This window comes from Streptomyces sp. NBC_01198, from assembly GCF_036010485.1.
Lineage (GTDB): Bacteria > Actinomycetota > Actinomycetes > Streptomycetales > Streptomycetaceae > Actinacidiphila.
Genome location: NZ_CP108568.1, coordinates 2,591,373 through 3,045,510, shown reverse-complemented (window position 1 = coordinate 3,045,510; position 454,138 = coordinate 2,591,373). Strand labels below are relative to the sequence as shown.

The 454,138-nt window shown below is 72.5% G+C and carries 401 protein-coding genes, 2 tRNA genes, 5 pseudogenes and 1 riboswitch (2 of these 409 only partly in view); of the genes and pseudogenes, 220 read left to right on the top strand and 188 right to left on the bottom strand.

Features of this window, described 5'->3' with window-relative positions; translation table 11 throughout:
* A protein-coding gene (pdxR, locus tag OG702_RS13500; RefSeq protein ID WP_327289127.1) for a MocR-like pyridoxine biosynthesis transcription factor PdxR crosses the window boundary here: on the bottom strand, positions 1-1,392 show its 5' portion. 54 nt of this gene lie to the left of the window's left edge; 1,392 of the gene's 1,446 nt are visible here — the first part of the coding sequence; its start codon is at positions 1,390-1,392; its stop codon lies beyond the left edge, outside the window.
* Between the two features lie 49 nt (positions 1,393-1,441).
* Here pdxR and OG702_RS13495 point away from each other — a divergent pair, with 49 nt between their 5' ends.
* Positions 1,442-1,924, top strand: coding sequence for a carboxymuconolactone decarboxylase family protein (locus OG702_RS13495; RefSeq protein ID WP_327289126.1), 483 nt, complete (start codon positions 1,442-1,444; stop codon positions 1,922-1,924).
* Here the strand turns inward: OG702_RS13495 and OG702_RS13490 are convergent.
* Together OG702_RS13490 and rocD are read right to left on the bottom strand one after the other, a co-directional pair.
* On the bottom strand, positions 1,890-2,720 hold the full coding sequence (locus tag OG702_RS13490) for a hypothetical protein (protein WP_327293219.1): 831 nt from the start codon (positions 2,718-2,720) through the stop codon (positions 1,890-1,892). The genes OG702_RS13495 and OG702_RS13490 overlap by 35 nt on opposite strands.
* Before the next feature lie 413 nt (positions 2,721-3,133).
* On the bottom strand, positions 3,134-4,318 hold the full coding sequence (gene rocD, locus OG702_RS13485) for an ornithine--oxo-acid transaminase (RefSeq protein WP_327293218.1): 1,185 nt from the start codon (positions 4,316-4,318) through the stop codon (positions 3,134-3,136).
* Between the two features lie 288 nt (positions 4,319-4,606).
* Between rocD and trpS the strand changes: the two genes are divergently transcribed.
* Together trpS and OG702_RS13475 are read left to right on the top strand one after the other, a co-directional pair.
* Positions 4,607-5,620, top strand: a complete 1,014-nt coding sequence (gene trpS, locus OG702_RS13480) for a tryptophan--tRNA ligase (protein ID WP_327289125.1) — start codon at positions 4,607-4,609, stop codon at positions 5,618-5,620.
* Positions 5,621-5,752: 132 nt separating this feature from the next.
* On the top strand, positions 5,753-6,334 hold the full coding sequence (locus OG702_RS13475; protein WP_327289124.1) for a 2'-5' RNA ligase family protein: 582 nt from the start codon (positions 5,753-5,755) through the stop codon (positions 6,332-6,334).
* Between the two features lie 54 nt (positions 6,335-6,388).
* Here the strand turns inward: OG702_RS13475 and OG702_RS13470 are convergent, their stop codons facing one another.
* Both OG702_RS13470 and OG702_RS13465 read right to left on the bottom strand, forming a co-directional pair.
* Positions 6,389-7,144, bottom strand: a complete 756-nt coding sequence (locus tag OG702_RS13470) for a decaprenylphospho-beta-D-erythro-pentofuranosid-2-ulose 2-reductase (protein ID WP_327289123.1) — start codon at positions 7,142-7,144, stop codon at positions 6,389-6,391.
* 34 nt (positions 7,145-7,178) lie between these two features.
* Positions 7,179-8,558, bottom strand: a complete 1,380-nt coding sequence (locus OG702_RS13465; protein WP_327289122.1) for an FAD-binding oxidoreductase — start codon at positions 8,556-8,558, stop codon at positions 7,179-7,181.
* Between the two features lie 276 nt (positions 8,559-8,834).
* Here OG702_RS13465 and OG702_RS13460 point away from each other — a divergent pair, with 276 nt between their 5' ends.
* From OG702_RS13460 to OG702_RS13445, 4 genes are all read left to right on the top strand, one after another.
* Positions 8,835-9,446: a phosphatase PAP2 family protein gene (locus tag OG702_RS13460; protein ID WP_327289121.1), complete on the top strand. Its 612-nt coding sequence runs from the start codon at positions 8,835-8,837 to the stop codon at positions 9,444-9,446.
* Positions 9,447-9,489: 43 nt separating this feature from the next.
* Positions 9,490-10,401, top strand: a complete 912-nt coding sequence (locus OG702_RS13455; protein ID WP_327293217.1) for a decaprenyl-phosphate phosphoribosyltransferase — start codon at positions 9,490-9,492, stop codon at positions 10,399-10,401.
* 116 nt (positions 10,402-10,517) lie between these two features.
* The gene (locus OG702_RS13450; protein WP_327293216.1) at positions 10,518-10,976 is read left to right on the top strand and encodes a GtrA family protein; all 459 of its coding nucleotides are present in this window, start codon (positions 10,518-10,520) and stop codon (positions 10,974-10,976) included.
* A complete protein-coding gene (locus OG702_RS13445) occupies positions 10,964-11,929 on the top strand; it encodes a YihY/virulence factor BrkB family protein (RefSeq protein WP_327289120.1) in 966 nt (321 codons plus the stop codon). Before OG702_RS13450 ends, OG702_RS13445 begins: the two co-directional genes overlap by 13 nt.
* A gap of 50 nt (positions 11,930-11,979) precedes the next feature.
* Here the strand turns inward: OG702_RS13445 and OG702_RS13440 are convergent, their stop codons facing one another.
* Together OG702_RS13440 and OG702_RS13435 are read right to left on the bottom strand one after the other, a co-directional pair.
* A complete protein-coding gene (locus OG702_RS13440; RefSeq protein ID WP_327289119.1) occupies positions 11,980-13,662 on the bottom strand; it encodes a hypothetical protein in 1,683 nt (560 codons plus the stop codon).
* 101 nt (positions 13,663-13,763) lie between these two features.
* Positions 13,764-15,218 carry a D-alanyl-D-alanine carboxypeptidase family protein gene (locus OG702_RS13435; protein ID WP_442814410.1) on the bottom strand — a complete coding sequence of 485 codons (1,455 nt, stop codon included), beginning with the start codon at positions 15,216-15,218 and terminating at the stop codon, positions 13,764-13,766.
* Positions 15,219-15,228: 10 nt separating this feature from the next.
* Between OG702_RS13435 and OG702_RS13430 the strand changes: the two genes are divergently transcribed.
* Positions 15,229-15,528 (top strand): SCO4848 family membrane protein, encoded by a 300-nt coding sequence (locus tag OG702_RS13430; RefSeq protein WP_327289117.1) that lies wholly within the window; start codon positions 15,229-15,231, stop codon positions 15,526-15,528.
* A 45-nt stretch (positions 15,529-15,573) separates the two neighbouring features.
* On the opposite strand, the gene OG702_RS13425 is transcribed toward OG702_RS13430, so the two are convergent.
* Positions 15,574-16,383 (bottom strand): TetR/AcrR family transcriptional regulator, encoded by an 810-nt coding sequence (locus OG702_RS13425; protein ID WP_327289116.1) that lies wholly within the window; start codon positions 16,381-16,383, stop codon positions 15,574-15,576.
* A 146-nt stretch (positions 16,384-16,529) separates the two neighbouring features.
* On the bottom strand, positions 16,530-18,755 hold the full coding sequence (locus OG702_RS13420) for an MMPL family transporter (RefSeq protein ID WP_327289115.1): 2,226 nt from the start codon (positions 18,753-18,755) through the stop codon (positions 16,530-16,532).
* Positions 18,756-18,910: 155 nt separating this feature from the next.
* On the opposite strand from OG702_RS13420, the gene OG702_RS13415 reads away from it, so the two are divergent.
* Both OG702_RS13415 and OG702_RS13410 read left to right on the top strand, forming a co-directional pair.
* Positions 18,911-19,651, top strand: a complete 741-nt coding sequence (locus OG702_RS13415) for a response regulator transcription factor (RefSeq protein ID WP_327289114.1) — start codon at positions 18,911-18,913, stop codon at positions 19,649-19,651.
* Between the two features lie 4 nt (positions 19,652-19,655).
* Positions 19,656-21,230: a sensor histidine kinase gene (locus OG702_RS13410; protein ID WP_327289113.1), complete on the top strand. Its 1,575-nt coding sequence runs from the start codon at positions 19,656-19,658 to the stop codon at positions 21,228-21,230.
* Between the two features lie 18 nt (positions 21,231-21,248).
* Here the strand turns inward: OG702_RS13410 and OG702_RS13405 are convergent, their stop codons facing one another.
* Both OG702_RS13405 and OG702_RS13400 read right to left on the bottom strand, forming a co-directional pair.
* Positions 21,249-22,808, bottom strand: coding sequence for an FAD-dependent monooxygenase (locus OG702_RS13405; protein ID WP_327289112.1), 1,560 nt, complete (start codon positions 22,806-22,808; stop codon positions 21,249-21,251).
* Positions 22,809-22,842: 34 nt separating this feature from the next.
* Positions 22,843-23,523: a TetR/AcrR family transcriptional regulator gene (locus OG702_RS13400; RefSeq protein WP_327289111.1), complete on the bottom strand. Its 681-nt coding sequence runs from the start codon at positions 23,521-23,523 to the stop codon at positions 22,843-22,845.
* 174 nt (positions 23,524-23,697) lie between these two features.
* Between OG702_RS13400 and OG702_RS13395 the strand changes: the two genes are divergently transcribed.
* Both OG702_RS13395 and OG702_RS13390 read left to right on the top strand, forming a co-directional pair.
* Positions 23,698-24,090 carry a hypothetical protein gene (locus OG702_RS13395; protein ID WP_327289110.1) on the top strand — a complete coding sequence of 131 codons (393 nt, stop codon included), beginning with the start codon at positions 23,698-23,700 and terminating at the stop codon, positions 24,088-24,090.
* Positions 24,090-26,540 (top strand): DUF4132 domain-containing protein, encoded by a 2,451-nt coding sequence (locus OG702_RS13390; RefSeq protein WP_327289109.1) that lies wholly within the window; start codon positions 24,090-24,092, stop codon positions 26,538-26,540. The genes OG702_RS13395 and OG702_RS13390 overlap by 1 nt, the downstream gene beginning before the upstream one ends.
* A gap of 124 nt (positions 26,541-26,664) precedes the next feature.
* Here the strand turns inward: OG702_RS13390 and OG702_RS13385 are convergent, their stop codons facing one another.
* From OG702_RS13385 to OG702_RS13365, 5 genes are read right to left on the bottom strand one after another with little or no spacing between them, the layout of a single operon-like run.
* Complete coding sequence (locus OG702_RS13385; protein ID WP_327289108.1) at positions 26,665-27,447, bottom strand: succinate dehydrogenase iron-sulfur subunit; 783 nt, start codon at positions 27,445-27,447, stop codon at positions 26,665-26,667.
* Positions 27,447-29,204 carry a succinate dehydrogenase flavoprotein subunit gene (gene sdhA, locus OG702_RS13380; RefSeq protein ID WP_327289107.1) on the bottom strand — a complete coding sequence of 586 codons (1,758 nt, stop codon included), beginning with the start codon at positions 29,202-29,204 and terminating at the stop codon, positions 27,447-27,449. Before sdhA ends, OG702_RS13385 begins: the two co-directional genes overlap by 1 nt.
* Positions 29,205-29,232: 28 nt before the next feature.
* A complete protein-coding gene (locus OG702_RS13375) occupies positions 29,233-29,718 on the bottom strand; it encodes a succinate dehydrogenase hydrophobic membrane anchor subunit (RefSeq protein ID WP_327289106.1) in 486 nt (161 codons plus the stop codon).
* 7 nt (positions 29,719-29,725) lie between these two features.
* The gene (gene sdhC, locus OG702_RS13370; protein WP_327289105.1) at positions 29,726-30,106 is read right to left on the bottom strand and encodes a succinate dehydrogenase, cytochrome b556 subunit; all 381 of its coding nucleotides are present in this window, start codon (positions 30,104-30,106) and stop codon (positions 29,726-29,728) included.
* Positions 30,107-30,156: 50 nt separating this feature from the next.
* Positions 30,157-30,969 carry a 2-oxo-4-hydroxy-4-carboxy-5-ureidoimidazoline decarboxylase gene (locus tag OG702_RS13365; protein ID WP_327289104.1) on the bottom strand — a complete coding sequence of 271 codons (813 nt, stop codon included), beginning with the start codon at positions 30,967-30,969 and terminating at the stop codon, positions 30,157-30,159.
* A gap of 294 nt (positions 30,970-31,263) precedes the next feature.
* On the opposite strand from OG702_RS13365, the gene OG702_RS13360 reads away from it, so the two are divergent.
* On the top strand, positions 31,264-32,070 hold the full coding sequence (locus tag OG702_RS13360) for an RNA polymerase sigma factor (protein WP_327289103.1): 807 nt from the start codon (positions 31,264-31,266) through the stop codon (positions 32,068-32,070).
* A gap of 17 nt (positions 32,071-32,087) precedes the next feature.
* Here OG702_RS13360 and OG702_RS13355 read toward each other — a convergent pair whose 3' ends face one another.
* Both OG702_RS13355 and OG702_RS13350 read right to left on the bottom strand, forming a co-directional pair.
* Complete coding sequence (locus OG702_RS13355) at positions 32,088-32,603, bottom strand: hypothetical protein (RefSeq protein WP_327289102.1); 516 nt, start codon at positions 32,601-32,603, stop codon at positions 32,088-32,090.
* Between the two features lie 629 nt (positions 32,604-33,232).
* Complete coding sequence (locus OG702_RS13350; RefSeq protein ID WP_327289101.1) at positions 33,233-34,150, bottom strand: L,D-transpeptidase family protein; 918 nt, start codon at positions 34,148-34,150, stop codon at positions 33,233-33,235.
* A gap of 212 nt (positions 34,151-34,362) precedes the next feature.
* On the opposite strand from OG702_RS13350, the gene OG702_RS13345 reads away from it, so the two are divergent.
* Positions 34,363-35,943 carry an acyl-CoA mutase large subunit family protein gene (locus OG702_RS13345; RefSeq protein ID WP_327289100.1) on the top strand — a complete coding sequence of 527 codons (1,581 nt, stop codon included), beginning with the start codon at positions 34,363-34,365 and terminating at the stop codon, positions 35,941-35,943.
* Between the two features lie 53 nt (positions 35,944-35,996).
* On the opposite strand, the gene OG702_RS13340 is transcribed toward OG702_RS13345, so the two are convergent.
* Genes OG702_RS13340 through OG702_RS13330 form a run of 3 tightly spaced genes read right to left on the bottom strand, consistent with a single transcriptional unit; the run spans position 35,997 to position 39,630 of the window.
* Positions 35,997-37,229: an acyltransferase family protein gene (locus OG702_RS13340; protein WP_327289099.1), complete on the bottom strand. Its 1,233-nt coding sequence runs from the start codon at positions 37,227-37,229 to the stop codon at positions 35,997-35,999.
* Positions 37,226-38,602, bottom strand: a complete 1,377-nt coding sequence (locus tag OG702_RS13335) for a polysialyltransferase family glycosyltransferase (protein ID WP_327289098.1) — start codon at positions 38,600-38,602, stop codon at positions 37,226-37,228. The genes OG702_RS13340 and OG702_RS13335 overlap by 4 nt, the downstream gene beginning before the upstream one ends.
* Positions 38,602-39,630: a glycosyltransferase family 2 protein gene (locus OG702_RS13330; protein WP_327289097.1), complete on the bottom strand. Its 1,029-nt coding sequence runs from the start codon at positions 39,628-39,630 to the stop codon at positions 38,602-38,604. The genes OG702_RS13335 and OG702_RS13330 overlap by 1 nt, the downstream gene beginning before the upstream one ends.
* Positions 39,631-39,815: 185 nt before the next feature.
* Here OG702_RS13330 and OG702_RS13325 point away from each other — a divergent pair, with 185 nt between their 5' ends.
* The 12 genes from OG702_RS13325 to OG702_RS13270 all read left to right on the top strand — a co-directional run bounded on the left by OG702_RS13325 (position 39,816) and on the right by OG702_RS13270 (position 55,339).
* Positions 39,816-41,114, top strand: a complete 1,299-nt coding sequence (locus tag OG702_RS13325) for a DUF6716 putative glycosyltransferase (protein ID WP_327289096.1) — start codon at positions 39,816-39,818, stop codon at positions 41,112-41,114.
* 124 nt (positions 41,115-41,238) lie between these two features.
* On the top strand, positions 41,239-42,489 hold the full coding sequence (locus OG702_RS13320; protein ID WP_327289095.1) for an acylneuraminate cytidylyltransferase: 1,251 nt from the start codon (positions 41,239-41,241) through the stop codon (positions 42,487-42,489).
* A 48-nt stretch (positions 42,490-42,537) separates the two neighbouring features.
* Positions 42,538-43,491, top strand: a complete 954-nt coding sequence (locus OG702_RS13315) for an N-acetylneuraminate synthase family protein (protein WP_327289094.1) — start codon at positions 42,538-42,540, stop codon at positions 43,489-43,491.
* 76 nt (positions 43,492-43,567) lie between these two features.
* Complete coding sequence (locus OG702_RS13310; protein ID WP_327289093.1) at positions 43,568-44,716, top strand: hypothetical protein; 1,149 nt, start codon at positions 43,568-43,570, stop codon at positions 44,714-44,716.
* Positions 44,717-44,997: 281 nt separating this feature from the next.
* Positions 44,998-46,569: a glycosyltransferase gene (locus tag OG702_RS13305; RefSeq protein WP_327289092.1), complete on the top strand. Its 1,572-nt coding sequence runs from the start codon at positions 44,998-45,000 to the stop codon at positions 46,567-46,569.
* Between the two features lie 315 nt (positions 46,570-46,884).
* Positions 46,885-48,093 carry an amidohydrolase gene (locus tag OG702_RS13300; RefSeq protein ID WP_327289091.1) on the top strand — a complete coding sequence of 403 codons (1,209 nt, stop codon included), beginning with the start codon at positions 46,885-46,887 and terminating at the stop codon, positions 48,091-48,093.
* A 153-nt stretch (positions 48,094-48,246) separates the two neighbouring features.
* A complete protein-coding gene (locus OG702_RS13295; RefSeq protein WP_327289090.1) occupies positions 48,247-49,329 on the top strand; it encodes a BMP family lipoprotein in 1,083 nt (360 codons plus the stop codon).
* Between the two features lie 255 nt (positions 49,330-49,584).
* The gene (locus tag OG702_RS13290; RefSeq protein ID WP_327293215.1) at positions 49,585-51,201 is read left to right on the top strand and encodes an ABC transporter ATP-binding protein; all 1,617 of its coding nucleotides are present in this window, start codon (positions 49,585-49,587) and stop codon (positions 51,199-51,201) included.
* Positions 51,198-52,307 (top strand): ABC transporter permease, encoded by a 1,110-nt coding sequence (locus OG702_RS13285; RefSeq protein ID WP_327289089.1) that lies wholly within the window; start codon positions 51,198-51,200, stop codon positions 52,305-52,307. The genes OG702_RS13290 and OG702_RS13285 overlap by 4 nt, the downstream gene beginning before the upstream one ends.
* Positions 52,304-53,590 (top strand): ABC transporter permease, encoded by a 1,287-nt coding sequence (locus OG702_RS13280; RefSeq protein WP_327289088.1) that lies wholly within the window; start codon positions 52,304-52,306, stop codon positions 53,588-53,590. Before OG702_RS13285 ends, OG702_RS13280 begins: the two co-directional genes overlap by 4 nt.
* Positions 53,587-53,985 carry a cytidine deaminase gene (locus OG702_RS13275; protein WP_327289087.1) on the top strand — a complete coding sequence of 133 codons (399 nt, stop codon included), beginning with the start codon at positions 53,587-53,589 and terminating at the stop codon, positions 53,983-53,985. The genes OG702_RS13280 and OG702_RS13275 overlap by 4 nt, the downstream gene beginning before the upstream one ends.
* A gap of 76 nt (positions 53,986-54,061) precedes the next feature.
* Positions 54,062-55,339 carry a thymidine phosphorylase gene (locus OG702_RS13270; protein ID WP_327289086.1) on the top strand — a complete coding sequence of 426 codons (1,278 nt, stop codon included), beginning with the start codon at positions 54,062-54,064 and terminating at the stop codon, positions 55,337-55,339.
* Between the two features lie 93 nt (positions 55,340-55,432).
* Here the strand turns inward: OG702_RS13270 and OG702_RS13265 are convergent, their stop codons facing one another.
* The 8 genes and pseudogenes from OG702_RS13265 to OG702_RS13230 form a co-directional block, all read right to left on the bottom strand.
* Complete coding sequence (locus tag OG702_RS13265; RefSeq protein WP_327293214.1) at positions 55,433-56,587, bottom strand: ABC transporter permease; 1,155 nt, start codon at positions 56,585-56,587, stop codon at positions 55,433-55,435.
* Between the two features lie 144 nt (positions 56,588-56,731).
* A pseudogene (locus OG702_RS13260) lies at positions 56,732-57,424 on the bottom strand (ABC transporter ATP-binding protein); the annotation flags it as partial.
* A 35-nt stretch (positions 57,425-57,459) separates the two neighbouring features.
* Entirely contained in the window at positions 57,460-58,749 is a 1,290-nt protein-coding gene (locus tag OG702_RS13255) for a peptidoglycan-binding protein (protein WP_327289085.1), read from the bottom strand.
* Positions 58,750-58,760: 11 nt separating this feature from the next.
* Positions 58,761-59,756: a hypothetical protein gene (locus OG702_RS13250; RefSeq protein WP_327289084.1), complete on the bottom strand. Its 996-nt coding sequence runs from the start codon at positions 59,754-59,756 to the stop codon at positions 58,761-58,763.
* Between the two features lie 55 nt (positions 59,757-59,811).
* Positions 59,812-60,369 (bottom strand): hypothetical protein, encoded by a 558-nt coding sequence (locus OG702_RS13245; protein ID WP_327289083.1) that lies wholly within the window; start codon positions 60,367-60,369, stop codon positions 59,812-59,814.
* Between the two features lie 89 nt (positions 60,370-60,458).
* On the bottom strand, positions 60,459-61,145 hold the full coding sequence (locus OG702_RS13240; protein ID WP_327289082.1) for a hypothetical protein: 687 nt from the start codon (positions 61,143-61,145) through the stop codon (positions 60,459-60,461).
* Between the two features lie 56 nt (positions 61,146-61,201).
* Positions 61,202-65,317 carry an SGNH/GDSL hydrolase family protein gene (locus tag OG702_RS13235; protein WP_327289081.1) on the bottom strand — a complete coding sequence of 1,372 codons (4,116 nt, stop codon included), beginning with the start codon at positions 65,315-65,317 and terminating at the stop codon, positions 61,202-61,204.
* A gap of 373 nt (positions 65,318-65,690) precedes the next feature.
* Positions 65,691-66,479, bottom strand: a complete 789-nt coding sequence (locus OG702_RS13230; protein WP_327289080.1) for an alpha/beta hydrolase — start codon at positions 66,477-66,479, stop codon at positions 65,691-65,693.
* A gap of 101 nt (positions 66,480-66,580) precedes the next feature.
* Here OG702_RS13230 and OG702_RS13225 point away from each other — a divergent pair, with 101 nt between their 5' ends.
* Both OG702_RS13225 and OG702_RS13220 read left to right on the top strand, forming a co-directional pair.
* Positions 66,581-67,747 (top strand): adenosine deaminase, encoded by a 1,167-nt coding sequence (locus tag OG702_RS13225; protein WP_327289079.1) that lies wholly within the window; start codon positions 66,581-66,583, stop codon positions 67,745-67,747.
* Between the two features lie 91 nt (positions 67,748-67,838).
* The gene (locus tag OG702_RS13220; protein WP_327289078.1) at positions 67,839-68,141 is read left to right on the top strand and encodes an ATP-binding protein; all 303 of its coding nucleotides are present in this window, start codon (positions 67,839-67,841) and stop codon (positions 68,139-68,141) included.
* Between the two features lie 345 nt (positions 68,142-68,486).
* On the opposite strand, the gene OG702_RS13215 is transcribed toward OG702_RS13220, so the two are convergent.
* The 4 genes from OG702_RS13215 to OG702_RS13200 all read right to left on the bottom strand — a co-directional run bounded on the left by OG702_RS13215 (position 68,487) and on the right by OG702_RS13200 (position 71,914).
* Positions 68,487-68,990 carry a VanZ family protein gene (locus tag OG702_RS13215; RefSeq protein WP_327293213.1) on the bottom strand — a complete coding sequence of 168 codons (504 nt, stop codon included), beginning with the start codon at positions 68,988-68,990 and terminating at the stop codon, positions 68,487-68,489.
* Between the two features lie 76 nt (positions 68,991-69,066).
* Positions 69,067-69,699, bottom strand: coding sequence for a hypothetical protein (locus OG702_RS13210; RefSeq protein WP_327289077.1), 633 nt, complete (start codon positions 69,697-69,699; stop codon positions 69,067-69,069).
* Entirely contained in the window at positions 69,696-71,201 is a 1,506-nt protein-coding gene (locus tag OG702_RS13205) for a HAMP domain-containing sensor histidine kinase (RefSeq protein WP_327289076.1), read from the bottom strand. The genes OG702_RS13210 and OG702_RS13205 overlap by 4 nt, the downstream gene beginning before the upstream one ends.
* 35 nt (positions 71,202-71,236) lie before the next feature.
* The gene (locus tag OG702_RS13200; protein WP_327289075.1) at positions 71,237-71,914 is read right to left on the bottom strand and encodes a response regulator transcription factor; all 678 of its coding nucleotides are present in this window, start codon (positions 71,912-71,914) and stop codon (positions 71,237-71,239) included.
* 220 nt (positions 71,915-72,134) lie between these two features.
* Here OG702_RS13200 and OG702_RS13195 point away from each other — a divergent pair, with 220 nt between their 5' ends.
* Positions 72,135-72,872 (top strand): SigE family RNA polymerase sigma factor, encoded by a 738-nt coding sequence (locus OG702_RS13195; RefSeq protein WP_327289074.1) that lies wholly within the window; start codon positions 72,135-72,137, stop codon positions 72,870-72,872.
* Positions 72,873-73,430: 558 nt separating this feature from the next.
* Here the strand turns inward: OG702_RS13195 and OG702_RS13190 are convergent.
* A complete protein-coding gene (locus tag OG702_RS13190) occupies positions 73,431-74,045 on the bottom strand; it encodes an ATP-binding protein (RefSeq protein WP_327289073.1) in 615 nt (204 codons plus the stop codon).
* A gap of 118 nt (positions 74,046-74,163) precedes the next feature.
* On the opposite strand from OG702_RS13190, the gene OG702_RS13185 reads away from it, so the two are divergent.
* Positions 74,164-74,547, top strand: a complete 384-nt coding sequence (locus tag OG702_RS13185; protein ID WP_442814407.1) for a hypothetical protein — start codon at positions 74,164-74,166, stop codon at positions 74,545-74,547.
* A 28-nt stretch (positions 74,548-74,575) separates the two neighbouring features.
* Here OG702_RS13185 and OG702_RS13180 read toward each other — a convergent pair whose 3' ends face one another.
* The 3 genes from OG702_RS13180 to deoC are packed head-to-tail and all read right to left on the bottom strand — an operon-like array spanning position 74,576 to position 77,887.
* Complete coding sequence (locus tag OG702_RS13180) at positions 74,576-75,451, bottom strand: aldehyde dehydrogenase family protein (RefSeq protein WP_327289071.1); 876 nt, start codon at positions 75,449-75,451, stop codon at positions 74,576-74,578.
* A complete protein-coding gene (locus tag OG702_RS13175) occupies positions 75,444-76,883 on the bottom strand; it encodes an aldehyde dehydrogenase family protein (protein WP_327289070.1) in 1,440 nt (479 codons plus the stop codon). The genes OG702_RS13180 and OG702_RS13175 overlap by 8 nt, the downstream gene beginning before the upstream one ends.
* Before the next feature lie 5 nt (positions 76,884-76,888).
* A complete protein-coding gene (gene deoC / locus OG702_RS13170) occupies positions 76,889-77,887 on the bottom strand; it encodes a deoxyribose-phosphate aldolase (protein ID WP_327293210.1) in 999 nt (332 codons plus the stop codon).
* A gap of 347 nt (positions 77,888-78,234) precedes the next feature.
* Between deoC and OG702_RS13165 the strand changes: the two genes are divergently transcribed.
* Positions 78,235-78,954, top strand: coding sequence for a PH domain-containing protein (locus tag OG702_RS13165; RefSeq protein WP_327289069.1), 720 nt, complete (start codon positions 78,235-78,237; stop codon positions 78,952-78,954).
* 602 nt (positions 78,955-79,556) lie between these two features.
* On the opposite strand, the gene murJ is transcribed toward OG702_RS13165, so the two are convergent.
* Complete coding sequence (gene murJ, locus OG702_RS13160) at positions 79,557-81,266, bottom strand: murein biosynthesis integral membrane protein MurJ (RefSeq protein ID WP_442814405.1); 1,710 nt, start codon at positions 81,264-81,266, stop codon at positions 79,557-79,559.
* A 707-nt stretch (positions 81,267-81,973) separates the two neighbouring features.
* On the opposite strand from murJ, the gene ltrA reads away from it, so the two are divergent.
* Positions 81,974-83,224, top strand: a complete 1,251-nt coding sequence (gene ltrA / locus OG702_RS13155; RefSeq protein ID WP_327289068.1) for a group II intron reverse transcriptase/maturase — start codon at positions 81,974-81,976, stop codon at positions 83,222-83,224.
* 280 nt (positions 83,225-83,504) lie between these two features.
* Here the strand turns inward: ltrA and OG702_RS13150 are convergent.
* From OG702_RS13150 to OG702_RS13135, 4 genes are all read right to left on the bottom strand, one after another.
* Positions 83,505-84,442 (bottom strand): IS5 family transposase gene (locus OG702_RS13150; RefSeq protein WP_442814403.1). Its coding sequence is split into 2 segments (ribosomal slippage): positions 83,505-84,035 and positions 84,038-84,442, totalling 936 coding nucleotides; the frame shifts between segments, so codons are not numbered across the junction.
* Between the two features lie 56 nt (positions 84,443-84,498).
* Complete coding sequence (locus tag OG702_RS13145) at positions 84,499-86,154, bottom strand: phospho-sugar mutase (protein WP_327289067.1); 1,656 nt, start codon at positions 86,152-86,154, stop codon at positions 84,499-84,501.
* A 343-nt stretch (positions 86,155-86,497) separates the two neighbouring features.
* Positions 86,498-87,307, bottom strand: a complete 810-nt coding sequence (locus OG702_RS13140; RefSeq protein WP_327289065.1) for a purine-nucleoside phosphorylase — start codon at positions 87,305-87,307, stop codon at positions 86,498-86,500.
* Between the two features lie 146 nt (positions 87,308-87,453).
* Entirely contained in the window at positions 87,454-87,891 is a 438-nt protein-coding gene (locus OG702_RS13135; RefSeq protein WP_327289064.1) for a gamma-glutamylcyclotransferase, read from the bottom strand.
* A 97-nt stretch (positions 87,892-87,988) separates the two neighbouring features.
* Between OG702_RS13135 and OG702_RS13130 the strand changes: the two genes are divergently transcribed.
* Positions 87,989-89,449 carry an NAD(P)H-quinone dehydrogenase gene (locus OG702_RS13130; protein ID WP_327289063.1) on the top strand — a complete coding sequence of 487 codons (1,461 nt, stop codon included), beginning with the start codon at positions 87,989-87,991 and terminating at the stop codon, positions 89,447-89,449.
* Between the two features lie 76 nt (positions 89,450-89,525).
* Here OG702_RS13130 and OG702_RS13125 read toward each other — a convergent pair whose 3' ends face one another.
* Positions 89,526-90,296, bottom strand: coding sequence for a hypothetical protein (locus OG702_RS13125; protein WP_327289062.1), 771 nt, complete (start codon positions 90,294-90,296; stop codon positions 89,526-89,528).
* 404 nt (positions 90,297-90,700) lie between these two features.
* Here OG702_RS13125 and OG702_RS13120 point away from each other — a divergent pair, with 404 nt between their 5' ends.
* Positions 90,701-91,543 carry a DeoR/GlpR family DNA-binding transcription regulator gene (locus OG702_RS13120; protein ID WP_442814708.1) on the top strand — a complete coding sequence of 281 codons (843 nt, stop codon included), beginning with the start codon at positions 90,701-90,703 and terminating at the stop codon, positions 91,541-91,543.
* Positions 91,544-91,602: 59 nt separating this feature from the next.
* On the opposite strand, the gene OG702_RS13115 is transcribed toward OG702_RS13120, so the two are convergent.
* Positions 91,603-92,199 carry a TetR/AcrR family transcriptional regulator gene (locus tag OG702_RS13115; RefSeq protein ID WP_327289060.1) on the bottom strand — a complete coding sequence of 199 codons (597 nt, stop codon included), beginning with the start codon at positions 92,197-92,199 and terminating at the stop codon, positions 91,603-91,605.
* A 122-nt stretch (positions 92,200-92,321) separates the two neighbouring features.
* Here OG702_RS13115 and OG702_RS13110 point away from each other — a divergent pair, with 122 nt between their 5' ends.
* On the top strand, positions 92,322-93,755 hold the full coding sequence (locus tag OG702_RS13110) for an MFS transporter (RefSeq protein WP_327289059.1): 1,434 nt from the start codon (positions 92,322-92,324) through the stop codon (positions 93,753-93,755).
* A 92-nt stretch (positions 93,756-93,847) separates the two neighbouring features.
* Here OG702_RS13110 and OG702_RS13105 read toward each other — a convergent pair whose 3' ends face one another.
* The gene (locus tag OG702_RS13105; protein WP_327293208.1) at positions 93,848-95,605 is read right to left on the bottom strand and encodes an acetyl/propionyl/methylcrotonyl-CoA carboxylase subunit alpha; all 1,758 of its coding nucleotides are present in this window, start codon (positions 95,603-95,605) and stop codon (positions 93,848-93,850) included.
* Positions 95,606-96,069: 464 nt separating this feature from the next.
* On the opposite strand from OG702_RS13105, the gene OG702_RS13100 reads away from it, so the two are divergent.
* On the top strand, positions 96,070-96,528 hold the full coding sequence (locus OG702_RS13100) for a hypothetical protein (protein WP_327289058.1): 459 nt from the start codon (positions 96,070-96,072) through the stop codon (positions 96,526-96,528).
* Here OG702_RS13100 and OG702_RS13095 read toward each other — a convergent pair.
* The 4 genes from OG702_RS13095 to OG702_RS13080 all read right to left on the bottom strand — a co-directional run bounded on the left by OG702_RS13095 (position 96,509) and on the right by OG702_RS13080 (position 99,310).
* Entirely contained in the window at positions 96,509-97,117 is a 609-nt protein-coding gene (locus OG702_RS13095) for a nucleoside triphosphate pyrophosphatase (protein WP_327289057.1), read from the bottom strand. The genes OG702_RS13100 and OG702_RS13095 overlap by 20 nt on opposite strands.
* An 86-nt stretch (positions 97,118-97,203) precedes the next feature.
* Positions 97,204-97,338: a morphogenic membrane protein MmpB gene (gene mmpB, locus OG702_RS13090; protein WP_327289056.1), complete on the bottom strand. Its 135-nt coding sequence runs from the start codon at positions 97,336-97,338 to the stop codon at positions 97,204-97,206.
* Positions 97,339-97,462: 124 nt separating this feature from the next.
* Positions 97,463-97,681, bottom strand: coding sequence for an acyl-CoA carboxylase subunit epsilon (locus OG702_RS13085; protein ID WP_442814402.1), 219 nt, complete (start codon positions 97,679-97,681; stop codon positions 97,463-97,465).
* Between the two features lie 39 nt (positions 97,682-97,720).
* Positions 97,721-99,310 carry an acyl-CoA carboxylase subunit beta gene (locus OG702_RS13080; RefSeq protein WP_327289055.1) on the bottom strand — a complete coding sequence of 530 codons (1,590 nt, stop codon included), beginning with the start codon at positions 99,308-99,310 and terminating at the stop codon, positions 97,721-97,723.
* 234 nt (positions 99,311-99,544) lie between these two features.
* Between OG702_RS13080 and OG702_RS13075 the strand changes: the two genes are divergently transcribed.
* The 5 genes from OG702_RS13075 to hutH all read left to right on the top strand — a co-directional run bounded on the left by OG702_RS13075 (position 99,545) and on the right by hutH (position 105,715).
* Positions 99,545-100,453, top strand: coding sequence for a biotin--[acetyl-CoA-carboxylase] ligase (locus tag OG702_RS13075; RefSeq protein ID WP_327289054.1), 909 nt, complete (start codon positions 99,545-99,547; stop codon positions 100,451-100,453).
* A gap of 220 nt (positions 100,454-100,673) precedes the next feature.
* Positions 100,674-101,789 carry an adenylate/guanylate cyclase domain-containing protein gene (locus tag OG702_RS13070; protein WP_327289053.1) on the top strand — a complete coding sequence of 372 codons (1,116 nt, stop codon included), beginning with the start codon at positions 100,674-100,676 and terminating at the stop codon, positions 101,787-101,789.
* Between the two features lie 88 nt (positions 101,790-101,877).
* Entirely contained in the window at positions 101,878-102,681 is an 804-nt protein-coding gene (locus OG702_RS13065) for an enoyl-CoA hydratase/isomerase family protein (protein WP_327289052.1), read from the top strand.
* A gap of 69 nt (positions 102,682-102,750) precedes the next feature.
* Positions 102,751-103,908 (top strand): GGDEF domain-containing protein, encoded by a 1,158-nt coding sequence (locus OG702_RS13060; protein WP_327289051.1) that lies wholly within the window; start codon positions 102,751-102,753, stop codon positions 103,906-103,908.
* Positions 103,909-104,146: 238 nt separating this feature from the next.
* The gene (gene hutH, locus OG702_RS13055; RefSeq protein ID WP_327289050.1) at positions 104,147-105,715 is read left to right on the top strand and encodes a histidine ammonia-lyase; all 1,569 of its coding nucleotides are present in this window, start codon (positions 104,147-104,149) and stop codon (positions 105,713-105,715) included.
* 9 nt (positions 105,716-105,724) lie between these two features.
* On the opposite strand, the gene OG702_RS13050 is transcribed toward hutH, so the two are convergent.
* Complete coding sequence (locus OG702_RS13050; RefSeq protein ID WP_327289049.1) at positions 105,725-105,997, bottom strand: LAETG motif-containing sortase-dependent surface protein; 273 nt, start codon at positions 105,995-105,997, stop codon at positions 105,725-105,727.
* A gap of 326 nt (positions 105,998-106,323) precedes the next feature.
* On the opposite strand from OG702_RS13050, the gene OG702_RS13045 reads away from it, so the two are divergent.
* The gene (locus tag OG702_RS13045) at positions 106,324-107,676 is read left to right on the top strand and encodes a L,D-transpeptidase (RefSeq protein ID WP_327289048.1); all 1,353 of its coding nucleotides are present in this window, start codon (positions 106,324-106,326) and stop codon (positions 107,674-107,676) included.
* Here OG702_RS13045 and OG702_RS13040 read toward each other — a convergent pair.
* Together OG702_RS13040 and xylB are read right to left on the bottom strand one after the other, a co-directional pair.
* Positions 107,624-108,805 carry an ROK family protein gene (locus OG702_RS13040; protein ID WP_442814707.1) on the bottom strand — a complete coding sequence of 394 codons (1,182 nt, stop codon included), beginning with the start codon at positions 108,803-108,805 and terminating at the stop codon, positions 107,624-107,626. The genes OG702_RS13045 and OG702_RS13040 overlap by 53 nt on opposite strands.
* Positions 108,806-109,450: 645 nt before the next feature.
* Entirely contained in the window at positions 109,451-110,875 is a 1,425-nt protein-coding gene (xylB, locus tag OG702_RS13035; RefSeq protein WP_327289047.1) for a xylulokinase, read from the bottom strand.
* Positions 110,876-110,977: 102 nt separating this feature from the next.
* On the opposite strand from xylB, the gene xylA reads away from it, so the two are divergent.
* The gene (gene xylA / locus OG702_RS13030; protein WP_327289046.1) at positions 110,978-112,159 is read left to right on the top strand and encodes a xylose isomerase; all 1,182 of its coding nucleotides are present in this window, start codon (positions 110,978-110,980) and stop codon (positions 112,157-112,159) included.
* A gap of 180 nt (positions 112,160-112,339) precedes the next feature.
* On the opposite strand, the gene OG702_RS13025 is transcribed toward xylA, so the two are convergent.
* Complete coding sequence (locus OG702_RS13025) at positions 112,340-113,242, bottom strand: phosphatase PAP2 family protein (protein ID WP_327289045.1); 903 nt, start codon at positions 113,240-113,242, stop codon at positions 112,340-112,342.
* Between the two features lie 462 nt (positions 113,243-113,704).
* Between OG702_RS13025 and OG702_RS13020 the strand changes: the two genes are divergently transcribed.
* Positions 113,705-115,786: a glycosyl hydrolase family 28-related protein gene (locus OG702_RS13020; protein ID WP_327289044.1), complete on the top strand. Its 2,082-nt coding sequence runs from the start codon at positions 113,705-113,707 to the stop codon at positions 115,784-115,786.
* 60 nt (positions 115,787-115,846) lie between these two features.
* On the opposite strand, the gene OG702_RS13015 is transcribed toward OG702_RS13020, so the two are convergent.
* Complete coding sequence (locus tag OG702_RS13015) at positions 115,847-116,344, bottom strand: hypothetical protein (RefSeq protein WP_327289043.1); 498 nt, start codon at positions 116,342-116,344, stop codon at positions 115,847-115,849.
* A 132-nt stretch (positions 116,345-116,476) separates the two neighbouring features.
* On the opposite strand from OG702_RS13015, the gene OG702_RS13010 reads away from it, so the two are divergent.
* The gene (locus OG702_RS13010) at positions 116,477-117,619 is read left to right on the top strand and encodes a cystathionine gamma-synthase (RefSeq protein WP_327289042.1); all 1,143 of its coding nucleotides are present in this window, start codon (positions 116,477-116,479) and stop codon (positions 117,617-117,619) included.
* A gap of 13 nt (positions 117,620-117,632) precedes the next feature.
* Here the strand turns inward: OG702_RS13010 and OG702_RS13005 are convergent, their stop codons facing one another.
* From OG702_RS13005 to OG702_RS12995, 3 genes are read right to left on the bottom strand one after another with little or no spacing between them, the layout of a single operon-like run.
* Positions 117,633-117,926, bottom strand: a complete 294-nt coding sequence (locus OG702_RS13005; protein ID WP_327289041.1) for a hypothetical protein — start codon at positions 117,924-117,926, stop codon at positions 117,633-117,635.
* Complete coding sequence (locus tag OG702_RS13000; RefSeq protein WP_327289040.1) at positions 117,923-118,474, bottom strand: sigma factor-like helix-turn-helix DNA-binding protein; 552 nt, start codon at positions 118,472-118,474, stop codon at positions 117,923-117,925. The genes OG702_RS13005 and OG702_RS13000 overlap by 4 nt, the downstream gene beginning before the upstream one ends.
* 32 nt (positions 118,475-118,506) lie before the next feature.
* Positions 118,507-119,064 carry a MarR family winged helix-turn-helix transcriptional regulator gene (locus OG702_RS12995; protein ID WP_327289039.1) on the bottom strand — a complete coding sequence of 186 codons (558 nt, stop codon included), beginning with the start codon at positions 119,062-119,064 and terminating at the stop codon, positions 118,507-118,509.
* Positions 119,065-119,271: 207 nt separating this feature from the next.
* On the opposite strand from OG702_RS12995, the gene ilvA reads away from it, so the two are divergent.
* The 3 genes from ilvA (at position 119,272) to OG702_RS12980 (ending at position 122,699) form a co-directional block, all read left to right on the top strand.
* Positions 119,272-120,501 (top strand): threonine ammonia-lyase, encoded by a 1,230-nt coding sequence (gene ilvA / locus OG702_RS12990; RefSeq protein ID WP_327289038.1) that lies wholly within the window; start codon positions 119,272-119,274, stop codon positions 120,499-120,501.
* A gap of 225 nt (positions 120,502-120,726) precedes the next feature.
* Positions 120,727-121,845 carry an ATP-binding cassette domain-containing protein gene (locus tag OG702_RS12985; RefSeq protein ID WP_327289037.1) on the top strand — a complete coding sequence of 373 codons (1,119 nt, stop codon included), beginning with the start codon at positions 120,727-120,729 and terminating at the stop codon, positions 121,843-121,845.
* Positions 121,842-122,699: an ABC transporter permease gene (locus OG702_RS12980; protein WP_327289036.1), complete on the top strand. Its 858-nt coding sequence runs from the start codon at positions 121,842-121,844 to the stop codon at positions 122,697-122,699. The genes OG702_RS12985 and OG702_RS12980 overlap by 4 nt, the downstream gene beginning before the upstream one ends.
* A gap of 68 nt (positions 122,700-122,767) precedes the next feature.
* Here OG702_RS12980 and greA read toward each other — a convergent pair whose 3' ends face one another.
* Positions 122,768-123,265 carry a transcription elongation factor GreA gene (gene greA, locus OG702_RS12975; protein WP_327289035.1) on the bottom strand — a complete coding sequence of 166 codons (498 nt, stop codon included), beginning with the start codon at positions 123,263-123,265 and terminating at the stop codon, positions 122,768-122,770.
* A 160-nt stretch (positions 123,266-123,425) separates the two neighbouring features.
* Positions 123,426-123,848, bottom strand: a complete 423-nt coding sequence (locus tag OG702_RS12970; RefSeq protein ID WP_327289034.1) for a DUF4307 domain-containing protein — start codon at positions 123,846-123,848, stop codon at positions 123,426-123,428.
* A 136-nt stretch (positions 123,849-123,984) separates the two neighbouring features.
* Between OG702_RS12970 and mca the strand changes: the two genes are divergently transcribed.
* Together mca and OG702_RS12960 are read left to right on the top strand one after the other, a co-directional pair.
* Positions 123,985-124,857, top strand: coding sequence for a mycothiol conjugate amidase Mca (gene mca / locus OG702_RS12965; RefSeq protein WP_327289033.1), 873 nt, complete (start codon positions 123,985-123,987; stop codon positions 124,855-124,857).
* 14 nt (positions 124,858-124,871) lie between these two features.
* Positions 124,872-125,102, top strand: a complete 231-nt coding sequence (locus tag OG702_RS12960; protein WP_327289032.1) for a hypothetical protein — start codon at positions 124,872-124,874, stop codon at positions 125,100-125,102.
* Positions 125,103-125,216: 114 nt separating this feature from the next.
* Here the strand turns inward: OG702_RS12960 and OG702_RS12955 are convergent, their stop codons facing one another.
* The 5 genes from OG702_RS12955 to OG702_RS12935 form a co-directional block, all read right to left on the bottom strand.
* Positions 125,217-128,510 (bottom strand): tetratricopeptide repeat protein, encoded by a 3,294-nt coding sequence (locus tag OG702_RS12955; protein ID WP_327289031.1) that lies wholly within the window; start codon positions 128,508-128,510, stop codon positions 125,217-125,219.
* A 171-nt stretch (positions 128,511-128,681) separates the two neighbouring features.
* Complete coding sequence (locus OG702_RS12950; RefSeq protein ID WP_327289030.1) at positions 128,682-129,137, bottom strand: S26 family signal peptidase; 456 nt, start codon at positions 129,135-129,137, stop codon at positions 128,682-128,684.
* Between the two features lie 95 nt (positions 129,138-129,232).
* The gene (locus OG702_RS12945) at positions 129,233-129,955 is read right to left on the bottom strand and encodes an ABC transporter ATP-binding protein (protein ID WP_327289029.1); all 723 of its coding nucleotides are present in this window, start codon (positions 129,953-129,955) and stop codon (positions 129,233-129,235) included.
* A 286-nt stretch (positions 129,956-130,241) separates the two neighbouring features.
* Positions 130,242-131,591, bottom strand: a complete 1,350-nt coding sequence (locus OG702_RS12940) for an RNA polymerase sigma factor (RefSeq protein WP_442814401.1) — start codon at positions 131,589-131,591, stop codon at positions 130,242-130,244.
* A 70-nt stretch (positions 131,592-131,661) separates the two neighbouring features.
* Positions 131,662-132,018, bottom strand: a complete 357-nt coding sequence (locus tag OG702_RS12935) for a YciI family protein (protein WP_327289028.1) — start codon at positions 132,016-132,018, stop codon at positions 131,662-131,664.
* A 140-nt stretch (positions 132,019-132,158) separates the two neighbouring features.
* On the opposite strand from OG702_RS12935, the gene OG702_RS12930 reads away from it, so the two are divergent.
* The 3 genes from OG702_RS12930 to OG702_RS12920 all read left to right on the top strand — a co-directional run bounded on the left by OG702_RS12930 (position 132,159) and on the right by OG702_RS12920 (position 134,948).
* Positions 132,159-132,518 (top strand): type II toxin-antitoxin system RelE/ParE family toxin, encoded by a 360-nt coding sequence (locus OG702_RS12930; RefSeq protein ID WP_327289027.1) that lies wholly within the window; start codon positions 132,159-132,161, stop codon positions 132,516-132,518.
* Positions 132,515-132,832, top strand: a complete 318-nt coding sequence (locus OG702_RS12925; protein WP_327289026.1) for a helix-turn-helix domain-containing protein — start codon at positions 132,515-132,517, stop codon at positions 132,830-132,832. Before OG702_RS12930 ends, OG702_RS12925 begins: the two co-directional genes overlap by 4 nt.
* Positions 132,833-132,917: 85 nt before the next feature.
* A complete protein-coding gene (locus OG702_RS12920) occupies positions 132,918-134,948 on the top strand; it encodes a thioredoxin domain-containing protein (RefSeq protein ID WP_327289025.1) in 2,031 nt (676 codons plus the stop codon).
* 22 nt (positions 134,949-134,970) lie between these two features.
* On the opposite strand, the gene OG702_RS12915 is transcribed toward OG702_RS12920, so the two are convergent.
* From OG702_RS12915 to trhA, 3 genes are all read right to left on the bottom strand, one after another.
* The gene (locus OG702_RS12915) at positions 134,971-135,588 is read right to left on the bottom strand and encodes a TetR/AcrR family transcriptional regulator (RefSeq protein WP_327289024.1); all 618 of its coding nucleotides are present in this window, start codon (positions 135,586-135,588) and stop codon (positions 134,971-134,973) included.
* Positions 135,589-135,592: 4 nt separating this feature from the next.
* The gene (locus OG702_RS12910) at positions 135,593-137,164 is read right to left on the bottom strand and encodes an MFS transporter (RefSeq protein WP_327289023.1); all 1,572 of its coding nucleotides are present in this window, start codon (positions 137,162-137,164) and stop codon (positions 135,593-135,595) included.
* Positions 137,165-137,353: 189 nt separating this feature from the next.
* Positions 137,354-138,052, bottom strand: a complete 699-nt coding sequence (gene trhA, locus OG702_RS12905; protein WP_327289022.1) for a PAQR family membrane homeostasis protein TrhA — start codon at positions 138,050-138,052, stop codon at positions 137,354-137,356.
* Between the two features lie 248 nt (positions 138,053-138,300).
* Between trhA and OG702_RS12900 the strand changes: the two genes are divergently transcribed.
* A complete protein-coding gene (locus OG702_RS12900) occupies positions 138,301-140,127 on the top strand; it encodes a phosphoenolpyruvate carboxykinase (GTP) (RefSeq protein WP_327289021.1) in 1,827 nt (608 codons plus the stop codon).
* Positions 140,128-140,287: 160 nt separating this feature from the next.
* Here the strand turns inward: OG702_RS12900 and OG702_RS12895 are convergent, their stop codons facing one another.
* The 3 genes from OG702_RS12895 to OG702_RS12885 form a co-directional block, all read right to left on the bottom strand.
* A complete protein-coding gene (locus OG702_RS12895) occupies positions 140,288-141,499 on the bottom strand; it encodes a pyridoxal phosphate-dependent aminotransferase (protein ID WP_327289020.1) in 1,212 nt (403 codons plus the stop codon).
* A gap of 71 nt (positions 141,500-141,570) precedes the next feature.
* On the bottom strand, positions 141,571-143,133 hold the full coding sequence (locus OG702_RS12890; protein ID WP_327289019.1) for an N-acyl-D-amino-acid deacylase family protein: 1,563 nt from the start codon (positions 143,131-143,133) through the stop codon (positions 141,571-141,573).
* A gap of 29 nt (positions 143,134-143,162) precedes the next feature.
* A complete protein-coding gene (locus OG702_RS12885; protein WP_327289018.1) occupies positions 143,163-144,437 on the bottom strand; it encodes an alanine racemase in 1,275 nt (424 codons plus the stop codon).
* Between the two features lie 154 nt (positions 144,438-144,591).
* On the opposite strand from OG702_RS12885, the gene OG702_RS12880 reads away from it, so the two are divergent.
* The 3 genes from OG702_RS12880 to OG702_RS12870 are packed head-to-tail and all read left to right on the top strand — an operon-like array spanning position 144,592 to position 146,911.
* The gene (locus OG702_RS12880; protein ID WP_327289017.1) at positions 144,592-145,671 is read left to right on the top strand and encodes a sugar kinase; all 1,080 of its coding nucleotides are present in this window, start codon (positions 144,592-144,594) and stop codon (positions 145,669-145,671) included.
* On the top strand, positions 145,668-146,471 hold the full coding sequence (locus OG702_RS12875) for an IclR family transcriptional regulator (RefSeq protein WP_327289016.1): 804 nt from the start codon (positions 145,668-145,670) through the stop codon (positions 146,469-146,471). The genes OG702_RS12880 and OG702_RS12875 overlap by 4 nt, the downstream gene beginning before the upstream one ends.
* Positions 146,468-146,911, top strand: coding sequence for a RidA family protein (locus OG702_RS12870; protein WP_327289015.1), 444 nt, complete (start codon positions 146,468-146,470; stop codon positions 146,909-146,911). The genes OG702_RS12875 and OG702_RS12870 overlap by 4 nt, the downstream gene beginning before the upstream one ends.
* A 74-nt stretch (positions 146,912-146,985) precedes the next feature.
* On the opposite strand, the gene OG702_RS12865 is transcribed toward OG702_RS12870, so the two are convergent.
* Positions 146,986-148,533 (bottom strand): chitinase, encoded by a 1,548-nt coding sequence (locus tag OG702_RS12865; RefSeq protein ID WP_442814400.1) that lies wholly within the window; start codon positions 148,531-148,533, stop codon positions 146,986-146,988.
* 267 nt (positions 148,534-148,800) lie between these two features.
* Between OG702_RS12865 and OG702_RS12860 the strand changes: the two genes are divergently transcribed.
* The 11 genes from OG702_RS12860 (at position 148,801) to OG702_RS12810 (ending at position 158,009) form a co-directional block, all read left to right on the top strand.
* Positions 148,801-149,649, top strand: coding sequence for a hypothetical protein (locus OG702_RS12860; RefSeq protein ID WP_327289014.1), 849 nt, complete (start codon positions 148,801-148,803; stop codon positions 149,647-149,649).
* A gap of 12 nt (positions 149,650-149,661) precedes the next feature.
* Complete coding sequence (cpaB, locus tag OG702_RS12855; protein ID WP_327289013.1) at positions 149,662-150,390, top strand: Flp pilus assembly protein CpaB; 729 nt, start codon at positions 149,662-149,664, stop codon at positions 150,388-150,390.
* On the top strand, positions 150,387-151,964 hold the full coding sequence (locus OG702_RS12850) for an AAA family ATPase (RefSeq protein WP_327289012.1): 1,578 nt from the start codon (positions 150,387-150,389) through the stop codon (positions 151,962-151,964). The genes cpaB and OG702_RS12850 overlap by 4 nt, the downstream gene beginning before the upstream one ends.
* The gene (locus OG702_RS12845) at positions 151,961-152,365 is read left to right on the top strand and encodes a TadE/TadG family type IV pilus assembly protein (RefSeq protein ID WP_327289011.1); all 405 of its coding nucleotides are present in this window, start codon (positions 151,961-151,963) and stop codon (positions 152,363-152,365) included. Before OG702_RS12850 ends, OG702_RS12845 begins: the two co-directional genes overlap by 4 nt.
* Positions 152,362-153,696 carry a CpaF family protein gene (locus OG702_RS12840; protein WP_327289010.1) on the top strand — a complete coding sequence of 445 codons (1,335 nt, stop codon included), beginning with the start codon at positions 152,362-152,364 and terminating at the stop codon, positions 153,694-153,696. Before OG702_RS12845 ends, OG702_RS12840 begins: the two co-directional genes overlap by 4 nt.
* A complete protein-coding gene (locus OG702_RS12835) occupies positions 153,693-154,676 on the top strand; it encodes a type II secretion system F family protein (RefSeq protein WP_327289009.1) in 984 nt (327 codons plus the stop codon). The genes OG702_RS12840 and OG702_RS12835 overlap by 4 nt, the downstream gene beginning before the upstream one ends.
* Positions 154,677-154,722: 46 nt before the next feature.
* A complete protein-coding gene (locus OG702_RS12830) occupies positions 154,723-155,622 on the top strand; it encodes a DUF5936 domain-containing protein (RefSeq protein ID WP_327289008.1) in 900 nt (299 codons plus the stop codon).
* A gap of 277 nt (positions 155,623-155,899) precedes the next feature.
* Positions 155,900-156,142, top strand: a complete 243-nt coding sequence (locus OG702_RS12825) for a hypothetical protein (protein WP_327289007.1) — start codon at positions 155,900-155,902, stop codon at positions 156,140-156,142.
* Complete coding sequence (locus OG702_RS12820) at positions 156,142-156,732, top strand: pilus assembly protein TadG-related protein (protein WP_327289006.1); 591 nt, start codon at positions 156,142-156,144, stop codon at positions 156,730-156,732. Before OG702_RS12825 ends, OG702_RS12820 begins: the two co-directional genes overlap by 1 nt.
* A 36-nt stretch (positions 156,733-156,768) precedes the next feature.
* Entirely contained in the window at positions 156,769-157,353 is a 585-nt protein-coding gene (locus tag OG702_RS12815; RefSeq protein ID WP_327289005.1) for a hypothetical protein, read from the top strand.
* Between the two features lie 5 nt (positions 157,354-157,358).
* Positions 157,359-158,009, top strand: coding sequence for an OmpA family protein (locus OG702_RS12810; RefSeq protein WP_327289004.1), 651 nt, complete (start codon positions 157,359-157,361; stop codon positions 158,007-158,009).
* A gap of 139 nt (positions 158,010-158,148) precedes the next feature.
* On the opposite strand, the gene OG702_RS12805 is transcribed toward OG702_RS12810, so the two are convergent.
* Both OG702_RS12805 and OG702_RS12800 read right to left on the bottom strand, forming a co-directional pair.
* Positions 158,149-158,895, bottom strand: a complete 747-nt coding sequence (locus OG702_RS12805) for a GNAT family N-acetyltransferase (RefSeq protein ID WP_327289003.1) — start codon at positions 158,893-158,895, stop codon at positions 158,149-158,151.
* Between the two features lie 90 nt (positions 158,896-158,985).
* A complete protein-coding gene (locus tag OG702_RS12800; RefSeq protein ID WP_327289002.1) occupies positions 158,986-159,333 on the bottom strand; it encodes a DUF192 domain-containing protein in 348 nt (115 codons plus the stop codon).
* Between the two features lie 41 nt (positions 159,334-159,374).
* On the opposite strand from OG702_RS12800, the gene OG702_RS12795 reads away from it, so the two are divergent.
* Positions 159,375-160,103, top strand: coding sequence for an A24 family peptidase (locus OG702_RS12795; RefSeq protein ID WP_327289001.1), 729 nt, complete (start codon positions 159,375-159,377; stop codon positions 160,101-160,103).
* Positions 160,104-160,157: 54 nt separating this feature from the next.
* On the opposite strand, the gene mgrA is transcribed toward OG702_RS12795, so the two are convergent.
* Positions 160,158-161,201 (bottom strand): L-glyceraldehyde 3-phosphate reductase, encoded by a 1,044-nt coding sequence (mgrA, locus tag OG702_RS12790; RefSeq protein WP_327289000.1) that lies wholly within the window; start codon positions 161,199-161,201, stop codon positions 160,158-160,160.
* Between the two features lie 165 nt (positions 161,202-161,366).
* Between mgrA and OG702_RS12785 the strand changes: the two genes are divergently transcribed.
* The 4 genes from OG702_RS12785 (at position 161,367) to OG702_RS12770 (ending at position 166,460) form a co-directional block, all read left to right on the top strand.
* Positions 161,367-162,128, top strand: a complete 762-nt coding sequence (locus OG702_RS12785) for an isoprenyl transferase (protein WP_327288999.1) — start codon at positions 161,367-161,369, stop codon at positions 162,126-162,128.
* A gap of 247 nt (positions 162,129-162,375) precedes the next feature.
* The gene (locus OG702_RS12780) at positions 162,376-163,695 is read left to right on the top strand and encodes a PhoH family protein (RefSeq protein ID WP_327288998.1); all 1,320 of its coding nucleotides are present in this window, start codon (positions 162,376-162,378) and stop codon (positions 163,693-163,695) included.
* 409 nt (positions 163,696-164,104) lie between these two features.
* Positions 164,105-164,800 (top strand): transglycosylase SLT domain-containing protein, encoded by a 696-nt coding sequence (locus OG702_RS12775; protein WP_327288997.1) that lies wholly within the window; start codon positions 164,105-164,107, stop codon positions 164,798-164,800.
* Positions 164,801-164,975: 175 nt separating this feature from the next.
* Entirely contained in the window at positions 164,976-166,460 is a 1,485-nt protein-coding gene (locus tag OG702_RS12770; protein ID WP_327288996.1) for an AI-2E family transporter, read from the top strand.
* 33 nt (positions 166,461-166,493) lie between these two features.
* On the opposite strand, the gene OG702_RS12765 is transcribed toward OG702_RS12770, so the two are convergent.
* The 12 genes and pseudogenes from OG702_RS12765 to OG702_RS12710 form a co-directional block, all read right to left on the bottom strand.
* Positions 166,494-168,956, bottom strand: a complete 2,463-nt coding sequence (locus tag OG702_RS12765; RefSeq protein WP_327288995.1) for an ABC transporter permease — start codon at positions 168,954-168,956, stop codon at positions 166,494-166,496.
* Positions 168,953-169,642 carry an ABC transporter ATP-binding protein gene (locus OG702_RS12760; RefSeq protein WP_327288994.1) on the bottom strand — a complete coding sequence of 230 codons (690 nt, stop codon included), beginning with the start codon at positions 169,640-169,642 and terminating at the stop codon, positions 168,953-168,955. The genes OG702_RS12765 and OG702_RS12760 overlap by 4 nt, the downstream gene beginning before the upstream one ends.
* Positions 169,639-170,163 carry a PadR family transcriptional regulator gene (locus tag OG702_RS12755; RefSeq protein WP_327293203.1) on the bottom strand — a complete coding sequence of 175 codons (525 nt, stop codon included), beginning with the start codon at positions 170,161-170,163 and terminating at the stop codon, positions 169,639-169,641. Before OG702_RS12755 ends, OG702_RS12760 begins: the two co-directional genes overlap by 4 nt.
* 409 nt (positions 170,164-170,572) lie before the next feature.
* Positions 170,573-171,032, bottom strand: a pseudogene (locus OG702_RS12750) (SPFH domain-containing protein); the annotation flags it as partial.
* A 115-nt stretch (positions 171,033-171,147) separates the two neighbouring features.
* Positions 171,148-172,605, bottom strand: a complete 1,458-nt coding sequence (locus tag OG702_RS12745; RefSeq protein ID WP_327288993.1) for a catalase — start codon at positions 172,603-172,605, stop codon at positions 171,148-171,150.
* A gap of 117 nt (positions 172,606-172,722) precedes the next feature.
* The gene (locus OG702_RS12740) at positions 172,723-174,849 is read right to left on the bottom strand and encodes an ATP-binding SpoIIE family protein phosphatase (RefSeq protein ID WP_327288992.1); all 2,127 of its coding nucleotides are present in this window, start codon (positions 174,847-174,849) and stop codon (positions 172,723-172,725) included.
* A 690-nt stretch (positions 174,850-175,539) separates the two neighbouring features.
* Positions 175,540-176,343 (bottom strand): cytidylyl-2-hydroxypropylphosphonate hydrolase, encoded by an 804-nt coding sequence (gene fomD / locus OG702_RS12735; protein WP_327288991.1) that lies wholly within the window; start codon positions 176,341-176,343, stop codon positions 175,540-175,542.
* Between the two features lie 23 nt (positions 176,344-176,366).
* Positions 176,367-177,776, bottom strand: coding sequence for a class II fumarate hydratase (locus OG702_RS12730; protein WP_327288990.1), 1,410 nt, complete (start codon positions 177,774-177,776; stop codon positions 176,367-176,369).
* 91 nt (positions 177,777-177,867) lie between these two features.
* A complete protein-coding gene (locus OG702_RS12725; protein ID WP_327288989.1) occupies positions 177,868-179,628 on the bottom strand; it encodes a discoidin domain-containing protein in 1,761 nt (586 codons plus the stop codon).
* Between the two features lie 95 nt (positions 179,629-179,723).
* Positions 179,724-180,848, bottom strand: coding sequence for a DUF1996 domain-containing protein (locus tag OG702_RS12720; RefSeq protein ID WP_327288988.1), 1,125 nt, complete (start codon positions 180,846-180,848; stop codon positions 179,724-179,726).
* 264 nt (positions 180,849-181,112) lie between these two features.
* Complete coding sequence (locus tag OG702_RS12715) at positions 181,113-182,009, bottom strand: YhjD/YihY/BrkB family envelope integrity protein (RefSeq protein ID WP_327288987.1); 897 nt, start codon at positions 182,007-182,009, stop codon at positions 181,113-181,115.
* 162 nt (positions 182,010-182,171) lie between these two features.
* Positions 182,172-183,827, bottom strand: a complete 1,656-nt coding sequence (locus OG702_RS12710) for a fumarate hydratase (RefSeq protein WP_327288986.1) — start codon at positions 183,825-183,827, stop codon at positions 182,172-182,174.
* A 212-nt stretch (positions 183,828-184,039) separates the two neighbouring features.
* Here OG702_RS12710 and OG702_RS12705 point away from each other — a divergent pair, with 212 nt between their 5' ends.
* Both OG702_RS12705 and OG702_RS12700 read left to right on the top strand, forming a co-directional pair.
* Entirely contained in the window at positions 184,040-184,777 is a 738-nt protein-coding gene (locus tag OG702_RS12705) for a DUF1707 SHOCT-like domain-containing protein (protein ID WP_327288985.1), read from the top strand.
* A 298-nt stretch (positions 184,778-185,075) separates the two neighbouring features.
* Positions 185,076-185,429, top strand: a complete 354-nt coding sequence (locus OG702_RS12700; protein WP_033171645.1) for a WhiB family transcriptional regulator — start codon at positions 185,076-185,078, stop codon at positions 185,427-185,429.
* Between the two features lie 139 nt (positions 185,430-185,568).
* On the opposite strand, the gene glpX is transcribed toward OG702_RS12700, so the two are convergent.
* A complete protein-coding gene (gene glpX, locus OG702_RS12695; protein WP_327288984.1) occupies positions 185,569-186,600 on the bottom strand; it encodes a class II fructose-bisphosphatase in 1,032 nt (343 codons plus the stop codon).
* A gap of 216 nt (positions 186,601-186,816) precedes the next feature.
* On the opposite strand from glpX, the gene OG702_RS12690 reads away from it, so the two are divergent.
* Positions 186,817-187,356 (top strand): DUF4245 domain-containing protein, encoded by a 540-nt coding sequence (locus OG702_RS12690; protein ID WP_327288983.1) that lies wholly within the window; start codon positions 186,817-186,819, stop codon positions 187,354-187,356.
* Positions 187,357-187,411: 55 nt separating this feature from the next.
* Here the strand turns inward: OG702_RS12690 and OG702_RS12685 are convergent, their stop codons facing one another.
* Both OG702_RS12685 and xseA read right to left on the bottom strand, forming a co-directional pair.
* Entirely contained in the window at positions 187,412-187,672 is a 261-nt protein-coding gene (locus OG702_RS12685) for an exodeoxyribonuclease VII small subunit (protein ID WP_327288982.1), read from the bottom strand.
* A 120-nt stretch (positions 187,673-187,792) separates the two neighbouring features.
* The gene (gene xseA, locus OG702_RS12680; protein ID WP_327288981.1) at positions 187,793-189,019 is read right to left on the bottom strand and encodes an exodeoxyribonuclease VII large subunit; all 1,227 of its coding nucleotides are present in this window, start codon (positions 189,017-189,019) and stop codon (positions 187,793-187,795) included.
* Positions 189,020-189,130: 111 nt separating this feature from the next.
* Here xseA and OG702_RS12675 point away from each other — a divergent pair, with 111 nt between their 5' ends.
* The 3 genes from OG702_RS12675 to ppgK all read left to right on the top strand — a co-directional run bounded on the left by OG702_RS12675 (position 189,131) and on the right by ppgK (position 192,028).
* On the top strand, positions 189,131-190,162 hold the full coding sequence (locus tag OG702_RS12675) for a hypothetical protein (protein ID WP_327288980.1): 1,032 nt from the start codon (positions 189,131-189,133) through the stop codon (positions 190,160-190,162).
* A gap of 54 nt (positions 190,163-190,216) precedes the next feature.
* Positions 190,217-191,212, top strand: a complete 996-nt coding sequence (locus OG702_RS12670; RefSeq protein WP_327288979.1) for a 4-hydroxy-3-methylbut-2-enyl diphosphate reductase — start codon at positions 190,217-190,219, stop codon at positions 191,210-191,212.
* A 72-nt stretch (positions 191,213-191,284) separates the two neighbouring features.
* The gene (gene ppgK, locus OG702_RS12665) at positions 191,285-192,028 is read left to right on the top strand and encodes a polyphosphate--glucose phosphotransferase (RefSeq protein WP_327288978.1); all 744 of its coding nucleotides are present in this window, start codon (positions 191,285-191,287) and stop codon (positions 192,026-192,028) included.
* Here ppgK and OG702_RS12660 read toward each other — a convergent pair.
* The gene (locus tag OG702_RS12660) at positions 191,949-192,467 is read right to left on the bottom strand and encodes a DUF6542 domain-containing protein (protein WP_327288977.1); all 519 of its coding nucleotides are present in this window, start codon (positions 192,465-192,467) and stop codon (positions 191,949-191,951) included. The two genes, ppgK and OG702_RS12660, sit on opposite strands and share 80 nt — an antisense overlap.
* Positions 192,468-192,727: 260 nt before the next feature.
* On the opposite strand from OG702_RS12660, the gene ychF reads away from it, so the two are divergent.
* From ychF to OG702_RS12645, 3 genes are all read left to right on the top strand, one after another.
* Complete coding sequence (gene ychF, locus OG702_RS12655; RefSeq protein ID WP_327288976.1) at positions 192,728-193,816, top strand: redox-regulated ATPase YchF; 1,089 nt, start codon at positions 192,728-192,730, stop codon at positions 193,814-193,816.
* 179 nt (positions 193,817-193,995) lie between these two features.
* On the top strand, positions 193,996-194,277 hold the full coding sequence (locus tag OG702_RS12650) for a type II toxin-antitoxin system Phd/YefM family antitoxin (RefSeq protein WP_327288975.1): 282 nt from the start codon (positions 193,996-193,998) through the stop codon (positions 194,275-194,277).
* On the top strand, positions 194,274-194,528 hold the full coding sequence (locus tag OG702_RS12645) for a Txe/YoeB family addiction module toxin (protein WP_327288974.1): 255 nt from the start codon (positions 194,274-194,276) through the stop codon (positions 194,526-194,528). Before OG702_RS12650 ends, OG702_RS12645 begins: the two co-directional genes overlap by 4 nt.
* Before the next feature lie 276 nt (positions 194,529-194,804).
* On the opposite strand, the pseudogene OG702_RS12640 reads toward OG702_RS12645, so the two are convergent.
* A pseudogene (locus OG702_RS12640) lies at positions 194,805-194,900 on the bottom strand (DNA-binding protein); the annotation flags it as partial.
* A gap of 168 nt (positions 194,901-195,068) precedes the next feature.
* Between OG702_RS12640 and OG702_RS12635 the strand changes: the two are divergent.
* On the top strand, positions 195,069-196,508 hold the full coding sequence (locus tag OG702_RS12635) for an ATP-binding protein (RefSeq protein WP_327288973.1): 1,440 nt from the start codon (positions 195,069-195,071) through the stop codon (positions 196,506-196,508).
* Positions 196,509-196,674: 166 nt separating this feature from the next.
* On the opposite strand, the gene OG702_RS12630 is transcribed toward OG702_RS12635, so the two are convergent.
* The 3 genes from OG702_RS12630 to OG702_RS12620 all read right to left on the bottom strand — a co-directional run bounded on the left by OG702_RS12630 (position 196,675) and on the right by OG702_RS12620 (position 198,690).
* Positions 196,675-197,493 (bottom strand): SAM-dependent methyltransferase, encoded by an 819-nt coding sequence (locus OG702_RS12630; protein ID WP_327288972.1) that lies wholly within the window; start codon positions 197,491-197,493, stop codon positions 196,675-196,677.
* 82 nt (positions 197,494-197,575) lie between these two features.
* Positions 197,576-197,827, bottom strand: coding sequence for a DUF397 domain-containing protein (locus OG702_RS12625; RefSeq protein ID WP_327288971.1), 252 nt, complete (start codon positions 197,825-197,827; stop codon positions 197,576-197,578).
* Positions 197,824-198,690 carry a helix-turn-helix domain-containing protein gene (locus OG702_RS12620; RefSeq protein ID WP_327288970.1) on the bottom strand — a complete coding sequence of 289 codons (867 nt, stop codon included), beginning with the start codon at positions 198,688-198,690 and terminating at the stop codon, positions 197,824-197,826. Before OG702_RS12620 ends, OG702_RS12625 begins: the two co-directional genes overlap by 4 nt.
* Positions 198,691-199,004: 314 nt before the next feature.
* Here OG702_RS12620 and OG702_RS12615 point away from each other — a divergent pair, with 314 nt between their 5' ends.
* Entirely contained in the window at positions 199,005-199,463 is a 459-nt protein-coding gene (locus tag OG702_RS12615) for an ATP-binding protein (protein WP_327288969.1), read from the top strand.
* Positions 199,460-199,840 (top strand): hypothetical protein, encoded by a 381-nt coding sequence (locus OG702_RS12610; RefSeq protein ID WP_327288968.1) that lies wholly within the window; start codon positions 199,460-199,462, stop codon positions 199,838-199,840. The genes OG702_RS12615 and OG702_RS12610 overlap by 4 nt, the downstream gene beginning before the upstream one ends.
* A 115-nt stretch (positions 199,841-199,955) precedes the next feature.
* Here OG702_RS12610 and OG702_RS12605 read toward each other — a convergent pair whose 3' ends face one another.
* The 7 genes from OG702_RS12605 to OG702_RS12575 form a co-directional block, all read right to left on the bottom strand.
* Positions 199,956-201,632 (bottom strand): pentapeptide repeat-containing protein, encoded by a 1,677-nt coding sequence (locus tag OG702_RS12605; protein ID WP_327288967.1) that lies wholly within the window; start codon positions 201,630-201,632, stop codon positions 199,956-199,958.
* Between the two features lie 49 nt (positions 201,633-201,681).
* Complete coding sequence (locus OG702_RS12600; protein ID WP_327288966.1) at positions 201,682-201,852, bottom strand: hydrophobic protein; 171 nt, start codon at positions 201,850-201,852, stop codon at positions 201,682-201,684.
* Positions 201,853-202,039: 187 nt separating this feature from the next.
* Positions 202,040-202,789 carry a GAF and ANTAR domain-containing protein gene (locus tag OG702_RS12595; RefSeq protein WP_327288965.1) on the bottom strand — a complete coding sequence of 250 codons (750 nt, stop codon included), beginning with the start codon at positions 202,787-202,789 and terminating at the stop codon, positions 202,040-202,042.
* 5 nt (positions 202,790-202,794) lie between these two features.
* The gene (locus OG702_RS12590) at positions 202,795-203,535 is read right to left on the bottom strand and encodes a GAF and ANTAR domain-containing protein (protein ID WP_327288964.1); all 741 of its coding nucleotides are present in this window, start codon (positions 203,533-203,535) and stop codon (positions 202,795-202,797) included.
* Between the two features lie 43 nt (positions 203,536-203,578).
* On the bottom strand, positions 203,579-203,983 hold the full coding sequence (locus OG702_RS12585) for an STAS domain-containing protein (RefSeq protein ID WP_327288963.1): 405 nt from the start codon (positions 203,981-203,983) through the stop codon (positions 203,579-203,581).
* Positions 203,984-204,340: 357 nt separating this feature from the next.
* Positions 204,341-205,210, bottom strand: coding sequence for an alpha/beta fold hydrolase (locus OG702_RS12580; protein WP_327288962.1), 870 nt, complete (start codon positions 205,208-205,210; stop codon positions 204,341-204,343).
* Between the two features lie 228 nt (positions 205,211-205,438).
* A complete protein-coding gene (locus OG702_RS12575) occupies positions 205,439-205,837 on the bottom strand; it encodes a DUF5997 family protein (RefSeq protein ID WP_327288961.1) in 399 nt (132 codons plus the stop codon).
* A 58-nt stretch (positions 205,838-205,895) separates the two neighbouring features.
* On the opposite strand from OG702_RS12575, the gene OG702_RS12570 reads away from it, so the two are divergent.
* Together OG702_RS12570 and OG702_RS12565 are read left to right on the top strand one after the other, a co-directional pair.
* Positions 205,896-206,657, top strand: a complete 762-nt coding sequence (locus OG702_RS12570; RefSeq protein WP_327288960.1) for a LysR family substrate-binding domain-containing protein — start codon at positions 205,896-205,898, stop codon at positions 206,655-206,657.
* A 98-nt stretch (positions 206,658-206,755) separates the two neighbouring features.
* Positions 206,756-208,921, top strand: coding sequence for a DEAD/DEAH box helicase (locus OG702_RS12565; protein ID WP_327288959.1), 2,166 nt, complete (start codon positions 206,756-206,758; stop codon positions 208,919-208,921).
* Positions 208,922-208,960: 39 nt separating this feature from the next.
* Here the strand turns inward: OG702_RS12565 and OG702_RS12560 are convergent, their stop codons facing one another.
* Positions 208,961-209,905 carry a LysR family transcriptional regulator gene (locus OG702_RS12560; RefSeq protein WP_327288958.1) on the bottom strand — a complete coding sequence of 315 codons (945 nt, stop codon included), beginning with the start codon at positions 209,903-209,905 and terminating at the stop codon, positions 208,961-208,963.
* A gap of 94 nt (positions 209,906-209,999) precedes the next feature.
* On the opposite strand from OG702_RS12560, the gene OG702_RS12555 reads away from it, so the two are divergent.
* Complete coding sequence (locus OG702_RS12555; protein WP_327288957.1) at positions 210,000-210,821, top strand: oxidoreductase; 822 nt, start codon at positions 210,000-210,002, stop codon at positions 210,819-210,821.
* Between the two features lie 229 nt (positions 210,822-211,050).
* Here the strand turns inward: OG702_RS12555 and OG702_RS12550 are convergent, their stop codons facing one another.
* Entirely contained in the window at positions 211,051-212,403 is a 1,353-nt protein-coding gene (locus OG702_RS12550; RefSeq protein ID WP_327288956.1) for a glycoside hydrolase family 18 protein, read from the bottom strand.
* A 151-nt stretch (positions 212,404-212,554) separates the two neighbouring features.
* Between OG702_RS12550 and OG702_RS12545 the strand changes: the two genes are divergently transcribed.
* The 5 genes and pseudogenes from OG702_RS12545 (at position 212,555) to OG702_RS12525 (ending at position 215,711) form a co-directional block, all read left to right on the top strand.
* Positions 212,555-213,514, top strand: a complete 960-nt coding sequence (locus OG702_RS12545; RefSeq protein ID WP_327288955.1) for a DUF4190 domain-containing protein — start codon at positions 212,555-212,557, stop codon at positions 213,512-213,514.
* Between the two features lie 149 nt (positions 213,515-213,663).
* Positions 213,664-214,416 carry a GntR family transcriptional regulator gene (locus tag OG702_RS12540; RefSeq protein ID WP_327288954.1) on the top strand — a complete coding sequence of 251 codons (753 nt, stop codon included), beginning with the start codon at positions 213,664-213,666 and terminating at the stop codon, positions 214,414-214,416.
* Positions 214,417-214,517: 101 nt separating this feature from the next.
* Positions 214,518-214,958, top strand: a pseudogene (locus tag OG702_RS12535) (RpiB/LacA/LacB family sugar-phosphate isomerase); the annotation flags it as partial.
* 136 nt (positions 214,959-215,094) lie between these two features.
* Positions 215,095-215,313, top strand: coding sequence for an SPOR domain-containing protein (locus OG702_RS12530; RefSeq protein ID WP_327288953.1), 219 nt, complete (start codon positions 215,095-215,097; stop codon positions 215,311-215,313).
* Positions 215,310-215,711: a (deoxy)nucleoside triphosphate pyrophosphohydrolase gene (locus OG702_RS12525; RefSeq protein WP_327288952.1), complete on the top strand. Its 402-nt coding sequence runs from the start codon at positions 215,310-215,312 to the stop codon at positions 215,709-215,711. The genes OG702_RS12530 and OG702_RS12525 overlap by 4 nt, the downstream gene beginning before the upstream one ends.
* A gap of 41 nt (positions 215,712-215,752) precedes the next feature.
* Here the strand turns inward: OG702_RS12525 and OG702_RS12520 are convergent, their stop codons facing one another.
* Complete coding sequence (locus tag OG702_RS12520; RefSeq protein WP_327288951.1) at positions 215,753-216,502, bottom strand: TetR/AcrR family transcriptional regulator; 750 nt, start codon at positions 216,500-216,502, stop codon at positions 215,753-215,755.
* Between the two features lie 126 nt (positions 216,503-216,628).
* Here OG702_RS12520 and OG702_RS12515 point away from each other — a divergent pair, with 126 nt between their 5' ends.
* The 4 genes from OG702_RS12515 (at position 216,629) to OG702_RS12500 (ending at position 224,412) form a co-directional block, all read left to right on the top strand.
* On the top strand, positions 216,629-217,258 hold the full coding sequence (locus OG702_RS12515) for an NADPH-dependent FMN reductase (protein ID WP_327288950.1): 630 nt from the start codon (positions 216,629-216,631) through the stop codon (positions 217,256-217,258).
* 49 nt (positions 217,259-217,307) lie between these two features.
* Positions 217,308-218,879, top strand: coding sequence for an MFS transporter (locus tag OG702_RS12510; protein ID WP_327288949.1), 1,572 nt, complete (start codon positions 217,308-217,310; stop codon positions 218,877-218,879).
* Between the two features lie 101 nt (positions 218,880-218,980).
* Positions 218,981-221,593: a SpoIIE family protein phosphatase gene (locus OG702_RS12505; RefSeq protein WP_327288948.1), complete on the top strand. Its 2,613-nt coding sequence runs from the start codon at positions 218,981-218,983 to the stop codon at positions 221,591-221,593.
* Positions 221,594-221,856: 263 nt separating this feature from the next.
* Positions 221,857-224,412, top strand: a complete 2,556-nt coding sequence (locus tag OG702_RS12500; RefSeq protein ID WP_327293201.1) for a SpoIIE family protein phosphatase — start codon at positions 221,857-221,859, stop codon at positions 224,410-224,412.
* 127 nt (positions 224,413-224,539) lie between these two features.
* Here OG702_RS12500 and OG702_RS12495 read toward each other — a convergent pair whose 3' ends face one another.
* The 5 genes from OG702_RS12495 to OG702_RS12475 all read right to left on the bottom strand — a co-directional run bounded on the left by OG702_RS12495 (position 224,540) and on the right by OG702_RS12475 (position 230,787).
* Positions 224,540-226,636, bottom strand: coding sequence for a TPM domain-containing protein (locus OG702_RS12495; RefSeq protein WP_327288947.1), 2,097 nt, complete (start codon positions 226,634-226,636; stop codon positions 224,540-224,542).
* Positions 226,637-226,833: 197 nt separating this feature from the next.
* On the bottom strand, positions 226,834-227,601 hold the full coding sequence (locus OG702_RS12490; protein WP_327288946.1) for a succinate dehydrogenase/fumarate reductase iron-sulfur subunit: 768 nt from the start codon (positions 227,599-227,601) through the stop codon (positions 226,834-226,836).
* Positions 227,598-229,592 (bottom strand): fumarate reductase/succinate dehydrogenase flavoprotein subunit, encoded by a 1,995-nt coding sequence (locus OG702_RS12485; RefSeq protein ID WP_327288945.1) that lies wholly within the window; start codon positions 229,590-229,592, stop codon positions 227,598-227,600. Before OG702_RS12485 ends, OG702_RS12490 begins: the two co-directional genes overlap by 4 nt.
* Before the next feature lies 1 nt (position 229,593).
* Positions 229,594-230,418: a hypothetical protein gene (locus OG702_RS12480; RefSeq protein WP_327288944.1), complete on the bottom strand. Its 825-nt coding sequence runs from the start codon at positions 230,416-230,418 to the stop codon at positions 229,594-229,596.
* An 81-nt stretch (positions 230,419-230,499) separates the two neighbouring features.
* Positions 230,500-230,787 (bottom strand): hypothetical protein, encoded by a 288-nt coding sequence (locus OG702_RS12475; protein ID WP_327288943.1) that lies wholly within the window; start codon positions 230,785-230,787, stop codon positions 230,500-230,502.
* 323 nt (positions 230,788-231,110) lie between these two features.
* Here OG702_RS12475 and OG702_RS12470 point away from each other — a divergent pair, with 323 nt between their 5' ends.
* The gene (locus OG702_RS12470; protein WP_327288942.1) at positions 231,111-232,904 is read left to right on the top strand and encodes an ABC transporter family substrate-binding protein; all 1,794 of its coding nucleotides are present in this window, start codon (positions 231,111-231,113) and stop codon (positions 232,902-232,904) included.
* A gap of 494 nt (positions 232,905-233,398) precedes the next feature.
* Here OG702_RS12470 and OG702_RS12465 read toward each other — a convergent pair whose 3' ends face one another.
* Entirely contained in the window at positions 233,399-234,595 is a 1,197-nt protein-coding gene (locus OG702_RS12465) for a hypothetical protein (RefSeq protein WP_327288941.1), read from the bottom strand.
* 207 nt (positions 234,596-234,802) lie between these two features.
* On the opposite strand from OG702_RS12465, the gene typA reads away from it, so the two are divergent.
* The 11 genes from typA to OG702_RS12410 all read left to right on the top strand — a co-directional run bounded on the left by typA (position 234,803) and on the right by OG702_RS12410 (position 248,873).
* Positions 234,803-236,668 carry a translational GTPase TypA gene (gene typA, locus OG702_RS12460; RefSeq protein ID WP_327288940.1) on the top strand — a complete coding sequence of 622 codons (1,866 nt, stop codon included), beginning with the start codon at positions 234,803-234,805 and terminating at the stop codon, positions 236,666-236,668.
* Between the two features lie 385 nt (positions 236,669-237,053).
* Entirely contained in the window at positions 237,054-238,712 is a 1,659-nt protein-coding gene (locus OG702_RS12455; protein ID WP_327288939.1) for a peptide ABC transporter substrate-binding protein, read from the top strand.
* A 151-nt stretch (positions 238,713-238,863) separates the two neighbouring features.
* Complete coding sequence (locus OG702_RS12450; protein WP_327288938.1) at positions 238,864-239,787, top strand: ABC transporter permease; 924 nt, start codon at positions 238,864-238,866, stop codon at positions 239,785-239,787.
* Entirely contained in the window at positions 239,780-240,715 is a 936-nt protein-coding gene (locus OG702_RS12445; RefSeq protein WP_327288937.1) for an ABC transporter permease, read from the top strand. The genes OG702_RS12450 and OG702_RS12445 overlap by 8 nt, the downstream gene beginning before the upstream one ends.
* An 11-nt stretch (positions 240,716-240,726) precedes the next feature.
* The gene (locus tag OG702_RS12440) at positions 240,727-241,755 is read left to right on the top strand and encodes an ABC transporter ATP-binding protein (protein WP_327288936.1); all 1,029 of its coding nucleotides are present in this window, start codon (positions 240,727-240,729) and stop codon (positions 241,753-241,755) included.
* A 97-nt stretch (positions 241,756-241,852) separates the two neighbouring features.
* The gene (locus OG702_RS12435; RefSeq protein WP_327293200.1) at positions 241,853-242,917 is read left to right on the top strand and encodes an ABC transporter ATP-binding protein; all 1,065 of its coding nucleotides are present in this window, start codon (positions 241,853-241,855) and stop codon (positions 242,915-242,917) included.
* A gap of 189 nt (positions 242,918-243,106) precedes the next feature.
* On the top strand, positions 243,107-244,759 hold the full coding sequence (locus OG702_RS12430; protein WP_327288935.1) for a peptide ABC transporter substrate-binding protein: 1,653 nt from the start codon (positions 243,107-243,109) through the stop codon (positions 244,757-244,759).
* A gap of 88 nt (positions 244,760-244,847) precedes the next feature.
* The gene (locus tag OG702_RS12425; protein WP_327288934.1) at positions 244,848-245,771 is read left to right on the top strand and encodes an ABC transporter permease; all 924 of its coding nucleotides are present in this window, start codon (positions 244,848-244,850) and stop codon (positions 245,769-245,771) included.
* Positions 245,764-246,756, top strand: a complete 993-nt coding sequence (locus OG702_RS12420; RefSeq protein WP_327288933.1) for an ABC transporter permease — start codon at positions 245,764-245,766, stop codon at positions 246,754-246,756. Before OG702_RS12425 ends, OG702_RS12420 begins: the two co-directional genes overlap by 8 nt.
* Before the next feature lie 13 nt (positions 246,757-246,769).
* The gene (locus OG702_RS12415; protein WP_327288932.1) at positions 246,770-247,819 is read left to right on the top strand and encodes an ABC transporter ATP-binding protein; all 1,050 of its coding nucleotides are present in this window, start codon (positions 246,770-246,772) and stop codon (positions 247,817-247,819) included.
* Entirely contained in the window at positions 247,788-248,873 is a 1,086-nt protein-coding gene (locus OG702_RS12410; protein WP_327288931.1) for an ABC transporter ATP-binding protein, read from the top strand. The genes OG702_RS12415 and OG702_RS12410 overlap by 32 nt, the downstream gene beginning before the upstream one ends.
* A gap of 106 nt (positions 248,874-248,979) precedes the next feature.
* Here OG702_RS12410 and OG702_RS12405 read toward each other — a convergent pair whose 3' ends face one another.
* The 6 genes from OG702_RS12405 to OG702_RS12380 all read right to left on the bottom strand — a co-directional run bounded on the left by OG702_RS12405 (position 248,980) and on the right by OG702_RS12380 (position 257,737).
* Entirely contained in the window at positions 248,980-250,110 is a 1,131-nt protein-coding gene (locus OG702_RS12405; RefSeq protein ID WP_327288930.1) for an ABC transporter ATP-binding protein, read from the bottom strand.
* Between the two features lie 22 nt (positions 250,111-250,132).
* Complete coding sequence (locus OG702_RS12400) at positions 250,133-251,194, bottom strand: ABC transporter ATP-binding protein (RefSeq protein ID WP_442814399.1); 1,062 nt, start codon at positions 251,192-251,194, stop codon at positions 250,133-250,135.
* A gap of 10 nt (positions 251,195-251,204) precedes the next feature.
* Positions 251,205-252,182 (bottom strand): ABC transporter permease, encoded by a 978-nt coding sequence (locus tag OG702_RS12395; protein WP_327288929.1) that lies wholly within the window; start codon positions 252,180-252,182, stop codon positions 251,205-251,207.
* Between the two features lie 102 nt (positions 252,183-252,284).
* On the bottom strand, positions 252,285-254,099 hold the full coding sequence (locus OG702_RS12390; RefSeq protein WP_327288928.1) for an ABC transporter substrate-binding protein: 1,815 nt from the start codon (positions 254,097-254,099) through the stop codon (positions 252,285-252,287).
* Between the two features lie 81 nt (positions 254,100-254,180).
* The gene (locus OG702_RS12385) at positions 254,181-255,206 is read right to left on the bottom strand and encodes an ABC transporter permease (protein ID WP_327288927.1); all 1,026 of its coding nucleotides are present in this window, start codon (positions 255,204-255,206) and stop codon (positions 254,181-254,183) included.
* A 371-nt stretch (positions 255,207-255,577) separates the two neighbouring features.
* Positions 255,578-257,737 carry a S9 family peptidase gene (locus OG702_RS12380; protein ID WP_327288926.1) on the bottom strand — a complete coding sequence of 720 codons (2,160 nt, stop codon included), beginning with the start codon at positions 257,735-257,737 and terminating at the stop codon, positions 255,578-255,580.
* Between the two features lie 260 nt (positions 257,738-257,997).
* On the opposite strand from OG702_RS12380, the gene OG702_RS12375 reads away from it, so the two are divergent.
* The 4 genes from OG702_RS12375 (at position 257,998) to OG702_RS12360 (ending at position 262,287) form a co-directional block, all read left to right on the top strand.
* Entirely contained in the window at positions 257,998-258,192 is a 195-nt protein-coding gene (locus tag OG702_RS12375; RefSeq protein ID WP_327288925.1) for a hypothetical protein, read from the top strand.
* A 31-nt stretch (positions 258,193-258,223) separates the two neighbouring features.
* Positions 258,224-259,189, top strand: a complete 966-nt coding sequence (mshB, locus tag OG702_RS12370) for an N-acetyl-1-D-myo-inositol-2-amino-2-deoxy-alpha-D-glucopyranoside deacetylase (protein WP_327288924.1) — start codon at positions 258,224-258,226, stop codon at positions 259,187-259,189.
* Positions 259,186-259,554 carry a DUF6113 family protein gene (locus OG702_RS12365; RefSeq protein WP_327288923.1) on the top strand — a complete coding sequence of 123 codons (369 nt, stop codon included), beginning with the start codon at positions 259,186-259,188 and terminating at the stop codon, positions 259,552-259,554. The genes mshB and OG702_RS12365 overlap by 4 nt, the downstream gene beginning before the upstream one ends.
* Positions 259,555-259,707: 153 nt before the next feature.
* Positions 259,708-262,287, top strand: a complete 2,580-nt coding sequence (locus OG702_RS12360) for a hypothetical protein (protein WP_327288922.1) — start codon at positions 259,708-259,710, stop codon at positions 262,285-262,287.
* Positions 262,288-262,361: 74 nt separating this feature from the next.
* Here OG702_RS12360 and OG702_RS12355 read toward each other — a convergent pair whose 3' ends face one another.
* The 3 genes from OG702_RS12355 to OG702_RS12345 all read right to left on the bottom strand — a co-directional run bounded on the left by OG702_RS12355 (position 262,362) and on the right by OG702_RS12345 (position 265,337).
* A complete protein-coding gene (locus tag OG702_RS12355; RefSeq protein ID WP_327293197.1) occupies positions 262,362-263,507 on the bottom strand; it encodes a sensor histidine kinase in 1,146 nt (381 codons plus the stop codon).
* Positions 263,508-263,607: 100 nt separating this feature from the next.
* Positions 263,608-264,348: an ABC transporter permease gene (locus tag OG702_RS12350; RefSeq protein WP_327288921.1), complete on the bottom strand. Its 741-nt coding sequence runs from the start codon at positions 264,346-264,348 to the stop codon at positions 263,608-263,610.
* Positions 264,345-265,337, bottom strand: a complete 993-nt coding sequence (locus OG702_RS12345) for an ABC transporter ATP-binding protein (RefSeq protein WP_327288920.1) — start codon at positions 265,335-265,337, stop codon at positions 264,345-264,347. Before OG702_RS12345 ends, OG702_RS12350 begins: the two co-directional genes overlap by 4 nt.
* A gap of 231 nt (positions 265,338-265,568) precedes the next feature.
* Here OG702_RS12345 and OG702_RS12340 point away from each other — a divergent pair, with 231 nt between their 5' ends.
* From OG702_RS12340 to OG702_RS12330, 3 genes are all read left to right on the top strand, one after another.
* The gene (locus OG702_RS12340) at positions 265,569-268,451 is read left to right on the top strand and encodes a SpoIIE family protein phosphatase (protein WP_327288919.1); all 2,883 of its coding nucleotides are present in this window, start codon (positions 265,569-265,571) and stop codon (positions 268,449-268,451) included.
* 73 nt (positions 268,452-268,524) lie between these two features.
* A complete protein-coding gene (locus tag OG702_RS12335) occupies positions 268,525-268,851 on the top strand; it encodes a nuclear transport factor 2 family protein (RefSeq protein ID WP_327288918.1) in 327 nt (108 codons plus the stop codon).
* Between the two features lie 43 nt (positions 268,852-268,894).
* Positions 268,895-269,515, top strand: a complete 621-nt coding sequence (locus OG702_RS12330) for a response regulator transcription factor (protein WP_327288917.1) — start codon at positions 268,895-268,897, stop codon at positions 269,513-269,515.
* A gap of 68 nt (positions 269,516-269,583) precedes the next feature.
* Here OG702_RS12330 and OG702_RS12325 read toward each other — a convergent pair whose 3' ends face one another.
* Complete coding sequence (locus tag OG702_RS12325) at positions 269,584-270,405, bottom strand: transglutaminase-like domain-containing protein (RefSeq protein ID WP_327288916.1); 822 nt, start codon at positions 270,403-270,405, stop codon at positions 269,584-269,586.
* Positions 270,402-271,379, bottom strand: coding sequence for a GNAT family N-acetyltransferase (locus tag OG702_RS12320; protein ID WP_327288915.1), 978 nt, complete (start codon positions 271,377-271,379; stop codon positions 270,402-270,404). Before OG702_RS12320 ends, OG702_RS12325 begins: the two co-directional genes overlap by 4 nt.
* Positions 271,380-271,487: 108 nt before the next feature.
* On the opposite strand from OG702_RS12320, the gene fdxA reads away from it, so the two are divergent.
* Together fdxA and dapC are read left to right on the top strand one after the other, a co-directional pair.
* Positions 271,488-271,808: a ferredoxin gene (gene fdxA, locus OG702_RS12315; protein WP_327288914.1), complete on the top strand. Its 321-nt coding sequence runs from the start codon at positions 271,488-271,490 to the stop codon at positions 271,806-271,808.
* A gap of 109 nt (positions 271,809-271,917) precedes the next feature.
* Complete coding sequence (gene dapC, locus OG702_RS12310) at positions 271,918-273,015, top strand: succinyldiaminopimelate transaminase (protein WP_327288913.1); 1,098 nt, start codon at positions 271,918-271,920, stop codon at positions 273,013-273,015.
* Between the two features lie 361 nt (positions 273,016-273,376).
* Here dapC and OG702_RS12305 read toward each other — a convergent pair whose 3' ends face one another.
* Both OG702_RS12305 and OG702_RS12300 read right to left on the bottom strand, forming a co-directional pair.
* A complete protein-coding gene (locus tag OG702_RS12305) occupies positions 273,377-273,802 on the bottom strand; it encodes an ATP-binding protein (RefSeq protein ID WP_327288912.1) in 426 nt (141 codons plus the stop codon).
* Positions 273,803-274,072: 270 nt separating this feature from the next.
* A complete protein-coding gene (locus tag OG702_RS12300) occupies positions 274,073-275,017 on the bottom strand; it encodes a heavy metal transporter (RefSeq protein ID WP_327288911.1) in 945 nt (314 codons plus the stop codon).
* 300 nt (positions 275,018-275,317) lie between these two features.
* On the opposite strand from OG702_RS12300, the gene dapE reads away from it, so the two are divergent.
* From dapE to OG702_RS12285, 3 genes are all read left to right on the top strand, one after another.
* Positions 275,318-276,385, top strand: coding sequence for a succinyl-diaminopimelate desuccinylase (dapE, locus tag OG702_RS12295; RefSeq protein ID WP_327288910.1), 1,068 nt, complete (start codon positions 275,318-275,320; stop codon positions 276,383-276,385).
* A 108-nt stretch (positions 276,386-276,493) separates the two neighbouring features.
* Complete coding sequence (locus OG702_RS12290; protein WP_327288909.1) at positions 276,494-277,567, top strand: alpha/beta hydrolase; 1,074 nt, start codon at positions 276,494-276,496, stop codon at positions 277,565-277,567.
* Positions 277,568-277,583: 16 nt separating this feature from the next.
* Positions 277,584-278,393 carry a TIGR00730 family Rossman fold protein gene (locus OG702_RS12285; RefSeq protein WP_327288908.1) on the top strand — a complete coding sequence of 270 codons (810 nt, stop codon included), beginning with the start codon at positions 277,584-277,586 and terminating at the stop codon, positions 278,391-278,393.
* Between the two features lie 15 nt (positions 278,394-278,408).
* Here OG702_RS12285 and folP read toward each other — a convergent pair whose 3' ends face one another.
* The gene (gene folP, locus OG702_RS12280) at positions 278,409-279,221 is read right to left on the bottom strand and encodes a dihydropteroate synthase (protein WP_327293196.1); all 813 of its coding nucleotides are present in this window, start codon (positions 279,219-279,221) and stop codon (positions 278,409-278,411) included.
* Positions 279,222-279,377: 156 nt separating this feature from the next.
* Here folP and OG702_RS12275 point away from each other — a divergent pair, with 156 nt between their 5' ends.
* A complete protein-coding gene (locus OG702_RS12275) occupies positions 279,378-279,770 on the top strand; it encodes a DivIVA domain-containing protein (protein WP_327288907.1) in 393 nt (130 codons plus the stop codon).
* A complete protein-coding gene (locus OG702_RS12270; protein ID WP_442814398.1) occupies positions 279,757-280,347 on the top strand; it encodes a DNA-3-methyladenine glycosylase I in 591 nt (196 codons plus the stop codon). Before OG702_RS12275 ends, OG702_RS12270 begins: the two co-directional genes overlap by 14 nt.
* Before the next feature lie 36 nt (positions 280,348-280,383).
* Here OG702_RS12270 and OG702_RS12265 read toward each other — a convergent pair whose 3' ends face one another.
* The gene (locus OG702_RS12265; protein ID WP_327288905.1) at positions 280,384-281,166 is read right to left on the bottom strand and encodes an enoyl-CoA hydratase/isomerase family protein; all 783 of its coding nucleotides are present in this window, start codon (positions 281,164-281,166) and stop codon (positions 280,384-280,386) included.
* A gap of 270 nt (positions 281,167-281,436) precedes the next feature.
* Between OG702_RS12265 and OG702_RS12260 the strand changes: the two genes are divergently transcribed.
* Positions 281,437-281,604, top strand: coding sequence for a DUF3117 domain-containing protein (locus tag OG702_RS12260; protein WP_073493047.1), 168 nt, complete (start codon positions 281,437-281,439; stop codon positions 281,602-281,604).
* Between the two features lie 61 nt (positions 281,605-281,665).
* Here OG702_RS12260 and OG702_RS12255 read toward each other — a convergent pair whose 3' ends face one another.
* Positions 281,666-282,301, bottom strand: a complete 636-nt coding sequence (locus tag OG702_RS12255) for an O-methyltransferase (RefSeq protein WP_327293195.1) — start codon at positions 282,299-282,301, stop codon at positions 281,666-281,668.
* Positions 282,302-282,513: 212 nt separating this feature from the next.
* On the opposite strand from OG702_RS12255, the gene sigE reads away from it, so the two are divergent.
* The 4 genes from sigE (at position 282,514) to OG702_RS12235 (ending at position 285,656) form a co-directional block, all read left to right on the top strand.
* Positions 282,514-283,278, top strand: a complete 765-nt coding sequence (gene sigE, locus OG702_RS12250; RefSeq protein ID WP_327288904.1) for an RNA polymerase sigma factor SigE — start codon at positions 282,514-282,516, stop codon at positions 283,276-283,278.
* Positions 283,275-284,252: a zf-HC2 domain-containing protein gene (locus OG702_RS12245; RefSeq protein ID WP_327288903.1), complete on the top strand. Its 978-nt coding sequence runs from the start codon at positions 283,275-283,277 to the stop codon at positions 284,250-284,252. The genes sigE and OG702_RS12245 overlap by 4 nt, the downstream gene beginning before the upstream one ends.
* Positions 284,253-284,380: 128 nt before the next feature.
* Positions 284,381-284,857, top strand: coding sequence for a sec-independent translocase (locus OG702_RS12240; RefSeq protein WP_327288902.1), 477 nt, complete (start codon positions 284,381-284,383; stop codon positions 284,855-284,857).
* Between the two features lie 184 nt (positions 284,858-285,041).
* A complete protein-coding gene (locus tag OG702_RS12235) occupies positions 285,042-285,656 on the top strand; it encodes a hypothetical protein (protein WP_327288901.1) in 615 nt (204 codons plus the stop codon).
* Between the two features lie 134 nt (positions 285,657-285,790).
* On the opposite strand, the gene OG702_RS12230 is transcribed toward OG702_RS12235, so the two are convergent.
* The 3 genes from OG702_RS12230 to OG702_RS12220 are packed head-to-tail and all read right to left on the bottom strand — an operon-like array spanning position 285,791 to position 288,892.
* The gene (locus tag OG702_RS12230; protein ID WP_327288900.1) at positions 285,791-286,966 is read right to left on the bottom strand and encodes an Mrp/NBP35 family ATP-binding protein; all 1,176 of its coding nucleotides are present in this window, start codon (positions 286,964-286,966) and stop codon (positions 285,791-285,793) included.
* A gap of 32 nt (positions 286,967-286,998) precedes the next feature.
* Positions 286,999-287,571, bottom strand: coding sequence for a DUF1003 domain-containing protein (locus tag OG702_RS12225; protein WP_327288899.1), 573 nt, complete (start codon positions 287,569-287,571; stop codon positions 286,999-287,001).
* Positions 287,561-288,892 (bottom strand): magnesium transporter MgtE N-terminal domain-containing protein, encoded by a 1,332-nt coding sequence (locus tag OG702_RS12220; protein WP_327288898.1) that lies wholly within the window; start codon positions 288,890-288,892, stop codon positions 287,561-287,563. Before OG702_RS12220 ends, OG702_RS12225 begins: the two co-directional genes overlap by 11 nt.
* Before the next feature lie 137 nt (positions 288,893-289,029).
* On the opposite strand from OG702_RS12220, the gene OG702_RS12215 reads away from it, so the two are divergent.
* Complete coding sequence (locus OG702_RS12215; protein WP_327288897.1) at positions 289,030-289,770, top strand: hypothetical protein; 741 nt, start codon at positions 289,030-289,032, stop codon at positions 289,768-289,770.
* 30 nt (positions 289,771-289,800) lie between these two features.
* On the opposite strand, the gene OG702_RS12210 is transcribed toward OG702_RS12215, so the two are convergent.
* On the bottom strand, positions 289,801-290,307 hold the full coding sequence (locus OG702_RS12210) for a hypothetical protein (protein ID WP_327288896.1): 507 nt from the start codon (positions 290,305-290,307) through the stop codon (positions 289,801-289,803).
* 72 nt (positions 290,308-290,379) lie between these two features.
* On the opposite strand from OG702_RS12210, the gene OG702_RS12205 reads away from it, so the two are divergent.
* Positions 290,380-291,375, top strand: coding sequence for a DMT family transporter (locus OG702_RS12205; RefSeq protein WP_442814397.1), 996 nt, complete (start codon positions 290,380-290,382; stop codon positions 291,373-291,375).
* Positions 291,376-291,384: 9 nt separating this feature from the next.
* Here the strand turns inward: OG702_RS12205 and OG702_RS12200 are convergent, their stop codons facing one another.
* Positions 291,385-292,521 (bottom strand): magnesium and cobalt transport protein CorA, encoded by a 1,137-nt coding sequence (locus OG702_RS12200; protein ID WP_327288894.1) that lies wholly within the window; start codon positions 292,519-292,521, stop codon positions 291,385-291,387.
* 385 nt (positions 292,522-292,906) lie between these two features.
* On the opposite strand from OG702_RS12200, the gene OG702_RS12195 reads away from it, so the two are divergent.
* From OG702_RS12195 to OG702_RS12180, 4 genes are all read left to right on the top strand, one after another.
* Positions 292,907-293,491 (top strand): suppressor of fused domain protein, encoded by a 585-nt coding sequence (locus tag OG702_RS12195; protein WP_327288893.1) that lies wholly within the window; start codon positions 292,907-292,909, stop codon positions 293,489-293,491.
* Positions 293,492-293,590: 99 nt separating this feature from the next.
* Complete coding sequence (locus OG702_RS12190) at positions 293,591-294,229, top strand: DUF6758 family protein (protein WP_327288892.1); 639 nt, start codon at positions 293,591-293,593, stop codon at positions 294,227-294,229.
* Between the two features lie 86 nt (positions 294,230-294,315).
* A complete protein-coding gene (locus OG702_RS12185) occupies positions 294,316-295,170 on the top strand; it encodes a PHP domain-containing protein (RefSeq protein WP_327288891.1) in 855 nt (284 codons plus the stop codon).
* Between the two features lie 318 nt (positions 295,171-295,488).
* Positions 295,489-296,097 (top strand): MarC family protein, encoded by a 609-nt coding sequence (locus OG702_RS12180; protein WP_327288890.1) that lies wholly within the window; start codon positions 295,489-295,491, stop codon positions 296,095-296,097.
* A 91-nt stretch (positions 296,098-296,188) separates the two neighbouring features.
* Here the strand turns inward: OG702_RS12180 and OG702_RS12175 are convergent, their stop codons facing one another.
* The 3 genes from OG702_RS12175 to OG702_RS12165 form a co-directional block, all read right to left on the bottom strand.
* Positions 296,189-296,329, bottom strand: coding sequence for a hypothetical protein (locus OG702_RS12175; protein ID WP_327288889.1), 141 nt, complete (start codon positions 296,327-296,329; stop codon positions 296,189-296,191).
* Positions 296,330-296,423: 94 nt separating this feature from the next.
* A complete protein-coding gene (locus OG702_RS12170) occupies positions 296,424-297,320 on the bottom strand; it encodes an alpha/beta fold hydrolase (RefSeq protein ID WP_327288888.1) in 897 nt (298 codons plus the stop codon).
* 106 nt (positions 297,321-297,426) lie between these two features.
* Positions 297,427-299,553: a DEAD/DEAH box helicase gene (locus OG702_RS12165; RefSeq protein WP_442814395.1), complete on the bottom strand. Its 2,127-nt coding sequence runs from the start codon at positions 299,551-299,553 to the stop codon at positions 297,427-297,429.
* Between the two features lie 372 nt (positions 299,554-299,925).
* Here OG702_RS12165 and OG702_RS12160 point away from each other — a divergent pair, with 372 nt between their 5' ends.
* The 3 genes from OG702_RS12160 to OG702_RS12150 all read left to right on the top strand — a co-directional run bounded on the left by OG702_RS12160 (position 299,926) and on the right by OG702_RS12150 (position 302,560).
* Complete coding sequence (locus OG702_RS12160) at positions 299,926-300,675, top strand: ferritin-like fold-containing protein (RefSeq protein ID WP_327288887.1); 750 nt, start codon at positions 299,926-299,928, stop codon at positions 300,673-300,675.
* Between the two features lie 132 nt (positions 300,676-300,807).
* Positions 300,808-301,446 carry an RNA polymerase sigma factor gene (locus OG702_RS12155; protein ID WP_327288886.1) on the top strand — a complete coding sequence of 213 codons (639 nt, stop codon included), beginning with the start codon at positions 300,808-300,810 and terminating at the stop codon, positions 301,444-301,446.
* A complete protein-coding gene (locus tag OG702_RS12150; RefSeq protein ID WP_327288885.1) occupies positions 301,439-302,560 on the top strand; it encodes a CU044_5270 family protein in 1,122 nt (373 codons plus the stop codon). The genes OG702_RS12155 and OG702_RS12150 overlap by 8 nt, the downstream gene beginning before the upstream one ends.
* Positions 302,561-302,593: 33 nt before the next feature.
* Here the strand turns inward: OG702_RS12150 and OG702_RS12145 are convergent, their stop codons facing one another.
* The 4 genes from OG702_RS12145 to OG702_RS12130 form a co-directional block, all read right to left on the bottom strand.
* Positions 302,594-302,872, bottom strand: a complete 279-nt coding sequence (locus OG702_RS12145; protein WP_327288884.1) for a hypothetical protein — start codon at positions 302,870-302,872, stop codon at positions 302,594-302,596.
* Between the two features lie 124 nt (positions 302,873-302,996).
* Positions 302,997-303,227, bottom strand: coding sequence for a DUF3107 domain-containing protein (locus OG702_RS12140; protein WP_033171739.1), 231 nt, complete (start codon positions 303,225-303,227; stop codon positions 302,997-302,999).
* Between the two features lie 150 nt (positions 303,228-303,377).
* Positions 303,378-304,034, bottom strand: coding sequence for a TetR/AcrR family transcriptional regulator (locus OG702_RS12135; RefSeq protein ID WP_327288883.1), 657 nt, complete (start codon positions 304,032-304,034; stop codon positions 303,378-303,380).
* Positions 304,035-304,211: 177 nt separating this feature from the next.
* Positions 304,212-304,463 carry a hypothetical protein gene (locus tag OG702_RS12130; RefSeq protein ID WP_327288882.1) on the bottom strand — a complete coding sequence of 84 codons (252 nt, stop codon included), beginning with the start codon at positions 304,461-304,463 and terminating at the stop codon, positions 304,212-304,214.
* 195 nt (positions 304,464-304,658) lie between these two features.
* Between OG702_RS12130 and OG702_RS12125 the strand changes: the two genes are divergently transcribed.
* The 7 genes from OG702_RS12125 (at position 304,659) to moeZ (ending at position 313,668) form a co-directional block, all read left to right on the top strand.
* Positions 304,659-305,696: an alpha/beta fold hydrolase gene (locus tag OG702_RS12125; protein ID WP_327288881.1), complete on the top strand. Its 1,038-nt coding sequence runs from the start codon at positions 304,659-304,661 to the stop codon at positions 305,694-305,696.
* Between the two features lie 8 nt (positions 305,697-305,704).
* Positions 305,705-307,066 carry a DUF3152 domain-containing protein gene (locus OG702_RS12120; protein ID WP_327288880.1) on the top strand — a complete coding sequence of 454 codons (1,362 nt, stop codon included), beginning with the start codon at positions 305,705-305,707 and terminating at the stop codon, positions 307,064-307,066.
* Positions 307,067-307,370: 304 nt separating this feature from the next.
* On the top strand, positions 307,371-309,068 hold the full coding sequence (locus OG702_RS12115; protein WP_327288879.1) for a DUF3492 domain-containing protein: 1,698 nt from the start codon (positions 307,371-307,373) through the stop codon (positions 309,066-309,068).
* A 574-nt stretch (positions 309,069-309,642) separates the two neighbouring features.
* Positions 309,643-310,563 carry a hypothetical protein gene (locus OG702_RS12110; RefSeq protein WP_327288878.1) on the top strand — a complete coding sequence of 307 codons (921 nt, stop codon included), beginning with the start codon at positions 309,643-309,645 and terminating at the stop codon, positions 310,561-310,563.
* Between the two features lie 95 nt (positions 310,564-310,658).
* A complete protein-coding gene (locus tag OG702_RS12105; RefSeq protein WP_327288877.1) occupies positions 310,659-311,576 on the top strand; it encodes an NAD-dependent epimerase/dehydratase family protein in 918 nt (305 codons plus the stop codon).
* Positions 311,564-312,355: a spherulation-specific family 4 protein gene (locus tag OG702_RS12100; RefSeq protein WP_327288876.1), complete on the top strand. Its 792-nt coding sequence runs from the start codon at positions 311,564-311,566 to the stop codon at positions 312,353-312,355. The genes OG702_RS12105 and OG702_RS12100 overlap by 13 nt, the downstream gene beginning before the upstream one ends.
* 134 nt (positions 312,356-312,489) lie before the next feature.
* Positions 312,490-313,668, top strand: coding sequence for an adenylyltransferase/sulfurtransferase MoeZ (gene moeZ / locus OG702_RS12095; RefSeq protein WP_327288875.1), 1,179 nt, complete (start codon positions 312,490-312,492; stop codon positions 313,666-313,668).
* 51 nt (positions 313,669-313,719) lie between these two features.
* On the opposite strand, the gene OG702_RS12090 is transcribed toward moeZ, so the two are convergent.
* On the bottom strand, positions 313,720-313,845 hold the full coding sequence (locus OG702_RS12090; protein ID WP_327288874.1) for a hypothetical protein: 126 nt from the start codon (positions 313,843-313,845) through the stop codon (positions 313,720-313,722).
* Between the two features lie 284 nt (positions 313,846-314,129).
* Here OG702_RS12090 and OG702_RS12085 point away from each other — a divergent pair, with 284 nt between their 5' ends.
* Positions 314,130-315,038, top strand: coding sequence for an FG-GAP repeat domain-containing protein (locus OG702_RS12085; RefSeq protein ID WP_327288873.1), 909 nt, complete (start codon positions 314,130-314,132; stop codon positions 315,036-315,038).
* A gap of 98 nt (positions 315,039-315,136) precedes the next feature.
* On the opposite strand, the gene OG702_RS12080 is transcribed toward OG702_RS12085, so the two are convergent.
* Positions 315,137-318,076, bottom strand: coding sequence for a lysylphosphatidylglycerol synthase domain-containing protein (locus OG702_RS12080; protein ID WP_327288872.1), 2,940 nt, complete (start codon positions 318,074-318,076; stop codon positions 315,137-315,139).
* 89 nt (positions 318,077-318,165) lie between these two features.
* Here OG702_RS12080 and OG702_RS12075 point away from each other — a divergent pair, with 89 nt between their 5' ends.
* From OG702_RS12075 to nudC, 4 genes are all read left to right on the top strand, one after another.
* The gene (locus OG702_RS12075; RefSeq protein ID WP_327288871.1) at positions 318,166-318,537 is read left to right on the top strand and encodes an MGMT family protein; all 372 of its coding nucleotides are present in this window, start codon (positions 318,166-318,168) and stop codon (positions 318,535-318,537) included.
* 259 nt (positions 318,538-318,796) lie between these two features.
* Positions 318,797-322,129, top strand: coding sequence for an ATP-dependent helicase (locus tag OG702_RS12070; RefSeq protein WP_327293193.1), 3,333 nt, complete (start codon positions 318,797-318,799; stop codon positions 322,127-322,129).
* 193 nt (positions 322,130-322,322) lie between these two features.
* A complete protein-coding gene (locus OG702_RS12065; RefSeq protein ID WP_327288870.1) occupies positions 322,323-325,772 on the top strand; it encodes an ATP-dependent DNA helicase in 3,450 nt (1,149 codons plus the stop codon).
* Between the two features lie 206 nt (positions 325,773-325,978).
* A complete protein-coding gene (gene nudC, locus OG702_RS12060; RefSeq protein WP_327288869.1) occupies positions 325,979-326,920 on the top strand; it encodes an NAD(+) diphosphatase in 942 nt (313 codons plus the stop codon).
* Between the two features lie 30 nt (positions 326,921-326,950).
* Here nudC and OG702_RS12055 read toward each other — a convergent pair whose 3' ends face one another.
* Complete coding sequence (locus OG702_RS12055; RefSeq protein WP_327288868.1) at positions 326,951-327,208, bottom strand: glutaredoxin domain-containing protein; 258 nt, start codon at positions 327,206-327,208, stop codon at positions 326,951-326,953.
* A gap of 123 nt (positions 327,209-327,331) precedes the next feature.
* Here OG702_RS12055 and OG702_RS12050 point away from each other — a divergent pair, with 123 nt between their 5' ends.
* The 5 genes from OG702_RS12050 to OG702_RS12030 all read left to right on the top strand — a co-directional run bounded on the left by OG702_RS12050 (position 327,332) and on the right by OG702_RS12030 (position 331,209).
* Positions 327,332-329,611 carry an ATP-dependent DNA helicase UvrD2 gene (locus OG702_RS12050; RefSeq protein ID WP_442814391.1) on the top strand — a complete coding sequence of 760 codons (2,280 nt, stop codon included), beginning with the start codon at positions 327,332-327,334 and terminating at the stop codon, positions 329,609-329,611.
* Between the two features lie 137 nt (positions 329,612-329,748).
* Positions 329,749-330,087, top strand: a complete 339-nt coding sequence (locus OG702_RS12045) for a hypothetical protein (RefSeq protein ID WP_327288867.1) — start codon at positions 329,749-329,751, stop codon at positions 330,085-330,087.
* 188 nt (positions 330,088-330,275) lie between these two features.
* Positions 330,276-330,593, top strand: coding sequence for a WhiB family transcriptional regulator (locus OG702_RS12040; RefSeq protein ID WP_079189450.1), 318 nt, complete (start codon positions 330,276-330,278; stop codon positions 330,591-330,593).
* The gene (locus tag OG702_RS12035; RefSeq protein WP_327288866.1) at positions 330,590-330,910 is read left to right on the top strand and encodes a hypothetical protein; all 321 of its coding nucleotides are present in this window, start codon (positions 330,590-330,592) and stop codon (positions 330,908-330,910) included. The genes OG702_RS12040 and OG702_RS12035 overlap by 4 nt, the downstream gene beginning before the upstream one ends.
* A gap of 119 nt (positions 330,911-331,029) precedes the next feature.
* A complete protein-coding gene (locus tag OG702_RS12030) occupies positions 331,030-331,209 on the top strand; it encodes a hypothetical protein (RefSeq protein WP_327288865.1) in 180 nt (59 codons plus the stop codon).
* Between the two features lie 24 nt (positions 331,210-331,233).
* Here the strand turns inward: OG702_RS12030 and OG702_RS12025 are convergent, their stop codons facing one another.
* A complete protein-coding gene (locus tag OG702_RS12025; protein WP_327288864.1) occupies positions 331,234-332,592 on the bottom strand; it encodes an ABC1 kinase family protein in 1,359 nt (452 codons plus the stop codon).
* A gap of 266 nt (positions 332,593-332,858) precedes the next feature.
* Here OG702_RS12025 and OG702_RS12020 point away from each other — a divergent pair, with 266 nt between their 5' ends.
* The 4 genes from OG702_RS12020 to OG702_RS12005 all read left to right on the top strand — a co-directional run bounded on the left by OG702_RS12020 (position 332,859) and on the right by OG702_RS12005 (position 336,696).
* Complete coding sequence (locus OG702_RS12020) at positions 332,859-333,527, top strand: M48 metallopeptidase family protein (RefSeq protein ID WP_442814390.1); 669 nt, start codon at positions 332,859-332,861, stop codon at positions 333,525-333,527.
* Between the two features lie 72 nt (positions 333,528-333,599).
* Entirely contained in the window at positions 333,600-335,225 is a 1,626-nt protein-coding gene (locus OG702_RS12015; RefSeq protein ID WP_327288862.1) for a TerD family protein, read from the top strand.
* Positions 335,226-335,231: 6 nt separating this feature from the next.
* A complete protein-coding gene (locus OG702_RS12010) occupies positions 335,232-335,915 on the top strand; it encodes an AIM24 family protein (protein WP_327288861.1) in 684 nt (227 codons plus the stop codon).
* Positions 335,916-335,931: 16 nt separating this feature from the next.
* The gene (locus OG702_RS12005; protein WP_327288860.1) at positions 335,932-336,696 is read left to right on the top strand and encodes an AIM24 family protein; all 765 of its coding nucleotides are present in this window, start codon (positions 335,932-335,934) and stop codon (positions 336,694-336,696) included.
* A gap of 45 nt (positions 336,697-336,741) precedes the next feature.
* Here OG702_RS12005 and OG702_RS12000 read toward each other — a convergent pair whose 3' ends face one another.
* Together OG702_RS12000 and OG702_RS11995 are read right to left on the bottom strand one after the other, a co-directional pair.
* Positions 336,742-337,272 (bottom strand): NUDIX hydrolase, encoded by a 531-nt coding sequence (locus OG702_RS12000; protein WP_327288859.1) that lies wholly within the window; start codon positions 337,270-337,272, stop codon positions 336,742-336,744.
* A complete protein-coding gene (locus tag OG702_RS11995) occupies positions 337,269-338,831 on the bottom strand; it encodes a zinc-dependent metalloprotease (RefSeq protein ID WP_327288858.1) in 1,563 nt (520 codons plus the stop codon). Before OG702_RS11995 ends, OG702_RS12000 begins: the two co-directional genes overlap by 4 nt.
* 155 nt (positions 338,832-338,986) lie before the next feature.
* On the opposite strand from OG702_RS11995, the gene OG702_RS11990 reads away from it, so the two are divergent.
* The 4 genes from OG702_RS11990 to OG702_RS11975 all read left to right on the top strand — a co-directional run bounded on the left by OG702_RS11990 (position 338,987) and on the right by OG702_RS11975 (position 342,216).
* Entirely contained in the window at positions 338,987-340,090 is a 1,104-nt protein-coding gene (locus OG702_RS11990) for an SDR family oxidoreductase (protein ID WP_327288857.1), read from the top strand.
* Between the two features lie 122 nt (positions 340,091-340,212).
* A complete protein-coding gene (locus OG702_RS11985; RefSeq protein ID WP_442814389.1) occupies positions 340,213-340,665 on the top strand; it encodes a molybdenum cofactor biosynthesis protein MoaE in 453 nt (150 codons plus the stop codon).
* Positions 340,666-340,815: 150 nt separating this feature from the next.
* Positions 340,816-341,034 (top strand): hypothetical protein, encoded by a 219-nt coding sequence (locus tag OG702_RS11980; protein ID WP_327288855.1) that lies wholly within the window; start codon positions 340,816-340,818, stop codon positions 341,032-341,034.
* Between the two features lie 96 nt (positions 341,035-341,130).
* Complete coding sequence (locus OG702_RS11975; RefSeq protein ID WP_327288854.1) at positions 341,131-342,216, top strand: YlbL family protein; 1,086 nt, start codon at positions 341,131-341,133, stop codon at positions 342,214-342,216.
* Between the two features lie 49 nt (positions 342,217-342,265).
* Here the strand turns inward: OG702_RS11975 and OG702_RS11970 are convergent, their stop codons facing one another.
* Positions 342,266-342,823, bottom strand: coding sequence for a PPA1309 family protein (locus tag OG702_RS11970; RefSeq protein ID WP_327288853.1), 558 nt, complete (start codon positions 342,821-342,823; stop codon positions 342,266-342,268).
* 134 nt (positions 342,824-342,957) lie between these two features.
* Between OG702_RS11970 and OG702_RS11965 the strand changes: the two genes are divergently transcribed.
* The 5 genes from OG702_RS11965 to OG702_RS11945 all read left to right on the top strand — a co-directional run bounded on the left by OG702_RS11965 (position 342,958) and on the right by OG702_RS11945 (position 349,948).
* Positions 342,958-345,909, top strand: a complete 2,952-nt coding sequence (locus OG702_RS11965; protein WP_327288852.1) for a UPF0182 family membrane protein — start codon at positions 342,958-342,960, stop codon at positions 345,907-345,909.
* A 42-nt stretch (positions 345,910-345,951) separates the two neighbouring features.
* A tRNA-Met gene (locus tag OG702_RS11960) sits at positions 345,952-346,025 on the top strand.
* Between the two features lie 170 nt (positions 346,026-346,195).
* Positions 346,196-348,115 (top strand): tetratricopeptide repeat protein, encoded by a 1,920-nt coding sequence (locus OG702_RS11955; protein ID WP_327288851.1) that lies wholly within the window; start codon positions 346,196-346,198, stop codon positions 348,113-348,115.
* Between the two features lie 272 nt (positions 348,116-348,387).
* Positions 348,388-348,461, top strand: a tRNA-Met gene (locus OG702_RS11950).
* A gap of 140 nt (positions 348,462-348,601) precedes the next feature.
* Positions 348,602-349,948 carry a hypothetical protein gene (locus OG702_RS11945; RefSeq protein ID WP_327288850.1) on the top strand — a complete coding sequence of 449 codons (1,347 nt, stop codon included), beginning with the start codon at positions 348,602-348,604 and terminating at the stop codon, positions 349,946-349,948.
* On the opposite strand, the gene OG702_RS11940 is transcribed toward OG702_RS11945, so the two are convergent.
* The 3 genes from OG702_RS11940 to hisN form a co-directional block, all read right to left on the bottom strand.
* Complete coding sequence (locus OG702_RS11940; protein WP_327288849.1) at positions 349,918-350,328, bottom strand: Fur family transcriptional regulator; 411 nt, start codon at positions 350,326-350,328, stop codon at positions 349,918-349,920. The genes OG702_RS11945 and OG702_RS11940 overlap by 31 nt on opposite strands.
* A gap of 242 nt (positions 350,329-350,570) precedes the next feature.
* Complete coding sequence (locus tag OG702_RS11935) at positions 350,571-350,963, bottom strand: CBS domain-containing protein (protein WP_327288848.1); 393 nt, start codon at positions 350,961-350,963, stop codon at positions 350,571-350,573.
* A 128-nt stretch (positions 350,964-351,091) separates the two neighbouring features.
* Positions 351,092-351,889: a histidinol-phosphatase gene (gene hisN, locus OG702_RS11930; RefSeq protein ID WP_327288847.1), complete on the bottom strand. Its 798-nt coding sequence runs from the start codon at positions 351,887-351,889 to the stop codon at positions 351,092-351,094.
* 147 nt (positions 351,890-352,036) lie between these two features.
* Here hisN and OG702_RS11925 point away from each other — a divergent pair, with 147 nt between their 5' ends.
* Positions 352,037-352,663, top strand: coding sequence for a TetR/AcrR family transcriptional regulator (locus OG702_RS11925; RefSeq protein WP_327288845.1), 627 nt, complete (start codon positions 352,037-352,039; stop codon positions 352,661-352,663).
* Between the two features lie 51 nt (positions 352,664-352,714).
* On the opposite strand, the gene OG702_RS11920 is transcribed toward OG702_RS11925, so the two are convergent.
* The 4 genes from OG702_RS11920 to OG702_RS11905 all read right to left on the bottom strand — a co-directional run bounded on the left by OG702_RS11920 (position 352,715) and on the right by OG702_RS11905 (position 356,477).
* A complete protein-coding gene (locus OG702_RS11920; RefSeq protein WP_327288844.1) occupies positions 352,715-353,038 on the bottom strand; it encodes a DMT family transporter in 324 nt (107 codons plus the stop codon).
* Between the two features lie 169 nt (positions 353,039-353,207).
* Entirely contained in the window at positions 353,208-354,224 is a 1,017-nt protein-coding gene (gene rsgA, locus OG702_RS11915; protein WP_327288843.1) for a ribosome small subunit-dependent GTPase A, read from the bottom strand.
* A 3-nt stretch (positions 354,225-354,227) separates the two neighbouring features.
* Positions 354,228-355,559: a 3-phosphoshikimate 1-carboxyvinyltransferase gene (gene aroA, locus OG702_RS11910; RefSeq protein ID WP_327288842.1), complete on the bottom strand. Its 1,332-nt coding sequence runs from the start codon at positions 355,557-355,559 to the stop codon at positions 354,228-354,230.
* 204 nt (positions 355,560-355,763) lie between these two features.
* A complete protein-coding gene (locus tag OG702_RS11905) occupies positions 355,764-356,477 on the bottom strand; it encodes a M50 family metallopeptidase (protein WP_327288841.1) in 714 nt (237 codons plus the stop codon).
* A 110-nt stretch (positions 356,478-356,587) separates the two neighbouring features.
* Between OG702_RS11905 and OG702_RS11900 the strand changes: the two genes are divergently transcribed.
* The 7 genes from OG702_RS11900 to def all read left to right on the top strand — a co-directional run bounded on the left by OG702_RS11900 (position 356,588) and on the right by def (position 362,797).
* Positions 356,588-357,403: an SOS response-associated peptidase gene (locus tag OG702_RS11900; RefSeq protein WP_327288840.1), complete on the top strand. Its 816-nt coding sequence runs from the start codon at positions 356,588-356,590 to the stop codon at positions 357,401-357,403.
* Positions 357,403-358,101, top strand: coding sequence for an alpha/beta hydrolase family protein (locus tag OG702_RS11895; RefSeq protein ID WP_327288839.1), 699 nt, complete (start codon positions 357,403-357,405; stop codon positions 358,099-358,101). The genes OG702_RS11900 and OG702_RS11895 overlap by 1 nt, the downstream gene beginning before the upstream one ends.
* Before the next feature lie 335 nt (positions 358,102-358,436).
* Complete coding sequence (locus OG702_RS11890; protein WP_442814388.1) at positions 358,437-359,099, top strand: sigma-70 family RNA polymerase sigma factor; 663 nt, start codon at positions 358,437-358,439, stop codon at positions 359,097-359,099.
* Positions 359,096-359,386, top strand: a complete 291-nt coding sequence (rsrA, locus tag OG702_RS11885; protein ID WP_327288838.1) for a mycothiol system anti-sigma-R factor — start codon at positions 359,096-359,098, stop codon at positions 359,384-359,386. The genes OG702_RS11890 and rsrA overlap by 4 nt, the downstream gene beginning before the upstream one ends.
* Before the next feature lie 275 nt (positions 359,387-359,661).
* Positions 359,662-360,288, top strand: a complete 627-nt coding sequence (locus OG702_RS11880; RefSeq protein WP_442814387.1) for an HD-GYP domain-containing protein — start codon at positions 359,662-359,664, stop codon at positions 360,286-360,288.
* A 313-nt stretch (positions 360,289-360,601) separates the two neighbouring features.
* On the top strand, positions 360,602-361,609 hold the full coding sequence (locus OG702_RS11875; protein ID WP_327288837.1) for a tetratricopeptide repeat protein: 1,008 nt from the start codon (positions 360,602-360,604) through the stop codon (positions 361,607-361,609).
* A 549-nt stretch (positions 361,610-362,158) separates the two neighbouring features.
* The gene (def, locus tag OG702_RS11870) at positions 362,159-362,797 is read left to right on the top strand and encodes a peptide deformylase (protein ID WP_327288836.1); all 639 of its coding nucleotides are present in this window, start codon (positions 362,159-362,161) and stop codon (positions 362,795-362,797) included.
* Positions 362,798-362,810: 13 nt separating this feature from the next.
* On the opposite strand, the gene OG702_RS11865 is transcribed toward def, so the two are convergent.
* The 3 genes from OG702_RS11865 to OG702_RS11855 form a co-directional block, all read right to left on the bottom strand.
* Complete coding sequence (locus OG702_RS11865) at positions 362,811-363,851, bottom strand: ribonucleotide-diphosphate reductase subunit beta (protein WP_327288835.1); 1,041 nt, start codon at positions 363,849-363,851, stop codon at positions 362,811-362,813.
* Positions 363,851-366,247, bottom strand: a complete 2,397-nt coding sequence (locus OG702_RS11860; RefSeq protein WP_327293190.1) for a ribonucleoside-diphosphate reductase subunit alpha — start codon at positions 366,245-366,247, stop codon at positions 363,851-363,853. Before OG702_RS11860 ends, OG702_RS11865 begins: the two co-directional genes overlap by 1 nt.
* A 217-nt stretch (positions 366,248-366,464) precedes the next feature.
* Positions 366,465-366,525: riboswitch (cobalamin riboswitch) on the bottom strand.
* A gap of 82 nt (positions 366,526-366,607) precedes the next feature.
* On the bottom strand, positions 366,608-366,793 hold the full coding sequence (locus tag OG702_RS11855) for a hypothetical protein (protein ID WP_327288834.1): 186 nt from the start codon (positions 366,791-366,793) through the stop codon (positions 366,608-366,610).
* A gap of 88 nt (positions 366,794-366,881) precedes the next feature.
* Between OG702_RS11855 and OG702_RS11850 the strand changes: the two genes are divergently transcribed.
* Complete coding sequence (locus OG702_RS11850; RefSeq protein ID WP_327288833.1) at positions 366,882-367,847, top strand: helix-turn-helix domain-containing protein; 966 nt, start codon at positions 366,882-366,884, stop codon at positions 367,845-367,847.
* A gap of 38 nt (positions 367,848-367,885) precedes the next feature.
* Here the strand turns inward: OG702_RS11850 and mctP are convergent, their stop codons facing one another.
* The 3 genes from mctP to OG702_RS11835 all read right to left on the bottom strand — a co-directional run bounded on the left by mctP (position 367,886) and on the right by OG702_RS11835 (position 370,713).
* Positions 367,886-369,532, bottom strand: coding sequence for a monocarboxylate uptake permease MctP (gene mctP / locus OG702_RS11845; RefSeq protein WP_327288832.1), 1,647 nt, complete (start codon positions 369,530-369,532; stop codon positions 367,886-367,888).
* Positions 369,529-369,786: a DUF3311 domain-containing protein gene (locus tag OG702_RS11840; protein WP_327288831.1), complete on the bottom strand. Its 258-nt coding sequence runs from the start codon at positions 369,784-369,786 to the stop codon at positions 369,529-369,531. The genes mctP and OG702_RS11840 overlap by 4 nt, the downstream gene beginning before the upstream one ends.
* Before the next feature lie 156 nt (positions 369,787-369,942).
* Positions 369,943-370,713 carry a GntR family transcriptional regulator gene (locus tag OG702_RS11835; protein ID WP_327293189.1) on the bottom strand — a complete coding sequence of 257 codons (771 nt, stop codon included), beginning with the start codon at positions 370,711-370,713 and terminating at the stop codon, positions 369,943-369,945.
* A 318-nt stretch (positions 370,714-371,031) separates the two neighbouring features.
* On the opposite strand from OG702_RS11835, the gene OG702_RS11830 reads away from it, so the two are divergent.
* The 4 genes from OG702_RS11830 to OG702_RS11815 are packed head-to-tail and all read left to right on the top strand — an operon-like array spanning position 371,032 to position 375,868.
* Positions 371,032-372,342 carry an extracellular solute-binding protein gene (locus OG702_RS11830; RefSeq protein ID WP_327288830.1) on the top strand — a complete coding sequence of 437 codons (1,311 nt, stop codon included), beginning with the start codon at positions 371,032-371,034 and terminating at the stop codon, positions 372,340-372,342.
* A gap of 45 nt (positions 372,343-372,387) precedes the next feature.
* A complete protein-coding gene (locus OG702_RS11825; RefSeq protein WP_327288829.1) occupies positions 372,388-373,389 on the top strand; it encodes a carbohydrate ABC transporter permease in 1,002 nt (333 codons plus the stop codon).
* Complete coding sequence (locus OG702_RS11820) at positions 373,386-374,264, top strand: carbohydrate ABC transporter permease (protein WP_327288828.1); 879 nt, start codon at positions 373,386-373,388, stop codon at positions 374,262-374,264. Before OG702_RS11825 ends, OG702_RS11820 begins: the two co-directional genes overlap by 4 nt.
* Entirely contained in the window at positions 374,261-375,868 is a 1,608-nt protein-coding gene (locus OG702_RS11815) for a glycoside hydrolase family 3 protein (RefSeq protein ID WP_327288827.1), read from the top strand. Before OG702_RS11820 ends, OG702_RS11815 begins: the two co-directional genes overlap by 4 nt.
* A 111-nt stretch (positions 375,869-375,979) precedes the next feature.
* Here OG702_RS11815 and nagB read toward each other — a convergent pair whose 3' ends face one another.
* Positions 375,980-376,765, bottom strand: coding sequence for a glucosamine-6-phosphate deaminase (nagB, locus tag OG702_RS11810; RefSeq protein ID WP_327288826.1), 786 nt, complete (start codon positions 376,763-376,765; stop codon positions 375,980-375,982).
* A 643-nt stretch (positions 376,766-377,408) separates the two neighbouring features.
* Here nagB and OG702_RS11805 point away from each other — a divergent pair.
* Positions 377,409-378,857 carry a sensor histidine kinase gene (locus tag OG702_RS11805; RefSeq protein ID WP_327293188.1) on the top strand — a complete coding sequence of 483 codons (1,449 nt, stop codon included), beginning with the start codon at positions 377,409-377,411 and terminating at the stop codon, positions 378,855-378,857.
* Positions 378,858-379,004: 147 nt separating this feature from the next.
* On the opposite strand, the gene OG702_RS11800 is transcribed toward OG702_RS11805, so the two are convergent.
* Entirely contained in the window at positions 379,005-379,262 is a 258-nt protein-coding gene (locus tag OG702_RS11800; RefSeq protein ID WP_031520293.1) for a WhiB family transcriptional regulator, read from the bottom strand.
* 311 nt (positions 379,263-379,573) lie between these two features.
* Positions 379,574-380,542: a diacylglycerol/lipid kinase family protein gene (locus tag OG702_RS11795; protein WP_327288825.1), complete on the bottom strand. Its 969-nt coding sequence runs from the start codon at positions 380,540-380,542 to the stop codon at positions 379,574-379,576.
* 48 nt (positions 380,543-380,590) lie between these two features.
* On the opposite strand from OG702_RS11795, the gene OG702_RS11790 reads away from it, so the two are divergent.
* Positions 380,591-381,034, top strand: coding sequence for a hypothetical protein (locus OG702_RS11790; protein WP_327288824.1), 444 nt, complete (start codon positions 380,591-380,593; stop codon positions 381,032-381,034).
* A 541-nt stretch (positions 381,035-381,575) separates the two neighbouring features.
* Here OG702_RS11790 and OG702_RS11785 read toward each other — a convergent pair.
* From OG702_RS11785 to OG702_RS11770, 4 genes are all read right to left on the bottom strand, one after another.
* On the bottom strand, positions 381,576-382,664 hold the full coding sequence (locus tag OG702_RS11785; RefSeq protein ID WP_327288823.1) for an RNA polymerase sigma factor SigF: 1,089 nt from the start codon (positions 382,662-382,664) through the stop codon (positions 381,576-381,578).
* A gap of 107 nt (positions 382,665-382,771) precedes the next feature.
* Positions 382,772-383,185 carry an anti-sigma regulatory factor gene (locus OG702_RS11780; protein WP_033171796.1) on the bottom strand — a complete coding sequence of 138 codons (414 nt, stop codon included), beginning with the start codon at positions 383,183-383,185 and terminating at the stop codon, positions 382,772-382,774.
* A 200-nt stretch (positions 383,186-383,385) separates the two neighbouring features.
* Positions 383,386-383,910, bottom strand: coding sequence for a GNAT family N-acetyltransferase (locus OG702_RS11775; RefSeq protein WP_327288822.1), 525 nt, complete (start codon positions 383,908-383,910; stop codon positions 383,386-383,388).
* 55 nt (positions 383,911-383,965) lie between these two features.
* On the bottom strand, positions 383,966-384,904 hold the full coding sequence (locus OG702_RS11770; protein WP_327288821.1) for a 1-aminocyclopropane-1-carboxylate deaminase/D-cysteine desulfhydrase: 939 nt from the start codon (positions 384,902-384,904) through the stop codon (positions 383,966-383,968).
* Between the two features lie 142 nt (positions 384,905-385,046).
* On the opposite strand from OG702_RS11770, the gene OG702_RS11765 reads away from it, so the two are divergent.
* The 3 genes from OG702_RS11765 to OG702_RS11755 all read left to right on the top strand — a co-directional run bounded on the left by OG702_RS11765 (position 385,047) and on the right by OG702_RS11755 (position 387,928).
* Entirely contained in the window at positions 385,047-385,964 is a 918-nt protein-coding gene (locus OG702_RS11765; RefSeq protein ID WP_327288820.1) for a MurR/RpiR family transcriptional regulator, read from the top strand.
* Positions 385,965-386,320: 356 nt separating this feature from the next.
* A complete protein-coding gene (locus OG702_RS11760; protein ID WP_327288819.1) occupies positions 386,321-386,563 on the top strand; it encodes a hypothetical protein in 243 nt (80 codons plus the stop codon).
* 96 nt (positions 386,564-386,659) lie between these two features.
* Positions 386,660-387,928 carry an FxsB family cyclophane-forming radical SAM/SPASM peptide maturase gene (locus OG702_RS11755; protein WP_327288818.1) on the top strand — a complete coding sequence of 423 codons (1,269 nt, stop codon included), beginning with the start codon at positions 386,660-386,662 and terminating at the stop codon, positions 387,926-387,928.
* 46 nt (positions 387,929-387,974) lie between these two features.
* Here the strand turns inward: OG702_RS11755 and OG702_RS11750 are convergent, their stop codons facing one another.
* Positions 387,975-389,999: an N-acetylmuramoyl-L-alanine amidase gene (locus tag OG702_RS11750; RefSeq protein WP_327288817.1), complete on the bottom strand. Its 2,025-nt coding sequence runs from the start codon at positions 389,997-389,999 to the stop codon at positions 387,975-387,977.
* A 190-nt stretch (positions 390,000-390,189) separates the two neighbouring features.
* On the opposite strand from OG702_RS11750, the gene OG702_RS11745 reads away from it, so the two are divergent.
* Together OG702_RS11745 and trxA are read left to right on the top strand one after the other, a co-directional pair.
* Complete coding sequence (locus tag OG702_RS11745; protein WP_327288816.1) at positions 390,190-390,642, top strand: MerR family transcriptional regulator; 453 nt, start codon at positions 390,190-390,192, stop codon at positions 390,640-390,642.
* Complete coding sequence (gene trxA / locus OG702_RS11740) at positions 390,639-391,052, top strand: thioredoxin (RefSeq protein WP_327288815.1); 414 nt, start codon at positions 390,639-390,641, stop codon at positions 391,050-391,052. Before OG702_RS11745 ends, trxA begins: the two co-directional genes overlap by 4 nt.
* 233 nt (positions 391,053-391,285) lie before the next feature.
* Here the strand turns inward: trxA and OG702_RS11735 are convergent, their stop codons facing one another.
* Positions 391,286-392,506 (bottom strand): NAD(P)-dependent malic enzyme, encoded by a 1,221-nt coding sequence (locus OG702_RS11735; RefSeq protein ID WP_327288814.1) that lies wholly within the window; start codon positions 392,504-392,506, stop codon positions 391,286-391,288.
* A 416-nt stretch (positions 392,507-392,922) separates the two neighbouring features.
* On the opposite strand from OG702_RS11735, the gene OG702_RS11730 reads away from it, so the two are divergent.
* The 4 genes from OG702_RS11730 (at position 392,923) to OG702_RS11715 (ending at position 396,424) form a co-directional block, all read left to right on the top strand.
* The gene (locus tag OG702_RS11730; RefSeq protein WP_327288813.1) at positions 392,923-393,891 is read left to right on the top strand and encodes an ABC transporter substrate-binding protein; all 969 of its coding nucleotides are present in this window, start codon (positions 392,923-392,925) and stop codon (positions 393,889-393,891) included.
* A 1-nt stretch (position 393,892) separates the two neighbouring features.
* Positions 393,893-394,843: an amino acid ABC transporter permease gene (locus OG702_RS11725; RefSeq protein ID WP_442814385.1), complete on the top strand. Its 951-nt coding sequence runs from the start codon at positions 393,893-393,895 to the stop codon at positions 394,841-394,843.
* A gap of 68 nt (positions 394,844-394,911) precedes the next feature.
* Positions 394,912-395,664 (top strand): amino acid ABC transporter ATP-binding protein, encoded by a 753-nt coding sequence (locus OG702_RS11720; protein WP_442814706.1) that lies wholly within the window; start codon positions 394,912-394,914, stop codon positions 395,662-395,664.
* 130 nt (positions 395,665-395,794) lie between these two features.
* Positions 395,795-396,424, top strand: coding sequence for a CGNR zinc finger domain-containing protein (locus OG702_RS11715; protein ID WP_327288812.1), 630 nt, complete (start codon positions 395,795-395,797; stop codon positions 396,422-396,424).
* Here the strand turns inward: OG702_RS11715 and sodX are convergent.
* A complete protein-coding gene (gene sodX, locus OG702_RS11710; protein ID WP_327288811.1) occupies positions 396,328-396,753 on the bottom strand; it encodes a nickel-type superoxide dismutase maturation protease in 426 nt (141 codons plus the stop codon). The two genes, OG702_RS11715 and sodX, sit on opposite strands and share 97 nt — an antisense overlap.
* A gap of 138 nt (positions 396,754-396,891) precedes the next feature.
* Here sodX and sodN point away from each other — a divergent pair, with 138 nt between their 5' ends.
* Positions 396,892-397,287, top strand: coding sequence for a superoxide dismutase, Ni (gene sodN / locus OG702_RS11705; RefSeq protein ID WP_327288810.1), 396 nt, complete (start codon positions 396,892-396,894; stop codon positions 397,285-397,287).
* 262 nt (positions 397,288-397,549) lie between these two features.
* Here the strand turns inward: sodN and OG702_RS11700 are convergent, their stop codons facing one another.
* A complete protein-coding gene (locus OG702_RS11700) occupies positions 397,550-398,926 on the bottom strand; it encodes an NAD(P)-binding domain-containing protein (protein ID WP_327288809.1) in 1,377 nt (458 codons plus the stop codon).
* 110 nt (positions 398,927-399,036) lie between these two features.
* Here OG702_RS11700 and OG702_RS11695 point away from each other — a divergent pair, with 110 nt between their 5' ends.
* Together OG702_RS11695 and OG702_RS11690 are read left to right on the top strand one after the other, a co-directional pair.
* Complete coding sequence (locus OG702_RS11695) at positions 399,037-399,408, top strand: ArsR/SmtB family transcription factor (RefSeq protein WP_327288808.1); 372 nt, start codon at positions 399,037-399,039, stop codon at positions 399,406-399,408.
* A 98-nt stretch (positions 399,409-399,506) separates the two neighbouring features.
* Entirely contained in the window at positions 399,507-400,472 is a 966-nt protein-coding gene (locus OG702_RS11690; protein ID WP_327288807.1) for a zinc-binding dehydrogenase, read from the top strand.
* A 6-nt stretch (positions 400,473-400,478) separates the two neighbouring features.
* Here the strand turns inward: OG702_RS11690 and OG702_RS11685 are convergent, their stop codons facing one another.
* The 3 genes from OG702_RS11685 to OG702_RS11675 form a co-directional block, all read right to left on the bottom strand.
* On the bottom strand, positions 400,479-401,444 hold the full coding sequence (locus tag OG702_RS11685) for a PadR family transcriptional regulator (RefSeq protein ID WP_327288806.1): 966 nt from the start codon (positions 401,442-401,444) through the stop codon (positions 400,479-400,481).
* 1 nt (position 401,445) lies between these two features.
* A complete protein-coding gene (locus OG702_RS11680) occupies positions 401,446-402,279 on the bottom strand; it encodes a DUF4097 family beta strand repeat-containing protein (protein WP_327288805.1) in 834 nt (277 codons plus the stop codon).
* A 119-nt stretch (positions 402,280-402,398) separates the two neighbouring features.
* Positions 402,399-402,581 (bottom strand): DUF6104 family protein, encoded by a 183-nt coding sequence (locus tag OG702_RS11675; protein ID WP_327288804.1) that lies wholly within the window; start codon positions 402,579-402,581, stop codon positions 402,399-402,401.
* 216 nt (positions 402,582-402,797) lie between these two features.
* Between OG702_RS11675 and OG702_RS11670 the strand changes: the two genes are divergently transcribed.
* From OG702_RS11670 to fxsT, 7 genes are all read left to right on the top strand, one after another.
* Positions 402,798-404,795 (top strand): VMAP-C domain-containing protein, encoded by a 1,998-nt coding sequence (locus OG702_RS11670; protein ID WP_327288803.1) that lies wholly within the window; start codon positions 402,798-402,800, stop codon positions 404,793-404,795.
* 30 nt (positions 404,796-404,825) lie between these two features.
* Positions 404,826-405,839 (top strand): AAA family ATPase, encoded by a 1,014-nt coding sequence (locus OG702_RS11665; protein ID WP_327288802.1) that lies wholly within the window; start codon positions 404,826-404,828, stop codon positions 405,837-405,839.
* Between the two features lie 7 nt (positions 405,840-405,846).
* Entirely contained in the window at positions 405,847-409,179 is a 3,333-nt protein-coding gene (locus tag OG702_RS11660) for an SAV_2336 N-terminal domain-related protein (protein ID WP_327288801.1), read from the top strand.
* A gap of 14 nt (positions 409,180-409,193) precedes the next feature.
* Positions 409,194-409,358: an FxSxx-COOH cyclophane-containing RiPP peptide gene (fxsA, locus tag OG702_RS11655; RefSeq protein ID WP_327288800.1), complete on the top strand. Its 165-nt coding sequence runs from the start codon at positions 409,194-409,196 to the stop codon at positions 409,356-409,358.
* A gap of 270 nt (positions 409,359-409,628) precedes the next feature.
* Complete coding sequence (locus OG702_RS11650) at positions 409,629-410,834, top strand: FxsB family cyclophane-forming radical SAM/SPASM peptide maturase (protein ID WP_327288799.1); 1,206 nt, start codon at positions 409,629-409,631, stop codon at positions 410,832-410,834.
* On the top strand, positions 410,831-412,471 hold the full coding sequence (locus OG702_RS11645; protein ID WP_327288798.1) for an aKG-HExxH-type peptide beta-hydroxylase: 1,641 nt from the start codon (positions 410,831-410,833) through the stop codon (positions 412,469-412,471). The genes OG702_RS11650 and OG702_RS11645 overlap by 4 nt, the downstream gene beginning before the upstream one ends.
* A 126-nt stretch (positions 412,472-412,597) precedes the next feature.
* Positions 412,598-415,603 carry an FxSxx-COOH system tetratricopeptide repeat protein gene (gene fxsT, locus OG702_RS11640; protein ID WP_327288797.1) on the top strand — a complete coding sequence of 1,002 codons (3,006 nt, stop codon included), beginning with the start codon at positions 412,598-412,600 and terminating at the stop codon, positions 415,601-415,603.
* Positions 415,604-415,690: 87 nt separating this feature from the next.
* Here the strand turns inward: fxsT and OG702_RS11635 are convergent, their stop codons facing one another.
* The 5 genes from OG702_RS11635 to OG702_RS11615 form a co-directional block, all read right to left on the bottom strand.
* The gene (locus OG702_RS11635) at positions 415,691-419,545 is read right to left on the bottom strand and encodes a multifunctional oxoglutarate decarboxylase/oxoglutarate dehydrogenase thiamine pyrophosphate-binding subunit/dihydrolipoyllysine-residue succinyltransferase subunit (protein WP_327288796.1); all 3,855 of its coding nucleotides are present in this window, start codon (positions 419,543-419,545) and stop codon (positions 415,691-415,693) included.
* Between the two features lie 216 nt (positions 419,546-419,761).
* On the bottom strand, positions 419,762-420,832 hold the full coding sequence (locus OG702_RS11630; protein ID WP_327288795.1) for a HAMP domain-containing sensor histidine kinase: 1,071 nt from the start codon (positions 420,830-420,832) through the stop codon (positions 419,762-419,764).
* Positions 420,833-420,848: 16 nt separating this feature from the next.
* Positions 420,849-421,562 carry a response regulator transcription factor gene (locus tag OG702_RS11625; protein ID WP_327288794.1) on the bottom strand — a complete coding sequence of 238 codons (714 nt, stop codon included), beginning with the start codon at positions 421,560-421,562 and terminating at the stop codon, positions 420,849-420,851.
* Positions 421,563-421,633: 71 nt separating this feature from the next.
* The gene (locus OG702_RS11620) at positions 421,634-422,314 is read right to left on the bottom strand and encodes a spermidine synthase (RefSeq protein ID WP_327288793.1); all 681 of its coding nucleotides are present in this window, start codon (positions 422,312-422,314) and stop codon (positions 421,634-421,636) included.
* A gap of 111 nt (positions 422,315-422,425) precedes the next feature.
* A complete protein-coding gene (locus OG702_RS11615; RefSeq protein WP_327288792.1) occupies positions 422,426-423,298 on the bottom strand; it encodes a nucleotidyltransferase domain-containing protein in 873 nt (290 codons plus the stop codon).
* A gap of 196 nt (positions 423,299-423,494) precedes the next feature.
* Here OG702_RS11615 and lon point away from each other — a divergent pair, with 196 nt between their 5' ends.
* Positions 423,495-425,930 carry an endopeptidase La gene (lon, locus tag OG702_RS11610; protein ID WP_327288791.1) on the top strand — a complete coding sequence of 812 codons (2,436 nt, stop codon included), beginning with the start codon at positions 423,495-423,497 and terminating at the stop codon, positions 425,928-425,930.
* Positions 425,931-426,016: 86 nt separating this feature from the next.
* On the opposite strand, the gene OG702_RS11605 is transcribed toward lon, so the two are convergent.
* A complete protein-coding gene (locus tag OG702_RS11605; RefSeq protein ID WP_327288790.1) occupies positions 426,017-426,880 on the bottom strand; it encodes a lysozyme in 864 nt (287 codons plus the stop codon).
* A 188-nt stretch (positions 426,881-427,068) separates the two neighbouring features.
* Between OG702_RS11605 and OG702_RS11600 the strand changes: the two genes are divergently transcribed.
* Complete coding sequence (locus OG702_RS11600; RefSeq protein ID WP_327288789.1) at positions 427,069-427,542, top strand: MarR family winged helix-turn-helix transcriptional regulator; 474 nt, start codon at positions 427,069-427,071, stop codon at positions 427,540-427,542.
* Positions 427,543-427,624: 82 nt separating this feature from the next.
* On the opposite strand, the gene OG702_RS11595 is transcribed toward OG702_RS11600, so the two are convergent.
* Complete coding sequence (locus OG702_RS11595; RefSeq protein WP_327288788.1) at positions 427,625-428,395, bottom strand: hypothetical protein; 771 nt, start codon at positions 428,393-428,395, stop codon at positions 427,625-427,627.
* Between the two features lie 330 nt (positions 428,396-428,725).
* Here OG702_RS11595 and OG702_RS11590 point away from each other — a divergent pair, with 330 nt between their 5' ends.
* The 5 genes from OG702_RS11590 (at position 428,726) to OG702_RS11570 (ending at position 434,021) form a co-directional block, all read left to right on the top strand.
* A complete protein-coding gene (locus tag OG702_RS11590; protein ID WP_327288787.1) occupies positions 428,726-431,161 on the top strand; it encodes a sensor histidine kinase in 2,436 nt (811 codons plus the stop codon).
* Positions 431,158-431,667 (top strand): roadblock/LC7 domain-containing protein, encoded by a 510-nt coding sequence (locus tag OG702_RS11585; protein WP_327288786.1) that lies wholly within the window; start codon positions 431,158-431,160, stop codon positions 431,665-431,667. The genes OG702_RS11590 and OG702_RS11585 overlap by 4 nt, the downstream gene beginning before the upstream one ends.
* Positions 431,667-432,086 (top strand): DUF742 domain-containing protein, encoded by a 420-nt coding sequence (locus OG702_RS11580; RefSeq protein WP_327288785.1) that lies wholly within the window; start codon positions 431,667-431,669, stop codon positions 432,084-432,086. Before OG702_RS11585 ends, OG702_RS11580 begins: the two co-directional genes overlap by 1 nt.
* Entirely contained in the window at positions 432,067-432,675 is a 609-nt protein-coding gene (locus OG702_RS11575; protein ID WP_327288784.1) for a GTP-binding protein, read from the top strand. Before OG702_RS11580 ends, OG702_RS11575 begins: the two co-directional genes overlap by 20 nt.
* Before the next feature lie 86 nt (positions 432,676-432,761).
* Positions 432,762-434,021: a styrene monooxygenase/indole monooxygenase family protein gene (locus OG702_RS11570; RefSeq protein WP_327288783.1), complete on the top strand. Its 1,260-nt coding sequence runs from the start codon at positions 432,762-432,764 to the stop codon at positions 434,019-434,021.
* A 34-nt stretch (positions 434,022-434,055) separates the two neighbouring features.
* On the opposite strand, the gene OG702_RS11565 is transcribed toward OG702_RS11570, so the two are convergent.
* Positions 434,056-435,330 carry a C40 family peptidase gene (locus OG702_RS11565; protein ID WP_327288782.1) on the bottom strand — a complete coding sequence of 425 codons (1,275 nt, stop codon included), beginning with the start codon at positions 435,328-435,330 and terminating at the stop codon, positions 434,056-434,058.
* Between the two features lie 249 nt (positions 435,331-435,579).
* Between OG702_RS11565 and OG702_RS11560 the strand changes: the two genes are divergently transcribed.
* Positions 435,580-436,374, top strand: coding sequence for an SDR family NAD(P)-dependent oxidoreductase (locus tag OG702_RS11560; protein WP_327288781.1), 795 nt, complete (start codon positions 435,580-435,582; stop codon positions 436,372-436,374).
* Positions 436,375-436,456: 82 nt separating this feature from the next.
* The gene (locus OG702_RS11555) at positions 436,457-437,452 is read left to right on the top strand and encodes an RNA polymerase subunit sigma-70 (protein WP_327288780.1); all 996 of its coding nucleotides are present in this window, start codon (positions 436,457-436,459) and stop codon (positions 437,450-437,452) included.
* 3 nt (positions 437,453-437,455) lie between these two features.
* Here OG702_RS11555 and OG702_RS11550 read toward each other — a convergent pair whose 3' ends face one another.
* Positions 437,456-437,863, bottom strand: a complete 408-nt coding sequence (locus OG702_RS11550; protein WP_327288779.1) for a hypothetical protein — start codon at positions 437,861-437,863, stop codon at positions 437,456-437,458.
* 138 nt (positions 437,864-438,001) lie between these two features.
* On the opposite strand from OG702_RS11550, the gene OG702_RS11545 reads away from it, so the two are divergent.
* Complete coding sequence (locus OG702_RS11545; RefSeq protein WP_327288778.1) at positions 438,002-438,829, top strand: MerR family transcriptional regulator; 828 nt, start codon at positions 438,002-438,004, stop codon at positions 438,827-438,829.
* Positions 438,830-438,870: 41 nt separating this feature from the next.
* Here the strand turns inward: OG702_RS11545 and OG702_RS11540 are convergent, their stop codons facing one another.
* Positions 438,871-439,149: a TetR/AcrR family transcriptional regulator gene (locus tag OG702_RS11540; protein ID WP_327288777.1), complete on the bottom strand. Its 279-nt coding sequence runs from the start codon at positions 439,147-439,149 to the stop codon at positions 438,871-438,873.
* A gap of 55 nt (positions 439,150-439,204) precedes the next feature.
* Here OG702_RS11540 and OG702_RS11535 point away from each other — a divergent pair.
* Positions 439,205-439,381 (top strand): annotated as a pseudogene (locus OG702_RS11535) (SDR family oxidoreductase); the annotation flags it as partial.
* Positions 439,382-439,452: 71 nt separating this feature from the next.
* On the opposite strand, the gene OG702_RS11530 reads toward OG702_RS11535, so the two are convergent.
* Both OG702_RS11530 and OG702_RS11525 read right to left on the bottom strand, forming a co-directional pair.
* Complete coding sequence (locus OG702_RS11530) at positions 439,453-441,081, bottom strand: chitinase (RefSeq protein ID WP_327288776.1); 1,629 nt, start codon at positions 441,079-441,081, stop codon at positions 439,453-439,455.
* A gap of 118 nt (positions 441,082-441,199) precedes the next feature.
* On the bottom strand, positions 441,200-441,379 hold the full coding sequence (locus tag OG702_RS11525; RefSeq protein WP_327288775.1) for a hypothetical protein: 180 nt from the start codon (positions 441,377-441,379) through the stop codon (positions 441,200-441,202).
* A gap of 197 nt (positions 441,380-441,576) precedes the next feature.
* Between OG702_RS11525 and OG702_RS11520 the strand changes: the two genes are divergently transcribed.
* Positions 441,577-442,305, top strand: a complete 729-nt coding sequence (locus OG702_RS11520) for a TetR/AcrR family transcriptional regulator (protein WP_327288774.1) — start codon at positions 441,577-441,579, stop codon at positions 442,303-442,305.
* Positions 442,306-442,448: 143 nt separating this feature from the next.
* Here the strand turns inward: OG702_RS11520 and OG702_RS11515 are convergent, their stop codons facing one another.
* Positions 442,449-443,342 (bottom strand): AurF N-oxygenase family protein, encoded by an 894-nt coding sequence (locus tag OG702_RS11515; RefSeq protein WP_327288773.1) that lies wholly within the window; start codon positions 443,340-443,342, stop codon positions 442,449-442,451.
* A gap of 140 nt (positions 443,343-443,482) precedes the next feature.
* Between OG702_RS11515 and OG702_RS11510 the strand changes: the two genes are divergently transcribed.
* The 3 genes from OG702_RS11510 to OG702_RS11500 all read left to right on the top strand — a co-directional run bounded on the left by OG702_RS11510 (position 443,483) and on the right by OG702_RS11500 (position 446,803).
* Positions 443,483-444,595: a ferritin-like domain-containing protein gene (locus OG702_RS11510; protein ID WP_327288772.1), complete on the top strand. Its 1,113-nt coding sequence runs from the start codon at positions 443,483-443,485 to the stop codon at positions 444,593-444,595.
* Between the two features lie 17 nt (positions 444,596-444,612).
* A complete protein-coding gene (locus OG702_RS11505; protein ID WP_327288771.1) occupies positions 444,613-445,785 on the top strand; it encodes a CapA family protein in 1,173 nt (390 codons plus the stop codon).
* Positions 445,786-446,002: 217 nt separating this feature from the next.
* The gene (locus OG702_RS11500; protein ID WP_442814705.1) at positions 446,003-446,803 is read left to right on the top strand and encodes a polysaccharide deacetylase family protein; all 801 of its coding nucleotides are present in this window, start codon (positions 446,003-446,005) and stop codon (positions 446,801-446,803) included.
* Between the two features lie 35 nt (positions 446,804-446,838).
* Here the strand turns inward: OG702_RS11500 and OG702_RS11495 are convergent, their stop codons facing one another.
* Together OG702_RS11495 and OG702_RS11490 are read right to left on the bottom strand one after the other, a co-directional pair.
* The gene (locus OG702_RS11495; protein ID WP_327288769.1) at positions 446,839-448,332 is read right to left on the bottom strand and encodes a peptidoglycan D,D-transpeptidase FtsI family protein; all 1,494 of its coding nucleotides are present in this window, start codon (positions 448,330-448,332) and stop codon (positions 446,839-446,841) included.
* On the bottom strand, positions 448,329-449,723 hold the full coding sequence (locus tag OG702_RS11490; RefSeq protein WP_327288768.1) for an FtsW/RodA/SpoVE family cell cycle protein: 1,395 nt from the start codon (positions 449,721-449,723) through the stop codon (positions 448,329-448,331). Before OG702_RS11490 ends, OG702_RS11495 begins: the two co-directional genes overlap by 4 nt.
* A 108-nt stretch (positions 449,724-449,831) precedes the next feature.
* Between OG702_RS11490 and OG702_RS11485 the strand changes: the two genes are divergently transcribed.
* The 3 genes from OG702_RS11485 (at position 449,832) to OG702_RS11475 (ending at position 451,655) form a co-directional block, all read left to right on the top strand.
* Positions 449,832-450,545 (top strand): pentapeptide repeat-containing protein, encoded by a 714-nt coding sequence (locus OG702_RS11485; protein WP_327288767.1) that lies wholly within the window; start codon positions 449,832-449,834, stop codon positions 450,543-450,545.
* Complete coding sequence (locus OG702_RS11480; RefSeq protein WP_327288766.1) at positions 450,542-451,033, top strand: glutathione peroxidase; 492 nt, start codon at positions 450,542-450,544, stop codon at positions 451,031-451,033. The genes OG702_RS11485 and OG702_RS11480 overlap by 4 nt, the downstream gene beginning before the upstream one ends.
* A gap of 397 nt (positions 451,034-451,430) precedes the next feature.
* Positions 451,431-451,655: a hypothetical protein gene (locus OG702_RS11475; protein ID WP_327288765.1), complete on the top strand. Its 225-nt coding sequence runs from the start codon at positions 451,431-451,433 to the stop codon at positions 451,653-451,655.
* A gap of 690 nt (positions 451,656-452,345) precedes the next feature.
* On the opposite strand, the gene OG702_RS11470 is transcribed toward OG702_RS11475, so the two are convergent.
* Positions 452,346-453,353 carry a helix-turn-helix transcriptional regulator gene (locus OG702_RS11470; RefSeq protein ID WP_327288764.1) on the bottom strand — a complete coding sequence of 336 codons (1,008 nt, stop codon included), beginning with the start codon at positions 453,351-453,353 and terminating at the stop codon, positions 452,346-452,348.
* A 182-nt stretch (positions 453,354-453,535) separates the two neighbouring features.
* On the opposite strand from OG702_RS11470, the gene OG702_RS11465 reads away from it, so the two are divergent.
* Positions 453,536-454,138: the 5' portion of a Gfo/Idh/MocA family protein gene (locus OG702_RS11465; protein ID WP_327288763.1), read on the top strand. Its footprint extends 645 nt past the window's final position; the window shows 603 of its 1,248 coding nt (coding positions 1-603); it begins with the start codon at positions 453,536-453,538; the stop codon falls past the right edge of the window.

The window sequence follows — 454,138 nt, the reverse complement described above, 5'->3', positions numbered from 1 at the left end:
GTGGTCCGGGGGTGTGGCGTAGCCGACGACGAGGGCGGGCGGGTGGTCGGGCGCCGCGCCGAAGGCGGAGAGGCCGGGGACGGCGAGGCCCAGGCGTTGCGCCCGGCCGAGCACAGTGCGGAGCGGCGGACCCTGCGCCGGCAGGTCGAGCACCGCGTGCAGGCCGGCCGCGATGCCGGACACCCGCACGCCGGGCGCGCGCAGCGCCAGCATCTCCACGACCCGGTCCCGCCGCGCGCGGTAGCGCACCCGCATACGCCGCACATGCCGGTCGTACGCCCCGGAGCTGATGAACTCAGCGAGCGTCAACTGGTCGATCACCGCCGAGAGGTGATCGGCCAGCCGCTTCTCCCGCACCACCGCGTCCAGCAGGTGCGGCGGCACCGCGAGCCAGGCCAGCCGCAAAGCGGGCGCCAGGCTCTTGCTGGCGGTGCCGGCGTAGACGACGTGGTCGGGGGCGAGCGCCTGCAAGGCGGCGACGGGCTGCCGGTCGTAGCGGAACTCCCCGTCGTAGTCGTCCTCGACGACGATCCCGCCGGTGGACCTGGCCCAGGCGACGACGGCCGTGCGGCGCTCCGGGGACAGCCGCACCCCCAGGGGGAACTGGTGCGCGGGCGTGAGCACCACCGCGGGGACGCCGGGGCCGAGGTCCGCCACGCGCGCGCCGTCCGCGTCGACCGGGAGCGGTACGGGGTCGAGCCCGTTCGCCCGCAGCACCGTCGGGGTGTCGGGCAGGCCGACCGCCTCGACGGCGGCACTCCGCGCCCCGCGGGCGTACAGGGCGCGGGCGAGCAGGCCGACGGCCTGGGTGTAACCGGAGCAGATGACCAGGTGGTCAGGGTCGGTGCGGACGCCGCGGACCCGGGCGAGGTAGCCGGCCAGCGCGGCCCGCAGTTCGGGGCGGCCGCGCGGGTCGCCGTAGCCGAACGCCTCGTTGGGTGCGGCGGTGAGGGCGCGCCGGGCGGCCCGCAGCCAGGCGGTGCGCGGGAAGGACGACAGGTCGGGCGACCCGGGCCACAGCACGTAGGGCAGCCCGCTGGGGTGCGGTACGACGTCCGACGGTGCGATACGCGGCCGGTCCTGCGGGGGCGGGACGGGGCGGCGGAGCGGGACGGCGGGCCGCGCGGCGACGGTCGTGCCCGAGCCCTGCCGGGCGGTGAGCCAGCCCTCGGCGACCAGCTGGCCGTAGGCGTCGGCGACGGTGTTGCGGGCCAGGCCCAGGTCGTGCGCGAGGACCCGGCTGGACGGCAGCCGGGTGCCGGGCGCCAGCCGCCCGTCGCGGACGGCCGCGCGCAGCGCCTCCTCGATGCCGGCCCGGGTACGCTGCCCGGCCAGGTCGAGCAGCAGGTCGTAACCGCCGCTGCCGCGCTGCGGAGTGGCCCAGGTGTTCATGCCTCAAGTGGACCATGGCGCGGTGCCACTTCGTGCGTACGGTGGCTGCATGACCACGATTCCCCCGGCTGACGCAGCCGTTCCCGCACCGGTACGCCGGATCGACCTGAACGACAGGGCGCCGGACTTCTACCAGGCGATGTCCGCCCTCGACAAGGCCGCGGCCTGCGGCCTGGACCCGGAGGTCCGCGAACTCGTCAGGATCCGCACCTCGCAGCTCAACGGCTGCGCCTACTGCGTCGACAAGCACAGCGCCGACGCCCGCTCGGCCGGCGTCACCGAGCAGAAGCTGTACGGCCTGACGGTCTGGCGCGAGACCCCCTTCTTCACCGCCCGCGAACGCGCCGCGCTGGCGCTCGCCGAGGCGATGACGCGACTGGGCGCCCACGGGGTGCCGGACGACGTCTACGACGAGGCCGCCAAGCTGTTCGACGAGGACGAACTGCCGCGGCTCATCGCCATGGGCGTGGCGATGAACGCCTGGAACCGCATCGGCGTCACATGCCGGATGTCGCCGGCGACGCGGCCGTAGCGCCGCCTTCGCCGAAGCGGGCCAGCACCAGGGCGCCCACCACGGCCAGGGCGAAACCGATGACGGCGACCGGGGCCCAGCCCGGGCGGGTCCGGTCGTCCAGGGCCAGGACGCCGACCAGGGCGGGGCCGATCGTCTCCCCGACGACCATTCCCGCGGTCGCCGTGGTGACCGAGCCCTGGCTCAGCGCCGAGGTCAGCAGCAGGAAGGCGGCGCCGCCGCCGAGCAGCAGGGCATACAGCGGCGGGCCCGTCACGCCGTCCACCAGCCGCACCGCGACCTCGACCACGCCGAAGCCGAGGCCGGCGCCCAGACCGAGCACCGCGGCCCGGGAGCGGCCCGGCAGCCGCCCCGCCGCGGCGCCCACCAGCAGCACCGCGCCGGCCGCCGCCAGGGTGCCCCACCGCAGCGCCGTACTGCCGTGCCCGTCCCCCTCGCTGCCCGAGGCCAGCCCGAGCAGCGCGAGGCCACCGCAGACCAGGCCCACGGCGGAGCGTTCGACGCGGTCGAGCGTGACGTGCAGCAGGCGGGTCGCGGCGAGCGCGGTCACCGCCAGGCTCGCGGCGAGGGCGGCGCCGACCGCGTAGATGGGCAGCGCCCGCAGTGCCGCCAGCTCCATGGCGAAGCCCAGCCCGTCGAGGGCGAGCCCGGCGACGTACGTGCGCTGAGCCAGCGCACGGGCCAGCAGGCGGGTGTCCACGCCCGACCCGCTGCCGGGCTCGGCGGCGCGGGCGCCCATCGCTTGCAGTACGGAGGCCACCCCAAAACAAACGGCTGCGCCGAGCGCGGCCACCATCCCGATCCTCACCCCCGCACCTTACGGCCGCCCCCGGGCGCCACCCCCACCCCCCACGCCGCGCCCCCCGCGCCCCCGGGTGACTGCCCCTTTGCGAGGGACGGTCGCCTGCGGGCGAATCGTGGCTTGTCGCGCAGTTCCCCGCGCCCCCGAAAAACGCTCACCCTCCTCGCAGAGGGCAAGCACCCAAGGGGCGCGAGGAACTGCGCGCTCAGCCGAGACGCGCCTGCAAGCTGCCAGGCCACCGCAAGCGGCAACCCCCCAGGGGCGCGGGGAACTGCGCGCTCAGCCACAGCGTGCCGGCAGGCAGCGTCGGCACCGCAAGCGGCACCCCCCCAGGGGCGCGGGGAACTGCGCGACAAGCCACGACGCACCCGCACGGACGCGACGCACCGCCCCGTCGGGGGCCGAGCTCAAGCGGCAAGCGCGTCGCGGAGGTGGGTGAGGGACCAGTCGAGGTCGTCCTTGGAGATCGTCAAAGGCGGCGCCAGCCGAATCGTGGAGGTGTGGGTGTCCTTGGCCAGGACGCCGCGGGTGAGGAGCGCCTCGGAGATCTCGCGGCCGGTGCCGCGGGACGGGGCGATGTCCAGGCCTGCCCACAGGCCGCGGCCGCGCACCGCGGTGAGGGAGCCGGCGGCGAGCAGCGCGCCGAGCTCCCGGTGCAGGTGGGCGCCCAGGTCCGCGGCCCGCCGCTGGTATTCGCCGGTGCGCAGCATCGCGAGGACTTCGAGGCCCACCGCGCAGGCCAGCGGATTCCCACCGAAGGTGGACCCGTGCTCGCCGGGCCGGAAGACGCCGAGCACCTCCCGCGAGGAGACGACCGCCGAGACCGGCACGACCCCGCCGCCCAGCGCCTTGCCGAGGACGTACATGTCGGGCACGACGTCCTCGTGCTCGCATGCGAACGTGCGGCCGGTGCGGCCCAGGCCGGACTGGATCTCGTCGGCGACGAAGAGCACCCCGCGCTCCGCGGTGATCCGCCGCACCCCGGCGAGGTAGCCAGGCGGCGGCACCAGGACACCCGCCTCGCCCTGGATCGGCTCCAGCAGCACCGCCACCGTGTCCGCGTCGACCGCCGCGTCGAGTGCGTCGAGGTCGCCGTAGGGGACGACCTCGAAGCCGGGGGTGTACGGGCCGAAGTCGGCGCGGGCCTCCGGGTCGGTCGAGAAGCTGATGATCGTGGTGGTGCGCCCGTGGAAATTGCCGTCGGCCACGACGATCTTCGCTCGTCCCTCGGGGACGCCCTTGACCTGGTAGCCCCATTTGCGGGCGGTCTTGACGGCGGTCTCCACCGCCTCGGCGCCGGTGTTCATCGGCAGCACCATCTCCATGCCGCACAGCTCGGCCAGCTCCGTGCAGAACTGCGCGAAGCGGTCGTGGTGGAAGGCCCGCGACGTGAGGGTGACCCGGTCGAGCTGCGCCTTGGCCGCGGCGATCAGCCGCGGGTGGGCGTGGCCGAAATTCAGCGCCGAGTAGCCGGCCAGCATGTCGACGTAGCGGTGCCCCTCGACGTCGGTCACCCAGGCGCCCTCCGCCTCGGCGATCACCACCGGCAGCGGGTGGTAGTTGTGCGCGCTGTGCGCCTCGGCGGCCGCGATCTGCCGCTCGGTGGACGAGCCGGGCGAGGTCGGGGAGGTCGAGGCGGTCGTGCCGGACGTGGTGCCTGAGGTGCTGGTGCTCACGTGCGTACTCCGTTCGTCGTGCGTCAGGAGCCAGGCCCTTGCCTGGGAACGGGGCGGGGTGTGCCCCCGGGGCCGTACGCCCCATTTCTATCGTCGCTCACCGGCGATGGCGTGAAACCTTACGGCGGAATCGGCGACGCGTCGCCGATCCGCCGGTGCTGCTCAGGGGTGTGGGAGCGCGCGCCGACCTGAGAGAATGGAGGCATGGCCTCAGATCGTCCCCGCGCCCTCTCGGGCATCCAGCCCACCGCCGGTTCCTTCCACCTGGGGAATTACCTCGGTGCGGTCCGGCAGTACGTGGCGCTGCAGGAGTCGCACGACGCGTTCTACATGGTCGTGGATCTGCATGCGATCACCGTCCCGCAGGACCCGGCGGAGCTGCGCGCGAACACCCGGCTCGCGGCCGCCCAGCTGCTGGCGGCCGGGCTCGACCCGGACCGCTGCACGCTGTTCATCCAGAGCCATGTGCCCGAGCACGCCCAGCTCGGCTGGGTGATGAACTGCATCACCGGGTTCGGCGAGGCCTCCCGGATGACGCAGTTCAAGGACAAGTCCGCCAAGCAGGGGGCCGACCGCGCGACCGTCGGCCTGTTCACGTACCCGATCCTGCAGGTCGCCGACATCCTGCTCTACCAGGCGGACGCCGTCCCGGTCGGCGAGGACCAGCGCCAGCACATCGAGCTGACCCGTGACCTGGCCGAGCGCTTCAACAGCCGCTACGGCCCGACCTTCACCGTCCCCGCGCCGCACATCGTGCGGGAGGTCGCCAAGATCTACGACCTCCAGGACCCGACCGCGAAGATGAGCAAGTCGGCGCCCTCGCCGAAGGGCCTGGTCAACCTGCTGGACGACCCGAAGGTCTCGGCGAAGAAGTTCCGCAGCGCGGTCACCGACACGGGTACCGAGATCCGGTACGACGAGAAGGGGAAGCCGGGCGTCAGCAATCTGCTCACCATTCACTCCGCCCTCACCGGTACCGGAATTCCGGAACTGGAACGGCAGTACGAGGGCAAGGGCTACGGTGCGCTCAAGACCGATCTCGCGGAGATCTTCGTGGGGTGGGTCACACCGTTCCACGAGCGTACGAGGGAGTATCTGGGGGACCCGGAAACCCTGGACTCCCTTCTCGCCAAGGGTGCGGAGAAGGCCAGGGCCGTCGCCGCGGAGACCCTGGCGGCGGCGTACGACCGGATGGGCCTGGTGCCGGCCAAGCACTGAGCGGCAGGGGCGGACGGCGGGATCGGGCACGGGGACGTATGGCAACGGGGAACGGGGACAGGACGAGGCACGACGCGTGCCGACGGCGGTCATCTGCCGGCGGCGCCGACCTGGGGGAAAGGGGTGTACGCCATGGAGACCACCACGACGATCGGCGTGTCCATCGCGGTCCCGGAGCCGTACGGACGGCTGCTCCAGGACCGGCGCGCGGGCTTCGGCGACCCGGCGGCGTACGCCATTCCCACCCATGTGACGCTGCTGCCGCCCACCGATGTGGGCTGCGCCGAGCTGCCCGCCTTCCGGCGCCACCTGGCCCGGGTGGCCGCTGAGGGGCGTGCCTTCCCGATGCGGCTGCGCGGCACCGACACCTTCCGGCCGCTGTCGCCGGTGGTCTACGTGGCGCTCGCCGAGGGCGGCGGGGGCTGCGCCGAGCTCCAGGAGAGGGTCAGGTCCGGGCCGGTCGAGCGCGAGCTGCAGTTCCCGTACCACCCGCATGTCACCGTCGCGCACGGCATCGCGGAGGCCGCCATGGACCGCGCCCAGCGGGAGCTGGCCGAATTCACCGCCGAGTGGACCGCGGGCGGCTTCGCCCTCTACGAGCAGGGTGGTGACGGCGTGTGGCGCAAGATGCGTGACTACCCTTTCGGCGCTGAGTCCCCGACCGTCCCGCACCAGCAGACCGTCCCGGCGGCGCGGGAGACGACCCGGCTCTGACGCCGCCGGGCCGCCGGCCGCGGGTGAACCTCGACCTGAGGTCGAGGTTCACGGTCAGACCGGCAGCCGGCGGAAGAGCGGGCGCGGCAGATGGCGGATGCCCGCCATCACCACCCGCAGCGCCCCCGGCACCCAGATCGTGCCGCTCCGGCGCCGCAGCCCCAGCTCGATCGCGGTGGCCACCGCGTCCGGCGTGGTGGCCAGCGGGGCCTCCGGCATTCCCGCCGTCATCCGGGTGCGGACGAAACCGGGCCTGACCGTCATCACATGCACCCCCGAGCCGTGCATGGCGTCGGCCAGGCCCTGGCAGAAGGCGTCCAGGCCCGCCTTGCTGCTGCCGTAGATGAAGTTGACCCGGCGGGCGCGCTCGCCGGCCACCGACGACAGCACCACAAGCGAGCCGTGTCCCTGCGCCTGCAGGGCCGCCGCGCACACCAGCGACGCGGAGACCGCCCCCGTGTAGTTGACCTGCGCGACCTGCACCGCGGCCAGCGGTTCCTGCTCGTCGCGCGCCTGGTCGCCGAGCACCCCGAAGGCCAGCAGCACCATGTCGATGTCGCCCTCGGCGAAGACCTTGCCGAGGGTGATCTCGTGCGAGCCCGTGTCGAGCGCGTCGAAGGCCACGGTGTGCACCTCGGCGCCGATCGCCCGCAGCGAGGCCGCCGCCGCCTCCAGGCCCTGCGACGGGCGGCCGGCCAGGAAGACCGTGCGGGTGCGGCGGGTGATCAGCCGGCGGGCGGTCGCCAGGCCGATCTCCGAGGTGCCGCCGAGGATCAGCAGGGACTGCGGGGCACCGAAGGCGTCCTTCATGGGCTCTCCACGGAAGTCGGGGCGGCGGCCGGCCTCATACGCCGAGCCGGCGGGCGAGGTCGGAGGTGATGGCGCCGCGCGGGTCGTAGCGGCTGCGCAGCTCGCGGAACTCGTCGAGCCGCGGATACATCCGGGCCAGCACGTCGGGGCGCAGCCGGGCGTCCTTGGCCAGGTAGACCCGGCCGCCGGCCGCCGCGACCTCGTCGTCCAGCTCGTCGAGGAAGGCGGCCAGACCGGGCAGGTCGGCCGGGATGTCCAGGGCCAGCGTCCAGCCGGGCACCGGGAAGGACAGCCAGCCGGGGTCGGCGTCGCCGAAGCGCTTGAGCACCGCGAGGAAGGACGGGCAGCGGCGGGACCCGATGCGGCGCACGATGCGGCGCAGCGCGTCCTCCTCGCCGAGGCCGACGACGAACTGATACTGCACGAAGCCGCCGCGCCCGTAGATCCGGTTCCACTCCGGCAGGCCGTCCAGCGGGTGGAAGAAGCTGCTGAGCTTCTGCAGCCGGCCGCGCTGCCGGCGCGGGGCCTTGCGGTACCAGATCTCGTTGAACAGACCGACGCTGTGGCGGCCGAGCAGCCCGTCGGGCAGGAAGCGCGGGGCGGCGGGCAGCCGGCCGGGACGGAAGGCCAGTGGCTCCTCGCGCAGCCGGGCGGGCAGCGCGTCGAGCGGCGCGTGGTCGCCGCGGGTCAGCACCGCGCGGCCGGTCTTCGCGCCGCGGGCGAGCAGGTCGATCCACGCCACGGAGTAGCGGTAGCGGTGGTCGTCGGCGGCCAGTCTGGCCATCAGGTCGTCCAGGTCGGTGGCCCGCTCGGTGTCCACCGTCATCAGTGACGTCTCGACCGGCAGCAGCGCGATGGTGGCGGCCAGCACCACGCCGGTCAGGCCCATGCCGCCGGCCGTCGCCCAGAACAGGTCGGGCTCGTCCTCCGGGGTGACCAGCCGGGTCTCCCCGTCACCGGTGAGCAGTTCCAGCGCCCGGACGTGGCGGCAGAAGGAGCCGGACACATGGTGGTTCTTGCCGTGGATGTCGGCGCCGATCGCCCCGCCGACGGTGACGTAGCGGGTGCCGGGGGAGACCGGGACGAACCAGCCCAGCGGCAGCAGCACCTGCATCAGCCGGTGCAGCGAGACCCCCGCGTCGCACACCACCAGGCCGTTGACCGCGTCGATCTCGTGGATGCGGTCCAGACCCGTCATGTCCAGCACCGCGCCGCCGGCATTCTGCGCCGCGTCCCCGTACGCCCGCCCGAGCCCGCGGGCGATCGTCCCGCGCCCGCCGCACTCGCGGACCGCGCGCACCACCTCCTCGTACGTGCCGGGGCGCAGCACCTGCGCGGAGCTGGGTGCGGTACGGCCCCAACCGGTGACGGAGGTGGCCTCGGCGGCGGGGTCGGCGGCGAAGGGTACGGGCATATCGCTGACCGTATCGTCCGGAAGATACCAAAAGGGGGTTATGCCGTGTTTCTCACCGTAAAGGGTGAGTCCCGCTGCGTGAGCGGGCGGCCCGCACGGTAATCACTCGGGGCTGGACGCATCGCGGTGCGACATCTCGCACCGGAGGTGCGGACGGTTCGCGCACGTCCCGTGTGCGCACCGCGGGAGAGCTCCGCGGACGACCCGCGGACACCCCGCGGGACCCGGCCTCGCGGCCACCCCGCGGGACCACCACGCGGAGGGAGAAAACCGCCGATGCGCCGATCCGACCCCGCCGCACAGCGCGGCACCTCGATATCCCGGCTCGCCCCGGCCCCCTCAGGACCCCCCGGCCGGCGCCCCGCCGGCGGCGTCGCCCGCGCTGAGCGGCGGCTGCTCGCGCTGCTGCGGGAGTGCGGCGGCGACGTACGGGTCGCGAACGTGGTCCGCGTCCTCGGGCAGACCGGCGAGCACGGGGCGGTATGGGTGGCCGCAGGGGCGGCCGGCGCGCTGGCGGATCCCGAACGGCGACGTGCCTGGCTGCGGGCCACCGCCGTCGTCGGCGCCGCGCACGCGGCGAGCATGGGCGCCAAACGGGTCGTACGCCGCCCCCGGCCGCGAATCCCCGGCGCGGCTCCGCTGGTACGCACCGCGGGACGGCACAGCTTCCCCTCCTCGCACGCCACCTCCTCGGCCGCCGCCGTGATCGCCTTCGGCGCGCTGCTGCCGGGCGCGGCCGCCGTCCCCGTACTCGCCGCCGCGATATGCGTCTCCCGGCTGGTCGCCGGGGTCCACTACCCGAGCGACGTCGCCTGCGGCGCGCTGCTGGGCGCCGCCGCGGCCCGGCTGGGGCGCAGCTGGACGCTGGGCGGTGGGTCCGGTGGGTGAACCCGGGGTCGTGACGGTCAAGGACACCGGTGACGTCGCGGGGATCGAGGTCGGCCGGCCGGCCGACGGGGGACTGCCCGCTGGACTGGTGCGCACCGCCCGGCCGCGCCAGTGGGTCAAGAACGGCCTGGTGCTCGCGGCGCCCTTCGCCGCCGGGCGGCTGCTGTCGGTGCGGGACTCGGTCCAGCTCGGCGTCGTCCTGGTGCTGTTCACCGCGTGCGCGTCGGCGGTCTACCTGATCAACGACGCGCGGGACGCCGAGGCCGACCGGGCCCACCCGGTCAAGCGGGAGCGGCCGGTGGCCCGCGGGCAGGTCCCGGTCGGCGCCGCCTACGCCGCGGGCGGGGTGCTCGCGGTGGCGGCGCCGGTGACCGCCGCGCTGACCTGCAACGCCGACACCGCGGGGCTGCTGGCCGGCTACGTGGTGATGCAGCTGGCCTACTGCGTCTGGCTCAAGCACATGCTGGTGGTCGACCTGGTGATCGTCACCACCGGCTTCCTGATGCGCGCCATGGCCGGCGGGGTCGCCCTCGGTATCGGCCTGTCCCGCTGGTTCCTGATCACCTCAGGCTTCTGCGCCCTGTTCATGGTCGCCGCCAAGCGCTACTCCGAGCTGGTGCTGATGTCCGGCAAGGAGAGCGAGGTCGGCGCCACCCGCGCGCTGCTCGGCGAGTACACCGCGGGCTATCTGCGCTTCGTGTGGCAGCTCGCGGCCGGCGTCGGGATGCTCGCGTACTGCCTGTGGGCCATGGAGACCGGCGGTACGGCCTCCGGGCTGCTGCCGTGGCGCCAGCTGTCGATGATCCCGTTCATCCTGTCGTTGCTGCGCTACGCCGTCTTCGCCGACGCCGGCTCGGCCGGGGCACCGGAGGACGTCCTGCTGCGCGACCGCGCCCTCGTGGTGATCGGCCTGGCCTGGGGAGCGCTGTATGTGCTCGCCGCGGTCAACAGATGAGCGGGCGCACCGACTCCTCCCGGCGCACCCCGCGACGCCCGCCGCGTCCCCGACCGCGGCGGGCGCCCGGGCGTCCGTCGCCGGGCGCCCGCCGCCGCGCCGCCGGGCTGCGCGCGATGCTGCCCGAGATCGCCGGCTTCGCCGTCGCCGGCGGCGCCGCCTACGCCGCCGACCTCGGTCTTTTCATCTGGCTGCGCGGGCACACCGGGCTCGGGCCGCTCACCGCCAAGTCGGTGTCCTTCCTGGCCGGCTGCACCGTCGCCTACCTCGGCAACGCGCTGGGCACCTACCGCCGCCGCACCCCCGCCACCGGCCGGGCCCGCCGCTACGGCGTCTTCTTCGCCGTCAACGCCGCGGGCGCCGGCGTCCAGTTGCTGTGCCTGGCCGGGTCGCACTATGTGCTGGGCCTGACCAGCCCGCGCGCGGACATCGTCTCCGGCGCGGGCGTCGGCATGGTGCTGGCCACCGCCCTGCGCTTCTGGGGCACCCGCACCCTGGTCTTCCGTACCGCCACCAGGGGCAGCAGCGGCGTGCGGGGGCCGGAGGAGGGTAGCCGTCCCACATGGACTGGCTGACCCGGGTTCCGTGGATCGGTCCACGGCTCGGGCCGTGGTACGACCGGCGCGTCAAGCCGCTGGTGACCCGCGTGGGCCGGACGCACGCCTGGCGGGCCTTCGCGCACCTGGAGGAGGTGCACTGGACGCGGCTGGCCGCCGCGATGACCTTCACCAGCTTCCTGGCGCTCTTCCCGCTGATCACGGTGGCCGCCGCGCTGGGCGCGGCCCTGCTGTCGCAGCATCAGCTCGACAGGCTGGAGCACAAGCTCACCGAGCAGATCCCCGGCATCGCCGACCAGATCGACATCACCGGCCTGGTCTCCAACGCCGGCACCGTCGGCCTCATCGCCTCCGGCGTGCTGCTCATCACCGGTATCGGCTGGGTCAGCTCGCTGCGGGACTGCCTGCGCGCGGTGTGGCGCAAGGACCAGTCAGGCCAGAACCCGGTGGTCGGCAAGCTCGTCGACGCCGGCGTCCTGTTCGGCCTCGGGGTCTCCGTACTCGTCTCGCTCAGCGCGTCCGGCTTCGCCACCATCGCGGTCAACTGGATCGCCGACCGCATCGGCCTGTCGGAGCAGAGCGGCGGGCGGGTCGTGCTGGCCGTCGTCGGCTACGTGCTCGCGGTCGTCGCCGACTTCGCGATCCTGCTCTACCTGCTCACCCTGATGCCGGGCGTCGACCCGCCGCGCCAGCCGGTGCTCGTGGCCGCGCTGATCGGCTCGGTGGGTCTGGAGTTCCTGAAGGTCGCGCTGGCCAGCTACCTCCAGCGGGTCGCGGGGCGCAACATCTACGGTGCCTTCGGCACGCCCGTCGCCCTGCTGCTGTGGATCAACTTCATGGCCAAGCTGCTGCTCTACTGCGCCGCCTGGACCGCCACCCCGCGCCACGCCCCCGACCGGCCGGCGCCCGAGCCCGCCAAGCAGCCGGCCGGTGAGCAGGCCGAGGGCGGCGCGAGCCGCTGGACCCCCTAGACCACGGCCTAGCCCTCCGACGGTCCACGGAGCCCGGCGCGAGCCCGCCGTCAGGCGGCCGTACGCCGCCGCGACCGCAGCAGGAGCAGCACCGCCCCGCCGAGCAGGCCGCAGCCCATCGCGATCCCGCCGACCAGGGCCACGTGGTCGCTGCCGGTGGCGGCCAGCCTGCCGTCGGGGGACGCGCCGGCGCCGCCGGCCGACCCGGTGCCGCCGGTGGCAGGGCCCGCCGTGGGGGAGCCGCCGGCGCCGCCGGCCGCCGTGCCGGCACCGCCGGCGGCCCCCGAGGTGCCGGTGCCGCCGCCGGTGCCGCCGTTCGAGGTCCCGCCGGCCGCCTTGGCGTTGACCACGACCTTCGCCGTGTCGTTCGCGGGATTCCTGTCGTACGGCGTCGCGTAGCCGGGGGTGAGGAAGGCCCTGCCCGTCGCGTTGGGGATCACCTTGTCGATCCGCAACTTGAAGAAGTCCGTCACGGACTGCCCGGGCAGGAAGAACCAGCCCTGCGTGCAGACGTAATGGACACCGGGGACGTTGTAGTCCAGCAGCTTCCCGTGCTTGTCGTAGCCGAGGCAGTCCTCGTTGGCCCCGACGACCGTGGTGCCGGGCGGCGGATCGAACTCGACCTGGGCGGCCGGCCGCTCGTTCCAGGAGTCCACGTAGCGTGCCGGGCCGCGGTCCGCCAGCTCCACGGCGGCGGTGACGGTCGCGCCCTTGGGGCCCTTGACCGGCGCCACGGACAGCGCGAAGTCCGCGGTGTTGTCGACGTTGATCTTCGGGTCCGCCCAGCTGTAGCCGGTCTGCCAGTCCTGCGCGGTGGTGCCACCGGTGTGCGGGACCATGTCCGGGCCGTCGCCCTGGACCAGGGTGGACCCCCTGCGCGAGTCGGCCAGCGCCTCCGGCGTGTAATCCACCAGGCTGATCTCCACGTCCTCGATCAGCCCGGAGGCGTGCACGCGGAAGGGCACCCCGTCGGTGTAGGACACCGTCGTGCCCGGGGCCACCGGGGGGAGCACGCAGCTGAGCATGCCCACCCACCGGCGGTCCGGGCTGTCGACGTATCCGTACGCGCAGTTGCCGTAGTGCGACAGGGAGTCGAGGCCGCCGGAGGCGTGGGCCGTGAGGATGCTCCCGGCGCCCGGCTGCCCGCCGCGGTTGGTCAGCGCGAAGGACAGCGGGACCAGGTCACCCGGCTTCGCCGCCACCTTTTCCGGCAACCCGTGCATGAAGACGTCCGCGACGGCGCCCACGGTCACCGTCGTCTGGCCGCTCACGTCCGGCAGGCCGGGCGAACTGCCGGTGTAGCGCACCGTCCCCTTCGCGCCGCCGGCGGCGCCGGGCGCCGCCTTGATCCGCAGGACGACCGTGTCGTGCTCGGTCCCCTTCACCCCCGCCGCGTCGCACTCGGCGTGCTTCCGGTCCGCGCTCGGCGTGCAGGCGTCCGGCCAGGTCACCTCGGCGACACCGGCGAGCGTCGTGGCGTCGAACGTCAGAGTGCCGGGTGCGGTCCTGTCGAGGATCTGGTGGGCGAGCTGGACCGAGAGCGACTTCACCGGGTTCTCGCCACCCGCGGGCCCCAGCGGCAGCGTCAGGTCCGCCTGGCTGTACAGCCGCAGCCCGTCGGCGGCGGATGCCGGGGCGGTGCCCGCCGCCCACACCAGCCCGACCGCCACGGCCACGGCCAGCCCGCGCGTGATCACGCGCGGGCTGCGGCGTCTCTGCTCCTTCGTCACCATGAGCGACCCCCTGTTCACCACTTCGGTGAACAAGCAGACTCCCGGGGGTCAACAACAGTTGTGCGGCGCCCCGTTGACGATCCCGCGGCGGCGGTCGCCGGTCAGCCCCGCTTGCGGCGACGGGATCCGCGCCCCGATCCCCGCTCCGACCGGCGGCCGGTGCCGTCGGCCGGCAACGGGCGCCGGCGGCGGATGACGGTGATGACGACCGCCAGCAGCAGCGCCGTCCCCACGGTCACGCCCACGGCCGTCCACAGCCCGGCAGACGAGGACGACGACGAGGTGCTCGCCGAGGCGTTGACCCGCTTGCCGCGGTCGCCGCCGGGCTTGGGGGTGGCCGAGGCGGCCGCCTTCACCGCGCTGAGCGGCGGCACCAGCGTGCCGACCGGCCTGGCCTTGGCGCCGGCCTTGAAGCCCCAGTCCAGCAGGGCGCCGGCCTCCCGGTAGACCTCGTTGTGCCCCGGCTGCGGATTCATCACGGTGACCAGCAGCTTGCGGCCGTTGCGCTCCGCGACCCCGGTGTACGTGGCGCCGGCGTTGGTCGTGTTGCCGTTCTTCACGCCGGCGATGCCCGGGTAGCGCTTCAGGTCGTAGTCACCGCTGAGCAGGCGGTCGGTGTTCTGGATCTGGAAGGACTCGCGGACCTTGGTCGGCTTGCCCTTCTTGTCCTTCTTGAAGTCGCCGGGGAACTGCGCGACGACCGTGGAGCAGTAGGCGCGGAAGTCGGCGTTCTGCAGGCCGCGCCGGGCGAAGAGCGTGAGGTCGTACGCGCTGCTGTGCTGGCCGGGCTCGTCGTAGCCGTCCGGCGTGACGACGTTGGTGTCGTCGGCCTGCAGTTCCTTGGCCAGGGCGTTCATGTCGGCGACGGTCTTGGTCACGCCGCCGTTCATCGCGGCCAGCACGTGGACCGCGTCATTGCCCGAGCGCAGGAACACCCCCAGCCACAGGTCCTTCACCGAGTAGCCCTGGTTCTCCTGTATCCCGACCAGGCTGCTGCCCTCGCCCATGCCCTTGAGGTCGCTCGCCGCGACGACATGCTGCTCGGTCGAGGGGAATTTCGGCAGCACCACGTCGGCGAAGAGCATCTTCAGCGTGCTGGCCGGAGCGAGCTGCCAGTGCGCGTTGTGCTCGGCGAGGATGTCGCCGGTCTCGGCGTCCGCCACGATCCAGGAGCGGGCGGTCAGCTTGGCGGGCAGTGCCGGAGCGCCGCCCGACAGGTCCACCTGGGTCCCGGGTGTCCCGAGCCGGTCGCCGCCGACCTTCGACATCTGGGCCGGCGGTTGCGGCACCTTCGGCCCGCGGGCCGGCGCGGCCGCGGCCGTCCCGGTCAGCGCGGTGCCGCTCAGCAGCACGGCGGTCGCGGCCGTCGCGGTGACGGTCAGGATGCGGTGGCGCAGCGCGCGACGGGCGGGCGGCGCGGTGTGATGCGTAGACACTCGGAAGAACGTACAGGCCTCAGCTGTCAGCCTCCCGGCCAGGGTCGGCGGGCACCCGGGTGAAGATCGCCCTTCCGGTGCCCCTGCCCCGGCCGCCCGGGGCGCGGCGGCGGCGCCCATACTGGGACGTATGAAGCTCAGTCGCCCGGTGTCCTGGTTCCTCGCCGCCTTCGGGGTGTGGTCGTGGATCGTCTGGGTCACCTTTGTGAAGAACCTGTGGAAGGACACCAGCGGTCTGGCCTTCCGCCACGGTGACCACTCCTCGCCGACCGCGTACTTCTGGATCCACCTCACCCTGGCCGTGGTCTCCACCGTCTTCGGCAGCGTGATCGGCGCCATCGGCCTGCGCGGCCTGCGCGCGCTGCGCCGCGAGCCGCGGCCGACGCCGGCCGGGACGCAGCAGCAGGAGCGGACGCCTGCCGGACGGTGAGCCGGCGCGTACCGGCGGCGGCGCCCCGCGGGCCCCGGCCGTGCCTCAGGCGTGCCGCGGGGGAGTAGCCGCCGCGGCCGGGCCGCGGGTGACCGCGGTGCGGCCGATGGTCGGCAGGATGAAGTCCTGGATCAGGCCCTTGGCATCGCGGACCATCGGGCGGAAGACCCGGTAGCGGGACATCGCGATCAGCCTGGCCACCAGCGGGGTGGAGCGGCGGACGAACTCGCGGGTGCGGGCGGTGCCAGGGGTGCGGTCGAAGACCCAGTAGAGGACGACCGCCATCAGGTGCAGCCACAGCAGGTCGGGCAGCAGCTCGGCCAGCTCGGCGTCGACCTTGGGCGCCAGGTCCGAGCCGGACAGCACGTCGCGGAAGAGGTCGACCGCGGTGGCCCGCGCCGGGTGCGACTCGTTCGAGAACGGGCTGAGCGAGCTGTCCGGGTCGGCGGCCGTACGGAAGAACTGCGCGGCGAACTCGTGGTAGCCGGCCGCGCAGTCCAGCCAGGACTCCAGGGCGATCCGCAGCCGGACGTCGAAGTCCCGCTCGCCCGCCATCCGGGCCGTGGCGTCCAGCGCGTGCGCGTACGTCATCCGGTCGTAGAAGCCCTGGATCAGGAACTCCTTCGACTCGAAGTAGTAGTACGCGTTCCCCACCGAGACGCCCGCCTCCTGGGCGATGGCCCGCATGGTGGTCTTCTCGTAGCCGCGCTCGCCGAAGAGCCGCATCGCGGTCTCCAGGATCAGCGCCCGGGTCTGCTCGCTCTTGCCGGTCTTGGGCCGGGCCCGCCCGCCGGGCAGCTCATCGCCGGGCCCGGCGGCGGGTCCGGTCGTCGTACCGCTGCTGTTGTCCTCCATCACGGTGAGCCTATCCGGGCGGCGCGCACCCGTCGGCGCGGTCGGCGGCCTCCCAGGACCGGTCACGGCCCGGCCGCGGCCGGGCTCGCCACCCGGCCCGGCTCCGTACGGGCGGAGCCGGGCCGGGTGGGACGCTCACCAGCGGGTCAGTCGGTGGACGACGCCAGTGCCAGGTCCGGCGTCCGCCCGCCCTCCTCGGGCGCCGCCGGATCCTCGGCCGGCTCCACCGCCATGTGCGGCAACCGCTTGTCCAGCCAGGCCGGCAGCCACCAGTTCGCCGTACCGAACATATGCATCAGCGAGGGCACCAGCACCGTCCGCAGGATGAAGGCGTCCAGCGCGACGGCCCCGGCCAGCCCGATGCCGAACATGCCCAGCACCCTGACGCCGCTGAGCGCGAAGGCGCCGAAGACGCAGATCATGATCACCGCGGCCGAGTTGATCACCCGGCTGGTCTCGGCCAGCCCGATCCGCACCGCACGGGCGCTGTCCCTGGTGTGAACCCACTCCTCGTGCATCCGGCTCACCAGGAAGACCTGGTAGTCCATCGACAGGCCGAACAGCAGCGCCAGCATGATCACCGGCAGGAAGGCGTCGATCGGCCCCTGCCTGGTCGCCCCCAGCAGGCTGCCGCCCCACGCCCACTGGAAGGTCGCCACCAGCACGCCGAACGACGCGCCCGCCGCGACCATGTTCATCACCGCCGCGGTCAGCGGGACCACGATGCTGCGGAAGGCGAGCAGCAGCAGCACGAAGCCCAGCGCGATGATCACCCCGATGAAGATCGGCATCTTGCTGCCGAGCACCGAGGCGAAGTCCTTGAAGGTCGCCGTCGGACCCCCGACGTAGGCCTTCATCGTGGTGCCCCGCTCGGCGGCCGGCACCACCTCGCCCCGCAGGTGGTCGATCAGCGTCGTCGTGGCCTTGTCCTGCGGCGACGTCGTCGGCACCGCGCGCACCAGCGCGACCGTGCTGTCCGGCCGCATCGGCATCGCGGCGGCGTAGGCGATGCCCTTGGTGTGGTCCAGCGTGGTGACCAGGCCGTCGAGCGCCGCCCTGTCCCGTGCGCCGCCCGGCACCTCGGCCAGGATGGTCAGCGGCCCGTTGAAGCCGGGCCCGAAGCCGTCCGCGAGCATGTCGTACGCCTTGCGGGTGGTGCTGGACTTCTGGTCGTTGCCCTGGTCGGAGGAGCCGAGGCGCAGCGACAGCGTCGGGATAGCCAGGACCGCCATCACCACCACCGCGACGGCGGCCAGTGCCTTCGGGTGCCGCTGCACGAACGACGACCAGCGCATCGCGGCACCCACCGCGTCCCCGGTGTGCGCCCCGCTCGCGGCGAACTTCCGCCGCTGGCGGCGGCTGAGCACCCGCTGCCCGAACACCCCGAGCAGCGCGGGCAGCAGCGTGATCGCGGCCAGCACCGAGACGACCACGGTCATCGCGGCCGAGATCGCCACCCCGTACAGCAGGCTCAGGCCGACCGTGAACATGCCGAGCAGCGCGATGCAGACCGTGCCGCCGGCGAACAGCACCGCACGGCCCGAGGTGTTCACCGCGGTGACCGCCGACTCCTCGGGCGACTTGCCGCTGAGGATGCCCTTGCGGTGCCTGGTCACGATGAACAGCGCGTAGTCGATGCCGACGCCGAGGCCGACCAGCATCGCCAGCTGCCCGGCGAAGTCCGGCACGTTCATCGTGTGGGTGAGCAGGGTGATCAGCGAGGAGGAGATGCCGATGGCGAACAGCGCCGTCACGATCGGCGTCAGCATGCCGAACAGCGAGCCGAAGGCCAGGAAGAGCACCAGCGCGGCCGCGCCGATGCCGACGAATTCGCTCAGCCCGGCCGGCGGCTGCTCGACCGTGGCGATCACGTTGCCGCCCAGCTCCACCTGGAGCCCGTCGGCGCGGGCACCGTGCGCGGTGTCGACCAGGTCCTGCACCTGCGCCTTGTCCAGCTCGGCGCCCAGCACGTCGTACGTCACCGTCGCGTACGCCGTCCTGCCGTCCTTGCTGATCTGCGTGGCACCGGCGGCGTCATACGGGCTGACGACCTGGCCGACGTCCTTCTGGTGCCGGACCTTCTCCAGCATCGGGGCGATCCGCTGCCGCACCGAAGCGTCCTTGACCGAGCCGGAGTCGACGTGCCACACCACGGTGTCGGACTCGCCGGACTGGTCGTGCACCGCCTTGTCGAGCAGGTCGATGACCTTGCTGGACTCGGTGTTGGGGAGCGAGAACACGTTCGAGTAGGTGTCGCCCGCGATCCTGCCCGCGGTGCCGGCCCCGAGCAGCACGGCCACCCACAGCAGGATCACCAGCCATTTGTGCCGGAAGCACCATCGCGCCAGAACGGCCACGATCTTTTCCCCCATCCCTTTGTCTTCACACACGATCTTGTCTGCTGATCCACTCGCCCCCCTCCAGACTCAGCGGTCGCCCCGCCCTGACCAAGCCGAAACGACTTCTCTCAAGGAACTCCAAAGTTCGCGTGCGCCAGTGGTGACGCGGGTTGCGGATACTTGACCTCATGGAGACAGCTCTCGGCACGGCTCCCAGGGTGCTCGTGGTCGAGGACGAGCCCGGAATCGCGGACATCCTGCGGATCACGCTCAGCTACAACGGCTTCACGGTGCACTGCGCCGCGACCAGACGGGAGGCGCTCGCCGCCGTCCGTGAGCACCGGCCCGACCTCGTGCTGCTCGACGTCATGCTGCCCGACGGCAACGGCTGGGAGGTCTGCCGCGCGCTGCGCGCCGAGCACGCCGCGGAGCGGGCCGCCGACCCCGGCACGGACGACCTCGCGATCATCTTCGTCACCGCCCGCGACGCCCCGCGCGACGTGGTGGCCGGGCTGGCGCTCGGCGGCGACGACTACATCACCAAGCCCTTCGGCGTGGACGAGGTCGTCGCGCGGGTGCACGCGGTCCTGCGCCGCACCCGGCGCGACACCGGCGTCGCCGAGCGGGTGCTGCGGCACGGCGACCTGGAGATGGACGAGGCCACCTACTCGGTGCGCCGGGCCGGCCAGCCGGTCGAGCTGACCCCCACCGAGTACAACCTGCTGCGGCACCTGCTGCGGCACGCCGGGCGGATCATCTCCAAGGAGCAGCTGCTGCAGCACGTGTGGCAGTACGAGACGGTCGTGCCCTCGACGGTGGTCGAGACCTACATCTCCTACCTGCGGCGCAAGCTCGACCGCTTCGGACCGCCGATGATCGAGACCAGGCGGGGCGTCGGCTACGGGCTGCGGGCGGTGGAACAGGCGTGACGCCATGAGCCGGCGGCGGCTGCTGCCGCGCCCCAGGACCCTGCGCGCCCGCCTCACCCTGGCCAACGTCGCCTTCGTCGCCCTCGGGCTGCTGGCGACCGCCGCCTTCAGCGTGATGGCCACCTACATGGTGCTGGGCAGCGAGATCGACAACACCCTGCGCGAGTCGCAGCGATCGGTGAGCAGCGCACCGGTCACCTCCAGCGGGCTGCGGCAGCTGTGCGCGCTGGCCGGCATCCTGCAGCACGGCAAGGACGGCGGGCTGTCCTTCGCCAAGGCCTTCAAACAGGACCTGTTCGTGGTCCTGGACTCCGACGGGAGCAACTCGTCGGTGTGCGAGAACAGCGGCGGCGCCAACAGCCGTATCCGCCAGGACCTGACCGCTGCCCTGCCGCACCCTGGCGCGCTGGCTCGCAGCGGCAAGGCCGTCAACGTCCGCGCCGCCGGCACCGACTACCGGGTGGTCGTCACCCGGCTCAGCGACGGCACCATGGTCGTCCAGGGCATGCGCTACAGCGGGCTGGAACACGCCATCCACAAGCTGCTCATCTGGGAGTCCGCCGCCGGGCTCGCGCTGCTCGGGCTGCTCGCGGTCGGCTCGCTGACCGCTGCCAGACGCCGGCTCAGCCCGCTGGAGACCATGGTCGAGACCGCCTCCGCCATCGCCGAGGGCGACCTGTCACGGCGGATCGCCACCGCCCGCCACGGCTCCAGCGAGGTGCGGCAGCTGAGCACCGCCCTCAACGCGATGCTCCAGCAGATCGAGACCGCGCTGACCGAGAGCGAACGCGCCACCGCACAGCTGCGGCACTTCCTCGCCGACGCCTCCCACGAACTGCGCACCCCACTGGCCTCCGTCCAGGGCTACCTCCAGCTCTACGAGAAGGGCATGCTCGACGCCGACGACAAGGAGCGCGCCCTGCACCGGGTCTCCGCCGAGGCCACCCGGATGAGCCGGCTCGTCGACGAGCTGCTCGCGCTCGCCCGGCTGGAGGAGCGCCCGGTGCTGGACTTCCAGCCGGTCGACGTCCGCGCCCTGGTGCGGGACGCCGCCGCGGACCTCGCCGCCCAGCAGCCCGGCCGCCCGCAGACATTGCTGCTGCCGGCCGGCGACCGCGCCGTCCACGCCCTCGGCGACGAGGCGGGGCTGCGGCAGGTGGTCGGCAACCTGCTCAGCAACGTCCGCATCCACACACCCCAGGACGCACCGCTGGTCATCGAGGTCACCGGCGACGCCTCCGCCGTACGGCTGCGGATCACCGACGCGGGCCCCGGGCTCGCCCCGCGGGACGCCGCCCGCGCCTTCGACCGCTTCTTCCGCGCCGACCCCGAACGCGCCCCCGACACCGGCGGGGCGGGCCTGGGCATGGCCATAGTCCAGGCCGTCGTCCAGGCCCACCACGGCACCGTCAGCCTGGACACCGCACCCGGGCAGGGCCTCACCGTCCACATCACCCTGCCCGCGGCCGGCCCGCCCGCGTCCTCTCCGGGGCACTTCCCCCGGCAGCCGGGCACCCCCGCGGGCGCCGCGGTACGGGAGCCGGCGGCCACCCCGGCCAAGGGGCTCGCGGTGGAGTGAGCTACGCCTCGCCTCGCCTCACCCCACCCCGAACCACCGCCCGCCTGCTGCCCGCAGCTCCGCGATGTCGGTCCGGGCCGGGGCCGGGGCGGAGGTGGCCCAGGCGACGTAGGAGTCGGGCCGGATCAGCGCTGCCGTGAAGCCGGGGTCGGCCGGCGGCTGGGCGCTGCCGGTCACCACGTCCACCCGGGCGGACCAGCCGGCCGCCGACTTCGCCGCCGTCGCCGTCCTGGTGAGGTCGAGCAGCAACGGGCGGCCGCCGCGGGTCAGTTCGCCGAGCCGCAGCGGGCCGGCCGGGGTGGACAGCGCCAGGTCCCTGGCGTGGGTGCCGACCAGCGGATGACCCGCTGCGCCGGCTATGTCGTAACGCAGGTCGGAACCCGCTATCAGGTCCGCGACCCGCTGGACCGCCCCCTGGTCCTGCAGCAGCTCGCCGAACACCGCCCGCAGCGCGTCCACATCGCCGCCCGGCTCCAGCAGCGCGGACTGGGCCTGGGCGTAGACCAGGGTGCGGCGGGCGGCCGCGGTCCGCTCGGCGGCGTAACTGTCGAGCAGCCCCTCGGGCGCGGTGCCCGCGAGCTGCGCCGCCAGCTTCCAGCCGAGGTTGATCGCGTCCTGCAGCCCGGAGTTGAGCCCGGGCCCGCCCCCCGAGGCGTAGACGTGGGCGGCGTCGCCGATCAGGAAGACCCGCCCGTCGCGGAACCGCTCGGCCACCCGGGTGTTGCCCCCGGTGAGCCGGCGCAGCACGAAGGGTCCGGCGCCCTCGGGCGCCGCCACCGGCACCTCGGCGCCGAGCACCCGCCCGATGCTCGCCGCCATCTCGGTCAGGCTCATCGGCTCGTCACCCTGGACCGGCTCCCACTCGACGGTGGCCACCAGCGGCGGCCGGCCGGGCAGCGGAGCCCAGTTGAACGAGCCCCGATCGGTGCGCCGCGGCAGGAACGGCGCTACCACGCCGACCCCCGGCACCCGCAGGCCCTCCGGGCCCACGTACTCCGCGGGGACGCTCACATGCGCGTGCCGGGAGACCGACCGGTCGTAGGTGATCCCCGGGAAGCCGATGCCGCAGAGCTTGCGCGTGACGCTGTGCGCCCCGTCGGCGCCGACCGCATAGCGGGCCGTCAGCCGGTACGGTCCCGCGGGCCCGGCGATCTCCAGCTCGACGCGGTCGTCCCGCTGCGTCAGCCCGGTGACCTCGTGCCCGATACGGATGTCGGCGCCCGATTCCAGCGCCCGGGCCGTCAGCACCTCCACGATGCGGTGCTGCGGCACCGCCACCGTGTAGACCGGGCTCTCCGGCAGCCCGCTCAGGTCGACGGGCAGTCCGGCGAAGGTGAAGAAGGCGTTGTTGGGCCGCGGCGGCCCGGGGCTCCCGCTGAGGCTCTCGTACAGCCCGCGCCGGTCGAGCGCCTGGACGACCTGGCCGACCAGCCCGTTCGCCCGGGGCTCGCGGCTCGACTCCGCAAGGCGTTCCAGCACGGCCGGGCGCACGCCAAGCAGGCCCAGTTCGGCAGCCAGCATGAGTCCGGTGGGACCCCCGCCGACGACCACGACGTCGACATCCACCTCGTCGGCCATCAGGACATACTCCTCTCGACTCTCGTGTCACTGCTCACTGCTCACTGCTCACGGGCGCGGGAAGGCCCGCCGTCACCTGTTCGAGGACCTCGCTTATCAGCGGCCCCAGCGGCACCGGGGGATCGGCGCGCAGCCAGTGGCTCAGCGCCGTGCCGATCGCGGCCCCGACCGAGGCGGCGACCAGTTTCGGATAGAGGTCGACCCGCGGGTCCGTCCCCGTCCGCGCACCGATCGCCTCGGCCAGCACCACCTGCGCGGCCTGGTCGGCGCGCAGCACCTCCCCCTGCACGGCGGGCTCGGACAGCACCTTCCAGATCGCGTCGGTGTGCCGCTTCCCCGCCGCCGCGTCGACCGGTCCCGCCGGCTCCGGGACGAACTCGGCCTGCACGGTGGCCCTTATCGACTCCCACAGCGGCTCCCGGGCCGGGCGCGCGTCCAGCGCCCGCGCGACCCGCATCATCCGGTCCAGGTGGGTGGCGGCCACCGCTTCCGCCTTGCTGGAGAAGTAGTTGCGGAAGGTGCGCTCCGAGACGTTCACCGCCGCGGCGATGTCTTCTATCCGCACGCCCTCCCAGCCGCGCTCGATGCTCAGCGCGATCGTGGCGTGGCTCAGGGCGGCACGAGTCTGCCGCTTCTTGCGCTCGCGAAGCCCGTCCGTGGCGTCGGTGGCATCGGTGGCGTCTGCCGCCTCCGCCGGGCCGTCCGTGGTGTCCATGCCTGCCAAGCTAGCATCTTTGCCGAACCGGAAAATTGTCCCTGTGGATAACTTTGCCGAATCGGTAAGATCATCGGATCCCGCCGTCGAGCACCGGTGCCCCCACCCGGACCGGCCGGCCGCCGGGCACGGTCGCCGGGGCGACTGTCAGTGGTCCGCCCTACGCTCGCGGTCATGGGAATGGTGACCTTCGTCGACGAGACGACATCAGGGGAGACGCGCGGCTCCTGGGGGCTGGACGTCACGGAAGAGCGGCTCAGCGCCCGCGAGTTGATAAGGCGCCGGGTCCGCCAGGAGGTCGCGGAGTACAACGCGCGGCAGCCCGAGGTCTTCAACGGCCTCGTCCAGCCGACCGACGCCGAGCGCACCCTCAACGGCTACCGCCTGCGCGCCCCGCGCCGTCTCGACGCCGAGCGGCAGTGTGAGCTGGCGCTGGACGCCTTCGGCCGCAACGGCTTCCTGCTGCTGGTCGCCGACCGCCAGGTCGAGGAGCTGGACGACCAGGTCGACCTGCCGGCCGGCACCGAGGTGGTCTTCCTCAAGCTCGTCCCGCTGGTGGGTGGCTGATGGCCACCGCGGGGGAGCACGTGGTGGCGGTCCGGCGGCTGGCCGCGGCCGACGACATCGAGGCGCTGGCCGACCGGCTGGCCGACGTCTTCGTCCAGCCGCTCCTCGTGAACGGGTCCTACGGTCCGAAGGTGATCGCGGTCGTCGACGATCTGACGCCGGACCAGCGCGCCCGGCTGGTGGCCCGGCTGGCCGAGCGCTACCGGGCCGTGACGCAGGTGCAGGGCGGCGACGCCGGCCCCCGGTACGGACTGCTCGTGGTGGCGAGCTGCGCCCGTCGCGGCCCCGGCACCGACCCGCTCGCCGACGAGCGCTCGGGATGGCTCGCCGAGCTCGGCGGGGACTTCGCGCCCTGGTACGACGGATGGCTGGACCAGCTGGTCGAGGCGGAGATCGCCGCGGGACGCACCCCGCCGCCCGCCGCCGTGGGCACCCTGCGCAGGATGGCGATGGTCCACTCCCGCCGGCCGGCGCTGCTCACGGTCGTGAAGAAGCTCGCCGACCCGCCGCTGAATCCCGGTGAGGCATGGTCGGACGACGCGCTGGCGACCGCCGTCGTCCTCGGCGACCCCTGGCCCCAGCTGCTGCGGCTTGCCGTCGCCGCGACCGCCGCCCGGCCGTCGGCCCGCTGGGAGAAGGACGCGCGGGCGCTGATCGACCGGCTCGGACCGGCCACCGTACGGGACAAGGCGGTGCACTGGCTGGCGCTTGCCGGGCGGCCGAGGACCGTGCTGTTCGCCCGCCGCGACCACGGCCCGGATCCTGACGCGCTGTTCGACCCCTTCAACGCCAACGCGCTGCGCGGTCTGGCGTGGCTGGCGGCCCTGCTGCCGCCGGATCCCGGCATCGCGCGGGCGCTGGGCGGGCTGGTGGACACCGCGCTGCGCAAGGTCCCGGGCCTCGGCCCGCGCAATCCGAAGCTCGCCAACGCCGGAGTGGGCGCGCTGGCCCGCTGCGAGGGCGAAGCGGCGCTCGGCGAGATCGCCCGGCTGGCCTCCCGGGTGACCTTCCGCGGCACCCGCAAGCAGCTCGACGCGGCCCTGGAGGCACGGGCCGCCGCCCTCGGCCTGAGCCGGGAGGAGGTCGAGGAGCTGGCGGTGCCCGCCTACGGCCTGACGGAGGTCGGCCTGCTGCGGCACGACCACGGCGAGCTGGCGGTGCGCGCCGGAAAGGCCGTGCTGAGCTGGCGCAACGCGGCGGGCAAGGAGGTCAGGGGAGTCCCGGCCGCCGTCAAGCGCGACCACCTGGAGGAGGTGGCCGCGCTCCGGCTCGCCGCGAAGGACATCGACCGGATGCTCGCCGCCCAGGCCGAGCGCCTCGACCGGCAGTTCCTGGCCCGCCGCCGATGGACCTACCCGGCCTGGCGCGAGCGCTGCCTCGACCACCCGCTGGTCGGCACCCTGGCCCGCCGCCTGCTCTGGACGGTCGACGGGCGGGCGTGCGGCTACGCCGACGGGGAGTTGCGCACGCTCGCCGACGCGCCCGTGACCGAGGGGTCCACCGTCGAGCTGTGGCACCCGGTGGACCGGGAGCCCGCCGAGGTGGTCGCGTGGCGCGACTGGCTGGAACGGCACGGGATCACCCAGCCGTTCAAGCAGGCCCACCGCGAGGTCTACCTGCTCACCGACGCCGAGCGCGCCACCGGCACGTACTCCAACCGTTTCGCCGCGCACTTCCTGCGCCAGCACCAGTTCCAGTCGCTGGCGGCGGTCCGCGGCTGGACCAGCGTGCTGCGGCTCGCCGTGGACGACAGCTACCCGCCGGCGATGCGGGAGCTGCCGCAGTGGGGGCTGCGGGCCGAGTTCTGGGTGGAGGCCGTGGGCGACGAGATCACCGAGTCGGGGAGCCATCGCCATCTGGCCACCGACCAGGTCCGCTTCTACCCGCTGGAGGAAGCGGTCAGCCACGCCCACGCGGGCGGCGGCGGCTACCGCCACCCGGCAGGGGGCACACCGCCGGAGGGCCTGCCACTCGGCGAGGTCCCCGCGCTGGTCCTCAGTGAAGTCCTGCGCGACGTCGACCTCTTCGTCGGCGTCGCCAGCGTCGGGAACGATCCGACCTGGCAGGACGGCGGCCCCGGGGGGCGCTACCGCGAATACTGGGAGTCCTACGGCTTCGGCGACCTCACCCTGACCGCCCAGGGACGCCGCGACCTGCTCAGCCGGCTCGTTCCCCGGCTGGCGATGGCCGACCGGTGCAGCGTCGAGGGCCGCTTCCTTGAGGTGCGCGGCGACCTGCACACGTACAAGATCCATCTCGGCTCGGGGAACATCCTGATAGCGCCGCACGACCGCTACCTGTGCGTCGTCCCGAAGGCCGCGCCCGCCGCCCCCTACGACGGCTACCTGCCGTTCGAGGGCGACCGCACCCTTGGGCTCATCTTGAGCAAGGCGCTGCTGCTGTCCCGCGACAAGGAGATCACCGACCGCACGATCCTGAGCCAGCTCTGACGTCCCGGCGCCCCAGCCCCGCGCCCCCGCCGCACGGCGAAGGCCCGCCCCCTCGGTGGGTGAGGGAGCGGGCCTTCGGCGCAGAACGGCCTGCGCCGGGCGGAGTCCGGCGCAGGCGGGAGGATCAGAAGCGGCGCGTGATGAGCGCCCGCTTCACCTCCTGGATCGCCTTCGTCACCTCGATGCCGCGCGGACAGGCGTCCGTGCAGTTGAAGGTGGTGCGGCAGCGCCAGACGCCGTCCTTGTCGTTGAGGATCTCCAGGCGCTGCTCGCCGCCCTCGTCGCGCGAGTCGAAGATGAAGCGGTGCGCGTTGACGATGGCCGCCGGGCCGAAGTACTGGCCGTCGTTCCAGTAGACCGGGCAGGAGGAGGTGCAGGCGGCGCACAGGATGCACTTGGTGGTGTCGTCGAAGCGCTCGCGGTCCTCGGCGGACTGGAGGCGTTCGCGGGTGGGCTCGTTCCCCTTGGTGATGAGGAAGGGCATCACGTCGCGGTAGGCCTGGAAGAAGGGGTCCATGTCGACCACGAGGTCCTTGAGCACGGTGAGGCCCTTGATGGGCTCGACCGTGATGGGCTTCTCGGGGTTGATGTCCTTGATCAGGGTCTTGCAGGCCAGGCGGTTGCGGCCGTTGATGCGGACCGCGTCGGAGCCGCAGACGCCGTGGGCGCAGGAGCGGCGGAAGGTCAGGGTGCCGTCGATCTCCCACTTGATCTTGTGGAGGGCGTCCAGGACGCGCTCCTTGGGGTCCATCGGCAGCTGGTAGTCGACCCACTCGGCGTCCGCCGAGACCTCGGGGTTGAAGCGGCGGACCCGCAGCGTGACCGTGACCAGGTGGCCCGCGGCGACCTCGGCGGCGTCCAGTGCCGCCGAGTGCTTGTCCAGCGTCGGAGTATTCGGGGTGCTCATCAGTACTTACGCTCCATCGGCTGGTAGCGGGTCTGCACGACCGGCTTGTAGTCCAGGCGGATCGACTCGGCGCCGGTGGCGTCGTCCAGCTCGCGGTAGGCCATGGTGTGCCGCATGAAGTTGACGTCGTCCCGGTTGGGGTAGTCCTCGCGGTAGTGGCCGCCGCGGGACTCCTTGCGGGCCAGCGCGGAGACGGCCATGACCTCGGCGAGGTCGAGCAGGTTGCCCAGCTCGACGGCCTCCAGCAGATCGGTGTTGAACCGCTTGCCCTTGTCCTGGATGGAGACGCTGAGGTAGCGCTCGCGCAGCTCGCCGATCTTCTCGACGGCCGTCTTGATGGTCTGCTCGGTGCGGAAGACCATCACGTTGGCGTCCATGCACTCCTGCAGCTCGCGCCGGATCTCGGAGACCCGCTCGTTGCCGGTGGCCGAGCGCAGCCGCTCGACCTGGGCCACGACGAGCGACGCCGGGTCCTCGGGCAGCGGTGCGAAGTCGTTGGCGTGCGCGTACTCGGCGGCGGCGATACCGGAGCGGCGGCCGAAGACGTTGATGTCGAGCAGCGAGTTGGTGCCGAGCCGGTTCGCGCCGTGCACGGACACGCAGGCGACCTCGCCGGCCGCGTACAGGCCGGGCACGACGGTGGTGTTGTCGCGCAGCACCTCGCCCTGGACGTTGGTGGGGATGCCGCCCATGGCGTAGTGCGCGGTGGGCTGGATCGGGATCGGGTCGGTGTACGGCTCGATGCCCAGGTAGGTGCGGGCGAACTCGGTGATGTCCGGCAGCTTGGCGTCCAGCTGCTCGGGCGGCAGGTGGGTCAGGTCGAGGTAGACGTGGTCGCCCTCGGGACCGCAGCCGCGGCCCTCGCGGATCTCGGTGTAGATCGCCCGGGAGACGACGTCGCGCGAGGCCAGGTCCTTCATGACGGGGGCGTACTTCTCCATGAAGCGCTCGCCGTCCTTGTTGCGGAGGATGCCGCCCTCACCGCGGGCGCCCTCCGTCAGCAGGATGCCCATCCGCCAGATGCCCGTCGGGTGGAACTGGAAGAACTCCATGTCCTCAAGCGGCAGCCCGCGCCGGTAGACGGCGGCCTGGCCGTCACCGGTGAGGGTGTGCGCGTTGGAGGTCACCTTGAAGAACTTGCCGGTGCCGCCGGAGGCGTAGATCACCGACTTGGCCTGGAAGACGTGGATCTCGCCGGTGGCCAGCTCGTACGCCACCACGCCGGCGGACCGCTGCACCCCGTCGACCTCGGTCAGCAGCTGGTCGAGGACGTAGAACTCGTTGAAGAACTCCACACCCTCCTTGACGCAGTTCTGATAAAGCGTCTGGAGGATCATGTGACCGGTGCGGTCGGCGGCGTAACACGCCCGGCGGACCGCGGCCTCGCCGTGGTTGCGGGTGTGGCCGCCGAAACGGCGCTGGTCGATCCGGCCCTCGGGCGTCCGGTTGAACGGCAGGCCCATCTTCTCCAGGTCGAGGACCGCGTCGATGGCCTCCTTCGCCAGGATCTCGGCGGCGTCCTGGTCGACCAGGTAGTCGCCGCCCTTGATCGTGTCGAAGGTGTGCCACTCCCAGTTGTCCTCCTCGACGTTCGCGAGGGCGGCGGCCATGCCGCCCTGGGCGGCGCCGGTGTGGGAGCGGGTCGGGTAGAGCTTGGTCAGGACGGCGGTGCGGCTGCGCTTGGTGGCCTCGATGGCGGCGCGCATACCGGCGCCGCCCGCGCCGACGATGACGGTGTCGTACTTGTGGATCTGCATGGGGTCGCTTTCCCTGTCCAGCCCTGGCTTAGCGGATGTTCGGGTCGAAGGTGAAGATCACCAGCGAGCCGAGCACGATGGTGAACGCCACTGCGGTGAACAGCAGCGTCTTGAGCCAGACGCGGGTGTTGGCCTGCTCGGCGTAGTCGTTGATGACGGTCCGCAGACCGTTGCCACCGTGCAGCATCGCCAGCCACAGCATGGCCAGGTCCCAGTACTGCCAGAACGGCGACGCCCAGCGGCCGGCGACGAAGGCGAAACCGACCTTCTGCACACCGCCGTCCAGCACCAGCTGGATCAGCAGGTGGCCGATCACCAGCACGACGAGCACCACACCGGACAGCCGCATGAACAGCCAGCCGTACATCTCGAAGTTGGTGCGGGTGCTGCGCGGGGTGCGCTTGGTGCGCGCCCGCGGCGGTTCGATGACCGGGGCCGGGTTCTCCGGACTGTACAGGGGGACGCTGGAGCCGGTCAGCTCGACGGCGTCGGTGGTGTCGGTCGAAGTGGACATGTGTCGTTCAGCTCCCGAACAGTACGCGGGCGGCGTGGTTGAGAACCGGGTAGATCGCGCCGAGCATCAGCAGGATCCACACGCCCACCACGGTCCAGAGCATCTGCTTCTGGTAGCGGGGGCCCTGGGTCCAGTAGTCCACGGCGATGATCCGCAGGCCGTTCAGCGCGTGGAAGAGGACCGCGGCGACCAGGCCGTACTCCAGCAGGCTGACGACCGGGGTCTTGTAGGTGGCGACGACCTTGTCGTAGTCCTCGGGGGAGACGCGCACCAGGGCGGTGTCGAGGACATGGACGAACAGGAAGAAGAAGATGAGGACACCGGTGACTCGATGAGCCACCCACGACCACATGCCTTCCCGGCCGCGGTAAAGCGTTCCAGCCGGCACGGAAAATACCCTCCGGGAGCGGGGCGAGGGGTGCCGGCTAGGGGTGTCGGTCACGCCCGGCCGGGTACGGTCCACCGGCCCCGGCCATCGTAGCGACGCGATACGGGCTGCGTACCACGGGGTAGGCCAGGTGTGATCGATCCCGCACGGTCGGGTGAACCTGCGGCCTCGAATACGTGCTCGGGCAGGTCCGCGGGCCTGCCGTGGCCGGTGGAACGTCCGCTTCCGCCCGGGCCGCCCTCCGTCCCGCCGGCTCCGCCCGGGCCGTCACCGCCGGCCAGCCGGATCAGCCGCGTCCGGCAGATCCTGCGCAGCTGCTCCGCGGTGACCACCCGCTCCTCGTCCTCGTCGTGGCCGAGGCGTACCCGCAGGCTGGCCAGCGTCTGGTCGAGGGCGGCGGCCGGGTCGGCGGCGGTGTCGAGGGCGAGGATGAAGGCGTGGCCGAACTTCGCCTCGTAGTGCGCGTGGGCGGCGCGCAGCGCGGTGTGCACGGTCAGGCCGCCGCGGTCGGTCAGCGCCGTGGTGGCCTCGTCGGCCAGCGCCTCGGCGAGATCGCCGGGCGTCAGGTCGTACGCGGCCTCGTCCGCCGCCGCGAGCAGCGTCTCGACGGTCGGATACGGGCGGTGCGCGGCCATCCGCCGCGCCCACCGGTGGCTGCCGCAGCAGGCCAGCAGTGCCGCCTCGGCGGCGGCGGGCGGCGCCTGGTTGAGCCGCGTCAGCGGGGACGGCGGGGCGTCCGACGCGGTGTCACTGGACTGCAGCGGAGCTCCAGGGTCGTGGGGGGACGGCCGTACGGTGACCCCGTACGGCGGATTCGGCGGGGGAGAACTCCACTGTAGGGGGAGCCGGTTCGAACAGGGCATGCAGGTGTGCGAACTTCACCCGTATGGAGCCGTCCCCGGCGCGGGGTTGACCGGCTGCTCCCGGTGGCGCTCAGCGCCGGCAGGCCCGGCGTCCCGGCAGGCGCCGCGGGCCCGTCCGGGCGGCGGCCGCGACGGCGGGCCGCCCACCCGGCGGAACGCCCCACGGCGGGGCACACGGGAAAGTGACGACGGCCGGGGGCCGCCTCCCCCCACAGGAGCGTCCCCGGCCGCCGACTTGTACTGCGTATCCCAGACCAAAAGTGTCACAGCCGCGCATGAGGCAGGATTGGCCGTGTGTTCGAGGGGGTGGGGCCCGACGTGGAACTGCACGAATCCCTGGAGGCCGCGGTCAGCGCGGCCCAGCGGGGTGATGACACCGCGTTCCGTACCGTTTACCGTGCTGTCCAGCCGCAGTTGCTGAACTACGTCCGCAGCCTGGTCGGGCCGGTGGACGCCGAGGACGTGGCGTCCGAGGCATGGCTGCAGATAGCCCGCGACCTGCCCAACTACCGCACCGGCAGCGGGTCGATACGCGGCTGGGCGGCCAGGATCGCCCGCAACCGCGCGCTCGACCACATCAGGGCGCGCAGCCGGCGGCCGGTACCTGGCGGCGGTGTGGACGACCTGGTCCACCTGCCCGACCGGGCCGACACCGCGGGGGAGGCGCTGGACGCGGTGGCCACCGACCGGGCGCTGGCCGCCATCGCGGCACTGCCGCGCGAGCAGGCCGAGGCGGTGCTGCTGCGGGTGGTGATGGGGCTCGATTCGACCAGTGCGGCACGAGTGCTGGGAAAGCGCGCCGGATCAGTGAGAATGGCCACGCACCGCGGGCTGCGGCGGCTGGCCGAGATCCTGGAGTACGACCACGGGGACCCCGGGGATCCGGGCGGGCACCGCGACTTCGGCGACGACCTCGGGGACCTCGGCGCCCCCGCGGCCGGCACCGACCGCGGCGACCGGGGAGACCGGGCGGAGCACGGGGACCGGGGCGAGCCCGGCGGCCGGCGGCAGTACGCCGACGGTCCCGGCTCGGTACCCGAGCAGCGGCCCGCGGACCGGCCGCACGCGGATGTGACGTTTTCCGCGTCCAAGGCGCTGTGAGGAAGTGGGATGAGCGACTACAAGCGACGCCACAGCGCATCCACGGACCCGCCCCACCCGGCCCGGTACCCCCGCCCGCCCCGGCACTCCCCGGCGCGTCGCGGCGGGACCTGGCCCGACGCCCGTACCGCGGAACTGCTGCTCTCCGCTGACGGCTGGTCCGGGACGCCGCCGACCGTGCCCGCCGACCGGCTGGTCCGGCTGCTCGCCGCGGCTCGCGACGGCCACGCACCGCTCGACCAGGCCCGCGAGGCCGCGGCCCTGGCCGCCTTCCGCAAGGCCGCCGCCGGCCGGGCCGCCGCCCGCGCGGCCGGCGGCGCCGGCCGCCGTGGCGGCCCGCTGGCCGCCCTGCGCAGCGCCTTCGCGGCACGCAGGCCCCGGATGATGGCCGCGGCCGTCGTGTCGGCGCTGGCGCTCGGCGGAGTGGCGGTGGGGATGGCCGCGGTCGCCCGGTCGTTCACGCCGGGCGAGGGCGCGGGGACCGCGCCGGCCGGCACCAGGCCGCCCGCGGCGGTCTCGCCCGACAGCAGCACGGCCGGGCCCTGGACCGCGGGCCCCGGCCTGCGCGGCCTCGGCCCCGCGGCGCCCCCGGCGCACAGCGGCGCCGACGAGCGCCGGCACGGAGAGGGCGGCCAGGGCCGCCACGGAAGTAAACACGCGAGCGGCCGCGGACCTGGCCACCGCCACTCCTGCCACCGGGCGCAGCACGCCACCTGCCCGCACCGCCACCCCGGCCCGCGGGGTAGGGAGGCGCCGCGGCCCACGCGATCCGGGAGCAGCGGCGACGGTGGCAGCGGCGCCCTGTCCGGGCAGGGGAAGCCGCTGAGGCAGGGCAGGTCGGCGCGGTCGGGGAGGCCGCAGCCGGTGACGGCGGACGAGGGGCGGGGCGACGCCGCCCGGCGCCACACCCGCCCCGGGCGGCGGCCTCCGTCACATGCGCGCGGCAGGTGACACTTCTGACGGTCCGTGCGCTGTAGGGAGTAAGGCCGACTGGTCATCGGCCCCCCTGGCCCCGGTTCTCCCCGTATCGGGTTCGGGTAGCACGGAGCGCGACCGGGCGCATTTCCCCCTGCCCGGTCGCGCTCCTCCCGGCGCTGCTGACCCCGGCCGACGGCCCGGGCCGGTGACCCCGGCCGTGACGCCCGGTCAGCCGGTCGGCCGGTCACCAGTAGACGACGACCTTGTCGCCGACCCGCACCTCGTCGAAGAGCTTCGTGATCGCGGCCTTGTCACGTACGTTGACGCAGCCGTGCGACGCCCCGGCGTAACCGCGGGCGGCGAAGTCGGACGAGTAGTGCACGGCCTGGCCGCCGCTGAAGAACATCGCGTAGGGCATGGACGTGTGGTAGATCGTCGAGACGTGGTCGCGGCTCTTGGAGTTCACGTGGAAGAGGCCCTCACGGGTCGGGGTGTACTGCGACCCGAAGCGGACGTCCATGGTGGCCTGCACCTTGCCGTTCACCACCCATGACAGCGTGCGGCTTGTCTTGCTGATGCACAGCGTGCGGCCGGTCATGCAGCGCGCGTCCAGCTTGCCGGCCGGCTTGGCCGGGACCGGCGGGTAGAGCTCCTTGTGGGTGGGCTGGTGGGTCAGTGACCGCAGCTTGGACCAGGTGGCCTTGCTGACGCTGCCGGTCGAGCTCAGCGCGTGCCGCTCCTGGAAGTCGCTGACCGCGTGCTGGGTGACGGTGCCGTAGTAGCCCGTCGGGGTGCGCGAGAACAGGTGCAGCTGGCCGAGCCTGGCCTGCAGCTCGCGTACCTGCGAGCTGCTGGCGCCCACCTTCATCACGGCCTGCTCGACCGGCGGCTTGGCCGGGGCCTTGGTCGTCGGGTCCGCCGACGGGGTGGTCGTGGTCGCGGACGGGGTGCCGGCCGGTGCGGTCGTCGGCGGCACGGTGGTCGGGTCCGCGTCTCCGGTGGCCGGTGTGGTCGGGCCCGCCGAGGTGGTCGCCGGCGGCTTGTGGTCGGCCCCGGTGTCCTGCGGGCCGCACGCGGCGAGCACCGCCATGGCGAGCGCCGCGCCGGCCGCCGCCACCACCACCGGGACCCGCCGTCTGCTCCTGTTCCTGCTTGTGGACATCGCTCTCGTTTCCCCCTGAGTCGGTTCTTGTGCAGCGGTAGACACGTTTCCGGCCCGCGCGGTTGCGGCACCCTTGGTAGAGACCCGGGGACGGTGTCCGACTGTGAGGAAGGTCCCAGCTCGTGGCGCTGCACCGCGTGCACGCCCGCCGCTACAGTCCGTGGCGGGGAGCCCCCTCGACCCCACCCACCAGCACTGCGGAGGCCTGAAGCATGACGCGCGAGTCGGAAAGCGGCCTGCCGATCGAGCCGGTCTACGGCCCGGAGGCACTGGAGGGCTTCGACCCGGCGCAGAAGCTGGGGGAGCCCGGCGGTTATCCGTTCACCCGCGGGGTGTATCCGTCGATGTACACCGGGCGGCCCTGGACGATGCGGCAGTACGCCGGTTTCGGCACCGCCTCGGAGTCCAACGCGCGCTACAAGCAGCTGATCGCCAACGGCACGATGGGCCTGTCGGTCGCCTTCGACCTGCCCACCCAGATGGGTCACGACTCGGACGCCGCCATCGCGCACGGCGAGGTGGGCAAGGTCGGGGTCGCCATCGACTCGATCGACGACATGCTGGTGCTCTTCGACGGCATCCCGCTGGACAAGGTGTCCACCTCGATGACGATCAACGCGCCCGCCGCCCTCCTGCTGCTGCTGTACCAGCTCGTCGGTGAGGAGCAGGGCGTGTCGGCCGACCGGCTGACCGGCACCATCCAGAACGACGTGCTCAAGGAGTACATCGCGCGGGGGACGTACATCTTCCCGCCCAAGCCGTCGCTGCGGCTGATCGCGGACATCTTCGCGTACTGCAAGGCCGAGATCCCGAAGTGGAACACGATTTCGATCTCCGGCTACCACATGGCAGAGGCCGGCGCCTCGCCCGCGCAGGAGATCGCCTTCACGCTGGCCGACGGCATCGAATACGTCCGTACGGCGGTCGCCGCCGGGATGGACGTGGACGACTTCGCACCGCGGCTGTCGTTCTTCTTCGTCTCGCGCACCACGATCCTTGAGGAGGTCGCGAAATTCCGGGCGGCCCGGCGGATCTGGGCCCGGGTGATGCGCGAGGAGTTCGGCGCGCGCAATCCCAAGTCGCTGATGCTGCGCTTCCACACGCAGACCGCCGGGGTGCAGCTCACCGCGCAGCAGCCCGAGGTCAATCTGGTACGCGTCGCCGTCCAGGGGCTGGCCGCGGTGCTCGGCGGCACCCAGTCGCTGCACACCAACTCCTTCGACGAGGCCATCGCGCTGCCCACCGACAAGTCGGCCAGGCTCGCCCTGCGCACCCAGCAGGTGCTGGCCTACGAGACCGACGTCACCGCCACCGTGGACCCTTTCGCGGGCAGCTACGTGGTGGAGAAGCTGACCGACGACGTCGAGGCGGCCGCGGTGGCGCTGATGACCAAGGTCGAGGAGCTCGGCGGCGCGGTCGCGGCCATCGAGCACGGCTTCCAGAAGGGCGAGATCGAGCGGAACGCGTACCGCATCGCCCTGGAGACCGACGCGGGCGAGCGGGTGGTGGTCGGCGTCAACCGCTTCAAGCTCGACGAGGAGGAGCCGTACGAGCCGCTGCGGGTGGACCCGGCGATCGAGGCGCAGCAGGCGGCCAGGCTGGGCAGGCTGCGGGCGGCCCGCGACCAGGCGGCGGTCGACGCGGCGCTCGGGGAACTGCAGAAGGCCGCCGCGGGCAGCGAGAACGTGCTCTACCCGATGCGGGACGCGCTCAGGGCGCGCGCCACGGTGGGCGAGGTGTGCAACGCGCTGCGCGAGGTGTGGGGCACCTACGTGCCGACCGACGCTTTCTGACGGCGCGCCCGCGGGCGGGCCACCGGGGCGTCACCCCGGTGACCCGGCCCGGGTCAGTGCCGGACGCCGCTCTCGGCGGTCGCCGCGGCCGCGGTGAGCGAGCGGTTGAGGACCCGCTTGAGCCGCGGCGCCAGCGTGCGCTCCACCGACAGGTGCACCAGCCACGCCACACCGAGCATCACCAGGATGGTCAGCGGCAGGATGACGTTGTCCGGCAGGCTGGTGTGGTGCACGAACTGGTCGATGGTGACCCAGCCGACGTGCTCGTGGATCAGGTAGAAGGGGTACGTCAGGATGCCCGCGGTGGTCAGCCAGCGCCAGTTGACCGCGGCGATCCGCGGCACCAGCGTGACCGCGGCCACCGCGACGAAGGACAGGAAGACCACCAGGGTCACCCCCATCGGGGTGCGGTGGTGGAAGACGTGCACGTGCCTGCCGACCGTGTTGGCGGCGACCGCGTAGCGCTGGCCGATCAGGAACGCGGCGATCACCACGCCCCAGGACACCGCGTCGTGCCCGAAGCGGTAGATCAGGTAGAGGCCCATGCCGCCGATGAAGTAGGGCGCGTACTCCGGCATCAGCGCGACCTTGATGAAGGACGACGCGCTGGAGGAGTCCGCGTAGACCGCGGCGAGCATCCACAGGCCGCAGAAGAGCAGCACCCGCTTCCTGGACGCCCCCGGCCACACGACGACCAGTGCGAAGAGGATGTAGAAGCGCATCTCGGCCCACAGCGTCCAGCACACCCCGAGCACCCGGTGGGCGCCCAGCGGCATCTGGAACATGGAGAAGTTCACCAGCAGGTCGGTGTTGGGGATCCGCTGGTAGTCGGCCAGGACGTAGACCACGGTGGAGATGATCAGCGCGGCCCAGTAGGCCGGGTAGAGCCGGGTGATGCGGGAGATCGTGAAGTCCTTGACGGTGCGGCCCCAGCCGCTCATGCAGATCACGAAGCCGCTGATGACGAAGAACAACTCGACGCCGAGGCACCCGTAGTTGAACATCGACGACGCCTGCGGCCAGATGTCGCGGGGCGTACGCCCCCAGGAGCCGGCGACTATGCCGTCCTGCCCGGCGTAGTGGTAGAAGGCCACCATCAGCGCGGCCACCAGGCGCAGCCCGTCCAGGGCGCGCAGCCGGCCGCGCGGGCGGACCTTGGCCGGCGGTTCGGCCGACGGCCGCGGCAGCGGCTCGGGCTGCGGGCCCGCGCCCGGTCCTGACTCCTCACCCGGCCGCGGGAGCGAGTCCGTGGCCTGGCCGGCCGAGTCGGGGACTTGCAGACTCATCCGAGTGCAGCTTTCTTCAGGGCGCGGGCGCGACGGGCGACCCGGCGGACGGTGCGGTTGCGCGGGACGAACGCGAGCCGGGCCGGGAGGGCGCCCGGCAGCCCCAGCGACGTCAGCCGCCGCCGCTTGAAGTACGGCCAGGTCTCGGCGGTCAGGTTCGTGCCGAGCCAGGCCACGGCCTCGTCCCGCAGCCGCGGGTGGGCCTGGGACTGCATGCAGTAGCCGACGGTGTGCAGCAGCGGCGTCAGTTCGGCCGCCACCTTCTCCGGCGACGGCGGCGACCAGGCGCGTACCGCGGCCGCGTCGGCCAGGTCGGGCAGCGTCGCGTGCACGATCGTGACCGGTATCCGGTTGCTGTTCTGGTACGGCGCCAGCCGGTCGAGCAGCAGCCGGGTGCCGGTACGCGCCACCGGGATGCCGTACAGCACCGACGCGGTGAGCAGCGCGGTGGAGAAGCAGCCGGCCACCAGCGCGGGACGCGACTTCTGGTAGACCACCTCGGCGAGCACCGGGGTGTTCAGCACCGTCAACTCGGCGCCCAGCCGCTCGGCTTCGTCCCTGAGGGGCTCGGTCCAGTGGGCGGGCGCGGTCGGGTGCGGCTTGAAGACGATCTTCTGGTGGCCCAGCGCGACGGCGCCGCGGACCATCGACAGGTGCAGCTGCTCCTCCTCGTCGGCGCTGAGTATGCCCAGCGCCGACAGGTACTGCCCGAGCAGCAGGGCGGCGTTCTGCGGTACGCCGTCCAGGTCGTCGCCGCCCGCGTCGCCGGCCGCCTCGGCGACCTCGGAGAGCACCTTGGTGAACTCGGCGCCCGGCACCACCTGCGAGGGCACCCCGAACTCGGTGAGCAGCAGGGGTTCGAGGCCGGGGACGAGGTCCAGGTGCAGCAGCTTGTCGATCCTGGTGTCGACCAGCAGGCCGAGCTTGTTGCGCGTCGGGCCGTACGACATCAGGCCGTCGGCGTAGACCGTGATCGGGGCGCCGAGGAAGATCTGCGCGAACGACAGGGCGGGCGCGACCTGCAGGGACTCCACGACCAGGTCGAGGTCGTCGTCCCCGAGCTCCCAGAGCATCCGGAAGTAGCGTTCCCACAGCGGGATGTCGTCGGTGCCCGGCGACCAACCGCTTGGATGCAGCGGGGAGATGGCGTCGTTCCAGGACACCACCCGGTCGAAGCGCCCGCGCAGCGCGCGGAAGCCCGGTGCCTGGTCGAGGCGTTCCGCGGTCTCCGGCACCGAGGAGTTGTTGCTGACCACCAGGACGCGGCGGTCGGCGGGCGGCAGCGCGCCCGCGTCGATCGCGGCGGCGAGGGTGGCGGCGCCGTAGAGAGTGGAGGCGAGCAGCAGCTGGGTGTGCGTACGGGCGCCGGCCATCACGCGACCACCGCACCGGGAGTGCCGGCGTTGTCCCGCGTGTCGATCTCCGGCTCCGCGCCCTCCGACCGGCCGGCGAAGCGCCAGCGCAGCCGGCGGATCTTCGAACTGCGCTCCAGGTCCATCGAGTCGAGCACCCCGGCCAGCACGTCGGACGGCAGTCGGCCGAGCGCGGCGGCGCAGGCCGCCTTCAGCCGGCGGGCCATCGCCGGCTCGAACCGGTCGATCTGGTCGAGGTGGAAGACGATCAGCGCGCAGAACTGGCGTACGGCCTTGGGCAGGAAGCGCTCGCCGTCCTTGTCGCCGGCCAGCATGGAGAAGATCCGCTCCGAGGCCCGGACGAAGTCCAGCTGGCGCTCGTCGTTGATCTGGGTGAGCGAGGTGGTGACCCCGCGCCGGTAGTGCACCCCGATCAGGTTCACCACCGCGCAGCTCTCGGCGCCCAGGTGCAGCTGCCAGGTCCACGGCCGGTCCTCCGCGGTGCGCAGGTCGGTCGGGAAGTGCACGATGCCCTTGTCGACGATGCGGCGGTGGAAGGCGCCGGCCCAGCAGTAGGCGTAGTCGACCAGCGCGGGCCGGTCGGCCGGCAGCACGGTGTCGCGCGGGTCGAGCACCGCGTTCCTGCGGCCGTGCGGGGCGCGCATGATGTTGCGGGTGCTTCCCGTGCACTTGAGGTGGTCGGTACGGACGAAGTCCACGTCCAGCTCGTCCATCGCGGCGACCAGTTGCGGCAGATAGCCGGGCGCGAGCCAGTCGTCGCCGTCCATGAAGTTCACGTAGCGGCCGCGGGACTCGTCGATGCCCGCGTTGCGCAGCGCGGAGACCCCGGTGTGCTCCCGGCGGATGATGCGCGCTCCGGGGAGCGTACGTACCCCTTCTTCCAGCAGCTGCGGCGTCCGGTCGGTCGACCCGTCGTCCATCAGCAGGAACTCGTAGTCCGGGCGGGCGTTGGCCCGGAGGCTGTGCAGCGCGTCAGGCACGAAAGGCTGCACATTGAAAAAGGGCACGATGACGGAGAGCTTGACCACCCGCCGAATCCTAGGGTCTCGCATCGCGGCATGATGGGCGGGCGGGGAACGTTTGGGTAAACGGAAAATGGCCAGCGGGTGTTGTCGTCAATACGCGGGCGTACTCGCGAAGTAGCGGCATTCTGTTTACCTGTTGTTGTCCTCCGATTAGCGCATTCCACCCGCCTGCTTCCTAGTGTCGGGGGGTGCCTGAACGTACGCCCGGCCCCTTGCGGGTCACTGTGATCGCCGACTCGGACACCCGGTGGAAATGGGGTGCGCTGACCGCGCGCCGAATCGACCCCGATGCCCGTCTCGACGCCCGGCTGCTCCGCGGCCGGGCCACACCCACCCCGCGGCAGCTCGCCGAACTCGGCATCCCCGCCGACTCCATGGTCGAGGCCACCGCGGCGGAGATCCTGGCGCAGACGCACGCGGGCACCTGCGACGTGCTGGTCATCTCCTGCGTCGGCGGCACCGTCCAGGCGCTGCTGCACGGCCTGTCCCGTGCCTGGGAGGGCCGCACCCGCCGCCCGGTCGTCGTCACCGGATACGTCGGCGTGGTCTACGAGAAGCTCGCCGACGGGCTGCTGCTGCGCGCCGGTGCGGACGTCGTGCTGGCCAACAGCGCTGACGACGCACGGCGGTTCAGGGACGTCTACGACGGTGTCGGCTACCGCACCGGCAGCATCGTGGAGACCGCCCTGCCGTTCCTGGGCGGCGAGCCCTACCGGGCCGACGACAGCCGGCCCTTCACCGTCACCTTCGCCGTGCAGCCCTCGGTGCCTGACAGCCGCGCGGACCGCCTGCACCTGCTGCGGCGGGCCGTCGGCCACGCCCGGCTGCACCCGTCGCGCGAGGTGCTGGTCAAACTCCGCAGCAAGCCCGGTGAGCACACCACCCACATCGAGGAGCAGCCCTACCAGAAGCTGGTCGCCACCCTCGACCCGCCGGCCAACCTGCGCCTTGTCTACGGCAACATGGCCGAGGTCCTGGACCGCACCGACCTGCTGGTGACGGTCAGCTCCACCGCGGCGCTCGAATCGCTGCACCGCGGCATCCCGACCGCGGTCCTCACCGACCTGGGCATCCGCGAGTCGCTGGGCAACCACCACTTCCTGGGCTCGGGCTGCTACGCCTCGTGGGACGAGCTCGACGACTGCCATGTGCCCAAGGCCGACCCGGAGTGGACGGCGGCCCACGGCGTCGCGGGCAGTGCCCCCTTCGCCGCCCTGCGCGGGCGCGTCTCGGCGCTGCTCGACGAGGCGGAGCTGCCGGCGCTGTCCCCTTACTACACGCTGCGCACCGCCCCCGGTTACCTCCCCGGGGTGCTGGCCCGCCACGGCCTGACCCCGCAGGCCGACCCGATCGACGGCTTCGCCCCGCGCGAGGCCGGCCCGGTCCGCCAGGCGGTCCGCGAGTTCGTCCGCAACTCCGCGAGGACGGCCTATCGGCAGGGCGTGCAGCGCGTCGCCCCGACGATCCGCCGCTGGGGGCAGCTGTGACCCGATTCCGCGCCCCGGCCGGCGCCCGGCCCGCCCGGTTCCGCGCTTCCTCCTCCGGCGGGGGCTGCCCCGATCCGACACCCCCTGTCGCAGGGGAGCCGCACGTCATGACAGGAGTCACCCGATGAGCCAGACGTCCCGCCCGCCGGCGGCCACCGCAGCAGACCAGGCCGGCGCCACCGTCCTGGCGGTGATTCCCGCACGCGGCGGATCCAAGGGCGTACCCGGCAAGAACCTCGCCCCGATCGGCGGCGTGCCGCTGGTCGCGCGGGCGGTCCGCGCGTGCGTGCGGTCCCGGCGGGTCAGCGCCGTCGTCGTGTCCACCGACGACCCCTCGATCGCCGAGGTCGCCAGGACCGCGGGCGCCGAGGTCGTGCTGCGCCCGGTCGCCATCGCAGGTGACACCGCGACCAGCGAGGCCGCCGTGCTGCACGCGATGGACGCGCACGAGACGACGGCCGGCGCGGCCACCGACGTGGTGCTGCTGGTGCAGTGCACCAGCCCGTTCATCACCGCCGAGGAGATAGACGGGGTGGTGGCCGCGGTCCTGGACGGCGGCGCCGACACCGCCCACACTGTCGCCCCCTTCCACGGCTTCCTCTGGCGCGAGGCGGCCGAGGACCTGGCCGACGACTTCGCCGAGGGCGACTCGGCCTACGGGGTCAACCACGACAAGGCCACCCGGCCGCGCCGCCAGGACCGCCCGCAGGACCTGCTGGAGACCGGCGCCGCGTACGCCATGCGCGCCGCCGGATTCCGCGCCGCGGGCCACCGCTTCTTCGGCCGGACCGCCCTGGTCCGCACCGACCCCGCGAAGGTGCTGGAGATCGACGAGCCCGCCGACCTCCAGCGCGCCCGCACCCTGGCCCCGTTGCTCGACCCGACGGCGGCCACCCCGACCCGCGACGACGTCGACGCGGTCGTACTGGACTTCGACGGCACCCAGACCGACGACCGGGTGCTGATCGATTCGGACGGACATGAGGCCGTGACCGTGCACCGCGGTGACGGGCTCGGGATCGCGGCGCTGCGCCGTGCGGGACTTCCCGTCCTCATCCTGTCCACCGAGACCAACCCGGTCGTCGCCGCGCGCGCGAGGAAGCTCGACGTCCCCGTACTGCACGGCATCGACCGCAAGGACCTCGCGCTCAAGCAGTGGTGCGAGGAGAACGGCATCGCGCCCGAGCGGGTGCTCTACGCCGGCAACGACGTCAACGACCTGCCGTGCTTCGGCCTGGTCGGCTGGCCCGTCGCCGTCGCGGGGGCCCATGACGTCGTACGGGCCGCGGCCCGCGCGATCACCACGGTCGAGGGCGGCCACGGAGCGATCCGCGAGATCGCCGCATGGCTGCTCGGCCCCACTCTGGCCCGCTGACCCGGCCACCTCCCCCCGTCAGTCCCGAACACCGTTAGGAACTCCCCCGTGACCTCTCCTCTCGCTTCCCTCCCCTCCAATCTCCGCCCGGTCGGCTCCCGCCACATCGGCAACGGCCAGCCCGTGTACGTCACCGGCGAGATCGGCATCAACCACAACGGCGACCTGGAGAACGCGTTCGCCCTGATCGACGCGGCCGTCGCCGCGGGCTGCGACGCGGTCAAGTTCCAGAAGCGCACCCCGGAGATCTGCACCCCGCGCGACCAGTGGGAGATCGAGCGGGACACCCCGTGGGGCCGGATGACCTACATCGACTACCGGCACCGCGTCGAGTTCGACGAGAACGGCTACCGCTCCATCGACGAGTACTGCCGCAAGCGCGGCATCGACTGGTTCGCGTCGCCGTGGGACGTGGAGTCCGTCGCCTTCCTGGAGAAGTTCGACGTGCCCGCGCACAAGGTGGCGTCCGCCTGCCTGACCGACGACGACCTGCTGCGCGCGCTGCGTGCCACCGGCCGCACGGTGATCCTGTCCACCGGCATGTCGACCCCCCGGCAGATCCGGCACGCCGTGGAGGTGCTCGGCAGCGACAACATCGTGCTCTGCCACGCCACGTCGACCTACCCGGCCAAGCACGACGAGCTCAACCTGCGGATGATCAACACGCTGCAGAACGAGTACCCGAACGTGCCGGTCGGCTACTCCGGCCACGAGGTCGGCCTGCAGACCACGCTGGCCGCCGTCGCGCTCGGCGCGGTCTTCGTCGAGCGGCACATCACCCTGGACCGCGCCATGTGGGGCTCCGACCAGGCCGCTTCGGTCGAGTCGCAGGGCCTGGAGCGGCTGGTCCGCGACATCCGCATCATCGAGACCTCGCTCGGCGACGGCGTCAAGAAGGTCTACGACGGCGAGCTCGGCCCGATGAAGAAGCTGCGCCGGGTCGCCGGTGTGGTCGCCGAGTCGGAGGCCGCCGAGGCCGGTTCGCAGACCGCCTCGGTCTGACGCACCGGCACGGCACGGGCGGTGGAGACCGCCGGGAACCCCAGGACCACCACGAGCGAGGACAAGGAACGAGTCGATGGCCGACACCCACGCCTCCGGCAGCCTCCCGACGCCCCAACCGGGCACCGGGGCCGTAGCGCTGGTCGAGTCACCCGTTCAGCTGCTCAACGTCCTGGAATGGGCGCACATACATCCGCCCGCGATCCCCGCCGCCCGTGACGGCAGCGCCCGCGCCGCCGCTGCCGTACGGGAGCCCGCCGCGCTGCCGCTGACCGTCGTGGTGCTCTCGCCCGCCGACCCGACCAGCCGCGGCCAGCTGCGGCGGATGGCCGAACTCGCCCGCGACGAGGGCGCGGTCGTCCGCTGGTACGAGGCCCGCGGCGGCCGCGGCGGGCTGCTGCGTACGGCCGTAGCGCTCGCCCCGCTGCTCATGCGGGTCGAACTCCTGGTCATCGGCGACCCGTTCTCCCGCCTGGTGCAGGTGCTGCTGCCGCTGTGCCGGGCCAGGCGGCTGACGGTGGTGGACGACGGCACCGCCACCATGGAGTTCACCGAAATCCTGTCCAGCGGCGGGCGGTTGGTGCGGTGGCACCGCAGCGGGCGGCGGCGCTCGCCGGTGGACACCGCCTTCGGGGTCTTCGCCACGGCGGCCAGGCGGCGGCTGACTCCCGGCCGGCGGCGGCAGGTCGAGCTCTTCAGCGCCATGCCCGCGACGCCGCCGGCCGGGATGGCGCTGCGCACCAACCGCTTCGCGTGGACCCGCAGCCGCTTCGGCCCGCCGAAGGTGCTCGAGGGCACCGACCTGATCGGGACGTCGCTGGTCGAGACCGGCGTCGTGGACCCCGGGCACTATCTGACGGTGGTCACCGAACTGGCCAGGCGCTACGGGGCCAAGCGGTATTTCGCGCACCGGAAGGAAGCGCCGGACAAGCTGCACCGGTTGGCGGCCGAGACCGGGCTGGAGATCGTGCGGCCCGACCTGCCGCTCGAACTCGTCGCCCGCCGCGGGCCCACCGGCCGCCGGGTGCTCTCCTTCCCCTCGACGGTCGTCCACACGCTGCCGCTCGTGCTCGACGGTACGGGCGTCGAACTCACCGTCGTGGACATCGACCCCACCTGGCTGACAGCGGGCGCCGCCCCCCGCGCCCAGACCTTCCTCGCAGGCATCACCCACTCGGCCCGCGACCTCCACAACCTGCCTCCGGCGGCCACCCGAACCGTCTGAGCGCGCGGCGCCTCCCCGGACCTGAGGGGGTGCCACTTGCGGTGGCTCTTCGCCTTCCCCGCCGTCGTGGCTTGTCGCGCAGTTCCCCGCGCCCCTGACGGCTTGCCCTCTGCACAGAGGGTGCCCGTTTGTGAGGGGCGCGGGGAACTGCGCGCCCAGCCCCCACCGGGCCGCAGGTGAACACAGCGCGGCCGGTTGGCCGTTGTCCGGCTGACGGCCAGTTCGCCTGGCGTCCAACCGGGCGTAACCCAATGATCATCTCCCTAGGATTGACTGCCGGGATGGCGGGATCTTTACGCGGCATCGAGGCCGCGCACCCATGGGCGGGGGCCCAGGACCGGGCCCCCGGTGCGGACCCGGACCCCTCCGCACCCGCGGAGCGGATCGTCGCCGTCGTCACCAGTGGCGCCGTCGACGGTGACTCCCGTGCCCTGAGGGTGGCGGCGGCCGCACGCGCGGCGGGCTACCGCGTGACCCTGGTGGGTCAGGGGCCGGCGACCGTGGCGGCGGACGGCGTCGACGTGCGCCGGGTCGTCGTCCAGGGCGTGCTGGGCAACCACCGGGTGCGGCGCCCGCGCCCGGGCCTGCGCTGGCCGCTGGCCTACCGCAGCGCCGGCGCGCACGACCACCGTACGGTCCGGCTCACCGCCGCCCGCGCGCTGCTGGTGACCCGGGCGGCAGAACTGCACCTGGTGCACCGCCCGTTGCCGCTGCTGGCGCTCGCCAGGTGCGGCCACACGCTGGCCTGGCTGCGCTACGGGCTGCGGGCGGGCTGGACCCGGGTGCGGGCGGCGCAGTATCAGGCCGCGGTACGCCGCCGGCGCAGCCCCGACGCGCGGCTCGACAACCTGATGACCGACGTCACCCGCCTGCTGCTCGGCCGCCGGGCCTGGCGCCGGCTCGACCCGGGCCTGCTCGACGAGGAGGTCGCCTACGGCCCGGTGCTTGACGAGGTGCGCCCGCACCTGATCCACGCGCTGGGCCACCGCGCCCTGGGCGTGGCGATCAGGGCCGCCCTGCGCGCGGAGGGCGGCGGGCACCGGATCGAGGTGGTGTGGGACGTGCCGCCGCGCACCCCGGCCCCGACCCGCAGGGCCACCGTCGCGGGCGAGGCGCACGAGCGGTCGTTCGCCCGCGAGGCGGACGGCGTCGTCACCGTCGGCGAGGGCCTGGCCCGCGAGCTGCGGGCCAGGCACCGGCTGGCGGCGACCCCCGCGGTGGTGCGCAACGCGCCGCCGCTGGCCACGGCGGCGACCCCGCACCCGCGGGGCGTACGCGACCGGTGCCGGCTGGCGCCCGACGTGCCACTGCTGGTGCACGCGGGGCCGGTCACGCCCGACCGCGGTCCTGCCACCGTGATCGAGGCGCTGCCCAAGCTCTACGACCTGCACGCGGCCTTCCTGGTCCCCGATCCGGCCCACCCCGACCTGGCCCCGCTGCGCCGGCGTGCCGCCGAGCTCGGCGTGCACGCCCGGCTGCACGTGCTGCCGTACGTCCCGGTCGCGGAGATCCCCGCCTTCCTGGCCTCGGCCGACATCGGCGTGCTGCCGGTGCACAAGCTCCCGCACCACCAGTCGGTACTGGCCACCCGGTATTTCGAGTACGCGCACGCCCGGCTGCCCGTTGTGGTCAGCGATGTCCGCGCGATGGCCGCGGCGACGCTGGAACTGGGCAACGGCGAGGTCTTCCGCGCCGGCGACACCGCCGACTTCGTGCGCGCGGTCGGCGCGGTGCTGACCAATCCGCGCCGCTACCGCAAGGCGTACGACCGGGTGGACGTCCTGCGCGAATGGTCCTGGCAGACCGAGTCCGCCCCCCTCCTCGACCTCTACACCCGCCTTCTGGGTCCCTAGGCCGGCTGCCGGCCCAGTCCTCGGCGTGCCGATCCCGCCGGCCCCGTGAGGCCCCGTGATCGCGCGGCTCCGCGTGCTTCACGTCCTCGTCACACCGGAGGCGTAGGTTTGGATCAGCAGTCGCGTGAGGCACCGGTCGCACCCCGGTCGCGTTGCCTCGCGGGTGGCTGCTCGTTGAGCGAGTATGGGTGTGTGCATGCCCGAGCCCCAAAAGGGTGGGCATACCCCTGAGGATGACCGGGTATGCGCCGATCAGGCGACTTCTTCTCCTCGTGCCGCACTTATTTTTGTCCGATCAGCCCAGAGGAGCCGGTCATGGGGCCTACCCTGACTGGGGTGAACCACTCACCCACAGCGCCGTCCGGTGCGCTGTCCGAAGAACTGCGCAACGAACTCATCGCGTTCCGCCGCGACCTGCACCGGCACCCGGAGTTGAGCCGACAGGAGTTCAGGACCACCGAGAAGATCAGGGCCCGGCTGGAGCTGGCCGGGCTGAGCCCGGTGGTGCTGCCCGGCGGGACCGGTCTGATGTGCGACATCGGGCCGGACGACCCGGTGCGCGGGCGCCTCGCGCTGCGGGCCGACATCGACGCGCTGCCGGTGCCGGACACCAAGAACGTGGAGTACCGCTCGACCGTCGAGGGACGCGCGCACGCCTGCGGGCACGACGTGCACACCTCCGTCGTGCTGGGCGCGGGCCTGGTGCTCGCGGACCTGGCGGCCCAGGGCCGGCTGCCCCGGCCGGTGCGGCTGGTCTTCCAGGCGGCCGAGGAGGTCATGCCGGGCGGCGCGCTCGACGCGGTGAAGGCCGGCGTGCTCGACGGGGTGGAACGTATCTTCGCCGTCCACTGCGACCCGAAGGTCGAGGTCGGCAGGATCGGCCTGCGGCAGGGCCCGATCACCTCGGCGGCCGACAAGCTGCTGCTCACCCTGGACGGTCCCGGCGGCCACAGCGCCCGCCCGCATCTGACCACCGACCTGGTGATGGCCACCGCCAAGCTGGCCACCGAACTGCCGGTCGTGCTGACCCGCCGCGCCGACCCGCGCTCGGGTCTGAGCGTGGTGTGGGGCCGGATCGAGGCGGGCCACGCGGCGAACGTCATCCCGCAGCACGCCGAGCTCGAGGGCACCGTCCGCTGCCTGGACCTGGCGGCCTGGCACGAGGCGCCCGACCTGGTGCACGAGGTGATCGACCAGGTGGCGGCGATGTACCGCGCCAAGTGCGAGATCACCTACCAGCGCGGGGTGCCGCCGGTGGTGAACGAGGCGGTGTCGACCGAGCTGCTGCGGGACGCGATGTCGGCCAGGCACGGCCTGCACGCGGTGGAGGACACCGAGCAGAGCCTCGGCGGCGAGGACTTCTCCTGGTATCTGGAGCAGGTGCCCGGCGCGCTCGCCCGGCTCGGTGTGCGGCCGGTGGGCGATACGACCAAGCGTGATCTGCACCAGGGCGACTTCGACGCCGACGAGGGCGCGATCGCGGTCGGTGTGGAGCTCTTCACCGGGGTTGCGCTGCTGGTCTGACACCGGGTGAGTCCTCGGCTACGCGGGTTTCACCTGACGGAAATGCGTCGATCCGATAACAGGCCTTCATACGGTCTTTACCTGACATCTACGCGCGTTAAGCTCCCGCTTAGCCAGCGCCGGACGGGGCGCTTCGAACCGAAGGGGACCCTCTTGCGCCGGGTATCCAAGATCGCTGCCGCGGGTGTGGTGTCCGCGGCTCTCGCGCTGACCGCGACCGCGTGCGGCAGCAGCACCACGTCGGACAGCGGCTCGACGGGCGGCAGCGGCAGCGCGAGCAGCAGCTCGTCCGGTGGCGGCGGCAAGACCAAGGGCGTCGGTATCGCGTACGACGTCGGCGGCCGCGGCGACCACTCGTTCAACGACTCCGCCGCCCGCGGCCTGGACAAGGCCGACGGCGAGCTCAAGCTCGACTCCAAGGAGCTTACCGCCAGCAACGGCGAGACCGAGTCGGACCGCGTGCAGCGGCTGGACTCGCTCGCGGCGGCCGGCTACAACCCCGTCGTCGCGGTCGGCTACACCTACGGCCCGTCGGTGACCACGGTGGCCAAGAAGTACCCGAACGTCACCTTCGGCCTGGTCGACTCGGTCGTCGACGCCCCGAACGTCGACAGCATGGTCTTCGCCACCGAGCAGAGCTCCTACCTGGCCGGTGTCGCCGCCGCGCTGAAGACCAAGACCGGCAAGGTCGGCTTCATCGGCGGTGTGCAGAACACCCTGATAGGCACCTTCGACGCCGGCTTCGCGCAGGGCGTCAAGGACACCAAGTCCAGCGTCCAGGTGACCCGCGAGTACCTGTACAAGACCGACCCGCGCGGCTTCAACGACGCGACGTCGGCCGCGGCCAAGGCCCAAGGCATGCTCGACAAGGGCACCGACGTCATCTACACCGCCGCCGGCCTGTCCGGTGACGGCTCGATCCAGAAGGTCGCGGGCAAGTCCGGCGCCTGGGCGATAGGTGTCGACTCCGACCAGTTCCAGGACCCGGCGCTGGCGAAGTACAAGAACAGCATCCTCACCTCGGCGATCAAGAACGTCGACGTGGCGGTCTACGACCTGATCAACTCGGTGAAGAAGGACAACAAGCCGAAGGTCGGCACCAACTCCTACGACCTCGCCAACAACGGTGTGTCGCTGGCGACCTCGGGCGGCTTCATCGCCGGCATCCAGTCGCAGATCGACGCGGCCAAGCAGAAGATCGTCTCGGGCCAGATCAAGGTGAGCTCCACCCCCTGACCGGGTGAGGCGGTACGGCCTGCGAGGCCCGGCGGGGGGATGCTGCGGCAGCCCCGCCGGGCCTCGGTCACGGTCCGGGTCCGTTTGGTCCCGGCCTGTCCCGGTACGGCGCCGGGCTCCGGCCCGCGCTGTACCGCCGCCGTGCCGGTCGTGACGAATCCGTGCTGTGAAAAGCCGACGCTACGCGCGTAGCGTTTCGTTACCGCGATACTTTCACCACCACCCCCCGAGCCTTTCCCCCGAGGAGAGTGCGCCATCAACGCGTCCACGAGTCCACCCGCCGTCGAGCTGCGCGGCATCACCAAACGGTTCCCCGGTGTCGTCGCCAACCACGACATCGACATCACCGTGCGCAGCGGCACCGTGCACGCCCTCGTGGGCGAGAACGGCGCCGGCAAGTCCACCCTGATGAAGATCCTCTACGGCATGCAGAAGCCGGACGAGGGCAGCATCGCGATCCACGGCGAGCCGGCCGTCTTCGGCGACCCTGGCGACGCCATCGCCCGCGGTATCGGCATGGTGCACCAGCACTTCATGCTCGCCGACAACCTCACCGTGCTGGAGAACGTCGTCCTCGGCAGCGAGAAGGCGTACGGCATCGGCGGACGCGCCCGCGCGCGTATCAAGGAGATCTCCGACTCCTACGGCCTCGGCGTCCGGCCCGACGTGCTGGTCGAGGACCTGGGCGTCGCCGACCGGCAGCGGGTGGAGATCCTGAAGGTCCTCTACCGCGGCGCCCGCATCCTGATCCTCGACGAGCCGACCGCGGTGCTGGTGCCGCAGGAGGTCGACGCGCTCTTCGAGAACCTGCGCGGGCTGAAGTCCGAGGGCCTGACGGTGATCTTCATCTCGCACAAGCTCGGCGAGGTGCTGTCGGTCGCCGACGAGATCACCGTCATCAGGCGTGGCACCACCGTCGGCGACGCCGACCCGAGGACGACCACCGCCAAGCAGCTCGCCGAGCTGATGGTCGGCAGCGAACTGCCCTCGCCGGAGACCCGCGAGTCGACCGTCACGACCGAGCCGATGCTCACCGTGGACGGCCTGCGGATGTCCGAGACCGACTCCGAGGGCGTCGAGCGCATCGTCCTTGACGACGTCGGCTTCACCATCCACAAGGGCGAAGTGCTCGGCATCGCCGGCGTCGAGGGCAACGGGCAGGCCGAACTGGTCGAGGCCGTGATGGGCATGCGCGCGCTGAACGCCGGCGTGCTCACGCTGGACGGCCGGGACATCACCCGGACACCCACCCGCGGCCGCCGCGAGGACGGCATCGGCTACATCCCCGAGGACCGCCACCGGCACGGGCTGCTGCTCGAAGCGCCGCTGTGGGAGAACCGCATCCTCGGCCACGTCACCGAGCGCCCCAACAGCCGCGGCTTCCTGATCGACCCGGGCGCCGCCCGCCGCGACACCGAGCGGATCGTCCAGGAGTACGACGTCCGCACCCCCGGTATCGAGGTGCCGGCCGCGTCGCTGTCCGGCGGCAACCAGCAGAAGCTGATCGTCGGCCGCGAGATGAGCCACCTGCCGAAACTGCTGATAGCCGCGCACCCCACCCGGGGCGTGGACGTCGGCGCGCAGGCGCAGATCTGGGACCAGATACGGGCCGCCCGCCGGGAGGGCCTCGCGGTGCTGCTGATCTCCGCCGACCTCGACGAGCTGATCGGCCTGTCCGACACGCTGCGGGTGATGTACCGCGGCAGGCTGGTCGCGGACGCCGACCCTGCCACCATCACCCCTGAGGAGCTGGGTTCGGCCATGACCGGAGCGGCCGCGGGCCACCTCGCACACGAACCGGAAGCACCGCCGGCCGTGCCGGCGCCGCTGGCACCGCAGGAGCCGGTCGAGTCCGCGGGAGAGGACCGATGAAGAAGTTCGACAAGGACCGGGTGCTGCTCGGCCTCGCCGCCCCGGTGCTCTCCGTGCTGGGCGCGCTGATCGTCACCGGGCTGGTGCTGCTGGCCAGCGGCAAGGAGCCCTTCCACGCCTTCAACGTGATGCTGACCTACGGCAGCAAGTCCGACAGCCAGGTCTACATCCTCAACAAGGCGACTCCCTACTACCTGTCGGGGCTCGCGGTGGCCATCGGCTTCCGGATGAACCTGTTCAACATCGGCGTCGACGGGCAGTACCGGCTCGCCGCCTTCTTCGCGGCCGCCGTCGGCGGGTCGATGTCGATTCCGGGCGTCATCCAGATCCCGATCATCATCCTGACCGCGATGGTGGTGGGCGCCGCGTGGGCGGCGATCGCCGGTGTGCTGAAGGTCACCCGCGGGGTCAGCGAGGTCATCTCGACGATCATGCTCAACTCGATCGCGGGCATCGTCATCGGCTACTTCCTGCAGGACGGCAGACTCGGCGTGACCGACAAGCTGGCCAACACGGTCACCACCAAGCCGATCCCGTCCGGCAGCCACCTGTTCAACTTCACCACCCAGACCGACCCGGTGGTCGGCTTCATCGTCTTCGCCGGCCTGGCCGGCGTCGTCTACTGGTTCGTGCTGTCCCGCACCCGCTTCGGCTTCGACCTGCGCTCGGTGGGCCGCTCGGAGTCCGCGGCGCAGGCCAGCGGGGTCAGCGTGAAGAAGATGGTGATCGTCAGCATGCTGATCTCCGGCGCGATGGCCGGCCTGGTCGGCATGTCGACGCTGCTCAACCAGTCCTACCAGTTCAGCACCGACTTCCCGGCCGGCATCGGCTTCACCGGTATCGCGGTGGCCCTGCTCGGCCGCAACAACCCGATCGGTATCGCGGTCGGCGCGCTGCTCTGGGCCTTCCTCGAACGGGCCTCCAACGGCCTGGAGTTCGAAGGTTACGACAAGGAGATCGTCGGCGTGATCCAGGGCGCCATCGTGCTCGCCGTCGTCATCGCCTACGAGCTCGTACGCCGCTACGGCCTCGCACGGCAGCAGCGCCAGGTCGGAGCGGAACTCGCCGCGGCCGGCACCGCCGACAAGCAGGAGGTGACGGCGTGACTGCCACCGCTACCCAGACCCCGCCGCCCGCCGCACCCCCGAAGGCGGGCGCCAAGGGCGGCAGGACCCGGCTCTCCGTCCCGGTGATCCTGCTCATCGTGGCGGCCGCGCTGGTCGTGGTCTCCGCGGTCCGCGCCATCGCGGGCGCCGACGACGTCACCTCCTCGGGGCAGGTCGCCGGCGCGCTGACCGGCGCCGTACCGATCGCGCTCGCCGGTCTCGGCGGCCTGTGGTCGGAGCGGGCGGGCGTGGTCAACATCGGCCTCGAAGGCATGATGATCCTCGGTACCTTCTTCGGCGCCTGGGCCGGCTGGAGCCTCAACCCGTGGATGGGCGTGCTGGCCGGCATACTCGGCGGGATGGCGGGCGGCCTGCTGCACGCGATCGTCACCGTGACCTTCGGCGTCGACCAGATCATCGCCGGTGTGGCGATCAACATCCTCGCCGCCGGCGTCACCGCGTATCTCGCCAAGCGCATCTTCAACGTCGGCAAGGCGGCCACCGAGGGCGGCACCCCCAAGCAGTCGCCACCCATCGGGGACATCAAGTCCTTCACCGCGCCAGGCCTGTCGCACTGGCTGGCGAGCCTGGAGAAGCACCACTGGTTCCTGATCTCCGACCTGGCCGGCATCGTCGGCGGCCTGGTCACCAACATCTCCTCGCTGACCCTGCTGGCCGTGGCGCTCTTCATCGGCACCTTCTTCGTGCTGTGGCGCACCTCCTTCGGCCTGCGGCTGCGCTCCTGCGGTGAGAACCCGGTCGCCGCGGAATCCCTCGGCGTCAACGTCTACCTGTACAAGTACGTGGCCGTGATGGTCTCCGGCGGCCTGGCCGGGCTCGGCGGCGTGTTCCTGGCCATCGGCACGCACTTCTACCTCGAAGGCCAGACCAGCGGCCGCGGCTACATCGGCCTGGCAGCGATGATCTTCGGCAACTGGCGGCCCGGCGGACTCGCCATGGGCGCCGGCCTGTTCGGCTACGCCGACAGCCTCCAGCTGCGCAGCGGCAGCGACTCGGTGCACGCGCTGCTCCTGCTGCTCGCGGTGCTGCTGGTGGCGATGGCGGTCTGGAAGTACCTGCGCAAGGCGTACGTGTCGGCCGGCTTCGCGCTCGCCTTCGCGGTGTTGCTCGCCGTCTGGTACTTCGCCACCGACACCGTCGCCGACGAGATCGTCCAGGCGTCGCCTTACGTGGCCACGCTGCTGGTGATGGGCCTGTCCGCACAACGGCTGCGGATGCCGAAGGCCGACGGGCTGCCGTACCGGAAGGGGCAAGGCGGATGACGGCCCAGGCCGTTGACTGGGAGGCGCTGCGCGCCGCCGCCCGGGAGGTCATGGAGCGGGCCTACGCGCCCTACTCCGGCTTCCCGGTCGGCGCCGCGGCGCTGGTCGACGACGGGCGCACCGTCGTCGGCTGCAACGTCGAGAACGCGGCCTACGGGGTCGCGCTGTGCGCCGAATGCGGCCTGGTCTCCGCCCTGCACGCCTCGGGCGGCGGCCGGCTCACCGCGTTCAGCTGCGTGGACCGGCACGGCGACCTGCTGATGCCGTGCGGGCGCTGCCGCCAGCTGCTGTGGGAGAACGGCGGCCCCGCGCTGCTGGTCGACACCGCGGCCGGGGTGCGCCCGATGCGCGAGATCCTGCCGGACGCCTTCGGGGCGGACGACCTGCGGCGGTAGGGCGGGTACGCACCCGCCCCACCGCCCGCCCGGGGCCCGGGCCGCCCCTCACAGACACGCAAGGAAGCAGAGCACCATGGACGTCATTTCCGTCATCCGCACCAAGCGCGACCGAGGGCGGCTCAGCGACGAGCAGATCGACTGGGTGGTGGACGCCTACACCCGGGGCACGGTCGCCGACGAGCAGATGTCGGCGCTCGCCATGGCGATCCTGCTCAACGGCATGGACCGCGCCGAGATCGCCCGCTGGACCGCCGCGATGATCGACTCCGGCGAGCGGATGGACTTCTCGTCCCTGGACCGGCCCACCGCCGACAAGCACTCCACCGGCGGGGTCGGCGACAAGATCACCCTCCCGCTGGCCCCGCTGGTCGCCGCGTGCGGTGCGGCCGTGCCGCAGCTGTCCGGGCGCGGCCTCGGCCACACCGGCGGCACGCTCGACAAGCTGGAGTCCATCCCCGGCTGGCGGGCGTCGCTGTCCAACGAGGAGATGCTCGCCGTGCTCGGCGACGTCGGCGCGGTCGTCTGCGCGGCCGGCGACGGCCTCGCGCCCGCCGACAAGAAGCTCTACGCGCTGCGTGACGTCACCGGCACGGTCGAAGCGATCCCGCTGATCGCCTCGTCCATCATGTCCAAGAAGATCGCCGAGGGCACCGGCTCGCTGGTGCTCGACGTGAAGGTCGGCTCCGGGGCCTTCATGAAGTCCCTGGACGACGCACGGGAACTGGCCGCCACGATGGTCGGGCTCGGCTCCGACCACGGGGTGCGCACGGTCGCGCTGCTCACCGACATGTCCGTACCGCTCGGGCTGACCGCGGGCAACGCGCTCGAAGTCCGCGAATCCGTCGAGGTGCTGGCGGGCGGCGGCCCCGCCGACGTCGTCGACCTCACCCTCGCGCTGGCCCGCGAGATGCTCACCGCGGCGGGCCTGCCGGACGCCGACCCGGCCAAGGCCCTCGCCGACGGCTCCGCGATGGACGCCTGGCGGCGCATGATCCGCGCCCAGGGCGGCGACCCGGACGCCGCCCTGCCCACCGCCCGCGAGCAGCACGTCGTCATGGCGCCCGCCACCGGGGTGCTGACCGCGCTCGACGCCTACGCGGTCGGCGTCGCCGCCTGGCGGCTCGGCGCGGGCCGCGCCCGCAAGGAGGACTCCGTCCAGGCGGGAGCGGGTGTCGAGTGGCACGCCCGCCCGGGCGACCGGGTCACGGAGGGCGCCCCGCTGCTGACCCTCCACACGGACACGCCCGAGCGCTTCGGCTACGCCGAGGAGGCGCTGGAGGGCGCCGTCACGGTCGCGCCGGAGGGGACGGACTTCACGCCCGGCCCGATCGTGCTGGACCGGATCGCCTGACCCGGACGGCCGCGGCCTGCAGGACGCGCACGCGTCCCGCAGGCCTTTCGGCCCGCCGCCGGCGGCGGTGGGCTGCCCGCGCCGGGGTGCGGGTCAGCGGCGCAGGGCCTCAAGCGGTTCGGTTCTCGCGGCTCGCAGGGCGGGGTAGAGGCCGGCCGCGAAGCCGGTGAGCATCCCGATCAGCGGGGCGGGCAGCACCGCGTACGGCTGGAGGACGGCCGTCCAGTGCCGGGCCAGTGCCGTACCGAGGACGGTCGCCACGCCCAGGCTGGTGCCGACCAGACCGCCGAGCGCGCCCAACGCCGTGGACTCGGTGAGGAATTGCGCGGTGATGTGCCGGGGGCGTGCGCCCAGCGCCCGGCGCAGACCGATCTCGCCGGTACGCTCAAGGACCGCCACCAGCGTGGTGTTGGCGATCCCGACCGCGCCCACCACCAGGCAGATCGCCGCCAGGACGAGGAACAGGCCGGACAGGTCGGTGCCGACCTGGTCGCGCAGCGCGTGCGGGTCCGGCGGCGGAATCGCGGTGAAGAGCGCCGGCTTGTCGGGCCGCAGCGCCAACGGCGCCTGCCGGGCGATGAGTTGCCCGGCGCCCGGCCGGGTGCGGATGAGCGCCTGCGCGGGCGAGTCGGCCGGCGGCCCGTAGGCGCGCAGCGCGGTGGCCGACGGGATGACCATGCCGAGCAGCGTCTGCGGGAGCCGCCGCACGTCGGAGACGATGCCGACCACCGTGTAGGCGGTGCCGTTGACGAAGACCGCGGGCTGGTTGTCGGTGCGGGTGATGCCGAGTCGCCGGGCCGCCGACGCCCCGAGCAGGCACACGCGTTCACCGCGCTTCTGGTGGAAGTCGTTGAAGAGGGTTCCGGTCAGCAGCGTCGGCTCCATCGCGCGCACCGCGCCGGGTGACGCGGCGAACAGCGCGATGTCGGAGCCGCCGCCAGAACCGCCTTCCAGGGCCGCGGCGGTGACGTCGGGGCGCTGCGAGGTCAGCGGGTTGCGTACCGGCACCTGCCACCAGACGCCCGCGTCGGTCACACCGTTGAGCACGTCGAGCCGGCTGTCGCTGTCCGCGGGGAAGTCCATGGGGGGCGGCGCCCCGCTGTCCGCCGCACCTCGGGTGCCGAGGTCCTGTACGGTGACCGTGGTGTCCTGCAGCAGGCTGAAGGACTTGCCGATCTGCCCGGTCGCGGTCGACGTCAGGCCGAGTACGGCGACGAAGGCCCCGACGCCGAGCACGGTCCCGAGCATCGTCAGCACCGAGCGGCCGGGCCGCTGCACGACCCCGGCCAGCGCTTCCGTGAGGGTGTCCCGCCGGGTCAGCCGGGTGCGCCGGGCCGCGGGCCGGTCCGACGCGGCGGACCGGCGTGCGGCGGGCGGTTGTTCCCGGCCGTGATCGGTCTCGGTGAGGGTCCCGTCCAGGATGGTGACCCGGCGCCGGGCGCGGGCGGCGACCACCGGGTCGTGGGTGATGACGACCACCGTCACGCCCGAGGCGTTGAGCCGGTCAAGCAGGTCCATGACGGAGGCCGCGGTCGCCGAGTCCAGGTTGCCGGTCGGCTCGTCGCACAGCAGCAGGTCGGGGGAGTTGACCAGGGCGCGGGCGATCGCCACCCGCTGCCGCTCGCCGCCCGACAGCGTCGTCGGCAGCGCGTGCATCCGGTGCGCGAGGCCTACTCGGCGCAGGGCGTCGGCCGCAGCCTCGGTACGCGGCGCCGACCGTGGCGTGACGTACAGCTGCGCGAGGGCGACGTTCTCCAACGCGGTGCGGTACGGCAGCAGATGGAAGGACTGGAAGACGAAGCCCACCCGGCGGCCGCGCAGCGCGGCCCGTTCGCGCTCGCCGATGCTGCCGACGTCGGTGCCGCCGAGCCGGTAGCCCCCGGAGGTGGGCCGGTCCAGCAGGCCCAGCAGGTTCAGCAGCGTCGACTTGCCGGAACCGGAAGGGCCGACCACCGCGAGGTAGTCGCCCGACCGTACGCGCAGGTCCACGGGACGCAGCGCGTGCACCGGCCGCACACCGTCGTAGGTCTTGGCGGCCCCCGCCAACTCCAGCACCAGGTCAGCCTGTTCGTCCCCGCGCTGCACGGATGCGGCCTCGCGCTGCCGGCGCCACGGCGGCCTCACTGGCCGACCACGACCTTCTCGCCCGCGGCGAGCCTGCCGCCGTCCAGCGGTGTCACCTCGACCATGCCGTCGGCCGAGACACCCGCCCTGACCGGGACGACGTGCTGCACACCGGAGGGGGCGACGACCGTCACGGTGGTCCTGGCGTCGGCGCCCGCCGAGATCGCCGCTTGCGGGACGGCGAGTACGGCCTTGTCGGTGGCCGCGGCGGTGATGGTGATCCGTACGTCCTGCCCGGCGAACCTGGTGTCCCACGCGGCGGCCGGGCGGATCGCCAGCGGCAGGTACGCGGCGCCGCCGGCTGTTTTCTGGCTGTCGCTGTCGCCTGCTCCGCCGCTGTCCGGGGTCACCGGCGCGCCCACGGACTCGACCGTCCCGTCGGCCTGCGCGCCGGTCGCCTCGGCCAGCACCTGCGCCCTCATCCCTGCTGTCACCAGGCCCGCCTGCGACGGGTCCAGATAGCCGGTGAGCGTCATGCCGCCGCGGGCCAGCGTCACGACGCTGCCCTTGACCGGGTCGCCGACCCGCACCGGCACCGACACCACCCTGGCGGGCAGCGACGGGATGAAGACCACCTCGGAGGCGGGCACCATCGCATGGGCCGCAGGCGCGGCGGGCGGCGCCGCGGCGCCGGCGGCACCGTCCCCGCCGTCCACCGCCGTGCCGCTTCCGGACTGCGGACCTGCCGCGTTGACCGGCACCGGATAACCCAGCTTCGCGTACAGCCGCTCCACCGCGTGCTCGGTGCCGGTGCCGAAGACGCCCTTGGCGTCGGACCCGGTCGGATGCCCCGAGGACCGCAGGGCGTCCTGGAGTTGGGCGACGTCCTTGCCCTCTTCGCCGAAGGTGAGGTCGCGGTAGGCGGGCAGCGTGCCCTTGAGGGCGAAGACCGGGCGGCCCGAGTATTCCACCAGCACCTGGGCGGCGCGGACGCTCTGCCCGGCGTGTGCGTAGACACCGGTCACCATCAGCTGTGAAGGCTGCGAGGTGGCCCTGGTCAGCGCCACCGAGGTGGGCACGGCCGACACCGTACGGCCGTCGGAGAAGGTGCCGCGCAGTACCACCGTCGAGCGCAGCACCCGCTCGACCACGGGCGCGGTGATCACACTCGCGCGGGGCGGCCGGGTGTCGGCCGCGGCCTGCGACGGCGACTGCACCCAACTCGACCCCAGCAGGCCGCCCACGGACAGCGCGACCGCCACCGCGGCCGTGCCGAGGACCGTCCGCCGGCGCCGTACCAGCCGCGACGCCGCCGCGGCCGAGGCGCCGCTCTCGTCCCCGCTCACCGGACGCCTCCTCAACTGGTCACCGCGGCAGCCGTCTTGACGGTGGCGGTGATCCGGTCGCGGGCGTCCTGCAGCGCGAACTGGTTCTGCTCGACCTGCTGTCGCTGAACAGCCGACTCGACGTCGAACCAGGTCTTCACCAGCCCCGTCCGCGCCTTGCAGTCGATGTCGGTGGTGGCGACCTGGACACTGGCGGCGGTGGGGTGCCCGCCCGTCGCGGTCCGCGCCAGATCGGCGGCGTGCAGCGGGCTGTCGACGCTGTATCCGCTGCGCTTCATGCACTGCGACCAGGCGGCGATGACCGCCTGCACCCGCGGATCGGCCTGCGATGTGCTCATGCTGTCCGCGTCGAGCCGCCCGGCCACGCTGGTGTCGATCCGTCCCAAGCCGACCTTGTCCATGGCCTGTTGGCCGCAGCCGCCGTCCGGCACCGCCTTGCCGTGGAAGGTGGACGGCGCCTTGGCCGCGTCGGGCTTCATCGCGACATGCCCGGTCAGTACGGCGACCTCGGCGCCGGTGAGCTTCGGCGCCGGCGGCGGGGTCCGGTCGTCGTCGCCGATGGAGTACGCCAGCTTGGCGGCCGCGTCGCGGTCGGTGATCCCGTAGCGGCGCGCCATGTTGGAGTCGTCGTTGTTCGGCGGGGGAGTCATGCCGGCCGGCGGCAGCGAGACGTGGAAACCGTATCCGGCCATGCACTGCGTCTCCAGCCGGATGACCGCCCGCTGGATCGTCACCGTCTCCGGATACGTCTCCATGTAGGCCTCAAGGGGCAGCACCATTCCCTTGGCGAGCCCGGTCTTCGGCACGGCGTCCGGCCAACCGGCGTTCGCGGCGGTCTTCTTCCCGGACGCGGCGTCCCCCGTGTCCCCGCCCGCCGTCGAGCAGCCGGTGAGCGCCGACCCGATGAGCACGGCGGCAAGGAGGGACAGGGCGGCAGCGATGCCCGGACGGCGCCGCCGGTCCGGGCAGCCGGCGGTACGCCCGGGCATCACTGTGGCGTTGTGCATGAGGTGCGGACTTCCTACGCGGTGGGTGCGGCGGGGGGTCTGGCGCGTGGCGGGGTCAGGAGAAGTGCTGGGAGGCGTCCTCGTTCAGGAGGGTGGAGTTGAGGTTGACCTTTTTGTTGCAGTAGTTGTTCCAGGGGAAATTCTGGGAGGGCCCTGTCCAGCCGGAGTTGTAGTAGACCCGGTAATTGTCGTAGCCGCACTGCATCACGGCGGCGGCGTTGTTCTTGATCGCCTGGCCCGCGCCTTTCCCCCCATCCGTTGTGGGGGCACCCTGCTTGAAGACGTAGTGGTAGTGGTAGGTCGTGCCGTGGTCCGCCACCTCGCTGTAGTCGTAATTCGAGATGTTTCCGTACATCATGGCGAGCGATGAGTCCTTGTAGGCCGTCGAGTGATAGAGGATCCACAGGGAGTCGGTCGGCTCTCCGTTCTTGTCGCCGTTGCAGTTCCCCGACCAGACGGCACAGTCGTTCCACACGTTGTACGTGACGATGGACGAAGGGGAGGCGACGTCTCCGGGAGCCGCGCTGCTCGGTGGGGCGACGGCCATCGGTACGGCGATGGCCGCAGCCGCTGCGGCGACGAGATAACCGACCTTTGGTGCTTTGGAACGCATAGTATCCTCATTTCGTACGGGCGGGCCGATTGATTGTTGACATGGGATCGTATTGCGAATTTCCGTCGACCGCAATACCCGTCCGCTGTTTACGGGATTGGGCGGTGGACAAGGGATTCAAGGCGATGTGTCCACGGGTGGCGGGGTACGGTGAGATAGCGGGTGTGCGAACTCCAGCGCAGCAGTGTGCCGTATTGCGTACGGGCGTCCGCGAGCGACCAGACGGCGGGTACCGTCCGTTCGTCGCGCCGGATGACGGCGACAGCGTGCGGACCGGGGCCGGGGCGCCATCGCAGCGGGCGGTGGGGCAGGTCCTGCTCCCACTGGGCGAAGGGCTCGCAGATCCAGGAGGCCGCGCGGGGCCGCCAGGAGCCGGTGGCGCCGGCGACGAGTTCCGCTGTCACCTGTCCGGGGTCCGCGTCCGTGCCGAAGTATGCCTCGGCGAAGACGGTGCCGGTCAGGGCCGGCCCCTCGGGGCCGCCGGGCGGACGGTCGATCCTCGGGACGTAACGCGCAGGACGCAGCGCGCGGTCGTCGATGCGGACGCACAGCATCCGGGCCGACGGAACCGCGGCGGCGGCCGCCGCGATGCGCTCGTGCAACTCCGCGGCGGCCCTGGTCCGGTCCCGGCGGATTCGCCGTGACCGGACCGTACAGTGCAGCCGGGCGTTGCTCGGGATGCCGCAGACGGCGGCCTCCCAGGCCGCACGGCCGTGGATCAGCAGCAGGCCGAACAGCCCGAGAGCCTTCTCCCGCACCGCCTGCGCTGATCGCATCGCCCCTCCTCCGGTCCCCGAACGTGCTTACTGTCGGCGCGGCACCGCTCACCGTGTCACTGGTTCAAGGCGTCCTCCAGGACTTGTGCGTAGATCTGGGTGCCGGTCTTGTTGGGGTGGAAGGACTCGGCGGACATCTTGATCAGCCCGAAGAGCGAGGAGGTGTCGCTGGCTGTCAGCGTGGTGCGGAAGCTGTTGATGGCCGGGGCCGCGGAGCAGACTCCCTTGCCCGCGAAGGCGGAGGTCGGATCGGCGAACACGAAGTGCTCCCCGGCGTCGTGGTCGAACTTCGCGACCATCGCCTTGAGCTGGGCGTTCAGATAGTCGCCCATCTCGTTGAGGAAGGCCACGGAGTTGGCGGAGAGCCCGAGCGGGCTGAGAATGCCGGGTCCGCTGCGTACACAGGACCCCTGGTTCTCGAACAGTCGCGGATAGCCGAGAATCACGATCTTCGCGTTCGGGGCCTGCGACCTGATCATGCCGAGCGCCTCCGACGCGCCTTCCACTGCCACGTTGTCGATGACCAGCGGCAGCGCGTCGCTCAGCGGCTCGCCGTTCACGATGAAGTAGCCGGTCCGCCAGCGGTCGGTCTGCTGCTCGTTCTCGGTCGCGTTGGGCGGCTTGAAGGAACTGTTGGCGCAGTTGGTGGCCGCGGTCGCGATCATGCACTGCGCCAGGACCGGGCCGAACCGTGCGTCGTTGCCGCCGATCGTCAGGGTCACCAGGGTGGTGTTCTCATCGAGGTAGCCCTGATGGATCTGTGGAAGTTCGCCGTAGAACCTTCCGTTGAAGTCCTCGTTGGCGGTGAGGTCGTAGGTCTCGGAGGTGTCCAGCGACGACAGGCTCGGTGACTGCGCGCCGGAGCAGGCCACCTGGTGGAAGTCCATGCCGGGGTCGGCCGAGTCCGCGAGGTGGCCCACGTTGGCCGAGGTGCCGGGCAGTATCGCGTTGCGCGCCCAGGAGTAGACCGAGCGGTGGCAGCCGTTGGCGTCGGTGCTGGTGCGCCAGTCGGTCTCGGAGTAGTAGTCGCCGTCGCCGTCGGCCGCGCCCTCGCCGGAGGAGTACGAGTCGCCCATCGAGACCACGAAGTTGGCGGGCTTGCCCGGCAGCGGCTGGATGTCCACCGCGTCCCAGGCGATGTCGTCGTCGGCGGTGCCGTCGAACGTCCAGTTGCTCAGCTCCACACCCTGCGGCCCCGTGCCGGAGAACTGGAACACGCCGAGCTGCACCCACACGTTCTTGCGCTCGGACTGGTTCACCATGCGGTACTTGGGCGGGGTGCTAGTCGGCCCTGTCGTGCCGGTGTCGATGGCGTAGATGGCCTGCTGGCTGGTGGCACCGGTGGCGGGGATGTGCACCCAGACCCTGGCCCACTTGTTGATGTTCTGCGACAGCTTCCAGGTGCCGCGGACGGCCATGTCGCCCTGGGCCGTCGGCGGCAGGGAGTAGTCGGTGATCGGATCGTTGGTCTTGGCCACCCCGGTGTCGCCGTTCCGGGTGTGGGCGTACCAGAAGTGGTCGCCGAAGCCGCCGCCGATCTGGTGCAGATCCGCCTTGGCCTCGTAGTGGCTGTCGCTGTCCGCGTCAAAACTGAACGACAGGGCGCCGGCGTCGGTCCAGGTCTTGGTGCAGCCGCTGCGCAGCGGTGGCACGCTGCCGGAGACCGAGTCGATGAGCAGCGAGTTGGCCGGAATCCGGCTGGGATTGCAGTCAGGGGTGGCGCTGTCGGCGTTGCCCGGCTCGGTCCGCAGCGTCACGTACTTGAGGTTCTCGTGGCCGCAGGTGGTGGCGCAGTCCGTCTTCCAGGTGGCGGGTGCGGCCCACCAGTGCTTCGGATCGCAGGTCTTGTCGTGCAGCCCGTCGGTCTCGCAGGTGGGCGGGCTGCTGACGACGCAGGCGTTGACGCTCTGCTGGCAGAAGGTGTCGAGCGGCGGCTTGACCATGCTGCGGTTGTAGTTGGCGATGTCACCGTTGTCCCCGGCCCACCAGGCGGCCGTGTAGCCGGCGCTGCCGTAGCCGGAGTCGGTGGGCAACTGCTCGTGTCCGTCGCTGGTGTAGGAGTGGCCGGTATCGATCGGCCAGGCTGCCCAGCCCATCACCTTCTCCTGGTAGGGCCAGTTCCCGGGGTGTGCCGCGTCGGCGTAGGTGTTGCCGTCGAGGAACGCGTGCCGGCCGGCCGGGTAGAGCGGGTTGGCCGGGTTGTTCAGCCAGCCCAGACCCCAGTGCCCTGAGGCGTCCTGGCCCGGCGGGTTGAATCCCGAGTTGTAGTCCCACACCGCCGCGAACCAGTCCTCGATCGCCGAGGCGCTGTTGTTGTTGATGGTGATGCCGACCGACGGGGCCTGGAGTTCGTTCCACTTGGTGGCCAGGATCCGGGCGGCCTCCGCGATGTTGGCGGCGTAGTCGAGCGCCACCGCCTTCTGCTGGTCGGCGGGCAGCGAGACCGGGCCGAGCTTCATGCCGTCGGTGATCTGCCCGATGCCGTAACCGCAGTCGGTCTTGGACCAGTCGATCTTCCAGGCGTCCTGGCCGGTCGCGTCGTTGTCATGGCCGTAGAAGTTGCCGGTGATCGGGCTGGACGACTGGCCGGGCAGCGCGCCGCCCTCGGCCTGCCACAGGTTGGACTCCTGGGTGAGGATGCCGAGCAGCACCTGCGCGGGGATGCGTCCGCCACCGGTCAGCGAGGGCAGCGGGAACATCCCCTGCGGGTTGGAGCTGCTCAGTCCCTCGCGGGCACGCCAGTCGGTCTCCTGGAGGTAGGCCGAGGTCAGGTCCCCGCGGACCGCCATGTCGACGGCCCACTCCACCTGGTTGGGCGTCGGCTGATACGCCTGCAGCGTCGGATCGTTGCGTGCGATGGCGCAGGTGCGGTCGGTGTCCACCGGCGAGGAGGGCGAGGCGGCCTTCGGCGACGCGCTTGCCGCCTGGCCGGTGCCCGGGCCGCCGGCCAGCGACGGGGACTGCGCGTTGCCGCTCCCCGCGGCCTTGGCGGTGGCCGCGTGGGGGTCCGCCGAGAAGTCCAGCGTCTTGCCGGTGCCGGTGACCTTCGCCGCGATCTGCAGGCTGCCGTCCGCGGACGGTGTGCCGGTGCCGGCGATGGGGTGCTCGACGTGCGTGTGCAGGCCGGGGGAGACGGCCTGGGCCACCGAGAGCCGCCCCTCGGTGGACAGGTCCGTGCCGGCCGGGGCCGCCACCCGTCGTATCTGGGAGGGCAGCGCGGCGGTGGTCCTGGGCGTGCCGGTCAGGAACACCTGCCCCGCCAGGCCCTGGTTCAGCCCCAGCGCGCCGGTCGCGCCGGTGGCCAGTACGCGGGTCCTGCCTCCCGCCGTGCGACGGGCGGACTGGACGGTCGCGGTCTGGTCGAGGAAGTCGACGCCGCCGCCGGAGTCCTGGTGGATCGCCGACGGGACACCCGAGGTGGTCGCCACGGTGGTCTTGCGGCCCTGCCGGTCGATCCGCACCACGTGGTGCCCGTCGGCGGCCAGTAGGCCGTCACCCGACGGTACGGCGGAGGTGATCTCGCCCGCGGCTGTGGTGGTGGCCACGGTCCTGCCGTCGGTGCCGACGGTGACCAGGCGGGTACTGTCATCCGCGACCTGGGTGAAGACCGCGGTGTGCGAGGCGGTGTCGCAGGTCGGGTCGAAGTACGCCAGCGTCCCGTTGAGCGGCAGCTTGCGCACGGCCCCGGTGTCGAGGTCGACGACCGCGGTGAAGGCGCCACGCTCCATCAGGTTCTCGGTGTTGGTGAACCCCCGCGGCGCGTAGACCACGAAGGCGTGCGCACGGTCGGCCAGGCAGGAGTTGCCGATCCACAGATCGGTGTCGAAGCCGGCCTCCGACAGGGTGGTGACGGTGTGCCAGGCGTACGCGTCCTTGCTGTCGGCGACCAGTACGTGCAGGCCGTCCGCGTCGGGTGCGAGGGTCACCGCCCGGTCCTGGGAGCTCTTCCAGCCCTTGGCCAGATCGCGGTTCGGCGTGGTGGCCCGGTCGGCGGGACCCTGGTCCTTCGGCGCGGCCTGCGGCTGCGCCGGTGCGCCCGATGCCGCCGACGGATCACCTCGGGGCGGTACGCCTGCCTGCGCGCCGGGTGCGGCGCTTGCGGGACCCGCCACGATCACCGCCGACAGCAGGGTGAAGATTCCCGCGACGGCGGCTTTTTGTCTGATGCGCATAGATGCCTCACCGATCTCCACGGTTGACGGTCTGTCGTGGTGGATGAATGGAGATTAGGGACCGACAAATTAGTCAACTCGTCGGCTTAGGGCGTGACTTGAGCTGAGTCGCCCGCGGTGAGTGGTCAGGCGTCGGCGGGCGGATCCACGTCAGGACAGGCTCGCGCCGGATAGGCACGGGCCTGTGAGGGCAGGACAGAAGAGGGTAATTGTAGTTTGAGACTCATAGTAGTTTCAGCGGGGATTGTGCCGCAGTCGCTGAGAACAGGCAAGGAGTTACTCGTTGCGTGGTCGCGCCATGCGCGCAGATTTGAGGCGCGCTTGAGGCGCGCTTGGGCCCCGCTTTGAGGCGGACTTGGGCCGCAGCTGCGCGCTACGCGCGCAGCGCGCGGCCGAAGCCGGTGGCCAGGGGCATGCGCAGGCCCAGCGGCGGCGGAGCCGCCAGCGCGTCGGCGACCGGCCGGGCGTACGGCCGGTCGAGGAGGGAGCCGAGGACGAAGTCGGTGGTGAGGGCGAAGACTTCGGCCCGGTGCTGATGCAACCCGTGCCCGTCGGAGTGCACTTCGAACCGGCACACCTCCCGGTTCACCTTCTTCGCGCGCTCCGCGAACCGGTAGGAGAGGTCCGGGTCGGTGGAGTCGTCCTGCGTCCCGTGCACGAGCATCACCCGGCGCCCGATCAACTGCTTGACCGGCTCCGGCTCCGGGCCGCCCGGCAGCCACGGGGAGAGGGCCACCACCGAGCTCACCGCGGGGTGCCCGGCGGCGTGCAGCGCGGCCCGCGCGCCCATGTCCAGCCCGACCAGGCACACCGGCACGTCGCCGTAGCGCCTGACCGCCTCGCCGACGGCCCACTCCGCGTCCTCCGCCGGGTGCGCGTGGCCGCCGTTCCAGCCGCGGAAGCGGTAGTGGACGACATGCGCGGCCACCCCGTCGGCCATTCCGTGGCGTACCAAGTGCCTGGCCAGCGGCCACATCACGGCCGCAGCCATCGGGGAGCGGCGCCGCGTGCTCAGCGCGTCCCCACCGGGCAGCGCGAGCACGACGGCGCGTACTGTGGCGCCGTCGTCGGGCTGTTCCCGCGAGCGCGGCGCCGGCACCAGGCCGGGCGCGACCTGGCGCCCGAGCCGGGCGCCACGCGCCGGTAATGCTTGTGAAGCCATGGCGCAACGATGGCAGACGCAAGGGTGTGCACAGTATGGCCGGGCGGAAAATATTTGCCCCGTCCGCGAGTTCTACGCGCGTAGGGCGTATCGTTTCGACCATGCAGAACCCGAAACCGGGCGTTCCGACCCGGGAACAGATCCGACGTGCCCCCAAGGTGCTGCTGCACGACCACCTGGACGGTGGCCTGCGCCCCGGCACCGTCGTCGACATCGCACGTGAGACCGGCTACGACGGGCTGCCCGAGACCGACCCCGACAAGCTCGGGACGTGGTTCAGGCAGGCCGCCGACTCCGGCTCGCTCGAACGGTACCTGGAGACCTTCGCGCACACCTGCGCGGTGATGCAGACACGTGACGCGCTGATCCGGGTCGCCGCCGAGTGCGCCGAGGACCTGGCGGCGGACGGCGTGGTCTACGCCGAGGTGCGTTACGCGCCCGAGCAGCACCTGGAGGCCGGGCTCACCCTCGAAGAGGTGGTGGAAGCGGTCAACACCGGCTTCCGCGAGGGGGAGCGGCGGGCCCGTGAGGACGGCAACCGGATCAGGGTCGGCGCGCTGCTCACCGCGATGCGGCACGCCGCCCGGTCGCAGGAGATCGCCGAACTGGCCAACACCTACCGCGACTCGGGCGTCGCGGGCTTCGACATCGCGGGCGCGGAGGCCGGTTACCCGCCCACCCGGCACCTCGACGCGTTCGAGTATCTGAAGCGGGAGAACAACCACTTCACCATCCACGCCGGCGAGGCGTTCGGCCTGCCCTCGATCTGGCAGGCGCTCCAGTGGTGCGGCGCCGACCGCCTCGGCCACGGGGTGCGGATCATCGACGACATCGAGGTCGGCCCCGGCGGTCAGGTCTCGCTCGGCCGGCTGGCGTCGTACGTCCGCGACAAGCGCGTGCCGCTGGAGATGTGCCCGACCTCCAACCTGCAGACGGGCGCCGCCAGTTCGTACGCCGAACATCCGATCGGGCTGCTGCGGCGGCTGTACTTCCGGGTCACGGTCAACACGGACAACCGCCTCATGTCGGGGACCAGCCTGAGCCGCGAGTTCGAGCACCTGGTCGAGGCGTTCGGATACACGCTCGACGACATGCAGTGGTTCACCGTCAATGGGATGAAATCAGCGTTCATCCCTTTCGATGAACGTCTGGCCATGATCAACGAGGTGATCAAGCCGGGTTATGCCGAGCTCAAGGCCGAATGGCTCTTCGAGCAGGCGACCGCGGAAAGGCCGCTGGCCAGCGGTTCCGCTCTCGGCGAGGTCTGAGCGCGGGTCGCGGCGGGCGCAGCGGGGGAGGCGGCGCGGGCGCGCCACGCCGTTTGCGCGGCGGGTGAACGACTGACTACGTTCCGTTGTCATGCAGACCCGAACGAAGAAGACTCTCGCGACCACCGCGCTCGGCCTGGCCTTCGCCGCGGCGGCGGCCGGCAGTGCGTCCGCCGCCCCCACCGATGTGCTCGGCTCCCTCCCCGTCGGCTCCGCCGCCAACCTCGTGCCGGGGGCCGGCAACTCCGCTGCCGGCGCCCAGACCGCGCTGAGCCACGGGACGTCGGCGCTGCCCGGCAACCCCGCGAGCCTGCTGCCGTCCGGCAACCACCTCGACGGCAACCAGATCGCTCCCGTCTCGGGGCTCCTCGGAGGCCTCCCCCTCGGCGGCTGACGCCACCCGGCCCCCTTGGGGGTACCCCCATGCCCCCTGACGGGCACCCCTCTGCCACCGCGGGCGCGGGAACGGCGCCCCAGCCCCCGCCGGCCGTTGTGCGGCGACGGACCGCCACCACCCCCAGGGGCGCGGGGAACTGCGCGACCAGCCCCCACCCGGGGGCGCGGGTCGTCACCGACCCGAAGGGGCTGTTCTGTCCGGTCCGGACCACCGGCCGGTGGGTGGTCGCGCGCGCAGTTCCCCGCGCCCCTGATGGGCACCGCTGGCCGCAGCGATACCCCCAGCCCGAGCCAGCGGAATGGCACCGCTGGCCGCAGCGATACCCCCGCGGTAGCGGGAGCCTCAGGGGGCGGCCACTTCCTTTGGGGTGAGGCGGGCGTCCTCGGGCCGGAGCGGAGCGACCCGGCGGAGGCGGTGGCGGGTGGCCGGGACCACGAGCAGGTGGGCCAGGGCCACGCCCGCCGTGTTGAGGATCAGCGCGTCGACGTCGAAGAGCTGGCCCGGGACCATGGTCTGGGTGAACTCGACCGAGATCGAGACCATCAGCCCCGCGAAGACGGTACGGATGAAGGACGCCAGGCCCGACGCCTCGACCCGGCCGCCGGCCATCGGCAGCAGCACGCCGAGCGGGGCCAGCAGGCCCAGACCCGCCAGCAGATGGCGGGCCGCCTGCTCGGGGCCCATCCGCAGGTCCGCCCTGATGGTGCCGAACGGCCGCAGGTTCGGCGACGGCACCCACGCCACGTAGTGCGGGCGGAGCAGCAGCCAGGCGGTGAGAGCGAGGTACGCGGCGGTCAGCAGGAGCCCGGCCGCGCGCACCCGGTACATGGAGCCTTCGTGCTGCACAACGGCCAAGACGCGTACCGGTCGCCGCGCGGTTCCCGTACCCGGGGTGTGACGCCCCGCACGTGACCCCGCCGGGTCAGGGCACTTCCGTGCCGGCGGTGTCGGCGGCCTGCGGGCGGGTGCGCAGGTCGGCGGTGCAGGTGTAGCGGCGCACCTTGCTGCCGTGTTCCGCGCCGCCGAGGATCACGCCGTGGCCGGCGGAGGCCAGCGGGCTCGCCGCGATCGTGCAGACGATCTGCGCCAGCGCGAAGGACGGCAGGTCCTCGACCGGCTGCCCCAGCCGCAGCGCGCCGGCCGGGTCGCCCGGGTCAGGACCCGCGACCTCCAGCGTGCCGGGGACCGTGGTGGCGAAGCCGGCCTTCGCCTCGGGGCCGAGCACGCTGCGCTGCAACTGCGCGACCAGCTCCCTGACCTGCTCGACCCGGTCGGCCGGGTGCGGCCGCACCTGCACCGTCCGCGGCACCGGCGTGGTCTGCATCCCGCACACCAGGTAGACCTGCTCGACGTGCGCGTCGGCGACACCGGGCGAGTCCTGCGGTTTGGGCACCGCGCAGGACACCCGTGCGGGCGCGGGCCCGGCGTCGACCGGCACCGTGGTCGTACGGATGCCGCAGCCGGCGGCGGCCGGCAGCACCGCGAGCAGCAGGGCGCCGCCCGCGGCGAGCGCGCGGGAGCGCCGGGAGCCCCGCAGGCGGGGATGCCGGGTCATCGCGCACCGCCCGCGGGCCCGCCGGCGCCGGACGGGCCGCCGCCGTTGACCGCGTCGGACGCCTCCTCCTCGCGCGGGTGGCGGGGCAGCCGCAGCGTGAAGACCGCGCCGCCGGAGGGGTCGTTCGCGGCGGTGATGTCGCCGCCGTGGATGTGGGCGTTCTCCATCGCGATGGACAGGCCGAGCCCGCTGCCCTCGGAGCGGGCCCGCGAGGCGTCGGCCTTGTAGAAGCGGTCGAAGACGTGCGGCAGCACGTCCTCGGGGATGCCGGGACCGCGGTCGGAGACCGCGACCTCGATGTCGCCGTCCGCCTTCGTGCCCGTGCCGCGGACGGCGACGCGTACCGGCGAACCGCCGTGCTTGAGGGCGTTGCCGATCAGGTTCGCCATGATGACGTCCAGCCGGCGGGGGTCGAGCGTGGCCAGCACGCCGCGGGGCGCGTCCAGCTCCACCGAGTCCAGCCAGGCCCTGGCGTCCATGCAGGCCATCACCTGCTCACCGACGTCCACCTCGTCCACCCGCAGCTTCGCGGTACCCGCGTCGAAGCGGGTGACCTCCATCAGCGTCTCCACCAGTTCGTTCAGCCGCCGGGTCTCGCTGACCACCAGGCGTACGGCCGGCGCGATCATCGGGTCGAGCGCCTCCGCCTCGTCCTCCAGCACGTCGCTGACCGCGGTGATCGCGGTCAGCGGGGTCCGCAGCTCGTGCGACATGTCCGCGACGAAGCGGCGGCTGGCCGCCTCCCGGGCGCTCAGCTCCTCGACCCGGGTCTCCAGCGCCTCCGCCGCGTTGTTGAACGTACGCGACATCTCGGCCAGCTCGTCGGTGCCCGACACCTTCAGCCGGGTGTCCAGATGGCCCTCGCCCAGCCGCTGCGCGGCCTCGCCGAGTCGCCGCACCGGCCGCAGCACCGCGGCCCCGGCGGCCTGCGCGAGCAGCGCCGAGCCGATCAGCGCGAGCAGCGTCGCGATGCCGAGCGACCAGGCCAGCGAGTTGAGGTCCTTGCGCTCGGCCTCCAGCGACTTGAGCAGGTAGCCGGTCGGCCCGTCACCGTTGATCCGCGCCCCCGCCACCAGGTAGGGCCGCCCCTGCAGCGAGATCCGCTCCCACACCAGGTGGTACTGGTGGGTCTTCTTGTCCATGGTGTTGACGGCCTTCTGCAGCGTGGCCGGCACGTCGTCCAGGGTGAACTGGTCGAGGTTCGAGGACTTCGCACACTCCTGGCCGTCCGGCTCGGTGCTGATCAGCACCACCTGATACGTGTCAGGACCGCCGATCCGGCTCGCCGTGGTCTCCAGCGACTCGCAGGTGGGACGCACCGGCAGCGACGCGGCGTTGCGCTGCAGCGAGTCGCTGAAGTCGCTCAGCGCGCTGTTCTGCGCCCGGGTCAGCACGGCGTCCCGGTTCAGCCAGTAGGCGATGCCGGACACCGACACCGCGGCGGTCAGCGCGACGGCCGCGAAGACGGCGACGAGCCGGAGCCGCAGGCTCGTCCAGCGCAATATGCCGGAGCCCCACTTACCACCTGGGCCAGAGGTCACTGCGGCGTGTCCAGGCGGTAGCCGACCCCGCGGACGGTACGGATCAGCGCCGGCGACGACGGCACGTCCTCGATCTTGGCGCGCAGCCGCTGCACGCACGCGTCCACCAGGCGCGAGTCGCCCAGGTAGTCGTGCTCCCACACCAGCCGCAGCAACTGCTGGCGGGACAGCGCCTGGCCCGGCCGGCGGCTCAGCTCCAGCAGCAGCCGCAGCTCGGTCGGGGTGAGCTGCAGGTCCTCGCCGTCCTTGGTCACCGTCATCGCGTTGCGGTCGATGACGATCGACCCGAACGCGGCGGAATCGGTGCTGTCCCGCTCACCGCGGCGCAGCACCGCCCGGATCCGCGCGTCGAGCACCCGCGGCTGCACGGGCTTGATCACGTAGTCGTCGGCGCCGGACTCCAGCCCGACCACCACGTCGATGTCGTCACTGCGCGCGGTGAGCAGGATGATCGGCAGCTGATCGGTGCGCCGGATCCGCCGGCACACCTCGAAGCCGTCGATCCCCGGCAGCATCACGTCGAGCACGATCAGGTCGGGACGCTGCTCCTTGAGGAGCTTCAGGCCGTCCTCGCCCGTCGCCGCGGCCACCACGCGGTGACCCTGGCGGGACAGTCCGAGTTCGAGACCGGTGCGGATGGCGTCGTCATCCTCGATCAGCAACAGGAAGGGCACGCCGGACATTGTTGCCTACCTCGGGTGGCCTGATGAAGTGCGGGGACAACTCGTGACCTCGGCACCCGCGCGCGGCGGGACCTCTGTGACGGGCCTGTGACACTTGGCGGACAGCCCCATGAAACTGCCCCGGCAGTCTTGACCCACATCGGAAGAGCGCACGCCGCACAGGCTGCGACGCCGGAAACCACGCTGCAGGTTCCTTCGACGGGGGCGCGACATGAACGCACTGCTCGGCACCACCACCGCCGCGATCCACTCGCCGCGTGCGCACTCCGTTGCCAGGACCACCGAGATGTCCGGCGCCGCGAGCGGACGGGGGTACGCCCGCGGCGCCGTACGCACCTCGGGCAGCACGGTCGTCAAGCAGCGGCCCGCGTACATCACGCCGCTGGAACCAGCCGCGCCCTCGGCGGCGCCGGCCCCCTCCGTCGACGCGGAAGCGGAGTTCACCGCGTACGTCCAGGAGCGCCGCGCCTCGCTCTACGCGACCGCGTACCACCTCACCGGTGACCGGTTCGCGGCCGAGGACCTGCTGCAGAGCGCCCTGTTCTCCACATACCGGGCGTGGGACCGGATCAGCGACAAGGCAGCCGTCGGCGGGTACCTGCGCCGCACCATGACCAACCTGCACATCAGCGCCTGGCGGCGGCGCAAGCTCAGCGAGTACCCGACGGAGGAGCTGCCCGAGACGGTCGGCGACACCGACGAGATGGGCGGCACCGAGCTGCGCGCCGTGCTGTGGCAGGCGCTCGCCAGGCTGCCCGAGCAGCAGCGCACCATGCTGGTGCTCCGCTACTACGAGGGCCGCACCGACCCGGAGATCGCCGAGATACTCGGCATAAGCGTCGGCACGGTGAAGAGCAGCATCTGGCGCTCCCTGCGCCGGATGCGCGACGACGAGGCCCTGAGCTTCGGCCGCGACGAGGACTCGGCTTTCGGCGAGCTCGTCGCCTAGACCAGGGGGGCGTACGGGGGGCACGAAGGGCTGGACGGCAGGGGGTGCCGTCCAGCCCTTCTTCGCGCCCAGCGGCGCGGGCCTCCCCGCAACCCGGCACCTTCCCGCCGCCCCGGCGCCGCGTCTGCGGAGGTCGGCGCCCTCCGGGGGCGCGGGGAACGGCGCGCGCAACCATCCACGACCGCCGTGTGGCGACGGACGGCCACCACGCCCAGGAGGCGCTGGGGGTCCCCCCAGGCGTAGCTCTGGGGGCGGAACTGCGCGACCAGCCGTCGACGGGCTGCACGTCGTCACCGGCCCGAAGGGGCTGTTCGGTCCGATCCGGACCACCGGCCGGTGGGGGGCTGGTCGCGCATTTCCCCGCGCCCCTGAGGGGCACCCCTTGCCGAAAGGGGACCCGCCGACCACCGCGCCCTCCGGAATTGCCCGCCCGGGAGAGCACGTGCGGCCCCGCGCCCCCGAAGGACTCGCTCGGCCGGGAGTGCACGTGCGGCGCCGTGTGCCCAAAGGACTCGCTCGCCCGGCAGGGCGTGGCTCGCCCGCAGGGCGTGTGGGGTGCTACGGGGCGACCGGGGTCGCGAGGGGGAGGGTGAGGATGCGGGAGAGGGCGGTCGGGGCGTCGCAAGGGGCGCAGCCCAGAGCGACTTGGCGGGCGACGATGGCGCGCTCCGCGCGCATCAGGTGCCAGCCCCTCCGCAGGAGGAAGGGCGCCGCCTTCCGGCCCTCGCGGAGGTCGCGCAGGAAGCGGCGGCGGGCCGTGGTGGACGGGCGCCCGCGCAGGCACACCGCGTCGGCGACCAGACCCAGCTCGCGGCAGCGTACGACGATCTCCGCGGCGAAGATCCCTTCGGCCACGAAGAGCGGCGCACCGCCCAGGTCCAGCCGGGCGCAGCCACTCGCGGCGCTGGCGCTGATGTCGTAGACCGGCGTGTCCGCGGCGCCCTCCGCGCACAGCGCGGCGATCGCCGCGACCGCCGCGTCCGCGTTCCAGGACTGCGGCGCGTCCCAGTCGGTCCCGGCGCCCCCGGGCAGGACCGGCAGCGACGGGTCGTCGCCGTCCTTGTAGAAGTCGTCGAGCGCGAGCACCGGCAGTCCGGTGCGGGTGGCGAGCGAGGACTTGCCCGAGCCGGAAGGCCCGGCCAGCAGGATCACGCGGGCGGGAAGTGAACTCACGGGAGACCATTCTCCCGCATCCCCGCGCGGGTGATCCCCCGCCGTCGGACAACTACGCAGCGCGCTCGTTCCGTTACGCTGAGCCGGTCAGCACGTGACCGCCCCCGACAAAGCCCAGGTGCCCATGCCTTCCCTGCGTACCGCTCTCGCCCTCACCCTGACCGCCGCCGCGGCGACCCTCGTGCCGGCCGCCGCCGCGGTGGCGGCCACCCCGGCGCACACCGCGCCCGGGACGTCCGCGCCGGACGCCGCGCTGCCGCTGGACGCCCTGCCGACGCAGAGCGTGACCGGCGCGCTGTCCGCCGGCGTGGACCCGGTGCGGCACCTGACCATCGACCCGCTGGCGAACACCGGCGTGGACCCGCTGGACAACGGCCTCGGCTCTCAGGTCGCCGACTTCCAGCCGCTGTCGACCACCATGGCCACCGACCCGATCACCCGCGGCGGCACGCTGGCCACCCTTCCGCTCGTCGGCCCGGCGAGCGGCCTGCTGTCCGGCTGACCAGCGGGCCGCCCGGTCCGGCGGCGGGTCAGACGCCGATCGGGTGCCAGACCGTCTTCGTCTCCAGCCAGGCCGTCAGCCGGTCCGTGCCGGGGTCGGCGGTCCAGTCCTCGGCGGTGGCCGACGGGCGGCGGACACGCTTGAGGGTGTCGGCCGCCGCGACCTCCAGGTCCACCGCCAGGTCCCCCGCGGCCCCGGTCAGGTCGAGGCCGTTGACGTCCTGGTGGGCGGCCAGCGGGGCGGACAGTTCCGCGGTGCGGCCGGAGAGGATGTTGACCACGCCGGCGGGGACGTCGGAGGAGGCCAGCACCTCGCCGAAGGACAGCGCCGGCAGCGGCGCGCGCTCGGCTGCGACCACCACGGCCGCGTTGCCGGTGGCGATCACCGGGGCCAGTACCGAGACCAGGCCGAGCAGTGACGAGTCCTGCGGGGCCAGCACCGCGACCACGCCGGTCGGCTCGGGCGTGGAGAGGTTGAAGAAGGGGCCGGCCACCGGGTTGGCGCCGCCCACCACCTGGGCGATCTTGTCGGTCCAGCCCGCGTACCAGACCCAGCGGTCGACCGCCGCGTCCACCGCGGCCGCGGCCTTGGACTTCGACAGCCCGTCGGCTTCCGCGACCTCGCGGGCGAACTGCTCGCGGCGCCCCTCCAGCATCTCCGCGACGCGGTAGAGCACCTGCCCGCGGTTGTACGCGGTCGCGCCCGACCAGCCGGGCACCGCCTTGCGGGCCGCGACCACCGCGTCGCGCGCGTCCTTGCGGGACGACAGCGGCGCGTTGGCCAGCCGGTTCCCGCCCTTGGAGTCCGTCACCTCGTACACCCGGCCGCTCTCGGAACGGGGGAACGCGCCCCCCACGTACAGCTTGTAGGTCTTGAACACGGCAAGACGCGACTGCTCAGACATCGAGGTAACCTTCCAGGCCGTGCCGGCCGCCTTCCCGGCCGTAACCGGACTCCTTGTAACCGCCGAACGGCGAGGTCGGGTCGAACTTGTTGAAGGTGTTGGCCCACACCACGCCGGCCCGCAGCTTGTTCGCCATCGACAGGATGCGCGAGCCCTTCTCGGTCCAGATGCCCGCCGACAGCCCGTACGGCGTGTTGTTGGCCTTCTCGACCGCCTCCGCCGGAGTGCGGAAGGTCAGCACGGACAGCACCGGGCCGAAGATCTCCTCGCGGGCGATCCGGTGGGCCTGGGTGACGCCGGTGAAGAGCGTCGGCGCGAACCAGTAGCCCGACGAGGGCAGTTCGCAGGCCGGCGCCCAGCGCTCGGCGCCCTCCGCCTCGCCTGCCTCGGCCAGGGCGGTGATCCTGGACAGCTGCTCGGCGGAGTTGATCGCCCCGATGTCGGTGTTCTTGTCCAGCGGGTCGCCGACCCGCAGCGTGCCCATCCGCCGCTTGAGCGCGTCCAGCACCTCGTCGTGCACCGACTCCTGCACCAGCAGCCGCGAACCGGCGCAGCACACATGGCCCTGGTTGAAGAAGATGCCGTTGACGATGCCCTCGACGGCCTGGTCCAGGGGCGCGTCGTCGAAGACGATGTTCGCCGCCTTGCCGCCCAGTTCGAGCGTGACCTTCTTGCGCGAGCCGGCGACCGTACGCGCGATGGCCCGGCCGACCTCCGTGGAGCCGGTGAAGGCGACCTTGTCCACGTCGGGGTGGGCGACCAGCGCGGCGCCCGCGTCACCGTGGCCGGTGAGGATGTTGACGACCCCGCGCGGCAGTCCGGCCTGCCGGCACACATCGGCGAAGAACAGCGCCGACAGCGGCGTGGTCTCGGCCGGCTTGAGCACGACCGTGTTGCCGGCGGCCAGCGCGGGCGCGATCTTCCAGGCCAGCATCAGCAGCGGGAAGTTCCACGGGATGACCTGCCCGGCCACTCCCAGCGGGCGCGGGTCGGGACCGTAACCGGCGTGCGCCAGCTTGTCCGCCCAGCCCGCGTAGTAGAAGAAGTGCGCGGCGACCAGGGGGAGGTCGACGTCGCGGGTCTCGCGGATCGGCTTGCCGTTGTCCAGCGTCTCCAGCACGGCCAGTTCGCGGGCCCGCTCCTGGAGGATGCGGGCGATACGGAACAGGTACTTGCCGCGTTCGGCGCCGGGCAGCGCGCCCCAGCTCTGGAACGCCTTGCGGGCCGCCTTCACCGCGCGGTCCACGTCGGCCTCGCCGGCCCTGGCGACCTCGGCGAGCACCTCCTCGCTCGACGGCGACACGGTCTTGAAGACGGTGCCGTCGGCGGCGTCGGTGAACTCGCCGTCGATGAACAGCCCGTAGGACGGCGCCAGATCCACGATCGCCCGGGACTCGGGTGCGGGCGCGTAGGCGAATTTCTCATTGGCCATGACGATCAGTCCACCGTGACGTAGTCGGGACCGGAGTACCGGCCGGTGCTGAGCTTCTGCCGCTGCATCAGCAGATCATTGAGCAGGCTGGAGGCGCCGAAGCGGAACCAGTCGGGCGAGAGCCAGTCGTCGCCGAGCGTCTCGTTCACCATCACCAGGTACTTGATCGCGTCCTTCGACGTGCGGATGCCGCCGGCCGGCTTGACCCCGACCTGGACGCCGACCGCGTCGCGGAAGTCGCGCACCGCCTCCAGCATCAGCAGGGTGTTCGGCGGGGTGGCGTTGACCGCGACCTTGCCGGTCGAGGTCTTGATGAAGTCGGCGCCGGCCAGCATCGCCAGCCACGAGCAGCGGCGGATGTTGTCGTACGTCGACAGCTCGCCGTTCTCGAAGATCACCTTGAGGTGGGCGGCGCTGTTGTCCGGGCGCGCGCAGGCCTGCTTGACGGCCCTGATCTCGTCGAAGACGTCCATGTACCGGCCGGAGAGGAACGCGCCGCGGTCGATGACCATGTCGATCTCGTCGGCCCCCGCGGCGACCGCGTCCGCGGTGTCGGCGAGCTTGACCGGCAGCGCGACCCGGCCGGCCGGGAAGGCCGTCGCCACCGAGGCGATGCTGATGCCTGAGCCGTCGCCCAGCGCCTCGCGTGCCACCGCGACCATGTCGGGATACACGCAGATCGCGGCGACGTGCGGGGTGGCGGGGTCGGTCGGGTCGGGCCTGCGGCCCTTGGCGCACAGCGCTCTGACCTTGCCGGCCGTGTCGGAGCCTTCCAGGGTCGTCAGGTCGATCATCGAGATCGCCAGGTCGATGGCGTACGCTTTGGCGGTCGTCTTGACCGACCGGGTGCCGAGGCCGGCGGCTCTGGCTTCCAGGCCGACGGCGTCGACGCCGGGCAGGCCGTGCAGGAAGCGCCGCAGGGCGGCGTCCGAGGCCGTGACGTCGGCCAGGCCGGCCAGCCGCCCGGGGGCGTCGGGGCCGTATGCGGGAACAACTGAGGACATGGTCACCAGCCCAGCATATCTACGCGCGTAGCAGCGTGTCACTACCCGGGGTGGGCCTGGGCGGCCAGCGCCTGCTGGGGCGGACCGGGGCGCTGGCGGCGCGGCTGCCCGGCCGGGACGGGCGGTGGCGGCGCAGCCGGGATGGGTGGTGGCCTGCGCGGGCGGTGGCCTGCGTGGACCGGGGCCGGCGGCCCGCGCCGCCGGGACGGGCGGCAGGCTGCCCAGCCAGGACGGGCGGCGGTGGCCTGCCCGGACAGGCTGTGGCGGCTGCGGGCGGCGCAGCCGAGACGGGAACGCAACCGGGTCGTGGCCCGGGCGGTTGCGGGCGTCGTGCACAATCGGTCGTTATGACGAGTCCGAGGTCCGACAGCCCGACGCCGCCGGGAAGCAGCGGCCCCGGGCAGCCGAAGTACGCCGACCGCGCCTACCGCTCGATGGCCGGCATGGTCGGCGGGGTGGGCCTGGTCCTGGTCGCGTGCTGGCTGGGCGGCGACGCCATCGCCAAGGGAAAGGGCCACACGCCCTGGCTGGCCCTGGCGGCCCTGCTGCTGGCGCTGCCGGTGATCGTGGCGCTCACGCTGCGGCCCGCCGTCTTCGCCAACTCCGAGCGCATCCGGGTGCGCAACCCGTTCCGTACGATCACCGTGCCGTGGGCCGGGGTGGACGCGGTGCGCTCCTCGTACTCCACCGAGTTGCTGGCCGGCGGCAAGAAGTACCAGCTCTGGGCCATCCCTGTCTCGCTCCGCGCGCGCAAGCGGGCGGCCAGGCAGGACGCCAAGATGAAGGCGGCGGGTGACAGCGACTTCACCCCCGGCGCGGGGCGGCGCCCGACCTACCGGCGCACGACCCCCATCCCCGGCGCCGACCCGACCATCCGGGCCTGGTCCGACCAGGCCCTGTCCGAACTCCGCGAGCTCGCGGAGCGCCACGAGGCGCTGACGCCGCCGGGCGCCACCCCCACCGCCGACGGTGAGTCCACCGCGCCGGTGGTCCGCTGGTGCTGGGAGGTCCTGGCCCCCGCGGCGGCCGGGGCGGTCGTGCTCATCGTGCTGCTGGCGATCGGCTGAACAACGCGCCTCCCGCGCGGGGCAACCCCGAACACCACCCGCGGCGCCCCGCCTGCCCCGTGGTGCGCGTGGTTCCCACGCCCCCGGGGCCCCTTGGTGTGGCGTGGCTCGTCTGCGGCGGCGTCGTGCCTCGCTTGCGTCGTTCCCGCCTACGCCCCACTCCGTACTCCACCCACCGATTCCCCGCTGCCGCCGTCGGCTGCACACTCGGCCCACAGGAGTTTCCCGATCCCCTCACGGGGCCGTGCCGGCGGATGTTCTTGCTGAGGTTCCCGTCCGGCCTGGCCTGCAACATCAGCTCATCGCTCAGACCCGCTCATGGGCGGTACACGTTCGACCGCGAGTCGGCGGTGCGATGGGGGAGGCCATGGACCGCGGGCTTGAGCGGCTTGCTCGTTCACGCATGGAGCGAGTCGGCAGACCGGACGTCCGATGGCCTCTGGCCCGGGGGACGGCAACCTCGCCAACCATCTGTGGGACGGCGTTCGGGTACGGGGTCGTCGACTTCGAGGACTCCGGTCCATTTTCGGTGGCTGTAGACGAGGACGGCCGGCCACAACGGCTGTCCCCCAATGTGCTTGGACACCCGCCAGCAGCGGACCTCACCTCAGTCCCGGCAGATTGCGCAGCTCCCCGATTCTGAAGGCGCGGGCGAGGAACAGGAACAGCAGAGCCATGGTGATCCCGCCGGCAGCCAGTGCAAGGGCAGGCGTCCAGACATCTGCCGTCTGACCGTGAGCGCAGGACCGGGCGACGGCCCAGCCGACGGTCCCGGCAGACAGCGCGGCCGCAGTGAGCCTGCCGTAGGTGCGGCAGATCCGGCGGCCGTCGAGGAGCCCTTCGGTGAGCTGCCGCAGCCGCAGCGCTGTCAGCACCATCCCGATCCCGTAGGACGCGGCGTACGCGCCGGCCATGCCGGTGACCGCCCAACGTGGCGGCAACAGGAAGTGGCAGGCCGTCGCGAGGCCGATATTGACCCCGCTGATGCACAGGGCGAGCCGGAAGGGCGTGCGGGTGTCCTCGAAGGCGTAGAAGCCCCGCAGTAGCAGGTATTGCGCGGAGAACGGGATCAGGCCGAGACCGAAAGCCTGCAGCATGCGGCCCAGTGGTGCGGTGGCCGCGGCGTCGGCGGCGCCGTGGGCGAACAGTAGTTGCGCGATCTGCGGACCGAACGCCACGAAAAAGAACGCGGCCGGGACGATGACGACACCACTGACGCGGAGCGCGCGGGACAGGTCGGCGCGCAGGTCCTGGACCCGGTGCTCGGCCACCGCCCGGCTCATCCGGGGAAGCAGAGCCGTGACCAGGGAGACGGTGACGATCGATTGGGGGAGGGTCCATATCTGCTGGGCGTAGCTGTACGCGGTGAAGCCGACGCCGCCGTCAGGAAGGGCCGCGTCGGCGTCTGAGGCGAAGCGGGTGACCAGAGTGCTGCCAACAAGGTTGACCAGTACGAACAGCAGCGTCCACCGGGCGGCGCTCACGCTCTTGCGCAGGCCGGCGCCCCGCCAGTCGAAGCGCGGCCGCAGCCGGAATCCGGCCTCGTTCGCGTACGGGATGAGGGCGAGCGCCTGCACGGCCAGCGCGAGAGTGGTGCCGATGCCGAGCAGTCTGACCTGGGCCGAGGTGATGTCCGCAACCTGGTCGGGGACCGTCATCATGCCGAGGTAGAGGCCGAACATGGTGGTCAGGATGACGTTGTTGAGTACCGGGGTCCACATCATCGCCCCGAACTTGGCCCGGGCGTTGAGTACCTGGCCGAAGATGCTGAACAGGCCGTAGAAGAAGATCTGCGGGAGCAGGAAGCGGGCGAAGACCACCGTCAGCTCGAACGCGTTGTGCGTGTCGGGCGTATCCCGCTGGTAGAGGCTGATGATCTCCGGCGCGGCCCACACGGCCAGCGCGGTGCCGGCGCCGAGCACGCACAGCACGAGGGTGACCAGCCGCTGCTCGAACGCCGCCCCGCCGTCAGAGTGCGCCGCGCGGGCCCGGACCAGTTGGGGGACCAGAACGGAGTTCAGCGCACCGCCGATGAGCAGGAAGTACAGACTGGTGGGCACCGTGTTGGCCTGATTGTAGGTGGTGGCCAGCAGGCCGGTGCCGAGCGCGGCGGCCTGCAGCATCTGCCGGATCAGCCCGGTGGCGCGCGAAACCACCGTCCCCGCCGCCATCAGCGCCGACGAACGCAGCAGCCCCCCACCCCCGCTGGCGGCCCCACCGGGGGCGGCATGCAACCGTCGTCCCCGAGCGGCATGCCGTCCCCGGCCCGCACGCAACCGCTCCAACGATTCCTGCGACGTTCCCTCGACCATGGTCACAATCTACGGTCCGGACACCGACTCCCACGACGCGGACTCCCGATCGGGACAGCTCGCACCGTCCGCTCCGAAATCAGAAACGGGTACTCACCTTGTCGTTTGAGTGCGCCACGAGCGCAGAGAGTGAGGTTGATGTAGGTAAGCCCACTTGATGCGGTGCTGTGCAGATGATGAAGGTTTTGTGGCCCTTCGGCGTCGCCCTCGGGGGGAGGCGTCAAACCACCTCAAGCTGCGTTGGCTGAAGACCGTCGTGGTGAGCGTTGAGGAAAAGGCGTCCATGAGGCGTCAGGTGGGGATCGGAAAGGCGAGCGAGAGCGAACCGCTGACGACGTGTCGAAACAAGCAACTGACATCAAAACCGGAGCGGTTAAATGGCGCCGGGATGAGCCTGGCGGGAGCCCGTCTATTGGCCAGGTGGTGTCCGGCATGGAGGCGGCGCGAGTCCGGTCTGCGGCTTCTGCATGGAACGTGGGAAGGCGAGTGCCGATACGGCCGTCTGGGCCTCGAATGGCTCAGGCGGCGAGAGGGAGTGCGCCGGGCGGCGGAAACCGTGAGGCGTTGAGTACCGATGCGGCACGCGCTGGCGGACCGGCCCGTAGTAGTGATGAAGCCCTGGTAATCGGGGTGGAGCGAAGGGGCCGGCTCATTGGTGATCTGTTCGCGCGAACAACCGGATTTACTCCGGGAGGAAGCGGGTGAGCATGTCAGGTCTGGCGGACAAGCCGTTCGCTATTTCGAAGCTGCTGGTGTGGGAGGCATACGAGAGAGTCAAGGCCAATAAGGGTGCGGCCGGAGTGGACGGGTGCTCGATCGAGGACTTCGAGAAGGATCTGCGGGGGAACCTGTACAAGATCTGGAACCGGATGTCCTCGGGCACGTACTTTCCTCCTCCGGTGAAGGCGGTCGAGATCCCAAAGCCCGGGGGAACGAGAATCCTCGGGGTGCCGACGGTGGCCGATCGAATAGCTCAGACGGTGGTCGCTCTGACGCTGGAGCCCAGGACGGAGTCGATCTTTCACGACGACTCCTACGGGTATCGGCCCAGGCGGTCGGCGTTGCAGGCGGTCGAGCGGTGCCGACAGCGGTGCTGGAAGAAGGACTGGGTCCTGGACCTCGATGTCCAGAAGTTCTTCGACTCCGTGGATCACGCCCTCATGGTCAAGGCTGTGGAGGCGAACACCGACCAGCGTTGGGTGGTGCTGTATGTGAAGCGGTGGCTCGTTGCTCCGCTTCAGCTGCCCGATGGGACCCTTCAAGAGCGGGACCGGGGGACCCCACAGGGATCTGCGGTCTCGCCTGTGCTCGCCAACCTCTTCATGCACTATGCGTTCGACCAGTTCCTGGCGCGAGAGTTCCCGTCGGTGGACTTTGAACGCTATGCGGATGACGCGGTGGTGCACTGTGTGACCGAGCGCCAGGCCCGGCAGGTGTGGGCGGCGCTCGAAGCGAGGATGGAGGAGGTCGGGCTGCGGCTGCATCCCGACAAGACCAAGCTCGTCTACTGCAAGGACACCAGGCGGCGAAGCTCGGCAGAGCACACGTCGTTCAAATTCCTTGGGTATACGTTCGCCCCTCGGAAGGCGCGGTATCCGGACGGCAAAGCATTTACGTCGTTCCTGCCCGCGGTCAGTCCGGAGGCCCTCAAAGCCATGGGCCAGCAGGTCCGCGAATGGCGACTTCACCGACGCACCAGACTCGAACTCATCGAGCTTGCCGATTGGATCAATCCGATCGTGTCAGGCTGGATGACGTACTACGGCCGATTCTACCGGTCGCAGTTGTATCCCTTCCTACGACGCATCAACACCTACCTGATGCGATGGGCGCGGAAGAAGTACAAACGGCTGCGGGGCTATAAGCGTTTTCGTGCATGGTGGACCGGACTCGTGCAACGAGCGCCGGGCCTCTTCAAGCACTGGGCGTGGGACCGTGAGTTCGTGTGGACTCGATGAGAAGAGCGGAGTGACGGGAGACTGTCACGCTCCGTTCTGTGGGAGCCCGGGGGTGAGATCCTCCGGGCCACCCGACCGTCTCCGCCAGGCAGGCAACGATGCTGGGTCAGTGATCGACGTAGGACTATCCCCAACAGCGTCCTGCCCACCATCCGTCGTCGGGCGCGGCGAAGGGGTCGGGCCAGGTTTCGGCGATGTAGAGGTCGTCAAGCGGTTGCACCAGACGCCGCGGGTGAGCAACGCCACCGCGGGTGGCGGCGCCTAGGGCCTGTTTCTCGGATCAAGTGCGGAGCCAGATGATCAGTGCGGCGACGGTGACAGTGCCGAGGTAGACGTAGGCGCGTTTGTCGTAGCGGGTGGCCACGGCCCGGTGGTTTTTGAGGCGGTTGATCGCCCGCTCGACGACGTTGCGCTTTCTGTACCGCTCCTTGTCGAAGCCGGTCGGCCGCCCGCCGGCCGAGCCACGTCTGTGGCGATGGGCCCGCTGGTCGCGGGGTTCGGGAATGGTGTGCCGGATCTTGCGTCTACGCAGGTAGGCCCGGTTGCCACGGGAACTGTAGGCCTTGTCCGCGCTCACACTGCCGGGCCTGGTCCGAGGCCGGCCCGCCCCGAGGCGGGGGACACGAATCTTCTCCAGCACCGCCTCGAACTGCGGGCTGTCGCCGTATTGACCGGGAGTCAGCAGCAGGGAAAGCGCGCGGCACCGTCCCTCGGCGGACAGGTGGATCTTGGTGCTGAACCCACCTCGCGAGCGCCCTAAGCACTCGCCTGCCTGATCACCTCCGCCAGGCGGACGGACAGGCTCCGCCATACCGGATCGCCCCTTTTCGTCCGGCCGCGGGCCCCCTTTGGCGCAGGAAACACCGGCGGCGCGGCCTTCGGCGCACCGGCCGCATGCTGATGGGCCCGTGCAGTGGTGGAGTCCACCGACACATCCCAGTCGATCCGGCCTTCGGCGTCCTGCTCCGCCTGCACCCGCGTCAGCAGACGCTCCCACGTACCATCCGCCGACCAGCGCCGATGCCGCTTGTAGACCGTCATCCACGGCCCGAAACGCTCCGGCAGATCACGCCACTGCACCCCGGTACGAACCCGGAACAGCACACCGTCGATCACCCTGCGATGATCACTCCACCGACCGCCACGCGTCCCACCACCAGGGAGGAGCGGCTCAAGCCGCTCCCACTCCGCGTTCGTCAAAGCTCCTCGACCACCCACACCACACAGCCTGGACCAGCAAACCAGCACACGTCAGGCGATCCGAGAAACAGAACCTAGAGGCCCGCCGTTGAGGCGAGGGCGGATTTCAGGGCGGTCAGGAGTGTTGTGGCTGTGGTGCGGGCGGTGGCGGGGGCGGCCGGGGGGACGGGGACGACGACCTCCAGGTAGCACTTCAGCTTGGGCTCGGTGCCGCTCGGGCGGACCACGATCCGGGCGGCGGAGACGGCGTCGCCGGCCAGGCGGTAGCGGAGGCCGTCGGTGGGCGGCAGACCGCCGGCGCCGTCGAGGAGGTCCTCGGCCGAGACGACGTCGAGGCCGGCCAGCCGCTCCGGAGGGTGGGAGCGCAGTCGCGCCATCACGTCCGCGATCAGCGACACGTCGGCGACCCGGGCCGAGAGCTGGTCCGTGGCGTGCAGGCCGTGCGCGACGGCGAGTTCGTCCAGGACGTCGGCGAGCGTGCGGCCCTCCTGCCGCAGCTCCGCGGCGAGTTCGGCGATGAGCAGTGCGGCGCTGATGCCGTCCTTGTCCCTGACCCCGGCGGGGTCGACGCAGTAGCCGAGCGCCTCCTCGTAGCCGTAGCGCAGCCCCGGTACGCGGGCGATCCACTTGAAGCCGGTGAGGGTGTCCTCATAGCCGAGCCCGGCGGCGGCCGCGATCTTCGACAGCAGCGAGGACGAGACGATGCTCGCCGCGAAGACGTCCTGGCCGGGTACGGCGGCGCCGCGCCGTACGAGGTGCGCGGCGAGCAGCGCGCCCAGTTCGTCGCCGCGCAGCATCCGCCAGCCCGCGTCGGCGGCGGGGTCGGGTACGGCGACCGCGCAGCGGTCCGCGTCCGGGTCGTTGGCGATGACCAGGTCGGGGTTCGCGTCCCTGGCCGTCTTGAACGCCAGGTCCATCGCGCCGGGTTCCTCCGGGTTGGGGAAGGCGACGGTGGGGAAGTCCGGGTCGGGCGCGGCCTGTTCGGCGACGGCCAGCGGCTCGGCGAAGCCTGCCAGCGCGAAGGCCGCGTTGAGGGTGCCGAGGCCGACGCCGTGCATCGGGGTGTAGACGGTGGACAGTTCGCGCGGGCCGCCCGGCGCGAGGACGCCCACTGCCCGGTGCAGATACGCCGTGACGACGTCCTCGCCGAGCACCTCCCAGCCGTCCGCGGCCAGCGTTACGGACGCGAGCGGGCCGATCGCCGCGATCTCGGCGGCGATCTCCGCGTCGGCGGGCGGCACGATCTGCGAGCCGTCGCCCAGGTAGACCTTGTAGCCGTTGTCCTGCGGGGGGTTGTGGCTGGCGGTCACCATCACGCCCGCGTCGGCGCCGAGATGGCGGATGGCGTAGGCCAGTACGGGCGTGGGGAGCGGCCGCGGCAGCAGGTACGCGCGCAGGCCGGCCGCGGTCATCACCGCGGCGGTGTCGCGGGCGAAGTCGTACGACTTGTGGCGCGCGTCGTAACCGATGACGGTGGCTGCGCCGGCGTTCTTGCGCAGGTAGGCCGCGAGGCCGGCGGCCGCGCGGATCACCACGGCGCGGTTCATCCGCATCGGGCCCGCGCCCAGGGCTCCGCGCAGGCCCGCGGTGCCGAACTCCAGCGTGCCGCCGAAGCGGGCGGTCAGCTCGGGGAGGTCGCGCTCGGCGAGCAGCGCGGTGAGCTCCGCGCGGGTCTGCGGGTCCGGGTCCTCGTCGGCCCATGCCTGGGCCCGGGCGAACAGGTCTTCCATGGGGTGCGTCCTCCTGCGGTGGCTGGTGCCGGTACGTCGAGCCGTGGCGCGCCATTCCCCGCGCCCTTACGAGGCTGCCACTTGCGGTGGTCTGCCGCCTTCACCATGGCGGGGGCTGGCCGCGCAGTTCCCCGCACCCCTGGGTGGCTGCCACTTGCGGTGGCGTGCTTGCCTGCGGCCCGCGGGGGCCGGCCGCGCGGTTCGCCGCGCCCCTGAAAAACGCTCGCCCCCGGCACAGACGGCATGCGCCCGGCCACCACGGACCGGTGGGCGCGGTCCGGCCGCAGGGGGCAGACGGGTCCGCGCTCGGGCGCGAGGGCCGGGGGAACGGGGTCAAACGGGGTCACAGGCGGGCCAGCAGGCCGGCCAGCAGCGTGCCCATCCGGGTCGCGGACTCGTGGCCCGCCGCCAGGACTTCCTCGTGGTTGAGGGGCTCGCCGGTCATACCGGCGGCGAGGTTGGTGACCAGGGAGATGCCCAGGACCTCCGCACCCGCCTCGCGCGCGGCGATCGCCTCCAGCGTGGTGGACATGCCGACCAGGTCACCGCCTATGGCGCGGACCATGCCGATCTCCGCCGGCGTCTCGTAGTGCGGGCCGGGCAGCTGGACGTAGACACCCTCCTCCAGGGTGGGGTCGATCTCGCGGCACAGGGCGCGCAGCCTGGGGGAGTAGAGGTCGGTGAGGTCGACGAAGTTCGCGCCGGCGATCGGCGAGGTCGCCGTCAGGTTGATGTGGTCGCTGATCAGCACCGGCTGGCCGGGGCGGTAGCCGGGGCGCAGGCCGCCGCAACCGTTGGTGAGGACGACCGTCTTGCAGCCCGCAGCCACCGACGTGCGTACCCCGTGCGCGACGCTCGCGACGCCCCGGCCCTCGTAGAGGTGGGTGCGGCCCAGGAAGACCAGGGCGCGGACGCCTCCGACCTGCACCGAGCGCACCCGGCCGGCGTGGCCGGCTACCGAGGGGGCCGGGAAGCCGGGCAGCTCGGTGATCGGCAGCTCGGCGTCCGCGGTGCCCAACTGGTCGGCGGCGGGCACCCAGCCCGAGCCCATGACCAGGGCGACGTCGTGCGTCTGCGCACCGGTCAGCTCGCGCAGACGGGCGGCGGCGGCGTCGGCCGCGGCATAGGGGTCGGGGTTCACAGAAGCGTTCACGCGCTGAGCGTAACCTGTCATGGCCTACGCGCGTAGACGGCCTGACAACGACTCCTCCGTAAATCGGAGCATCCGACAATTGACGGCCCGCCCGGCGCCGCCGCGGAATTGGCCGGAAAGCACCGGCGCGCCGGCCGTACCCGCCCTCAGCAGGGACGCTTGCGCAGCCCCATCACATAGTCGTGCGGCGCCCCCGCCGACTCCGCGGCGTCCGCGATCTCGCCCAGGTAGCGAGCCGAGGGCAGCCCGCCCTCGTAGTCGTTGAGCACGTAGAGCCACGCCGCCAGGTCGCCGTCCAGGGTGTGTACCCGTACGGTCGTACGCCGGTAGATCTGCAGGGGTACGCCCTCCCAGCGGTCCATCGACTCCTCGTCGACCGGCGCGATGTCGTACAGCCCGACGAAGACCTGGCTGCCCGGGTCCTCGACCAGCGTCGCGAGCGCGCCCTCCCAGCCCATCTGCTCGCCGCCGAAGGTGAGCCGCCAGCCGTCCAGCCAGCCGGTGCCGCGCAGCGGGGAGTGCGGGGCGCGGCGGGTCATCAGCCGCGCGTCGAGGTTGCCTGCATAAGCGGCGTAGAGCGACATGAGGACGAGGGTACGGGAGCAGCCTGGGCCCGGCGTAAGGAAGCGCGCGGGGGGCAGCGGTGCCCCGTGGCGGTGAGTGCTTGGCGCGTGCGGGACAATGGGGTACGTGACAAGGATCGTGATCATCGGTGGCGGACCCGGCGGCTACGAGGCGGCGCTGGTGGCAGCGCAGCTCGGTGCGGAGGTGACCGTCGTCGACTGCGACGGGCTGGGCGGTGCGTCGGTGCTGACCGACTGCGTGCCGTCCAAGACGCTCATCGCCACCGCCGAGGTGATGACGACCTTCGACTCGTCCTACGAAGAGCTCGGCATCATCGTGGCCGACGACACCCCTCCGCTGGAGCGCTCCGCGCGTGTCGTGGGGGTGGACCTGGGCAAGGTCAACCGCCGGGTCAAGCGGCTCGCGCTGGCCCAGTCGCACGACATCACCGCCTCGGTGACCAGGGCGGGCGCCGCCGTGATGCGCGGCCGCGGCCGGCTCGAAGGGCCGCAGACCGCCGAGGGCACCCGTACGGTCGTGGTCACCGCGGCCGACGGCACCGAGCAGCGGCTCACCGCCGAGGCGGTGCTGGTCGCCACCGGGGCGCGCCCGCGCGAACTGCCCGACGCGATGCCGGACGGCGAGCGGATCCTGAACTGGACCCAGGTCTACGACCTGGACGAGCTGCCGCGCGAGCTGATCGTGGTCGGCTCCGGCGTCACCGGCGCCGAGTTCGCCGGCGCCTACCAGGCGCTCGGCTCGACCGTGACTCTCGTCTCGTCCCGCGACCGGGTGCTGCCCGGCGAGGACCCGGACGCCGCCGCGGTCCTGGAGGACGTCTTCCGGCGGCGCGGCATGAACGTGATGTCGCGCTCGCGCGCCGAGAGCGTCAAGCGGGTCGGCGACGGTGTCGAGGCGACGCTGACCGACGGCCGGGTGATCACCGGCACGCACTGCCTGATGGCGGTCGGCGCGATCCCGAACACCTCCGGGATGGGGCTGGAGGAGGCGGGCGTGAAGCTCACCGAGTCCGGCCACATCTGGACCGACAAGGTCTCCCGTACCAGCGCCTCCGGCGTCTACGCGGCCGGGGACGTGACCGGCATCTTCGCGCTCGCCTCGGTCGCGGCCATGCAGGGCCGGATCGCGATGTACCACTTCCTCGGCGACGCGGTCGCCCCGCTGAACCTCAAGACGGTGTCCTCCAACGTCTTCACCGACCCGGAGATCGCCACCGTCGGCTACTCGCAGGCCGACGTCGACGGCGGCCGGATCGACGCGCGGGTGGTGAAGCTGCCGCTGCTGCGCAATCCGCGGGCCAAGATGCAGGGCATCAGGGACGGCTTCGTCAAGATCTTCTGCCGGCCGGGCACCGGCATCGTGGTCGGCGGGGTGGTCGTCGCGCCCAAGGCGAGCGAGCTGATCCACCCGATCTCCATCGCGGTGGACAACAACCTGACGGTCGAGCAGATCGCCAACACCTTCACCGTCTACCCGTCGCTGTCCGGCTCGATCGCCGAGGTGGCCCGCCAGCTGCACAACCGCAAGGCGGGCGGCCAGGACCAGGGCCTGTCGTAGGCCGGGTCTGACACATCGGTCGGACCCGGCCCGGCCCCGGTCCCGGCCGGCCCGCTGTCGTCCGGCGGGCCGGCGGCTACTTGAGCGGCAGCCCGGCGGCGAGCTGCTCGGCCACCGGCGCCAGCGGCGTCATCGCGCCCGCCGCGTCGGCCTCGTCGACGCCCATGATGACGTTGCCCGACGCGATCAGCACGATCTCGGAGCCGACGTACTTGCCCGCGGGCTGGATCTTGAGGTCCAGCGACTGGTCGCCGGCGCCGGCGACCGGGGTCGCGGTGACGGTCAGCTTGACGTTCTTGCCGGACATGTCCTGGGCGCTGAAGGTGGCGCACCGCTTGGCCAGCGCGGTGACCTCGGCCATCTGCTTGGCCGCGGCGCCCGGCTGGTAGCTGTTGAAGATCACCGTCGAGGAGCCGTCGTTGGGACCGGTCAGCCCGGCCATCGCGTAGGCCGCGCTGTAGTCCGAGGTGAGCGTCTTGGCCCCGCCGTTGGTCAGTGCCTGCGAGCAGTCGTCGTCGGGCAGCAGCGCGGAGGTCGGCGACTTCACGTTCGCGCCGGTGTCGTAGGCCGCGCTGTCGTCGAGCTTCCAGCCCTTGGGGGCGGTGGCGGCGGTCGGCAGCAGCGTCTTGAGCTTGCTGCCGTCGGCGACGGCGCCACCGCTTCCTGCGGCGTCGGCCGCGGCGGTGGTGGCCGCCGGGGTGCTGGGCGCCGAGGTGGCCGGGCTCGCGGTGGTGGCCGGCGGTGCGGTGTCGGACGCGTCGCTGTCGTCGCCGGAGTTGCAGGCGGTGAGCACGACCGCGCAGGCGAGCAGAACCGTGGCCCTGGCGGACATTTTCCGTATGGACATCAAATTTCCTGGGGGATCGTCGCGCATGAACAGAGGAATTTCGGGAGTGTGCGGTGCGTGGCGTGACGGCCAGCCTAGAGGAGGGCTGAACTGCGCGGAATTCGGGGTTGCCGGTACCAAAGCGGCTGCACGGATTCCCCGTGATGTGGTGGAAATACGCAATCCGAGGTTCGTGTCTCCCGTGTCCGCGACGAATATCACGAGCGGTTGTTCCGGCGTACGGCACCGGCTGCCGCCGAGTGGGCGGGGTAGCGGTGCAGGCGAACGTACGGTCGGCGTATAGCACTTGACGGTCTGTTTCACGGGCAACTTCCGTCATCTGGTGCAAAACGCTGAAAGTGGCGGTCGTTGGGGTTACTGTCGGTTCCGTGTTCGCTGCAGAACGTCGCCAATTGATCCTCGAAATGGTGCGGGCCAACGGAGCGGTGTCGCTCCGTGAGCTCGCCCGCGTCGTCCAGACCTCCGAAGTGACCGTGCGCCGAGATGTGCGGGCGCTGGAGGCAGAAGGACTGCTCGACCGCCGGCACGGCGGTGCGGTCCTGCCGGGTGGTTTCACCCGTGAGTCCGGCTTCCCGCAGAAATCCCATCTCGCGACCGCCGAGAAGACGGCGATCGCCGACCTCGCCGCCTCGCTGGTGGAGGAGGGCGAAGCCATCGTGGTGGGCGCGGGCACGACCACGCAGGAGCTGGCCAGGCGGCTCGCCCGGGTGCCCGGGCTCACCGTCGTGACCAACTCGCTGCTGGTCGCCCAGGCGCTGGCGCATGCCAACCGGGTCGAGGTGGTCATGACCGGCGGCACCCTGCGCGGCTCCAACTACGGCCTGGTCGGCAGCGGTGCCGAGCAGTCGCTGCACGGCCTGCGGGTCTCCCGCGCCTTCCTGTCAGGCGCCGGGCTCACGGCGGAGCGCGGCCTGTCCACGTCCAACATGCTGTCCGCCAGCGTGGACCGGGCGCTGGTGCAGGCCGCCGCGGAGGTGGTGGTCCTCGCGGACCACACCAAGCTGGGGTCCGACACGATGTTCCAGACGGTGCCGACCGACCTGATCACGCATCTGGTCACGGACGAGCCGCCGGCCGGTGACGAGCGTGCCGGGACCGAACTCCAGGCGCTCGCCGACCGCGGCGTGCAGCTGGTGGTGGCGCCCGCAGGCCCCGGGGAGCCGGCGGCCCCGCTCCCGGGGCCGCGCCGCCCCCACCCGTTGCGGCCCCCGTCCGTACCACGGCTGGCCGACCTGCGGCCGCGCTGAGGCCGGTCAGTTACGGCCGGGACCGGGACCGCCGGTCGCGGCGTGGAGCGCGGCTGCGGTCATGACGTGGCCTGCGGCTGCCCGCTCAGTCCGGCCGAGGGGGCGTCAGCGGCGCCCGGTGCGGCGAGGATGCCGTTGACGGCGAGCGACATCAGCCGCTCGAAGGTCTTCCGGTCCTCCGGGTTCTTCTCCGCGCACATCACGATCGCCGAGGTCAGCTTGAGCAGGTCGCCGATCTCGATGCCGTCCCTGACCTCGCCGGCCTCCTTCGCGCGGGTCAGCAGCGTCTCCCCCGACGCGCGCAGCCGCGCTTTGCACTGCAGCATCCGCCCGTCCGACTGGGCGAGGATCGCGGCCGACAGCCCGCGGTACATGCCGGAGTGCGCGCCCACCGCGCGCAGCCAGGAGAAGAGCGCCTCGGCGGGTTCGTCCGCGCCGATCAGTTCCCCGGCCCGGTCGGAGAGCTGGTCGAGCTCCCGGATGAAGACCGCGTTCATCAGCGAGTAGCGGTCGGGGAAGTGCCGGTAGAGCGTGCCGATCCCGACACCCGCGTGCCGGGCGATGTCCTCCAGCGCGACATCCGTGCCGTGCACGATGAAGGCCTGCTTGGCCTCCTCGAGCAACCGGTCGTAGTTGCGCTGCGCGTCTGCCCGCATTCCGTCCCGCCTCCCGGTGCCGGGGATCAGCTCCCCGAATCATATTGTAGATCCGGAGGTTGGCTCCGTATAGTTTCCGGAGACGACCTCCGTTTGGCTTCTCCGCTGGAGGCTTACCAGCCATGTCCACGCACGTACTGCGCGATCAGACCTCGACCACCCGCGTGCCGGCTCCCTCCGGCATGCGTTCATTCTTCGCCCTCGCCGCCATCCTCGGTACCCAGCTGATGCTGCTTCTCGACGCGACCGTGGTGAACGTGGCCCTGCCCGGCATCGGCACCCACCTCGGCTTCTCGCCCACCGGCATGTCCTGGGTGCTCAACGTCTACACCCTCGCCTTCGGCGGCCTGCTGCTGCTCGGCAGCAGGATCGGCGACCTGATCGGCCGGCGCACCGCGCTGATCTGGGGCGTCATGGCCTTCACCGTTGCCTCGATAGCCGGCGGCCTCGCCAATGACTCCACCACCTTGCTGGTCGCCCGCGGCTTCCAGGGCGCGGCCGCCGCGCTCGCCGCGCCCAGCACGCTCGCGCTGATCGCCACGACCTTCCGCGAGGGCAGCGAGCGCAACCGCGCGCTCAGCGTCTTCTCGGCGATCTCCGGCGCCGGGTCCGCCGTCGGCCTCACGGTGGGCGGCATGCTCACCGACTGGGGGTCGTGGCGGTGGGTCTTCTTCATCAACGTCCCGGTCGGCGTGGCCATCGTGCTGCTCGCGCCGCGCTTCATCAAGGAGACGGAACGGCACCGCGGTGGCCGCTTCGACGTCGCGGGCGCACTGACCGGCACCCTCGGCATGGCCTCGCTGGTCTACGCCTTCATCCGGGTCGGCGAGACCAGCTGGAGCGACACCCGCGCGGTGAGCACCTTCGTGATCGCCGTCGCCCTGCTCGCCGCGTTCCTGGTCAACGAGACCCGGGTCGAGCGCCCGCTGGTGGTGCTGCGGCTGTTCGCCGACCGCAACAGGGCACTGGCCTACGGGGTGATGCTGCTGGTGGTGGCCGGGATGTTCGGCACCTTCTACTTCTCGACGCAGTATCTGCAGACGTATCTCGGCTACAGCCCGCTCAAGACCGGCTTCGCCTTCCTGCCGCTGGCCGGGCCGCTCTTCGTGGCCGCCAGGATCGCCCCGCGGGCGCTGGCCCGCTTCGGGGCCAAGCGGGTGGCGAGCGTGGGCGCGTCGCTCACCTTGGTGGGCACCATCTGGATCACCCAGCTGAGCGCCTCCGACGGTTACGCCAGGGGCATCCTGCCGACGCTGATCCTGATGGGCGTCGGCATGGGCTGGACGATGATGCCGCTGAACACCTTCATCCTGTCCGGTGTCGAGCCGAAGGACGCCGGATCCGCCTCCGGGCTGCTGCAGACCATGCAGCAGGTCGGCGGCAGCCTGGGCCTTTCGGTGCTGGTCACGGTCTTCGGCACGGTGTCGCGGCACCACCGGCAGGACCCGTTCATCCACGGCGCGACCGCGGCCTTCACCCTGTCGGCGGTCTTCACCGCGACCGCCCTGCTGCTGGTGCTGTCGCTCAAGCAGCCGCGCCGGCACGTGCTGGCCTGACCCCGCCCTGTCCCGCCGCCGGCCCGCAACGCGGCGCGGCACCCCGCGTTCGGGGTGCCGCGCCGCGTTGTCGCCGCCGAGCCGGTGCCGGCTCAGTCCTTGATCTCGCAGATGACCGCGCCGGAGGAGACCGACGAGCCCACCTCGGCCTTGAGGCCGATGACGGTGCCCGAGCGGTGCGCGTTGAGCGGCTGCTCCATCTTCATCGCCTCCAGGACGACGATCAGGTCACCCGCGCTCACCTGCTGGTTCTCCTCGACCGCGACCTTGACGATGGTGCCCTGCATCGGCGAGGCCAGCGAGTCGCCGGAGACGGCCACCCCCGCCTTGACCGCGGCCCGCCGCTTGGGCTTGGCGCCCGCGGCCAGTCCGGTACGGGCCAGCGTCATGCCCAGCGACGCGGGCAGCGACACCTCAAGGCGCTTGCCGCCGACCTCGACCACCACCGTCTCGCGGCCCTGGGCCTCCTCCTCGTCCACCGCGGGACCGGTGAAGGCCGGGATCGTGTTGACGAACTCGGTCTCGATCCACCGGGTGTGGATGGTGAAGGGGCCCTGCGGCGGCGCGAACGCCGGGTCCTTGACCACCGCACGGTGGAAGGGGATCGCGGTGGCCATGCCCTCGACGTGGAATTCGCCGAGCGCGCGGGCCGCCCGCTGGAGCGCCTGCTCCCGGGTGGCGCCGGTGATGACCAGCTTGGCCAGCAGCGAGTCCCAGGCCGGGCCGATCACGCTGCCCGCCTCCACGCCCGCGTCCAGCCGCACGCCGGGGCCGGAGGGCGCGCTGAACCGGGTCACGATGCCAGGCGCGGGCAGGAAGTTGCGCCCCGGGTCCTCGCCGTTGATGCGGAACTCGAAGGAGTGGCCGCGCAGCGGCGGGTCGTCGTACCCCAGCTCCTCGCCGTCTGCGATCCGGAACATCTCCCGCACCAGGTCGATGCCGGAGACCTCCTCGGTGACCGGGTGCTCGACCTGGAGGCGGGTGTTGACCTCAAGGAAGGAGATCGTGCCGTCCTGGCCGACCAGGAACTCGCAGGTGCCCGCGCCGACGTAGCCCGCCTCGCGCAGGATCGCCTTGGACGCCGAGTACAGCTGGGCGTTCTGGTCCTCGGTCAGATAGGGGGCCGGGGCCTCCTCGACGAGCTTCTGGTGCCGGCGCTGCAGCGAGCAGTCGCGGGTGGAGACCACCACGACGTTGCCGTGCCGGTCGGCCAGGCACTGCGTCTCCACATGCCGGGGCCGGTCCAGATACCGCTCCACGAAGCACTCGCCGCGCCCGAAGGCGGCGACCGCCTCGCGCACCGCGGAGTCGTAGAGCTCCGGGACCTCCTCCAGGGTGCGGGCGACCTTCAGGCCGCGCCCGCCACCGCCGAAGGCGGCCTTGATGGCGATCGGCAGGCCGTGCTCCTTGGCGAAGGCGACGACCTCCTCCGCACCCGAGACCGGGTCGGGCGTGCCGGCGACCAGCGGTGCGCCGGCCCGCTGGGCGATGTGCCGGGCGGCGACCTTGTCGCCCAGGTCGCGGATGGCCTGCGGCGGCGGGCCGATCCAGTTCAGGCCCGCGTCCAGCACCGCCTGCGCGAACTCGGCGTTCTCCGACAGGAAGCCGTAGCCTGGGTGCACGGCATCGGCCCCCGACTCGGCCGCAGCCGAGAGCACCTTGGCGACGTCCAGATAGCTGGTGGCCGGTGTGTCGCCGCCCAGTGCGTACGCCTCGTCGGCCGCGCGGACATGCAGCGCGTCCCGGTCGGGGTCCGCGTAGACGGCTACGCTGGCGATCCCGGCATCCCGGCAGGCACGGGCGACGCGTACTGCGATTTCACCGCGGTTGGCGATGAGCACCTTGCGCACGATGGCTCCCTCCATGAAACAAGCCGAGTTTAGGTACTGGCCACACTTGGTGCCGAGGCACCCCTGCACGTGAGCTTGCCCACACGGAGGGTGATCCATGGGCCACAACAACCCGTGAACGCCTGCTCAGTCCACGGTACGGCCCTGCTCCCACCGATGTCCCGCACTACCGGGTGTGGGGGACATCTCGCTCGAAGTCCACGCACGGAGCCGACGTTCTTTTGTGGGAACTCCACGAATAGTGTGCGCAAAGTTTGCCGCCGAGTCTCCTCTCACGAGTGAACGGCGCGTCGCCGACGGACCGTCGGGTGACCGCCCGGGGACCGCCATCGGTACCGCCGGGAGGACCGCCCGGCGACGTCATGCGGCCGCCGGGCGCGGACCGTTGTGCGGGCCCTTGCCCGTCGTCTTACTCGTGAGTAGCGTGCGACCCGCAGGGTTTCGGCCACTGGAGGGGGACGAGCGTGCGCAGAGGTATAGCCGTCGGCACGGCCGTCGTCCTGGTGCTCGAAGCGCTCACGGTCGCCTTCGTGAACTGGATACTCGGCCTCGCCGTACGCCATCAGAGGATGTCGCTGGGCGGCCTCGACCCCGACGCCATGGCCGCCGGATCCTGGGTGGGCGGCGGCCTGTTCGCCCTCTTCCTGGTCGCCTGCGCGGTGCTGGTGGCCCGGATCGCCGCACGCGACCGGATGTGCGGCCGGTTCGGCCGCATCGTGCTCATCGTCTGCGCGGTGGTCCACGGCGTGCTCGGCGCGGTCGTGGTCGGCCTCGTCGGCTGGTACGCCTTTGTGGCGCTGATGCTCGTCCTCGCCCTGCTGGTCGGCACCTTGCTCCTCTACGCCCCCGAGGACCGCTCGCCCGCTACCGCGCCCGCCCCGCCGGCCCCGTCCGGCGCGCCGGCTACGTCCACAGGTCCGTGATCCGCACCCCGAGGTCGGAGAGCAGCGAGCGCAGCAGCGGCAGCGACAGGCCGATCACGGTGCCCGGGTTGCCGTCCACGCCGTCCACGAAGGGCGCGGAGCGCCCGTCGAGGGTGAAGGAGCCCGCCACATACAGCGGTTCGCCGCTGGCGACGTAGGCGGCGATCTCCGCGTCGTCCGGGGTGCCGAACCGTACGGTGGTGGACGCCGTCGCCGACACCTGGCGGCCGCTCGCGGTGTCGATCACGCAGTGGCCGGTGCGCAGCACTCCGGTGCGGCCGCGCATCTCCTGCCAGCGGGCGGTGGCCTCGGCGGCGTCGGCGGGCTTGCCCAGCGCCGTACCGTCGAGGTCGAGCACCGAGTCGCAGCCGATCACGATCTCGCCGCCCTCCAGCATGCCGCCGGCCGCCACCGCGGTGGCCTTCGCCTCGGCGAGCACCCTGGCCAGCTCGGCGGGGCTGTCCGCGCTGATCGCGTCCTCGTCCACCCCGCTGACCAGCACCCGCGGGTCGAACCCGGCCTGCTTCAACAGGCCGAGCCTGGCGGGGGATGCGGAGGCGAGCACGAGCACGCGGCGGTTCGACGTCATCGCACCATCGTAGGCAGCGCCACCGACAGCGCCGCGCCCCGCCCGGCATCCGGGAACCAGCGCCGGGCACGGCCTTGAAGGGCGGGTCACACCCGCCAGGTGGCGAAGGCCATCAGCACCCCCGCGACCAGGGCGGCGACCACCATCGCCCTGCGCAGCATCTTCAGCGCGTGGCGCATCTCCTCGGAGTGCTCCTCGCGCTGGTCGTCCGGCCACAACATGCACCCCAGGTTGCTCCTGGGTAACGCCGCGGCGCCTGAGTACGCGTACTCAGGCGCCGCGGCGGCGGGACGCTCCGGCCCCGGCCGGCCCCGGGTCACTCAGGCCGGCCCGGGGCCGTCGTGCTCAGGCCGGGCCGCCGGGCCAGGCCGACATCCGCCACGCGCCGGGCGCCGGGCGGGGCATCGCCCGGGGGATGTTGCGGGCCGGCGCGGACCAGCCGGCCGCCCGGCCCGCGGGGCCGTCCTCGGCCGCCTCGACCGCCGCGGCCCGCGCCTGGACCAGCGCCACGACAGCGGCCAGCTCCTCGGGCGTCGGCCTGCCGCGCTCCACCTTGATCACCACGGTGTCGTTCCTTCCTGGTCGTCCGGCGTGCCCTGGCCGCTACAGCGGGATGTTGCCGTGCTTCTTCGGCGGCAGGCTCTCCCGCTTGTTGCGCAGCGTGCGCAGGGCCTTGACCAGCTCGCAACGGGTCTGCGAGGGCGGGATGACCGCGTCCACATACCCCCGCTCGGCGGCGATGTAGGGGTTGAGCAGGGTGTCCTCGTAGTCGGTGATGAGCTGACCACGCAGCTCCTCGGCCGCCTCCGGGGTCTCCGCCTCCGCCAGCGTGCGGCGGTGCAGGATGTTGACGGCGCCCTGCGCGCCCATCACCGCGATCTGGGCCGTGGGCCAGGCCAGGTTGAGGTCCGCGCCCAGGTGCTTGGAGCCCATCACGTCGTAGGCGCCGCCGTACGCCTTACGGGTGATGATCGTGATCAGCGGAACTGTGGCCTCGGCGTACGCGTAGATCAGTTTGGCACCGCGGCGGATGATGCCGTCCCACTCCTGGCTGGTGCCGGGCAGGAAACCGGGGACGTCGACGAAAGTGACCACGGGGATGTTGAAGCTGTCACAGGTGCGCACGAAGCGCGCGGCCTTCTCGGACGCGTTGATGTCCAGGCAGCCGGCGAACTGCAGCGGCTGGTTGGCCACCAGGCCCACCGGGCGGCCCTCGATACGGCCGTAACCGGTGATGATGTTCGGCGCGAAGAGGTCCTGGGTCTCCAGGAATTCTCCGTCGTCCAGGACATGCTCGATGACCCGGTGCATGTCGTAGGGCTGGTTGGCCGAGTCCGGGATCAGCGTGTCGAGTTCCAGGTCCTCCGGGGTCGGCGCCAGGTCCGCCGGAGCGGCGAAGGAGGGCGCCTCCTCCAGGTTGTTGCTCGGCAGGTAGGACAGCAGCGCCTTGACGTACTCGAAGGCGTCCTTCTCGTCACCGGCCAGGTGGTGGGCGTTGCCCGAGGTGGAGTTGTGGGTGCGCGCGCCGCCCAGCTCCTCCATGCCGACGTCCTCGCCGGTCACCGTCTTGATCACATCGGGACCGGTGATGAACATGTGCGAGGTCTGATCCACCATCACCACGAAGTCGGTGATGGCGGGGGAGTAGACCGCGCCGCCCGCGCACGGGCCCATGATCAGGCTGATCTGCGGGATCACGCCCGAGGCGTGGGTGTTGCGGCGGAAGATCTCGCCGTACATCCCGAGCGAGGTGACGCCCTCCTGGATGCGGGCGCCGCCGGAGTCGTTGATGCCGATGACCGGGCAGCCGGTCTTCAGTGCGAAGTCCATCACCTTGACGATCTTCTCGCCGTAGACCTCGCCGAGCGCGCCGCCGAAGACCGTGAAGTCCTGCGAGAACACCGCGACCGGGCGGCCCTCGACGGTGCCGTAGCCGGTGATGACGCCGTCGCCGTAGGGGCGGTTGGCCTCCAGGCCGAAGTTGGTCGAGCGGTGCCGGGCCAGCTCGTCCAGTTCGGTGAAGGAGTCGTCGTCCAGCAGCAGTTCGATCCGCTCACGGGCGGTCAGCTTGCCCTTGGCGTGCTGTTTCTCCACCGCCCGCCCGGATCCCGCGTGGTTCGCCTCCTGGATACGGCGGCGCAGGTCCGCGAGCTTCCCCGCGGTCGTGTGGATGTCGTAGTCCGGCTCGGCCATGGAGGCGGCTCTCCTGCTCTCGGCGGCGGTGACGCGCCCGACGGCTGCTGGAGCCGCCCCCCGGTGAACGGACGCTTCTTAACTCGTGAGTAACGCTGTGTTCCGTAGCGTAGTGGCGACTCTCGGGTACGGGCACTGCGGTGTTCACCACACTGCACCAGCACCGGGCCGCGCGGGCGGCGGCACCCCCGTGGCCCGGCGTGTCACCGCCGCCGGCGCTCGTAGGGTGGACATATGACGTCCAGCCGCTGGTCCGACCTCGACCGACCGCCGCTCAACGCCGCCGCGCTGCGCCGCGCGGTGGTCACCGCCGACTCGCTGTGGAGCGGGCTCGACGTTGTGGAGGCCACCGGCTCCACCAACAGCGACCTCACCGCCAGGGCCGCGGCGGGCGCCGCCGAGGGCACGGTGCTGGTCGCCGAGGAGCAGACCGCGGGGCGCGGCCGGCTGGACCGGCGCTGGAGCGCGCCCGCGCGCTCCGGGCTGTTCTTCTCGGTGCTGCTGCGGCCCGGCGCGGCGGCGCCGGACGCCGACAGCCGCGGTGCGGCGGGTGACGCGGCGGCGGCCGGCGGGGTGTTCGCGCCCGTGCCGGTGCACCGCTGGGGCTGGCTGCCGCTGCTGGCCGGGGTCGCCACCGCCACCGCGCTGTCCCGCACGGCCGGTGTCGACACGGCTCTCAAATGGCCCAACGACCTGCTGGTCACCGTCGAGGGCGAGGAGCGCAAGGCCGGCGGCATGCTGGCCGAGCGGACCGGGGAGAGCAGCGTCGTCATCGGCATCGGCGTCAACGTCTCGCTGCGCGCGGCGGAACTGCCGGTCCCCACCGCCGCCTCCCTCGCCCTGGCCGGCGCCCAGGGCACCGACCGCGACCCGCTGCTGCGGGCCGTGCTGCGCTCCCTCGCCGACTGGTACGACGCCTGGCGCGCGGCCGGCGGCGACCCGGCCGCCTCCCGGCTCCAGCAGACCTACGCGGCCGGCTGCGCGACCCTCGGCCGCCAGGTGCGCGCGGAGCTGCCAGGCGGCCGGGAGCTGGCCGGCACGGCGGTCGCCGTCGACGGCGACGGGCGGCTGGTGATCGCCGGGCCCGACGGCGAGCAGCCGGTCGGCGCCGGCGACGTCGTCCACCTGCGGCCCGCCCGGTGACGTCCCCGGCCGGCCCGGCGGTGGCCCGCGCGGTCGATCCCGGCGGGCGGCTTCGGCTGTCCCCGGCGGCGAGCCCCGCCGGCGGCCACGCGGCGGTCCTCGCGGTGGGCGGGGGCCTCCCGGTGCGAGTGAGCTGCGGCACACCTGCCGTATCGTGGACTCGCTGCGTCGTCTCGATGATCGGAAGGGCTGTGCGCAGGGATTATTCAGGGGCCGGGCGGTGACCGTGGACGACCCGGGCCCACCCGTTCCGGACGAGCCGTCCGAGGCCGATCCGGGTGCGGAAGCCGACCCGGACGGCGAGGCCGTCACGGACACCGGCGAGCATCCGCTGGCGCTGCGGCTCGAAGAGCTCATCCTCGGCGCGCCCCGCCGCTACACCCCCTTCCAGGCGGCCCGTGCCGCGGGCGTCTCCATGGACCTCGCCGCCCGCTTCTGGCGCGCCATGGGCTTCGCCGACATCGGGCAGGCCAGGGCGCTCACCGAGGCGGACGTGCTGGCGCTGCGGCGTCTCGCGGGCCTGGTCGAGGCGGGGCTGCTCTCGGAGTCCATGGCCATCCAGGTGGCCCGTTCCACCGGCCAGACCACCGCCAGGCTCGCCGACTGGCAGACCGACTCCTTCCTCGAAGGCCTGACCGAGCCGCCCGAGCCCGGCATGACCCGCGCGGAGGTCGCCTATCCGCTGGTCGAGCTGCTGCTGCCGGAGCTGGAGGAATTCCTCATCTACGTGTGGCGCCGCCAGGTCGCGGCCGCCACCAGCCGGGTCGTCCAGTCCGACGACGAGGAGGCCGTCGACCGCCGCCTCGCCGTCGGCTTCGCGGACCTCGTCGGCTTCACCCGGCTCACCCGTCGGCTGGAGGAGGAGGAACTCGGCGAGCTCGTCGAGGCCTTCGAGACCACCGCCGCCGACCAGGTCGCCGCGTACGGGGGGCGGCTGATCAAGACGCTCGGCGACGAGGTGCTCTTCGTCGCCGACGACCCCGGTACGGCCTCCGAGATCGGCATACGGCTCATCGAGACGATGACCGGCGACGAGACCATGCCGGCGCTCCGGGTGGGCATGGCCTTCGGCACGGTGACCACCCGGATGGGCGATGTCTTCGGTACGACGGTGAATCTGGCGTCCCGCCTGACCTCGATAGCTCCCCGGGACGCCGTGCTGGTCGACGGCGACTTCGCCGAGGCGCTCGCGGAGGCGGGGGAGGCGCCGCTGTCCGAGGCGGACGTGGACGCGGCGGACGCGGAGAAGTACCGCTTCGCGCTCCAGCCGATGTGGCGCCGCCCGGTCCGCGGCCTCGGCGTGGTCGAACCCTGGCTCCTCACCCGCCGCGGCTGACCCCCGCCCCCAGGCCTGACCCGCCGGGCGGCCGGCGGCGCGTGGCAGGATGAGGCCCGTTCACGGGCGTTAACCGGGAGGCGGGTCGATGGCTGAGGCGCGGTACGGCGAGTGGGTGCGGGTCGAACGGCACGGCGGGGGGAGGGTGGCCGAGCTGGTGCTCGACCGGCCCAAGGCCATGAACGCCGTCTCCACGGCCATGGCCGAGGCCATCGCGGCGGCCTGCGCGGCGCTCGCGGCGGACCGCACGGTGAGCGTCACCGTCGTCAGCTCATCCAGCGAGAAGGCCTTCTGCGTCGGCGCCGACCTCAAGGAGCGCAACTCCCTGACGGACGCCGAACTCGGCCGGCAGCGGCCGTACGCCCGCGCCGCGTACACCGGTGTGCTCGACCTGCCGATGCCGGCCGTCGCCGCGGTGCACGGTTACGCCCTCGGCGGCGGCTTCGAGCTGGCGCTCGCCTGCGACCTGATCGTCGCCGACCGTACGGCCGTGGTCGGCCTGCCCGAGGTGTCCGTCGGCGTCATCCCCGGCGGCGGCGGCACCCAGCTGCTGCCCCGCAGGGTCGGCGCCGCCCGCGCGGCCGAGCTGATCTACACCGCGCGCCGGGTCGCCGCCGACGAGGCGGCCGCGCTCGGCCTGGTCGATCAGCTCGCCCCGGAGGGCGAGAGCGCCCGCACCGCAGCGCTCGCCCTGGCCGGGCGCGTCGCCGGGAACAGCCCCGTCGGCCTGCGCGCCGCCAAGCGCGCCCTGCGGCTGGGCCACGGCCTGGACCTGCGGGCCGGGCTCGACGTCGAGGACGCGGCATGGCGCACGGTCGCCTTCTCCGGCGACCGGGCAGAAGGCGTGGCCGCCTTCAACGACAAGCGGACTCCGGACTGGCCGGGGGAGTAGCGCGCGGGCCGGACGGCCGTTCGGCGTAGCAAGCACCCGAACCCGGGGAAAGCTCTCTAACCTGGGACGATGGAGGAAGGGACGGCCGACCTGCGGCTGCGCGCCGTCGTCGAGCTGGCGCAGGCACTCGCGACCGCGCAGACCCCGCAGGACGCGGCCAGGGCCGGCGCGCACCGGGCGCGGCTGGCGATGGGCGGCTCCTTCGCGGCGGTCTCCGCGTGGGAGCGGGAGACCGGGCGGCTCCGGGTGCTGGTCAACGACGGCGACCTCGCGCCCGGCGAGGAACCGGAGCCGGCGGACGAGTCGTACTCGGTGCGCGACTTCCCGGAGATCGCCGAATTCCTGCACGGCAGCTGGGCGCGCGGCGGCGAGCCGCACGCCTGGGTCGAGACGTCCGAGGGCACCGGGGCCTCGCCGGGTGGCAGCAGCTGGGGCCGGGCGGCGGCGCTGCGGCGGCGGGGCCGCGGCAGCTGCGTGGTCGCGCCGCTGGTGCTGCACGGGCGGGCCTGGGGCGAGGTGTACGTCGCCCGCGGCCACGGCGAGCCGCAGTTCGCCCGGCCCGACGCGGACTTCGCGACCGTGCTCGCCGCGGTCATCGCGTCCGGCATCGCCCAGACCGAGCGGCTCGCCGAGGTCCAGCAGCTGGCCTTCACCGACCCGCTCACCGGCCTCGGCAACCGCCGGGCTGTCGACCAGCGCCTCGACGAAGCGCTGGAGCGGCATCGGGCGGACGGTACGGCCGTCAGCCTGGTGGTCTGCGACCTCAACGGCCTGAAGAAGGTCAACGACCAGCTCGGCCACGAGGTCGGCGACCGCCTGCTCGAACGCTTCGGGTCGCTGCTGTCCCTGTGCGGTGCCATGCTGCCCGGCAGCCTCGCCGCGCGGCTGGGCGGTGACGAGTTCTGCATCCTCGCGGTGGGCAGCAGCGCGGACGAGGTGGTCCGGGCGGCCGGTGAACTGTGCCTGCGGGCGGCGAGGTTCGACGTCGGCGAAGGGGTCGCCTGCGGCGTCGCGTCCACCGGCGACCCGATCGGGCCGGTGCGGTCGGCGCGGCGGCTCTTCCGGCTCGCCGACGCCGCGCAGTACCGGGCGAAGGCGCTGCGTTCGCCCCGGCCGATCGTCGCCGGCCGCGAGGGCCCGGAGGACCCGGTCCTCCGCCTGGCCGACTCCCCCCCACCGGTGCCGCAGTCGGAACGCCGCCACCTGCGGGGGCGCGCGCCCGGGTGAGTCCCGCCTGCCGGCGGCTCTGGGGTGACTGCCACGTGCGGTGGCTTTCGCTCTTGCGGTGCGTCGTGGTTTCGCGCGCCGTTCCCCCCAGCGCTTCGCCTGGGGGTACCCCCACGCGCCCCTGGTTCAGGGGGGGGGCGGCCAGGGAGGATGCGCTGCGGGGTGCGAAGGCCGGCGGAGGGGGGAGGGGGCGGGGGGATGGTGACAGGGAGGGATTCAGTGCCTAGGGTGCGTGAATATGAATATGCACACCGTGGTGATCGGGCCGCACGGGGCCGGTCCGGAGGACGTCCTCGCCGTGGCCCGCGCCGGCGCCGTCGTGGAGCTGAGTGCCGCCGCGACCAGCGGCATGGCCGCCGCACGGGCCACCGTGGAGGCGCTGGCTGCCAGGCCGGAACCGGTGTACGGCGTCTCCACCGGCTTCGGCGCACTCGCCGTGCGCCACATCTCCCCCGAGCTCAGAGCGCAGCTGCAGCGCTCCCTCGTGCGGTCGCACGCCGCCGGGATGGGCCCGAAGGTGGAGCGCGAGGTCGTCCGCGCGCTGATGTTCCTGCGGCTCAAGACGCTCGCGTCCGGCCGCACCGGCGTGCGCCCGCTGGTCGCGGAGACGATGGCCGCGCTGCTGAACGCGGGCATCACCCCCGTCGTCCACGAGTACGGCAGCCTCGGCTGCTCCGGCGACCTCGCGCCGCTCGCGCACTGCGCCCAGGTGCTGATGGGCGAGGGCGAGGCGGAGGGCCCGGACGGTGTGGTGCGGCCGGTGCCCGAGCTGCTCGCCGAGCACGGCATCGAGCCGGTGGAGCTGCGGGAGAAGGAGGGCCTGGCCCTCATCAACGGCACCGACGGCATGCTCGGCATGCTGGTGATGGCCTGCGCCGACCTCGCGGGCCTGTACACCGCGGCCGACATCACCGCCGCCCTGTCGCTGGAGGCCCTGCTCGGCACCGAGCGGGTGCTCGCGCCCGAGCTGCACGCCATCCGCCCGCACCCGGGCCAGGCGGCCAGCGCGGCCAACATGGCCAAGGTGCTCGCCGGTTCCGGCCTGACGGGGCATCACCAGGACGACGCCCCGCGGGTGCAGGACGCGTACTCCATCCGCTGCGCCCCGCAGGTGGCAGGCGCGGGCCGGGACACCCTGGCGCACGCCCGGCTGGTCGCGGAGCGCGAACTGGCCGCGGCCGTCGACAATCCCGTCGTCCTGGAGGGGGGTACCTCCCCTGGGGGAGGGCGGGTGGAGTCGAACGGCAACTTCCACGGCGCCCCCGTCGGCTACGTGCTGGACTTCCTGGCGATCGCCGCCGCCGACCTCGGGTCGATCGCCGAGCGGCGCACCGACCGCCTGCTGGACAAGAACAGGTCGCACGGCCTGCCGCCGTTCCTGGCCGACGACCCGGGGGTCGACTCCGGGCTGATGATCGCGCAGTACACCCAGGCGGCGCTGGTCAGCGAGATGAAGCGGCTCGCGGTGCCGGCCTCGGTCGACTCGATCCCGTCCTCCGCGATGCAGGAGGACCACGTGTCGATGGGCTGGTCGGCGGCACGCAAGCTGCGGACCGCGGTCGACGCGCTGGCGCGGATCATCGCCGTGGAGATGTTCGCCGCCACCCGGGCGCTGGAGATCAGGGCGGTCGCGGGCGGCAGGCCCGCTCTGGCCACCGCCGCGGTGCTCGCGGCCGTACGGGACGCGGGCGTGCCGGGCCCCGGCCGGGACCGGTTCCTGGCGCCGGACCTGGAGGCGGCGCACGCCTTCGTACGGTCCGGCGCGCTGGTCCGCGCGGCCGAGGCGGTCACCGGACCGCTGGCGTAACCTGCCAGGTCAGAGCGCGGCCCGGCGTGCCCGCCGGGTCGCGTCGACGACCAGTGCGGCGCCGGCCACCAGGAAGGCCGAGCCGCCGATCACGTACGGCGTGGTGTCGATGCTGCCGGTGTCCGCGAGGTCCAGCTGCTGCGAGGAGGGTACGGCGCCGGTGGCGTGGGCCGGCTTCGCGGCGGGCGCGTGCTGGGGGCTGGCGCTCGCGGACGGGACGAAATACAACGCGGCCAGCACGGAAGCGGCGGCTGCGGCGACGTAAGGGCGGGGCGAGGCCAATGGAACCCCCAGGGGTTGCGACGACTTGACCGTGGTGGCTGATGGTAGTGACTGGGGCCACTCCTTGGGAAGCCGACTCCCGGGCACCGGCGGGGGCGCACGGAAGCGCGGCCCGGCCGCCGTCGCCGGGCCGCCAGCCACGGAGCCCGAACGGTCACCGTGCGTGGTGGCGTACATGCGTACGGTCCGGCGGTCCGGGCGGCCGGCGTGTGAAAGGCCACAGTTGGGTCCGGAAAGGGTGATTTGCCCGGCCGGGCTGTTTCCATTGGGGACGGAAGAAGCCCGTGGTGCATCCGCGGGGGACCCCAGCCCCATTGGAGAGATGCGTGACGCCGCCTGAGAACGGATCTGCCCCGGAGAAGCACCCCAGGATCACCCGGCGCCGCACCATCGCGGCCGCAGCGGTGCTGATCGGCGGCAGTATCGCCCTCGCCGCGTGCAGCGGTGGCGGCTCCCACGCGGACGGCAAGTCCGCCGCGAGCTCGTCGCCGTCGGCCGCGCACACCGCGCCGGCGCCCTCGCCGACGCAGCCCGTCGTCACGCAGTCCAGCCAGGACGCGGCCGCGGCCAAGCACACCTCGGCGGCGAAGATCACCATCACTCCGCAGAACGGCGGCACCGGCGCCAAGGTCACCGGGAGCGTCAAGGTCTCCGTCAGCGGTGGCACCCTGACCTCGGTGACCATGACGTCCAAGGCGACCGGGCACAAGGTCGCGGGCAAGCTGTCCGCCGACAAGAAGAGCTGGACCCCGTCCGGCTCGCTGGCGCACAGCGTCCAGTACGCGATCGCCGCCTCGGCCACCGACACCAAGGGCCAGCCCGTCGCCGCGACCTCCACCTTCGCCACGGCCGCCGCCAAACCGTCCACCTTCGTCGGCTACTTCACGCCCGAGGACGGCTCCACCGTCGGCGTCGGGATGCCGGTGTCGGTGAACTTCGACAAGTCGATAGCCAAGGCCGACCGGGCCGCCGTGCAGCGGGGCGTCTCCGTGACGTCGAGCAGCGGGCAGCAGGTGGTCGGGCACTGGTTCAGCGCCAAGCGGCTCGACCTGCGCCCGCAGACGTACTGGACGGCCGGCTCGCACGTCACGCTCGACCTGCACCTCAAGGGCATCAAGGGCGCCCCGGGCGTCTACGGCGTCCAGGACAAGACCGTGGGCTTCGACGTGGGCCGCTCGCAGGTCTCCACGGTCGACACCAAGACCCACATGATGACCGTGGTCCGCGACGGCCAGGTCATCAGGACCATCCCGATCTCCGCCGGCGGCGACGGCCACACCACCTACAACGGTCAGATGGTCATCGAGGAGAAGGACCAGACGACCCGGATGAACGGTGCCACGGTCGGCTTCACCGACGACGACGGCAAGGGCGAGTACGACATCCCCGACGTGCCGCACGCCATGCGGCTGAGCAACTCCGGCACGTTCATCCACGGCAACTACTGGGGCGACCCCTCGGTCTTCGGTCACGCCAACACCAGCCACGGCTGCATCGGTCTGGAGGACCTCAAGGGCGGCAAGGACCCGAGCACCGACGCCGCGTGGTTCTACAACCACTCGCTGCTCGGCGACGTCGTCACGGTCGTCAACTCGCCCGACAAGACGATCCAGCCCAGCAACGGCCTCAACGGCTGGAACATGACGTGGAGCCAGTGGGTGGCAGGTTCGGCTCTGTAACGGTACGGATCCATGTCGCGGGGTCGTCCAGCACGGTACGCACCGAGCTGTAGGCGGCCCCGCGCAGTACGCCGTCATGGCCGAGCCGGGAGATCAGTACGTCCTGGGCGCGCCACTGGCGGTCGGTGACGCGGGCGGCGAGCTCGCGGCGCACGCCCGGCAGCAGCCAGGGCGCAAGGTCCGCGAGCGGGCCGCCGACCACCACGGCCTGCGGGTCGAGCAGGTTGACCGCACCGCTGAGGGCTATGCCCAGGGCGGCGCCTGCCTCCTCCAGCGCACGCAGTGCCGCAGGGTCGCCTGCGACGGCCGCCGCTTTCAGTGCCGGGCCGCGTCCGGTGCGCACACCCGCGGCCCGCAGCAGCGCCTCCTCGCCAGCGTAGGTCTCAAGACAGCCGTTCGCACCGCACGAGCACCGGGGGCCCTCCGGGCGTACGGGCACGTGCCCCAGCTCGCCGGCGAAGCCGCGGGCACCGCGGAAGAGGCGGCCCTCCACGACCAGGGCGGCGCCGATGCCGATCTCGGCGGACACGTGGACGAAGTCGGTGAGGCGGCCGTCGTGGCCGCCGAGCCACAGCTCGGCCAGGGCGCCGAGGTTGGCCTCGTTCTCCACCGCGGTGGCCGCGCCCCCGCCGAAGGCCGCGGCCAGCGGTACGTCCTCCCAGCCGAGGTTCGGCGCGCGCAGCACCGTGCCGCGGTCCGGGCCGATCAGGCCAGGGACCGCGACCGTGGTCCGCACCGGGTGCAGGCCGGCCGCCGCCGCCTCGGCGGTCACGCCGGCGGTCAGCTCCGCGAGCTCGGCCAGGACGGCCGCCGCCGGGCGGCCGCGGTTCGCCGCCGGGCGATCGGCGCGGACCCGCACCCTGCCGGTGAGGTCCACCGCGCAGGCGGCGAGGTGGTCCACGCCGATCTCCGCCCCGATGCCGGCCGGGCCCGTCTCGGCCAGCGCCAGCACGGTGCCGGGGCGGCCCACCGTGCCGGGGCGCTGCGCGCCCTGCTCCGCCACGAGGCCGACGGCCAGCAACTCGTCCACGAGCGTCGACACGGTGGCCCGCGTCAGCCCCACCTCGGCGGCCACCGCGGCCCGGGTGACCTTCTCGCCCGCGGCGAGTGCCTGCATGACCAGGGCCATGTTCCGCTGCCGAAGGCCGGCTTGTGCGCCTGTGCTCTTCCCCACGATGTACCTCCGGTCCGGTTGTGCGGTGTACGCCGCGCGTACGTCGTGGCCTTTCGCGCCGTGCCCCGCGCCCTTGGGTGGGTGTCCCGTCCTGTCGCGTTCACAGTGCCACCGCACCGTGGCTGGACGACGCGCACTTCCCGCGCCCCTGTGGGGGCTTGTCGCGCAGTTCCCCGCGCCCCTGTGGTGCTGCCCCTTGCGGTGGTGTGCTTGCCTGCGGCCTGGTGGGGGCTTGTCGCGCAGTTCCCCGCGCCCCTGATGGCTTGCCCCCTGAGCGGAGGGTGAGCGTTTTCCAGGGGCGCGAGGAACGGCGCGACAAGCCCCGACGCAGCGCAAGGTGCGAAGCCACCGCAAGTGGCACCCCCCCCGGAGGGGCGCGGGGAACTGCGCGCCCAGCCCGAGCGGCGGGAAAGCAGCCCGCCGACAGCAAGTGGCACCCCCTGAGGGGCGCGGGGAACGGCGTGCCCAGCCCGCGTGGCGGGAGAGCGGCGCGCCCAGCGCAAGTGGCACCCCCCGGGGGCGTGGCCCGAGGGGCGGGAAGGGTGCGGCCACGCCGCAAGTGCACCCCTCCGAGCCAGAGCGGCCAGCGAAGCGCACGGGCTAGGCCGAGGCCAGAGGCAGGGTCGCCGCCAGGCGGGTGAGGGTGGGGGTGTCGAGGGGGAGGGGCGGGTGGACGGGGCCCGACGTGGTGGACCAGCGGTGGGCGATGGCCACGGCGTCCTCACCCGTCAAGGCGGCAGCAGCCTGCACCGCGGCGCCCAGCGCGACGAGCTCCCCGGCTTCCGGCACCTGGACGGCGCGCCCGGACAGCCGGCGTACCGTCTCCAGCCACGCGGCCCCCCGCGCGCCCCCGCCGATGAGCAGCAGCGGCTCGTCCGAGGGCGCCTCGCCGTCCACGGCGAGGACCTGGTCGAGCGCGCCGAGCAGCGCGTAGACGGCACCGTCGTAGGCGCCCTGCAGCACCTGGCCGGCGGTCGTGTCGTGGCGCAGCCCGGTGAGCAGCCCGGAGGCGTACGGCAGGTTGGGCGTGCGTTCGCCGTCCAGGAAGGGCAGGAAGGCGATCGAGCCGCCGGGCTCGACGTCCTCCCGGTCGCGGCCGAGCAGGGCCGCCACCTTGTCGACGGCGAGCGTGCAGTTCAGCGTGCAGGCGAGCGGCAGCCAGCCGCCCGCCGCCGCGGCGAACCCGGCGACGACGCCACTCGCGTCGGCCGGCCGCTGCCGCGACACCGCGTAGACCGTGCCCGACGTGCCGAGGCTGAGCGCGGCCCGGCCGGGCGTGAGGCCGAGGCCCAGCGCGGCCGCGGCGTTGTCGCCGGTGCCCGCGGCGACCAGCGCGCCGGCCCGCAGCGGCAGCCCGTCGCGTACGGTGCCTGCCTGCTCGCCGGGGCCGAGCACAGTGGGCAGCAGGTCGGGCGCGAGGCCTATCGCGGCGAGCAGCGCCTCGTCGTAGCGCTCGGTGTCGGAGCGCCACCAGCCCGTCCCCGAGGCGTCGCCGCGGTCGGTGACGGCGGCGCCGGACAGCCGCTCGGTCAGGAAGTCGTGCGGCAGCCGCACCGCACGCGCGGCCGCGGCGGCCTCGGGCTCGTGCTCGGCGAGCCAGGCCCACTTCGAGACCGTGAAGCTCGCCCCCGGCACTGAGCCGAAGCGCTGCGCCCAGTGCTCGGCGCCGTACGTGTCGACCAGCGCGGCGGCCTGCGGCGCGGACCGCACGTCGTTCCAGAGCAGGGCGGGCCGCACCGGCCGCCCCTGCGCGTCGAGCACCACGAGCCCGTGCTGCTGGCCGCCGACGGAGACGGCCTCGGCGCGACCGGCCCACGGGCCGAGCCGGCCGAGGGCCGACTGCAGCGCGGACCACCACTCCTCGGGGTCGGTCTCCCGTCCCGCACCGGCGCTGACGGTGTGCCGCGCCTGGCCGGAGGCCAGCACCGCTCCGGTCTCGACGTCCACCGCGAGCACCTTCGTGGACTGCGTGGAACTGTCGACGCCGAGGACGACCGACCCGTGCGATGCGCTGTCCGACCCCATGTGATTCCTGTCCCTTCCCGAGCCCGTCGTGGGCTGCCACTTCCCATCATCGGCCTCGCATACTAATTTGTTCAACAGTCTGACGAATAGGAGCGAGCCGTAATGACTTCCGAGACGAACCTCACCCCCCGGCCGGAGCACAAGTTCACCTTCGGCCTGTGGACGGTCGGGTGGCTGGGCCGCGACCCGTTCGGCGACGCCACCCGCGCGCCGCTCGACCCGGTGGACACCGTCACCAAACTCGCCGAGCTCGGCGCGTACGGTGTGACGTTCCACGACGACGACCTGATCCCGTTCGGGTCCTCCGACGCCGAGCGCGACGCGACGGTCAAGCGCTTCCGTGCCGCGCTCGACACCACCGGGCTGACCGTCCCGATGGCGACCACCAACCTCTTCACCCACCCGGTCTTCAAGGACGGCGGCTTCACCTCCAACGACCGCGACGTGCGCCGCTTCGCGCTGCGCAAGACGATCCGCAACATCGACCTGGCCGCCGAGCTGGGCGCCAAGGTCTATGTCGCGTGGGGCGGCCGCGAGGGCGCCGAGTCCGGCGCCGCCAAGGACGTCCGGGTCGCGCTCGACCGCTTCAAGGAGGCCTTCGACCTGCTCGGCGACTACGTCACCGAGAAGGGCTACGACCTGCGGTTCGCCATCGAGCCCAAGCCGAACGAGCCGCGCGGCGACATCCTGCTGCCGACGGTCGGCCACGCGCTGGCGTTCATCAACACCCTGGAGCGCCCCGAAATGGTGGGCGTCAACCCGGAGGTCGGCCACGAGCAGATGGCGGGCCTGAACTTCCCGCACGGCATCGCCCAGGCGCTGTGGCACAAGAAGCTCTTCCACATCGACCTCAACGGCCAGACCGGCATCAAGTACGACCAGGACCTGCGCTTCGGCGCCGGCGACCTGCGGTCGGCGTTCTGGCTGGTGGACCTGCTGGAGACGGCGGGCTACGAAGGCCCGCGGCACTTCGACTTCAAGCCGCCGCGCACGGAGGACTACGACGGCGTGTGGGCCTCGGCCGCGGGCTGCATGCGCAACTACCTGATCCTCAAGGACCGCGCCGCCGCCTTCCGCGCCGACCCGGCCGTCCAGGAGGCGCTGGTCGCCTCGCGCCTGGACCAGCTCGCCCAGCCCACCGTCTCGGCGGACGAGGGTCTGGCCGGGCTGCTGGCCGACCGCGCCTCCTACGAGGACTTCGACGCGGATGCCGCCGCCCAGCGCGGTATGGCCTTCGAGCAGCTGGACCAGCTGGCGATGGAGCACCTGCTCGGCGCCCGCTGAAGCACCGCCTTCCCCGCGCCCGGCAAGGGCGCGGGGAACCGCGTGCCTCCCGCCGCGGCGGGAGGCAGGTGACCGGAAGGGGCAGCCCGCCACGGGACGCCGGTGGCCCGGAAGGGGCAGCCCGCCACGGGACGCCGGTGGCCGGCAGGGTCAGTACGCCACAGGGCCGCTGTCAGCCGGTCAGTTGCGGCTGCGCTCGGTCCGCTGCACGGCCGGGGACCCGGTGGCCGGCTCGGGGATCGTGGCCAGGCCCGGCTCGGCCGCGGGGACCGGCGTCCGCCGCAGCGGCCAGGCCCAGTGGTCGCGGCCCGGCAGCGGCGCCGGCGGGTCGGTGACCGGCCCGGGGATGACGGCGAGGGCCACGGCCAGCAGCGCCGAGCCGACGATGCCGTCCAGCCAGTAGTGGTTGGCGGTGCCGACCACGATCAGCGTGGTGACCAGCGGGTGCAGCAGCCACAGCCAGCGCCAGCGCGAGCGGTACGCGGCGATCAGGCCGATCGCGATGGCCAGCGCCCAGCCGACGTGCAGGGACGGCATCGCGGCGAACTGGTTGGACATCGAGTCGCCGTCCGGTTTGCCGTAGACGGCAGGACCGTAGACCGAGGCGGTGTCGATCATGCCGTCGCCGTGCAGCATCCGCGGCGGGGCCAGCGGGAAGAACAGGTGGCCGAGCAGCGCGAGCATCGTCTGGATCACGATGGCCCGCCGGATCCACAGGTAGTGCGCCCGCTTCTTGACGAACATCCAGCCGAGGAAGATCGCCATGGCCGGGAAGTGCACGGTGGCGTAGAGGTAGTTGGCGGTGTGGATCACCGTGTGGCTGTGCAGCATCAGCTGCTGGACCGTGTGCTCGCTCGGCAGGTGGACCGCGCGCTCGAACGACCAGACGTTGTCGGCGTGCCGGAAGGCGTCGTCGGTCTGCCCGTTGGCGACCTTGCGGCCGTACTTGTAGATCGAGTCCACCACGAAGAGCAGCAGCAACTCGGGCAGCAGCTGGGGGAGCCTGGCCGGCAGCGGGACCCTGGGTCTGGGGAACGGGCGCTTGGCGGCGATGACCGACGACGACACGCTCCCCAGTCCCATATGGCAGTCCCTGCCCCTCCGCACCGCAATCCGCTGAAGTCCACCGACAGCCCCGAGGCGGCGTCGTCTGGACCACCTGCCCCGCACAACCGACGTCATTCCGACCGCTCCCGGCCATCCTTGCAAAACCCGCGCGAAATGTCCGTGGGGTTGACGTCGTGACCACCAGTGTGGAACGCGGGTCACGGTTTCGGCCGCAGGCGCGCCCCGCTGCTCGCCGACTGCAACGTGCGTATCGGTTGACGCAAAAATCTCTCAACTGTGCGTAGCTGGACGGCAAATAGCCGAAATCATCTCGCACGAGCCTTGTGGAACCGGACGTCGCCGCCCTAATGTCACCTCACCCCCGACGCCCGTGCCGCTCTCCCCCAGCAGTTCGCCTGGGGATCCCGTCAGACCGAGAGCGGAACGGGCGCCGGGGCGACCCCCACCTGAGCCTGTCCCGAGAGAATCGAGCTTTCGATGTCACGGAGCATCACCGGTGCTGTGGCGAGATGGTCAAGAGGACGACGGCGAAGAGCCGCCGTGTCGGTCGCGTCGGTGACCGCCGCGGCGGCCGCGCTCGGCGTGCTGACCGGCGGAACGGCACTGGCCGGTACGGCGGCCGGCGGGCACGGCGGCCAAGCGGGCGCAGGCAAGGCCGTGGTGACCCGCGCCGCGCTCGACCCCTCGCTCACCGCGGGCCGCGGCGCGGACGTCGGCTTCGCGGAGCAGGAGGCCGAGAACGCCACCACCGACGGCACCGTCATCGGCCCGGGCCGGGACGCCTACACGCTGCCCGCCGAGGCGTCGGGCCGTAGCGCGGTCACCCTCAAGCCCGGGCAGTACGTCGACTTCACGCTGCCGAGCGCGGCCAACGCGATCAACGTGCGCTACAGCATCCCCGACGCCGCGACCGGCGGCGGGATCACCTCACCGCTGAACGTCTCGGTCGACGGCGGCGCCAAGAAGACCCTCACGCTGACCTCGCAGTACTCCTGGCTCTACAACCTCTACCCGTTCTCGAACGACCCGGCCGCCGACATCCTGCACCCCGACTACTGGGTCACCGAGTGCTCCTGCGTCCCGCAGGACACCACCCCGGCGCCGGTCTTCGCCAAGCCCTTCAGGCCCAACCACTTCTACGACGAGCAGCGGCTGCTGCTCGGCCGCACCTACCGGGCCGGCCAGACCGTACGGCTGGCGGTGCCCGCGGGGGCCGCGACCACCACCGTAGACCTGCTGGACTCGCAGCTGGTCGCGCCGCCGAAGGTCGACGTGCTGGCCGCCAACGTGCTGCTGTTCGGCGCAGACCCGACCGGCCGGCGCGACTCGGCCGACGCGATCGACCGGGCCATCGCCTTCGCGCAGCGCTCCCACCTGAAGGTCTACATCCCGCCGGGCACCTACCAGGTCGACCGGCACATCATCGTGGACCACGTCACCATCGAGGGCGCGGGCAGCTGGTACACGGTCATCAAGGGCCACCAGGTGGACCTGGCGACCCCGGCTGCGGACGGGTCGGTGCACACCGGCGTCGGCTTCTACGGCAAGGACGCGGCGGCGGGCGGCAGTTCCGACGTCCACCTGTCGGGCTTCGCGATCCAGGGCGACGTGCGCGAGCGGATCGACACCGACCAGGTCAACGGGATCGGCGGATCGCTCAGCAACTCCACCATCGACGGGCTGTACATCCAGCACACCAAGGTCGGCATGTGGTTCGACGGCCCGATGACCAATCTGCGGATCACCGGCAACGTGATCGTCGACCAGATCGCCGACGGCATCAACTTCCACACCGGCGTGACGCGTTCGGTCATCTCCGGCAACTTCCTGCGCAACACCGGTGACGACGCGCTGGCGCTGTGGTCGGAGAAGACCGAGGACGCCGGCAACACCGTCGACCACAACACCCTGCAGACCCCGGTGCTCGCCAACGGCATCGCCCTCTACGGCGGTACGGACAACACCGTGTCGGCCAACCTGATCGCCGACCCGATCCGGGAGGGCAGCGCCATCCAGGTCGGCTCGCGCTTCGGCTCCGAGGCCTTCACCGGCAAGCTGTCGATCACCGACAACACCACGGTCAGGGCCGGCACGTACGAGCTCAACTGGAACATCGGGCTCGGCGCGATCTGGTTCTACGCGCTGGAGAAGAACATCGACGCCGACATCCAGGTGACCGGCGACCACTTCCTCGACAGCACCTACAACGCGATCATGCTGGTCAGCGACTTCCCGGTGAAGGACCTCTACTCCATCACCGGCGTGCACTTCAAGGACATCCAGGTCGACGGCACCGGCACCTCCGTGCTGAGCGCCCGGGTCGCGGGCGGCGCCACCTTCCAGAACGTCGACGCCCGCAACGTCGGAGCCGTCGGCATCAACAACTGCGGCTCCTTCAACTTCCCCGCCACCGGCTCGGAGTTCGCCGTCACCGATCTCGGCGGCAACGACGGCGGCGGCACGACCGGCCCCTGGCTGGCCCCCTGGGAGCTGCCCAACACGATCACCTGCGACGACCGTCCCGCAGTCGTCCCGCCGCCGGCGCCGTCCGCCTGGTGACCCGGCACTGACCCACCGACCCACCCGCCCGGCCGGCCGCCTCCCCGCGGCCGGCCGGGCTCATCGCAGGCCCGCCTCGCGTTCGGCCGCCGCGCGCAGCCAGTCGGTGAAGCGGTCGCCGCCGGCGTTCGGGCCGGCGAAGGGGCCGTCGGGCTCGTTGTACGACCAGACCTCGGGGTCCGGCCCCGGGCCGCGCAGGAAGTCGAAGCGGTAACCCTGGTGCATCAGGATCACCCGGTCGCCCGCCTCGAACCGGAAGTTCACGCCGTGCTCGGCCAGCAGGTCCTCGGCGGCCTCGCGCAGCCCGAGCATCAGCGGGTAGAAGACGTCGCTGCTGACCAGGAAGCGGCCGAAACCGGCACCCGTCAGGGCGAGGAAGCAGCGGTACGCGGCGCCGACCGGTCCCGGCTGGTCGCGTTCGATCTCCATGATCTCCCGCACCCCCAGGCCCAGCGGCCGCGCGCCCGTGGCGTCGCCGCGCTCATCCAGCAGGCCCACCGCGGCCCGTACCCGCGCCTCAGGACCCATCCGCGCCCAGGCCGCGTCGTCGATCGACACCGTACGGCTCCGCACCCAGCCCCACCCCCGATCTGTCGGTGTACGCACCACCGCACATGACTACCAGAGCCGGAGCCGCGCCGGTGGATTCCTGGCCAGGGGCGGGCCCTTCGGGGCACTACGCTCGGCGGCATGAGCGATCAGCACTTCGAAACCCTCGCCATCCACGCCGGACAGCCGGCCGACGCCCAGACCGGCGCCGTCGTCACACCGATCTACCAGGTGTCGACGTACAAGCAGGACGGCGTCGGCGGTCTGCGCGGCGGCTACGAGTACAGCAGGTCGGCCAATCCGACCAGGGCCGCGCTCGAGCAGAACCTGGCGGCGCTGGAGGGCGGCCGCCGCGGCCTGGCCTTCGCCTCCGGCCTGGCGGCCGAGGACTGCCTGCTGCGGACCGTCCTGGCCCCCGGCGACCACGTGGTCATCCCCGACGACGCCTACGGCGGCACCTTCCGGCTGTTCGCGAAGGTCGTGGAGCGCTGGGGCGTGACCTGGTCGGTGGCCGACACCTCCGACGTGCAGGCGGTACGGGACGCGGTACGCCCGCAGACCAAGCTGATCTGGGTCGAGACGCCGTCCAACCCGCTGCTGGGCATCACCGACATCGCCGCGCTCGCCGGGGTGGCGCGGCAGGCGGGGGTGCGGCTGGTGGTGGACAACACCTTCGCCAGCCCGTATCTCCAGCAGCCGCTCGCGCTGGGCGCGGACGTGGTGGTGCACTCCACGACCAAGTACATGGGCGGGCACTCCGACGTGGTCGGCGGCGCCATGGTGACCGCCGACACCACGCTGGGCGAGGAACTCGCCTACCACCAGAACGCGATGGGCGCGATCGCCGGCCCCTTCGACTCCTGGCTGGTGATGCGCGGCGTCAAGACCCTCGCGGTGCGGATGGACCGGCACAGCGCCAACGCCTCCCGGGTGGCCGAACTGCTGGCCGCGCACCCGAAGGTGCACCAGGTCTACTACCCCGGGCTGCCCGAGCACCCGGGCCACGAGGTAGCGGCCAAGCAGATGAAGGCCTTCGGCGGCATGGTCTCCTTCCGGGTGAACGGTGGCGAGGACGCGGCCGTCGCGGTGTGCGACCGCACCGAGCTGTTCACCCTGGGCGAGTCGCTGGGCGGTGTCGAGTCGCTGATCGAGCACCCGGGCCGGATGACGCACGCGTCCGTCGCCGGGTCGGCCCTTGAGGTGCCGTCCGACCTCGTACGCCTGTCGGTCGGCATCGAGGCGGTCGACGACCTGCTGGCCGACCTCGGCCAGGCGCTGGGCTGACCGGGCGGGCGGCTCAGGGGATCAGCGGCGCCGCCACCCGGCCCATGCTCACCGGCGACCACCAGGTGCCGTCGCCGGGGTCGTCGGCCGGGGCTTCGTCGTCCGGCCAGGCGAGCACCGCGAAGACGATGCCGGTGAGCGCGGCGGCCACCACCAGCACCCACAGCACGTGCAGCAGCACCCGGCGGCGGCGTACCGTGCGCCGCCCCCGGACCGCCGCCCGGGCCACCAGGCCGGCCGGCACCGCCGGGTGCGGGGTGTCGAGCAGTTGCCGCACCTCGTCGTCGCGCCGGTTCGGCGCCCTCACGGGGCCACCCCCTGCGCCGCCCGGTGCTCGGCGCGCTCGCGCGCCTCGGCGACCGTACGCGGCGCCGCGGCTGGACCGGCCGGGCTGCCCGGGCCGCCGTCCGGCGGCGGCGGTCCCGCCGGGTCGAAGCGGCTGCTGCGCAGGGTCGCGGTGGCCCGGGCGCAGATCGCCCTGACCCGGTCGGCGGGCAGCCCGAGCTGCGCGGCGGTCTGCTCCTCGGCGACGCCCTCGAAGTACCGCATCGTGACGACCAGCCGCTCCTGCGGGGTCAGCCGCGCCAGGACGCCGCCGTGCGGGCGGCGCCACCACGGCCGGTAGGCGAAGCGGCGTACCAGCTCCGCCCGCGCCTGGTCGTAGGGGTCCTCGGCGCGCATCCGCAGCCAGTCGGCGTAGGTACGCGCCAGGGTCGCGGTGAGCAGTTTCTCGGCCTGCTCCCGGTCGCCGGTGAGCAGGGTGGCGGTGTGCAGCAGTCGGCCCGCCGCCCCGGCGCTGAACGCCGCGAACTCGGCGTCCCGTCGGTTCTCCGCTGCCGTCCGGCGCTTCCCCACGCGGCCATGGGACGGCAACCGGGTGTTCCCGGTCAAGCCCCCTGCGTGTCCCCCTGCACCTCGTACGCACCATCGGTACGAGGTGCCACTTCCGCCGCTCCCGGGGCCTCGTCTTCGGTGCGGCCGAGACCGGCGTGCCAGTCGGCGAGCGCGGTGTTGAAGCGTACGAGCAGATCGGTGAAGACCTCCCGCTCGCCGGTCGTCCAGCCGTCGGTGACATGGGCCATCAGCCGGCGGCGGGAGTCGCGCACCTCGTCGAGCCGGCCGCGCCCGCGCGGCGAGACGGCCAGGACCACGGCCCGGCCGTCGTCGGGGTGCGAGGTGCGCTTGACCAGACCGGTGTCGACCAGCGGCGCCACCTGCCGGGTGACGGTCGAGGAGTCGATGCCCATGGCCTCGGCGAGCGCCTTGACGCCCATCGGGCCCTCCCGGTCGAGCCGGTTGAGCAGCAGATAGGCGGCGCGGTCCATGGAGTTGCGGGCCTTGCCCACACCGCCGAGCCGGGTCTGTTCCGCGCGGCGGGCGAAAAGGGCCACCTGGTGCTGGAGGCGCTCCAGGAGTTCTGACGAGGTCTCCGTCGGTTTGGACATGACCTTGAAGCTCGCGTTCTGTCGGTCCTGCGAAGGGCGATCGGACGGCGGGAAGTTGGGAGAAGAGTACGCGGACCGGCTGCCCGAGTGACCCAGCACGCACAAACCGCAACCCGGTCCTGACCGCGTCGTGAACCCCCGGCGGCGCGCCCCCGCCCCGGTCGTGCCCCGGGCGTGGCGGGGGCGGGCGGCTGCGAGACTGGTGGTATGGACAGACCGGCACCCTCCGCGCCCCACCCGATCACCCTCGATGACGTGCGCGGCGCCCACAAGATGCTCTCCGGCGTGGCCCGCATGACCGCGATGGAGACCAGCAGACACCTGTCGTCGCTGGTCGGGGCACCCGTGCACCTCAAGTGCGAGAACCTGCAACGCACCGGTTCCTTCAAGATCCGCGGCGCCTACGTGCGCATCGCCGGGCTCAGTCCCGAGGAGCGCGCGGCCGGCGTGGTGGCGGCCAGCGCCGGCAACCACGCGCAGGGCGTGGCGCTCGCGGCCGCGCTGCTCGGCGTGCGCTCCACCGTCTTCATGCCGGTCGGCGCCCCGCTGCCGAAGGTCGCCGCGACCCGCGACTACGGCGCCGAGGTCCGGCTGCACGGCGCGGTCGTGGACGAGACGCTGCGGGCGGCCATCGCGTACGCCGAGGAGACCGGCGCGGTCTTCATCCACCCCTTCGACCACCCGGACATCATCGCCGGGCAGGGCACGGTGGGCCTGGAGATCCTGGAGCAGTGCCCCGAGGTGCGCACCATCCTGGTGGGCGTCGGCGGCGGCGGGCTCGCCGCCGGTGTCGCGGTCGCGGTCAAGGCGCTGCGGCCCGACGTGCGGGTGGTGGGGGTGCAGGCGGCGGGCGCCGCCGCCTACCCGCCCTCGCTGGCGGCCGGCCGGCCGGTGGCGCTGGGCTCGGTGGCCACCATGGCCGACGGCATCATGGTCGGCAGGCCGGGGGACGTGCCGTTCGGGGTGATAAGGGACCTGCTCGACGACGTGGTGACGGTCTCTGAGGACCAGCTGTCGTCGGCGCTGCTGCTGTGCCTGGAGCGGGCGAAGCTGGTCGTCGAGCCGGCCGGGGCGAGCTCGGTGGCCGCGCTGCTCGCGGCGCCGGACGCCTACGAGGGGCCGGTCGTGGCGGTGCTGTCCGGCGGCAACGTGGACCCGCTGCTGATGCAGCGCATCCTGCGGCACGGCATGTCGGCGGCGGGCCGCTACCTGTCGCTGCGGCTGCGGCTGACCGACCGGCCGGGGGCGCTGGCGACGCTGCTCGGGGTGCTGTCGCTGGCGGACGCCAACGTCCTGGACGTCAGCCATGTGCGGACCGACCCGCGGCTCGGCCTCACCGAGGCGGAGGTCGAGGTGCACCTGGAGACCAAGGGCCCCGAGCACTGCGCCGCGGTCGGCACCGCGCTGGAGGACGCCGGCTACGTGGTGATCGCCTGACGGACGGCGGGTGCGGCGGCCGTACCCGTACCCGTGGCCGTGGCCGTCCGGCGGGTTGACGCGATATATCGCGTCTGGCATTCTCGCGGCATATCGCGAGGGTGCCCGGTAAAGCGTTCGCAAAACGGCGGGGTATCCGGCGATCATCGGCCGATGAGTTTCGGCGGGCCGACCAGTCGTACAGCCGTAACAGCACACAGCGAAGCAACGGACGGGAGCGAAAAAATGCCGGGCGCCATCTATGCCGAAGGTCTGGTCAAGACCTTCGGCGATGTCAGGGCACTGGGGGGAGTGGACCTTGACGTGCCGGAGGGCACGGTCCTCGGTTTGCTCGGGCCCAACGGGGCGGGCAAGACCACCGCCGTCCGGGTGCTGACCACACTTCTGCAGCCGGACAGCGGCAGGGCCACCGTCGCGGGCATCGACGTGCTCAAGCACCCCAACGAGGTCCGCAGGCACATCGGCCTGTCGGGCCAGTTCGCCGCCGTGGACGAGTTCCTCACCGGCCGCGAGAACATCCAGATGGTCGGCGAGCTCTACCAGCTCAGCGCCAAGGCCGCCCGCAAGCGGGCCGACGAGCTGCTGGAGCGCTTCAACCTCGCCGACGCCGCCAACCGGATCTCCAAGACCTACTCCGGCGGTATGCGCCGCCGGCTCGACCTGGCCGCCGCGCTGGTGGTCAGCCCGCCGGTGATGTTCATGGACGAGCCCACCACCGGGCTCGACCCGCGCAACCGGCAGCAGCTGTGGGAGGTCATCCAGGAACTGGTCGCGGGCGGCACCACGTTGCTGCTCACCACGCAGTATCTGGAGGAGGCCGACCACCTCGCCCACGACATCTGCGTCATCGACCACGGCAAGGTCATCGCCCGCGGCACCTCCGACCAGCTCAAGGCGCAGACCGGCGGCGAGCGCGTCGAGGTCGTGGTGCACGAGCGGGACCGGATCGAGGACGCGGCCCGCGCGATGGCCGCGCACGGCAAGGGCGAGGTCAAGATCGAGCAGCACACCCGCAAGATCACCGTCCCGGTGACCGGCGGCGCCAAGCTGCTCGCCGAGGTGATCCGCGACCTCGACGCCGGCGGCATCGAGATCGACGACATCGGCCTGCGCCGCCCCACCCTGGACGACGTCTTCATCTCGCTCACCGGCCACGCGGCCGAGGCGGCGGCGACCGGCGACGACGAGGACGGCGGCGCCGGCGGCGAAGGGGCGGGCGGGTCCGCCAAGGACGCCAAGGACGCCAAGGACGCCAAGGACGCCAAGGACGCCAAGGACGCGAAGCACGACAAGCACGACAAGCACGACAAGGACGCCGACGACGCCGAGGGGGCCGTCAAATGACGACCGTGACCCAGACCCCGCCGCAGCCGACCCAGGCGCCGCACGCCCGTGGCGGCGTCATCCAGTCCGCGCACGACTCGCTGGTGGTCGCCAAGCGCAATCTGCTGCGGATGATGCGCATCCCCGAGGTCGTGATCTTCGGGCTGATCCAGCCGATCATGTTCGTGGTGCTGTTCAGCTACGTCTTCGGCGGGTCCGTCAACGTCGGCGGCACCTTCGACGCCCGCGCCTACCGCGAGTTCCTGATGGCCGGCATCTTCGCGCAGACCGTCACCTTCGCCACCGCGGGCGCCGGCGCCGGCATCGCGGACGACATGAGCAAGGGCCTGATCGACCGGTTCCGCTCGCTGCCGATGTCCCGTGGCGCGGTGCTCACCGGCCGCACCCTCGCCGACCTGGTGCAAACGGCGCTGACCGTGGTGGTGCTGGCCTGCGTCGGCCTGCTGGTCGGCTGGCGGATCCACCACGGCGTCCCGAAGATGTTCGCCGCCTTCGCGCTGCTGCTCCTGCTGGGCTACGCCTTCTCCTGGATCGGCGCGCTGATCGGCCTGTCGGTGCGGAGCCCTGAGGCGGCCACCTCCGGCGGCCTGATCTGGCTCTTCCCGGTGACCTTCGTGTCCAACGCGTTCGTCTCGCCGCAGAACATGACGCCGTGGCTGCGGCACGTCGCCGAGTGGAACCCGTTCAGCGCCACCGTCCAGGCCGGCCGGGTGCTGTTCGGCAACCCCGGCGTGGTCCAGTCCGACGCCTGGCCGATGCAGCACCCGGTGTGGGCGTCGCTGGCCTGGTCGGTGGTCATCATCGTGGTCTTCCGCACCCTGGCGGTCCGCAAGTACCGCTCGGCGACGGCCTGACGGCCCGGTCCTGCTACGCAGCGAGCCCCCGGCGGTCCTCCGCCGGGGGCTCGTCCGTGCCCGGGGGCTCAGCCCTGATAAGGCTTGACGTCGAGGATCTTCACCGACGCGCTCTTGCCGTTCGGCAGCTCGTACGTGGCGTCGTCGCCGGTCCGCTTGCCGGCCACACCGCGGCCCAGCGGGGACTGCGGCGAATACGTCTCCAGGTCGCTGGAGATGCCCTCACGGGAGCCGAGCAGGAAGGTCGTGGTGTCGTCGGGGTCGCCGTCGAAGGCGATCGTGACGACCATGCCGGGAGCCACCACGCCGTCGTCCGCCGGGGCCTCGCCGACCTTGGCGGACTCCAGGATCTGGTTCAGCTGCCGGATGCGCAGCTCCAGCTTGCCCTGGTCCTCACGCGCCGCGTGATAGCCGGCGTTCTCCTTGAGATCGCCTTCCTGGCGGGCTTCCTCGATCTTGGCGACGATCTCGGCGCGCGCCGGACCAGACAGATGCTCCAGCTCGGCCCTGAGCTGGTCGTACGCCGCCTGGGTCAGCCAGGTGACGTTGTCGCTGGTCTGGGTCACAGGTGCTCCTCGTCGGTACTGTCGTGAAGAACTGCATTGCCACCGGTAGCCGGGACGAAACCACGAGCCTAACAATTACCGGCGTATGACGGGGGCGGGTACGGCGCGGGCCGCGCCGACCTCGGGAAAGGGCTCGGGTGCCGGGCGGGCGCCGGGCAGGTCAGCCGCGGGGCGCCGCGCTGCAGCCGACCAGTTCGCCGGTCTCGCCGCGGGCGGTGGTGCGCACCGTGACGACGGTGTCGATCTGCTCGCCGTGCTGGGCGAGGCGTACGTCCTTGCGGCCCACCTCGGCGTGGTCGCTGCCCACCGAGCGCACCGTGCACACCGCGACGGCGCCGGCGCCCTTGTGGACCTCCAGGTGGATCTGCAGCGCCTGGTCGGAGACCGCCTGGAACGCCACCACCTGGCCGCTGACCTTGTCGCCGGCCAGCGAGTCGTAGCCGTACCAGCCGATACCCGCCGCGATCAGCACGCCCGTCACGACGGCGGCGATCCGCAGCTTGCGGTCGGCGCGGGCGTCCGCGTCCGGCCCGTAGCGGCCGGCGGGCGGGGAGTTCTGTGGACCGGCCTGTACAGCCGCCATGATCGTTCCTCCCGTTCACTGACCGCGGAATTATTCGTCCCCTCGCTCGGTCACTATAGAAGGCGTGCTCCCTGCGCCCACCGAGGGGGCACCTGAACCAATAGCGGGAACCAACGGGACTTTGAGGACACCAGCCTTGACTGAGCAGCTTCGACTGATGGCCGTACACGCTCACCCCGACGACGAGTCGAGCAAGGGTGCCGCCACCATGGCCAAGTACGTGTCAGAAGGGGTGGACGTACTGGTGGCCACCTGCACCGGCGGCGAGCGGGGCTCGGTGCTCAACCCCAAGCTCCAGGGCGACGCGTACATCGAGGAGCACATCCACGAGGTACGGGCCAGGGAGATGGACGAGGCCAGGGAGATCCTGGGCGTCAAGCAGGCCTGGCTGGGCTTCGTGGACTCCGGACTGCCCGAGGGCGACCCGCTGCCGCCGCTGCCCGAGGGCTGCTTCGGGCTGCAGGACGTCGACGAGGCGGCCGGCGCGCTGGTGAAGCTGATCCGCGAGTTCAAGCCGCAGGTGATCACCACCTACGACGAGAACGGCGGCTACCCGCACCCCGACCACATCATGACCCACAAGATCTCCATGGTGGCCTTCGAGGCCGCCGGCGACCCGGAGCGGTATCCGGAGGCCGGCGAGCCGTGGACGCCGCTGAAGCTCTACTACAACCAGGGCTTCAACAAGGCCCGCACCCTCGCGCTGCACGAGGCGATCGAGGCCCGCGGCCTGGAGTCGCCCTACGGCGAATGGCTCAAGCGCTGGGAGGAGTTCGCCCGCCCGGAGCGCAACATCTCCACCCATGTGCCGTGCGCCGACTTCTTCGAGATCCGGGACAAGGCGCTCATCGCGCACGCCACCCAGATCGACCCCGAGGGCGGCTGGTTCCGGGTCCCGATGGACCTCCAGCGCGAGGTCTGGCCGACCGAGGACTACGAGCTCGCGAAGACCCGGGTGGACGTCTCGCTGCCGGAGGACGACCTCTTTGCGGGCATCCGCGAGGCCTAGGCGACAATGGGGGTGTGACAGCAACCCAAGCCTTCGGACGCCCGCTGGTCTCCCTCGCCGAGGTGAACCAGGACAAGGTGACGCCGGGGCTCCTCGGATTCGTGATCTTCGCTGTGCTCGCCTTCGGACTCTGGATGCTCATGAAGAACATGGGCAAGCAGATGAAGAAGATCGACTTCGAGGAGCAGCCGGAAGCCGGGGCGCCCGAGCGCCCCACCGCTGACCCCACCACCCACGGGTCCTGACCCCGCCCGCCGCCGCCCCGGGGCGGCACCCCGCTCTCACGTGGCCCACCCGGCCCGGGAGCGCGCCGACCCGCGCCCTGGTCCGGCCGCGCCGCCCCGGGGGGAGCGCCGGCGTCACAGGGGGAGGGACATCACCATGCGGGCCGGACGGGTCGGGGTCATGCCCAGCCGCCAGGCCTCCCAGGGGCCGCCCGGCGCGGCCGACCCCCGTTCGAGCAGCAGCGCGTAGGCGGCCGCGTACTCGTCCAGGTCCGGGTCGCGCCCCGGATACGCGTCGCCGACGGTGAGGCCGCGCAGCAGCCCCAGCGCCTGCCGTACGCCCTCGGCCGGGTCGGACCCGGGCGCCGCGGGCGCCAGCGGCAGCAGGGTGGCGCGCAGGAAGGACGCCCAGTCCTGCCCGCGCCGGTCGCCGAGCCCGGCGAAGAGCTGGTAGGCCTCCTCCAGCAGCGCCAGCGCCTCCGTCACCCGCTCGTTGCCCGCGTCGATCACCGCCAGCTCCACGCACGACCACGCCTCGCCGTGCTCCACACCGATCCGCCGGAAGTCCTGCCTGGCGTCCTGCAGCAACTGCCGGGCGAAGCCGCTGTTGCGCAGGTTCCCGGTGCTGGCGGCGCGCTGGTCCCTGGTGACCCGCGCCGAGTGGTGCCGGGCGCAGGCCAGACCGTAGACGTCCCGCATCCGGGAGAACATCGTGCGCGACCGCTCCAGCGTGCGCAGCGCCGCGTCGGTGTCCCCGCACTCCTCCAGCGCCTGCCCCAGGTAGTACAGCGTCCACGCCTCGCCGCGGGCGTCCTCGCTGGCCCGGTGCCGCTGCACCGCCTCGTCCAGGTCGCGGGCCGCCTCGCGGGGCTCGCCGCCCAGCAGCCGGGCCCTGGCCAGCTGGGTCATCGTCCAGGCGGTGCCGCGCGGATCGCGGGCCAGCGCGTACGACTGGCCGGCCGCCCGCAGCTCCGCCTCGCCCTCGTCGAGCCGGCCGACCCGCAGATACACCTGGCCCAGCTGGAGGTGCGCCCACGCCTCGCCCTGCACGCTCTCGTTGGCCCGGTGCAGCGCCAGCGACTCCCGCAGCAGCTCCAGCGCGCTGCCGAGCTGCCCCCTGTCGCGCAGCACCGCGGCCAGCGCGTGCATGGTCCAGGCGCGGTCCTCCTCCAGCTCGGGTGCCGTCTGGATCTCCAGCGCCTCCCGCAGCTTGACCTCCGCCTCCCGCAGGTTGCCCTGCTGGTGCAAGGTGATGCCGAGGCTGTCCAGCGCGCGGGCCGCGCCCGCCGGGTGCTGCGCCTCGAAGTAGAGGTCCACCACCGTGCTCAGCGTCGACCTGGACTTGTCCAGCTCGCCCAACTGCCGTGCCGCGATGCCGGTTCGCCACTGCACCGAGCGCACCAGCACCGAACGGTCCTCGTCCGGGCCGGACTTCTGCTGCCGCACCTGCTGGGCCTGCGCCATCTCGCTGATCTCGCCCAGCCGGTAGAGGTCGCCGCGCAGCAGGCAGTAGTCGCACAGCGCGCCCAGCAGCGCCTGGACCGCCGCCCGGTCGACGCCCTCGGTCTCGCGCAGCGCGGCGGTGATGAAGCTGGACTCCTCGTCCAGCCAGCGCAGCGCCGGCTCCAGCGAGGAGAAGCCGTGCTGCCCGAAGCGCCCGGCCCTGGTGGAGGTCTTGCCCTCGACCAGCCGCACCACGGTGTTGGCGAGGTCGGCATAGGAACGGATCAGCCGCTCGTGCGCCGCGGCCCGCTCCGCCGGGTCCTCCTCGTCCAGCAGCCGCTCGGCGGCGAAGGCGCGGACCAGGTCGTGCGGCCGGTAGCGGCTGCCGCGGACGTTCTCGATCAGCCCCGCCGCGGCCAGCGCCGACAGCCGCCTGGCCGCCTCCTGGTCGTCGGTGGCCAGCAGCGCGGACGCCGCCGCGGTGCCGAAGCTCGCCCGGCCGGCCAGCGCGAGGCGGCGCAGCAGGCGGCGGTCGGGCTCCGGGAGGTCGTGGTAGCGCAGCGCCAGGATCCGGTCGACCGGGTCGCGCGGCCCGAACACCTCGATGTCGTCGGCGAGCCGGACCGGGCCGTGGTGGTCGGCCAGCGCCGACCCGGCGATCCGCAGCGCTATCGGCAGTCCCGCGCACAGCCCGCCGAGCCGCTCGGCCTCCGCCGGGTCGGGCCCCGGCAGCCCCGCGGCCTGCGCCAGATGGTCGAGCAGCCCCTGCGCGCCCTGCGACGTCAGCGGGCCGACCTCCAGCTGCCGCACCCGGGCGCCCGGCAGTTCCAGCGGCAGCGGCTCGCGCGCGGTGACCAGCACCAGGCTCTCGGACCGCTCGGGCACCAGCGCCCGCACCTGGTCCGGGTCGGTGGCGTCGTCCAGCACGATCACCACCGGCACGCCGGTCAGATGCTGCTGGTACTGGTCGCTGAGCCGGCGCAGATGCTGCTCCTGGTTCTGCCGCTCCCTGAACAGCAGCTGGTCGCGCGGCGCGCCGAGCCGGTTCAGCAGGTGCAGCAGCGCGTCCCGTACCGGCAGCGCGGCCCGGCCGTCGCCCGCGCCGCGCAGGTCCACCACGCACGCACCGCGGAACTGGTCCTTCAACTGCCGTGCCGCGCGCACCGCGAGCGTCGTCCGGCCGCTGCCCGGCGGCCCGTGCAGCACGATCACGGTGGGCTGCACGGTGACCGCGGCCCTGGCCTGGTGCACCGCCTGGGCGATCTGCGTCATCTCGGCGGTGCGGCCGGTGAAGAAGCCGTCCGCCGACGGGAGTTGGCCGAAGGAGTGCTCCAGCAACGAGCGGGTGCGGGCCGCCGCGCTGCGGTCGGCGCCGGAACGGCGCTGGCGCGGCACCTCCGCCGGGGGGCGCACCGGGCTCCCCTGCTCCTTCTGCCGGGCAGCGGTCCGCCGGTCGCCGGCCGCCTCCAGGAACGGCCGCACGCCGCGGCGCTCCAGCGCCGCCAGCCACAGCAGCCGCAACTGCTCGGCCCCGCCCGGCGCCCCGCGTTCGGGAGCCGCCGCCCTCCTGGCCGCGCGGCCCCTGGCGGCCGCGGCCCCGAGGGTGGCGACCCCGGCGGCGCCGACCGCCGCGCCGGTCAGCAGCGAGGCGCCAGGCGAGATGCCCTGGCCCAGGTCGACGCCGAAGGCGACCGCCGCTCCCACGCCGGCCACCAGGCCGCCGGCCGTACTGCTCGCGGCTCCGCCGCCACGGCCCTGCGGCACACCGCCGGGCGCGGCCCTCGGCGCCTCGCGGGCCTCCAACGCCCGCTGGTAGGCCACGTATTCGCCCCCGGCCGCATCGCAGATCTCGTCGAACCGCTCGCGCGCCTGCCGCAGCAGCGCGTCCCCGCCCCCCGCGGGGCCCTGCTCGGCCACCAGCCGCGCCAACAGCCTCTCCGCGGCGGCACGGTCGGCTTCCCGCAGTGCGATTCGTGACTCCGGCACATCGTCCTCCCGGGTGACCCCGACACGTCGTCGGATGGGTTTCGTGCCCGTCCGCGGACGGCGTCAAGCGTGCCGGAGCGCCCCGATCCCGTCCCAAGTCCGTTACCGCGAGGGCGAGTACGGCGAGGCCGCCGGCTCCCCCTGCGCCCAGCCGTCCGGTGCGCGGCCCGTTCAGGCGGCGGGCGGCCCGAGGCGTGCGACGACCACACCGCTGATCCTGCGCCGGGCCACGTATCCCCAGGCGCGCGAGTCGGTGCTCGTCGCCGGGTCGTCGCCGAGCAGCACGACGCTGCCCCGCGGCACCCGGCCGCCGTCCCGCGTGCCGACCGCGTCCCGCACGGCGGGCGGTACCGGGTCGCCCGCCCGGGCCGCCACCCGCTTGACGATCAGCGGCGGTTCGGCGCCGCCCCGCTCCACCGGCGGCAGCCGGAAGACCACCGCCGCACCCGTACGCGCCCGCGCCACCGGCGTCCGCACCACCAGCAGCCGCGTCCCGGGCGGATACGTCGGCGTCATGCTCGTCCCCTCGACGGTGACGACCAGCAGCACCCTGCGTGCGGCCCCCGCGGCGAGCGCGACACCCGCGACGGCGGCGAGCAGGGACGTACGCAGCGGCAACCTGGGCATGGTGTGGGGTCCTTGTCGATGACGGGGAGCGGGTGCCGACCAGCGGTCACGCGAACGGCCGTCGCGCCGGCGGCACGCCTCGGTGCTGGGGCGGGTCAGGTGATCCGGCCGTCGCGGAGCGACACCGTGCGTTCGCAGCGGGCGGCGATCGCCGGGTCGTGGGTGGCGATCACCATGGTCGTGCCGAAGTCCGTGTTGAGGGAGAGCAGCAGCTCGATGATCTCCGTGCCGGTGGCCGAGTCCAGATTGCCGGTCGGCTCGTCGGCCAGCAGCAGCCCGGGGTCGCCGATGAGCGCGCGGGCGATGGCGACCCGCTGCTGCTGCCCGCCGGACAGCTGCGAGGGCAGCGCGTCCTCGCGGCCGGCCAGGCCCACCGCGGCCAGCAGTTCGGTGGCCCGCTCCAGCGCGCCGGAGCGCTTGCGGTAGGGGAGCAGCGGGGCGATGACGTTGTCGCGGGCGGTCAGCGCGGGCAGCAGGTGGAATCGCTGGAAGACGAAGCCGATGGTGCGCCGGTAGCGGGACAGCGCCCCGCGGCCCGCCGCGGTGATCTCGGTGCCCGCGACGGTGATGGTGCCCGCGTCGGGTACGTCGATCGCGCCGATCAGGTGCAGCAGGGTGGACTTGCCGGAGCCGGACGGTCCGGTGAGGGCGACGGTGCCGCCCGCCGCGATGGTCAGGTCCGCCTCGCGCACGGCGGTGATCCCGGCGCCCTCCCCGCTGGGGAAGGTCTTGGTCAGGCCGGTGACGACGACCGTCGCACCGCGTGCCCCCTGCGGCAGGTCGTCGGCCACGGCGGCGGCGCGTTCCTTGCGGGGCATGCGGTCTCCTTCGCGCGCGTGCGGCCGGGGCGTCGCGACGTCACCCCGACCGCGGGATGCCATCGCGCAATTGCGCACCATGAGTCGGTTCTTACCGTGACCGTGACGGCTTTTGCGATGGCGTTCGGGTGACCCTGGCACCCGGATTCCCCGGCCGTCAACAGTCGAAGGGCGGAACGGGGCCTACCAGTTCGAAATATCCAGGCAACTCGCTTGAAATTTGCGGTGATGCCAAGAAGTCTTGCGTTGCGAGGGCGGCGGTCCGTTCGCCGGCCCGCAGCGCCCTTCAGGAACCGCCGGCCCCGCCCGTGTCCGCCTCGCCCGCCGCCGCCGCCCGGCGCAGCAGCAGTGCGCGCTCGGCGCCGTTGCGGGTCAGCTCGGCCGCCCGGGCGAATTCGTCCCGCGCCTCCGCCGTACGACCCAGCCGCGCCAGCAGGTCGCCGCGGACGCTGGGCAGCAGGTGGTAGCCCTCAAGCGCACCGCCCGCCGCCAGCGCCTCGACGAGGACGAGCCCCGCCGCCGGGCCGTCGGCCATGCCGACCGCGACCGCCCGGTTCAGCTCCACCACCGGGGAGGGGGCGACGGCGGCCAGCGCCCGGTAGAGCTCGGCGATGCGCGGCCAGTCGGTGTCCTCGGCCCGTACCGCCTGCGCGTGGCTCGCGGCGATCGCGGCCTGCAAGGCGTACGGCCCCGGTGCCGCGCCGCGCGCCCTGGCCGCCGCGTCCGCCCGGGCCAGCGCCGCGAAGCCGCGGTGGACCAGCAAGCGGTCCCAGCGCCTGCGGTCCTGGTCGAGCAGCATCACCGGAGCGCCGTCCCTGGTGCGCGCCGCCGACCGTGAGGCCTGCACCTCCAGCAGCGCCGCGAGCCCGTGCACCTCGGGCTCGGCCGGCATCAGCCCCTGGAGCACCCGGGCCAGCCGCAGCGCGTCCTCGCACAGACCCGGCCGCATCCAGTCGTCGCCCGCGGTCGCCGAGTAGCCCTCGTTGAAGATCAGGTAGACCACTTCGAGCACCGACGCCAGCCGCTGCGCGAGCTCGTCGCCCTGCGGCACCTCGAAGGGCACCTTCTCCTTAGCCAGCGTCCGCTTCGCCCGCACGATCCGCTGCGCGACCGTGGCCTCCGGGACCAGGAAGGCCCGCGCGACCTCGTCCGTCGTCAGCCCGCCGAGCAGTCGCAGCGTCAGTGCCAGGCGCGCCTCCCTGGACAGCACCGGGTGACACGCGACGAAGACCAGCCGCAGCAGGTCGTCCTCGATGGCGCCGCCGCCCACGGCCGCGTCGGCCGGCTCGTCGAAGGCCGCCGCGCCCTGGGCGATCTCCAGCTCGTGGCCCAGCAGCTGGAGCTTGTGGGCGAAGGTCTCGTTGCGCCGGATCAGGTCGATGCCGCGCCGCTTGGCGGTGGTCATCAGCCACGCCCCCGGATTGCGCGGTACCCCGTCACGCGGCCACTGCTCCAGCGCGGCGACCAGCGCGTCCTGCGCCAGCTCCTCGGCCACTCCTATGTCGTGCACCAGCCGGGTCAGCCCGGCGATCAGCCGTGGCGACTCGATCCGCCACACCGCTTCCACCGCCCGCCGTGCCCGGTCGCGGTCGGCCGTCGGTGGTGGGGGCGGGGCGGGGCCGCCGGCTGCTGTCACGACCCCCCATCCCAGCAGCCGCGGGGCGCCCGCGCAAAGCGGCGCCCCGCCCCGGCCTCCCCCTGCCGCCCTACGCGGGCTCGTCCACCTGCCGGACCTCGGCCTCGATCTCCCACTCGTCGCCGTGGATCGCCAGGAAGCGCGACGCCCACTGCGTCGCCTCCTCCACCGACTTCGCCTGGATGATGGCGTAGCCGCCGATGACCTCCTTGGCCTCGGCGAACGGGCCGTCGAGCACCGTCTGCTTGCCGCCGGCCTGCCGGATCACCGCCCCGGCCTCGGCCGGCTGCAGGCCGCCGGTGTCCAGCAGCACCCCGCCCTTGGTCATCTCCTCGAGCAGTTTGCCCATCTCCGTCATCAGGTCCTCGCTGGGCCCGCCGGCGGGGGCCTTCGCGGGGTCGAGCCGCAGCAGCATCATGTAGCGCATCGTGGTGTCCTTCGTCCGTCCGGTCGATCATGTCCGAGGGCCTTCCACCCTGCCCTCACCGACGCGTCGAGCAGAGGACGCCCCGATCGACACGGCGGCGAGGAGTTTTTTGGGGTATAGCTTTCGCTATACTTGGTCGAGTGAACGGTGAGTGGGAGATTTTCCTGGTTGACGAGGTGCGCGAATGGGTCGGCCAGCTCGATGACGCGGCACGGGCTCGGGTGGTGCAAGCCCTGGACGCTCTCGCCGAAGGCGGTCCAGGGCTCGGGCGTCCGCTGGTGGACACGATCCACGGCTCCGTGATGGCCAACCTCAAAGAGTTAGGGCCAGGCACTGTGCGGATCCTGTTCGCCTTCGACCCGTGGCGGTCAAGCATTCTGCTGGTGGCAGGAGACAAGGCGGGGCGATGGAACGAGTGGTATCGGGAGGCGGTCCCGCTGGCTGAACAGCGCTACGACACGTACGTGAAGGAACGGGAGCGGGAAGAAGGAGGAGCATGAGCGGCTACACACGATGGCAGGACATCCGTGCCGAGTACGTCGAACAGGCCGGCGGGGAGGAAGCCGTCCGGAAGGGCAAGGAGGAACTGCTCGCGGAAGTCACCGGGCACCGCCTGGCAGAGTTGCGGCGGGCCCGTGGAATGACCCAGCAGCAGGTGGCGGACCACATGGGTGTCACCAAGGGCCGTGTCTCGCAGATCGAGCGGGGCAAGGTCTCCGGCCAGGATGTGCTGGCCCGGTTCGCGACGGCACTCGGCGGACGTCTGCATCAGGCCATCTACTTCGACGACGGCGATATCGCCGCCATTGCGTGAGGCGCGGGCCGGTGATGGCGGTGGGCGGCGACACCCGGGACGGCGGCGGGGGTGGGGTGGGGCTGGGGCGTGAGAGGGTGACGGGGTGAACCGACTCGGTGACGCGACCTCGCCCTACCTGCTCCAGCATGCCGACAACCCGGTGGACTGGTGGCCGTGGGGGCGCGAGGCGTTCGAGGAGGCGCGCAAGCGCGGGGTGCCGGTGCTGCTCAGCGTGGGCTACAGCGCCTGCCACTGGTGCCATGTCATGGCGCACGAGTCGTTCGAGGACGAGTCCACGGCCGCGTATCTCAACGAGCACTTCGTCGCGGTCAAGGTCGACCGCGAGGAGCGGCCCGACGTGGACGCGGTCTACATGGAGGCCGTGCAGGCCGCGACCGGCCAGGGCGGCTGGCCGATGACGGTCTTCCTCACTCCTGACGGTGAACCTTTCTACTTCGGTACGTACTTCCCGCCGCAGGCCCGGCAGGGGATGCCCGGCTTCATGGACGTGCTGGAGGGCGTCGTCGCCGCGTGGCGCGACCGGCGCGAGGAGGTCGGGGACGTCGCCGGGCGCATCGTGCGCGACCTCGCCGACCGGGCCGGGGCGTACGGAGCCTCCGTCGCGCCCGGCGACGCCGAGATGAGCGCCGCTCTGCTCGGGCTGACCCGGGAGTACGACGCCCGGCGCGGCGGCTTCGGGGGAGCGCCGAAGTTCCCGCCGTCCATGGCGCTGGAGTTCCTGCTCCGCCATCACGCCCGCACCGGCGCGGAGGGCGCGCTGCAGATGGCCCGCGACACCTGCGAGGCGATGGCCCGCGGCGGCATCTACGACCAGCTCGCCGGCGGCTTCGCCCGCTACAGCGTCGACCGCGAGTGGTGCGTGCCGCACTTCGAGAAGATGCTCTACGACAACGCCCTGCTCACCCGGGTCTACGCGCACCTGTGGCGGGCCACCGGCTCCGACCTGGCCCGCCGGATCGCGCTGGAGACCGCCGACTTCATCGTCGGCGAACTCGCCACCGACGAGGGCGGGTTCGCCTCCGCGCTGGACGCCGACAGCGACGACGGCAGCGGCGCGCACGTGGAAGGCGCCTACTACGTCTGGACGCCCGCCCAGCTCGCCGCCGAACTGGGGGAGGCGGACGGGGAGTTCGCCGCCGACTACTTCGGGGTCACCCAGGAGGGCACCTTCGAGGAGGGCGCCTCCGTACTCCAACTCCCGCAGGGCGGGGGGGTGGTGGACGCCGAGCGGGTCGCCTCCGTACGGGACCGGCTGCTGGCCGCCCGTGACCGCAGGCCGCGGCCCGGGCGGGACGACAAGGTCGTCGCCGCCTGGAACGGCCTGGCGATCGCCGCGCTGGCCGAGACCGGCGCCTACTTCGACCGCACCGACCTGGTGCAGGCCGCGGTCGACGCGGCCGACCTGCTGGTGCGGGTCCACTTCGACGGCCGCGGCCGGCTCACCCGCACCTCCCGCGACGGTGTCGCGGGCACCAACGACGGGGTGCTGGAGGACTACGCCGACGTCGCCGAGGGCTTCCTCGCGCTCGCCTCGGTGACCGGCGAAGGCGTCTGGCTGGACCTCGCCGGGCTGCTGCTCGACTCCGTCCTGCACCACTTCACCGCCGAGGACGGCACCCTCTTCGACACCGCGGACGACGCGGAAGCCCTCATCCGGCGGCCGCAGGACCCCACGGACAACGCCACGCCCTCCGGGTGGACCGCCGCGGCCGGCGCGCTGCTGTCGTACGCCGCCCACACCGGCGCGGAGCCGCACCGCACCGCGGCGGAACGGGCGCTCGGCGTCGTCGGGGCACTGGCGTCGAGGGCGCCGCGCTTCATCGGCTGGGGACTGGCCGTCGCGGAGGCCGCGCTCGACGGGCCGCGCGAGGTGGCCGTGGTCGGCGGCACCGGGGACCCGCTCACCGCCGAGCTGCACCGCACCGCCCTGCTCGGCGGCGCGCCCGGCGCGGTGGTCGCGGTCGGCGAGGAGGGCTCCACCGAGTTCCCGCTACTCCACCAGCGCCCGACCCGCGGCGGCCGGGCCGCCGCCTACGTCTGCCGCCACTTCGTCTGCGACGCCCCGACCTCCGAGCCGCGCGCGCTGCGGAGCCAGCTGCGTACGCCCCGCTGATCCAGGCGGCGACCGGGCCTGGCTAGATGTCCAGGCCCCGGTTGAGGATCCGCAGCGAGCGGTCGATGAGGGTCAGCAGATCCTCCTCGCGGGCCTTCTCCACCCAGAACATCGTGGCCTCGTGCAGCACGGCGAAGACCGCCGCGGTGAAGACCCGCACCTCCAGCGCGTCCGCGGGCCGGCCCGTGCGGTCGGCGATGATCCCGCCGAGCAGCCGCCCGGTGGCCGACATGCTCTCGTGGGCGCGGGCCCGGATCGCGGGGACGTCCCTGACCAGCTCCTCGCGCTGGACCATCTCGGCCCGCTGCCCGGGGTCGCCCAGGATGCCGCTCAGCGACTCGTGCATGACCATCCGCACCGACACCAGCGGCGGCTCGCCCGCCGGGCGCAGGCGCAGCATGTCCGCCATCGCGTCGTCGTACTCGTCCGTCAGGACGATGTCCTCCTTGGTGGGGAAGTAGCGGAAGACCGTGCTCGGCGACACGTCCGCCTCGGCCGCGATCCGGTCCACCGGGGTGGCGTCGTAACCGTGCTCGGCGAAGAGCCGGTAGGCGGCCGCGCGGATCGCCTGCCGGGTCCTGACCTTCTTGCGTTCCCGCAGGCCGGCCCGGGGGGCGGCGTCGGGGGTTCGAGGGGACATGGCGTCATTGTCGGGCATCCGCGGGCCGCGCGGCCATCGTCTCGGCGGTCGGGGCGGCCTCGGCCGGTGCCGGGCGGCCCGGGCGCGGGTTGGGCAGGAACGCGGCCAGCAGCAGCGCGGTGACCAGCGAGGCCGCCCCGCACACCACCAGCGTCAGGTTCATCCCGTGCAGGTAGGCGCTGTCGGCCGACGCGGCCAGCGCCCGGTCGCCGAGCCCGGCGGCCACCGCGTGCGCGCCGACCACCGACTCGCGGGCGGCGTGCGCGGCGTCCGGCGACAGCCCCCCGGTGTCGAGCCGACCGGTGTAGCCGGCGGCGAGCACGCTGCCGAGGATCGCGACGCCGACCGCCGCACCGGTCTGCCGCAGGGTCTGGAGCAGACCGGACCCGCTGCCGGCGCGGTCCTTGGGCAGCGCGCCGAGCGCGCTGTTCATGGCGGGCACGACGGACAGGCCGAAGCCGGCGCCGGCGATCGCCAGCCACAGCGCGATGCCGCCGTAGCCGTCCCCGCCGGCGGTGCCGGCGCCGAGGAAGGCACCCGCCGCCAGCACCAGCAGGCCCGTGACGATCACCGGGCGCGGCCCGGCCTTGGCGACCAGCGCGGGGCTGATCCGGGCGGCGACCATCAGCCCGCCCATCATCGGCAGCAGCCGCAGCCCGGTGCCGAAGGCGTCGTAGCCCAGTGCGGTCTGCAGGTAGGACGGCAGCACGAAGATCATGCCGGTGAGGATGAAGCTGACGAGCGTGGCGGCGACCGCGTTCCCCACGAAGCCGCGCTGCCGCAGCAGGCTCATGTCCAGCATCGGCCGCTCCACGCTGCGCTCGCGCAGCACCAGCGCGGTCAGCAGCACGGCGGACAGGCCGAGCGTGCCGATCTCCAGCAGGTCCCAGCCGCGGGAGGGCGCCTCGATGATGCCGTAGACCAGCGTGCCGAGGCCTGCCGCGGTGAACAACGTGCTGGAGGCGCGCACCCGCGGGGCCGCCGGGTCGGTTGTCTCGGGGAGCAGCGTGAGGCAGGCCACGATCGCCACCGCTACCAGCGGGATGTTGACCAGGAAGACCGAGCCCCACCAGAAGTGCTGGATGAGGGTGCCGCCGATGATCGGGCCGAGCGGCATGCCGAAGGCCATCGCGGTGCTGGTGAGCGCGACCGCCTTGGGCCGCTCGTCCGGCCCGAACAGCGACGGGATCACCGACAACGCGAGCGGCATCACGAAGGCGCCGCCGAAGCCCATCACCGTGCGGGCCGCGATGACCGCGCCGGGGGTGTCCACCAGGGAGCCGAGGACCGATCCGGCGAGGAAGACCACCAGCCCGGCGACCAGCATCCGGCGCCGCCCGAACCGGTCGCCGATCAGCCCCGCGGGCAGCATCGCGGCGGCGAAGACGACGGTGTAGGAGTCGACGATCCACTGCATGTCCCCGGTGCCGGCGCCGATGCTGCCGGCCATCGTCGGCAGCGCGACGTTGAGGATCGTGGTGTCGAAGCTGAGCACCAGCATGCTCAGGCTGAGTGCGACGAGGGCCAGCCAGCGCCGGGGGTCCGGCTGCGAGGGCACGGCGGAGGGAACGGGCATCGAGGTCTCCTGCGAGAGGGTTTCAATTGATAGTGACTTCCAAAAGAGAGTAGCTGTCATCCTGATGCCTGCCAACCCGCACCGGCGGCGGTGCGCCCGCCGCGCGCCCGCCCGCCGCCGGGCATGACGAAGGCCCGCACCCCCCGGGGGGTACGGGCCTTCGCCGGGATGAACGCGGTGGGCGGGGAGCTATCCGTGCTGGTAGGCGACCAGCGAGATGCCGACGTAGTGGACGATGAAGGCGGCCAGGGTGAGCGAGTGGAAGACCTCGTGGAAACCGAACCAGCGCGGTGACGGGTTGGGCCGCTTGAAGCCGTAGACGGCCGCGCCGGTGCTGTAGAGCACCCCGCCGACGATCACGCAGACCAGGACGGCGACACCGCCGGTGCGCAGGAAGTCCGGCAGGAAGAAGACCGCGACCCAGCCCAGCGCGATGTAGCAGGGGGTGTACAGCCACCGCGGCGCGCCCACCCAGAAGACCCGGAAGGCGATCCCGGCCAGCGCTCCGGCCCACACCAGCCACAGCAGCAGGTGCGAGGTGCCGTGCGGCAGCAGCAGTATCGCCAGCGGCGTGTAGGTGCCCGCGATGATCAGAAAGATGTTCGCATGGTCAAGTCGACGCAAAATTCCGGCACTGCGCGGACCCCAGTCGCCGCGGTGGTAGAGCGCGCTCACGCCGAAGAGCGCACAGGCCGACACCGTGAAGACCGCGCAGGCGAGCCGCCCTCGGGTGCTCTGCGCGAAGGCGGTGAGCACCACGCCCGAGATCAGCACCGCGGGGAACATCCCTGCGTGCAACCACCCTCTGAGCTTGGGTTTTATGGGTGTGAGAGCGTCGAGACCATCGGGGTCGGAGGGCACTTCTGCAGTGTGATTGACGGCGCTCATGGCGTCAATCCTACCTACGGCACCGTAGGTTGCCCGGCTGCCGGCTACCGCCGTCAGGGTCGTATCCGGTGGTGGCCCGGCTCACTTCCGCTCCCCTGGACAGACTCATCCGAACGGGCTCACACTCATATGAGTGCGGTCGGTACCGGATGAGCATCCACGAACGCGTCCGGGCCGCAGCCCCCAAGGGGCGAACCAACCCTCAACTCTCACGCCGGTCTGTGCGGACCCGGCGGGATGGAGCGATCGTGGCGCGCGGTAAAACGGCTCCCACCGAACACCAGGAACTGATCCGATGGGTCGGCGAGATCGCCGGCCTGACCCAGCCCGAGGACATCGTCTGGTGCGACGGCTCGCAGGCCGAGTACGACCTGCTGGCGGCGGAACTCGTCGACAAGGGCACCTTCACCAGGCTCGACCCGACCCTGCGGCCGAACTCGTACTACGCGGCCTCCGACCCCTCCGACGTGGCGCGGGTCGAGGACCGGACGTTCATCTGCTCCCGGAGCGAGGCGGACGCGGGGCCCACGAACCACTGGAAGGACCCCGCCGAGATGCGGGAGACCTTCACCGGTGAGGGCCCCGGCAAGGGGATCTTCCGCGGGGCCATGCGCGGCCGGACGATGTACGTCGTCCCCTTCTGCATGGGGCCGCTCGGCTCGCCGCTGTCCGCGATGGGCGTGGAGATCACCGACTCCGCCTACGTCGCGGTGTCCATGCGCACCATGACCCGGATGGGCAGCGCGGTGCTTGACGAGCTGGGCACCGACGGTGACTTCGTCAAGGCCGTCCACTCCGTCGGCGCCCCCCTTGCCCCGGGGCAGGCCGACGTGCCGTGGCCGTGCAGCGACACCAAGTACATCTCGCACTTCCCCGAGGACCGGGAGATCTGGTCCTACGGCTCCGGCTACGGCGGCAACGCCCTGCTCGGCAAGAAGTGCTACGCCCTGCGGATCGCCTCGGTCATGGCTCGTGACGAGGGCTGGCTCGCCGAGCACATGCTGATCCTCAAGCTCACCCCGCCGCGCGGCGAGACCAAGTACGTCGCCGCCGCCTTCCCCTCCGCGTGCGGCAAGACCAACCTGGCGATGCTGGAGCCCACCGTCTCCGGCTGGACCGTGGAGACCATCGGCGACGACATCGCCTGGATGCGCTTCGGCGACGACGGCCGGCTGTACGCCATCAACCCCGAGGCGGGCTTCTTCGGCGTCGCCCCCGGCACCGGCGAGCACACCAACGCCAACGCCATGAAGACGATGTACGCCAACTCCATCTTCACCAACGTCGCCCTCACCGACGACGGCGACGTGTGGTGGGAGGGCATGACCGAGGATCCCCCCGCCCACCTCACCGACTGGAAGGGCCAGGACTGGACGCCGGAGTCCGGCACCCCCGCCGCCCACCCCAACGCCCGCTTCACCGTGCCGGCCGACCAGTGCCCGATCATCGCCCCCGAGTGGGAGGACCCGCGCGGCGTCCCGATCTCCGCGATCCTCTTCGGCGGCCGCCGCGCCTCGGCCGTGCCGCTGGTCACCGAGTCCTTCGACTGGCAGCACGGCGTCTTCCTCGGCGCGAACATCGCCAGCGAGAAGACGGCCGCCGCCGAGGGCAAGGTCGGCGAACTGCGCCGCGACCCGTTCGCGATGCTGCCCTTCTGCGGCTACAACATGGGCGACTACTTCGCGCACTGGCTGACGGTGGGCAAGGCTCACGACCCGGCGAAGCTGCCGACGATCTACTACGTCAACTGGTTCCGCAAGGACGCGGAGGGCCACTTCGTCTGGCCCGGGTTCGGCGAGAACAGCCGCGTGCTGAAGTGGATCGTGGACCGCCTCAACGGGACCGCGGAGGGCGTGACCACCCCCATCGGCGTCCTGCCGGCCCCGGGCGCCCTCGACACCGACGGGCTCGGCCTCTCCCCGGCCGACCTCGACCTGCTCCTCACGGTCGACCCCGAGGTCTGGCGCGAGGAGGCCGGGCTGATTCCCGGCCACCTCGAAACCTTCGGCGAGCACACGCCGCCCGAGCTCTGGGCCGAATACCGGTCCCTGGTGACCCGCCTGGCCTCGGCGTAGGACGCCGCCCCACCAGGGGCGCGGGGAACGGCGCGCGCGACCCGCCACCGGCCGAAACGGGCTGTTCGGTCCGCCTCAGCCCACCACCGGCCGGTGGTGGGCTGAGCGCGCCGTTCCCCGCGCCCCTACGAGGCACCGCCCTCCGCAGCGGGCACCCCGGCTACGGCTGCGAGTAGCCGTCCAGGAACCGGCCGATACGGCCGATCGCGTCGGTCAGGTCCTCCGCGCGCGGCAGCGTGACGATGCGGAAGTGGTCGGGCTCCACCCAGTTGAAACCGGTGCCGTGCACGATCATGATCTTCTCGGCCCGCAGCAGGTCGAGGACCATCTGCCGGTCGTCCTTGATCTTGTAGACCTGCGGGTCGAGACGCGGGAAGGCGTACAGCGCGCCCTTGGGCTTGACGCAGGTCACCCCGGGGATCGCGGTGAGGGCCGCGTAGGTGGCGTCGCGCTGGGCGGCGAGCCGGCCGCCGGGCAGCACCAGCGAGGTGATCGACTGGTGGCCGCCGAGCGCGGTGGCGATGGCGTGCTGGGCCGGCATGTTGGCGCACAGCCGCATGTTGGCCAGGATCGTCAGGCCCTCGATGTAGCTGCCCGCGTGCGTCTTGGGGCCGCACACGGCCATCCAGCCGCTGCGGTAGCCGGCCACCCGGTAGGCCTTGGACAGGCCGTTGAAGGTCAGGGTGAGCAGGTCGGGCGCGATCGCCGAGGTCGGCGTGTGCGTGGCGTCGTCGTAGAGGATCTTGTCGTAGATCTCGTCGGAGCAGACCACCAGCCGGTGCCGGCGGGCGATGTCGGTGAGGCCGCGCAGCAGCTCGTCGTCGTAGACCGCGCCGGTGGGGTTGTTCGGGTTGATGATGACGATCGCCTTGGTGCGGTCGGTCACCTTGCGCTCTATGTCGGCGAGGTCCGGCATCCAGTCGGCCTGCTCGTCGCACCGGTAGTGCACCGCGGTGCCGCCGGCCAGCGCGACCGCGGCGGTCCACAGCGGGTAGTCCGGCGCAGGGACCAGCACCTCGTCGCCGTCGTCCAGCAGCGCCTGCATCGACATCTGGATCAGCTCGGACACGCCGTTGCCGAGGTAGATGTCCTCGACGCCCAGCGGGATGCCCTTGGTCTGGTAGTGCTGCATCACCGCGCGCCGCGCCGAGAGCAGACCCTTGGCATCGCCGTAGCCGTGCGCGTCCTTCAGGGTGCGCAGCATGTCCTCGAGGATCTCGGGCGGGCACTCGAACCCGAACCCGGCCGGATTCCCGGTGTTCAGCTTGAGGATGCGGTGTCCGGCCGCCTCCAGCCGCATCGCCTCCTCAAGAACCGGACCGCGGATCTCGTAACAGACATTTGCGAGCTTCGTGGACTGGATCACCTGCATGCCGGTCACCTTACGGGCACGTTACGTTCGCCGCGCGGTGTTTTTCACCACCACGGCGGCGTGCCGGGCGGTCACCGCCGGCCGGTGGACCGCACCGACCGGCCGGCCAGCACGTCGGTCCTGCGGCCGTCCTCGATGACGAAGCGGCCGTCGATCAGCACGTGCGGGATGCCGGTGGGCGGGGTGCGCGGCTCCTCGTAGCCGGCGCCCGAGGCGACGGTGGCCGGGTCGAAGAGCACCAGGTCGGCGCGGTGGCCGGGGCGGATCAGGCCGCGGTCGGGCAGCCGCAGCCGGGCGGCCGGTCGGCCGGTCAGGTGGGCGACGCACTCCTCCAGGGAGAGCACGCCGAGCTCGCGCACGTAGCGGCCCAGGTAGCGGGGGAAGGTGCCGTACGCCCGCGGGTGCGGCTTGGCGCCGTGCAGGATGCCGTCGGAACCGCCCGTGTGGGTGCGGTGGCGCATCACCGTACGGACGTTCCGCTCGTCGCCGACGTGCTGCAGGATCGTCGTGCCGAGCCGGTCGGCCAGCAGCAGCGCGCGGGCCGCGGGCCAGTCGGCCAGACGGGTGCCGACCCGGTCGGCGAGCGCCGGCTCCGCGGTGCCCGACACCTCGATCGTGGCCCAGTCCATCGGCACGCCGTGGCTGCCGTCGGAGCCGGTGACCTCCAGGGCGTGCCTGATCCGCTCCGCCGTCGGCTCGTCGCGCAGCCTGGCCAGCGTCGCCTCGGGGCCGCCGACCGCGGCCCAGCCCGGCAGCAGCGCCGCCAGCGTCGTACAGCCCGCGGTGTAGGGATAGCTGTCCAGCGTGATGTCGGCGCCGCCGGCCAGCGCCTCGTCCAGCAGGTCGAGCAGGTCGCCGGCGCGGCCCGCGTTGACGTCGAAGTTCATCGTGGCGTGCGCCAGGTGCAGCGGGCAGCCGGCCGCCCGGGTCAGCTCGATCATCTCGCGGTACGCGCGCAGCGCCCCGGCGCCGTACGAGCGGTGGTGCGGGCAGTAGTAGCCGCCGTGCCCGGCGACCACCCGGCACAGCTCGGTCAGCTCGGCGTCCGGCGCGTACATCCCCGGGGTGTACGTCAGCCCCGACGACATCCCGACCGCGCCCTGCGCCATGCCCTCCGCGACCAGCTGCTTCATCCGCCGCAGCTCCTCCGGCGTCGCCGGGCGGTCCTCCCAGCCGACCACCGCCATCCTGACGGTGCCCTGCGGCACGAGATAGGCGGCGTTGACGGCCACGCCCCGGTCCAGCCGGTCCAGATACCCGCCGACGGTGCGCCAGTCGAAGGTGACGCCGGCGCCGTCGCCGTTCCAGCCGGCGATCAGGGTGCGCAGCGTGTCGAGGGTGCGCTCGTCGGCCGGGGCGTAGGACAGGCCGTCCTGGCCGAGGACCTCCAGGGTGACGCCCTGGGCCGCCTTCGCCTCGTGCGCGGGGTCGGTGAGCAGGGCCAGGTCGCTGTGCGCGTGCATGTCGATGAAGCCGGGCGCGACCGCCAGCCCCCGCCCGTCCAGCGTCCGCCGCGCGCCGCCGCGTATCGGTCCCACCTCGACGATCCGGCCGCCCTCGACGCCGACGTCCGCCTGATACGAGGGCCCGCCGCTGCCGTCCACGACCCGCGCCCCGCGCACGACCAGATCCATGCCCCGACCCTACGACCCCCCCGCGATCCCTAGAAGAAGGTGCGGACGTAGTCCGTGACCGTGCCGTCGTCGGTGGCGACCGGTATCAGGGGCCACTTGTCGAAGGTGGTGCACGGATGGGACAGCCCGAGGCAGACCAGGTCGCCGACCTGCAGCGGGTCGTCCGCCGGGACGTCGAGCCACAGGTGCTGGTCGGAGATCCCGCTGACGCGCAGCCCCGCGGGCGCCGGGCGCGACCCGGCGGGCCCGCGGACGGCCACGGGTGCGGGCAGGCCGAGGTCGTACGGCGCGTCGCGCTTGCCCGCGTTGAGGAAGGCCTGCCGCGGCGCCGGCCGGGAGACGACCTGCGCCCAGAGCCGCAGGGCCGGCTCCAGATGGCCGGGCACCCGCGTGAAGGGTGTCACCCTGGCGTAGTGCGCGTCGTCGTGCGTCACATACGCCCCTGAGCGCAGCAGCGGCAGCACGGGCGCCGACATCGCGCCGATGCCGCCGAAGACGTCGGCGACCGCGTCGAACCACGCCGAGCCGCCCGCGCTGACCACGATCCGCGGCGCCTCGCGGAAAGCCCCGCCCGTGTCCAGTTCCGCGGCGAGCGCGACCAGCCGCCGCAGCCAGCCGCGTACCCGCTCGGGGTCGGCGTCCGGCACCTCGCCCTCGTAGCCGGCCACGCCGACCAGCCGCAGCCGGGCGGCCGCGGTGACGGCGGCGGCGACGGCGGCGCAGTCCGCCTCGGTCCGGGCGCCGGTCCGCGCGCCGCTCCCGGCGCCCAGCTCGACCACGACGTCGACCCGCCGCCGGGTCCCCGCGGCCAGCAGCGCCTCGTCCATCAGCCGGACGCCGCGCACGGAGTCGACGTAGCAGACGAATTCGAAGCCGGGGTCGGCGTCCAGCTCCGCGCCGAGCCAGCGCAGCGCGGCCGGGTCCACGAGCTCGTTGGCGAGGAAGACCCGCGGGATGCCGAAGGCGCGGCAGACGCGCACCTGGTGGGGGACGGCGACGGTGATCCCCCAGGCGCCGCGCTCCAGTTGGCGGGCGAAGAGCTGCGGGGCCATCGACGTCTTGCCGTGCGGGGCGAAGGCGAGGCCGTGGTCGGTGGTCCAGCGTTCCAGGACGGTGAGGTTGTGCGCCAGTGCCTCGTCGGACAGCACCAGCAGCGGGGTGGTGAAGCCGCCGTCGGTGAGAGTGCGGCGCTGGCCGGCGAGTTCGCCGACGGTGAGCCCCGCCGCGTCCGGCGGCAGGCCCTTGAAACGGTGGTCGACACGTTCCTCGCGCAGTGCGGCGACCCGTTCGGCGACGACGTCCATGCACCCTCCGTAGCCCGCAGTGCGTTGCATCATGCGCAACGGCCATTGCGTATCGTGTTTCGAGCTGTCTAACATCCGGGCCTGCGCCCGGTCAACGGCCGCAGAGGCACCCCCGCGGCCACCCCGGTGAGCTGCCACCCCAGTGAGAGCGAGCGTGAGCGTGACGCCGAACGTGGACGTCGTATGCCTGGGGGAGTCCATGGTCACCTTCGTGCCGAGCCGGGCCGGGCGGCTTGCCGACGTCCCCGCTTTCCACCGGACCATCGGCGGGGCCGAGTCGAACGTCGCCTGCACCCTGGCCCGCACCGGGCACCGCGCCCGCTGGGTCAGCCGGGTCGGCGCCGACAGCTTCGGCGACCACCTGGTCGACACCATTGCCGGTACCGGCGTCGACGTCGGCGCCGTCCAGCGCGACCCGCACCGGCCCACCGGCATCTACTTCCGCACCGCGGGCGAGCGCGTGACCACCGTGGACGCGGGCCCCGGCCGCGGCGAGGTCGTCTACTACCGCAAGGGTTCCGCCGCCTCCGCGCTGTCGCCCGCGCTGGTGCGGCGCGCGGACGTCTGGGCCGGCCGGGTGCTGCACCTGACCGGGATCACCTGCGCCCTGTCGGTCACCTGCAAGGCGCTGATGCGGCGGCTCACCCACCGCGAGCCGGGCCGCCCGCTGGTGTCCTTCGACGTCAACCACCGGCCCGCGCTGTGGCACGGCGCCGACCCGTGGCTGCTGGCCGAACTCGCCCGCGGCTGCGACCTGGTCTTCGTCGGCGAGGACGAGGCACAGGCCGCGTGGGGCCTGGCGGACGCCGACGCGATCCGGGCCGCGCTGCCCGAGCCGGCGACGGTCGTGGTCAAGCAGGGCGCGGCGGGCGCCACCGTCTTCAGCGGCGGCGAGCGGGTCCACGTGCCGGCGCCCGCGGTGGACGTGGTCGCCCACGTCGGGGCGGGCGACGCCTTCGCGGCCGGCTTCCTGTCCGCGACCCTGCGCGAACTGCCGCTGCGCGACCGGCTGCGGCACGGCCACCTGCTGGCCGCCGCCGCGCTGACCGTGCCCGGCGACCTCGCACCGCCGCCCGCCCGCGCGCACGCCGACGCGCTGGCCGCGCTGGACGACGCCGCATGGGGCAGACTGCGACTCGGCCTCGGCTGGACGGACCGCCCGCTGGACGCGAGGCCGGACGGCGGCCCGCTTGCGGGCCTGGACCGCGTACGGGACCGGGAGGTGGAGCGGTGAGCCAGACGGTCGACCGCGCGCTGAGCATCCTGCCGCTGCTCGCCGAGGGCCCGGCGAGCCTGGAGCAGGTCGCCACCCGGCTCGACGTCCACAAGTCCACCGCGCTGCGGCTGTTGCGCACCCTGCACGACCACGGCCTGGTCTACCGCCAGCAGGACCAGCGCTACCGGCTCGGCGCCCGGCTCTTCGCGCTCGCCCAACAGGCCGTCGAGGCACTGGACATCCGCGGCATCGCCCACCCGCACCTGGCCGCGCTGAACGAACGCACCGGCCACACCGTGCACCTGGCGGTCTACGAGCAGGGCGAGGTCGTCTACATCGACAAGGTGGAGAGCCGCTACCCGGTCCGCATGTACTCGCGGATCGGCCGCCCGGTCGCCATCACGGTCGCCGCCGTCGCCAAACTGCTGCTCGCCGACCTGCCGGAACCCGAGCGGCGGGCGGTCGCCGAAGGCCTGGACTACCCCCGCTACACCCCGCGTTCGACGCCGGACGCGGGCGCCTTCCTCGCCGAGCTGGCCCGGGTGCGGGAGCAGGGCTGGGCCAGCGACCTGGGCGGCCACGAGGAGTCCATCAACTGCGTCGGCGCCCCGCTGCACGGGCCCGACGGCCGGGTCTGCGCGGCCATGTCGGTGTCGGCGCCCAACGTGGTGGTCGGCGCGGAAGAACTGCTGCGGCTGCGGCCGTTGATCCTGCGGACGGCCGAGGCGATCGGGGCCGAGCTGTCCGGCGTCACGCCCGCCCTCCCGGTCACCTCCGCCCCTCCTGCTCCCGCTGCTACGAAAGGCACGACGTCATGAGCGAGTTGTCCAAGCCCGGCACCGGCGCACCGGCGCGGCCGGCGAAGACCGCGATCACCCCGGCCACCCACACCGTGCCCCCGGCGAAGTTCTCGCACGGGGTGCGCAAGGGCAACCTCCTCCAGGTCGCGGGCCAGGTCGGCTTCCTGCCCGCCGTCGAGGGCCGCCCGCCGACCCCGGCCGGCCCCACCCTGCGCGCCCAGGTGCTGCAGACCCTCGCCAACGTCCAGTCGGTGCTCGAGGCGGGCGGGTCGTCCTGGGAGGACGCGGTGATGGTGCGGGTGTACCTCACCGACACCGCGCACTTCGCGGAGTTCAACGAGATCTACGACGACTTCTTCGCCGGCCTCGCCGGCCCGCCCGCCGCCCGCACGACCGTCTACGTCGGCCTGCCGGCCGGCCTGCTCGTCGAGATCGACGCCCTGGCCGTGCTGGGCTGACGCCCGCGCGGCCGGGCCGCCGCGCAAAGAGGTGCCCGGGGGCTTGCGGGTGACGCCCCCGGGCGCTGTCGCGGTTACGGCAGGGCGTGGACGTGCGGGCCGACGCCGTTGGACCAGGTGTTGCCGGCCTTGGCGTCCCAGTTGGTCGACCAGGTCATCGAGCCGCCGATGCCGGGCCAGGTGGTGGAGGGGTGGAAGCTGCCGCAGCCGGTGCCCTTGGCGAGGCAGTCGAGCGCGTTGTTGACGACGCTCGGGCTGACGTAGCCGGAACCGGCCGCGCTGGTCGAGGCCGGCGTGCCGATACCGACCTGGGACGGTGCCAGGCCCGCCTGGATCGCGGTGCAGGCCAGCGTGGTGATGAAGTCCACCGAGCCCTGGCTGTAGACGCCGCCGTCACAGCCGTTCATCGAACCGCTGTTGTAGTACTGGGTGTTGACGATCGTCAGGATGTCCTTGATCTTCAGCGCGGTGGCGAGGTAGTCGCTGCCCGCCGAGAGCATGTCGATCGTCTGCGGCGCCATCGTGATGATCAGGCCAGAGCCCGCCTTCGTGCGCAGCGCCCGCAGCGCCTGCGGCATGTAGGTGGCGTCGATGCCGTTCTCCAGGTCGATGTCGACCCCGTTGAAGCCGTAGGTCTGCATCAGCGTGTAGACGCTGTTGGCGAAGTTGGTGGCCGACGCCGAGTCGCGCACGGAGATGGTGCCGTTCTGGCCGCCGACCGAGACGATCACCTTCTTGCCCGCGGCCTGCTTGGCCGCGATGTCGGCCTTGAACTGCGCCACGCTGTAGCCGAGCGACGGGTCGAGGGTGAAGGACACCGCGCCGGACGTGGTCGTGGCGTCGGCGAACGCGACGGCGATGATGTCGTACTGGCTCTGCACCTGCGCGATGGTCTGCACGGTGGCGCCGTTGTTGAAGTTCTGCCAGTAGCCGGTGACCAGGTGCTTGGGCAGGTTCCCCGGCGGCGGGGTGACCGGCGTGGTCGGCGGGGTTGTGGGCGGAGTGGTCGGCGGCGTGGTGGGCGGGGTCGTCGGCGGAGTGGTCGGCGGGGTCGTGGTCGGGGTGCCGGAGCCGCCCGGGCCCGACAGCGTGACGTCGTCGGCGAAGTAGGCGGGCTGGGCGTACCAGCCGTGCGTGTAGACCGTCACCGAGCGGGTGCTCGCGCCGGTGGTGAAGCTGACGCTGAGCTGCTGGTAGGAGGACGCGCCCGGCGTCCAGGTGGACGGGTCGGTGCCGCCGGTCCCGCTCGCGCCGAGGTAGACGTAGGAGCCCTGGACCCACGCGCTCAGCGTGTACTGCGAGTTGGGCTGCACGCTGACGGTCTGCGAGCACTGGCCGGTGTCGCTGCTCGACGGTGTGGCCTTGAGCGCGCCGGACCCGGCGTGCACCGGGCTGGAGACGGTCGCGCCGCTGCCCGCGGTGCAGGTCCAGTTCGAAAGCCCGCTCTCGAAGCCGGGGTTGGCGACGAGGTTGGTGGTCGCGGCGCTCGCGCTGCCGACGGTGACGACCGCGACACCCGCGCCGATCACCGCCGCCGCGCTCAGTGCGGCGACCGTACGCTGCCTGACGGTTGCTCTGCGATGCGTATGGCTGGCTCGATTCGCGTGCGTTGCACGTTCCACGACTGCCTCCTGGGGGCAAGGAGTTGGGGGGTGGTGGGAGTGCGGGTGACCGGGAACGCCGGGCAGGCCGTTGGGACTACCGGGAAGGCCCGGTAAGGGAGAAAGTTGGTCCAGACCAATTGGGTTGTCAAGACCTCATGCGGACAGCTGTCGTTCGGCGCCGCGTATCCGCAACTTTGCGCACCCAACTCGCTACACATCGATAAGCTGACGAGCGAAAATCGCCAGGCCGCACGTGCCGATCAGGCGGAAAGGGGGAGGTTCCGGATGCCGAGCGTCATCACGGTCACGTCGGACGATCTCGAACTTCCGCTGGAGGAGCAGGTGATGCGCGTCTCCGCCGCGCTGGACGCCTACGGCCACGTCGTCGCGCTCGCGCCCGCCGAGGCCAGCGACCCGGTCCGCCGCCGGCTGCACACCGTCCGCTCCGCCCTGGAGGCCGACCGGCTGGCGATCGTGCCGCTCTCCCTGCCGCCGCTGGCCAGAGCACTGCTCGGCGAGCAGCTGCGGCAGCTGGCCGGCACCGACCTCGGCCCCGGCGTGCTGGCCGGCGCCGCCCGCCTACTGTCGTACTACCTGCACTCCGGCGCCCTGCTCGGCTCGGTCGCCAAGCTCGAACGGGTGCCGGTCGGCGTCGGCAGCCACGTCAAGTCCCTCGTCCCCGGGCGGCACTTCGCGGTCCTCGCGCACCCCGAGCCGTATCTCGGCGAGGCGGCGCCGGCGGCCGTCCCGCCGGGGCCGGGCTACCAGACCCAGCTCGCCGTGGCCGGCAAGGGGCTCGACCCCGGCTGGATCACCGGGCCGCTGGCGACCGCCTGGCACTCCCAGCACCTGCGCGAGGTGCCGCTGCCGCCGGACTCGGCCCAGTGGTGGGGCACCGCCAAACTGGTCGAGTTCACCGCCTACATCGCCGACGTCGGCATGCTCTACCAGCTCGTCACCTCGGTGCGGCGCGACACCTGCACCTGGTGCGGGCTCGAAGTCATCGGCGACCAGTGCCTGTTCTGCGCCACCCGGCTCGCCGACCGGCAGACCCCGCCCAAGCACGCCGCCGACACCCGCGGGCGCTCCGTGGAGACCCCGCGGCGCCCCCAACTCGAACCCCACAAGCGATAGGTCCGCCCGCACATGAACTCACGTCAGCGCCGTGGTGTCGTCCTTCTGGTGGTCTCCGCCATCTGCGCGGTAGCCGCCTTCGCCGGGGTGCTCGCCGTCGTCAACGACGCGCGGTCGCAGGTCGGGGAGAAGGTCACGGCGTACGAACTGTCCGCCGACATAGCCGCGTACCAGCAGCTCAGCAGTGCCGACGTGCGGCAGATACAGGTCCCGTCGCGCTGGCTGCCGGACACCGCGGTGCGCGACCTCGGGCAGGTGCAGGGCAAGATCGCCGCGGTGGCGCTCAAGAAGGGCTCGCTGCTGCAGACCGACATGGTGGCCGTCCGGCCCGAACTGCGGCCGGGGCAGATGGAGATCGCCATCATGATCGACGCGGAGACCGGCGTCGCCGGCAAGATCACCCCGGGCTCCCGCGTCAACATCTTCGCCACCTTCGCCGGCCGCAGGGACACCGACCCCGACATCTCCCGCATCATCGTGGCCGGCGCCCAGGTCATCGACGTCGGCGAGATCAAGGCCTTCGACAAGAACGCCGACACCCAGCGGGTGTCCACCGAGGGCGTGCCGATCACCTTCGCGCTCGGCGCCGAGGACGCCCAACGCGTGGCCTACGCCGAGTCGTTCGCCGAGCACGTCCGCCTCGCCCTGGTCGCCCCCGGCGACACCTCGGCGCCGCCGGACGCCGACCGCAACTACACCCTGTCCGGCGACGCCGCCGGCGGTGGAGGTGGCACCCCGTGACCGTACGCATCGTCGCCGCCACCTCCGACCCCGACGCCGCCCGCGCGCTGCTCGGCCTGCTCGGCCAGCTCCCGGGCGCCGAGCCGGCGCCCGCGCTGCACGACTCCACCGCCCTGCTCGACCTGCTCGCCCGCGCCGCCGAGACCGGCGTCGAGGAGCTGCCCGAGGTCGTCATCGTCCACGAGGCGATCGGCCCGATGCCCCCGCTCGACCTGGTGCGCGACATCGCGCTGCGCTTCCCTGCGGTCGGCGTCGTCCTGCTCACCCCGGACCCCGGCCCCGCCGTGCTGGCCGCCGCGATGAACTCCGGCGCCCGGGGCGTCGTCGGACTCCCGCTGGCCTACGACGACCTGGGCGCCCGCGTCGACGCCGCCGCCACCTGGGCCGCCGGCGTCCGCCGCCACCTCGGCCCGCAGCGCTCGGCGCTGCCTGCGGTCGCCGGCGGCACCCTGGTCGCCGTCGCGGGTGCCAAGGGCGGGGTCGGCACCACCGTCACCGCCATCCACCTGGCGCTGGCCGCCCACGCCTCAGGCCGCTCCACCGCACTGGTCGACCTCGACCTCCAGGGCGGCGACATCGCCTCCTACCTCGACGTGCAGTTCCGCCGCTCCGTCGCCGACCTGGCCGACATCGCCGACGTCTCCTCCCGCGTCCTGCACGACGCGATGTTCGTGCACGAGTCCGGCCCCGCCCTGCTGCTCGCCCCCGCCGACGGCGAACGCGGCGAGGACGTCACCGACCGGGCCGCCCGCCTCGTCCTGACCGCCCTGCGGCAGCGCTACGAGGTCGTCGTCGTCGACTGCGGCACCCAGATGACCAGCGCCAACGCGGCCGCCGTCGAGGTCGCCGACACCGCGGTCCTGGTCACCACGCCCGACGTGGTCGCCGTTCGCGCCGCCAAGCGGATGGTCCGGATGTGGGACCGGCTGCAGATCCGCAAGCCGCAGGACACCATCGGCGTCGTCAACCGCCACACCCGCGGCACCGAGATCCAGCCGACCCTGGTCGGCCGCATCACCGGCACCCGCATCGCCGCGTCCGTCGTCCCGGCCGCCTTCCGCGAACTCCAGCCCGTCATCGACGCCGGCCGCCTGCACGACCTCGACACCCGCTCCACCGTCAAGGCCGGCATCTGGTCGCTGGCCGGCGAGCTCGGCCTCGTCACCGGCGCCGCGCTCCCGGCCCCCCGCGGCAAGAAGTCCCGCCGCGGCGGCGACCGCGGCCAGGTCACCCTGGAGACGCTCGGGATGACCCCGATCATCCTGATCACCCTGATCCTGGTCTGGCAGGCCGTCCTGGCCGGCTACACCTTCACGCTGGCCGGCAACGCGGCGGACGAGGCGGCCCGCGCCGCCGCGGTCTCCGACGCCCCCGGCCAGGCCGGCGAGACCGCGGCCAGAAGCGACCTGCCGGGCGCCTGGTCCGACGACGCGGACATCGACGTCAGCCGCAGCGGCGGCGAGATCGACGCCACGGTCACGCTGAAGGTCCCGGTCCTCTTCCCGGGCGCGATCGACTTCCCCTTCCACGTCACGGGGCACGCGAAGACCGTCGACGAAAGGCCCCCGCAATGACCGGGCCCTCGCCGCGACAGCGCCGCCGCCAGGGCATGCGGGGCCAGCGGGGCGTGGCCTCGCTCGAATACCTCGGCATGCTCCCCTTCCTGCTCCTGATCGCCCTGGCCGGAATCCAGCTCGGCCTGGTCGCCTACTGCGGGGAGCAGGCCGGCACGGCAGCCCGTACCGCCGCCCGTACCGCGGCGCTGCCCGACCCCGACGGCGGCACCGCGGCCGGGCAGGCGGCCGGCCGGGGCGCCGTCAGCGACTGGCTGAACGCGGTCATCACCTGGCCGGGCCTCGGCGACGCGATCACCGCGAAGGCCAGCGTCGACGTCCCCTCCGTACTCCCCGGAGTGCACCTCTTCGGGCCCGTGTCGCGCACCGCGACCATGCCGAAGGAGGACACCACGCCATGAGCCTGCGCGCCCGCCTCGCCGTCGAGGAGGCCACCCCGCAGACCCAGGAGAGCCACCTGGTCGCGGTCTACCGGGCCAAGCTCCTCCAGGAGATCGACCTCGCCGAGATGTCCGCGCTGTCGGCCACCGAGCGCAGGTCGCGGCTCGAACGCGTCCTCGGCCACATCATCAGCCGCGAGGGCCCGGTGCTGTCCACCGCCGAGCGCTCCGGGCTGATCCGCCGGGTGGTGGACGAGGCGCTGGGCCTCGGCATCCTCGAACCGCTGCTCGAAGACCCCACCGTGACCGAGATCATGGTCAACGGCCCCGACCGCATCTACGTCGAGCGCGGCGGCCGCGTCGAACCCGTCGCCGCCCGCTTCTCCTCCGCCGAGCAGCTCCTGCAGACCATCGAGCGCATCGTCTCGACCGTCAACCGCCGGGTGGACGAGTCGAATCCGATGGTCGACGCCCGGCTGCCCTCCGGCGAGCGGGTCAACGTCGTCATCCCGCCGCTGTCGCTGACCGGACCCACCCTCACCATCCGCCGCTTCCCGCGCGCGTACACGCTCAAGGAACTCATCGGCCTGGGCACCCTGGACGAGCACATGCTGCTGCTGCTCTCCTCGTTCGTCCGCGCCAAGTGCAACATCATCGTCAGCGGCGGCACCGGCTCGGGCAAGACGACGCTGCTCAACGCCCTGTCCGGGCTGATACCTGACGGCGAGCGGATCATCACCGTCGAGGACGCCGCCGAACTCCAGCTCCAGCAGGAGCACGTGATCCGCCTGGAGTCCCGCCCGCCCAACGTCGAGGGCGAGGGCCGGATCACCATCCGCGACCTGGTGCGCAACTCGCTGCGGATGCGCCCCGACCGCATCATCGTCGGCGAGGTGCGCGGCGGCGAGACGCTGGACATGCTGCAGGCGATGTCCACCGGGCACGACGGCTCGCTGGCCACCGTGCACGCCAACTCCGCGGAGGACGCGGTGCTGCGGCTGCAGACCCTGGCGTCGATGAGCGAGGTCAAGATCCCCTTCGAGGCGCTGCGCGACCAGATCAACAGCGCCGTCGACGTCCTGGTCCAGCTGAACCGGCACATCGACGGCACCCGCCGCATCGGCGAGATCGCCGTGCTGTCCTCCCGCGGCCGCGCGGTCTTCCAGCTCACCTCCGCGACCCGCTTCCGCGCCGAGCCGCTCGGCGTCGACCGCATCGTCCGCGGCTGGTACGAACACCGGCCCGTGCCGCGGGAGATCGGCGAACGCCTCTACCTGGCCGGCGAGCACGTGCCGGCCGCCTTCGGCGTCGGCGCCAGCGAACTCGAACTCGACAGCCGGGAGGCGAAATGACCCGGCCACTGGCCGCGGCGGGCCGGGACTTCGCCACCGGCCCCTACCCGTTGCTGGTGCTCGGCGTCACCGTGCTGGCGCTGGCGCTGGCCGTCTGGGGCCTGCACGCCTGGCGCGGCGGCCGCGCCGACCGGGCCGCACTGGTCGAACGGCTCGCCGCCGAGGCGGGCGGCCCCGGCGGCCCCGACAGCGCACCGGTCTCCTTCGCCGCGCTGGACCGCCGGATACGCGGCTACGCCTGGGGCCGCCGGCTGGCCGGCCGGCTGGCCGCCACCGGCACCAACCTCACCCCGGGGCAGTTCACCGCCGCCGCCATCGGCCTGGTGCTCAGCTCCTGGCTGGTGGCCGCCGTCCTGCTCGCGCCCTTCTTCGGCCCGATCGCCGCACTGATCGCCGGCTGGGCCGCCTACTCCTTCCTGGAGTGGCGCCGCCGGGTCCGCACCGAGCGCTTCATCGCCCAACTCCCCGACCTGGCACGCGTGCTGGCCAACGCCACGCAGGCCGGACTCGCGCTGCGCACCGCCGTGTCGATGGCAGCGGAGGAGCTGGACGCGCCAGCGGGCGAGGAGTTGAAGAAGGTCGCCGACGCCATGGCGGTCGGCCACTCCATCGACGACGCCCTCGGCGAACTGCAACAGCGACTGCCCAGCCGCGAGTTGATCGTGCTGGTCTCCACCCTGGTGCTGTCCAGCCGGGCCGGCGGCTCGGTCGTCGAGTCGCTGCGCAACCTCACCGTCACCCTGGAGGAGCGCAAGGAGACCCGCCGGGAGATCCGTACCCAGATGTCCCAGGTCACCGTCACCGCCTACGCGGTCCCGGTCATCGGCCTGGGCTCGCTCTTCCTGCTCGACCGGATCATGCCCGGCTCGCTCAGCGCCATGACCGGCTCCACGGTCGGCCGGATCTGCGTCCTGATCTCGCTGGGCCTGTACGCGCTCGGCTTCGCACTGATCCGCCGGATGTCCAGGATCGACATATGACCCGCCCAACGCCGCACGCGGCCAACCGTCCCGCGAGGAACCGGACATGATCCTCATCGGCCTCTCCCTCGCCCTGGCGCTCGCGCTCTGCGCGGTCGGCGTCGTCTACGCGGTCGGGCTGCTGCGCGCCGACGCCAGACTCCCCGACGACCTCGCCCTCGCGCTCGACGTCGGCCGCACCCGCACTACCCGCGGCGGCAACGCCATCGACCGGCTCGGCATCCGCTGGGCGCCGATGGTGCTGCGGATGATGGGCCCGGCCCGTATCGCGAAGATGCGGGCCAGGATCGACCACGCCGGCCACCCGCACGGCCTGACCGTCGAACGCTACGCCGCCCGCCGCGCCGTCTACGGCGCCCTCGGCGCCCTCACCGCGCTGCTGCTGCTCTCCCGCGGCAACTGGTTCCTCGCCCTGCTGCTGCTCGCCTACGGGTGGGGCTGGGCCGACCTCGGCCTCTGGCTCGCCGTCCGCCGCCGCCGCGACGACATCGAACGCACCCTGCCCGACTTCCTCGACGTCCTCGCGGTCGTGGTCAGCGCCGGCCTCGGCTTCCGCCAGGCCCTGGAACGCGTCAACTCCGTCTACACCGGCCCCTGGTCCGACGAGATCCGGGTCGCCCTGCGCCAGATGGACGTCGGCGTCAGCCGCCGCGACGCCTTCGACCAGCTCCGCAAGCGCAACCACAGCGACCAGGTCGGCCAGTTCGTCACCGCCCTCCAGCAGGGCGAGGAACTCGGCGCCCCGATCGCCCGCACCCTGCTGCAGATCGCCAACGACATGCGCCGCACCGAGGCCCAGAACGCCCGCCGCCGCGCCGCCCGCATGGTCCCCCGCGCCACCGGCGTCATCACCGTCCTGCTGGTCCCCGCCACCATGATCCTGCTGATCACCGGCACGATCATCGGCTCGCAGATCCACTTCGGCGACGTCTTCGGAAACGGGTGATCGGGGTGCGACCGGCCGTGACCAACCGGCATGCTGTTAGCACCACTTGCCCTTCGGGCGATTGGCGCACAACCGGCTGCGGATGCCCGAGGTTCGGGTGTACCTTTGCATTCGCAACCATATTTGCACCTGCAATCAGAACCAACCCGCTGCGGACGACAACCGACCACCAGCGAGAGGCGGTGCGCCGTGACCACCACCCCCGACCCCGACGGGCAGCCCACGACCACCGCCGTACGCATCACCAGCCAGGTGACAAAGAATGGGGCGAACAACGATGAACAGGTGGGCACTCCAGCGCTACACCAACGCCGAACTCTGGCTCCGCACGAGAGCGGACCACACCACCCGACACCTGAGGTCCCGCGCGGACCGCGGCCAGACGTCCTTCGAATATCTGGGAATCGCGGTGGTGATCGCGGTGATCATCGGGGTGTTGGCGACAACGGGCATCGGCGACGCCGTGCAGAAGGCCATTCTCGACGCGATCGGCAAGATCTCCGGAGGCAAAGGCAAATAGTGGTCATCCGCGGGGCTGACGACGCCGGTCAGACGCTCGGTCTCTACATCGTCGCTATCGCCGCGCTGTTCTTTCTCGCCTTCGCGTTCTTCGCCGTCGGCCAGGCATCTGTGGACCGCAACTCCGTCCAGTCCGCCGCGGACGCAGCCGCGCTGGCGGCCGCACGCGAGAGCCGAGACGAGGCACATGACGCGCTGCTGGCTGCCCTCACCTCCGGTGACACCGCCAAGCTGGGCGATCTGGTCCAACTCCTGGGCAAGGACACCGGAGAGCCCTGTATGAAGGCCAGGGCGTTCGCCGGCGACAACGGCGCCCGCGCCTACAACTGCGTTCGCAACGGTGGCCCCGGAGCATACACCGTGGACGTGGAGTCGTTGACGACACTCGGCAGGACCGTGGTCCACGGCACGGAGAACGTTCGGGCCGAGGCCCACGCGTCGGCCGAGGTCACCTCGCGGTGCGACGGCCTGGAGACCGAGGGCAGTCTCCTCACCTTCACCTGCGACGGCGGCAAGGTCACCGTCGATCCCACGTCGGCCGATTTCACATTGGATCTGTCGGCCTTCTACGCAGTCCACTTGACCAGCTGACGGTCGGTCGGCCGAGGAAACGAGGTACCGGGAGCGATGGGCATCTGGCACAGGGGGACGACAGCGCTGGCGTTCGCGGCCGCCGCCGTACTCACGCTTTCGGCGTGCGGCGGAGGCGGGGACGGGGACAAGAAAGCCGACGGCAAGCCGTCGTCCTCGGCGACCAAATCGAGGGGCGACCAGTCCGGCGGCGGCGACGGGACACCCTCCGCGACTCCGACGCAGATTCTGGCGCAGATCAAAGGCGAGGATGGTGTCGTGGTGACCATCAACTCGGCGGTGCGGGACGAGGACGGGTTCGTGACGGTCCAGGGCAGCCTGACCAACAACGGGGACTCCGTTTTCAACGCGGTCAACTGGCGGGGCCCGGAAACGGCACTGGTTCCGTCGGGTCCGTCGGCGGCCGGGGCGGTTCTGATCGACGAAGCGGGGAAGAAGCGCTACTACGTCCTGCGGGACACCGACGGCAAGTGTCTGTGCACGATGGGGCTCACCCTGATCCAGCCCAAGGAGACCCGCCCGCTCTTCGCTCAATTCCCCTCCCCACCCCCCACCACCACCCAAGTGGAGTTCGAGCTCCCCACCATGCCGCCCGCCAAAATCACCATCTCCGAGGGGTGAGCCCGATGAGAACCGCGGCGGCAGCCGCCAGCTTCACGCTCACCGTCGTCCTGCTCGCGGCCGGTGCCGCGGTCGCGCCGCAGGCGGTGGCGGACACGAATCCGCCGCCGAGCGCGGGGGATCCGACCCCCACCGCTCCGGTCCGTATCGACCCGGGCTCGCCCAACCTGCAACTGCCCGAGGGTTCGACGCTGGCGCCGGCGAAGGTGCTGGACATCGTGTCGGTGACGGACGAGTCCTCGGTGGCGGCGAGCCAGCCCGAGCAGCGGCAGGAGACGTCGAATTCGACGGTCACCTACGCGCTGCAGTCGGAGGTGGCCTTCGGCAAGGACAGTGCGAAGCTGTCGCCACCCGCGGCGTCCCGGATCCGGGCGATCGCGGCGGACATCAACGCGCGGCACGTCACCTCACCCATTCGGGTCTTCGGGTTCACGGACGATCTGGGGAGCGACGAGCACGGCGACGCGCTGTCGAAGCAGCGCGCCCAGGCGGTCTACCAAGTTCTGGCAACGGAACTGAGCAGTGCCGGTGACGCATCCCACACATTTCAGGTGCGTGGCTACGGTGAGGATTACCCCATAGCGGACAATTCCACCGAAAGTGGCCGGGAGCAGAACCGCCGAGTGGAAATCACTTTCACTCCTCCTGCCGCGTAAGGTGCGGGATGCGCGCCGGGACGCGGTACGGTGTAACTCCCCCCCTCGGGCCGGTTCGCTCTCCCCCCCTGCGAACCGGCCCGTTTTTTGTGCCCGCCTCCGGCTCCGTCCCTCAGGCCCCGCAGGCCCGTCCCGTCCCTCAGGCCTCGAAGGCCGCCGCCCGCAGCGGGCGGTAGGCGAGGCCCAGGGAGCGGTAGAGGCGCAGGGCCGGGGTGTTGTCGTCGGCCACGACGAGCGCGGCGGTGCCGTACGCGGCCAGCGCCTCGGCGAGGACGAAGGCGCAGATCCGGCGGCCCAGGCCCCGGCCGCGGGCGGCCGGGTCGGTGGCGACGCCCGCGAGCAGGCCCACGCTGGGCGCGCACCAGGCCAGGGCGGCGACCGCGAGCGGCGTGCCGGAGCCGCCGGGCGGCAGGATGCCGGCCCAGCGGTCGCCGGCGCCCGGGCGGCCGGGGTAGGCGTAGGAGTCGGGGAAGGCGCGGTCCAGCAGGGCGCCGACCTGCGGCGCGGCGGCCGGCGGCAGCCAGCCCGCGGTGCCGTCGGGCGGGACGGCGGCGGACCCCGTACGGTCCATCCAGCCGAAACCGGCCGTGGGGCGCAGGCCGGGCACGGCCACGACCAGGGCGTCGACGAGGCCGCGGTCGCCGAACGGGCGGTAGCCGCGGCCCACCTCCGCCAGCACGTCCCGGACGAGCGGTATCGCGTCGGCGGCCGGGCCTGTCACCACCAGCCGGTCGCGCAGCGAGAGCCCGGGCGCGGCCACCGCGACGGCCGCACCGCGGGTGAAGACCCGTCCGGCGCTGCGGTCCCGGGCGGCCCACCGGGACAGTGCGTCGTCGGTCGGCAGCTCGGAGTGCGCGGACAGCTCGTCGGAGAGGGTGGAGAACATCCGTCATGCCTATCAGCAGCCCGGGGGCGGGCGCACCGTGAATTGTCCGGATGCGGAGCGGAACGGGCGAGGTCCCGGCCCGGGCCGCGGTCAGCCGACGTCGAGCCGTACGCCCCGCCGTACGCCCCAGCGGGCCAGCGCGCCGGCCTCCGCCTCCAGGACGTGCCGGGCCAGCAGCCGCGGCCGGCCGACCCGTCCCGGCGGCATCGTGCGGACCGCGATCACCCGCAGCCGCCGGTCCAGATAGGCCACGTCGATCGCGAACCGCATCCGTACGGTGTGCACGCTGGAGGCCGGGGTGAGCAGCAACGCGCCCTGGACGCCGTCCTGTCCGAGCAGCCCGCGGGTCCTGGCCCGATACGACGCCGCGATCCGCAGCGGCACTTCGGCCTGCGGGGTGCGCAGCGTGAAGTCCCCGTCCCGCCAACGTCGGCCCATGGCCCCTCACTTCGCGCAGGTGTCCGTGTACGGTCGGCCCGGTGCATGTCTATCCGATCGTGGCCGCCGCCGTGTGGGGAACGGTGAGCGGGCTGCTGCTGCCGCGTGCCGCACTCCGGTTGGCGGTCCCGTCCGGCGAACCGTGGTCCGGGGCCTGCCTGTCGGGCCACCTCCTGCCGGCCGGTCCGCGCGGCTGGCTCGGCCCGGAGCGCTGCGCGGACTGTGCCACGGCCGCCCGGCGGCCGGTCGGCGGCCTGCTCCCGGCGATCGGCTGCGCCCTGCTCTGCGCGGGCCTCGCCGCGGCGACCGGGCCGCACCCGGAACTCCTCGTGTGGCTGCTGCTGGTGCCCGTCGGGGTGACCCTCGCACTGGTCGACCTGCGCGTCTTCCGGCTTCCCGACGTCCTGACGCTCCCGGCTTTCGCCGTCACCGCGGCGCTGCTGGGCGTGGCCGCGCTGCTCCCCTCCCACCAGGGCTCCTGGCGGCGCGCCCTGCTCGCGGCGGCGGCGGTCGGCGCCCTGTACTTCCTGCTCTTCCTGATCAATCCGGCCGGCATGGGCTTCGGCGACGTCAAACTCGCCCCGACGGTGGCGCTGCCGCTGGGCTGGTACGGCTGGGGCGCCGTGGTCACCGGCACCTTCGCCTCCTTCACCCTGGGCGCGGTGGCCGGCCTGGCCCTGCTGCTCACCGGCCGCGCCACCCGCAAGTCCCCGCTCCCCTTCGGCCCCTTCATGCTCCTGGGCACGGCCCTGGCCCTGCTCCTGGCCTAGGGCCCGGGTCCCGCTCCGGGGGAGGCGAACACCGGAGACCGCGGGCCCACGAGGCTACGCCTCGCTGCTCACCGACCAGAGGTTCACGCCCGCCGGCTCCACCGCGTGCCGGTCGATCTCCGCCAGTTCCTCCGCGGACAGCGGCGGCGCGCCGACCGCGGCGACGTTGGCCTCGAGCTGGGCCACCGACGACGCCCCGATCAGCGCGGAGGTCATGCGCTCGTCGCGCAGCACCCAGGACAGTGCCAGCTGCGCGAGGGACTGGCCGCGTCCGGCGGCGACCTCGTTGAGCGCCCGCAGGCGGCCGACGGTCTCGTCGTTGACCAGCTCGGGGTTCAGGGACTTGCCCTGCGCGGCCCGCGAGTCCTCGGGGATGCCGCCGAGGTAGCGGTCGGTCAGCAGGCCCTGGGCGAGCGGCACGAAGCCGATGCAGCCCATGCCCTCCTCCGCCAGGACGTCGAGCAGGCCCTCCTCCTCGATCCACCGGTTGATCATCGAGTACGACGGCTGGTGGATGAGCGCGGGCACGCCCAGCTCGCGCAGGATGCGGGCGGCCTCCCGGGTGCGCTCGGGACCGTAGGAGGAGATGCCCACGTAGAGCGCCTTGCCCTGCTGGACGGCGGACGCGAGCGCGCCCATCGTCTCCTCCAGCGGGGTGTCGGGGTCGTAGCGGTGGGAGTAGAAGATGTCGACGTGGTCCAGGCCCATCCGGCCCAGCGACTGGTCGAGCGAGGAGAGCAGGTACTTGCGGGAGCCCCACTCGCCGTACGGCCCGGGCCACATGTCGTAGCCGGCCTTGGTGGAGATGACCAGCTCGTCGCGGTAGGGGCGGAAGTCCTGGGCGAAGAGCGTGCCGAAGTTGGCCTCGGCGGCGCCGTACGGCGGGCCGTAGTTGTTGGCCAGGTCGAAGTGCGTGACGCCGAGGTCGAAGGCGCGGCGCAGGATGGCCCGCTGGGAGTCCAGCGTGCGGTCGTCGCCGAAGTTGTGCCACAGGCCGAGGGAGACGGCGGGCAGCTTGAGCCCGCTGCGGCCGGTCCTGCGGTACTCCATGGAGTCGTAGCGCTCGTCGGCGGCGCGGTAGAGGTTTCTGATGTTCACAGTTCCTCCCTATCACGTGCGGTTGAACCGCTTACTACGTGCTGGGCGATCTGTCGGCTGTGACGCGCCGGGCGGCCGGCCCGCGCCGGACCCGGTTCGTCCGGACGGCCATTCGGGCAGTACCCTGGCCGCCGGGCGACCGAGCGCAGGAGGGGCTGGTACGCGATGAATCTGCGCGAGCTGGTGTACGGGCTGTACTCCCGCAGAGTGGAGCGCCGGCTCGACGTGGCCCAGGGCCCGAAGCACATCGGCGTGATCCTCGACGGGAACCGGCGCTGGGCCAAGGCCGCGAGCAGCACCGCGGAGCAGGGGCACCAGGCGGGCGCGGACAAGATCAGCGAGCTGCTCGGCTGGTGCGAGGAGACCGGTGTCGAGGTGGTCACCCTGTGGCTGCTGTCCACCGACAACTTCGACCGGCCCTCCGCGGAGCTCGGGCCGCTGCTCGGCATCATCGAGGACGCGGTGACCGGCCTGGCCGCCACCGGCCGGTGGCGGGTGCACCACGTGGGCACGATGGACCTGCTGCCCGACCGGACGCAGGCGGTGCTCAAGGAGGCGGAACAGGCCACCCACAACGTCGGCGGCCTGCTGGTGAACGTCGCGGTCGGCTACGGCGGCCGGCAGGAGATCGCCGACGCGGTCCGCTCGCTGCTGTACGAGCACGCCGGGCGCGGCACCTCCATCGAGGACCTGGCCGAGATCCTGGACGTCGAGCACATCTCCGAGCACCTCTACACCCGCGGCCAGCCGGACCCCGACCTGGTGATCCGCACGTCCGGTGAGCAGCGGCTGTCCGGCTTCATGCTCTGGCAGAGCGCGCACTCGGAGTACTACTTCTGCGAGGTCTTCTGGCCGGCCTTCCGCAAGGTCGATTTCCTGCGGGCGCTGCGCGACTACGCGGCCCGCCACCGCCGCTACGGAGCGTGACCAGGCACTGACCTGGGCTAAAAGAGGTGTTGACGGCACAGGCGGCCGAGTTACCTTGGCTGTGTCGCAGGTCCGCCCGCCGCCAAGCCGGGGCGAGCGGTCAGTGTCCGGATCATGACCGTCGGATGACTGTCATATGCATTCGCATGGGTCGTGGATTTCCCGGGCATACCACAGGCAGACCGGCATCCGGCCCCACGGCTGCCGGACCGCAGCCTCACCTCTCCCCGAGGGGGTTCGTCCACACGTGGTGACCAGCAAGAATCGCCGTGTACACGACCGGCGCACGTACGTACTCGACACCAGCGTGCTGCTCGCCGACCCCAATGCCATCACCCGTTTCGACGAGCACGAGGTCGTGCTGCCGGTCGTCGTGGTGACGGAATTGGAGGCCAAGCGCCACCACCCGGAGCTCGGCTACTTCGCCCGCCAGGCGTTGCGGCTGCTCGACGAGTTCCGGATCAGGTTCGGCCGGCTCGACGCGCCGATCCCGATCGGCGACTTCGGCGGCACGCTCAGGGTCGAGCTCAACCACTCGGACCCCGGGGTACTCCCCGCGGGCTTCCGGCTCGGTGACAACGACTCGCGCATCCTAGCCGTCGCCCGCAACCTGCAGGCCGAGGGGTACGACGTGACCGTCGTGTCCAAGGATCTGCCGCTGCGGGTGAAGGCCTCCTCGGTCGGCCTGCTGGCCGAGGAGTATCGGGCCGAGCTCGCGATCACCTCGGGCTGGACCGGCATGGAGGAGCTGGTGGTCGGCGCCGAGGACGTGGACGCGCTCTTCGCGCAGGAGACCGTCGAGCTCGCCGAGGCGGCGGACCTGCCGGTGCACACCGGCTTGGTGCTGCAGTCCGAGCGCGGCAAGGCGCTGGGCCGGGTCACCGAGGACGGCCGGGTGCGGCTGGTGCGCGGCGACCGCGAGGCGTTCGGCATCCACGGCCGCAGCGCGGAGCAGCGCATCGCGCTGGACCTGCTGCTCGACCCGGACGTCGGCATCGTCTCGATGGGCGGCCGCGCGGGCACCGGCAAGTCGGCGCTGGCGCTGTGCGCGGGCCTTGAGGCGGTCCTGGAGCGCCGCCAGCACCGCAAGGTGATGGTCTTCCGGCCGCTGTACGCGGTGGGCGGCCAGGAGCTGGGCTATCTGCCGGGCAGCGAGGCGGAGAAGATGAGCCCGTGGGCTCAGGCCGTCTTCGACACGCTGTCCGCGGTCACCTCCAAGGAGGTCATCGAGGAGGTCGTGGCCCGCGGCATGCTCGAAGTGCTGCCGCTGACCCACATCAGGGGCCGCTCGCTGCACGACGCCTTCGTGATCGTGGACGAGGCGCAGTCGCTGGAGCGCAACGTGCTGCTGACGGTGCTGTCGCGGATCGGCGCCGGCTCCCGGGTGGTGCTCACCCACGACGTGGCGCAGCGCGACAACCTCAGGGTGGGGCGCTACGACGGCGTGGTGGCGGTGGTGGAGAAGCTCAAGGGCCACCCGCTGTTCGCCCATGTGACGCTCACCCGTTCCGAACGTTCCCCGATCGCCGCGCTCGTGACGGAGATGCTGGAGGACGGCGGGGCCTGATCGTTTTGTACGATGCCCCGATTTGCCCATCGATGACGTGAGTTGAGGCTGCTGCGCCCGGTGTGAAGGGCGCAGCAGCCTAGCGTTTTCCGGGCCGGTTTGCCGAGTATCGCCGCGCATCCCGCGATGTGACCTTTGCCACTCAACCGGAAATTGCCGGACGGCGTCCGCGTACGGCAGGGTGTGAGGCTGTCAGGCCCCGCTCATGGCAATCCCGGGCCCCTCGGGGAACGGGCAGCACCACTCACAAGTCAACATCGCCGCCATGAGCCGCCCGAGCAGTGCGCGAATCCGTCACGGACTTCGCACCGGGCCAGTACCCCTGTGACCGACCCGGCCCGTATGGCGGACCGGAGAAGGGGGGCAGTGCCAGGGGCACGATTTCGTCCGTGCGGTCACCAAGCGGGCGATGCCGGAAGGAAACCGTGTGAGCCGGATCTCGGTCCGGGGATTCGCGGTGGCGTCAGCCACTGCGGTCACCACTGTGGGCGCCGTCGTCGGCGTCGCGTCAGGCGCAGACCAGGGCACAAGCACCGAGCCCGTGGAAGCCGCCGGGACGACGACCCTTCTTGCGGACATTCCCGCTGGACAGCAGGTTCAGCAGGCGTCGTTGACCGACCAGGTCCAGGCGCAGTCCGACGCGGCCGACGCGACAGCGCGGCAGGCCGCCGAGCAGGACGCCCGCAAGCAGGCGGCGCAGGACGCCGCGGCGAAGAAGAAGGCGGCCGACGAGGCGGCGGCCAAGGAGCGCGAGAAGACGCTGGCGGCCAGCCGCGGCGACAACCGTGCGACCTTCCCCTTCAAGGCGTCCTACACGGTCGCCGAGGTCCAGGCGATGGCCAAGCAGATCGTCGGCAGCGGCCAGTACGCCTGCTTCTCCAACATCGTGACCAAGGAGAGCGGTTGGAGCTACGTCGCCACCAACCCCTCCTCCGGTGCCTACGGCCTCGTCCAGGCGCTGCCCGGCTCCAAGATGTCCAGCGCGGGCTCCGACTGGCGGACCAACCCGGCCACCCAGATCAAGTGGGGCCTGAACTACATGAACGTCCGCTACGGCAGTCCCTGTGACGCCTGGTCGTACTGGCAGGTCCACCACTCCTACTAGGCCGCGCAAGCGGTCGACGTAGCTCGCGAGAACCCCCGAGGCCCGACGGCCCGGGGGTTCTCCGACGTCTGTCCCCCGTCCGGGTGCGGGTAGTGCCGACGGAGGCAACCCGTGCGCCGGGTAACGTCGTCCTGCACAGCAGTGCCACAAAACGGTCGACGGGTGGGGGAGAGCGATGCCGGACAAGCGCCACTGGAGCAGTGCGCTCGCAGCCGGACTGGCCAACCTCGCAGGGCGGTTGGAGGCGCGGGACTCCGCGATAAGAGCGCGGGAGGCGGCCGACCTCCCGGTGCCGCCGGTCGCCGAGCCGGCGCCCGACCCCGTGGCCGCGGCCGCGCCCGCCGCGGGACCCGGGCCGGACGGCGCACCCGCCGCACCGGTCGCGGCGGCCGTCCCTGCGGTGCCGGCCCAGCGGTCCGCGCCGCCGACGGACCCGGCCGCCGTGGTGCCGTGGAGCATGCGGGTCGCCGCCGAGGTCGGCTGGCGGCTGCTGATCCTGGCCGGCACCGTCTGGGTGCTGATGCGGGTGATCGGCGCGGTGCGCCTGGTGGTGCTGGCCTTCGTGGCGGGGCTGTTGATAACGGCGCTGCTGCAGCCGTTCGTGGCCCGGCTGAAGAGGCACGGCGTGCCGCGGGGGCTCGCCACCGCGCTGGTGTTCATCGGCGGCTTCGTCGTCATGGGCCTGGTCGGCTGGTTCGTGGTCTGGCAGGTGATGGACAACATCGACAACCTGTCGGGCAGCCTCCAGGACGGCGTCGCCGAGGGCAAGAAGTGGCTGCTGAACAGCCCCTTCCACGTCACCGACGACCAGATCAACCAGGTCGCGAAGAATCTCAGCGACGCCATCGGCTCCAACACCAAGGCGCTGACCGACGCCGGCCTCGAAGGCGTCACCGTCATCGTCGAAGTGCTGACCGGCATGCTGCTGGCGATGTTCAGCACGCTCTTCCTGCTCCACGACGGCCCGAACATCTGGAACTGGGTGCTGCGGCTCTTCCCCGAGGCCGCCAGGGACGGACTCGCCGGGGCCGGGCCGCGGGCGTGGCGGACGCTGACGCTGTATGTGCGCGGCACCGTGATAGTCGCCCTGATCGACGCCATATGCATCGGCATCGGCATCTTCTTCCTCGGGGTGCCGATGGCGGTCCCGCTGGCCGTGGTGATCTTCCTGTCGTCCTTCGTCCCGCTGGTGGGTGCGGTCGCCTCCGGCTTCGTCGCCGTGGTGGTGGCCCTGGTGACGAAGGGTCCGCTCACCGCGCTGATGGTGCTCGGCGTGGTGCTCGTCGTGCAGCAGATCGAGGGCCACGTCCTGCAGCCCTTCATCCTGGGCCGGGCGGTACGGGTCCATCCGCTCGCGGTGGTGCTGTCCGTGGCGGCCGGATCGCTGGTGGCCGGCATCGGGGGCGCGGTGGTCGCCGTCCCGCTGGTCGCGGTCGGCAACACGGTGGTCGGCTACCTCCGGGCGTACTCCCGGGAGAAGGCACTGGCGCCGGTGGCGGCACCCGTCTCCGGGCCGCCGCCGGCGGGCGGACCGGCGGCCGCCGACCCGGAAACCGCGGCCCACGGAACGGCCGCGGGAACGGAAGCGGAAGCCGGCCCGGCGGCGACCGCGGAATCCGAGCCTGAGCCCGTCCAGGACCCGGCCCCCGACCCCGTGTAGGGCGGCGCCCCCGAAAGGGCGCCGCCCCGCTGGCTACTCGGTGTGCAGGCCGTCCGGGCGCATCAGGCGCCACAGCGGCGGCAGGCTCAGCAGGGTCACCGCCAGGACCACGGCGGCACCGATGGCCGACATCGCGGCCACGCTGCCCCAGTCCATCTGGAAGCCCCGCCCCACCATCGCCACCAGGGCCGCCCCCAGCCCGATGCCGCCGGCGGAGGCCAGGACGAGGCCGAGCACCACCGGGATGGTGGTCTGCCACAGCACCGACCAGGCCAGCGCGCTGCGCTTGGTGCCGAAGGCGACCAGCACCGCCAGCAGCTTCTTGCGGTCCCGCAGCTGCTCCAGCATCGTCACCAGCAGGCTGGCGCCGATCAGCAGCATGGTGAGCGTCGCACCGGCGAACAGCCCCCGGCGCAGCTGGGCGTAGCTGGTCCTGGTGCTGGTGGAGCTGATGTTCGTCACGTAGGTGGTGACCCCGTACGTCGCCGCGGTGTTGCGCACGTACTCGACGGCGTCCGGCTGCCGGTCGTCGAGGCCGACCAAGATCTGCGAGCGCGGGTCGAACAGCCGGCTGCTGTCCAGGGCCTCGGGGGTGGCGAGGATGCCCCACTCCTCGCTGCCGGTCGGGTCGATCCGCCGCCCCACGGTCCGGGTGCCGGCCGGGATCGTCCACAGCTCGGGGGTCCCGGTGTAGCGGCCGTCGAAGCCCATGTTGAGGTCGATCCTGCCGCCCGGCTTGAGGAACGCCCCGGAGCTCTGGTAGCCGTCCTCGGCCCGCGGCGGCACCAGGAAGGTGCTGCCCGGCTTGCAGTCCGCGCCGATGTCGGCCAGCAGCCGCAGGGTCGCGCAGTCGCCGACGTTCACCGGCAGCCAGGCGGCCTGGCCGTAGTCCTTGAGGCTCGCCGCGTCGGGCTGGGTCGCCTGGCCCTGTGCGTAACCGAAGGCCTCCCTTACGCCCTTGGTCCCGGCCATCCGCTGGATGTCGCGGGCGGTCTGGTCGCTGGTGGTGCTGCTGGTGGCCACCACCATCTGGGCGCGGGTCGGGTCGGCGTGGGTGGAGGACACGAAGTCGGAGTCGACCGCGTTGAAGAGCATCTGCAGCGCGATGGCGCCGGCCACCGCCACCGTCACCCCGCTGACCATGCGGGCCGAGGCGTTGCTGTTCAGCTGGAGCCTGCGGGTGGCCAGCTGCCAGGCGACCGGGCCGCCCCGCAGCCGTCCCACTGCCGCCTCGACCAGCCACGGCAGCACCGCGGTCACCCCGATCAGCAGCAGGATGGTGCCGGCGGCGATCTGGTACTCGTTGATCGAGGCGTCGCCCTTCACCGTGCCGAACAGCGGGGCGAGCATCGCGACTCCGGCCGCGGGGATGAGCAGCCGCCACCACAGTCTGCGCCGCCGCCCCAGGCCCTGGCGGAACACGCCGAGCGGTTCGATGACCGTACGGCGCAGGCTGAGCAGGGTCACCGCGACCGCGGCCACCGGGACCAGGACCACGATCAGCACGGTCAGCGCGGTGTCGGGCGTCAGGTCGGAGGGGAAGGCGGAGATGTCCCTGATGGTGATCTCGGCCGCGAACTGCCTTGCGACCAGGAAGAACACCGCGCCGAGCAGCACCCCGAGCAGGGCGCCGAACAGCGCCTCGCCGGCGGCGATCCTGCGGGTCATCCTGATGTCGGCGCCGACCAGCCGCAGCGCGGCGAGCCGCCGGTCCCTGCGCTCGCCGCCGAGGCGCACGGCGGTGGCGATGAAGACCGCCACCGGGAGCAGCAGCACCACCAGCACGATCAGCAGCAGCAGGTCGAAGACCGGCCCGCGCACCTCGCTGTTGCTGTGGTGGCCGAAGCCCGTCTCCCGGTAGGAGTTGCCGTGCCGGTGCGCCGCGTCGTAGGGGACGAGCTGGTCGCTGCCGGCGTAGTAGTACAGGTCGGCCGGTCCCATCAGGCCGGCCTTGCCGATGGTGCCGGTGATCTCGTACGGGATGCGCTCGCGCAGCAGCGGGGAGGACGCGAGCAGCTTCTTCAGCGCGGGCGAGACGATCATCCGGCCGGCCGGCGGCATCGCGGCGACACCGGGCGGCGGTTTCACCGCGGATCCCTCCGGGTGCAGCAGCACGCCGGTGACGTCCTTGCCGTGGTAGCTGGTGTCGACCTCGGCGAGCAGGAAGGTGCCCGCGCCCGGCTTGACCGAGTCGCCGACCGAGAGGGTGTCGCGGGCCACCCGGCGCTGGTCGCGGGTGTCCATCATGGCCGGCACCGCGGCCGCGAGCAGCAGCAGCGCCACGCCGAGCGCCACGCCGACCGCGGTCAGCGCGGTGCGTATCCAGCCCTCGCGCCCGCCGCCGGCCGCGAAGCGGGCGCCGAGCCAGAGGTCGCGCAGCCAGGTGCGCAGGTCGGCGGAGGGCTCGGGCAGCCGGGTGCCGCCAGGGGCGCCGCCGGCCGTACGGGCACCGGCGGTGGCGTCGAAGCCGGCGAGGGGCTCGTGCGAGGAGGTCATGACACTCGTTCCATGTCGCGCGACTTCCCGTCCCGCACGACGATCTCCCGGTCGGAATACGCGGCCACCCGCGGCTCGTGGGTGACCAGCACGACGGCTGCGCCGGTGTCGTGCGCGGCCTCGGTCAGCAGCCGCATCACCCGCTCGCCGTTCAGCGAGTCAAGCGCGCCGGTCGGCTCGTCGGCGAAGACCACCCGGGGGCTGCCGACCAGCGCGCGGGCCACCGCGACCCGCTGGCCCTGGCCGCCGGACACCTCGCCGGGCCGCTTGCCGGCGATGTCGGCGACCTCAAGGCGCTCCAGCCAGGTCGCGGCCAGCGCCTCGGCCTCCTTGCGCTTGCGGCCGTCGAGCCGCATCGGCATCGCCACGTTCTCCAGGCAGGTCAGTTCGGGCACCAGCTGGCCGAACTGGAAGACGAAGCCGAAGTCCGCACGCCGCAGGGCGCTGCGCTCACCGTCGGACATCGCCGACAGCTGCCGGCCGCGGTAGTGGACCTCGCCGGAGTCCGGGGTGACGATGCCGGCCAGGCAGTGCAGCAGGGTGGACTTGCCGGACCCGGAGGGGCCCATCACGGCGACCACCTCTCCGGGCCGCACGGTCAGTTCCGCGCCGTCCAGTGCGGGGGTGGGGCCGTACGTCTTGTGCAGGTCGGTCGCGACGAGCAGCGGCTCGGGGGCGGCGGTCACCTGGTCACCTCCACGGCGAGCTGGTCGAGCCGGGCGGCGGTCAGTTCCAGCCACCGCAGGTCGGCTTCGAGATGGAAGAGGGCGTGGTCGCAGATCAGCTGGTCGGCGAAGTCGCCGGCCGACTTGCGCCGGGTCAGCTCGCGCATCAGCCGCAGGTGTTCCGCGCGCTGGGTGTCCAGCAGATCCCCGGCGGGGCGGCCGGTCAGCAGGGCCAGGACGACCTTGGTGTAGAGGGTCGTCTGCAGATACGGCTCGGGCTTCTCGGGCTGCGCGAGCCAGGTCTCCACGTCGGTGACCCCGGCGTCGGTGATGGCGTACCGCTTGCGCTCGGGTCCGCCGCCCGGCTCTATCCCGTCGACCTCGACCAGGCCGTTCTTCAGCAGCCTGGCCATGGTCGAGTAGACCTGGCCGTAGGCGAGCGGCCGGTCGTGGCCGAAGCGTTCGTCGAAGGCGCGCTTGAGGTCGTAACCGTGGCGCGGGCCGGACTCCAGAAGTCCGAGCAAGGTGTGGCCGATTGACATGCCGAGCACAGTACACCATGGGTATACATCATGTGTATACCCAGGTGAATAACTGGCGGGACCGACGTTCTCGCAGGTCAGGAGGTTGTCTCCGGGGGCTCGGCTGGCTGTTGCGGCTCTGACGGGCCCTGGCGGCTCCGACGGCGGCGGACCGGCTTTCTGCGGGCGGCCGCGGCGCGGGATCGGGCCGGCCGCCGGCGGCAGCCGGCCCGCGTCGGCCAGTGCCCGCCGCAGCAGGAACTCGATCTGCGCGTTGGTGCTGCGCAGTTCGCCGGCCGCCCACGCCGCGAGGGCGTCGCGGACGGCCGGGTCGAGCCGCAGCAGCACCTGCTTGCCGGGCCGCGGGGTGCGCGCGGCCGGGGCGGCGGTGTCGGCCGGCTCGCCGGGCTCCGTCACGTCGGGCGCTCCGTCACTGGTAGAGGGTCCCGGTATTGAGGACCGGCTGGGCGGCACGGTCGCCGCAGAGCACCACCAGCAGGTTGCTCACCATGCTGGCCTTGACACCGGCCGACTCGACCCGGGCGGCGATCCCGGTGGACAGCCGTTCGGTGATGTCGGCGGAGTTGCCGCGCAGCGAGAGCGAGTCGACGTCGTGGGCGTCGTAGGGGTAGTTGGTCGCGATGTGCCGCACGGCGGTGTCGTTGACCTTGAGCACCGCGGTCTCGTGGTTGTGCAGCCGGGTGGAGATCCTGCGGCGGCTGGTGAACGGGTTCACCCAGCGCAGGCCGTCCTGCCTGATGGTGCCCTGATAGCGCCCGAAGAGCCGGCACACCCGTGCCTGGCGGGGGGCGACCTGGGTGAGGCCGAAGAGCGTGACCAGCGCCGAGGACGACGACCACGCCCAGCGCGATCAGGACGGCCACCAGCGCGCCGGGGTGGTCCTTGGCGCGTACTTATCACAATTCCCCCGGAGGGGCACGATGCAGCCCCGGGGCACGGGGCTGTCAGCACGTGCCTCGGGGCTGCGGTCCTGCGGGGGAGGGGTCAGGCGGGCTTGGTGGCCGCGGCGATCCGGTCGCCGATGCCCTGGTCGACGCTGCGCCAGTACGCGAAGGCCCGCTCCAGCACCGGGGCGCTGACCCCGTCGCTCAGATGCCCGGCCACGTTGCCGACCAGCCGCTCGCGGGCCGCGTCGTCCAGCACCTCGCGGACCATCGTCCCCGGCTGCCCGAAGTCGTCGTCCTCGCGGTGCGGGGTGTAGGCCTCGCGCACCATCTCGCCCGCGGCCTGCCACCCGGCGATGTCGCCGTACGCCTCGGGGGACGCGGCCGGGCCGCCGTAGGAGTTGGGCGCGTACGGAGCGCCCACCCGGTTCGGCTCGAAGCGCATCGGGCCGTCCTTGGCGTAGGAGTGCACCGGCACGTGCGGCCGGTTCGGCGGCAGCTGGGCGTAGTTCGGGCCGATCCGGTAGCGGTGCGTGTCGGGGTAGGAGAACAGCCGGCCGAGCAGCATCTTGTCCGGCGAGGGGCCGATGCCCGGCACCATGCTCGACGGCTCGAACGCGGCCTGCTCGATGTGGACGAAGAAGTCCTCCGGGTTCTCGTCCAGCGTCATCCGGCCGACCTCGATCAGCGGGTAGTCACCGTGCGGCCACACCTTCGTCAGGTCGAACGGGTTGAAGCGGTAGTCCGCCGCGTCCTCGAACGGCATCACCTGCACGTACAGCGTCCACGACGGGTGGTCGCCGCGCCGGATCGCCTCCCACAGGTCCTGCCGATGCGCGTCGGCGTTCTCGCCGGCCAGCGTGTCCGCGTCGGCCTGGGTGAGGAAGTCGATGCCCTGGTCGGTCTTGAAGTGGTACTTCACCCAGAACTTCGTGCCGCCCGCGTTGATCCACATGTACGTGTGCGAGCCGTAGCCGTTCATGTGACGGTACGTCCTGGGGATGCCGCGGTCGCCCATCAGCCAGGTCACCTGGTGCGCCGACTCCGGCGACAGCGTCCAGAAGTCCCACTGCATGTCGTTGTCGCGCAGCCCGTTGTCCGGGCGGCGCTTCTGGCTGCGGATGAAGTCCTGGAATTTGATGGTGTCCCGGACGAAGAACACCGGGGTGTTGTTGCCCACCAGGTCGTAGTTGCCGTGCTGGGTGTAGAACTTCAGCGCGAAGCCGCGCGGGTCCCGCCAGCTGTCCGGACTGCCCTGCTCACCGGCCACGGTGGAGAATCTGGCCAGCATCCGCGTCTCCCGGCCCGCCTGGAAGAGGTCGGCCCTGGTGAACTGGCTGACGTCGTTGGTGACCCGGAAGTGCCCGTAGGCTCCGCTGCCCTTCGCGTGCACCACCCGCTCGGGCACCCGCTCGCGGTTGAACTGGGCCATCTTCTCGATCAGGTAGTGGTCCTGCAGCAGGATGGGCCCGTCGGCGCCGAGCGTGAGCGAGTGCTCGTCGCTCTCCACCGGAATACCCGCGTTGTTCGTCGTCGGCGGTACGTTCTGGGTGGTCATGCGGTAAGCCTTCCGTCCGATATGCCCCCACGGTCGCACCAGTCCGCCTGCCCGGCATGTCGGCCGGTAAGGCCGACTGCGGCGGTGGTGCGGCCGTGGCGGCCGACATCGGCCGGATCACAACGGCAGTTCGAACCAGACCACCTTGCCCGCGCCCAGGCGGGTCGCCCCCCAGCGCTGCGCCATCCGATTGACGAGATAGAGGCCGCGGCCGCCCTCCTCCTCGGGCGCCGCATGGCGCATCCGGGGGAGCAGCGGGGCGTCGTCACCGACTTCGCAGCGCAGCACGTCGGTGCGCAGCAGGCGCAGGGTGATCGGCCGCTCGGCATAGCGCACCGCGTTGGTGACGATCTCGCTGACCAGCAGTTCCGCCGCGTCCAGTTGGTCCTCCAGGTCCCAGCGGCGCAGCGCCTGGCGGACCAGCCGGCGCGCCCGGCCCGGGGTCTGGTCCTGCGGCTCAAGGAACCAGTAGGCGACATCGCTCGGCGCGATCCCGTCGAAACGGGCGGCCAGCAGCGCGATGTCGTCGTCCCGGTCGCCGGGCCCGAGGATCTCAAGCACCTCGTCGCACAGCGGCTCGAGCGGCGGCGGCGAGACGACCGACGCGGCGTCGTGCAGCCGCTCCCGCAGCAGCTCGATGCCGCCCCACACGTCCCGGCTGCGGGACTCGACCAGGCCGTCGGTGTACAGCAGCAGCGTGGCCCCGGCGGGCGCGGGCAGTTCGACGGCCTCGAAGGGCACCCCGCCGACGCCGATCGGGGCGCCCGGCGGCACCCGCAGCACCTCCGCGCGCCCGTCGGCGTGCAGCAGCACCGGCGGCGGGTGCCCGGCGTTGGCCACCACCAGCCGGTGCGCGATCGGGTCGTAGACGGCGTAGACGCACGTCGCCATCCGGTCCTGGCCCAGCCGCTGTGCCTGCTCGTCCAGGTGGTAGAGCACCTCCTGCGGCGCCAGGTCCAGGCCCGCGAGCGTCTGCACGGTCGTACGCAGCTGGCCCATGATCGCCGCCGACGTCATCGAGTGGCCCATCACATCACCGACCACCAGCGCCACCCGGCTGCCGGGCAGCGGGATCGCGTCGTACCAGTCGCCGCCGACCCGCGCGGACTCCGCGGCCGGCAGGTAACGGCTGGCCAGCTGGACACCGGTCGGCTGCGGGAGCGAGTCGGGCAGCATCTCGCGTTGGAGCGCGTCCGCGATGTACGCCTCGCGCCCGTACAGCACCGCCTTGTCCACGCCCAGCGCGGTGTGCGTGGCCAGCTGGGCCGCGACCAGCAGGTCGTCGGACTCGAAGGGCGGCCGGCCCGCCCGGCGCAGCAGCACCGCGGCGCCGATCACCCGGCGGCGGCCGCGCAGCGGGGCCAGCAGCGCCCGCCGCCCGGTGGGCAGCCCGATCTGGTCGTCGGGACGCCCCAGCAGTTCCGCCAGCGCGTCGGCGGCCCGCACCGAGTCGGCGAAGACCGGGCGCACCCCGCGCAGCACCTCGGCCAGCGGTCCGTCGAGCAGCACGCCGATCGAGTCGCCGGTGCCTCCGTACGACGGCTCCAGCGTCGGCAGCAGCGCGGGCAGCAGCGGCGTGGCGCCGACCGGCGCGTCGTCGTCCGTCTCCGAGGGGCCCTCAAGTCCGCCGTCGGAGCGGCGCAGCCGCAGCCGCAGCGGTCCCGAGGGGCGCTCGTCGCCGACCGGCAGCGGCTCGCGCAGGTAGACCAGGATCGCGTCGGCGAAGGCCGGCACCGCGGAACGGCACAGCCCGAGCAGGATCTCGTCGAGGTCGACCCCGCGGGCGATCCGCCGGGTGGCGGCGCCGACGTAGCGCAGCCGGTCGGCCTCCGGGCCGGTCTGGGCCGGCATCGGGATGCGCATCCCCACCGACTCCTCGTCCGCCGGGTGGCCGATCGACTTGACCGGGGTGCCGCGGGGTGGCGCGCTGACGAACGTCGTGGGGATCTCCTCACCTGGGCGCTGGTCGTGACGCGGCAGCGTCACGCCCTGGTCCTGCGCGGTGCGGCGCTCGTCCGGGTCGGGACGGTGGTGGCCGCGGCGCCGCGCGGGCTCCGGCGGGCCTGGCCGGTGCGGCGGCTCCGCCGGTTCCGGCAGCGCGGCGGGGCGGGCGGGGGCGCCGAGCGGGGCGGCCGGCGCCTCCGGCGCGTCGTCCGCCGGCTTGTCCGGCAGGCTGTAGCCGCCACGCGGTTCCGGCGCAGGCGCGGCGGGGTGCCTGGGTGGGCGGGGCGGGTCCGTGGTCACGCGAGTCTTTCCATCCGTGTGTGCGCCACGCGCTGGCCGCGGCGGGCTCGGGCCTGTTCGGTGTCTGCGTGCTGTGTGCGTTCCTACCTGCGTTCGTGCCTGGGGTCGGGGGTGTGCCGATATGGACGTCCCGGACGCGTGCCGCGGTTCACCCGCGCCGGCAGCGCGGGAGGACCGGCGGCCCGGGCGGCGCGCCGGCGCCGGCGGGCGGGCACGCGTACGCATCCTCCTCGATCATCCCGGGGCCCGCATCCGTGACGACCTGCAGCGGTTCGTCCCGTTGACAACCCGATACCCGGATCGTGTGACCGTGGAACGGAATCGGTGCGTCGTCCCCGTTCGCCCCGTCCCCCGGCAGTCCCGGCCGGCCGCGTGCCGCGCCCCGGCGTGCCCGGCATGGCCGAACGGCCGGCCGCAGGCCGCGGCGCCGTGCGTGCCCCGCGTCGTCCCATCGCGCTCCCCGCCGCCGGTTCCCACTGCTCAGGGCCTCCCTGACTGCTCTTCGGTCGTGATGGGCTGGTACGGACGGTGGTGCGGCCGTGCGGGTTCGTGCGCCGGCGCGACATCGTGCGCCGGGCGTCCACCGGGCGCGCCGGTGACGCGGCGTCAAACTCTAGGCCGTGAACCGGCGTTTGTGCGATGCTCCGGAGACCGATCCTACGGTTGACGCTCCGGGGCGCAACAAGGGGTTCAGGCGGATCGTCTCGCGGGACGGACCGCGAAGCGCTCGCCGGACCGGTCGCCCGCCAGGCCACCGGTCCGCTCACCTGCCCGGTCCCCGCCGCGGCCGCCCGCCGCGGCGCCGGGGACGTCCGCCGGGCGGTCCCAGTCCGCGGGCAGCGCCGGCACCGGCCACCGCGGGTCGGGCCGCCAGTCCTGCCAGCCGTCGCTGAAGGGCGGACCCCAGGCCCTGATCACCCCGACCGCCCGCCGGCCCGCCTTCCGCACCCGCGCGGCCAGCGCCGCCGTCATCAGGCCGTCCGCCTGCGCCTGGGCGAACTCGTCCTCGTCCAGCCAGCGCCAGCTGCGGTCCTGGTGCACCGCGATGTCCAGGAAGTGGTCCTCGGAGTCCACCCCGCCGGACCACCGGCACAGCGGCTCCTCCAGATTCACGTACCAACTGCGGAATCGCCAGTCCGGCTCCCAGAACAGCCAGACCGACCACGGCTCACCCGGACGGGCGAGCTTGAGCACTCCCGCGCCCCACCACTTCTCCACCCGGGTGGTCCGCGGTTTGACGTAACGGGTCGCCAGCGGTTCCCGGTGCACCGGCGTGCCGTCGGCGAGCACCGGGCGCACCACCGGCGTGTTCGGCGCCATCCACACCGCGAGCACGTCCGCGTCGTCGCGCACCACAGTCACCGGACGGGCGATGTGCACCGCCTCCGTACCGTTGCCCCGGTAGCGCCACAGCACCTGCTCGCCGGGCGTCCAGAAGCGCCCCTGCGGTTCTCCTGCCGGGGCCGCGGTCCCCGTCTCGGTATGGGCTGTCATGAACAGAGCTTACGGATCACGTGTTACGGACGGGTCATACGCAACACGTCCAGTGCGTCGTCCAGCTCTTTTTCGGACAGCAGCCCGCGCTCGACGTAGCCGCCCTCGATCACCGCCTGGCGGATCGTCTTGTGCTCCGCCAGCGCCCGCTTCGCCACCTTCGCCGCCTCCTCGTAACCGATGTACCTGTTCAGCGGGGTGACGACGGACGGCGACGACTCGGCGTACTCGCGCGCCCGCTCCACGTTCGCGGTGATCCCGTCGACCGTGCGCTCCGCGAGCAGCCTGCTGACATTGGCGAGCAGCCGCACCGACTCCAGCACGTTGCGGGCGATCACCGGCAGCATCACGTTCAGCTCGAAATTCCCCGCCGCGCCCGCCACGGTGACCGTCGTGTCGTTGCCGATCACCTGCGCCGCCACCATCAGCACCGCCTCGGGCACCACCGGGTTGACCTTGCCCGGCATGATCGACGATCCCGGCTGCAGGTCCGGCAGCACGATCTCGGCCAGCCCGGTGCGCGGGCCCGACGACATCCAGCGCAGATCGTTGGCGATCTTCGTCAGCCCGACCGCGATGGTCCGCAGTTGCCCCGAGGTCTCCACCACGCCGTCCCGCGCGCCCTGCGCCTCGAAGTGGTCGCGCGCCTCGGTCAGCGGCAGCCCGGTCGTCCGCGCCACCTCGGCGATCACCGCGGCCGCGAAACCCGGCGGGGTGTTGATCCCGGTGCCCACCGCCGTCCCGCCCAGCGGCAGCTCGGCCAGCCGGGGGAGCGACGCCTGCAGCCGCTCGACGCCGTAGCGCACCTGGGCGGCGTAACCGCCGAACTCCTGGCCCAGCGTCACCGGCGTGGCGTCCATCAGATGCGTGCGGCCCGCCTTGACCACGGTGGCGAACTCCGCCGCCTTGCGCTCCAGCGCCTCCGCCAGCGTCCCCAGCGCCGGGATCAGGTCGCCGGTGACCGCCGCGGTCGCCGCGATGTGCAGCGAGGAGGGGAAGACGTCGTTGGACGACTGGCTGGCGTTGACGTGGTCGTTGGGGTGGACCGGGCGGCCGAGCCGCTCGGTGGCCAGGGTCGCGATGACCTCGTTCGCATTCATGTTCGACGAGGTGCCCGAGCCGGTCTGGAAGACGTCCACCGGGAAGTGCTCGTCCCAGCGCCCGGCCGCCACCTCCTCGGCCGCCGACGCGATGGCCCCGGCCGTCTCCTCGTCGAGCACGCCGAGCTCGGCGTTGGTCTTCGCGGCCGCCGCCTTGATCCGGGCCAGCGCCTCGATGTGCGCCCGCTCCAAGCGGCGGCCCGAGATCGGGAAGTTCTCCACCGCCCGCTGCGTCTGAGCCCGCCACTTCGCCCCGGCGGGCACCCGAACCTCGCCCATCGAGTCGTGCTCGGTGCGGTAGCCGCCGTCCGTGGTCGCGTCGCTGTCACTCATACCTCTTACAGTGCCCGGGAACACCCGATGTGTTCCCGGGCACTGCGGGAAGGCCGTCGAAAGCGCGCCGCGGCCGGGCGTCAGGCGGCCGTCAGCTGTAGACGCCGAACTCGTACAGCGAGTAGCCGTAGCCGGTGCCGCGCTGGGTGGCCTGCATCCGCACGTAGCGGCCGGTGCCGCTCACGTCGAGGTCGTCGATGTCGCCGTTCCCGTCGGTCACCGACCGCACCGTCGTCCAGTTCTGCCCGTCGTCGGAGGTCTGGACGGCGTACGCCTTCGCGTATGCCGCCTCCCAGGCGAGCTGGACGTGTCGGAAGGCGGTCGGCCGGCCCAGGTCCACCTGGATCCACTGCGGGTCGCTCCAGTCGCTGGACCAGCGGGTGGTGAGACTGCCGTCGACCGCGTCGGCGGCGGTGCACGGGCAGCCGCCGGTCGGGTCGGTCTGGAAGGACGAGGCGGTGGCGGGCCTGTTCAGCGCCACGTCGGTGCCGTCCGCCTTCGGCGGCACGACGCGCACCGACTTCGAGCCGTAGCCGACGTTGCCGTGGGTGTCGGTGGCCTTGACGTAGGCGATGTAGACGCCGACCTTGTCGGGCGCGGTGGCAGTGAGCGAGCCGCCGCCGTGGTCGGTGGTCGCGGCCGGGACCAGGGCGCCGTTGTTGTCGATGTAGAGGCTGCTGAAGAGCACCTGGTAGCTGACCGGGTCGTTCTCCGGGTCGCTGGTCCTGGTGCCGATCGTCACGGTGCCGCCGGCCGGCACGCCGGTGGTCGCGCCGTCCACGCTCATGCCGGTCACCCGCGGCGGCAGGTTGTCGCCCGAGGTGTCACCGCCGAAGGCCCGCTTCACCGCGTAGTACGAGGGCCGCTTCAGGCCGTCGGGGACCAGGTTGAACCAGACGCCGCCGAAGTCGTCCTCGTTGCCGTAGTGGAAGAGGGTGGCGCCGAGCGCGACGCCCTGGTGGGCGGTGACGCAGTTCCACGCGGTGGTGTAGCCGTCGGCCTTCTGCTGGTCGGTGGGCTCGTCGGCCACCCCGTTGGCGTCGTCGGGCACCTCCCAGGAACCGGCCGGGCCGCCCTCGGTCACGATGTACGGCTTGTCGTAGCCGCCGGCCTCCCAGGCGGACCGCACATTGCAGACGTCCTTGTAGGAGTTGACCGCCAGCAGGTCCAGGTCCGGGGTGTTCCTCTTGTAGTACGGCCAGGCACCGGTCCAGGCGTCGGTGGAGGTCACCGGGTGGTTTGGGTCGACGGCGTGGATGGCCTTCGACAGGTCGTTGACGAAGCTGGTGTAGGCGTCGCGCTGCTGCTCCAGCTGGTCGCCGCTGTAGCAGTTCTGCAGGCCGAGCACCGACTCGTTGCCGACGTCCCACATCAGGACGCCGGGGTTGTCCTTGTAGGTGCTCACCCACTTGGGGAACTCGGCCATCATGTCGCTCTTGTAGCCGGTGTCGGTGAGGTAGTTGACGCAGCCGCCGGAGCCCGGACCGCCGCCCGGCTGCAGCCAGAAGCCGGCGATCACCTTGATGCCGTTGGCCGCCGCCGCGTCGAACAGCGGCGCGCTGGAGGCGTCCGTACCCCAGGTGCGGACGGTGTTGACGCCCATCCTCGCCACGTCCGGCAGGTCCCTGGCCGCGTCACCGGGCGGCGGGCCCCAGGTCAGGCCCTTGACCTGGTACGGGGCGCCGTTCACGGTGAGCTGCCAGCTGCCCTGCGAGCCGGTCACCTTGACCACGCTGCCCGCCGCGTGCGCGTTCGGTGCCTGCAGCACCGCCAGGCCCGTGACGGCCAGCGCGGTCGCTGCGAGCGGTGCGACCGCTCGGCGGGCCCGCCCGGCGCGGAAGGGTCGGTGCATGGGTCGTCCTCCTTGGTGGGGGTGAGGGGTTGACCTTGGAGAGCGCTCTCCCGGGGGGCCGGAAAGAACCCGCCCGGGAGAGCGCGCCGGACGGGTCAGTGGATGAGCTGGTAGTTGCTGTCCAGGACCGCCCCCTTGCCGGGCTGGGACTGGTCGTAGCCGTGCGGGTCGCACTGCAGCCCGCCGTTGATGCAGTGGGTGACCATCGCGGACTGGGTGGCGGTGTCCCAGTCGGCGAAGAAGTCGTAGTGGAAGGAGTAGCCCGCGCCGCTGGCCAGCCGTATCTGCGACATGTCGCCGTTGACCGGCCAGGCCATCTTGAACTCGATCATCGGCAGCGCGACCGGGTGGTCGGCCGGGCACACGTTCTGGTTCGCGCCCGTGGCGACCGGATAGGCCATGTGGCTCTTGTGGTCCGGCGTGTCCAGGTGGATGCCGTCCCAGCAACTGGGCGCCTGCAGCCGGATGTTCAGCTGCGTGTCAGGGGTGTTCGGGCAGCTCGCCGGGAAGTTCCAGTTGTGGTAGCTCTGACCGCACTCCCAGCCCTCGACCGTGCCCTTGAGGTTCTTGAAGTCATCCTGGCTCTGCATCGGGCTGCCCACCACGAACCGCAGTCCCTTGGGGAAGGGGCGCACCGAGGTGTAGTCGTTGACCGAGGACTTGTAGTAGATCGTCTGCGGGCCGACCGGCAGGATCTTCTGGGTGCCCTTGAACAGCGAGGGCATCCAGTAGGCCGACTTGTCGCCCGGTGCCAGGCACGCCGTGCCGGCGGCCGCCTCCAGCGAGGCGGTCGTGGAGTTGCCGTTCGTGCTCTTGTTGCCCATGAACGTGTGGTCGTGGGACGCGCCGGGCTGTCCCGGGTAGACGATCGGGTCGTCCGGCGCGGTGTGGTCGGGGGAACACTTGGCCTGGAACTCGTGGAAGTACGCGTGCGGCGGGTCGTACGTCGACGGGGTCACGCCGGTCACCGGCGGGTTGGCCATGATGTAGCCGTCGCCGTCCGGGTCGTCGCCCGAGGCCTGGTTCGGCACCGCCATGCCCGGCATTTCCGCCATCGCCTTGGCGGCCTGCTGCCCTGACGTACCCGGCTGCGCCGCCGCGGCGGCCGGGGTGCTCGCGGACGCGTTCGCGGTGAGCGCGACACCGCCGATGCCCAGTCCGGTCGCGGCGAGTGACAGGGCGATCAGCAGCCCCGGGATCCTTCTGGTCCTCCGTGCCATGGAGACCTCCTGCTCGGTGTTGCCACATGGGGGGTCTGACGGCGCGTCGCGACGGGAGGCGCCGGGTCGGCTCCGTCAGTGGGGGAGAGCGTGTGGGAGAGCGCTCTCCCAAGCACGGAATGTTCCGCTCATGCTGCGCACATGTCAACACTTGATGAACAGTCGCGGCAGCGACAAACCGCGCACACCGCCGCCGCGCGACCGGCTGGCCTGCGACGTCAGGTGCGGACGGGAGATTTTGTGAAGGAAGTGACGGCGGTGCCGTCAGTCGATCGCCCCGCCCGCGCCGTCGGAGCGCCAGCGCACCCCGGGGGTCGCCTCCTCGGGCTCCTCGTACCAGCCCTCCTGGCGGCGCGGCCGCGGGATCTCGGCGCCGCGCCGCAGGATGCGCACATCCCTGAGGTGCCGGCCGAGCAGCGCCCCGCCGAAGACCACGAAGCCCACCCCGACCAGCCAGGTCACCACCGTCAGCACGGTGCCGACCGGCCCGTACGCGTCACCGTTGCTGATCATCATCTGGGCGAAGAAGAAGTGCGAGAAGACCCGCAGCCCGGCCAGTCCCAGCATGGTGAAGACCGCCCCGGGCAGCGCGGTGCGCACCGAGACCTTGCCGCCGAGCAGGAAGCGCTGGCCCCAGGCGAAGAAGGCCACGCCGAGCCCGAAGGTGATGGTGATCCTGGCGATGCCGCGCACCGGGCCGCTGCCCATGGCAGCGGCGCTCTGCGACTCGCTGAACAGATAGGCCGTCAGCACCGCAAGCCACACCGCCCGCCGCCAGTCCCGGTGCCAGGGCCCGGACGGCAGGTCCCAGATCTTGCGGTAGCCGGTCTCGACGCTGGCCACGAAGGTCAGCCCGAAGTAGGCCAGCGACGCCAGGCTCCAGGCGCTGGTGGCGCTCAGCACGGTCCTGGGCGCCGCGAAGAGCGTCCGCACGCTGTGCGAGCCGTCGGCGTCCAGCCCCATCCCGTCCACGACCCACTGCGCGAACCCGGGTCTGTGCTCCCACGGCGTGGCCGCGGCGACGACCACGAGCAGCGGCATCAGCGTCACGAAACCCAGGGCCGCGAAGCCCATCGAACGGTGCATCAGTTCGATGTGCGTGGCCTGCTTCCACAGCCGCCCGCCCGCCGACCGCTTCCAGGCGCTCATCAGCCCGGCCATGGCACCACCTTCCCCAGCGTCACCGCTGTGGATACCCGCCAACCTCCCTCCGGCGCAACTCGGCCATGCCGAGCAGCCGTTACGCCCCACATTGCCCGGCCGCCGCGATGCCGCCGGCCGGGTGACACCCCGTCACCCCGGGCGGCCGGCAGGAGCGGACCTTCAGGCGCCCGGACGCAGCGGGATCGAGGTGAAGGTCGGCGCGGGAGCCGGATCGGTGAAGAAGTCGTTGCCCTTGTCGTCCACGACCACGAAGGCCGGGAAGTCCTCGACCTCGATCCTCCACACCGCTTCCATGCCCAGCTCGGCGTATTCGAGGACGTCGACCTTCTTGATGCAGTCCTGCGCGAGCCGGGCCGCGGGGCCGCCGATCGAGCCGAGGTAGAAGCCGCCGTGGGCCGCGCAGGCGTCGGTGACCTGCTGGGACCTGTTGCCCTTGGCGAGCATCACCAGGGAGCCGCCGGCGGCCTGGAACTGCTCGACGTAGGCGTCCATCCGGCCCGCGGTGGTGGGGCCGAAGGAGCCGGAGGCGTAGCCCTCGGGGGTCTTGGCCGGGCCCGCGTAGTAGACCGCGTGGTCGCGCAGGTAGCCGGGCATCTCCTCGCCCGCGTCGAGCCGCTCCTTGATCTTCGCGTGCGCGATGTCGCGGGCGACGACCAGCGGCCCGGACAGCGAGAGCCGGGTCTTGACCGGGTACTTCGTCAGCTCCGCCCGGATCTCGTCCATCGGGCGGTTGAGGTCGATACGGACGACGTCCTCGTCCAGGTGCTCGTCGGTGGTCTCCGGCAGGAAGCGCGCCGGGTCGGTCTCCAGCCGCTCCAGGAAGACGCCCTCGGCGGTGATCTTCGCCAGCGCCTGCCGGTCGGCCGAGCAGGAGACGGCGATGGCCACCGGGCAGGAGGCGCCGTGCCGGGGCAGCCTGACCACCCGCACGTCGTGGCAGAAGTACTTGCCGCCGAACTGCGCCCCGATGCCGATGGTCTGGGTCAGCTCGAAGACCTTCTGCTCCAACTCCTTGTCCCGGAAGCCGTGTCCGGCCGCCGAACCCTCGGCGGGCAGCTCGTCCAGGTAGTGCGCGGAGGCGTACTTCGCGGTCTTCAGGGCGAATTCGGCGCTGGTGCCGCCGACCACGATGGCCAGGTGGTACGGCGGGCAGGCCGCCGTACCGAGCGAACGGATCTTCGCCTCGAGGAAGGACATCATCGAGGCCTCGTTCAGTACGGCCTTGGTCTCCTGGTAGAGGAAGGACTTGTTGGCGCTGCCGCCGCCCTTGGCCATGAAGAGGAACTTGTACGCGCCGCCGTCGGTGGCGTAGAGCTCGATCTGGGCCGGCAGGTTGGAACCGGTGTTCTTCTCGTCCCACATGGTCAGCGGCGCCATCTGCGAGTAGCGCAGGTTGAGCTTGGTGTAGGCGTCGTAGATGCCCCGGGAGAGCGCTTCCTCGTCGCCGCCGGAGGTCAGCACCTGCTGGCCGCGCTTGCCCATCACGATGGCCGTACCGGTGTCCTGGCACATCGGCAGCACGCCGGCCGCGGCGATGTTGGCGTTCTTGAGCAGGTCCAGCGCCACGAAGCGGTCGTTCGGGCTGGCCTGCGGGTCGTCCAGGATCCGCCGCAACTGCGCGAGGTGGGTGGGCCGCAGGTAGTGCGAGATGTCGTGCATCGCCTCGGCGGCGAGCCGGCGCAGTGCCTCGGGTGCCACGGTCAGGAAGGTGCGCCCCTCGGCCTCGAAGGTGCTCACCCCTTCCGAGGTGACGAGGCGGTACGCGGTGGTGTCCTCGCCGAGAGGGAGCAGATCCGTGTATTCGAACTCGGGCATAAGGGGCATTCCTCACTCGGCTGCGTCGTCGCTGAAGCCCGTCCAGCATACGAGCGTGCGCGCGCCGCCACGGCTGTGAGGTAGCGCTCACCCGCCGGGCCCGGGGGGGCCTCCGGCGGCCCGCCCGGGCCCGACCCCTAGGGGTCGGATGCGGGTCAGGTCCGGTGTTCTGGGGGTAGTCGCGATCTATCGCGTCTGTGTACGGTGGCCCGGTGGATGAATCGCAGCTCCAGAAGCCCGCGCAGCAGCCCGTAGAGCCCGCTGACCGCCCGGCGGAGACGGCCGTCACCGCCGCAGCGCCCGCCGCTTCGCCCGCCGTCCCCGCGCCGTCCGCCGAGGCCGGCCTGCGCGCCTCCGACGCCGACCGGGACCGGATCGCCGACATCCTGCGCGAGGCGCTGGCCGAGGGCCGGCTGGACTCCGCCGAGCACTCCGAGCGGCTGGACCAGGTCTACGCGGCCAAGACGATGGGCGAGTTGGAGCCGCTGGTACGCGACCTGCCGACGGGGCGCACGGCGTCCACCGCACCCGCCCCCGCCGCCCGCGGATACGCCGGCGACGGCAGCGGCGAGAACCCGAACCTGGTCGGCATCCTCGGCGGCGCCGAGCGCAAGGGCCGCTGGCGTGTCGGGCACAAGATCACCGCGGTCGCGATCCTGGGCGGCGTCGAGATCGACCTGTCCGAGGCCACCTTCACCGCGCCCGAACTGGTCATCCACTGCACCGCCGTGCTGGGCGGGGTCAGCATCAGGCTGCCGGAGAACGTGACGCTGCGCGGCGGCGGCGTGATCGGCATCATGGGCGGCTCCGACGTCAAGGCCTACGAGTCCACCGACCCCGGCGCCCCGGTGGTCCGGGTCGACGGCGTGGCCTTCTGGGGCGGCGTCGAGGCGAAGGCCAAGCGCGGCAAGAAGGTCAAGGACTGGACGAAGAAGCACCTCGGCGCCTGATCCGCCGCGTTCCCGCACCGCCGCCCCGAACCGGCAGGCCCGCTGGGGCGGTTGGTGAGGCCGGGAGGGGTGGGAGGCATGTGGCGTGTGTGCGCCACGGATAGTGCGTGTTCACGCCAAGTGCAGGTCAACGGGGGTATCGGTGCGTGACCGGACGTGAACACGGTGCGCATGAAGTTGCGCACAGCGGGTAGGGGAACGGGACACGCCGCCGCGCTGCCGCCGCCGCACGCTGCGCACGGGGAGCAGTCGGCGCGGGCCAGCGTGGCACACCACGAGCCGTCGTCAGGAGTTTCCCGTGCTTCAACCGATCGAGCCCGTCATGGACACCGCCACCCCACCTGGTCATCCACGAGACCTGGGCGGTCCCTGGCACTCGGAGGCGGCATGCCGCAGCGACGAGGCGGGGTTGTTCTTCGCGCCGTCGAAGGAGCCCACCGCGGCCCGGCTGGCCAGGGAGGAGGCGGCCAAGCGGGTCTGCGCCCGCTGCCCGGTGATGCTCGAATGCCGCGAACACGCGCTGCTGCAGCCGGAACCGTACGGCGTGTGGGGCGGCATGACCGCGGCCGAGCGCCGGGTCGTGCTGGCCCGCAGGCGCCGCCGCGAGGTCGAACTGCAGCGCCCCGCGGCCGGTATAGCCGTCGCGGGCTGACCGGCGCCGCGGGCTGACCGCCGCTCCGCACCTCCCGCCCGGACCGGCGCGCGCTCGGGGTGAGCCGACCCGGGCGGGAGGTGCGGTGGCGTCGCCAGGTGCTGTCCGCCCCCGGCGGGTGCCCCCGCCGGGGGAGCGGTCAGCGTGCCCGGTCGAAGTCGATCGCGCTGTACGCCCGCAGCTTGGACAGCCGGTGCTCGGAGTCGATCTGCCGGATGGTGCCGGACTTCGACCGCATCACCAGTGACGAGGTCGTCGCCGTCTCCCGCCGGTAGCGCACCCCGCGCAGCAGCTCGCCGTCCGTGACGCCGGTCGCCACGAAGAAGACGTTGTCGCCGCTGACCAGGTCCTTGGTCTCCAGCACCTTGTCCAGGTCGTGCCCCGCGTCCAGCGCCCGCTGCCGCTCGGCGTCGTCCTTCGGCCACAGCCTGCCCTGGATCGTGCCGCCCAAGCAGGTGACCGCGCAGGCGGCGATGATCCCTTCCGGCGTGCCGCCGATGCCGAGCAGCAGATCGACGCCGGTCCCTTCGCGGACCGCCATGATCGCGCCGGCCACGTCGCCGTCCGCGATGAACTTGATGCGGGCGCCGGTCTCCCGGATCTCCCGCACGATGCCGTCGTGCCGCGGCCGGTCGAGCACCACGACCGTGACGTCCTCGGGCGCGGTGCCCTTGGCCTTGGCGACCCGGCGCACGTTGACCGACGGCGGCGCGGTGATGTCGACGTATTCGGCCGCCTCCGGGCCGGCCACCAGCTTGTCCATGTAGAAGACCGCCGACGGGTCGAACATCGTGCCCCGGTCGGCGACCGCCAGCACCGACACGGCGTTGGGCATGCCCTTGGCGGTCAGCGTCGTGCCGTCGACCGGGTCCACGGCGACGTCGCACTCCGCACCGGTGCCGTCGCCGATCCGCTCGCCGTTGAAGAGCATCGGCGCTTCGTCCTTCTCGCCTTCGCCGATCACCACGACACCGTTCATGGACACGGTGTGCACCAGGGTCCGCATCGCCTTGACGGCGGCGCCGTCCGCACCGTTCTTGTCGCCGCGGCCGACCCACCGCCCGGCGGCCATCGCGGCGGCCTCGGTGACCCGGACCAGCTCCAGGGCGAGGTTGCGGTCGGGTGCCTCGGGGCTTACTTCGAGCGCGGGGGGCAGGTGTTGTTCGGTCATCGCAGCGCACCTTTCTGTACGAGGACGGCCGGATATGAGGGTCCTGCGACCTTATCGGGTTCCCGCGAATATGAGCAGCATGCTTGTCACATGAGCGGATTCCCGCCGGGTGCCGCCCCCACCCGTTCGCCGCCCGCCGACTCGTCCGCCCGCCGGGCAGCGCCGGTCCGGGACCCGGCGGTCGGGGCACGGTGGGGCATGGGGGACGATAGGTGCGTGGCAGCAGACAAGCGTGGCAACAAGACGGTGAGGGACCTCGTCCTGTCCCTGGTGGTGCTCAGCGTCGTCGTCGCCGTCATCTACCTGTTCGTCCCGCACGACTCCAAGGCCGACCCGGTCAAGCCGATCAGCTACTCGGTGGAGCTCGGACAGGCCAGGCGGGACGCGCCGTTCAAGGTCGCCGGGCCCGAGGGGCTGAGCGCGCAGTGGCGCGCCACCTCGGTCGACTACAACGCCGCCGACCCGCACAAGGTCAGCTGGCACATCGGCTTCGTCGACCCCGAGCAGCAGTACGTGGCCGTCGAGCAGAGCAACGACGTCCCCGCCGACTTCATCGCCGCGGTCACCCTGAACGCGCACCGCGACGGCAGCCGTACGGTCACCGTCGGCGGCCAGGTCTGGGAGCGCTGGACCGGCAAGCGGTACACGGCGCTGGTGCGCAAGGAGCAGGGTGTGACCACGATCGTGCTCGGCACCGGCCCGGACAGCCAGCTCACGCAGATGGCCGCCGCGCTCCAGGAGCGCAGCGGCCAGTAGCGAGCACGGGCACGGGCCCGCGGGCCCGTCTCGTCGGGGGCCCGAGGCCGGGCCTTCACGCCTCCGCGTCGTCCCCGTCCCCGGCCGGCTCGCCGGCCGCCTCGTCCTCCGCCGCCAGTGCCGCGTTCAGCCGCTTGCGGGCTCCCTCCAGCCAGTGCCTGCACACCTTGGCCAGCTCCTCGCCCCGCTCCCAGAGCGCGAGCGACTCCTCCAGCGTGGCGCCGCCGGCCTCCAGCCGGCGCACGACGTCGATCAGCTCGTCGCGGGCCTGCTCGTAGCCCAGCGCGGCGGTGGTGGTGTCCTGGTCTGCTGCCATGCAACAAGCCTAGGGGCGGCCGCCGACAGCCCGGCCCACCGGCCGCGGCCCGCCCGCCCCACAGCCCGCCCCCGGTCCGCTCCCGCCGCGCGGGCCCCGCTCAGGCCGCGCGGGCCCCGCTCAGGCTCCCGCGGTGCCGCCGCCGGTCACCTGGACGGTGAAGTCGCCCGCCGCGACCCGCGCCCGCAGCTCCTCGCCCGCGGCCACCTCCGCCGGGTCGCGCACCGCGGCGCCGTCCGCCCGCTGCAGCACCGCGTAGCCGCGCCGCAGGGTCGCCGCCGGGGACAGCGCCACCACCCGGGCCAGCGTGTGCGCCAGGTCGGCGTCCGCCCGGTCCAGGGCGTGCCGCAGCGAGCGGCGCCCCCGGTCGAGGCGGTCGGCCACCTCCGCGGCCCGCTCGTCGATCATCCGGTGCGGCGCCGCCATCGAGGGCCGGCTCAACGCCGCCTCCAGGCCGCGCTCCTCCCGGTCGAGCAGCCCGCGCATCACCCGCAGCGCCCGGTCGCTGACCAGCTGCACCCTGGCCAGCTCCTCGCGCACATCGGGCACGACACGCTTGGCGGCGTCCGTCGGGGTGGACGCCCGCAGGTCGGCCACCAGGTCCAGCAGCGGGGAGTCCGGCTCGTGCCCGATCGCCGAGACGACCGGCGTCACGCAGTCCGCGACCGTGCGCACCAACTGCTCGTCGGAGAAGGGCAGCAGGTCCTCCACGCTGCCGCCGCCGCGCGCCACGATGATCACGTCGACCTCCGGGTGCGCGTCCAGCTCCCGCACCGCCTCGATGACCTGCGGCACCGCGTTCGCCCCCTGCACGGGCACGTTGCGCACCTCGAAGCGCACCGCGGGCCAGCGCAGCCGGGCGTTCTCCCGTACGTCCCGCTCCGCGGCCGAGGCGCGCCCGGTGACCAGGCCGATCAGCTGCGGCAGGAAGGGCAGCGGGCGCTTGCGGTCAAGCGCGAACAGCCCCTCGCCGGTCAGCTGCTTCTTCAGCCGTTCCAGCCGCACCAGCAGCTCGCCCACGCCCACCGGCCGGATCTCCACCGCGCGCAGCGACAGGCTGCCACGCGGCCCGTACCACTCCGGCTTCGCGTGCAGCACCACCCGTGCGCCCTCGCCGACCACGTCCGCGACCTGGTCGAAGACCCCGCGGAAGCACGTCACGCTCAGCGAGATGTCGTGCGAGGGGTCGCGCAGCGTCAGGAAGACCACGCCCGCCCCCGGGCGCCGGGACAGCTGGGTGATCTGCCCCTCCACCCACACCGCGCCGAGCCGGTCGATCCACCCGCCGATCAGCCGGGACACCTCGCCGACCGGGATCGGCGAGTCCGCCGAGGTGCTGAGAGCCATTCCCCGACCCTACCGGCGACCCCCGACACCCCCGGGGGCAACGCTGCCGGCCGCCCGCACTACAGTCGTACAAGCTACGACGCCCGTACGAAATGCCCCGGGGGAAACACCATGAACAGGCGCATCGTGACCATCGCCGTGGGCCTCGCCGCCACCGGCCTGCTCACCGCCGGCTGCGGTGGCGGGGACGGCGGCAAGGACAAGCCGGACGCGTCCTCGTCCTCGGCGCCGGGCAAGGACGGCAAGGGCAGCGGGGCCGCGGCACCGATCATCACGCCCGCGCAGGCCGCCGCCGTCCTGGACACCTACGAGAAGACCAACAACGCCGCCAACAAGACCCGGGACCTCGCCGAGCTCGGCACCATCGAGGCCGGCGCACTGCTCCAGGTGGACTCGGCGGTCTACAAGCAGTACCCGAAGCTGTCGGCCAAGCAGCGCCAGAACTACTTCCCGGCGTTCACCTACACCCAGCGGCACTTCTACATCCCCACCACCGGTTCGTGGTTCATGGCCAGCGGCTACACCGGCGAGACCTTCAACCTGATGGTCTTCCAGCAGCAGACCGGCGGCCACTGGAAGATGGTCGTGGCGAACAGCTACCAGGGCGCGCTCCCCGCCCTGGCCAAGGGCCCGGACGGCGCCCCGGTGATCGTCGCGCCGGACGCGACCGTCGGCGGCACCAAGCTCTCCGCCCTCGGCGCGGCCGTCAACGACCTGCGCGTCACGGGCGGCGCCAAGGCCGGCGCCGCCCTCGCCGACTCCGCCGTCAGACGCGACGCGGTGAAGAAGTACACGACCAGGAACGACGACTGGGGCCGGTACAAGAACTGCCTGCGGACCGACTACGAGGCCGCCGGCACCAAGTGGGACAGCGCGTACCTCAAGTACCCCGACACCTACGCCCTGAAGACCGCGGACGGCGGCGCGCTGGTGGCCTCGACCTCGTACTTCGTGGAGCTCGACTTCTCCACCCGCCCGGAGACCTGCTCGGTGGTCCCTGACGGCATCACCCAGACCTACCTGCACGGCGACCAGCACGGCATCCGCAGCCGCTACGCGAGCCAGAACGTGGTCTCGGTCCCCGCCGCCGGCAAGCCCGTCCAGCTCGGTGGCACCGCGTACCTCATCGGGGCGAGTTCCTGACCGCCTCCACACGCCCCCCGGCCGCTCCCGTGTGCGCCGGACCTCACCCGTACGATGGACCGCATGACGACCGAAACCAGCCGCCGTGTCCTGCTCGCCGCCCCCCGCGGGTACTGCGCAGGCGTGGACCGTGCCGTGATCACCGTCGAGAAGGCGCTGGAGCAGTACGGCGCCCCGGTCTACGTCCGCAAGCAGATCGTGCACAACAAATACGTCGTGCAGACCCTGGAGAAGAAGGGCGCCGTCTTCGTCGACGAGACGGCCGAGGTGCCGGAGAACGCGATCGTGATCTTCTCCGCGCACGGCGTCGCCCCGGTCGTCCACGAGGAGGCCGACCGGCGGAAACTGGCCTCGATCGACGCGACCTGCCCGCTGGTGACCAAGGTCCACAAGGAAGCCGTCCGGTTCGCCAACGACGACTACGACATCCTGCTGATCGGCCACGAGGGTCACGAGGAGGTCATCGGCACGATGGGTGAGGCGCCCGAGCGCACCCATCTGGTCGACGGCCCCAAGGACGTCGCCGACCTGACCGTGCGCGACGAGTCCAAGGTCGTCTGGCTGTCGCAGACGACGCTGTCGGTGGACGAGACCATGGAGACGGTCGACGCGCTCAAGGAGCGCTTCCCCAACCTGCTCTCGCCGCCCAGCGACGACATCTGCTACGCCACCCAGAACCGCCAGGTCGCGGTCAAGCAGATCGCCGCCGAGGCCGACCTGGTGCTCGTGGTCGGCTCCCGCAACTCCTCGAACGCCATCCGGCTGGTCGAGGTCGCCCTGCAGTCCGGCGCCGGCGCCTCGTATCTGGTGGACTTCGCCGACGAGTGCGAGGACGGCTGGCTCGAAGGCGTCGCCACGGTCGGGGTCACCTCCGGCGCGTCGGTGCCGGAGATCCTGGTCGACCAGGTGCTGGAGTGGCTGGCGGTACGGGGTTTCGCGGACGTCCAGATTGTCACCTCGGCGCAGGAGTCCATCCAGTTCTCGCTGCCCAAGGAACTGCGCCGCGATCTGCGTGCGGAGGTCGCAGCCGGGGAATCGGGCAAGATGTGAGTTCTTTCGCGCGCCTCCCACCGGGGGAGCTACGAGAGGTGCGGCCGACGGCCCGCCTCTAGCCTGGAGGTCATGAACGTGTTCGGTGTGGACATCGGCGGTACGGGCATCAAGGGCGCCCCTGTCGACCTCGACAAGGGCGAGCTTTCCGACGAGCGGTACAAAGTGCTGACCCCGCACCCGGCGACCCCGGACGCGGTGCTCGACGGCGTCCACGACGTCGTCACGCACTTCGGCTGGAAGGGACCGCTCGGGGTGACCTTCCCCGGGGTCGTGATGGACGGCGTCACCAGGACCGCCGCCAACGTCGACCCCGGCTGGGTCGGCTTCGACGCCCGCAAGGCGCTCGGCGACCGGCTCGGGCTGCCTGTGGTGCTGCTGAACGACGCGGACGCGGCGGGCGTCGCCGAGATGACCTTCGGCGCCGGGCGCGGCCGCGGCGGCACGGTCATCGTGCTGACGCTCGGTACGGGCATCGGCAGCGCCGTCTTCGTGGACGGCCGGCTGCTGCCGAACACCGAGCTTGGCCACCTTGAGCTGCACGGCCACGACGCGGAGAAGCGCGCCTCGGTCAAGGCCCGCGAGGACGAGGACCTGAGCTGGGAGCACTGGGCGCACCGGCTGCGCAAGTATCTGGCGCACGTCGAGATGCTGTTCTCGCCCGACCTGTTCGTGCTGGGCGGCGGCGTCAGCCGCAAGTCGGAGAAGTTCCTGCCGTACCTGCACGGCCACGGTCTCAGCGCGGAGATCGTTCCCGCCGAGTTGCAGAACAACGCCGGGATCGTCGGCGCCGCGATGGCAGCCGCAAAGCTCTGACCCCGACGATCAGCGCGGCCAGCACGGTCCCGGTGTAGAGCCAGCCGGTCATCAGCGCCAGCCCCGTGAAGAGGCCGAGCAGATGCCCGGCAAGCCCGCCGCCCCCGCTGTCGGCGGTCAGCCCGATCCCCACCGCGAAGGCGATCGGCGCCGACACCGGGGCCGCCACCAGGTCGTACGGGCGCACGTAGACCGCCGCGGTCGCGCACACCGCGACGAAGACGACGCCGAAGAAGGCGCCGGGGCCGTCGAAGAACATCGCGTCGGTGGTGCCGGCCAGCACCGTCACCACGGTCACCAGCACCCCGGTGCCGAGCCCGGTCAGCCGGGGCCGGGGCCGCCGGACGGCGCGCAGCCGGCGGACCACCGCGGTCAGCGGGTGCGCGGGTTTGCCTGGTGCCTCCGGCGGCGGCGCCCCCGGCTGCGTCCGCGGCGGCACGTAGACCCCCGTGGCGGCCTCTCCGCCGGATGCAGGAGTGGGGGCCGCACCAGGGCCGCCCGGTCGCGCGCTGTGTTGATCCACCTACCCAACGTAGGCGCCGCGACCCGGGAATCAGCGCAGCTGACCCGGACATTCGCCCGGCTGGGCGCTGCTGTTCGAAGCCGGGCGGGGCGGCGCCCCCCGGCCCCGTAGACTGGCGGCCGGCATCCGGGCTGCGGACGCCGGCCTCGTTACGGGAAGCTACGGGAAGTCGCCACGTGTCGCTCACCATCGGAATCGTCGGTCTGCCGAATGTCGGCAAGTCGACGCTCTTCAACGCCCTGACCAAGAACGACGTGCTCGCGGCCAACTACCCGTTCGCCACGATCGAGCCCAACGTCGGCGTGGTCGGCGTCCCCGACGCCCGCCTCGGCACCCTCGCCGGCATCTTCGGCTCGGCCCGGATCCTGCCCGCGACCGTCGACTTCGTCGACATCGCCGGCATCGTCCGCGGCGCCTCCGAGGGCGAGGGCCTGGGCAACAAGTTCCTCGCCAACATCCGCGAGTCCGACGCGATCTGCCAGGTCATCCGGGCCTTCAAGGACGAGAACGTCGTCCACGTGGACGGCAAGGTCTCGCCCAAGGACGACATCGAGACCATCAACACCGAGCTGATCCTGGCCGACCTGCAGTCCGTCGAGAAGGCCATCCCGCGGCTGACGAAGGAGGCCCGGCTGCAGAAGGAGAAGGCCGCGGTCCTCGCCGCGACCGAGGCCGCGCAGACCATCCTGGCCGCCGGCGACACCCTCTTCTCGCACGGCATCACCAAGGACACCGAGCAGGGCGCCCTGCTGCACGAGCTGCACCTGCTCACCACCAAGCCCTTCCTCTACGTCTTCAACGTCGACGAGGACGAGCTGACCGACGAGGCCTTCAAGGACGAGCAGCGCGCCCTGGTCGCCCCCGCCGAGGCGATCTTCCTCAACGCCAAGCTCGAATCCGACCTGGCCGAACTGGACGACGCCGAGGCCCTGGAACTGCTCCAGTCGGTCGGCCAGCAGGAACCGGGCCTGGCCACCCTCGCCCGCGTCGGCTTCGAGACCCTCGGCCTCCAGACCTACCTCACCGCCGGCCCCAAGGAATCCCGCGCCTGGACCATCAAGCGCGGCGCCACCGCCCCCGAGGCGGCCGGCGTCATCCACACCGACTTCCAGAAGGGCTTCATCAAGGCCGAGGTCATCTCCTTCACCGACCTGGTCACCACCGGCTCCGTCGCCGAAGCCCGCGCCAAGGGCAAGGCCCGCATGGAGGGCAAGGACTACGTGATGCAGGACGGCGACGTGGTGGAGTTCCGCTTCAACGTGTGATCGAGTACCTACGGGCGCCCTGAACCGCAGGGAAGCGATTTGTGCTGCCTTGCAGTCCGCAGCGGTCCGCAAGATTTCAGATTCGCCTTCTCCGCGGGTGCTGTCCGACCGTTCCCTCTGCTCGACCGACCCCGAGAGTGGTACGTTATTCGGTACCACTCGGCGAAGGGTTTCCTGCCATGTCCATCACCGCGAGCGAGGCCCGCAAGGATCTGTTCCCGCTCATCAAGAAGGTCAACGACGATCACGAGGCCATCGAGATCGTCTCCAAGCACGGGAATGCCGTGCTCGTCTCCGCTGAGGACTACGCTGCCCTGCGTGAGGGCTCTTACCTTCTGCGTTCGCCTGCGAATGCCCGCCGCCTCCTCAAGGCCTACGAGAACGCTCTCGGTCGCATCAATCTCTCCGAGCGTGAGTTGATCGACCCTGACGCGGCGGATACGGGGCAGGGTGCCGCGTGAGGCTCATGTTCGAGGGCCAGGGCTGGGAGGACTACACGTCCTGGCTCAAGAACGACCGCAAGATGCTCGCCCGGATCAACAAGCTCATCGAGGACGTCAAGCGTGATCCCTTCACGGGAATCGGCAAGCCCGAGCCGCTGAAGTATCACCTGGCCGGCGCCTGGTCGCGGCGGATAGATGACGAGCACCGCCTCGTCTACCTCGTCACGGACGAAGAGGTCATCGTCCTCGCCGCCCGCTACCACTACTGATCGTCCCCCGCCGAACGTCCGCCCCACCCTCGATCGGCCGGTCCGCAGACAGTCCGCAGGACGCCCGTGAACCCCCGTCGGCAGCCAATGCACGCCAGCACAGAACTACCTGGTCAGAGCCATGATCGATGCTCCGCCGCAGGTCAGGTCCAGCCCGGATGCGTTCCGCTTCAACGTGTAGGTGAGCGGATGGGGGCCGCCGGAGGTGCGGCCACGGCAGGCTCCAAGGTCCCACATGTTCTTCGGCATGCGGATCGCGGCGGGGTCACCTCGGTTTCACACCTTGGTGATCCCAACGGTTGGGCCGCAAAGAAGCGTCAGATCCTCGGGGTCGGACGTGAGGACGGTGACCGGGCGATATGCGCTCCGGGCGGGCGGGTCGGCGAGGTAGGGAGCCCGTACCTGCCCCGCCGTGCCACCGTTGCGGTGACCCTGGATGACGGTGTTGCGGAAGGCTCCGCGGCGGGGATGCACGGGGGAGAAGCGAGGTAGATCGAATCTACGTAAGATGGCATCTACGTTAAGCCTCTGGAGGATGCCGTGGAGTTCCAAGGTCGGGTCGGGGATCTTGAGCTGCTGGCCGAGCAGTACCGGACAGTGGCAGACGGGGGTGGGGGCGCCCGAGGGCGAGCTGTGATCATGACGGGGCGACGCCGAGTGGGGAAGTCGCGACTCGTTCAGGAGTTCTGCGACCGGTCGGGAGCGCCGTACGTGGTGTTCCAGGCCACCCGTGGGCGTAACCCCGTGACCGAGCGCGCCGACTTCGCCGCGACCCTCGCGCAGTCGCCGCTGCCGGGCGCGGCACTGGTCGCCGGTCTCCAGTCGCAGGACTGGAATCAGGCGCTGCGCTCGCTGGCGATCGCCGTGTCCGACGACTCACCCAGTATCGCGGTGATCGACGAGGTTCCCTGGCTGGTCGAACAGGATCAGGAGTTCGAGGGCGCGCTCCAAACCGTCTGGGACCGCCACCTGTCTGCCAAACCCGTGCTTCTGCTGTTGGTCGGCAGCGATACGTCGGTGATGGAGGCACTGCAGTCCTACGGACGCCCGTTCTTCGGACGAGCAGCGAAAATGACCGTTCGTCCGCTGAACCTGGCTGACGTCCAGGACATGACGGGGCTCGACGCCGCAGGGGCCGTCGACGCCCAGCTGGTCACCGGCGGATTTCCCGAGATCGTGCAGTCATGGCGTCCGGGAATGGGGCGTACGGACTTCTTGCAGGCGGCGGTCGCCAATCCGCTTTCGCCCCTGCTGGTGGCCGGCGAGCTGTCCCTGCTGGGTGAATTCCCCGAGGCTTCGCACTCACGGTCCGTGCTGGAAGCCGTGGGCAGCGGCGAGCGTACGTTCGGCGCGATCGCGGCTCAGGCAGGCGGCGCCGGTGCACTGCCGTCCGGCACGCTTTCCCCGCTGCTGGCCACGCTGCAGACCAAGCGGGTCATTGCCGCTGATCTCCCGCTGTCTGTCAAGCCGGACAGCAGGAACAAGCGCTATCGGATCGACGACCCGTATCTACGGTTCTGGCTGGCCTTCCTGGCGCGCGTGATCCCGCTCGTCGAGCGCGGCCGGGGTGACGTGGCGCTGGAACGCATCGAGCGGTCGTGGGCCACCTGGCGTGGGCGGGCGGTCGAGCCGCTGATCCGTGAGTCATTGCTGCGTTTGATGCCCGACGCCGACTGGCCCGGGACCGAGGCCGTCGGCGGCTGGTGGAACCGCCAGAACAACCCGGAGATCGACCTCGTCGGTGCGGACCGCGAGCCGGTGGCTCGGCAGGTGCACTTCGTGGGGTCGGTCAAGTGGCTGGAGACCCAGCCCTTCGACCGCCATGACTACGACGCCCTCGTACGCGACATGCTCGCCGTCCCCGGTACCACCGTGGACACCCCGATGGTCGCGGTCTCCCGTTGCGGCGTGGCCGACGGACTGCCGCTCGCCGCGCACTGGGGGCCGGAGGAGCTCGTACGGGCGTGGCAGCCGCGGTAGCCGGGTGGGCGGTGGCCACCACGCGGATCGAGGCATCGGCTTCGTTGCCGCCGGGGTTTTCCCGGCACGCCGAGTCCAGGGCCATGTCACTGCCCGCTGGAACGGGCCGCCCCCCGAGTCGCCTCGGCGGACCTGAGGGTCCCGTCCGGGTGAGCTCGGTGGGCCGTCAGTGTTTGATGCCCACGCCCGCCAGCAGGCTGATCTGGGCGTCCGTGATCTCCTCCCCGTGCGTGGCGGGTTCGGCGGAGCGCCAGCGGTGGCAGCAGCAGAGGCCGGGGTCGATCAGGTCGAGCCCGTCGAAGAAGCGGCGGACGTCGCTGTGCGAACGGAACTGCACCGGAGACCCGGACTTCGTGTAGACCTCGGCGACCTTGTTCCAGGTGACGGGGTCGAAATCCGGCGTGCAGTGGTTCATGGCGAGGGCGCTGCCCGCCGGGAGCGGGTCGAGCAGCCGGTGGACGATGGCGTACGGGTCGTGGGGGTCGGTGATGAAGTGCATGAGCGCGTTGAGTGAGAGGGCGATGGGCTGGTCGAAGTCCAGGACCCCCGAGTCCTCCACGGAGCGCATCAGCGCGTCGGGGTCGGTGATGTCCGCCTCGACGTAGGCGGTGCGTCCCTGTGTGGTGCTGCGCATGAGGCGTTCGGCGTACTTCAGGACGAGCGGGTCGTTGTCCGCGTACACGACGCGGGCGTCGGTCGCCACGGACTGGGCCACCTGGTGCAGGTTGGGCTCGGTCGGTATGCCCGTGCCGATGTCGAGCCACTGGCGGATGCCGTGTTCCTGGGCCAGGACCCGGGTGGCGCGGTGCATGAACGCCCGGTTCTCGCGCGCGGTCAGGTAGATGCCGGGGTGGGCCCGGGCAGCGACCAGGGCCGCCTCCTTGTCGATCTCGAAGTGGTCCTTGCCGCCGAGGAAGTAGTCGTACATCCGGGCCGAGTGCGCCTTGCTCGTGTCGAGATCGCGGCCGGCCTGCCTGGTGGTCATGTTCTCCCCTTCATGAGCGTGTCTGTCGGCCCGCAGGCCAGGGGCGGGATCGGTGTCGTCGTCTCTCCTGCTCGCCGCCGGGTCATCCGGCGGCCAAGTGATCGGCCAGACCCTCTTTGACCCCGCGGACGAACGCGGCGATCTCCTCCGGCGTGTAGATCAGCGCCGGGCCGGCCGGGTCCGTGGACTGCCGTACGGCCACGCGGCCGTCGGCGAGTTGTTTCGTCTCGACGCACTGACCGCCGTTCGGGCCGCTCCAGGGCCGCTCCCAGCCCTGTTCCCCGAGGTTGCGCGCCGGCATCCCGTTGTAGACGCCCTCGTCGGTCACCGTCATGAGTACTCCTTGCGCATGCGGTTCAAAAGCGCCTTGCTGTCCTCCGATGACGTCAGCAGCGCCATGCGGGAATGTGCCTCGAGATGGGAGACGACGTCCGCGCGCTGGTCCAGGTAGACCGAGGCGGACAGGAGTTCGCTGTAGACCACGTCGGGCAGTTCGGGTTCCTCGAACCGGAAATATGTGAACGGGGCACACGCTCCGACGTGCGCGCCCGCGGCGAAGGGCACGATGTCAACGCTGACGTGCGCGAGCTCGGAGACCTCCAGGAGTCGCTCCAGCTGCTCCCGCATCACATGAGGGCCGCCCACCACCCGGTGGAGGACGGCTTCGTCCATGACCACCCACAACGTCGGGGCGTTCTCCCGCTCCAGCAGGCTCTGGCGGCGCAGCCGCAGCTCCACGCGGCGTGCCAGCTCCTCCTCGCTGCCGTTCGGTAACCCGCCGCGCAGCACGGCGCGCGCGTAGTCGGGGGTCTGCAGGAGGCCGGTGACGTAATGGGGTTCGTACGTGCGCAGTGTCTTGGCGCCGGTCTCCAGGCTGACGTAGGCGGTGAACCAGCTGGGGATCGCATCGCGATAAGGGTGCCACCAGCCGGGCTTGTTGGCCTGCTCGGCCAGGTCGACGAACTCGTCGATCTCCTGCCGGCCGGCGCCGTAGGTCTCCAGGAGCTTCTCCGCGTAGAGAGGCTTCAGCGCGACCTCGGCCTTTTCCAGCCGGCGGATCGTCAGGGTCGTCACGCGCAGAGCCTTCGCCGCGTCCTCCAGCGAGGCACCGGCGCCCTGCCGCATCTCCTGCAGCCGACGGCCGAGGATCATGCGCAGGACTGTCGGCGCGCTGGTGCTGGAACGGGCTTCGCTCACGCCCAACCTCCTGAGGGACCGTCAACAGCGCCATTCTGGCAGCGATTTGATGCTCCCGCCAGAGTGATACGAGAGCTACTGAAATTATCAGGGAGCCGGTTGCGGCGTGAGCTCTATCACGCGCATAGTGGACGTGTGAGCGGTCAAGTCACAGCAATGACGCAGGCTCCGGTCCGGAGCGCGCGCGTGGTGTCGATGCCCTGGTCGGCCCCCGCTGCCGGGCAATTGCTTCGGGTACGCCTCTCACCGATCGAGTTGCAGTCCCGTATCCCCGCACCGCGCCCCGCCCCCGGAGGCGCTGGAAGGCGACATCCGTGACTCTGTCCACGCCCTCAGCCCCGGTCTCGACGCCCGGCTTAGCCGGGACCCCGCCGCGCCGGGAGTTCTGGTTCGGCCAGCCCGCACTGCATACCAGCGTGAGACCCGCCCGCGACACCGTGCGCGACCGGCTCCGTGCCTGGAAACTCCCCGGCGAGACATGCTGGGACGCGGTGCTGCTGGTCTCCGAGCTGACCACGAACGCCGTACTCCACACCGGCGGTGGTCATGTCCTGTGCGGCCTCATGCTGACCGGCGACGAGCCGCGCCTGCGGATAGAAGTCCACGACGAGGGCGGCACTCCGCTCCGCCGGCCCGAACGTCATGCCGGCCCCGGCGAGGAAAGCGGTCGAGGGCTGTTCCTCGTCCAGCGACTCGCGGACAGGTGGGGCTCCGCACGCTCGACGCGGACCGAAGGCAACCTCGTCTGGGCAGAGTTGGCGGCCCACCCATGACTCCCCGTGACGAAGCCGCTTCTTCCGTCGTGCTCTACGTGTGCGCCGACCGAGCGAAGTGCGCGTCCAGGGACGCCACGCAGCGTGCGCAGACAGAGGGCCAGGCCTTCGCCGAGGAGCGCGGACTGACGATCACCGAGGTCGTCACCGATACCTACGGCGAGTCCGACCCGGCCCGGCGCAGCGGTTGGCGGCGGGTGAGACAGCTGGCGGAGGCGGGCCGCGTCACCGCGGTACTCGTGCGCTGGCCCAGCGCCATCGCTCCGGAGTGTGCGCGCCAACTCCGGCACCGCGAGGCCGCCTGGCTCCGCGACCAGGGGGTGCGCGTCCAGTACACCTGGGCGCCCTTGTCATCGAGGAAGGGCGAGGCCGGCTGATCCCGGCGATCCGCCCAGCTGAACGGGTGCGCAGCAGAACGGCCGCCCGGTCCCGCAGCACACCCGGCCGGGGTTTTCCGCCGCGCCAGCCGGTGAGAGCCCGCGCCGGCCGGGGTCAGCCGCGTTTGATGCGGCCGCGGACGGCAAGGGCGGCCAGGCCGAGGAGGACCGGCTCGGAGAAGCGGCCGGCCATCTCGGTGTAGGTGCCCCAGGTGGTGAGGTCGGCGTCGCCGGAGCGGAAGACCGCGGAGTTGAGGACGATCCGCAGGGCGCGGTCGGCGCGGGGGCCGGTGAAGCGGCGGTCGGCGGGGAGGGTCAGCCGGGGGTCCTGGGTGGCGATCGTGAGGGAGAGCGGGCGGCCGGCGGCCGGCACGGTTCCCGTCGCGACCTGCTGCGGGTCGGAGTCCGGCAGGCCGAGGCCGAGCAGCAGCAGGACGGAGACCATCATGGTCAGGGCCAGCCAGCCCAGGGCGCGGGAGGCGCGCAGCCCGTAGCCGGACAGCAGCCAGTAGGCGTGCAGCAGCCAGCGTTCCGCCAGGGTGGTGCGGAATTGGGCCCGGCGGCGCATCTCCATCTCGCCGTAGTAGAAGTCCGCGGCGCCGGGCTCGTACTTGCGGTCCTCCAGCGCCTTGCGTAACTGCCGGTAGAGGTCGCCGATATGGTCCGGTTCGACGAGGACCCCGGGTACGTCGTAGTCGTCACCGGACCAGGCGAGCCCCCGCGGGTACGCGCCCTGCCGCCGCCACTGGTGCTCGTCGGCGATCGCGTTGCGCCGGGACCAGCGGAAGGGCAGCGGCCCGATGCGGGTCCAGCGGGTGGCGGGCGACTGGAAGGTGCACTCGCCGGCCATGTGGATCTGGTCCAGGTTGCGGGCGCCGAAGAAGCGGCACTGCTCCAGGCCGATGTCGGTGAGCATCAGCTGGGCCGCGTCTACACCGCGCAGCGAGACCACCCGCGGGCGCAGACTGCCGGGCAGGAAGGAGTCGTCCAGCCATGATCCGTCCGGCTCGGAGAACCAGCCGAGGTGCCAGTTCAGCGAGGTCTGGCCGTGCAGGTCCGTGTCGGTCAGATCGACGGCGGCGTAGCGCAGTTGGAGCGTGTTCGGGCCGTTGAAGGTGGCCGCCGTGCAGTCCAGCGCGGTGGCGGCCACCTGGAGACGCAGCGCCTGCGCCACCGACGTGCCGCTCAGGTCGACCGTGCCGTCGCTGACCAGGGTGCCTTCGAGCTCGCCGGCGAACCGCGCCCGGTGGAAGGCGATGCCCTGCTCGGCCCGGACGCCCCGGAACGACGCGTACTGCTCGAAGACCGCACGGTGGAAGGTCGCGTGTCCGCCGAAGCTCACCTCGTCGAACAGCGCCTCCCCCTCGAACCGTGCGCCGTCGAAGGCCGCCCGCCCGCGGAACCGGGCCGTGCCGAAGTCGGCCGAGCCCCGGAAGACCGCCCGCCGGAACGACGCGTCACCCAGGAAGACGATGTCCGACGCCGACACCATCCCCACGGCGGACGGCCACGGGACGCCGGAGAAGGTGACGTCGCCGAGGAACTGCGCGTGGTCGAAGCGCGCGCTCTGCAGGAAGCGGGTCCTGCCGCAGAGTTCCTCGAACAGCTCCGCGGTGAAGGCGACGCCGCGGAAGTCCGCCAGGATGCCGGCCGTGGTGCCGATCAGCACCCGCGCCCGCTGGCCCGACCGCAGGTGGGCCAGGCATGAGTCGTAGGGCGGCGCCGTGACACCGATGCAGCCTGGCTGGTCGCACACGTTCCAGGCGATTCCACCGGTGGAGACAGTCGTCATGGACCGATCCTGGCCGCTGGAGCGGCACTTGGTGCCCGGTTCCGCCACTTCATCGCCGGGCGCGGCCGGAAGGGCGGGTCCCGGGGCGGCGGGTGTGGCGTTCGATGACGACCAGCCAGGCGGCCAGCAGGACGGCCGCGGCGATCCACAGGAGGTGGATCTCGATGCCCAGGGCGAAGGCGACGAGGCCGAGCAGGAGAAGGAGTATCCAGAGGAGCATGACCGGCCCTCCGCTCATGCGCAGGGCGATGTGCCCTGCGTTCCGCGGGGTCCGGGCGAAACGGACGCGGCGCGTCGCCCGGATGCTCCGGACGTCGTAGCCGCACGCCGTACGTGCCAGTGAACGACGGCGTTCCCGCCGTGTCAACGGCGCCTGGACCGGTACGGGTTCGGCCGCGCGGCCGCGGTCAGTCGCGGGGCGCGGGGCGGTTCGGGCGGGGGATGGCGGAGGTGTCGAAGGTGCCGGCGGCGATCTTCCTGGAGAACTGGGCGAGTTGCAGGTTGTGGGCGCGGGCGTAGCCGCGGAAGGCGTCGAAGGCCGTGTCCAGGGAGACCTGCCAGCGTTCGGCGAGGATGCCCTTGGCCTGCTCCACGACGATGCGGCTGGTCAGCGCGTACTGGAGCTGGGCGCGCTCGGTCTGGCCGTGGTCCAGGGTGCGTTGCTGGAGGATCGCGATGGTGGCGACGTCCGCGAGGGCCTGGGCGAGGGTGACGTCCTCGCCGCTGAGCGGGTCGGGGTCGGTCTGGAACAGGCCGAGCGCTCCGATGACCCGCCCGCGCAGCCGCATCGGCAGCGCGTTGCTGGCCACGAAGCCGGTCTCGGTGGCGCGGGTGGCGAACTCCGGCCAGCGGGCGGTCACGTCGGGGTCGGCGAGGTCGATGTTCGTACGGGCCTCGCCGCTGTGGTAGCAGTCCACACAGGGGCCCTGGTCGTGTTGCAGGGCGAAGAGTTCCAGCACCCGGGTGTGCTCGTCGGAGGCCGCCATGGTCTGCAGGGTGCCGTGCGCGTCGGCCAGCAGGATGCCCACCGCGGCGACGTCGAGCAGCTCCACGCAGCGCACCGAGAGCTGCTGGAGGAAGTCGATGAGGTCGAAGTCGTCGGTCAGGGAGTCGGCGACCTCTACGAAGACCTCGGTCATTCGCTGTTCGCGGGTCATGTCGATCAATCCTTGTCTACGGCGGTCGAGGGTGTGCCGTTGGTGCCCGGATCCAGGCGCAGGCGCCGGTCCACCACGTCCTGGGCGACGTCGGTGAGCGCACGCCCGCTGCTGTAGGCGTGCGCGCGCAGCCGTATCAGGGCCTGCGGCAGCGGCAGCGCGAGTTGGACGCTGAGCATGCCGGTCGCCTGGTGGACCACCGCGTGCCGCAGGGCGAGGGAGGAGTCCACCGGGAGGGGGATTCCCGGTGGACCGCCGCTGCTCCCGCCGCCCAGGCAGCGGGCGGTGAGGGCGGCGGCCAGGATCGTGGCGTCGTCGATCTGCTGGGCGGTCATCGGGCCGGGCGTCCGGCGTACGGCGGTCAGCACGCCGACACTGATGGCGCCGATGCCCATCGGGAAGCAGAAGAGCGCGCGGGCGTCGAGGTCCGGGGCCTCCATGGCCAGGGCGGGCCAGCGCGCGAAGGGCAGCCGGGCCAGGTCCGGTGCCCAGGCCATCACCCCGGTACGTGCCGCGTCCGGCCCCGGTCCCTCCCCGAGGGTGAACTGCAGGTCCTCGATGTGCCGGGTGGTGGGGTCCGAGCACCACATGGGCTCGGTGCGGTCGTCGCCGGTGACCAGGGAGACGGCCAGGCCGTCCATACCCAGCGCCTTGGCGCCGATCGCGGAGACGACGTCGGCGATGGCGTCCGCGCCGGCGCCCATGGTCAGTAAACGCAGCACCTGCGCCATACCGTCGCTGATCACCGGGGCCCGCTCTCGGGACCGGGCGGCGCGGCGGGTGGCCCGGTCATGAGGCCAGCAGTCCAGGACCGGCGGCGGCCACGGGGCCGGGCGCCGGCAGCAGCTCGGGTGCGGGAGGCAGGAAACGCAGCAGGAAGGCCGTGTCGCTCATGACCAGCAGCCGGGCGATGGCGGGACGCGGATGGCGCAGGCGCAGGAATCCCCCCAGCGAGGCGGTGCGCTCGGCGACGGCCAGAAAAGCGTTCAGGCCGCCGATGTCGCAGAAGTCGAGGTCGGTCAGGTCGATGTCGATGGTGCGGATTCCCTCGCGCAGGCAGTCCTCGACCGTCATGCGCAGCGCGGGCGCCGCGGCCATGTCGATCTCACCCGCCAGGGTGATCGTCGCATGATGTCCCCGGTCGTGCCGGTAGACGTTCAGGTTGGGCGGAACGGGCATGATGCCTCGGTTCATGTGACCTCAGGTTCGGCACCTGTACGGGTCGGTCCTCGCCGATCCTCCTGGCACGCCGTGTCGGTGGCCGGGCGCCAGGACCAGGTCGGACGAAGCTTCGCCTCGGCGATCCCGTGATACGGGACCGCCGGCGGAAGACCGCCTCGCCACGAAGGTGGCGCCGGCGGATGCGTACGTCCGCTCCCGCAGGCACCTGTACGACTACAGCAGGGTCACGCCGGGGTCCGGGACGTCTCCCGAAGCATAACCCCGGCGTATGCCCCCGAGCGCGGCTTTCACACAGGCACCTTCGGCCGGCGCCGCGAGTGGGCGCCGGCGGCCCCGCAGACCTGGGGCGGGCCAGACGGGCCAGGCGGCTCAGGCGGTCAGCACGCGGCCGAGGAAGCCGTGGATGTAGCCGCTGATGGCGTCCAGGTGGGTCTCCAGGGCGAAGTGCCCGGCGGGGAGCAGGTGGACCTCGGCGTCCGGCAGGTCGCGGGAGAACGCCCGCGCGCCGTCCGGGCCGAAGATCTCGTCCCCCTCGCCCCACACCGCGAGCAGCGGCACCTGGCTCTTGCGGAAGTACTCCTGCAACTCCGGGTAGCCGTCGATGTTCGTCGGGTAGTCGCGGAAGAGGGCCAGCTGGATCTCGTCGTTGCCGGGCCGTTCCAGCAGGAGCTGGTCCAGCGTCCAGGTGTCGGGGCTGACCAGGCTCTTGTCGTGGGCGCCGTTCTCGTACTGCCAACGGGTCGTGCTGGGGCTGAACTTGGCCCGGGCGCCGGGTTCGGTGTCCCGGCTGGGTTCGGTGGCGTACGCGAACAGGTCGTCCCAGAAGGGCTTGGTGAAGCCCTCCATGTAGGCGTTGCCGCTCTGCGAGATGATCGCGGTGACCTCGAAGGCGGGGTCGAGAGCCAGCCGCCAGCCGATCGGCGCCCCGTAGTCGTGCACGTAGACGGAGAAACGGTCGACCCCGAGGTGGTTGAGCAGCCCCGCGGTGACGGCGGTGAGGTTGTCGAAGGTGTACTCGAACGCGTCGACCTTGGGCATCGCCGAGTGGCCGTAGCCGATGTGGTCGGGGGCGATCACGTGGTAGTCGTCCGCCAACGCGGGGACGAGATGGCGGAACATGTGGGAGCTGCTGGGGAATCCGTGCAGCAGCAGCACCACGGGTGCGTCGCTGGGGCCGGCCTCACGGTAGAAGACCTCTTGGCCGTTGATGGTTGCTGTCTTGTGTCGCGTGGGAAGCACATCGACCTCCGGCCCAGTTGGGCTCGGGATTGCGTCAAATCCGCCCGCACGACAACCGGTCGGTGTGACCGGGATGGGGGCGGTCGCCGCTGAAGGCTCGGGAAACGTCGGTCCCTGGGCGGTACGGTGCCTCGCGACAGATGACGCATACCACCACATTGTCCACGCTAGACCCGCTCCGGCAGGCGGGCAAGGCGTCGCGGCGCGCGGGACGCGGGGCCGGGGAGGTCAGCGGGAGCGGTCGGCCGCGGCGCGCTCGGCCTGCTTCTCCTTCACGCGGGCGGCCTCCTTGCGGACCTCGGCCTGGGTGGCGCGCTCCCGCTGGAGCCAGTCGGGGCTCTCCTGCTTCAGCGCGTCGATCTGCTCGCTCGTGAGCGCTTCCGTGACGCCGCCGCGGGCCAGGCCCGCGATGGACACGCCGAGCTTCGCCGCGACGACCGGGCGCGGGTGCGGGCCCTTGCTGCGCAGGTCCTGGAGCCACTGGGGAGGGTCGGTCTGCAGCGCGTTCAGCTCGCTGCGGGAGACGACACCCTCCTGGAACTCCGCGGGGGTGGCCTGGAGGTACACACCCAGCTTCTTCGCCGCGGTCGCGGGCTTCATCGTCTGGGCGGTCTTCTGCGACGTCATACGGTCAAGGGTAACGAGCGCGTGCGGCGCCCCTGACCATCGCGGATAGCCTTGCGGGGTGACAGGCACGCAACCACCTCCCGCATTCCGGCTCGCCTACGTCCCCGGTGTGACGCCCACCAAATGGGTGCGGATCTGGCACGAGCGGCTGCCCGACGTGCCGCTCGGCCTGCTGCCGGTGCCCGCCGCCGAGGCGGCGGACCTGCTGCGGGCCCGGGGCGCGGACGCGGGGTTCCTCCGGCTGCCCGTCGACCGGACCGACCTCAGCGCGATCCCGCTCTACACCGAGACGACGGTCGTGGTGGTCCCGAAGGACCACCTGGTGGCGGCCGTGGAGGAGGTCGCGGCGGCGGATCTGGCCGACGAGACCGTGCTGCACCCGCTGGACGACACCCTCGGCTGGGAGCGGCCGCCCGGCCGCCCGGCACTGGAGCGCCCCGCCACCACGGCGGACGCCGTCGAGCTGGTGGCGGCGGGGGTGGGCCTGCTGGTCGTCCCGCAGTCCCTGGCCCGGCTGCACCACCGCAAGGACCTCACCTACCGACCGCTGGCCGGCGTGCCGCAGTCCCAGGTCGCGCTGTCCTGGCCGGAGGACGCCACCACCGACCGGGTGGAGGACTTCATCGGCATCGTCCGCGGCCGGACGGTCAACAGCACCCGCGGCCGCGCGGGCGGGACCCAGGCAGCGGACAAGGACGCGGCCCAGTCCCAGCCGAAGCCGAAGGGCAGGCCCGCGCCGGGCAAGTCGGCGAAGGGTGCCAGGGGCGGGTCCGCCACCCCGCGCGGCGCCAGGCGCGGCAAGCCCCGCGGCCGCTCGTAGGACCGGAGCGCAGGGCGCGGCGGCCCGGTGCCGCTGGCGTTCCGCGGGTGCCGGGTCGCGGTCGGCGGTGCGTGCGAGGATGGCCGGGGAGGGTCGGCGTGGGCGGTGCGGGCGGGCGGAAGGCCGGGGACGTACGGGCGGACGGGGCGCGGCTGCTCGCCGCCGCCGGTGCGCTGCTCGCCGACCACGGGCAGGCGGTGGCCGCCGTGCGCGCGGCACTTGCCCCGATCGTGGACGAACTGGCCGCCCACGAGCTGGAGTCGATCCCGGCCGCACGCCTGAAGGACGTCACGCAGGGCAGGTTGCGGCTCGGCGCCATCGAGGCGGCCGGCTACCGCTCGGTGCGGCAGGTGCTGGACGCCGGGCGGTACGGGCTGCGGCAGATCCCCGGCGTCGGGGCGCGGACGGCGGACCAGGCCTACGCGGCGGCCCGGCAGATCGCGGCGGCGGTCGGCGAGACGGTCGCGGTACGGATCGACGTCGACCGGCCCGAGCCGCGGACGACCGCGCTGGTCGTCGCGCTGCACCGGCTCGTCGCGGCGGGAACCGGGGCGACCAGGGCCGTCGAGGCGGCCCGCCAGGTCGAGGCGGACCTCGGCCCGCCGCTGGAGGAGCTGGCCGGGGCCGGCGGCCGGCTGCGCCGGGCCTTCGCGGGCCCGCAGCGCCGTGCCCGGACGCAGGCGGCGGTCGCCGCGGTGTCGGAGCTGTGCGCCCGGGAGGAGAAGCGCGGGACGCCGCTGCTGCTCGGGCAGGCGTCCGTCGACCTGCTGCGCGAGCCGGCGGACGACATCGCGGCCTGGGTCGACTTCGAGCTGCGCTCCGCCGACTACTACAGCCTGCTGGCCGAGCTCTCCGGCGGCGCCCCCGACGTGGCGGCGGCCGAGGGCTTCCTGCCGGCCGAGGTGGTGGAGCGGGTACGCGCCCAGCCACTGGACGGCACCCACCGCCGGGTCTCGCTGCGCGGTTACCAGGCCTTCGGGGCGCGTTTCGCGCTGGCGCAGCGCCGGGTGCTGCTGGGCGACGAGATGGGGCTCGGCAAGACGGTCCAGGCCATCGCCGCGCTGGCGCATCTGGCAGCGCAGGGCGGCACGCACTTCCTCGTGGTGTGCCCGGCGGGGGTGCTGGTCAACTGGACCCGGGAGATCGGCGCCCGCAGCGCTCTGCGGGCGGTGCCGCTGCACGGGCCTGACCGGGGCGAGGCGTTCGCCGCCTGGCGGGCCGGCGGCGGTGTGGGCGTCACCACTTATGACGCCCTGCGCGGCTTTCCCGCACCGGACGGCGGGCGGCCGGTGGCGATGCTCGTGGTCGACGAGGCGCACTACGTGAAGAACCCGGAGACCAGGAGGTCGCTGGCGGTGGCCGGCTGGGCCGCGGGCAGCGAGCGGGTGCTGTTCATGACCGGCACCCCGATGGAGAACCGGGTGGCCGAATTCCGCAGCCTCGTCGCGCACTTGCAGCCCGGGCTGCTGGACCGGCCGGGCACCGCGGAAGGGGCGGGGGCCGCCGGGTCGCAGGCCTTCCGGCGGGCGGTGGCGCCGGCGTATCTGCGGCGCAACCAGCATGACGTGCTGGCCGAACTGCCCGCGCTGGTGCAGACCGACGAGTGGGCGGAGTTCAGCGCCGCCGACCAGGACGCCTACCGCACGGCGGTGCTGGCCGGGAACTTCATGGCCATGCGCAGGGCTGCCTACGCCGACCCCGAGAAGTCCGCGAAGCTCCTTCGGCTGCGGGAGATCGTCACCGAGGCGGCCGGCAGCGGCCTCAAGGTCGTGGTCTTCTCCTACTTCCGCGAGGTGCTCGGCACGGTCGCCGGCGCCCTCGGCCCCGCCGTCCTGGGACCGCTCACCGGGTCGGTCACGCCGGTGCGGCGGCAGCAACTGGTCGACGACTTCGCCGCGGTGGACGGCCACGCGGTGCTGCTCGCACAGATCGAGGCGGGCGGTGTGGGGCTCAACCTCCAGGCGGCCTCGGTGGTGATCCTGTGCGAGCCGCAGGTCAAACCCACCGTCGAGCACCAGGCGGTGGCCCGCGCCCACCGGATGGGGCAGGTGCGGGCGGTGCGGGTGCACCGGCTGCTCAGCACGACGGGGGTGGACGAACGGCTGCTGGCGATCCTGCGGAGCAAGGCGCGGCTCTTCGACGCCTACGCCCGCCGCAGCGACGTGGCGGAGGCGGCGCCGGACGCCATCGACGTCTCCGACGTCCCGCTGGCCCGGCAGATCGTCGAGGAGGAGCAGAACCGGCTGGCGAGGAGGCCCGGTTGACACCGGCGGCCGTGAACTCCGTGACCCGCGCCCGTACCGTCACGCCCGTGCGGTACGGGCGCGGCGGCAGGCGTCGGCGTACGCGCGGGTCAGCGGGTCCGCTGCGGCACGCGGCCAGGCCAGGGCGAAACGGCTCGGGGCGATGCCGCGCACCGGACGCGTCGTGACCCCGCCCCTGGTGATCAACGGGGCGTTGCCCGCCGCGAGCAGGACCACGCCGAGGCCCGCGACCAGCGCCTCGTACGTCTCCTCCGCGCTGGCGACCTCCGCGCCGATCCGCACCGGCCGGCCCGCCCTGGCGTCGGTGGCCAGCCAGTAGTCCCGCAGCGGCCCCGCGGCCGCCGGGAGCGCCAGGAAGGGCTCGTCCAGCAGGTCCGCGAAGTCCACGGAGTCCACGGGGTCTGCGGGGTTCACGGAGTCCGCAGGGTCCGCGGGGTCGCCGCCCGCGAGCCGGTGGCCGTCCGGCAGCGCGACCAGCCGCGGTTCCTCGGCGACCACCAGCAGGTCGTAACGCTCCTGCTCCGGCAACGGCAGCCAGACGTACGCCACATCGCTGGTGCCGTCGGCCAGCCCCGCCGTCGGGTCCTCCCAGCTCACCTGCCGCAGGCGCAGGATCGCCTCCGGGCGGGCGGCGGTGAAGCGCGAGCGGACCGCGGGCAGCAGGCCGCCGCGGCCCGGGCTGGTGCTCATCCCCACCACCAGGGTGCTGACCTGCGCGGCCTTGGCGCTGCCCACCGCCGTCCACGCCCGGTCCCATTCGGCGAGCACCCGCTGCGCGTACGGCAGCAGGGCCGCGCCGACGCCGGTCAGCGTGACGCCCTGCCGGCTCCTGTCGAACAGCGGCGCGCCCAACTGCCGCTCCAGCGCCCTGATCTGCTTGCTGAGCGCGGGCTGCGAGACGAAGAGCCGCTCGGCTGCCCGGGTGAAGTGCAACTCCTCGGCGACGGCGACGAAATACCGCAGGTCCCTCCCGTGAACATCCATAACCACCGGTTATCACGGTGTGTCTTGGACCGGCAAGCGGGGCGGGCGGCAGGGTGGTGCACAGCAGGGGGGCAACACGGACGAGGAGCGGGCAATGAACAAGGTGTGGCTGATCACCGGTGCGAACAGCGGCTTCGGGCGGGCGATCACCGAGGCGGCGGTGGCCACCGGCGACGTCGTGGTCGGCGCCGTACGCCGGGTCGCCGCCCTCGACGACCTGGTCACCGCACACCCCGACCAGGTGGAGGCGCTGGCCCTGGACGTCACCGACGTCGCCGCGATCGACACGGCGGTCGCCGATGTCCTCGCCCGCCACGGCCGGATCGACGTGCTGGTCAACAACGCGGGCCGCGGGCACGTGGGCGCCTTCGAGGAGACCGGTGACGCGGAGCTGCGCGACCTGTTCGAGGTGCATGTCTTCGGCCCCGCGGCGCTGGTCCGGGCCGTCCTGCCGTCGATGCGGGCCCGCAGGTCGGGGGCGATCGTCCAGCTGAGCAGCATGGGCGGCCAGATGTCCTTCGCGGGCTACTCCGCCTACAGCGGCACGAAGTTCGCGCTGGAGGGGATGACGGAGGCGCTGGCGCTCGAAGTGGGCCCGCTCGGCATCAGGACCCTGATCGTGGAGCCGGGCGCCTTCCGCACGTCCCTCATGGGCAATCTCACCGCGAGCCCGCAGCTCGCCGACTACGCCTCCACGGTGGGCGTCACCCGCGCGGGGGCCGCCGCCAGCGACGGCAGGCAGCCGGGCGACCCGGCCAAGGCCGCGGCCCTCATCCTGGCCGCCCTCGAAGCCGAGCAGACGCCACTGCGGCTCCCCCTCGGCGACGACGCCGTCGACGCGGTCCTCGGCCACCTCGACCAGATCCGCGCGGACGTGACGGGGTGGGAGAAGAGGGCGCGTGCGACGCGCTTCTAGGAGGCCACATGCGCTGGCCCGCCGCCTGCCCCCCGGCCGGGGCTGGCCTGCGCCGTTCCCGGCGCCCCTGGTGTGGCCTCACTGCTTTCCCGGCGTCGTGGTTGTGCGCGCAGTTCCCCGCGCCCCTGGGGGGTGCCCTCTGCGCGGAGGGTGACCGTTGTTCGGGGCGCGGGGAACTCACGGGCCGGAGGCGATGTCGCCGCAAGCGGCAGTCACCGCCGGGGGCGGCCTAGGACAGGCCGCGGTGGATCGCGGAGATCAGCTCGCCGTCGGGGGTGTCGCCGTCGAGGGACCAGGCCATCGCACCGCCCAGACGCGCACCGCGGATGTAGGCCGTCTTCGCGGCGAGCACCTGCGGGTCGTCGTAGGTCCAGAAGTTCGTCCCGTCGTAGAGCCACGCGAAGCCGTCCCGGGTGTCGCGGTGCACCGCGTACGTTCCGGACGCCGCGAGCGCCTTCAGCGCGTGGTAGTCCTCGTTGCCCGCCTGCCAGGTGGCCGGCGCCGGGCCGGTGGACGGCTGGAAGAGCCCGGCGGTGCCGCCGTCGGGGACGCCGGTCCAGCCCTGGCCGTAGAAGGGCACGCCGAGGACGAGCTGGCGCGCGGGGGCGCCGCGGTGCAGCCAGTCCCCGACGGCCTGCGTGTCGCTGAAGTCGTTCGGCACCGGCGAGTTGCGCGGCGCGCGCAGCGCGGACTGCTGGTTGGTGCCGGTCTCGTACGGGCCGTGGAAGTCGTAGCCCTGGACCGTGCCGAAGTCCAGGTACTTGAAGATCTTCTTCGCCTCGAACCCGGCGTCGATCTTGGCCGGCGCGGCTGGCAGGAAGGCGCTGAGGTCGTAGTGCATGTGGGTGTGCCGCCCGTAGGCGTCCAGCTGCTTGCGGAACTCCGCCGCCAGCGCGGTGAAGTTCTTCTTGTCCTCGGGCCGGTAGACGGTGTCGACGTCACCGGAGGAGCCGGGCCACTCCCAGTCGATGTCGACGCCGTCGAAGAGGCCGGCCGCCGAGCCGGGGCCGCCCTTGCCGTCGAGCAGCGGGAGGTTGCCCTTGATGAAGATGTCCAGGCAGGAGTCGACAAGCGCCTTGCGGGAGGCGGGGGTTCGCGCCGCGTCGGAGAAGTGCGTGGACCATCCCCAGCCGCCGATCGAGATCAGCACCTTCAAGTGGGGGTTCTTGGCCTTGAGTTCGCGCAGCTGGTTGAAGTTGCCCGCCAGCGGCTGCTCCGCGGTGTCCGCGGTGCCGTCGACGGAGGTCGCGGCGTCGACCGGGTGCTGGTAGTCGGCCCAGGCGTCGCCTTCACCCGCGACGTTCGCCTCGAAGCACTTGCCGTCGGCGCCGATGTTGGCGAACGCGTAGTTGAGGTGGGTGAGTTTGGCGGCGGTGCCGGAGGTCTGGACGTTCTTCACCTGGTAGTTGCGGGCGTAGATGCCCCACTGGGTGAAGTAACCGACGCTCTTGTAGGAGGGTTTGGCGGGTGAGTGGCCGCCGTGGGCCTGCGCTGTGCTGCCGCCGGTGAGGGCCGGCAGGACGGCGACCAGCGAGAGTGTGGCGGCCGTGGCGGCCATACGGCCGAGAATTCGTCGACGCATGGCGCAGAAAGTATTGGTCTGGACCAATAACGGTCAAGGGGAACGGCGGAACCCGTACCGCCCCCGCAGTGCCGGCGTACGCCAACATGCGTAGCCGGTACGGCACCGGTCCCGCCGTGGGCGGCGCGCGGCCGGACCGTAAACTCCGTGCGTGGACATACCCCCGCCCCCGCCGCCGCCGTCCGACGGTGTGCCGCCGCCCGGGCCGCCGCCGCACCAGGGGCTGCCGTCGTATCCGCAGCCGCACAATCCGTACGCGCAGCAGCCGCCGCCGCAGCAGCCGGAATCCCCGCAGCAGAATCCGTATGCCGCCCCCAGCCCGTACGGGCCGCCGTATCCCGGCACGCAGCAGCAGCCGGCGTACGGCTACCCGCCGCCTGGTGGTCCCGGCATGTACCCCGGGCAGCAGGGCTGGTACGCGCAGGGCGAGCGGTCGACCAACGGCATGTCCATCGCCGCGCTGGTCGTCGGCCTGCTGCCCTGCACCCTCGTCCTCGGGCTCGTCTTCGGCCTGGTGGGGCTCAAGCAGGTCAAGCAGCGCAACGAGCGCGGCAAGGGCATGGCGGTCGCCGGGATCACGCTCTCCAGCGTGTGGACGCTGGGACTTGCCGCGATCATCACGCTCGCCGCGGCCGGCGTCTTCAAGTCGGGCAACACGCAGGTCGTGGACCTCAAGGCCGGGCAGTGCTTCAACACGGTCGACGCGAAGCTCTCCGACTTCGGGGGTGACAAGGGCACCCGCTCCACCACCGTGGACGTCGTGGACTGCGCCGACGCGCACGACGCCGAGGCCTTCGCGGTCTACGAGATCCAGTCCGACTCCGACGACCCGTATCCCGGGGTGGACGGGGTCACCGAGGACGCGCAGACCAACTGCGTGAAGTACGCCCGTACTTACCTCGACGGCAAGGAGCCGCCGTCGTCCGAGAAGCTGTACTTCTACCTGCCGCCGGCCGCCAACTGGGCGCAGCACGAGCGTTCGGTGATCTGCTTCTTCGGCGCGCCCGGCGGCCAGGTGACCGGCACGGTGAAGTCCGGCGGCGGCCCGGCGGACGGATCCGGCGACTCGGGCGGCTCCGGTGACTCCGGCGGCTCCGGCGTGGGGGTGTGAGCGGCGGGGCGCGTACGCCGTGACCGGCCGCGCCTGCGGGGGCGCGGCCGGGGCGTGAGCAGAGTGTGACGCTTGGGGCAGGGCTTGCGGTCGAGTACCCAGGGTTGCGAAGCTGTCGCGGACAGTCAACCCCTTGGGAGGGGCAGCCCGTGGCATTCGGTGAGCAGCCTGCGTATTTGCGTGTCGCCGACGACCTGCGCCGCAAGATCCTCGACGGCACGCTTCCCCCGCACGCCCGGCTCCCGTCGCAGGCCAGAATCCGCACCGAGTACGGCGTCTCCGACACCGTCGCGCTCGAAGCGCGCAAGGTGCTGATGGCCGAGGGGTTCGTCGAGGGCCGCTCGGGATCCGGCACGTACGTCCGCGAGCGCCCCCGGCCCCGGCGGATCGTCCGCAGCGGCTACCGCCCGGCGGGGCCGTCGACTCCCTACCGGCAGGAACAGGCCGACGAGGGCAGCAAGGGCACCTGGGAGTCGCGCAGCGTGCAGGACGTGGCGACGCTCGACGTCGCGGAACGGCTGCGGATCGAGCCGGGGGAGCGGGTGATGCGGACGCACTACCTGTTCCGCACCGAGGGCGAGCCCACGCTGCTGTCCACCTCGTGGGAGCCGCTGGTGCTCACCGGGCGTACGCCGGTGCTGCTGCCCGAGGAGGGCCCGGTCGGCGGGCAGGGCGTGGTGGCCAGGATGGCGGCCATCGACGTGGTGGTCGACCACATGGCCGAGGAGGTCGGCGCACGGCCGGGCCTGGCGGCGGAGACCGCGGCACTCGGCGGGGTGCCTGGCCACCTGGTGATCGAGATCCGGCGTACGTACTACGCGTCGGGCCGGCCGGTGGAGACCGCCGACGTCGTCATCCCCGCGGAGAAGTACCGGGCGGTCTACCACCTGCCCGTACGCTGACCTGACGGCCCGTCGACTTCTGGTCGAACGGGTGGCCGGATCGATTCCTCTTCGTGTCAATGCGTACCCGCGCTGTGAACCTCGGGCGTAGGCTCGGGCATATGCGCATCGCCGTTTCCTCGGACATGGATGAGCCACCGGCCCGCCAGATCGCCGACGACCTGCGCCGCCGCGGGCACACGGTGGAGCCCTTCGGCGCGCTCCGCGACGGCGACCGCGCCGACTGGGCGTGGAGCGCCGAGGCGGCGGCGCGCGCCGTCGCACGGGGCGAAGCGGATCAGGCCGTGGTCTGCTGCTGGACGGGGGCCGGCGCGTCGATGGCGGCCAACAAGGTCCCCGGGGTGCGTGCCGCGCTGTGCGCCGACGCGTACGCCGCGCGCGGGGCACGCGTCTGGAGTGACGCGAACGCGCTGGCGCTGAGCCTGCGTACGCTGTCCGGCGGGCTGCTCACCGAGATCCTGGACGCCTGGTTCGCGGCCGGCGCCGACCAGGAGCGGGACGCCGAGGACCGCGCGAACATCGCGCACCTCGGTGCGATCGAGTCCGCCCCGGCCCCAGACGCGACAAGCACCGAGAACGCGGCCGGCGCGGCGCGCGCCACCGCCACCGCCACCGCGACCGAGAACGTGACCGCCGCCGGCGCGACCGCCGGAAGTGCAAGTGAAAGGGCATGACCTGATGACGTCCGACCTCGTATGGGTCCTCATACGCCAGGACGGCGGCGCCAACCGCTATCGCGTGGGCCGGTACGCCACGCGGGCGGAGGCCGAACGGATCGCCGACCAGCTCGACGTACGCAGCCGCGAGCGCGGCCAGGACCACGGCCAGGAGCGGGAGAGCGAGGACGACCGCCGCTACGTCATCGAGCGCATCACCCCGCGGCTGGCCCAGGCGTGACGGCTGCCCGGCTGGTGGTGGGCGGCGCCGTGCTGTCCGCGGGCCGGCTGCTGGCCGCCCGCCGCACCGCACCGGCCGACCTGGCGGGGCGCTGGGAGCTGCCCGGCGGGAAGCTGGAGCCCGGCGAGAGCGCGCCGGGCGCGCTGGTGCGCGAGCTGCGCGAGGAATTGGGCGTCGAGGTCGAGCCGCTGGAGCGGGTGCCGGGGCAGTGGCCGGTGGCCGGCGGCGCGCTGGTGCTCCAGGTGTGGACGGCCCGGCTGCTGTCCGGCAGCCCCCGACCCCTCCAGGACCATGACGAGCTGCGCTGGCTGCGGCAGGGCGAGGTCGACAGCGTCGACTGGCTGCCGCAGGACCGCCCGGCGGTGCGCTGGGTGGCGTCCAGGCTCGGCGGGGCCTGACGGAGGCCTGACGGGGCCCGTGCGCTCGCGCTGAGCCCGCGTCAGGCGTCCAGGTGGGCGGCGAGGCCGTCCAGGACGTAGCCCAGGCCGGTCTCGAACCGCCAGGCCGGCTCGTCCTTGCGTGCCGCCTGCTGCGTGTAGCGGTGGTAGACGGGGTAGCGGCCGGTGCTCATCAGCCAGGTCATCCGGGGGGCGAGCCCCTCGCGGGTCTCCTGGCCGCTCGACCAGCCGCGCTCGCGCATCAGCCGCAGCACGCCGATCTCGGCCTCGACCGCGCCGCGCACGTAGGCGCTGACGGTGGCGAAGGCGGCCATCATGGTGTCCGGGTCGAGGCCGAGGCCGTCCAGCGCGGCCAGCATCCGCTCCGCGGCGGCCATCTGGTGGGGCGTCAGCATCACGACGCCTGCCCGCGGCACCCAGGGGTGCGCGAGCATCATGGCCCGGGTGTCCAGGGCGTGTGCCCGCAGCGTGTCGCGCCAGCCGGTGACGTCCGCGGGCACGGTCAGCTCGCGGTGGACCGCGTCGACCATGAGTTCGAGCAGCTCGTCCTTGCCCGTCACGTAGCGATACGCGGCCATCGGGGCGACGCCGAGCTCACCGGCGAGCCGGCGCATGGTGACCGCGTCCAGGCCCTCGGCGTCGGCGAGGCGGACGGCGGCCTCGGCGATCCGGCCTGGGGTGAGCGCGGACCGGGGTGCGGGCGCCGGGCGCTCCAGCCGCTCCCACAGGGAGACCTGGTCCGCCGCTTCTGGTGTTGTGGCGGGCTGCTCCGGCCGCTGTCGAGCGGGCATGGCGGCGGGCTCCTTCCGGTCGGATGTGTACAGCGTATCAGGAGTGGACGGTGTACGCGCGACTGTGTACGTTGTATTGAAAGCGATACGTCGTACACACCCACGGACACGCTTCGGGAGCCCCTCATGGCCAGCACCCCTACCGGCGGCAGCACCAGCACCAGCAGCAGCGGCGACCCGCTGCGGGTGGCCGTCGTCCTCGGCAGTACGCGGGAGGGCCGCTTCGGTCCGGTCGTGGCCAAGTGGCTGCTCGGCCACGCCGAGCCGCGCACCGACATGGACGTCGACCTCGTCGACCTGCTCGCCACCCCGGTGCCGCAGGCGCTGCCCGGGTTCGGCGCCCCCGTGGCGGACGCCGACCTGGCGCTGCTGCGGGAGATCACGCCCCGGCTGGCGGCGGCCGACGCCTTCGTCCTGGTCACGCCGGAGTACAACCACAGCTATCCGGCGTCGCTGAAGAACGCCATCGACTGGCACAACCAGCAGTGGCACGCCAAGCCGGTCGGCTTCGTCTCCTACGGCGGCATCTCCGGCGGCCTGCGGGCCGTCGAGCACCTGCGGACCGTCCTGGCGGAGCAGCACACCGTCACGATCCGCAACACCGTCAGCTTCCACGACTGCGGCGCCAGGTTCGACCAGGACGGCCGCGCCGTCGACCCGGCCGCCGACGGTGCCGCCAAGTCGATGCTCGACCAGCTGGCCTGGTGGGCCCACGCCCTCCGCGACGCCCGCCAGGCCCGCCCCTATGCGGTCTGACGGCGCCGCGGCAATGGATGACGGCGCCGCAATGGACGGGGCCGCCGCAATGGATGACGGCCACGCAAGGGGCGACGGCGTTGCGGCCGGCCGGGCCGGCTTTCCCTATCTCGGGGTCTTCGGGCTCATGCTGGGGATCTTCGTCGCCACCCTCGACGGCCAGATCGTCGGCACCGCGCTGCCGACCATCGTCGGCGAACTCGGCGGCCTCGGCCACTTGTCGTGGGTCGTCACCGCCTACCTGCTCACCTCCGCGGCGGCCACCCCGCTGTGGGGCAAGCTCGGCGATCTCTACGGCCGCAAGGGCGCGTACGCCTGCGCCATGGTGATCTTCCTGGCCGGCTCGGTCCTGTCCGGGCTGGCCCGGGACATGAACCAGCTGATCGCCTTCCGCGCCCTGCAAGGCCTCGGGGCGGGCGGGCTGATGGTGGGCGCGCTGTCCGTGATCGGGGTGCTGGTAACCGCCCGGGACCGGGGCCGCACCCAGTCGATGATCGGGATCATGCTCCCGGTCGCCTTCGTCGGCGGCCCGCTGCTCGGCGGCTTCCTCACCGACCACCTCAGCTGGCGCTGGGCCTTCTACGTCAACCTGCCGGTCGGCCTGGCCGCGCTTGCGGCGGTGGGCGCCGGGGTGCGGCTGCGGCACGAACGCCGCGCCGGCCGCATCAGGGTCGACTACGCGGGCGCCGCCCTGCTGACCGCCGCGATCGGTTCGCTCACCCTGCTGGGCAGCTGGGGCGGCGCAACCTACCCGTGGGTGTCCTGGCCCACCGGCGTGCTCGCCGCCGTCGCCGCGGTGGCGCTGGCCGGCTTCGCCCGGGTGGAGCGGCGCGCGGCGGAGCCGGTGATCCCGCCGCGGCTCTTCCGCAGCCGCACCTTCACCGTGGCGCAGGTGCTCAGCTTTCTGGCGGGGGCGGTGATGCTGGCGGTGGTGAGCTTCCTGCCGCAGTATCTGCAGTTCGTCCGCGGCGCCTCCGCCACCGGGGGCGGGCTGCTGCTGCTCCCGCTGATGGGTGGCATGCTCGGCGCCCAGCTCGCCGTCGGGCGCTCGATGGGGAAGGGCGGCGGCACGTACCTCTACCCGGTGCTGGGCGGCGCCACGACGACGGCGGGCGCCCTGGCGCTGCTCGCGCTGGGTACGGCCACGTCGACCGCGCTCGCCTCGGGGCTGACGGTGCTGGCGGGCGCCGGGGTCGGCGTGCTGATGCAGAGCACGCTGCTCATCACGCTGAACAGCGCGGAGCCCCGCGACATGGGCGCCGCGGCCGGAACCGTCACCCTGATGCGTACGATCGGCGGCACCCTGGGTGTCGCCGTGCTCGGCGCGGTCTACGCCCACCGGATGAGCGGCACCCTCACCGACCGGCTCGGCGGCCCCGCCGCCGGCCGGCTGACCACCGGCGGCGGTCTGAGCCCCGCCCTGCTGCACACCTCGCCGCCCGCGGTGCGTACCGCCCTCGCCGCCGCGGTCACGGCCGGCCTGCACGGTGTCGTCGCGGGCGTGGGCGTGCTGTCCGCCCTGTGCCTGGGAGCGGCCCTGCTGTCCCGCACCCGCCGTGCCGCGCCCGCGGAGCCGCCCCCGCCCGCCGTGCCGTCGGCCTCCTCCGGGCGGCGGCTGTGAGGACGCGGGGAGCGGGTCCATGGGCGAATATCGGGTAAAAGGGGATAAGTCCCTGTTGGAGGCCGGTCGGATCCGGCCCGACCCGGTCGGGGGTGCGAGGCATGACCGCCAGCGGCGCCACCCCGCCTGCCGACCAGCCGCCGGACCGTGCCCAGCCCCCGCCGCGCGGCGAGCCGCCCGCGACGCCCGAGAAGCCGGGCGGCGGCCAGGGCGAAGTCCCCCGCGGCGAGGAGCCCGACGAGGGCGGCCTGTCCGACGGCGAGACCGGCATCGTGGGGACCGGGGCCGGGACGCTGCTGGACACGCTGCGGGTGGCCGTCGTCATGCTCGACACCTCGGGGCGCGTCCTGCTCTGGAGCCCCCTGGCGGAGGAGATGCTCGGGTGGGCGGGGGAGCACATCGTCGGGCGCCGGGTGGGCGGCCTGTTCGGGCCCGGCGGGCAGACCCCCGGTGGCCGGCGGCCACCGATGCCGTCGCCGGGGCAGGCCGAGCAGATCCTGCAGGAGCTGCTGCGCGGCGGCCGCTGGGAGGGCATCCTCTCACTGCGGCACCGCGACGGGCACACCGTGCAGGTGGAGGCCAGGGCGTCGCTGCTGGTCGACGGGGACGGGCGCCCGTTCGTGCTGGCGTCGGTGGTGGAGACCAGCCGGCTGCGCACGCTGGAGCACGACCTGGCCGCCCTCGACTCGCTGTTCGACGCCTCGCCGCTGGGCGTGGCGATCTTCGACAAGGAACTGCGCTACGTCCGCGTCAACGACGCCCTGGCCCGGCTGAACGGCATCTCCGCCGCCGACCACCTCGGCCGTACGGTCGCGGAGGTGCTCGGCTCCCCGGTGGCCGAGTCGCTGACCGCGCTGCAGCGCGACGTGCTGATCACCGGCCGGCCGGTCATCGACCTGGTCTCGCCGGCGCCCGTGGGCAACGGGCACAGGTCGCTGTCCTACCACCGGCTGGCGGACCGGTCGGGCCGGGTGCTGGGGGTCAGCGCGACGGTGATCGACGTGACCGAGCGGGTGCAGGCCGCCGGCCGGGCCGAGCGGGCCAGGCGGCGCCTCGCGCTGCTCAACGACGTCAGCTCGCGGATCGCCGGCCAGCTCGACGTCCGGCGCAACGCCGAGGAGCTGGCCGCCTCGCTGGTGCCGACCTTCTGCGACTACTCGGGCGTGGTCCTGCACTCCCAGCTCGCCGACGGCGGCTCGCTGCCCACGGCTCCGTACAGCGACAGCACGCCGCTGCGGCAGACCGGGGTCGGGGCGATCAACTGGAGCCCCGAGGTGGTGCGGATGATCAGGCCGGGGCAGGCCATGTCCTTCGACCGCAAGTCGCCCTTCGGCGAGGCGCTGGCCACCGGGCAGCCCCAGCTGCTCTCCTCGCGCGCCGAACTGGCCGGTATGACCTTCCCCGGCGACCCCAAGGTGCGCGCGGCCCTGGAGGTCGGCATCGAGTCGCTGCTCGCGCTGCCGCTGCGCGCGCACGGCGTGGTGCTCGGGCTGCTGGTGGCCAGCAGGGCCGGCGGCCGCGAGCCGTTCGACCAGGAGGACGTCGCGCTGGGCATGGAGCTGGCCGACCGGGCGGGCGCGGCGCTGGACAACGCGCGGCTGTACGTGCGCGAGCGGGAGGGCGCCCTGATGCTCCAGCGGTCCCTGCTGCCGCGCTCCACCCCGGCCGCGCCGGGCGTCGACGTGGCCTACCGCTACGTGCCGGGCAGCAGTGTCGCCGAGGTGGGCGGCGACTGGTTCGACGTGCTGCCGCTGGCCGGCGGCCGGGTCGGCTTCGTCGTCGGCGACGTGATGGGCCACGGCCTGGCGGCAGCGGCGACCATGGGCCGGCTGCGTACCGCGGTACGCACCCTGGCCGGCCTGGACATGCCGCCCGACGAGCTGCTGCGCCGGGTCAGCGAGCTGGGCGACGACCTCGCGCCGAGCCAGGCCGAGGGCTGGATGGCCACCGCCGTCTACGCCGTCTACGACCCGTCCACCCGCCGCTGCGCCATCGCCCAGGCCGGGCACCCGCCGCCGGTGCTCGTCGAGCCCGCCATCGGGGGCGGGAGCCGGGCGCGGCTGCTCGACCTGCCGCCGGGCGCACCGCTGGGCGTCGGCGGCATCCGCTTCGAGACCACCGAGCTCGACGTGCCGGACGGCACCGTCCTTGTGCTCTACACCGACGGCCTGGTGGAGTCCCGCCGCCACGACATCAGCACCGGTCTTGAGCGGCTGCGCTCCACCCTCGCCCGCCCGCTGGACTCCCTGGAGGACGCCTGTGACGACCTGCTCTCCACCATGGAACCCGGCCGCGAGCCCGACGACGTGGCGCTGCTGATGGCCCGCCTGGGCACCCTGCCGAGCGGGTCCACCACGGCCTGGACGTTCCCCGCGGAGGCCAGCGCGGTACGGCTGGCCCGCCGCCGGGTGCGGGACGCGCTCGCCGAGTGGGAGCTGCCCGAGCTGACCGACGTGACGGTGCTGCTGGTCAGCGAGCTGGTCACCAACTCGCTGCGGTACGCGCACGGCCCCATCGGGGTGCGGATGGTGCGCGGTTCCTCGCTGCTGGTCGAGGTGTCGGACCCGCTGCCCGACCCTCCCCGCGAGCGGGTCGTCACCGAGGAGGACGAGGGTGGCAGAGGACTGCAACTGGTGGCAGGCGCGTCCCGGCGCTGGGGGACCAGGCACGGGCCGCTGGGCAAGACGGTCTGGTTCGAACTGGCACTGCCGTGAGAGCCGTGAACGGCCGTTCCCGTGACCCCCGCCGGCGCACTCCCGTTGTGATCACCGAAATGGTTCGCGGGGCGTGGGCCGGGTATTCCGAAGAGACGAGAGCGAAAGGTGCGACCGAGGTGTTCAGGGGAGGGTCCCCGCGCCCCACGAGCCGAGATGATGCTGTGATCGACAAGACCGTGTGCTGGACGGTCCACATGCTGAATACTCAGCTCCAACCGGTCCATGTGTGCTGAGCTGGAGGGGTCGGGCGAGTGAGCGACATGCCAGCAGGGGCGGTTTCGCCAGGAGACGGTCCGGACGCGGCGTCCGAGGCCGCGGTCTGGCAGTCGAGCCCGCCCGGCTCCATCTACGACTACATACGAGTCGCGTCGTTCTCGCTCGGCCCCGACGGACGTATCGAGCAGTGGAGCGAGCGCGCCGCGGAGTTCTTCGGCGTCTCCGCAGAGGACGCCGTCGGGCGCGACCCCATCAGCGCCTTCGCGCCGCCCGAGGTGCAGGACCGCGGCCACGAACGGCTCGACGACATCCTCAACGGCCGCGAGTGGACCGGGCTGGTGCCGTACCACGACGCGTCAGGTGCCGAGGGCCTGGCCGAGGTGTACGTCATGCCCGCCGACCGCGGGGCGCTGTGCATCGCCGTCGACGTGGCCACGCTGCGCCAGATCGAGACCGATCTGGCCGCCTCCCAGGCGGTGTTCGGGCAGTCCCCGATGGGCTTCGTGCTCTTCGACAACCAGTTGCGGCTGATCCGGGTCAACGACCGCTTCGCCACCGTCTTCGGCCGCCCCGCCGAGGAGCACCGCGGGCGCGGCCCGCACGACTTCCTGTCCCGGGTCGAGGCCGACCGGCTGAGCGCGGCCCTGCGCCAGGTGCTTGAGACCGGCGAGGCGGTCCTCGACATGCCGCTGGTCGGCACCGTGCCCGGCCACCCCGGCCGGCGCCGCTGGTCGATCTCGCTGTACCGGCTGCACAGTTCCTCGGGCCGGCCGATCGGCGTCGCGGGCCTGGCGATGGACGTCACCGGCCGGCAGCGCGCCGAGCGCGAGGCCGCGCACGCCCGGCGCAATCTGGCGCTGCTCAACGAGGCGGGCGCGCGCATCGGCACCTCGCTCGACCTGGAGACCACCGCACGCGAACTGCTCGACGTGGCCGTGCCGCACTTCTGCGACCTGGCCTCGGTCGACCTCTACCAGGCGCTGCTGTCCGGCGCGGAGGAGCTTGCGGGCACCACCGACGGCAGCGGCGAGCTGCGCAGGGTCGCCTTCGCCAGCTCCGTGTCTGACGCGCCGGTGGCGATGGCCGGTGACGACGACGACATCTCCGCCGACGACGGCCCGGTCTCCGTCGGCGCCGTCCACCGCTACCGCTTCAGCTCCGCGAGCGCCCGCGCGCTGCGAACCGCGCAGCCCCAGGTGCTCGACGGCGACGGCGGTCAGGACCTGGGCGGCGCCCTGGTGCAGTCCACGCTGGTGGTGCCGATGGTCGCCCGCGACACGGTGCTCGGTCTCGTGCAGTTCTCCCGCGCCAAGGGCAGCGAGCCCTTCACCGAACGCGACCGGATGCTGGCCGAGGAACTGGCCGCGCGCGCCGCCATCTTCATCGACAACGCCCGCCTCTACCGGCGGGAACACGAACGCGCCCTGATCCTCCAACGCAGCCTGCTGCCCCCCGACGACCCGGAGGCCGCGGGCCTCGACATCGCCTGCCGCTACCTGCCGGGCAGCATGGAGACCGAGGTCGGCGGCGACTGGTTCGACGTCATCGAACTGCCGGGGCACCGCACCGCCCTGGTCGTCGGCGACGTGATGGGCCGCGGCCTGCGCGCCGCCGTCGCGATGGGCGAACTGCGCACGGCCGTCCGCACGTTGGCGATGCTCGACCTGGAGCCCGGCGAGGTGCTGAGCGCCCTGGACGAGGTCGTACGCGGCCTGGGCGCGCCCACCCCGGGCCGCACCCGCAGGACGAAGGAGCACGGCGACTCCGACCTCACCGAGGTCTACCTCGCCACCTGCGTCTACGTCGTCTACGACGCCGTCACCCGCCGCTGCACCATCGCCAACGCGGGCCATCTGCCGCCGGTCGTGGTGGAGCCCGACGAGTCGCCGCTGCTGCTCGAACTGCCCAGGGGCGTCCCGCTGGGCGTCGGCGGCGAGCCGTTCGAGGAGAGCGAGGTCGAGCTGCCGGAAGGCGCGCTGCTCGCCCTCTACACCGACGGCCTGGTCGAGTCGCGCAGCCTCCCGCTGGACGAGGGGCTCGACGCCTTCCGGCAGTCCCTGGACGGACCGGCCCGGCCGCTCGAGGACATCTGCGACCACGTGCTCGCGACCCTGGACACCGCCCACGGCGAGGACGACATCGCGCTGCTGATGGCCCGTATCCAGGGCCTGCCCGCCGACCAGGTCGGCGACTGGACGCTCAAGCCGCAGCCCACCTCGGTGGCCAGGGCCCGCGAGCTGGCCCACGACCAGCTGCTCGCCTGGGACCTCGGCGACCTGGTCGACACCACCGAGCTGCTGGTCAGCGAGCTGGTCACCAACGCGCTGCGGCACGGCTACGGCGACATAAGGCTACGGCTCCTGCTGGACCGCACGCTGGTCTGCGAGGTGTGGGACAGCGCCCTGGTGCAGCCGCGGCGCCGCCGCGCCCGTGACACCGACGAGGGCGGGCGCGGGCTGCAACTGGTCACCATGCTCAGCGAGAGCTGGGGCAGCAGGCGCACCCACCGCGGCAAGACCGTGTGGTTCGAACTGGCCCTGCCCGGGCGGCAGTCCCATGCGGCGACCCCCACCGTGGACGAGCTGCTCAGCATGTTCTGACGCCGGGTCCCGCCTCCTCCGGCGGCACCTGGCACCGGCACCCGCCGCCCCGTTTCGGGTGCCGCCCGGTTCAGAAGCGCTCCGCCGCCGCCCGCTCCAGCGACACCCGTGCTTGCGGCACCCCGGTTCAGAAGCGCCCGCCGCCGCCCATCCGGCCGCGCGTCTCCCCGCCGCCGAAACTGCCCGGGCCCGCGCCGCCGAAGTCGCCGCCCCCGCCGATGCCGCGCATGCCGCCCAGGCCGCCGAATCCGCCGCGGCCGCCGCCGAACAGCTCGCCGAGGATGATCCCGCCGACCATCGCCCCGCCCATGCCGCCCATACCGGCGGCGCCCCGGCGGCCGCCGGCGGCCGGCCCGAAGTCGCCGACGTCCTGCTGGGCCAGCCGCTGCGCCTCCCTGGCCAGCCGGTCGGCCTCCTGGGCGTGCGCCAGGGCGGCCGGGGCGTCCGCCGCCGCCTGGGCCTGCTGGAGGCGGCGTTCGGCCTCCGCCAGCCGGGTACGCGCCCGGCTGCCGATCGCCCCCCGGTGGGTGGTGATCACGTCATGGGCCGCCGCGACCTCGCTGCGGGCCGCCAGCAGCGCCTGGTCGAGCAGCCCGCGGGCCCGCCGCTCCCCGACCTCCTGCTCGCGCGCCCCGGCCAGCGCCTCGTCCAGCTCCGCCTCCGCCTCCTCCACCCGGCGCAGCCCCGCGATCGGGTCGTAGCGCCCGCCGGCCAGCTCCCCGCGTACGGCGGCGACCACCGCCTCGGCCCGGGCGATCCGCGCCCGCAGCTCCGTGTGGCCGCCTGCGCCGCCCGTGGCCAGCACCCCGCGGGCCTCCGCGAGGTCGGCGTCGGTCTCGGTCAGGGCCGCGCGCAGGCTCGCGTCGGCGGCGTGCAGCTCATCGGCGCGGCGGGTGACCGAGTCGGCCAGCGTGGTGGCCTGGTCGAGCGCCCCCTCGGCGGCGCGGACGAAGACCGCGGCCCGGCCGTGGTCGGTGCCGATCGCCGCCCGGGCCTGGTCGAGGCTGGCGCGGGCGAACTCCAGCCGGTCGCGGGCCTCTGCGGGGTGCCCGGCGACCGGCTCGATCGCGCTCCCGGCGTAGCCGGCGGCCAGCGGGGCGAGCGCGGTCTCGGCCGCCGCGATCCTGCCCGGAAGCGCGGCGGCCTTGGCCTCGGCCTGCTCCAGTACCTGCGGGGCGTTCGCCTCCAGGGCCCGCAGCCGGTCGAAGGCCTCGGACTCGGCGTCGAGCCGCCGGTTGGCCTGGGTGCAGCGGGAGAGGATCTCGTCCAGCATCTGCCGCCGGGTCATGTCGTCGGCGGCGACTGAGTCGTCGAGCCGCTGCCGCAGCCGGAAGGCGGCGGTCAGCTCGTCCCTGGCGTACTCCACCGCCTCGGTGAAGGGCTGGGCCGCCGCCTCGCCGAACTGCGCCGCCGCGAAGCCGACGTCCTCCTGGCTGGTGCGCACCGCGTCGTCGGTGGCCACCAGCAGCTGCCTGGCCTGGGAGTCCAGCTCGGGCAGCGGCGTCGGCGCGGGGGCGAAGCGGCGCGGGCGCCCGCCGGGACCCGGACCGGCGCCGGCCTCGGGGAGTTCCGGCCCCCGCTCGATGGTGGCGCGGCGGCGCCGGACGGCGTAGAGGGTCACCAGGACCGCCGCGACCACCGCGACCACCGGGATCCACAGCTCGGCGGCGCCGTTCTCAGCCGCGGCCCCGCCGCCGGGGTCCACCGCGCCGGGGGTGATGGTGGGAGCGCTGACCGGCCGCCCGGCCAGCACCGCGTCGTAGCCGTTTGCGGCGCCCACGGCGGCGCCCGCCCAGTCGTTCTGCCGCACCGCGGGTTCGACGGCGGTGGAGCCGACCTCGTCCAGCTGGGCCTGGGTGAGCCCGGAGTCCTGGTCGGCGGAGACGGCGTACTGCTGGTCGTGGGTGGCGACGGCCAGCAGGATGTCTCGCCGGCCCAGGCCGTTCCTGGTCGCCGTGGTGTTCGCCCAGTCCTGCGGGCTGCGGCCGGAGAAGCCGTTGACGTAGGCGACGAAGAGCCGCAGGTGCCGGGTGTCGTCGAGCCGGTCGAGCGCCGCCGTGACCTGGGGGGTGCGGCCCTGGAGGGCGCCGACCCGGTCGGTGACCCGGCCGCTGCGCGACAGCGTGACCGGGTCGTCGGCCCGGGCCTGACCCGGATGGGCGAGCAGCACCGCGAGCCCGAGCGCACCCAGCGCCGCGCACCACCGTGGGACTCGCCGCCTCATGCGCCCGCGCCCTTCGCCCGCGCCACGTCTCCACCGCGTGGCTGTGATCGGAGGCTATGTGCGGGATGTGCGCTACGCGACTTATGTGCGGCGCCCGGTCGTACGCGTACGGCGGCCCCGGCCCGGCCTGGGGCGCCGTACGGTACGGCCGGGGGTGGCGGCCCCCGGCTGTACCGCGCTGCGGACCCCGCCCCGCCCTACTCCTGGCGGCGGCGGATCTTGCTGCCGAGCCACACCAGCGGGTCGTACTTGCGGTCGATGGCCCGCTCCTTGAGCGGGATCAGCGCGTTGTCGGTGATGTGGATGTGCTCGGGGCACACCTCGGAGCAGCACTTGGTGATGTTGCAGTAGCCGAGCCCGTGGTCCTCCTGCGCGGAGGCGGCCCGCACCAGGCCCTGGTCGGCGGCGGCGTCCAGCGGGTGCATGTCCAGCTCGGCGATCCGCATCAGGAAGCGCGGACCGGCGAAGGCCGCCTTGTTCTCCTCGTGGTCGCGGACCACATGGCAGGTGTCCTGGCACAGGAAGCACTCGATGCACTTGCGGAACTCCTGCGAGCGCTCCACGTCCACCTGCTGCATGCGGTACTCGCCGGCCGGCACGCCCTTCGGCGGCACGAAGGCCGGGACCTGCCGGGCCTTGTCGTAGTTGAAGGACACGTCGGTGACCAGGTCGCGGACCACCGGGAACGCCCGCAGCGGGGTGACGGTGACCGTCTCGTCCGGCTCGAAGACCGACATCCGGGTCATGCACATCAGCCGCGGCCGCCCGTTGACCTCGGCGCTGCACGACCCGCACTTGCCGGCCTTGCAGTTCCAGCGGACCGCCAGGTCGGCGGCCTGGGTGGCCTGCAACCTGTGGATGATGTCGAGGACGACCTCGCCGTCGTTCACCTCGACCTCGTAGTCCCGCAGGTCGCCGCCGTCGGCGTCGCCCCGCCAGACCTTGAAGTGCGCTGTGTGGGTCACCGGTCAAGCTCCTCGTCCGTCAGGTATTTCAGCAGCTCTTCCCGCTCGAAGAGGGCCAGCAGATCGGCCCGTATCGGGTCCATCGGGCGCTGCCGCAGCCCGATCCGCGCCCGTGCCGGTCCCTCGGCGCCGCTCCCGGAGTCCCGGCCGGCCGCCGAGGCCGTCCCGTCCCGGCCCGCCTCGTCGACCTCGTCCGCCTCGTCCGCGCCGGTCAGCTCGCACACCAGGTTGACCTTGCGCCAGCCGCGGTCCATGCCGGGGTGGTCGTCGCGGGTGTGGCCGCCGCGGCTCTCGGTGCGCTCCAGCGCGGCACGGGCCACGCACTCGCTGACCAGCAGCATGTTCCGCAGGTCGATGGCCAGGTGCCAGCCCGGGTTGAACTGCCGGTGCCCCTCCACACCCGCCCGCCGCGCCCTGGCCCGCAGCGCGGCCAGCCGCTCCAGCGCCTGCTCCATCTCCGGGCCGCGCCGGATGATGCCGACCAGGTCGTTCATCACCTGCTGCAGTTCCTGGTGCAGGGTGTACGGGTTCTCCGCCGGACCGTCGTCCGCGGCGGTCTCCGCGGCGGCGAACGGCCGCAGCGCCTCCGCGGCGGCCGCGTCGATCTGCTCCTCCGGTGCGGCGGGCCGCCGCTCGCCGAGCCCGGCGGCGTACTCGGACGCGTAGAGCCCGGCCCTGCGGCCGAAGACCAGCAGGTCGGACAGCGAATTGCCGCCCAGCCGGTTGGAGCCGTGCATCCCGCCGGCCACCTCGCCGGCCGCGAAGAGCCCCGGCACCCCGCGGGCCGCCGCGGTGTCCGGCTCCACGTCGACCCCGCCCATCATGTAGTGGCAGGTCGGGCCGACCTCCATCGCCTCCGCGGTGATGTCGACGTCGGCCAGCTCCTTGAACTGGTGGTGCATCGACGGCAGCCGGCGCTTGATCTCCTCGGCGGGCAGCCGGGTCGACACGTCCAGGAAGACCCCGCCGTGCGGGGTGCCGCGGCCTGCCTTGACCTCGGAGTTGATCGCGCGGGCCACCTCGTCGCGGGGCAGCAGCTCGGGCGGGCGGCGGTGGGTTTCCGGGTCGGAGTACCAGCCGTCCGCCTCCTCCTCGCTCTGCGCGTACTTCTCCTTGAAGACGTCGGGGACGTAGCCGAACATGAAGCGCTCGCCGTCGCTGTTGCGCAGCACCCCGCCGTCGCCGCGCACCGACTCGGTGACCAGGATGCCCTTGACCGAGGGCGGCCAGACCATCCCGGTGGGGTGGAACTGGATGAACTCCATGTTGATCAGCGGCGCCCCGGCCAGCAGCGCCAGCGCGTGCCCGTCGCCGGTGTACTCCCACGAGTTCGACGTCACCTTGAACGACTTGCCGATCCCGCCGGTGGCCAGCACCACCGCCGGCGCGTCGATCACGAACAGCCGGCCCGACTCGCGGACGTAGCCGAAGACCCCGGCGACCCTGCCGTCGTCCTTGAGTACCCGGGTGACCGTGCACTCCTGGAAGACCCGGAGCTTGGCCTCGTAGTCGCCGGTCTCGGCGAAGTCCTCCTGCTGGAGCGAGACGATCTTCTGCTGGAGGGTGCGGATCAGCTCCAGGCCGGTCCGGTCGCCGACGTGCGCGAGCCGCGGGTATTCGTGGCCGCCGAAGTTGCGCTGCGATATCCGGCCGTCCGCCGTGCGGTCGAAGAGCGCGCCCCAGGTCTCCAGCTCCCACACCCGGTCGGGGGCCTCCTTGGCGTGCAGCTCGGCCATCCGCCACTGGTTGAGGAACTTCCCGCCGCGCATGGTGTCGCGGAAGTGCACCTGCCAGTTGTCGTGCGAGTTGACGTTGCCCATGCTGGCGGCGATGCCGCCCTCGGCCATCACCGTGTGGGCCTTGCCGAAGAGCGACTTGCAGATCACCGCCGTGCGCATGCCGCGTTCCCGGGCCTCGATCGCGGCCCGCAGCCCCGCGCCGCCCGCGCCGACCACGACCACGTCGTACGCGTGCCGTTCGACTTGTGTCATCTCAGAAGAACCTCGGATCGTCGAATACGCCGCTGGCCACCAGGTACACGTAGAGGTCGGCGAGTCCGACGCTGATCAGCGAGGACCAGGCGAGCAGCATGTGCCGGGCGTTGAGCGCGCCCACCCAGCCCCACAGCCGGTAGCGCACCGGGTGGGCGGAGAAGTGCCGGAGCTTGCCGCCGATGATGTGCCGGCAGGAGTGACAGGAGAGGGTGTACGCCCAGATCAGCGCGATGTTCAGCACCATGACCAGGGTGCCGAGCCCCGCGTGGCCCCAGGCGCCGCTCTCGTCGCGGAAGGCGAGCACCACGTCGTAGGTCAGGATGCCGGCCACCGGGAGGGCCAGATAGAAGAAGTACCGGTGGATGTTCTGCAGGATCAGCGGCAGCCGGGTCTCGCCGGTGTACTTCGCGTGCGGCTCGGCGACCGCACAGGCCGGCGGTGACGCCCAGAAGCCGCGGTAGTAGGCCTTGCGGTAGTAGTAGCAGGTCAGCCGGAAGCCCAGCGGGAAGACCAGCACCAGCAGCGCCGGGGACAGGCCCCACCAGGAGCCGAACAGGGGCCAGTCGGCGCCGCCGTTCATGTCCGTGCAGTTCGAGGCGAGGCAGGGCGAGTACAGCGGCGACACGTAGGGCGCCGAGTAGTAGTCGCCGTTCGCGAAGGCCCGCCAGGTGGCGTAGATGATGAAGATCGTCAGGGCGACCGCGGTGACCAGCGGTGAGAGCCACCACCGGTCGGTCCGCAGGTGCCGGGCGGGGATCGCGGCCCGCCCGGGTGCGAGCACACCGCGGGCGGCAGGGGTGGTGGGGGTGGTTCCGGTGGCCAAGGAGGACTCCGTACGGGAAAGGACCGGGGGGCGCGCGACGGTGCCGGCGCACGCCCGAGGCGTACGACGGGCTGCGCGCGGCTACGGCGCGTGCCGGTGCGGCGAACCGAGCCCCTCGTCCTCGGCGTCCGCCCACAGCCCGCGGTCGTAGGGCGCGTCCGGGATGGTGACCATCTCGACCTGCCGCTGCCCGGAGGCCGCCGGCGCCGAGTCCTGGAGCAGCGCGAGGCTGTCCCGCAGGTGCGCCGCGGCACTGCGTACCCGGCGCATGTCGAGGGTGTCGCCGCTGTGCTCGTCGAGACGTGCGACGCAGCGCATCAGGTCGTCGAGCCGGCGCTGAACCGACGTCAGGTCGTCGTGCAGGGACATGAACAGTCCTCACCATCTGCCGCCGTGATGAATGCAGTACGGGGCGGTGCTGCGGATGCGAGTGTTGCGCGTCACACCGCGCCTTGTGAAGACGGCTGCACGGAATACCGGGAGGAAGGCCGGGGTGCGGCACGGCTGTGGGCCGGACGGGTGGAGTGCGCCGGGCGCCTCGGCGGGTCGGGGCCGCGCCGCCGGTGGCGTCGTCTGGAGTGGGGGTGCGATTAACCGGAACACCAGTTAAAAGGCCCATCCGACCAGATGAGTATGTCCCCGGCGTATGCCGCGCCTCCGGCCGGCCGCCTGGGCCGCGGAGGAGCGACCTCATGAACCGCAGTGCGGACCCGACCGCTGTCACCCCGGCGCCGCGGGCGCGCGCGGTGCGTATCGCCGTGGCGCTCACCGCGGGCGCCACGCTCACCCTCGCCGGCTGCTCGTCGGGCGGCGGCGGCAACCACGCCGCGGGCACCGCGGGCACCGACGTGGCGACCGTCGCCAGGGCGGGGGTACGCGACGGCGGCACCCTGCGCTGGGCCACCGACGACGTGCCCCGCACCCTGAACGCCTTCCAGGCCGACGCGGACGCCGACACCGGCACCATCGCCGGCGCCACGCTGCCGGTGATGTTCCGGCTCGACAGCCACGGCAGGCCGCAGGCGGACGCCGACTACCTCAGGAAGGCCGACGTCACCGACAGCGAGCCGCGGCAGGTCGTCACCTACCAGCTCAACCCGCAGGCCAGGTGGAGCGACGGCCGGGCCATCGGCACCGCCGACTTCACCGCCCAGTGGAACGCGCTCAGCGGCAAGAACGCGGCCTTCTGGACCTCGCGCAACGCCGGCTACGACCGGATCGCCTCGGTCAAGCAGGGCGCCGACGCGCAGCACGTCGAGGTCACCTTCAGCACGCCCTACGCCGACTGGCGGTCGCTGTTCAGCCCGCTCTACCCCAAGTCGGTCACCGGCAACGCCGACGCCTTCAACGACGGCGCCCGCACCGCCCTGCCCGTCACGGCCGGGCCCTTCGCCGTCAAGGCCGTCGACACCAAGGCCGGCACGGTCACCCTGGCGCGCAACACCTCCTGGTGGGGACAGCCCGCCAAGCTCGACCGGATGGTGCTCACCGCGGTGCCGCGGGCCAAGCGCCCCGCCGCGCTGGCCGCCGGCACCCTCGACCTGGCCGACATCGACCCGGGCTCGCTGGCCGCGGTCAAGCGGACCCGGGGCCTGGCGGTGCGCAAGGCGCCGGACGCCGCCTACGCGCAGCTCGCGCTGAACGGCAGCGCCGGACCGCTCGCCGACGAGCGGGTACGGCACGCGGTGGCCCGCGCGATCGACCGCAAGGCCATCGCCACGGCCGTGCTCAAGCCGCTCGGGCTGCCGGCCGTGGCGCTCGGCAACCACCTGGTGCTGCCCTCGCAGGACGGTTACGCCGACCACAGCTCAGCGCTCGGCGGCACCGACCTCCAGCAGGCGCAGGCGCTGCTCGCCGACGCCGGGTGGAAGCAGTCCGCCGCCAAGGCCGGCGACCAGGCGGCCGGCCCCGGCCGCAGCGCCGCCTCGGGCGCGCTGACCGTCGTGGAGCCCAGCCGGGCGGTCACCAAGAGCGGCAAGCAGCTCAGCCTGCGGTTCGTGCTTCCCACGGACTCGCCGACGCTGAACGACGTCGGCGGGCGGATCGCCAAGATGCTCTCCGCGATCGGCATCCGCACGGAGATCACCAAGGTCGACGGGGCGAGCTACTTCCAGGACCACATCGCCGCCGGCGACTTCGACCTGGCCCTCTACTCGTGGCCGGGCAGCGCCTACCCGGCCACCGACGACACGCCGATCTACGCCAAGCCCGTGCCGGCGCCGGACGGTTCGCTGAGCGTCGCGCAGAACTACACGAGGGTCGGTACCGACCAGATCGACCAGCTGCTCGACCGGGCGGGCAGCGAGCTCGACGCCTCGACGGCCCGGGACCTCACGGCCAAGGCCGACTCCCACATCTGGGCTGCCGCCGGCTCGATCCCCCTCTACCAGCGCCCAGCGGTGGTCGCCCTCCGCACGACGGTCGCCAACGCCGGCGCGTTCGGCTTCCAGACCCCCGACTACGAGGACATGGGCTTCCGCCGCTGACGCCGGGGCCCCCGGGCCCCCACGGTCGCCTGTCGCCTGCAGCCCGGCGAGGGCTGAGCGCGCAGTTCCCCGCGCCCCCACGTGATTGCCCCTTTCGGTGGGCGTTCGCCTGCAGCCCGGCGGGGGCTTGTCGCGCAGTTCCCCGCGCTCCTGGAAAACGGTCACCCTCTGCGCAGAGGGCAAGCCATCGGGGGCGCGGGGAACTGCGCGCTCAGCCACGACGGCGGGAAAGCAGCACCGCCACCGCAAGGGGCACCTCCTCAGGGGCGCGAGGAACTGCGCGACCAGCCACGACGGCGCCGCAGACGACAGACCACCGCAAGAGGCACCCCCCCGGGGGGCGCGGGGAACGGCGCGCGTAACCACGGCGGTGGTGAAGGCAGCGGGCCGCCGCAAGTGGCACCCCCTCAGCGGCGCGGGGAACGGCGCGACAAGCCACGACGCTCCGGCGCACGGGAGCGCACCGCAAGGGACACGGCACCCCTCAAGAAGCGCTAGCGGCGCACCCGCAGGGTCGGGGAGAGGGCCTGGGCCCGGGCCAGGGGCGCGGGGGCCAACGCCGGGTGGCCCGCGACGGTGTGGGCCGCGGACTGGGTGAGCAGCGCCCGGGCACGGGAAAGCACGTCCGGCGCCACGGACGCGGCCTGCGCGGCCAGCCGCTCGGCCTGCCCGGCCCGCCCCGCGAAGAGCGCCTCCATCGCGGCGAGGTCGGTGCCGCGCACCGCCGCGGCCGGCGCCTCCGCGCGGAGCGCGGCCAGCGCCGCCGAGAACGTCGGCATCGCCTCCTCCGCACGCCAGTGCCCGGCCGCGATCCCGTCCGCGATGGCGCACGCGTAAAGCTGCAGCGCCCCGGTCCGCAGCGTCGGCGCCTGCGACCGCTCCCGCAGCGCGGCAGCCGTCCGTGCCGCGTCCGCGCAGCGGCCCTCGGCCAGCGCGAGGACCGCGGTCATCGCCTGCCGCCTGGGCGCGTCGGACGGCTCGGCGCCGTCCAGCGCGGCACGCAGCAGGTCGACCCGCCCGGCCGCCGCGGCCCTGGCCGCGGCGAGGCTCGCCGGGTCGTGGAGCCATTCCGCGAGCCGCTGCTCCTCCTGCCCGAACGGCAGCCGGAACAGCCGCCACGCCTGGGTGGTCGCGCGGCCGGGCCGCACGGTGGACGTCAGGACCGCCAGCACGGCGACACCCCAGCCGAGGTACGCCACCGGCCCGCCGGCGGCCACCAGCAGGGCGGCGACCAGCAGTTCGGTGAGCACGGTGAGCACGGCTCCGCACCACATGCGGCGGCGCAGCCCGGGCCGGGCGACGACGACCATGCAGGCGTTGACCAGGATCAGCGGCAGCGACCGGAACGTGACCAGCCGGCCGCCCCGCACCGTGCTGCCCAGCCAGCGTCCGACGCCGACCGAGAGCCATACGGTGGCGAGACCGGAGAGCCGGCCGTACAGCAGCGTGGCCAGGACCTGGAGGTTCATGCCGAGGAACATCCCGAGCGCGAAGAGCAGGAAGTCGTCGGGGTCGAGCGGCAGCGCCCTGGTGCCGCCGAGCACGCCGGCCAGCACGGCGCAGAAGACAAACAGCAGCCGGGGCAGCGAGCGGCGCCGCCCGGCGGGTGCGGGGGCGAGCGGGGCGGGGGAGATGCCGGCCGGCAGCGGCGGCACGGATTCGTCCTGCGGGAGGACCGATGGCGTGGACACGCCGAGATCTTGTCACCCGCCCCCGGCACCCGCGGCCTCGGGGCCGCGCCCGGGCCTACGGCGGCGCCCCGTCTCCTCGCCCGGCCGCAGCCCGGGGTGCTGGCACGTACCATGGGAAACGGCCGCGGCGTGACTTCTGCCCGGCAAGGGCGAGCGCGTCGAAGAGGAACGCGACGCCATCCACGATTCCGGGAGAAGCGCCGCCGCATGTCCACGCGCCACGATATTCGTAACGTCGCCATCGTCGCCCATGTCGACCACGGCAAGACGACCCTCGTCGACGCCATGCTCAAGCAGGCCGGGGCCTTCGCCGCGCACCAGCATCTGGACGACCGGATGATGGACTCCAACGACCTGGAGCGCGAGAAGGGCATCACCATTCTCGCCAAGAACACCGCCGTCAAGTACCACCCCAAGGACGGCGGGGACCCGGTCACGATCAACATCATCGACACCCCCGGCCACGCCGACTTCGGCGGTGAGGTCGAACGCGGCCTGTCCATGGTGGACGCCGTCGTGCTGCTGGTGGACGCCTCCGAGGGCCCGCTGCCGCAGACCAGGTTCGTGCTGCGCAAGGCGCTGTCGGCCCGGCTGCCGGTGATCCTGTGCATCAACAAGACCGACCGCCCGGACTCCAGGATCGACGAGGTGGTCAACGAGACCTACGACCTCTTCCTCGACCTGGACGCCGACGAGGACCAGATCGAGTTCCCGATCGTCTACGCGTGCGCGCGGGACGGCGTCGCGTCGCTGACCAAGCCGGAGAACGGCACGGTGCCGGCGGACAGCGACAGCCTGGAGCCGTTCTTCTCCACCATCCTGTCCACCGTCCCCGCCCCGGTCTTCGACGAGGACGCGCCGCTGCAGGCGCATGTCACCAACCTGGACGCGGACAACTTCCTCGGCCGTATCGCGCTGGTGCGGGTCGAGCAGGGCCACCTGAAGAAGGGGCAGACCGTCGCGTGGATCAAGCGTGACGGCAGCATCTCCAGCGTCCGCATCAGCGAGCTGATGATGACCGAGGCGCTGACCCGCAAGCCCGCAGAGAGCGCGGGCCCGGGTGACATCTGCGCGGTCGCCGGCATCCCGGAGATCATGATCGGCGAGACGCTGGCCGACCCGGAGAACCCGATCGCGCTGCCGCTGATCACGGTGGACGAGCCGGCCATCTCCATGACCATCGGTACGAACAGCTCGCCGCTGGTCGGCAAGGGCGGCAAGGGCCACAAGGTCACCGCCCGGCTGGTGCAGACCCGCCTGGAGCGCGAGCTCGTCGGCAACGTCAGCCTGCGGGTGCTGCCGACCGAGCGCCCCGACACCTGGGAGGTGCAGGGCCGCGGTGAGCTGGCGCTGGCCATCCTGGTGGAGACGATGCGCCGGGAGGGCTTCGAGCTGACCGTCGGCAAGCCCGAGGTGGTCACCAAGGAGATCGACGGCAAGCTGCACGAGCCCATCGAGCGGATGACCATCGACTCCCCCGAGGAGCACCTGGGCGCCATCACGCAGCTGATGGCGACCCGCAAGGGCCGGATGGAGACGATGACCAACCACGGGTCCGGCTGGATCCGGATGGAGTGGATCGTGCCGTCCCGCGGCCTGATCGGCTTCCGTACCGAGTTCCTGACCCAGACCCGCGGCACCGGCATCGCGCACTCCATCTTCGAGGGCCACGAACCGTGGTTCGGCGAGCTGCGCACCCGCAACAACGGCTCGCTGGTGGCCGACCGGGCCGGGGTGGTGACCGCGTTCGCGATGACCAACCTCCAGGAGCGCGGTGTGCTGTTCGTCTCGCCGACCACCGAGGTCTACGAGGGCATGATCGTCGGTGAGAACTCCAGGTCCGACGACATGGACGTGAACATCACCAAGGAGAAGAAGCTCACCAATATGCGGTCCTCGACCGCGGACGTGACCGAGTCCCTGGTGCCGCCCCGGATGCTCTCGCTTGAACAGTCCTTGGAGTTCTGCAGGGACGATGAATGCATCGAAGTCACTCCGGAGACGGTCAGGATCCGTAAGGTGGTCCTCGACCAGAAGGAGCGGGGCCGTGCCGCGTCCCGCGCCAAGCGCTGACGCTCGCTGACCGCCAATCGAACGGTGAGGGGTCCAGGCTTCCCTGGACCCCTCTTTGCGTGGTGTTCACGTGTCCGCTTTCCGGACGCCAAGCACCGTTAGATAGGTCACACCGCCCATTAAGCCGGTGTCTGTCTACGTTCCATAATGTCCGGATTCTGGAACGGCGTCTCGGTTGATGTGACCAAAGCGAGACCCATTCTGCGTCGATCCGACTTCAAACGTGCCCGATAGTGGGACGAAGTTGAGCTCGGGTCAATGGGTCACGCGCTGATGGGGAGCGCCGACTCACGAGCACAGGAAGGCCGTAGTCGCTGTCAGGGGTGTCAGTGAGCGTCCGGCCTTCCTTTCACGTATCGATAGTGACTCCTGAGGAGGCAAACCCATGCGCGGTGCCAAGAGCGCCAAGTGGGTCGTAGGTGCGGCAGTGATCGCCCTCGCAGCGACCGCCTGCAGTTCGAGCGACGACTCGGACAGCAAGGACAAGGCCAAGGCGAGTGGATCGTCCAGCGACGGGATCGTCCGAGCGTGGTGGGGCGACCCCCAGAATCCGCTCGAGCCCGCCAACACCAATGAGGTGCAGGGCGGCAAGGTTCTGGACATGATCTTCATGAACCTCAAGGAGTACGACGCCACCGGCAAGCCCAACCTTGAGGCTGCTGACTCGATCACCACGACCGACCAGCAGAACTTCACCATCAAGATCAAGCCGGGCCTGCAGTTCTCGGACGGCACCCCGGTCACCTCCAGCTCCTTCGTGGACGCCTGGAACTACGGTGCCCTGGTCACGAACAAGCAGCTGAACGCGTACTTCTTCGCCGACATCGACGGCTACGCCGCCGTGCACCCGTCGGACGACCCCGGTGCGAAGCCGACCGCGAAGACCATGTCCGGTCTGAAGGTCGTGGACGACACCACCTTCACGGTCAAGCTGAGCCAGAAGTTCTCCACGTGGCCGGACCGCCTGGGCTACAAGGCCTTCGCGCCGCTGCCCAAGGAGTTCTTCGACAACCACGCCGCGTACCTGGCCAAGCCGATCGGCGACGGCCCGTACATGATCGAGTCCTACACCAAGGGTTCGAGCATGAAGCTGGTCCCGAACCCGAAGTACACGGGTCCGAGCAAGCCGAAGAACAAGGGCGTCCTGCTCAAGGTCTACACGAGCAGCGACACCGCTTACGCCGACCTGCAGTCGGGCCAGCTGGACGTCCTCGACGACATCCCGGCCGCGGACCTGCCGCACGTCAAGGAAGACCTGGGCGGCCGCTACCTCAACTCGCCGGCCGGCATCATCCAGACCTTCTCCTTCCCGATGTACGAGAAGGCCTGGAGCAAGGAGGGCATGGACAAGGTCCGCCTGGGCATCTCGATGGCGATCGACCGCAAGACGATCACCGACAAGATCTTCGGCGGCACCCGCACCCCGGCCAACGACCTCACCTCCCCGGTGCTGGGCGCGACCGGCGGTTACAGCGACACGCTCGCCGGCGACTCGGTCAAGTTCGACAAGGTCAAGGCCAAGCAGCTCATCGAAGAGGGCGGCGGCATCCCCGGCGGCCAGATGAAGCTCGGCTACAACGCCGACTCGGGCTCGCACAAGGAATGGGTCGACGCGGTCTGCAACAGCATCAACAACACGCTGGGCAACAACAAGGCCTGCGTCGGCGCCCCCACCGGCACCTTCGCGGACTTCCGCAACCAGATCACCAAGGGCCAGATGACCCAGCCGTTCCGTTCCGGCTGGCAGATGGACTACCCGCTGATCGACGACTTCATCACGCCGCTCTACGCCACCGGCGGCAGCTCGAACGACTCGAAGTACACCAACAAGGACGTCGACAACCTGATCAAGCAGGCCAACGCCGAGCCTGACAAGGCCAAGTCGATCGCCCTGTACCAGCAGGCCGAGAAGCAGGTCATCAAGGACATGCCGGTCGTGCCGCTGTGGTACCAGAACGGTCAGGCGGGTTGGTCGTCCAAGGTCTCCAACGTCAAGGAGAACGCGTTCAGCTACCCCATCTTCACCGACATCACGGTCAACTGACCCTGACCAAGCACCACCAGCAGTAGGCGAGTCCGAACAGGGGAGACGTCCGGGCACGCTTGCGGGGGAACTGACAAACAACCGCTCGCGGTGTGGATGTCGGCCGGGGCCACAAGCCCCGGCCGACGTCTGCCCGATCCCTGGAGGGCAGATGGGGCGCTACGTCATCAGGCGACTGCTCCAGATGGTTCCGGTATTCATCGGAACCACATTGTTGATCTTCGTTATGGTGTGGGGTCTCGGTGATCCCGTGGCCGCCATGTTCGGCGACCGCACCCCGGACCCGGCGACCGCCGCGCAGATCAGACTCGAGTACCACCTCAACGACCCGCTGCTTCAGCAGTACTGGATCTACATGAAGGGCGTCTTCTCGGGCGACTTCGGCAAAGCGTGGAACCAGCAGCCGGTCACCGACCTGCTCAAGACCGCCTACCCGGTCACGCTCCGGCTCACCGTGGTCGCGTTCCTCATCGAGGCGATCATCGGCGTGGCGCTCGGCGTGTTCGCCGGCCTGCGCCGCGGGCGGTTCTTCGACACCGGCGTGCTGGCGATGACGCTGATCGTGGTCTCCATTCCCACGTTCGTCACCGGCTTCGTGCTCCAGTACTTCTTCGGCGTCAAGTGGTCGATCGTGCATCCCTCGGTCGGTGAGGGCGCGCCCTTCAAGGACCTGATCATGCCGGGCCTGGTACTGGCCGGCGTCTCCCTCGCGTATGTGGCCCGGCTGACCCGAACCTCGGTCGCCGAGAACACCCGTGCGGACTACCTGCGGACGGCCGTCGCCAAGGGCCTGCCGCGGCGCCGGGTGATCACCAACCACATGCTGCGCAACTCGCTCATACCTGTGGTGACCTTCCTGGGAACGGACATCGGCAACCTGATGGCCGGTGCCCTGGTCACCGAGCGGATCTTCAACATCCACGGCGTCGGCTACCAGATCTACCAGGGCATCGTGCACAACAGCCCGGCCACCGTCGTGGGCTTCGTGACGGTCCTGGTGATCGTCTTCCTGCTCGCGAACCTGCTCGTCGACCTGCTCTACGCGGTCCTGGACCCGAGGATCCGGTATGCCTGAGAACACCGACGCCGCCATCCTCGACGGCTCCGCACCCGTGGCGGCCGGACCCGCGGCCCTCGCCGGCGTGGACAAGCGCGACAAGCCGCGCAGCCTGTGGAACGACGCGTGGTACGACCTGAGCCGCAAGCCGATCTTCTACATATCGGCCCTGGTCATCCTGTTCCTGGTCGTCATCTCGATCTGGCCCGGCCTGATCGCCAGCCGCGACCCGCTGCAGTGCGACCTGATCAACTCGCAGAACGGCGCCAGCGCCGGCCACTGGTTCGGCTTCGACCAGCAGGGCTGCGACGTCTACACCCGCACCGTCTACGGTGCCCGCGCCTCGGTCGAGGTCGGCATCTTCTCGACGCTCGGTGTGGCCATCCTCGGTGCGCTGCTCGGCGGCCTGGCCGGCTACTTCGGCGGCTGGCTGGACGCGATCCTCTCCCGGATCAGCGACATCTTCTTCGGCATCCCGATCCTGCTCGGTGGCGTGGTCTTCCTCTCCGCCGTCAAGGGCGGCTCGGTGCTGACCGTGTCGACCTTCATCATCCTGCTGGGCTGGCCGCAGCTGGCCCGGATCGCCCGCGGTGCCGTGATCACCGCGAAGGAGCAGGACTACGTACTGGCCGCCAAGGCGCTCGGCGCCGGCCACGGCAGAGTCCTGCTGCGGCACATCGCCCCGAACGCGCTGGCTCCGGTCATCGTATGGTCCACCATCGCGCTCGGCACCTTCATTTCGCTGGAAGCGACACTGTCCTTCCTCGGCGTCGGCCTCAAGCCGCCGGCCGTCTCGTGGGGTATCGACATCTCCTCGGCGGCCGAACAGATCCGCAACGCCCCGCACATGCTGCTGTGGCCCGCGGGTGCGCTGAGCGTGACGGTGCTGGCCTTCATCCTGCTCGGCGACGCGGTCCGCGACGCCCTCGACCCCAAGCTGCGCTAGGAGGGCGTACGTTGACTGTCATCGACGATATATCGGACGCTCCGGCACCTGACGCGCCGCTGGCGCCGCTGCTGGAAGTACGCGACCTGCACGTGGAGTTCCACACCCGTGACGGCGTCGCCAAGGCCGTGAACGGCGTGAACTACTCGGTGAGCGCCGGCGAGACACTGGCGGTGCTGGGCGAGTCCGGCTCCGGCAAGTCGGTGTCCGCGCAGGCGGTCATGGGCATCCTCGACATGCCGCCGGCCCGCATCCCCAAGGGCGAGATCTTCTTCCAGGGCCGCGACATGCTCAAGATGTCCGGCGAGGAGCGGCGGAAGATCCGCGGCCGGAAGATCGCGATGATCTTCCAGGACGCGCTGTCCTCGCTGAACCCGGTGCTCAGCGTCGGCTACCAGCTCGGCGAGATGTACCGGGTGCACCAGGGCCTGTCCCGCAAGGACGCCAAGGCCAAGGCCATCGAGCTGATGGACCGGGTACGCATCCCCGCCGCCAAGGAGCGGGTGGGCGACTACCCGCACATGTTCTCCGGCGGTATGCGCCAGCGCATCATGATCGCCATGGCGCTGGCCCTGGAACCCGACCTGATCATCGCCGACGAGCCGACCACGGCCCTCGACGTGACGGTCCAGGCGCAGGTCATGGAGCTGCTCGCGGAGCTGCAGCGCGAGTTCAACATGGGCCTGATCCTGATCACCCACGACCTGGGCGTGGTCGCCGACGTCGCCGACAAGATCGCGGTGATGTACGCCGGCCGGATCGTCGAGGACGCGCCCGTCCACGACATCTACGCCCGCCCGGCACACCCGTACACCAAGGGCCTGCTCCAGTCGATCCCGCGGCTGGACCAGAAGGGCCAGGACCTGTACGCGATCAAGGGCCTGCCGCCGAACCTGACGCGCATCCCGTCGGGCTGCGCGTTCAACCCGCGCTGCCCGATGGCGCAGGACATCTGCCGTACCGACGTGCCTCCGCTGCACCCGGTCGGCCCCGCGCGCGGCAGCGCATGCCACTTCTGGAAGGAGACCCTCGGTGAGTGAATCCACCCTCCCCCAGGACCCCGAGTCCGCGGCGGCGGCGACCGCCCCCGAGGGCGCAGCGCCCGCGGCGACCCCGCCCGAGACGGCCGAGGCCGAGGTGGTGTTCGCCGAGGCGGCCGCCGCCGCGCTCGCCGACCGCGAGCCGATCCTGCAGGTACGCAACCTGGTCAAGCACTTCCCGCTGACCCAGGGCATCGTCATCAAGCGGCAGATCGGCGCGGTCAAGGCCGTCGACGGCATCTCCTTCGACCTGCACGCCGGCGAGACGCTGGGCATCGTGGGCGAGTCCGGCTGCGGCAAGTCCACCGTCGCCAAGCTGCTGATGAGCCTGGAGCAGGCGACCGCCGGCGAGGTCTTCTACAAGGGCCAGGACATCACCAAGCTGTCCGGGCGCGCCCTCAAGGCGGTCCGGCGCAACATCCAGATGGTCTTCCAGGACCCGTACACCTCGCTGAACCCGCGGATGACGGTCGGCGACATCATCGGTGAGCCCTTCGACATCCACCCCGAGGTGGCGCCCAGGGGCGACCGCCGCAGGCGGGTCGAGGAGCTGCTCGACGTCGTCGGCCTGAACCCGGAGTACATCAACCGCTACCCGCACCAGTTCTCCGGCGGCCAGCGCCAGCGCATCGGCATCGCCCGCGGCCTCGCGCTCAACCCGGAGATCATCATCTGCGACGAGCCGGTCTCCGCGCTCGACGTGTCGGTGCAGGCGCAGGTCATCAACCTGATGGAGAAGCTGCAGGCCGAGTTCAACCTGTCCTACATCTTCATCGCGCACGACCTCTCCATCGTCCGGCACATCTCGGACCGGGTCGGCGTGATGTACCTGGGCAAGATGGCCGAGATCGGCACGGACACCGAGATCTACGAGCACCCCACGCACCCGTACACCCAGGCACTGCTGTCCGCGGTGCCGGTGCCGGACCCGGAGGCGCGCGCGCACCGGGAGCGGATCATCCTGAGCGGTGACGTGCCCTCGCCGGCGAACCCGCCGTCCGGCTGCCGGTTCCGTACTCGGTGCTGGAAGGCGCAGGACCGGTGCGCGACGGAGGAGCCGCTGCTGGCGATCCCGTCGCGGTTCGTGGACGCCGAGACTCCGGCCGCCCACGAGTCGGCGTGCCACTTCGCCGAGGAGAAGGACGTGGTGGGCGCGGCCTGACCGCCCGTCCGCGGCGACACCGCAGCACGTCAGAAGGGGCGCCCCCGGCGGGGGCGCCTCTTCTGACGTGCTGTCGCGCTCTGGCCAACGCATTGGCTCCGCGACACGCTGGAGTAGAAGTGCGGCTTTGCCGCAATTGCTGTGTCATGGGTCACGAAGTGTCATTTGTGACCCATGAGGAGGCACGCGATGCGCGGAGCCACGCGCGTGAAGTGGGCCGTCGGTGTGACAGCCGTCGCCCTGACGGCCGCCGCCTGCGGCAGCAGCAACGACAGCGGCGGGAGCAGCAGCTCCACGGGCGGCAGCGGCGGCGGCATCGTACGGGCCTCCTGGGGCGACCCGCAGAATCCGCTGGAGCCGGCCGACACCACCGAGGTGCAGGGCGGCAAGGTGCTCGACCTGATCTTCCGGGGCCTGAAGAAATACAACCCGAAGACGGCCAAGGCCGAGAACATGATCGCGTCGTCGATCACCTCCACGGACTCGCAGAACTTCGACATCAAGCTCAAGAGCGGCTGGACGTTCAGCAACGGTGAGCCGGTCACCTCGGACTCTTTCATCAACGCCTGGAACTTCGACACGCAGCTGAAGAACTCCCAGCTCAACGCGAGCTTCTTCCAGTACATCGACGGCTACGACAAGGTGCACCCGGACGCCACCGGCGCCAAGGCCACCGCCACCACGCTGTCCGGTCTGACGAAGGTCTCCGCCACCGAGTTCAAGGTCAGGCTCAACCAGAAGTTCGCGCTCTTCCCCGACACCCTGGGCTACGCGGCCTTCTACCCGCTGCCGCAGGCGTTCTTCACCAACCGCAAGGCGTGGGAGGCCAAGCCGATCGGCAACGGGCCGTACCTGATCTCCTCGTACGCCAAGGGCTCCAAGATGCAGCTGCAGAAGTGGAACGGCTACAAGGGTCCCGACCCGGCCCAGAACGGCGGGGTCGAGCTGCGGGTCTACACCGACAACAACACCGCCTACACCGACCTGCAGGCCGGCAACCTCGACCTGGTCGACGACGTGCCGGTCGCGCAGCTGCCCAACGTCAAGAGCGACCTGGGCAACCGTTACATCAACGTGCCGGCCGGCATCATCCAGACCATCGCCTTCCCGCTGTACAGCTCGCGCTGGTCATCGGCGAACGCGGCGAAGGTCCGGCAGGGCCTGTCGATGGCGATCGACCGCAAGGGGATCACCCAGCAGATCTTCCGGCAGACCCGCACCCCCGCGACCGACTGGACCTCGCCGGTGCTCGGCGCGGCGGGCGGCTTCAAGGCGGGGCTCTGCGGCGATGAGTGCACCTTCAACCCGACCAAGGCCAAGCAGCTGATCGCCCAGGGCGGCGGCCTGCCCGGCGGCAAGATCACCATCTCCTACAACGCGGACACCGGCTCGCACAAGGAATGGATCGACGCGGTCTGCAACAGCATCAACAACGTGCTGGGCAACAACAAGGCCTGCGTCGGCGCCCCCATCGGCACCTTCGCCGACTTCCGCAACCGGATCACCAACAAGCAGCTGAACGACCCCTTCCGGGCCGGCTGGCAGATGGACTACCCGCTGATCCAGGACTTCCTGCAGCCGCAGTACTTCACCGACGCCTCGTCGAACGACTCGCACTACAGCAGCCCCACCTTCGACAAGCTGGTGAACGAGGCCAACGCCGCCACCAGCAGCGCCGACTCGGTCAGCAAGTTCCAGGACGCGGAGCGGCAGCTGGTGATCGACATGCCCGCGATCCCGCTGTGGTACCAGAACGGCAGCGCCGGCTTCTCCTCCAACCTCTCGAACGTCGCGCTGAACCCGTTCAGCGTGCCCGTCTACAACGAGATCAAGGTCAAGTGACACCGCGGCCGGGGGCCGCCGCACCGGTCGGAGCACCGGCGGCGGCCCCCGGCCCCCACTTTCCCCGGAACTCCCCGGAAGGCTCCGAATGGGACGCTATGTGATCCGGCGGCTGCTCCAGATGATCCCGGTGTTCATCGGCAGCACGTTCCTGATCTTCTTCATGGTCTACGCGCTCGGCGACCCCGTCGCCGCGCTGTTCGGCGACCGCGCGCCCGACCCGGCCACCGCCGCCCAGATCCGGGCCGACCTGCACCTCAACGACCCGTTGTGGAAGCAGTACCTGATCTACATGAGGAACATCTTCACCGGGGACTTCGGCACCGCCTTCAACGGGCAGTCCGTCCTGAGCCTGATGGGCAGCGCCTTCCCTGTCACCATTCGGCTGACCGTCGTCGCGATCATCTTCGAGATCGTCATCGGCATCGCGCTCGGCGTGCTCACCGGCATGAAGCGCGGCAAGCCGGTCGACACCGGGGTGCTGCTGCTCACCCTGGTGGTGATCTCGGTGCCGACCTTCGTGACCGGTTACGTGCTGCAGTACCTGTTCGGCGTGCAGCTGGGATGGACCAGCCCGTCGGTCTCGCCGGAGGCGCCCTTCGACGAGCTGATCCTGCCGGGCCTGGTGCTCGCCCTGGTCTCGCTGGCCTACGTCACCCGGCTGACCCGCACCTCGATCGCCGAGAACACCCGCGCCGACTATCTGCGCACAGCTGTCGCCAAGGGCCTGCCGCGGCACCGGATCATCATCAGGCACCTGCTGCGCAACTCGCTGATCCCGGTGGTCACCTTCATCGGCACCGACATCGGTTTCCTGATGGGCGGCGCGATCGTCACCGAGCGGATCTTCAACATCCACGGTGTCGGCTTCCAGCTCTACCAGGGCATCCTGCGCAACAACGCGCCGACGGTGGTCGGCTTCGTCACCATCCTGGTGCTGGTCTTCCTGATCGCGAACCTGCTGGTCGACCTGCTCTACGCGGTCCTGGACCCGAGGATCCGTTATGCCTGAACGCAATCCGCTGGACCCCGAGCAGGGGCCGATCGCGCCGGGCGGCGGCTACGGCGCCGGGATGGACCTGGCGGCCTCCGACGCCGACGCACTGGAGCACGCGCCGGACCACGGGCAGGAGCCGGGCGGCCCGGCGGGCAAGCCGCGCAGCCTGTGGTCCGACGCCTGGCGGGACCTGCGGCGCAACCCCATCTTCATCATCTCGGTGCTGATCATCCTCTTCCTGGTCTTCATTTCGCTGTGGCCGGGCACCATCGCCAGCCAGGACCCGCTGGCGGCCAACCTGTCCAAGGCGCAGGCGGGCCCGGCGCCCGGCCACCCGTTCGGCTTCGACACCCAGGGCCGCGACGTCTACACCCGGGTGGTCTACGGAGCCCGCGCCTCGGTGACCGTCGGCGTGTGCGCGACGGCCGGAGTGGTGCTGCTCGGCAGCGTGCTGGGCGGGCTGGCCGGCTTCTTCGGCGGCTGGTGGGACGCGATCCTGTCCCGGATCAGCGACGTCTTCTTCGGCATCCCGGTGGTACTCGGCGGCCTGGTCTTCCTGTCGGTGGTCACCAACAGCACGGTCTGGCCGGTGGTCGGCTTCATGGTGCTGCTGGGCTGGCCGCAGATCGCCCGTATCGCCCGCGGCTCGGTCATCACCGCCCGGCAGAACGACTACGTCCAGGCCGCCCGCGCGCTGGGCGCCGGCAACTCCCGGATGCTGCTGCGGCACATCACGCCCAACGCGGTCGCCCCGGTGATCGTGGTCGGCACCATCGCGCTGGGCACCTACATCGCCCTGGAGGCCACGCTGTCCTACCTCGGCGTCGGCCTCAAACCGCCCACCGTCTCCTGGGGGATCGACATCTCCGACGCGTCCAGCCAGATCCGCAACGCCCCGCACATGCTGCTGTGGCCCGCCGGCGCGCTGAGCCTGACCGTCCTGGCGTTCATCATGCTCGGCGACGCGGTGCGCGACGCCCTCGATCCCAAGCTGCGCTGAGGAGCCCGCCGATATGGCCACAAGTGTCGAGCTGAGCAGCGGCGGAGGCGGTACGTACGACGGCCCGCTGCTCGACGTACAGAACCTGCACGTCGAGTTCCGCACCAGGGAGGGCGTCGCCAGGGCCGTCAACGGCGTCGAATACTCGGTCGACGCGGGGGAGACCCTCGCGGTGCTCGGCGAGTCCGGCTCGGGCAAGTCCGTCACCGCCCAGGCGATCATGGGCATCCTGGACTCGCCGCCGGGCTTCGTCACCCAGGGCAAGGTCCTCTTCCAGGGCCGCGACCTGCTCACGCTGGGCACCGAGGAGCGCCGCAAGGTGCGCGGCGCCCGGATGGCGATGATCTTCCAGGACGCGCTGTCGTCGCTCAACCCGGTGCTGAACGTCGGCGAGCAGCTGGGCGAGATGTTCACCGTGCACCGCGGGATGTCCCGCAAGCAGGCCCGCGTGAAGGCGATCGAGCTGATGGAGCGGGTCCGCATCCCGGCCGCGAAGGAGCGGATCAGGAGCTACCCGCACCAGTTCTCCGGCGGCATGCGGCAGCGGGTGATGATCGCCATGGCGATGGCGCTGGAACCCGAGCTGATCATCGCCGACGAGCCCACCACGGCGCTGGACGTGACCGTGCAGGCACAGGTGATGGACCTGCTCGCCGACCTGCAGCGCGAGTTCAACATGGGCCTGATCCTGATCACCCACGACCTGGGTGTGGTCGCCGACGTGGCCGACAAGATCGCGGTGATGTACGCCGGGAAGATCGTCGAGACCTCGCCGGTCCACGACATCTACCGGGCGCCCGCCCACCCGTACACCAAGGGCCTGCTCGACTCGATCCCGCGGCTGGACCAGAAGGGCCAGGAGCTCTACGCCATCAAGGGGCTGCCGCCGAACCTGCTGCACATCCCGCCCGGCTGCTCCTTCCACCCGCGCTGCCCGATCGCGCAGGACGTCTGCCGGGTCGAGGTGCCGCCGCTCTACCGGGTCAGCCAGGACCGGGCCAGTGCCTGCCACTTCTGGAAGGAGACCCTCGGTGACGACAGCGCCGCGGCCGACAAGGCCTGAGCCGTCCGGCGGCGCCCCCGCGGACCGCGAGCCGATCCTGGAGGTGCGCAACCTGGTCAAGCACTTCCCGCTGACCCAGGGCATCGTCTTCAAGCGGCAGGTCGGCGCGGTCCAGGCGGTCGACGGGGTGTCCTTCGACCTCTTCGCCGGCGAGACGCTGGGCATCGTGGGCGAGTCAGGCTGCGGCAAGTCCACCGTCGCCAAGCTGCTGATGAACCTGGAGGAGCCGACGTCGGGGGAGATCCGCTACCACGGCGAGGACATCACCAAGCTGTCGGGCCGCGCGCTGAAGGCCGTCCGGCGCAACATCCAGATGGTCTTCCAGGACCCCTACACCTCGCTCAATCCGCGGATGACGGTCGGCGACATCATCGGCGAGCCGTACGAGATCCACCCGGAGGTCGCGCCCAAGGGCGACCGGCGCAAGCGGGTACGCGACCTGCTGGACGTGGTCGGGCTGAACCCGGAGTACATCAACCGCTACCCGCACCAGTTCTCCGGCGGCCAGCGGCAGCGCATCGGCATCGCCCGCGGGCTGGCGCTGCGGCCGGAGATCATCGTGGCCGACGAGCCGGTCTCGGCGCTGGACGTCTCGGTGCAGGCGCAGGTGGTCAACCTGATGGAGCAGCTGCAGGACGAGTTCAACCTCTCCTACATGTTCATCGCGCACGACCTGTCGATCGTCCGGCACATCTCCGACCGGGTCGGGGTGATGTATCTGGGCAAGATCGTGGAGATCGGCGCCGACGAGGAGATCTACTCGCACCCCACCCACCCGTACACCCAGGCGCTGCTGTCGGCGGTGCCGGTGCCCGACCCCTCGGCGCGCGCTTACCGGGAGCGCATCATCCTGACCGGTGACGTGCCCTCGCCGGCCGACCCGCCGTCCGGCTGCCGCTTCCGCACCCGCTGCTGGAAGGCGCAGGAGCGGTGCGTGGTCGAGGAGCCGCTGCTGGCGGTGCCCGAGGTCTTCCGCGGCACCGCCGGTCCGGCCGAGCACGACTCGGCGTGCCACTTCGCGGAGGAGAAGCAGGTCGTACAACCCGAGGAATGACGCCCAGGACCGGACCGGCCAGGGGCGCGTAACCGGGCACGAGGCCGTCGCGGACCGGGGCCGTACGGACCGCGCCGGGGCCGTTCGGCGCGGTCCGTACGGCGGCTCACACCGGACGATCCGAGATGTCCTCCAGCGCGGCCAGCGCCGGGTCCATCACGATGTCCTCGCCACGCGCGACGATGGTGGGTTCCTCGGGGAAGTGGCAGGCGGTCAGGTGCCCCTCGTCCGCGCCGCCCAGCCGGACCAGCGCCGGCTCCTCGGCGGCGCACTTGTCCTGCGCCTTCCAGCAGCGGGTGCGGAAGCGGCAGCCGGACGGCGGATTGATCGGCGAGGGCACGTCACCGGCCAGCCGGATCCGCTCCCGCTCGCGCTCCTCGCCCTCCAGCTCCACCTCGGGCACCGCCGACAGCAGCGCGTGGGTGTACGGGTGGCGCGGCCGCTGGTAGATCGACTCCCGGTCGCCGACCTCCACGATCTTGCCCAGGTACATCACCGCGACCCGCTCGGAGAAGTGCCGGACGATCGCCAGGTCGTGCGCGATGAACAGGAACGCGATGCCCAGCTCCCGCTGCACCTGCTGGAGCAGGTTGACCACCTGGGCCTGGATCGAGACGTCCAGCGCGGAGACCGGCTCGTCGGCCACGATCAGCTTGGGCTGCAGCGCCAGCGCCCTGGCCACCCCGATGCGCTGCCGCTGGCCGCCGGAGAACTCGTGCGGGAAGCGGTTGAAGTGCTCGGGGTTGAGTCCCACGGTCTCCAGCAGCTCGCGGACCCGGTTCTCCCGGCCGCCGGGCGGGTTGATCCCGTTGATCTCCATCGGGCCGCCGATGATCGTGCCCACCGTCTGCCGCGGGTTCAGCGACGAGTACGGGTCCTGGAAGATCATCTGGATCTCGGACCTGACCGGTGCCAGCTCCTTGCGGGTGGCGTGCGAGATGTCCTGGCCGCGGTAGCTGATGGTGCCCGCGGTGGGTTCGAGCAGCCGGGTGATCAGCCGTCCTGTGGTGGACTTGCCGCAGCCGGACTCGCCGACCAGGCCGAAGCTCTCGCCGGCCCGTACGGTCAGGTCGATGCCGTCCACCGCCTGCACCGAGCCGACCTGGCGTTTGAACGGGAAGCCGCCCATGACGGGGAAGTATTTGGTGAGGCCGCTGACCTGCAGCAGGGTCTCGCCGGCCGGTTCCGCGGCGGCGGCGTCGGCCGGCGCCTTGGACAGTGAGATGTCGTTGCTCATGTGATGCCTGCCCCAGTGACCGTCAGCCGAGCCGCGGCTGAATCGTCTCGATGAACACGGACTCCTTCTGGTCGTCCGTCAGATGGCACGCCGAACCCCGGCCGTCGGGCAGCACCGGCTGCTCGGTGGCGCACCGGGCCCCGACGACCAGGTCGGTGAAGCCGCAGCGCGGATGGAAGGCGCAGCCCGTCGGTGGGGCGAGCAGGCTCGGCGGCGCCCCCGGGATCGGCGTCAGCGGCTCGGACACATCGGACATCAGCCGCGGCATCGACCCCAGCAGGCCCCAGGTGTACGGGTGCTGGGGGGCGCGGATCAGCTCGCGCACCGAACCGCGCTCCACCGCCCGGCCCGCGTACATCACCAGCAGGTCGTCGGCGACGTTGGAGACCACGCCCAGGTCGTGGGTGATCAGGATGATCGCCGACCCGAACTCCTGCTGCAGGTCCTTGAGCAGGTCCAGGATCTGCGCCTGCACGGTCACGTCCAGCGCGGTGGTCGGCTCGTCGGCGATCAGCAGGTCCGGGTTGCACACCAGGGCCATGGCGATCATCGCCCGCTGCCGCATACCGCCGGAGAACTGGTGCGGGTAGTCGTCGACCCGCAGCTTGGGCTGCGGGATGCCGACCTTCTCCAGCATCTCGATGGCCCGCTGCCGGCCCTCGCGCTTGCTGACGCCGCGGTGCTTCACGTACGGCTCGGCGATCTGCCGGCCGACCGTGTAGTAGGGCGACAGCGCGGTCAGCGAGTCCTGGAAGATCATCGCCATCTTGTCGCCGCGCAGCTTCTCCAGCGTGCGGTTGCTCGCCCCGGTCAGCTCCTGGCCGTCCAGCAGGATCTCGCCGGCCACCTCGGTGGTGGCCGGGTTGTGCAGCCCGAGAACGGTCAGGTTGGTCACCGACTTGCCCGAGCCCGACTCGCCGACGATGCCCAGCGTCTGGCCGCGCCGCAGGTCGAACGACAGCCCGTCCACGGCCTTGACTACGCCGTCCTCGGTGGAGAAGCGCACGTAGAGGTCGCGTACCGACAGGAAAGCGTCGGACGCGGCCGGGACGGCGTCCTCCACCGGTTTGGTCATGGTGGTCACTGACGGTCTCCTAGGACAGCCGCACGCGCGGGTCGATGAACGCGTAGGCGGCGTCCACGATGATGTTGAACAGGACGATCAGGGCGGCGCTGAAGAGCATCACGCCCATCAGCATGGGCAGGTCGGTCTTGGTCACCGAGTCGATCGCGAGCCGCCCGAGGCCGGTCAGCTGGAAGGTGTACTCGGTGATCATCGCGCCGCCGAGCAGCGACCCGAGGTCGATGCCGAGGATGGTGATGATCGGGATCAGCGATCCGCGCCAGGCGTAGCGGAAGAAGACGTACCGGCTGGACATGCCCTTGGCCCGGGCGGTGCGGACGTGTTCCTCCTGCAGCTGCTCGATCATCGTGGAGCGCGACATTCGGGTGTAGTTCGCGGTGAACAGGATCGACAGCACGCACCACGGGATGAGCAGCCCGTTGAACCAGGAGGTCGGGCTCTGCGTGATCGGCACGTATTTGGGCTGGTCCAGGATGTGGTTGTTGTAGACCAGCAGCGCCAGCACGATCGGGCCGACGAAGTAGATCTGCATCGAGCTGAGCACCAGCGACGCGGAGCTGAAGACCTTGTCGGTGAGGGTGCCGCGCTTCCAGGCGGCGAGCATCCCGGTGCCGAGGCCGACGAGCAGGAAGACCACCATCCCGCCGAGCGCCAGCGAGAGCGTCGTGGGCAGCCGGTCCATCAGGGTCGGCCAGACCGGCTCGCTGTTGGCGAAGGAGTAACCGAAGCAGGGTGCGGGGCAGTTACCGGTGCTGAAGCGGTGACCGGTGAAGATCCGCACCATGTAGTCGTAGTACTGCACCGGCACCGGGTGGTCCAGGCCCAGGTTGTGGTGGATGATCTTGAGGTTGTCGGGCGTGCAGTTCTTGCCGCAGGACAACAGCGCGGGGTCGTGCGGGATGGCGAAGAACAGCAGGAAGGTGAAGGCGCTGATGAACAGCAGAATGACCACAGCGCCGAGCGTCCGGCGGACGAGGAATCGAAGCATGGCGGTCGCAGCTCTCTGAGGACGGCGGCGGTGGTGGACCGGGCGGCGCCCCGGTGGGGCCGGACGGTGACGTCCGGCCCCACCGGGACAGTGCGCCGGTGCTTACGGCTTGAGGTAGAGCTTCGTCGCGTCGATGCCGGCGAACATGTTGTTGTAGACGGCACCGCCGACCTTGGAGCCGAACAGCTGCAGCTGCTTGTAGTAGACGGTCGGCACGGCCGGGATGACCTTGGTGAGGATGTAGGTGTTCAGCGCGAACCAGGCGGCCTGCGCCTGCTTCGGGTCGGTGATCGCCGAGATCCGGTCGATCTCGCTGTTCACGTGCGCGTCGTTGACGTGCGAGTAGTTGGGCGCCTGGTCGGAGATGGTCCGGCCGTCGAAGACCGGCGGGATCACCGTCAGCGCGCTGGGCCAGTCCGAGCCCCACGCCTGCGAGTAGATGTCGTACGGGTTGTCGACCTTGCCGATCAGGTCGTAGTACGTGTCGGACGGCAGTTCCTTGCGCTGCACGTCGAAGCCCGCGGTCTTCAGCGCGGCGGCGATCGCCACCGAGTACTGCTGGCCCTGGGTGGTGTTGACGTACGCGTAGGTGATCTTGGTGTTCAGCTTGCCCGCGTCGGTGAGGATCTTCTTGGCCGCGGCCTGGTCGCCGTTGGGGTTGGCGATCTTGCCCAGCGGGTCGGCCTTCTGGTAGCCGGCCAGCGCGGGGCTGATGAAGCCGCCGGCGTACTCGGCTCCGTAGGAGGCGCCCAGCGCCTGGTAGACCGGCTTGGTCGGGATCGCCAGCGCCAGCGCCTTGCGGACGTTGAGGTCCGTGACCTTCTTCATGTTGAAGTCGATCTGGCCGACGAAGGGCTGGTAGCCGGCCACCGTCCGCTTGTAGATCGTCGGGGTGCCGACCACCTTCGGGGTGTTGTCGGTGTCGACCGCGTTCGAGAAGCTCACCGAGGTCTGGTTCTCACCCGAGTCGGACATCATCCGCTTGGTGGAGTCCTCGTACTGGTGGTTGAAGCTGATCGCGAACGAGTCCACGTACTGGTGCCGGGCCGAGTCGGTGCTCGGGTCCCAGTTGGGGTTCTTCACCAGGGTCATGGACTTGCCCTGGTCGAAGGATTTGATCATGTACGGGCCCGAGGCGACCGGCGCCTTGTCGTACTTGAGCTGGGTGTCCTTCGCCGAGTCGACCACCGAGTAGCCGGGCATCGCGAACAGGTACGGGGTGTCGGTCTGCGGCTTGGCGAAGTGGAAGACGACCGTCTTCGCGTCCGGCGTCGCCAGCAGGGTGTCCGGCAGGTGCTTGCCCTTGTACGGGCCGTCCGGCAGCAGCTTGCGGTAGTCGGTGCCGTTGACGTTGGCCAGCCACTGCTGGAGGTAGACCGGGCCGTTGGTCACGAACGGGGCGAACATCCGCTCCACCGACCACCGGATGTCCTTGGACGTGATCGGCGTACCGTCCTGGAACTTGATGCCGTCCTTCAGGTGGTACGTCCAGGTCTTGCCGCCGTCGGACTGCTCACCGCTGTTGGTGGCGAGGTCGCCGACCACGGTGTAGTTGCCCTTGTTGTCCAGCTTGTAGGTGGTCAGCCCACGGTGGATCAGGGTTGCCAGCTGGCCCTCGTTCTGCACGTAGATCTGTGCCGGGTCCAGGTGGGTGTAGCTGTCACGCTCCAGGACGTTCATCGTGCCGCCGCTGGCCGCACCGGGCACCGGCTCGGCCGGCCCCTTCGACGCGGCGTCGTCACCGAAGGTGATCTGGCCGGCCAGCTGTTCGGCGCTCTTGCTCTGCTTCGCCCTGGCGTCCTTGTTCTCGGTGCCGCCCCCGCCACCGCCCCCGCCACTGCTGCATGCGGTAAGGACCAGCGCGCCGGCGGCGACCGCCACCAGCGCGGCCCGGGTTCTACGCACGTAGAGTCTCATATCGGTTGTTGCACCCCTGTTCCGTTGATGCTGTGAGCTGACCGGTCCGGTGCGGGGCGACGCCGCCCCGCGCCGGTGTCCCTAGCGAGCGCCCTTCGGGTCGAAGGCGTCCCGGACCGAGTCCCCGAGCAGGTTGAAGGCGACGATGAAGATCACCATCGCGATGCTGGGGAAGAACATGTAGGTGAGATCGTTCTGGTAGACGTCGGCGCCGCGGGCGAACATCCGTCCCCAGTCGGGCGTCGGCTCCACGAGGCCGACCCCGAGGAACGACAGTCCGGCTTCCGCGGTCACGAAGGTCGGCAGCATCAGGGTGCTCTGCACCAGGATCGGCGTCACCAGGTTCGGCAGCAGCTCCCGGCGGACGATCCGCATCGACGAGGCGCCGGTGACCCGGGCCGCCTCGATGAACTCCCGCTCCCGCAGGCTCAGCACCTGACCGCGCAGCAGCCGGGACAGGCCCATCCAGCCCAGGAACCACTGCACCGCGATGAGCGCCACCACCCGCAGATACGTCGGCGTCTCGTCCACCGGGCTCACGAAGATGGCGGTCACCACCGGCATGACGGCGACGAAGAACAGCTGCGCCGGGAAGGCCATCAGCAGGTCGGTGATCCGGCCGATGAAGTAGTCCACCTTGCCGCCGAGGTAGCCGGCGGTGATGCCCAGCAGGATCGCGGTGACCGTCACCGCGAGCGTCACCGCGAGCGCGATGCTCAGCGAGGTGCGGATCCCGTAGAGCAGCTGGGTGAACACGTCCCGGCCGAGCTCCGGTTCGACCCCGAACCAGAACCGCCCGCTGATGCCGCCGTTGGGCGCGATCGGGTAGCCGAAGTCGTTGAGCAGGCCGGTCTCGTGCTGCCCGTACAGCGTGTACGGGTTCTTGCCGTAGAACTTCGCGATGACCGGCGCGAGGATCGCGATCACGAAGAAGAAGCCGACGACGTAGGCCGAAATGACCCCCGTGCGGTCCCGTTTGAACCGCCGCCACATCAACTGCCCGGGGGAGCGGCCGACCAGCTCGGCCGCGACCGAGGGTTCGGCGGCGGTGATCTCATCCGGTTCCCCGGGCGGACCTGAGACCGTGGTCTCGGTGGAACTCGTCATCGCGATAGCCCCCGCAGCGGTATTGGGACGGCGCGACGGGCTGACGCGTCGCGAGTTGCCCGGACTGTCGCAATGAAAGCAACTTCCAGTCAAGGGGGCGCGGAGGGAAGAAAGCGTGATCGACTGCTTCTTGAGCGAAGAGTGAGCAGATCGTCTTCCGGATGTGCTTGACAGCCCCCGGCCGGGGTGGGCTTGTCGGACTTGTCCGGACCAATTGTGTTAACACGCGGGCAACTTGGCTGTCGTCTGCCCGATATACGGACCACGATTGCCGCACTCCGCACGTCCCGCCCGCGGTTCCCCGGACGCCTGGGGGCGTGACCGGTCGCCCTCCGGGCGGAGGGTGAGCGTCTTTCAGGTGAGGGCTGGGGCTAGGCCTGAGGGTGCAGGGAGCGGTGGAGGAAGTCGACCTGGAGGAGGAGCAGGTTCTCCGCCACCTGCTCGTGCAACGCCATGTGCGTGATGCCGCCCGACAGCGGCAGCACCTCGTGCGGCCGCCCGGCGGCCAGCAGCGCCGAGGACAGCCGCAGCGCGTTCGCCACCAGCACGTTGTCGTCGGCGAAGCCGTGAACGATCATCAAGGGCCTTGCCGGCTCGGCGAGTTCCGGGATGCCGTCCGCGGTGACCACCGAGTTGCGGTCGTAGGCGGCGGCCTGCTCGTCCGGATGCCCGAGATACCGCTCGGTGTAGTGCGTGTCGTACAGCCGCTGTTCGGTCAGCGGAGCTCCCGCGACCCCGGCGTGGAAGACGTCGGGGCGCCGCAGCACCGCGAGCGCCGCCAGCGTGCCGCCGAAGGACCAGCCGCGGATCGCGACCCGGCCGAGGTCGAGCGGGAACTCCTCGGCCAGCGCGTGCAGCGCGTCGATCTGGTCGTGGAGGACCACCTCGGCGAGCCGGCCGCCGGAGATGCCCTTCTCCCACTCGGGGGAGCGCCCGGGAGTGCCGCGGCCGTCCGCGACGATCACCGCGAAGCCCTGGTCGGCGAACCACTGGGAGACCAGGTGCGGGTTGTGCGCGGCCAGCACGCGCTGGCCGTGCGGACCTCCGTAAGGGTCCATCAGCACCGGCAGCGGACCGTCGCCTTCGGCGTAGCCGGTGGGCAGCAGCACCGCGCACGGGATGCCCCGCTTGCCGGCCTCGGTGAGGCGGACCCGCGCGGTCAGCGACGGCGTCTCCGCGGAGGAGCCGACCTCGGCGACCACCCGCCCGGACCGCAGCACCCGGACCGTCGCGCCGGGGCGGTCGAGTACCGCGGAGACCAGGACGGTGACCTCGCCCGCCCGCACCGCGGAGTGCACGCCGGGCTCGTCCGTCACGCGGACCGGGCCGTCCCCGCCCACCCGGTACACATGGATCTGCCCGGTCTCCGGCGCGGTCGCCGCAGGTCCCGCCGACGCGCTGACCAGGATGTCCTCGCCGCCGGCGTCCAGCACCGACCGGACGTGCAACTCGCCGCCGGTGAGGGCCTGCTGACCCGCCATCAGCACCCGGACGCCGTCCCCGTCGGTGATCCGCAGCAGCGTCCCGTCGGGCCGCAGAGCGGGCACGCCGGGGAAAAGATCAAGCCAAATTCGATCTTCCTCGGCGACCGCGGTGCTGGTGGCACCCGTCGCGAGGTCCACCGTCAGATAGTGCTGGGTGCGCTGGTCCCGGGCCTGGACCAGCAGCACCGGCGCCCCCGCGGCCGTCCAGTGCACCGCCGCCAGATACGGGAAGCGCTCCCGGTCCCATGTCACGTCCCGCCGACTGCCGTCGAGGCCGAGCAGCGCGAGCGACACCTCCGCGTTGGGCGTGCCCGCCGCCGGATAGGCGACCTGGACCGGGGCGCGGTCGGGCTGCGACGGCTCGGAGATCCATCGCCGTGCCACCGCCGACTCGTCCACCCTGGCGGCCAGCAGCGCGGAGCTGTCCGGCGCCCACCAGAAGCCGCGCGAGCGGCTCATCTCCTCGGCCGCGACGAACTCCGCCAGCCCCCACGTCACCTCGTCGCCGTCCGGCTCGGCCAGCGCGCGCTCGCCGCCCCCGTCGGCGCCGACCACCCGCAGCGCGCCCCCCGCCGCATACGCCACCCATCGCCCGTCGGGCGAGGGCCGCGGGTCCACCACGGGACCCGGCACCGCCACCTCGCGGGCCCCGGCGCCCCCGGGCACCAGCGAGGTGGTGAACAGCCGCCCGGACAGGGCGAAGGCGGCCACCGTCACCGCGCTGTCCACCGCGTAGGCCACCACGCCCGCGGAACCCTCCCTGCTGCGCTCCCTGCGGGCCTTCTCGGCCGCGGGCAGGTCCTCCTCGGAGCCGCCGAGCAGCGCTGCCGGATCGGCCGCCACGCGCTCGCGCGCCGCCCCCCCGTCCCCGGCCCCGTCGCCCGGCGGCAGGTCGAGCACCCACAGCAGCTGCGCGGTGTCCGTGCCGGACCGCGACCGCAGGAAGACCACCCGCTCGCCCTCGGGCGCGACGACGAACGAGCGCGGCGCCCCGAGGGTGAACCGCTGCGTTCGTGCGTGCTGCCGAGGGAATGAGAGGTACGTCATACCCGGCACCCTAGGGGCTGCCACTGACAACCGCCTCCGGATATTCACCGGACGGCCCCGCGCGGCCTCCGACCAGCGCCGGAGCACCCCCGGTCGAATTCACGCCCCGGGCCGCCGATGGCCGGATCTGGTCATGCGCCCCCGCGTGCTTCCGTGCTCCGACATATGCGGTGGCACGGAAAGTTATGATCCGTTGCCGTGGGTGGGTAATAAGCATGTGGCAACTGACATGAACCCTGCGTACCTGGAGGTGAGCCGCTGTGGCACTCTCGATTTCGGCGGTGCTGCTGCTGCTGATCGTCGTGGTCCTGTTGATCCGCAGGTCCGGCCTGAAGACCGGGCATGCCGTCGCTTGCACGCTGCTGGGCTTCTACCTGGCGAGTTCGTCCTGGGCACCACAGATCACCGACCTCACCAACAACGTCGCCGGGATGATCTCCGACATCAAGTTCTGAGCGCCCCAGGCGGGAGTCGTAGGCTTCCGCCATGACCGACCGACCCACCCCGCCGGCACGTCCCGAGCGCCGTCTGCTGCTCGTCCACGCCCACCCGGACGACGAGACGATCAACAACGGCGCCACGATGGCGAAGTACGCGGCGGAAGGTGCCCTCGTCACCCTCGTCACCTGCACCCTCGGCGAGGAGGGCGAGGTCATCCCGCCGGAGCTCGCGCACCTGGCGTCCGACCGGGACGACACCCTGGGCGAGTACCGGAGCGGCGAGCTCGCCGCGGCGATGGCCGAACTCGGCGTCACCGACCACCGCTTCCTCGGCGGCCCCGGCCGCTACCGCGACTCCGGCATGATGGGCGTCGCCCAGAACGAGGTGGCCGACTGCTTCTGGCAGGCCGACCTGGACGAGGCGGCAGGCCGGCTGGCCGAGGTCATCATGGACGTCCGCCCGCAGGCGCTGGTCACCTACGACGACAACGGCGGCTACGGCCACCCCGACCACATCCAGGCCCACCGGGTCGCCCTGCGCGGCTACGAACTCGCCGCCGGGCAGGGCCACCGGGTCGACCGGGTCTTCGAGATCTGCACCCCGCGCTCGGTGGTCGAGGAGAGCTTCGCCCGCCTCGCCGCGGTCGGCGAGGACTTCCCCTTCGATGGCGTCGCCACCCCGGACGACGTGCCCGGCGTGCTCGACGACAAGCTGGTCACCGTGGCGGTCGACGGCAGCGCGTACACCGGTCACAAGATCGCCGCGATGCGCGCGCACGCCACGCAGATCGCGGTGGACGGCCCCTTCTTCGCGCTGTCCAACGACCTCGGGCAGCCGGTCTCCGCGACCGAGTGCTACCGGCAGGTGCGCGGTGACGCCCTGCGCGGCGCCCCCGCCGACGGCCCGGCCGCCGGGCTCTTCGACGACGATGCCGACGACGATGCCGACGACGACGCCGGTGGGGACGCGGGCGGGGACGCGATCGCCGCGTCCGACGGGAGCGCGTCATGACCACCCCGATCACGCTCGGCCGGATCCTCGGCTACCTGGGCCTCGGCGTCCTCGGGGCCCTCGTCGCGCTCGCCGGGGCGCTCGTCCAGGCCGGCTGGTTCCCCGGCGGCCTGCTGCTGGCCCTGGCGGGCTGCGCCGGCCTCTTCTACGGCGGCCTGAAGGCCACCGGGAGCCGGGCCGGGGTGGCGGTGCCCGCCGGCTTCTGGCTGATCTCCGTGCTGCTGCTCAGCTCCACCCGGCCGGAGGGCGACTTCCTCTTCGCGGCCGGCGCGGGCGCGTATCTCTACCTTCTGGGCGGCGCTCTGGCCGCGGTGATCTGTGCCACTCTGCCCCAACTGACCTCATCCGGGGCGAATACCGCCTGACTTGGCGGGCAGGGGCAACCACATGGTTGGCTGAGCGCGAGCGTTCCGGCCGACCAGGGTCGCGGCCATCGGCAGGTCGGTATGGTGGGGCCCGCCGGCTTGCCGCAAGCGGAGAACAGTGTCGGGCGGCGAAGCTAACCGGGAGAGCCTGCTTTGACTCGTGAAACTGATAGTTCGTCCTCCGGTCCCCAGGGCCGCGGCGGTGCCGCGTACCCGTCGGGGACCCCGCCGTACGGCAGCCGCCCGTTCCCCTCGCTGCACCCGCAGGAGCGGACCAGGCCGCCGGGGGCGCCGGACGACGGGTCCGGCGGCCAGGACGCCGCCACCGAGGCCGGCGGCGCGGCCGCGCCGGACGAGCCGAGGACCGAGACGACGCTGACGACCCGGATCCGCATCAACATCCCGGGCTCCCGCCCGATCCCGCCGGTCGTCGTCCGCACCACGGTCGACGAGGGCGCCGCCGCGGCCGCCGCGGCCGAGACCGCCGCGCAGGCGGCGGCCGCCGCCGAGGCGGAGGCGCCGGCCGAGCCTGAACCGGAGAAGACCAGCGACTGGTTCGCCCCGCGCAAGTCCGCGCCGGCCCAGCCGCCGGCCGCCCAGGACTTCGGGCAGGACCAGTCCACGGGCGGGATGCCGCTGCCCGGCGGCGCCCCGGCGTCGCCCTACGGGCGGGACGAGTCGCCGGCCGGCGCCCCCGCCTCGCCCTACGGGCCGGACCAGCAGGCCGGGGGCGCCCCGGCCTCGTTCTTCGGGCAGGACCCGTCCTCGGGCGGCGTGCCGGGCGGCGCTCCGGCGTCGCCGTACGGGCAGGACCAGTCGACCGGCGGGATGCCCCTTCCGGTCCGCACCCCCGGCTCGGGGGTGCCCTCGCAGGGGTCGACGCCGCCCGGGTCGCTGTTCGGCGGCGGTGACGCGCCGACGGGGAACACGCCGTATCTGCCGCAGCAGGGCGGTCCCGCGCCCGGCGAGGACGAGGCCGCACGCGGGTCGCACGACACCCCGGCAGGCGGCTTCGCCGCACCCTTCGCGAACGAGGCGCCGCCGTTCGGCGCCGGTTCGCCCTTCGACACCGGCGCCGCGCCGCAGGGCTCCGCCGACGCGTCGCCGTTCGGGGCGGGTTCGCCCTTCGACACGGCCGCGATGCCCGTCGTGCCGGGCGACGCCGCGCCGTACGGCGCCGGCGGCAGCCCCGCAGCGGACGACGGCCGTTCGCCGTACGACACGGGTGCCACGCCCGTCCTGGACGACGGCCCCTCGCCGTACGACACGGGTGCCACCCCCGTCCTGGACGACGGCCCCTCGCCGTACGACACCGGCGCCACGCCCGTCCGGGGCGACGGCACGTCCCCGTACGACACCGGCGCCAACCCCGCGGTGAACGATGCCCGTTCGCCGTACGACACCGGGTCGCAGCCGTTCGGGACCACCGACTTCCCCCCCGGGGTGCCGCGGCCCAGCGAGGAGCGCGCCCCGGGCGGCGAGGACCCGCTGGGGGCGCCGTTCGGCTCCACCACCGGGCCGGCCACCGGCGCCGTGAACGTACCGCCGCTCATGCCGGAGGCGGTCCGGCCGCCGGCCGGGCCGAGCGGCTTCCGGCCGCCGACGCCTGGCCCGCGCGGCGGGACCGGCATCCTGTCGGGCGACACCCTGGTCGGCGGCATCGCGGCCGTGCCGGCCGGCGAGTCCCGCCCGGCCCGCAAGGCGCCGCCGCGGGCCGCGGCCCCCGCCGCAGAACCCGAACCCGCCGCGGCCCGCCCCGCACCCGCACCCGCCCGTCCCGCCAAGAAGGGCCGCTCCAAGCCGGTGCTGCTCGGCGTCGCGGCCGGCGGCGTCCTGGTCGTCGCCTACGGCGCCGGCCTGCTGATGAACCACGCCGACGTCCCCAAGGGCACCACCGTGCTCGGTGTGGACATCGGCAACCAGAACCGCGAGGCGGCCGTCAAGATGCTCGACAACGCGCTCGGCGACCGCACCACGGCGCCCCTCTCGCTCACCGTCGGCGGCAGGAAGCAGACCCTCAAGCCCTCGGTGGCCGGCCTGTCCGTCGACACCGACGCGACCGTCCAGCAGGTCGCGCACGCCGACTACAACCCGGTCTCGGTGATCGGCTCGCTCTTCGGCGGCAGCCGCACCGCCGACCCGGTCTTCGTGATGGACGAGGACAAGCTCAAGGCCGCCCTGCAGTCGGTGGCCGGCAAGAACAGCGACGGCACCGACGCGATGGTCCGCTTCAAGGACGGCAAGGCGATCGGCGTCCCGGGCAAGCCCCGGCAGAACCTCGACCTGGCCGCCGCGTCCGCCCAGGTCGAAGCGGCCTACCGGACCCGCGCGGAGACCGGCGCGGACACCTCGGTGGCGCTCAACGCCGCCACCGCGCCGCCCAAGGTCTCGCAGGCCGAGCTCGACAAGGCCGTCAACGGCTTCGGCAGGACCGCGATGTCGGGCCTGGTCACCGTCCGGGCGAACGCGATCCAGAAGATCAAGTTCAGCCCGAACGGCACCCTCCCGAAGTTCCTCACGATGCGCGCCACCGCCGACGGCAAGCTCGCCCCGCACATCGACCTCGACACGCTCAAGGGCCTGTACGGGAAGACCTTCCACGACGTGCTGCTGAAGCGGCCCGACGGTTCGAAGACCGCGGTCACCCCGGACGACGTGGCGAAGGCGCTGATCCAGGCACTCGGCGCCACCGACCCGGCCGGCCGGACGGTCACCTTCCCGAACCTGGCCTGACCGGCGCTTGCAGGCCGGGTCGTCAGGAGCCCCCGCGCTCCGGACGGCCCGGCCTTTTCTTTGTCGGACACGGCCTAGGAAGCGCGGGCGGCCACCGGTGCGAGAGGGACGGCCGCCCGCAGGGTGAAGCCGCCGTCACCCGCGCGGGCCGTGGTCAGCGACCCGCCCGCCAGGGCCAGGCGTTCGGCGAGGCCGGTGAGCCCATTGCCCCGGGGGCCGGCCACCGCCGGACCGTGGCCGTCGTCCGAGACGGTCAGCACGGCGACACCCGCCTCCGGGTCCACGGTGAGCGCGCACACGCACAGCGCGGCGCCGCTGTGCCTGACCACGTTCGTGGCGGCCTCCCGCAGCGCCCAGGCGAGCGCGCCCTCGGTGTCGCCGGCGAGCCCGGGCAGCGGGTCCGGGATGTGGGTGCGCACCGCCACTCCCGCGCTGGCCAGCGCCCCGCGGGCCGCCGCCACCTCGCCGGCCAGGGTCGGCCGCCGGTAGCCGCTGACCGCCTCGCGGACGTCCACCAGGGCCTGCCGGCTGACCCGCTCGATGTCGCCGACCTGCTGGGCCGCCTCCTCCGGCCGGGCCGGCAGCATCCGCCCGGCCAGCTCGCTCTTCAGCGTGATCAGCGACAGCGAGTGCCCGAGCAGGTCGTGCAGGTCCCGGGCCAGCCGCAGCCGTTCCTCGGTGGCCGCCAGCTGCGCCACCGTCTTCCGGGCCTCCCGCAGCTCCCGCATCGTGCGGACCAGCTGCTTGACACCCAGCATCGCGAAACCGCCGAGCAGCGCGGGGATCACCAGCGCCGGGTAGAGCTCGCCCGGCGAGTCGACCCACGCCCCCGTGCCGGCCAGCACCACGGTGACCCCGGGCACCGCCCACCGCGCCTCCTCGGCCGGCAGCGCCGCCCCGCAGGCCACCGCGACGTAGACGAACAGCACCAGCCAGTCCTTGCCGAGCGTCGAGGACAGCCCCAGTGACAGGACGGTCTGCGCGGCCAGGATCTCGTACACCCAGGTCGCGGGGCGCTCGTCGGCGCTGGTGCGCAGGAAGACCAGCGCGAGGTAGGCGACGACGAAGAGCGCCAGCCCGAGGCCCGCCAGGACCACGACGGCCACCGAGTGGTGGCCGTCGGACAGGTCGCTGACCGGCGAGCCAAGATAGAGCAGCCAGATGCCGATCCAGGCCAGCTTCACCAGTGCCTGCTTGCGGGTCTCCGGGATCCGGCCCATCGGGGAGTCGTCGGCCGCCTCGATCTCGCGCCGCCAGGGCGGCCACGCCTCGTCCAGGCCGCCGCCCGCCCGCTCGCTGCTCGCGGTCACACGCTCTCCCTCACGCCTTGAGGGTGTCCTTGCGGTACAGCCAGGCGGCCGTGCCCGCGAAGAGCACCAGGTAGCAGATCAGCACGGTCACGTCCTTGGCGTGCGGCGCGTCACCGAACTCGATGGACTGGCCGAGGGCGGCGTACGCGCGGCCCGGCAGGTAGCCGGCCAGTGTCTGCAGCCAGTGCGGGAAGGTGGTGAACGGCACCCACAGGCCGCCGAGCATCGCCAGTACGAAGTAGCACAGCATCGAGATCGGCCGCGCCACGTCCGCGGTGGCCACGTAGCCGATGGCGACACCGAGCGCCGCGAAGACCATGCTGCCCGCCCAGATGCTGACCAGGATCGCCGCCCACTGCCAGGCGTCCAGCCGGACGTCCTTCACCGCCGCGCCCAGCACCAGCACGATCAGGATCGACGGCAGGCTGACGGTGGCGGCCGAGGCGATCTTCGCGACGACGTAGCCGCGGCCGGGCAGCGCGGTGAGCCGCAACTGCCGCACCCAGCCCTTCTCGCGCTCCCGGGCGATGCGCTCCGCGTTGCCCATCAGGACCGCGGTCATCGCGCCGAAGGCGGCCATCGCCACCATGTAGTACGCGACCACCGACAGGTCCACGCCGTCGAGCTTGTCGGTCTTGTCCGAGCCCGCGGTGATGATCAGGAACAGCAGGCCCGGGTAGAGGACCGAGAAGAACATGAACTTACGGTTGCGCAGGGTGCGCAGGATCTCCAGTCTGACCAGCGTGTTCATCGGGTGCCTGCCTTGTCGTCGGCCGCGCCTGCGGTCTTCGCGTTCGCGGCGGTGGCCGCGTCGGTGATGGCCAGGAAGGCCTGTTCGAGTCCGAGGCCGGCGACCTCCAGGTTGCGCGGGTAGAGGCCGAGGCCGTAGACCGCGTGCGTCGTCGCGTCCGCGTCGTCGGAGCGGATCCGGACGGTCGGGCCGGTGATGTCCAGGCCCACCAGGTGCGGCAGCGCACGCAGCGCGGCCTCGTCGATGGCCCCTTCGAGGTCGAAGGTGATCCGCCTGGCCCCCGCCCGCGCCTTGATCTCCGCCGCGGTGCCGTCGGCGATCAGCCGGCCCTGGTGCATGACCAGGACGCGGTCCGCGATGGCGTCGGCCTCCTCAAGGTAGTGGGTGGCGAACAGCACGGTCCGCCCCTCCTCCACCTGGCCGCGCATCGTCGCCCAGAACGCCTGCCGGGCGGTGACGTCCATCCCGACCGTCGGCTCGTCCAGCACGATCAGGTCGTTCGCCCCGGCCGTGGCGAGCGCGAACCGCACCCGCTGCTCCTGGCCGCCGGAGAGCTTGTTCACCATCCGCGACCCGATGTCGGTGATACCCGCCGCGGCCAGCACCTGGTCCGGCGGATACGCCTTCGGGTGCAGCCGGCACGCGAGCCCGACCAGCTCCCGAACGGTGACCTCCTCCATCAGCCCGCCGCTCTGCAGCATGGCCCCGACCCGCCCGTCCGCGATCGCCTGCGCCGGGGTCGTCCCGAAGACCCGCACCGCCCCGCGGTCCGCGTTCTTCAGCCCGAGCAGCAGGTCAAGAGCGGTGGACTTGCCCGCCCCGTTCGGCCCGAGCAGGGCCACCGTCTCGCCGGGGTGCAGTTCGAGACTCAGATCCGCCACGGCGTGCACGGCGCCGTAGCTCTTGTTCACCTCGGTGAACCCCACGACGGGCACCCCCGTGTCCACGGTTCGCCCCGTCGCGCCATTCGTGGTCGCTGTCGCTGTCATGGGACCAGCTTCGCCGGACCGCGGCAGCGTGGGCAGTGCCGGAGCTCGTGTCTTCGGCATGACAGATGTCATACGGGCCCCCGGGAGCCGGGGCCCGACCCGGGGCCGGGACGCCCGGCAGCGGCCCCGGCACCGTTTGAACGCGACAAGCGGCCGGGTGCGGCGATCGGCGCAAGAATGGGGTGGGACGGGGGCGGGACGGGAGCGACGGCTGAGGCGGGTGATGTGAGGATGGCTGCCGCGCACGGCGGACTCGGCGACAACCCGGCGGACGCCGTACGGCTCGGCCTGCTCGAAGAGGCCGACGGGCTCGGCGAGGCGGACCTGCTGCGGCTCGCCCTCCAGCAGGCCGTCGCGGCACTCGGCGGCTTCGGCGGCCTCGCGCACCTGTGCGGCCCCGGCAACGGCGCGTTGCGCCTCGCGGCGGCCAACGGCCTGCCCACCGAGGCGGCCCGCGGCTGGGACGGCCTGCCGACCGGTGCGGACACCGCACCCTCCGACGCGGTGGCGCAGGGCCGGCTGGTCTGGAACCCGCGGTGGCCCACGGCAGCCCCCGCCGACCTGCCCGGGGGAGTGGCGGCAGTACCGCTGCTGCTCAACGGGGAGGCCATCGGCGCCCTCTCCGTCCTGACCCGCGACGCCCCGGACGCCGGGCGGCAGCGGTTCCTGTCGCTCGTCGCCGGGGTCGTCACCGCCCGGCTGCCGCGCGCACCGGTCTGGCACAGCGGCACCACCCCCTGGTGGCAGGAGCCGATCGGGGTGCGGGAGCAGGTGATGCAGCAGATCAACGTCGGGACCTGGAGCTGGGACCTCGACAGCGGGCTGCTGGACATCGACGAGGTCACCGAAGGGCTGATCCCCGACGCCGGGCTGGACCCCGAGACCTGGGACCACCGGATCGAGTCCTGGATGGAGCGCATCCACCCCGACGACCGGCCCGGCGTGCAGGAGGCCATCGAGCGGTCCCGCTCCACCGGGCAGCCGTACGCCGTCGAATACCGCGTCCTCGGCGCCGACGGCGCCATCAGCTGGCTGGAGCTGCGGGCCGCGTTCGAGCAGGACGAGACCGGCCGGCCCGTCCGGATGGTGGGCACCTCCTGGAACGTCACCGCCCGCCGCAGCCAGCTCGCCTGGCTGGCCAGCCTGATCGAGCTGCACCCCGACCCGATCCACGTGCTGTCCGCCGACAACCGCGTCGAGTGGGCCAACAAGGCCGCCCGGGCGCTCGGCGACGGCGCGGGCGCCGCGCTGATCGGCGAGGTCCCCTGGGAGAAGGAGCCGAAACTCGCGGGCCAGGGCATCCCGGAACTGCTGGCCAAGGCCAGGGCGGCGCCGGGAGCGGCGGTGGCCACCGAGCTGACGTACTACGAGGAGCCCAGCGGCCGGCTCGCCTCCTGGCTGGTGCGTGCCGTCGAAGTGGGCGGCTTCGTCGCCACCCAGATGGCCGACATCTCCGAGCAGAAGGCCGCCCGGCGGGCCGAGACCGAGCGCAGCCGCCGGATGACCGAGCTGAACCAGGCGCTGATCCGCGCCCTCGACACCCAGGACGTGGTCACCGCGATCATCGAGCACGTGCTGCCCTCGGTGGCCGCACAGGGCCTGATCGTGCAGGACCTGACGGGCAGGGCGCCGCGGCTGGTCACCGCCACCGGCTTCCCCGCGGAGTTCTGCGCCGAGCTCAGGGCGCCGGGCTGGCCCCACCGGCTGGCCGCCGCCACCGAGACGGCGACCCCCCGCTACTTCTCCTCGCTCGACGACCTGGACCGGGAGTGGCCCGACCTCGCCCAGCTGGCCCGGCACGGCGGCCGGGGCGCCTGGGTCGTCCTGCCGCTGATCGACGGCGACCGCAGGGCCGGCTCGTGCATCATGAGCTGGCCCGCGCCCCGCCGCTTCAGCGAACAGGAGAAGACGCTGTTCGGCACGGTCGGCGTGATCATCGCCCAGGCGCTGGGCAAGGCCCGGCTCTACGAGGACGCCAGGCACCGGGCCGAACGCCTCCAGAAGGAACTGCTCCCGGGCGTGCTGCCGGAAACCGTCGCCGTACGCAGCGCCTCCCGCTACCGCCTCGCCACGGGGGAGGAGGTCGGCGGCGACTGGTACGACACCATCCCGCTGCCCGGCGGCCGTACGCTCGCGGTCATCGGCGACGTCAAGGGCCACGGACTCGAACAGGCCATCGCCATGGGCATCATCCGGCACGGCGTGCTCACCGTCGCCGCGCTCGACCTGCCCATCGACGAGATCATGGCCCACCTCAACGACGTGGCGACGCGGCTCAGGCCGATCACCGCCACCAGCATGCTGGTGCTCTACGACGCGACCACCGGCGACTGCCAGATCGCCGGCGCGGGCCACCCCGCGCCGGTGCTGGTCCGCCCCGGCGGCAAGGTCAGCGAGATCGAACTGCCCGTCGGCCAGCCGCTCGGGCAGGCCCAGGTCCCGGCGCCGGTCACCGAGACGCTGCTGCCCGAGGGCTGCGTCCTCGTCCTCTACAGCGACGGCCTGCTCCGCCGCACCACCGACGACGTCTCCCGGCTCACCGACGTGCTCACCGGCTACTCCACCACCGCCCCGCTGCCGGCCGACGCCCAGCGGCGGGACAGCTGGCTCGACACGCTGTGCGACACCATCACCGAACGGCTGCCGGCGGACCCGCGCCGGCAGGACGACGCGGTGCTGCTGGCGCTGGCCCTGGGACGGGTGCCGGACGAGCGCATCGCGGCCTGGGACCTGCCATGCGAGCCGGAATCCGCAGGCTGCGCACGGGTCTTCGTGGCGGAACGCCTCGCCGGCTGGGGCCTCGGCGAGCTCACCGAGGCGGCGACGCTGGTGGTGAGCGAACTCATCGGCAACGCGGTGCGGCACGCCGTCGGGATCGGCGCGGACGTCGGCGACGACATCGCAGGCACGCTGCGGCTGCGCCTGCTGCGCCTCGACGACAACTCCGTGACCTGCGAGGTCTACGACGGCTCGCAGGCCACCCCCCGGGTCCGGCACCCGCTGCTCGACGACGAGTTCGGCCGCGGCCTGCAACTCGTCGCCGTCACGGCACGGCGCTGGGGCACGCGGTACACCGAGGGCGGCAAGTGCATCTGGGCCAGGGTCGCCCGCTGAGGGCGCCGCCAGCCCGCCGAGGTGAACCTGTTCGGCGGGTGCCGGGACGGCGGTGGCTTTCGTTGGGCAGGGCATGACGCACGCACCCCTGCCCATCCCCGTCGCGGCCGCGCTGGAAGCCGCCAACGCCGGGGCCATCGAGGACTTCCTGCACACCTTCGCCGACGACGGGGCCGTCAACGACTGGGGACGCGAATTCCGCGGCCACGAGGCGATCCGCCGCTGGAGTGACGCCGAATTCATCGGCAAGCAGGTACGGCTCGAAGTGACCGGCTCCCGCACCGAGGGCGACACGACCACGGTGAGCGCCCAGGTCGGCGGCAACGGCTTCAACGGCCCGTCCGACTTCGCCTTCACGGTGCACGGCGACCGGGTCGCCCTGATGCGCATCACAGGCTGAAGCCGGGGGCCGCGGGGGAGCCCGGAATCACTAGGCTGGCCGCATGACCCACCCGCGGCCCGTGAGGGTGCTACTCGCCGACGACCAGTCGATGGTCAGGGAGGCGCTGGCGACGCTGCTCGGGCTGGAGGACGACATCGAGGTCGTCGCACAGGTCGCCAGGGGCGACGAGGTGCTGGCCGCGGCCCGGGCGCACACGCCTGACGTGGCACTGCTGGACATCGAGATGCCCGGCATGACCGGCATCGAGGCGGCGGCGCTGCTGCGTACGCAGTGCCCGGCGGTGAAGGTCGTGATCGTGACGACTTTCGGGCGCCCTGGCTACCTGCGCCGGGCGATGGAGTCCGGCGCGGAGGCCTTCCTGGTCAAGGACGCCCCCGCCGCGCAGCTGGCCGAGGCGGTACGCCGGGTGCTGCGCGGGGAGCGCGTGATCGACCCGACCCTGGCCGCGGCGGCCCTCGCCGACGGGGCGGACCCGCTGACCGCGCGCGAGCGCGACGTCCTGACGGCGGCGGCCGACGGCAGCGTCAACGCCGAGATCGCCCGCCGCCTGCGGCTCTCCGAGGGCACGGTGCGCAATTACCTGTCCACGGCGATCCAGAAGACCCGCGCCCGCAACCGCGCGGAAGCGGCCCGCATAGCCCGCGAAAAAGGCTGGCTCTGACCCACCCGGCCCCCGGCCGCGGACTGGACGGCCACCGCGAGGGCCGGGCAGCGCGCACCCCGCAGCGGCTAGTTCAAGTGGGCCCGCGCGGCCCGTGCCCGGGAGCGGATGGCCGAGGCGGACTCCGGGTCGAACGCCCCGATCACCTCCGCGTAGGAGTCCATCTCCGCGGCCCCGCCGAGGAAATCGCCCATCGTGACCAGGAGTTGCGCCCGCTCGTAGCGCAGCTTGGCCGGGTGGCGGGGGAGGAGCAGCGTCAGGTCGAGGGTCCAGAGCTGGACCGGGCGGTGTTCGGGGCGGGGCGCGGCCCAGGCACGGATGTTGTTGAGGATGCGCTGGACGACGTCCAGCGGGTCGGCCGAGCCGAAGGCGTCCGCGCCGGCCGTGCGGCGGTCCGCGCCGGACAGGAGGCGGCCGCCCTCGAAGGGGTCGACCAGCACGTGTTCGCCGTCGGGGTCGCCGAGGCCGACGACGAAGTGGCCGGGGAGCGCGACCCCGTAGACCGGGGCGCCGGCCCGGCGGGCGACCTCGATCCAGACCACCGACAGCAGGATCGGCAGGCCGCGGCGGCGCCGCAGGACCTCCTGGAGCAGCGAGGAGGTCAGCCGCTGGTAGTCGCCCTGGGTGCCGTGGAAGCCGTGTCCGGCGCCCAGGACGCGGTGCAGCGCGGCCGCCCAGTCCATCGGGGTGACCAGGCCGTGCGGCAGCAGGCCCGCGAGCCGGTCGAGCTCGATCTGCGCGGCGTCGCAGGCGGCGCCGTCCAGCGCGGGGTCGGCGCGGGCGCCGATGAGCAGGCACAGCTCGGCCAGGTCGGGCCGCTCGTCGCGGGCCGCGGTGGCGAACCGTACGGGGACCGGCTCGGGTTCGGGGGCGGCGTCGGGTGAGCTCATGCCGCCGGTCGCCGGTAGTGGTAGCCGTGGTGGTCGCTGAAGCCGAGCCCGTCGTAGAGGAAGCGGGCGGCCTCGTTGTCCGCCTCGACCTGGAGATACGCGGCGGTGGCGCCCTCCTGCGCGGCCCGCCGGGCGAGCGCGCCCATGACGGCGGTGGCCAGGCCGCGCCGCCGGTGCGACGGTATGACCTCGACGGCTCCGAAGAGGGCCCACCGGCCGTCGACCACGGCCCGCCCGATCGCGCCGGGCATCGCGGCGAACCAGACCGAAGGCCCGCCGGTGACGACCTGGAGCGCGGCGTCCGTGAGGTCCCCGGTGCGGTGGTAGGCGGCCAGCCAGCCGGCGTCCGGCGTGCGGGACAGCGTCACGGGGCCGGCCGCCTCAGGCAGCAGCGTCAGCGGGGCCAGCGGCGCGGTCCTGACCAGGGTGTCGGCCTCCCGCAGCCACCCGCGGGCGGCGGCCTCGGCGGCGTACGGCGAGGAGTCGGACAGCTGGAGGTACGGCGTGGCGGCGCGCTCGCCGTACCAGCGGACGACCTCGGCGAGCGCCTCGTCCAGCGGCACGCCGGGCTCGCCCGCGACCTGTACCGAGTTGGCCCGCCGGGTGAAACCACCCGCGTGGCGCAGCGTCCAGCCGCCGAGCCGGGCGGTCTCCGGGGCGGGCCACGCCCGGGCGGCGACCGCGTCCAGCTCCTCGTCCGTCATCGCGGGCACGGCCGTGGCCCGCCGCACCGGAGCGGGCGGGACAACCTTGCCCGCGACGAGGGCGGATTCGGCGATTCCGACGGTTTCGCCGGTCCTGCGCGTGATGTACACCACTCCCCCGTCCCAGGATGCGAGAACACCGACCGTATCGGTGAACGTGGGGCGCCCGTCAGTGACCTCGGCCAACTGCCGCACCGAGACGCGTCTTCCCACGTCAGCGGGGGTAATGCGGAGTTCGAGTCGTGCGCCGGCCGAGAAATCCGCTGGCATGCGTGCCCCTCCTGTTCGGTTCGTGCCCAGGAACGGAGATACTAGGTGCGGGCATCGACGACGCCGCGCTCCCGCGCGAGATGAGCCCTATCGAGGAGGAACGACAGCGTGACCTACGTCATCGCGCAGCCTTGTGTCGACGTCAAGGACAAGGCGTGCATCGAAGAGTGCCCGGTCGACTGCATCTACGAGGGCGCCCGGTCCTTGTACATCCACCCGGACGAATGTGTCGACTGCGGCGCGTGTGAACCGGTCTGCCCGGTAGAGGCCATCTTCTACGAGGACGACACCCCGGAGGAGTGGAAGGACTACTACAAGGCGAATGTCGAGTTCTTCGACGAGCTGGGCTCGCCCGGCGGCGCGTCCAAGCTCGGTCTGATCGACCGCGACCACCCCTTCATCGCCGAGCTGGCCCCGCAGAACCAGTAAGTACGCACCACAGCACGCCGCGCCCCGAGGGCGTCTTCCGCCACGGCCCCGTACGCGCCGCAGCGCCGTACGGGGCCGAGGCGTCCGGGCAGAGTGAGAGTGTGAGCACGTGAGTATTTCCGCCCGCCTGCCGGTCTTCCCGTGGGACCGACTCGAGCCGTACAAGGCGGCTGCCGCCGCGCATCCCGACGGTGTCGTCGACCTCTCGGTGGGCACTCCCGTGGACCCGGTGCCCGAGGTCATCAGGCAGGCGCTGGCTGCCGCCGCGGACAGCCCCGGCTACCCGCTGACCTACGGCACCGCCGCGCTGCGGGCCGCCGCCGCGGAGTACCTGCGCAGCTGGCACGGGGTGGCCGGCGCCGACCCCCGGCACGTGCTGCCGCTGATCGGCTCCAAGGAACTGGTCGGCTGGCTGCCGACGCTGCTCGACCTGCGCGAGGGCGACCAGGTCGGCTACCCGCAGCTGGCCTACCCGACGTACGAGATCGGCGCGCTGCTGGCCCGCGCGGAGCCGGTCACCTACGACGACCCGGTCGCCGACCTCGACCCGGCACGGGTGAGGCTGCTCTGGCTGAACAGCCCCTCCAACCCGACCGGCCGGGTCCTCGGCGCCGCCGAGCTGCGCCGGATCGTGGGCTGGGCGCGCGAGCACGGCATCCTCGTGGTGTCCGACGAGTGCTACATCGAGCTGGGCTGGGAGGGCGAGGAGCCGGTCTCGGTCCTGCACCCCGACGTCAGCGGCGACAGCCACGACGGGCTGATCGCGGTCCACTCGCTGTCCAAGCGGTCCAACTTCGCCGGCTACCGCGGCGCCTTCCTGGCCGGCGACCCCGCGATCGTGGCGGAACTGCTCGCGGTGCGCAAGCACGCCGGCATGATCGTGCCGCAGCCCGTGCAGGCCGCGATGGTCGCCGCCCTCGGCGACCGCGCCCACGCGGTCGAGCAGAAGCAGCGCTACGCCCGCCGCCGCACCGCGCTGCGTACCGCCCTTGAGGCGGCCGGCTTCCGCATCGAACACAGCGAGGCCAGCCTCTACCTGTGGGCGACCCGCGGCGAGCCCTGCTGGGAGACGGTGGCCGACCTGGCCAAGCGCGGCATCCTGGTCGCCCCCGGCGACTTCTACGGCCCCCCCGGCGCCGACTTCGTCCGCGTCGCCCTGACCGCCACCGACGAGCGCATCGCGGCCGCCGTCTCCCGCCTCAGCTAGCTGCCCCTTTTGCCGCCGGCTCGCCTCCGGGCGCTTTGTACCCGGTGTCGACACTCGATCGTGCTCGACTGCCCTTTTGCCGCCGGCTCGCCTCCGGGCGCTCTGTACCCGGTGTCGACACTCGATCGTGCTCGACTGCCCCTTTTGCCGCCGGCTCGCCTCCGGGCGCTTTGAACCCGTTGTCGACACTCGATCGTGCTCGACCCCCTCGTTCCTCGGGGGCCTCCGCGCGTTCTCCCTTTCGACACCGGCGCGCCCTTTGGCTCGCCGGCTACACGGGGTGGGGGGCGGGGCGGATCGGCACCGCTTTCCGGGCGGACGGGGTCTGCCCCCCGGTCGGGCGTCGGGTCACCAGGCGGGGTCAGCCCAAGGGGAGGGCCTTCAGGGGGAGCTGGTCGGTGGGGAGGGCGCCCGTGTTGGGGAGGGCGCCTGCGACCGGGAGGGATTCGGCGGTCGCGCCGACGATGCGGCCGGCCGTGTCCGTGGCCTGCGCGGCGCTCTGCTGTGCGGCGGGCGTGGCGGCGCGGCCCGCGGTGCCGATGATGCGTCCCGCGGCCGGGACGGTGGTCTTCACGGCCTCGGTGCCGCCCTTCGTGGCGAGCCCGGCGGCGTGCTGCGAGGTGCCGTCGACGGCGGAGCCCAGCCCGGCGCCGTCGAGGTTGGTCAGTCCGCCCACTGCCTGCTGGGGCGCGGCGGCGTGCGCGGCGCCCGCACCGATCAGGGGTGCGGCGGCGGCACCGAGCAGCAGAGCGGCCTGGGCGATCCGGCGCGTGAGGGTGAGGGACATGGTGCTCCTTGCGGGCGAGTGGTCTCCAACAACGCCGTGACTATCGGCGGGAGCGCCGGAAGGTTGCGGCCATCCGAGGTAAAGAATGGGCAATGTGTCGCATAATAGTCATCCGGCACAGGGGATATAACGGACAGCTGATATGACCGGCGGCCGCCGTGAAAAAACGTCACATCCCTGCCCCGGCACGGAAATCAGCCCCCGAAAAGGTGGTTCGCGACGGCCACGGGCCCGCCGCCGCGGAAATCCACCCGCGGGTGAAAGCGTGCACTACTGCGCGACGGTGATCCGTACGAATCCGCTGTCGGCACTGTCCGGGCTGCCGCCCGCGGCCTCCGGTACCTTCTGCCAGCCGCTGCCGGAGCGGGCGGCCCGCCACTGCATGCCGCCGAAGGACACCGTGGCGATCCTCAGGTCCTGCGAGTGCGCCACCGACCACTCGGCCAGCTGCCAGCCCCGCCGGGCGGTGTCGCCCGCCGCCCCGCCGCCGGCCGGCGCCGCCGGTACGGTCACGGTGCTGGCCGGCTGCCCGGCCGTCTTCGGGCGCGCCTGAGCGCCGAACTCGCGCTTCAGCCGGGTGGTCACCAGGGCGGGGTCGCCGGGGGCGCCACCCGCACTGTCCGGCTTGTCCTCGCCGGTGGTGCAGCTCAGCGCCCCGGCCTTGCGGCCGACCAGGGCCGCGGCCAGCATCGTGGCGTCGGCCTCGTGCTTGGCGTACGCCTGCGGGTAGCCGCTCCGCTGCACCTTCTGCGCGGCGACGGTGAGGGGGAGACGGGAGTAGCCGTCGATCTTGACCAGGCCGTCGTAGAACTCGTTCGTCGAGTAGACCGGGTCCAGGATCTGCTGCGAGGTGCCCCAGCCCTGCGAGGGGCGCTGCTGGAAGAGGCCGAGCGAGTCGCGGTCGCCGTGATCCAGATTGTCGAGCCGCGACTCCTGCAGGGCGGTTGCCAGGGCTATGGTGACGGCCCGTTCCGGCAGCCCGCGGGCCGTCGCCACGGCGGCGATGGTCGCGGCGTTCGCCGCCTGGGACTGCGTCAGCTCCAGAGTGTCGTCGTCGGAGTGCACCCGGCAGCCCGCAGACTGGGTGGATTTGACCGCGAAGTGGTACGCCACGTAGGCGGCTGCCGCCAGCACCAGAAGGGCGCTCAGCGCGCGGATCGCGCGGCGGCGCGGGCGGTTGCGTTCGCGCCCCGACGAGGCGCCTGACGTGGGCACGGGCTGAGCGTACCGATCTTCGTCCCCGCGCGCGCCACGTGATTGCCACTTGCTGTGACATCACGTCAATTCCCCCGCCGCGCCTGCCCGCACGGCTCCCCGCGCCCCCGAGGGGTGCCCTTTGCCGGGAGGGGGTGAGCCTTTGCCGGGGCGCGGGGAACTGCGCGCCCGGCCACATCGCACCGAAAGGGTGAACGCCACCGCACGCGGCACTCACCCCCCAGGGCCGCCGGCAGGCGCACGTGGCATGGGCACCCGCACGTGACCCCCCTAGGCGCGGAGCGCCTAGAGTGCGGGGGTATGGGACGCGGACTTGACCTCAGGACAGACGTGGCCGCCCTCACGGCGACCCTCGTGGACGTGCCGTCGGTGAGCCGCGAGGAGAAGGCGCTCGCCGACCTGATCGAGGAGGCGCTCCGCGCGCACCCCCACCTCACCGTGGACCGCGACGGCGACGCGGTGGTCGCCAGAACGCGTTTCGGCAGGGCCGAGCGCGTCGTGCTGGCCGGCCACATCGACACCGTGCCGATCGCCGGCAACCTGCCGTCCCGCCTGGACGCCGACGGCGTCCTGTGGGGGTGCGGCACCAGCGACATGAAGGCGGGGCTCGCGGTCCAGCTCAAGCTCGCCGCGGCCCTCGCCGACGCCGACCGCGACCTGACCTACGTCTTCTACGACGCCGAGGAGATCGCCGCCGAGTTCAACGGGCTCAAGCGGCTGGTCGAGCGGCACCCGGACTGGCTCGCGGGCGACTTCGCCGTGCTGATGGAGCCGACCGGCGGCCGGGTTGACGGCGGGTGCCAGGGCACCCTGCGGGTGCGGGTGGAGACGACCGGGCGCCGTGCGCACTCGGCCCGCAGTTGGCTGGGGGAGAACGCGATCCACAAGGCCGCCCCGATCCTCGCCAGGCTCGCCGGGTACGAGCCGCGCCGGGTCGAGATCGACGGGCTGACGTATCCCGAGGGGCTGAACGCCGTCATGATCGAGGGCGGCCACGCGGGGAACGTGATTCCCGACACGTGTGCGGTCACCGTGAACTACCGCTTCTCGCCCGACCAGAGCGAGGCGGAGGCGCTGGAGCGGGTCCGTACCGTCTTCGACGGCTTCGACGTGGTGCTCACCGACAGCGCTCCCGGCGCGCTGCCCGGCCTGTCGCATCCGGCGGCCGCGGCCTTCGTCGAGGCGATCGGCACCGCGCCCGCGGCCAAGGAGGCCTGGACGGACGTGGCCCGCTTCTCCGCGCTGGGGATCCCCGCGGTCAACTACGGGCCCGGCGACCCCACGCTCGCACACACCCGCGAGGAGCACGTCGAGGTCGCGGCGATCCGCGAGGCGGAGCGGAAGCTGACCGCCTGGCTGACCGCCTGACGCAGATCACCCCTGCGCCAGGCAACCGAATCGGGGTGCGCGCCGGTCCTTCCCCCCGGCAAGGTTGATCGGATACGTCCGGTTCGGGACGGGGGGAGGAGCCGGGTCATGGGACTGACCAGCGGCTGGTTCGCCGCGCTGCTCGTCGCCGCCGCGGTGGCCGCGGTGGCCGGTGCGGTGCTGCTGTGGCCGAGGGTGCCCGGGCCGCGCCCGCTGCGGCTCGCCCTGCGGGTGGGCATGATCGTGGTCTGCCAGATCACCGCGATTCTCGTGGTGATGGTCACGGCGAACAACGAATACGGCTTCTACGCCTCGTGGGACGACCTGCTCGGCCATGCCAATTCCGGCGGCGGCCGGTCCGTCGCCCAGGGCGCCCCGGCACCGGCGGTGCCGGACTACGCGGTGAAGTTCGCCTCGTATTCGCAGGGCTTCGAGCGGGCCACCGTGCACGGCTTCGACAGCGGCACGAAGGGCGACGTGATCGTCTGGCTGCCGCCGCAGTACGCGAAGCCGGAATTCGCGCATACGCGTTTCCCGGTCATCGAGGTGCTGCACGGCATACCGGGCACGCCGCACAGCTTCCTGCGCGGGATGCGGCTGGGCCGGATCATGCAGGACCAGATCAGCGCGGGCCGCGCGGAGCCGGCGATCCTGGTGCTGCCCACCATCACCCCTGACCGGGTCAACACCGGCTGCGCCGACGTCGCGGGCAAGAGCAAGGTCGAGACCTGGCTGACCGACGACGTGGTCAAGACGATCTCGCACAACTTCCGTACGCTTCCGGCGCCCCGCGGCTGGGCGGTGATGGGCATATCCACCGGCGGCTACTGCGCGGCGCGGCTCGCGTTCGAGCACCCCGAGACCTTCGCCGCGGGCGCCGCGCTGGCCCCCGACGACCCCTCGAAGGGCGTGCGCTCGCCGCTGTGGCTGGCCCGCACCAGCCGTCCGGACGTGCGGCTGCTGGTCGAGTCGAGCCTGCAGGACCGGGAGAGCCCGCCGAAGTTCGCCGACTGGATCACCGGCGCCGCCCAGCCGCCCACCGAGGTCAGCACGCTGGAGCTGAGCAACGGCGGGCACAACTGGAACACCTGGGGCCGGATGTTCCCCGACGCCTTCACCTGGGTGAGCGCTCGCCTCGAAGCGCCGCGAGCTGTGCCTTTGGCGCCGTCCGCGGCACCCTGATGCGTAGGCTGCCGATATGACAGAAGCACGAGGCGTCCCGGAAGACGCCCAGGAGGCCGCGGCCGCGGCTAATGCGGCCGCGGAGGAGCTGCCGTACGGCAAGGGCTGGCCGGAGCGGCACACAGGACCGGTCGTGCGGCGGCGCGGCCAGGTGCAGACCGGCACCACCGACCAGCGGCTGCTGGACAGCCGCGGGCCGTCCGACTGGGTGCACGGCGACCCGTGGCGGGTCATGCGCATCCAGTCCGAGTTCGTCGAGGGCTTCGGCGCGCTGGCCGAGCTGGGCCCGGCGGTCAGCGTCTTCGGCTCCGCCCGCACCCCGGCCGACTCGCGGGAGTACGAAGCGGGCGTACGGATCGGCCGCGCGCTGACCGAGGCGGGCTTCGCGGTGATCACCGGCGGCGGCCCGGGCGCCATGGAGGCCGCCAACAAGGGCGCGCTGGAGGCCGGTGGGGTGTCGGTCGGCCTCGGCATCGAGCTGCCCTTCGAGCAGGGCCTGAACCCCTACGTCGACATCGGGGTGAACTTCCGCTACTTCTTCGTCCGCAAGACGATGTTCGTCAAGTACGCCCGCGGCTTCGTCGTGCTGCCCGGCGGCTTCGGCACCCTGGACGAGCTCTTCGAGGCGCTGACCCTCGTGCAGACCAAGAAGGTCACCCGCTTCCCGATCGTGCTGTTCGGCACCGAGTACTGGGGCGGGCTGGTCCAGTGGATCCGGTCCAGCCTGGTCGCCGAGGGCAAGGCGTCGGCGGCCGACCTGGAGCTCTTCCACGTCACCGACGACGTGGACGACGCGGTCGAGCGGGTCACCAAGGAGAGCGCCTGACCCGCCCGCCGGGGCTCACGCCAGTCCGCGGCGGGCGACCGCGGGCGGGCGGTGGCCGGCGATCGAGGCCACCATCTCCAGCACCTGCCGGGTCTCCGCGACCTCGTGCACCCGGTAGACCTGGGCGCCCAGCCACGCCGAGACCGCGGTGGTGGCGAGCGTGCCGATCAGCCGCTCCTTGACCGGGCGGTCCAGCGTCTCGCCGACGAAGTCCTTGTTCGACAGCGAGACCAGCACCGGCCAGCCCGTCGCCGCCATCTCCGGCAGGCGGCGGGTGGCCTCCAGCGAGTGCCGGGTGTTCTTCCCGAAGTCGTGCCCGGGGTCGATCATGATCGCGTCCCTGCGCACCCCGAGGCCCGCGGCGCGTTCCGCCAGGCCGCAGGTCGCCCGCAGGATGTCGGCCATCACGTCCTGGTAGCCGACCCGGTGCGGCCGGGTCCGCGGCTGCGCGCCGCCCGCGTGCGTGCACACCAGCCCGACGTCGTGGCGGGCGGCCACCGCGGCCAGCTCGGGATCGACGCCGCCCCAGGCGTCGTTGAGCAGGTCGGCGCCCGCCTCGCACACCGCCTCACCGACCTCGTGCCGCCAGGTGTCGACGCTGATCACCACGTCCGGGTGGCGGCGGCGCACCTCGCCGACGAAGGCGGCCGTGCGGCGGATCTCCTCGGCCGCCGACACCTCGGCGCCCGGACCTGCCTTCACCCCGCCGATGTCGATGATCGCGGCGCCCTCGGAGACCGCGAGCGCGACCCGTTCGAGGGCGGGTTCGTCGGTGAAGGTGGCGCCCTGGTCGTAGAACGAATCGGGCGTACGATTCACGATCGCCATGATCACCGGCTCCCGTTCGCCGAATTCCCGGGTGCCCAGCCGAAGTGCCACTGCCGCTCCTCATCTCAGACTCATGCGATCGTGGCACGATCGTGCCTGACATGGACGGCCTGACCATGTACGGCAGGCCCCACGGCCGGACTCCGGGAGATCGACTTGTTCTGGTTCATGCTCATCGCGCTGGTCGCGGTGGTCGCCGCGGTGGCGATGGCCGTGCTCGGTGAAGGCGGCCCGCTGCGGGACGCAGGCACCGACCGCCTGGACGACCGGCTGCCCGCCGACCGCCCGCTGATCCGCTCCGACATCGACGCGGTGCGGCTGCCGACGGCGGTACGCGGCTACCGCATGCTCGACGTCGACGAGGTCCTCGACCGGCTCGGCGCGGAACTGGCCGAGCGGGACGCGCGGATCGCCGAGCTGGAGTCGTCGCTCGCCGGCACGCACGGGACGACGACGATGTCCCTGCGGAAGCAGGAGGAGCCGGCCGGCCCGCCCGCCGGCGAGCCGGGACACGGGTACGCGGGCGGCGGGGGCGGTGCCGGTGAGTGAGCCCGGCGGTGTCGTGGTCGGCGAGGACGGGCTCGCGCGCTGCCCGTGGGGGCTGTCCGCACCGGACTACGTCTCCTACCACGACCAGGAGTGGGGCCGGCCGGTGCACGGCGACGAGGCGCTCTTCGAGCGGGTGTGCCTGGAGGCCTTCCAGTCCGGCCTGTCCTGGATCACGATCCTGCGCCGCCGGGAGACCTTCAGGGCGGCCTTCAAGGGCTTCGCGATCGACGCGGTGGCCTCGTTCACCGACGCGGACCGGGAGCGGCTGATGGCCGACCCCGGGATCATCCGCAACCGGGCCAAGGTCGAGGCGTCGATCGCCAACGCGCTCGCCGCCCAGGCGCTGCGGGACGAGGGCGGTCTCGACGCCCTCATCTGGTCCTTCGCCCCCGACCCGGCGACCAGGCCCGCCCCCCGCACGACGGCCGACGTCCCCGCGACGTCGCCGGAGTCGGTGGCCCTGGCCAAGGCGCTGAAGTCCCACGGCTTCCGCTTCGTCGGCCCCACGACGGCCTACGCCCTGATGCAGGCCTGCGGCCTGGTCAACGACCACCTGGCGGGCTGCTCCGCACGCTGAGCGGCGGCCGCCCAGGGCCGCCGCCCGCGGCGGGCGTCAGCGGGCCTGGAAGTGCGGCGCCCGCTTGGCGAGGAAGGCGTTCACCGCCTCGCGGTGGTCGGCGGAGGCGCCCGCCGCGGACTGCAGTTCCGCCTCCCGGTCCAGGGCCGCGGCGAGCGGGTGGGCGGCGGAGAAGGCGAGAGCCTCCTTGATGGAGGCGTAGGCGATGGTCGGCCCCGACGCGAGGAGCCGGGCGACGGCCAGCGCCTCGCCCGGCAGGTCGGCGGCCGGGACGACCCGGTTCGCGATGCCGAGCTCGGCCGCCTCGGCCGCCGGCACCGCACGCGGAAAGAACAGCAGGTCCGCGGCGCGCGACGGTCCGACCAGCCGGGGCAGGCTCCAGGACATCCCGGAGTCCGCGGAGAGGGCCACCCCGGCGAAAGAGGTGTTGAACGACGCGGTGTCCGCGACCACCCGGTAGTCCGCGGCGAAGGCGAAGCCCGCGCCGGCGCCCGCGGCGACCCCGTTCACCCCGGCGACCACCGGCTTGGGCATCGTCGCGATGGCCAGCGTGATGGGGTTGTAGTGCTCGGCGACCGTGGTCATGCCGCCGCCCGCGGCCAGGATCGCCACGTGCTCCTTGAGGTCCTGGCCGACGCAGAAGGCCCGCCCGTTGCCGGTCAGCAGCACCGCCCTGACCGCGGGGTCGGCGCCCGCCGCCTGCAGCGCGTCCCGCAGTGCCACCTTGGTGCCGGTGTCGAGGGCGTTCATCGCCTCGGGGCGGTTGAGGGTGACGGTGGCGAGCCCGTCGGCCACCTCGTACAGCACGCTGTCGGCCATGGCAGTAACCCCTTCGTCGCGGCAACGGTCCTGGCCAGGATGCCGGACCCGCGGACCGGAGGTCATGTGACCTACGTCAACTGTTTTTGTGCGCCGCCGGGGACCCCCGCGCCCGGCACTGCACGGCCCGGGCGCCGAATTGACAGGTTTTGCGGGTGTCGATTGAGGAACGGAGTGCCACTGCTGTTGGTCATCGGGCAGGAAGATGCGGGATAATGGCCGAGAACCAATGTGTTCGAGTCCGAGCTGGTTTCAGGAAGGGGAACGAGCATGGCGGCCATGAAGCCGCGGACGGGTGACGGCCCGCTCGAGGTGACCAAGGAGGGGCGGAGCATTATTATGCGCGTTCCGCTTGAGGGCGGCGGGCGGCTTGTTGTCGAGCTGACCCCGGACGAGGCGGATGCCCTCGGAGATGCGTTGAAGAAGGCCATCGTCTGAGACCAGCGGTCCCCTGACATCCCGCGGCCACGCACTTCACCGTGTGTGGCCGCGCCCCTTTTCACGGCCGGCGGACCGCGCAGAGCAGGCCGTCGTCGGTGGGCAGCAGGACCGGCGAGAGGCGCTGGCTGTCGCGGACCGCCCGCAGGAGCTCGCGCAGCGCCAGGGACTCCGGGTCCTGGTGGGCGGCGTCCAGGGCGCGGCCCTGCGCGAAGGCGCCCTCGAAGCAGACGATGCCGCCCGGGCGCAGCAGCCGCAGCGACTCGTCCAGGTAGTCCAGGTATTCGAGCCGGTCGCCGTCGCAGAAGACCAGGTCGTACGCACCGTCGGTGAGGCGGGGCAGCACTTCGAGCGCGGCGCCGGGGATGCAGCGGGAGCGGTTCGCGGCGAAGCCGGCCTCGCGGTAGGCCTCGCGGGCCAGCTGCTGGCGGTCCGGCTCGGTGTCCACGGTGGTCAGCACCCCGTCCTGGCGCATCCCGTGCATCAGGTGGATGCCGGAGACGCCGGTGCCGGTGCCGATCTCGACCACGTGCTTCGCGTTGCCCGCCGCGGCCAGCAGCCGCAGCGCCGCGCCGGTGCCGGGGGAGACGGGCCGCAGACCCGACGCACGCGAGCGGGCCCTCGCGCGTATGAGGGCGTCGTCCTCGGCGACGAAAGCGTCGGCGAACGCCCAGCTCGCCTGCCGGTTGCCGGTAATGGCCCTCTCCTCGTAGCCGACTGTGCCCGATGACCGTCCGGTGACGGTGTGCGGCCCCGCCCGGGCGACCCTATCCGTTGGGTCGGGGAACCCGCTGATGGGACTGCGCGTTAAGCACCATGTAGGCACACGGGCGGGGTCCGCCGCGGTGGCGCGGGTCCCCGGCCCGGAGGCAGCACTGCATTTATCCGGAGCTAACGGGCGAGGTGGATATGGTAGGGGCTCTACTGGACACCACCAGAGCCGACAGGGGAGGTGCGGCTGCGGCCGGTGACCGGACGGTGCTCACGCGCATTCGATGGTCGGCCGGACAGCCGAAATCCGTGACCAAGACTGCTGATGACAGTTCACGCGACAACGACTCCTCGACCGCGACTTTCGCCACCGACGGGGACCCTCAGGCGTGGACGCCTCCTTCCTGGGAGGAGATCGTCAGCACGCACAGTGCCCGGGTGTACCGGCTGGCCTATCGGCTGACCGGCAACCAGCACGACGCGGAGGACCTCACCCAGGAGGTCTTCGTGCGGGTCTTCCGCTCGCTGTCCACCTACACGCCCGGCACCTTCGAGGGCTGGCTGCACCGCATCACCACCAATCTCTTCCTCGACATGGTGCGGCGCCGCCAGCGCATCCGTTTCGACGCCCTCGGCGACGACGCGGCCGAGCGGCTGCCCAGCCGCGAGCCGTCCCCCGCGCAGCACTTCAACGACACGCACTTCGACGCGGACGTCCAGCAGGCGCTTGACACCCTCGCGCCGGAGTTCCGGGCCGCCGTGGTGCTGTGCGACATCGAGGGGCTGTCGTACGAGGAGATCGCGGCGACGCTCGGCGTGAAGCTGGGCACGGTGCGCAGCCGGATCCACCGCGGCCGCTCGCACCTGCGCAAGGCCCTGGAGCACCGGGCGCCCGGCGCCCGGCCGGTCCCCGCGCTCGCCGCCGTCGTAGCCGAACCTGGCCTGGAGGGCGGGAGAGCGTGAGCAGCACCGGTTTCGGCGAGCAGCGCGGGCAGCGCACCGCGCCCGCCGAGCAGCACCTCGGCGACCGGCTCGCCGCGTTCGTCGACGGTGAGCTGGCCGACGACGCCCGCGAGCGGGTGCAGGCGCATCTGGCGACCTGTCCGCAGTGCAAGGCGGCCGCCACCGAACAGCGGCGGCTCAAGAGCGTGGTGGCGGCCTGCGAGCTGCCCGCGATCTCCGCCGGGTTGATGGCCAGGCTGCAGGGCCTGGGCGGCTGCGGCCCCAAGGACAGCGGGGACGACGGCCCCGGCAGCGACGGCAGGGGCGCCCTCGGCGGCCGTGACGTCCACGAGATGCCGCCCGGCGGCCGGCGCGGCCCCTTCGACGGCGGCCTGCTCGGCTCGGGAGTCTTCGGCTCCGGTAGCGGCCGGCGGCAGCTGTCCTACCTGGCCCCGGCCGCCGACCTGGTCGCGCCCGGCGACGGCAAGGGCGCCCGCGGCTTCCGCATCCACGAGCTGGCCCGCACCCTCACCGGCGAGCAGCACGGCGCCCCCGCCCCGCTGGACGGCCCGGCCGGCCGCGGCGGGGCCTGGTCGCCCTCGCGCAGCAGGCGGTTCGCCTTCGCCGCCGCGGGTGCGTTCTCGATGGCCGCCATCGCCATCGGCGGCGCGCTGCCGATGGAGGCGGGCGTCGACGGCGGCGCCCACCCGGACGACGGACCCGCGGTCACCCCGTTCAGCGCCGCCAACTCGGTCACCGACACCCACAGCACCACCCCGCGCGACCTGCTGGACGCGCGCGAGGAGCGGCGGCTGCGGCAGGTCAGCGTGCCGCTGCCGGGCGGCCTGGCGTCGGCGTCCACCGTGGCATCGGTCACCTCGGTGGCCCTGAGCAGCCCGCAGGCGACCCCTGGCGCGCTCCCGGCCGAGCCCTTCACCGTCAGCCGTACTCCGGCGCTCAACGGCTCGGTGGGCAGCTCCGCGGCACTGCGCTGAGACGCGGGCTTCACCCTGCCGCGACGTAGTGTTGGCCGCAGCCACTCCCGATTCACCTGGGCGGGCAGGTAACGTAAAGCCCGCCGGACTCAGCCCTCCCGGCTGCGGACGTCCCAAGGAGCTGCAAGGTGTTCTTCGACATAGGCCCGCTTGAGCTGGTCGCGCTCGTGGTCCTTGCCGTGCTCGTCTTCGGACCCGACAAGCTGCCGAAGGTCATCCAGGACACGATGGCCTTCATCCGCAAGGTGCGGGAGTTCTCCGACAGCGCCAAGGAGGACATCCGGCGGGAACTGGGCCCGGAGTTCAAGGACTTCGAGTTCGAGGACCTCAACCCGAAGACGTTCATCCGCAAGAACCTGATGAACGACGAGGACGAGTACGGCCTCAAGGAGCTGCGGGAGCTGGGCAACAGCCTGGACCTGCGCAAGGAGATGGCCGAGGTCACGGACGCGGTCAACGGTGTGGAGACGGTGGCCCCCGCCGCCCGCAAGGGCACCGCCACGGCCACCGGCGGCACGCCCGGGACGGGCACGCCCGACCGGTTGCGCAAGCGCGAGCAGCTGGACGACGACGAGCCGCCGCCCTTCGACGCCGACGCCACCTGAACCTTCCCTCGCCCGCTCCCGTTTCGACGGGTCACGAAGTCAACCGGATCAGGGTTTTTCGCCCGATCGAGTGATCATTGTCCATGTGTTCGCCGTCACCCCGCGCCGTTTCTGCCCCCTAACCCACCCAGGGTCGGGCAAGATGGCGAGTCGCCCAGAAGGGCAATGAGGAGGCGCGACCCAAATGGAGACGAAGACCGGTTCGGCACAGGGGGCGGTCGACGGCTACTTGATGGCCGACTTCCCGTGGTACGGGCTGGACGAGGCGTTCACCGGACGCCGCTGGCTGCACACGACCGGGGCGAGCGGAGACGGCACGGTCGAATACGGCTCGATAGGGCATGGTGACGAACCCACGCTCAAGGCCGACCCGGCCGACGAGACGCTGCGGTTCGCCGTCGTCATGACGGTGGCTCAGCGCCCCGGCCGGCGCACCGCGGACGGTACCGGGCTGCTGGAGGCCACGTCGGTCTCCTCGGCGGCCTGGCTGGCGGGCTCGGGCCTGCTGGCCTGCACCTGGCCCACCACGATGGAGCGGGCCCTGCGGCAGGACTGGCTCGACCAGCAGACCGCGACGGCCTGGGAACTGGCCGACGACCTGGACGGAGCCGGCTGGTCCGCGCTCACCCTCCCGGTCGACGGCGAACCGACCCCCTTCCACTACCGCGAGTCCGAATACGGCTGGGTGCTGGCCGGCTCGGCCCGCGGAGTGCACCTGGGGGCCTTCGGCCGGGGCATGAGCGCGTACGGGCTGGCCCTGGCGGCCATCCCCGACATCCGCGCGTACGACGGCGCGTAGCGCTTTTACGGGGTCCGCCCCGGCTGCCCCTGCCGGCGGTGTCCGGACCTTCCGCCGGTGGGGGCTTCTCGCGCAGTTCCCCGCGCCCCTGGTGGCCTGCCCTCTGCGCAGAGGGCAGGCCACCAGGGGCCGGGTCAGAACTTGTTGCGGGGGGTGATGCCCAGCGACAGGCCGGAGAGGCCGCGTGCGCGGGAGCTGAGCTTCGTGGCGATGGAGCGCAGGGCGACACCCGCGGGGGAGTCGGGATGGGCCAGGGCGACCGGGCGGCCGTCGTCGCCGCCCTCGCGCAGGCGGATGTCGATCGGGATGCGGCCGAGCACCGGCACGGTGGCGCCTGTCGTACGGGTCAGGCCCTCGGCGACCCGGTCGCCGCCACCGGTGCCGAAGACGTCGACGATCTCGTCGCAGTGCGGGCACGGCATGCCCGACATGTTCTCCACCACGCCGACGATCTTCTGGTGGGTCTGCACCGCGATCGACCCGGCCCGCTCGGCGACCTCCGCGGCGGCCTGCTGCGGGGTGGTCACCACCAGGATCTCCGCGTTCGGCACCAGCTGGGCCACCGAGATCGCGATGTCGCCGGTGCCGGGCGGCAGGTCGAGCAGCAGGACGTCCAGGTCGCCCCAGTAGACGTCGGCCAGGAACTGCTGGAGGGCCCGGTGCAGCATCGGGCCACGCCACACCACGGGCGCGTTGCCCGGGGTGAACATCCCGATCGAGATGACCTTCACCCCGTGCGCCGACGGCGGCATGATCATGTTCTCGACCTGGGTGGGACGCCCTTCCGCGCCGAGCATGCGCGGCACGCTGTGCCCGTAGATGTCCGCGTCCACCACGCCGACCTTGAGGCCGTCCGCGGCCATCGCCGCGGCCAGGTTGACCGTCACCGAGGACTTGCCGACGCCGCCCTTGCCGGAGGCCACGGCGTAGACCCGGGTCAGCGAGCCGGGCTGGGCGAAGGGGATCTCCTTCTCGGCCTGCCCGCCGCGCAGCGTCGTCGCCAGCGCCCGGCGCTGCTCGTCGCTCATCACGTCCAGCGTCACCCGCACCGAGGAGACCCCGGGAACGGCCGACACAGCCGTCGTGACGCCCTCGGTGATGGTGTCCCGCATGGGGCAGCCGGACACCGTCAGATACACGGTGACGGCGACCGTGCCGTCCTCGGCGATGTCCACGGACTTGACCATGCCGAGGTCGGTGATCGGTTTGTGGATCTCCGGGTCGTTCACCGTGCCGAGCGCGGCGCGCACGGCCTCGTCGGTCGGGGTGGCGGTGGGCGTGGTGCCCGAGCCGTACGTGGTGGTAGCCATAGGTCGATGGTACGGCGGCGCCCGCGGGCCGATCAGCGGCCCCGGCCGTCGCATTCGTCACCACGGGGGTGCGCGGAGCGCCCGTCGATCTCCTTGAGCAGGTCCTGGAGCTCCGACCTGATCCAGTCGCGGGTGGCGACCTCGCCGAGGTTCACCCGTAGGGCCGCGACCTCCCGGGTCAGATACTCGGTGTCGGCGATGCTGCGCTCGTTCTGCTTGCGGTCCTGTTCGAGGTTGACCCGGTCCCTGTCGTCCTGCCGGTTCTGCGCCAGCAGGATCAGCGGGGCCGCGTAGGAGGCCTGGAGCGAGAGCACCAGGGTCAGGAAGATGAACGGGTAGTGGTCGAACTGCGCCGCCCGCGGGGCGAAGATGTTCCACAGCACCCAGACGATGATGGTGATCGTCATCCAGACGATGAAGCGCCCGGTGCCGAGGAAGCGGGCGATGCGCTCGGAGAACTGGCCGAAGGCCTCCGGGTCGTAGTCCGGCAGCCACCTGCGGCGGGACCCGCGCGGCTGGTCGAGCCGCGCACGGGACCTGGGCGCGGCGGTGGCGCCCGCGGGGTGCCGGTTCGACGCCGTGCGGTCGCGGTCCTCAGCGGCCATCGGCGGTCTCCGTCACGTGCCGGACGTGCTCCTCGCCGTACAGCTCGGTCTCCCGCCAGTCCTCGGGCAGCAGGTGGTCGAGCACGTCGTCCACGGTGACCGCGCCGACCAGCGACCCCCGCTCGTCGACGACCGGCGCCGAGATCATGTTGTACGTGGCCAGGAAGCTGGTCACCGAGGGCAGCGCGGTGTTCGGGGTCAGCGGCTGCAGGTCGGTGTCCACGATCGAGCCGAGCAGCGTGAACGGCGGGTCGCGCAGCAGCCGCTGGAAGTGCACCAGGCCCAGGTACTTTCCGGTCGGTGTCTCGTCGGGGGGCCGGCACACGTAGATCTGCGCGGCCAGCGCGGGCGACAGGTCGGGGTTGCGGATCCTGGCCAGCGCGTCGGCGACGGTCGCGTCGGGGCGCAGCACGATCGGCTCGGTCGTCATCAGACCGCCGGCCGTGCGCTCCTCGTAGGACAGCAGCCGCCGCACGCCCGCCGCGTCCTGCGGCTGCATCAAGGTGAGCAGCCGCTCCTGCTCCTCGGCGGGCAGCTCGGCCAGCAGGTCGGCGGCGTCGTCGGGGTCCATCGCCTCCAGGACGTCGGCGGCCCGCTCCTTCTTGAGCTTGCTGAGGATCTCGACCTGGTCGTCGTCGGGCAGCTCCTCCAGGACGTCGGCCAGCCGGTCGTCGTCCAGGGCGGCGGCGACCTCGCCACGGCGCTTGGGGGACAGGTGGTGCAGGACGTTCGCCAGGTCGGCGGGGCGCAGCCGCTCGAAGGTCGCCACCAGGTTCTCCGCGCCCTGGCCGTCCTCGGCCAGCCGGAAGCCGGTGACCGAGGACCAGTCGACGGTCAGCGTCTCGCCCTTGCGGCGGAGCGCGCCGCCGTTGCCGCGCCGGATGAAGACCTTGTCGATCTCCCAGCCGCGGCGGGCCGGCAGCTGCACCATCGACACGTCGAGCACGGTGACCTCCTCGCCGGCGTCCTCCGCCACGGTGCTCTCGGTGGCGCCGCCGCCGTGCGGCAGCCAGCGCAGCCTGCGGTCGAGCAGTTCGCCGAGCACCAGGGTCTCCGTCGGGCGCTGCTCGAAGCGGCGCATGTTCAGCACGCCGGTGGTGATCACCTGCCCGGACTCCACCCCCGTCACCCGGGTCATCGGCAGGAAGATCCGGCGCCTGCTCACCACCTCGACCACCAGGCCGAGCACCCGCGGCGGCCGGCCGCCGACCCGCAGCATCGCCACGACGTCGCGGACCCGTCCCACCTGGTCGCCGTTGGCGTCGAAGACCGCGACACCCGACAGGTGCGACACGAAGACCCGGGGGGCGCCTGCGACCATCGGGGCCTCCTCTGCCGTCTTCCCAGGCCAGATTACGCCGGGCCGATCTTGCCCGCCCTGCGGGGTGCTCGCCGGGCGTACGGTGCGGTAGCTTCTGCCACGCCCGCAGCCGCCGTCTCCGAGGGGTCGAAGTCCACGTGTATCACGGTCGCAGGACCGCCGCCGCCGTCCTCGTCACCCTCGCCTCGGCCCCACTGCTCAGCGGTTGCCTGGGCATGGGCGACGACCCGGACGCGGGTACGAACGGCGTAGCCAAGCTCCCCGCGCGGACCATCGAGCAGAAGGCCGGCGCCGCCGCCCAGGGCGCACCGACCGTACGGCTCACCGGCACCGTCCTCAGCAACGGGCAGACGTACCGCCTGGACATGCGGTTGCGCGCCGACGGCGGCGTCGGCGAGGTCACCACCAAGGGCGACACCTTCCAGCTGCTGCGGGTCGGCGACGCCCTCTACCTCAAGGCGGGCGCCGACTTCTACGGTTCCGGCGACGACAAGGACAGCCAGGCCGCCGCCGCCAAGCTCAACGGCAAGTACGTCAAGGTGCCGCCCGGCGACCCGGCGTACAAGCAGTTCAGCGGCTTCACCGACAAGAAGGTGCTGCTCGCCGACCTGTTCGTGCTCGACGGCACCCTCGACGTCGGCGACCACCGCAAGGTCGGCACGACCAGGACCATCGAGCTCACCGGGTCCAAGGGGGGCAGCCTGGACGTCTCCCTGAAGGGCGCGCCCTACCCGATGCGCTACCAGCGGGCCGGCAACGCGGGCACGCTGACGCTGGCCGACTGGGGCCAGGAGTTCACGCTGGCACCGCCGGCGAAGTCCGATGTCGTCGACTACGGCAGGACGGTGGGCGCGACCCCGACGCCCTCGCACAAGTAGCCGGCCCGCACGGGCACCCGGGCCCGGCGGTCAGCCGCGGGCCTTGCGGCGGGCCAGCAGGCGGGGCAGGCCGGCCGGGATCGGCTGCCGGGTGGTGGCCGGCGTCGGCAGCGGCACCGCGGCGCCCGAGCCGCCGGGCATCGCGGCCGGGTGCTCGGCGGGGTCCCCCTGCGGCGTCAGCCGGAACAGCGCGCACTCCCGGGCCCAGCGGTCGGTGACGGTGTCGGCGTCGGCGGAGTTGAGCCGCTTGGTCCGCAGCTCGGCGACCGCGGCGGACCACGGATCGGAGCCGGGGGCCAGCAGGTCCGCCCGGCCCTGCCAGCTGACCAGCCGGCCGCCCTTGTCCTTGCTGCGCACGGTCACCGACGCGGTCGCGCCGTCGGCGAGCCCGGCCGGCAGCGGCTGCTCGGTGGGCCCGCCGCACAGCACGTACATCGCCCCGTCGATCCAGGCGTGCCACAGTGCCAGGCCGTTCACCCATACCAGGCCGGACTTCCTGGTGGCCTCCTCGATGAGGGCGGCGTGCTCGCTCGTCATGTGCCCAGCGTAGGGCGCCCGGTCCCGGCCGTAGCATGACAGGTGCTCGGGGCGGCTACGGGCCTTACGCTGATGGGCGCCCGCCCGTACACCTGTCCGCACCCCAGGAGCGCCGTGACCGCCCCGCAGAGCACCTCCGCCGCGCTCCCGGCCCCGGGCGTCCCCGGCGACGACCAGCCGCCCGGCGGCGCGGTCGCCTCCCGGGGGACCGACCTCACGCTGCTCGCCGTCGCCATAGCGGGCGTGTCGATGTCGGCGCCGCTGATCGCCTCGACCACCGCCCCCGCGCTGGCCATCGCCTTCTGGCGCAACGCCATGGCCGTCGGGGTGCTCAGCCCCGTCGCCCTGTGGCGGCACCGCGACGAGATGCGGCGGATGGGCCGCAGGTCGCTCACCTTGTCGGTGTGCGCGGGCGTGGTGCTCGCGCTGCACTTCGGGCTGTGGCTGCCCAGCCTCACCATGACCTCGGTCGCCACCTCGACCGCGCTGGTCACCACCACCCCGATCTGGACCACCCTGATCCTGCGGCTGCGCGGCCACCGCCCGCCCGGCCTGGTGTGGGGCGGCACCGCGCTCGCGGTGGCCGGCGTGCTGATCCTCACCGGCATCGACATGTCCACCGACACCCGCGCGCTGGCCGGCGACGCCCTGGCGCTGGCAGCGGGCCTGGCGGCGGCCGGCTACATGCTGCTGGGCGCGGAGGTACGGCGTACGGCGACCACGACCGCGTACACCTACGTCTGCTACTCGACCACCGCCGTGGTGCTGCTCGGCGCCTGCCTGGTGTCCGGCTCGGCGCTCGGCGGCTACGACGGGCGCAGCTGGCTGAAGATCGCCGCGCTGACCGTGGTCGCCCAGCTGCTCGGGCACTCGCTGCTCAACCGGGTCGTACGCGGCCTCGGCCCGTCCACCACCTCGACCGCGATCCTTCTTGAGACCCCGGGCGCGGCGCTGATCGCCGCCCTGTGGCTGGGCCAGACCCCGCCGGCCGCCGCGTATCCGGCGCTCGGCGTGATCCTCGCGGGCCTGGCCCTGGTGATCCTCGCCGACCGCAGGAAGCGCGCGTAGCGCGGCTGGTCAGAGCCACCCGTTGCGGCGGAAACCGCGGTGGATGACGTAGCAGATGACCAGGATCGCGCCCACCACGGTCGGGTAGCCGTACTGCCAGTGCAGCTCCGGCATGTGGTCGAAGTTCATCCCGTAGACACCGGTGATCATCGTCGGGACCGCCAGGATCGCCGCCCAGGCGGTGATCTTGCGCATGTCCTCGTTCTGCACGACGGTCGCCTGCGCCAGGTTGGCCTGCAGGATGGAGTTCAGCAGGTCGTCGAAGCCGGTGACCTGCTCGTGCACCCGGGCGACATGGTCGGCGACGTCGCGGAAGTACTTCTGGATCTCCGGGTCGATCAGCCGCATCGGCCGCTCGCCGAGCAGCTGCATCGGCCGCAGCAGCGGCGAGACCGCCCGCTTGAACTCCAGCACCTCCCGCTTGAGCTGGTAGATCCGCCCCGCGTCACCACCGCGCGAGGACTTGCCGGGCTCGGCGGAGAAGACGTCGATCTCCACCTCGTCGATGTCGTCCTGGACCGCGTCGGACACCGCCAGGTAGTCGTCCACCACCTGGTCGGCGATCGCGTGCAGGACGGCGGAGGGGCCCTTGGCGAGCAGCTCCGGGTCGTCCTCCAGGCGGTGCCGCAGCGCACGCAGCGAGCCGTGGCCGCCGTGCCGCACGGTGATCACGAAGTACCGGCCGGTGAAGACCATCACCTCGCCGGACTCCACCACCTCGCTGGTCGCGGTGAGCTCGGCGTGCTCGACGTAGCGGATCGTCTTGAAGACGGTGAACAGCGAATTGTCGTACCGCTCCAGCTTGGGTCGCTGGTGCGCGTGCACCGCGTCCTCGACGGCCAGCGGGTGCAGCCCGAACTCCTCCGCGATCCCGGCGAACTCCTGCTCGGTCGGCTCGTGCAGCCCGATCCACACGAAGCCGTCGCTGCCGTCGCACTGCTCGGACGCCCGCCCGGCACGCACCGTGTCCAGCGCGTCGCGCAGCCCGATGCTGTCGGTGCACCGCACCCCGTCGCGGTAGACGGCGCAGTCGACGACCGCGCTGGTGCCGGTGATCGCGTCCCGCGTCGGGCCGTAGTCGTACGAAGCGGTGGACTTGCGCAGCGCGGGACGCACGACTGCGCGAAGATCACGGATCATCGACATGGCAAGCTCCTTCACGGACTGGCCGACGGCATCACGCCGCACTGAACTGAAATGCTGCAGCTGTTGATCAGGCTTCGGTGATCACGAGGCAGTTCAGGGCGCTCTCCCGAAACAGGGACGCTCCGCGGCAGGCCGTGGCGGATCGCGTTTCACGGCATGGCAGCCGGGTAAGGAACGCGAGGGCTCAGCGGGTCACACTGCGTGCGAGGCGGCGGCAAGGGAAGAGCGGCCGGTACTGCACGGTCGACTAGGATCCATGTCAGTCCCCACCTCCTCCGGCCGTCCCCGCTGGGGGATGACGTACGCGCGAACGCCCCACCTTAGCAAGCCCCGGTGACGACAATGTCGCGCCCGGCGCGATCCTTACGCGATCTATGCTCGCCGCATGGGTGAAATCCTGGCACTGGTCGAGGCCCGGCTGCGGTCCGCCTTCGGTGAACCCGATGCCCGCGCGGCCGTCACCTTCGTCGGGGCCGAGCGTGTCGAGGTGCTCCGTTTCACCACGGACGACCTGGTGCGGTACGCCACCCTCGGGATGTCGGCCCAGCCCATGGCCGACCCGGTCGCCGTGCTCGCCGACCCGTTGCGCGGGCCGCGCGCCGAGGTCGTCCTCACCGTCAGGGCCGGGCGCGCCGACACCTCCGCGGTGCTGCGCCCGCTGGCCGTGGTGGCGGCGTCCCCGCAGGTCGAGGGCGTCGTCCTGGCCGCCGGCAACGCGATGGACGTCGGCGAGCCGCTCTGGCCCGGGGCCCCCTTCACGTCCTTCCTGGTCGCCGAGCCCGGCGGCCTCGTCGACGACCTCCTGCTCCCCGTGCCCAGCGACCCGGTCAGCTTCTACCCGCTGCTTCCCATGACCCCGAACGAGGCGGCCTGGAAGCGGGTCCACGGCGCCGACGCCCTGCGCTCCCTCTGGCTCACCCACCCCACCGACCTCCGCGACCCGCTCCGCCGCGGTGTGACCCTCCCCTGACGCTCGCCCGGCGGGCGCCCGTCCGCCGCGCGGAGGCGGAAGGTCCGGACGGGTGATCGTCCTTGACGCGGGCACGGTGTGGGAGGACCGTGGGGATTTATGAGGGGCGAACCCAGTTGCCCGAAGTGCGGTGGCAGGGTCAGGGCGCCCGGCCTCTTCGCCGACTCCTGGCAGTGCGATGTGCACGGCACCGTGCACCCGCTGCAGCCCGTCGTCCCGCCGAGCGTCGAGGGCCTCGGAGTGGTCGTCCACCGGGCGCAGGTGCCGGTGTGGATGCCCTGGCCGCTGCCCGTCGGCTGGCTGTTCTCCGGGGTCGCCGCCGCGGGCGACGACCGCAGCGGCGGCCGGGCCACCGCGGTGGCCTGCTCCGGTCCCGGGCCCTTCGGCGGACCCGGCGAGCTGATGCTGATCGCGGAGGAGCTGGGGGTCGGGCTCGGCGCCCGTTACGCCGGCATCGACGGCCCCGACCCCGGTCCGAACATGTGCGTGAACACACCGCCGCACGCCAAGGTGCTGGCCGCCGGCCGCCCGACCGCCCTGTGGCATGTCAGCGGCGCACCCGACGACCGGGTCGTCTTCGCGGGCGAGGCCCGCGGTCTGTGGCTGTGGGCCATCGTCTGGCCCGAGGAGAGCGGCCTGCTGATGTACGACGAGCTGGTGCTGACCGACCTGCGCGACGCGGGCGCCGAGGTCGATCTGCTGCCCTGCGGTGCTCTGACCCCCAGGCTGCTGGCCTGAGTCGCTGCGGCCCTGGGAATCGCAGGTCCGGGCGGAAGCTATCCTTGGCTTCGTCCCCTGTCCGCGCCTCTCCGGGAGCCCGTGCCGTGCGCATCGACCTGCACACCCACTCCACGGCGTCCGACGGCACCGACACGCCCGCCGAGCTGGTGCGCAACGCCGCCGCCGCGGGGCTCGACGTCGTCGCGCTCACCGACCACGACACCGTCGGCGGTTACGCGGAGGCCGCCGCGGCCCTCGACGGTACGGCGTTGACGCTGGTCACCGGCGCGGAGCTGTCCTGCCGTACGGACGGCGGCATCAGCATGCACATGCTGGCGTACCTCTTCGACCCCGCCGAGCCGCAGCTGTACGACGCGCGCGAGCTCGTCCGGGACGGTCGGGTGCCGCGGGCCCGGGGGATGGTCGCCAAGCTCCAGGCACTCGGCGTGCCCGTGACCTGGGAGATGGTCCAGCGCATCGCGGGCGACGGCTCGGTGGGCCGCCCGCACATCGCGACCGCGATGGTCGAACTCGGCGTCGTGCCGACCGTCTCCGACGCCTTCACCTCCGAGTGGCTCGCCAACGACGGGCGGGTCTACGTCGAGAAGCAGGAGTTCGACCCCTTCGAGGCGGTCCGGCTGGTCAAGGCGGCAGGCGGCGTCACCGTCTTCGCCCACCCGGGCGCCCACAAGCGCGGCGAGACGGTGCCGGACGAGGTCATCGCGGAGCTCGGCGCCGCCGGGCTCGACGGCCTGGAGGTCGACCACGTCGACCACGACCCGGCCACCCGCGCCCGGTTGCGCGCGCTCACGCAGGAGCTGGGGCTGCTCGCCACCGGGTCGTCGGACTACCACGGGTCCCGGAAGACGGTCGCCCTCGGGGAGTGCGTCACCGACCCGGAGGTCTACGCACGGATCGCTGCGCGGGCCACGGGGGCGGTGCCGATCTCCGCGGTTTAGCTGCCGCCGGGCTCAGCCATCCGGGTCGGCCCTGACCCTCCCCGGGTGGGGGCTGATTGCGCGCGTGGTTCCCCGCGCCCCTTTGTGGGTGCCACTTGCGGTGGGGCTTCGCACTTGCGGTGCAGCGTGGCTGGTCGCGCGGTTCCCCGCGCCCCTGGGGGGGTGCTCTCTTCGGCAGAGGGCAAGCCACCAGGGGCGCGGGGAACCGCGCGCGCAACCACCCACCGGCCGATGGGCCGGAAATGACAGATCGTGGGCCCTCGGGTCGGTGGCGACGCGCGCCACCGCGAGGGCGCACCCTACGACGAAAGCCAGCGCATGTTCGACGTCACCCTCTTCGGCTCCGTTTTCTTCACGCTGTTCGTAATCATGGACCCGCCCGGCATCACGCCGATCTTCCTCGCGCTGACCTCCGGGCGGGCGGCCAAAGTGCAGCGGCGGATGGCGTTGCAGGCCGCGAGCGTGGCCTTCGGGGTGATCGCGGTGTTCGGGATATGCGGGCAGCAGATCCTGGACTACCTGCATGTGTCGGTGCCCGCGCTGCGGATAGCCGGCGGGCTGCTGCTCCTGCTGATCGCGCTCGACCTGCTGACCGGCAAGGCGGACGAGCCGACGCAGACCAAGGACGTCAACGTGGCGCTGGTGCCGCTGGGGATGCCGCTGCTCGCCGGTCCGGGCGCCATAGTGACGGTGATCCTGGCGGTGCAGCACGCGGACGGGGTCGCCCAGCAGACGTCCGTGTGGCTGGCCATCGTCGCGATGCACGCGGTGCTGTGGCTGACGATGCGCTACTCGCTGGCGATCATCCGGGTGATCAAGGAGGGCGGCGTGGTGCTGGTGACCCGGCTGTCCGGGATGCTGCTGTCGGCGATCGCCGTGCAGTCCGTCGCCAACGGCGTCATCGGCTTCGTCCACGGCCAGGGCTGAGCCCTGCCGCCGCCCGGCTCGCCCGCGCCCGGACATGCGAAAGCGCCCCGTACGGACCTGCTGTACGGGGCGCCGTTGCGTGAGCCGGCGATCAGTCCGCGGGGCGGATGTAGATGCGCTGGCCGATGGCAGCGGCCTGCTGCACGATCTTGTTGACGGCGGAAGCGTCCACGACGGTGCTGTCCACGGCGTCGCCGGTCCGGTCGTCGAGTCGCATGATCTCGAAGCGCATGGGGCTTCTCCCTTCGTCCCTCGTTACATGTGTGGTCAACGAACACCCCCTTCAAAACATTCCCTACCCTAAATAAACTCTTTCGCAGAGCCGACTACTTCTCGCCGGGCGCACCCTCGCCGGCCCAGAACGCGATGAGGGCGGAGGCCGTCTCGGCCGGCCGCTCGGCGTTGGGGGAGTGCTCCGCGCCCTTGATCACGACGCGCCGGGCGCCCAGCCGTTCCGCCATCACGTCGAGCAGCGGGATCGGCCAGGCGTAGTCCACCTCACCGGACAGTACGAGCTTCGGCAGCGCCACGGCGGCAAGTTCGGCGACCCGGTCGGGTTCCGCCATCAACTGGCGTGCCGTGGCGATCAGCTGTTCGGGCACGGTGGTCACCCAGCGGCGGTGCAGGAAGTCGTCGAGCCAGGCCGGGGTCGCGGGGACGCCCTCGCGGTCGGCGTCCAGCGCGCGCATCGCCTGCCAGGCCGTCTCCATGTCCATCGTCGGCAGGTGGTCGATCAGCAGCTGGGTCCTGACCTGCTGCTCCGGGGCCACCTCGGCGGGTCCCGAGCTCATCAGCGTCAGCGACGCCCACGCTTCCTGGCCGCCGGCCAGCACCGCCGCCCGGACGATCTGGCCGCCGAGCGAGTGGCCCAGCAGATGCAGCGGGCGCCCGTCACCCCGGGCGGCCAGCGCCGCGCCCTGCGCGACGACGTCCGCGGCGAGCTCCCGCTGGGCGTACGCGGCCTCGTCACGCGGACCGCCCGACTCGTGCTGGCCGCGGCCGTCGACCGCGACGACCCGGAAGCCGGCCGCGGACAGCGGCGCCAGCAGGTCGAGGAAGTCCTCCTTGCTGCCGGTGAACCCGGGGACGAGGAGTGCGGTGCCGTGCTGCGCGGGCGCGTCGGGTGCGGGAGCGGTGTCCAGGACCGCGAACGACCCGCGGGAGGTGTCCAGCCGGTGGGATGTGGTGTGCTCCGGCAGGGCCAGGGTGGTCGGTCGGCTCATGCAGTGAGATTACGCGGTGCATATGTCCGACAGGTTGCCTCTCGGCATGAAACACCCCCGGCCGGAGTGGGCCGGGGGTGTTCACTGGGGCTCGGTGCCGTGCGGGTCAGCTCTCGTCGGCCAGCGCGGCGGGCACCTCGGCGACCGCCTTGCGCGTACGCCGGCGCGGCGCCTTCACCACGGTCTCCTCGGCGGCGACCGCGGGCGCGGGCACCTCGGCGACCGCCTTGCGCGTACGGCGGCGCTTCGGCGCTTCGGCCACGGCGGCGGTGTCCGCCTCCGGCGCGGCGGCCGGGGCCGGTACGTCGGCGGCGGCCTTGCGGGTACGGCGGCGCTTGGGGGCCTCCTCCGTCACCGCGGCGTCGGCCTCCGGCGCGGCGGCCGGTGCGGGCACCTCGGCGGCGGCCTTGCGGGTCCTGCGGCGGGGCGCCGGCTCGGCCACGCCCGCGTCGGCGGCCTGCGCCTCGGCGACGACCTCGGCCGGGCTCCCGGCCGGGGCGACGGTCTCGGCCGGAGCCGCGACCGCCTTGCGCGTACGGCGGCGGGGGGTCTTGGGCGCGGCCTCGGCGGGCTCTGCCACGACCTCCACCTCGGCGGCCGCCACGACCTCAGCGGCGGCCGGCTCCTCGGCGGTCCCGGCCAGCGGGGTCACCGCGGCACCGGCACCGTTACGGGTCCTGCGCCGGCGGCGGGGGGTCCGGGGGCCGCTCTGGCCCTCGGCCTCCGGCGCCGACACCGCGGTCGCCGACTCGGCGGCCTCGGCGGGTGCCGGCACGGTCTGCCCCGACTCGCCGCCACGGGTCCTGCGGCGCTGCCGCGGGGTCCGGGTGCGGGCCGGGCGCTCCTCGGCCGGAGCCGCGGCAGGTCCGGAACGCCCGCCGCCCGCGGGACGGCGGCCGCGGGCGCCGCGCCCGCCGGTCTCGCCGAGGTCCTCGACCTCTTCGGCGTCGAGTCCCGCCCTGGTCCGTTCAGCCCGGGGCAGTATCCCCTTCGTGCCGGCCGGGATGCCGAGCAGCTCGAACAGGTGCGCGGAGGTCGAGTAGGTCTCCTCCGGGTCGTTGAACGACAGGTCGAGCGCCTTGTTGATCAGCTGCCAGCGTGGGATGTCGTCCCAGTCGACCAGCGTGATCGCCGTACCCGACGCTCCCGCGCGGCCGGTGCGGCCGATGCGGTGCAGGTAGGTCTTCTCGTCCTCGGGCGTCTGGTAGTTGATCACGTGGGTGACGCCTTCGACGTCGATGCCGCGGGCGGCCACGTCGGTGCACACCAGCACGTCGACCTTGCCGTTGCGGAAGGCGCGCAGCGCCTGCTCGCGGGCGCCCTGGCCGAGGTCGCCGTGCACCGCGCCGGAGGCGAAGCCGCGCTTCTCCAGCTGCTCGGCCACGTCGGCCGCGGTCCGCTTGGTGCGGCAGAAGATCATCGCCAGCCCGCGGCCGTCGGCCTGCAGGATGCGGGAGACCAGCTCCGGCTTGTCCATCGAGTGGGCGCGGAAGACGTGCTGGGTGGTGTTCCTGACCGTCGCGCCCTCGTCGTCGGGTGCGGTCGCGCGGATGTGGGTCGGCTGCGACATGTACCGGCGGGCCAGGTTGATGACCGCGCCGGGCATGGTCGCCGAGAACAGCATCGTCTGCCGCTTCACCGGCAGCATGCCCATGATCTTCTCGACGTCGGGCAGGAAGCCCAGGTCGAGCATCTCGTCGGCCTCGTCGAGGACCAGGGTGCGCACATGGCGCAGACTGATCTTCTTCTGGCCGGCCAGGTCCAGCAGCCGGCCCGGGGTGCCGACGACCACGTCGACGCCCTTCTTGAGCGCTTCGACCTGCGGTTCGTAGGCCCGGCCGCCGTAGATGGCGAGCACCCGGACGGCGCGGACCTTGCCGGCGGTCAGCAGGTCGTTGGTGACCTGCTGGCACAGCTCGCGGGTGGGGACGACGACCAGGGCCTGCGGCGTGTCGGTCAGCTGCTCGGGCGTGGCGCGCCCGGCTTCGACGTCGGCGGGCACGGTGACCGACTCCAGCAGCGGCAGGCCGAAGCCCAGCGTCTTGCCGGTGCCGGTCTTGGCCTGGCCGATGACGTCGTTGCCCGCGAGGGCGACCGGGAGCGTCATCTCCTGGATCGGGAAGGGAGTGGTGATGCCGACGGCCTCAAGGGCCTCGGCGGTCTCGTTGAGGATCCCGAGACTGCGGAAGGTGATGGTGGACAGGATGCTTGCCTCTTCTGTGAGACGCGGCACTGTGCGGCAAGGGGGGTCGAGCAACCGGGCACGCCGGCGATTCGGCGTAGGTCACTGACCGCGCAGGGGTGTCGTACAGCCTTCGAGGGGCTGTGGAGCGCGGGACCGCTGCCCTCGCTCAAGCCGCGAGTGGGCGCCCCTCCCGATGTCAGGAGGGCGGTCGGTTCGGAGCCGATCGGGCCACCGACCGGGCATCCAAGGTGTTGCACACGTCGCCCGCCGAGGTTCGGAACCAGGCCGACTACCGGCGGGTGCATTACCACTCTACCCCGGAAACACGTGGCTGCACCCGATCAAATGTTTCGTTAGGGACATCGCCGGGTCTCGTGGAGGGTGTCGGCGGCGGCGCGGGACTTGGTTATTGTGCGCTCCATGGAGACGCCTGACGACACCACCACGCCCGCACCCGAGACCGCCGCGCCGGCCACCGGGATCGCCGCCCAGGACTGGACGTCCGCGTCCGCGGACCCGCGCTACCGGGCCGCGGTGGTCGATCTGCTGGGCGCGCTGGCGTACGGCGAGCTGGCCGCGTTCGAGCGGCTCGCGGAGGACGCGAAACTCGCGCCCACCCTGGAGGACAAGGCGGAGCTCGCGGCGATGGCGGCCGCCGAATTCCACCACTTCCAGCGGCTGCGCGACCGGCTCACCGAGGTCGGCGAGTCGGCGAACCTCGCGATGGAGCCCTTCGGTGCGGCGCTGGACGAGTTCCACCGCCAGACGGCACCGTCGGACTGGCTCGAAGGCCTGGTCAAGGCCTATGTCGGCGACTCGATCGCGTCCGACTTCTACCGTGAGGTCGCGGCCAGGCTGGACACCGACACCCGCACCCTGGTGCTCGCGGTGCTCGACGACACCGGGCACGCCAGTTTCGCGGTGGGCAAGGTGCGCGCCGCGATCGAGGCCGAGCCGCGGGTCGGCGGCCGGCTCGCGCTGTGGGCGCGGCGGCTGATGGGCGAGGCGCTGTCGCAGGCGCAGCGGGTCGTCGCCGACCGGGACGCGCTGTCCACGATGCTCGTGGGCGGTGTCGCCGACGGCTTCGACCTGGCCGAGGTCGGCCGGATGTTCTCCCGCATCACCGAGGCCCACACCAAGCGCATGGCGGCCCTGGGCCTGGCCGCGTAACCGCTCCGGGCGCGGCGTCGCCCCGGCAGGTGCGGCGCCGCGTGCGGTGGCGTGAACCGCTTCGGGGGCTGCGGGCAACAACGGGTAATGCGCGTCTCCGGCGCGCAGATGGCTTCCGCAGATCGGAGACCCATGACCGCCGCACCCCTCTGGCCCTCGCCACCCGCTGAACCCGCCGGGGCAGGCGATGACGACGACGCCCAGCTGATCGTCCGGTCCCGCGCCCGCCCCGAGGTCTTCGCCGGGCTCTACGACCGGCACGCCCCGGGGCTGCACCGCTATGTCACCCGGCGGCTCGGCCGCGACCTGGCCGACGACGTGGTCGGCGAGACCTTTCTGATCGCCTTCCGCGGCCGGGAGGACTACGACATCAGCCGCCCGCAGGCCCGCCCGTGGCTCTACGGCATCGCGGCGAACCTGATCAGCAGGCACCGCAGGAGCGAGCTGCGCGCCTACCGCGCCCTGGCCAGATCGGGCGCGGACCCGGTCGCCCTGACCTACGCGACCGACCCGGACGCCGTCGACGGCCGTCTCGTGGCACAGGCCGCCGGCGCCGCCCTCGCGGCCGCGCTGCGCGCGCTGTCCGACGGCGACCGGCACGTCCTGCTGCTGGTCGCCTGGGAGGACTTCAGCTACGCGGAGGTCGCCGACGCCCTCGGCATCCCGATCGGCACCGTCCGCTCCCGCCTGAACCGCGCGCGCAGGAAGATGCGCTCCGCACTCGGCGACACCCATCCCGTCTACGCCCCGGAAGGGGACCACCATGGATGAGCTGACCGCGGTACGCGAACTGCGTGCCGACGCCCCCACCCCGGACGCCGGACGGCTCGCGGCCGGGCGCCGTCGCCTGATGTCGGAGATCACCGCCACCGGGACCCGCACCGCCGGGCGGCGTCTGTGGCGCGGGAACGGAGCGGCCGGCGCCGGCGGCGTGCCCGAGCGCGCCCGCCGCAACGGCCTGGTGGCGCTGACGGCCACCGCGGTCGTCGCGGTGCTGCTCGTCGCCGGGGTGCTCATGCAGGGCGCCGGGAGACCGCGTCCCGCGGGCGTCGCGGCGCCGCCGGCGACCGCGGCCGCCCGCCTGCTCTCGAACGCCGCCGCGACGGTCGCCGCGACTCCGTCCAAGCAGCCGGGCCCGAACCAGTGGCTGTACACCCGCGCCGTCTTCTGCCAGGGGACCGGGACGTGGTGCACCACCACGGACAGCTGGGTCCGCTACCGCGACGGCCTGCGGGCGGACGTCCCCGACCCGGCCGAGGACGGCACGCCGCCGAAGAAGATCGAGGAGGACACGGCCAGGGACGAGTTCGGCGCGCGTCCGCGGATCGACCGCGCCTGGCTGGCGTCGCTGCCCGCGGAGCCGCACGCGGCGCTCAAGCAGATCGACTCCAAGGATCTGGGATGGCCGTTCCCGGCCCCGGCCTCCCACAAGTCGCCGGAATACCAGTTCCGCAGGGTCCTCGACATCCTGCAGGTCACCCAGCCGACGCCGCCGAAATACGCCGCCGCGCTCTACCGTGCCCTCGCGGTGATCCCGGGGGTCGAGATCCACACCGGACTGCTGAAGGACGCCGCCGGACGGGAAGGTCTGGGGATCGGCATCCGCGGCGGGAACGGGGAGTATCTGGTGCTCGACCCGGTGACCTACGCCTACCGCGGCCTGAACTGGGACCTGCGCGGGTCGGAGCCGCTGCTCAGGACCTACGCGCTGAGGTCCGCCGGCGTCGTGGACCACGTCGGGCAGGTGCCGGGCGGCCCGATTCCGCCGGCCTCCTCGATCGTGCCCCCGCGAAAGGCGCCGGACCCGAAGGTGCCCAAGCGCAACGCGACCAAGGGGCCGGTGTCCTCGTCCCCGCCGTCCGTCCTGCACAACTTCGCCGGCTGAGGACGGGCGCGCCCCCCGGAGCCCGGACCCGGCTCACACCCCGTGCGGGGTGACCTTCGCGTGCCGTCCGCGCCTCGGGGGGCGGGCCAGCACGCTCAGGCCGGCCGCCGCGGTCGCGAAGGCGGCCGCGAGGCTGCCGCCGGGGTGGGCGCCGCCCAGGATGGTGTAGGTGACAAGGCCGCCGGTCAGCCCGCCCACCAGGCCGGTGCCCAGCAGCAGCCGGGGCGACGGCAGCCGGGCGGGGAACAGCCGGGCCGCGGCGAAGGCCGCGAGCAGGCCGAGGGCGGCGTAGGCGACGCTCTGCCAGATCATGCGATTCCCCTCCGGTGGCGCGGCGTTACGGACCGTTCCGTACTCGTCCTACCCCCGGAGGGACCCGGGCAAAACGAAGGGGCGGCAACCGGGCACTCCCGGTCGCCGCCCCGCTGACCGTTCGTCAGAGAGCGGCGCCGAACCCGACCCTGCGGGCGGCCGGCTCACCGATCTCGACGTACGCCAGCCGGTCCGCGGGGATGAGCACCTTGCGGCCGTGCTCGTCCTCCAGGGACAGCAGCTTCGCGTCACCGCTCAGCGCCTCGGCGACGGCCTTCTCGACTTCGGCCGCCGACTGCGCGCTCTCGATGCTGATCTCGCGCGGCGCGTGCTGCACGCCGATCTTGACCTCCACGGCTTGGATACCTCCGATGGTCTGGCGGTGTGCGCGGTTGGTCGCGCCGTACGCTGCCAGACTAGCCCGCGGCGGCGGCGGTAAATCCGCGCCTCGTGCACGCCGTGAGCGAACACCGGCCGGCCGCCGTGCGGCGGGGTCCGGTGGCCGTCAGAGGTGCTGGCCGGTGCCGCCGCCCTCGGCGCCGTGCAGCGGGAAACCGGCGATACCGCGCCATGCCAGCGACGTCAGCAGCTGCACCGCGGTGTCCCTGGGCACCTCGCTGCGGCTGGCCAGCCAGTAGCGCGCCACCACCTGGGAGACGCCGCCGAGGCCGACCGCGAGCAGCATCGACTGGTCACGGGACAGGCCGGTGTCCTCCGCGATGACCTCGCTGATCGCCTCGGCGCACTGCATCGCGACCTTGTCGACCCGCTCCCTGACCGCCGGCTCGTTGGTCAGGTCGGATTCGAAGACCAGCCGGAAGGCGCCGCCCTCGTCCTCGACGTAGGCGAAATACGCGTCCATCGTCGCCTCGACGCGCTTCTTGTTGTCCGTGGTCGACGCCAGTGCCCCGCGCACCGACTGCAGCAGTGACTCGCAGTGCTGGTCGAGCAGTGCGAGATACAGTTCGAGCTTGCCGGGGAAGTGCTGGTAGAGCACCGGTTTGCTGACGCCGGCCCGCTCGGCGATGTCATCCATCGCGGCCGAGTGGTAGCCCTGCGCGACGAAGACCTCCTGGGCGGCCCCCAGCAACTGCTCGCGTCGGGCCCTGCGGGGCAGGCGCGTGCCGCGTGGTCGTGCCTGAGTCTGCTCGATGGCTGTCACGCCGCCTCCCATTTCTGCGGAACGAACGAAGGAGCGAACGAAAGAACGCTGCACCGGCCATCGTACTTTTGAGTAACGACCCTGTGCGCCGTACGGGCGCACATTCTCACTTTCTGGATGGGGGCGGCCCCGCCGGTGCCGGTCCGGTGCGAAGCCCGGCGGCGGCGTCCGTGCCGCTCAGCGGTAGTCGTCCTCGTCCTGTGCGACCACCCGGCGCTGCTCCGCGAGGTCCGCAGGGTCGGCTTCCTCGTCCTGGTCCGAGGGCCGGGCCGTCACCGGGTCGTCGCGCTGCTGGAGCAGTTCGGTCTGCTGCTCGGCGCTGTCCGCCTCCGGCGCCTCCAGGTCCAGATCGTCGTCGAGCGCGCTCTGGACCGCGTCGCTGTCGTCCTCGTCGGCTTCCCGCTCGATGTGCGCGATCTCCTCGGACATGGCGCCTCCCTTCCCTCGGTCCCCGCCCTTCCCCTCCGCATACCCCCTCCTACGGAGCCTAGGAGCACCCGGCCGTACGCGCAGCGCGTACGGCCGGTCCCCGATCCCGCAGGACCGCGCCGGGCGGCCGATTCCGCGCGGTCGTGTGCGGACGAACACACGGTCGCCCGCGTGATCGTCTCGTAACATCGACACATGGCCTCGACGGACTACTCGCAAGCCGCCGCTCCGCCGGCCGCCGTGCCCCCGGCCGGGCCGGTCCTCGCCGACGGGGAGACGTCACGGTTCGTGCGGCTCCCCGGGCTCGGCCTGCTGGTCCGCTCCCGCACCGGCAGCGCGGAGCGGGAGGCGGCCGGTGAGCTCGAACCCGCGATGTTCGTGCACGGACTCGGCGGCTCGTCGCAGAACTGGTCGGCGCTGATGGCCTCGCTGGCCGACAGCGTCGAAGGACATGCTCTCGACCTGCCGGGTTTCGGCCATTCCCCGCCGCCCGACGACGGCAACTACTCGGTCGCCGCGCACGCGCGCGCGGTGGTCAGGCTGCTGGACGCCGAGGGGCGCGGCCCGGTCCACCTGTTCGGCAACTCGCTGGGCGGCGCCGTCACCGTCAAGGTGGCCGCGGCCCGGCCCGACCTGGTCCGCACCCTCACCCTGGTCTCGCCGGCCCTGCCCGAGTTGCCGCCGCAGCGCACCGCCGTCCCCACCGCGCTCGCCTCCGTGCCCGGCATGCCCGCGCTGTACGAACGGGCCACCCGCGGCTGGCCGCCGGAGCGCCGCACCCAGGCGCTGCTGTCGCTCTGCTACGGCGACCCGGCCGTCGTCGGCGACCCCGAGCGTGCCGCCGCCGCGGCCGAGTACCAGCGGCGTATCGACCTGCCGTACTTCTGGGACGTCATGGTCCGCTCCACCCGCGGCATCGTGAACGCCTACACCCTCGGCGGCCAGCACTCCCTGTGGCGGCAGGCGGAACGGGTGCTCGCACCGACCCTGCTGATCTACGGCGGACGCGACCAACTCGTGTCCGTACGCATGGCCCGCAAGGCGTCCCGGGCCTTCCGCGACTCGCGGCTGCTGACCATCCCCGGCGGCGGCCACGTGGCGATGATGGAACACCCGTTCCTGGTCGACCGGGCCTTCCGCGATCTGCGCGGCGAAATCGCCGCCCGCGCACGTGCCGCCGGGGGTACCGTCACCGCAACGACGGGCATGAGCACTGCGGCGAGCGGGAGCTGATCGAGGGCGTGGGCAAGCACAGCGCGCGGGACGGCCAGGACGGTCGTGACAACCGCGTACCGCAGACCGGCGGCACCTTCGCGCCGCCCGGCAGCGCCCTGGGCACCCCCGGCAGCGGGCGCCGCAGGCGCGGCTCAGGCGGCCCCTACACCGAGCCGTTCGACCCCTTCGGCGACAGCGGCGCCTTCGCGGCCGTACGCCCCCAGGACCACTCAGCCCGCCCGCCCACGCACCCCGAGCACCGCGAGCACGGGGCGTGGGGCACGCCCGGCGCCTGGGGCGGCGGCGGCACCGGCAGCCGGGGCCTGCCCTTCGACCCCGTCGAGGACTGGGCCGAGGGCTGGGCCGCGCACGACACCGCCACCGCGGCGGCCGCCGGGGACCTGCGGGTGCCGCGGCACCCGGTGGACACGCCGGGCCGCACGGTGCCGCGGCCGCGGCAGGAGTTCCTCGACGCCTTCGAGCCGCTGCCCGCCCCCGCCCGCCCCGCCCCGCCCGCGGAGACCCCGCCGCCCGCCGCCCCGCCCGAGCCCGAATCCGCCCCCGGCGGGCGCCGCAGACCCGGCAAGGCCACCTGGACGATCAGCGGCGTCGCCGCGGCCGCGGTCGTCACCGCGGTCGCTGTCGCCGCCTACGGCCAGTTCACCCGCACCGGCGGGGACACCCCCGCCCCCGACCCCACCGCCGGTACGCCGACCCGCTCCACCGGCGCGGGCGCGCCGGGCTCAGGCCCGGCCGCGACGACCGGCGCGACCCCGGCCGTCGCCCCCGTCGGCTACGACCAGCTGATGGACCGGCAGTATCCGCTGGACCCCGCGCTCGAGCTCTCCGGTGCCTTCGAGACCGTCCCCGGCCACCAGGCCGCGCCCGGCAAGGGCAAGGTGATGACCTTCCGGGTCGACGTCGAGAAGGGCCTCCCGCTGGACCCCGGGCTCTTCAGCGACACGGTCTTCAAGACCCTCAACGACAGCCGCAGCTGGGGCCACGGCGGCACGATGACCTTCGAGCGCGTCTCGACCGGCCAGGCGGACATCGTCGTGACCCTCGCCAGCCCCGGCACGACCGCGAAGTGGTGCGCCAGGTCCGGGCTCGACACGACGGTCGACAACGTTTCCTGCGACGCGGCGTCGACGCCGCGCACCATGATCAACGCCTACCGCTGGGCACAGGGCGCGCAGACGTACGGCCCGCACCTGATGCACGCGTATCGCCAGATGCTGATCAACCACGAGGTCGGTCACCGGCTGGGCCACGGGCACGTGGGCTGCCCCCGGAACGGTGCCCCGGCCCCGGTGATGATGCAGCAGACCAAGTTCCTCTCCCTGAACGGCGGCCCCACCTGCCGCCCGAACGCCTGGCCCTTCCCCTAACGCCCAGGGGCTTGCCCCAGGGCGCGGCGGCTCAGCGTTTTCCGGCGCGCTGCGGATACCCCCAGGCGTGGCCCCGGGGGCGGAACCGCACGCCCCGCGCCGGGACGCCGAACCGCGACGGCACCTCCCGGCGGGATTCGTGGGATGACTCCAACGCCCGACGTTGGGAGAAGTTACGCCTGTTCACCCCTTTTGGTGGTGCCGCGGACAACCGTCCGCCGCGCCGCCCGCATGGCGCAATACGGTCGTCGCGCCGGGCGGGACACCAGCTCGTCCGGGGTTGAGGACAAGAGGGGGCGCACCCGTGCGGATTGGATTACTTACCGAGGGTGGCTATCCGTACGCAAGAGGTGAGGGCGGCGCATGGTGCGACCGCCTCGTCAGAGGCCTGGCACACCACGACTTCGACGTCTACGCGCTGAGCCGGTCACCGCGCACCGAGGCCGCGGGCACGGTCGAGATCCCGCCGCACGTCCGCCGCGTGCGGCACGAGCGGATGTGGGGCGAGCCCGCCCCCGAGGCCCCCCGCGGCGGCGGCCGCTCCGCGGCCAGGGCCAGGCGCGCCGCCTTCCGCAGCGGCTTCCGCGACCTCGCCGCCGCGCTGGCCGGCGGCGCCGGGATGGGGCAGGTCGAGCGGGCGGACCGTTTCGCCGCCGGCCTGTACGCCCTCGCGGACCTGGCCGTGGAGTCCCCCGGCGCCCTGCCCCCGCTGCTGCGCGGCGACGACGCCCTGGCGGAGCTGGAGGCGGCCTGCCGGGCCCGGGGCGTACGTCCGGTGCTCGGCGACATCGTCGTGACCGAACTGCTCACCGTCGCCGACCTGCTCGAGCGCCAGCTGCGCCCGCTGTCGGCTCCCTGGTACGGCCCGGACGAGCTGGGCTCGGCCGACGTCTGCCACGCGGTGTCCGGCGGACCGGCCGCCCTCCCGGGGCTGTTGGGCAAACGGTTCTGCGGCACGCCGCTGATCGTCACCGAGTACACCGTCCGCGCCCGGGAGGCACTGCTCGCCCACCGGGCCGCCGGCCTGCCGCCCGCCGTACGCGCCCTGCTCGGCGACCACTACCGGCTGCTTGCGGGGGAGAGCTACCGGCAGGCCGCGCTGATCACCCCGGGGTCGACGCACGTGCGCCGCTGGCAGGAGCGGTGCGGTGCGCCCAGGGAGCGGATGCGGACCATCCACCCGGGCATCGACGCGGGGCGGTTCGCGCGGGCCGGCGCGGCCGCCGAGGCCGCGGCGCAGGCCGGCGAGCAGGCCGCGCACGCCGACCCGACGGTGGCGTGGGTCGGCCGCGCCGACCCGGCCAAGGACCTCATCGCGCTGCTGCACGCCTTCCACGCCGTACGCCGGGAGGAACCGCACGCCCGGCTGCGGATCTTCCACCTGCGGGCTGCGGACGAGCGCGCGACCGGCTATCTGGAGCACTGCCGCACGCTCGCCGCCCAGCTCTTCCCCGACGAGGCGGCCGACGCGAACGCCGTCGGTGAGAATCCGGTGAGCTTCGAGGAGATCGGCTCGCCCGGCGCCCCGGAGTCCGCGGACGCCTACGCGGCGGGCGATGTCGTGGTGCTGTCCAGCAGCGCGGAGGGCTTCCCGCTGAGCCTGGTCGAGGCGATGTTCTGCGGGCGGCCGACGGTGTCCACGGACGTCGGGGCGGTGCGCGAGGTCATCGGCGGTACGGGCCTGGTGGTCCCGCCGCGCAACCCGAGGGCGCTGGCGGACGCGACGCTCGACCTGCTGCGCGGCCCGGAGCGTGCGGCCCGCCTCGGCGCCGCGGCCAGGGAGCGGGCGCTGGCCCTCTTCACCGTCACCACCTGCGTTGACGCCTTCCGCGAGAGCTACCTCGACGTGGTCGCCCACCACCCGGTGCGCCGTCTGCCGCTGCTCGACGCGCAGGGCGCTCCGCGCCCGTTCACCACGCCCGCGGAATCCCTCTCCCCCTCCCGCCTGGCCCCCACCCCGTCCCACCCGTCCTGGACGCCCGTCCCGGCCACCCGCCCCTGACCACGTTCGGAGCGCCACCCCCATGACCCCTGAACCCACCCCGCCAGAAGCCGTCCCCCCGATACCAGCCCCCCCCGATCCCGACACAGGCCGTCCCCCCGCCCGCCCGGGCCCGGCGGGAGAGACCGCCGAGCCGGGCCCGGCGGGAGAGACCGCCGAGCCGGGCCCGGCGGGAGAGACCGCCGAGCCGCCCGCCGACGCCGTGCCCGACCCCGCACGGAAGCCGGACGCCGGGCAGCCCGCGGGCGCTGTGCCCGACCGGAGGGCGGACGCCGGGCAGCCTGCCCGCGACGCGCCGCCCGACCACGCGCGCCCCGCGGACCTCGCGCCGCCCGACCACGCGCGCCCCGCGGACCTCGCGCCGCCCGTCGGCGCCGCGGCTCGCGCCCGGCCGCCCGCGGAGTCCGGGGCCACCCGGGGCGGGTGGGCCCCGGGTGGCGCTGGTGAATCGATTTCGCAGCCCGCGCCGCGCCCCGGGGGCACTTCCCCCGCAGGGGGACCGGCGCGGCGGCGCGGGCCCGCCGATCCGGTGCGGGCCGTGATGCACCGGTACCGGACGCTCGTCTCTGGGGCCGTGGACGCCTGGGAGATCGCCGCCGGACTGGAGGCGTACGGGGTCAACGACGGGGAGGCGCGACGGCTGCGGCACCGGGACGTGTTCGGGCTGGCCGAGGAGCTGTACGCGCGGGTTCCCCGGGCGGTCCGGGTGGCCGCCGTGGGGGAGCGGGGAGCGGCCAGGGCGCGGCTCGGGGGGCGGGCCGTCGCGGCGCACCTGCTGCCCGGGGCCGGATGCGTACTGGCCGCCGGACTGCCCGCCGCGGCCGCGCCGGTCGCCGCGCTGGTGGCGGTCGCCCTGTGGGCGGCCCTGCGCGGCGGGCCGCTGCGCGCGGCCCCGGGCGCCGGCGCGGCCCTGTGGACGTACGGCCTGCTCGGCTTCGCGCTCTACGGCCCGCAGGCCGTCACCGCGCTGGCCGGCCGCGGCCGGTTCGACCCCGGCGCCGGCACCGCCTCCTTCGCGGCCCTCGCGCTGAGCCTGGCGCCCGCCGCCGCGCTGGCCGGCTGGTTCGCGGCGGCCGCCCGCGCCCAGCTCGCCCCCAGCCACGGCCTCGCCGACTTCGCCGACGCCGTACGGCCCCGGCTGGCGGCCGCCCTGGCCGGTTACGCCGCCGCGCTCGGCGCGCTGCTGCTGACCGCCGCCGCCATGGCGGGCTCGGCCCCGCTCGCCGGACCGGCCGCGCTGGGCGTGCTGCTCTTCACCGCCCGGCTGCTGGCCGTGCACGGCCACCCGGGGCCCGCCGCCGCGGGCCTGGCCGCGGCCTGCGCCGCCGAGGCGCTGACCCTCCTGCTCGCGGCGGCCCCCGGCCACCTGGCGCCGCCCGGCGGCACCGCGGAGGCCGCCGTGTGCGGCGCCGCCGCCCTCGTACTGGCAGCCCAGGCCTTCCGCCTGCTCGCCCGAGCCGCCGCGCACCGCCTGCCGCCCGCCGGGCGCCACTGACCTCCGTCACACCGACCAGGAGAAAGACCCTTGATCACGCATTTGTCCCGACACCGAAACCGCCGGCCGCGCACCGCACCGCTCGGAGGCACCCGATGAGAGTGCTGCTGCTCGGAGCCGACGGCTTCCTCGGCCGCCACGTCGCGGAGCGACTGCTCGCGGATCCCGCCGTCCAGCTCACCGCGCTGGGCCGCAGCGACGACGCCGACGTCAGGTTCGACCTGTCCAGCGGCGCGCCCGGCGTGCTGGCCCGCTTCCTCGACGCGGTTCACCCCGGCGTGATCGTCAACTGCGCCGGCACCACCCGCGGTGCCGCCCGCGAGCTGACCCGGCAGAACACCGTGGCCGTCGCCACGGTCTGCGAGGCGATGCGCCGCAGCAGCACCACCGCCCGGCTGGTCCAGCTGGGCTGCGGTTCCGAATACGGCCCGTCCCCGGTCGGCTCCTCCACCGGCGAGGACGCGCCGCCGCGTCCCGGCGGCCCGTACGGGGTGAGCAAGCTCGCCGCCACCGAGCTGGTGCTCGGTTCCGGCCTGGACGCGGTCGTGCTGCGGGTGTTCAGCCCGGTCGGCCCCGGTACGCCGACTGGCGCGCCGATGGGCAGGGTCGCCGAGGCGCTGCGCAGGGCCATGCAGAACGGCGACGCCGAACTGCGGCTCGGCGGCCTGGGGGTGCAGCGCGACTTCATCGACGCCCGCGACGTCGCCCGCGCGGTGCACGCCGCCTCGCTGTCCGCCGCGCAGGGCGTGGTGAACATCGGCAGCGGGCGGGCGGTGCGGATGCGCGACATGGCCGCCGCGCTGGCCCATGTCGCGGGGTACGAGGGCGCCGTCCGCGAGCTGGACGAGGCGCCCGCCTCCGGCGGGGCGACGATGCCGCCGTACCCCGACGGCTGCGGGCTGTGGCAGCAGGCCGACGTCCGTACCGCGCGCGACCGGCTCGGCTGGCGGCCGCGGATCGGCCTTGAGGAGTCGCTTGCCGATGTGTGGATGGAGGCGGCATGTCGCGTCTGACCAGGTCGCGGCGCGGCGTCAGGCCGCGCGGCGACGGCACCGGATTCGGCGTGCCGGCCTTCGCGCACCCGCTGGTGGCCCCGGCGGAGTGGGCCGAACTCGCCCGCCCGGGCACGCCGTTGCACTGGGCCGCCTTCGACGTGGCCCGGGGGCCCGGCAGCCGCCCCGACCCGCTGTACGCCGAGGCGGCCGCCCGCGTCCGCGAGAACGGCGTCCCGCTGCTCGGACTGCTGGACGCCGCACGCGGCCGGCGGCCGTTCGGCGAGCTGGTCTCCGACGCCTCGCGCTACCTGGACTGGTATCAGGTCGACGGCTTCTACCTGGACAAGGCGCCCAACGGCCGGGCGGAGGCCGACGACTGCCACTGGGCGATCACCACGCTGCGTGCGCTGCTGGAGCGCGAGCCGGGACGCGGCAGGAGTGGCGCCGGCCACATCGTCCTCGGTCACGGCACCCACCCCGACCCCTGTTACGCCGGCCTGGCCGACCAGCTGGTCACCTTCGCGGGGTCGTGGGACCGCTACCGGTGGTCGGAGGCTCCGCAGTGGACGGCGCTGTATCCGCCGTCGCGCTTCGTGCACCTGGTGCACGGCCTGCCGGAGGCGCACCTGGACGACGCCCTGCGGATCGCCCGCTGGCAGGGCGCGGCCACCGTGTGCCTGACCGACCGCACCGCACGGGACGGGACCGACCCGTGGGAGGGACTGCCCGGATACTGGGACCGGGCGGTGCGTCTGGCGGCCGGCGACCCGGTGGATCGGCCGCCGCCCACGATGTGACCGCGGGATGTCTCGGCCCTCGGACCGGGTGTCTTGGAATGAAGACCGGCGTGGCAGTGTTGCAGGGGTGCGCGTGTGCGAGCACGTGACGTCCGTACCGTCTGAGACCGACCGATCGTATTGCTGAGGTCCCTGTGTCGCTGCCACCGCTGGTCGAGCCGGCCGCCGAGCTCACCGTTGACGAGGTCCGCAGATATTCGCGCCACCTGATCATCCCCGATGTTGGCATGGACGGGCAGAAGCGGCTCAAGAACGCCAAGGTGCTGTGTGTCGGCGCCGGCGGTCTCGGCTCGCCGGCCCTGATGTACCTCGCGGCCGCCGGTGTCGGCACGCTCGGCATCGTCGAGTTCGACGAGGTCGACGAGTCGAACCTGCAACGCCAGATCATCCACAGCCAGGCCGACATCGGCCGCTCCAAGGCCGAGTCGGCCCGCGACTCGGTCCTGGGCATCAACCCGCTGGTGAACGTCGTCCTGCACGAGACCCGGCTCGAAGCCGAGAACGTGATGGAGATCTTCGCCCAGTACGACCTGATCGTGGACGGCACGGACAACTTCGCCACCCGCTACCTGGTCAACGACGCGTGCGTGCTGCTGAACAAGCCGTACGTCTGGGGCTCCATCTACCGCTTCGACGGCCAGGCCTCGGTCTTCTGGTCCGAGCACGGCCCCTGCTACCGCTGCCTCTACCCCGAGCCCCCGCCCCCCGGCATGGTGCCGTCCTGCGCCGAGGGCGGCGTGCTCGGCGTGCTGTGCGCGTCGATCGGCTCGATCCAGGTCACCGAGGCGATCAAGCTGCTGGCCGGCATCGGTGAGCCGCTGCTCGGCCGGCTGATGATCTACGACGCCCTGGAGATGACGTACCGCACGGTCAAGGTCCGCAAGGACCCGGACTGCGCGGTGTGCGGCGACCACCCGACGGTCACCGAACTCATCGACTACGAGGCCTTCTGCGGCGTCGTCTCGGAGGAGGCGCAGGTCGCGGCGGCCGGTTCGACGATCACTCCCAAGCAGCTCAAGGAGTGGATCGACGACGGCGAGAACATCGAGATCATCGACGTCCGCGAGCCGAACGAGTACGAGATCGTGTCCATCCCGGGCGCGAGGCTGATCCCGAAGAACGAGTTCATCATGGGCAGCGCCCTGTCCTCGCTCCCGCAGGACAAGCGGATCGTGCTGCACTGCAAGACCGGGGTGCGCAGCGCCGAGGTCCTCGCGGTGCTCAAGTCCGCGGGCTTCTCCGACGCCGTCCACGTCGGCGGCGGCGTGATCGGCTGGGTCAACACGGTCGAGCCCCACAAGCCGATCTACTGACGTCCCCGCAAAGGCGGGCCGCGGCGATTCGCCGCGGCCCGCCTTTCGCGTTCAGCCGCCGTTGCGGCGGCGGACGACGTAGGCGATGGCGAGGGTAAGGGCGATGAGGACGAACAAGAGCCACAAAGGAGTTCCTGAGGGCCATCCCTTGTAGGCCAGTTGCATGCGATCTTCCACGGTTGCCTCACGATGCGGTCGCGGTCGGACCTTCTCTTCGGGCATCTCCCCCACCACGAAGACACCCCCTGGATTCGACGCGTACCCGCGAACCGCTTCTCCAGCCCGGATGCCGCGCCGGCGCCAACGCCCTTGCCGCGCTCGGCACGATGACAGAACTGTGACGTGGCGATGACGTGGCGGATGCCGACTCGTGAAGCGCAACGCGGTAGCTTCAAGGGCTTTGTTCGGGACTTCCCGCGACAAGGCGGCACAACTTGTCACCTATCCAAGGGGGACCACAGGTGAAAACGCACGACCGCCGGCACAACCGGCGCGGCCTGAAGGCCAAGGCCGTCGCCATTGCCGCGGGCGCACTCGCGCTGACGCTCGGCAGCACCCTGTCGGCCAGCGCGAGCGGCACGGGGATCAGCGGCGTCGCCGACGCGACATCGAACAGCAGGACCGCCTTCTCCTCCAACGCGGAGAAGATCTGGTCGTTCGGCATCGACGGCAAGGACTCCGCAGGCAACATCTGGGAGTACCCGCCGCTCCAGAACGGCGGATTCGGGTCCAAGAAGAACGCCGGCTCCGGCTTCAGCAGCGCCAACGCGATGTTCAAGAACAACCCGGGCGACACGAAGAACGTCGTCCTGTACGCCCGCTTCGGCGGCACGCTGAAGATGTACGACGACAGCACCTCGAAGACCATCGGTGGCGGCTGGAACGTCTACAACGCCTTCGTGATGCCCGGCAACGTGGGCGGCGCGTCCAACCCCGACCTGCTGGCCAGGGACACTTCCGGCGTGCTGTGGGAGTACCTGGCCTACAGCGGCGGCACGTTCACCACCCGCCACAAGATCGGCGGCGGCTGGAACACCTACAGCCAGATCGCCGGCCGCGGCGACCTGACCGGTGACGGCAAGTCGGACATCGTCGCTCGCGACAAGAGCGGCGTGCTGTGGCTCTACAAGGGCACCGGCAGCACCGACGCGCCCTACGCCGCCCGCACCAAGATCGGCGGGGGCTGGAACACGTACAACAAGATCCTCGGCCTCGGCGACAGCAACGGTGACGGCCGTGCCGACCTGATCGCCCGTGACGGCGCCGGCGCCCTGTGGCTCTACCCGGGAACGGGCAAGGCCGCCTCGCCGTACCTGAAGCGAGTGAGGATCGGCAACAGCGGCTGGAACGCCTTCAGCCTGCTGTTCTGATCCTTGTCCGGTCCACGGGGGACAGGCACGGGACGGCCCGGCGGCCGCGCGTCACGCGCGGCCGCCGGGCCGTCCGCCTTTGCGCCGCCCCCGCCCGGCTACAGCTCGCCGCGGCGGCTGAGCTGGGTGAAGGACAGCCAGCCGGGCAGCACCGGCAGCCAGAAGGTCAGCAGCCGGAAGAAGAGCACCGCGGGGGTGGCCACCTCCTTCGGCAGGCCCGCCGCGATCAGACCACCGGTCAGCGCCAGTTCGACCGCGCCTACACCGCCGGGGGTCGGGGCAGCCGAGCCCAGCGCGTTGCCGGCGAGGAAGACCACCGCGACCGTCGCGTAGCTCAGATTCCCGCCGAAGGCCCGCACGCAGCCGTCCAGGCAGATCACGAAGGTCACCGTCACCAGCAGGGTGCCGCCGATGCCGGTGGCCAGCTTGCCGGGCCGCTGGAGGACGTCAAGCATGCGCGGCACGACACCGGCGAACAGCGCCCGCACCCGGGTGGAGACGAACTTCCGCAGCGCCGGCACGGCGGTGACCACCAGCACCAGCACACCCGCGGTCAGCAGCCCCGCCATGACCGTACGGGACGGTGACAGCGACGGTGTCTTCTCCGTCCCGGTGATGAAGCCGAAGGTCATCAGCAGCAGCACGTGCATGCCGAGGCCGACCAGCTGGGAGGCGCCGACACTCGCCACGGCAAGGCCCGGGCGCACCCCGGCCTTCTGCAGATAGCGGGTGTTCAGCGCGACCCCGCCGACCGCGGCGGGCGCCACCAGCTTCACGAACGAGCCGGCGATCTGCGCCTGCACCGTCCGCAGCAGCGACAGCCGTTCGGGTACGAAGCCGGCCAGCGCGCACGCGGCGGCGACGTAACTCGCCGCGGATGCCGCGACCGCGATGGCCGCCCAGCGCCAGTCGGCGTTGGCGATGGCGTGCCCGATCGGCACCGAACTGAGCTGGGAGAGCAGGAAGTACGCGGCGAAGGCGCCGGCGATCACCGTGATCAGGGTGCGCGGCTTGATCCGCTCGAGCCGGACCGGCTCGACCGGGGCCTGCGGGCGGATCAGCAGCACCTGCTGCCGGATCCGGGAGAGCAGGTCCTCCTCGCGGGCCTCCTCCAGCGCGTCCTCTATGGCCCGCTTCTCCGCCTTGCGCGCGGCCTTGGAGACCGCCTTCTCCCCGCCCTTGCCCTCGGCCTCCTCCTCGTCCGAGCCCCCGTGGGCCGTGCTGCGGGCCTCCGCGTCCTGGGTCCGCTTCAGCTCGCGGGCCTCCTTCTCGGCCGCCGAGGCGGCGAGCACCGCCTCGCGCTCCCGCTGCGCCCGCTCCCTGGCCAGCTGCTTGAGCTGCGCGCGGGTGGCGCGGCTGAGCGCGATCGGCTGGAGCAGCGGCAGGGAGCTGGCCACCGCGTCGGGGCCGAGCACGGCCACCGCGGACGCCACCGCGCGCTCCGGGCCGATCCGCAGGGCCATCGTCGTCAGCAGCTGTGCCACGTCCATCCGCAGCACGATGTCGCCCGCCGCGATCTCGCCGCCGCGCAGATCGGTCAGGAAGACCCGGCCGGAGGCGTTCACCAGCAGCGACTCGCCGACCAGCCGCCGGTGCGCGATCCGCCGCGACTGGAGGGCCCGCACCTGCGTCCACGCCTCCCGCAGCAGCGTGTCGGTGATCTCCTCGTCGTCCAGCGCGTCGAGCCGGCGGCCGCCGATGTGCTCGTAGACCAGCATCACCGCGTCGGGACCCAGCTCGGAGGTGGCGATGAGCTTCGGCGCGTTGGCGCCGGCGGCGATCGCCGCGTAGGCGAGCAGCGCCTCCTGTTCGAGCGCCTGGCGCAGCGACAGCAGCGAGCGCCGCTGGGTGATGCCGCCGACCAGCGACAGCCGCCGCCACGCCCGGTAGAAGAAGCCGTGCGCCTGCCGCTCGCGGTCCACCACGGTGACGTCGAGCGGCGGGCCGTCCTCCAGGGTGACCAGATAGCCGCGCCCGCGGTCGGAGTCCGCGCTCTCCGGCCCGTCGTCCAGGACCCGGCGGGCGGTCTGCGGGCTGAAACCGACCCGGCGCAGCCCGGCGAGCAGCTGCCGGCCGGTGGGGCGGACGTTCGGCGAGCCGACGGCGTAGACCGTGCCGTAGGCGATCGTCCAGCCGATCAGCACGGTCACCGCGATCGAGAACGGCGTCGTGTAGCCGCCGACCAGCACCGCGAAGGCGTCGAGCAGCAGCACGAACCACAGCGCCACCCGCCAGCGCGGGCGGCGCGCCATGCCGACGGCGGTGACGTAGGCGATGACCGGCGCCAGATACCCGTGTACGGGATCGGTCATTCCGGTGCCGGACGGCGCGTTGTGGGTGAGCGCCTCGCGGATCGGGCCGGGCGCCGAATTGGTCACCCACAGGTCCGTGGCCAGCGCCGTGCCGTGCGCCAGGACCGCGGCGAGCACGCCGTCGGCGATGCGCAGGCCGTCCCGCTTGGCCAGCCGCTCGATCGCGAAGGCGACCGGCACGATCAGCACCGCGATGCTCGCGGTCAGGCCCGCGAAGGACGCCAGCGCGTCGGGCGCGTGGTCGGTGCCCTTGGTGATGTCCGTCTCCAGGCCGGTCGTCGTCGCGTGCGCGAAACCGGCGACGGCCAGCACCACGGCGATGCCCAGAACCCCGAAAAGGAACCGCATGAGATCGGCGGGCCGGTGCACCCGGGCGGCGAGCAGCGGTTCGTCGACGGCGACCGGGGCGGGTTCCGGCTCGGGGACGACCGTATGGGTGTGCGGGCGCTCCTCTTTCTCGGGGTCGCCCTTGCCGTGCTTGTCGGCGCGGTGGTCGGCGTCGCCCATCGCGTCGCCCTCCCCCTTCGCGCCGCCTCGTGCGCTGTTCTTTGCGCCGCCTTGTGCGGCGCCCCTTGCGCTGTCCTTCGCCTTGCCCTTGCCGCCGGCGGTGCCGTCCGCGTCCTCGCCGCCGCCGGGTGCGGGCAGCGCTTTACGGGCGCGGGGGGCCGCCGCGGCCTCGTCCGCGCCCGGCTGATCCGCGTCGGTCTCTTCTTTGTCTCGTATCACCAGTCACCGCCGGGACGATGGTGGCATGACCACCGTACGGATGGCACCGGAACCCCCCGGTGTCGGTGGTCTGGGGCAGGATTGGGTGGATGAGCGAGGAAGACGACCCCGGCGCGCCCGGTGACTACGCGGAGCGGGTGCTCGACACCGTCGAGCTGATCCCGGCCGGGCGGGTGATGAGCTACGGCGACATCGCGGAATGGCTCGGCGAAGGCGGACCGCGTCAGGTCGGCCGGGTGCTCGCGCACTACGGCAGCGGCGTGCCGTGGTGGCGCGTGGTGCGGTCCGACGGCGTCCTGCTGCCGGGTCACGAGCTGCGCGCGCTGGACGCCTACCGCGCCGAGGGCACGCCGCTGCGGACCGCGGGGCCGGCCGGCGAGGGCCACACACCGCGGGTCGACATGCGCCGGGCGCGCTGGGACGGGCGCACGCCGGGCGCGGGCGGCGCCGCCGACGGCTGAGGGCCGGAACTTCATGCCGTCCAGCTTCCGCCATCCGGGGCCCGGGCACGGCATCGGCGCCCCGTACGGAGTGTCCGGCGTGTCCCGGGGGCGCCTGCGGGGCGCGCGACGCACGGCGTAGCGTCGGGCGGACCGCGCCCCCGGGCCACCCCGTCTCCGTGACCGCACCACCGCTCAAGCCTCCGACGAACCGGCGAACCACGTGATCCTGTCTCCTCCACCCGCCCCGGCGGCCTCTGCGGCCGTCGGCTACCGACTGCTGCGGACGCCCCCGTCACCCGTACGGCCCCCTGTGCTGGACGCGGCACAGCGGGCGGTGGTTGAGCACCGGGACGGGCCGCTGCTGGTGCTCGCCGGGCCGGGTACCGGCAAGACCACCACGCTGATCGAATCGGTGCTGGCCAGGGTGGCGGCCGGCACCGCGCCCGAACGCGTCCTGGTCCTCACCTTCAGCCGCAGGGCGGCGGTCGACCTGCGCGACCGGATGGCCGCGCGCGGCCTCGGCGGGCTCACGGCGAGCACCTTCCACTCGTTCTGCTACGCCCTGATCCGCGAGCACCAGCCCGCGGAGGCCTTCCAGGAGCCGGTCAGGCTGCTGTCAGGCCCCGAGCAGGACCTGCTGGTCCGCGAGCTGCTTGCGGGCCAGGCGGTGCTGGAACGGGAGGGCCTCGGCCGGGTGCGCTGGCCCGACGACCTGCGGGCCGCGCTCACCACCAGGGGCTTCGCCGACGAGGTGCGGGCGGTGCTGGCCCGCACCCGCGAGCTGGGCCTCGGCCCGGCCGCGCTCACCGACTTCGCGCACCGCATCGGGCGCCCCGACTGGACGGCGGCGGCCGCCTTCCTCGACGAGTACCTGGAGGTCACCGAGCTCGGCGGGATGGTCGACTACACCGAGCTGGTGCACCGGGCGGTGCTGCTGGCCCGGCGGCCGGAGATCCACCAGGAGCTCGCGCGGCGCTACGACGCGGTCTACGTCGACGAGTACCAGGACACCGACCCGGCGCAGGTGCGGCTGCTGCGGGCGCTGGCCGGGCAGGGCCGCACCCTGGTCGCCTTCGGCGACCCCGACCAGTCCGTCTACGCCTTCCGCGGCGCCGACATCAACGGCATCCTCGGCTTCCCCGAGCAGTTCCCGCGCCGCGACGGCCGGCCCGCGCCCGTCGGCGTCCTGCGCGTCTCCCGGCGGGCCCGCGCCGGACTGCTGACCGCCACCCGCCAGCTCACCGCCCGCATGCCGATGCCCCGGCTCCCGGCTGCGGCGGTCCGCGCCCACCGCTCCCTGACCGCCGAGGCCGAGGGCGGCGCCGTGGCCGTTCGCACCTACCCGACGGCGGGCGCCGAGGTCGAATCCATCGCCGACACCCTGCGCCGCGCCCACCTGGAGGACGGCCAGCCCTGGCACACGATGGCCGTCCTCACCCGCACGTCCGCCGCCCTGGCCCCCCTCCGCCGCGCCCTCACCTCCGCCGGCGTCCCCATCGACCTCCCCCCCTCCACCACCCCCCTCCACACCGACCCGGCCGTCACCCCCCTCCTCCTCGCCCTCCACATCGCCGCCACCTCCCTCCTCCCCCCATCGGAGGCCCCCGGCGCGGCCGCCGGTGGCCCGGACGCGTCGCCCGATCCGTTTTCCTCCGCGTCCTCCCGGGTTCCCGGGGAGTCGTCGTCGCGGAGCATCCCCGGCGACCCGGGGGAGAGCGGACCCGCCGGGGCGTCCGGGGGGATCCGGGTGGGGGTCGAGGAGGCGTTGACGCTGCTCGGGTCGCCGCTCGGCGGGATGGACGCCGCCGACTTGCGGCGGCTGGGGCGGGCGCTGCGCGACGAGGAGCGCACGACGGGTGTGGCAGTGCCACGCCCGTCGGACGTGCTGATCGCCGAAGCCGTCGCCGAGCCGGAAAGGCTCGTCGCCCACGACCCGTCGTACGCCCGTGGCGCCCGCCGCGTCGGCGCGCTGCTGCGGGCGGCCCGCGACACCCTGGCCGGCGGCGGCACCGCCGAGGACGCCCTGTGGACGCTGTGGAACGGCACCCCCTGGTCGGCCCGCCTGGAGCGGGCCGCCCTGCGCGGCGGCGCGGCGGGCCGCAACGCCGACCGCGACCTCGACGCGGTGTGCGCGCTGTTCGAGACCGCGGCCCGCGCGGAGGAGCGCACCGGCGGCCGTGGCGCCCTGAACCTCCTGGAGGAGCTGTCCGCCCAGGACATCGCGGCCGACACGCTCGGCGGCCGTACCGTACGGCCGGACGCCGTCCAGCTGATGACGGCGCACCGCGCCAAGGGCCTGGAGTGGCGGCTCGTGGTGGTCGCGGGCGTGCAGGAGGGCGTATGGCCCGACCTGCGCCGCCGCGGCTCGCTGCTTGAGGCGGACCGCATCGGCAGGGACGGCATCGCCCCGCCGCTGAGCCAGGGCGCGCTGCTGGCCGAGGAGCGCCGGCTGTTCTACGTCGCGGCCACCCGCGCCCGCGATCGCCTGCTGGTCACGGCCGTGAAGTCCGCGTCCGACGACGGCGACCAGCCGTCCCGCTTCCTGGCCGAACTGGGCGTCACACCGCAGGACGTGACGCACCGCCCGCGCCGCCCGCTGGCGGTGTCCGCACTGGTGGCGGAGCTGCGCGCGACCACCGTCGACCCGGCGGCCTCGCCGGCGCTGCGCGAGGCCGCGGCCCGCAGGCTCGCCCGGCTCGCGGCGCTGAGCGACGACGGCCACCCGCTGGTCCCCGCCGCGCACCCGGACCGCTGGTGGGGCCTGTACGAGCCGACCGCCTCCGCCGTGCCGCTGCGGGACCGCGACCAGCCGGTGGCGCTGTCCGGCAGCGCGCTCGACCAGCTCGCCAACACCTGCGCCCTGCAGTGGTTCCTGGGCCGCGAGGTCAAGGCGGAACCACCCGCCACCGCGGCCCAGGGCTTCGGCAACGTCGTGCACGTGCTGGCCGACGAGGTCGCCTCGGGGCGCGCCCCGGCCGACCTGGACGTGCTGATGGCCCGGCTGGACTCCGTGTGGGACGCGCTCGCGTTCGACGCGCCCTGGAAGTCCCGGCAGGAGAAGGACAACGTGCGCGCCGCCCTGGAGAGGTTCCTGCGCTGGCACGTGATGGAGCGCGGCCGCACCGCGGTCGCCACCGAGCACGACTTCGACGTCACCCTCGCCGCGGGCGACGCCCGCGTCCGTATCCGCGGCAGCATGGACCGGGTCGAGACCGATGCGCAGGGCGCGGCCTATGTCGTGGACTTCAAGACCGGCCGCAGCAAGCCGACCGCCGCCGAGGTGGCGCACCACCCGCAGCTCGCGGTCTACCAGCTGGCCCTGCGCGAAGGCGCCGTCGACAAGCTCTTCGGCGGGCAGCCGCCGCCCACGGGCGGCGCGGAACTCGTGCAGCTGCGGCTCGGCGCGACCCGCAAGGAGGGCGGCGAGACCGTACCTGCGGTGCAGCGGCAGGAACCCCTCGCGGGCGAGTGGGCAGAGGAGTTGCTCGCCACCGCGGCCGGCCGGGTGCTCGACGAGAGCTTCACTCCGGCGGCCGGCCAGCACTGCACGCACTGCGCCTTCCGCGCCGCCTGCACGGCCCGTCCCGAGGGCCGGCACGTCGTGGAGTGAGTACCGGGCGCTCCCGCCCGGGCCGGGCAACTGCCCTGCCGCCGCTGTGATTGCGGTACGAGCGGCGGTGACACGCGTCTCACGCGCGCGCACGCGCATCCGCGCGACAAGAGAGGAGGGTCCGTCCGACCTGCCGCCTACCGGGCACCGGGCCTGCCCGCCGGTGTCGGCGACTCCGGATAGCCTCCATGGGGTGGCAACCCGCATCACTTCACCCGGACAGCTCGCCGAGCTGCTGGGCATCCCGTTCACCCCGGAGCAGACGGCGTGCATCACCGCGCCGCTGGCGCCCGGCGTGATCGTGGCGGGCGCGGGTTCCGGCAAGACGACGGTGATGGCCGCCCGGGTGGTGTGGCTGGTCGGCACCGGGCAGGTCGCGCCCGAGCAGGTGCTCGGCCTGACCTTCACCAACAAGGCCGCGGGCGAGCTGTCGGAAAGGGTGCGCAGGGCGCTGGCGCAGGCCGGCATCACCGACCGCGACCCGTACGACCCGGCGACGGCCCCCGGAACGGGCCAGGACCCCGACAGCGGGCAGCCCGCCGCCGACGATCCGCAGATCTCCACGTATCACGCCTTCGCCGGGCAGTTGCTCAAGGACCACGGGATGCGGATCGGTCTGGAGCCGACCGCCAGGCTGCTCGCCGACGCGACCCGCTACCAGCTGGCCGCGAAGGTGCTGCGGGGCGCGCCGGGGCCGTATCCGGCGCTCACCAAGGGCCTGCCGACCCTGGTCGGCGACCTGCTGGCGCTGGCCGGCGAGCTGGCCGAGCACCTGGTGCCCGCCGAGCAGCTGCGGGCCCACGACAGCGGGCTGGCCGCCGAGCTGGCCGTGCTCGACCCGGCCAAGCGCGGCAACGCCTGGGTCAGGGACGTCCGGCAGGCGGTCGCGGCCCGCCGCGACCTGGCCGGGCTCGCCGCGGCCTACCGCGACGACAAGCGGCGCCGCGACCTGCTGGACTTCGGCGACCAGATCGAGCTGTCGGCGCGGCTGGCGCAGACCAGGCCGGAGGTCGGGGCGCTGCTGCGCGAGCAGTACCGCGTGGTGCTGCTCGACGAGTACCAGGACACCTCGGTGGCCCAGCGGCTGCTGCTCGCCGGGCTGTTCGGCGGCCGCAGCGGGCATCCGGTGACCGCGGTCGGCGACCCCTGCCAGGCGATCTACGGCTGGCGCGGCGCCTCGGTGGCGAATCTCGACGACTTCCCGCGGCATTTCGCGCACCCCGACGGGCGGCTCGCGGACCGCTACTCGCTCAGCGAGAACCGCCGCTCCGGCGGCCGGCTGCTCGACCTGGCCAACACCCTCGCCGTCGAGCTGCGCGCCCGCCACGAGGGCGTCGAGGCGCTGCGGCCCGCGCCGGGCGCCGAGCTGGCGGGGCAGGTGCGCTGCGCGCTGCTGCCGACCCAGGCCGAGGAGACGGCCTGGCTCGCCGACTCCCTCGCCCACCTGGTGCGCACGGGCACGCCGCCCGGCGGGATCGCGGTGCTGTGCCGTACCGCGGCGCATTTCCCGGAGATCCATGCCGCGCTGGTCGCCCGTGACATCCCGGTCGAGGTGGTGGGCCTGTCCGGGCTGCTGCACCTGCCTGAGGTCGCCGACCTGGTCGCGGTGTGCGAGGTGCTGCACGACCCGACCGCCAACGCCGCCCTGGTCAGGCTGCTGACCGGCCCGCGCTGGCGGATCGGTCCGCGCGACCTGGCGCTGCTCGGCCGCCGCGCCCGGCTGCTCGTACGCCACGGGCCCGCGGGCGGCGAGGGCCGCGACCCGCTGGCGGCCGCGGTGGAAGGCGTGGACCCCGCCGAGGTCATCTCGCTCGCGGACGCGCTGGAGACGTTCCTGGACGCCGATCCGGACGACGGTTTGCCCTTCTCGGCCGAGGCGCGGGTGCGGTTCGCGCGTCTTGCGGTGGAGATAAGGGAGCTGCGCAGGGCGCTCGCCGACCCGCTGATGGACGTCCTGCACCGGGTGCTGGCCGTCACCGGCCTGGAGGTCGAGCTGTCCGCGTCGCCGCACGCGCTGGCCGCCCGCCGCCGCGAGACGCTGACGTCGTTCATGGACGTCGCGGCCGGTTTCGCGGCGCTGGACGGCGAGGCGACGCTGCTGGCCTTCCTCGGCTTCCTGCACACGGCGGCGCAGTACGAGAAGGGCCTGGACAGTTCGCTGCCGGGCGGCGAGAACACGGTGAAGGTGCTCACCGCGCACAAGTCCAAGGGCCTGGAGTGGGACGTGGTGGCCGTGCCCGGGCTGGTCGCCAAGGGCTTCCCGAGCGAGCGGGGGCGCGAGCTGTGGCCGGTCAACGCCAAGGTGCTGCCGCACGGGCTGCGCGGTGACGCGGCGACGCTGCCCGACGTACCGGAGTGGACGCGGGCCGGGCTCGACGGCTTCCGGGCCGCCATGAAGGAGCACCAGCGCATCGAGGAGCTGCGGCTCGGCTACGTGACCTTCACCCGGCCGCGCTCGCTGCTGCTGGGCTCGGGGCACTGGTGGGGGCCGACGCAGAAGGCGCCGTTCGGCCCCTCGGTCTTCCTCGACGCCCTGCGCGAGCACTGCGAGGCGGGCTTCGGCGAGATCGAGGTGTGGGCCGAGCCGCCGGCCGAGGACGCCACCAACCCGGCACTGGACGCGGTCCAGGACCAGCCGTGGCCGCTGCCGCTCGACCCGACCGGGTTGCGCAGGCGGCGCTGGGCGGCGCGGACGGTGCTGGCCTACGCGGCGCAGGAGGACGGGGAGGAAGGTCGGCCGGCGGCGATTCCGGCCGCGCGGGGCGAATCCGCGGCGATGGACGCGGCGATGGGCGCGACGATGGGCGCGACGATGGGCGCGACGGGGGTGGTCGGCAGCGGTGACCCGGCGGCCGGCGGGCTGGACCCGGCCGAGGCCAGGCTGGTGGCGTCGTGGGACCGCGACCTGGACGCCCTGGCGGGCGAGCTGCGCAGGGCGCGGGCCACCGTACGGGACGTGCCGCTGCCCGCGACGCTCACCGCGAGCCAGCTCATGCGGCTGGCCACCGACCCCGAAGGGCTCGCCCGCGAGCTGGCCCGCCCGCTGCCCCGGCCGCCGGCTCCCGCGGCCCGGCGCGGCACCCGCTTCCACGCCTGGGTCGAGTCCCGCTTCGACGCCCGCCCGCTGTTCGGGCCGGAGGAGCTGCCCGGGGTCGAGGGCGGCGACGACATCGCGGACGAGGCGGACCTTGAGGCGCTGAAGGAGGCGTTCCTGCGCACCCCCTACGCCGACCGCACGCCGTACCGCGTCGAGGTCCCGGTGCACCTGACCCTGGGGGGCCGGGTGGTCAGGGGCCGGATCGACGCGGTCTACCGCGACGCCGACGTACAGGGCCGCGGCGGCATACAGGGCTACGCCGACGTACAGGGCGATGGCGGCGTACATAGCCGCGGCGACACCTTGGGCCGCGGCGGGGGCGCCGGTGCCACGTACGAGATCGTCGACTGGAAGACCGGACGCAGCCCCGCCGCCGCGGATCCGCTGCAGCTGGCGATCTACCGGCTGGCGTGGGCGGAGCAGCAGGGCGTCCCGCTCGAACGGGTCCGCGCCGCCTTCCTCTTCGTCCGCACCGGCGAGCTGGTCCGCCCCGCGGCCCTGCCGGGCCGGGCGGACTTGGAACGGCTGCTGGCCGCCGACGACTGACCGGCGTGCACGGCACGGAGGGCCGCCCCACGGCCCCGTACCCCTGCCTCGGGGCCCGCCCGGCTACGCTGCACAGGACGCGCCCCACCTCGCAGAACGCGGCGTACCCATACCGTCACCGGGAATTTCCCCGGCCGCCGGCGGTTGGCACCGGGTGGACGACAAGGTGGTGCGCCTGCGCTGGGCACATCACGTACTGCGGGGAGATGGAAGCAGCTTTGACCGGACTCGACGCGACGGACCGACCGCTGGCACTGACCTATTCGGGGCTGGACCGGGCCGCGCACCACCGTACGGACGAGGCGTGGCTCGCCGCGGCGTGGAGCCACCCGACGACGCGGGTGTTCGTGGTCTCCGGCGGCCAGGTACTGGTGGAGGACGGGCCCGACGGCCGTACGGAACTCGTGATGACCCCGGCGTTCGACGCGCCGGAGACCGAGATGCACCGCTACTTCCTCGGTATCGCGCCGGACGGCGTGCGCTACTTCGCCCTGCAGAAGGACGCGCTGCCAGGACGGATGGACGGCGCGGCGCGGGCCGCGGGTCTGCGCGAGGTCGGCGGGCTGCTGTCGCCCCTGGAGGCCGGGCTGATGGTCCACGCGGTGGCGCTGGAGAACTGGCAGCGCATGCACCGCTTCTGCTCCCGCTGCGGCGAACGCACCGTCATCGCCGCCGCGGGCCACATCCGCCGCTGCCCGGCCTGCCTGACCGAGCACTACCCGCGGACCGACCCCGCGGTGATCATGCTGGTCACCGACGACCAGGACCGCGCCCTGCTCGGACGGCAGATGCACTGGCCCGAGGGGCGCTTCTCGACGCTGGCCGGCTTCGTCGAGCCCGGCGAGTCCCTGGAGCAGGCGGTGCGCCGCGAGGTGGCCGAGGAGGTCGGCGTGACCGTCGGCGACGACGTCACCTACATGGCCAGCCAGCCCTGGCCCTTCCCGTCCAGCCTGATGCTGGGCTTCACCGCCCGCGCCGTCTCGTCGGTCATCACCGTGGACGGCGAGGAGATCCACGAGGCCCGCTGGTTCTCCCGGGACGATCTCCGCGCCGCCTTCGCCTCGGGCGAGGTGCTGCCGCCGTCCGGCATCTCGATCGCGGCCCGCCTGATCGAGAGCTGGTACGGCGCCCCGCTGCCGCGTCCGTGACGGCCGCGGGGGCCTACCTGCGGAAGGCGGCTACGCGCCCAGCGCCTGCTTGACCTGAGCCAGGCTCGGGTTGGTCATCACGACCTCCGGACCGCCGGCCGAGGGGACGACCTGCAGCGTCGGCACCGTCTGGTTGCCGCCGTTCGCCTTCTCGACGAACTCCGCGGACTCGGGGTGCTCCTCGATGTTGATCTCGGTGTAGGCGATGCCCTCGCGGTCCAGCTGGCCCTTGAGCCGGCGGCAGTAGCCGCACCAGCTGGTGCTGTACATGGTCACGGTGCCCGGCATCGGTTTCGCTCCTTGTCGCGAGGGAATCTGGCACCAGCACAACGCGCGCCCCCCAGCGGGCATTCCGCGGCAGCCTGTGGATAACTTTCCGGCCTGTCGGCGGGACCTGGCAGAGTGGCGGTTGTGACTGCGACAACCCACGACTCGCTCTTCCCCGCGGTGCCCGACTCCGCGGACGCGGTGCTCGACGGCCTTGACCCCGAGCAGCGCGCCGTCGCGACGGCGCTGCGCGGCCCGGTGTGCGTGCTGGCCGGGGCCGGCACCGGCAAGACCCGGGCGATCACCCACCGGATCGCCTACGGGGTGCGGGCCGGCCTGCTCCAGCCGGCCAGCGTGCTCGCGGTCACCTTCACCGCGCGGGCGGCCGGCGAGATGCGCGGGCGGCTGCGGCAGCTCGGCGCCGGGGGAGTGCAGGCGCGCACCTTCCACTCGGCGGCCCTGCGCCAGTTGCAGTACTTCTGGCCGCGCGCGATCGGCGGCGAGATGCCCCGGCTGCTGGAGCGCAAGGTCCAGCTGGTCGCCGAGGCGGGCGCGCGCTGCCGCATCCGCCTCGACCGCAACGAGCTGCGGGACGTCACCGGGGAGATCGAGTGGTGCAAGGTCACCCAGACGGTGCCCGAGGACTATCCGGCGGTGGCCGCCAAGACCGGCCGTGACGTGCCGCGCGACCCGGCCGAGATCGCCCGGATCTACACGACGTACGAACAGCTCAAGCGGGACCGCGGGGTGATCGACTTCGAGGACGTGCTGCTGCTGACGGTCGGTGTGCTCCAGGACCGGCCCGACGTGGCGGACACGGTCCGCTCGCAGTATCAGCATTTCGTGGTGGACGAGTATCAGGACGTCAGCCCGCTCCAGCAGCGGCTGCTCGAACTGTGGCTCGGCGGCCGCGACGACCTGTGCGTGGTCGGCGACGCCTCGCAGACCATCTACTCCTTCACCGGCGCCACCCCGGACTTCCTGCTGGGCTTCAGGTCCCGCTATCCCGCGGCCACCGTGGTCAAGCTGGTCCGCGACTACCGCTCCACCCCGCAGGTGGTGGGCCTGGCCAACGGGCTGCTCGGGCAGGCACGCGGCCAGGCGGCGGCGCACCGCCTGGAGTTGATCTCGCAGCGCGAGCCGGGCCCTGAGCCGTCGTATGCGGAGTATCCCGACGAGCCGGCCGAGGCCGAGGGCGCGGCCCGGCGGATCAAGGAGCTGATCGGCTCGGGCGTGCGGCCCAGCGAGATCGCCGTGCTCTACCGCATCAACGCCCAGTCCGAGGTCTACGAGCAGGCGCTCGCCGACGCGGGCGTGCCCTACCAGCTGCGCGGCGCCGAGCGGTTCTTCGAGCGGCCCGAGGTGCGCGAGGCGGGCCTGCTGCTGCGCGGCGCGGCCAGGGCGTCGTCCGACCCCGATGACGCGGCGACCGTCCCTGAGCAGGTGCGTGCGGTGCTCAGCTCGCGCGGCTGGGCCTCGGAGCCGCCTGCCGGGTCCGGCGCCGTCAGGGACCGCTGGGAGTCGCTGGCCGCGCTGGTGCGGCTGTCGGAGGACTTCACCGCCGCCCGCCAGGAAGCGACGCTCAGCGACTTCGTCGCCGAGCTGGACGAGCGGGCCAACGCGCAGCACGCGCCGACGGTCGAGGGCGTCACGCTGGCGTCGCTGCACGCGGCCAAGGGCCTGGAGTGGGACGCCGTCTTCGTGGTCGGCCTGACCGAGGGCACCTTGCCGATCACCTTCGCCAAGACCGACGAGCAGGTCGAGGAGGAGCGCCGGCTGCTCTACGTCGGCGTCACCCGGGCGCGGCTGCACCTCGGGCTCTCCTGGGCGCTGTCCCGTTCGCCGGGCGGACGCGGGGGGCGGCGCCCGTCGCGTTTCCTCGACGGGCTGCGGCCGGGATCCGCGCCCCGCGGAGCCCGCGCCGCGGGCGCGGGCGGCGGCGGCGTGGAGCGCGGTTCGGGCGGGCGAAAGCGGCGCGGCCCGGTGCTGTGCCGGGTGTGCGGGCGCACGCTGTCCGACGCGGGCGAGATCAAGCTGATGCGCTGCGAGGACTGCCCCTCGGATCTGGACGAGGCGCTGTACGACCGGCTCCGGGTCTGGCGCACCGCCCAGGCCAAGGTGCTCGGCCAGCCGGCCTACTGCGTGTTCACCGACCGGACGCTGCTGGCCATCGCCGAGGTCAGGCCCGACGGCGAGGCGGAGCTGTCGTCGATCCCCGGGGTGGGCGCGCGCAAGCTCGACAAGTTCGGCGCGGACGTGCTCGCGCTGTGCGCGGGCGAGGAGCCGGGCGACGAGGCGGCGGACGAGGCGGCGGACGAGCCCGCCGGCACCCCTGCCGACGCCCCCGCCGGCAGCCCGGCGCGGGCCTCTGACGAGGGGTCGGCGGAGGCCGCGGAATCTTCTTCCGAAGAAGCCGAAAAATAGTTTGCGCATCCCGCGGAGGTCCCCATAGCCTTCACGAGCGCGGTTGAGAACGGCTCTTCCAAGAGCCCACCCGATCGTGATGTACTAGGCAAGTACGGTCCTTCATCCTTACGAGACGCCGAGAGGAGGCGAGCCCAATGACCAGCCAGCTGATCAGCATCAAACTGACCGATCGTTCGGTGATCGCCGCCTGCCCGCTCGGCATCTCGCTGCCTGCCACCGGTCTCATGTCCTCCCTGCTCCCGGTTCTGCCGATCCGTGTGCGCAGTGAGCGACCGACCGAGGCGCCCGCGGTAGCGACGGCGGCGAAGGCGAAGGCGCATGCCTTTACCTCCGCGGCTGCCGCCAACGGCGCCGGCTACGGCACCGCCAAGGGCGCAGAAGGCGCCAATGGTTACGCGAACGGACAGCAGAAGACGCAGCAGTACGGCAAGTGGGCCTTCCGCGGGCTCGAACCCTGGAGTGATCCAGCCTGATAGCGCATCAGGTCGGCACCTCAGGGCCGCGGAATCCCAGACCGGGATCCGCGGCCCTTCTGTTTTCCCCAGAAGACAGCGTCTCCACGGAGACACCACCGAAGACCGGCCGACCGGCCGACCGACAGACGAGGAACGAACCCACCGTGCCTACCGCCCAGCACGCACAGTCCGGACCCACGCCAGACCTGAGCCGCCCTCCCGCACAGCCCCCGGAGACCACCTTGCTGCCCCTCACCGAGCTTGACGACGAGATCGAGCGCCTCGGCGTGCCCGTCCCGTGCCGCACCTACGACCCGGAGGTCTTCTTCGCCGAGTCCCCGGCCGACGTCGAGTACGCCAAGTCCCTCTGCCAGACCTGCCCGGTCCGCGAGGCCTGCCTCGCCGGCGCCAAGGACCGCCGCGAGCCCTGGGGTGTCTGGGGCGGCGAGCTGTTCATCCAGGGTGTCGTCGTGCCCCGCAAGCGGCCGCGTGGCCGCCCGCGCAAGGACGCGGTCGCCGCATGAACGCCAGGAAGCTCAGGACGCCGGGAACGATCGACCGTCCCCTCCACCACGACCCGATGAATCAGGCCCCGATGACACCCTCACTCGCCGAACAGACCGCACGTACCTCCGACGCCATGGCGTCGCACCAGAACAGGACCCACGCGATGCAACTCATGCCAGAAGCTCTGGCCCGTGCCCATATGCAACAGCGCCTCTACGAGGCCGAACACGAACGCAGGGCGTCCCGCCTGCTCGCCGCCCGGCGGCTGCAGCGGCGCGCCGAGCGCGCGTCGCTGCGCGCCCGGCGGGCACTCGCCCTGGCCGTGATGCAGTAGGCAGCACACCGCCACAGCACCGATCACCACCGCACGTCCCCGCGGGGCCGGTCCGAAAGGATCGGCCCCGCGGTGCGTTATGCCGACAATTGCAGCGGGAGCGGAGGTATCGTCACCCAGTGGATCAGAAGAACGCATCGACCACGACCACCTGCGCCCGCTGCGGGGCCCGCCACGCCGGTCTGCCGGTGACCTGGACCTGCTCCGTCGAGAACGGCCGGCGAGTCTACTTCTGCGACGACTGCGCCCGCCGCCACCTGCGCAGCATCGAGAGTCGGCTGGACTCCGCCTGGTGGTAGCCGCACGGGGGACCGCCCCCGTCCTCAGGCCGACTCCGCCGTCCCCTCCGGGTCCTCGGGGTCGAAGCCGGGCAGCCACTCGCGCAGCTCCGCCCGCAGCCGCACGGTCGCGCCCAGCTGGCACAGCACCCCGATGGTGCTCAGCGTCACCCGGTGGATGAGCAGATACGACGGGGGCAGATTCAGCTGCTTGCCCAGCTGGTGGGCCGGTGAGCGCGGGTCGGCGATCCTGGCCGCCTGCGCCCGCATCCAGGCCCGGTCGAAGGAGAACTGCTCGAGCCCGGCCGGCGCGATGATCGGCTTGAGGTAGTCGAGCACCGCGTCCGAGTCCAGCTTGATCGTCGGCTTGACGAAGCCCTCCTCGCGCAGCATCGCGTGCACCTGCTCCGCGTCACCGGCCAGCGCCAGCCGCAGCGCGGTGCCGATCGGCAGCGGCAGCCCCTCAGGCAGCCGGTCGACGGTGCCGAAGTCCAGCACGCCCAGCCGCCACCCCGACGCGGGGCCGTCGTCGGTCAGCAGCCGGAAATTGCCCGGGTGCGGGTCGGCGTGCAGCAGCCCGGTGCGGGCCGGGCCCGCGAAGAGGAAGTGCGCCAGCAGCTGGCCGGCCCGGTCGCGCATCTCCCGGCTGCCCCCGGAGATCACCTCCGACAGCGGCACCCCGTCCATCCACTCGGTGACCAGCACCTGGTCGGCCTGGTGCACCACGTCGGGCACCTCGATGTCCGGGTCCCCGGCGAACTCCACCGCGTGGACGTGCTGCGCCTCGGCCTCCAGCGCGTAGTCCAGCTCCTCCGCGACCCGCTCGCGCAGCTCGGCCAGCAGCGGCTTGACGTCCATCCCGGGAATCAGCGGCCCGAACAGCCGGGCCACCCGTCCCAGCTGCGCCAGGTCCGACAGCAGCGCGGCCCCGGCGCCGGGATACTGCACCTTCACCGCGACCTTGCGCCCGTCGTTCCACACCGCCCGGTGCACCTGCCCGATCGACGCCGCCGCGGCCGGGACGTCCTCGAACTCGGCGAACAGCGAGCGCCAGTCCTTGCCCAGCCGCTCGGCCAGCACCCGGTCAACCGTGCCGGCCGGCATCGGCGGGGCGGCCTCCTGGAGCTTGGTCAGCGCGCCCCGGTAGGGGCTCGCCACGTCCTCGGGCAGCGCGGACTCGAAGACCGACAGGGCCTGGCCGAACTTCATGGCCCCGCCCTTGAGCTCGCCCAGCACCTTGAAGAGCTGGTCGGCCGTGCGCTCCTGGAGCTCGACCGCCACCTCGTCGGCCGGTCTGCCCCCCAGGCGCTTGCCGAGCCCGAGTGTGGCCCTCCCGGCGAACCCCAGGGGGAGCGCCGCCAGCTTCGCGGTCCGGGTCACCGCCTTGCGCGGAAGATCAGACATGCGCCCCTCGTTTCGCCTCGGTCACTTTCGCCATTGTGCCCCTCCCCACCGACCCCCCGGTCAAGACCGGGTCAGCATCCGTTGGCTGTCGTATTTTGCCCCTTTGCGTCCCAGAAGCCGTCTCGACCTGCGGACCGCCCTCCGCTGATCGTCACTCTGCGTGCGCGACCCCTCCAGAATGCCCCTTTCTGTCGCATCGCGTGCCGGGTTATCCACAGGCTGTGCGGAATAGTCGTTCAATATGCGTAAGAAGCGAGGTGATTCCGATGTCAACCGGCCTGGGGACGGGACGTCCCGTACGCGCAGCAGGTACCGTCGATAGCGTGTCCGCCGATCCAGCGCGAAATCTCGCGAGTCAGCCCGCCCGCGGCCACCGGACGAGCGCGGTGGAAGTACGCCGTAGCGCCCGGCGGCGCCGGACGGTGTCTGCGTACCGCGACGGCGACCGTACGGTCGTCCTCATCCCGGCCCGGATGTCGGCCGCGGAGGAGCAACGCTGGGTCGCCGTGATGCTGGAGAAGCTGGCCGCGCAGGAGAGCCGCCGGATGCCCGGCGACAACGAGCTCGCGGCCCGCGCGGAGCGCCTCTCCGAGCAGTATCTGGCCGGCCGGGCGGTGCCCGACACGGTCCGCTGGGTGACCAACCAGAATTCCCGCTGGGGCTCCTGCACCCCCTCCGAGGGCAGCATCCGCCTGTCGCACCGCCTCCAGGGCATGCCCGAGTATGTCATCGACTACGTGCTGCTGCACGAGCTCGCGCACCTGCTGGTGCCCGGCCACGGTCCGGCGTTCTGGAAGCTGCTGGAGTGCTACCCGCGCACCGAGCGGGCCCGCGGCTTCCTCGAAGGCGTCGTGGCCGCCGACCGGCTGCCGCACCCCCCGAGCGGCCGGGACGGCCGGGAGAGTCGCGAAGGTCACGAGGTCCGGGGGGAATAGCCCCTGTCGGCGCCAGCGGTTAGCCTGTCGCAACGCACCAGCAGCGAGGACGGGATGGGGGCCGGTCGATCCATGGCCAGGGAATTCCAGCGTGGGCACAAGGCCAAGATCAGTGATCTGACCGCGGGGACGGATCTCTATGTCGGCGTGTCGATCGCGGGTCCCGGCCTGACCTTCGACATCAGCTGCTTCGGTCTGGACGCCAAGGAAGAGCTGTCCGACGACCGCTACTTCATCTTCTTCAACCAGCCGAAGTCCCCCGAGGAGTCGATCCAGCTGCTCGGGGCGCAGTCCGGCGACACCGAGTCCTTCCGGGTCACCCTCGACCGCGTCCCCGCCGCGGTGCAGCGGCTGTCCTTCACCGCCACCATCGACGGCAGCGGCCAGATGTCCCAGGTCGGCCCCGGCTACCTGCGGATCGTCGCGGGCGGCGAGGAGGTCGCGCGGTATTCCTTCACCGGCGCGGAGTTCAGCACCGAGCGGGCCGTGATGCTCGCCGACATCTACCTCAAGGACGTCTGGCGCTTCGCCGCGGTCGGCCAGGGCTTCGACGGCGGTCTCGCCGCGCTGCTGCAGAACTTCGGCGGCGAGGTCGCCGAGGAGGAGCCGGCCCCGCCGCAGGCCCAGGCCCCGGGCTTCGCACCGCCCGCGGCCGGCGCACCCGCCCCCGGCTTCGCGCCGCCGCCCGGCGGACCGCCCCCGGCCCCCGCGCCCGCCTTCGGCGCGCCCCCGCCCGCCCCGGCCCCCGCGCCGCCCGCCTTCGGCACGCCGCCCGGCGGACCGTCGGTGCACCAGGCGCCCACCATGGTCGCGCCGCTGGCGCCCGCCCCCGGCCAGCCGGCGCCGCCGCCCTTCGGCCAGGTCCCGCCACCCGGACCGACCCCGGGCCAGATTCCCGGCCAGCCCACCCCGCCGGGACCGCCCGGATTCGCCCAGCCCCCCTTCGGCCAGCAGCAGCCGCCCGGATACGGAGCGCAGCCCGGCTTCGGCCAGCCGGCCGCCGGATACGCCCCGCCGCCGACGCCCACGCAGGGCGCGGGCCTGGCCGTCGGCATGCAGAAGTATCGCGAGCTGCCCACCGGACAGCGCTGGACGCAGCAGAATCCCAAGCTGGTGCGCGCCGACCTGAGCCAGGCCGGCGGCCAGCCGGTGCTCGCCCGCCAGGGCAGCATGGTGCTCTACCAGGGCAAGGTCGACTTCGGCTACAAGGGCGCGGGCTTCACCGGCCGGATCGTCGGCAACATGACCGGCCAGGAGATGCAGCTGATGCGCTGCACGGGCGGCGGCCAGGTGTTCTTCGCCGAGAACGCCGCCTATCTGCACCCGATCGAGCTGCAGGGCGACGCCATCTGCGTCTCCGCGGAGAATGTGCTGGCCTTCGACGAGAGCCTGCAGCACGAGGTGCGCAGGATCGACGGCCACGGCATCCCCGGCGGCGCGCTGTTCACCATGCAGTTCCAGGGCACCGGCACGGTGATCGTGAAGACCCACGGCACCCCGGTCGTCCTGCCGGTGACGCCGACCACCTACGCCGACAGCAACGCGATCGTGGCGTGGTCGTCCGCCGCCCAGGTGATCGTCTCCAGCCAGGTGCGGCTGCGCAGGACCGCCTACCCCGGCCACAGCGGCGAGACCGTGAACCTCCAGTTCCGCGGCGCTCCCGGCAACTTCATCGTCGTCCAGCCCTACGAGGTGTGACCCGTCATGGACCAGCAGATGATCGCGGGCTACGCACCGACCCCGGTCGCCGCCCGGATGGAGAACCACGGCTCCTCGATGCTCAAGGTCGCGATGACGACCGGCCAGGACCTCTTCGCGTGTACCGGCTCGATGGTCGCCTACGAGGGATTCGTGCAGTACGAGCCGAATCCGCCGGCCGTCCGGCAGATGGCCTCGGCGTGGCTGACCGGTGAGAGCACGCCCCTCATGAAGTGCAGCGGCGACGGCCTGCTCTACCTCGCCGACTACGGCGCCGACGTGGTGTGCCTGAACCTGAACAACGAGTCGGTGTCGGTCAACGGCACCAATCTGCTGGCCTTCGACGCCCATCTGACCTGGGGCGTCGAGCGGGTCAAGGGCCTGGCCAAATTCGCCGGACAGGGCCTCTTCAACGTCGGGGTGTCGGGCAGCGGATGGGTGGCCGTCACCTCCCGCGGTACGCCGATCGTGGTGGACTGCGGCCGCGGCGCCGACGAGACGTATGTGGACCCCGACGCGCTGGTGGCCTGGTCGTCGGGACTGAAGATGAAGGCCAAGCGGAGCTTCAAGGCGTCGTCGCTGATCGGGCGGGGCAGCGGGGAGGCCTTCCAGATCGCCTTCTCCGGGCAGGGCTTCGTGGTCGTACAGCCGAGCGAGGACAGCACGGACCGCCTGCGGGCCCGGGGCTGAGGGGGAGCGACACATCATGCAGAGTCCGCTTTTCGCGTTCACCGAGGTCCAGAGCCAGGACCAGTACAGCCTGCAGAACTCCTATCTGCTGCGGGTCCGCCTTGACGGCAACACCGGGCCGGACTGCCTGGCCCGCAAGGGCTCGATGGTGGCCTACCAGGGCATGATCGAATTCGACGGCGAGTACCAGCCGCACCACCAGCGCGGCGCGCGCAGGCGCACCGGCGAGGGCCTGGACCTGATGCGCTGCTCGGGCCAGGGCACCGTCTATCTGGCCAACCTCGCCCAGCAGATCCACATCCTCGACGTCGACCACGACGGCCTGACCGTGGACAGCGCCTACGTGCTGGCCCTGGACTCCGGCCTGCACTGGGACGTCATCGCGGTCGACAGCCAGTTCGGCCTGTCCGGCACCGGGCAGTACAACCTGAACATCGCCGGCAGCGGCAAGGTCGCCCTGATGACCTCGGGCAAGCCGCTGCTGATGCCGGTCACGCCCGACAAGTACGTGTCCTGCGACGCGGACGCCGTCGTCGCCTGGTCCAGCAGCCTGCGGGTGCAGATGCAGGCGCAGACCAGCAGCAGCTCGGTCTTCCGCCGCCGCGGCAACACCGGAGAGGGCTGGGAGCTGAACTTCGTCGGCCAGGGCTACGTCCTGGTGCAGCCCAGCGAGCTGATGCCGCCGCAGAACATGCCGATCGGCGGTGGCCTGCGCGCCCAGTACGGCCTGGGCCCGCAGGGCTCGAACGCGCAGAACGGCGGCAACATCTGGTCGAACTGACCGCCGCGCCCGGCCGCCGGCCGGGACCCGCTCACCGCGACGCGCTCACAGCAGCGCGCGGGTCCTGGCCAGCAGCGAGCGCACCGAGCCGTCTCCCCTCTCGGCGGCCTCGGCGTAGCCGAACCACCGCAGGTCGAGCGACTCGTCGCTGATCGCCTCGGTCGCGCCCTCCGGCGCGACCGCCGCGTACTGCACGTCCAGATGCCAGGCGCACGGCGTCAGATGCCGGTCGAGCTGCACCGGCTCGGGCACCAGCAGCCGCAGCCCCTCGATGCCGGACTCCTCGGCGCTCTCGCGCAGCGCGGTCCCGGCCACCGTGGTGTCCTGCGGCTCGCAGTGCCCGCCCATCTGCAGCCACATCCGCAACTTGGCGTGCAGCGTCAGCAACACGCGCTCCCGCGGCGGGTCGATCACCAGCGCTCCGGCCGTGATGTGCCCGGACGCGCAGGGCTTCCACATCCCGTCCGGGTGTGCGGCCAGATACGCCAGATAGTCGGTGCGCAGGGCGTCCTGGCCCGCGTCGGGGGCCTTCCAGGCGTCGAGGACGCCGACCGCCTCAGCGTGCAGCGCGCTCACGTGCCGCTCTCGCCGCCGTCACGGCCGGAGTCGTCCCCGGTCGTCCCGCCGCCCTTGCCGGGCTGCTCACCGGTGTCCTTGCCGGCGGCACCGCCGGTGTCCTTGCCTGAGGCGGCGTCCGGGTCCGCGCCCTTGTCCGCGTCCTTGCCGGCGCCGGCGTCCGTGCCCGAGGAGCCCGGGCCGGACTTCTGTGCGGCCTCGCCCAGCATCTTGTCCAGCTCGGTGAAGTCGAAGTCCGGGGAGTCGCGGTGCACGAAACCGTCCGGGTCGTCCAGGTCCTGGGCGGTCGGCAGCATGTCGGGGTGCGCCCACAGGCCGTCCCGCCCGTCGACGCCGCGCGCGTCGGTCAGCGACGCCCACAGCCGGGCCGCGTCCCGCAGCCGCCGGGGCCGCAGCTCAAGCCCGATCAGCGTGGCGAAGGTCTGCTCGGCCGGGCCGCCGGTCGCCCGGCGGCGGCGCAGCGTCTCGCGCAGCGCGCCCGCGGAGGGCAGATGCGGGGCGGCGGCGGCGTGCACCACGGCGTCGACCCAGCCCTCGACCAGGGCGAGCGCCGTCTCCAGCCGGGCCAGAGCCGCCTTCTGCTCCGGGGTGTCCTCGGGCTGGAGCATGCCCTGCTGCAGGGCCTCCTGCAGCTGCTCGGGCTGCGTGGGGTCGAGCTGGCCCACCGCCTCCTCCAGCCGGGCGGTGTCCACCTTGATCCCGCGCGCGTAACCCTCGACGGCGCCGAACAGATGTGCCCGCAGCCACGGCACGTGGGCGAAGAGCCGCTGGTGCGCCGCCTCGCGCAGGGCGAGATACAGCCGCACCTCCTCCTGCGGTACGCCGAGGCCGGCGCCGAAGGCGGCGACGTTCACCGGCAGCAGCGCGGCCTTGCCCGCGGGGCCGAGCGGCAGGCCGACATCGGTGGAGCCGACCACCTCGCCGGCCAGGGTGCCCAGCGCCTGCCCGATCTGGGAGCCGAACATCGCTCCCCCCATCGAGCGCATCATGCCGAGCAGCGGCCCGGTCATGGCCTGCATCTCCTCGGGCAGCACGTCGCCCATGGCGCCGGCCACCCGCTCGGCGACCGGGTCGACGAGCTCCTTCCACACCGGCAGCGTCGCCTCGACCCATTCCGCCCGACTCCACGCCACCGCGGCGCCCGAGCCGGAGGGCAGCGAGGTGACGCCGTCCAGCCACAGGTCGGCCAGCCGCAGCGCCTCCTCGATCCAGTCGCGGTCGGCACGTCCCACGGAGGCGTCCTTGACGCCGTCGGGGGTGCCCTGGGCGACGGTCTGCCGGGCGATGTCCTTGGCCATGTCCCAGTTCACGGGACCGCCCTCGTAGGAGAGCATCTGGCCGAGCTGCTGGAAGGCGGCGCCCAGATCGTTGGGATTGAGCGAGCCGAACATGGCCGCGAACGGGTTGTCGCCACCGCCCGGGCCGAACGGGTTGCCGCCACCGAAACCGAAGGGGTTCGCCGGCTGTCCGCCCCCACTGCCGCCCTTGTGCTGCTTGCCTTCGTCGCCGTCTTCCGGCTCCTCGGGAGGGACGCCGAATCCGAATGGAGTGTCGCTCACGGGATTCCTCGGATCTGTGTCGTGGTGGGCTGTTGTGGTGGGCTGGGTGTGATGGGCTGTACCTCCAAGCCTAGACACCTGTCCGGCAGGATGGCTGCGTACGCCGTAGCAGGCACAGCTGAGTACGCAACTGAGACAACCGTGGGAGACACCCGGTGAGTTCCCCAGAAGCACACGTTCGCCCAGAGCGGAGCGGCGCCAGGAGCGCCGCGGGCCCGGTGGTCGCGATCACCGGTGCCGCCTCCGGCGTCGGCCTCGCGCTGGCCTCCCGGCTGGTCGCGTCCGACCAGGTCAAGAAGGTCGTGGCGATCGACGAGCGGCGCGGCGACGTGCCCGGGGCGACCTGGCGGGTGCTCGACGTCCGCGACCCCGCGATCGCCGAGAAGCTGCGCGGCGCCGACGTCGTGGTGCACCTGGCGATGGACCTCGATCTGGAGTCCGACGCCAAGGCGCGGTCCGCGTTCAACGTGCGCGGCACCCAGACGGTACTGACGGCGGCCGCGGCGGCCGGGGTGCACCGGGCGGTGCTGTGCACCTCGGCGATGGTCTACGGCGCCCAGGCGGACAACGACGTGCCGCTGGCGGAGGACGCGCCGCTGCGCGCCACCTCCGAGGCCAGTTTCGTGGACGACCTGCTGGAGATCGAACGGCTCGGCCGCCGCGCCCCCCGGGCCCATCCCGGGCTCAACGTGACGATACTGCGGCCCGCCGTGCTGGTCGGCGGCACCGACACCGCGCTGACCCGCTACTTCGAGTCGCCCCGGCTGCTGGTGGTCGCGGGCAGCCGGCCCTGCTGGCAGTTCTGCCATGTCGAGGACCTGGTGTCGGCGCTGGAATACGCGGTGCTGGAGAAGGTCGACGGCGAGATGGCGGTCGGCTGCGACGGCTGGCTGGAGCAGGAGGAGGTCGAGGAGCTGAGCGGTATCCGGCGCATGGAGCTGCCGCCGGCCATCGCCTTCGGCGCCGCCTCCCGGCTGCACCGGCTCGGCCTGACCCCGTCGCCCGCGGGGGATCTCGCGTACACGATGCACCCGTGGGTGGTCAGCGGCCGCCGGCTGCACGAGGCGGGCTGGCGGCCGCAGTGGACCAACGAGGAGGTGCTGGCCGAGCTGCTCGAAGAGGTCGGGGGCCGCAACTCGCTTGCCGGGCGGCGACTGGGCCGCAAGGACGCCACGACGCTGGGCGCGGCGGGCGCCACGGTCGCGCTGGTCGGCACCGCGGCGCTGGTCCGCAGGGCCCGCAAGCGGCGGGGTATCTGACCTGGGGCGGCACCCCGCCGGACCGCGGGGGACAGGCGGCAGGGAGCGGGCGGCAAGGACGAGACGACGACGGCCCGGCGACAATGGAAGCCTCTTTCCGTATCGCGGGCAGATAAGGGAGCATGGTCCGCATGGCACCCACCGACCCCTCCGATCCGATCCGGCTGCTGGCCGTCCGCGACACCCCGCTGTCGCTTGACGAGGTCTTCGCGGCGGTCGGTGACGACGCGGCGGGCGGTACCGCGCTCTTCGTCGGGACGGTGCGCGACCACGACGGGCACTCCGGCGCCACGGTGACCGGCCTGTCCTACTCGGCGCACCCCTCGGCCGCGGCGGAACTGCGCCGGGTCGCCGAGAAGGTCGCGGCGGACTTCCCGGTACGGGCGCTGGCGGCCGTGCACCGGGTGGGCGACCTGCGGGTCGGCGACGTGGCGGTGATCGTGGCGGTGTCCTGCCCGCACCGCGGTGAGGCCTTCGCGGCGAACCGGCGGCTGATCGACGACCTCAAGAGCGGGGTGCCGATCTGGAAGCACCAGACCTTCGACGACGGCACCGAGGAGTGGGTGGGCTGCTGAGCCCGCCCGGCCGGCCGTCCCGGCGGGCGCGGGTCCGCTGCCAGGGGGAATTCGGGTTGCGTAACCCCGCGCCCCGGCAGAGCGTTGATCCATTGAGTGGTTAATCTGCTCATAGGTCCGTTTTGCTGGTGTGTGGGGTCGGGAGTCGTCGTGGCAGCACTCGTCTGGTTGCTCATCCCCCTGGTCGGCTTCCTGGCCGCCCTGATCTGGGCGCGCTGGGCGGCGCGCGGCCGCTCCACCGCCGACGGAGCCTCGCTCGCCGGCTACGAACGGTTCCGCGCGGCCATGCAGCCCGGTGACCTGCCCCCGCTGCGGCTGAAGAAGGGCGAGGCGGGCGACGGCGGCCCCACCGACGCCGAACCTGTGTGACCCCTGTGGGGGCCGCTGTTCACCGGGCCCCCGCGGCCTCCTCGTCCGGACTCACCCGGGGAGCCGAATCGTCCGCCGGTCACGTACTGTCGTTCCATGCCCAGCCGTACCGCGACGCTGCTCGCCTCTACACTGACGCTGATAGCGCTGCTGAGCGTCGCGTTGCTCGTGCCGTCCCCGTATTCGGAGATGTCACCGGGTCCCACGGTGAACACCCTGGGCACCTACGGCGGCGACACCGTGATCCAGATCGCCGGCCGGAAGACCTATCCGGCGGACGGGCATCTGAACATGACGACCGTCCGGGTCACCGGCGCCGATTACCACATGAACGTGATCGAGTCGGTCTTCGGCTGGCTGCGGCACGACGACAAGGTCGTCGAGCACGACACGCTCTACCCCAAGGGGCAGACCGCCGAGCAGGCCGACCAGCAGAACGCCGAGGAGTTCACCCAGTCCCAGGACAGCGCCAAGGTCGCCGCGCTGGACGAGCTGAAGATCCACGTCCCCTCCCGCGTGATCGTGTCCGCGGTGGTCAGCGGCGGCGCCTCGCAGGGGTCACTGCACGCCGGTGACGTGGTCAAGGCGGTGGACGGCACCGCCGTCACCCAGCCGGACGACGTGGCCGAGCTGGTCACCAAGCACAAGCCGGGCCAGAAGGTGGTCTTCACCGTCGTCGGCGCCGCGGAGGCCAAGGGCAGGTCCGCCGACGGGCTGCCGACCCACCAGGTGACGGTCACCACACGCAAGTCCGACGACACCGGGCCGAGCCGGGCGGTGGTCGGCATCGCGGCCGGCGTCGAGCACCTCTTCCCGTTCAGCATCGACATCAGGCTCGCCGACGTCGGCGGCCCCAGCGCCGGCATGATGTTCGCCCTCGGCATCGTGGACAAACTCACACCGGGCGACATGACCGGCGGCAAGTTCGTGGCGGGCACCGGCACGATAGACGACAGCGGGAACGTCGGGCCGATCGGCGGCATCAGCCTGAAGACGATCGGCGCCCGCGACAAGGGCGCCCAGTTCTTCCTCACCCCCGCCGACAACTGCGGCGAGGCCGCCAGGGACGTGCCGCACGGTCTGACCCTGGTCAAGGTGAAGACCCTGGACGACGCCATGGCCGCCCTGAAGGACATCAAGTCCGGGGACACCGCCGCGCTGCCCAGCTGCACCAGGAGCTGAACCCGCGCGGCTGCCGCGCCCGTCCCCGGGCGCGGCACATCGCGCCGCCCTAGGCCTCGAAGGTGGCCGTCAGCGCCTCGGCGAGGCCCGGCACCAGGGTCGCGCCGGTCAGCACCTCGGACGCGGTGTCCTTCGCCCGCAGCCGCACCGCGGACTCCCGGGCGCCGTCGCGCAGCACCGCCACCGTCATCCGCACCTCCTGCCGCTCCGGATGCGCGGCCACCCAGGACGCCAGCGCGGCGTCGTCCAGGTCGTCGGGGATCGCCGCCTCGGCGGACGGCGGCAGCATCAGCCGTTCAACGGTCAGCGCGCAGCCGGCGATCACCTCGGGCCACGCGATGGTGGCCAGGAACTCGTCGAGCGCGGTGCCCGACGGCAGCTCGTCCTGCTCGATCGGGGTCAGGGCGCCCGCCGCGTTCTGCTCGCCGAGCCCGAGCTGTTCGGCCAGCCCCGGCTCCTGGGTGCGCAGCTGGGCGGTGTCGACGAGGGCGAACAGCCGTGCGGGCTGGTCCCAGCCGAGACCGGCCGCGTATTCGTCGATCTCCAGTACGGCACGCGTCAGCGGGTTCGCCGCGAGGGGTGTTCCATCGGTCGCAATGTTGGACATGGTGGGTATCCTCCCCCTTCCCCGGCCGGAATCGGGAACCGGCCAAAGCACGGTGAAGTTGCATGTGTGGGAGTCCGACCCGGGACGCCGCAGAAAAAGCTGACATTTCGAGGTGCGCACTCTTGGTATTCCAGATGCCGGACCGCGGTGAAGGGGCGGCGGGACCGAGCAGCAGAAGGGCCGGCCGCCCGTCCCGCAGGGTGATCGCCCTGCTCATCGTGCTCGGCGTCCTCGCCGTCCTGCTCGTCGGGTTCGTGATGTACGCCGGCCTGTGGACGGACTGGCTCTGGTACCGCTCGGTGCGCTACTCCTCGGTCTTCTCCACCATGGAGTGGACGAAGACCGGGCTCTTCGTCGCCTTCGGACTGCTGATGGCCGGAAGCGTCGGTTCCTCGATCTATCTGGCGCACCGGCTGCGCCCGCCGCTGAGCGCGATGTCCAGCGAGCAGCAGAGCCTGGACCGCTACCGGATGGGCCTGGCGCCGTACAAGACGCGGGCGCTGGTCGGGATCAGCGCGGTGGTCGGGGTGGTCGCCGGCGGGTCGGCCGCGACCCAGTGGCGGCTGTGGCTGCTGATGGTCAACGCGACGCCCTTCCACACCAAGGACCCGCAGTTCCACAAGGACGTCTCCTTCTACACCTTCGACCTGCCCTTCTACCGGTTCCTGCTGAACTTCGCCTTCGCCGCGGTGATCCTGTCGCTGATCGGCGCGGCGGTCGTGCACTACCTCTACGGCGGCCTGCGGATCACCTCGCCGGGGGCGCGGGCGACCTCCGCGGCCACCGGCCACCTGTCGGTGCTGCTCGGCCTGTTCGTGTCGCTCAAGGCCGTCGCCTACTGGCTGGACCGCTACTCCCTCGCGGTGCGCTCCAGCGGCTTCCGGACCACGGACAACTGGACCGGGCTGCGCTACGTCGACGCCAACGCCTATCTGCCGGCCAAGACGATCCTGTTCTTCATCGCGGTGATCTGCGCGCTGCTGTTCTTCGCCACCCTGTGGCGGCGTACGTGGTCGCTGCCGACCATCGGCTTCGGCCTGATGGTGCTCTCGGCGATCCTCATCGGCGGCCTCTACCCGGCGATCGTGCAGAAGTTCCAGGTGCTGCCGAACGAGGCCGCCAAGGAGGCGCCCTTCGTCCAGAAGAACATCGACGCGACCCGGGCCGCGTTCGGCCTGACCAGGACCGAGGTGAGCGCCTACCCGGGCAAGCCGGCCGTGGCGGCGGCAGGTACGCCCGCGGCCGCCGGCCACCCCGCCGCCACCAGCCTGCGGGCCGACGCGGACTCCTCGGCCAGCCTCAGGGTGCTCGACCCGAACGTGGTCTCGCCCACCTTCCAGCAGCTCCAGCAGAGCAGCGACTACTACCAGTTCCCCTCCACCCTGGACGTCGGCCACGACGCCGCCGGCGGCGAGGACCAGGACACCGTCGTCGGGCTGCGTGAACTGAACGTCGACGGCATACCGAAGAACAACTGGATCAACGACCACTTCAAGTACACCCACGGCTTCGGCGTCGTCGCCGCCAAGGGCACCGAGGTGACCAGCGAGGGCGCGCCCGACTTCACCGAGCAGGGCCTGCCGGGGGCGGCGGGCGCACAGCAGCGGATCTACTTCGGCGAGCAGACCAAGCAGTATTCGATCGTCGGCGGCCCCACCCCCGAGCTGGACTACGCGGACAAGGGCCACGAGACGACCACCCACTACACCGGCAAGGACGGCGTCAGCCTGGGCAACCCGCTGACCCGTGCCGCGTACGCGGTCAGCTTCGGCGAGCCGAAGATCCTCTACTCGGGGGCCATCGGCAAGGACTCCAAGATCCTCTACAACCGCACGCCCAAGGAACGGGTGGAGGCGGTGGCGCCCTGGCTGACCATCGACGGCGACCCGTATCCGGCGGTGGTCGGCAAGAAGGTGGAGTGGGTGGTGGACGCCTACACCACCAGCGACAGCTACCCGTACGCCTCGCGGACCACCCTGGGCGACACCACGGCCGACTCGCAGACCGACAGCCAGCGCTCGGTCGTCGCCCGGCAGAATCAGGTCAACTACATCCGCAACTCGGTCAAGGCCACCGTGGACGCCTACGACGGCACGGTGACCCTCTACCAGTGGGACACCCAGGACCCGGTGCTCAAGACCTGGATGAAGGCCTTCCCCCACACGGTCAAGCCCAAGGCGGACATCCCGGCCGACCTGCTGGCGCACCTGCGCTATCCGGAGGACCTGTTCAAGGTGCAGCGGGAGATGCTGACGACCTACCACGTCACCAAGGCGGCGGACTTCTCCAGCAGCAGCCAGGTGTGGGCGGTGCCCGACGACCCGGCGGCCAAGGCGGGCAAGGCGGTGCCGCCGTACTACATGAGCCTGCGGATGCCCGGCCAGGACGCCAAGGCCTTCTCGCTGACCACCACCTTCACCCCCAGCAAGCAGGACAGCCTCAGCGCCTTCATGGCGGTCGACGCCGACGCGTCCAGTCCCGACTACGGCACCATCAGAGTGCTCCAGCTGCCGACCAGCCCGACCGTCGACGGGCCCAAACTGGTGCAGGCGAAGATCAACTCCAACAGCCAGTCGGCGCCCAAGATCAACGATCTGAAACGCTCGGGCGCGGACTCCACGGTCGAGTACGGCAATCTGCTGACCGTGCCGCTGGACGGCGGGCTGCTGTACGTGGAGCCGGTGTACGTCCGCACCACCGGTATCGACTCCCCGCTGCTGAGCAGCGTGGCGGCGCTCTACGACGGTGACATCACCTACCAGCCGACGCTGGCCGCGGCGCTGGACGACCTCTTCGGCCCGTCCGGCGGCAGCACGCCGGCCGCCAAGCCGCCCGCCGCCGCCCCGCCCGCCGCGAGCAGCGGCAAGGCGCCGTCCGGCGGCACCGCCACACCCTCCGCCGACCCGGCGCTGCAACAGGCGCTGACCGACGCGCAGAAGGCGTACGAGGAGGGGCAGGCGGCCATGAAGAAGAACGACTGGGACGCCTACGGCGCCGCGCAGCGCCGGCTCGGCAGCGCGCTGAAGCGGGCGCAGGCGGCGGAGAAGGCGCGCGGGGCGGCGCAGACCCCCGCGAAGAAGGGCTGAACGGGTGACACCCCGCGTCGTGGTACGGTTGGGACACAACGACGCGGGGTGGAGCAGCTCGGTAGCTCGCTGGGCTCATAACCCAGAGGTCGCAGGTTCAAATCCTGTCCCCGCTACGGCACGAAGTAGGCCCGAAGTCAAGCGACTTCGGGCCTCTTCGCTTGTTCGGGTGAATGTACGGCCAAAAGGGTTTGGCGTGCCGTCATGTCGGGAAGTCGACAAAACGCTGTAGAGACCAACTGGGTTGCGGTATACCGGGTGTACGCCGGTAGCGGGTGGTGCGACGATGGGGCTTATGGGGGATGGGGCAAGGCTGCTGAACGCTCGTCAGAACCATGGCGGTCATGGTCCGGCGGGCGATCTGGCGCTGCCCGTCACACCCGCGACCGCGGCGGTGACCGCCGAGGTGGCCGCGCTGCTGCCCGCGCCGCGGGAGAGCGACACCGTCGCCGTGCCCGAGGGTGCCGGGGCGACGCCCGCACTGCTCACCGAACTGCCCGACGAGGACAGCCTCGCGCTGCGCGAGGAGGCCGAGATCGAGGCCCGCCACCGGCGGGCCGCCGAGCACGGCGACCCCGTCGCGATGAGCGCGCTCGGCACGCTGCTGCTGCGCCGCGGAGACCTGGACGGCGCCGAGCCGTATCTGCGCCAGGCGGTCCAGCACGGCGACCGGGCCGCCGCCAACAACCTGGGCCTGCTGCTGCACCAGCGCGGATACGCCGACGAGGCGGCCGGCTGGTGGCGTATCGCCGCAGTCGCCGGATCGGCCCCCGCGGCCCACGCGCTCGGCCGGCACTACCGCGAGCGCGGCGACGAGCCCGGCGCCGAATACTGGCTGCGGCAGGCCGCCGAGTCCGGCCACGCGCTGGGCGCGTACGCGCTGGCCGACCTGCTCGACCACCGGCGGGACGCCGGCGCCGAGCGGTGGTTCCACGCCGCCGCCGAGCACGGCCACCGCGAGGCCGCGTATCGGCTCGCCCGCTACTGCGCGGAGCGCGGCGACACCCGCGAGGCCGAGCAGTGGTATCGGCAGGCCGCCGCGCGCCGCCACCGGCGGGCCGCGCTGCGGCTCGGCACGCTGCTGGAGGAGCGCGGCGAGACCAAGGAGGCCGGGCACTGGTATCTGACCGCCGCCCGCGACGGCGAGGCGCGGGCCGCCTGCGCCCTGGCCTTCCTGCTGCGCGACGCCGGCGACCTGGACCAGGCCGCGACCTGGTGGCGGCGCGCCGCCCAGGCCGGCGACGGCAACGCGGCCAACGCGCTCGGCGCGCTGCACGCGCAGGAGGGCGAGACGCAGACCGCCGAGCGCTGGTATCGCGCCGCCCTGGAGGCCGGCGACGTCAACGGGGCGTACAACCTCGGCCTGCTCTGCGCCGGCCAGGGGCGTACGCCGCAGGCCGAGCAGTGGTATCGCAAGGCCGCCTACGCCGGGCACCGCGAGGCCGCCAACGCGCTCGCCGTGCTGCTGCTGCAGCACGGCGACGCGCAGGGGGCCGAGCCGTGGTTCTCCAAGGCGGCGGAGGCCGGCAGCATCGACGCGGCCTTCAACCTCGGCATCCTGCACGCCGGGCGCGACGAGGAGGACGCCGCGCGCGGGTGGTACGAGCGGGCCGCCGCGGCCGGGCACGCCGGTGCCGCGCTCCAGGTGGCCATAGCGCTGCAGCGCGAGGGCGACCACCACGGTGCCGAGCGCCACCTGCGCTGCGCGGCGGGCGGCGGCAGCCCCGAGGCCGCCTTCCGCCTCGGCGCGCTGCTCGACCGCCGCGAGCGGGAACGCGAGCGCGAGCCGGGCGGTGCGGACGCGATGGGCTCCGAGGCCGACGAGTGGTACGAGCGGGCGGCCCGACAGGGCCACCGGCGCGCCCAGGTGCGCCTCGGCATGACCGCGGCGCAGCGCGGTGACGTCGAGCAGGCGGCGCACTGGTACCGCCTCGCGGCGGAGGCGGGCTCGCGCAACGGCGCGTTCAACCTCGGCCTGCTGCTGGCCCGCGAGGGCAGCGAGCCCGAGGCGGCGCTGTGGTGGACCCGCGCCGCCGAGGCCGGCCACGGCCGCGCGGCCCTCCGGCTGGCCCTGCTCTCGGCCCGCCACGGCCGCCTCACCGACGCGCGTACGTGGTGCGCCAAGGCGGTGGCCTACGGCCCGGCGGAAGTCGCCGAGCGGGCCGCGCGGCTCACCGCGGCCGTCAACCAAGAGCTCTCGGCCTAGCTCTTGGCCGTACCCCCCCTCCGGGGGTACCCGTCCCCTCCCGCGGGGCGCCCCCCCAAGGCGGCGCTCACCCTGCCACCGGCCGGTGGTCCGCCTTCGGCGCCGACTGCCCCTGCGGGCCGGTGACGACCCGCACCCCGGTGGTGGGCTGGTCTGCGCAGTTCCCCGCGCCCCTGGGGGCGCCACGTGACGGTTGCGGGTCGGGAGTAAGCGCCTCCCGGGAAGGGATTTGCGTTGATCGAAACGGGGGAGCTATGGTGGGGGCACAACGACGCGGGGTGGAGCAGCTCGGTAGCTCGCTGGGCTCATAACCCAGAGGTCGCAGGTTCAAATCCTGTCCCCGCTACTGAAGAGAAGGCCTGGAGGCTGTCGCCTCCGGGCCTTCTTCTCGTTCGGGCAAAGTCCGGCCGGATCCGGTGGGGGGTGGGGCGGGGGCGGGGGATGCTGGGGGTGGACGAGGTCACGGGTCCTCAGGAGGCGGGATTGTTGCGCAGACGGCGGGGGCGGCGCCCGGACTCCGGGGGCCCCGAGGCCAGCGGGCGCTGGGGCGAGTGGTGCGGGGCCGCGGGGGCCGGGCGGCCCGCGGAGGTCGACGCGCTGCTGCGCCGCCTGCTGGCGCTGCCTGCCGAGGGCGCCGCGCGGGAGCGGGCGGCCGCGCTGGCCGCGCTGACCGCGGCGCCGCCGAGGCTGCTGCTGCTCCTGGACCGCGCCGCCAGGACCGGCGGGCCGGTGCCGGCCGGGGCCGGCGACGTACTGGGGCTGCTGCTGCGGTCGTTCGCGCCCGACGGGCATGTGCGGGAGGCCGCGGTGGCCGGCCTGGCCGGCTGCGGGGGACCGGCGGCGGTGGCGGGCCTGGCGCTGCGCAGCGCCGACTGGGTGGACGCGGTCAGGGCCAGGGCGACCGCGGCCCTGGTGGTGCGCAGCGCCCCCGAGGAGGTGGCCGCCGCCGTCCGCGTGCTGCTGCGGCTGGCCGGCCGCAGCCGTACCGGCGACCTGCTCGCCGACTACCGCCGGCTGCTGTGCCGCCCGCCGCACCGCAGGGCGGTGCGGGCCCTGGTGGTGGACGCCGACCCCGCGGCCCGCCGCTTCGGCGTGGTGCTGGCGCTGGAACTGGGCGAGTACGCCCGCGGCGACCTGCTGCGTACCGCGCTGCGGGACCGCGACCAGGTGTGCCGGACGCTGTGTGCGCAGCGGCTGCTCGACCTGGACCCGGAGCAGGCGGGCCGGCTGCTGCTGGCCAGGGACGCGGCCGTACGGGAGATCGCGGTGGCCGCACTGCCCGCGGACGTACCGGCGACGCGGCTGGTGGCGCCGCTTGCGGACCGGGCGCGCATGGTGCGGGCGCAGGCCCGCTGGCAGCTGTACGGGCGCGGTGAGCCGCCGTCGGCGGTGTATCGCAGACAGCTCGGCCGGGCGGGTAGGACCACCCCGGTGCGCCTGCTGGCCGGGCTCGTGGCGGGGCTCGGCGAGTGCGGGGACGCCGGCGACGTGCCGGCCCTGGCGCGGTTGCTCGACCCGCGGCGCCCGTCACCGCCGATGGTGCGCAGGGCCGCGGTCAGGGCGGTGGGGCGGCTGGCGCCGCAGGGCGAGCTGGTCGGGCTGCTCGGCCCGCTGGCGATGGACCCGGATCCCGGCGTGGCCCGCGCGGTCTTCGAGGCGCTGGCGGCCCGGGCGCCGGGCGAGGTGCCGGTGGAGATCCGCTGGATCGGCGGCGTACGCCCGGAGGCGGCCGTCCGCCGGGCCGCGGCCCGTATCGGCGCCGCCAAATCGCCGCAGGTCAGGGCGGTGGGGGGCGTGCCGCGCTACGAGCAGTCGGGGCACAGCCCCCGGTAGGTGACCTCGGCGGTGGAGACGGCGAAGCCGAAGCGCTCGCCTGCGGGCAGCGCGGCGAGCGGGTCGCCCTGCGGGTGCACGTCGCGGACGGTGCCGCAGCGGGAGCAGACCAGGTGCTGGTGCGGCCGGTGCGCGTTGGGGTCGTAGCGCTTGGCGCGGCCGTCCGTGGAGACCTCGATGACCTCGCCGATGGTCACCATCTCGCCGAGCGTGTTGTAGACGGTGGCGCGGGAGATCTCCGGCAGCCGCTCGGTGGCGCGCGCGTGCACCTCGTCGGCGGTCAGGTGGACGTGCTCGCCGTCGAGGACCTCCGCGACAACCCGCCGCTGGGCGGTCAGCCGCCAGCCGCGTTCGCGCAGTCGTTCCAGCAGGTCACTCATGCGTGCCAGGGTAACAGCGCGGGTCCGGAGTCCGAATGGATCCGTGACTGGGGCACTTCTTGTCTTGGACAATGTCTACGGTAGGATCGGGTCCGGCAGTACGGACTTCGGCAGGCGCCCGGGGTCGCGGTCCATGGCCCTCCGCGGCCGACCAGGCGCCTGACCGAGAGGCCGAAGGGGCCGGACGCCATTGGGCTCCGGCCCCTTCGTCGCGCCCGGGCGGCGCCGAGCGCGTGCGCGTCCTACGCGGGGACCGTGGATTTCACCGGTGCCCAGCAGTGGATGATGTCGCGGACCGAGACCACGCCGACCGGATCGCGGCCTTCGAGGACGATCAGATGGCGGAAGCCGCCGTGCAGCATGGCGGTGGCCGCCTCCTCCAGGGTCCACTGGGGGGCGGCGAAGACGACGTCGGTGGTGGTGTGGGCGTGCACGGGCTCCTGGTCGGGGCTCAGCCCCGCGCCGACGGCGTTGAGCACGTCGCGCTCGGTCAGAATGCCGAGACCGCAGGTGTCGGCGTCGAGGACGATGGCCGCGCCGACGCGGCGGGCGGACATCAGCTGGGCGGCCTGGCGGAGGGTATGGGCAGGGCCGATGGTGAGAACGACCGTGCTCATCGCGTCGCGGACCAGCATGGGCAGGCACCTCCTGGTGGTGTGCGATCCCGTTCCGTGAACGGATTCACAAATTCACAAGCGGTACCGTCATCCTCACACACGCCCCTTGCGGTGGGCAAGGGCCCGTGCACAGCGAGTAGCGCGGGTCAGGAACCGCCGAGGTAGCCGAGCAGGTCCTCGTGCAGCAGCCCGTTGGACGCCGCCGCGTTGCCGCCGAAGGGTCCTGGCACCCCGTCCAGCGAGGTGAAGCGGCCGCCGGCCTCCCGGACGATGACCTCGTTGGCCGCCATGTCCCACAGGCTCAGCTCGGGCTCGGCGCAGATGTCCACCGAGCCCTCGGCCACCATCATGTAGGGCCAGAAGTCGCCGTAGGCGCGGGTACGCCAGCAGTTGCGCGACAGGTGCAGGAAGCCGTCGAGGCGGCCCTGCTCCTCCCAGCCGCTCAGCGAGGAGTACGCGAAGGACGCGTCCTCCAGCCGGCTCACCCGGGAGACGTGCAGCCGGGTCGCCGACGACAGGCTGCGCCCGGTGTACGCGCCGCTGCCCTTGGCCGCCCACCAGCGGCGGCCCAACGCCGGCGCCGACACCACGCCGACGACGCCCTCGTCGCCCCGCTCGCCGCGTACCATCAGCGCGATGAGCGTGGCCCACACCGGCACCCCGCGGACGTAGTTCTTGGTGCCGTCGATCGGGTCGACGATCCAGCGCCGCGGACCGTTGCCGTGGCTCCCGTACTCCTCGCCGAGCACCGCGTCCCGCGGCCTGGCCCGGCCGAGCTGACCGCGGATCAGCTCCTCGGCCTCCTTGTCCGCCTCGGTGACCGGGGTCAGGTCCGGTTTCGTCTCGACCTTCAGGTCGAGTGCCTTGAAGCGGGCCATCGTTGCGGAGTCGGCGGCGTCGGCCAGCACGTGGGCAAGGCGCAGGTCGTCGTTGAAGTCGGGCATGGGCCGAACAGTAGCGCGGCGGTCCGCGGCCGAGGCCGACGCGGGACCTTGACAGACCGTGGTGCCGCGTCAATTCTCCGTAGACGGCCGTCCGTCCGCCACACCGCCACCCTCGCGGTGGCCCGGAGGCACCGCCTGGAGGCCCCGATGCCTACCGTGCGAGACGCACTCATGGACGCGGCCTTCGCCGCGCTCGGCGAACGGCCCTGGGAATCGGTCAGGATGGCCGAGGTCGCGGCGGCCGCCGGTGTGTCACGGCAGACCCTCTACAACGAGTTCAGCAGCAAGGACGGGCTGGGCAGGGCGCTGGCCCTTCGGGAGTCCGAGGCCTTCCTGGCCGGCGTCGACCGCGCCATGGCCGCCGCGCTGCGCTCCGGCGCCGACGCGGGAGAGTGCTTCGCGGCCGCCGCGGGCTGGACGCTGCGGGCCGCCCGCCGCAGCCCGCTGATCCGCTCGGCCCTCACCGACTCCCCGCCGCCGCGGCCGCCCTTCGCCGAGCCGGCGCCGCCCGCGGCCCGTACCGCTGCGGGAGTGGGCGCCGACACCGGCCTGGTGGGCGCCGTGCACGCCCGTACGGTCGACGCGCTCGTCCGCGGCTACCCGCGGCTGCGCCCTGAGGACATCGGCTGGGCCTGCGAGGCGGCGCTGCGCCTGACGCTGTCGTACGTGATCGCGCCCGCCGCCGACGACCAGGAGCCGTGCCTGCGGATCGCCCAGCTGATCCGCAGCCTGCTGTCCTGGCCGGCCGGACCGGCCGCGCGTCCGGCACCCTAGCGGTGCCGCCGCCGGAGAAACCCCGCGAGCGGACCGGGCGGTGACCCGGCGTCAGTGCGAGGAGCCGGAGATCTGCAGGCCGATGACGCCCACCAGGACCAGCGAGATCGAGACGAGCTTGAGCGAGGAGACCAGGTCGCCGAGGAAGGCCATGCCGTAGATCGCGGTGCCCGCCGCGCCGATGCCGGTCCACACGGCATACGCCGGGCCGACGTCGAGCTTCTTCAACGACAGGGTGAGCAGGCCGAAGGAGCCGAGCGCGAAGATGCAGAAGGCGACGGTGGGCCACAGCCTGGTGAAGCCGTGCGACAGCTTGAGGCAGACCGCGAAGCCGGTCTCGAAGAGACCCGCGACCACCACCAGGAGCCAGGCCATCCGGGCGCCTCCGTTTCGGCTCGTTCGGCTCGTACCGCTTGTCGGGCTGGTGCCCGTCTACCCGCGTACCCGCCGGTCGTGCACCGGCGTGTGCGCTGTCGATCATCACACAGCACACCGCGAAGTGACGCGGCACGGGACGGGAAGTGAGGCGGCCCAACCGTACCGGTCAGTCGCCCTCGCGGCGCTCGCGGGTGGCCAGCAGGCGGCGCAGCGAGTCGAGACGGGCGGGTTCCGCGTGGCCCGCGGCCACCCAGGCGTCCAGCGCGCAGTCCTTCTCGTCGTGCGAACAGCCGCGCGGGCACTCGGCGGTGCCCGGTTCCAGGTCGGGGAAGGCCTGGATGACCCGGGACGGGTCGATGTGGTGCAGGCCGAAGGAGCGCACGCCCGGGGTGTCGATCACCCAGCCCGCCGCGCCCTCGGGCCCGTCGCCCGGCAGCGGCAGCGCGAGGGCCGAGGTGGTGGTGTGCCGGCCGCGCCCGGTCACCGCGTTGACCACGCCGGTGCTGCGCTGACGCTCCACCAGGGCGTTGACCAGGGTGGTCTTGCCGACGCCGCTGTGGCCGACGAAGGCGGTGACCCGGCCGGCGAGGCGCTCGCGGATCTGGTCCACCCCGCCGGTCAGGAAGTCGTCCCGGTTGGTGACCACGTAGGCCAGGTCGAGGGCGCCGTAGGTCTCCAGCAGCGGCTCGGCGGGCGCCAGATCGGACTTGGTGAGGACCAGCAGCGGGTCAAGGCCGGCGTCGTAGGCCGCCACCAGGCAGCGGTCGATCATCCGGGGGCGCGGTTCGGGGTCGGCGAGCGCGGTGACGATGGCCAGCTGGTCGGCGTTGGCGACGACCACCCGCTCGTACGGGTCGTCGTCGTCCGCGGTCCGCCGCAGCACCGACCTGCGCTCCTCGACCCTGACTATCCGGGCCAGCGTGTCCTTGGCGCCCGACAGGTCGCCGACCACCGCGACCCGGTCGCCGACGACCGCGGACTTGCGGCCCAGCTCGCGGGCCTTCATCGCGGTGACCTCGCGGTGGTCGACCAGCACTGTCAGCCGGCCGCGGTCCACCGTCAGCACCATGCCCTCGGCGGCGTCCTCGTGCTTGGGCCTGATGGTCGTACGCGGCCGGGTCCCCCTGCTGTTGGGGCGGACCCTGATGTCGTCCTCGTCCGGGTTCTTGCCGTAGCGCCGCACAGCTCAGTCCTGCCCCGCCGGTGCGCCCAGCATCGTCGTCCACAGCTCCGGGAAGTCCGGCAGCGTCTTGGCGGTCGTCGCCACGTTCTCCACCCGGACGCCGTCGACGGCCAGGCCGAGCACCGCGGCCGCGGTGGCCAGCCGGTGGTCCTCGTAGGTGTGGAAGTCGCCGCCGTGCAGCGGGCGCGGCCGGATCCGCAGCCCGTCGTCGGTCTCGGCGATGTCGCAGCCCATCTCGCCCAGCTCCTTGGCCAGTGCCGCGAGCCGGTCGGTCTCGTGCATCCGCAGGTGCGCGATGCCGGACAGCACCGACTCGCCCTCCGCGAGCGCGGCGACGGCCGCGATCACCGGGGCCAGCTCGCCGACGTCGTGCAGGTCGGCGGTGATGCCGCGGATCCGGCCGGTGCCGCGGAAGGTCAGCGCGCTGTCGGTCTGCTCGTACGAGCCGCCCATCCGGGTGAGGATCTCGCGCAGCGCGTCACCCGGCTGGGTGGTGCGGCGCGGCCAGCCGGGAACGGTCACCCGGCCACCGGTGACCAGGGCGGCGGCCAGGAAGGGCGCCGCGTTGGACAGGTCGGGCTCCACCGTCAGGTCCCGGCCGAGCAGGGCGCCCGCGGTGACCCGCCAGACGTTCCTGGCGCCGCCGTCCTGCGGGGCGTCCACCCGGGCGCCGGCCTTGCGCAGCATGTCCACCGTCATCCGGATGTGCGGCAGCGAGGGCAGGGTGCGCCCGGTGTGCCGGACCTCCAGGCCCTTGTTGAAGCGCGGCCCCGACAGCAGCAGCGCGCTGACGAACTGCGACGAGGAGGACGCGTCGACGTCCACCGCACCGCCGGTCAGCGATCCGGCGCCGTGCACCGTCAGCGGCAGCGACCCGCGGCCCTCGTCGTCTATCCGGGCGCCCAGCGCGCGCAGCGCGTCGATCACCCCGCCGAGCGGGCGCTCGTAGGCCCGAGCGTCGCCCTCGAAGCGGACCGGGCCGTCGGCGAGCGCGGCCACCGGCGGCAGGAAGCGCATCACCGTGCCCGCGTTCCCGACATCGACCGTGGCGGGGCCGTGCAGCCCCGCCGGGATGATCCGCCAGGCCTCGCCGCCGTCGGGGTTGACCGTCTCGTCGATCTGCACGCCCATGGCCCGCAGGGCCTCCGCCATCAGGACGGTGTCCCGGCTGCGCAGCGGGCGGCGCACCCATCCGGGTTCCGACGAGTGTGCGGCCAGCACCAGGGCGCGGTTGGTGACCGACTTCGATCCGGGCACCGTGACGGTCGCGTCCACGGCGCCGGGCGCGGTGGGGGCGGCCCACCAGTGGGGGGAGTGCGCGGCGCTGTCGCTCATGAGGCCCAGCGTAGTGGTTCGGGTACGGGGAGATAAGTTGGCGAATGCGCCGAAACCTCCCGGAAACCGAGGGTCACGCAAAGGTCATCCGGACCGGAATATCTGATTCCGGGGTCCGTGGGGTCACCAGGACGCCGGCCGGCCGCGGAACGGGCCGGTCGGCGCGGCCGCCCTGCCCTGCGGCCCGGCCCTCCGGGCTGCAGGTCAGCCGGCCAGCAGCCAGCGTCCGCCGACGATCAGCGAGCACACCGCGACCACGTAGAAGAAGAACAGCCACAGCACGGCAGGCGTGCTGGTCAGCCGGCCCAGCTGGTCCGCGTCCGAGGAGCCCCTGCGGTCCCGGCGCCTGCTGCGCTGCAGCTCCGCCACCGGCCGGGTGCCGCCCGCCAGCAGGAACCAGACCACCAGATACGCGAAGGCCGCCTGCACTTGCGCCTTGGTCAGCCAGGACACCAGCAGGAAGAGCGCCCCGGTCAGCACCACGGTCAGTGCCCCGTACGCGTTGCGGATCATCACCAGCATCACCAGCAGCAGCGCCGTGGCCCCCCACAGCAGTGCGGTTATGTGGCCGGCGGCGAGCAGGGCGGCGCCCGCCAGGCCCAGCAGCGGTGGCGCCGTGTAACCGGCCGCGGCGGTCAGCACCATGCCCAGGCCGTGCGGCTTGCCCCGGGAGACCGTCAACCCCGAGGTGTCCGAATGCAGCCTTATGCCGTCGAGTCGCCGGCCGCTGAGCAGCGCCACCAGACCGTGGCCGCCCTCGTGCGCGATCGTCACCGCGTTGCGCACCACCCGCCACACCGATCCGTAGAGCACCGCGGCCAGCGCCACCACGGCCGTCGCGCCGATCAGCCAGCGCGGTGGATCGGTCTGCGTCCCGGTCAGCCGGTCCCACATCTCGCTGAGGTTCGCGACGTTCATTCGGCGCCCATTCCCTTACGTCCCGCGCTGCGTCTTCCGCCGTGCGTCTGCTCGTACGTCCTTGCGATCCGGCCGCCGCCGGGGCCGGTGATCGTGGCAGTCTGGCACCCATGTGCGGTCGATATGCGGCGAGCCGGAAACCGGAGGACCTGACGGGCCTCTTCGGGGTCACGGCATGGGAGCCCACCGAGGCGCTCGCCCCGGACTACAACGTGGCGCCGACGAAGGACGTCCCTGTCGTACTGGACCGCCCGCTGCGCGGTTCCGGTTCCCCCGATCCGGTACGCCAGCTGCGGGTGCTGCGCTGGGGCCTGGTGCCGTCGTGGGCGAAGAGCCCCGAGGGGGGCGTCAGGCTGATCAACGCGCGGGCCGAGACGGTGGCCGAGAAACCCTCCTTCCGCGGCGCCCTGGCGGCCAGGCGCTGCCTGATACCGGCCGACGGCTACTACGAGTGGGTCACCGCGCCCGGCGAGCGGGCGCTTGAGGAGCAGGGCAAGCGCAAGCGGGCCCGCAAGCAGCCGTATTTCGTCACGCCCGCCGACGGCTCGGTGATGGCGATGGCCGGGCTGTACGAGTTCTGGCGCGACCGCGCCCTGCCCGACGACCACCCGCGCGCCTGGTGGACGACCTGCACGGTGATCACCACCGCGGCCGAGACCGGGGCGCTGGCCGGCTTCGACGGGCGCGGGCCGCGCGCGCTGGCCGACATCCACCCCCGGATGCCGCTGATGATGACCCCCGACCGGTGGGACGCCTGGCTCGACCCGGCCACCACCGACCCCGACGCGCTGCGCGACCTGCTCGCCGCGCCCCGGGCGGGCCTGATGCGGGCGTATCCGGTGGGCATCGCGGTGAGCAACGTCGCGAACAACGGGCCCGAGCTGCTCGACGAGCTGCCAGCGCCCGAAGAGGAGACACTCTTCTGATGGACGCACCGCCCTCCCCCGCCGCCGCCCGCACCGAAGAGGTCGCCACCCCGGCGGGACCCGCTCGGATCAGCTGGTACACCGCGACCCGGCCGCGCGCGGTGCTCGCGCTCGGCCATGGCGCGGGCGGCGGCATCCAGGCGCCCGACCTGGTCGCGCTGGCCGCCGCGCTGCCCGCGGCCGGGGTGGCCGTGGCCCTGGTGGAGCAGCCCTGGCGGGTCGCGGGGCGCAGGCTCGCCCCCGCGCCCACCACCCTGGACACCGGCTGGACCGCGCTGTGGCCCGCGCTCGCCGCGCCCGGCCTGCCGGTGGTCGCCGGCGGCCGCAGCGCCGGGGCCAGGGTCGCCTGCCGTACGGCCGAACGCCTCGGCGCCGCCGCCGTCCTGGCGCTGGCCTTCCCGCTGCACCCGCCGGGCCGCCCCGCCTCCTCGCGGGCCGCCGAGCTGACCGCCGCAGCCGGCAGCCTGCCGCTGCTGACCGTGCAGGGCGGCCACGACCCCTTCGGCCGCCCCGCCGAATTCCCGGCGGGCCACGAGCCGGTGGAGGTGCCGCACGCCGACCACAGCTTCGGGGTGCCCAAGCGCGCCGACATCACCCAGGAGCAGGCGCTCGCGGTGATCACCGGAGCAGTCACCGAGTGGCTGGCCGGCCTCGGGCACGCCGCGGCGCGCGCCGGCGGCCGCCGCACCCGCGGCTGACCGGACCTGCGTCCGCGGTCCTAGTCCGGATTCCGCACGGCCTCCACCCCGGGAATGACGACAGGAGACGCGGCGTTGTGCCATGCGAAAGACCGAACAGCAGTGACGAAGCTTTTGGTGAGAAAGGCATCCGCATGGTTTCAGCCGCATGCCGGCCCCGGGCAGAGGCCACCGCACAGCCGGCGGCCGCCGCACCGTTCGTGAACTGGGCCGAATGGTCCGGGAAGGGCGACGGCAAGGACGGTGGCAAGGGCGGATCAGGCGCGTCACTCGCCAGTGCAATATCCTCCGAGACGAGCGTGTCCGCTTTGGGACTCGCTGGCGTTTCTGAGGAGGTGGGTCCGGTCACCGGCACCGACGACAGCACGGCGGGAATCACGGGTGCGTCCGGTCAGGATGGGGAGAGCAGCGCGGAGCGCACCGAGCGCTTCGAGCGGGACGCCCTGGGGTTCCTCGACCAGATGTACTCGGCCGCGCTGCGGATGACCCGCAATCCGGCCGACGCGGAGGACCTGGTGCAGGAGACGTACGCGAAGGCGTACGCGTCCTTCCACCAGTTCCGTGAGGGCACCAACCTGAAGGCCTGGCTCTACCGGATCCTCACCAACAGCTTCATCAACTCCTACCGCAAGAAGCAGCGGGAACCGCTGCGCAGCGGCTCGGAGGACATCGAGGACTGGCAGCTCGCCCGCGCCGAGTCGCACATGTCGACCGGTCTGCGCTCGGCGGAGTCGCAGGCTCTCGACCACCTGCCCGACTCCGACGTGAAGGCGGCGCTCCAGGCGATCCCCGAGGAATTCCGCATCGCGGTGTACCTCGCGGACGTCGAGGGCTTTGCCTACAAGGAGATCGCGGACATCATGGGAACGCCCATCGGCACGGTGATGTCCAGACTGCACCGCGGGCGTCGTCAGCTGCGCGAACTGCTGGAGGACTACGCCCGCGACCGCGGCCTGGTCCCGGCGGGCGCGGGAAACGAGAAGGGCGCGGATTCATGAGTTGCGGCCACGCGCATGAGACGGACTGCTCGGAGGTGCTCGACCACCTCTACGAATATCTCGACAACGAGATGTCGGACGACGCCTGCACGAAGTTCAGGCAGCACTTCGAGGAGTGCCACCCGTGCCTGGAGAAGTACGGGCTGGAGCAGGCCGTGAAGAAGCTGGTCAAGCGGTGCTGCGGCTCCGATGACGTCCCGACCGACCTGCGGTCGAAGGTGATGATGCGGATCGAGACGATCCGCGCCGGCTCCGGCGAGTCCTCCGCGGCCGAACCGGCTTCCTAGGCCCCTGGGTCGGCCCCGGCCCCCGTCAACGTGAGTACGCGCGAGGTCGCCCGTACGGGCGTAAAGCGGGCGTTCCGCGGCGCAACGGCGGGCGCGGTCCTATCGTCCTGAGTCCTGGCGGGAATTCCCGCCAGGCCCGGGGTTGCGATGGGGCCGCGCCCGCCGTCCGCCTGCCGGAGGAGGCCGCTCACCGTGCCGTTCCCGTACGACGCCGTGGCTCGTCGCCCGAGCCGCGCAGAATCCTTTCTGCCGGGGCGGGGCGACGGGACGCGGCCGTGAGCATCGTCACGGCGCTGGTCGCCGCCATGCAGCTCAAGGACCCCTACACCCGCGGCCACGGTGACCGTGTCGGCCACGCCAGCGCGCTGATCGGGGTGGAACTCCGCCTCGCCGACGACCAGGTGGCCGCGCTGCGGCTCGCGGGCACCCTGCACGACATCGGCAAACTCGGCGTCCCCGGCGGCCTGTTGCGCAAGGCCGGGCCGCTCACCGCCGCCGAGCGGGAGACCGTGCAGCGCCATCCGGGCCACGGCTACGCGCTGGTGCGCGGCACCGAGGTGCCCGCCATGGCCCGGGTGGCCGTACTGCACCACCACGAACGCTTCGACGGCCGCGGCTACCCGCACGGCCTCGCCGGGCGGCACATCCCGTGGCCGGCCCGGATCGTCGCCGTGGCCGACGCGCTGGACGCCATGACCTCCACCCGCAGCTACCGGCGGGACCGGCCGGTCGCGGCCGCGCTGGCCGAGCTGCAGCGGTGCGCGGGCAGCCAGTTCGACCCGTCCGTGGTCGCCGCGCTGGCCCGCGCGCTGGCCCGCAATCCCTGGCCGCCGGCCGCGCCCCCGCCTGCGCTGCTTCCCGTGCTCCAGGTGGCCCGCGCGGGCCGTTCCGCGCGGCTGTAGGCCGTTCGGGTGAGTGCCGCTCACCCGGGTGCCCGTCAACCATCCCGCCTGGGCATGGTTGGATGCCTGCGGGGATGGCAAGGAGGCAGGGTGAGGGCCGTTGCGGAACGGCAGCGGTGAAGGGCACGGGGTCGGGCTGAGACCACGGCCGAAGTGTGCGAGGTTGGTGTCGTACCCGCTTGTCCGACGATGTACGGGCGGTACGAGCAGGGGCCGTACTCAAGGGGTGCGGGTCCCCCCGGGGGACGTGATCGTGGTGCGGGAAGGCGACGTCCTGGCAGTGATCGGCTGAGCGGGCAGGCGGGTAACGACGTTGAAGATCTTCGGCAGAGTGCGGCACCGGCCGTCGCCCACGTGGCGCCAGGCCACCGACCAGGCGTTCTCGCTGATCGACGACGGCCGCTACGACGACGCGGGCGCGCTGCTGACCCGTGCCGCCGATCTGGAGCCGTGGCTCTCCGAGTCCTGGTACAACCTGGCGCTGCTGCACAAGTTCCGGCACGACTGGGCGCAGGCCAGGATCGCCGGCCTGCGGGCCGTCGCGCTGCTCGACCGGCCGGTCGGGGCACCCGACTGGTGGAATCTGGGCATCGCCGCCACCGCGCTGCAGGACTGGCCGCTGGCCCGCCGCGCCTGGCAGGCGTACGGCCTGCGGATGCCGGCCGGCACCGGGACGCGCAGCGGCGAGGAGTCCGCGAGGCTGCCGCTGGGCAGCGCGGCCGTGCGGCTCTCGCCGGAGGGCGAGGCAGAGGTCGTCTGGGGCCGGCGGCTCGACCCGGCACGCGTCGAGGTGCTGTCCATCCCGCTGCCGTCCTCCGGGCGGCGCTGGGGCGAGGTCGTGCTGCACGACGGCGTGCCGCACGGCGAGCGCGACACCGCGGGGGCGGTGCTTGGGGGCGGGGCGGTCTACCCCGTCTTCGACGAGATCGAGCTGTGGGCGCCGTCGCCCGTCCCGACCTGGCTGGTCCTGCTGGAGGCGGACGCGCCGGCCGACCGGGACGCGCTGGAACGCCTCGCGGCGGAGGCCGGCTACGCGGCCGAGGACTGGTCGTCCTCGGTGCGCCTGCTGTGCCGCACCTGTTCCGAGAGCCGGATGCCCACGGATGACGGGTCCGCTGCGCGGGACCCGCACGACCACGGTGAGCCCGGGCACCCCGGGCACCTCAGCCACCTGAGCGAGCACGCCTCGGGGGCGCACTGGTCCCCCGAACGCGAGTGCGGAATCGCCGCCCCGGCCGGCCTCGTCCGCGGCCTCCTCGACGGCTGGGTGGCCGACTCCCCCTCGACCCGCGCGTGGCGCGACCTAGAAGAGGTCTGCTGACGCGTCCGGGGCTGCCACTCGCTGTGGCGGTGCGGTCTTTCCCGCCGCGGCCGGCTGCTCCCCTGGGGGTCCCGCTTGCGTCGGTCCCGCGGCTTCCCCGCCGCCGCTGGCCGCCCCTCTGGCGGTGCCACTTGCTGTGGCGGTGCGTCTTTCCCGCCGTCTCGGCTGGTCGCGCAGTTCCCCGCGCCCCTGAAAAACGCCCACCCTCTGCGCAAGAGGGCAACCTCTCAGGGGCGCGTGGGGGTACCCCCAGGCGAAGCGCCGGGGGAGAACGGAGCACTCAGCCCCCACCGGGCCGCAGGTGAGAGGCCACCCCAGCTGGCAGTCACCCAGGGGCGCGGGGAACTGCGCGACCAGCCCCCCACGGGCCGCAAGTGCGATGGCCACCGCGAGTGGCAGTCACCTCGGGGGCGCGCGGACGGCACCGCAGGTGGCTGCCGCTCAGGGGGCGCGGGGGGACCCCGGGGTCGGGGAAGGGGGGACGGGAGTCGGGAGGGGGCCGTACCCTGGACGGATCACCACCCCCCGCCTGGAAGGCGTACGGCACAGATGTCCCAGCAGCACACCGATCACCCCCCCACCGCTCCGGAGGAGCTGTTCCACGACGACGTGACCGACGCGGAGGCCCGCGAGCTGGCGCACCGGGAGCGCGGCACGGTGCGCCCGATCACCGTCGTGGGCAATCCGGTGCTGCACCGGGAGTGCCGGGACGTCACGGACTTCGGCGACGAACTGCTCGCCCTCGTGGACGACATGTTCGCCAGCCAGCGCGCCGCCGAGGGCGTGGGCCTCGCCGCCAACCAGGTCGGCGTCGACCTGAAGGTGTTCGTCTACGACTGCCCGGACGACAACGACGTCCGCCACGTCGGCGTCGTGTGCAACCCGGTGATCGAGGACCTGCCCGCGGACAAGCGGCACCTGGACGACTCGAACGAGGGCTGCCTGTCCGTGCCGGGCGCGTACATGGAGACCCCGCGCCCGGACTACGCGGTGGTGCGCGGCCAGGACCTGCACGGCGAGCCGATCGTGGTGCAGGGCAGCGGCTACTTCGCCCGCTGCCTGCAGCACGAGACCGACCACCTCTACGGCCGGCTGTACATCGACCGGCTCTCCAAGCGCGACCGCAAGGACGTCCTGCGCCAGATGGCGGAGGCCACCCCCAAGTTCGCGACCGTGCCCAACGACTGACCCGGGTCCCGGGTCAGAAGTCCTCGTCGAGCGCCACCGTGCCCTCCACCGCCACCTGGTAGGCGGAGGGGCGGCGCTCGAAGAAGTTGGTCAGCTCCTGGACGCCCTGCAACTCCATGAAGGAGAAGGGGTTCTGCGACCCGTAGAGGGCCGGGAAGCCCAGCCGGGCGAGCCGCTGGTCGGCGACGCACTCCAGATACGCCCGCATGGACTCGGTGTTCATGCCGGGCAGCCCGTCCCCGCACAGGTCGCGGCCGAACTGCAGCTCGGCGTCCACGGCTTCGCGCAGCATGTCGGTGACCTCCTGGCGCAGCGCGTCGTCGAAGAGGTCCGGGTCCTCCTTGCGTACGGTGTCGACCACGTCGAAGGCGAAGCTCATGTGCATCGTCTCGTCCCTGAACACCCAGTTGGTGCCGGTGGCCAGCCCGTGCAGCAGCCCGCGCGAGCGGAACCAGTAGACGTAGGCGAAGGCACCGTAGAAGAACAGCCCCTCGATGCAGGCGGCGAAGCAGATCAGGTTGAGCAGGAAGCGGCGGCGGTCCTCGCGGGATTCGAGGCGGTCGATCTTCTCGGCGCCCTGCCCGTCGAAGTTGGCCATCCAGCGGAAGCAGAACTGCGCCTTCTCCCGGATCGAGGGGATCTCCTCGACCGCGTCGAAGGCGGCTGCCCGGTCCGCGGGGTCGGGCAGGTAGGTGTCGAGCAGCGTCAGGTAGAACTGGACGTGCACGGCCTCCTCGAACAGCTGGCGGGACAGATACAGCCGCGCCTCGGGCGAGTTGATGTGCCGGTAGAGGGTGAGCACCAGGTTGTTGGAGACGATCGAGTCGCCGGTGGCGAAGAAGGCCACCAGCCGGCCGATCATGTGCTGCTCGCCCGGGGTGAGCTTGGCCAGGTCCGAGACGTCGGAGTGCAGATCGACCTCCTCCACGGTCCAGGTGTTCTTGATCGCGTCGCGGTAGCGCTCGTAGAAGTCCGGGTAGCGCATGGGCCGCAGGGTCAGCTCGAAGCCCGGGTCGAGCAGGTTCTTCCGAACAGGGGTGCTGGCGGTGGTCATTACTGGCAGGCCTCGCAGGACTCGGGGTTTTCCAGGGAGCAGGCGATCGCGTCGGCGTCGGCGGCCGGGGGGACCGGCACGGCGGCGGGTACGGCGGCCTGGGCGGCCCGGGCGATCCGGGTGGCCGGGCGGGAGCGCAGGTAGTAGGTGGTCTTCAGGCCCTGCTTCCACGCGTAGGCGTACATCGAGGAGAGCTTGCCGATGGTGGGGGTCTCCAGGAACAGGTTCAGCGACTGGCTCTGGTCCAGATACGGCGTGCGGGCCGCGGCCATGTCGATCAGCGCCCGCTGCGGCAGCTCCCATGCGGTGCGGTAGAGCTCGCGCACCTCGGCGGGGATCCAGCTGAAACCCTGCACGGAGCCGTTGGCGTCCCGCAGCGCCTCCCTGGTCTGGGCGTCCCACACCCCGAGCTGCTTGAGGTCGGCCACCAGGTAGGAGTTGACCTGGAGGAACTCGCCCGACAGGGTCTCGCGCTTGAAGAGGTTGGAGACCTGCGGCTCGACGCACTCGTAGGACCCGGCGATGGAGGCGATGGTCGCGGTCGGGGCGATCGCCAGCAGCAGCGCGTTGCGCATCCCGGTCGCGGCGACCCGCTCGCGCAGCGCCGCCCAGCGCTCGGGCCAGCTGAACTCGACGCCGTAGTGGTCGGGGTGCAGCACTCCCGCGGCGGTACGGGTCTGGTCCCACGCGGGCAGAGGCCCGTTGCGCTCGGCCAGGTCGCAGGAGGCCTCGTACGCGGCGAGCATGATCCGCTCGGCGATCTTCGTGGACAGCGCGCGCGCCTCGGCGGAGCCGAACGGCAGCCGCAGCTTGAAGAACACGTCCTGCAGGCCCATGACGCCCAGACCGACCGGCCGCCAGCGGGAGTTGGAGCGGCCGGCCTGCTCGGTCGGGTAGAAGTTGATGTCGACGACCCGATCCAGGAAGGTCACCGCGGTGTGCACGGTCTCGTCAAGCCGCTGCCAGTCGAGTTCGCCGTCCGGGGTCACGAAGGCGCTCAGGTTGACCGAGCCGAGGTTGCAGACCGCGGTCTCGGAGTCGTCGGTGACCTCCAGGATCTCGGTGCACAGGTTGGAGGAGTGCACGGTGTTGCCGGGCAGCGCCGTCTGGTTGGCGGTGCGGTTCGAGGCGTCCTTGAAGGTCATCCAGCCGTTGCCGGTCTGCGCGAGGGTGCGCATCATCCGGCCGTACAGCTCGCGCGCCGGGATGGTGCGCTGTGCCAGGCCCGCCGCCTCGGCCGCGCGGTAGGCGGCGTCGAATTCGTCGCCCCACAGGTCGACCAGTTCGGGCACGTCGGCGGGGGAGAACAGCGACCAGCCGGCGTCGGAGTCGACCCGGCGCATGAACTCGTCGGGCACCCAGTGCGCGAGGTTCAGGTTGTGGGTGCGGCGGGCGTCCTCGCCGGTGTTGTCGCGCAGTTCGAGGAATTCCTCGATGTCGGCGTGCCAGGTCTCCAGGTAGACGGCGGCCGCGCCCTTGCGCCGGCCGCCCTGGTTGACCGCCGCCACCGAGGCGTCGAGGGTCTTCAAGAACGGGACGATGCCGTTGGAGTGCCCGTTGGTGCCGCGGATCAGCGAGCCCCTGGCCCGGATACGGGAGTAGGACAGGCCGATGCCGCCCGCGTGCTTGGAGAGCCGCGCTACCTGCTGGTAGCGCTCGTAGATCGAGTCCAGCTCGTCCAGCGGCGAGTCCAGCAGGTAGCAGGACGACATCTGCGGGTGCCGCGTACCGGAGTTGAAGAGGGTCGGCGAGCTGGGCAGGTAGTCCAGGGCGCTCATCAGCCGGTAGAGCGCGGCCACCTGGTCGACGGCGGCGGTGGTGTCGTCCTCGGCGAGGCCGGCAGCGACCCGCAGCATGAAGTGCTGCGGTGTCTCGATCACCTTGCGGGTCAGCGGGTGGCGCAGCAGGTAGCGGCTGTAGAGGGTGCGCAGGCCGAAGTAGCCGAAGCGGTCGTCGGCACGCTCGGCGAGCGCCCGGTCGACCATCGCGTCCAGCCGGGCCGCGTGGCGTTCCACGAAGTCCGCGGTGCGGTCGGCGACCAGGCCTTCGCGGTGGCCCACCGCGATGGCGGTGGTGAAGGACACCGAGCCCTGGGAGGCGGCCTCCTCGGTGATGGCGAGCGCGAGCAGCCGGGCGGCGAGCCGCGAGTAGGCGGGGTCCTCGGAGATCAGCCCGGCGGCTGACTCGGCGGCGAGCCCGCGCAGTTCGGCGGTGTCGGCGGCACCGCTGCGGCCGCGCAGCGCGGCGGCGGCGACCCGTCCCGGGTCGGTGTCGGGCAGGTCGGCGCAGAGCGCGACGAGGGTGCGCAGCAGGTCGGCGCCGGCGCTGTCGGCGCCGGGGGGCACGGCTACGGGTGAGTCCCCGGTGGTTGCGGGGGCTTCGGGCGCGATGGTCACGGTGGTGCGGTCTCCCTCGTACGCGGCGGCGGCCAGGCGGGAGGGACGGAGGGGGCCGGGCATGCGTGCGGGCATGCGGGACCGCGTCCGCAGGCCCACTCCGCGAGGCCCGGACTCGTCGGCGCCACCGGTCGTGGGGACCGTGCGGGCGCCGGCTGCGGGCAGGCGATCGGGCTGTGCGGGACGCGCACGGGCGTGCCCCCGGGGCTTGGCCCGGGGGTGTCCCGATTGCTCCGCTCACCGTTGCGGGGCAGCGCCGGATTCGCACCGGCTTCCCCTGCGGGCAGCGAGATTGAGCATACATCTTGTGCCGGGTCTCGGGGTGACGCCTACATGTTGTGTCGCGATGGCGGGGGTTCGCTACCCCACCGGCTGGTCCTCCCTTGCCCGCGGGGCCTGTTCGAGCGGGTGGCGGGCCCCTCCGCCGCGCTCGGCGGCGCGGATCTCGCGGGTGATGCGGAGGTCGGTGCGGTGGCCCATGAGCGGCACGGCGGTCAGGGCCAGGGCGAGGGCGAGCAGTGCGGCGATGTCCAGGAGAACTGTCATGAGTCAATGGTCGCGATGCCACTGTCGGCCGGAAAGTGGCAGCGCTGCCGTACTACCGCGACATCCTGCCATCTGCGATGCTCGGAGCATGCTGCAGAATGTCGCCGTGGTGCTGCTCGACGGGGTCCACCCCTTCGAACTGGGAGTGCTGTGCGAGGTCTTCGGCCTCGACCGGAGCGAGGACGGCCTGCCCGTCTACGACTTCGCGGTCGTCTCGGCGGAGGGTGCGCGGCTGCGCACGCACGCCGGCTTCGACCTGGTCGCCGTGGAGGACCTCGACCGGCTGGACGAGGCCGACCTGGTGGCCGTGCCCGCCGCCGACGGCTTCGCCGCGCGGGAGTTCCCGCCGGAGGTCCTGCGGGCGCTCAACAGGGCGGTGGAGCGCGGCGCGACCGTCCTGAGCGTCTGCTCGGGGGTCTTCGCGCTGGGCGCGGCCGGGCTGCTCGACGGCCGGCGGTGCGCGGCGCACTGGCGGCACACCGACCTGCTGGCCGCCCGCTACCCGAAGGCCCGGGTGGAGCTCGACGTGCTCTACGTGGACGACTCCGGGGTCGTCACCTCGGCCGGCACCTCGGCGGGTATCGACGCGAGCCTGCACCTGGTGCGCAAGGAGCAGGGCGCCGGGGTCGCCAACGGGATCGCCCGCCGGATGGTCGTACCGCCGCACCGGGAGGGCGGGCAGGCGCAGTACGTCGACCGGCCGATGCCCCGGGTCACCGGTGACTCGGTCTCCGGCGTGCTGTCCTGGATGGAGCGCCACCTCGACCGGGAGGTCACCGTGGACGAACTGGCCGCCCGCGCCCACATGTCACCGCGGACGTTCGCCCGCCGCTTCCACCAGGAGACCGGCACGACGCCGTACCGCTGGCTGCTGGGGCAGCGGGTGCTGCTGGCCCGCGAACTCCTCGAAGGCACCGACGCGACGGTCGACTCCGTCGCGGTCAGGGCCGGGTTCGGCAACGCCGCCACCTTGCGGCACCACTTCGGCCAGTGGGTGGGCACGACCCCCCAGGCCTACCGGCGCGCCTTCCGCTCCGACCTCCGCTCCGCGTAGGCGGGCCCCCTGGCGGGCGCCCGCCTCCGGGGTGGCGGTCAGGCTCCCGCGGGTTCTGGGAGGCCGGGGGTGGGGCCCGGGGCCGGGTCGGTGGGTTCGGGGAGGGCGGGGGTCGCCTCGGCCGTGTAGTCCGTCGGGGCGGTCTCGTCCACGCCCGCCGGCGCCTTGAGCGCGCGCAGCACCAGCGTGAGGACGACGGCGACGCCGATGTTGAGCACGAACGCGGTCAGGCCGATGTAGCCCTTCTCGCCGATCCACGGGATCATGTCCGAGTTGCCGCCGAAGTGCGACTGCGCCGGACTGCTCTGCTCGTACGCCTTCCACGTCCCGTAGCCCATGCCCGCCGCCCAGCCCGCGAGCAGCGCCCAGCGGTGGAACCAGCGGGTGAACAGCCCGCCGACTATGGCCGGAACGGTCTGCAGGATCCAGATCCCGCCCAGCAGCTGGAAGTTGATCGCCACCGTCTTGTCCATGGTCAGGACGAAGACCAGCGCGCCCACCTTCACCACCAGGGACACCGCCTTGGAGACGGCGGTCTGCTGCGCGGGTGTGGCGTCCGGTTTGATCAGGTCCCGGTAGATGTTGCGGGTGAAGAGGTTGGCCGCCGCGATGGACATGATCGCGGCGGGCACGAGTGCCCCGATGCCGATCGCCGCGAAGGCGACTCCGGCGAACCACGAGGGGAACATGTTCTCGAACAGCTGCGGGATCGCCAGCTGGGCGTTGTAGCCCTTGCCGCCGACGTCCGCGGCGAGCGCCATGAAGCCGAGCAGCGCCAGCAGCCCGAGCATCAGCGAGTACAGCGGCAGGATCGTGGTGTTGCGGCGGATGGTGTCGCGGCTCCTGCTGGACAGCACGGCCGTCACCGAGTGCGGGTAGAGGAAGAGCGCCATCGCCGAGCCCATCGCCAGCGTGGCGTACGCCCACTGGGCCTGCGGGCCGGTCACCAGCGAACCGCGCGGCACCCCGTTGGTCTTCACGGCGTAGGCGGCGCCGGCCTTGCTGAAGATGTCGTCGAAGCCGCCGAGCTTGTAGGGGATGTAGATGATCGCGACCGCGATGACGATGTAGATCAGCGCGTCCTTGACGAAGGCGATCAGCGCGGGCGCCCGCAGCCCGGAGGAGTAGGTGTACGCGGCGAGCACGCCGAAGGCGATCAGCAGCGGCAGGTCCTTGAGGAACCAGTTCGTGGAGTCGCTGCCGCCGACCCCCATCACGTCGAGCACCGCCTGGATGCCCACCAGTTGCAGCGCGATGTACGGCATCGTGGCGATGATGCCGGTGATCGCGACGGCCACCGACAGGCTCTTGGACCCGAACCGCCCGCGGATGAAGTCCGAGGAGGTGACGTAGCCGTGCTTGTGCGAGACCGACCACAGCCGCGGCAGGAAGAGGAAGACCAGCGGGTAGGTGATGATCGTGTAGGGCACCGCGAAGAAGCCGCCGGCGCCCGCCGAGTAGATCGCGGCGGGCACCGCGACGAAGGTGTAGGCGGTGTAGAGGTCGCCGCCGAGCAGGAACCAGGTCACCCAGGTGCCGAAACTCCGCCCGCCCAGGCCCCATTCGTCCAGGTGCAGTGGGTCGGCGGCACGCCGCCAGCGGGCGGCGAGGAAGCCGAGCACCGTGACGGCCAGGAAGAAGAAGATGAAGACGCCGAGAGCGACGCCGTTGACCCCGTCCTTCACCTGGCGCCACCCGCCTTGCGTGCCCGCTCCTCACGGCGTACGAGCGCGTACGCGGCGTAGGTCAGCGCGGCGGTCACCGGCACCCAGGCCATCTGGTACCAGTAGAAGAACGGGATACCGATGAAGGCCGGTGTCAGGCGCGAGTAGGAGTTCACCCACAGCAGGGCGACGAACGGTGCGAGCAGGCACAGTCCGGCCACCACCCGGCTGGGGGTGATGACCGGTGGCCGTGGGTCCGGTGGTGCTTCCGGCATGGGTGGTGCTCCCGTCCCCTAGAGCGACGTGTGTAATGCGCAGGAAATCTAGGGGAGGTTACCGGCGGTCGTCACTACCCGTGCACGGATCGGTCGCCGTGTCAGCCGGTCGGGTCATCCGGCTGCCGGGTTGACGCCCCGCGGGCGCCGGGGAGTTCAGTCGGTGGGCCGGCTGAGCCTGGCGACGAACTTGTACCGGTCGCCGCGGTAGACAGAGCGCACCCATTCCACCGGTTCGCCGGTGGTGTCGATCGAGTGCCGGGACAGCATCAGCATCGGCAGGCCGACGTCGGTGCCCAGCAGGCCCGCCTCCCGCGGGGTGGCGAGCGAGGTCTCGATGGTCTCCTCGGCCTCCGCCAGCCGCACGTCGTAGACCTCGGCCAACGCGGTGTAGAGGGAGGTGTACTTGGCCAGGCTGCGGCGCAGGGCGGGGAAGCGCTTGGCCGACAGGTGGGTGGTCTCGATCGCCATCGGTTCGGAGTTGGCCAGCCGCAGGCGCTCGATCCGCAGCACCCGGCCGCCGGCCTTCATGTCCAGCAGCCCGGCGAGCCGGTCGTCGGCGGTGATGTAGCCGATGTCCAGCAGCTGGGAGGTGGGTTCCAGGCCCTGGGCGCGCATGTCCTCGGTGTAGGAGGTCAGTTGCAGTGCCTGCGAGACCTTGGGCTTGGCGACGAAGGTGCCCTTGCCCTGGATGCGCTCCAGCCGGCCCTCGACCACCAGCTCCTGCAGCGCCTGCCGGACCGTGGTGCGGGAGGTGTCGAACTCGGTGGCCAGCGTGCGTTCCGGCGGGACCGGGGTGCCGGGGGGCATCGTCTGCGTGATGTCCAGCAGATGGCGCTTGAGCCGGTAGTACTTCGGCACCCGGGCGGTCCGGCCCGCGGCGCCGCTCGCCGTGGTCTCCGCGCTGGTGGCGGCGTCGCTGTCCATGACGTTCACTCCCGACTGCTGTCGTGCTGCCGTCACCGGCTCCTCCGTTGATCGCGGCTCACATGGTGGCACGCGCGGCCCTGCCGGAGAGAGGCGGCGGGGGTGTGGTCCCCCTCAGGTGTCGGTCCGATAACAGACCCGACGGGTGCTCTTATACACCCTTGACACCCCTAAAGGTCTAGGCCAAGCTCCCGGTACTGGTCTAAACCATTAACGGCCATTCCCAGACCCACGAGCAGGACTCGTCCGCCGTTTTCTCGTACGGCGGCCGGCAATTCGGGCGGTGGGGGGAGTTTCGGGCATCCTGAGGAGGGTGGCGTGAAGCGCAAGCTCATCGCGGCGATCGGCGTCGCGACCATGATCGTCGGTATCGCGGCGTGTGGATCTGACAAGAAGGACGACGACAAGAAGGCGGACGCCGGTTCGTCGTCGGCGGCTACCACCGACAAGACCATCACCGTGTGGCTGACGGTCGACGCGCAGCACAACTGGCCGGATCTGGTGAAGTCCGCCGACGACGCGATCATCGCCAAGCACCCGGGTCTGAAGGTCAAGCACGAGTACTACGCATGGCCGGACAAGAATGCCAAGCTTGACGCCGTGCTCGCCACCGACAAGGCGCCCGACGTCGTCGAGATGGGCAACACCGAGATGGTGCCCTACATGGCCGAGGGTGCCTTCGCGGAGCTGGACGCGGCGAAGTTCGACAACTCCGCCCAGTGGCTCGACGGTCTGAAGCAGTCGGTGAACTACGACGGCAAGACCTACGGCGTGCCGTACTACGCCGCCGCCCGTATCGCCACCTGGCGCAAGGACATCGCCTCCGCGGCCGGTATCAAGGACACCCCGAAGACCTGGACCGAGCTGACCGGCGACCTGGACAAGATCCAGTCCAAGGAGGGCGCCAAGTTCAACGCCTGGTACCAGCCCTCGCGCGACTGGTACGCCGCGCTGTCCTTCGTCTACGACGCCGGCGGCGCCATCGCCGCCAACGAGGGCGGCCAGTGGAAGGGCTCCCTGGAGTCCCCCGCGGCGATCAAGGGCCTCACCTCCTGGAAGGACGCGCTGGGCAAGTACATGCACGGCGACCTCACCAAGGACGAGTCCGACCGCTACATCGTCTACGGCCAGGGCAAGTCGGCCATGATCTACGCCCCCGGCTGGGAGGCGCCGTCCGCCGCCGACCCGAAGTACGACAAGACCGGCGGCAAGCTGAAGGACAACCTGGTCAACTTCGTGATGCCCGGCCCGTCCGGCAAGGCCCTCCCGGTCTTCCTCGGCGGCTCCGACCTGGCCGTGCCGTCCAAGTCGAAGAACGTCGACCTGGCGTCCGAGTGGATCAACGACTTCACCGACACCCAGGGCCAGACCACGCTGATGGCCAAGGGCAACCTGCCGAACAACAACACCCAGCTGGCCACCCTCAAGGCCGACCCGGCCTCCGCGGTCACCGCGACCGCGGCGGAGAGCAGCTGGTTCGTTCCGACCGCGCCCGGCTGGGGCAGTGTCGAGAAGGCGCAGATCCTGCAGACCATGCTGCAGAACATCGCCACCGGCAAGAAGTCCGTCGAGCAGGGTGCCAAGGATGCCGACGCCGCGATGGACAAGGTCCTGAACGTCAAGAACTGACCTGTCCTCGCACAACAGGAGACCGGGACCGCTGAGGAGCACGTGATGAGTGCCGCCGATACCACCACCACCAAGGTGCCGCCGCCACGGCGGCACTCATCACCTCCCGGCCGCCGGCCCGGGAGACCGGGCGCCACCCGGCGCCGCCGGCTCACGCTGGGGCGTGCGGCCACACCGTGGCTGCTGCTCGCACCCTGCATCCTGGTGCTGGTGCTCGTCCTGGGCTATCCGCTGATCAAGCTCGGGACGCTGTCCTTCCAGGAGTACAAGAAGCCCCAGCTGTGGGGCTTCAAACCGGCCAGCTGGGTCGGCTTCGACAACTACCAGGCGATCCTCGGCGACAGCGAGTTCTGGTCCGTCGTGCTCAGGACCGTGCTGTTCGCGGCGAGCGCGGTGATCCTCACCATGGTGATCGGCATGCTGGTCGCCCTGCTGCTGCAGCGGGTCTCCGGCTGGGTCCGCACCCTGGTGAACATCGCCCTGGTGGCCAGCTGGGCGATGCCCGTGGTGGTCGCGGTCACCGTCTTCAAGTGGATGTTCGACAGCGACTACGGCGTCGTCAACTGGACGCTGAGCCAGCTGCCCGGCGTCGACTACACCGGCCACAACTGGTTCGCCTCCGGCCCCGAGGGCCTGGGCGTGATCATGCTCCAAGTGGTGTGGGGCGCCATCCCGTTCGTGGTGATCACGCTGAGCGCCGGTCTCACCCAGGTCCCCAAGGAGCTGGAGGAGGCCGCCCGGCTGGACGGCGCCGACGCCTTCGGCGTCTTCCGCTACGTGACCTTCCCGATCATCAAGCCGCTGGTCGTGATGATGACGACCCTGTCGGTGATCTGGGACATGGGCGTCTTCGCCCAGGTGTGGCTGATGCGCGGCGGGCACCCGGAACCGGAGTTCCAGCTGCTCACCACCTACTCGTACGAAAAGGCGTTCGGCGTCAACGACTACGCCTCCGGAGCCGCCATCGCACTGCTCACCGTGCTGCTGCTGCTCGGCGTGGTCGCGGTGTACATGCGGCAGATGCTGAAGATCGGAGAGGTGGAATGAGCGCGCTGATCTCGCGGCCTGCCGCCGCCAAGAGCCTGGACGCGGTGAACAGCCGCCGACGCAGGTCCAAGGCCGGCTGGAACGTGGTGGGCCTGCTGGTCTTCGTGGTGGCCGCCTTCCCGGTCTACTGGATGATGAACACGGCCTTCAAGCCGGCCAAGGACGCCATCGACCCCAAGCCGCACTTCTTCCCGTGGCCGGTGTCGCTGGAGAACTTCCACCGGGCGCTGAACATCAGCGACTTCTGGGGACCGGTCGAGCGCAGCCTCATCGTCAGCGCGAGCACCGTGGTGATCGGCGCCGTCATCGGCCTGCTCGCCGCCCTGGCCATCTCCCGGTTCGCCTTCCGCGGCCGCAAGATCGTCATCGTCGGCATCCTGACCGTGCAGATGGTGCCGCTGGTCGCGATGATCATCCCGGTCTTCCTGCTGCTCAACCAGATCCACCAGATCGACAAGCTCTCCGGCCTGGTGCTGACGTATCTGACCTTCGTGCTGCCCTTCACCGTCTGGACGCTGCGCGGGTTCATCGTCAACATCCCCAAGGAACTGGAGGAGGCCGCCATGGTGGACGGCTGCAGCCGCACCGGCGCCTTCATCCGGGTGGTCTTCCCGCTGCTGGCCCCCGGCCTGGTCGCCACCTCCATCTACGGCTTCATCCAGGCCTGGAACGAATTCCTCTACGCCCTGCTGGTGATGAGCCAGGAGCACCAGACCGCGACCGTGTGGCTGGGGTCGTTCACCACCCAGCACGGGACCGAGTACGCGCCGATGATGGCCGGGTCCACCATGATGGGTATCCCTGTGGTGATCCTGTTCCTGCTCGTGCAGCGCAAGATGGCCGCCGGCCTCACGGCCGGGGCGGTGAAGGGATGACCGTCATTTCCACCGACACGCCCGCGGAACTCCTGGTCCGCGACGCCCTGACCGTCCTGCAGCCCGGCTTCGTCGGCACCACGGCGCCCGAGTGGCTGCTGCGGCAGCTCGCCGAAGGCCTCGGTGCCGTGGCGCTGTTCGCCCGCAACATCGAGTCGCCCGCGCAACTGGCCGCGCTCACCGCCCAGTTGCGGGCGGTACGGCCGGACGTGCTGGTCGCGGCCGACGAGGAGGGCGGCGACGTCACCCGCCTTGAGGCCCGCGGCGGTTCGTCCTTCCCCGGCAACCTCGCCCTCGGCGCGGTCGACGACGTGAAGCTGACCCGTGCGGTGGCCGCGGAGCTGGGCCGGCGGCTCGCCGAGTGCGGGGTGAACCTCAACTGGGCGCCGTCCGCCGACGTCAACTCCGACCCGGGCAACCCGGTGATCGGCGTGCGCTCCTTCGGCGCCGAGCCCGAGCTGGTGGCCCGCAACACCGCCGCCTACGTCGAGGGCCTGCAGTCCGCCGGTGTCGCCGCGTGCGTCAAGCACTTCCCCGGCCACGGCGACACCGCCACCGACTCGCACCACGCGCTGCCCCGGATCGACGTGGACCTGGCGACCCTGCGCTCCCGCGAACTGGTCCCCTTCCGGGCCGCGCTGGCGGCGGGCAGCAAGGTCGTGATGAGCGCGCACATCCTGGTGCCCGCGCTCGACCCCGACCTGCCCGCGACGCTGAGCCCCGCCGTGCTGACCGGCCTGCTGCGCGCCCCGCGCGAGCAGGGCGGCCTCGGTTACGAGGGCCTGATCGTCACCGACGGCATCGAGATGCAGGCGATCGCCGCCACGTACGGCATCGAGCGCGGCACGGTGATGGCGCTGGCCGCCGGCGCCGACGCGATCTGCGTCGGGGGCGGCCTCGCCGACGAGCAGACCGTACGCGCGCTGCGCGACGCCATCGTGAACGCCGTCGAGAGCGGCGACCTGCCGCGCGAGCGGCTGGCAGACGCCGCGTCCCGGGTCCGCGAGCTCGCGGCGTGGGCGGCCGACCGGCAGCCGGGTGCGGCGGAGGGGATCGCACCCGGCGCCGCTGCGGCCGGCGACGGCTCCGAGGGCGGCGCCTTCACGCCCGGGGCCGGCTCCGCCGACGGGTTCGGGTCCGCGTCCGAGGTCGGCCTCGAAGCCGCGAGGCGGGCGCTGCGGGTGACCCGTGCACCGGGCTTCGCCGCGCTGGAAGCGGCGCCCTACGTGGCCGCGTTCACGCCGGTGGCCAACATCGCCGTCGGCGAGGACACCCCCTGGGGCGTCGCGGCTGAGCTGGAACGCCTGCTGCCGGGCACCGAGACGGCGACCTTCCGTGCCGCCGACGCGGCCGGCGGTGACTTCGTCGCGGGCGTGCTCGACGCGGCGGGGGAGCGGCGGATCGTCGCTGTGGTGCGCGACGTGCACCGGCACGCGTGGATGGCCGCCGCGCTGGACGGCCTGGTGGCCGCCAGGCCCGACACGGTCGTGGTGGAGATGGGCGTCCCACAGGCCCCGCCGTGCGGCGCCCTCCACGTGGCCACCCACGGTGCCGCGCGGGTCTGCGGCGAAGCCGCCGCGGAGGCCATCGTCAGCGCCCGCTGAGCTCGACACCGGCCGTGGGGGAGCGCTCCCGCGGCCGGCGTACCCCCGCAGAGCCCGGACGCCGGGCCGGCCCTCACCCGGCCGGCCCGGCGTCCGTCAGTCCGCCCCGGCCTACAGGCCCTGCCAGGCCGGCTTCGCCGCGTAGGTCGCCCGGAAGTACGGGGCCAGCTTCAGCTTCGTGGCGGCCGCCTCGTCCACGATCACCGTGGCGTGCGGGTGGAGCTGGAGCGCGGAGGCCGGCACGACCGCGGCCACCGGGCCTTCCACGGTCGCCGCGACCGCCTCGGCCTTGCCCTCGCCGGTCGCCAGCAGCACCAGGTGCCGTGCCTCCAGGATGGTGCCGATGCCCTGGGTGATGACGTGGTGCGGCACCGCCTCGATGTCACCGCCGAAGAAGCGGGCGTTGTCGACCCGGGTCTGCTCGGTGAGCGTCTTGATCCGGGTCCGGGAGGCGAGCGACGAGCAGGGCTCGTTGAAGCCGATATGGCCGTCCGTCCCTATCCCGAGCAGCTGGAGGTCGACCCCGCCGGCGCCGGCCAGCGCGGCGTCGTAGGCCTCGCAGGCGGCCTGGACGTCCTCGGCGGCGCCGTCCGGGCCCATGAAGGAGTCCTGGGGGAGCCCGAGCGGTTCGACGACCTCGCGCAGCACCACGGAGCGGTACGACTCCGGGTGTCCGGTCGGCAGGCCCACGTACTCGTCCAGCTGGCAGACCCGCGCGCGGGAGGCGTCCACCGCGCCGGCCCGCACCTTGGCGGCGAGGGCCTGGTAGACGGGCAGCGGGGTCGATCCGGTGGCCACGCCGAGCAGCGCGTCCGGCTTGCGGTGCAGCAGCGCGGCCATGGCATCCGCGATGAGGCCGCCGCCTGCCGCGGCATCCGGGACGATGACAACTTCCACGCTGGGCCTGCCGTTCTGGAGAGGTGAGTGTGGTATAGACCAATCTACCAGGTGCTCCCCGGACCCCCACCGGGGGCGCGCGTCGCCCCGTCGCATCCGGCCCACCGGCGGGCGGGTGACTGCCCTCTGCGGCGGGCGGCGCCCGGGCGCGGGGAACTGCGCGACAAGCCCCCACCGGGGCGTGGGTCGTCGCCGGCCGAAAGAGGCTGTTCCTGTCGCATTCGGGCCGCCGGCCGGTGGGGGCGTGGCCTCCGCGGGAGCGGGAAGGCGGAGAGGAAGGCAAGGCACGAAGCGTGCGGGAAACACTTCGGGCCGCGGTGCCGGGAGAGGACCCTCAGCCTCTCCAGCACCGCAGCCCGGAGCTGACGTCGGCGCCGTGGCCGGCGGGGTGTGCGGTCCCCGCGGGCCCGATAGGGCCGACCGCGAGGCGGGAGCGTAGTCAGGGCAGAGAACGCCACGCCTCGATCCGGGCTCCTGTGCGGGGAGCCCGGAGGTCTTGTCTGGCGCCATTGTGGACTAGACCATTGCGCCGTGTAAATGGCTGAGCCACGGGTTTCGTGCCGGGCCCGAACAAAGTGTGCCTGGAAACCGCGCGTAGCGCACCCCCCTCGCGCCGGCGGGTACGCTCGCAGGCGTGCCCTCCATGAACGACCTCGTACGCGAGCACACCGCGCTCGACGCCTCCGACCTCGAATGGCTCCATCTGCTGGTCTCGGAGTGGCAGCTGCTGTCCGACCTGTCCTTCGCGGATCTGGTGCTCTGGGTCCCGACCAGGGACGGCTCCCGCTACGTCTCGGTGGCCCAGATGCGGCCCAACACCGGGCCGACCTCCTACCAGGACGACATGGTCGGGCACCTCGTCCCGCGCGGCCGGCGGCCGCTGCTGGACGCGGCCCTCGACGAGGGGCGGATCGTCCGGGAGGGCGACCCGGAGTGGCGCGAGGAGGTGCCGGTACGGGTCGAGTCGATCCCGGTCCGGCGGGACGGCCGGGTCCTCGGGGTGATCGCCCGCAACACCAACCTGCTGACCGTACGCACGCCGAGCCGGCTGGAGCTCACCTACCTGCAGAGCGCCAGCGACCTGGCCCAGATGATCGCGGCCGGCGCCTTCCCCTTCCCGGCCGAGCAGGTCGACATGGACGCCTCACCGCGGGCCGGCGACGGGCTGATCCGGCTGGACGCCGACGGCCTCGTGCAGTACGCCAGCCCCAACGCGCTGTCCGCCTACCACCGCCTCGGCCTTGCCGCCGACCTGGTCGGCCACCACCTCGGCAAGGCCACCGCCGAACTCGCCCCGGCCCGCGGCCCGGTGGACGAGGCGCTGGTCAAACTGGCCAGCGGCTGGGCGCCCCGCGAGTTCGAGGTCGAGGGCGGCGACGGCGTCATCCAGCTGCGGGCCATCCCGCTCAAGCCCAAGGGCGTGCACACCGGTTCCCTGGTGCTGCTCCGCGACGTCACCGAACTGCGGCGCCGCGAGCGCGAGTTGATGACCAAGGACGCCACCATCCGGGAGATCCACCACCGGGTGAAGAACAACCTCCAGACCGTCGCCGCCCTGTTGCGGCTGCAGGCCCGCAGGATGGACTCCGACAGCGCCCGTGAGGCGCTGGAGGAGGCGGTCCGCCGGGTCGGCTCGATCGCCATCGTGCATGAGACGCTGTCGCAGACCCTGGACGAGCGGGTCGAGTTCGACGAGATCGCCGACCGGGTGCTGGCGATGGTCGCCGAGATCTCACCCGGAAGGGTGACCGCCCGCCGCGGCGGCCGGTTCGGCATCCTGACCGCGGAGATCGCCACCCCGCTGTCGATGGTGCTCACCGAGTTGCTGCAGAACGCGCTCGAACACGGCTTCGGGCCGGGCGAGTCGGGCAGCGTCGACATCACCGCGACCCGCGGCCGCGAGCTGATCACCATCACCGTCCAGGACGACGGCCGCGGCCTGCCGCCCGGTTTCGACGCCCAGCAGGCCGGCAACCTCGGCCTGCAGATCGTCCGGACGCTGGTGGTCAGCGAGTTGGGCGGCACGTTCGACATGCTCCCGGCCCCGGTCCGCGGCACCCGGGTGATCCTCGAACTCCCGCTGGAGAGCTGACCCTTCACTGCCGCCGCCGCTGGCACCGGCCGGCGGAAACGGGCAGACGAAAGCCCCCGTACCGTCGTTGGTACGGGGGCTTCCGGATGCTGCGTGCTGCGCGTGTGACAGGTGCTGCGCGCTGCGGCTCGGTGGGAAGGCTGCGCGTCAGGCGCTGGCGTTGCGGGCCCGGTTGCGGGCGGCGCGGCGCTTCATTGCGCGACGCTCGTCCTCGCTGAGGCCACCCCAGACACCGGCGTCCTGGCCGCTTTCCAGCGCCCACTGCAGGCACTGCTCCATGACGGGGCAGCGGCGGCAGACGGCCTTGGCTTCCTCGATCTGCAGCAGCGCAGGACCGGTGTTGCCGATGGGGAAGAAGAGCTCGGGGTCTTCCTCGCGGCAAACGGCGCGGTGACGCCAGTCCATGGCTGCTCCAACTCCTTGTGTGACAAGCACGTTGCTTGTGAATGTGAACGCTTTCACGAATCCCTTCACAGGGAACGGGACGCCACCCAGTCTTCACTGGTGCAGTCCCGCTGGTGTGAGGAGGGCTCTCAAGGGGGCCGGTTGGTCGGCCGTCCCGATCGCCACCTAGAGACTCGCAAACCTCGGCGGGAGATACAACCCCTTCAGGAAAGTTTTTTTTGATTCCTCGGTGTCGCCTCGATCACAGCCGTACTTCCATGGGGTGCGGGGCAGCCTAAACGTTCGAGTAAAAGGACTTTAGGCTCTTCGACTTACACAATCACACGCAGTGCCCGGCGTACGCCTGTGAAGCTCGCACTCATACGCAGTCCCAGATGGTCACCGTCCACCTGGAAGGGCAGTGCCGCCTGCGATTGCAAGGTGAACTCCGTCAGATCGTGCAGCGCGAGCGTGTGCTTCCCCCGTGGTCCCCGCTCCGGCGTGGAGCGGAGCAGTTGCGCCGCGTAACGCGTACCGGACAAAGTGGACATCTTGCTGACGCCCAGCAGGTCAAGCGCGGTGTCGAAGGACGCCTCGGGGGAGGCGTAGACGGGCCGGTTGCCCAGATAGGTCCAGGGCGCGGTGTTGCACACTATCGCCGTCGTCAGACCGGGCACCGGCTCCTGGCCGGGGCGCTCCAGCGTGATCGAGCCGTGCCTGCGGTTCGGGTCGGCGACGAACTGCCGCGCCACCTGCCGCAGATACAGCGCGTGCGTCGACCGCTTGCCCAACTCCCGCTGCTGCTCGACCCGGCCGACCACCCCGGCGTCGAAGCCGAGGCCCGCGCAGAAGGTGAACCAGCGGTCGGGCACGCCCTCGTCCTCGGTGCCCGGCGTGCCGCTGACCAGGCCCAGGCCCACCGTCCGCGAGGACCCGGCACGCAGCGCGTCCAGCAGGGCGCCGGTCGCCTCCACGGCGTCGTTGGGCAGCCCCAGGGCGCGGGCGAAGACGTTGGTGGAACCGCCGGGGACCACCGCGAGCTGCGGCAGCCTGTCGGGATCGGGGCCGTGGTGCAGCAGGCCGTTGACGATCTCGTTGACGGTGCCGTCGCCGCCCAGCGAGACCACCAGCTCGGTCTCGCCGCCCTCCACCGCCCGCCGGGCCAGATCCCTGGCGTGCCCGCGGTATTCGGTGGTGGCGACCTCCAGCTTCAGGTCACTGGCCAGGGCCGTGCTGATCACGTCACGCACGCGCGCGCTGGTGGTGGTCGCGGCGGGATTGACGACGAGAAGAGCGCGCATGCCCGATAGCGTACCTACGGTTTTTCGCATCGGGCTACGCTGAGTGGTGTGAGCAAGAGCCCCCACGACCCCTCGCCCGAGACTGCCGCGGCCGCCGAGCCGCAGGCGGCGGCACCGAATCCGGTCCCCACCCCGCGGTTGCTCGCGGCCGCCGCGATCGCCGGCCTGGAAGGGCTGGCGATCGCCGCGTGGGGCGTGACGATGTTCTTCACCGACAGCGACAACGCGGTGCTCGCGGGGCTGACGGTGCTGGTCATGGCGGCGTTGCCGCTGGCCGCGGCGTACGGGCTGATCAAGGTGCGGCGGTGGAGCCGCGGGCCGGCGCTGATCATGCAACTGCTGGCGTTGCCGGTCGCCTGGACGATGCTGGGCTCCTCCGGAGCGGTGGTGGGGGGCGGGATCCTTCTCGGCGTCCTCGCCGTCGCCGGACTCGTCGTGCTGGTCCACCCGTCGACCACCGACGCGCTCGGCATCCGCCGCACCCCCGCCTAGCCCCTGCCCCCGCTTCCCGCGGGCCGGGGCCCTCGCCCAGCCCCCCTCCGCGGGGGCCTCCCCGCGCCCCGCCCCCGCGGGGGGCACGCTTCCGCCTGGGCGCGGTGCCTCTACGGTCCCCCCTCCGCGGGGGCACGCTTCCGCGGGCCCGCGGCGCCTGTACGGTCCCCCTCCGCGCGAGGGCACGCCCCCAGGGGCGCGGGGAACGGCGCGCTGAGCCCCCACGTGCCGTCGTGTGGCGACGCACCGCCACCACCCCAGGGGCGCGGGGAACTGCGCGCCCAGCCCCCACCGGGGGCGCGGGTCGTCACCGACCCAAAGGGGCTGTTCGGTCCGATCCGGACCACCGGCCGGTGGCGGGCTGGTCGCGCAGTTCCCCGCGCCCCGCGGAAGCGCATCCCCCTTGCGTAAGGGAGCCGCCGACCACCGCGCCCCGTGGAAGCGCATCCCCCTGCGTAAGGGAGCCGCCCAGCCGCCGCGGGCGGTGGAAGCGTGCCCCCTTGCGGAAGGGGAACGTCGGGGATCGCGCCCCGGGGAAGGGCTACTCCTCGATCAGGAGTTTGTCGCGGAGTTGCGCGAGCGTCCTCGCGAGAAGGCGCGAGACATGCATCTGCGAGATTCCCACCTCTTGCGCGATCTGCGACTGCGTCATATTCCCGAAGAACCGCAGCAAAAGAATCGTCTTCTCCCGCGGCGGCAGCTGTTCGAGCAGCGGCTTGAGGGATTCGCGGTATTCGACGCCCTCCAGGGCCTCGTCCTCGGAGCCGAGGGTGTCGGCGACCGCCGGCGACTCGTCGTCGGTGTCGGGGACGTCCAGCGACAGCGTGCTGTACGCGTTCGCGGACTCCAGGCCTTCGAGGACCTCCTCCTCGGAGATCTTGAGGTGTTCGGCCAGCTCGTGCACGGTCGGGGCGCGCCCGTGCCGCTGGGACAGCTCGCCGGTCGCGGTGGTGAGGGCCAGCCGCAGTTCCTGCAGCCGGCGCGGCACCCGTACCGCCCACCCCTTGTCACGGAAGTGGCGTTTGATCTCGCCGACCACCGTCGGCGTGGCGTAGGTGGAGAACTCCACCCCGCGGTCGACGTCGAAGCGGTCCACCGACTTGATCAGCCCGATGGTGGCGACCTGGGTGAGGTCGTCCAGCGGCTCGCCGCGGTTGCGGAACCGCCGGGCCAGGTGCTCGACCAGCGGCAGGTGCATCCGGACCAGCTGGTTGCGCAGTTCGGCCCGCTCGGGCGAGCCCTCGGGGAGCCGGCTCAGCTCGACGAAGAGCGCCCGTGCGCCGGCCCGGTCGTGCGGGTCGTGCGCCGCGGGCTGCTCATCCGGCTGCTCCTGCGGCTGTTCCTGCGCCGGGTGCTCGTCGTGCTGTTCTCCCGCCGGCTTCCCGGCCGGCTGGTCCGGCTGCTGCTCCATCGCCTTCGCCTGCTCCGCCGCGTCCATTGCGTCCCTAGGGGTCTGCCCGCCCACGGGCTCGGGATGGGGCCTGGCCGCGTCGCCAGCCGCCTGCGGCCGCCCGGCCGGACCCGCGGGGTCCGGCTGCTGGGCGGGTACGGAGGCGCGACCGCGCGCCGCGGGCAGGTCGTGCTCCGCGGGCGTGCCGGGGTTCTCCCCCCGGGACAGCTCAGCACTCATGGCGTTTCCCCGTCTTCCTGCACGGTTGTACCGTCACCGGCCCGCAGGTGGACCGGGACACGCTGACCCTGACGTCGTCGGCGGCGGCGCCGCCCTGTCCGCGAGCATCACGACAGCCCGGGAACGGCGCCGCGCTTCTTGTGCAGACTGATGCTGACCGTCTTGTCCTCGGCGACGGTGGAGTCCACCTCGCCGGCCAGTGCGGAGAGCACCGTCCAGGCGAAGGTGTCGCGCTCCGGGGCCCGGCCGTCGGTGGTGGGCGCCGCGACCGTCACCCACAGCGAATCCCCGACCAGCCGGAACACGCAGCTCAACACGCTGCCGGGCACCGCCTGCTGCAACAGGATCGCGCACGCCTCGTCGACGGCGATCCGCAGATCCTCGATTTCGTCGAGGGTGAAGTCCAGCCGGGCCGCGAGACCGGCCGTGGCCGTCCGCAAGACCGACAGATACGCCCCCGCCGCGGGCAGCCGGACCTCGACGAAGTCCTTCGACCCGGGCTCGCCTGCGCTCTGGGACACCCTCACCTCCAAGGTGGCACACAGTGATTGCTCTGGTTCGCAGCGACGCTATCGCGATCCGCGCCCTGATGTCGCCCGGACGGAGGACGGTCGCCGCCATGGGCGAACGGTTCCGCGGGCCGTTCAGGAAGGGTAAGCGATTCCGTCCTGTCACCCATGGTAAGCGCATGGGTACGGACGGTGGGTAGCTCCCCGAGGTCTCAATTCGCATGCGAGTTCGTCCGGTTGTCCGACCGGAGCCCCGCGCCGCCCTGCGCGGCCAGCGCCGCCAGGGCCGGGCCGGTCAGGCGCTGCACGGTCCACCCGTCCTGCGGCAGGGCGCCGACGGCGCGGTAGACGGCCAGCGCCTTCTCGTTCCAGTCGAGCACCGCCCACTCGAAGCGCGACCAGCCCCGCTCCAGGCAGATCGCCGCGAGCGCGGCCAGCAGCGCCTTGCCGTGGCCCGCGCCGCGCGCCTGCGGGCGTACGTACAGATCCTCCAGATACAGCCCCGCGGTGCCGGTCCAGGTGGAGAAGTTCCGGAACCACAGGGCGAAGCCGGCCGGCTCGCCGGTGGTGTCGTCGGCCGCGATCAGCGCGTGGGCGACCGGGTCGGGGCCGAAGAGAGCGGTACGCAGTTGCTCCTCGGTGGCCCGCGCCTCGCTCAGCGCCCGCTCGTAGTCGGCGAGTTCGCGGATCAGGGCGTGCAGGACCGGCAGGTCGGCGGGGGTCGCGGGGCGGATCATGCCCCCAGGTTACGGTCGGGTGATGTGACCGGCGTAAGGGGCGCACGGGCGCACGTCACCCGGTGATCACCGCGGCCACCCGGGTACCCGGCGGGAAGGCACCCTCGGCGGCCAGCGTCATGACGCCGTGCAGCATCTTGGCCACGTAGACCCGCTCCGGGTCCAGGCCGTGCCGCCGGGCGAAGTCGGCGGCGAAGCCCTCCAGCGCCGGGCTGGTCCGGGCGAAGCCGCCGTGATGGAAGCGGTCGTCGAGCCGCCAGCTCCCGCGCCGCCCGCCGAACGCCTCCTGCTGGAGCCGCAGAACGTCCGCGGCCAGGAACGCGCCCCCGCGCAGCACCGGGAAGCCGATCGCGACGGCACCCGCCGGCGTACCGCCCACCAGACCGCCGTCCGCCCCCGCCTCGGGTCCCGGGCCCAGCCCCGCCGCCAGCCCGGCGAGCGTGCCGCCCGTGCCGCAGGCCACCGCCACCACGTCGGCGGCGCCGCGCAGTTCCCTGCCCAGGTCCGCGCATCCCATGGCCGCCGCCGCGTTCGAGCCGCCCTCCGGCAGCAGGTAGGCGCGGCCGTGCCGGGCGAGCAGCGCGGCCAGCACCTCCGGCTCGGCCTTGCGGCGGTACGTCGCCCGGTCGAGGAAGTCCAGCCGCATGCCGTCGGCGGCGGCCACCGCCAGCGAGGAGTTGAGCGGGCGCCCGGCCAGCTCCTCGCCCCGCACCACCCCGACCGTGCGCAGCCCGAGCAGCCGGCCGGCCGCCGCGACCGCCCGCAGGTGGTTGGAGTAGGCGCCGCCGAAGGTCAGCAGCGTGTCGTGCCCGCCCGCCACGGCGGCGGCCAGATTCAGCCGCAGCTTGCGGAACTTGTTGCCCGGCAGATCCGGATGGATCAGGTCGTCCCGCTTGAGCAGCAGCCGCACGCCGTGCCGTTCGAGCCGGTCGTCTGCGACCTCGGTCAGCGGCGACGGCGGCTGCGGATCCAGGAGCGAGGGGGCGGCGCGCACCCGGACATTGTCCCCCGGCCACTGTCACCCGGACGTGTGACATCCGCGGCCAGGGAGGGCCCGTTCGGCGGCCGCCGTCCAGGAGGCGGGATTTCGCACCCCCAGGTCCCAGAAGGGCGTTTCGCGGTGCATGCTGTGTGACGTGCACCAAATAGTCCAGGAGTCACCGACCGACCGATCAGGGGACGCCACAGCGTCCAGTGACTCGGCCGACGCGCTCACCGCCATGGTGCGGGGGCTGCTGCCCTCGCTCACCCCTGCCGCCGCCCGGATCGCCTCGCTCATCGTGGAGGACCCGGCGCAAGTCGCCCGCAGCACCATCTCCGAGTTGAGCGCGCTGGCCGGGACCAGCGAGTCGTCCATCGTGCGGACCGCTCGCGCGCTCGGCTTCGCCGGCTACCCCGAGCTGCGCCTGGCGCTGGCGGCGTCCGCGGCCCGGCAGGCGCCGCGCTCCACGCTGAGCGCCGGGATCACCCCGGAGGACTCGGCGGCGGAAGTCATCGGCAAGATCGTCCACACCGAGTCGCAGGCCGTCCAGGAGACGGCCAGTCAGCTCGATCCCGCGGAGCTGGACCAGGCGGTCCTCGCGGTCTGCGGCGGCGGCCAGCTGCACATCGCCGGGGTCGGCGCGTCGGGCCTGGTAGCGCAGGACCTCCAGCAGAAGCTGGCCCGCATCGGCCGGCCGTGCCACGCGCACGGCGACTCGCAGTCCGCGCTCACCAGCGCCGTGCTGCTGGGGCCGGGGGACGTCTTCCTCGCGATCTCGCACTCCGGCGAGAGCCGCGACGTGCTCGAACCGCTGCGCCGGGCCTCCGCCGAGGGGGCCACGACCGTGGTGATCACCAATCACCCGCTGTCGACGGCGGCGGGCGTGGCCGACCACGTCCTGGTCTCCGCGGGCCGCGAGACGACCTTCCGGCCGGGCGCGATGGCGTCCAGGATCAGCCAGCTGGTGGTGGTCGACTGCCTGTTCGTCTGCGTGGCGCAGCGGACCTTCGACACCTCCAGCCGCGCACTGCGCCTCACCCACGAGGCCCTGGAGGGCGACCGCCCCGGCTAGCCCGTGCCCGCCGACCCCCGGCAGTCATCCGCGTTCGCAGCCCGCCGCCGGCGGGCACCAGGGAGCGCGCCCCGGTCGCCACCCGACCGCGGCGCGCTCCTTTTTGGGCTGTCCGTCCGCTCGCGGTACGGGATAGATACTATCGGCCTCAAAGTATCCGCTTTAGCATGAAGAGTGCTCGGTCAAATGCTGGATTCGGTCCTTGGAAACTGTTGTTCGAATGTCGGGGAGTCGCTACCGTTGGCCGGGAACCGGTCGGCAACCGGAAGAGGGTATTCACATGCTGCCGATGTCGGCCGGACTGCGCAAGGTCCTTGCGGAAATCAAGAACGGCACGTTCCTGAAAGGGAGTACCCATGCCTGAATCAAGCGGTCGCAGCACCGTCAGGAAGGCGGCCATGGTCGCGGCGGGCGCCGCCGCGACGGTCGCCCTCGCCACCGGGGCGGCCGGCACCGCCGCCGCCTCCACCCCCAGCACCGCGGACGTGCAGGCGGTAGCGGCCTCCGCGCCGGCGCACAGCGCGCTCGGCGCGGCGCTGACCCGCGTGGCGAGCGAGGACGCGGCGGTCTCCCCGCTGGGCAAGTACCAGCGCTGGTGACTTCCGCCCTCATCGCGTGAAAGTCACCGATGTACGGGCCGCGACCACTCGGTACGCCACGGGTCGCGGCCCGGTCATAAGGCGAGGAGATCTTCCTTGATTGAAATACCGCTGATCAACACGCCTGCCACGGCCGCGGAATGGCCGGACCTCGCGGTGGTCGACGCGGCTTTGGCCGATCCGTCCTGGCGGCCGCTTCCTTTCACGCAGTTCGTCGTCAAGGTGCACGGCCGGTGCAATCTCGCCTGCGATTACTGCTACATCTACGAGATGGCGGACCAGAGCTGGCGGGCCAAGCCGATGGCGATGGCCCGCGAGACGGTCGACAGGACCGCGTACCGGATCACCGAGCATCTGACCGCCCACCGCGACGAGCTGTCGCAGGTGATCGTCACCTTCCTCGGCGGCGAGGCGCTGCTGGTCGGGGCGGACGAGCTGGACTACGCGGCCACCGCCTTCCGGGCCGCCATGCCGGCCGGCATCGAGGCGATCCTGTCGGTGACCACCAACGGCGTCCTGCTGGACGACCCGCGCATGCTCGCCGTGCTGGAGAAGCACGACATCAAGGTCACCCTCAGCCTGGACGGCGCGCGCGACGCGCACGACCGGCACCGCACGTATGCGAACGGCAAGGGCAGTTTCGACGCGGTCATGCGGGGCGTGGAGGCGCTGCGCAAGGTGGCGACCGTCCCGGACCGGCTGCGGAACGTGCTGTGCGTGGTCGACATCGAGAACGACCCACTGGAGACGTACGAGGCGCTCGCGGCGGTCGGCGCCCCGCTGGTGGACTTCCTGCTGCCGCTGGACGACTGGGAGCACACCCCGCCGGGATGGACCGGGGACAAGGGCGGGACCGCGTACGCCGACTGGCTGATCCCGATCTTCGAGCGGTGGTACCGCACCGTCCCGATGCCGACGAGCGTCCGGTTCTTCGACAGCATCATCGGTCTGGTGCTCGGCGGGCACAGCACCACCGAGGCGGTGGGCCTGGAGGACTTCCAGTCGCTGACGATCGACACGGACGGTTCGATCGAGCTGATCGACGCGCTGAAGTCCACCTTCCAGGACGCGCCGCTGACCGGTCTCGACGTCTTCGGCAACGCCTTCGACGAGGCGCGCCTGCACCCCGGTGTCGTCGCACGCCAGCGCGGCGTCGCCGGCCTCTCGCCGACCTGCCGGAGCTGTTCGCTGCGGGACATCTGCGGCGGCGGGCAGTACACCAACCGCTACCGGGCGGGCACCGGCTTCCTCAACCCGACGGTGTACTGCACCGACCAGGCCAAGCTGATCACCCACATCCGCGACCAGGTGCTCGCGGACGTGGAGCGCCTCAGAGCCGGCGCGCCGCTCGACGTCCACAGCTGACCGCCGCCCGGGGGCGCCGCCGGGTGCGGTACCCCCGGGCCGGCCGTCAGCCGGCGGCCGGGACCAGGTCCACGTCGGCGGCGTTCACGAACGCCAGCCGGTGGTTGTAGACGATCTCGTAGACCTTCGTCGTCCCGACGAAGTCGTGCTGGTCGTAGGGAGCCGACCCGTCGTAGTAGATCGCGAAGTACGAGTCCGTGGCGACGGCCGGACCTCCCGCGACGTAGGACTGCCCGGCCTTGATCGAGTATTTGGCGCGGGCCAGCTGCGGGCGCGGGGCGCCGCCCTCGAAGGCGACGAAGTCGGGCGGGTAGACCGAGGCTTCCGGGTATGCCGTGGTGTAGACGGGGATGGACGCCGCCCCCGCCTTGGGGACGATGCGGGCGGCCTTCACCGGCACGGTCGCGGGGTGCGCGGCGGAGTCCTGCAGCCAGGCCTCGGTGCCGCCCCACCAGATCGCCGTCCAGCCGGGTACGCGGTCGGCGACGACGTACTGCTCACCGGCCGGGGCCTTGTCGCCCCAGTCGTTCATCGCGCTGGTCCCGGCGGAACCGTCGGGGTGCAGGTAGGGGTCGGCGACCAGTGGCGCGGTGGTGCTGGGCGCGGTGTGCAGCGGGACGAAGGAGGCGGGCGCGTCCGCCGACGTCACCGGGCAGTCGAAGCTGCGGTAGGGGCCGGGGAACTGCTTGTAGCCCTGGACGTCGTCGCAGTAGGTCGTGGTCTGCGGGTTGCGCGCGTAGCCCGGCTTGATCGCCACGACATCGCTGCCCGCCTTGGCGGTCGCCCGGATCGGGGCGCCGAGCAGGTCGAAGAAGTGCTCCCAGTCCCAGCCCGGTCCCGGGTCCCAGTGCTGGGTGGCGATCCCGGCCTCGGTGCCGCCGGGCACGTTGTCATGGCCGAGGATGTGCGCGCGGTCCAGCGGGATGTCGTACTTCGCGGCCAGGTAGCGCACCAGCGAGGCGGTCGAGCGGTAGAGGTTCTCGCTGAACCAGGCGGCGCCGTGCGTCGCCCAGCCCTCCTGCTCGATGGCCACGGAGTGCTGGTAGATGGAGCGGTTGGCGCTGTCCCAGGCGATGTCCTTGGTCGGGATCATCTGGGTGACCTGGCCGTCCTGCGACCTGACGACGTAGTGGGCGCCGGCCGCGTAGGTCGGGTCGCGGAAGAGGTCGAGGGTGCCGTCGTAGGTCTCGTCGGTGCTGTGCAGGGTGATGTAGCGGACGTCGAGGTCGCCGTTGGGGCGGTCGGCGAGGTCGTGGCTGCCGTAGTCGGCGAGGTTCGACGGGGCGAGCAGCGTGTAGGCGCCCGGGATGACGTCGCAGTGCAGCGACTTGGGGCATTCCGCCGGGGTGCTGCTCCTGGGCGGGGTGACCTCGGTCAGGCCCAGCTTGCGCACGTCGCCGCGGTCCGGGTGCAGCCGGCGGACCGGCGCCAGGGTGACGAGCTGGCCGTCCGCGGTGGTGCGGGTGGCCCCGGCGGCCAGCGTGGACCACACGCCGTCGGCGAAGGTCCGGGCGACCTTGTCCTCGGTGGACTGGCTGTAGCGGGCCGCGGCGCCGTACCAGCCGTCGACGGTGCGCGGCAGCCTGCCGTGGCTGTAGCCCTTCGCGTACGAGGCGAGCAGGGCCGCGCCGCCGCGGATGTTCTGCGTCTCGTCGCCGGTCACCTCCGCGGTGTCCACGCCGAGCAGGTGGGCCGCGGCCGCCGCGGTGTGCTCGGCGGGGGCGGTCAGCAGGTCGGCGTAGCGCGGTGACTGGGTGCTCAGCCCGTCCGCGTCAAGCGTCGCCGCGGTCAGGTCGGTGAGGTTCATCGGGCCGTAGCCCGCCTCGGCGTCGGCCTGCCCGGCGTGCGCCTCCCAGCGGGTCTCGTAGTACGACACCGCTTCGAGTACGGGCAGCGGTACGCCGAACTCCCGTGCCGCCGCGGCGAATTCCGCCTGCCGGGTGGCCTGCGGGTCGGCGGCCCGCGCCGCGCCGGTGGTCACGGCGGTCACCGACAGACCGGCCAGCAGGGACAGGGCGGCGGCCAGCGTCAGGGTGCGCCGGCGGCGGGTGGGTCCGTTCGGGCGGTGCATTCAGGCTCCTCGCGTGGCAGGTGTGCGTGCGTGGACGGAAGTGCTGGGCGCAGCCTGTCGAGGCGGACTGGAAGTCAGCAACTCCCGGTGCGTAAATGCTGGAAGTTTTTGCCATCGCCTGGTCCCGGCCCCGGCCGCCCGGGAAAGAGGGCTGGCCCTGACGCGTACGTCAAGGTCTACCGTCGTACGCATGCGCATCGGCGAACTCGCGGAACGCGCCGGCACCACGCCGCGAACGCTCCGCTACTACGAATCCCTGGGCCTGCTGCCGCCGGCCGACCGGGCGGGCAACGGCTACCGCAGCTACGGCGAGGAGCACCTGCGGATGCTGGAGCAGATCCGCACCCTCCAGGAGTACGGCTTCGGCCTGGAGGAGACCCGGCCGTTCGTGGAGTGCCTGCGCGCCGGGCACCCGGCGGGGGACACCTGCGCCGCCTCGCTGGCGGTCTACCGCAGCAAGCTCGCGGAGATCGACGCCTGGGTGGACCGGCTGACGTCGGTACGCGCCGAGGTCGCCGCCCAACTGCTGCGGGCGGAGCGGGAGGCGGGTGCGGGACCGCGGGCCGATGCCGTACCGCTGTGTGAACTGACCGCCGCGCCGGCCGAGGCCGGGCGGCACGACGAGGGGACCCTTCCACCATGACCGCCACCGCGGGAACCGCAGCCACTGCCACCGCCACCGCCACCGCCACCACCGCCACCACCGCCACCGCCGGCCCCGCGGCCGGTGCGGGCGCCCTGTCCACCGTGACCGACGCCACCTTCGCCGCCGAGGTGCTGGCCGCCGAGCAGCCGGTGCTTGTCGAGTTCACCGCCGCCTGGTGCGCGCCCTGCCGGATGATCGCGCCGGTCCTGGCGGAGATCGCGGCGGAGGAGGCGCACCGGCTGCGGATCGTCCAGCTGGACGTCGACACCAACCCCGCCACCCAGGCCGCCTACGGCGTGCTGTCCATGCCGACGCTGCTGCTCTTCCGCGCCGGTGAGCCGGTCAAGGTCATGGTGGGTGCCCGCCCGAAGCGCCGGCTGCTCCAGGAGCTCGCCGACGTGCTGTGAGGCCGGCACAGGAAGCACCCCCGCTCGCCGGTACGGGGGGCCAGGCGAACGGGGGTGCTCCGGTGCCCGGCGTGAGCCGGGCATAGATATGAGCGCTGGAACGCCGAGAGTGTGACGCCATGGGATGTGACGCTCGTCACATCGGATGTCCGGACGGCCGGTGCCCGCCTGGGCACCGGCCGTCTGCGCAGGTCGGCCGCCGGAGATGCGGGCCTGGCGGCCCGCCTCACCGCTCAGCGGCGGGCGACGCCCTCCGCGCGGGCGGCCGCCGCGACCGCCGCGGTCACGGCGGGGGCGACCCGGGTATCGAAGGGCGACGGGATCACGTGCTCCGCGCTCAGCTCGTTCGCCACCACGTCGGCCAGGGCCACGGCCGCGGCGAGCTTCATGCCCTCGGTGATGGCCGAGGCGCGGACCTGGAGGGCGCCGGCGAAGATGCCGGGGAAGGCCAGCACGTTGTTGATCTGGTTGGGGAAGTCGCTGCGCCCGGTGGCGACCACTGCCGCGTAGCGGTGCGCGACCTCCGGGTGGATCTCCGGGGTCGGGTTGGCCATCGCGAAGACGAAGGCGCCCTCGGCCATGGTGGCGACCGCCGACTCGGCGACCGTACCGCCCGACACGCCGATGAAGACGTCGGCGCCGGCCAGTGCCGACTCCAGCGAACCGGTCAGCCCGGCGCGGTTCGTATACGAAGCCAGCTCGCGCTTGACCGGGTTGAGGTCGTCGCGGCCCTGGTGGACCACGCCCTTGCGGTCGGCCAGCGCGACATCGCCGATCCCCGCCTCCACCAGGATCTTCGCGATGGCGACCCCGGCCGCGCCCGCGCCCGAGATGACCGCGCGCAGCGCGCCGAGCTCACGGCCCGTCAGCTTGGCGGCGTTGCGCAGCGCGGCGAGTGTGACGACCGCGGTGCCGTGCTGGTCGTCGTGGAAGACCGGGATGTCGAGCCGTTCGATCAGCCGCCGTTCGATCTCGAAGCAGCGCGGCGCCGAGATGTCCTCCAGGTTCACCCCGCCGAAGGACGGTGCGAGCCGGACCACGGTCTCCACGATCTCGTCCACGTCGGTGCAGGCCAGCGCGATGGGCACGGCGTCGACCCCGCCGAACTGCTTGAAGAGGATCGCCTTGCCCTCCATCACCGGCAGTGACGCCTCGGGCCCGATGTCCCCGAGCCCCAGCACCGCGGTCCCGTCGGTGACGACGGCGACCACCTGTGACTTCCAGGTGTACTCGTGCACCAGTTCCGGCTGTTCCGCGATGGCCGTGCAGACCTCGGCCACCCCCGGCGTGTACGCCAGCGACAGGTCGGCCGCGTCGCGGACCGGGACGGTGGAGGTGATCTCCATCTTGCCGCCGCGGTGCAGGGCGAACACCGGATCGAGGGGGATGTCGTCGGCGTCCCCGTCGCTCCCGGCGTTGCCGGCGATCCGCGGATTAACGATCTCCGTTGCCACTTGTGACCCCTTTGTCAGAGATGAGGGAGATTACTCCCCCCGGAGGCGGGGGGAGCGTGGGCTCGGCGTCCGCGTCACCTGAGACGAGTGAGCGAAGGGGCGGACAGGGACGCCTGGTGCGCCGCACGCGCACCGGCCCCGGATGAGGGGTGGTGGTCCGTTCTACCGGATGTCTGTTTCAGGACGCTAAAGCGAATCGATCCGCCCTGGTCGGCACGGCCCCATCGTGGTCCCGCCTTGGTGTGCCGGCCCGATGGGAGCCCGGGGATCGCCCGTTATCCGATTTTGACACAACAGGCACCCCGGTCGGCGCTGTCCGGATGGCAAGATGCACAGATCACACACGGTGGCGGCACTCGAAGGCGTGTGCCATGGCCGCCAGCACGACACCTCACCTCTTCCTGGAGGACACAGCGATGACCGCACGCACGACCAGGTGTACCAACGCCCTTTCCCGGCTCAGCGCGGTCGCCGCCGTCGCGGTCGCCGGCACCCTGGTGCTCACCGGGTGCGGCGACCAGACCAAGAAGGACGACGCGCCGTCGAGTTCCGCCCCGGCCGGCGGCGCCGCCACCAGCGGCGCAGCCGACTCGCTGTTCTCCAAACTGCCGAAGTCGTACCAGGACTCCAAGGTGATCAAGGTCGGCACCGACGCCTCGTACGCGCCGATGGAGCAGACCGAGGACGGCAAGATCGTCGGTATCGACCCGGACCTCGGCGCCGCGCTCGGCGCCAAGCTGGGGGTGACCTTCCAGTTCACCAACGGCAAGTTCGACGGGCTCATCACGTCGCTGCAGACCGGCCGTTCGAACATCGTGATGTCCGCTATGAGCGACACCAAGGCCCGCCAGGGCGGACTGGACGACAAGGGCAAGAAGATCGGCACCGGTGTCGACTTCGTGGACTACTACAACTCCGGCTCCTCGCTGCTGGTGCAGAAGGGCAACCCCAAGGGCATCAAGACGCTCGCGGACCTGTGCGGCAAGACCGTCGCCGTGCAGCGGGGCACGATCTACGAGGACGCCTTCAAGAAGCAGAAGACCGCCTGCGGCGGCACGGGCCTGACCATCCAGGCGTTCGACACCGACGCCGAGGCGCAGACCCGGGTCAAGGCCGGCGGCGCGGTCGCCGACCTCAACGACACGCCGGTGGCCGCCTACATCGCGCAGACCTCGGGCAAGGGCGCCGACTTCGAGGTGGCGGGCCCGCCGTCCGACGCCGGGCCGTTCGGTATCGCGGTGAGCAAGGACGACACCCAGCTGCGGGACGCGCTGAAGGCCGCGATGGACGCGATCATCGCGGACGGCACCTACACCAAGATCCTGCAGAAGTGGAACGCCACCACCGGCGCGGTCTCCAGCGCCGCAGTCAACGGCGGCTCGTGACGTGAGCGGGACGACGGCCGGCCGTACCCCGGAGGGTACGGCCGGCCCCTCGAAAGCAGCCCCCGCCGGCACCTTCGAGGCGATCCGGGCCATTCCGGTACGCCACTACGGCCGGTGGGTCGCCGCCGTCGTGGTGGTCGTGCTGCTGGGCTGGCTGGCGTACGGCTTCTCGCAGGGCAAGATCATCTGGGGCACGGTCGGCGACAAGCTGTTCGACCACACCGTCATGACCGGTCTGTGGCACACCGTGCTGATCTCGGTCTGCGCGATGGCCATGGGCCTGGTGCTCGGTGTGCTGTTCGCGGTCATGCGGCTGTCGAAGAACCCGGTCACCGGCGCGGTCGCCTGGCTGTACATCTGGTTCTTCCGCGGTACCCCGGTCTACGTCCAGCTGCTGATGTGGTTCAACCTCTCGCTGATCTTCCACACGATCAACCTGGGGCCGATCTACAAGAACGACACCGTCGCGGTGATGACCCCGTTCGTGGCCGCCCTGCTGGGCCTCGGCCTGAACGAGGGCGCGTACATGGCGGAGATCGTCAGGGCCGGCATCCAGTCGGTGGACGAGGGCCAGACCGAGGCGTCGCACGCGCTGGGCATGACCAGCGCGCGGACCATGCGCAGGATCGTGCTGCCGCAGGCGATGCGGGTGATCATCCCGCCGACCGGCAACGAGTTCATCAACATGCTCAAGACCTCCTCGCTGGTCTCGGTCGTGCAGTATTCGGAAGTGCTGCGCGCCACCTCCGACATCGGCGTCAGCTCCAACGCGATCATGGAGCTCTACTTCGTCGCGTCGATCTGGTACCTGGTGCTGACCAGCGTGTTCAGCGTCGGCCAGTTCTATCTGGAGCGGCGTTACGCCCGCGGCTCGCTGCGGTCGCTGCCGCTGACCCCGTGGCAGAAGGTCAGGGCGAACCTGACCACCCTGCGCCGACCGAAGGTGGCCTGATCATGAGCACCCCCGACATGACCAAGCCGGCCGCCGCCACCGAGGGCGGCGGCGGCAGCGTGGAGCCGATGGTCAGGGCGGAGAACGTCCACAAGTCCTTCGGCGCCGCGCACATCCTCAAGGGCATCGACCTGCAGGTCGCCCCGCGCGAGGTGTGCTGCCTGATCGGCCCCTCGGGCTCGGGCAAGTCCACCTTCCTGCGCTGCATCAACCACCTGGAGCAGATCAACGCCGGGCGGCTGTGGGTGGACGGCGACCTGGTCGGCTACCGGCAGCGCGGCGACCGGCTCTACGAGCTGCGCGACCGGGAGGTAGCCGCCAAGCGCCGGGACATCGGCATGGTCTTCCAGCGCTTCAACCTCTTCCCGCACATGACCGCGATCGAGAACGTGATGGAGGGCCCGGTCCAGGTCAAGCGGGAGACCCGGGCGGTCGCCAGGGAGCGGGCCGCGGCACTGCTGGACCGGGTGGGCCTGGCCGACAAGGCGGCCAGCTACCCCTCCCAACTGTCCGGCGGACAGCAGCAGCGGGTCGCCATCGCCCGGGCGCTGGCCATGGAGCCCAAGCTGATGCTCTTCGACGAGCCGACCTCGGCGCTCGACCCGGAACTCGTCGGCGACGTGCTGGACGTCATGCGCGGGCTGGCCGAGGACGGTATGACCATGATCGTGGTCACCCACGAGATGGGCTTCGCCCGCGAGGTCGGCGACTCGCTGGTCTTCATGGACGACGGTGTCGTGGTGGAATCGGGGCACCCGCGGGAAGTGCTGAGCAACCCGCAGCACGAGCGGACCAGGGCTTTCCTGTCCAAGGTGCTGTGACCCGTGCCGACCCTCCCGCCGCCGGCCGGTGCCGTGACACCCGCGAACGCCGCTCCGGTAATAGCCTGGACTCCGGTCCGGCTGTTACCGGGGCCGGGCCGAACCCCGTAAAGGACCAAGAGGACCATCTGTGGATCTGGCCTACTACTCGGACTACGCCGTGCGCCTCGTCAACAGCGAGGAGCCGCTGCGCGGGACCGACACCCTGACCTCGGTGGAGGCGATACGCGAGCTGTTCGGTCCCGCCTCGCACGCCGGGTCGCGCGCCGTCGACGCGGACGTGGCCCGGCTGCGCGCGGTACGCACCCGGCTGCGCGGGGTGTTCGAGGCGGCCGACGAGCGGGACGAGGTCCGGGCGGTCGACCTGCTCAACGCGCTGATGCTGGAGTTCCCGGTCAGCCCGCAGATCTCCGGGCACGACCACCTCGACGCCACCGGGCGCCCCGACTGGCACATGCACCTGGCCGACCAGGCGGTCAACGCCACCGCGGGCTACTCCGCCACCGCCTGCATGGGCCTGGCCTTCCAGCTCACCACGCTGGGCGTGGACCGGCTCGGCATCTGCGAGGCCGCCCCCTGCCGCAACGCCTACGTCGACACCTCGACCAACAGGTCCCGCCGCTACTGCTCCGACCGCTGCGCCACCCGCGCCAACGTCGCGGCCTACCGGGCCCGCAAGCGCCTGGAGAGCGACCGGTCAGGCCGCAGCGGCCGCACGCAGGACGCCGCCCAGGACGCCACGCCCGCCACCGAACGCTGAAGTTCGCGCGGCGGCCTGAACCTGCCCCTGGCCCGCGCCAGCACCAGATCGTCGGGCACGATGCCGAACTCCCTGCTGTCGTTCTCCACGAAGGTGTTGTCGCCCAGCACCCACCACCCGCCCTCGCGCCGGTCCACCGCCCGTTTCACGATCAACAGATCCTGCTGCAACGGATGTTTCAGGACCACGACGTCCCCCTCGCGCACCAGCTCGGCGCCGCTGCTGATCTTCTGGATCAGCAGCCAGTCCCCGTGCAGCAGCGTGGGCGCCATCGACGGACCAGTGACCTCGACCAGCTGCCACGACAGCCTGGCCCCCTGCTCCCGCATGACCGCCTCCTGGTTCGTTACTCCACCGGACCCAGAGTGACACCAGACTTTTGGCCCAAGCCACCTGGGGCACCCGAGAAATCGACTCGTCCAGGGAGTAATGTCCCACCTGAAAGACGATCACGAGGAAGGACAGCCATGTTCACTCGCCTGTTCGCGCCCAAGGTGAAGGTAAGCGCACACTGCGACCTGCCCTGCGGCGTGTACGACCCGGCCCAGGCCCGCATCGAGGCCGAGTCCGTCAAGGCGGTCCAGGAGAAGTACCAGGCCAACGACGACGCGGACTTCCGCACCCGGTGCGTGCTCATCAAGGAGCAGCGCGCCGAGCTGGCCAAGCACCACGTCTCCGTGCTGTGGAGCGACTACTTCAAGCCCCCGCACTTCGAGAAGTACCCCCAGCTCCACCAGCTGGTGAACGACACGCTCAAGGCCCTCAGCGCCGCCAAGGCCTCGAACGACCCGGCCACCGGCCAGAAGGCCCTTGACCTGATCGCGGAGATCGACAGGATCTTCTGGGAGACCAAGAAGGCCTGACCTCCGGTCAGGTCGTCCGACCCGCGGTTGCGCTGGTCAGATCGGCTACCGGTCCGCGCCCGGTCCGCAGGCCGCCGAGAACGGCGTCCATCACGGACCGGGTGCGGTCTTCTTCGCCCGGCCGCGCCGCTCTCCGCCGCCTGGAGCTCGCCAACCGGGAAGCGGCATGGCTCGACGCCGCCTACCGCGTCATCCGGCTGATCGCCGCGGGCAAGCACGCGGTGCCGGCCCCGACCCGACGACCTCCTGGTGAGGGGAGTTCTCAGCAGCAGCCGCCGGTCGACGCGGGTGCGCCGATGCCGATCTGCACCAGTGCGGGAGCCGGGGTGCAGCAGCCGCCTCCGTCGGCCTGTCCGGCGGCCGGGTCGTCGAAAAGGCCGGCGCCGCCGCACACCCCGGTTTCGGGGAGGGTGAGTTCGACGCGGTCGGCGGCTTCGAGGTCGCCGGCGAGGGCGGCGACCACCGAGCGGACCTGCTCGTAGCCGGTCATCGCCAGGAAGGTCGGGGCGCGGCCGTAGGACTTCATCCCCACCAGGTAGAGGCCGCTCTCGGGGTGGGACAGCTCGCGGTGTCCGTGGGGGTAGACGGTGCCGCAGGAGTGCTGGTTGGGGTCGATCAGCGGGGCGAGCGCGACCGGTGCCTGGAGGCGTTCGTCCAGGCTCAGCCGGAGTTCGGACAGGAAGCCCAGGTCGGGGCGCAGGCCGGTCAGCACGATCACCTCGTCGACCGGCTCCAGGCGCTGGTCGTCGTCGCCGATCAGGATCAGCCGGTCGTCGGCGTCCCGCTCGATCACGTCGGTGCGGAACCCGGTGACGGCGTCGGCATGGCCGTCATCGACGGCGGCCTTCGCAGCGAGGCCCAGGGCGCCGCGGGCGGGGAGCTGGTCGGCGCTGCCACCCCCGAAGGTCGAGCCGGAGATGCCGCGGCGCAGCACCCACACCGCGTGCGTGCCCGCCCCGTCGTCAGCCTCTGCGAGGTCGGCGAGTGCGGCCAGGGCGGTGAAGGCGGAGGCGCCGGAGCCGATGACGGCGGTGCGCTTTCCTGCGTAACGGGCGCGCGCGGCAGGGTCTTTGAGGTCGGGGACGCGGTAGGAGACGCGGTCGGCGGCTGCCTGTTCACCGAGGGCGGGAAGTCCGTTGCCGCCGGCGGGGGAGGGCAGGGACCAGGTGCCGGAGGCGTCGATGACGGCGCGGGCGAGCACCCGTTGCTCGCGGCCGTCGGCGAGGGCGTAGTGGACCGTGAAGGGCTGGATGTCGCGGTCGGCGTCCACGATCCGATCACGGCCGAGGCGTGAGACGCCGGTGACGGTCGCGTCGTAGCGCACCGCGTCGCCGAGGGCATCGGCGAGTGGCTGCAGGTAGAGCGCGGTCCAGTCCCCGCCGGTCGGATACGTGCCGGGGTCCGGCCTGGCCCAGCCCGTGGGGGCCAGCAGCTTCTCGGCTGCGGGGTCGGTCAGCTCGGCCCAGGTGGAGAACAGCCGTACGTGGGACCAGCCGCGTACCGCGTTCGCGGCGGCCGGTCCCTGCTCCAGGACCAGCGGGGTCAGGCCGTGCTCCCTCAGGTGGGCGGCTGCGGCGAGTCCGGTGGGGCCGGCGCCGATGACGACGACCGGGAGATCGGTGGTGGCAGGTGACAGCATGACAGTGCCCTTCTCCGAGTGCGGCCTGGCAGTGGAACCCGACCACTGTTTCGACATCTGTCGATACCCCGAGGCTTGCACATCACATAGATGAGCGTCAACATAGACATATGTCGAATTCTGGGATGGTCGAGCTGCCGGTCCAGGACGCCCCGGCGGTGCCGTGCTGCCCGCCGATCACCGCGGGCGAGCTGTCGGTCGCCGACGCGGAGAAGGTGGCTGCGACGTTCAAGGCCCTGTCGGACCCGGTGAGGCTGCGGCTGTTCTCGAAGATCGCCTCGCACCCGGGTGGCGAGGCGTGCGTATGCGACATCCAGGACGTCGGTGTCTCCCAGCCGACCGTCTCCCACCACCTGAAGAAGCTCCGCGAAGCCGGCCTGCTCACCTCCGAGCGGCGCGGAACCTGGGTGTATTACACCGTCGCCCCGTCGGTGGTGGCGGGCATGTCCGCGATGCTTGACCTGCGCCCCGCGGCCGGCTGACGGCCGGTCCGCTGAGCGCCGCCGCGGAGGGTGCGAGCGCCGCGGACGGCGGCTGAGCCGGACGCCCGGCGCGGGTCCGGATGCGTTAGCGTCGGGGGATGTTCGCCGTATACGCCGCACGTATGGACGCAGAGCAGCCGCTGAGCGGGCTTGAGCTGGGGGAGCGCCCCGAGCCGGGGAAGCGGGAGGGCTGGAGCACCGTCGCGGTCAGGGCCGCCTCGCTCAACCACCACGACCTGTGGTCGCTGCGCGGGGTCGGGCTCGGGCAGGAGAGCCTGCCGATGATCCTCGGCTGTGACGCCGCCGGGGTCGACGAGGACGGCAACGAGGTGGTGCTGCACTCGGTGATCGGCCAGACCGGACACGGGGTCGGCCCGCGCGAGCGCCGCTCGCTGCTCACCGAGAAGTACCAGGGCACGCTGGCCGAGCGGGTCACCGTGCCGACCTGGAACGTGCTGCCCAAGCCGGCCGCGCTGAGCTTCGAGGAGGCCGCCTGCCTGCCGACCGCGTGGCTGACGGCGTACCGCATGCTCTTCACCAACGCCGGTGTACGCCCCGGCGACGCGGTCCTGGTGCAGGGGGCCGGCGGCGGGGTCGCCACCGCGGCGATCGTGCTGGCCAAGGCGGCCGGGCTGCGGGTCTACGCCACCAGCCGGGACGCCGGCAAGCGGCAGCGGGCGCTGGAACTGGGCGCGCACGCCGTCCTGGAGCCCGGCGGGCGGCTGCCCGAGCGGGTCGACGCGGTCATCGAGACGGTGGGCGCCGCCACCTGGTCGCACTCCGTCAAGTCGCTGCGGCCCGGCGGCACCCTGGTCATCTCCGGTGCCACCAGCGGCCCCAACCCGCCCGCCACCGGGCTGAACCGGATCTTCTTCCTCGAACTGCGGGTCGTCGGCTCGACGATGGGCACCAAGGACGAGCTGGAGGACCTGCTCGGTTTCTGCGCGGCCACCGGCGTACGCCCGGTCATCGACACCGTCCTGCCGATGGACCGGGCGCGCGAGGGGTTCGAACGGCTGGAGCGCGGCGAGGTGTTCGGCAAGATCGTGCTCACCAACGGCTGACCCCGCTCAGGGCCGCTTCCTCCCGGTGTGCAGGGTGGCCGTGATGTGCGCGGCCGCCGCCGACAGATGGCGCCGGACCTCGCGCAACTGGCCGTCGTCCAGGCCCAGATCGCGGGCCGTGTCGCGGATGTCGTCCCGGAAGCGGTCGAGCAGCCGCTCCAGGTCGCGCGCCGGGTCCACGGACGGTGGGGCGTCGTCCGGCTCCCCGGCCGCCGCCTCGTCGCCGCCCTGATACGGCGGCGTCCGGTCGGTCGTGGGCGGAGAGAAGGGCCCCGGCTGCCGAGCGCCTGGTGCCGGCTTGCCGAACTGGCCCAGCTCCCTGGTCAGTTCCGCCAGCCCCTCGCGCAGGCCCGCCTGCCAGTCGCCGCCGCGCGCGTGCGACTGGACCTGCTCCTGCACCTGCCGGGCGATCCGCTGCACCTCGTCCCTGGCGCTGTCCATCGCGTCCTTGGCCGCTTTCGCCTGCCGGCGCGCGGCCTTCGCCTCCTCCTTGGCCCTGCGGCTCTCCTCCTTGGCGCGCTGGGCCTGCTCCTTCCACTGCTGCTTGGCCTCCCGGAACTCCTGCCCGCCGTCGCCGCCCTGGGCCCGCGCCTGCTGCGCCGCCGCGCGTACCTCCCGGCGCAGATCGCCCACCGCGCCACGGACGTCCTCGCGGATCTCGGCGGCCAGCGTCGAGACCGACGCGCGGATCTCCGCTTCGAGCCCGGCGATCTCCTCGGAGCGTGCCGCCAGTTCGGCGCGGCCCTCGTCGGTGAGGGCGTAGATCTTCCGGCCGCCCTCGGTGGAGTGGGTGACCAGGCCCTCCTTCTCCAGTTTCGCCAGCCGCGGGTAGACGGTGCCGGCCGAGGGCGCGTACAGCCCCTGGAAACGCTCCTCCAGCAGCCGGATCACCTCGTAGCCGTGCCGCGGCGACTCGTCGAGCAGCTTGAGCAGATACAGCCGCAGCCGGCCGTGCGCGAAGACGGGCGCCATGTCAGATGTCCTTCCTGAAGGAGGGCGCGTCCTCCATCGGTGGCCTGCGGAGCAGGGCGATCGCGCCGGAGACGGTGGTGGCCCTGAGCCGGGCGCCGCCCGAGCCCAGCCGGCCGGTGATCCGCTTGGCTCCCCACGGGCCGGTCACCTGCAACTCGTCGAAGGCGCACGAGACGCGGCCGCTGGTGGTGTTCGCGTCGACCTCGGCGTCGCCCTGCTCGGGGATGCGGATGGCGATCTCGCCGGAGACGGTGGTCAGCCGGACGTCGGCGCCGCCCGCGGGGTCCAGGTCGAGCACCATGCTGCCGCTGACCGAGTCGGCGGTCACCTCCGAGCCGCTGCCCTCCACCACGGTGAGGTCACCGGAGACGGTGTGGACGCGCAGGTCGCCGGAGACGGACTGGGCCTCGACGTTGCCCGCGACGGTGTTGGCCTTCACCGGCCCGGTCAGGCCGACCAGCGTGGTGTCGCCGTTCACGCCCTGCACCAGGGTGCTGCCGCTGATCCCGGAGATCACCGCGCCGGCGCCGACCACTCCCACCTCGACCGAGGTGTGCTGCGGCACGGCGAGCGAGATCACCGCCCGGCGCCGCCAGCCGTGGCGGTCGTGCCACTTCAGCAGGCCCTTCCAGCTCAGGTCCTCGTACGCGACGGTCAGCGACGAGCCCTCCCGCTGCACGATGAGCGGCGGGCCTTCGAGCTCGGTGACCTCCATCCGGGCCGGCCCCTCCTCGATCCCCACCACGTTGACGGCGCCACCGACGATCCGCACGCAGAGCGTGTCTATGGCGTCCTCGAACTCGAACGTCCCGGGTTCCGTGACGGTCCGTTCCATGGTGCCCCTCCTTGCGCCCGACCAACGCGGTATATCGCGTCCTCCGCTTCACACGATATATCGCGTCACGCGCAAGTCAAGTACGCGGCAGGCCGCGGGAGGTCCGGGGGCGGCTCGGGTCAGCCGTCGTCGTCCTCGTCGTCCAGGCGCGCCAGCCAGGTGGCGAGGCGCTCGACCGGGATCTCGAACTCCGGGTTGAGGTCGACGAATTCGCGGAGCCGGTCCGCTAGCCATTCCAGCGTGACCTCCTCCTCTCCGCGCCGGTCGGCGAGCTCCTCGATGCCGCGGTCGGTGAAGTACAAGATCTGCTCCTGAAACAGGGGTGGGAGGGTCGCTGAGCGGGGAAGAACAGCGAAGGACGGGACAGACTGGACAAGGATAGGAGTTGGCCGAAGGGCCTCGCGCGGGCACCGGCAGGCACTAGCCTTCGGAGATGATCGGCCAGTGGGGGGTGGAGTGGGCGCGCTGACCGCTGCGACGGGTGCGACGTGTGCGATCGACGGCATGGGGGGAGCGGGGTGACGCCGCGGAGCGATGAGCCCGAACCCATCGACCCGGCAGAGACCCTCGTCCCGCTGGTCCGCGACGCGACCGTCAGCATCCACGGCGCGACGCCCGGCCACCCGCTGTACGGCAGCGGCTTCTTCGTCGCGCCGAGCTGGGTGCTGACCTGTGCCCACGTGGCGTGCCGGGGATCGGTGGACGCGGAGGAGGCGGCGGGTGTGGAGCGGCCGGCGGCGCGCGAGGTCACGGTCGGCTGGGGCGGCCGCATGCTCGGCGGCGTCGTGGAGTGGGCGGAGCCCGGCGGCCACGACGCCGGCAGCTGGCCCGCCCCCGACCTGGCGCTGATCCGGCTGCTCGACCCGCTCGACCACCCCTGCGTCTGGCTCACCGAGCGCACCGCCAAGGCCTACACGACCAACCAGGTCGCCTTCTTCGGGTACACACCGGGCAGCGAAGGCCCCGAGCCGTACAACGGCAGGTGCACCATCAGCGGCCAGGCCGGCACCTCGGGCGTGCTCAAGCTCGGCAACGAGGACGAGATGCCGCACGGCGTGTCCGGCGGACCGGTGGTGGACCTGGTGCGCGGCGAGGTGATCGGCGTGCTGAAGGCCCGCAGGCAGGGGATGGACGGCGGCCTCGCGGTGGGCATACAGCAGTTACGCCGGCTGCCGCGGGGCGACTCCCCCGACCCGTCCTGCGACCTCTACCACCGGGTGATGGCGGCGCACGACCTCCACCATGCCGACCAGTACGCCTTCGTCCGCAACGACGGCGGCACCTGGACCGACGCGCACAGCGAGATCGGCGCCTGCACCGGCCGCGCCCTCACCCCCGGCCAGCGCACCCGGCTGCTCGGGCTGCTGGCCCAGCTGCCGCCGCCGGCCGACGCCCGCAGCCTGCAGGACGTCGTCGCCGCGGTGCGCGGCGGCCCCGCACAGGGCCTGCCGGTCGCCCCGCGCGCCTGGCGCGACGGCCTCGGGCTGCTCTACGACCTGCGGCGCGGCACCACCGAGCTGGAGGCGGTGCTGCGCTACGCCGTGCACGCCGCCACCGCCGACCGGGCCGGCCCCACCGACGAGCCCGCCGAACGCGCGCTGTGGGGCTGGGCCCAGCAGACCGCGGGCGCCGCCGACACGCTCAGCAGGCTCTTCCGCCGCACGCTGGTCGACGAGCGCAAGAGCCGGCTGCGGGCCAGGGCCGCGCCCGGCGCCGGCCCGGTGCCTGCCGGGCGGCACGGCCCGGAGGCGCTGCTGGAGATCTTCCCGCGCGGCTGGGAGCCGGGACACTACGACTGGCGGGTCAGCTCGGTGCCGGAGAGCGGCGAAGTGGAGTGCGTCGAGGAGGAGTTCGGCGGCACCGAACTGGACGCCCTGGCGCTCAGGCTGCGCGAACCGCTGCGCGAGGCGTTCCGCCGCTGCGACGGCTCCGGCACTCTCGCGGTCATCCAGCTCGCCGTGCCCGGCGCGCTGGTGGGCCGCTTCTCCGACGTCCGGCTGTTCGGCGTCGAGCCGGACCGGCCGGTGGTGATCCGCCGCACCGACATGCCGGCCGAGGACCGGCCGGAGGCCGACGAGCGCGCCGCCCGCTGGCGCACCCTGCACGAGCAGCCGCCCCGCCCGGACATCCTGGACTGCGACGAGGGCGTCCCCAGCGCGCTGCCCGAGGAGGGCGAGCTGCGGGCCCGCCCCCGCGACACCCTGCCGGTGTTCTGCCGCAGCGCCGCCACCGCGCCGGAGGCGCTGCACCACGTCGTGCGCAGCGGTTACAGCGTCGCGCTGTGGCGGCGGCAGCCGGTGGCCCAGGAGTCGGTGTGCGCGGACTTCCACCGCGGTATGACCCGGGTGGTGCGGACAGCCAGGACCTCAAGCCGGCTGCCCCGGCTGCTGGCGGAGCTGCGGGGCGAGGTGGACGACGGGGTGCCGGAGAAGTTCTGGTCCGCCGGGTTGATGCTCTTCTACCACGATCCGACCCGGCCGCTGCCCGGGACCGACGAGCCGCTGGAGACACCGTGAGCAGGGATGCGAGGTATCGAGGTGAGTGACATGACCGAGACCGGCCCGTCCGGCGACTGGCTCATCTACCGCGGCACCGGGGAACCCCACACCCGAATCGACGGGCTGCCGGAGCCGCCGCCCTGGCGCGACTTCGACGGCGGGCCGCTGGTCGCGCCCGGCCCCGGCCCGGACAGCTCCTCGGCCCGCAGGCTCGGCGCCTACCGGCACATGGCCGAAATGCACCGCCCCAGCCCGGAGGAGCTGGAGATGGTCAACGCGGCGCTGTATCTGCGCCGCCCCCTGCTGGTCACCGGCAGCCCCGGCGCGGGCAAGAGCACCCTCGCGCACGCGGTGGCGTACGAACTGGGCCTGGGCAGGGTCCTGCACTGGCCGATCGTCAGCCGCAGCGCCCTGCAGGACGGGCTCTACCGCTACGACGCCATCGCCCGCCTCCAGGACAACCAGATCGCCGCCCACTCCGGCACCGCGCCGCCCGGCGGCATCGGCAGCTACATCCGGCTCGGCCCGCTCGGCACCGCGCTGCTGCCCACCGCCAAACCCCGGGTGCTGCTGATCGACGAGCTGGACAAGAGCGACATCGACCTGCCCAACGACCTGCTGAACGTGATGGAGGAAGGCGAGTACGGCATCCCCGAACTCGAACGCCTCGCGGAACGCGAGCCGCAGGTCGACGTGCTCACCGACGACGGGGCGAAGGTCACCGTCGGCGAGGGCCGGGTCCGCTGCCGCGCCTTCCCCTTCGTGATCCTCACCAGCAACGGTGAGCGCGACTTCCCCGCGCCGCTGCTGCGCCGCTGTATCCACCTGGAGCTGGACCGCCCCGACCACCACCGGCTGTCCACCGTCGTGCGCGCCCACCTCGGCGACGAGGCGGCCACCGTCGGCGAGGACCTGGTGACCCGCTTCCTCGACCGCTCCCGCACCGAACTGCTGGCCACCGACCAGCTGCTGAACGCGATCTACCTCACCCACCACGCGGCGCCGCCCACCCGTTCCCGACTGGCGGACATGCTCATCCAGCGGCTCGACCGGCCCAGGTGAGGCGGCCGTGGACGCCGAGCCGAACCGCGGAGCCGGGCAGCCGGCCGAGCCGCCCGCCGAGGACGCCACCGGTGGGCGGCCCCTGCCCGACCCGCTGGCCGAACTCGTCGGCAGGCTGACCGGTGCCGGGCTCGAACCCGGCACCGGTGAACTGGCCGACGCGCTCTGGCTGGCCCGCTGGTCGGTGCCGACCGTGCCGGAACCGGTACCGGCCGAGCGCGAGCAGGGACCCGCCCCCGGCAGCGGCGGCGGCCCCGGCGGCGCCCCGGGCGACCTGCCGCAGGTCCCCGCGGACGGCACCGACGGGCGGGGCAGGAGCCTGGTCCCGCCCGAGCGGGACGAGGGCGGCATGCTCGACCTCTACCCCGGGGTGGCCGAGCCCGGCCGCGTCCCGCCGGGGCCGGCCGGCCTGACGGTGGCCGTCCCCGAGGCCACCGCGCTGCCCCGGCTGCTCGAACTCCAGTCGGCTCTGCGGCCGTTGCAGCGCTACCGCAGCCCCGCCCGGCCGCTGCGGGAGACCCTGGACGAATCCGCCACCGCGGAACGCTCCGCGCTGGCCGGCGGGTTGCTGCTGCCGGTCTTCCGGCCGGTCGGCCGCGGCAACGCCACCATGCAGCTGCTGATGGACGCCTCGTCGTCGATGTACGTGTGGGAGCGGATGCTGCGCGAGCTCGGCGGCGTCTTCGAACGCCTCGGCGCCTTCCACGAGGTGCAGATCCGCCATCTGCACGCCACCCCCGACGGCGCTCCCGCCGTCAGTAGCCGCTTCGACCCCGAGCCGTCCGCGCTGCGCTCCGCCGACCAGCTGATCGACCCCACGGGCCGCCGGGTCACGTTGCTGGTCAGCGACTGCGCCGGGCCGCTGTGGCGCTCTGGACAGGCACACCGGCTGCTGCACCGGCTGGCCGGCCACGGCCCGGTGGCCGTACTCCAGCCGCTGCCCGCCCGCCTGTGGTCGCGGACCCGGCTGCCGGTCTCCTACGGCGTGCTGCACCGCGCGGAGGGTCCGCTCCCCGCCGCGCCGCTGCGCTTCTCGGCCGGCACCGGCGGCTTCACCGTGCCGCCCGCGGGCGACGCCCTGCCGGTGCCCGTACTCCCGCCCACCGCGCAGGCGTTGGGCGCCTGGGCGCGGCTGCTGGCCGGGATAGGGGCCGGCGAGGTGCCCGCGGCGGTCGGCTGGGTGCGCTCCGACCAGCCGGTGAGCCCCGGCCGGCCGCGCCGCGCGACCGTACCGCCCACCGCCCTGGTCGGCCGCTTCCGCTCCGCCGCGTCCCCGGCCGCGGCCCAGCTGGCGGTCTACCTGTCCGCCGCGCCGCTGTTCCTGCCGGTCATGCAGCTCGTCCAGCGCACCATGCTGCCCGACTCCGGGCCGGCCGAACTGGCCGAAGTGCTGCTCAGCGGGCTGGTGGTGAAGGCCGACGACGACGACCACCGGTGGTACGAGTTCGCGCCCGGCGTCCGCGACGTCCTGCTCGGGCCGCTCGGCCTCGACGAGGCGCGGCTGGTGCTCAAGCACTGCTCGGAATACGTCGAGCAGCGCTTCGGCCGCAGCGGCCCCAACTTCCCCGCCCTGGCCATCACCCAGCTCACCGACGGGCCCAGCGACGCCGTCTCCGACGCCGCGGTGGCCTCGGCCGCCAGGGACACCGCCCGCGCCGAACGCGCGGCCATCGGCGTCGACTCCCAGCAGCCCTTCGCCGAAGTCGCCGCCCGCGTCCTGGAGCGCTTCGTGCCACTGGCCGGCAGCGGCGCCGCCCGCGACGGCGGCGCGCACCCCGGCGCCGTCGGCGGCACCTCCTCCGTCGTCCTGCGGGCACGGGAACTCGTCGCCAGGTTCCGCGACGAGGGCATGGTGCAGAATCTGATGGAGGCCGTCCAGCTGCTGCGCCGGGCCGCCGCCGAGGAGTTCAGGCACGGCACCGACCCGGAGCTGTGGAGCGAACTCGCCGAACAGCTCATACGGCTGTGGCGGCTGCGCGGCGGCCCCGGCCTGCTGCGCGAGGCGCAGGACGCCGCCGAGACCGCCGCCGCCCACCCCGGTTCGGTCAAGGCCCGCGCGGTCAGAGCCGGCGTGCTGCGCGCCTCCGCCGACGACCGTGCCGCGGTCGGCGACACCCGCGCCGCGCTGGACCTGCTGCGCCGCGCCGACCGCGAACTCACCGCCGTCTGCGCGTCCCCCGGCCTGGAACGCCACGAACTGCTCGCAGCCACCCTGGAACGCGTCGAGATCCTGGAGGACCAGTGGCTCATCAGCGGTGACGCGGTGCTGCTCGAAGAGACCGTCGGCTCCCTCGAAGCCTTCGCCGACTCCTGGCCGCCCACCGAGGACCGCCCCAGCCAACTCGCCCTCGCCCACGGCCGCGCGCTGCTCAGACTCGCCGGCGCCGCCGTCGACCGGGAGCGCGAACAGGTCTGCGCCGAACAGGCCGCGACCTCCTTCGCCGCCGGGCTGGACGCGCTGGAGCGCGAGGACGCCGGCCCCGAACAGCTCGTCGCCGCGATCCTCGCCCTGGTCGACGCGCTGCTGGTGGCGGGCGGCCGGCTGGCCGAGGCACAGCGGCTGGTGGACCGGGCGCTCGGCGAGAGCCGCGACCGGCTGCTGCGCGCCTCCATCCTCACCCGCTCGGGCCGGATCAGGGTCGCCCGGCACGCGGAGGGCGGCCCGCCCGGCGAACTCGAAGCCGCGGCAGGGCGGTTCGCCGAAGCCTGCCGGCTCACCCCGCGCGACCGCCCCGAGTACAGCAACCTGGTCGCCGAATGGGGCGCCGCCCTGCTGGACCGAGCCGCGCTCCCCGGCGGCGAACTGTTCGTCAACCGGGCCGTCCTGGTGCTGCGCGACTGCCGGATGGAGACCCCCGCCGACGACCCGCGACTGCCCGCCCGGCTGCTGATGCTCGGCCGGGCACTCGTGCTGCGCTACACCGCGGAAGGCGACCTGGTCGACCTGCGCGAGGCCGAGCACGTGCTGCTGCGCGCCCTGCAACCCGCGGTCGAGCCCGGGCAGATCGCCCGGATCTCCTACGAACTCGGCGAGGTGCACCGGCTCGGCTACGGCCACACCCGGCGCACCGAACGCCTCGACCTCGCCGCCGAGGCCTACCGGCGCGCCGCGGACGCCGCGGACACCGCGGCGACCCGGGCCTTCGACCCGCACCCCATGGTGCGGCTCGCCGCACAGGCGCATCATTGGCGTGGCGTGGTCTACGTGTTCGCCCGCCGCCCGCGGGCCGCGGCCGACGCGTATCGCGCCGCGCTGGCCGGCTGGCGCCAACTCCCGGACGAGGGCGGCGAAGCAGGCCGCAGAACCGCTGAGCGCCTGGCCGCGCTCACTTCACCCTGACACGGAGGTCCGTGATGGAAGCAGAGGCGCGCGGTGGCGCGTTGGATGTACTGGAGCTCGACCTGGAGTCCCTGCGGACGGTCGAGCACCCGGTGCTCGCGGCGCTGGTCAGCGACCTGCGCGAACGCGTCGCCGCTCCCGGCGGCGAGGCGCTGTGGGGCTTCGACAACTCGATGTAGCCGGCCCGCGCCCAACGGGTTGCCACTTGCGGTGGCGTTGCGCCTCTCCCGCCGCGGCGGCCGGGCGCGCAGTTCCCCGCGCCCCCAGGCGGGTGTCACTTGCGGCAGGCGGCGGGCCACCGCGCGGGGCAATCACCTCCCCGCCGCGGGAGCGGCACGCGCGGGGGAGGGGAGGGTTACGGCCAAAACCGGGGGCGGGTGTTTGCCGGGGGCGGGGGGGCGGGAAAAACCGTGGGGCCGACGGGGCGGCCGGGAACACGGGGAGGCGACATGGCGCAGCAGCGCCGGCGTACCGTGCCGCGGACCGAGAGCGACAGCGTCATCGCGGCCCCGATACGCCAGTTCATACTCAAGACCCACAGCCGGTGCAACCTCGCCTGCACGTACTGCTACCTCTACGCCGGCCAGGACGAGGGCTGGCGCGACCGCCCCAGGGCGGTGAGCCCCGAGATCGCCGCGCACACCGCGCACCGCATCGCCGAGCACGTCAGCGCGCACCGGCTGCCCGAGATCGCCGTCGTGCTGCACGGCGGCGAACCGCTGCTGGCCGGCGCCGACCGGCTCGCCGCCGACGTCGAGCGGCTGCGGCGGACGGTGCCGGCCACCGTGCACGCCAGCGTGCAGACGAACGGCACCCTGCTCACCGCGGACGGCATCGAGCGGCTGCGCGACGCGCGTATCCGCGTCGGCGTCAGCCTCGACGGCGGCCGGGCCGGCCACAACGCGGCCCGGGTGGACCACGCGGGCCGCCCCGGGTGGCCCGCCGCCGCAGCCGGGCTGCGCCTGCTCGCGGCGACCGCGCCCGAGGCGTACGCCGGCGTGCTCTGCGTAGTGGACCTGCGGCAGGACCCGGTGGACGTCTACGACTCGCTGCTGGCCTTCGCGCCGCCCGCGATCGACCTGCTGCTGCCGCACGGCAACTGGACGGTGCCCCCGCCGGGGCTGCCCGCGCCGCCCGGCGACCCGGCGCCGTACGGCCGCTGGCTGACGGCGGTCTTCGACCGCTGGTGGGCGGCGGACCGCCGGGAGACCAGGGTGCGGCTCTTCGAGGAGTGCGTGGCGCTGCTGCTCGGCGTGCCCGCGGCCACCGAACGGCTCGGGCTGCAGCCCTTCACCGCGGTCGTGGTCGAGACCGACGGCAGCATCGAGCAGGTCGACTCGCTGAAGTCCGCCTACGAGGGCGCCGCCGCGACCGGCCTCGACGTCTTCCGCCACAGCTTCGACCAGGTGCTCGCCCACCCGGGCGTCGCCGCCCGCCAGGCGGGCCTGGCCGCGCTCGGCGCCGAGTGCCGGGCCTGCCCGCTGGTCACCGTGTGCGGCGGCGGCCACTACGCCCACCGCTACCTGGCGGGTTCCGGCTTCCGCAACCGGTCCGTCTACTGCGCCGACCTGGCCCACCTGATCCGCCATATCGGCGCCCGGCTCGCGGCCGCGGCCGGCGCCGGCGTCCCCGCGGCCGCGGAGACGGTCCGGTGACCGTGCCCGACGACCTGCTCCGCGCCATCGGCGGCACCGGCGGGGACGCCCGCGCCCTGGACCTGCTGGTCGCCCAGCAGCGCCGCCGCCGGCTGCTCACGCTGCGCGCGCTGCTTGACGCGGTCGCCGAGGCGCCGCCCTCCGTGCTGCCGCCGCAGGCGGCGGCCCGGGTGCTGGCGGACTGGCACCTGCTGGCCGCGGCGGAACGCGCCGACCCGGCGGCCGCCCACCGCGTCGTCCACTACCCGATGACGGGGGCGTGGGCCGAACGCGCTCTGCGCGCCCTCACCGTGCCCGGCGCGAGCGAGCACCCCGCCGCCGACGTGGCCCACCTCGGGGCGCTCGCGGCGGCCGCCGCCGCCCGCGCGGGGCTCCGCTTCACCGCCGACGTCCCCGTACGCGACGGCCTGCTGACGCTCCCCACCCTCGGCGCCTGCGCGGTCGCCCCCGGCCACCCGACGGTGCGCGTCACCGGCGACGGCAGACGCCTGTGGCTCCACGTACCCGCGCCGACCCCAGGCCCCACGGTGGAGATCGCGGGCGGCGGCCCTGACGGCTTTCAGCGCCCGCCGGCCGCAGAACCGCCGGCGGAGGTCCCGGGCGGCGGCTACGGCGGGTTCGGGCGCTCCCGCGTCGCAGACCCTCCGTCCGAGGCCACGGGCGCCCCTGACAGGTTCGGGCGCCCGCCGGCCGCAGGCCCCCCCTCCGCGGTCACAGGGGGCCCCGGCGCCTTCGGGCGCCCGCCGGCCGCAGGCCCCCCGCCCAAGGCCACGGGCGGCCCCGGCGCCTTCCGGTGTTCGCCGGCCGCAGGCCACCCCGTGGAGGTCAGGCGCGGCCCCGACGGGATCTGGCGGTCGGCGGCGGCCGGGTGGCGGCCCATCAGGGCGCTGTGGGACGACGGGCGGCCGGTGCTGATCGACGACGCCGACCCGTACCGGGACGAGCAGCGCCGGTCCGACCCGTACGGTCTGACCGTCTCCCCGGCCCTGGGGCCCGGCCAGCACGCCCGCTGGCGCACCGCGTGGCGGGACGCCCAGCCGTGGCTGCGGCTCGGCGGCGAGCGGGCCCAGGGGGTCAGGGCGCTGCTCGCCTGCTTCGTGCCGCTCACCCGCTCGCCGACCGCGCACAGCAGCGCCACCCGTGGCGACGCCTTCGGCGCGCTGCTCAGCAGCACCCCGCTCAGCGGCCTGGAGCTGGCCACCACCCTGGTCCACGAGCTGCAGCACGCCCGGCTGCTGGCGCTGTCCGCCCTGACCGTGCTGCACACCGCGGACAGCCTGCCCCGCTACTGGGCGCCCTGGCGGCCCGACCCGCGGCCCTTCGACGGACTCTTCCAGGGGGCGTACGCCCATCTGGGGCTGGCCGACTTCCACCTGGGCGTGGCGCTCAGCGCCACCTCGCCGTCGGTCAGGGACGCCGCCTGGGCCGACCACTGCCGGTGCCGCCAGCAGGTGGAGGCCGCGCTGCCGCAGCTGCTCGGCTCCAGCCGCCTCACCGCGCAGGGCCGCACGCTGGTCACGGCGATGGCGGCGCACCACACCGGACTCAAGCAGGAGCGGCCCCCTGACGGCCACCTGGCGCGGGCCGCCGCCTACGTCGAGACCGCCAGGGTCATCTGGCGCCGGGGGCGGCCGTGATCAGCGGGGAACTCGTCACGACCGCGCGTGACCGCACGTCAACGGGGGATCAATCAGTGTAGTTTCTGGCACAGGCGACCTGTCGCTCCGTCAGGGACACCGCACGTACACGAGGGAGACGGTCCTATGGCCGGAGGGCGCAGCACCGCGGCGGCAATCGCACGCGGTCCGGTGACCATCAGCTTCGCTGGTTACAACAGGGCCTGGGCCTCCTGGATCGCCAGCCGCCTGGAGAGATACGGCATCCAGGTGGTGCTCCAGCGGCTCGACGTCACCCCGGAGACCAGCATCGACGAGGCCCTCGGGGACCTGCTGCTGTCCGAGGGCCGGGTGCTGATCGTGCTCTCCGAGTGGTACTTCCGGCTCGGCCCGCGGACCCACGAGGAGTGGAACGGCGCGCTGCGCCGGATCGTCCCGCCGAACAGCGAGCGCTTCGCCGCGGTCTCGGTGACCCCGGCCGCGCTGCCCAGCGCCGTCGCCTCGCTCGCCGCCGCAGACCTGTGGGGCCTGGGGGCCGCCGAGGCCGAGCGCCGGCTGCTGACCCGGCTGGGCATCAGCCACTCCCGCGGGTCGAGCGGCGACACCTTCGGCGGCAGCGGCGGCCCCCGCTTCCCGCTGGAGCAGCCCGACGTGTGGGGCGGCATGCCGCGCCGCAACACCCGCTTCACCGGCCGCGAGGAACTGCTGGGCGAGATGCACCAGGAGTTCCAGCAGGCCGAGCCCGGCGCGGGCGTCGTCACCCTCTTCGGCCTGTCGGGCGTCGGCAAGACCCACATCGCCACCGAGTACGTCTACCGCTTCGGACCCGAATACGACGTGGTCTGGTGGGTCCGCGCCGCCGAGCGCGGCACCCTGCGCGAGAAGCTGGCCGGACTCGCCCCGGCGCTCGGCCTGGTGACCGGCCGGGAGTACGGCGAGCGGCTGCGCGCGGTCAGGGACGCGCTGCGCCGCGGCGAGCCGTACGGCCGCTGGCTGGTGATCCTCGACGGCGCCGACCAGCCCGACGACATCCACGACCTGGTGCCCAACGGGCCCGGCCACGTGCTGATCACCTCGCAGAACCGCGAGTGGGGCGAGCACAACAGCGTGCTGATCGAGGTCCCGGTCTACGACCGCGTCGAGTCCGTCGCCTTCGTCCGCCGCCGCGCGCCCCGGCTGGACGAGGCCGACGCCAACAAGCTGGCCGAGGCGCTCGGCGACCTCGCGCTGGCCCTCGACCAGAACGCCGGGGCGCTGAACGACTCGGCCATCCCGGTGGACGACTACATCGAACTCCTGCGGCACGGCGCCGACATCGAGCCGGGCCTCAAGGTCGCCGCCGACTTCCAGATGACGTACTACACCGCCTTCTCGATACTGCTCAACCGGCTCCGCGAGGACAAGCCGGAAGCGGTCGACCTGCTGCGGCTGTGCGTCTTCTTCGCGCCGGGGCCCATCCCGGTGCGGCTGCTGCGGGACCTGCCGATCCGCGAGGTGCCGGAACAGCTCGGCGGCCTGATGGAGGACCCGCTGCTGTGGAACTCGGCGATCAGCAAGCTCGCCCAGTGGTCGGTCATCCAGTCCGACCCGCAGGAGACCACGGCCGGCGAGTCCGTCGACTCGACCGAGGTGGTCCAGATGCACCGGCTGGTCTACCAGGCGGTCCGCGCCGACATGCCCGAGGCCGAGCAGAACGTCTACTCCCGGGTGGTCCGCAAGATCCTGGCCGCCGCCGACCCCGGCCGCCCCAGCGACACCCGGCTGTGGCCGCGCTACGCCGAGATCGTGCCGCACCTGACGTCGTCCGGCGCGCTGGAGAGCACCAACCCGGAGATCCAGGTCATGGTGCTCAACTGCCTGCGCTACCTGTACCTGTCGGGTGAGTACCGCGTCGGGCTGCGGGTCGCCGAGACCGCGGCCGAGTTCTGGCCCCGGCTGCTGGACGCCGGCCACCCGCGGCTGTGGGACCTGATCCACCACCGCGCCAACCTGATGCGCGCCACCGGCGACTACGCGGCCACCGAGGTCCTGGACCGCGCCGCCTACGAGCAGCTGGTCGCCGACCGCGGCGACCGCGACCTGCTGGTCATGCGGGCGGCCGGCAGCCTCGCCGCCGACCTGCGCAACCTCGGCCACTACCAGGAGGCGCTCGACCTGTCCCAGACCGTGCGCGCCGGCTACGCGGAACTGGTCGGCCCGCAGGACTCCCGCACCCTGAGCGCGCAGAACAACGTCGCCATCACCTACCGGCTGCTGGGCCGCTACCAGGACGCGATGCAGCTCGACCAGGACACCATGGAGGCCCGCCGCGAGCTGCTGCACGACCGGCACAACTGGACGCTGTCGTCGGAGAACCACTTCGCCCACGACCTGCGGCTGCTGGGCCGCTACGAGCAGGCCACCTCGGTCCAGGAGCGCAACTGCGAGGTCCACCGGACCGTGCTGGGCGCCGACAACCCGCAGACGCTGCGCGCCGAGCACAACCTCGCCCTGTGCTACCACCGCGGCGGCGACCGCCCGCGGGCGGCGAATCTGCTGGCCAGGCTGCTGGAGCGGTGCGAGCGGGTGCTCGGGGACCTCGACCCGCTGACCGTACGGGTCGCGGTGACCTTCTCCACCTTCGAGCGCCAGCACGGCGATCTCGACCGGGCCCGCGAACTCGGCGAGTTCGTGCTGCGCGAATACCGCGACAAGCTCGGCGAGCACCACCCGTACACCGCCGGTGTGCTCGGCAACCACGGCCTGGTGCTGCGGGCGGCCGGTGAACGCCAGCAGTCGCAGATCGAGATCGAGAGTTCGCTGACCGCCATGACCCGCGCGGTCGGCGAGAACCACCCGTGGACGCTGGGCTGCGCCCTGAACGCCACCGGGGCCCGCAACTTCGCCGGCGACCCGGAGAGCGCCGCGGAGCTGAGCCGCACCACCGCGGAGCGGGCCGCAGGATCGCTCGGCAAGGACCACCCGCTGACCCTGTCCTGCCGGGTCGCGCTGGCCACCGACCTGCGCAACCTCCGCAAGCGCCAGGAGGCCGACAAGATCGAGGAGGAGGCGCTGGCGGCCCTCACCGGCACCCTCGGCCCCCAGCACCCGCACACCGTCGCGGCCCGGTCGAGGACCCGCCCCTACTGGGACTTCGAGCCCTTCACCTCCTGACCGCCGCACACCGCGAAACGGCGGGTGGCCCGTACCGGAGAGGTACGGGCCACCCGCCGTCGGTGCGCGTGCGGGAGCGTCAGGCCGTCAGATCTCGAAGACCTCGTTGATCAGCTCCTCCTGCTGGGCCTGGTGGCGCTTGGCCGACCCGACAGCGGGGGAGGAGGACGACGGGCGGGACACCCGGCGCAGCCGGTCGGCGTTGTCGGGGGCCGCGCCGAGCAGCAGGTCGAGGTGGTCGATCAGGTTCAGGGCGATGAACGGCCAGGCGCCCTGGTTGGCCGGCTCGTCCTGCGCCCAGACGAACTTCTGCGCCTTGGTGTACGGGGCGATGGCCGCCTGGATCTCCACACCGGGCAGCGGGTAGAGCCGCTCGATACGGATGAAGGCCACGTCGTTCGCCCCGCGGCGCTCCCGCTCGGCGACGAGGTCGTAGTAGACCTTGCCGGAGCAGAAGACGACCTTGCGGACCGCGTCGGCCTGCACCGACTCGTCGGCGATGACCGGCTGGAAGCCGCCCGAGGTGAAGTCCTCGGCCTTGGACGCCGCCGCCTTGAGCCGGAGCATCGACTTCGGGGTGAAGACGATCAGCGGCTTGTGGTGCGGGTTGTGGACCTGCCAGCGCAGCAGGTGGAAGTAGTTCGCCGGGGTGGTCGGGACCGCCACCGTCATGTTGTTCTGCGCGCACAGTTGGAGGAAGCGCTCGATGCGGGCCGAGGAGTGGTCCGGGCCCTGGCCCTCGTAGCCGTGCGGCAGCAGCAGCGTGACGCCGGAGGTCTGGCCCCACTTCTGCTCGGCCGAGGAGATGAACTCGTCGACGATGGTGGCGGCGCCGTTGACGAAGTCGCCGAACTGCGCCTCCCACATCACCAGCGCGTCCGGGCGGGCCAGCGAGTAGCCGTACTCGAAGCCCATCGCCGCGTACTCGCTGAGCAGCGAGTCGTAGACGTTGTAGCGGGCCTGGTCCTCCGACAGGTAGAGCAGCGGGGTGTAGTCCTCGCCGGTCTCACGGTCGATGAGTACCGCGTGCCGCTGGCCGAAGGTGCCGCGCCGGGAGTCCTGGCCGGCCAGCCGGACCGGGGTGCCCTCAAGCAGCAGCGAGCCGATGGCCAGCGTCTCGCCCATGCCCCAGTCGATCGTGCCGTCCTCGACCATCGCCGCCCGGCGCTGGAGCTGCGGCAGCAGCCGCGGGTGGACGGTGACGTGCTCGGGGATGTTGACCTGGGAGGCGGCGATCCGCTTGACGACCTCGGAGGAGACCGCGGTCGGCATCGCGACCGGGAACTCCGACTGCGAGCCGGAAGCCTCGTGCTCGACCGGCGCCGCGGTGGCCTCGCGGACCTCGGTGAAGACCTTCTCCAGCTGTCCCTGGTAGTCCTGCAGGGCCTGTTCGGCCTCTTCCAGGGTGATGTCGCCGCGGCCGATCAGCGACTCGGTGTAGAGCTTGCGCACCGAGCGCTTCTTGTCGATCAGGTCGTACATCAGCGGCTGGGTGAAGGCCGGGTTGTCCGACTCGTTGTGCCCGCGGCGGCGGTAGCAGATGAGGTCGATCACGACGTCCTTGTTGAACGCCTGGCGGTACTCGAAGGCCAGCCGGGCCACCCGGACCACGGCCTCCGGGTCGTCGCCGTTCACGTGGAAGATCGGCGCCTCGATCATCCGGGCCACGTCGGTGGCGTACATCGACGAGCGCGCGGACTCCGGGGCGGCGGTGAAGCCGACCTGGTTGTTGATCACCACGTGCACGGTGCCGCCGGTGCGGTAGCCGCGCAGCTGCGACATGTTCAGCGTCTCGGCGACGACGCCCTGGCCGGCGAAGGCCGCGTCGCCGTGCAGGGCGATCGGCAGGACGGTGAAGTCCGTGCCGGCCTTGTTGATGATGTCCTGCTTGGCCCGCGCGATGCCTTCGAGCACCGGGTCGACCGCTTCGAGGTGCGAGGGGTTCGCGGCCAGCGAGACGGTGATCTGCTCGCCGTCCAGGCCGGTGAAGGTGCCCTGCGCACCCAGGTGGTACTTGACGTCGCCGGAGCCGTGCATCGACTTCGGGTCGAGGTTGCCCTCGAACTCGCGGAAGATCTGGGCGTACGACTTGCCGACGATGTTCGCCAGCACGTTGAGCCGGCCGCGGTGGGCCATGCCGATCACGGCCTCGTCGAGCCGGGACTCGGCCGCCGCGTCGATGACCGCGTCCAGCAGCGGGATGACGGACTCGCCGCCCTCCAGCGAGAAGCGCTTCTGGCCGACGTACTTCGTCTGCAGGAAGGTCTCGAAGGCCTCGGCGGCGTTCAGCCTGCGCAGGATGCGCAGCTGCTCCTCGCGCTCGGGCTTGGCGTGCGGGCGCTCGATGCGGTCCTGGATCCACTTGCGCTGCTTGGGGTCCTGGATGTGCATGAACTCCACGCCGACGGTGCGGCAGTACGAGTCGCGCAGCACGCCCAGGATGTCGCGCAGCTTCATCAGCGACTTGCCGGCGAAACCGCCGACCGCGAACTCCCGCTCCAGGTCCCACAGGGTGAGCCCGTGCTCAAGCACGTCCAGGTCGGGGTGCTTGCGCTGGCGGTACTCCAGCGGGTCGGTGTCGGCCATCACGTGGCCGCGCACCCGGTAGGAGTGGATCAGCTCGAAGACCCGCGCGGCCTTGGTGACGTCGTCGTCGTGCGCGGTGTCGATGTCCGTACGCCACCGGACCGGCTCGTACGGGATGCGCAGCGCGGCGAAGATGTCGTCGAAGAAGTCGTTCTCGCCGAGCAGCAGCTGGTTCATGATCCGCAGGAACTCGCCGGAGGCGGCGCCCTGGATCACCCGGTGGTCGTAGGTGCTGGTCAGCGTCATGACCTTGGAGATGCCCAGCTTGTTCAGGGTGTCCTGCGAGGTGCCCTGGAACTCCGCTGGGTAGTCCATCGAGCCGACGCCCAGGATCATGCTCTGGCCGGGCATCAGCCGCGGCACCGAGTGGACGGTGCCCAGGCCGCCGGGGTTGGTCAGCGAGGCCGTGACGCCCTGGAAGTCGTCCATGGTGAGCTTGCCGGACCTGGCCCGCCGGACGATGTCCTCGTAGGCCTGCCAGAACTCGAAGAAGTTCAGCGTCTCGGCCTTCTTGATGGCCGCGACGACCAGCTGGCGGTCGCCGTTGGGCTTGACCAGGTCGATGGCCAGGCCCAGGTTGACGTGGTCGGGCTTGACCAGCGTCGGCTTGCCGTCCTTCACCGCGAAGGAGTGGTTCATCGACGGCATCGCCTTGAGCGCCTGCACCATGGCGTAGCCGATCAGGTGCGTGAAGGAGACCTTGCCGCCGCGGGCGCGCTTGAGGTGGTTGTTGATGACGATGCGGTTGTCGAACAGCAGCTTCACCGGGATGGCGCGCACCGAGGTGGCCGTCGGCAGTTCGAGCGACGCGCTCATGTTCTTGGCCACGGCCGCGGCGGGGCCGCGCAGCGTCACGAACTCGGTCTCGTTCGCGGCGGCCGGTGCGGCGGGAGGCGCCGCCTTCGCGACCGGCGCGGGCGCGACGGGGGCGGCGGGCGCCACCGGGGCCGCAGGGGCGGCGGCGGGCTGCGCGGCGGCGGGTGCGGCCGGCGCGGGGGCCTGCGCGGCGGGGGCCGCGGGCGCCGGGGCGGCGGGGGCCTGCGCCGGGGGCGCGGGAATGGTGGCCGCGGGCGGCGGCACGGGCTGGCCGGAAGTCACCGGTGCGGAGGTCGCGCGTGCCGCGGCACCCGATGCTCCGCCCTGGCCCGCGGGGGCCGCCGTGGCGGCGGAGCCGTCCGGCTTGTAGTCGGCGAAGAAGTCCCACCAGGCTCGGTCTACCGAGTTCGGGTCCTGGAGGTACTGCTGGTAGATCTCATCGACAAGCCACTCGTTCGGGCCGAAACCCGCTGCGGGGCCTTCGCCCTGCGCTTCGTGGTCGGTCGTGACACTGGAGCTATTGGGGGACTGTGGCGACACGGCGGTAACCGCCCTCTTCCGCTTCACAAGATGGTGGACAGCGGAAATACAGGCTACGCCTACCGGAGCCTCCGCCGCAGGCCCGGGGCCCTGTCGTCGCGCAAGTCACACCCGAAGTCTGGTTTCGGGGCAGTTCCTGGCGGGAAATTGGTCCCTCTTGAGGGTTCTCCGGCCGGAAGTCGTCGTACGCGCTGCGTGAACCACGAGCACGCTGCGTCAAGGCGCCGCCGCGACCCCACCCGGGAGGGTGACGTGGATCCGGCAGCCGCGAGGAGATTCGGCCACTTCTATCCGCCCGCCGTGCAGATCCACCGCCCAGCGGGCGATCGCCAGGCCCAGCCCCGTACCGCCGTCGCCGCCCGGGTGCGAGCCGCGGTGGAAGCGCTCGAAGACCCGGACCCGGTCGGCCTCCGGGATGCCCGGCCCCTCGTCGACCACGTCGATCTCCAGGCTGCCCGGCGCCATGCCGCCGCGCGCCCGTACGGTGACCCTGCCGCCGGGCGGGCTGTGCTTGACCGCGTTGTCCACCAGGTTGGCCACCACCTGGTGCAGCCGCTCACCGTCGGCGTACGCCGTCAGTTCCAGGGGCGACACGTCCAGGTGCAGCGGGACGTCGGCCCGCGCCCGGGAGCGCGAACCGGTGCTGCCCATGCCCAGGCTCGCCGTCTTCAGCACCGCCGACAGGTACGGCCACACCTCGAACGGCTTGGCGTCCAGCCGGGTCGCCCCGCTGTCCAGCCGCGACAGGTCGAGCAGCTGGCTGACCAGCTTGCCGAGCCGCTCCGTCTGCTGCAGCGCGACCCGCATCGTCTCCGGATCGGCGGCCGACACCCCGTCCACCACGTTCTCCAGCACCGCGCGCAGCGCCGCGATCGGGGTGCGCAGCTCGTGCGAGACGTTCGCGACCAGCTCCTTGCGGTGCCGGTCGGCGGCGGCCAGGTCGGCGGCCATCCGGTTGAAGGTCTCGGCCAGCTCGCCGACCTCGTCCCTGCGCACCCGGGCCACCCGGCGGCTGTAGTCGCCGCCCGCCATCGCCCGCGCCACCGCCGTCATCTCCCGCAGCGGGGCGGTCAGCCCGTTCGCCACGATCTGGGTGATCAGCAGCGAGGCGATGGCCGAGAAGATGGTGATGACCCGCAGCTCGGTCGCCGAGTGGATCGCCAGGATCACCAGCCCCGTGGTGATCAGCACCGACACCAGCACCAGCGCCTGCAGCGCCGCCTTGATCGACCGGTAGGGATCCCACGGCCGCAGTGCCGCCCACACCCACCGCCACCAGCGTTTCACCGGCGCACACTCCCGCTCACTTCGAGGGCATCTCCAGGGCGTAGCCGACGCCGTGCACGGTACGGATACGGTCCGCGCCGATCTTGCGGCGCAGCGCCTTCACATGGCTGTCCACGGTCCTGGTGCCGGAGGCGTCCGCCCAGTCCCACACCTCGGCCAGCAGCTGCTCGCGCGACAGCACCGCCCTGGGCTGCTGCGCCAGGCACACCAGCAGCTCGAACTCGGTCGGCGTCAGGTGCACGTCGGCGCCGCCCACCCGCACCCGCCGCTGGGTGTGGTCGATCTCCAGGTCGCCGAGGTGGATCGCGGCGCCCCGCGGGCTGTGCGCGGCCGTCGCGGCCCGCTCGACCCTGCGCAGCAGCACATGCACCCGGGCGGCCAGCTCCCGCATCGAGAACGGCTTGGTCATGTAGTCGTCGGCGCCGACACCGAGGCCCACCAGCATGTCGGTCTCGTCGTCCCTGGCGGTCAGCATCAGCACCGGCACCGGCCGGTCGGCCTGCACCCGGCGGCACACCTCAAGGCCGTCGAAGCCGGGCAGCATCACATCGAGGACCAGCAGGTCGGGCGACCAGGAATGGGCGGCCTCCACCGCGGCCGGGCCGTCGCCGGCGGTCCGCACCTGGAAGCCCTCGGCCTGCAGCCGTGCCGCGATGGCCTGCGTTATCGTCTGGTCGTCCTCGACCACCAGCACCCGGCGCTGCGCGCCCGTCGTCTGCGTGCCGTCCAATTCCGCCCCACATTTTCGTCCTGGAATACCCGGCAGCGTACGGGGCGGGTCGCTGCCGTGACCATCACGCCCTACGACGCCCGGTGTGCCAGGTGCACGACATCCGGCACCCCGCGGGTCACCGGGATCTCAAGGGTGTGCACCCGTTCGAACCCCGCGGACCGCAGTGCCCCCTCGAACGCGGCCGACGGCTGAGCCGACCACACTGCGAGGACGCCGCCCGGCGCCAGCCGGTTCCGGCAGGCGCCGAGGCCGCTGGGACTGTAGAGACTGCCGTTGTTCTCGGTGACTGTCCAGTCCGGCCCGTTGTCGATGTCCAGGCACAAGGCGTCGTAGGGCGGGGCCGTCCGCCGCAGGTGGTCGAGGAGGTCGTCCTGCACCACGGTCACCCTCGGGTCGTCCAGGGAGCCCTCGGAGAACTCGGCCAGCGGCCCCTCGCGGTGCCACCCCACGATGGCGGCCTCGCGCTCCACGACATCGATCCGCCCCCACGCCTGCGATGCGGCCCGGGCCAGCGAGAATCCGACCCCGAGGCCGCCGATGAGCACGCTGGGGGCGGGCCTGGCCCCGCCCAGCGCTTGCAGCGCGGCGTCGACCAGCAGCCTTTCCGACCGGCCGTCGGAGGTGTCCATGAGGAAGCAGCCGTTGGCGATGATCTCGTAGCGGCGCCGCCCGCGCCGCCGCAACACGACTTCCCCGCCCACCCCGTCCCGCCGCTCCACCACGACGGGCCCGTCCTCACCCACGACCATCCCCCTACTCTAGGCGCGCCCCCGCGCGAGGAACGGCGCGCTCAGCCGGGACGACGGGAGAGTGGCGGAGCCACCGCAAGTGCCATCCTCGACAAAAAGCCACCGCACTGTTCAGTGGCCAGGTCGCCGCGCCTTGGGGCCGTGTACCGCGAGGTACGTCTCTGCGAGCCAGGGCGTGAGGTCGGTGAGGAGGAGGGCGAGAGCCGAAGGGTCCGCGGTGGGGGTGCGGGCCCAGGCAGCGGCCCGCCGCATCGCCGCACCCCGCGCCGGGTAATAGGTCGCGAAGACCTCGGCCTGGAGGGCAAGGTCACTGGTCCACCCACCCCACCGCGGCATCACCAGCGTGAACCCGGTCCGTACGACCCGCCGGGCGACCCGGCGGCACAGCGCGGAGAGCTCACCCTCGACGGAATCGGAGGCCGCGGCAGAGGAGGAGGCCGCGGCGAACCGCCGTTCCCACTCCGCCAGCGCGAGCGAAACGTCCCCGTTGGTCTCCCGGGCGAGCAGCCCGTCCGGCCGGTACCGGGGCAGCTCGCGGGCCAGATCCGCACCCAGCAGCGGAGTGCACAGGCACGCGACGAAGAATCCCAGGTCGTACCGCTCCAGCTCGCTGAGCAGCGTGTCCACGTCGAAGAGCAGCAGCCCGACCCCGTCGATGACGGCGAAGTCCGCGTCGAGGCCGGCCTCGACACGGTCGGCCGCCGTGCGGTCCGCCGCGGACGGCGGCTCGCGGAGCACGACCACCAGGTCGAGGTCGGACCGCCCGGCGCGAGGCGTACCGCGCGGGATGCTGCCGTAGACGTACGCGCTGTGCAGCCGCCCGCCGGGAAAGGCCGCGCGGATACGGCCCCGCGCCTCGTCCACCAGCCGCGCGTAGGCGGCCGGGACCTTCGACAGCGCGCCCTCGCGGGCGATCGTGCCGTCCGGGGCGAGGCCGGGTCTCACGACGGGGGCGTCCAGACGTACGGCGTCGTCTTCTGTCACGGTCCCGACGTTACGTGCCGGGGCAAGCGGTTTTCCGCCCGCCGGCGGCCCCGCGTGGGGCCCGGCAGCGGCCGCCCGCCGCCCCGTGACACCGCCCGCGCAGCCGATCGCTCAGAGCGAACACCTGCACGGGAACACCAGCGGCCCGTCGTGCATTGAGTGCGGTGTACTCAACTTGCTTGCAGGAGGAGCGATCATGCCGATTGAGTCCATCCCCGCCAACCCGCTGACCTTGCCTGTCCTCCCCCTGGACGGGGAGGTCGTGCTGCCCGGCATGGTCGTGCCGCTCGATCTCACCGACACCGAGGTCCGCGCCGCCGTCGAGGCCGCGCAGGCCGCGCATCCCGCGGGCAGCGCCGGGAAGCCCCGCGTGCTGCTGGTGCCGCGGGTCGACGGCAAATACGCCGCCGTCGGCACCCTGGGCACGGTGGAGCAGGTGGGACGCCTGTCCGACGGCGACCCCGGCGCCGTGATCAAGGGCCGCAGCCGGGTCAGGATCGGCGCGGGCACCACCGGCCCCGGCGCCGCTTTGTGGGTGGAGGGCACCGAGATGGAGGAGCCCGTACCCGCCGAGTCGCCCGGCACGGTGGCCGAGCTGATGAAGGAGTACAAGGCGCTGGCCACCAGCTGGCTGCGCAAGCGTGGCGCCTGGCAGGTCGTGGACCGGGTGCAGCAGATCGACGACGTCGGCCAGCTGGCCGACAACTCCGGTTACAGCCCGTATCTGACCCCCGAGCAGCGCGTCGAGCTGCTGGAGACCGTCGACCCGGTGGCCAGGCTGAAGCTGGCCACCCAGTGGCTGCGCGACCACCTGGCCGAGCAGGACGTCGCCGAGACGATCCGCAAGGACGTCCAGGAGGGCATGGAGAAGCAGCAGCGCGAGTTCCTGCTGCGCCAGCAGCTCGAAGCGGTCCGCAAGGAGCTCGCCGAGCTGAACGGCGACCCCGAGGACGAGGCCGACGACTACCGCACCCGTGTCGAGGCGGCCGAGCTGCCCGAGAAGGTGCGCGAGGCCGCGCTGAAGGAGGTCGAGAAGCTGGAGCGGTCCTCCGACGCCTCACCTGAGGGCAGCTGGATCCGCACCTGGCTCGACACCGTGCTCGAACTGCCGTGGAGCACGACCACCGAGGACACCTACGACGTCGCCGGCGCCCGCGCGGTGCTGGACGCCGACCACGCCGGCCTGGACGACGTCAAGGAGCGCATCACCGAGTATCTGGCGGTGCGCAAGCGCCGGGCCGACCGCGGCCTGGGCGTCGTGGGCGGCCGCCGCGGCGGCGCCGTGCTCGCGCTGGTCGGACCGCCCGGGGTCGGCAAGACCTCGCTGGGCGAGTCGGTGGCGCGGGCGATGGGCCGCAAGTTCGTCCGGGTCGCGCTCGGCGGTGTGCGGGACGAGGCCGAGATCCGCGGCCACCGCAGGACCTACGTGGGCGCGCTGCCCGGCCGGGTCGTGCGGGCCATCAAGGAAGCCGGCTCGATGAACCCGGTGGTGCTGCTCGACGAGATCGACAAGGTCGGCTCGGACTACCGCGGCGACCCGGCCGCGGCCCTGCTCGAAGTCCTGGACCCGGCGCAGAACCACACCTTCCGCGACCACTACCTGGAAGTCGAGCTGGACCTGTCCGACGTGGTCTTCCTGGCCACGGCGAACGTCCTTGAGGCCATCCCCGAGCCGCTGCTCGACCGGATGGAGCTGGTCAGGCTGGACGGCTACACCGAGGACGAGAAGGTCGTCATCGCACGGGACCACCTGCTGCCGCGCCAGCTGGAGCGGGCGGGCCTGAACGCGGACGAGGTCACGCTGGAGGAGGGCGCGCTGCGCCGGCTGGCCGGCGAGTACACCCGGGAGGCCGGGGTGCGGGCGCTGGAGCGCACGGTCGCGCGCATCCTGCGGAAGATCGCCGCCCGGCACGAGCTGGGCGACCAGAAGCTGCCCTTCAGCGTGGGGCCCGACGACCTGCGCAAGCTGGTCGGCCGGCCGCACCACGTTCCGGAGTCCGCGCAGGACCCGGAGGAGCGGCGGACGGCGGTGCCCGGGGTGGCCACCGGGCTGGCGGTCACCGGCGCGGGCGGTGACGTCCTCTACATCGAGGCGTCGCTGGCCGACCCGGAGACCGGCGGGTCCGGGCTGCAGCTCACCGGGCAGCTGGGCGACGTGATGAAGGAGTCGGCGCAGATCGCGCTGTCCTTCCTGCGGTCGCGCGGCGCCGAGCTCGAGCTGCCGGTCGGCGACCTCAAGGAGCGGGGCGTGCACATCCACGTGCCGGCCGGTGCGGTGCCCAAGGACGGGCCGAGCGCCGGTGTCACGATGACCACCGCGCTGGCGTCGCTGCTGTCCGGGCGGCGGGTGCGCACCGATGTGGCGATGACCGGCGAGGTCTCGCTGACCGGCCGGGTGCTGCCGATCGGCGGGGTCAAGCAGAAGCTGCTGGCCGCGCACCGGGCCGGGATCACCACCGTGGTGATCCCCAAGCGGAACGAGCCGGACCTGGACGACGTCCCCGCCGAGATCCTGGACGCGCTCGACGTCCACCCGGTCAGCGACGTCCGCCAGGTGCTGGCACTGGCCCTGGACTCGGCGGAGGCCGACGCCGAGGCCGGGACCGGGCTGGAGGTGACGGTGGCAGCCTGACGGCCGGCACCGCCACGACAGCCGGCGGCCCCTTCCCCCGCGCGGGGGAAGGGGCCGCCGTCGTGCCGCCCGCGGCTGACCGCCGGTCAGCCGTTGGCGTACGCCTTGACCCGGTCGAGGGCGCCGTTGAAGCGGTCCTGGTCACCGGGGAAGGTGCCGGAGTCGGCCCACTGCCAGAACGTCTGGTAACCCCAGCCGGCCGGCAGCGTGCCGACGGCGCTGGCGTAGCGGGCGACCCACAGCCCGTTGTTGGCCGCGAAGGCCCCGCTGTTGCCGGTGCAGGTGCTCCACCAGCTGGTGGAGGTGTAGATCGTCGGGTAGCGGCCGGTCTTGGCGTGGTATTCGTTCGAGAACGACGAGATCCAGCTCACCATCGCGGCGGCGGTCTTGCCGTAACAGGTGGCGCCGTACGGGTTGTACTCCATGTCCAGCGCGCCCGGCAGGGTCTTGCCGTCCTTGGACCAGCCGCCGCCGTGCGCCACGAAGTAGTCGGCCTGCGCGGCGCCGGTCGACACGTCGGGCAGCGCGAAGTGGTAGGAGCCGCGGATCATGCCGACGTCGTAGGAGCCGTTGTACTGCTGGGTGAAGTTCGGGTTGGTGTACGAGGTCCCCTCGGTCGCCTTGACGTAGGCGAACTTCGCGCCGTTCGCCCAGGCGGTGGCCCAGTTCACGTTGCCCTGGTAACTGGAGACGTCCATGCCCGGGGTCTGGGTGACCATCGGGGTGACGACCTTGGAGTCGCCCGGGGTGTCGGCGCCCTCGTGGATCTTGATCTGGGACCCCAGCCAGTCGAGGTCGGGGTGGGTCATATGGCCGGAATTCGCCGCGTGCGCGGTGCCGGGTGCGGCGAGCGCCATCGCGAGCATCGTGACGAGAGAACCGGCCAGGAACGCGAGCCTGGTCCGGACCGAGCCGTTGCCGTGCACGACGGAGATAACTCCGTGGGACATGCGTGCCTCCAGGTGGGGGACTCGGCATGACCTTGGAATGGTCATGACAGTGGGACGGTACGTGGGACGCTACGCGCGTGGAAAGAGGGTCCTGTAACCGCCGTTGGTCTACTCCTGCGAAATACTTGACGTGCTGCGGAAACCACCGTGTGTAAAAACAACTTTCAGGCGTTGAAAGCGGGAATGCAGTGACCGACGCGCGCAATGCGGCAGATGCGACGGGCCCTGACACCTCGGCGGACGCCCTGGAACGGGAGCTGACGGTGCTTTTCCGCCGCGCCCGGGCAGCCTCCGGTGAGCTCGCCCGGGCGGTGCATCCCGACCTCGAACCGGCCGCCTACGGACTCCTGGTCCGGCTCCAGGAGGCGGAGCCGGAACGGGCCACCGACCTCGCGTCCTACTTCGGGGTCGGCAAGGCGACGATGAGCCGTCAACTGCGGGCACTTGAGGCCCTCGGACTTGTCACCCGGGAGCCTGATCCTGCCGACGGGCGGGCCTTCCTGATGCGCCTCACCCCCGGCGGCCGGGACCGCTTCGACCGGGTCCGCCGCGCCCGCCGCGCCGCCTACCTCCGGCAGCTCTCCGGCTGGGACCGCGCGGACCTGGCGGACCTGGCCCGGCTGCTGCACGACCTGAACGAATCGACGGCAGAAGTGCTGTAGGCCGATTCGCCCACCCGGGTCGTCCTTCGCGCCCACCCGGGTGAGCACGCCCTCGCGTCGCCCCCGCCGCGGGCGTCCCGCCCTACAACTCCACCAGAACCGCGGCCGCGTCGTCGAAGGGCTTGCCCCGCGGCACCGCCGCGCCCGACGGGTCGGCGGACTCCAGCGCGCGCACCCGGGAGATCAGCGCCTCAGGGCCCGCCTTGCGCAGCAACGCGAAGGCCGAGGCCCAGTCGTCCGTGCCGAAGACCTCCACCCCGCGCGCGGCCCCGTCGCTGAGCGCGGCGAAACCCCGGACGGAGGCCAGCGGCGCGGACCCGGTGACCGCCTTGCCGGCCACCGCCGGGTCGGCCGCCGCGGTGAAGAAGCCCCCGGGCAGGTTCCGCAGCGGCCCCACCCGCCGGCCGGCGTCCCGGAGCCGGTCGATCCGGTCGTCCAGCACGGCGGTCACCGCGCCGTCCGTGCCCTCCACCAGCAGCACGGAGTCCGAGAGCACCAGGTGCTCCACCTCCTGCGCGCCCCACCGCACCGCGACCACCGTGGCCTGCGGTGTCAGCGGGTGAGAAAGGTCACATGTGTCCCGGTGGGCGTCCGCCGTCCGGGCGATCGCCGCAGAAAGACAGCCGGTCAGCGGCAGGTCCGGCCGCGAAAGGGACAGTTCGAGCAGCGCACCGCCCAGCCGCGCGGTGAACCACGGCACCGAGTGGACGCAGTCCCCGTTGTCCGGCGGCGGGGTGACACCGTCGAGCAGGACCAGCGCCCCGCCGTGGCCGCCGGCCGGCAGCGCCACCGCCGCGAAGTCCTCGTTGGGTGCCCCCGGCACCCCTGGTGCCGTCGATGTCTCGATCCGCATGGCCTCAGTGTGCAGCAGGCCGTGTTCGAACCCGCCGGCCGGCCACCGCGGCTGCGGGCTGGCATCCTGCCAAACCCCGTCCGGCGGCGCCAGTATCCCCACCGGCGTGGCGAACCGGTGTCCGGTCTACTCGGCTTGTCCGGTGTGTCGCCCGTGCGATTCACTCGTTCGAGTGTCCGGAGCGAGGAGGCATGGCTCCCCTCCTGGCAGGGCTGCAAGGGTCGGTGTCAGCCCCTGCATATTCCTGGGGAACCCCCGCCGGCCATACGTGATTGCGAGCCAGAAGTGCGTGAACGACGTCAACCGCGCGAGCGTCGGGTCAAGCAGCGCATGCTCGCGGCCCTGCTGGTGTGCGCGGCCGCGGTGCTGGCCGCCGCCGCCCCCGGCGTCGCCCTGGGCGTCGGTGATCTGACGGCCGCCCAGGACCGCGCCGCCGCCGCCGGCCTGGCCACCCGCACCACCGGGCTGGCCCACGACCTGGCCGACGAGCGGGACGACGTGGCCGCGCTGGTGGCCGCCGGGACCGAGGGGCCGAAGCTGCCCGCCGAGGACGCCGTGCGGACCGACCGGCAGCTGCGGGACGTGCTCGCCGCGCACCCGCCCGCCGACCTGCGCACCGCGCTGGCCACGCTGCCCGGCGTCCGCACGGCCGCGCTCGCCGCCCGGGCCGACCGGCAGGGCGTGCAGGCCGCCGTGACCGCGTATCAGCCGCTGATCGACGCGCTCGGCCGCACCGGGGCCGGACCGGCAGCCGGCCCGCTCACCCGGTTGGCGGACGCCGCGGCGGTGCAGCGCGGGCTGCTGGTGGGGGCCCTCACCCAGGGCGGCGGCCAGCCCTCGCTGGTGGCCGCCGCACAGGCCGCCGGGCTCCAGGAGCGCTCCGCGCTCGCCGACTTCCACGCCGCCGCCACCGCCGACCTGCGGGACCGCTACGACAAGACGGTGACCGGCGCCGATGTCGCGCAGGCCGACCGGGACACCACGGGCCTGCTCGACGGCCCGCAACTCACCCGCGGCGACCGCAGGCTGCGCCCCGGCGACGTCAAGTCCGCCCTCACCGCCCGCGTCGGCCTGATCCGCAGCGTGGAGTCGTCGGCGGCCGCGGACGAGGCAGCGGCCGCCACCGCCCACCGCGACCACACCGTCACCGCCCTCGAACTGCGCGCCGCCCTGGCCGCGTTGTGCCTGCTGCTGCTCGCGGGCGTGCTGATCGGGCTGTTCCGCAGCATGACCCGCCCGCTGGCGGCGCTGCACCGCTGGTCGCGGGCGGACGCCGAGAGCGGCCAGGGTGTCGAGGTGATCGGCCGGGACGAATACGCCGCCGTCGCCCGCCGCGCCAACGCGCTGACCCACGAGGCCCAGGCACTGCGCGCCCGCGCCGCCGAACTCGGCAGCGAACTGACCGCCTCGCGCGGCGCCACCCAGAGCACCAGGGGCGCGCTGGCCGGAGCCGTCGCGGAGAAGGGCGCGCTGCGGCGCGCCCACGACGAGCTGGTCGCCCATGTCGCCGATCTGGACCGGGAGTTGAGCGCGGCCACGGCCCGCAACGCCGCCCACATGACCCATGTCAGCCTCAGCCTGCGCACGCTGGGCCTGGTCGAACGGCAACTCGCCCTGATCGAGGGCATGGAGGAGCAGGAGCAGGACCCCGACCGGCTCGCGACGCTCTTCCAGCTCGACCACCTCGCCACCCGGATGCGCCGCAACAGCGAGAACCTGCTGGTGCTCGGCGGCACCGAGCACAGCCACGGCGCCACCGCCCGGCCGGTCCCGCTGATCGACGTGGTGCGCGGCGCGATCTCCGAGGTCGAGCGTTACGAGCGGGTCCGCATCGAGATGCTGCCCGGGGTCAGGGTGGCCGGCCGGGCCTCCGACGACGTGGCCCATCTGATCGCCGAACTCCTCGACAACGCGACCGGCTTCTCCGCGCCCACCACCGAAGTCGTGCTGTCCGGGCGGCTGCTGGAGACCGGCGAGGTGGTCGTCGCGGTCGAGGACACCGGTATCGGCATGCCCGGCGAGAAGCTCGACGAGCTCAACACCCTGCTCGCCGACCCCGATCCCGCGCCGCCCGGCGCGGTCGCCGGGATGGGCCTCTACGTGGCCTCCCGGCTGGCCCGCAGGCACGGCGTGCGGGTGCGGCTGCACCCGCTGCCCTCCGGCGGCATCCAGGCCGCGGTGCTGCTGCCCGGCCTGCTGGTCCCCCCGGTCGGACCGGGCGAGCCGCCGGTGACGCCGCTGGACCCGGCCGCCTTCACCGGCGGCGACCCGCGCCGCTATGCCGCGGCGGGCGGCGTCCACGTACCGGCGCAGTCGCCCGGCCCTGACGTGATCCACGGCTACGCGCCGCCGTCCGACCCGCACCCCGCAGAGCCGCGGCCGGCCGCCCCCCAGCCCTTGGGGTCCGGCCCGGCGCTGCCGGCCACCGGGCTCCCCCCGGTCCCGGCCCCATCCGCGGCCCCATCCCCGGCGCCGGAACCGGCGCCTGCCCCGCAGCCGCCCGGCGACCTCATATCCCGCTCCCCGGCCGGCCTGACCGGGCAGGGGCTGCCGCAGCGGGTGCGCGCGGCCGCGGGCACCCGGCGGGCGGCGCCGCCGGCCCCGGTGCCGCCGGTGGACGCGGCCGAACTGCGGCGCAGGCTCGACGGATTGCAGAACGGCCTGCGTGCGGGCCGCGCAGAAGCCGCACGTGAACGAGACGAGTCGCCCGCGGGGCCGCGGGGGCACGCAGATCCGGCAGGAACCGTTGAGGAGGCGACCCGTTGAACGCGGTCGACACGCAGACCGGGGCACTCAGCCATGAGGCCCGCAGTTTCCAGTGGCTGCTGCACAATTTCGTGGCGGAGGTGCACGGCGTCCACTCGGTCGCCGTGGTGTCCTCCGACGGACTGCTCCTGCTGGGTTCCGAACCTGACGACGCCTCGGAGGGCAAGGACGGGCAGAATATGACGGAGGCGCCCGCGCATCCGGGTCTGGCCGGCCAGGGCCGGATGGATCTGGCCGCGGTCGTGTCGGGTCTGGCCTCGCTCACCGTGGGCGCGGCGCGGCTGATGGACGGCGGTCGGGTCAGGCAGACCACCGTCGCGATGACGGACGGAGTGCTCGTGGTGATGTCGATCAGCGACGGCTCGCTGCTCGGTGTGCACGCGACGGCCGACTGCGACATGAGCGTGATCGCCTACCACATGGCCCTGTTCGTCGGCCGTGCGGGACACGTACTCACCCCCGCGCTCCGCAGCGAGTTGCGCCAGGCCACCGGGAGTTCCGGCTGATGTCGTCGATGTCCGCACTGCCCAGACGCGGGGCACCCCAGCGAAACGCCGACCGCAGGACGGACCGGGTCCGCCCGTACTCCCTGACCGGCGGGCGTACGCGGGTCGGCCACGTGCTGCTCGTCGAGACCTTCGTGGCCACTGTCGAGGGTCCCGAGGAGCCGTATTCGGCTGCCTGGGGCGGTGGTTGGGCAGAACGCGTCCTTCCCGAACGACGGGCGATCGTGGAACTGTGCAGGAGAATGCGGTCGGTGGCCGAGATCTCCGCACTGCTGAGGATGCCGCTCGGCGTCGTCAGGGTGCTGCTCAGCGATCTCGCCGACCAGGGAAGAATTCGCGTGTACGGCACCGGGCACGGGTCCGGCAGCCCCGACCGCGCGCTGCTCGAAAGGGTGCTCAGTGGACTACGCAGGCTCTGACCGGCCGGACGGCCTGCAGGACTGGCAGAACGAACGCGAGCGCGCGCCGGTCTCCACGAAGATCGTGGTGGCCGGCGGCTTCGGTGTGGGAAAGACCACTTTCGTGGGTGCCGTGTCCGAGATCACCCCGCTGACCACCGAGGCGGTGATGACACAGGCCAGCGAGGCACTCGACGACCTGGCCGCCACCCCGGACAAGGTCACCACCACGGTGGCCATGGACTTCGGCCGGATCACCCTGGAGAAGGACCTCGTCCTCTACGTCTTCGGCACCCCGGGGCAGCAGCGGTTCTGGTTCATGTGGGACGACCTGGTCAGGGGTGCGATAGGCGCGGTCGTCCTCGCCGACACCCGAAGGCTCGCGGACTGCTTCCCCGCGCTGGACTACTTCGAGGGCACCGGCCTGCCGTACACGGTGGCGGTCAACCAGTTCGAGGGCACCGCGGCCTACACGGGCGAGGACGTCCGCGAGGCGCTGGCGGTGCCCTCGCACATCCCGGTGCAGATCATCGACGCGCGGAAACGGTCCTCCGTGGTCGACGCGCTGCTCGCGCTGGTCACCCACGCCCTCGCCGAACAGCCCTTCTAGCCGGGGCCGTTGCCCGCATGATCAGACCTGACCGACCGGAACCGACCCCATCTGACCCGACCTGATCCGACCCGAAGCGGGGCGCCGTGCGCAAGATACTCATCGTCGGAGCCGGTCAGGCCGGCCTCCAGCTGGCCCTCGGCCTGCAGGCCCGTGACTACGACGTCACCGTGGTGTCCAACCGTACGGCCGACGAGATACGCGGCGGCCGGGTCACCTCCACCCAGTGCATGTTCGGCACCGCGCTGGCCCACGAGCGGGCGGAGGGCCTGGACTTATGGGCGGACCAGGCACCGCGAATAACCGGCCTGGGCATATCCGTCGCCGCCGGCCCCGACCCGGCGCACGGCACCGCCCCCGGCACGGCCCGCGCCGTCGACTGGCTCGGCCGCCTCGACGCCCCCGCGCAGTCGGTGGACCAGCGGGTGAAGATGGCCGGCTGGCTGGAGACCTTCGCGGAGCGCGGCGGCAAGGTCGTCATCCACGCCGCGACCGTCGCCGACCTCGACTACTTCTCGCTCGCCTACGACCTGGTCGTGGTCGCGGCGGGCAAGGGCGAGACCGTCGCGATGTTCGGCCCGGACCCGGCCCGTTCGCCCTACGACACCCCCCAGCGCGTACTCGCCGTCGCCTACGTCCACGGCCTGGGCCCGCGCCCCGAGCACCCCGACACCCTCGCGGTCCGCTGCAATCTGGTGCCCGGCGTCGGCGAGCTGATCGTCATCCCGGCCCTGACCACCTCGGGCCACTGCGACATCCTGTTCTGGGAGGGACTGCCCGGCGGCCCCCTCGACGTCTTCGAGTCCGTCACGGACCCGGCGGAGCACCTGCGCCTGACGCTCGACCTGATGCGCCGCTTCACGCCGTGGGAGCACGAGCGGGCCTCCGCCGTCGAGTTGACCGACGCGAAAGCGACCCTGGTGGGCAGCTTCACCCCGACCGTACGCGTACCGGTCGGCGAACTGCCCGCGGGCGGGCTGGTGCTGGGCGCCGCGGACGTGGTCGTCGCCAACGACCCGCTCACCGGCCAGGGGTCGAACAACGCGGCCAAGTGCGCGGCCCGTTACCTGGCGAGCATCACCGAGCAGGGCGACCGGCCCTTCGACCGCCGGTGGATGCAGGCCGCCTTCGACCGCTTCTGGTCCGAGGCCGGCCCCTCCACCCGGTGGACCAACACGATGCTGGCGCCCCCTGCCGAGCATGTACAGGCGCTGCTCGCCGCCGCCGAGAGCATGCCGCAGGTCGCCGACCTGATCGCCAACGGCTTCGACGATCCCGCCGACCTCGCCGAGTGTTTCTACGACCCCCGGGCCGCCGCGGACTACCTGGCGACCTGCGCACCCTAGCCACCGCCCTGCCCCGCGCTTCAGCCCCGCCCGGTCAGCCCAGCGGCTCCGGCCAGCCGGTCTGCGGCGGGATCGCGCGCGGCCGGTAGTCCTTCAGCGGCTGGGCGCCCAGGTCGGGGCGGACCGCGCCGAGGATGGGGTTGGCGGCGATCGGCGAGACCGTGACCACCGCACCGGTGTGCGGGGCCTGGATGACCAGGCCGTCGCCGATGTAGAGGGCCACATGGGTGGCGCCGGGGAAGTAGACGACCAGGTCACCCGGGCGCAGCAGGGACAGCGGCACATGCGGCAGCCGCGCCCACTGCTCCTCCGCGGTGCGCGGGACGGTGACACCGGCGTGCGACCAGGCCTGCGAGGTCAGGCCCGAGCAGTCGAACGACTTGGGGCCCTCGGCGCCCCACACATACGGCTTGCCGAGCTGGTCGAAGGCGTAGTCGATCGCCCGGTCACCGCTCTTGGAGGGGGCCCGCAGGGCCGGGTCCTGCCCGAGCGCCTTGGAGTCCATGAACTCCTGCTGCGCCTTGTCAGCGCCCTGCTTCTCCAGCGCTTCCAGATCGCTGATCTGCACCCCGCTGAGCCCGGCGAGCAGCGCCTCGACCTGCCGCAGGTGCGTCTCGATCTGCGTCTTCTGCGCGGCCTGCTTGCTCTGCGCGACCTGCGCGGCGTCCAGGGCCCGCTGGGCCTGGGCGTTGAGCGCGGCGAGCCGGTCCTCGCCCGCGGTCAGGCCGTCCACCACGTTCTGCTGGTGCCCGACGGCCCGCTTGGCGACGTGCAGCAGCCCGAAGAAGTCCTGCGGGCTCTCCCCGTCCAGCATCGACAGATACGGCGACGCCCCGCCGGTGCGGTACAGCTGCCGGGCCAACAGCCCGACCTGGTCCCGCCCTGCGGCGACCTTCGTGCGCTGGTCGGCGAGCTGGGTGTCCAGCGCCTCGGCCTTCGCCCGCTGCTGGTCGGCGGTCTCCTTGGCCTTGTTGTACGACTCGGTGGCCGCCTCCGTCTGCTGGTAGAGGGAGCGCAGCTGGGCCAGCAGGTCAGGCAGCGAGGCCGGGTCCGCGGTCGTGGTCGGGCTGGGCACCGCGGGTTCCCGGCTCGGGGCGGGGACGTCGGGAGCGTCGGGGAGCCCGGGGTCGCCCGGCCCGGCGGTATCGGGGTCGGCGGCGGGCGCGGAGGTGGCGGCCGGGGACGGGACCGACGGCTCGTACGGCCGCGCCGCGGCCCGCTGGGCGGCGGGCAGCGACAGGGCCGCGGAAGCGAGCAGCGCGCCGCACACCACGGCGGCGCGAAGCCAGGTCCTGGTCTTGCGAGCCACCAGCATCCCCTTTGTCCTCCATGTGACGAGCCCTCAGGATCGTGTCACAGGTTGTCATATCTTCGACAGCGGAGCGGGGCAATTCCGCCCAAGTGGGTCACTCCGGCGAGTGATCGTCTCCGCTTGCTTTTCCGACATTCCCCACACGTCCACCGCTACACCGGCGCACCGATGAGTTTCCGCGGCCCGTGTCGTTACACCGGCAACCGAGCGCACCGACCGCTCGGACCGACACCTCTGGAGACCGACATGACCGGCAGCATCCTCGAAGGCAAGACCGCGGTGATCTACGGTGGCGGCGGCAGCATCGGCGCGGCGGTGGCCACGGAGTTCGCCCGGCAGGGCGCCCGGGTCTTCGTCGCCGGCCGCACCCGCGCCGTCCTCGACACCGTGGTCGACGCCATCTCCGCCGCGGGCGGCCGGGCGGAGGCCGCCGTCGTCGACGCCCTGGACCAGGCGGCCGTCGAGGCGCACCTGGACCACGTCGTCACGACCGCCGGCGGCGTCGACGTCTCGTTCAACCTCGTCACCCGCGGTGACGTCCAGGGCGTGCCGCTCACCGCGATGGCGCCCGCCGATCTGCTGCGGGCCGTCGACAACGGCCTGCTCAGCGCGCTCCACACCGCGGGCGGCGCCGCCCGCCGGATGGCCGTCAAGGGCTCCGGGGTGATCCTGCACCTCAACAGCGGCTCCGGCGGCGGCGCCATGCCCGGCATGGGCAGCACCGGACCCGCCGACGCGGCCACCGAGACCTTCATGCGCTACCTGGCCGCAGAGAACGGCCCGCAGGGCGTGCGGGTCTGCGGCATCTGGACCGCGGGCGTCGCCGAGACCCTGACCAAGGAGAAGCTGGCCGCGGTCGCCGGCGACCAGGCACCGCCGGACCCGCAGGTGGCGCTGGACGCCATCGCCGCGATGTCGGTCCTCCGCCGCAACCCGCGGCTCGCGGACATCGCGTCCACCGCTGCCTTCCTCGCCTCGGACGGCGCTGCGGGCCTGACCGGCACCATGGTCAACGTGTCGGCCGGCCTCGTTCTGCGGTAGACAGCGCGGTGAGCACAGGGACCGGCCACAGCAGCCAGCAGCAGCCCGGCAGTCAGCAGCCCCAGCCCCAGGAGGCGACACCATGACCCCCGCGACCCCGTCGGCCGGCCCGGCGACCGGCGACGACAGCGGATTCGCCGCGCGCGCCGAACGCCACCGGCGCGAACTGCACATCCACTGCTACCGGATGCTCGCCTCGTACGACGAGGCCGAGGACGCCGTCCAGGAGGCGCTGCTGCGGGCCTGGAAGGCCCGCGACACCCTCACCGACGACACCGGGTTGCGGCCCTGGCTCTACCGGATCGCCACCAACGTCTGCCTCGACCTGCTGCGGCGCAGCTCGCGCCGGCTGACCACGGTGGCGTCCTTCGCCGAGGTGCCCTGGCTGCAGCCCTACCCCGACGGGCAGCTGGACGAGGTCGCCCCGGTCGCCGAGGAGCCCGACGCGGTCGTGGTGGACCGGGAGACCATCGAGCTGGCCTTCCTGGCCGCCCTGCAGGTGCTGCCGCCGCGCCAGCGGGCCGCCTTCGTGGCGCGCGACGTGCTCGGCTGGCCGGCGGGGGAGTCGGCCGAGCTGCTGGGGACGAGCGTGGCCGCCGCCAACAGCGCGCTGCAACGGGCCAGGGCGACCATGCGGGTGCACGTACCGGCCCGCCGCAGCGACTGGAGTGCGGGGGAGACCAGCGCGGAGGAACGCGACCTGCTTGACCGTTTCATCGCCGCCCACGAGAGCGGTGACGCGGCGGCCGCGATCGCGCTGTCGGCGCAGGACCTGCGGGTCACGATGCCGCCCCACCCGATGTGCTACGACGGCCGCGACGCCATCGCCCCGCTGCTCGCCCAGGCGTTCGGACCCGAACTCGGCGGCGACTGGCGGCTGGTGGCGACCCGCGCCAACCGGATGCCGACCGCGGCCAGCTATCTGCGCCGCCCGGGCGACACCGCCCACCGGGCCTTCAAATTCGACGTCCTGCGGATCAGGGACGGGGCGATCGCCGAGATCACGACCTTCGGGCCCGACCTCTTCCCGGCGTTCGGCCTGCCCCTGATCCTGCCGGAGGGGGGCGCGCTCCGATAACGGCTACGCGGCGGGCAGCGGCTGCACCGTCAGGTGGTAGTCCTCGCTGATCCGCCCGTCGGCGTCCAGGACGAGGAAGACCCGTGCCGCCCAGGCCACGTCCCCGGCGTGCTCGCCGCGGGCGTGCGCCAGCTGGATGGTGAGGACGACCAGGCGGTCGTGCACGGAGACCTCGCCGTCGTGCGTCACGGTGTAGAGGCCTGAGGCCACGAAGGCGGTGTGCGCCTCGGCGACCCGGTCCACGAGGCCGTCTAGGCCGCTGAACCGCGCGCCCTCGACGAACTCGACGCCGTCCTCGCGCCACAGCCCGGCGACGGCGCGGGCGCGTTCGCCGGCGTCGGGCTCGTTCCACACGGCGATGTAGCGCGCCACGATCAGGTCGACGTCCGGGGTGGTGAGGGTCTGCGACATGGGGATCAGCTCCGGTGCTCGGTGGTCCCGGCCGCGGTTCGCGGCCGTGGCACCACCGTCCGGGGGCCCGCGGCGGGAGGGTCAAGGCACACCGTCCCGGCTGACCCTCCCCCTACCGGAGGGCGCACACTCGGGAGGGTGTCGAGCTACCTGGCCATCGGCGACTTCTCCCGGGCCACCCACCTGACCGTCAAGACACTGCGCCACTACCACGAGATCGGCCTGCTTGAGCCGGCCGGCGTCGATCCGCGGAACGGCTACCGGCGGTACTCCACGGACCAGATCCCCACCGCCCAGGTGGTCCGCCGCTTCCGCGACCTCGGGATGCCGCTGGAGGAGATCAGGACCGTGCTGACCGCGCCCGACGTGCAGACCCGCACCCGGCACATCACCGCCCACCTGAGCCGGCTGGAGGCCGACCTCGGCCGCACCCAGCGCGCGGTGCGGGCGCTGCGCGACCTGCTGACCCCGCCGCCGGCCGGCGCCACCGCCGGGATCGCGCTGCGCAGCGTCGCCGCCGTGCAGGCCGCCGCCGTCACCGAGACCGTCGACGCCGAGGACAGCACCGCCTGGTTCCAGGGGGCGCTGGGCGAGCTGTTCGCGACCGTGGCCGGGCAGGGGCTCGCCGAGACCGGCCACCCCGGCGGGGTGTTCGCCGACGAGCTGTTCACCCAGCACCGGGGCGAGGTGACCGTCTTCGTCCCCTGCGACGCCCCGGTCCGCCCGGTCGGCCGGGTCCGCCCCCTGCTGGTCCCGGCCACCGAACTCGCCGTGATCGAGCACTGCGGCCCACCCTCCGAGGTCGACCGCGCCTACGGCACCCTGGCCGCCTACGTGGCCCGCCACGCCCTCGCGGTCGAGGGCCCGATCCGCGAGTCCTACCTCGTCGGCCGCCGCGACACCCCCGACGACACCCACTGGCGCACCGAGATCGGCTGGCCCGTCTTCACCACTTCCACCCCCTGACAGACCCCGCCCCGCTGGCGCACGGTCCTGCCGCGGCCTGCTCAGTCCCGTGCTTCGGGCGGGGTCGGGGTAGACGGCCGCCGCCTCGCGAAGGACGCGGCGGAACGCGTCGCGCGCTGTCGGCTCCTCTTCCAGGGCGATGCCGACGAACGCACCGGCGGGGAGCGTCCGTAGACGTGGACGACCTCCTTGAACAGCGACTTCTTGTCACCGAACGCCGCGTACAGGCTGCCGGGTTTGGTCTCCATCGCCCGTGTCAGCTCGCCGATGGTGGTGGCCGCGTAGCCGTGCTCCCGGAACAGCCAGGTCGCAGCGGTCACCGCTGTCGTGCGGTCGAACTCCGGCGGCCGCCCCCGCTTCACGCCTGATCCACTCAACGCTGCCTGGCTCCGGGGCGATCCGCAGGCCGAGGCCTATACGGCGTCCCTGGCCGCCCTCGGCCGGGTCGGGCGGCCGGAGGACGTGGCCGACGTCGTGGCCTTCCTCGCGTCCGACGAGGCCCGCTGGGTGACCGGACGGGTCATCGACGCGACCGGAGGCGCCGGGCTCTGAGCCGGAGCCGCGCGCAAGCGTACGGCCCGGTCGCCGCCCTCGGGACCGGGCCGTACGCGTCCAGGGGGACCTCAGCCGAAGTAGTGGTGGAAGTTGTTCGAGAACTCCCAGTTGCCGAAGTGGTCCCAGTTCACCGACCAGGTCATCAGGCCGCGCAGGGCGGGCCAGCTGCCGTGGGTCGGGTAGGAGCCGCAGTTGGTCTTCTTCGTCAGGCAGTCGAGGGCCTGGTCGACGGCGGCGGGAGCGGTGTAGCCGTTGCCCGCGGTGGTCGTGGCGGGCAGGCCGATGGCCACCTGGGAGGGGGCCAGGGCCGGGAACGTGTTGGCGGTGTTGCCCGCCACCGGGAAGCCGGTGAGCAGCATGTCGGTCATCGCGATGTGGAAGTCGGCGCCGCCCATGGTGTGGTACTGGTTGTCCAGGCCCATGATCGGCCCGGAGTTGTAGTCCTGGACGTGCAGCAGCGTCAGGTCGCCGCGCATGGCGTGGATCACCGGCAGGTAGGCGCCCGCCCGCGGGTCCTGGCCGCCGAAGGGGCCGGAGCCGTAGAACTGGTAGCCGAGCTGCACGAAGAAGGTCTCAGGCGCCATCGTCAGGACGAAGCCGCTGCCGTAACGGGCCTTGAGGGTCTTCAGCCCCGAGATCAGGTTGACGATCACCGGAGTGGTCGGGTTCTTGAAGTCGGTGTCGCCGGTGTTCAGCGACAGCGAGTGGCCCTCGAAGTCGATGTCGATGCCGTTCAGGCCCCACGTGTCGATGATGCCGCTCACCGAGGAGACGAAGGCGTCCCGGGCGGCGGTGGTGGTCAGCTGCACCTCGCCGTTGGCGCCGCCGATCGACAGCAGCACCTTCTTGCCCTTGGCCTGCTTGGCCTTGATCGCGGCCTTGAAGTCCGCGTCCGACTCGACCGAGGGGCACTCCGCGACCGAGCAGCGGCTGAAGTGGATGCTGCCCGAGGTCGGCGAACTGGACTCGCCGAAGGCGAGGTCGATGACGTCCCAGCTGTCGGGAACGTCGGCAAGGCGCGTGTAGCCCGAGCCGTTGGCGAACGTCTCGTGCAGATAGCCGACCAGCGCGTGCGCCGGCAGCCCGCCGGCGGCCGGCGGCGACGTCGGGGGAGTGGTGGGAGGCGTGGTGGGAGGCGTCGTCGGCGGTGTGGTCGGCGGGGTCGTCGGGGGCGTGGTGGCGCCGCCGCCCGGACCCTGCAGCGAGACGTCGTCGGCCAGATACGCGGGCTGCCCGTACCAGCCGTGCACGAAGACGGCGGCGCTGGTCTGGCTCGCGCCGGTGGTGAAGGACACGCTCAACTTGGCGTAGCCGCTGCCGGTGCCGGGCGTCCAGGTGCTGGTGCCGCCGTCCACACCCAGATAGACGTAACTGCCCTTGACCTGGGCGGTCAGCGTGTACGCGGTGTTCGGCGCGACGCTCACGGTCTGCTTGCACTGGCCGGTGGCGGAGGCGGACGGTACGCCCTGGAGCGCGTACGTCCCGGTGTGCGCCTGGCCGGTGACGGCGGCGGCGCCGGCGTCGCAGGACCAGCCGCTCAGATTCCCGGCCTCGAAACCGCCGTTGGCCAGGAACTCCCCGGCGCTCGCGGTGGGGGCCAGGGCGACCAGGCCGCCGATGGCCAGGGCGCCGGCCAGGGCCGCGGACGCGGCGGCGGACGATCTTCTCCGGGCGGGCAGGGTGAACACGGTGAGCATGGCGGGATGCTCCTTCGCTTCGCGGTGCGGGGAGGGGTGCGCGCGGTCGTTCACCGCGCAGCAAACAGGTTTAGACCAATCGTGTCAATGGTCCGGACCAAAGTCCCCGCCGCGGCGGTCAGGGCCGCGGAGTCCGCTTGGACCAGGGCCACTTGGGCCCTGCGGGCGGTGCGCCGTCCGGGGCGTACACGAACACCCACGGGGTGCGGTTCTTGCCCCGCTCCCCGTGCTCGCGGTGGTACATGTACGTCCGCTCGCCCGCCGGCACGGTGTACGAGCGGGGCGGTTGCCCCGTCATCCCCACGATCACCTCGATGGCCCGCCCATCCAGCGGCCCCCCGATGAACTCACACTCCTCATGCCTCACCCCCCTACCCTCCCACGAGGGCCCCCCTCCCTCCCGGCTCCCCTCCGCGGGGGCGCGCCTCCAGGGCTTGCGCAAGGGCACCCCGGATGCGCGCACTCGCGCGCTGGGAGGAGCCGTAGGCTGAGGGGATGGGTAGCGGGCCGGCGTACAGCCGGATGAGTGTGGAGGCGCGCCGTACGCACCTGCTCACCGCCGCCGTCGACCTGTTCGGGCACCGCAGGCCCGAAGACGTGTCGATCGACGACGTGGCCGCCGCCGCCGGCGTCTCGCGGCCGCTGGTCTACCGCTACTTCCCCGGGGGCAAGCAGCAGCTCTACGAAGCGGCCGTGCAGGGCGCCGCCGAGGAGCTGATCGGGCGGTTCGCGGTGCCGTCGGAGGGCCCGCCCACCGGGCGGCTGGCCGCTGCGCTCGACCGCTACCTGGCGTACGTCGACGAGCACGCGCCCGCGTATGGCGCCCTGCTGGGCGGTGGCGGCGTCGCCGAGACCAGTCGCACGGGGGCCATCGTGGACGGCGTACGGCGCCGGGCCGCCGAACAGGTGCTGCACCACCTCGGGGTGACCGATCCCGGCCCGCGGCTGGCGATGATGGTGCGGTCCTGGATCGCCTCGGTCGAGGCGGTCTCGCTGATCTGGATCGACGAGGGCCGCCGCCCCCCGGTCGGGGAGCTGCGGGACTGGCTGGTCGACCACTTCATCGGGCTGCTGCTGGTGACCGCCACCACCGACCCCGAGGCGGCGGAGGCCGCGGCCCGCGCGTTGCCCCAGGAGACCCGCGACAGCCCGGCCGGCACCCTGCTGGCCCGCCTCGCCCCGCTGGCCCCGGCGGCAGCGCACCTGCTCACCGACCCGCCGTAGGCCGCCGGCGCCGCCCGCCGCGAAAGACCCGCCGTCAGGCGCCCCGCGCCCGCCGTGAAAGACCCGCCCCCAGACGACCCCACGCCCCGCCGTGAAAGGCCCCGCCGCCGGGAGCCCACGCCCCGCCTCGAAGAGACCCGCCGTCAGGCGACCAGGCCCGACGCCCGCCACAGGCGCTTGCTCGGGCCCACGATCAGCCCGATCTCCTCGAAGAAGTCCATCAGCCGCTTCGCGGACTGCCGCATCACGTCCCGCCGGTGCGGACTGGTCGCCGCCAGGTGCTGCGCGTACTTCGGGTCGAGGCCGACCGAGGCGTAGACCTGGGGGCTGATCAGGGAGCGGGCGATGACGCGGGCGGCCTGCGCGGAGGAGAGCCGGGTGAACTCGATCTCCCAGCGCGGCGCCGTGGCCATCTGCCGCCGCAGTTCCTCGCGGGCGTACCGGATGTGCCTGGCCTCCTCGACCACGTGGATACGGGTGATGCCGCGGACGAGCGTCTGGACCCGGTCGTCGGGGAAGGTCAGCCGCTGCATCCAGTCCAGGATCTCCTCGGCCAGCAGCGTGCCGGTGAAGGAGCCCGGGGTCGTGGACACCGTCTTGAGCACCCGGCCGAGCTGGACGTCCAGCCGGCTGGGCCGGTACGCGGGCGTGCCCATCTTGGTGACGGCGCGGGCGAACATCTTGGAGTGCCGGCACTCGTCGGCGATCTCGGTGAGCGCGTAGCGGACGTGCCCGCTGGTCGGGTCGAGGTCGTAGGTGTGCCGCAGCAGCAGCTGCATCAGGATCGTCTCGAACCACACCCCTGTCGAGCACAGCGACGCCGCCTCGTGCCGGCTCAGCGCGACGCGCTGCTCCTGCGACATGTGCCGCCACAGCGGGGTGTCGTAGAGCGAGACCAGCTCGGGCGGCCAGTACCAGCGGCCCTCCTCGAAGGGGGCGTCCCAGTCGAGCTCGGTGTCGGGGTCGAAGGAGTGTTTCGCGGACGCCGCGAGCAGGCGCTCCGCGGTCTTCTCGCGGTCGGTCAGTGTGGCGTCCATGCCGAACGGGCCTCCGGTGCACGAGGGTTACCTGCGGTACGCCTCTTATGAGACTCTGTGTCAACAAGGCCGTCAAGACCCCGTGCACGAACCGGCCAGTGCGCCGGCCGCCGCGCGGCCACACCGAGGGAGCCGCCCCCATGTCGACGGAAGGCCGCTACACCGAACCGCCCACCCAGTGGATCTGGCAGGTGCCGGCCGCCGGCGCCGCCCGCTTCTCCTGGGAGTACGACGACGGCAGGGACCGGCTGCTCGCCCTCTACCAGAAGGGCAAGGACAAGCAGTGGGACGCGGTCCGACGGATCGACTGGGACCTGGAAGTCGACCCCTGCGACCCGCTGGGCACCCCCGACGAGGCCATGTCGCTGTACGGCACCCGGTACTGGGACGCGATGTCGCCCGCCGACCGCGGGCTGCTGCGGCAGCACTACACCTCCTGGCAGTTCAGCCAGTTCCTGCACGGCGAGCAGGGCGCGATGGTGTGCGCGGCCCGGATCGTGGAGTCGGTGCCCGACCTGGACGCGAAGTTCTACTCCGCCACCCAGACCATGGACGAGGCCAGGCACGCCGAGATCTACGGGCGCTTCCTGCACGAGAAGATCGGCATGCTCTACCCGATCAACGACGACCTGCAGGCGCTGCTCGGCGACACCCTGCGCGACTCCCGGTGGGACATGCCCTACCTGGGTATGCAGGTGCTCATCGAGGGCCTGGCGCTGGCCGCCTTCGGCATGATCCGCGACACCACCGACAAGCCGCTGCCCCGGCAGATCCTCTCCTACGTGATGCAGGACGAGGCGCGCCATGTGGCCTTCGGCCGGATGGCGTTGCGCGACTACTACCGGCAGCTCAGCGACGCGGAACTGCGCGACCGCGAGGAGTTCGTGATCGAGGGCTGCTACCTGATGCGGGACCGGCTGCGCGGGGTGGAGGTGCTGGAGAACTTCGGCATCCCCGCCGCGGAGGCGGCCGAGCTGACCGAGAGGTCCGAATTCCTGCACCTGTTCAGGAAGCTGCTCTTCTCCCGGATCGTGCCGTGTGTCAAGGACATCGGCCTGTGGGGGCCGCGGTTGCAGCAGGCGTACGTCGACCTGGGGGTCTTCGACCTCGGCGACTCGAACCTGGACCTGCTGATGACCCAGGACGAGGAGATCGCCGAGCGCCTGGACGCCGAGCGCTTCGCCGCCGAGGAGCAGGCCCGGGTGGCCGAAGTGGCGGAAACCATCACCCAGGGGGCGGACCGGAATCCGTAGGATCGTACGCTTGTCCGATGACGGACACCGGACCGATATCGCGGCGCGCCGATCGCCGGGCCAGGGCGCGCCGGCGGCGCCGGAGAAACGCGGGCATCGGCCTGTCCGTCGTGGTCATCGCGGCCGTCGCCACCGGCTGGGCGGTCTACGGCCGCGGCGGCAGCCCGGCCGACGCCGCCGCGCACCAGGGCGCCACCACCGCCCCGGCGCACACCGCGGCGGCCGCACCGGCCACGACGCCCGCGCACCGGGAACCGAGAGGCACGGTGACCCTCGCCTTCGCCGGCGACGTCCACTTCACCGAGCGCACCGCGGACCGGCTCGGCGTCGATCCCGCGCTCGGCCCGATGTCGAAGGTCCTGTCCGCCGCGGACTTCGCGATGGTCAACCTGGAGAGCGCGATCACCACCCGGGGCACCGCGCAGCCGAAGAAGTACCACTTCCGCACCACCCCCGCGGCCCTCGGCGCCCTCCAGCGCTCCGGCGTCGACGCGGTGACGATGGCCAACAACCACGCCGTGGACTACGGCTCCCAGGGCCTCACCGACAGCCTCGCCGCCCAGGCGTCGTCGCCCATCCCGGTGGTCGGCATCGGCGCCGACGAGGCCGCCGCCTACCGGCCGTACGTCACCACCGTCAACGGCGTACGCCTCGCGGTGGTCGCCGCCAGCCAGGTCCAGGACTACACCAACCAGACCTACCGGGCCGGCCCGAGCCGCCCCGGCATCGCCTCCGCGCTGGACCGGCCGCGGCTGCTGAAGGCGGTCAAGGACGCGAAGCGGCAGGCGGACGTGGTGGTGGTCTACCTGCACTGGGGCACCGAGGGGCAGAGCTGCCCGGGGCCCGAGCAGAAGTCGATCGCCGCCGATCTGTCGGCGGCCGGCGCGACCGCCGTCGTCGGTACCCACGCGCACGTGATGCTCGGCTCCGGCATGCTCGGGCCGACCTATGTCGCCTACGGCTTCGGCAACTTCCTCTGGTACGGCTCCTCGCCCTACCCGCACTCCGACCAGACCGGCGTGACCACCCTCACCGTCAGCCACGGCCATGTCGCCACGGCGGTCTTCACCCCCGCCCTGGTCGACGGCGACGGCGTGCCGCAGCCGCAGACCGGCGCGGCGGGGCGGCAGATCACCGACCGGTACGCGCAACTGCGCGGCTGCACCGGCCTGGCGACCGCTCCGCACTGAGACGTCCTGATCGTGTAACGACCGCGGGGTGCCGGCGGGGCGGCGGAACCGTACCGTGGACGACCGCATCTATCCGTGCGCAGGCCGCGCCGGACACGGATCTGCGATACGGACGGGCTACGAAGTGGGCGGGCGGTTACACATCATGACGGGACGGCGGATATCACTGGGGCGGTTCGCACCCGCACGGCTCAGGAGCGCACCGCAGGCGGCGGTGATCGGCGTGGCCGTGGCCGTCGTGCTGATCGCCGCCCTGGTCTCCGCCCTGCTGGCGCCGGGCGGCGGCAGCCGCGACGCGACGGCCGCCTCACCCGCCGGCGACCAGAAGGGCGGCTCCCGGCAGCCCGCGGGGACGCACACCGCCAGTCCCTCGCACACCCCGGCCACCACCCCCGCGACCACGGTCCCCGCGGTGCCCGACTCCATCCAGCACCGGGCCGAGGCGCCGGGCAGGGCCGTCAACATCACCATCGACGACGGCCCCGACCCGATGTGGACCCCCAAGGTCCTCCAGGTGCTCAAGCGGCACCACGTGCACGCCACCTTCTGCATGATCGGCCCGCAGGCCAAGGGCAACCCCGAACTGGTCCGCCGGATCGTCGCCGAGGGCCACCGGCTGTGCGACCACACCGTCACCCACGACGAGTCGATGGACCACAAGCCCTTCGCCTACCAGCAGAAGGAGATCCTGGACGCCCTCGACATGATCGAGGACGCGTCCGGCGGCGCCCCCGTGCAGTACTACCGGGCTCCCGGCGGCGCCTTCACCCCGGCCAGCCGCGCGCTCGCCGCGCAGCACGGCATGCGGCCGCTCGGCTGGAACATCGACACCAAGGACTTCTCCCGGCCCGGTGTCGGCACCATCGTGGCCACCCTCAAGAGCGAGATCCACAACGGCCCGACCATCCTCTTCCACGACGGCGGCGGCAACCGCAGCCAGACCGTGACGGCCCTGGACCAGTCGCTGACCTGGCTGGCCCACCAGGGTTACGCGTTCAGCTTCCCCAAGGTCCGCTAGGCCGCGCGGGCCGTGTGGGATCTGTCGGACACTCCCTAGCCGGCCCCGCCCCGGGGGCCGTAGGGGTGCGGCGGCGCCGCCAGCACCGAGCGCATCACGTCGCGCGCGATGGGCGCCGCGCTGCCGCCGCCCGAGATGTCCGCCCTGGCCGCCTCGGCGTCCTCGACCACCACCGCCACCGCGACTGCCGCCCGGCTCGCGCCGGGCGGTTTGGCGTAGCTGATGAACCACGCGTAGGGCGTGCCCTTGTTGCCGACCCCGTGCTGGGCGGTCCCGGTCTTGCCGCCGACCACCGCACCCGGGATCGCCGCGTTCGTGCCGGTGCCGTCGCTGACCACCGCCTCCATCAGCTGCTGCAACTGCTCCGCGGTGTCCTCGCTGACCGCCCGGTGCATCCGGACCGGACCGGTGCGGGCCACCACGGCGCCCCCGTGGTTGGTGACCCGGTCCACCAGATACGGCGTCATCAGCTCGCCGCCGTTGCCGACCGCGGCGGCCACCATCGCCATCTGCAACGGGGTCGCGGTGGTGTCGAACTGCCCGATCGAGGACAGCGCCACCTGGTCCGGGCTCATCGCGGTGTCGAAGTTGCTCTTCGCCACCCCCGGCGGGATCCGCAGCCGGGTGTCGTTGAAGCCGAAGGCCTCCGCCTGCCGGGCCATCGCGCTCTGGCCGACGTCCGCGCCCAGCTTGGCGAAGACGGTGTTGCAGGAGACCCGGAAGGCGTCGTAGACGCTCGCGTCCGCGCAGCCGCGGCCCTCGTTGGTCAGCGACCAGGTGGTGCCGGGCAGCCGGTAGGGGTCGGGGGAGTCGGTCGGCGCCAGCAGGTCGGTGACCGCGCCGCTCTCCAGCGCCGCCGCCGCGGTGACCACCTTGAACGCCGAACCGGGCGGATACGTCTGCCGGATCGCCCGGTCCAGCATCGGCTGCGCCGGGTCGTCGTTGAGCCGCTGCCACTGCGCGGTGACGGCCGGGCCGGTCCCCGAGAGCAGCCCCGGGTCGTAGGACGGCGACGACACCAGCGCCAGGATCCGCCCGGTCGCCGGGTCCAGCGCGGCGACCGCGCCCCGCCGGCCGGCCAGACCCTCGTAGGCCGCCTTCTGGGCCGCCGGGTCGATCGTGGTGTGGACGTCGCCGGGGCGCTGCCGGTTGCGGGTGATCTCGTTCCACAGCGGCACCGACGCCAGCCGGGAGCTGGTGCCGGACAGCAGCCCGTCCTCGGTGCCCTCCAGCAGCGAGGTGCCGTAGGTCTGCGAGGCGAAGCCGGTCACCGGCGCGTACAGCGGCCCGTCGCGGTACGTACGGGCGTACGCCAGCTGGCTGCCGGTGTCCTGCGACCCGGTGACCGTCCTGCCGCCGGCCAGGATGCCGCCGCGCGGGTGCTGGTAACGGGCGATCGCGATCCGCCGGTTGGCCGGGTCGTGCGCGGACTTCCCCGCGTCGACGACCATCACCCGGACCGCGTTGACCGCCAGGGCCAGCAGCAGCACCAGGCCCAGGACGGCACAGCGGCGGATGCAGCGGATCACGGCGTGTCCTCCGGCGGCTCGGGCGGCGGGCGGCGGGCGCTGTCGCTGACCCGGATCAGCAGTGCCACGATGATCCAGTTGGTGACCACCGAGGAGCCGCCCTGGGCGAGGAAGGGCATCGCCATCCCGGTCAGCGGGATCAGGTCGGTCACCCCGCCGGTGATCACGAACACCTGGAGCGCCAGGATCGTTGCCAGCCCCACCGCGAGCAGCCGCCCGAAGGGGTCGCGCAGCGCGAGCCCGGCCTGCATCCCACGTGCCACCAGCAGCGCGTAGAGGGCCAGCAGCGCGCACAGCCCGGCCAGGCCCAGCTCCTCGCCGGGGGTGGCCAGGATGAAGTCCGACTTCGTGGCGAAGCCGATCAGTTCGGGGTGCCCCTGGCCCAGGCCCGTACCGAGGACGGCGCCGTTGCCGAAGGCGAACAGCGACTGGGCGAGCTGGCCGGGACCGAGGCCGGCGTCGATGCTGGCGAAGGGGTGCAGCCAGTCCTCGACCCTGCTGTGCACATGGGGTTCCAGCGAGCTCACCGCCACCGCGCCGGCCGCGCTGAGCAGCAGCCCCACCGCGACCCAGCCGGTCCGCCCGGTCGCCACGTAGAGCAGCACGACGAAGAGGCCGAAGAACAGCAGCGAGGTCCCCAGGTCCCGCTCCAGCACCAGCAGCCCCACGCTCAGCAGCCAGATCGCCAGCACCGGCCCCAGCACCCGCCCGGTCGGCAGTTGCAGCCTGCGCAGCCCGAAGACCTGCCGGCCGGTGTACGCCAGCGCCGCCCGGTTCGCCGACAGGTAGGCGGCGAAGAACACCGCGAGCAGCACTTTCGCGAACTCGCCCGGCTGGATGGAGAATCCGGCGAACCTGATCCAGATCTTGGCGCCGTTCACCGCCGGGAAGAAGATCGGCGCGGCCATCAGCGCCAGCGCCGCCGTCACCCCGACATAGGAGTAGCGGGCCAGCACCCGGTGGTCGTCGAGCGCCAGCACCACCAGTACGAACAGCGTGATGCCCAGCGTCGACCAGACCAGCTGGGTCGGCGCGGCCCGCGGCCCGAGCGACGGCTCCAGGTCGAGCCGGTAGATCAGCACCAGGCCGAAGCCGTTGAGCAGCACCGCGATCGGCAGCAGCAGCGGGTCGGCGTAGGGCGCCCTGGCCCGGACCGCCAGATGCGCGAGCACCGCGAGCAGCGCGAGCCCGGCGCCGTAACCGGCCGCGTCGCCCGGCACCGCGCCCCGGGTCGCCAGGCCCACCTCCGCGTAGCCGTACACCGACACCAGCACCGCCGCCACGGTCAGCGACAGCTCCACTCCGCGGCGGCGGGACCGGGGCGGCGCCGCCGGGCGGGCCGCGGCGGGCGGAGCCGGTGGCGGCGGAGCGTCGGCGGACGTTGCGCTCATGGGCTGCAACCTAGCAAGGCGGCGGCGACATATCCGTCATGTCACCCGCGAGGCGGCGGCGCCGGTCCGCCCGGAGGGCTGTCGGACGCCGCGCGTAGGGTTGATCGGGTGACACCATCGGGCGCCCGCGCCGCCGTCCCCCAGGACCTCGCCGACCTGCCGTACGCCGTGCTGCTGCGCCCGCACTCCGGGCCGCTGGCCCCCGAGGGCGACTACGACACCGTCCATCTGGACCGGCTGCCGGTCGCCGAGGGCACCCGGGCTCCCGGCGCCCGGTTCCTGGAGTCGGCGATCACCGACTGCGTGCTGGCCGGCACCGACCTGCGCGGCGCCCGCTTCAACGACGCCTGGGCGTCGGGCACCCGCTTCACCGGCTGCACCCTGGCCGGCAGCCAGTGGCTGGACACCGCACTCATCGGCTGCTCGCTGGCGGGCGTGGAGGCCTACGACGCCGTGCTGCGCCGGGTCACCTTCGTCCGCTGCAAGCTCGACTCGGTGAACCTGCGCTCGGCCGCGCTGCACGACGTGGTCTTCGAGGACTGCGTGCTGCGCGACGTCGACTTCGGCGAGGCCCGGCTGGACGGTGTGACCTTCCCCGGCAGCCGGATCGAGCAGGCCAGGTTCGGCCGCGCCACCCTGAAGAACGCCGACCTGCGCGGCGCCCTGGCCATCGACCTCGCCGACGGCTACGAGTCGCTGCGCGGCGCCGTGATCAGCCCGGCCCAGCTGCTCGACCTCGCACCGGCCCTCGCCCAGACCCTCGGCCTCACCGTGGCCGAGCCCGGCCTCGCGTCCCACCCCGACAGGAGCACGAAACGATGAGCACCCTCCACGACATACCGCTGCGGACCCTCGACGGCGCGGCCACCACCCTCGGCGAGCACCGCGGCAAGGCCGTCCTGGTGGTCAACGTCGCGTCCAAGTGCGGACTGACCCCGCAGTACGAGGGCCTTGAGCGGCTGCAGCAGAAGTACGCGGAGCGCGGCTTCACCGTCCTCGGCATGCCCTGCAACCAGTTCGGCGGCCAGGAGCCGGGCACCGCCGAGGAGATCCAGACCTTCTGCTCGACCACCTACGGCGTCAGCTTCCCGCTGCTGGCGAAGGCCGACGTCAACGGCACGAACCGGCACCCGCTCTACGCCGAGCTGACCCGGCTGCCCGACGCGGCGGGCGAAGCGGGCGATATCACCTGGAACTTCGAGAAGTTCCTGGTCGACGGGTCGGGACAGGCCGTCGCCAGGTTCCGTCCCGCCGTCGCTCCGGAGGCCTCCGAGGTCACTGGGGCGATCGAGGCGCTGCTGCCCCGCTGACCCACTCGCCGGGGTGGCAGTCCCGGCCTGACCTGGGACGGAGATGCCTAGATGCGCGTATGCGCCATGGCAGAATCCGGCCGGTCGGGGGACATTGTCCGGAAGCAGCCGCGCTGGTTGTCTTTAACCACCGCCCCGGCGACGAGAAGGGACAGTGGAAGTGCAGGACTACGAATTCCGGACCGGCCACCTGTGTGTCGAGACGGATCCTGCGCTCTGCCTGCCCTGCCAGGAGCGGTTGGATCGGCAACTCGCCTTGCTTCCCCGGGTATACGGCGAGTTGGAGGTTGCACTCGTAGCAGCGCAGGACCCCGGCGACAGACTGTCCGGCACTGACCGGCCCGGCATCCCCCTGAACGGGCCGGCAGTCGAGGCGCGCGCAGCTGTACGAGACACCTTGGCCTCCTGGGCCGATCTCATAGTCGAGGGCCGCACCGTCCGCCTCCCCCTGCGGACGGTGCCGGCCCTCGCCGCATTCCTACGCCGCCACCTCGGCTGGCTGGCCGTACACCCGGCCGCCGACGACGCGGCCACCGACATCGACACCGTCCTGCAACGCGCACTGGCGGTGGCCAGGCCACAGCACGCCCTGATGGCGATGGCGGCCTCGGTCGGATCCTGACCCGAGCCCCGACCGGCTGCCCGCCCCCGAAGATCCCCCCACAAAATGCAGGAAGCACCGTGCGGTCCGCGAATCATCACGGACCGCACGGTGCTTTTGGCTGCGGCGCTGCTGCGGTGCTGCTGCGGTTCAGGCCGCGATGCCGGCGGGGAACGCGTCGGCGGACGCGACGGTGGGGAACCAGCCGACGGGGGTGGCAGTCGGGAACCATCCGTCAGGGGTGACAGCGGTGGGGAACCAGCCGACGGGGGTGGCAGTCGGGAACCATCCGTCAGGGGTGACAGCGGTGGGGAACCAGCCGTCAGGCGCGGCAGTGGGGAACCAGCCAGCGGGGGTGGCAGTCGGGAACCAACCGTCAGGGGTGACAGCGGTGGGGAACCAGCCGTCAGGCGTGGCGGTGTCGGTGCCGGAGGGGGTGGCAGGCGCCGGGGCAGTGGAGGAAGCATTGTCGGCGGCAACGGCTGTGCCCGCGGCCGACGCCAGAACGAGCACCAGTGCTGTAACAGCGGAGACATGGGTCGAACGCCGGATCCGCGACATCATAATCCTTAGGTGGGCAGAAAGTGGGTGCTCACTATGGTCGTGTGGCGACACGTAACTTTCCCAATGTTGGCAAATATACGCGGGCATGGGCCAGCGGCCGTTGATGCGTATATCTGCCATGGCGTGAATGCGCCGGTGTGATCGTCGTCAGATCAGGCCGTGCGCCGCCGCAAGGACTCCCGCCTGGAATCGGCTGTCGGCCTCAAGATACCGCATGATCTCAGAAACCAGGCGACTCACGGTCCTCAGAGACACCCCGAGTTTTCTGGCGATCCGCTCGTCCGTCAGGCCGTTGGCCAGCAGACGCATGGTCGTGCGGTGCTGCTCGGTCAGCTCGCTGTCCGGGTCGAGGCCGTTCCCCCCGTTCACGGAGTAAGGGACAGAACGCAGCCAGCAATCCTCGTACATTGCCACGTAAGAACGGACGAGAGCCGGTCCTCTGATGACTACGGCGGGGCCCGACGGATCATCCGGATTGGCCAGTACCAGCGCACTGTGTGTATCGGCCATAAGGAGATCGAAAGGCACCTGGGGTGCCAATCTGACGTCCACGCCGACGGCCGTCAGATCCGAGAGATATTTACGCTGCCGCGGGGCGGAATTAATGCTCTGGCCATAAATGGCGCGCACTTTTATGCCCCGGGCTATGAGCGCGTTGTCCGCCGTCAGCGAGCCGGCCAGCACCTCGCTGGACGGCAGCGGCCCCGGGTGCATCCAGCTCGCCGACTCGGTGATCGTCGCGTCGAAGTCCCGCAGGAACTGCCGCCGCCGGTGGTCCTTGGTGACCAGCTCGACCTCGATCTCGGCGTTCTCCCGCATCACGGCGGGCCGATAGCGCTCCATCAGCGACTCGGCGGCCGTGACGATCGACGTCAACTCGTCGCGCTGCTGGCGCAACGAGGCCCGTTGCCGGGCCAGCAGCTCGATCAGGGCGGTGTCCGGTTCGACCGGATCCACCACGTCCGCGGTCTCGCCGGGACGGACCAGCCCCAGCTCCTCCAGCTCCCGCCAGCCCGCCTCGGCCTCCGCCTCGGTCAGCCCGATCGCCGCCGCGGCCTTCGCCGGGGCGGAGGAGCCATTGGTGCGCAGTGCCTGATAAAGGGCGAGCCCGATGTCGGCCGCATTCGGCCCACCACCCCTCACCGAATTGGCCACGGATTCCCTCTTTCGTCGCCGGGTGCGCCGAAACGTGCAGGTGCCTGCAAGGTGGCAACGCACCCTATACCGACTCTAGCAATGGATGGCCCTCATGCCATGGGTGAGATCACGGTTCGGACACCCCGGCGTCGCGGTCACGCCACGTTTCCTGGTAGGAACGAGTGCCGACCGCAGAAAGGATGAGCACGATGCGTCACGCGGGGCAGCAGAGGCCGCAGGGACCGCCGGGAGTTGGGGACACCGTCACCACAGGACAGGGCCGTGTCCCGGACGGTGACTTCGGTCCCGGGGACGAGCCGGAGTCCACCCCCGCGCCGGTACGGGTCGTGGTCATCGGGGCAGGCAAGGTCGCCCATGCCGCGCATCTGCGGGAGATCCGCGACCTGCCGCAGTTGATCAGGCCGGTCGCCGTGATCGACCCCGACCCCGGCCACCGGGCCGCCCTGATGGCCGGCTTCCCCCGGGTCGCGGTGTGCACCACCGCGGAGGAGTCGGTGTGGGCCGGGGCGACCGCCGCCCTCGTACTGTCGCCGTGGTGGACCCACAAGGACGCGGTGCTCGGCTGCCTGGACGCCGGGCTGCCGGTGCTGTGCGAGAAGCCGGTGAGCCTGGACCCGGCCGAGATCGACGAGCTGATCGCGGCCGAGGTGCGCACCGGCGTCCCCGTCACCGCCGGGTACATGAAGCGGCACGACCCGATCGTGCAGCTGTTCATCGACCACTGCCGCGAGCACGCGGCCGACGCCCGCCGGATCACCGTCGACATCCACGACCCCAACGCC

What these genes read in the sequence shown, in the direction of transcription:
- OG702_RS13495 (WP_327289126.1), top strand. Translation starts at nt 1,442, where the DNA reads ATGACCACGATTCCCCCGGCTGACGCAGCCGTTCCCGCACCGGTACGC.
- OG702_RS13490 (WP_327293219.1), bottom strand. Translation starts at nt 2,720, where the DNA reads ATGGTGGCCGCGCTCGGCGCAGCCGTTTGTTTTGGGGTGGCCTCCGTA.
- trpS (WP_327289125.1), top strand. Translation starts at nt 4,607, where the DNA reads ATGGCCTCAGATCGTCCCCGCGCCCTCTCGGGCATCCAGCCCACCGCC.
- OG702_RS13475 (WP_327289124.1), top strand. Translation starts at nt 5,753, where the DNA reads ATGGAGACCACCACGACGATCGGCGTGTCCATCGCGGTCCCGGAGCCG.
- OG702_RS13470 (WP_327289123.1), bottom strand. Translation starts at nt 7,144, where the DNA reads ATGAAGGACGCCTTCGGTGCCCCGCAGTCCCTGCTGATCCTCGGCGGC.
- OG702_RS13465 (WP_327289122.1), bottom strand. Translation starts at nt 8,558, where the DNA reads ATGCCCGTACCCTTCGCCGCCGACCCCGCCGCCGAGGCCACCTCCGTC.
- OG702_RS13460 (WP_327289121.1), top strand. Translation starts at nt 8,835, where the DNA reads ATGCGCCGATCCGACCCCGCCGCACAGCGCGGCACCTCGATATCCCGG.
- OG702_RS13450 (WP_327293216.1), top strand. Translation starts at nt 10,518, where the DNA reads ATGCTGCCCGAGATCGCCGGCTTCGCCGTCGCCGGCGGCGCCGCCTAC.
- OG702_RS13445 (WP_327289120.1), top strand. Translation starts at nt 10,964, where the DNA reads ATGGACTGGCTGACCCGGGTTCCGTGGATCGGTCCACGGCTCGGGCCG.
- OG702_RS13440 (WP_327289119.1), bottom strand. Translation starts at nt 13,662, where the DNA reads ATGGTGACGAAGGAGCAGAGACGCCGCAGCCCGCGCGTGATCACGCGC.
- OG702_RS13435 (WP_442814410.1), bottom strand. Translation starts at nt 15,218, where the DNA reads ATGGGCGCCGCCGCCGCGCCCCGGGCGGCCGGGGCAGGGGCACCGGAA.
- OG702_RS13430 (WP_327289117.1), top strand. Translation starts at nt 15,229, where the DNA reads ATGAAGCTCAGTCGCCCGGTGTCCTGGTTCCTCGCCGCCTTCGGGGTG.
- OG702_RS13425 (WP_327289116.1), bottom strand. Translation starts at nt 16,383, where the DNA reads ATGGAGGACAACAGCAGCGGTACGACGACCGGACCCGCCGCCGGGCCC.
- OG702_RS13420 (WP_327289115.1), bottom strand. Translation starts at nt 18,755, where the DNA reads ATGGGGGAAAAGATCGTGGCCGTTCTGGCGCGATGGTGCTTCCGGCAC.
- OG702_RS13415 (WP_327289114.1), top strand. Translation starts at nt 18,911, where the DNA reads ATGGAGACAGCTCTCGGCACGGCTCCCAGGGTGCTCGTGGTCGAGGAC.
- OG702_RS13410 (WP_327289113.1), top strand. Translation starts at nt 19,656, where the DNA reads ATGAGCCGGCGGCGGCTGCTGCCGCGCCCCAGGACCCTGCGCGCCCGC.
- OG702_RS13405 (WP_327289112.1), bottom strand. Translation starts at nt 22,808, where the DNA reads ATGGCCGACGAGGTGGATGTCGACGTCGTGGTCGTCGGCGGGGGTCCC.
- OG702_RS13400 (WP_327289111.1), bottom strand. Translation starts at nt 23,523, where the DNA reads ATGGACACCACGGACGGCCCGGCGGAGGCGGCAGACGCCACCGATGCC.
- OG702_RS13395 (WP_327289110.1), top strand. Translation starts at nt 23,698, where the DNA reads ATGGGAATGGTGACCTTCGTCGACGAGACGACATCAGGGGAGACGCGC.
- OG702_RS13390 (WP_327289109.1), top strand. Translation starts at nt 24,090, where the DNA reads ATGGCCACCGCGGGGGAGCACGTGGTGGCGGTCCGGCGGCTGGCCGCG.
- OG702_RS13385 (WP_327289108.1), bottom strand. Translation starts at nt 27,447, where the DNA reads ATGAGCACCCCGAATACTCCGACGCTGGACAAGCACTCGGCGGCACTG.
- sdhA (WP_327289107.1), bottom strand. Translation starts at nt 29,204, where the DNA reads ATGCAGATCCACAAGTACGACACCGTCATCGTCGGCGCGGGCGGCGCC.
- OG702_RS13375 (WP_327289106.1), bottom strand. Translation starts at nt 29,718, where the DNA reads ATGTCCACTTCGACCGACACCACCGACGCCGTCGAGCTGACCGGCTCC.
- OG702_RS13365 (WP_327289104.1), bottom strand. Translation starts at nt 30,969, where the DNA reads ATGCCCTGTTCGAACCGGCTCCCCCTACAGTGGAGTTCTCCCCCGCCG.
- OG702_RS13350 (WP_327289101.1), bottom strand. Translation starts at nt 34,150, where the DNA reads ATGTCCACAAGCAGGAACAGGAGCAGACGGCGGGTCCCGGTGGTGGTG.
- OG702_RS13345 (WP_327289100.1), top strand. Translation starts at nt 34,363, where the DNA reads ATGACGCGCGAGTCGGAAAGCGGCCTGCCGATCGAGCCGGTCTACGGC.
- OG702_RS13340 (WP_327289099.1), bottom strand. Translation starts at nt 37,229, where the DNA reads ATGAGTCTGCAAGTCCCCGACTCGGCCGGCCAGGCCACGGACTCGCTC.
- OG702_RS13335 (WP_327289098.1), bottom strand. Translation starts at nt 38,602, where the DNA reads ATGGCCGGCGCCCGTACGCACACCCAGCTGCTGCTCGCCTCCACTCTC.
- OG702_RS13320 (WP_327289095.1), top strand. Translation starts at nt 41,239, where the DNA reads ATGAGCCAGACGTCCCGCCCGCCGGCGGCCACCGCAGCAGACCAGGCC.
- OG702_RS13310 (WP_327289093.1), top strand. Translation starts at nt 43,568, where the DNA reads ATGGCCGACACCCACGCCTCCGGCAGCCTCCCGACGCCCCAACCGGGC.
- OG702_RS13305 (WP_327289092.1), top strand. Translation starts at nt 44,998, where the DNA reads ATGGCGGGATCTTTACGCGGCATCGAGGCCGCGCACCCATGGGCGGGG.
- OG702_RS13300 (WP_327289091.1), top strand. Translation starts at nt 46,885, where the DNA reads ATGGGGCCTACCCTGACTGGGGTGAACCACTCACCCACAGCGCCGTCC.
- OG702_RS13285 (WP_327289089.1), top strand. Translation starts at nt 51,198, where the DNA reads ATGAAGAAGTTCGACAAGGACCGGGTGCTGCTCGGCCTCGCCGCCCCG.
- OG702_RS13275 (WP_327289087.1), top strand. Translation starts at nt 53,587, where the DNA reads ATGACGGCCCAGGCCGTTGACTGGGAGGCGCTGCGCGCCGCCGCCCGG.
- OG702_RS13270 (WP_327289086.1), top strand. Translation starts at nt 54,062, where the DNA reads ATGGACGTCATTTCCGTCATCCGCACCAAGCGCGACCGAGGGCGGCTC.
- OG702_RS13265 (WP_327293214.1), bottom strand. Translation starts at nt 56,587, where the DNA reads ATGCTCGGGACCGTGCTCGGCGTCGGGGCCTTCGTCGCCGTACTCGGC.
- OG702_RS13250 (WP_327289084.1), bottom strand. Translation starts at nt 59,756, where the DNA reads ATGCACAACGCCACAGTGATGCCCGGGCGTACCGCCGGCTGCCCGGAC.
- OG702_RS13245 (WP_327289083.1), bottom strand. Translation starts at nt 60,369, where the DNA reads ATGCGTTCCAAAGCACCAAAGGTCGGTTATCTCGTCGCCGCAGCGGCT.
- OG702_RS13240 (WP_327289082.1), bottom strand. Translation starts at nt 61,145, where the DNA reads ATGCGATCAGCGCAGGCGGTGCGGGAGAAGGCTCTCGGGCTGTTCGGC.
- OG702_RS13235 (WP_327289081.1), bottom strand. Translation starts at nt 65,317, where the DNA reads ATGCGCATCAGACAAAAAGCCGCCGTCGCGGGAATCTTCACCCTGCTG.
- OG702_RS13230 (WP_327289080.1), bottom strand. Translation starts at nt 66,479, where the DNA reads ATGGCTTCACAAGCATTACCGGCGCGTGGCGCCCGGCTCGGGCGCCAG.
- OG702_RS13225 (WP_327289079.1), top strand. Translation starts at nt 66,581, where the DNA reads ATGCAGAACCCGAAACCGGGCGTTCCGACCCGGGAACAGATCCGACGT.
- OG702_RS13220 (WP_327289078.1), top strand. Translation starts at nt 67,839, where the DNA reads ATGCAGACCCGAACGAAGAAGACTCTCGCGACCACCGCGCTCGGCCTG.
- OG702_RS13210 (WP_327289077.1), bottom strand. Translation starts at nt 69,699, where the DNA reads ATGACCCGGCATCCCCGCCTGCGGGGCTCCCGGCGCTCCCGCGCGCTC.
- OG702_RS13195 (WP_327289074.1), top strand. Translation starts at nt 72,135, where the DNA reads ATGAACGCACTGCTCGGCACCACCACCGCCGCGATCCACTCGCCGCGT.
- OG702_RS13180 (WP_327289071.1), bottom strand. Translation starts at nt 75,451, where the DNA reads ATGTCTGAGCAGTCGCGTCTTGCCGTGTTCAAGACCTACAAGCTGTAC.
- OG702_RS13175 (WP_327289070.1), bottom strand. Translation starts at nt 76,883, where the DNA reads ATGGCCAATGAGAAATTCGCCTACGCGCCCGCACCCGAGTCCCGGGCG.
- deoC (WP_327293210.1), bottom strand. Translation starts at nt 77,887, where the DNA reads ATGTCCTCAGTTGTTCCCGCATACGGCCCCGACGCCCCCGGGCGGCTG.
- OG702_RS13165 (WP_327289069.1), top strand. Translation starts at nt 78,235, where the DNA reads ATGACGAGTCCGAGGTCCGACAGCCCGACGCCGCCGGGAAGCAGCGGC.
- murJ (WP_442814405.1), bottom strand. Translation starts at nt 81,266, where the DNA reads ATGGTCGAGGGAACGTCGCAGGAATCGTTGGAGCGGTTGCGTGCGGGC.
- ltrA (WP_327289068.1), top strand. Translation starts at nt 81,974, where the DNA reads ATGTCAGGTCTGGCGGACAAGCCGTTCGCTATTTCGAAGCTGCTGGTG.
- OG702_RS13145 (WP_327289067.1), bottom strand. Translation starts at nt 86,154, where the DNA reads ATGGAAGACCTGTTCGCCCGGGCCCAGGCATGGGCCGACGAGGACCCG.
- OG702_RS13135 (WP_327289064.1), bottom strand. Translation starts at nt 87,891, where the DNA reads ATGTCGCTCTACGCCGCTTATGCAGGCAACCTCGACGCGCGGCTGATG.
- OG702_RS13130 (WP_327289063.1), top strand. Translation starts at nt 87,989, where the DNA reads ATGGGGTACGTGACAAGGATCGTGATCATCGGTGGCGGACCCGGCGGC.
- OG702_RS13125 (WP_327289062.1), bottom strand. Translation starts at nt 90,296, where the DNA reads ATGTCCATACGGAAAATGTCCGCCAGGGCCACGGTTCTGCTCGCCTGC.
- OG702_RS13120 (WP_442814708.1), top strand. Translation starts at nt 90,701, where the DNA reads ATGGTGCGGGCCAACGGAGCGGTGTCGCTCCGTGAGCTCGCCCGCGTC.
- OG702_RS13115 (WP_327289060.1), bottom strand. Translation starts at nt 92,199, where the DNA reads ATGCGGGCAGACGCGCAGCGCAACTACGACCGGTTGCTCGAGGAGGCC.
- OG702_RS13110 (WP_327289059.1), top strand. Translation starts at nt 92,322, where the DNA reads ATGTCCACGCACGTACTGCGCGATCAGACCTCGACCACCCGCGTGCCG.
- OG702_RS13095 (WP_327289057.1), bottom strand. Translation starts at nt 97,117, where the DNA reads ATGACGTCGAACCGCCGCGTGCTCGTGCTCGCCTCCGCATCCCCCGCC.
- mmpB (WP_327289056.1), bottom strand. Translation starts at nt 97,338, where the DNA reads ATGTTGTGGCCGGACGACCAGCGCGAGGAGCACTCCGAGGAGATGCGC.
- OG702_RS13080 (WP_327289055.1), bottom strand. Translation starts at nt 99,310, where the DNA reads ATGGCCGAGCCGGACTACGACATCCACACGACCGCGGGGAAGCTCGCG.
- OG702_RS13075 (WP_327289054.1), top strand. Translation starts at nt 99,545, where the DNA reads ATGACGTCCAGCCGCTGGTCCGACCTCGACCGACCGCCGCTCAACGCC.
- OG702_RS13065 (WP_327289052.1), top strand. Translation starts at nt 101,878, where the DNA reads ATGGCTGAGGCGCGGTACGGCGAGTGGGTGCGGGTCGAACGGCACGGC.
- OG702_RS13060 (WP_327289051.1), top strand. Translation starts at nt 102,751, where the DNA reads ATGGAGGAAGGGACGGCCGACCTGCGGCTGCGCGCCGTCGTCGAGCTG.
- hutH (WP_327289050.1), top strand. Translation starts at nt 104,147, where the DNA reads ATGAATATGCACACCGTGGTGATCGGGCCGCACGGGGCCGGTCCGGAG.
- OG702_RS13040 (WP_442814707.1), bottom strand. Translation starts at nt 108,805, where the DNA reads ATGGCCCTGGTCATGCAGGCACTCGCCGCGGGCGAGAAGGTCACCCGG.
- xylB (WP_327289047.1), bottom strand. Translation starts at nt 110,875, where the DNA reads ATGGGGTCGGACAGCGCATCGCACGGGTCGGTCGTCCTCGGCGTCGAC.
- xylA (WP_327289046.1), top strand. Translation starts at nt 110,978, where the DNA reads ATGACTTCCGAGACGAACCTCACCCCCCGGCCGGAGCACAAGTTCACC.
- OG702_RS13025 (WP_327289045.1), bottom strand. Translation starts at nt 113,242, where the DNA reads ATGGGACTGGGGAGCGTGTCGTCGTCGGTCATCGCCGCCAAGCGCCCG.
- OG702_RS13020 (WP_327289044.1), top strand. Translation starts at nt 113,705, where the DNA reads ATGTCACGGAGCATCACCGGTGCTGTGGCGAGATGGTCAAGAGGACGA.
- OG702_RS13010 (WP_327289042.1), top strand. Translation starts at nt 116,477, where the DNA reads ATGAGCGATCAGCACTTCGAAACCCTCGCCATCCACGCCGGACAGCCG.
- OG702_RS12995 (WP_327289039.1), bottom strand. Translation starts at nt 119,064, where the DNA reads ATGTCCAAACCGACGGAGACCTCGTCAGAACTCCTGGAGCGCCTCCAG.
- ilvA (WP_327289038.1), top strand. Translation starts at nt 119,272, where the DNA reads ATGGACAGACCGGCACCCTCCGCGCCCCACCCGATCACCCTCGATGAC.
- OG702_RS12985 (WP_327289037.1), top strand. Translation starts at nt 120,727, where the DNA reads ATGCCGGGCGCCATCTATGCCGAAGGTCTGGTCAAGACCTTCGGCGAT.
- OG702_RS12980 (WP_327289036.1), top strand. Translation starts at nt 121,842, where the DNA reads ATGACGACCGTGACCCAGACCCCGCCGCAGCCGACCCAGGCGCCGCAC.
- OG702_RS12970 (WP_327289034.1), bottom strand. Translation starts at nt 123,848, where the DNA reads ATGGCGGCTGTACAGGCCGGTCCACAGAACTCCCCGCCCGCCGGCCGC.
- OG702_RS12950 (WP_327289030.1), bottom strand. Translation starts at nt 129,137, where the DNA reads ATGCCCAGGTTGCCGCTGCGTACGTCCCTGCTCGCCGCCGTCGCGGGT.
- OG702_RS12945 (WP_327289029.1), bottom strand. Translation starts at nt 129,955, where the DNA reads ATGCCCCGCAAGGAACGCGCCGCCGCCGTGGCCGACGACCTGCCGCAG.
- OG702_RS12935 (WP_327289028.1), bottom strand. Translation starts at nt 132,018, where the DNA reads ATGCGCTACATGATGCTGCTGCGGCTCGACCCCGCGAAGGCCCCCGCC.
- OG702_RS12925 (WP_327289026.1), top strand. Translation starts at nt 132,515, where the DNA reads ATGAGCGGCTACACACGATGGCAGGACATCCGTGCCGAGTACGTCGAA.
- OG702_RS12915 (WP_327289024.1), bottom strand. Translation starts at nt 135,588, where the DNA reads ATGTCCCCTCGAACCCCCGACGCCGCCCCCCGGGCCGGCCTGCGGGAA.
- OG702_RS12910 (WP_327289023.1), bottom strand. Translation starts at nt 137,164, where the DNA reads ATGCCCGTTCCCTCCGCCGTGCCCTCGCAGCCGGACCCCCGGCGCTGG.
- trhA (WP_327289022.1), bottom strand. Translation starts at nt 138,052, where the DNA reads ATGAGCGCCGTCAATCACACTGCAGAAGTGCCCTCCGACCCCGATGGT.
- OG702_RS12895 (WP_327289020.1), bottom strand. Translation starts at nt 141,499, where the DNA reads ATGCAGGTGATCCAGTCCACGAAGCTCGCAAATGTCTGTTACGAGATC.
- OG702_RS12890 (WP_327289019.1), bottom strand. Translation starts at nt 143,133, where the DNA reads ATGGATCTGGTCGTGCGCGGGGCGCGGGTCGTGGACGGCAGCGGCGGG.
- OG702_RS12885 (WP_327289018.1), bottom strand. Translation starts at nt 144,437, where the DNA reads ATGGACGTCGTCGCCGAACGGGTCGCCGCACTGCGCGAGGAACGTGTC.
- OG702_RS12870 (WP_327289015.1), top strand. Translation starts at nt 146,468, where the DNA reads ATGAGCGAGTTGTCCAAGCCCGGCACCGGCGCACCGGCGCGGCCGGCG.
- OG702_RS12860 (WP_327289014.1), top strand. Translation starts at nt 148,801, where the DNA reads ATGCCGAGCGTCATCACGGTCACGTCGGACGATCTCGAACTTCCGCTG.
- cpaB (WP_327289013.1), top strand. Translation starts at nt 149,662, where the DNA reads ATGAACTCACGTCAGCGCCGTGGTGTCGTCCTTCTGGTGGTCTCCGCC.
- OG702_RS12845 (WP_327289011.1), top strand. Translation starts at nt 151,961, where the DNA reads ATGACCGGGCCCTCGCCGCGACAGCGCCGCCGCCAGGGCATGCGGGGC.
- OG702_RS12840 (WP_327289010.1), top strand. Translation starts at nt 152,362, where the DNA reads ATGAGCCTGCGCGCCCGCCTCGCCGTCGAGGAGGCCACCCCGCAGACC.
- OG702_RS12835 (WP_327289009.1), top strand. Translation starts at nt 153,693, where the DNA reads ATGACCCGGCCACTGGCCGCGGCGGGCCGGGACTTCGCCACCGGCCCC.
- OG702_RS12830 (WP_327289008.1), top strand. Translation starts at nt 154,723, where the DNA reads ATGATCCTCATCGGCCTCTCCCTCGCCCTGGCGCTCGCGCTCTGCGCG.
- OG702_RS12825 (WP_327289007.1), top strand. Translation starts at nt 155,900, where the DNA reads ATGAACAGGTGGGCACTCCAGCGCTACACCAACGCCGAACTCTGGCTC.
- OG702_RS12815 (WP_327289005.1), top strand. Translation starts at nt 156,769, where the DNA reads ATGGGCATCTGGCACAGGGGGACGACAGCGCTGGCGTTCGCGGCCGCC.
- OG702_RS12810 (WP_327289004.1), top strand. Translation starts at nt 157,359, where the DNA reads ATGAGAACCGCGGCGGCAGCCGCCAGCTTCACGCTCACCGTCGTCCTG.
- OG702_RS12805 (WP_327289003.1), bottom strand. Translation starts at nt 158,895, where the DNA reads ATGTTCTCCACCCTCTCCGACGAGCTGTCCGCGCACTCCGAGCTGCCG.
- OG702_RS12800 (WP_327289002.1), bottom strand. Translation starts at nt 159,333, where the DNA reads ATGGGCCGACGTTGGCGGGACGGGGACTTCACGCTGCGCACCCCGCAG.
- OG702_RS12785 (WP_327288999.1), top strand. Translation starts at nt 161,367, where the DNA reads ATGAATCTGCGCGAGCTGGTGTACGGGCTGTACTCCCGCAGAGTGGAG.
- OG702_RS12775 (WP_327288997.1), top strand. Translation starts at nt 164,105, where the DNA reads ATGCCGGAAGGAAACCGTGTGAGCCGGATCTCGGTCCGGGGATTCGCG.
- OG702_RS12770 (WP_327288996.1), top strand. Translation starts at nt 164,976, where the DNA reads ATGCCGGACAAGCGCCACTGGAGCAGTGCGCTCGCAGCCGGACTGGCC.
- OG702_RS12765 (WP_327288995.1), bottom strand. Translation starts at nt 168,956, where the DNA reads ATGACCTCCTCGCACGAGCCCCTCGCCGGCTTCGACGCCACCGCCGGT.
- OG702_RS12755 (WP_327293203.1), bottom strand. Translation starts at nt 170,163, where the DNA reads ATGTCAATCGGCCACACCTTGCTCGGACTTCTGGAGTCCGGCCCGCGC.
- OG702_RS12745 (WP_327288993.1), bottom strand. Translation starts at nt 172,605, where the DNA reads ATGACCACCCAGAACGTACCGCCGACGACGAACAACGCGGGTATTCCG.
- fomD (WP_327288991.1), bottom strand. Translation starts at nt 176,343, where the DNA reads ATGACAGCCCATACCGAGACGGGGACCGCGGCCCCGGCAGGAGAACCG.
- OG702_RS12730 (WP_327288990.1), bottom strand. Translation starts at nt 177,776, where the DNA reads ATGAGTGACAGCGACGCGACCACGGACGGCGGCTACCGCACCGAGCAC.
- OG702_RS12725 (WP_327288989.1), bottom strand. Translation starts at nt 179,628, where the DNA reads ATGCACCGACCCTTCCGCGCCGGGCGGGCCCGCCGAGCGGTCGCACCG.
- OG702_RS12720 (WP_327288988.1), bottom strand. Translation starts at nt 180,848, where the DNA reads ATGGCACGGAGGACCAGAAGGATCCCGGGGCTGCTGATCGCCCTGTCA.
- OG702_RS12715 (WP_327288987.1), bottom strand. Translation starts at nt 182,009, where the DNA reads ATGGCCGGGCTGATGAGCGCCTGGAAGCGGTCGGCGGGCGGGCGGCTG.
- OG702_RS12710 (WP_327288986.1), bottom strand. Translation starts at nt 183,827, where the DNA reads ATGCCCGAGTTCGAATACACGGATCTGCTCCCTCTCGGCGAGGACACC.
- glpX (WP_327288984.1), bottom strand. Translation starts at nt 186,600, where the DNA reads ATGACCGAACAACACCTGCCCCCCGCGCTCGAAGTAAGCCCCGAGGCA.
- OG702_RS12685 (WP_327288982.1), bottom strand. Translation starts at nt 187,672, where the DNA reads ATGGCAGCAGACCAGGACACCACCACCGCCGCGCTGGGCTACGAGCAG.
- xseA (WP_327288981.1), bottom strand. Translation starts at nt 189,019, where the DNA reads ATGGCTCTCAGCACCTCGGCGGACTCGCCGATCCCGGTCGGCGAGGTG.
- OG702_RS12675 (WP_327288980.1), top strand. Translation starts at nt 189,131, where the DNA reads ATGAACAGGCGCATCGTGACCATCGCCGTGGGCCTCGCCGCCACCGGC.
- OG702_RS12670 (WP_327288979.1), top strand. Translation starts at nt 190,217, where the DNA reads ATGGACCGCATGACGACCGAAACCAGCCGCCGTGTCCTGCTCGCCGCC.
- ppgK (WP_327288978.1), top strand. Translation starts at nt 191,285, where the DNA reads ATGAACGTGTTCGGTGTGGACATCGGCGGTACGGGCATCAAGGGCGCC.
- OG702_RS12650 (WP_327288975.1), top strand. Translation starts at nt 193,996, where the DNA reads ATGTCCATCACCGCGAGCGAGGCCCGCAAGGATCTGTTCCCGCTCATC.
- OG702_RS12630 (WP_327288972.1), bottom strand. Translation starts at nt 197,493, where the DNA reads ATGACCACCAGGCAGGCCGGCCGCGATCTCGACACGAGCAAGGCGCAC.
- OG702_RS12625 (WP_327288971.1), bottom strand. Translation starts at nt 197,827, where the DNA reads ATGACGGTGACCGACGAGGGCGTCTACAACGGGATGCCGGCGCGCAAC.
- OG702_RS12610 (WP_327288968.1), top strand. Translation starts at nt 199,460, where the DNA reads ATGACTCCCCGTGACGAAGCCGCTTCTTCCGTCGTGCTCTACGTGTGC.
- OG702_RS12605 (WP_327288967.1), bottom strand. Translation starts at nt 201,632, where the DNA reads ATGACGACTGTCTCCACCGGTGGAATCGCCTGGAACGTGTGCGACCAG.
- OG702_RS12600 (WP_327288966.1), bottom strand. Translation starts at nt 201,852, where the DNA reads ATGCTCCTCTGGATACTCCTTCTCCTGCTCGGCCTCGTCGCCTTCGCC.
- OG702_RS12595 (WP_327288965.1), bottom strand. Translation starts at nt 202,789, where the DNA reads ATGACCCGCGAACAGCGAATGACCGAGGTCTTCGTAGAGGTCGCCGAC.
- OG702_RS12585 (WP_327288963.1), bottom strand. Translation starts at nt 203,983, where the DNA reads ATGAACCGAGGCATCATGCCCGTTCCGCCCAACCTGAACGTCTACCGG.
- OG702_RS12575 (WP_327288961.1), bottom strand. Translation starts at nt 205,837, where the DNA reads ATGACGTCGCAGAAGACCGCCCAGACGATGAAGCCCGCGACCGCGGCG.
- OG702_RS12560 (WP_327288958.1), bottom strand. Translation starts at nt 209,905, where the DNA reads ATGGATGTTCACGGGAGGGACCTGCGGTATTTCGTCGCCGTCGCCGAG.
- OG702_RS12555 (WP_327288957.1), top strand. Translation starts at nt 210,000, where the DNA reads ATGAACAAGGTGTGGCTGATCACCGGTGCGAACAGCGGCTTCGGGCGG.
- OG702_RS12550 (WP_327288956.1), bottom strand. Translation starts at nt 212,403, where the DNA reads ATGCGTCGACGAATTCTCGGCCGTATGGCCGCCACGGCCGCCACACTC.
- OG702_RS12530 (WP_327288953.1), top strand. Translation starts at nt 215,095, where the DNA reads ATGACGTCCGACCTCGTATGGGTCCTCATACGCCAGGACGGCGGCGCC.
- OG702_RS12520 (WP_327288951.1), bottom strand. Translation starts at nt 216,502, where the DNA reads ATGCCCGCTCGACAGCGGCCGGAGCAGCCCGCCACAACACCAGAAGCG.
- OG702_RS12515 (WP_327288950.1), top strand. Translation starts at nt 216,629, where the DNA reads ATGGCCAGCACCCCTACCGGCGGCAGCACCAGCACCAGCAGCAGCGGC.
- OG702_RS12510 (WP_327288949.1), top strand. Translation starts at nt 217,308, where the DNA reads ATGGATGACGGCCACGCAAGGGGCGACGGCGTTGCGGCCGGCCGGGCC.
- OG702_RS12505 (WP_327288948.1), top strand. Translation starts at nt 218,981, where the DNA reads ATGACCGCCAGCGGCGCCACCCCGCCTGCCGACCAGCCGCCGGACCGT.
- OG702_RS12500 (WP_327293201.1), top strand. Translation starts at nt 221,857, where the DNA reads ATGCCAGCAGGGGCGGTTTCGCCAGGAGACGGTCCGGACGCGGCGTCC.
- OG702_RS12495 (WP_327288947.1), bottom strand. Translation starts at nt 226,636, where the DNA reads ATGAGGCGGCGAGTCCCACGGTGGTGCGCGGCGCTGGGTGCGCTCGGG.
- OG702_RS12485 (WP_327288945.1), bottom strand. Translation starts at nt 229,592, where the DNA reads ATGACACAAGTCGAACGGCACGCGTACGACGTGGTCGTGGTCGGCGCG.
- OG702_RS12475 (WP_327288943.1), bottom strand. Translation starts at nt 230,787, where the DNA reads ATGTCCCTGCACGACGACCTGACGTCGGTTCAGCGCCGGCTCGACGAC.
- OG702_RS12470 (WP_327288942.1), top strand. Translation starts at nt 231,111, where the DNA reads ATGAACCGCAGTGCGGACCCGACCGCTGTCACCCCGGCGCCGCGGGCG.
- typA (WP_327288940.1), top strand. Translation starts at nt 234,803, where the DNA reads ATGTCCACGCGCCACGATATTCGTAACGTCGCCATCGTCGCCCATGTC.
- OG702_RS12455 (WP_327288939.1), top strand. Translation starts at nt 237,054, where the DNA reads ATGCGCGGTGCCAAGAGCGCCAAGTGGGTCGTAGGTGCGGCAGTGATC.
- OG702_RS12450 (WP_327288938.1), top strand. Translation starts at nt 238,864, where the DNA reads ATGGGGCGCTACGTCATCAGGCGACTGCTCCAGATGGTTCCGGTATTC.
- OG702_RS12445 (WP_327288937.1), top strand. Translation starts at nt 239,780, where the DNA reads ATGCCTGAGAACACCGACGCCGCCATCCTCGACGGCTCCGCACCCGTG.
- OG702_RS12430 (WP_327288935.1), top strand. Translation starts at nt 243,107, where the DNA reads ATGCGCGGAGCCACGCGCGTGAAGTGGGCCGTCGGTGTGACAGCCGTC.
- OG702_RS12425 (WP_327288934.1), top strand. Translation starts at nt 244,848, where the DNA reads ATGGGACGCTATGTGATCCGGCGGCTGCTCCAGATGATCCCGGTGTTC.
- OG702_RS12420 (WP_327288933.1), top strand. Translation starts at nt 245,764, where the DNA reads ATGCCTGAACGCAATCCGCTGGACCCCGAGCAGGGGCCGATCGCGCCG.
- OG702_RS12415 (WP_327288932.1), top strand. Translation starts at nt 246,770, where the DNA reads ATGGCCACAAGTGTCGAGCTGAGCAGCGGCGGAGGCGGTACGTACGAC.
- OG702_RS12405 (WP_327288930.1), bottom strand. Translation starts at nt 250,110, where the DNA reads ATGAGCAACGACATCTCACTGTCCAAGGCGCCGGCCGACGCCGCCGCC.
- OG702_RS12395 (WP_327288929.1), bottom strand. Translation starts at nt 252,182, where the DNA reads ATGCTTCGATTCCTCGTCCGCCGGACGCTCGGCGCTGTGGTCATTCTG.
- OG702_RS12390 (WP_327288928.1), bottom strand. Translation starts at nt 254,099, where the DNA reads ATGAGACTCTACGTGCGTAGAACCCGGGCCGCGCTGGTGGCGGTCGCC.
- OG702_RS12385 (WP_327288927.1), bottom strand. Translation starts at nt 255,206, where the DNA reads ATGACGAGTTCCACCGAGACCACGGTCTCAGGTCCGCCCGGGGAACCG.
- OG702_RS12380 (WP_327288926.1), bottom strand. Translation starts at nt 257,737, where the DNA reads ATGACGTACCTCTCATTCCCTCGGCAGCACGCACGAACGCAGCGGTTC.
- mshB (WP_327288924.1), top strand. Translation starts at nt 258,224, where the DNA reads ATGACCGACCGACCCACCCCGCCGGCACGTCCCGAGCGCCGTCTGCTG.
- OG702_RS12365 (WP_327288923.1), top strand. Translation starts at nt 259,186, where the DNA reads ATGACCACCCCGATCACGCTCGGCCGGATCCTCGGCTACCTGGGCCTC.
- OG702_RS12355 (WP_327293197.1), bottom strand. Translation starts at nt 263,507, where the DNA reads ATGGGCCGGATCCCGGAGACCCGCAAGCAGGCACTGGTGAAGCTGGCC.
- OG702_RS12350 (WP_327288921.1), bottom strand. Translation starts at nt 264,348, where the DNA reads ATGAACACGCTGGTCAGACTGGAGATCCTGCGCACCCTGCGCAACCGT.
- OG702_RS12345 (WP_327288920.1), bottom strand. Translation starts at nt 265,337, where the DNA reads ATGACAGCGACAGCGACCACGAATGGCGCGACGGGGCGAACCGTGGAC.
- OG702_RS12340 (WP_327288919.1), top strand. Translation starts at nt 265,569, where the DNA reads ATGGCTGCCGCGCACGGCGGACTCGGCGACAACCCGGCGGACGCCGTA.
- OG702_RS12335 (WP_327288918.1), top strand. Translation starts at nt 268,525, where the DNA reads ATGACGCACGCACCCCTGCCCATCCCCGTCGCGGCCGCGCTGGAAGCC.
- OG702_RS12330 (WP_327288917.1), top strand. Translation starts at nt 268,895, where the DNA reads ATGACCCACCCGCGGCCCGTGAGGGTGCTACTCGCCGACGACCAGTCG.
- OG702_RS12325 (WP_327288916.1), bottom strand. Translation starts at nt 270,405, where the DNA reads ATGAGCTCACCCGACGCCGCCCCCGAACCCGAGCCGGTCCCCGTACGG.
- OG702_RS12320 (WP_327288915.1), bottom strand. Translation starts at nt 271,379, where the DNA reads ATGCCAGCGGATTTCTCGGCCGGCGCACGACTCGAACTCCGCATTACC.
- OG702_RS12305 (WP_327288912.1), bottom strand. Translation starts at nt 273,802, where the DNA reads ATGTCCCTCACCCTCACGCGCCGGATCGCCCAGGCCGCTCTGCTGCTC.
- dapE (WP_327288910.1), top strand. Translation starts at nt 275,318, where the DNA reads ATGGGACGCGGACTTGACCTCAGGACAGACGTGGCCGCCCTCACGGCG.
- OG702_RS12290 (WP_327288909.1), top strand. Translation starts at nt 276,494, where the DNA reads ATGGGACTGACCAGCGGCTGGTTCGCCGCGCTGCTCGTCGCCGCCGCG.
- OG702_RS12285 (WP_327288908.1), top strand. Translation starts at nt 277,584, where the DNA reads ATGACAGAAGCACGAGGCGTCCCGGAAGACGCCCAGGAGGCCGCGGCC.
- folP (WP_327293196.1), bottom strand. Translation starts at nt 279,221, where the DNA reads ATGGCGATCGTGAATCGTACGCCCGATTCGTTCTACGACCAGGGCGCC.
- OG702_RS12265 (WP_327288905.1), bottom strand. Translation starts at nt 281,166, where the DNA reads ATGGCCGACAGCGTGCTGTACGAGGTGGCCGACGGGCTCGCCACCGTC.
- OG702_RS12260 (WP_073493047.1), top strand. Translation starts at nt 281,437, where the DNA reads ATGGCGGCCATGAAGCCGCGGACGGGTGACGGCCCGCTCGAGGTGACC.
- sigE (WP_327288904.1), top strand. Translation starts at nt 282,514, where the DNA reads ATGGTAGGGGCTCTACTGGACACCACCAGAGCCGACAGGGGAGGTGCG.
- OG702_RS12235 (WP_327288901.1), top strand. Translation starts at nt 285,042, where the DNA reads ATGGAGACGAAGACCGGTTCGGCACAGGGGGCGGTCGACGGCTACTTG.
- OG702_RS12230 (WP_327288900.1), bottom strand. Translation starts at nt 286,966, where the DNA reads ATGGCTACCACCACGTACGGCTCGGGCACCACGCCCACCGCCACCCCG.
- OG702_RS12225 (WP_327288899.1), bottom strand. Translation starts at nt 287,571, where the DNA reads ATGGCCGCTGAGGACCGCGACCGCACGGCGTCGAACCGGCACCCCGCG.
- OG702_RS12220 (WP_327288898.1), bottom strand. Translation starts at nt 288,892, where the DNA reads ATGGTCGCAGGCGCCCCCCGGGTCTTCGTGTCGCACCTGTCGGGTGTC.
- OG702_RS12210 (WP_327288896.1), bottom strand. Translation starts at nt 290,307, where the DNA reads ATGACGAGCGAGCACGCCGCCCTCATCGAGGAGGCCACCAGGAAGTCC.
- OG702_RS12205 (WP_442814397.1), top strand. Translation starts at nt 290,380, where the DNA reads ATGGGCGCCCGCCCGTACACCTGTCCGCACCCCAGGAGCGCCGTGACC.
- OG702_RS12200 (WP_327288894.1), bottom strand. Translation starts at nt 292,521, where the DNA reads ATGTCGATGATCCGTGATCTTCGCGCAGTCGTGCGTCCCGCGCTGCGC.
- OG702_RS12195 (WP_327288893.1), top strand. Translation starts at nt 292,907, where the DNA reads ATGGGTGAAATCCTGGCACTGGTCGAGGCCCGGCTGCGGTCCGCCTTC.
- OG702_RS12190 (WP_327288892.1), top strand. Translation starts at nt 293,591, where the DNA reads ATGAGGGGCGAACCCAGTTGCCCGAAGTGCGGTGGCAGGGTCAGGGCG.
- OG702_RS12180 (WP_327288890.1), top strand. Translation starts at nt 295,489, where the DNA reads ATGTTCGACGTCACCCTCTTCGGCTCCGTTTTCTTCACGCTGTTCGTA.
- OG702_RS12175 (WP_327288889.1), bottom strand. Translation starts at nt 296,329, where the DNA reads ATGCGCTTCGAGATCATGCGACTCGACGACCGGACCGGCGACGCCGTG.
- OG702_RS12170 (WP_327288888.1), bottom strand. Translation starts at nt 297,320, where the DNA reads ATGAGCCGACCGACCACCCTGGCCCTGCCGGAGCACACCACATCCCAC.
- OG702_RS12160 (WP_327288887.1), top strand. Translation starts at nt 299,926, where the DNA reads ATGGAGACGCCTGACGACACCACCACGCCCGCACCCGAGACCGCCGCG.
- OG702_RS12155 (WP_327288886.1), top strand. Translation starts at nt 300,808, where the DNA reads ATGACCGCCGCACCCCTCTGGCCCTCGCCACCCGCTGAACCCGCCGGG.
- OG702_RS12150 (WP_327288885.1), top strand. Translation starts at nt 301,439, where the DNA reads ATGGATGAGCTGACCGCGGTACGCGAACTGCGTGCCGACGCCCCCACC.
- OG702_RS12145 (WP_327288884.1), bottom strand. Translation starts at nt 302,872, where the DNA reads ATGATCTGGCAGAGCGTCGCCTACGCCGCCCTCGGCCTGCTCGCGGCC.
- OG702_RS12130 (WP_327288882.1), bottom strand. Translation starts at nt 304,463, where the DNA reads ATGTCCGAGGAGATCGCGCACATCGAGCGGGAAGCCGACGAGGACGAC.
- OG702_RS12125 (WP_327288881.1), top strand. Translation starts at nt 304,659, where the DNA reads ATGGCCTCGACGGACTACTCGCAAGCCGCCGCTCCGCCGGCCGCCGTG.
- OG702_RS12105 (WP_327288877.1), top strand. Translation starts at nt 310,659, where the DNA reads ATGAGAGTGCTGCTGCTCGGAGCCGACGGCTTCCTCGGCCGCCACGTC.
- OG702_RS12100 (WP_327288876.1), top strand. Translation starts at nt 311,564, where the DNA reads ATGTCGCGTCTGACCAGGTCGCGGCGCGGCGTCAGGCCGCGCGGCGAC.
- OG702_RS12075 (WP_327288871.1), top strand. Translation starts at nt 318,166, where the DNA reads ATGAGCGAGGAAGACGACCCCGGCGCGCCCGGTGACTACGCGGAGCGG.
- nudC (WP_327288869.1), top strand. Translation starts at nt 325,979, where the DNA reads ATGGAAGCAGCTTTGACCGGACTCGACGCGACGGACCGACCGCTGGCA.
- OG702_RS12055 (WP_327288868.1), bottom strand. Translation starts at nt 327,208, where the DNA reads ATGCCGGGCACCGTGACCATGTACAGCACCAGCTGGTGCGGCTACTGC.
- OG702_RS12045 (WP_327288867.1), top strand. Translation starts at nt 329,749, where the DNA reads ATGACCAGCCAGCTGATCAGCATCAAACTGACCGATCGTTCGGTGATC.
- OG702_RS12035 (WP_327288866.1), top strand. Translation starts at nt 330,590, where the DNA reads ATGAACGCCAGGAAGCTCAGGACGCCGGGAACGATCGACCGTCCCCTC.
- OG702_RS12025 (WP_327288864.1), bottom strand. Translation starts at nt 332,592, where the DNA reads ATGTCTGATCTTCCGCGCAAGGCGGTGACCCGGACCGCGAAGCTGGCG.
- OG702_RS12020 (WP_442814390.1), top strand. Translation starts at nt 332,859, where the DNA reads ATGTCAACCGGCCTGGGGACGGGACGTCCCGTACGCGCAGCAGGTACC.
- OG702_RS12015 (WP_327288862.1), top strand. Translation starts at nt 333,600, where the DNA reads ATGGCCAGGGAATTCCAGCGTGGGCACAAGGCCAAGATCAGTGATCTG.
- OG702_RS12010 (WP_327288861.1), top strand. Translation starts at nt 335,232, where the DNA reads ATGGACCAGCAGATGATCGCGGGCTACGCACCGACCCCGGTCGCCGCC.
- OG702_RS12005 (WP_327288860.1), top strand. Translation starts at nt 335,932, where the DNA reads ATGCAGAGTCCGCTTTTCGCGTTCACCGAGGTCCAGAGCCAGGACCAG.
- OG702_RS11985 (WP_442814389.1), top strand. Translation starts at nt 340,213, where the DNA reads ATGGTCCGCATGGCACCCACCGACCCCTCCGATCCGATCCGGCTGCTG.
- OG702_RS11975 (WP_327288854.1), top strand. Translation starts at nt 341,131, where the DNA reads ATGCCCAGCCGTACCGCGACGCTGCTCGCCTCTACACTGACGCTGATA.
- OG702_RS11970 (WP_327288853.1), bottom strand. Translation starts at nt 342,823, where the DNA reads ATGTCCAACATTGCGACCGATGGAACACCCCTCGCGGCGAACCCGCTG.
- OG702_RS11965 (WP_327288852.1), top strand. Translation starts at nt 342,958, where the DNA reads ATGCCGGACCGCGGTGAAGGGGCGGCGGGACCGAGCAGCAGAAGGGCC.
- OG702_RS11955 (WP_327288851.1), top strand. Translation starts at nt 346,196, where the DNA reads ATGGGGCTTATGGGGGATGGGGCAAGGCTGCTGAACGCTCGTCAGAAC.
- OG702_RS11940 (WP_327288849.1), bottom strand. Translation starts at nt 350,328, where the DNA reads ATGAGTGACCTGCTGGAACGACTGCGCGAACGCGGCTGGCGGCTGACC.
- OG702_RS11935 (WP_327288848.1), bottom strand. Translation starts at nt 350,963, where the DNA reads ATGCTGGTCCGCGACGCGATGAGCACGGTCGTTCTCACCATCGGCCCT.
- hisN (WP_327288847.1), bottom strand. Translation starts at nt 351,889, where the DNA reads ATGCCCGACTTCAACGACGACCTGCGCCTTGCCCACGTGCTGGCCGAC.
- OG702_RS11925 (WP_327288845.1), top strand. Translation starts at nt 352,037, where the DNA reads ATGCCTACCGTGCGAGACGCACTCATGGACGCGGCCTTCGCCGCGCTC.
- OG702_RS11920 (WP_327288844.1), bottom strand. Translation starts at nt 353,038, where the DNA reads ATGGCCTGGCTCCTGGTGGTGGTCGCGGGTCTCTTCGAGACCGGCTTC.
- aroA (WP_327288842.1), bottom strand. Translation starts at nt 355,559, where the DNA reads ATGAGCGACAGCGCCGCGCACTCCCCCCACTGGTGGGCCGCCCCCACC.
- OG702_RS11905 (WP_327288841.1), bottom strand. Translation starts at nt 356,477, where the DNA reads ATGAACGTCGCGAACCTCAGCGAGATGTGGGACCGGCTGACCGGGACG.
- OG702_RS11900 (WP_327288840.1), top strand. Translation starts at nt 356,588, where the DNA reads ATGTGCGGTCGATATGCGGCGAGCCGGAAACCGGAGGACCTGACGGGC.
- OG702_RS11895 (WP_327288839.1), top strand. Translation starts at nt 357,403, where the DNA reads ATGGACGCACCGCCCTCCCCCGCCGCCGCCCGCACCGAAGAGGTCGCC.
- rsrA (WP_327288838.1), top strand. Translation starts at nt 359,096, where the DNA reads ATGAGTTGCGGCCACGCGCATGAGACGGACTGCTCGGAGGTGCTCGAC.
- def (WP_327288836.1), top strand. Translation starts at nt 362,159, where the DNA reads ATGTCCCAGCAGCACACCGATCACCCCCCCACCGCTCCGGAGGAGCTG.
- OG702_RS11865 (WP_327288835.1), bottom strand. Translation starts at nt 363,851, where the DNA reads ATGACCACCGCCAGCACCCCTGTTCGGAAGAACCTGCTCGACCCGGGC.
- OG702_RS11855 (WP_327288834.1), bottom strand. Translation starts at nt 366,793, where the DNA reads ATGACAGTTCTCCTGGACATCGCCGCACTGCTCGCCCTCGCCCTGGCC.
- OG702_RS11850 (WP_327288833.1), top strand. Translation starts at nt 366,882, where the DNA reads ATGCTGCAGAATGTCGCCGTGGTGCTGCTCGACGGGGTCCACCCCTTC.
- OG702_RS11840 (WP_327288831.1), bottom strand. Translation starts at nt 369,786, where the DNA reads ATGCCGGAAGCACCACCGGACCCACGGCCACCGGTCATCACCCCCAGC.
- OG702_RS11835 (WP_327293189.1), bottom strand. Translation starts at nt 370,713, where the DNA reads ATGGACAGCGACGCCGCCACCAGCGCGGAGACCACGGCGAGCGGCGCC.
- OG702_RS11825 (WP_327288829.1), top strand. Translation starts at nt 372,388, where the DNA reads ATGAGTGCCGCCGATACCACCACCACCAAGGTGCCGCCGCCACGGCGG.
- OG702_RS11820 (WP_327288828.1), top strand. Translation starts at nt 373,386, where the DNA reads ATGAGCGCGCTGATCTCGCGGCCTGCCGCCGCCAAGAGCCTGGACGCG.
- OG702_RS11815 (WP_327288827.1), top strand. Translation starts at nt 374,261, where the DNA reads ATGACCGTCATTTCCACCGACACGCCCGCGGAACTCCTGGTCCGCGAC.
- OG702_RS11805 (WP_327293188.1), top strand. Translation starts at nt 377,409, where the DNA reads ATGAACGACCTCGTACGCGAGCACACCGCGCTCGACGCCTCCGACCTC.
- OG702_RS11800 (WP_031520293.1), bottom strand. Translation starts at nt 379,262, where the DNA reads ATGGACTGGCGTCACCGCGCCGTTTGCCGCGAGGAAGACCCCGAGCTC.
- OG702_RS11795 (WP_327288825.1), bottom strand. Translation starts at nt 380,542, where the DNA reads ATGCGCGCTCTTCTCGTCGTCAATCCCGCCGCGACCACCACCAGCGCG.
- OG702_RS11785 (WP_327288823.1), bottom strand. Translation starts at nt 382,664, where the DNA reads ATGAGTGCTGAGCTGTCCCGGGGGGAGAACCCCGGCACGCCCGCGGAG.
- OG702_RS11775 (WP_327288822.1), bottom strand. Translation starts at nt 383,910, where the DNA reads ATGATCCGCCCCGCGACCCCCGCCGACCTGCCGGTCCTGCACGCCCTG.
- OG702_RS11760 (WP_327288819.1), top strand. Translation starts at nt 386,321, where the DNA reads ATGCCTGAATCAAGCGGTCGCAGCACCGTCAGGAAGGCGGCCATGGTC.
- OG702_RS11750 (WP_327288817.1), bottom strand. Translation starts at nt 389,999, where the DNA reads ATGCACCGCCCGAACGGACCCACCCGCCGCCGGCGCACCCTGACGCTG.
- OG702_RS11745 (WP_327288816.1), top strand. Translation starts at nt 390,190, where the DNA reads ATGCGCATCGGCGAACTCGCGGAACGCGCCGGCACCACGCCGCGAACG.
- trxA (WP_327288815.1), top strand. Translation starts at nt 390,639, where the DNA reads ATGACCGCCACCGCGGGAACCGCAGCCACTGCCACCGCCACCGCCACC.
- OG702_RS11730 (WP_327288813.1), top strand. Translation starts at nt 392,923, where the DNA reads ATGACCGCACGCACGACCAGGTGTACCAACGCCCTTTCCCGGCTCAGC.
- OG702_RS11720 (WP_442814706.1), top strand. Translation starts at nt 394,912, where the DNA reads ATGGTCAGGGCGGAGAACGTCCACAAGTCCTTCGGCGCCGCGCACATC.
- sodX (WP_327288811.1), bottom strand. Translation starts at nt 396,753, where the DNA reads ATGCGGGAGCAGGGGGCCAGGCTGTCGTGGCAGCTGGTCGAGGTCACT.
- sodN (WP_327288810.1), top strand. Translation starts at nt 396,892, where the DNA reads ATGTTCACTCGCCTGTTCGCGCCCAAGGTGAAGGTAAGCGCACACTGC.
- OG702_RS11700 (WP_327288809.1), bottom strand. Translation starts at nt 398,926, where the DNA reads ATGCTGTCACCTGCCACCACCGATCTCCCGGTCGTCGTCATCGGCGCC.
- OG702_RS11695 (WP_327288808.1), top strand. Translation starts at nt 399,037, where the DNA reads ATGTCGAATTCTGGGATGGTCGAGCTGCCGGTCCAGGACGCCCCGGCG.
- OG702_RS11690 (WP_327288807.1), top strand. Translation starts at nt 399,507, where the DNA reads ATGTTCGCCGTATACGCCGCACGTATGGACGCAGAGCAGCCGCTGAGC.
- OG702_RS11685 (WP_327288806.1), bottom strand. Translation starts at nt 401,444, where the DNA reads ATGGCGCCCGTCTTCGCGCACGGCCGGCTGCGGCTGTATCTGCTCAAG.
- OG702_RS11680 (WP_327288805.1), bottom strand. Translation starts at nt 402,279, where the DNA reads ATGGAACGGACCGTCACGGAACCCGGGACGTTCGAGTTCGAGGACGCC.
- OG702_RS11665 (WP_327288802.1), top strand. Translation starts at nt 404,826, where the DNA reads ATGACCGAGACCGGCCCGTCCGGCGACTGGCTCATCTACCGCGGCACC.
- fxsA (WP_327288800.1), top strand. Translation starts at nt 409,194, where the DNA reads ATGGAAGCAGAGGCGCGCGGTGGCGCGTTGGATGTACTGGAGCTCGAC.
- OG702_RS11650 (WP_327288799.1), top strand. Translation starts at nt 409,629, where the DNA reads ATGGCGCAGCAGCGCCGGCGTACCGTGCCGCGGACCGAGAGCGACAGC.
- fxsT (WP_327288797.1), top strand. Translation starts at nt 412,598, where the DNA reads ATGGCCGGAGGGCGCAGCACCGCGGCGGCAATCGCACGCGGTCCGGTG.
- OG702_RS11620 (WP_327288793.1), bottom strand. Translation starts at nt 422,314, where the DNA reads ATGGTCGTGGGTGAGGACGGGCCCGTCGTGGTGGAGCGGCGGGACGGG.
- lon (WP_327288791.1), top strand. Translation starts at nt 423,495, where the DNA reads ATGCCGATTGAGTCCATCCCCGCCAACCCGCTGACCTTGCCTGTCCTC.
- OG702_RS11605 (WP_327288790.1), bottom strand. Translation starts at nt 426,880, where the DNA reads ATGTCCCACGGAGTTATCTCCGTCGTGCACGGCAACGGCTCGGTCCGG.
- OG702_RS11595 (WP_327288788.1), bottom strand. Translation starts at nt 428,395, where the DNA reads ATGCGGATCGAGACATCGACGGCACCAGGGGTGCCGGGGGCACCCAAC.
- OG702_RS11590 (WP_327288787.1), top strand. Translation starts at nt 428,726, where the DNA reads ATGCTCGCGGCCCTGCTGGTGTGCGCGGCCGCGGTGCTGGCCGCCGCC.
- OG702_RS11580 (WP_327288785.1), top strand. Translation starts at nt 431,667, where the DNA reads ATGTCGTCGATGTCCGCACTGCCCAGACGCGGGGCACCCCAGCGAAAC.
- OG702_RS11560 (WP_327288781.1), top strand. Translation starts at nt 435,580, where the DNA reads ATGACCGGCAGCATCCTCGAAGGCAAGACCGCGGTGATCTACGGTGGC.
- OG702_RS11555 (WP_327288780.1), top strand. Translation starts at nt 436,457, where the DNA reads ATGACCCCCGCGACCCCGTCGGCCGGCCCGGCGACCGGCGACGACAGC.
- OG702_RS11550 (WP_327288779.1), bottom strand. Translation starts at nt 437,863, where the DNA reads ATGTCGCAGACCCTCACCACCCCGGACGTCGACCTGATCGTGGCGCGC.
- OG702_RS11530 (WP_327288776.1), bottom strand. Translation starts at nt 441,081, where the DNA reads ATGCTCACCGTGTTCACCCTGCCCGCCCGGAGAAGATCGTCCGCCGCC.
- OG702_RS11525 (WP_327288775.1), bottom strand. Translation starts at nt 441,379, where the DNA reads ATGACGGGGCAACCGCCCCGCTCGTACACCGTGCCGGCGGGCGAGCGG.
- OG702_RS11520 (WP_327288774.1), top strand. Translation starts at nt 441,577, where the DNA reads ATGGGTAGCGGGCCGGCGTACAGCCGGATGAGTGTGGAGGCGCGCCGT.
- OG702_RS11515 (WP_327288773.1), bottom strand. Translation starts at nt 443,342, where the DNA reads ATGGACGCCACACTGACCGACCGCGAGAAGACCGCGGAGCGCCTGCTC.
- OG702_RS11510 (WP_327288772.1), top strand. Translation starts at nt 443,483, where the DNA reads ATGTCGACGGAAGGCCGCTACACCGAACCGCCCACCCAGTGGATCTGG.
- OG702_RS11505 (WP_327288771.1), top strand. Translation starts at nt 444,613, where the DNA reads ATGACGGACACCGGACCGATATCGCGGCGCGCCGATCGCCGGGCCAGG.
- OG702_RS11490 (WP_327288768.1), bottom strand. Translation starts at nt 449,723, where the DNA reads ATGAGCGCAACGTCCGCCGACGCTCCGCCGCCACCGGCTCCGCCCGCC.
- OG702_RS11480 (WP_327288766.1), top strand. Translation starts at nt 450,542, where the DNA reads ATGAGCACCCTCCACGACATACCGCTGCGGACCCTCGACGGCGCGGCC.